At 71.9% G+C, this 461,373-nt stretch carries 387 protein-coding genes, 2 tRNA genes, 6 pseudogenes and 1 riboswitch (2 of these 396 cut by a window edge); of the genes and pseudogenes, 215 read left to right on the plus strand and 180 right to left on the minus strand.

What is annotated here, in order from left to right; translation table 11 throughout:
- Window positions 1–723 carry the final stretch of a helix-turn-helix domain-containing protein gene (locus ACSMXR_RS19685; protein ID WP_473172409.1) on the plus strand. Its footprint begins 744 nt before the window's first position, so the window shows 723 of its 1,467 coding nt (coding positions 745–1,467); the start codon falls outside the window, past its left edge; it ends in the stop codon at window positions 721–723.
- A gap of 294 nt (window positions 724–1,017) precedes the next feature.
- Here the strand turns inward: ACSMXR_RS19685 and ACSMXR_RS19690 are convergent, their stop codons facing one another.
- Window positions 1,018–1,752, minus strand: a complete 735-nt coding sequence (locus ACSMXR_RS19690) for a 4'-phosphopantetheinyl transferase family protein (RefSeq protein WP_381791306.1) — start codon at window positions 1,750–1,752, stop codon at window positions 1,018–1,020.
- A 445-nt stretch (window positions 1,753–2,197) separates the two neighbouring features.
- Between ACSMXR_RS19690 and ACSMXR_RS19695 the strand changes: the two genes are divergently transcribed.
- From ACSMXR_RS19695 to ACSMXR_RS19715, 5 genes are all read left to right on the plus strand, one after another.
- Window positions 2,198–2,977 carry a helix-turn-helix transcriptional regulator gene (locus tag ACSMXR_RS19695; RefSeq protein WP_137229904.1) on the plus strand — a complete coding sequence of 260 codons (780 nt, stop codon included), beginning with the start codon at window positions 2,198–2,200 and terminating at the stop codon, window positions 2,975–2,977.
- 51 nt (window positions 2,978–3,028) lie between these two features.
- Window positions 3,029–3,931, plus strand: coding sequence for a LuxR family transcriptional regulator (locus ACSMXR_RS19700; RefSeq protein ID WP_364890396.1), 903 nt, complete (start codon window positions 3,029–3,031; stop codon window positions 3,929–3,931).
- 162 nt (window positions 3,932–4,093) lie between these two features.
- On the plus strand, window positions 4,094–4,843 hold the full coding sequence (locus tag ACSMXR_RS19705) for a thioesterase II family protein (protein ID WP_473169542.1): 750 nt from the start codon (window positions 4,094–4,096) through the stop codon (window positions 4,841–4,843).
- Window positions 4,840–5,568, plus strand: a complete 729-nt coding sequence (locus tag ACSMXR_RS19710) for an IclR family transcriptional regulator (protein ID WP_218525423.1) — start codon at window positions 4,840–4,842, stop codon at window positions 5,566–5,568. The genes ACSMXR_RS19705 and ACSMXR_RS19710 overlap by 4 nt, the downstream gene beginning before the upstream one ends.
- 28 nt (window positions 5,569–5,596) lie before the next feature.
- The gene (locus ACSMXR_RS19715) at window positions 5,597–7,549 is read left to right on the plus strand and encodes an AfsR/SARP family transcriptional regulator (protein ID WP_473169543.1); all 1,953 of its coding nucleotides are present in this window, start codon (window positions 5,597–5,599) and stop codon (window positions 7,547–7,549) included.
- A 129-nt stretch (window positions 7,550–7,678) separates the two neighbouring features.
- Here the strand turns inward: ACSMXR_RS19715 and ACSMXR_RS19720 are convergent, their stop codons facing one another.
- The gene (locus tag ACSMXR_RS19720) at window positions 7,679–7,918 is read right to left on the minus strand and encodes a hypothetical protein (RefSeq protein WP_137229912.1); all 240 of its coding nucleotides are present in this window, start codon (window positions 7,916–7,918) and stop codon (window positions 7,679–7,681) included.
- Window positions 7,919–8,308: 390 nt separating this feature from the next.
- Between ACSMXR_RS19720 and ACSMXR_RS19725 the strand changes: the two genes are divergently transcribed.
- The 19 genes from ACSMXR_RS19725 to ACSMXR_RS19815 all read left to right on the plus strand — a co-directional run bounded on the left by ACSMXR_RS19725 (window position 8,309) and on the right by ACSMXR_RS19815 (window position 22,572).
- The gene (locus ACSMXR_RS19725; protein ID WP_218526505.1) at window positions 8,309–9,022 is read left to right on the plus strand and encodes an IclR family transcriptional regulator; all 714 of its coding nucleotides are present in this window, start codon (window positions 8,309–8,311) and stop codon (window positions 9,020–9,022) included.
- 277 nt (window positions 9,023–9,299) lie between these two features.
- Entirely contained in the window at window positions 9,300–10,262 is a 963-nt protein-coding gene (locus ACSMXR_RS19730) for a helix-turn-helix transcriptional regulator (protein WP_137229914.1), read from the plus strand.
- A gap of 162 nt (window positions 10,263–10,424) precedes the next feature.
- Window positions 10,425–11,423 carry a TauD/TfdA family dioxygenase gene (locus ACSMXR_RS19735; protein WP_473169544.1) on the plus strand — a complete coding sequence of 333 codons (999 nt, stop codon included), beginning with the start codon at window positions 10,425–10,427 and terminating at the stop codon, window positions 11,421–11,423.
- Between the two features lie 60 nt (window positions 11,424–11,483).
- Entirely contained in the window at window positions 11,484–11,735 is a 252-nt protein-coding gene (locus ACSMXR_RS19740) for an acyl carrier protein (RefSeq protein ID WP_030082110.1), read from the plus strand.
- Between the two features lie 46 nt (window positions 11,736–11,781).
- On the plus strand, window positions 11,782–13,035 hold the full coding sequence (locus ACSMXR_RS19745; protein ID WP_030082112.1) for a beta-ketoacyl-[acyl-carrier-protein] synthase family protein: 1,254 nt from the start codon (window positions 11,782–11,784) through the stop codon (window positions 13,033–13,035).
- Window positions 13,032–14,171 (plus strand): beta-ketoacyl synthase N-terminal-like domain-containing protein, encoded by a 1,140-nt coding sequence (locus ACSMXR_RS19750; RefSeq protein ID WP_381907182.1) that lies wholly within the window; start codon window positions 13,032–13,034, stop codon window positions 14,169–14,171. The genes ACSMXR_RS19745 and ACSMXR_RS19750 overlap by 4 nt, the downstream gene beginning before the upstream one ends.
- Complete coding sequence (locus ACSMXR_RS19755; protein ID WP_473169545.1) at window positions 14,168–15,112, plus strand: beta-ketoacyl synthase N-terminal-like domain-containing protein; 945 nt, start codon at window positions 14,168–14,170, stop codon at window positions 15,110–15,112. The genes ACSMXR_RS19750 and ACSMXR_RS19755 overlap by 4 nt, the downstream gene beginning before the upstream one ends.
- Entirely contained in the window at window positions 15,109–16,164 is a 1,056-nt protein-coding gene (locus ACSMXR_RS19760; protein ID WP_473169546.1) for an alpha/beta fold hydrolase, read from the plus strand. Before ACSMXR_RS19755 ends, ACSMXR_RS19760 begins: the two co-directional genes overlap by 4 nt.
- Window positions 16,161–17,165: a hotdog family protein gene (locus ACSMXR_RS19765; RefSeq protein ID WP_137229921.1), complete on the plus strand. Its 1,005-nt coding sequence runs from the start codon at window positions 16,161–16,163 to the stop codon at window positions 17,163–17,165. Before ACSMXR_RS19760 ends, ACSMXR_RS19765 begins: the two co-directional genes overlap by 4 nt.
- Complete coding sequence (locus ACSMXR_RS19770) at window positions 17,162–17,491, plus strand: hypothetical protein (RefSeq protein ID WP_473169547.1); 330 nt, start codon at window positions 17,162–17,164, stop codon at window positions 17,489–17,491. The genes ACSMXR_RS19765 and ACSMXR_RS19770 overlap by 4 nt, the downstream gene beginning before the upstream one ends.
- A gap of 1 nt (window position 17,492) precedes the next feature.
- Window positions 17,493–17,900: a hypothetical protein gene (locus ACSMXR_RS19775; RefSeq protein WP_137229925.1), complete on the plus strand. Its 408-nt coding sequence runs from the start codon at window positions 17,493–17,495 to the stop codon at window positions 17,898–17,900.
- Window positions 17,900–18,319 (plus strand): hypothetical protein, encoded by a 420-nt coding sequence (locus ACSMXR_RS19780; protein ID WP_473169548.1) that lies wholly within the window; start codon window positions 17,900–17,902, stop codon window positions 18,317–18,319. Before ACSMXR_RS19775 ends, ACSMXR_RS19780 begins: the two co-directional genes overlap by 1 nt.
- Window positions 18,320–18,368: 49 nt before the next feature.
- Window positions 18,369–19,442 (plus strand): beta-ketoacyl synthase N-terminal-like domain-containing protein, encoded by a 1,074-nt coding sequence (locus tag ACSMXR_RS19785; protein ID WP_030082129.1) that lies wholly within the window; start codon window positions 18,369–18,371, stop codon window positions 19,440–19,442.
- A gap of 59 nt (window positions 19,443–19,501) precedes the next feature.
- Complete coding sequence (locus tag ACSMXR_RS19790) at window positions 19,502–19,762, plus strand: acyl carrier protein (protein WP_030082131.1); 261 nt, start codon at window positions 19,502–19,504, stop codon at window positions 19,760–19,762.
- Window positions 19,759–20,214, plus strand: coding sequence for a 3-hydroxyacyl-ACP dehydratase FabZ family protein (locus tag ACSMXR_RS19795; protein ID WP_137229929.1), 456 nt, complete (start codon window positions 19,759–19,761; stop codon window positions 20,212–20,214). The genes ACSMXR_RS19790 and ACSMXR_RS19795 overlap by 4 nt, the downstream gene beginning before the upstream one ends.
- The gene (locus ACSMXR_RS19800; RefSeq protein ID WP_381907174.1) at window positions 20,211–20,696 is read left to right on the plus strand and encodes a 3-hydroxyacyl-ACP dehydratase FabZ family protein; all 486 of its coding nucleotides are present in this window, start codon (window positions 20,211–20,213) and stop codon (window positions 20,694–20,696) included. Before ACSMXR_RS19795 ends, ACSMXR_RS19800 begins: the two co-directional genes overlap by 4 nt.
- A gap of 72 nt (window positions 20,697–20,768) precedes the next feature.
- On the plus strand, window positions 20,769–21,515 hold the full coding sequence (gene fabG, locus ACSMXR_RS19805; RefSeq protein WP_137229933.1) for a 3-oxoacyl-[acyl-carrier-protein] reductase: 747 nt from the start codon (window positions 20,769–20,771) through the stop codon (window positions 21,513–21,515).
- 17 nt (window positions 21,516–21,532) lie between these two features.
- Window positions 21,533–22,264, plus strand: a complete 732-nt coding sequence (locus ACSMXR_RS19810; protein WP_473169549.1) for a DsbA family protein — start codon at window positions 21,533–21,535, stop codon at window positions 22,262–22,264.
- An 86-nt stretch (window positions 22,265–22,350) separates the two neighbouring features.
- Window positions 22,351–22,572, plus strand: a complete 222-nt coding sequence (locus ACSMXR_RS19815; protein WP_137229937.1) for an MbtH family protein — start codon at window positions 22,351–22,353, stop codon at window positions 22,570–22,572.
- Window positions 22,573–22,679: 107 nt separating this feature from the next.
- On the opposite strand, the gene ACSMXR_RS19820 is transcribed toward ACSMXR_RS19815, so the two are convergent.
- Window positions 22,680–23,453 (minus strand): thioesterase II family protein, encoded by a 774-nt coding sequence (locus tag ACSMXR_RS19820; protein ID WP_473169550.1) that lies wholly within the window; start codon window positions 23,451–23,453, stop codon window positions 22,680–22,682.
- Between the two features lie 127 nt (window positions 23,454–23,580).
- Here ACSMXR_RS19820 and ACSMXR_RS19825 point away from each other — a divergent pair.
- The 13 genes and pseudogenes from ACSMXR_RS19825 to ACSMXR_RS19885 form a co-directional block, all read left to right on the plus strand.
- Window positions 23,581–32,523: pseudogene (locus ACSMXR_RS19825) on the plus strand (amino acid adenylation domain-containing protein); the annotation flags it as partial.
- A 52-nt stretch (window positions 32,524–32,575) separates the two neighbouring features.
- Entirely contained in the window at window positions 32,576–44,269 is an 11,694-nt protein-coding gene (locus tag ACSMXR_RS19830; protein WP_473169551.1) for an amino acid adenylation domain-containing protein, read from the plus strand.
- Window positions 44,266–63,690: a non-ribosomal peptide synthase/polyketide synthase gene (locus ACSMXR_RS19835; RefSeq protein ID WP_473169552.1), complete on the plus strand. Its 19,425-nt coding sequence runs from the start codon at window positions 44,266–44,268 to the stop codon at window positions 63,688–63,690. Before ACSMXR_RS19830 ends, ACSMXR_RS19835 begins: the two co-directional genes overlap by 4 nt.
- Before the next feature lie 51 nt (window positions 63,691–63,741).
- Window positions 63,742–65,037, plus strand: coding sequence for a cytochrome P450 family protein (locus ACSMXR_RS19840; RefSeq protein ID WP_473169553.1), 1,296 nt, complete (start codon window positions 63,742–63,744; stop codon window positions 65,035–65,037).
- Complete coding sequence (locus ACSMXR_RS19845; protein ID WP_473169554.1) at window positions 65,034–68,426, plus strand: non-ribosomal peptide synthetase family protein; 3,393 nt, start codon at window positions 65,034–65,036, stop codon at window positions 68,424–68,426. Before ACSMXR_RS19840 ends, ACSMXR_RS19845 begins: the two co-directional genes overlap by 4 nt.
- A gap of 83 nt (window positions 68,427–68,509) precedes the next feature.
- A pseudogene (locus tag ACSMXR_RS19850) lies at window positions 68,510–69,832 on the plus strand (amino acid adenylation domain-containing protein); the annotation flags it as partial.
- A gap of 428 nt (window positions 69,833–70,260) precedes the next feature.
- On the plus strand, window positions 70,261–71,637 hold the full coding sequence (locus ACSMXR_RS19855; RefSeq protein WP_473172410.1) for a condensation domain-containing protein: 1,377 nt from the start codon (window positions 70,261–70,263) through the stop codon (window positions 71,635–71,637).
- A complete protein-coding gene (locus ACSMXR_RS19860) occupies window positions 71,634–72,425 on the plus strand; it encodes an ABC transporter permease (RefSeq protein WP_030089191.1) in 792 nt (263 codons plus the stop codon). Before ACSMXR_RS19855 ends, ACSMXR_RS19860 begins: the two co-directional genes overlap by 4 nt.
- 4 nt (window positions 72,426–72,429) lie before the next feature.
- Window positions 72,430–73,818: an MFS transporter gene (locus tag ACSMXR_RS19865; protein ID WP_473169555.1), complete on the plus strand. Its 1,389-nt coding sequence runs from the start codon at window positions 72,430–72,432 to the stop codon at window positions 73,816–73,818.
- Between the two features lie 4 nt (window positions 73,819–73,822).
- Window positions 73,823–75,178: a cytochrome P450 gene (locus ACSMXR_RS19870; protein ID WP_473169556.1), complete on the plus strand. Its 1,356-nt coding sequence runs from the start codon at window positions 73,823–73,825 to the stop codon at window positions 75,176–75,178.
- Window positions 75,175–76,140: an ATP-binding cassette domain-containing protein gene (locus tag ACSMXR_RS19875; protein WP_137235610.1), complete on the plus strand. Its 966-nt coding sequence runs from the start codon at window positions 75,175–75,177 to the stop codon at window positions 76,138–76,140. Before ACSMXR_RS19870 ends, ACSMXR_RS19875 begins: the two co-directional genes overlap by 4 nt.
- A 15-nt stretch (window positions 76,141–76,155) precedes the next feature.
- A complete protein-coding gene (locus tag ACSMXR_RS19880) occupies window positions 76,156–77,391 on the plus strand; it encodes a cytochrome P450 family protein (RefSeq protein WP_240806128.1) in 1,236 nt (411 codons plus the stop codon).
- On the plus strand, window positions 77,388–77,942 hold the full coding sequence (locus tag ACSMXR_RS19885) for a YbaK/EbsC family protein (protein ID WP_473169557.1): 555 nt from the start codon (window positions 77,388–77,390) through the stop codon (window positions 77,940–77,942). The genes ACSMXR_RS19880 and ACSMXR_RS19885 overlap by 4 nt, the downstream gene beginning before the upstream one ends.
- 28 nt (window positions 77,943–77,970) lie before the next feature.
- Here ACSMXR_RS19885 and ACSMXR_RS19890 read toward each other — a convergent pair whose 3' ends face one another.
- The 3 genes from ACSMXR_RS19890 to ACSMXR_RS19900 are packed head-to-tail and all read right to left on the minus strand — an operon-like array spanning window position 77,971 to window position 80,875.
- The gene (locus ACSMXR_RS19890) at window positions 77,971–78,630 is read right to left on the minus strand and encodes a response regulator (protein ID WP_137235611.1); all 660 of its coding nucleotides are present in this window, start codon (window positions 78,628–78,630) and stop codon (window positions 77,971–77,973) included.
- A complete protein-coding gene (locus tag ACSMXR_RS19895) occupies window positions 78,627–79,886 on the minus strand; it encodes a sensor histidine kinase (protein ID WP_473169558.1) in 1,260 nt (419 codons plus the stop codon). The genes ACSMXR_RS19890 and ACSMXR_RS19895 overlap by 4 nt, the downstream gene beginning before the upstream one ends.
- On the minus strand, window positions 79,865–80,875 hold the full coding sequence (locus ACSMXR_RS19900; RefSeq protein WP_473169559.1) for a hypothetical protein: 1,011 nt from the start codon (window positions 80,873–80,875) through the stop codon (window positions 79,865–79,867). Before ACSMXR_RS19900 ends, ACSMXR_RS19895 begins: the two co-directional genes overlap by 22 nt.
- A gap of 287 nt (window positions 80,876–81,162) precedes the next feature.
- On the opposite strand from ACSMXR_RS19900, the gene ACSMXR_RS19905 reads away from it, so the two are divergent.
- The 3 genes from ACSMXR_RS19905 to ACSMXR_RS19915 all read left to right on the plus strand — a co-directional run bounded on the left by ACSMXR_RS19905 (window position 81,163) and on the right by ACSMXR_RS19915 (window position 84,950).
- A complete protein-coding gene (locus ACSMXR_RS19905) occupies window positions 81,163–82,260 on the plus strand; it encodes a methyltransferase (protein WP_137235614.1) in 1,098 nt (365 codons plus the stop codon).
- Between the two features lie 10 nt (window positions 82,261–82,270).
- Window positions 82,271–84,229 carry an ABC1 kinase family protein gene (locus ACSMXR_RS19910; RefSeq protein WP_137235615.1) on the plus strand — a complete coding sequence of 653 codons (1,959 nt, stop codon included), beginning with the start codon at window positions 82,271–82,273 and terminating at the stop codon, window positions 84,227–84,229.
- A 94-nt stretch (window positions 84,230–84,323) separates the two neighbouring features.
- Window positions 84,324–84,950 (plus strand): PadR family transcriptional regulator, encoded by a 627-nt coding sequence (locus ACSMXR_RS19915; protein ID WP_473169560.1) that lies wholly within the window; start codon window positions 84,324–84,326, stop codon window positions 84,948–84,950.
- A 136-nt stretch (window positions 84,951–85,086) separates the two neighbouring features.
- Here the strand turns inward: ACSMXR_RS19915 and ACSMXR_RS19920 are convergent, their stop codons facing one another.
- On the minus strand, window positions 85,087–87,267 hold the full coding sequence (locus tag ACSMXR_RS19920) for an MMPL family transporter (protein WP_218525401.1): 2,181 nt from the start codon (window positions 87,265–87,267) through the stop codon (window positions 85,087–85,089).
- A gap of 270 nt (window positions 87,268–87,537) precedes the next feature.
- Here ACSMXR_RS19920 and ACSMXR_RS19925 point away from each other — a divergent pair, with 270 nt between their 5' ends.
- From ACSMXR_RS19925 to ACSMXR_RS19960, 8 genes are all read left to right on the plus strand, one after another.
- On the plus strand, window positions 87,538–88,581 hold the full coding sequence (locus tag ACSMXR_RS19925; protein ID WP_473169561.1) for a polyprenyl synthetase family protein: 1,044 nt from the start codon (window positions 87,538–87,540) through the stop codon (window positions 88,579–88,581).
- A 35-nt stretch (window positions 88,582–88,616) separates the two neighbouring features.
- Complete coding sequence (locus ACSMXR_RS19930) at window positions 88,617–90,164, plus strand: acyl-CoA carboxylase subunit beta (protein ID WP_473169562.1); 1,548 nt, start codon at window positions 88,617–88,619, stop codon at window positions 90,162–90,164.
- A complete protein-coding gene (locus ACSMXR_RS19935; protein WP_137235702.1) occupies window positions 90,161–90,367 on the plus strand; it encodes an acyl-CoA carboxylase epsilon subunit in 207 nt (68 codons plus the stop codon). Before ACSMXR_RS19930 ends, ACSMXR_RS19935 begins: the two co-directional genes overlap by 4 nt.
- 210 nt (window positions 90,368–90,577) lie before the next feature.
- Complete coding sequence (locus tag ACSMXR_RS19940) at window positions 90,578–91,237, plus strand: DsbA family oxidoreductase (protein ID WP_473169563.1); 660 nt, start codon at window positions 90,578–90,580, stop codon at window positions 91,235–91,237.
- 1 nt (window position 91,238) lies between these two features.
- Window positions 91,239–92,396 carry an NADH:flavin oxidoreductase gene (locus ACSMXR_RS19945; RefSeq protein WP_473169564.1) on the plus strand — a complete coding sequence of 386 codons (1,158 nt, stop codon included), beginning with the start codon at window positions 91,239–91,241 and terminating at the stop codon, window positions 92,394–92,396.
- A gap of 126 nt (window positions 92,397–92,522) precedes the next feature.
- Complete coding sequence (locus ACSMXR_RS19950; protein WP_137235706.1) at window positions 92,523–93,002, plus strand: nucleoside deaminase; 480 nt, start codon at window positions 92,523–92,525, stop codon at window positions 93,000–93,002.
- Window positions 93,003–93,070: 68 nt separating this feature from the next.
- The gene (locus ACSMXR_RS19955) at window positions 93,071–93,391 is read left to right on the plus strand and encodes a DMT family transporter (protein WP_030075961.1); all 321 of its coding nucleotides are present in this window, start codon (window positions 93,071–93,073) and stop codon (window positions 93,389–93,391) included.
- A 96-nt stretch (window positions 93,392–93,487) separates the two neighbouring features.
- Window positions 93,488–93,904: a DMT family transporter gene (locus ACSMXR_RS19960; RefSeq protein WP_137235707.1), complete on the plus strand. Its 417-nt coding sequence runs from the start codon at window positions 93,488–93,490 to the stop codon at window positions 93,902–93,904.
- 113 nt (window positions 93,905–94,017) lie between these two features.
- Here ACSMXR_RS19960 and ACSMXR_RS19965 read toward each other — a convergent pair whose 3' ends face one another.
- From ACSMXR_RS19965 to ACSMXR_RS19975, 3 genes are all read right to left on the minus strand, one after another.
- The gene (locus ACSMXR_RS19965) at window positions 94,018–94,785 is read right to left on the minus strand and encodes an SDR family NAD(P)-dependent oxidoreductase (protein WP_473172411.1); all 768 of its coding nucleotides are present in this window, start codon (window positions 94,783–94,785) and stop codon (window positions 94,018–94,020) included.
- Window positions 94,785–95,504, minus strand: a complete 720-nt coding sequence (locus ACSMXR_RS19970; protein WP_218525394.1) for an HAD family phosphatase — start codon at window positions 95,502–95,504, stop codon at window positions 94,785–94,787. Before ACSMXR_RS19970 ends, ACSMXR_RS19965 begins: the two co-directional genes overlap by 1 nt.
- Before the next feature lie 157 nt (window positions 95,505–95,661).
- On the minus strand, window positions 95,662–96,369 hold the full coding sequence (locus ACSMXR_RS19975) for a ScbR family autoregulator-binding transcription factor (RefSeq protein WP_240806138.1): 708 nt from the start codon (window positions 96,367–96,369) through the stop codon (window positions 95,662–95,664).
- A gap of 242 nt (window positions 96,370–96,611) precedes the next feature.
- Between ACSMXR_RS19975 and ACSMXR_RS19980 the strand changes: the two genes are divergently transcribed.
- Entirely contained in the window at window positions 96,612–97,535 is a 924-nt protein-coding gene (locus tag ACSMXR_RS19980) for a ScbA/BarX family gamma-butyrolactone biosynthesis protein (RefSeq protein WP_473169565.1), read from the plus strand.
- 83 nt (window positions 97,536–97,618) lie between these two features.
- On the opposite strand, the gene ACSMXR_RS19985 is transcribed toward ACSMXR_RS19980, so the two are convergent.
- The 10 genes from ACSMXR_RS19985 to ACSMXR_RS20030 all read right to left on the minus strand — a co-directional run bounded on the left by ACSMXR_RS19985 (window position 97,619) and on the right by ACSMXR_RS20030 (window position 105,813).
- Window positions 97,619–98,365, minus strand: a complete 747-nt coding sequence (locus tag ACSMXR_RS19985; protein WP_218525393.1) for a 4'-phosphopantetheinyl transferase family protein — start codon at window positions 98,363–98,365, stop codon at window positions 97,619–97,621.
- Between the two features lie 55 nt (window positions 98,366–98,420).
- Window positions 98,421–98,663, minus strand: a complete 243-nt coding sequence (locus tag ACSMXR_RS19990) for a DUF6253 family protein (protein ID WP_030633922.1) — start codon at window positions 98,661–98,663, stop codon at window positions 98,421–98,423.
- Complete coding sequence (locus ACSMXR_RS19995) at window positions 98,660–99,475, minus strand: maleate cis-trans isomerase family protein (RefSeq protein ID WP_137235711.1); 816 nt, start codon at window positions 99,473–99,475, stop codon at window positions 98,660–98,662. The genes ACSMXR_RS19990 and ACSMXR_RS19995 overlap by 4 nt, the downstream gene beginning before the upstream one ends.
- Window positions 99,476–99,619: 144 nt before the next feature.
- Complete coding sequence (locus ACSMXR_RS20000; protein ID WP_473169566.1) at window positions 99,620–100,372, minus strand: transglutaminase-like domain-containing protein; 753 nt, start codon at window positions 100,370–100,372, stop codon at window positions 99,620–99,622.
- 14 nt (window positions 100,373–100,386) lie between these two features.
- Window positions 100,387–101,517: an acyl-CoA dehydrogenase family protein gene (locus tag ACSMXR_RS20005; RefSeq protein WP_364890313.1), complete on the minus strand. Its 1,131-nt coding sequence runs from the start codon at window positions 101,515–101,517 to the stop codon at window positions 100,387–100,389.
- Window positions 101,518–101,620: 103 nt separating this feature from the next.
- Complete coding sequence (locus ACSMXR_RS20010; protein WP_030633930.1) at window positions 101,621–101,995, minus strand: ectoine synthase; 375 nt, start codon at window positions 101,993–101,995, stop codon at window positions 101,621–101,623.
- Between the two features lie 121 nt (window positions 101,996–102,116).
- Window positions 102,117–102,422, minus strand: coding sequence for an acyl carrier protein (locus tag ACSMXR_RS20015; protein ID WP_218525390.1), 306 nt, complete (start codon window positions 102,420–102,422; stop codon window positions 102,117–102,119).
- Window positions 102,422–103,888, minus strand: coding sequence for an AMP-binding protein (locus tag ACSMXR_RS20020; protein WP_473169567.1), 1,467 nt, complete (start codon window positions 103,886–103,888; stop codon window positions 102,422–102,424). Before ACSMXR_RS20020 ends, ACSMXR_RS20015 begins: the two co-directional genes overlap by 1 nt.
- A 215-nt stretch (window positions 103,889–104,103) precedes the next feature.
- The gene (locus ACSMXR_RS20025) at window positions 104,104–104,547 is read right to left on the minus strand and encodes a MarR family winged helix-turn-helix transcriptional regulator (protein ID WP_030075956.1); all 444 of its coding nucleotides are present in this window, start codon (window positions 104,545–104,547) and stop codon (window positions 104,104–104,106) included.
- A 147-nt stretch (window positions 104,548–104,694) separates the two neighbouring features.
- Entirely contained in the window at window positions 104,695–105,813 is a 1,119-nt protein-coding gene (locus tag ACSMXR_RS20030) for an IS701 family transposase (RefSeq protein ID WP_473169568.1), read from the minus strand.
- Window positions 105,814–105,924: 111 nt separating this feature from the next.
- Between ACSMXR_RS20030 and ACSMXR_RS20035 the strand changes: the two genes are divergently transcribed.
- Window positions 105,925–106,518: a TetR family transcriptional regulator gene (locus tag ACSMXR_RS20035; protein ID WP_137235717.1), complete on the plus strand. Its 594-nt coding sequence runs from the start codon at window positions 105,925–105,927 to the stop codon at window positions 106,516–106,518.
- A 194-nt stretch (window positions 106,519–106,712) separates the two neighbouring features.
- Here ACSMXR_RS20035 and ACSMXR_RS20040 read toward each other — a convergent pair whose 3' ends face one another.
- The 3 genes from ACSMXR_RS20040 to ACSMXR_RS20050 all read right to left on the minus strand — a co-directional run bounded on the left by ACSMXR_RS20040 (window position 106,713) and on the right by ACSMXR_RS20050 (window position 109,654).
- Window positions 106,713–107,957: a serine hydrolase domain-containing protein gene (locus ACSMXR_RS20040; RefSeq protein WP_473169569.1), complete on the minus strand. Its 1,245-nt coding sequence runs from the start codon at window positions 107,955–107,957 to the stop codon at window positions 106,713–106,715.
- A gap of 77 nt (window positions 107,958–108,034) precedes the next feature.
- A complete protein-coding gene (locus tag ACSMXR_RS20045; RefSeq protein WP_473169570.1) occupies window positions 108,035–108,988 on the minus strand; it encodes an aldo/keto reductase in 954 nt (317 codons plus the stop codon).
- A gap of 114 nt (window positions 108,989–109,102) precedes the next feature.
- A complete protein-coding gene (locus tag ACSMXR_RS20050; RefSeq protein ID WP_218525385.1) occupies window positions 109,103–109,654 on the minus strand; it encodes a TetR/AcrR family transcriptional regulator in 552 nt (183 codons plus the stop codon).
- A 172-nt stretch (window positions 109,655–109,826) separates the two neighbouring features.
- Here ACSMXR_RS20050 and ACSMXR_RS20055 point away from each other — a divergent pair, with 172 nt between their 5' ends.
- The 5 genes from ACSMXR_RS20055 to ACSMXR_RS20075 all read left to right on the plus strand — a co-directional run bounded on the left by ACSMXR_RS20055 (window position 109,827) and on the right by ACSMXR_RS20075 (window position 115,064).
- Window positions 109,827–111,101: an MFS transporter gene (locus ACSMXR_RS20055; RefSeq protein ID WP_473169571.1), complete on the plus strand. Its 1,275-nt coding sequence runs from the start codon at window positions 109,827–109,829 to the stop codon at window positions 111,099–111,101.
- 171 nt (window positions 111,102–111,272) lie between these two features.
- Window positions 111,273–111,611 carry a hypothetical protein gene (locus tag ACSMXR_RS20060; protein ID WP_137235722.1) on the plus strand — a complete coding sequence of 113 codons (339 nt, stop codon included), beginning with the start codon at window positions 111,273–111,275 and terminating at the stop codon, window positions 111,609–111,611.
- Window positions 111,612–111,749: 138 nt separating this feature from the next.
- Window positions 111,750–112,445, plus strand: a complete 696-nt coding sequence (locus ACSMXR_RS20065) for an ABC transporter ATP-binding protein (RefSeq protein WP_473169572.1) — start codon at window positions 111,750–111,752, stop codon at window positions 112,443–112,445.
- A gap of 227 nt (window positions 112,446–112,672) precedes the next feature.
- On the plus strand, window positions 112,673–114,676 hold the full coding sequence (locus ACSMXR_RS20070) for a hypothetical protein (protein WP_473169573.1): 2,004 nt from the start codon (window positions 112,673–112,675) through the stop codon (window positions 114,674–114,676).
- 46 nt (window positions 114,677–114,722) lie between these two features.
- On the plus strand, window positions 114,723–115,064 hold the full coding sequence (locus ACSMXR_RS20075) for a hypothetical protein (RefSeq protein ID WP_137235725.1): 342 nt from the start codon (window positions 114,723–114,725) through the stop codon (window positions 115,062–115,064).
- 115 nt (window positions 115,065–115,179) lie between these two features.
- Here the strand turns inward: ACSMXR_RS20075 and ACSMXR_RS20080 are convergent, their stop codons facing one another.
- The 3 genes from ACSMXR_RS20080 to ACSMXR_RS20090 form a co-directional block, all read right to left on the minus strand.
- Window positions 115,180–116,946 (minus strand): serine/threonine-protein kinase, encoded by a 1,767-nt coding sequence (locus ACSMXR_RS20080; RefSeq protein WP_473169574.1) that lies wholly within the window; start codon window positions 116,944–116,946, stop codon window positions 115,180–115,182.
- Between the two features lie 352 nt (window positions 116,947–117,298).
- Window positions 117,299–117,868, minus strand: a complete 570-nt coding sequence (locus tag ACSMXR_RS20085) for a MarR family winged helix-turn-helix transcriptional regulator (protein WP_473172412.1) — start codon at window positions 117,866–117,868, stop codon at window positions 117,299–117,301.
- 28 nt (window positions 117,869–117,896) lie between these two features.
- Entirely contained in the window at window positions 117,897–118,502 is a 606-nt protein-coding gene (locus tag ACSMXR_RS20090) for a DJ-1/PfpI family protein (RefSeq protein ID WP_376186328.1), read from the minus strand.
- Window positions 118,503–118,675: 173 nt separating this feature from the next.
- On the opposite strand from ACSMXR_RS20090, the gene ACSMXR_RS20095 reads away from it, so the two are divergent.
- The 3 genes from ACSMXR_RS20095 to ACSMXR_RS20105 all read left to right on the plus strand — a co-directional run bounded on the left by ACSMXR_RS20095 (window position 118,676) and on the right by ACSMXR_RS20105 (window position 121,685).
- Window positions 118,676–120,064 carry an aminotransferase class III-fold pyridoxal phosphate-dependent enzyme gene (locus ACSMXR_RS20095; protein ID WP_473169575.1) on the plus strand — a complete coding sequence of 463 codons (1,389 nt, stop codon included), beginning with the start codon at window positions 118,676–118,678 and terminating at the stop codon, window positions 120,062–120,064.
- A gap of 190 nt (window positions 120,065–120,254) precedes the next feature.
- Complete coding sequence (locus ACSMXR_RS20100; RefSeq protein WP_137235112.1) at window positions 120,255–120,974, plus strand: GntR family transcriptional regulator; 720 nt, start codon at window positions 120,255–120,257, stop codon at window positions 120,972–120,974.
- 60 nt (window positions 120,975–121,034) lie between these two features.
- On the plus strand, window positions 121,035–121,685 hold the full coding sequence (locus ACSMXR_RS20105; RefSeq protein WP_137235113.1) for a hypothetical protein: 651 nt from the start codon (window positions 121,035–121,037) through the stop codon (window positions 121,683–121,685).
- 91 nt (window positions 121,686–121,776) lie between these two features.
- Here ACSMXR_RS20105 and ACSMXR_RS20110 read toward each other — a convergent pair whose 3' ends face one another.
- Complete coding sequence (locus tag ACSMXR_RS20110) at window positions 121,777–122,580, minus strand: SLATT domain-containing protein (RefSeq protein ID WP_381791208.1); 804 nt, start codon at window positions 122,578–122,580, stop codon at window positions 121,777–121,779.
- A 310-nt stretch (window positions 122,581–122,890) separates the two neighbouring features.
- Between ACSMXR_RS20110 and ACSMXR_RS20115 the strand changes: the two genes are divergently transcribed.
- The 3 genes from ACSMXR_RS20115 to ACSMXR_RS20125 all read left to right on the plus strand — a co-directional run bounded on the left by ACSMXR_RS20115 (window position 122,891) and on the right by ACSMXR_RS20125 (window position 124,707).
- On the plus strand, window positions 122,891–123,235 hold the full coding sequence (locus ACSMXR_RS20115; RefSeq protein ID WP_003967515.1) for a YbaB/EbfC family nucleoid-associated protein: 345 nt from the start codon (window positions 122,891–122,893) through the stop codon (window positions 123,233–123,235).
- A 129-nt stretch (window positions 123,236–123,364) separates the two neighbouring features.
- Complete coding sequence (gene recR, locus ACSMXR_RS20120) at window positions 123,365–123,964, plus strand: recombination mediator RecR (RefSeq protein ID WP_381846653.1); 600 nt, start codon at window positions 123,365–123,367, stop codon at window positions 123,962–123,964.
- An 83-nt stretch (window positions 123,965–124,047) separates the two neighbouring features.
- Window positions 124,048–124,707: a DUF5063 domain-containing protein gene (locus ACSMXR_RS20125; protein WP_030086974.1), complete on the plus strand. Its 660-nt coding sequence runs from the start codon at window positions 124,048–124,050 to the stop codon at window positions 124,705–124,707.
- 80 nt (window positions 124,708–124,787) lie between these two features.
- Here the strand turns inward: ACSMXR_RS20125 and ACSMXR_RS20130 are convergent, their stop codons facing one another.
- Window positions 124,788–125,633, minus strand: a complete 846-nt coding sequence (locus tag ACSMXR_RS20130; protein WP_473169576.1) for an SDR family oxidoreductase — start codon at window positions 125,631–125,633, stop codon at window positions 124,788–124,790.
- A gap of 401 nt (window positions 125,634–126,034) precedes the next feature.
- On the opposite strand from ACSMXR_RS20130, the gene ACSMXR_RS20135 reads away from it, so the two are divergent.
- The 8 genes from ACSMXR_RS20135 (at window position 126,035) to ACSMXR_RS20170 (ending at window position 135,497) form a co-directional block, all read left to right on the plus strand.
- Window positions 126,035–127,036, plus strand: a complete 1,002-nt coding sequence (locus ACSMXR_RS20135) for a hypothetical protein (protein ID WP_364885580.1) — start codon at window positions 126,035–126,037, stop codon at window positions 127,034–127,036.
- A 50-nt stretch (window positions 127,037–127,086) separates the two neighbouring features.
- On the plus strand, window positions 127,087–127,665 hold the full coding sequence (locus ACSMXR_RS20140) for a Uma2 family endonuclease (RefSeq protein ID WP_218525378.1): 579 nt from the start codon (window positions 127,087–127,089) through the stop codon (window positions 127,663–127,665).
- A gap of 143 nt (window positions 127,666–127,808) precedes the next feature.
- Window positions 127,809–128,342, plus strand: a complete 534-nt coding sequence (locus ACSMXR_RS20145; protein ID WP_030086980.1) for an SgcJ/EcaC family oxidoreductase — start codon at window positions 127,809–127,811, stop codon at window positions 128,340–128,342.
- A gap of 207 nt (window positions 128,343–128,549) precedes the next feature.
- Entirely contained in the window at window positions 128,550–130,619 is a 2,070-nt protein-coding gene (locus ACSMXR_RS20150; protein ID WP_473169577.1) for a LamG-like jellyroll fold domain-containing protein, read from the plus strand.
- A 222-nt stretch (window positions 130,620–130,841) separates the two neighbouring features.
- Window positions 130,842–132,113, plus strand: a complete 1,272-nt coding sequence (locus ACSMXR_RS20155; RefSeq protein ID WP_137235118.1) for an aspartate kinase — start codon at window positions 130,842–130,844, stop codon at window positions 132,111–132,113.
- On the plus strand, window positions 132,110–133,183 hold the full coding sequence (locus ACSMXR_RS20160; RefSeq protein WP_473169578.1) for an aspartate-semialdehyde dehydrogenase: 1,074 nt from the start codon (window positions 132,110–132,112) through the stop codon (window positions 133,181–133,183). Before ACSMXR_RS20155 ends, ACSMXR_RS20160 begins: the two co-directional genes overlap by 4 nt.
- Window positions 133,184–133,542: 359 nt before the next feature.
- A complete protein-coding gene (locus ACSMXR_RS20165) occupies window positions 133,543–134,118 on the plus strand; it encodes a SigE family RNA polymerase sigma factor (protein WP_137235199.1) in 576 nt (191 codons plus the stop codon).
- Between the two features lie 71 nt (window positions 134,119–134,189).
- Window positions 134,190–135,497: a hypothetical protein gene (locus ACSMXR_RS20170; RefSeq protein ID WP_473169579.1), complete on the plus strand. Its 1,308-nt coding sequence runs from the start codon at window positions 134,190–134,192 to the stop codon at window positions 135,495–135,497.
- Here ACSMXR_RS20170 and ACSMXR_RS20175 read toward each other — a convergent pair.
- Entirely contained in the window at window positions 135,467–136,336 is an 870-nt protein-coding gene (locus ACSMXR_RS20175; protein WP_137235121.1) for an SURF1 family protein, read from the minus strand. The genes ACSMXR_RS20170 and ACSMXR_RS20175 overlap by 31 nt on opposite strands.
- A gap of 85 nt (window positions 136,337–136,421) precedes the next feature.
- Window positions 136,422–138,299 (minus strand): S9 family peptidase, encoded by a 1,878-nt coding sequence (locus ACSMXR_RS20180; protein WP_473169580.1) that lies wholly within the window; start codon window positions 138,297–138,299, stop codon window positions 136,422–136,424.
- Window positions 138,300–138,430: 131 nt separating this feature from the next.
- Here ACSMXR_RS20180 and ACSMXR_RS20185 point away from each other — a divergent pair, with 131 nt between their 5' ends.
- Both ACSMXR_RS20185 and ACSMXR_RS20190 read left to right on the plus strand, forming a co-directional pair.
- A complete protein-coding gene (locus tag ACSMXR_RS20185; protein ID WP_137235123.1) occupies window positions 138,431–139,273 on the plus strand; it encodes a class I SAM-dependent methyltransferase in 843 nt (280 codons plus the stop codon).
- Between the two features lie 69 nt (window positions 139,274–139,342).
- On the plus strand, window positions 139,343–139,783 hold the full coding sequence (locus ACSMXR_RS20190) for a nuclear transport factor 2 family protein (RefSeq protein WP_473169581.1): 441 nt from the start codon (window positions 139,343–139,345) through the stop codon (window positions 139,781–139,783).
- An 89-nt stretch (window positions 139,784–139,872) separates the two neighbouring features.
- Here the strand turns inward: ACSMXR_RS20190 and ACSMXR_RS20195 are convergent, their stop codons facing one another.
- From ACSMXR_RS20195 to ACSMXR_RS20210, 4 genes are all read right to left on the minus strand, one after another.
- On the minus strand, window positions 139,873–140,679 hold the full coding sequence (locus tag ACSMXR_RS20195) for an SGNH/GDSL hydrolase family protein (protein ID WP_137235124.1): 807 nt from the start codon (window positions 140,677–140,679) through the stop codon (window positions 139,873–139,875).
- Window positions 140,680–141,067: 388 nt separating this feature from the next.
- Window positions 141,068–141,556, minus strand: a complete 489-nt coding sequence (locus ACSMXR_RS20200; RefSeq protein WP_473172413.1) for a molybdopterin-dependent oxidoreductase — start codon at window positions 141,554–141,556, stop codon at window positions 141,068–141,070.
- 211 nt (window positions 141,557–141,767) lie between these two features.
- Window positions 141,768–144,530, minus strand: coding sequence for a molybdopterin-dependent oxidoreductase (locus ACSMXR_RS20205; RefSeq protein WP_473169582.1), 2,763 nt, complete (start codon window positions 144,528–144,530; stop codon window positions 141,768–141,770).
- Entirely contained in the window at window positions 144,527–145,375 is an 849-nt protein-coding gene (locus ACSMXR_RS20210; protein ID WP_381791180.1) for an FAD binding domain-containing protein, read from the minus strand. Before ACSMXR_RS20210 ends, ACSMXR_RS20205 begins: the two co-directional genes overlap by 4 nt.
- A gap of 202 nt (window positions 145,376–145,577) precedes the next feature.
- On the opposite strand from ACSMXR_RS20210, the gene ACSMXR_RS20215 reads away from it, so the two are divergent.
- Window positions 145,578–147,191, plus strand: a complete 1,614-nt coding sequence (locus tag ACSMXR_RS20215; RefSeq protein ID WP_473169583.1) for a helix-turn-helix domain-containing protein — start codon at window positions 145,578–145,580, stop codon at window positions 147,189–147,191.
- A gap of 26 nt (window positions 147,192–147,217) precedes the next feature.
- On the opposite strand, the gene ACSMXR_RS20220 is transcribed toward ACSMXR_RS20215, so the two are convergent.
- A complete protein-coding gene (locus ACSMXR_RS20220; RefSeq protein ID WP_075265068.1) occupies window positions 147,218–147,613 on the minus strand; it encodes a TOBE domain-containing protein in 396 nt (131 codons plus the stop codon).
- A gap of 424 nt (window positions 147,614–148,037) precedes the next feature.
- On the opposite strand from ACSMXR_RS20220, the gene ACSMXR_RS20225 reads away from it, so the two are divergent.
- From ACSMXR_RS20225 to ACSMXR_RS20235, 3 genes are all read left to right on the plus strand, one after another.
- The gene (locus ACSMXR_RS20225) at window positions 148,038–148,907 is read left to right on the plus strand and encodes a hypothetical protein (protein WP_473169584.1); all 870 of its coding nucleotides are present in this window, start codon (window positions 148,038–148,040) and stop codon (window positions 148,905–148,907) included.
- A 68-nt stretch (window positions 148,908–148,975) separates the two neighbouring features.
- On the plus strand, window positions 148,976–149,284 hold the full coding sequence (locus ACSMXR_RS20230) for a hypothetical protein (protein WP_473169585.1): 309 nt from the start codon (window positions 148,976–148,978) through the stop codon (window positions 149,282–149,284).
- Between the two features lie 631 nt (window positions 149,285–149,915).
- Window positions 149,916–150,647: a hypothetical protein gene (locus ACSMXR_RS20235; RefSeq protein WP_473169586.1), complete on the plus strand. Its 732-nt coding sequence runs from the start codon at window positions 149,916–149,918 to the stop codon at window positions 150,645–150,647.
- Window positions 150,648–150,703: 56 nt separating this feature from the next.
- Here the strand turns inward: ACSMXR_RS20235 and ACSMXR_RS20240 are convergent, their stop codons facing one another.
- Both ACSMXR_RS20240 and ACSMXR_RS20245 read right to left on the minus strand, forming a co-directional pair.
- Window positions 150,704–150,961 (minus strand): hypothetical protein, encoded by a 258-nt coding sequence (locus ACSMXR_RS20240; protein WP_473169587.1) that lies wholly within the window; start codon window positions 150,959–150,961, stop codon window positions 150,704–150,706.
- Between the two features lie 49 nt (window positions 150,962–151,010).
- Window positions 151,011–151,487, minus strand: a complete 477-nt coding sequence (locus ACSMXR_RS20245) for a hypothetical protein (protein ID WP_473169588.1) — start codon at window positions 151,485–151,487, stop codon at window positions 151,011–151,013.
- Between the two features lie 475 nt (window positions 151,488–151,962).
- Here ACSMXR_RS20245 and ACSMXR_RS20250 point away from each other — a divergent pair, with 475 nt between their 5' ends.
- Together ACSMXR_RS20250 and ACSMXR_RS20255 are read left to right on the plus strand one after the other, a co-directional pair.
- A complete protein-coding gene (locus ACSMXR_RS20250; protein ID WP_473169589.1) occupies window positions 151,963–153,210 on the plus strand; it encodes a GTP pyrophosphokinase in 1,248 nt (415 codons plus the stop codon).
- Window positions 153,211–153,433: 223 nt separating this feature from the next.
- Window positions 153,434–154,024: pseudogene (locus ACSMXR_RS20255) on the plus strand (tyrosine-type recombinase/integrase).
- A 95-nt stretch (window positions 154,025–154,119) separates the two neighbouring features.
- Here the strand turns inward: ACSMXR_RS20255 and ACSMXR_RS20260 are convergent.
- The 3 genes from ACSMXR_RS20260 to ACSMXR_RS20270 all read right to left on the minus strand — a co-directional run bounded on the left by ACSMXR_RS20260 (window position 154,120) and on the right by ACSMXR_RS20270 (window position 156,020).
- Window positions 154,120–154,193, minus strand: a tRNA-Pro gene (locus ACSMXR_RS20260).
- Window positions 154,194–154,221: 28 nt separating this feature from the next.
- Window positions 154,222–154,971, minus strand: coding sequence for a Pr6Pr family membrane protein (locus ACSMXR_RS20265; protein ID WP_473169590.1), 750 nt, complete (start codon window positions 154,969–154,971; stop codon window positions 154,222–154,224).
- Between the two features lie 110 nt (window positions 154,972–155,081).
- Window positions 155,082–156,020 (minus strand): metallophosphoesterase, encoded by a 939-nt coding sequence (locus ACSMXR_RS20270; RefSeq protein ID WP_473169591.1) that lies wholly within the window; start codon window positions 156,018–156,020, stop codon window positions 155,082–155,084.
- Window positions 156,021–156,099: 79 nt separating this feature from the next.
- On the opposite strand from ACSMXR_RS20270, the gene ACSMXR_RS20275 reads away from it, so the two are divergent.
- Window positions 156,100–156,564, plus strand: a complete 465-nt coding sequence (locus ACSMXR_RS20275; RefSeq protein WP_018514200.1) for a GatB/YqeY domain-containing protein — start codon at window positions 156,100–156,102, stop codon at window positions 156,562–156,564.
- Between the two features lie 116 nt (window positions 156,565–156,680).
- Here the strand turns inward: ACSMXR_RS20275 and ACSMXR_RS20280 are convergent, their stop codons facing one another.
- On the minus strand, window positions 156,681–158,942 hold the full coding sequence (locus ACSMXR_RS20280) for a transglycosylase domain-containing protein (RefSeq protein WP_218525351.1): 2,262 nt from the start codon (window positions 158,940–158,942) through the stop codon (window positions 156,681–156,683).
- Between the two features lie 641 nt (window positions 158,943–159,583).
- Between ACSMXR_RS20280 and ACSMXR_RS20285 the strand changes: the two genes are divergently transcribed.
- Window positions 159,584–159,934 (plus strand): WhiB family transcriptional regulator, encoded by a 351-nt coding sequence (locus ACSMXR_RS20285; RefSeq protein WP_030087009.1) that lies wholly within the window; start codon window positions 159,584–159,586, stop codon window positions 159,932–159,934.
- A gap of 44 nt (window positions 159,935–159,978) precedes the next feature.
- Here the strand turns inward: ACSMXR_RS20285 and bagB are convergent, their stop codons facing one another.
- Entirely contained in the window at window positions 159,979–161,415 is a 1,437-nt protein-coding gene (gene bagB, locus ACSMXR_RS20290; RefSeq protein WP_473169592.1) for an ATPase BagB, read from the minus strand.
- Entirely contained in the window at window positions 161,412–162,386 is a 975-nt protein-coding gene (bagA, locus tag ACSMXR_RS20295; RefSeq protein WP_473169593.1) for an ATPase BagA, read from the minus strand. Before bagA ends, bagB begins: the two co-directional genes overlap by 4 nt.
- A gap of 72 nt (window positions 162,387–162,458) precedes the next feature.
- Between bagA and ACSMXR_RS20300 the strand changes: the two genes are divergently transcribed.
- The 4 genes from ACSMXR_RS20300 (at window position 162,459) to ACSMXR_RS20315 (ending at window position 165,002) form a co-directional block, all read left to right on the plus strand.
- Window positions 162,459–162,617, plus strand: a complete 159-nt coding sequence (locus ACSMXR_RS20300) for a DUF4177 domain-containing protein (protein WP_003967454.1) — start codon at window positions 162,459–162,461, stop codon at window positions 162,615–162,617.
- A complete protein-coding gene (locus ACSMXR_RS20305) occupies window positions 162,617–163,087 on the plus strand; it encodes a RidA family protein (protein ID WP_018514204.1) in 471 nt (156 codons plus the stop codon). The genes ACSMXR_RS20300 and ACSMXR_RS20305 overlap by 1 nt, the downstream gene beginning before the upstream one ends.
- Before the next feature lie 185 nt (window positions 163,088–163,272).
- The gene (locus ACSMXR_RS20310) at window positions 163,273–164,169 is read left to right on the plus strand and encodes an NUDIX hydrolase (protein ID WP_381791150.1); all 897 of its coding nucleotides are present in this window, start codon (window positions 163,273–163,275) and stop codon (window positions 164,167–164,169) included.
- Entirely contained in the window at window positions 164,166–165,002 is an 837-nt protein-coding gene (locus ACSMXR_RS20315) for an MBL fold metallo-hydrolase (protein ID WP_137235136.1), read from the plus strand. Before ACSMXR_RS20310 ends, ACSMXR_RS20315 begins: the two co-directional genes overlap by 4 nt.
- 51 nt (window positions 165,003–165,053) lie before the next feature.
- Here ACSMXR_RS20315 and ACSMXR_RS20320 read toward each other — a convergent pair whose 3' ends face one another.
- Entirely contained in the window at window positions 165,054–165,728 is a 675-nt protein-coding gene (locus ACSMXR_RS20320; protein WP_003967450.1) for a Crp/Fnr family transcriptional regulator, read from the minus strand.
- A gap of 370 nt (window positions 165,729–166,098) precedes the next feature.
- Between ACSMXR_RS20320 and nth the strand changes: the two genes are divergently transcribed.
- The 3 genes from nth to ACSMXR_RS20335 all read left to right on the plus strand — a co-directional run bounded on the left by nth (window position 166,099) and on the right by ACSMXR_RS20335 (window position 169,181).
- Complete coding sequence (gene nth / locus ACSMXR_RS20325) at window positions 166,099–166,986, plus strand: endonuclease III (protein WP_240806098.1); 888 nt, start codon at window positions 166,099–166,101, stop codon at window positions 166,984–166,986.
- Between the two features lie 127 nt (window positions 166,987–167,113).
- Window positions 167,114–167,884, plus strand: coding sequence for an NUDIX hydrolase (locus ACSMXR_RS20330; RefSeq protein ID WP_137235137.1), 771 nt, complete (start codon window positions 167,114–167,116; stop codon window positions 167,882–167,884).
- 91 nt (window positions 167,885–167,975) lie between these two features.
- Window positions 167,976–169,181, plus strand: a complete 1,206-nt coding sequence (locus ACSMXR_RS20335; protein WP_137235138.1) for a MarP family serine protease — start codon at window positions 167,976–167,978, stop codon at window positions 169,179–169,181.
- Between the two features lie 50 nt (window positions 169,182–169,231).
- On the opposite strand, the gene ACSMXR_RS20340 is transcribed toward ACSMXR_RS20335, so the two are convergent.
- The 5 genes from ACSMXR_RS20340 to acs all read right to left on the minus strand — a co-directional run bounded on the left by ACSMXR_RS20340 (window position 169,232) and on the right by acs (window position 174,815).
- Window positions 169,232–169,435, minus strand: a complete 204-nt coding sequence (locus tag ACSMXR_RS20340; RefSeq protein WP_103508426.1) for a hypothetical protein — start codon at window positions 169,433–169,435, stop codon at window positions 169,232–169,234.
- Window positions 169,436–169,550: 115 nt separating this feature from the next.
- A complete protein-coding gene (locus ACSMXR_RS20345; RefSeq protein WP_381791140.1) occupies window positions 169,551–170,588 on the minus strand; it encodes an alpha/beta fold hydrolase in 1,038 nt (345 codons plus the stop codon).
- The gene (locus ACSMXR_RS20350) at window positions 170,585–171,136 is read right to left on the minus strand and encodes a phage holin family protein (protein WP_137235140.1); all 552 of its coding nucleotides are present in this window, start codon (window positions 171,134–171,136) and stop codon (window positions 170,585–170,587) included. Before ACSMXR_RS20350 ends, ACSMXR_RS20345 begins: the two co-directional genes overlap by 4 nt.
- A 40-nt stretch (window positions 171,137–171,176) precedes the next feature.
- Entirely contained in the window at window positions 171,177–172,580 is a 1,404-nt protein-coding gene (gene nhaA / locus ACSMXR_RS20355) for a Na+/H+ antiporter NhaA (RefSeq protein ID WP_381791137.1), read from the minus strand.
- Between the two features lie 237 nt (window positions 172,581–172,817).
- Window positions 172,818–174,815: an acetate--CoA ligase gene (gene acs / locus ACSMXR_RS20360; RefSeq protein ID WP_473169594.1), complete on the minus strand. Its 1,998-nt coding sequence runs from the start codon at window positions 174,813–174,815 to the stop codon at window positions 172,818–172,820.
- A gap of 372 nt (window positions 174,816–175,187) precedes the next feature.
- On the opposite strand from acs, the gene ACSMXR_RS20365 reads away from it, so the two are divergent.
- Window positions 175,188–176,513: a polysaccharide deacetylase family protein gene (locus ACSMXR_RS20365; protein ID WP_473169595.1), complete on the plus strand. Its 1,326-nt coding sequence runs from the start codon at window positions 175,188–175,190 to the stop codon at window positions 176,511–176,513.
- A gap of 258 nt (window positions 176,514–176,771) precedes the next feature.
- Here ACSMXR_RS20365 and ACSMXR_RS20370 read toward each other — a convergent pair whose 3' ends face one another.
- Window positions 176,772–177,767, minus strand: coding sequence for an ATP-binding protein (locus ACSMXR_RS20370; protein ID WP_137235144.1), 996 nt, complete (start codon window positions 177,765–177,767; stop codon window positions 176,772–176,774).
- A gap of 102 nt (window positions 177,768–177,869) precedes the next feature.
- Between ACSMXR_RS20370 and ACSMXR_RS20375 the strand changes: the two genes are divergently transcribed.
- Entirely contained in the window at window positions 177,870–178,694 is an 825-nt protein-coding gene (locus ACSMXR_RS20375) for a Fic family protein (RefSeq protein WP_103508604.1), read from the plus strand.
- 617 nt (window positions 178,695–179,311) lie between these two features.
- On the opposite strand, the gene ACSMXR_RS20380 is transcribed toward ACSMXR_RS20375, so the two are convergent.
- Window positions 179,312–180,160 carry an HAD family hydrolase gene (locus ACSMXR_RS20380; protein WP_242735519.1) on the minus strand — a complete coding sequence of 283 codons (849 nt, stop codon included), beginning with the start codon at window positions 180,158–180,160 and terminating at the stop codon, window positions 179,312–179,314.
- Window positions 180,161–180,660: 500 nt separating this feature from the next.
- Here ACSMXR_RS20380 and ssd point away from each other — a divergent pair, with 500 nt between their 5' ends.
- The 8 genes from ssd to ACSMXR_RS20420 all read left to right on the plus strand — a co-directional run bounded on the left by ssd (window position 180,661) and on the right by ACSMXR_RS20420 (window position 186,788).
- Window positions 180,661–181,797, plus strand: a complete 1,137-nt coding sequence (gene ssd / locus ACSMXR_RS20385; RefSeq protein WP_473169596.1) for a septum site-determining protein Ssd — start codon at window positions 180,661–180,663, stop codon at window positions 181,795–181,797.
- The gene (locus tag ACSMXR_RS20390; RefSeq protein ID WP_242735524.1) at window positions 181,794–182,942 is read left to right on the plus strand and encodes a TadA family conjugal transfer-associated ATPase; all 1,149 of its coding nucleotides are present in this window, start codon (window positions 181,794–181,796) and stop codon (window positions 182,940–182,942) included. The genes ssd and ACSMXR_RS20390 overlap by 4 nt, the downstream gene beginning before the upstream one ends.
- The gene (locus tag ACSMXR_RS20395) at window positions 182,939–183,856 is read left to right on the plus strand and encodes a type II secretion system F family protein (RefSeq protein WP_473169597.1); all 918 of its coding nucleotides are present in this window, start codon (window positions 182,939–182,941) and stop codon (window positions 183,854–183,856) included. The genes ACSMXR_RS20390 and ACSMXR_RS20395 overlap by 4 nt, the downstream gene beginning before the upstream one ends.
- Window positions 183,857–183,891: 35 nt before the next feature.
- A complete protein-coding gene (locus ACSMXR_RS20400; RefSeq protein ID WP_473169598.1) occupies window positions 183,892–184,695 on the plus strand; it encodes a type II secretion system F family protein in 804 nt (267 codons plus the stop codon).
- Window positions 184,696–184,807: 112 nt separating this feature from the next.
- A complete protein-coding gene (locus tag ACSMXR_RS20405; protein WP_376186935.1) occupies window positions 184,808–185,074 on the plus strand; it encodes a DUF4244 domain-containing protein in 267 nt (88 codons plus the stop codon).
- Window positions 185,075–185,189: 115 nt separating this feature from the next.
- Entirely contained in the window at window positions 185,190–185,570 is a 381-nt protein-coding gene (locus ACSMXR_RS20410) for a TadE family type IV pilus minor pilin (RefSeq protein ID WP_381846570.1), read from the plus strand.
- On the plus strand, window positions 185,567–186,136 hold the full coding sequence (locus ACSMXR_RS20415) for an Rv3654c family TadE-like protein (RefSeq protein ID WP_473169599.1): 570 nt from the start codon (window positions 185,567–185,569) through the stop codon (window positions 186,134–186,136). The genes ACSMXR_RS20410 and ACSMXR_RS20415 overlap by 4 nt, the downstream gene beginning before the upstream one ends.
- Window positions 186,137–186,227: 91 nt before the next feature.
- Window positions 186,228–186,788: a redoxin domain-containing protein gene (locus tag ACSMXR_RS20420; protein WP_308342321.1), complete on the plus strand. Its 561-nt coding sequence runs from the start codon at window positions 186,228–186,230 to the stop codon at window positions 186,786–186,788.
- A gap of 9 nt (window positions 186,789–186,797) precedes the next feature.
- On the opposite strand, the gene ACSMXR_RS20425 is transcribed toward ACSMXR_RS20420, so the two are convergent.
- Window positions 186,798–189,269, minus strand: a complete 2,472-nt coding sequence (locus tag ACSMXR_RS20425) for a DEAD/DEAH box helicase (protein WP_473169600.1) — start codon at window positions 189,267–189,269, stop codon at window positions 186,798–186,800.
- A gap of 79 nt (window positions 189,270–189,348) precedes the next feature.
- Here ACSMXR_RS20425 and ACSMXR_RS20430 point away from each other — a divergent pair, with 79 nt between their 5' ends.
- The 11 genes from ACSMXR_RS20430 to ACSMXR_RS20480 all read left to right on the plus strand — a co-directional run bounded on the left by ACSMXR_RS20430 (window position 189,349) and on the right by ACSMXR_RS20480 (window position 206,427).
- A complete protein-coding gene (locus ACSMXR_RS20430; protein WP_003967428.1) occupies window positions 189,349–189,702 on the plus strand; it encodes an STAS domain-containing protein in 354 nt (117 codons plus the stop codon).
- 199 nt (window positions 189,703–189,901) lie between these two features.
- On the plus strand, window positions 189,902–190,372 hold the full coding sequence (locus ACSMXR_RS20435; protein ID WP_137235646.1) for an ATP-binding protein: 471 nt from the start codon (window positions 189,902–189,904) through the stop codon (window positions 190,370–190,372).
- A 552-nt stretch (window positions 190,373–190,924) separates the two neighbouring features.
- Window positions 190,925–193,354: a sodium-translocating pyrophosphatase gene (locus tag ACSMXR_RS20440; protein ID WP_473169601.1), complete on the plus strand. Its 2,430-nt coding sequence runs from the start codon at window positions 190,925–190,927 to the stop codon at window positions 193,352–193,354.
- A gap of 346 nt (window positions 193,355–193,700) precedes the next feature.
- A complete protein-coding gene (locus tag ACSMXR_RS20445; protein WP_473169602.1) occupies window positions 193,701–194,348 on the plus strand; it encodes a small secreted protein in 648 nt (215 codons plus the stop codon).
- A gap of 78 nt (window positions 194,349–194,426) precedes the next feature.
- Window positions 194,427–195,968, plus strand: a complete 1,542-nt coding sequence (locus ACSMXR_RS20450; RefSeq protein ID WP_473169603.1) for a DUF7059 domain-containing protein — start codon at window positions 194,427–194,429, stop codon at window positions 195,966–195,968.
- 502 nt (window positions 195,969–196,470) lie between these two features.
- On the plus strand, window positions 196,471–196,668 hold the full coding sequence (locus tag ACSMXR_RS20455; protein WP_032791540.1) for a hypothetical protein: 198 nt from the start codon (window positions 196,471–196,473) through the stop codon (window positions 196,666–196,668).
- A gap of 281 nt (window positions 196,669–196,949) precedes the next feature.
- Window positions 196,950–199,844 (plus strand): type I DNA topoisomerase, encoded by a 2,895-nt coding sequence (topA, locus tag ACSMXR_RS20460; protein WP_218525332.1) that lies wholly within the window; start codon window positions 196,950–196,952, stop codon window positions 199,842–199,844.
- A 191-nt stretch (window positions 199,845–200,035) separates the two neighbouring features.
- Entirely contained in the window at window positions 200,036–203,260 is a 3,225-nt protein-coding gene (gene tmk / locus ACSMXR_RS20465; RefSeq protein WP_473169604.1) for a dTMP kinase, read from the plus strand.
- A gap of 169 nt (window positions 203,261–203,429) precedes the next feature.
- Window positions 203,430–204,635, plus strand: coding sequence for a DNA polymerase III subunit delta' (locus ACSMXR_RS20470; protein WP_137235652.1), 1,206 nt, complete (start codon window positions 203,430–203,432; stop codon window positions 204,633–204,635).
- An 80-nt stretch (window positions 204,636–204,715) separates the two neighbouring features.
- The gene (locus ACSMXR_RS20475) at window positions 204,716–206,245 is read left to right on the plus strand and encodes an alpha/beta hydrolase (protein ID WP_381791093.1); all 1,530 of its coding nucleotides are present in this window, start codon (window positions 204,716–204,718) and stop codon (window positions 206,243–206,245) included.
- 108 nt (window positions 206,246–206,353) lie between these two features.
- Window positions 206,354–206,427 (plus strand) — tRNA-Thr (locus ACSMXR_RS20480).
- A gap of 187 nt (window positions 206,428–206,614) precedes the next feature.
- On the opposite strand, the gene ACSMXR_RS20485 is transcribed toward ACSMXR_RS20480, so the two are convergent.
- On the minus strand, window positions 206,615–207,325 hold the full coding sequence (locus ACSMXR_RS20485) for an LURP-one-related family protein (RefSeq protein ID WP_473169605.1): 711 nt from the start codon (window positions 207,323–207,325) through the stop codon (window positions 206,615–206,617).
- A gap of 298 nt (window positions 207,326–207,623) precedes the next feature.
- On the opposite strand from ACSMXR_RS20485, the gene ACSMXR_RS20490 reads away from it, so the two are divergent.
- Together ACSMXR_RS20490 and ACSMXR_RS20495 are read left to right on the plus strand one after the other, a co-directional pair.
- Window positions 207,624–209,390, plus strand: a complete 1,767-nt coding sequence (locus ACSMXR_RS20490) for a sensor histidine kinase (protein ID WP_473169606.1) — start codon at window positions 207,624–207,626, stop codon at window positions 209,388–209,390.
- A gap of 104 nt (window positions 209,391–209,494) precedes the next feature.
- A complete protein-coding gene (locus ACSMXR_RS20495) occupies window positions 209,495–210,172 on the plus strand; it encodes a response regulator transcription factor (RefSeq protein WP_381907033.1) in 678 nt (225 codons plus the stop codon).
- 177 nt (window positions 210,173–210,349) lie between these two features.
- Here ACSMXR_RS20495 and fabV read toward each other — a convergent pair whose 3' ends face one another.
- Window positions 210,350–211,588, minus strand: a complete 1,239-nt coding sequence (fabV, locus tag ACSMXR_RS20500) for an enoyl-[acyl-carrier-protein] reductase FabV (RefSeq protein WP_473169607.1) — start codon at window positions 211,586–211,588, stop codon at window positions 210,350–210,352.
- 289 nt (window positions 211,589–211,877) lie between these two features.
- Between fabV and ACSMXR_RS20505 the strand changes: the two genes are divergently transcribed.
- A complete protein-coding gene (locus ACSMXR_RS20505) occupies window positions 211,878–213,956 on the plus strand; it encodes a serine/threonine-protein kinase (protein WP_473169608.1) in 2,079 nt (692 codons plus the stop codon).
- Window positions 213,957–213,985: 29 nt separating this feature from the next.
- Here the strand turns inward: ACSMXR_RS20505 and ACSMXR_RS20510 are convergent, their stop codons facing one another.
- From ACSMXR_RS20510 to ACSMXR_RS20520, 3 genes are read right to left on the minus strand one after another with little or no spacing between them, the layout of a single operon-like run.
- Window positions 213,986–214,390, minus strand: coding sequence for a GntR family transcriptional regulator (locus ACSMXR_RS20510; RefSeq protein ID WP_030087104.1), 405 nt, complete (start codon window positions 214,388–214,390; stop codon window positions 213,986–213,988).
- Between the two features lie 46 nt (window positions 214,391–214,436).
- Complete coding sequence (locus ACSMXR_RS20515) at window positions 214,437–215,411, minus strand: ABC transporter permease (protein WP_137235659.1); 975 nt, start codon at window positions 215,409–215,411, stop codon at window positions 214,437–214,439.
- On the minus strand, window positions 215,408–216,352 hold the full coding sequence (locus ACSMXR_RS20520) for an ABC transporter ATP-binding protein (RefSeq protein WP_103510501.1): 945 nt from the start codon (window positions 216,350–216,352) through the stop codon (window positions 215,408–215,410). Before ACSMXR_RS20520 ends, ACSMXR_RS20515 begins: the two co-directional genes overlap by 4 nt.
- 231 nt (window positions 216,353–216,583) lie before the next feature.
- Here ACSMXR_RS20520 and otsB point away from each other — a divergent pair, with 231 nt between their 5' ends.
- Window positions 216,584–217,435, plus strand: coding sequence for a trehalose-phosphatase (gene otsB, locus ACSMXR_RS20525; protein WP_137235440.1), 852 nt, complete (start codon window positions 216,584–216,586; stop codon window positions 217,433–217,435).
- 198 nt (window positions 217,436–217,633) lie between these two features.
- On the opposite strand, the gene ACSMXR_RS20530 is transcribed toward otsB, so the two are convergent.
- A complete protein-coding gene (locus tag ACSMXR_RS20530) occupies window positions 217,634–219,025 on the minus strand; it encodes an alpha,alpha-trehalose-phosphate synthase (UDP-forming) (protein WP_473169609.1) in 1,392 nt (463 codons plus the stop codon).
- A 64-nt stretch (window positions 219,026–219,089) separates the two neighbouring features.
- Window positions 219,090–220,040, minus strand: coding sequence for a glucosyl-3-phosphoglycerate synthase (locus ACSMXR_RS20535; protein WP_137235475.1), 951 nt, complete (start codon window positions 220,038–220,040; stop codon window positions 219,090–219,092).
- Between the two features lie 153 nt (window positions 220,041–220,193).
- Window positions 220,194–220,321: riboswitch (SAM riboswitch) on the plus strand.
- A gap of 18 nt (window positions 220,322–220,339) precedes the next feature.
- Here ACSMXR_RS20535 and thrC point away from each other — a divergent pair.
- From thrC to ACSMXR_RS20590, 11 genes are all read left to right on the plus strand, one after another.
- Window positions 220,340–221,635, plus strand: coding sequence for a threonine synthase (gene thrC / locus ACSMXR_RS20540; RefSeq protein WP_164618456.1), 1,296 nt, complete (start codon window positions 220,340–220,342; stop codon window positions 221,633–221,635).
- Between the two features lie 35 nt (window positions 221,636–221,670).
- The gene (locus ACSMXR_RS20545; RefSeq protein WP_003967347.1) at window positions 221,671–221,949 is read left to right on the plus strand and encodes a MoaD/ThiS family protein; all 279 of its coding nucleotides are present in this window, start codon (window positions 221,671–221,673) and stop codon (window positions 221,947–221,949) included.
- Window positions 221,950–222,394: 445 nt separating this feature from the next.
- Window positions 222,395–222,601: a cold-shock protein gene (locus ACSMXR_RS20550; protein WP_003967346.1), complete on the plus strand. Its 207-nt coding sequence runs from the start codon at window positions 222,395–222,397 to the stop codon at window positions 222,599–222,601.
- Window positions 222,602–222,944: 343 nt separating this feature from the next.
- A complete protein-coding gene (groL, locus tag ACSMXR_RS20555; protein ID WP_003967345.1) occupies window positions 222,945–224,567 on the plus strand; it encodes a chaperonin GroEL in 1,623 nt (540 codons plus the stop codon).
- A 192-nt stretch (window positions 224,568–224,759) separates the two neighbouring features.
- A complete protein-coding gene (locus ACSMXR_RS20560) occupies window positions 224,760–225,239 on the plus strand; it encodes a hypothetical protein (RefSeq protein WP_256342012.1) in 480 nt (159 codons plus the stop codon).
- A 544-nt stretch (window positions 225,240–225,783) separates the two neighbouring features.
- Window positions 225,784–225,906: a keywimysin-related RiPP gene (locus tag ACSMXR_RS20565; RefSeq protein WP_018511015.1), complete on the plus strand. Its 123-nt coding sequence runs from the start codon at window positions 225,784–225,786 to the stop codon at window positions 225,904–225,906.
- Window positions 225,907–225,956: 50 nt separating this feature from the next.
- Complete coding sequence (locus tag ACSMXR_RS20570) at window positions 225,957–227,957, plus strand: asparagine synthase-related protein (protein ID WP_473169610.1); 2,001 nt, start codon at window positions 225,957–225,959, stop codon at window positions 227,955–227,957.
- On the plus strand, window positions 227,954–228,205 hold the full coding sequence (locus tag ACSMXR_RS20575; protein ID WP_137235444.1) for a lasso peptide biosynthesis PqqD family chaperone: 252 nt from the start codon (window positions 227,954–227,956) through the stop codon (window positions 228,203–228,205). Before ACSMXR_RS20570 ends, ACSMXR_RS20575 begins: the two co-directional genes overlap by 4 nt.
- Entirely contained in the window at window positions 228,202–228,690 is a 489-nt protein-coding gene (locus ACSMXR_RS20580) for a lasso peptide biosynthesis B2 protein (protein ID WP_137235445.1), read from the plus strand. Before ACSMXR_RS20575 ends, ACSMXR_RS20580 begins: the two co-directional genes overlap by 4 nt.
- Window positions 228,641–230,635 carry an ABC transporter ATP-binding protein gene (locus tag ACSMXR_RS20585; protein WP_473169611.1) on the plus strand — a complete coding sequence of 665 codons (1,995 nt, stop codon included), beginning with the start codon at window positions 228,641–228,643 and terminating at the stop codon, window positions 230,633–230,635. The genes ACSMXR_RS20580 and ACSMXR_RS20585 overlap by 50 nt, the downstream gene beginning before the upstream one ends.
- A gap of 30 nt (window positions 230,636–230,665) precedes the next feature.
- On the plus strand, window positions 230,666–230,953 hold the full coding sequence (locus tag ACSMXR_RS20590; protein WP_473169612.1) for a hypothetical protein: 288 nt from the start codon (window positions 230,666–230,668) through the stop codon (window positions 230,951–230,953).
- A gap of 25 nt (window positions 230,954–230,978) precedes the next feature.
- Here ACSMXR_RS20590 and ACSMXR_RS20595 read toward each other — a convergent pair whose 3' ends face one another.
- Both ACSMXR_RS20595 and ACSMXR_RS20600 read right to left on the minus strand, forming a co-directional pair.
- Window positions 230,979–231,566: a Uma2 family endonuclease gene (locus tag ACSMXR_RS20595; RefSeq protein ID WP_473169613.1), complete on the minus strand. Its 588-nt coding sequence runs from the start codon at window positions 231,564–231,566 to the stop codon at window positions 230,979–230,981.
- Window positions 231,567–231,622: 56 nt separating this feature from the next.
- A complete protein-coding gene (locus ACSMXR_RS20600; protein ID WP_473172414.1) occupies window positions 231,623–232,441 on the minus strand; it encodes a hypothetical protein in 819 nt (272 codons plus the stop codon).
- A 426-nt stretch (window positions 232,442–232,867) separates the two neighbouring features.
- On the opposite strand from ACSMXR_RS20600, the gene ACSMXR_RS20605 reads away from it, so the two are divergent.
- From ACSMXR_RS20605 to ACSMXR_RS20615, 3 genes are all read left to right on the plus strand, one after another.
- On the plus strand, window positions 232,868–233,368 hold the full coding sequence (locus ACSMXR_RS20605; RefSeq protein WP_473169614.1) for a SigE family RNA polymerase sigma factor: 501 nt from the start codon (window positions 232,868–232,870) through the stop codon (window positions 233,366–233,368).
- On the plus strand, window positions 233,361–233,810 hold the full coding sequence (locus tag ACSMXR_RS20610) for a hypothetical protein (RefSeq protein WP_473169615.1): 450 nt from the start codon (window positions 233,361–233,363) through the stop codon (window positions 233,808–233,810). Before ACSMXR_RS20605 ends, ACSMXR_RS20610 begins: the two co-directional genes overlap by 8 nt.
- A gap of 130 nt (window positions 233,811–233,940) precedes the next feature.
- Window positions 233,941–235,164: a mannosyltransferase family protein gene (locus ACSMXR_RS20615; protein ID WP_473169616.1), complete on the plus strand. Its 1,224-nt coding sequence runs from the start codon at window positions 233,941–233,943 to the stop codon at window positions 235,162–235,164.
- Between the two features lie 49 nt (window positions 235,165–235,213).
- Here the strand turns inward: ACSMXR_RS20615 and ACSMXR_RS20620 are convergent, their stop codons facing one another.
- From ACSMXR_RS20620 to ACSMXR_RS20640, 5 genes are all read right to left on the minus strand, one after another.
- A complete protein-coding gene (locus ACSMXR_RS20620; protein ID WP_473169617.1) occupies window positions 235,214–235,366 on the minus strand; it encodes a hypothetical protein in 153 nt (50 codons plus the stop codon).
- 14 nt (window positions 235,367–235,380) lie between these two features.
- Window positions 235,381–236,034, minus strand: a complete 654-nt coding sequence (locus tag ACSMXR_RS20625) for a DUF6879 family protein (protein ID WP_473169618.1) — start codon at window positions 236,032–236,034, stop codon at window positions 235,381–235,383.
- A 10-nt stretch (window positions 236,035–236,044) separates the two neighbouring features.
- Entirely contained in the window at window positions 236,045–236,314 is a 270-nt protein-coding gene (locus tag ACSMXR_RS20630) for a hypothetical protein (RefSeq protein ID WP_030077486.1), read from the minus strand.
- Between the two features lie 283 nt (window positions 236,315–236,597).
- Window positions 236,598–237,005 carry a hypothetical protein gene (locus ACSMXR_RS20635; RefSeq protein WP_381907007.1) on the minus strand — a complete coding sequence of 136 codons (408 nt, stop codon included), beginning with the start codon at window positions 237,003–237,005 and terminating at the stop codon, window positions 236,598–236,600.
- Window positions 237,006–237,601: 596 nt separating this feature from the next.
- Window positions 237,602–237,958, minus strand: a complete 357-nt coding sequence (locus ACSMXR_RS20640; protein ID WP_311314869.1) for a beta/gamma crystallin domain-containing protein — start codon at window positions 237,956–237,958, stop codon at window positions 237,602–237,604.
- 194 nt (window positions 237,959–238,152) lie between these two features.
- Between ACSMXR_RS20640 and ACSMXR_RS20645 the strand changes: the two are divergent.
- Window positions 238,153–238,718 (plus strand): annotated as a pseudogene (locus tag ACSMXR_RS20645) (IS5 family transposase).
- 74 nt (window positions 238,719–238,792) lie between these two features.
- Here ACSMXR_RS20645 and ACSMXR_RS20650 read toward each other — a convergent pair.
- From ACSMXR_RS20650 to ACSMXR_RS20660, 3 genes are all read right to left on the minus strand, one after another.
- Complete coding sequence (locus ACSMXR_RS20650; protein WP_473169619.1) at window positions 238,793–239,410, minus strand: hypothetical protein; 618 nt, start codon at window positions 239,408–239,410, stop codon at window positions 238,793–238,795.
- Between the two features lie 98 nt (window positions 239,411–239,508).
- On the minus strand, window positions 239,509–240,009 hold the full coding sequence (locus tag ACSMXR_RS20655) for a DUF6624 domain-containing protein (protein ID WP_473169620.1): 501 nt from the start codon (window positions 240,007–240,009) through the stop codon (window positions 239,509–239,511).
- 240 nt (window positions 240,010–240,249) lie between these two features.
- Window positions 240,250–240,840 (minus strand): TetR/AcrR family transcriptional regulator, encoded by a 591-nt coding sequence (locus tag ACSMXR_RS20660; protein WP_473169621.1) that lies wholly within the window; start codon window positions 240,838–240,840, stop codon window positions 240,250–240,252.
- A gap of 91 nt (window positions 240,841–240,931) precedes the next feature.
- Here ACSMXR_RS20660 and ACSMXR_RS20665 point away from each other — a divergent pair, with 91 nt between their 5' ends.
- Entirely contained in the window at window positions 240,932–241,378 is a 447-nt protein-coding gene (locus ACSMXR_RS20665; RefSeq protein ID WP_473169622.1) for an anthrone oxygenase family protein, read from the plus strand.
- 744 nt (window positions 241,379–242,122) lie between these two features.
- A complete protein-coding gene (crr, locus tag ACSMXR_RS20670) occupies window positions 242,123–242,719 on the plus strand; it encodes a PTS glucose transporter subunit IIA (protein ID WP_473169623.1) in 597 nt (198 codons plus the stop codon).
- 746 nt (window positions 242,720–243,465) lie between these two features.
- Here the strand turns inward: crr and ACSMXR_RS20675 are convergent.
- Window positions 243,466–244,680 (minus strand): MFS transporter, encoded by a 1,215-nt coding sequence (locus tag ACSMXR_RS20675; protein ID WP_473169624.1) that lies wholly within the window; start codon window positions 244,678–244,680, stop codon window positions 243,466–243,468.
- Window positions 244,681–244,930: 250 nt separating this feature from the next.
- On the opposite strand from ACSMXR_RS20675, the gene ACSMXR_RS20680 reads away from it, so the two are divergent.
- Entirely contained in the window at window positions 244,931–245,641 is a 711-nt protein-coding gene (locus ACSMXR_RS20680) for an AraC family transcriptional regulator (protein ID WP_473169625.1), read from the plus strand.
- A gap of 79 nt (window positions 245,642–245,720) precedes the next feature.
- On the opposite strand, the gene ACSMXR_RS20685 is transcribed toward ACSMXR_RS20680, so the two are convergent.
- Window positions 245,721–246,392, minus strand: a complete 672-nt coding sequence (locus ACSMXR_RS20685) for a TetR/AcrR family transcriptional regulator (RefSeq protein WP_473169626.1) — start codon at window positions 246,390–246,392, stop codon at window positions 245,721–245,723.
- Window positions 246,393–246,516: 124 nt separating this feature from the next.
- Here ACSMXR_RS20685 and ACSMXR_RS20690 point away from each other — a divergent pair, with 124 nt between their 5' ends.
- A complete protein-coding gene (locus tag ACSMXR_RS20690) occupies window positions 246,517–247,464 on the plus strand; it encodes an NAD(P)-dependent alcohol dehydrogenase (RefSeq protein ID WP_473172415.1) in 948 nt (315 codons plus the stop codon).
- 19 nt (window positions 247,465–247,483) lie between these two features.
- Here the strand turns inward: ACSMXR_RS20690 and ACSMXR_RS20695 are convergent, their stop codons facing one another.
- Entirely contained in the window at window positions 247,484–248,173 is a 690-nt protein-coding gene (locus tag ACSMXR_RS20695) for a hypothetical protein (protein ID WP_473172416.1), read from the minus strand.
- A 365-nt stretch (window positions 248,174–248,538) separates the two neighbouring features.
- Here ACSMXR_RS20695 and ACSMXR_RS20700 point away from each other — a divergent pair, with 365 nt between their 5' ends.
- Entirely contained in the window at window positions 248,539–250,002 is a 1,464-nt protein-coding gene (locus ACSMXR_RS20700; RefSeq protein ID WP_473169627.1) for an MFS transporter, read from the plus strand.
- 49 nt (window positions 250,003–250,051) lie between these two features.
- Here the strand turns inward: ACSMXR_RS20700 and ACSMXR_RS20705 are convergent, their stop codons facing one another.
- Complete coding sequence (locus tag ACSMXR_RS20705; RefSeq protein WP_473169628.1) at window positions 250,052–250,618, minus strand: hypothetical protein; 567 nt, start codon at window positions 250,616–250,618, stop codon at window positions 250,052–250,054.
- Between the two features lie 531 nt (window positions 250,619–251,149).
- On the opposite strand from ACSMXR_RS20705, the gene ACSMXR_RS20710 reads away from it, so the two are divergent.
- The 6 genes from ACSMXR_RS20710 (at window position 251,150) to ACSMXR_RS20735 (ending at window position 257,698) form a co-directional block, all read left to right on the plus strand.
- Window positions 251,150–252,016: a polyphosphate polymerase domain-containing protein gene (locus tag ACSMXR_RS20710; protein WP_030633011.1), complete on the plus strand. Its 867-nt coding sequence runs from the start codon at window positions 251,150–251,152 to the stop codon at window positions 252,014–252,016.
- The gene (locus ACSMXR_RS20715; RefSeq protein WP_030077503.1) at window positions 252,013–252,690 is read left to right on the plus strand and encodes a DUF4956 domain-containing protein; all 678 of its coding nucleotides are present in this window, start codon (window positions 252,013–252,015) and stop codon (window positions 252,688–252,690) included. Before ACSMXR_RS20710 ends, ACSMXR_RS20715 begins: the two co-directional genes overlap by 4 nt.
- On the plus strand, window positions 252,690–254,480 hold the full coding sequence (locus ACSMXR_RS20720; RefSeq protein WP_473169629.1) for a CotH kinase family protein: 1,791 nt from the start codon (window positions 252,690–252,692) through the stop codon (window positions 254,478–254,480). Before ACSMXR_RS20715 ends, ACSMXR_RS20720 begins: the two co-directional genes overlap by 1 nt.
- A 105-nt stretch (window positions 254,481–254,585) precedes the next feature.
- Entirely contained in the window at window positions 254,586–255,341 is a 756-nt protein-coding gene (locus tag ACSMXR_RS20725; protein WP_137235464.1) for a response regulator transcription factor, read from the plus strand.
- The gene (locus ACSMXR_RS20730) at window positions 255,338–256,849 is read left to right on the plus strand and encodes a sensor histidine kinase (RefSeq protein WP_473169630.1); all 1,512 of its coding nucleotides are present in this window, start codon (window positions 255,338–255,340) and stop codon (window positions 256,847–256,849) included. Before ACSMXR_RS20725 ends, ACSMXR_RS20730 begins: the two co-directional genes overlap by 4 nt.
- Before the next feature lie 12 nt (window positions 256,850–256,861).
- Window positions 256,862–257,698 (plus strand): fumarylacetoacetate hydrolase family protein, encoded by an 837-nt coding sequence (locus ACSMXR_RS20735; protein ID WP_473169631.1) that lies wholly within the window; start codon window positions 256,862–256,864, stop codon window positions 257,696–257,698.
- A gap of 158 nt (window positions 257,699–257,856) precedes the next feature.
- On the opposite strand, the gene ACSMXR_RS20740 is transcribed toward ACSMXR_RS20735, so the two are convergent.
- The 4 genes from ACSMXR_RS20740 to ACSMXR_RS20755 form a co-directional block, all read right to left on the minus strand.
- Window positions 257,857–259,284, minus strand: coding sequence for a GH1 family beta-glucosidase (locus ACSMXR_RS20740; RefSeq protein WP_381906981.1), 1,428 nt, complete (start codon window positions 259,282–259,284; stop codon window positions 257,857–257,859).
- 51 nt (window positions 259,285–259,335) lie between these two features.
- A complete protein-coding gene (locus ACSMXR_RS20745) occupies window positions 259,336–260,250 on the minus strand; it encodes a carbohydrate ABC transporter permease (protein WP_137235468.1) in 915 nt (304 codons plus the stop codon).
- Window positions 260,247–261,227 (minus strand): carbohydrate ABC transporter permease, encoded by a 981-nt coding sequence (locus ACSMXR_RS20750; protein ID WP_030077515.1) that lies wholly within the window; start codon window positions 261,225–261,227, stop codon window positions 260,247–260,249. The genes ACSMXR_RS20745 and ACSMXR_RS20750 overlap by 4 nt, the downstream gene beginning before the upstream one ends.
- 225 nt (window positions 261,228–261,452) lie before the next feature.
- Window positions 261,453–262,757, minus strand: a complete 1,305-nt coding sequence (locus ACSMXR_RS20755; RefSeq protein WP_030077517.1) for an ABC transporter substrate-binding protein — start codon at window positions 262,755–262,757, stop codon at window positions 261,453–261,455.
- Between the two features lie 235 nt (window positions 262,758–262,992).
- On the opposite strand from ACSMXR_RS20755, the gene ACSMXR_RS20760 reads away from it, so the two are divergent.
- Window positions 262,993–265,833: a glycosyl hydrolase gene (locus tag ACSMXR_RS20760; protein WP_376187011.1), complete on the plus strand. Its 2,841-nt coding sequence runs from the start codon at window positions 262,993–262,995 to the stop codon at window positions 265,831–265,833.
- A gap of 156 nt (window positions 265,834–265,989) precedes the next feature.
- Here the strand turns inward: ACSMXR_RS20760 and ACSMXR_RS20765 are convergent, their stop codons facing one another.
- Window positions 265,990–267,033, minus strand: a complete 1,044-nt coding sequence (locus tag ACSMXR_RS20765; RefSeq protein WP_137235470.1) for a LacI family DNA-binding transcriptional regulator — start codon at window positions 267,031–267,033, stop codon at window positions 265,990–265,992.
- 304 nt (window positions 267,034–267,337) lie between these two features.
- On the opposite strand from ACSMXR_RS20765, the gene ACSMXR_RS20770 reads away from it, so the two are divergent.
- The 3 genes from ACSMXR_RS20770 to ACSMXR_RS20780 all read left to right on the plus strand — a co-directional run bounded on the left by ACSMXR_RS20770 (window position 267,338) and on the right by ACSMXR_RS20780 (window position 268,627).
- The gene (locus ACSMXR_RS20770) at window positions 267,338–267,580 is read left to right on the plus strand and encodes a hypothetical protein (RefSeq protein ID WP_137235471.1); all 243 of its coding nucleotides are present in this window, start codon (window positions 267,338–267,340) and stop codon (window positions 267,578–267,580) included.
- Window positions 267,570–267,806 carry a hypothetical protein gene (locus ACSMXR_RS20775; RefSeq protein ID WP_137235472.1) on the plus strand — a complete coding sequence of 79 codons (237 nt, stop codon included), beginning with the start codon at window positions 267,570–267,572 and terminating at the stop codon, window positions 267,804–267,806. The genes ACSMXR_RS20770 and ACSMXR_RS20775 overlap by 11 nt, the downstream gene beginning before the upstream one ends.
- 218 nt (window positions 267,807–268,024) lie before the next feature.
- Complete coding sequence (locus ACSMXR_RS20780) at window positions 268,025–268,627, plus strand: hypothetical protein (protein WP_364885781.1); 603 nt, start codon at window positions 268,025–268,027, stop codon at window positions 268,625–268,627.
- An 88-nt stretch (window positions 268,628–268,715) separates the two neighbouring features.
- Here ACSMXR_RS20780 and ACSMXR_RS20785 read toward each other — a convergent pair whose 3' ends face one another.
- Both ACSMXR_RS20785 and ACSMXR_RS20790 read right to left on the minus strand, forming a co-directional pair.
- Window positions 268,716–269,069: a PRC-barrel domain-containing protein gene (locus tag ACSMXR_RS20785; protein ID WP_137235474.1), complete on the minus strand. Its 354-nt coding sequence runs from the start codon at window positions 269,067–269,069 to the stop codon at window positions 268,716–268,718.
- 201 nt (window positions 269,070–269,270) lie between these two features.
- Window positions 269,271–269,441 carry a DUF5670 family protein gene (locus ACSMXR_RS20790; RefSeq protein ID WP_010071635.1) on the minus strand — a complete coding sequence of 57 codons (171 nt, stop codon included), beginning with the start codon at window positions 269,439–269,441 and terminating at the stop codon, window positions 269,271–269,273.
- Between the two features lie 198 nt (window positions 269,442–269,639).
- On the opposite strand from ACSMXR_RS20790, the gene ACSMXR_RS20795 reads away from it, so the two are divergent.
- The gene (locus tag ACSMXR_RS20795; protein WP_473169632.1) at window positions 269,640–270,254 is read left to right on the plus strand and encodes a Uma2 family endonuclease; all 615 of its coding nucleotides are present in this window, start codon (window positions 269,640–269,642) and stop codon (window positions 270,252–270,254) included.
- On the opposite strand, the gene ACSMXR_RS20800 is transcribed toward ACSMXR_RS20795, so the two are convergent.
- From ACSMXR_RS20800 to ACSMXR_RS20845, 10 genes are all read right to left on the minus strand, one after another.
- Window positions 270,251–270,904: an NADPH-dependent F420 reductase gene (locus ACSMXR_RS20800; protein ID WP_473172417.1), complete on the minus strand. Its 654-nt coding sequence runs from the start codon at window positions 270,902–270,904 to the stop codon at window positions 270,251–270,253. The two genes, ACSMXR_RS20795 and ACSMXR_RS20800, sit on opposite strands and share 4 nt — an antisense overlap.
- A gap of 92 nt (window positions 270,905–270,996) precedes the next feature.
- Entirely contained in the window at window positions 270,997–271,638 is a 642-nt protein-coding gene (locus tag ACSMXR_RS20805) for a contact-dependent growth inhibition system immunity protein (protein ID WP_473169633.1), read from the minus strand.
- Between the two features lie 8 nt (window positions 271,639–271,646).
- The gene (locus ACSMXR_RS20810) at window positions 271,647–271,946 is read right to left on the minus strand and encodes an RNase A-like domain-containing protein (RefSeq protein WP_164618383.1); all 300 of its coding nucleotides are present in this window, start codon (window positions 271,944–271,946) and stop codon (window positions 271,647–271,649) included.
- Between the two features lie 8 nt (window positions 271,947–271,954).
- Window positions 271,955–272,701 (minus strand): hypothetical protein, encoded by a 747-nt coding sequence (locus tag ACSMXR_RS20815; protein ID WP_473169634.1) that lies wholly within the window; start codon window positions 272,699–272,701, stop codon window positions 271,955–271,957.
- Window positions 272,698–274,479 (minus strand): RNase A-like domain-containing protein, encoded by a 1,782-nt coding sequence (locus tag ACSMXR_RS20820; protein ID WP_473169635.1) that lies wholly within the window; start codon window positions 274,477–274,479, stop codon window positions 272,698–272,700. The genes ACSMXR_RS20815 and ACSMXR_RS20820 overlap by 4 nt, the downstream gene beginning before the upstream one ends.
- Before the next feature lie 185 nt (window positions 274,480–274,664).
- Window positions 274,665–274,964 (minus strand): WXG100 family type VII secretion target, encoded by a 300-nt coding sequence (locus ACSMXR_RS20825; RefSeq protein ID WP_164618375.1) that lies wholly within the window; start codon window positions 274,962–274,964, stop codon window positions 274,665–274,667.
- Between the two features lie 51 nt (window positions 274,965–275,015).
- Window positions 275,016–275,396 (minus strand): WXG100 family type VII secretion target, encoded by a 381-nt coding sequence (locus ACSMXR_RS20830; RefSeq protein ID WP_278191878.1) that lies wholly within the window; start codon window positions 275,394–275,396, stop codon window positions 275,016–275,018.
- A 228-nt stretch (window positions 275,397–275,624) separates the two neighbouring features.
- Complete coding sequence (locus ACSMXR_RS20835; protein WP_473169636.1) at window positions 275,625–277,178, minus strand: PTS transporter subunit EIIC; 1,554 nt, start codon at window positions 277,176–277,178, stop codon at window positions 275,625–275,627.
- Window positions 277,179–277,222: 44 nt separating this feature from the next.
- On the minus strand, window positions 277,223–278,212 hold the full coding sequence (gene murQ, locus ACSMXR_RS20840) for an N-acetylmuramic acid 6-phosphate etherase (RefSeq protein ID WP_137235344.1): 990 nt from the start codon (window positions 278,210–278,212) through the stop codon (window positions 277,223–277,225).
- A gap of 79 nt (window positions 278,213–278,291) precedes the next feature.
- A complete protein-coding gene (locus ACSMXR_RS20845) occupies window positions 278,292–279,209 on the minus strand; it encodes a MurR/RpiR family transcriptional regulator (protein ID WP_030077545.1) in 918 nt (305 codons plus the stop codon).
- A gap of 95 nt (window positions 279,210–279,304) precedes the next feature.
- Between ACSMXR_RS20845 and ACSMXR_RS20850 the strand changes: the two genes are divergently transcribed.
- Entirely contained in the window at window positions 279,305–279,676 is a 372-nt protein-coding gene (locus ACSMXR_RS20850; protein WP_103510473.1) for a hypothetical protein, read from the plus strand.
- On the plus strand, window positions 279,673–279,945 hold the full coding sequence (locus ACSMXR_RS20855) for a DUF4031 domain-containing protein (RefSeq protein ID WP_137235342.1): 273 nt from the start codon (window positions 279,673–279,675) through the stop codon (window positions 279,943–279,945). The genes ACSMXR_RS20850 and ACSMXR_RS20855 overlap by 4 nt, the downstream gene beginning before the upstream one ends.
- Before the next feature lie 129 nt (window positions 279,946–280,074).
- Here the strand turns inward: ACSMXR_RS20855 and ACSMXR_RS20860 are convergent, their stop codons facing one another.
- The 4 genes from ACSMXR_RS20860 to ACSMXR_RS20875 form a co-directional block, all read right to left on the minus strand.
- Window positions 280,075–280,728: an HAD family acid phosphatase gene (locus tag ACSMXR_RS20860; RefSeq protein ID WP_364885788.1), complete on the minus strand. Its 654-nt coding sequence runs from the start codon at window positions 280,726–280,728 to the stop codon at window positions 280,075–280,077.
- A gap of 194 nt (window positions 280,729–280,922) precedes the next feature.
- Complete coding sequence (locus tag ACSMXR_RS20865) at window positions 280,923–282,185, minus strand: Cmx/CmrA family chloramphenicol efflux MFS transporter (RefSeq protein ID WP_364885850.1); 1,263 nt, start codon at window positions 282,183–282,185, stop codon at window positions 280,923–280,925.
- A 142-nt stretch (window positions 282,186–282,327) separates the two neighbouring features.
- The gene (locus ACSMXR_RS20870; RefSeq protein WP_473169637.1) at window positions 282,328–283,572 is read right to left on the minus strand and encodes a PQQ-binding-like beta-propeller repeat protein; all 1,245 of its coding nucleotides are present in this window, start codon (window positions 283,570–283,572) and stop codon (window positions 282,328–282,330) included.
- Between the two features lie 157 nt (window positions 283,573–283,729).
- On the minus strand, window positions 283,730–284,422 hold the full coding sequence (locus ACSMXR_RS20875; protein WP_381856268.1) for an HD domain-containing protein: 693 nt from the start codon (window positions 284,420–284,422) through the stop codon (window positions 283,730–283,732).
- Window positions 284,423–284,564: 142 nt separating this feature from the next.
- Between ACSMXR_RS20875 and ACSMXR_RS20880 the strand changes: the two genes are divergently transcribed.
- Genes ACSMXR_RS20880 through ACSMXR_RS20890 form a run of 3 tightly spaced genes read left to right on the plus strand, consistent with a single transcriptional unit; the run spans window position 284,565 to window position 287,094 of the window.
- A complete protein-coding gene (locus ACSMXR_RS20880) occupies window positions 284,565–285,314 on the plus strand; it encodes a LamB/YcsF family protein (RefSeq protein WP_218526484.1) in 750 nt (249 codons plus the stop codon).
- Between the two features lie 29 nt (window positions 285,315–285,343).
- On the plus strand, window positions 285,344–286,183 hold the full coding sequence (locus tag ACSMXR_RS20885; protein ID WP_473169638.1) for a 5-oxoprolinase subunit B family protein: 840 nt from the start codon (window positions 285,344–285,346) through the stop codon (window positions 286,181–286,183).
- Window positions 286,180–287,094 carry a 5-oxoprolinase subunit C family protein gene (locus ACSMXR_RS20890; protein ID WP_473169639.1) on the plus strand — a complete coding sequence of 305 codons (915 nt, stop codon included), beginning with the start codon at window positions 286,180–286,182 and terminating at the stop codon, window positions 287,092–287,094. The genes ACSMXR_RS20885 and ACSMXR_RS20890 overlap by 4 nt, the downstream gene beginning before the upstream one ends.
- A gap of 51 nt (window positions 287,095–287,145) precedes the next feature.
- On the opposite strand, the gene ACSMXR_RS20895 is transcribed toward ACSMXR_RS20890, so the two are convergent.
- Window positions 287,146–289,476, minus strand: coding sequence for a heavy metal translocating P-type ATPase (locus ACSMXR_RS20895; RefSeq protein WP_473169640.1), 2,331 nt, complete (start codon window positions 289,474–289,476; stop codon window positions 287,146–287,148).
- A gap of 296 nt (window positions 289,477–289,772) precedes the next feature.
- On the opposite strand from ACSMXR_RS20895, the gene ACSMXR_RS20900 reads away from it, so the two are divergent.
- Window positions 289,773–290,462, plus strand: a complete 690-nt coding sequence (locus ACSMXR_RS20900; RefSeq protein WP_103508863.1) for a copper homeostasis protein CutC — start codon at window positions 289,773–289,775, stop codon at window positions 290,460–290,462.
- Window positions 290,463–290,505: 43 nt separating this feature from the next.
- On the opposite strand, the gene ACSMXR_RS20905 is transcribed toward ACSMXR_RS20900, so the two are convergent.
- The gene (locus tag ACSMXR_RS20905; protein ID WP_473169641.1) at window positions 290,506–292,596 is read right to left on the minus strand and encodes a HelD family protein; all 2,091 of its coding nucleotides are present in this window, start codon (window positions 292,594–292,596) and stop codon (window positions 290,506–290,508) included.
- Window positions 292,597–292,969: 373 nt separating this feature from the next.
- On the opposite strand from ACSMXR_RS20905, the gene ACSMXR_RS20910 reads away from it, so the two are divergent.
- Window positions 292,970–293,161, plus strand: a complete 192-nt coding sequence (locus ACSMXR_RS20910; RefSeq protein WP_086780261.1) for a hypothetical protein — start codon at window positions 292,970–292,972, stop codon at window positions 293,159–293,161.
- A 93-nt stretch (window positions 293,162–293,254) separates the two neighbouring features.
- Here ACSMXR_RS20910 and ACSMXR_RS20915 read toward each other — a convergent pair whose 3' ends face one another.
- The 9 genes from ACSMXR_RS20915 to ACSMXR_RS20955 form a co-directional block, all read right to left on the minus strand.
- The gene (locus tag ACSMXR_RS20915; RefSeq protein WP_473169642.1) at window positions 293,255–294,337 is read right to left on the minus strand and encodes a peptidase C39 family protein; all 1,083 of its coding nucleotides are present in this window, start codon (window positions 294,335–294,337) and stop codon (window positions 293,255–293,257) included.
- A complete protein-coding gene (locus tag ACSMXR_RS20920) occupies window positions 294,334–296,475 on the minus strand; it encodes an iron ABC transporter permease (protein ID WP_473172418.1) in 2,142 nt (713 codons plus the stop codon). The genes ACSMXR_RS20915 and ACSMXR_RS20920 overlap by 4 nt, the downstream gene beginning before the upstream one ends.
- A 17-nt stretch (window positions 296,476–296,492) precedes the next feature.
- On the minus strand, window positions 296,493–297,560 hold the full coding sequence (locus ACSMXR_RS20925; protein ID WP_364885804.1) for an iron-siderophore ABC transporter substrate-binding protein: 1,068 nt from the start codon (window positions 297,558–297,560) through the stop codon (window positions 296,493–296,495).
- Between the two features lie 73 nt (window positions 297,561–297,633).
- Window positions 297,634–298,515, minus strand: coding sequence for an ABC transporter ATP-binding protein (locus tag ACSMXR_RS20930; protein WP_473172419.1), 882 nt, complete (start codon window positions 298,513–298,515; stop codon window positions 297,634–297,636).
- Window positions 298,516–298,677: 162 nt separating this feature from the next.
- Window positions 298,678–299,592, minus strand: a complete 915-nt coding sequence (locus tag ACSMXR_RS20935; protein ID WP_137235332.1) for a helix-turn-helix domain-containing protein — start codon at window positions 299,590–299,592, stop codon at window positions 298,678–298,680.
- 56 nt (window positions 299,593–299,648) lie between these two features.
- Window positions 299,649–301,292 (minus strand): DNA repair helicase XPB, encoded by a 1,644-nt coding sequence (locus ACSMXR_RS20940; RefSeq protein WP_137235331.1) that lies wholly within the window; start codon window positions 301,290–301,292, stop codon window positions 299,649–299,651.
- A 72-nt stretch (window positions 301,293–301,364) separates the two neighbouring features.
- Window positions 301,365–303,758 carry a tetratricopeptide repeat protein gene (locus ACSMXR_RS20945; protein WP_473169643.1) on the minus strand — a complete coding sequence of 798 codons (2,394 nt, stop codon included), beginning with the start codon at window positions 303,756–303,758 and terminating at the stop codon, window positions 301,365–301,367.
- The gene (locus ACSMXR_RS20950; RefSeq protein ID WP_473169644.1) at window positions 303,755–305,392 is read right to left on the minus strand and encodes a hypothetical protein; all 1,638 of its coding nucleotides are present in this window, start codon (window positions 305,390–305,392) and stop codon (window positions 303,755–303,757) included. The genes ACSMXR_RS20945 and ACSMXR_RS20950 overlap by 4 nt, the downstream gene beginning before the upstream one ends.
- An 84-nt stretch (window positions 305,393–305,476) precedes the next feature.
- The gene (locus tag ACSMXR_RS20955; protein ID WP_473169645.1) at window positions 305,477–306,220 is read right to left on the minus strand and encodes a YqjF family protein; all 744 of its coding nucleotides are present in this window, start codon (window positions 306,218–306,220) and stop codon (window positions 305,477–305,479) included.
- Between the two features lie 300 nt (window positions 306,221–306,520).
- Between ACSMXR_RS20955 and ACSMXR_RS20960 the strand changes: the two genes are divergently transcribed.
- From ACSMXR_RS20960 to ACSMXR_RS20970, 3 genes are read left to right on the plus strand one after another with little or no spacing between them, the layout of a single operon-like run.
- Window positions 306,521–306,970: a hypothetical protein gene (locus tag ACSMXR_RS20960; RefSeq protein WP_381790916.1), complete on the plus strand. Its 450-nt coding sequence runs from the start codon at window positions 306,521–306,523 to the stop codon at window positions 306,968–306,970.
- Between the two features lie 27 nt (window positions 306,971–306,997).
- Window positions 306,998–309,358: a hypothetical protein gene (locus ACSMXR_RS20965; RefSeq protein WP_473169646.1), complete on the plus strand. Its 2,361-nt coding sequence runs from the start codon at window positions 306,998–307,000 to the stop codon at window positions 309,356–309,358.
- A 43-nt stretch (window positions 309,359–309,401) separates the two neighbouring features.
- Window positions 309,402–310,478, plus strand: coding sequence for a hypothetical protein (locus tag ACSMXR_RS20970; protein ID WP_473169647.1), 1,077 nt, complete (start codon window positions 309,402–309,404; stop codon window positions 310,476–310,478).
- A gap of 22 nt (window positions 310,479–310,500) precedes the next feature.
- On the opposite strand, the gene ACSMXR_RS20975 is transcribed toward ACSMXR_RS20970, so the two are convergent.
- Window positions 310,501–312,990 carry a helicase C-terminal domain-containing protein gene (locus ACSMXR_RS20975; protein ID WP_381790910.1) on the minus strand — a complete coding sequence of 830 codons (2,490 nt, stop codon included), beginning with the start codon at window positions 312,988–312,990 and terminating at the stop codon, window positions 310,501–310,503.
- Window positions 312,991–313,044: 54 nt separating this feature from the next.
- Between ACSMXR_RS20975 and ACSMXR_RS20980 the strand changes: the two genes are divergently transcribed.
- Complete coding sequence (locus ACSMXR_RS20980) at window positions 313,045–314,313, plus strand: hypothetical protein (protein WP_473169648.1); 1,269 nt, start codon at window positions 313,045–313,047, stop codon at window positions 314,311–314,313.
- Between the two features lie 35 nt (window positions 314,314–314,348).
- Here ACSMXR_RS20980 and ACSMXR_RS20985 read toward each other — a convergent pair whose 3' ends face one another.
- Genes ACSMXR_RS20985 through ACSMXR_RS21000 form a run of 4 tightly spaced genes read right to left on the minus strand, consistent with a single transcriptional unit; the run spans window position 314,349 to window position 318,408 of the window.
- Window positions 314,349–315,332, minus strand: a complete 984-nt coding sequence (locus ACSMXR_RS20985) for an ABC transporter substrate-binding protein (protein ID WP_364885818.1) — start codon at window positions 315,330–315,332, stop codon at window positions 314,349–314,351.
- 3 nt (window positions 315,333–315,335) lie between these two features.
- On the minus strand, window positions 315,336–316,271 hold the full coding sequence (locus ACSMXR_RS20990; RefSeq protein ID WP_381906944.1) for an ABC transporter ATP-binding protein: 936 nt from the start codon (window positions 316,269–316,271) through the stop codon (window positions 315,336–315,338).
- Complete coding sequence (locus tag ACSMXR_RS20995) at window positions 316,268–317,362, minus strand: FecCD family ABC transporter permease (protein WP_381852733.1); 1,095 nt, start codon at window positions 317,360–317,362, stop codon at window positions 316,268–316,270. Before ACSMXR_RS20995 ends, ACSMXR_RS20990 begins: the two co-directional genes overlap by 4 nt.
- Window positions 317,359–318,408 carry a FecCD family ABC transporter permease gene (locus ACSMXR_RS21000; RefSeq protein WP_137235320.1) on the minus strand — a complete coding sequence of 350 codons (1,050 nt, stop codon included), beginning with the start codon at window positions 318,406–318,408 and terminating at the stop codon, window positions 317,359–317,361. The genes ACSMXR_RS20995 and ACSMXR_RS21000 overlap by 4 nt, the downstream gene beginning before the upstream one ends.
- A gap of 160 nt (window positions 318,409–318,568) precedes the next feature.
- On the opposite strand from ACSMXR_RS21000, the gene ACSMXR_RS21005 reads away from it, so the two are divergent.
- A complete protein-coding gene (locus tag ACSMXR_RS21005) occupies window positions 318,569–319,228 on the plus strand; it encodes an HAD family hydrolase (protein WP_381852727.1) in 660 nt (219 codons plus the stop codon).
- A 64-nt stretch (window positions 319,229–319,292) separates the two neighbouring features.
- On the opposite strand, the gene ACSMXR_RS21010 is transcribed toward ACSMXR_RS21005, so the two are convergent.
- Window positions 319,293–319,532, minus strand: a complete 240-nt coding sequence (locus ACSMXR_RS21010; protein WP_359145859.1) for a hypothetical protein — start codon at window positions 319,530–319,532, stop codon at window positions 319,293–319,295.
- A gap of 186 nt (window positions 319,533–319,718) precedes the next feature.
- On the opposite strand from ACSMXR_RS21010, the gene ACSMXR_RS21015 reads away from it, so the two are divergent.
- Complete coding sequence (locus ACSMXR_RS21015; protein ID WP_006126557.1) at window positions 319,719–320,102, plus strand: cold-shock protein; 384 nt, start codon at window positions 319,719–319,721, stop codon at window positions 320,100–320,102.
- A gap of 19 nt (window positions 320,103–320,121) precedes the next feature.
- Here the strand turns inward: ACSMXR_RS21015 and ACSMXR_RS21020 are convergent.
- The 4 genes and pseudogenes from ACSMXR_RS21020 to ACSMXR_RS21035 all read right to left on the minus strand — a co-directional run bounded on the left by ACSMXR_RS21020 (window position 320,122) and on the right by ACSMXR_RS21035 (window position 323,706).
- Window positions 320,122–320,993: pseudogene (locus ACSMXR_RS21020) on the minus strand (1,4-dihydroxy-6-naphthoate synthase).
- Window positions 320,983–321,687: a futalosine hydrolase gene (locus ACSMXR_RS21025; protein ID WP_473169649.1), complete on the minus strand. Its 705-nt coding sequence runs from the start codon at window positions 321,685–321,687 to the stop codon at window positions 320,983–320,985. Before ACSMXR_RS21025 ends, ACSMXR_RS21020 begins: the two are co-directional and overlap by 11 nt.
- A 75-nt stretch (window positions 321,688–321,762) precedes the next feature.
- The gene (locus ACSMXR_RS21030) at window positions 321,763–322,239 is read right to left on the minus strand and encodes a hypothetical protein (RefSeq protein WP_030087392.1); all 477 of its coding nucleotides are present in this window, start codon (window positions 322,237–322,239) and stop codon (window positions 321,763–321,765) included.
- A gap of 27 nt (window positions 322,240–322,266) precedes the next feature.
- Entirely contained in the window at window positions 322,267–323,706 is a 1,440-nt protein-coding gene (locus tag ACSMXR_RS21035; protein WP_473169650.1) for an MFS transporter, read from the minus strand.
- A 451-nt stretch (window positions 323,707–324,157) separates the two neighbouring features.
- On the opposite strand from ACSMXR_RS21035, the gene ACSMXR_RS21040 reads away from it, so the two are divergent.
- The 3 genes from ACSMXR_RS21040 (at window position 324,158) to ACSMXR_RS21050 (ending at window position 329,708) form a co-directional block, all read left to right on the plus strand.
- Complete coding sequence (locus ACSMXR_RS21040) at window positions 324,158–325,033, plus strand: DUF3027 domain-containing protein (protein WP_218526480.1); 876 nt, start codon at window positions 324,158–324,160, stop codon at window positions 325,031–325,033.
- Between the two features lie 441 nt (window positions 325,034–325,474).
- Window positions 325,475–328,681 carry a sacsin N-terminal ATP-binding-like domain-containing protein gene (locus ACSMXR_RS21045; RefSeq protein WP_473172420.1) on the plus strand — a complete coding sequence of 1,069 codons (3,207 nt, stop codon included), beginning with the start codon at window positions 325,475–325,477 and terminating at the stop codon, window positions 328,679–328,681.
- Window positions 328,682–328,850: 169 nt separating this feature from the next.
- On the plus strand, window positions 328,851–329,708 hold the full coding sequence (locus tag ACSMXR_RS21050; RefSeq protein WP_473169651.1) for a DUF5707 domain-containing protein: 858 nt from the start codon (window positions 328,851–328,853) through the stop codon (window positions 329,706–329,708).
- A 65-nt stretch (window positions 329,709–329,773) separates the two neighbouring features.
- Here the strand turns inward: ACSMXR_RS21050 and ACSMXR_RS21055 are convergent, their stop codons facing one another.
- Window positions 329,774–332,242, minus strand: coding sequence for an HAD-IC family P-type ATPase (locus ACSMXR_RS21055; protein ID WP_473169652.1), 2,469 nt, complete (start codon window positions 332,240–332,242; stop codon window positions 329,774–329,776).
- Between the two features lie 182 nt (window positions 332,243–332,424).
- Window positions 332,425–332,727: a DUF2530 domain-containing protein gene (locus tag ACSMXR_RS21060; protein ID WP_137235310.1), complete on the minus strand. Its 303-nt coding sequence runs from the start codon at window positions 332,725–332,727 to the stop codon at window positions 332,425–332,427.
- 210 nt (window positions 332,728–332,937) lie between these two features.
- On the opposite strand from ACSMXR_RS21060, the gene ACSMXR_RS21065 reads away from it, so the two are divergent.
- On the plus strand, window positions 332,938–334,392 hold the full coding sequence (locus ACSMXR_RS21065; protein ID WP_473169653.1) for an NCS2 family permease: 1,455 nt from the start codon (window positions 332,938–332,940) through the stop codon (window positions 334,390–334,392).
- Here ACSMXR_RS21065 and ACSMXR_RS21070 read toward each other — a convergent pair.
- Window positions 334,385–334,624 (minus strand): hypothetical protein, encoded by a 240-nt coding sequence (locus tag ACSMXR_RS21070; protein ID WP_030087407.1) that lies wholly within the window; start codon window positions 334,622–334,624, stop codon window positions 334,385–334,387. The two genes, ACSMXR_RS21065 and ACSMXR_RS21070, sit on opposite strands and share 8 nt — an antisense overlap.
- A gap of 134 nt (window positions 334,625–334,758) precedes the next feature.
- On the opposite strand from ACSMXR_RS21070, the gene ACSMXR_RS21075 reads away from it, so the two are divergent.
- Both ACSMXR_RS21075 and ACSMXR_RS21080 read left to right on the plus strand, forming a co-directional pair.
- Window positions 334,759–335,199, plus strand: coding sequence for a MarR family winged helix-turn-helix transcriptional regulator (locus tag ACSMXR_RS21075; RefSeq protein ID WP_007452526.1), 441 nt, complete (start codon window positions 334,759–334,761; stop codon window positions 335,197–335,199).
- A gap of 137 nt (window positions 335,200–335,336) precedes the next feature.
- Window positions 335,337–336,671: an MFS transporter gene (locus ACSMXR_RS21080; RefSeq protein WP_473169654.1), complete on the plus strand. Its 1,335-nt coding sequence runs from the start codon at window positions 335,337–335,339 to the stop codon at window positions 336,669–336,671.
- A 69-nt stretch (window positions 336,672–336,740) separates the two neighbouring features.
- Here ACSMXR_RS21080 and ACSMXR_RS21085 read toward each other — a convergent pair whose 3' ends face one another.
- Complete coding sequence (locus tag ACSMXR_RS21085) at window positions 336,741–337,331, minus strand: Uma2 family endonuclease (protein ID WP_376185282.1); 591 nt, start codon at window positions 337,329–337,331, stop codon at window positions 336,741–336,743.
- Window positions 337,332–337,432: 101 nt separating this feature from the next.
- Here ACSMXR_RS21085 and thpR point away from each other — a divergent pair, with 101 nt between their 5' ends.
- The gene (gene thpR, locus ACSMXR_RS21090; RefSeq protein ID WP_218525263.1) at window positions 337,433–338,029 is read left to right on the plus strand and encodes an RNA 2',3'-cyclic phosphodiesterase; all 597 of its coding nucleotides are present in this window, start codon (window positions 337,433–337,435) and stop codon (window positions 338,027–338,029) included.
- A gap of 215 nt (window positions 338,030–338,244) precedes the next feature.
- Window positions 338,245–339,234 (plus strand): aldo/keto reductase, encoded by a 990-nt coding sequence (locus tag ACSMXR_RS21095; protein WP_473169655.1) that lies wholly within the window; start codon window positions 338,245–338,247, stop codon window positions 339,232–339,234.
- A 110-nt stretch (window positions 339,235–339,344) separates the two neighbouring features.
- Here the strand turns inward: ACSMXR_RS21095 and pip are convergent, their stop codons facing one another.
- A complete protein-coding gene (gene pip, locus ACSMXR_RS21100; RefSeq protein ID WP_381790876.1) occupies window positions 339,345–340,319 on the minus strand; it encodes a prolyl aminopeptidase in 975 nt (324 codons plus the stop codon).
- 90 nt (window positions 340,320–340,409) lie between these two features.
- On the opposite strand from pip, the gene ACSMXR_RS21105 reads away from it, so the two are divergent.
- The gene (locus ACSMXR_RS21105) at window positions 340,410–340,859 is read left to right on the plus strand and encodes a VOC family protein (protein ID WP_364890721.1); all 450 of its coding nucleotides are present in this window, start codon (window positions 340,410–340,412) and stop codon (window positions 340,857–340,859) included.
- A gap of 61 nt (window positions 340,860–340,920) precedes the next feature.
- Complete coding sequence (locus ACSMXR_RS21110) at window positions 340,921–341,409, plus strand: hypothetical protein (protein ID WP_473169656.1); 489 nt, start codon at window positions 340,921–340,923, stop codon at window positions 341,407–341,409.
- Between the two features lie 43 nt (window positions 341,410–341,452).
- Here ACSMXR_RS21110 and ACSMXR_RS21115 read toward each other — a convergent pair whose 3' ends face one another.
- Both ACSMXR_RS21115 and ACSMXR_RS21120 read right to left on the minus strand, forming a co-directional pair.
- Window positions 341,453–343,465, minus strand: coding sequence for a serine/threonine-protein kinase (locus tag ACSMXR_RS21115; RefSeq protein ID WP_473169657.1), 2,013 nt, complete (start codon window positions 343,463–343,465; stop codon window positions 341,453–341,455).
- Window positions 343,466–343,544: 79 nt separating this feature from the next.
- Window positions 343,545–344,342, minus strand: a complete 798-nt coding sequence (locus tag ACSMXR_RS21120; protein WP_381790867.1) for an SDR family oxidoreductase — start codon at window positions 344,340–344,342, stop codon at window positions 343,545–343,547.
- 224 nt (window positions 344,343–344,566) lie between these two features.
- On the opposite strand from ACSMXR_RS21120, the gene ACSMXR_RS21125 reads away from it, so the two are divergent.
- The 3 genes from ACSMXR_RS21125 to ACSMXR_RS21135 all read left to right on the plus strand — a co-directional run bounded on the left by ACSMXR_RS21125 (window position 344,567) and on the right by ACSMXR_RS21135 (window position 346,701).
- Window positions 344,567–345,340, plus strand: a complete 774-nt coding sequence (locus tag ACSMXR_RS21125; RefSeq protein ID WP_086779408.1) for an SDR family oxidoreductase — start codon at window positions 344,567–344,569, stop codon at window positions 345,338–345,340.
- Between the two features lie 37 nt (window positions 345,341–345,377).
- A complete protein-coding gene (locus tag ACSMXR_RS21130; RefSeq protein ID WP_473169658.1) occupies window positions 345,378–346,271 on the plus strand; it encodes a LysR family transcriptional regulator in 894 nt (297 codons plus the stop codon).
- Window positions 346,272–346,371: 100 nt separating this feature from the next.
- Complete coding sequence (locus tag ACSMXR_RS21135; RefSeq protein WP_030087430.1) at window positions 346,372–346,701, plus strand: hypothetical protein; 330 nt, start codon at window positions 346,372–346,374, stop codon at window positions 346,699–346,701.
- Between the two features lie 18 nt (window positions 346,702–346,719).
- Here ACSMXR_RS21135 and ACSMXR_RS21140 read toward each other — a convergent pair whose 3' ends face one another.
- The 3 genes from ACSMXR_RS21140 to ACSMXR_RS21150 all read right to left on the minus strand — a co-directional run bounded on the left by ACSMXR_RS21140 (window position 346,720) and on the right by ACSMXR_RS21150 (window position 350,006).
- Window positions 346,720–348,282, minus strand: coding sequence for a helix-turn-helix domain-containing protein (locus ACSMXR_RS21140; protein ID WP_473169659.1), 1,563 nt, complete (start codon window positions 348,280–348,282; stop codon window positions 346,720–346,722).
- A 73-nt stretch (window positions 348,283–348,355) separates the two neighbouring features.
- Window positions 348,356–349,162 (minus strand): SAM-dependent methyltransferase, encoded by an 807-nt coding sequence (locus tag ACSMXR_RS21145; RefSeq protein ID WP_103507725.1) that lies wholly within the window; start codon window positions 349,160–349,162, stop codon window positions 348,356–348,358.
- On the minus strand, window positions 349,137–350,006 hold the full coding sequence (locus ACSMXR_RS21150) for a helix-turn-helix domain-containing protein (RefSeq protein ID WP_473169660.1): 870 nt from the start codon (window positions 350,004–350,006) through the stop codon (window positions 349,137–349,139). Before ACSMXR_RS21150 ends, ACSMXR_RS21145 begins: the two co-directional genes overlap by 26 nt.
- Window positions 350,007–350,337: 331 nt before the next feature.
- Between ACSMXR_RS21150 and ACSMXR_RS21155 the strand changes: the two genes are divergently transcribed.
- The 5 genes from ACSMXR_RS21155 (at window position 350,338) to ACSMXR_RS21175 (ending at window position 355,785) form a co-directional block, all read left to right on the plus strand.
- The gene (locus ACSMXR_RS21155) at window positions 350,338–350,733 is read left to right on the plus strand and encodes a hypothetical protein (RefSeq protein ID WP_137234729.1); all 396 of its coding nucleotides are present in this window, start codon (window positions 350,338–350,340) and stop codon (window positions 350,731–350,733) included.
- A gap of 48 nt (window positions 350,734–350,781) precedes the next feature.
- Complete coding sequence (locus tag ACSMXR_RS21160) at window positions 350,782–351,723, plus strand: class I SAM-dependent methyltransferase (RefSeq protein ID WP_473169661.1); 942 nt, start codon at window positions 350,782–350,784, stop codon at window positions 351,721–351,723.
- Window positions 351,724–351,793: 70 nt separating this feature from the next.
- Window positions 351,794–352,312, plus strand: coding sequence for a proline dehydrogenase (locus ACSMXR_RS21165; protein ID WP_381852691.1), 519 nt, complete (start codon window positions 351,794–351,796; stop codon window positions 352,310–352,312).
- Between the two features lie 142 nt (window positions 352,313–352,454).
- Window positions 352,455–353,171 carry a DUF6333 family protein gene (locus tag ACSMXR_RS21170; protein WP_473169662.1) on the plus strand — a complete coding sequence of 239 codons (717 nt, stop codon included), beginning with the start codon at window positions 352,455–352,457 and terminating at the stop codon, window positions 353,169–353,171.
- A 250-nt stretch (window positions 353,172–353,421) separates the two neighbouring features.
- Window positions 353,422–355,785 (plus strand): hypothetical protein, encoded by a 2,364-nt coding sequence (locus tag ACSMXR_RS21175; RefSeq protein ID WP_473169663.1) that lies wholly within the window; start codon window positions 353,422–353,424, stop codon window positions 355,783–355,785.
- Between the two features lie 86 nt (window positions 355,786–355,871).
- On the opposite strand, the gene ACSMXR_RS21180 is transcribed toward ACSMXR_RS21175, so the two are convergent.
- The gene (locus ACSMXR_RS21180) at window positions 355,872–356,279 is read right to left on the minus strand and encodes a DUF6336 family protein (RefSeq protein WP_381790847.1); all 408 of its coding nucleotides are present in this window, start codon (window positions 356,277–356,279) and stop codon (window positions 355,872–355,874) included.
- A gap of 189 nt (window positions 356,280–356,468) precedes the next feature.
- On the opposite strand from ACSMXR_RS21180, the gene ACSMXR_RS21185 reads away from it, so the two are divergent.
- Window positions 356,469–356,666, plus strand: coding sequence for a hypothetical protein (locus ACSMXR_RS21185; protein WP_240806062.1), 198 nt, complete (start codon window positions 356,469–356,471; stop codon window positions 356,664–356,666).
- A 7-nt stretch (window positions 356,667–356,673) separates the two neighbouring features.
- On the opposite strand, the pseudogene ACSMXR_RS21190 reads toward ACSMXR_RS21185, so the two are convergent.
- Window positions 356,674–356,826, minus strand: a pseudogene (locus tag ACSMXR_RS21190) (VOC family protein); the annotation flags it as partial.
- A gap of 32 nt (window positions 356,827–356,858) precedes the next feature.
- Here ACSMXR_RS21190 and ACSMXR_RS21195 point away from each other — a divergent pair.
- Entirely contained in the window at window positions 356,859–357,248 is a 390-nt protein-coding gene (locus ACSMXR_RS21195) for a hypothetical protein (RefSeq protein ID WP_381790842.1), read from the plus strand.
- Window positions 357,249–357,544: 296 nt separating this feature from the next.
- Here the strand turns inward: ACSMXR_RS21195 and ACSMXR_RS21200 are convergent, their stop codons facing one another.
- The 7 genes from ACSMXR_RS21200 to lanL form a co-directional block, all read right to left on the minus strand.
- Window positions 357,545–358,315: a hypothetical protein gene (locus tag ACSMXR_RS21200; protein ID WP_473169664.1), complete on the minus strand. Its 771-nt coding sequence runs from the start codon at window positions 358,313–358,315 to the stop codon at window positions 357,545–357,547.
- A gap of 180 nt (window positions 358,316–358,495) precedes the next feature.
- On the minus strand, window positions 358,496–359,281 hold the full coding sequence (locus ACSMXR_RS21205; protein WP_218525251.1) for an SAM-dependent methyltransferase: 786 nt from the start codon (window positions 359,279–359,281) through the stop codon (window positions 358,496–358,498).
- A 57-nt stretch (window positions 359,282–359,338) separates the two neighbouring features.
- Entirely contained in the window at window positions 359,339–361,129 is a 1,791-nt protein-coding gene (locus ACSMXR_RS21210; protein ID WP_473169665.1) for an ABC transporter ATP-binding protein, read from the minus strand.
- On the minus strand, window positions 361,126–362,913 hold the full coding sequence (locus ACSMXR_RS21215) for an ABC transporter ATP-binding protein (protein WP_473169666.1): 1,788 nt from the start codon (window positions 362,911–362,913) through the stop codon (window positions 361,126–361,128). The genes ACSMXR_RS21210 and ACSMXR_RS21215 overlap by 4 nt, the downstream gene beginning before the upstream one ends.
- Before the next feature lie 139 nt (window positions 362,914–363,052).
- A complete protein-coding gene (locus ACSMXR_RS21220) occupies window positions 363,053–363,184 on the minus strand; it encodes an ALQxL family class IV lanthipeptide (RefSeq protein WP_189460106.1) in 132 nt (43 codons plus the stop codon).
- Complete coding sequence (locus tag ACSMXR_RS21225; protein WP_473169667.1) at window positions 363,181–365,187, minus strand: alpha/beta hydrolase family protein; 2,007 nt, start codon at window positions 365,185–365,187, stop codon at window positions 363,181–363,183. The genes ACSMXR_RS21220 and ACSMXR_RS21225 overlap by 4 nt, the downstream gene beginning before the upstream one ends.
- Window positions 365,184–368,105: a class IV lanthionine synthetase LanL gene (gene lanL, locus ACSMXR_RS21230; protein ID WP_473169668.1), complete on the minus strand. Its 2,922-nt coding sequence runs from the start codon at window positions 368,103–368,105 to the stop codon at window positions 365,184–365,186. The genes ACSMXR_RS21225 and lanL overlap by 4 nt, the downstream gene beginning before the upstream one ends.
- Before the next feature lie 334 nt (window positions 368,106–368,439).
- Between lanL and ACSMXR_RS21235 the strand changes: the two genes are divergently transcribed.
- The 4 genes from ACSMXR_RS21235 (at window position 368,440) to ACSMXR_RS21250 (ending at window position 371,794) form a co-directional block, all read left to right on the plus strand.
- On the plus strand, window positions 368,440–369,633 hold the full coding sequence (locus ACSMXR_RS21235; protein WP_473169669.1) for a sensor histidine kinase: 1,194 nt from the start codon (window positions 368,440–368,442) through the stop codon (window positions 369,631–369,633).
- Window positions 369,621–370,253, plus strand: a complete 633-nt coding sequence (locus ACSMXR_RS21240; protein ID WP_137234744.1) for a response regulator — start codon at window positions 369,621–369,623, stop codon at window positions 370,251–370,253. Before ACSMXR_RS21235 ends, ACSMXR_RS21240 begins: the two co-directional genes overlap by 13 nt.
- A 267-nt stretch (window positions 370,254–370,520) precedes the next feature.
- Window positions 370,521–371,423 carry a CPBP family intramembrane glutamic endopeptidase gene (locus tag ACSMXR_RS21245; RefSeq protein WP_137234823.1) on the plus strand — a complete coding sequence of 301 codons (903 nt, stop codon included), beginning with the start codon at window positions 370,521–370,523 and terminating at the stop codon, window positions 371,421–371,423.
- Between the two features lie 32 nt (window positions 371,424–371,455).
- A complete protein-coding gene (locus tag ACSMXR_RS21250) occupies window positions 371,456–371,794 on the plus strand; it encodes a hypothetical protein (protein ID WP_473169670.1) in 339 nt (112 codons plus the stop codon).
- Window positions 371,795–372,307: 513 nt separating this feature from the next.
- On the opposite strand, the gene ACSMXR_RS21255 is transcribed toward ACSMXR_RS21250, so the two are convergent.
- Window positions 372,308–372,907, minus strand: a complete 600-nt coding sequence (locus tag ACSMXR_RS21255) for a TetR/AcrR family transcriptional regulator (RefSeq protein WP_103512052.1) — start codon at window positions 372,905–372,907, stop codon at window positions 372,308–372,310.
- A gap of 145 nt (window positions 372,908–373,052) precedes the next feature.
- Between ACSMXR_RS21255 and ACSMXR_RS21260 the strand changes: the two genes are divergently transcribed.
- On the plus strand, window positions 373,053–375,335 hold the full coding sequence (locus ACSMXR_RS21260) for an exo-beta-d-1,3/1,6-glucosidase (RefSeq protein WP_473169671.1): 2,283 nt from the start codon (window positions 373,053–373,055) through the stop codon (window positions 375,333–375,335).
- Between the two features lie 123 nt (window positions 375,336–375,458).
- Here the strand turns inward: ACSMXR_RS21260 and ACSMXR_RS21265 are convergent, their stop codons facing one another.
- The 4 genes from ACSMXR_RS21265 to ACSMXR_RS21280 all read right to left on the minus strand — a co-directional run bounded on the left by ACSMXR_RS21265 (window position 375,459) and on the right by ACSMXR_RS21280 (window position 378,978).
- Window positions 375,459–376,181, minus strand: a complete 723-nt coding sequence (locus tag ACSMXR_RS21265; RefSeq protein ID WP_364890607.1) for a hypothetical protein — start codon at window positions 376,179–376,181, stop codon at window positions 375,459–375,461.
- 147 nt (window positions 376,182–376,328) lie between these two features.
- A complete protein-coding gene (locus tag ACSMXR_RS21270; RefSeq protein WP_473169672.1) occupies window positions 376,329–376,868 on the minus strand; it encodes a MerR family transcriptional regulator in 540 nt (179 codons plus the stop codon).
- Window positions 376,869–376,917: 49 nt separating this feature from the next.
- Window positions 376,918–377,955: an MDR family NADP-dependent oxidoreductase gene (locus tag ACSMXR_RS21275; RefSeq protein ID WP_473169673.1), complete on the minus strand. Its 1,038-nt coding sequence runs from the start codon at window positions 377,953–377,955 to the stop codon at window positions 376,918–376,920.
- Window positions 377,956–378,042: 87 nt separating this feature from the next.
- A complete protein-coding gene (locus ACSMXR_RS21280; RefSeq protein ID WP_473169674.1) occupies window positions 378,043–378,978 on the minus strand; it encodes a hypothetical protein in 936 nt (311 codons plus the stop codon).
- Window positions 378,979–379,292: 314 nt separating this feature from the next.
- Here ACSMXR_RS21280 and ACSMXR_RS21285 point away from each other — a divergent pair, with 314 nt between their 5' ends.
- Window positions 379,293–379,937, plus strand: coding sequence for a TetR/AcrR family transcriptional regulator (locus ACSMXR_RS21285; RefSeq protein WP_137234749.1), 645 nt, complete (start codon window positions 379,293–379,295; stop codon window positions 379,935–379,937).
- A gap of 12 nt (window positions 379,938–379,949) precedes the next feature.
- Here the strand turns inward: ACSMXR_RS21285 and ACSMXR_RS21290 are convergent, their stop codons facing one another.
- The gene (locus tag ACSMXR_RS21290; RefSeq protein WP_473169675.1) at window positions 379,950–380,720 is read right to left on the minus strand and encodes a GDSL-type esterase/lipase family protein; all 771 of its coding nucleotides are present in this window, start codon (window positions 380,718–380,720) and stop codon (window positions 379,950–379,952) included.
- Between ACSMXR_RS21290 and ACSMXR_RS21295 the strand changes: the two genes are divergently transcribed.
- The gene (locus ACSMXR_RS21295; RefSeq protein ID WP_473169676.1) at window positions 380,719–381,750 is read left to right on the plus strand and encodes a WD40 repeat domain-containing protein; all 1,032 of its coding nucleotides are present in this window, start codon (window positions 380,719–380,721) and stop codon (window positions 381,748–381,750) included. The two genes, ACSMXR_RS21290 and ACSMXR_RS21295, sit on opposite strands and share 2 nt — an antisense overlap.
- 13 nt (window positions 381,751–381,763) lie before the next feature.
- Here the strand turns inward: ACSMXR_RS21295 and ACSMXR_RS21300 are convergent, their stop codons facing one another.
- Both ACSMXR_RS21300 and ACSMXR_RS21305 read right to left on the minus strand, forming a co-directional pair.
- The gene (locus ACSMXR_RS21300) at window positions 381,764–382,165 is read right to left on the minus strand and encodes a PPOX class F420-dependent oxidoreductase (protein ID WP_030628202.1); all 402 of its coding nucleotides are present in this window, start codon (window positions 382,163–382,165) and stop codon (window positions 381,764–381,766) included.
- Between the two features lie 49 nt (window positions 382,166–382,214).
- Window positions 382,215–383,129: a TetR/AcrR family transcriptional regulator gene (locus tag ACSMXR_RS21305; protein WP_473169677.1), complete on the minus strand. Its 915-nt coding sequence runs from the start codon at window positions 383,127–383,129 to the stop codon at window positions 382,215–382,217.
- Between the two features lie 138 nt (window positions 383,130–383,267).
- Between ACSMXR_RS21305 and ACSMXR_RS21310 the strand changes: the two genes are divergently transcribed.
- From ACSMXR_RS21310 to ACSMXR_RS21320, 3 genes are all read left to right on the plus strand, one after another.
- Window positions 383,268–384,344 (plus strand): ATP-binding cassette domain-containing protein, encoded by a 1,077-nt coding sequence (locus ACSMXR_RS21310; protein WP_473169678.1) that lies wholly within the window; start codon window positions 383,268–383,270, stop codon window positions 384,342–384,344.
- Window positions 384,341–385,147, plus strand: a complete 807-nt coding sequence (locus ACSMXR_RS21315; protein WP_376185327.1) for an ABC transporter permease — start codon at window positions 384,341–384,343, stop codon at window positions 385,145–385,147. Before ACSMXR_RS21310 ends, ACSMXR_RS21315 begins: the two co-directional genes overlap by 4 nt.
- Before the next feature lie 74 nt (window positions 385,148–385,221).
- Entirely contained in the window at window positions 385,222–385,746 is a 525-nt protein-coding gene (locus ACSMXR_RS21320; protein WP_086778706.1) for a GNAT family N-acetyltransferase, read from the plus strand.
- On the opposite strand, the gene ACSMXR_RS21325 is transcribed toward ACSMXR_RS21320, so the two are convergent.
- The 3 genes from ACSMXR_RS21325 to ACSMXR_RS21335 form a co-directional block, all read right to left on the minus strand.
- Window positions 385,743–386,846 (minus strand): methyltransferase domain-containing protein, encoded by a 1,104-nt coding sequence (locus tag ACSMXR_RS21325; protein ID WP_473169679.1) that lies wholly within the window; start codon window positions 386,844–386,846, stop codon window positions 385,743–385,745. The genes ACSMXR_RS21320 and ACSMXR_RS21325 overlap by 4 nt on opposite strands.
- Before the next feature lie 935 nt (window positions 386,847–387,781).
- A complete protein-coding gene (locus tag ACSMXR_RS21330) occupies window positions 387,782–388,624 on the minus strand; it encodes a helix-turn-helix domain-containing protein (RefSeq protein ID WP_137234759.1) in 843 nt (280 codons plus the stop codon).
- The gene (locus ACSMXR_RS21335; protein WP_473169680.1) at window positions 388,621–389,364 is read right to left on the minus strand and encodes a DUF6879 family protein; all 744 of its coding nucleotides are present in this window, start codon (window positions 389,362–389,364) and stop codon (window positions 388,621–388,623) included. Before ACSMXR_RS21335 ends, ACSMXR_RS21330 begins: the two co-directional genes overlap by 4 nt.
- Before the next feature lie 546 nt (window positions 389,365–389,910).
- Between ACSMXR_RS21335 and ACSMXR_RS21340 the strand changes: the two genes are divergently transcribed.
- On the plus strand, window positions 389,911–390,993 hold the full coding sequence (locus ACSMXR_RS21340) for a MarR family transcriptional regulator (RefSeq protein ID WP_473169681.1): 1,083 nt from the start codon (window positions 389,911–389,913) through the stop codon (window positions 390,991–390,993).
- Between the two features lie 48 nt (window positions 390,994–391,041).
- Here ACSMXR_RS21340 and ACSMXR_RS21345 read toward each other — a convergent pair whose 3' ends face one another.
- A complete protein-coding gene (locus ACSMXR_RS21345) occupies window positions 391,042–391,506 on the minus strand; it encodes a MarR family winged helix-turn-helix transcriptional regulator (RefSeq protein WP_137234762.1) in 465 nt (154 codons plus the stop codon).
- Window positions 391,507–391,696: 190 nt separating this feature from the next.
- On the opposite strand from ACSMXR_RS21345, the gene ACSMXR_RS21350 reads away from it, so the two are divergent.
- The 3 genes from ACSMXR_RS21350 to ACSMXR_RS21360 all read left to right on the plus strand — a co-directional run bounded on the left by ACSMXR_RS21350 (window position 391,697) and on the right by ACSMXR_RS21360 (window position 393,645).
- Entirely contained in the window at window positions 391,697–392,353 is a 657-nt protein-coding gene (locus ACSMXR_RS21350) for a hydrolase (RefSeq protein ID WP_086779660.1), read from the plus strand.
- A gap of 129 nt (window positions 392,354–392,482) precedes the next feature.
- Window positions 392,483–393,205 carry a class I SAM-dependent methyltransferase gene (locus ACSMXR_RS21355; protein WP_473169682.1) on the plus strand — a complete coding sequence of 241 codons (723 nt, stop codon included), beginning with the start codon at window positions 392,483–392,485 and terminating at the stop codon, window positions 393,203–393,205.
- A gap of 26 nt (window positions 393,206–393,231) precedes the next feature.
- Window positions 393,232–393,645 (plus strand): DUF4259 domain-containing protein, encoded by a 414-nt coding sequence (locus ACSMXR_RS21360; RefSeq protein WP_137234764.1) that lies wholly within the window; start codon window positions 393,232–393,234, stop codon window positions 393,643–393,645.
- Between the two features lie 13 nt (window positions 393,646–393,658).
- Here ACSMXR_RS21360 and ACSMXR_RS21365 read toward each other — a convergent pair whose 3' ends face one another.
- The 8 genes from ACSMXR_RS21365 to ACSMXR_RS21400 form a co-directional block, all read right to left on the minus strand.
- A complete protein-coding gene (locus tag ACSMXR_RS21365) occupies window positions 393,659–394,273 on the minus strand; it encodes a Uma2 family endonuclease (RefSeq protein WP_137234765.1) in 615 nt (204 codons plus the stop codon).
- Window positions 394,274–394,435: 162 nt separating this feature from the next.
- Entirely contained in the window at window positions 394,436–395,554 is a 1,119-nt protein-coding gene (serC, locus tag ACSMXR_RS21370; RefSeq protein WP_473169683.1) for a phosphoserine transaminase, read from the minus strand.
- Window positions 395,555–395,647: 93 nt separating this feature from the next.
- Window positions 395,648–396,880 (minus strand): cytochrome P450 family protein, encoded by a 1,233-nt coding sequence (locus ACSMXR_RS21375; RefSeq protein WP_473169684.1) that lies wholly within the window; start codon window positions 396,878–396,880, stop codon window positions 395,648–395,650.
- Window positions 396,877–398,139: a cytochrome P450 gene (locus ACSMXR_RS21380; RefSeq protein WP_137234768.1), complete on the minus strand. Its 1,263-nt coding sequence runs from the start codon at window positions 398,137–398,139 to the stop codon at window positions 396,877–396,879. The genes ACSMXR_RS21375 and ACSMXR_RS21380 overlap by 4 nt, the downstream gene beginning before the upstream one ends.
- Window positions 398,136–398,810, minus strand: coding sequence for a GTP-binding protein (locus tag ACSMXR_RS21385; RefSeq protein ID WP_218525222.1), 675 nt, complete (start codon window positions 398,808–398,810; stop codon window positions 398,136–398,138). Before ACSMXR_RS21385 ends, ACSMXR_RS21380 begins: the two co-directional genes overlap by 4 nt.
- Window positions 398,791–399,162, minus strand: coding sequence for a DUF742 domain-containing protein (locus tag ACSMXR_RS21390; protein WP_030083166.1), 372 nt, complete (start codon window positions 399,160–399,162; stop codon window positions 398,791–398,793). Before ACSMXR_RS21390 ends, ACSMXR_RS21385 begins: the two co-directional genes overlap by 20 nt.
- Window positions 399,159–399,581 (minus strand): roadblock/LC7 domain-containing protein, encoded by a 423-nt coding sequence (locus tag ACSMXR_RS21395; protein WP_030083168.1) that lies wholly within the window; start codon window positions 399,579–399,581, stop codon window positions 399,159–399,161. Before ACSMXR_RS21395 ends, ACSMXR_RS21390 begins: the two co-directional genes overlap by 4 nt.
- Window positions 399,578–401,182 carry a sensor histidine kinase gene (locus tag ACSMXR_RS21400; RefSeq protein ID WP_473169685.1) on the minus strand — a complete coding sequence of 535 codons (1,605 nt, stop codon included), beginning with the start codon at window positions 401,180–401,182 and terminating at the stop codon, window positions 399,578–399,580. The genes ACSMXR_RS21395 and ACSMXR_RS21400 overlap by 4 nt, the downstream gene beginning before the upstream one ends.
- Before the next feature lie 288 nt (window positions 401,183–401,470).
- Between ACSMXR_RS21400 and ACSMXR_RS21405 the strand changes: the two genes are divergently transcribed.
- Window positions 401,471–404,398, plus strand: coding sequence for an FAD-binding and (Fe-S)-binding domain-containing protein (locus tag ACSMXR_RS21405; protein ID WP_473169686.1), 2,928 nt, complete (start codon window positions 401,471–401,473; stop codon window positions 404,396–404,398).
- 19 nt (window positions 404,399–404,417) lie between these two features.
- Here ACSMXR_RS21405 and ACSMXR_RS21410 read toward each other — a convergent pair whose 3' ends face one another.
- The gene (locus ACSMXR_RS21410) at window positions 404,418–404,918 is read right to left on the minus strand and encodes a hypothetical protein (protein ID WP_473169687.1); all 501 of its coding nucleotides are present in this window, start codon (window positions 404,916–404,918) and stop codon (window positions 404,418–404,420) included.
- Window positions 404,919–405,277: 359 nt separating this feature from the next.
- Here ACSMXR_RS21410 and ACSMXR_RS21415 point away from each other — a divergent pair, with 359 nt between their 5' ends.
- Window positions 405,278–406,294 carry an ArsR/SmtB family transcription factor gene (locus ACSMXR_RS21415; RefSeq protein WP_473172421.1) on the plus strand — a complete coding sequence of 339 codons (1,017 nt, stop codon included), beginning with the start codon at window positions 405,278–405,280 and terminating at the stop codon, window positions 406,292–406,294.
- 45 nt (window positions 406,295–406,339) lie between these two features.
- Here ACSMXR_RS21415 and ACSMXR_RS21420 read toward each other — a convergent pair whose 3' ends face one another.
- A complete protein-coding gene (locus ACSMXR_RS21420) occupies window positions 406,340–407,497 on the minus strand; it encodes a serine hydrolase domain-containing protein (RefSeq protein ID WP_473169688.1) in 1,158 nt (385 codons plus the stop codon).
- Window positions 407,498–407,604: 107 nt separating this feature from the next.
- The gene (locus ACSMXR_RS21425) at window positions 407,605–408,489 is read right to left on the minus strand and encodes a LysR family transcriptional regulator (RefSeq protein WP_473169689.1); all 885 of its coding nucleotides are present in this window, start codon (window positions 408,487–408,489) and stop codon (window positions 407,605–407,607) included.
- A gap of 160 nt (window positions 408,490–408,649) precedes the next feature.
- Here ACSMXR_RS21425 and ACSMXR_RS21430 point away from each other — a divergent pair, with 160 nt between their 5' ends.
- Complete coding sequence (locus tag ACSMXR_RS21430; protein ID WP_137234776.1) at window positions 408,650–409,627, plus strand: EamA family transporter; 978 nt, start codon at window positions 408,650–408,652, stop codon at window positions 409,625–409,627.
- 32 nt (window positions 409,628–409,659) lie between these two features.
- Here ACSMXR_RS21430 and ACSMXR_RS21435 read toward each other — a convergent pair whose 3' ends face one another.
- The 3 genes from ACSMXR_RS21435 to ACSMXR_RS21445 all read right to left on the minus strand — a co-directional run bounded on the left by ACSMXR_RS21435 (window position 409,660) and on the right by ACSMXR_RS21445 (window position 411,114).
- Window positions 409,660–410,094 (minus strand): PIN domain-containing protein, encoded by a 435-nt coding sequence (locus ACSMXR_RS21435; RefSeq protein WP_473169690.1) that lies wholly within the window; start codon window positions 410,092–410,094, stop codon window positions 409,660–409,662.
- On the minus strand, window positions 410,091–410,333 hold the full coding sequence (locus ACSMXR_RS21440; RefSeq protein ID WP_078611201.1) for a ribbon-helix-helix domain-containing protein: 243 nt from the start codon (window positions 410,331–410,333) through the stop codon (window positions 410,091–410,093). The genes ACSMXR_RS21435 and ACSMXR_RS21440 overlap by 4 nt, the downstream gene beginning before the upstream one ends.
- Before the next feature lie 67 nt (window positions 410,334–410,400).
- Window positions 410,401–411,114, minus strand: a complete 714-nt coding sequence (locus ACSMXR_RS21445; RefSeq protein ID WP_473169691.1) for an NUDIX domain-containing protein — start codon at window positions 411,112–411,114, stop codon at window positions 410,401–410,403.
- A 122-nt stretch (window positions 411,115–411,236) separates the two neighbouring features.
- Here ACSMXR_RS21445 and ACSMXR_RS21450 point away from each other — a divergent pair, with 122 nt between their 5' ends.
- The 9 genes from ACSMXR_RS21450 (at window position 411,237) to ACSMXR_RS21490 (ending at window position 422,353) form a co-directional block, all read left to right on the plus strand.
- Window positions 411,237–411,791, plus strand: a complete 555-nt coding sequence (locus tag ACSMXR_RS21450) for a DinB family protein (RefSeq protein WP_473169692.1) — start codon at window positions 411,237–411,239, stop codon at window positions 411,789–411,791.
- A 178-nt stretch (window positions 411,792–411,969) separates the two neighbouring features.
- Window positions 411,970–412,782, plus strand: coding sequence for a TIGR03084 family metal-binding protein (locus ACSMXR_RS21455; protein ID WP_473169693.1), 813 nt, complete (start codon window positions 411,970–411,972; stop codon window positions 412,780–412,782).
- Window positions 412,779–414,518: an acyclic terpene utilization AtuA family protein gene (locus tag ACSMXR_RS21460; protein ID WP_473169694.1), complete on the plus strand. Its 1,740-nt coding sequence runs from the start codon at window positions 412,779–412,781 to the stop codon at window positions 414,516–414,518. The genes ACSMXR_RS21455 and ACSMXR_RS21460 overlap by 4 nt, the downstream gene beginning before the upstream one ends.
- Window positions 414,515–416,113, plus strand: a complete 1,599-nt coding sequence (locus ACSMXR_RS21465) for an acyl-CoA carboxylase subunit beta (protein ID WP_473169695.1) — start codon at window positions 414,515–414,517, stop codon at window positions 416,111–416,113. Before ACSMXR_RS21460 ends, ACSMXR_RS21465 begins: the two co-directional genes overlap by 4 nt.
- Window positions 416,114–416,120: 7 nt before the next feature.
- A complete protein-coding gene (locus ACSMXR_RS21470) occupies window positions 416,121–418,109 on the plus strand; it encodes an acetyl/propionyl/methylcrotonyl-CoA carboxylase subunit alpha (protein WP_473169696.1) in 1,989 nt (662 codons plus the stop codon).
- The gene (locus ACSMXR_RS21475) at window positions 418,106–419,275 is read left to right on the plus strand and encodes an acyl-CoA dehydrogenase family protein (RefSeq protein WP_137234781.1); all 1,170 of its coding nucleotides are present in this window, start codon (window positions 418,106–418,108) and stop codon (window positions 419,273–419,275) included. The genes ACSMXR_RS21470 and ACSMXR_RS21475 overlap by 4 nt, the downstream gene beginning before the upstream one ends.
- Window positions 419,276–419,412: 137 nt before the next feature.
- Window positions 419,413–421,011 carry a 4-coumarate--CoA ligase family protein gene (locus tag ACSMXR_RS21480; RefSeq protein ID WP_473169697.1) on the plus strand — a complete coding sequence of 533 codons (1,599 nt, stop codon included), beginning with the start codon at window positions 419,413–419,415 and terminating at the stop codon, window positions 421,009–421,011.
- Window positions 421,008–421,742, plus strand: coding sequence for an enoyl-CoA hydratase family protein (locus tag ACSMXR_RS21485; protein WP_137234783.1), 735 nt, complete (start codon window positions 421,008–421,010; stop codon window positions 421,740–421,742). Before ACSMXR_RS21480 ends, ACSMXR_RS21485 begins: the two co-directional genes overlap by 4 nt.
- Window positions 421,730–422,353 (plus strand): TetR/AcrR family transcriptional regulator, encoded by a 624-nt coding sequence (locus tag ACSMXR_RS21490; RefSeq protein ID WP_137234784.1) that lies wholly within the window; start codon window positions 421,730–421,732, stop codon window positions 422,351–422,353. The genes ACSMXR_RS21485 and ACSMXR_RS21490 overlap by 13 nt, the downstream gene beginning before the upstream one ends.
- Window positions 422,354–422,398: 45 nt before the next feature.
- Here ACSMXR_RS21490 and ACSMXR_RS21495 read toward each other — a convergent pair whose 3' ends face one another.
- Together ACSMXR_RS21495 and ACSMXR_RS21500 are read right to left on the minus strand one after the other, a co-directional pair.
- Window positions 422,399–422,809: a hypothetical protein gene (locus ACSMXR_RS21495; RefSeq protein ID WP_473169698.1), complete on the minus strand. Its 411-nt coding sequence runs from the start codon at window positions 422,807–422,809 to the stop codon at window positions 422,399–422,401.
- Entirely contained in the window at window positions 422,806–423,924 is a 1,119-nt protein-coding gene (locus ACSMXR_RS21500; protein WP_473169699.1) for an amidase domain-containing protein, read from the minus strand. Before ACSMXR_RS21500 ends, ACSMXR_RS21495 begins: the two co-directional genes overlap by 4 nt.
- A 312-nt stretch (window positions 423,925–424,236) precedes the next feature.
- Here ACSMXR_RS21500 and ACSMXR_RS21505 point away from each other — a divergent pair, with 312 nt between their 5' ends.
- On the plus strand, window positions 424,237–424,881 hold the full coding sequence (locus ACSMXR_RS21505; RefSeq protein ID WP_170994684.1) for an RNA polymerase sigma factor: 645 nt from the start codon (window positions 424,237–424,239) through the stop codon (window positions 424,879–424,881).
- Between the two features lie 199 nt (window positions 424,882–425,080).
- Entirely contained in the window at window positions 425,081–430,261 is a 5,181-nt protein-coding gene (locus ACSMXR_RS21510) for a hypothetical protein (RefSeq protein ID WP_473169700.1), read from the plus strand.
- A 10-nt stretch (window positions 430,262–430,271) separates the two neighbouring features.
- On the opposite strand, the gene ACSMXR_RS21515 is transcribed toward ACSMXR_RS21510, so the two are convergent.
- The gene (locus ACSMXR_RS21515) at window positions 430,272–430,685 is read right to left on the minus strand and encodes a nuclear transport factor 2 family protein (RefSeq protein WP_137234788.1); all 414 of its coding nucleotides are present in this window, start codon (window positions 430,683–430,685) and stop codon (window positions 430,272–430,274) included.
- Window positions 430,686–430,857: 172 nt separating this feature from the next.
- Entirely contained in the window at window positions 430,858–432,249 is a 1,392-nt protein-coding gene (locus ACSMXR_RS21520) for a membrane-associated oxidoreductase (RefSeq protein WP_473169701.1), read from the minus strand.
- A gap of 81 nt (window positions 432,250–432,330) precedes the next feature.
- On the opposite strand from ACSMXR_RS21520, the gene ACSMXR_RS21525 reads away from it, so the two are divergent.
- On the plus strand, window positions 432,331–433,815 hold the full coding sequence (locus tag ACSMXR_RS21525) for an oxidoreductase (RefSeq protein WP_473169702.1): 1,485 nt from the start codon (window positions 432,331–432,333) through the stop codon (window positions 433,813–433,815).
- Window positions 433,816–434,048: 233 nt separating this feature from the next.
- Here the strand turns inward: ACSMXR_RS21525 and ACSMXR_RS21530 are convergent, their stop codons facing one another.
- Window positions 434,049–435,170 carry a DUF7638 domain-containing protein gene (locus ACSMXR_RS21530; protein WP_473169703.1) on the minus strand — a complete coding sequence of 374 codons (1,122 nt, stop codon included), beginning with the start codon at window positions 435,168–435,170 and terminating at the stop codon, window positions 434,049–434,051.
- A gap of 142 nt (window positions 435,171–435,312) precedes the next feature.
- Between ACSMXR_RS21530 and ACSMXR_RS21535 the strand changes: the two genes are divergently transcribed.
- Window positions 435,313–436,209 carry an aminoglycoside phosphotransferase family protein gene (locus ACSMXR_RS21535; RefSeq protein ID WP_473172422.1) on the plus strand — a complete coding sequence of 299 codons (897 nt, stop codon included), beginning with the start codon at window positions 435,313–435,315 and terminating at the stop codon, window positions 436,207–436,209.
- Window positions 436,210–436,281: 72 nt separating this feature from the next.
- Here the strand turns inward: ACSMXR_RS21535 and ACSMXR_RS21540 are convergent, their stop codons facing one another.
- From ACSMXR_RS21540 to ACSMXR_RS21550, 3 genes are all read right to left on the minus strand, one after another.
- On the minus strand, window positions 436,282–437,451 hold the full coding sequence (locus ACSMXR_RS21540) for an alanine--tRNA ligase-related protein (RefSeq protein ID WP_473169704.1): 1,170 nt from the start codon (window positions 437,449–437,451) through the stop codon (window positions 436,282–436,284).
- Between the two features lie 347 nt (window positions 437,452–437,798).
- Window positions 437,799–438,527, minus strand: coding sequence for a nucleoside/nucleotide kinase family protein (locus ACSMXR_RS21545; protein WP_473169705.1), 729 nt, complete (start codon window positions 438,525–438,527; stop codon window positions 437,799–437,801).
- Window positions 438,514–439,122, minus strand: coding sequence for a helix-turn-helix domain-containing protein (locus ACSMXR_RS21550; RefSeq protein WP_218525190.1), 609 nt, complete (start codon window positions 439,120–439,122; stop codon window positions 438,514–438,516). The genes ACSMXR_RS21545 and ACSMXR_RS21550 overlap by 14 nt, the downstream gene beginning before the upstream one ends.
- A 114-nt stretch (window positions 439,123–439,236) precedes the next feature.
- On the opposite strand from ACSMXR_RS21550, the gene ACSMXR_RS21555 reads away from it, so the two are divergent.
- Together ACSMXR_RS21555 and ACSMXR_RS21560 are read left to right on the plus strand one after the other, a co-directional pair.
- Window positions 439,237–439,920 (plus strand): class I SAM-dependent methyltransferase, encoded by a 684-nt coding sequence (locus ACSMXR_RS21555; RefSeq protein ID WP_473169706.1) that lies wholly within the window; start codon window positions 439,237–439,239, stop codon window positions 439,918–439,920.
- A 140-nt stretch (window positions 439,921–440,060) separates the two neighbouring features.
- Window positions 440,061–440,651 (plus strand): hypothetical protein, encoded by a 591-nt coding sequence (locus tag ACSMXR_RS21560; protein WP_473169707.1) that lies wholly within the window; start codon window positions 440,061–440,063, stop codon window positions 440,649–440,651.
- Between the two features lie 67 nt (window positions 440,652–440,718).
- On the opposite strand, the gene ACSMXR_RS21565 is transcribed toward ACSMXR_RS21560, so the two are convergent.
- Complete coding sequence (locus ACSMXR_RS21565; RefSeq protein WP_381790678.1) at window positions 440,719–441,273, minus strand: VOC family protein; 555 nt, start codon at window positions 441,271–441,273, stop codon at window positions 440,719–440,721.
- Between the two features lie 173 nt (window positions 441,274–441,446).
- Window positions 441,447–442,550 carry a citrate synthase 2 gene (locus ACSMXR_RS21570; protein ID WP_030083225.1) on the minus strand — a complete coding sequence of 368 codons (1,104 nt, stop codon included), beginning with the start codon at window positions 442,548–442,550 and terminating at the stop codon, window positions 441,447–441,449.
- A gap of 262 nt (window positions 442,551–442,812) precedes the next feature.
- Between ACSMXR_RS21570 and pdxH the strand changes: the two genes are divergently transcribed.
- The gene (gene pdxH / locus ACSMXR_RS21575) at window positions 442,813–443,454 is read left to right on the plus strand and encodes a pyridoxamine 5'-phosphate oxidase (protein ID WP_473172423.1); all 642 of its coding nucleotides are present in this window, start codon (window positions 442,813–442,815) and stop codon (window positions 443,452–443,454) included.
- A 262-nt stretch (window positions 443,455–443,716) separates the two neighbouring features.
- Here the strand turns inward: pdxH and ACSMXR_RS21580 are convergent, their stop codons facing one another.
- Window positions 443,717–445,111 (minus strand): phytase, encoded by a 1,395-nt coding sequence (locus ACSMXR_RS21580; protein ID WP_473169708.1) that lies wholly within the window; start codon window positions 445,109–445,111, stop codon window positions 443,717–443,719.
- 355 nt (window positions 445,112–445,466) lie between these two features.
- On the opposite strand from ACSMXR_RS21580, the gene ACSMXR_RS21585 reads away from it, so the two are divergent.
- Window positions 445,467–446,894 (plus strand): PAS domain-containing protein, encoded by a 1,428-nt coding sequence (locus tag ACSMXR_RS21585; RefSeq protein ID WP_473169709.1) that lies wholly within the window; start codon window positions 445,467–445,469, stop codon window positions 446,892–446,894.
- Window positions 446,895–447,044: 150 nt separating this feature from the next.
- Here ACSMXR_RS21585 and ACSMXR_RS21590 read toward each other — a convergent pair whose 3' ends face one another.
- The 5 genes from ACSMXR_RS21590 to ACSMXR_RS21610 all read right to left on the minus strand — a co-directional run bounded on the left by ACSMXR_RS21590 (window position 447,045) and on the right by ACSMXR_RS21610 (window position 452,012).
- Window positions 447,045–448,301: a hypothetical protein gene (locus ACSMXR_RS21590; protein WP_473172424.1), complete on the minus strand. Its 1,257-nt coding sequence runs from the start codon at window positions 448,299–448,301 to the stop codon at window positions 447,045–447,047.
- Window positions 448,302–448,478: 177 nt separating this feature from the next.
- Entirely contained in the window at window positions 448,479–449,693 is a 1,215-nt protein-coding gene (locus tag ACSMXR_RS21595) for an ABC transporter permease (protein WP_473169710.1), read from the minus strand.
- Entirely contained in the window at window positions 449,690–450,427 is a 738-nt protein-coding gene (locus ACSMXR_RS21600; protein ID WP_473169711.1) for an ABC transporter ATP-binding protein, read from the minus strand. The genes ACSMXR_RS21595 and ACSMXR_RS21600 overlap by 4 nt, the downstream gene beginning before the upstream one ends.
- The gene (locus ACSMXR_RS21605) at window positions 450,424–451,488 is read right to left on the minus strand and encodes an efflux RND transporter periplasmic adaptor subunit (protein WP_473169712.1); all 1,065 of its coding nucleotides are present in this window, start codon (window positions 451,486–451,488) and stop codon (window positions 450,424–450,426) included. Before ACSMXR_RS21605 ends, ACSMXR_RS21600 begins: the two co-directional genes overlap by 4 nt.
- The gene (locus ACSMXR_RS21610; protein WP_364888560.1) at window positions 451,485–452,012 is read right to left on the minus strand and encodes a hypothetical protein; all 528 of its coding nucleotides are present in this window, start codon (window positions 452,010–452,012) and stop codon (window positions 451,485–451,487) included. The genes ACSMXR_RS21605 and ACSMXR_RS21610 overlap by 4 nt, the downstream gene beginning before the upstream one ends.
- Before the next feature lie 128 nt (window positions 452,013–452,140).
- Between ACSMXR_RS21610 and ACSMXR_RS21615 the strand changes: the two genes are divergently transcribed.
- Window positions 452,141–452,830 carry a response regulator transcription factor gene (locus ACSMXR_RS21615; protein WP_473169713.1) on the plus strand — a complete coding sequence of 230 codons (690 nt, stop codon included), beginning with the start codon at window positions 452,141–452,143 and terminating at the stop codon, window positions 452,828–452,830.
- Window positions 452,827–454,023, plus strand: coding sequence for a sensor histidine kinase (locus tag ACSMXR_RS21620; protein WP_473169714.1), 1,197 nt, complete (start codon window positions 452,827–452,829; stop codon window positions 454,021–454,023). The genes ACSMXR_RS21615 and ACSMXR_RS21620 overlap by 4 nt, the downstream gene beginning before the upstream one ends.
- On the opposite strand, the gene ACSMXR_RS21625 is transcribed toward ACSMXR_RS21620, so the two are convergent.
- A complete protein-coding gene (locus ACSMXR_RS21625; protein WP_473169715.1) occupies window positions 454,011–454,766 on the minus strand; it encodes an SIS domain-containing protein in 756 nt (251 codons plus the stop codon). The two genes, ACSMXR_RS21620 and ACSMXR_RS21625, sit on opposite strands and share 13 nt — an antisense overlap.
- A gap of 210 nt (window positions 454,767–454,976) precedes the next feature.
- Here ACSMXR_RS21625 and ACSMXR_RS21630 point away from each other — a divergent pair, with 210 nt between their 5' ends.
- Both ACSMXR_RS21630 and ACSMXR_RS21635 read left to right on the plus strand, forming a co-directional pair.
- Window positions 454,977–455,669: an iron-dependent transcriptional repressor DtxR gene (locus ACSMXR_RS21630; protein WP_003967172.1), complete on the plus strand. Its 693-nt coding sequence runs from the start codon at window positions 454,977–454,979 to the stop codon at window positions 455,667–455,669.
- Window positions 455,670–456,326: 657 nt separating this feature from the next.
- Window positions 456,327–457,220, plus strand: a complete 894-nt coding sequence (locus ACSMXR_RS21635) for an alpha/beta fold hydrolase (protein ID WP_473169716.1) — start codon at window positions 456,327–456,329, stop codon at window positions 457,218–457,220.
- 34 nt (window positions 457,221–457,254) lie between these two features.
- Here the strand turns inward: ACSMXR_RS21635 and ACSMXR_RS21640 are convergent, their stop codons facing one another.
- The 3 genes from ACSMXR_RS21640 to ACSMXR_RS21650 are packed head-to-tail and all read right to left on the minus strand — an operon-like array spanning window position 457,255 to window position 460,478.
- Window positions 457,255–458,895: a transporter gene (locus ACSMXR_RS21640; protein ID WP_473169717.1), complete on the minus strand. Its 1,641-nt coding sequence runs from the start codon at window positions 458,893–458,895 to the stop codon at window positions 457,255–457,257.
- On the minus strand, window positions 458,892–459,731 hold the full coding sequence (locus ACSMXR_RS21645; protein ID WP_218525176.1) for an ABC transporter ATP-binding protein: 840 nt from the start codon (window positions 459,729–459,731) through the stop codon (window positions 458,892–458,894). Before ACSMXR_RS21645 ends, ACSMXR_RS21640 begins: the two co-directional genes overlap by 4 nt.
- 60 nt (window positions 459,732–459,791) lie before the next feature.
- Entirely contained in the window at window positions 459,792–460,478 is a 687-nt protein-coding gene (locus ACSMXR_RS21650; protein WP_137234835.1) for a bifunctional DNA primase/polymerase, read from the minus strand.
- Between the two features lie 290 nt (window positions 460,479–460,768).
- Here ACSMXR_RS21650 and ACSMXR_RS21655 point away from each other — a divergent pair, with 290 nt between their 5' ends.
- Window positions 460,769–461,373, plus strand: partial view of a transcriptional regulator gene (locus ACSMXR_RS21655; RefSeq protein ID WP_137234811.1) — the start only. It continues 778 nt past the right edge of the window; 605 of the gene's 1,383 nt are visible here — the first part of the coding sequence; it begins with the start codon at window positions 460,769–460,771; its stop codon lies beyond the right edge, outside the window.

Below are 461,373 nucleotides of genomic sequence, written 5' to 3' on the forward strand. Positions count from 1 at the left end.
GCCACCGGCTACCGCCAGGCCTTCCACGCCCTGGCCGTCGCCCGTGAACTGCCCGCCCGGCACGCCCGGTTCGGGGTCTCGCCGGATCCCGCGCTGGTCGTCGGACCGGCCGGCCGGCAGTGGGCGGACGAGCTGCTGACCCCGTTGCTGACCCATGTGCCGCGCCGCACCCAGGACCCCGGGAGCCAGGAGCTGGCGGCCACGGCCGCGTCCTGGCTGGCGTTCTCGTCGCACGCGACCGACCACCTCAAGGTCCACCGCAACACCCTCGCCGCCCGGCTGAGGCTCATCGGCGAACTGCTCGGCCTCGACCTGCACCGGCTGTCCGACCAGGCCGCGCTGGACCTGGCGCTGCGCGTCCGCGCCACCCCCGCCCCGGCGTGCACCCCCGAGCCCGCCCCGTACGCCACCGGCGGATCCGGTCCGCGAGAGCCGGCGCGGGGCCTCGACGCCGTTCTGCGCCGCCCTGCCGTACGGGACTGGGCGGACCGGCAACTGGCCCCCGTACTCGGCTCCGAGGAGACCCTGCGGACCTGGCTGCGCTGCGAGGGCCGCCTCGGGCCCGCGGCCGCCGAGCTGGGCATCAGCGTGCCCGGCGCCCGCAAGCGCCTCACCCGGCTCGAAACGGTCCTCCAGCGTTCGCTGCTCCGGCCTCCGAGCGCCCGCTACGACCTGTGGCTGGCGCTGCGCGCCCATGACCTGGCGGCGGCGGAGGCGCGGTAGACGTACCTGCAGGCGGACCGGCGGGTCGTCCAGGTCTCTTCGGCCGGGGTCCGGCGAGGTATTTCCGCTATTCCCTCTTCGCCGTGTTCCGGATTTCTCCGGAGAATCCGACGCAGGTTACCGACCGGTTGGGTCTTTTCTCGCACGGTTGACCGCACCGTATTTAACTGCGTGTCCAATGGGCGGCCGATGGGCGGACAATCGCTCGCCCGGGCGGCAGTTCACGGGCAGGCGGATGAACGCGGTATTGCGCGGAGGGGAACCGTACGGGCGCGAAAGGGCTCGGGAAATTTGCTAATGCACTCCGGGACGCTGGGAAACGGTTACGCGAGCGGAGACGCCGTAGGGCACCGCCGCGGTTGCAACCCATGGTCCCGGGACGGTCACATCGTGCACGGACCAGTCGCGCGCGGTGCCCGGCGGGCCGGCCGTGACCGTGACCGGACCTCGGCGTTCCGGGTGCGTCTCGATGCGGGACAGGTCCGTCGCGATACCGGTTCCGAGCGCCTTGAGCGCGGCTTCCTTCCGTGTCCAGCAGCGGAGGAAGGCGCGGTCGCGGGCCGCTCCGGCCGGCAGGCCGAGCAGCTGCCGATGCTCGCCGGCCGTGAGGGCGACGCGTGCCAACTCATCGATGTTCAACGGTCGTTCGGCCTCGATGTCGACGCCGACCGGAACCTGGGCGACGGCCAGCAGGCAGCGGCCCGACGCGTGCGAGAGGCTGATCCGGAACGGGCTTCGCGGATGCAGCACCGCCGGCGGTCCGTGGTCCGCGGCTCCGCATCCGGGGCACGGCAGCCGGCCCAGGGCGACGGCGTCCGGCGCGACCCCGAGAAGCTCCGCCAGGATGCGGCGGGCACCGGCTCGACTGCCGACGAACTCGGCTGCCTGGGAAGGGTGTTGGATGCGATCCAGCCTTTCGCGCTCGCTCGGGCCGAGTACGGCGAGATCGGCCGAATCGGTGCTGTTCCCGGCGAGTTGCCACCAGTGGACGGCCACATCGGTGGCTGCGGGGGCCTGGAGTGCGGTCACGGGAAGAGCGTAGGACGGGCTCTGAGGTTGACGGCTACGGCTGTCCTCTATGGGACAGGCGTGACTTCGCTGCGTGACCGTCCGGTCACATACGGAAGAGTAAGTGGAGTGTGAGTGGTGCGAATGTGCGTCAGGGGTGCAGCTTCCTGACATCTACGGGCTCGCGGGAGGTGCGGAACGTGGTGGTGGAGGAGGTTGCTGAGCCTATTCATGAAGCGGAAAGGACCGCCGTTGACGGGTTCACGTTCGCGACCTAATCTCTGGGTGAGCCGCAAAGATTGGCGTGTAAGTGCCTATGAGGTCCCGCCAATTGGTTCTCAATTCAACTGCGCATGGTCGATGACACCCCGGCGATATCTGATGCACGTCATCGGTTCCCGGAGTGATCGCCACTGGGTAACGGGGGAGTGGAATGGGTTCGGGGGTGGCGAGTGTGCGTGGGGAAGTGCATCGACCGGAGGACAGGCAACGCACCGATTCCGTCGAGCGGGCGCTCCTGGAGGCACGCGCGCTGATCGAGTCCTCGGTGTCGATGCACCGCAGCCGGCCCGGACGCACGTCGCTGCTGGTGCGCGCGGACGACGGCTCGGTCGTCGACGCGGTGAAACGCCTGATGGCAGGCGCGCGGTACTCGGCCCACCTGGCGGTGACGAGCAACCGCAAGCACTCGGCCGTGGTGTGTTCCTCGGTCGCGGACTCGATGGCCGGCGCGCCGCGCACGGCACGCGAGGGCCGGGGCAGGCTGGCCGTCCGGCTGCTCGCGTCCGGCGGCGCGCTCGAACTGAACCCGGAGTGCCGCCAGTCGTTCGCCGACACGTATCTCGAAGTGCGCATGACCAAGGGTGAGCTGCGCGAGGCGCTGATCGTCGACGGGCGCACGGCGCTGGTCCAGTCGGGCAACGGCTCGGCCGGCCGGCACGCCGCGATCATCACCGACCCGGCGGCGGTCGGCGCGCTCGACCTGCTCTTCGCCGGAGCCTGGGCCAACGCACGGCCCGTCGCCGACGAACTGCGGCTGGACCGCAGTCTGCGCAGCGCGCTGACCCGGCGGATCCTGGAACAGCTCCGCGCGGGGCGCACCGACGACGTGGCGGCACGGGAGATCGACGTCTCGCTGCGTACGTACCGGCGGCATGTCGCCGACATCATGCGCGAACTCGGGGCGAACTCCCGGTTCCAGGCCGGAGCACGCGCGGTCGAGCTGGGTCTGCTGGAGCGGTGCTGAGCCGTCGGCTCGGGCGGTGGCACCGGCAGAGAGACATCGGGGGGCGACAGGATGACCAGGACGACATCTGCGAGAGGGCCCGAGGATCCGGGCGAGGGCGGCCGCGGACCGAACGCGGGCAAGGAACCGCTCAGACCCGCGGAGAGCGCCGGGCGGGACGCGCAGGACGGACCGGCCGCCGGCCAGGACGCCATCGAGCGCGCTCTGCTGGAGGTCCGGGCCATGATCGAGACGACCGTGGAGCAGCACCGCGACCGGGTCTCCTGGGACCAGCTGATCACCGCGCTCGACGGCCGAAAACCCGAAGTGCTCGGCGAAGCACACAAGTTGGTGCTCCAGGCCGCCACCAGCATCGATGTGGTGCTGGCCGCGGGACCGAGCTGCGGAGCCGAGGCCAAGGCGGCGCTCGGCGATCTGGTCCGCCTGGTGCCGGACACCGTACGGCTGCGGCTGCTCTGCTCACCGGCCATGATCGACGAGGACTTCGTACGCCGCCAGCGTGAGCGGGAGGCGCCGGTCGAGGTCAGAGTGGCGCGCGTGCCCCCCTTACAGGCGATGATCGTCGACGATTCCGTGGCGCTGGTCTCCGCCGAGTCCCCGACCGGCCGCCGCGCGTCGCTCATCCGCGTACCCGACGTCATCCGCACGCTCTGCACGCTCTACGACGGCGTCTGGGGCAACGCGGTGACGGCCGACGGGCGCATCACCTTCGGCGACCACTCCCGGTCCGATCTCGCGCGGCAGATACTGGCCGCGCTGCGCGCCGGCATCACCGACGAGGTCGCCGCCCGCGAACTGACCGTCTCGGTGCGCACCTACCGGCGCTACGTGGCGGAGATCATGACCCTGCTCGACGCCAGCTCCCGCTTCCAGGCCGGAGTGCGGGCCGCCGAACTCGGCCTGCTCGGCGCGGTGAACCCGCAGCAGACCCCGCAGCCCCGTGCCGAGGACTGAGCGGCCGGCGCCCGCGCGGCGGTCCTGGCAGCTTCCTGAAGCAGCCGTTGTCCGGTCCGGAAACGGACGGCTAGAACAAGCTGCGGCGACCGTCGCTCCCGGGCGACACCACCCGTACCCCCACCGCCACGACCCCGTTCCGCTGACGCGAGGTGCGAAGAGATGAAGGCAGGCATCGCCGGCGGATGGTTCCGCCGGTACGAGGCGGCGGCCCCCGGCGAACGGCTCGTGGTGCTGCCGCACGCCGGAGGATCCGCCCCGTTCTACCGCCGGTGGGGAGCGTCCTTCGGCCCGCAGACCGATGTGCTGGTGGCGTGCTACCCGGGCCGGCACACCAGGCTCGACGAACCGCTCCCGCGGTCCATGGACGAGCTCGCCGACGAACTGACGGCGGCGCTCCTGCCGTTCACGGACCTGCCGCTGAGCCTCTTCGGCCACAGCATGGGCGCGTCGCTGGCCCACGAGGTGGCGCTCCGGCTGGAAACACGGCACTCCGTGCGGCTCGCCGGACTGCACGTGTCCAGCCGCAGGCCGCCGCACCGGCTCACCGCCCGCCGGCTCCATCTGGCGGACGACCAAACGCTGATCGACGAGGTCGTGCGCCTCGGCGGCACCGAAGCGGCCGCGCTCGCGGATCCCGGTCTGCGGGCCATGGTGCTGCCGGTGATCCGCGCGGACTTCGAGATCGCCGGCACCTACGGTCCGCGCGCCGCCGTCCCGGTCGGCTGCCCGGTCCACGCGTACGCCGGAGACCGCGACCCCGCCGTGAGCCCGGACGACCTGGCCGCCTGGGCCGACATCGCCCCGGCCGGTTTCCGCCGACGGCTCTTCCCCGGCGGCCACTTCTACCTCGTCGACCGGCACGCCGAACTGACCGGCGAGCTCGGGCGCTCCCTGGCAGGTGTCCGATGACCACCTATCCGTCGCCGACGGCCACGCTCCGCCACGACAGCGGAGTCGCCGTGCTCGACAAGGCGTCGCTCCTGCTGAGCGTGTTGGAGGACGGGCCCGCCTCGGTGTCCAGGATCGTCGCGCTCACCGGGCTGACCCGGCCCACCGCACACCGTCTCGCACTCGCGCTCCAGCGCCTCCGCCTGGTCACGCGTGACAACGGAGGCCGCTTCCTGCTCGGGCCCCGGCTCGGCGAGATGGCGGTGACGGAGCACGGCGACCGGATGCTCGCGCAGGCCACGCCCGTACTGGCGGAACTGCGCGAGGACACCGGAGCCGCCGCACGTCTCCACCGCCGGTGCGACGGCCATCAGCTGTGTGTGGCCGTCGCCGAGACGGCGGACCCGGCGACACCACCGGTGCCGGTCGGAACGGCCGCCGGTCTGCGGTCCGGTCCGGTGGCGCAGGTCCTGCTGGCCTGGGAGGAGCCGGACGTGCTCTACCAGGGCCTGGCCGGCGCGCGGTTCAACGCCGCGGTGCTGGCGCAGGTGCGCCACCGCGGCTGGGCCCAGGGCGCGGGCGGGCCCGGTGCGACGGACACGCTGGCCGTTCCGGTACGCGGTCCCGGCGGCCGGGTCGTCGCGGCGCTCTCGCTGTCCGGCCCGGTGACCGTGCCGGACGCGCGGAAGTGCACCGCGGCGATGATCGACGCGGCGCTGCGCCTGGGCGAAGCCTGCGAAGGATGACCTGTTCGGCACGAGGCCGGTGGTACGTGTGACGGCCCGTCATGATCCGGAGCCACGCGTCGAGTTCCGGATCCTCGGCGCGACCGAGATCTGGTCGGGAGGTGTGCGCATCCCGCTGACGGCGGCCAAGCAGCGCACGGTGCTCGCGGCACTCCTCATCTCGCCGGGGCGGTTCGTCTCCGACGCGTGGCTCGCCGAACTGCTCTGGGGCGCGAATCCGCCCGCCACCAGGACCGCCCAGCTCTACACCTATGTGTCGCGGCTGAGGCGCTGCTGCGGTCCCGGGCTGCGCGTGGTGCGCCGGCACCGCGGCTACCACCTGGTCCTCGGCACCGCGTGGTTCGACTGGGCGGCGTTCCAGCAACTCGCCGAGCAGGGGCGCCGGGACCTGGTGAAGCACCGGTACGCGGAGGCCGCGGCCTGCCTGGACTCGGCGCTGAAGCTCTGGCAGGGCCCGGCGCTGTCCGACGTCACGGAATTCCTGACCCGGAGCGAGCTGCCCGCGCTGGAGGAGGCCCGCCTCGCCGCGATCGAGAACCGGATGGCGGCCGTCCTCGCGCTGGGCCGGCACGCCGCCGCGCTGCCGGAGCTGACCCGGCTCGTCGCCGAGCACCCGACCCGGGAATCGCTGCGCGGCCACCTGATGGTCGCGCTCTACCGCGGCGACCGCCAGATGGACGCGCTGCGCGTGTACGAACAGGGCCGCCGCGTCCTCCAGGAGGAGCTGGGCGTGGTGCCGGGAGCGGCGCTGCGGGCGCTGCACCGTTCGGTCCTGCTGGAGGAGCTGCCCGGCCCGGCGGCGACCGGGGTGCTGACGCCGGTGCCCGCCGGGCCGCGCCCGGACGCCGTCCCGGCCGGAGCGGCGGGGCCGGCCGCGCCGGCGCTCCAGCGGCACCGCGGGCCGCACAGTCCCTGGCTCGGCCTGGTGCCGGCGATGCTGCCGATGGATCCGGTCGGCTTCGTCGGCCGCCGCTTCGAACTCGCCGATGTGCTGGAGGAGTTGCGCGGCAGCCGGTCCGGCGGCCGGGGCGTCCTGCTGACCGGTGAGGCCGGGGCCGGCAAGACCGCGCTGGCCGTGCGCGCCGGCCACATCTGCCGCGACGACTTCTGGCAGGGCCAGCTCTACATCGACCTGCGGCGCGAGAGCGGCGGCGCGAAGAGCCCGCTGGAGGTGCTCGGCTGCTTCCTGCGCGCGCTGATTCCCGAGCGCGGCGCGGATCTGCCGGCGACGCTGGACGAACGGCTCCAGCTCTACCGCAGCGCGCTGTCGCGCCGCCGGGTCCTCGTGGTCCTGGACAACGTGGTGGACGCCGGTCAGGTGCGGCCGCTGCTGGCGAGCGGTCCCGGCTGCCGGACGCTGATCACCGGACGGCGCTCGCTCGCCTCGCTGGAAGGCGTACGAGCGGTCCGGATCGGCCGGCTCGACCGGGCGGAGGCGCGTGAGCTGTTGGTGTCCGCCGTCGGAAAGGACCGCCTGGAGGCCGAACCCGGCGCTGTCCACAGGCTGTTGACGGCCTGCGACGGCAACCCTCTGGCGCTGCGGTTCTGCGCGGCCCGGCTGGCGGCGCGGCCGAGGTGGCCGGTGGAGCGGCTGGTGGCCCGGCTGGACCAGGGCGAGGTGCGGGCCGAGGAGTGGGGCGAGGGCAGCCTCGATCCGCTGGCGGGCCTGCGCGCCGGAGTCCTGGAGCTCGGGCCGTTCCTGCGGCCGGTGCTGCGGACGCTGGCGCGCGCCGAGCGCGGCGCGTTCACCCCGGCCGCCGCCGCGCGACGGCTGAACTGGTCCGAGGAACGCACCAGGATGGCGCTCGCCGCGCTGGTCGAGGCCGGACTGCTCGCCTCGGTGGGCGAACCGGACCCGGCCCTGTCGTATCCGCGCGGCGGTGGCGCCGTCGCGCGGCCGGCGCGGGAGCGCTACCGGTGCTCGCCGCTGGTCCGCCTGCTCTTCCGGGAGCCGGCGGCCGGACTCCGGCAGCCTTCGTAGGCCGGTCGGGCCGGTCGGTCGGTCGTCGGCGCCCGCCGGTCGGGCCGGTCGCCCCTGCCGTACGGCTGGTCGGGCCGTACGGCGGTACGCGGGTTCCGGGAGCCCGGCGTCCGGCCGGGCTCCCGTCGATCACGCGGTACCGGGAGCGGGCGGCTCGCCGGAGGCCCCGTCCGGAGGCGCTCCGGGGCCCGGACTCAGCGCGTCGTCGATGAACGCCGCCAGCAGCGCCGCCCACCGCAGACCCTGGTCGTCGTTGTCGGCGGCCGAGCCGTCCTCCGTGCGGTCCTGCGTGCAGTCCGTCTCCGGGATGTCCGCCGAGCCGTCCCCGTGCGGTACCTCTGCCGGATCCGGCGCCGCGTCCTGGCTCATGATCCCCTCCTCCGTGACCCGCCCCTGCCGGGCGTTCTCTTCAGGGTTGGGTACATACCTATGCGTTCTCTATACTCCGGGCCGCGCCGCGCCAGGACGCCTCGCACACCGGGCCCGCAGGGCGAACTCGCTGGCAGCTTCCTGAAGTTGGGATTGCGCCGGACCGGCGTCGCACCGTTCCATGGGTGTGTCAGGTGTGGTGCTCGCCCCTCCCGCGAAGCCCCCTGTGCGACGGCCGAATTCACCCCCCCGTTGACGCCGTCGCGATGCCTGAGGTCCGGATCCTGTGGGATCCGGACCTCAGGCCGCATGTGTGCGCATCCCTACCGTCCCCGTCGTGCGACGGGGTGAGAAAGAGGTTCCGGTATGACCGCCGTGGCTCCCGAACGGGTGGATGCGGTCAGCGGTGTCGGAGTGCTCGACAAGGCGTCGCTGCTGCTGGAAGTGATGGAGCTGGGGCCCGCCTCGCTGGCGGAGCTGGTGGCACGTACCGGCCTCAAGCGGCCGACCGTGCACCGGCTGGCGACCGCGCTGGAGCGGCTGCGGCTGGTCGCCCGGGACCGGCGCGGCCGGTTCGTGCTCGGGCCCCGGCTCGGCGACATGGCGGTGGAGGCGGGCCGCGACCGTCTGGTCGCCGCGGCCGGTCCGGTGCTCGGCCGGCTGCGCGACCGCGTCGGGGCCAGCGCGCGTCTCTACCGCCGCCACGGCGACCTGCGCGTCTGTGTCGCCGCCGCCGAATGCGGGGCGCAGCTGCCGCCGGTGCCGGTCGGGGCTGCGCTCCCGATGCACGCCGGGGCGGCCGCTCAGGTGCTGGTCGCCTGGGAGGCGCCGGAGCTGCTCTTCCGGAGCCTGCGCGGGGCGCGGTTCACCGCCGCGACGCTCACCTGCGTACGGCAGCAGGGCTGGGCGCAGACGGTCGGCGCCGATGACGCCGAGCGCGAGACCGTGTCCGTGGCCGTGCCGGTGCGCGGGCCCGGCAACCGTGTCGTCGCCGCGGTGTGCGTGGCCGGCCCGGTGTCACGGCTCGGCCGGCGGCCCGGCCGGCAGTACGGAGCCGCCGCCATCGACGCCGCGGTGCAGCTAGGTGCTGGCCTGACGGTCTGAACCGGCCCGCGCTGGCAGCTTCATGTAGCCGGCATTGCCCCGGCACCGCCCGGCGGATAAACATGGGAACGTGAATTCGGGCCGGCGGTCGAATGCCGGACGAATCGTCGACGGGACGCCCGTAGGACAGAGGTCCGAGGACGGGCGGGTCCTGTTCTCCGCATTCCGTTGCGTGGCGGAATGCGACGTGTCCTCGGCAGTTGCGGTGATGTCATTCTCCGTTCACCGCAGATGCCTTCACGCTTCTGCGTATCCATGATTTCACGGGGGCCCGGAGATGAACGAACGAGAGTGTGCGGTCGGACTCGACCGCCGGACCGAATTCGTCTATCGCATGATGCTGCGTCGCCGAAGATGGCGTCCGGCCGAACTGGCCGCCGTGCTCGACACGACGGAGGAGTGGCTCGGCGGCGTCGTCGCGGAGCTGCGCGAGGAAGGGCTCGTCACGGCGTCGGCCGACGACGAGGGCGCGCTGCGCGCGGTCGAACCGGCGCTGGCGCTGCCGGCCCTGGCGACCCGCAGGTTCCAGGACGCCCAGAGCACCGGGCTGCCGGGACCGCTGGAGGTGGAGCGGCTGATCGCGCTGCACGAGCGGTCCGTGGAGCGGCCGGCCGAGCCGCTCGGCGCGGGCAGCGCCGACGAGGCCTCGGCCCTGGTGGAGCGGCTGGTCGCCACGGTCCGGCGCGAGGTGGTGCTGCTCGTACCGGAACACAGCGCCGGATCCTTCGAGTTCTCGCGCCATGTGGCCGAGGCGGTGCTCCGCCGCGAGGCCGTGCTGCGGCAGGTGTGGAGCGCGTCGTTCCTGCACCGGCCCGCCGCGGTCGAGCATGCGCGGTGGCTCGGCGCTCAGGGCGCGGCGCCGTGCACGCTGCCGCACGTGCCGACCCGCGCGGTGATCGTCGACGGCGCGGTCGGCGTCCTCTTCGACGCCGGCGGCGGTGCGCGCGTCCTGCGCGGCGGCTCCGGCCTCGACGCGCTGAACGGCCTCGCCGACCGGCTCTGGGACAACAGCATGGAGGTCAGGCAGGCGACGTCGCCGCTGCCGGCCCCGCCGTCGCGGCCGCGCCGCGAACGCGTCCTGCGGCTGCTCGCCGACGGACTCACCGACGACGCGATCGCGCGGCGCATCGGCGTCAGTGTCCGGACGGTGCGCAACGACGTGGCGTCCACCATGGTCGGCCTCGACGCGCGCAGCCGGTTCCAGGCCGGTGTCAGGGCCGCGCAGATGGGCCTGCTCTGACCGGACGCGGCCGCGAACGGCCGTGGCCCGCCTGCGCTTTTGCCAGTTGCTGCAAGGCCACGTTTTAGCTCTTCGAAGCACGCCATTCTGGACAGGCGCCGGATCGATTTCCGGCAGCGCGGATTCCAGAGCCCCACCCACCTCCCGCAGGCGAGGAGAAACATGTCCGTCGACGTCGGAAACGTGCTGGACCGCAAGGCCGGCATTGTGCTCACCGAGGAAGAGAAAGGCGAACTCGAAAGGGTCGCCGCCGAGCTGACCGATATCAGTCCGCGAGAGATCGACGACCGTGTCTGGGTCGACGCGGCGCGCGAATTCTCGGCCCGTCTTCCGATCCGGCTGCGACAGACGCTGCGCCGCTTCGTCCGCGAACCCGGCGCCGACGCGATGCTGCTGCTGCGCAACCTGCCGGTCCACGCCGACGTCCTGCCGGACACCCCGAGCAAGGCCGGATCCGTCCAGCGCTCCACCACGCTGCCGGCCTCCGTCCTCGCGCTCATCTCGCTCCAGCTCGGCGAACTCACCGCCTTCCGCGAGGAGAAGCACGGCGCACTGGTCCAGGACGTCGTCCCGGTGCCCGGCATGGAGGAGTTCCAGGGCAACGCCGGCGCCACCCAGCTGACCATGCACATCGAGAACGCCTTCCACCCGATGCGGCCGGACCTGGTCGGTCTGATGTGTCTGCGCAACGACCACGACAACGTCGCCGGTCTGCGCGTGGCGTCCATCCGCAACGCGCTGCCGCTGCTGTCCGAGCGCACCCGCACGGTGCTGCACGAGCCGCGCTACGTCACCGCCCCGCCCGCCTCCTTCGGCGACCTCGGTTCGCTGCCGGAGCCGCACGGCATCCTCAGCGGCGCCCGGCAGGACCCGGACGTGAAGGTCGACTTCACCAGCACCCAGCCGCTGGACGACGAGGCGCGGCACGCGATGGACGAGCTCGGCGAGGCGTTCGCCGAGACCCGCAGGACGCTCGTGCTGGAGCCCGGCGACCTCGCGTACGTCGACAACCGGCTGGCGCTGCACGGCCGTACCGCGTTCACGCCGCGCTACGACGGCCGTGACCGCTGGCTCCAGCGCGTCTTCGTCCAGCTCGACCTGCGCCGCTCGCGGCCGGGCCGCGCCGACGACGGACAGGTGCAGTCCAGCACCAACGTCTGACACCGGCCGGCCGCACCGTGCGGCCCGCCTCGACACCACCCCACACCAAGGAGATTGACGATGACCACCGCCATCGACGAGCGCCAGGAAAAGATCAAGGACATCGTCTGCGACATCCTGGAGATCGAGCCCGAGGACGTCACGGAGACCAGCCTCTTCAAGGAGGACCACGACGCCGACTCGCTCCGCGCGATCGAGATCCTCGCGTCGCTGGAGAAGGAGTTCCACATCGAGATCGACCAGGCCCAGCTCGGCCGCATGGTCAACCTCAAGAGCGTCTACCAGGTCGTCGCCGAGATAGCCGGCTGGTAACGGCGTCACCACACCACGGACCATCGAGACTGGTTGGGGAGATTTCATGACGTCGTTCTCCGTGGATCCGGCGGATCCGGACGGTGCGCAGCGAGTGGTCCTGAGCGGGTTCGGAGTGTTCTCCAGCATCGGTGTGGGCGCGGCCGCCTTCGCCGAGGGGCTGCGGGCCGGGCGCAGTGGCGCCAAGCCGATCACCAGCTTCGACACCACGGGCTTCGCCTACGCCAACGGCTGCGAGATCAGCGATTTCGAACCGGCCGACTGGATCCGTGACACGGATCTCGAACAGCTGGGCCGGGCGGCGCGGTTCTCCGTCGCCGCCGCCCGGATGGCCACACAGGACGCCGGCCTGCTTCCGGAGGAGCTGCGGACCAAGCGCGGTCTCATCTCCATCGGCACCACCGACGGCGAGTCCCGCGACCTCGACAGCCTGGTCGAGACCGAGATCCGCGCCGGATCCGAGCACATGGATCCGGTGGTCGCGCGGCGCGTCCGGGCGGGCCGGCTCTCCACCGCCATCGCGCACGAGCTCGGACTGACCGATGTGGAGGCCGTCACCATTCCGACGGCCTGCGCGGCCGGCAACTACGCCATCGGCTACGGCTACGACGCGGTGCGCGCCGGAGAGGTCGACTTCGCGCTGTGCGGCGGCGCCGACGCGCTGTGCCGCAAGACCTTCGCCGGCTTCTACCGGCTGGGCACCATCGCACCGGAGCGCTGCCAGCCGTTCGACGTGGACCGCAAGGGCATCCTCACCGGCGAGGGCGCCGGAGTGCTGGTGCTGGAGAGCCTGTCGTCGGCGCTGGCGCGCGGCGCGCGGATCTACGCCGAGGTCCTCGGCTACGGGCTGAACTGCGACGCGCACCACCAGGTCGCGCCGAACGGCGCGAGCGTCGGCCGCGCCATGCAACTGGCGCTGGACGACGCCGGGGTCAAGCCGGAACAGGTCGACCTGATCTCCGCGCACGGCACCGGCACCCGGGCCAACGACATCACCGAGGCCCAGGCCATCCGCGAGGTCTTCGGCGAGCCGCCGCGCACCGTCTCCATCAAGTCGATGATCGGCCACACCATGGGCGCGGCCAGCGCGCTGTCGGCCATCGCCTGCTCGCTGGCGATCGTGCACGGCTTCATCCCGCCGACCATCAACCACGTGAGCACCGATCCCGAGTGCGACGTCGACTGCGTACCGAACGAGGCCGTGGACGCCGATCTCGACATCGTCGTCAACAACGGGCTGGCGTTCGGCGGCAACAACGCGGTCGTCGTCCTCGGCAAGTACGAGGGGCAGGGCCGATGAGCTGGCTGGTGACCGGAACGGGCGCGGCGGCCGGCGTCGGCCGTGATCCGCGCGAACTCTTCGAGGCGCTCTGCGCCGGCCGCAGCGCCCACGCCGAACTGCGCGGCTTCGACCGCTCGCGGTACAACGCGCGCTACGCGTACGAGATCGACGACCGGCCGGTGCCCGGCGCCGATGTGCCGGGCCGGGCCACCGCCCTCCTGCTGGACGCGGTGGCGCAGGCCGCGCGCGACGCCGGTCTCGGAGACGACCTCTCCGGCGTTCCGGTGCTCGTCGGCACCGGTCTGCGCGAGCTGCGCTCGGCCGAACTGTGGTGGCGCGACGGTCTGCCGATGGACGCGGAACGGCTGCACTTCGGCCGGGCGCTGCGCGAACGCTTCGGCGCGACCTCCGTGCACACCTTCGCCAACGCCTGCTCCGCCTCGCTGTACGCGCTGGCGATGGGCACCGATCTGCTGGAGCTCGGCGAGGCCGACACGGTGATCGCCGCCGGTGTGGATGTGCTCACCGAGAGCATGTACGGGCTGGTGGAGCGGGTGCATCCGGTGCCGCCGGACCGGGTCAGGCCGTTCGACCGGGACCGTACCGGCGCGGTGATGGGCGACGGCGCGGCGGCCGTCGTGATCCGCCGCGACACCGGCAGCCGTACCGGCGCGGTCCGCGGCCGGCTGCGGTCGGTCGGACTGAACTGCGACGCGCACCACGCCACCGCCCCGGACCACCGGGGCATCGCCGCGGCGATCCGGCAGGCGCACGAGCGCGCCGGCGTCAAGCCGGAGGACGTCGACCTGGTGATGCTGCACGGCACCGGCACGCTGCTGAACGACGAGGCGGAGGCCACCGCGGTGGCCGAGGCCTTCGGACCGCACGTCGGCGTGCCCCTGATGACCGCGATCAAGTCGATGACCGGCCACACCTCCGGAGCCTCCGGACTGATCGGCCTGGTCACCGCGCTGAACGCGCTCGACACCGGCCGCGTACCGCCGACCCCGGGCCTGACCCGGCCGGTGGAGGAGGCGGCCGACTTCCGTTTCGTCACCGGCGAGGCGGCCTCGGCCGACCTGTCCGTGGCGCAGATCAACGCGTTCGGCTTCGGCGGTATCAACGCCGTCGCCGTGGTGGAGGCCGTGCGATGAGCATCCTCGTGACCGGCATCGGCATCGCCCTGGCGGGCGTGGACACTCCGGCGGACCTGCTGGGCGAACCGCGTCCGGACAGCGCGCCGGTCGATCCGCGCGCCCGGCTCGGCCGCAAGGGGCTGCGCTACAAGGACCGGGCCACACAGCTCGGTTACTGCGCGGTCCGGGACGCGCTGACCGAGGCGCGGCTGCTGGACGAGGACGGGACCGCGCTCGGCGGAGACCGTACGGCCGTCGTCGCCAGCTCCAACTACGGCAACCTCGACACCATCTGCCGCACCGTCGACACGATCGCCGCCGACACCGCGGGCGCCACCAGCCCGATGGATCTGCCGAACGCGTCGAGCAATGTGCTCGCCTCGTCGGTCGCCATCAGGTTCGGCCTCACCGGACCGAACCTCATGCTGTGCAACGGCGAGACCTCCGGAACGGACGCGGTGCGCTGGGCCATGACGCTGGTCGCGGCGGGCCGCGCGGACCGTGCCGTGGTGATCGGCGCGGAGCCGGACACCGATCCGGCGCGCAGGCTCACCGGCCGTACGCAGGCGTTCGACGGAGCGGCGGCGCTGGTGCTGGAGCACCGCAGGTCCGCCGGAGTGCGCGGCGTACGCGCGGTCGCCGTGGTCGGCGGGCATGCGCGCTCCGGCGGACTGCCGGACTGCGTCGAGGCGCTCGACGCGCTCGGCGGCCGGCCTCCGACGGCCTGGCAGTCGCCGGACGGCGACGCCGTGGCGGCCGGCGGACCGGCCGGAGTCCGGGACCTCGGCGTCGCGGGCCGCTGGCCCGGCGCCTCCGGTGCGCTCGGCGTTCTCCAGTGCGCGGCCTCGGCGGGCTACTTCGCGGCGGGCGGCGTCGGACCGGTGTACGCGGTGACCGGCGGCGGCGACGCGGGACCGGCGGCCGGCCTCCTGCTGGTCGGACCGCAGGAGGCCGGATGAGCAGCGCCACCGGGACGGCCGCCGGTCCCGTGCCGCCGGTGCTGCCGGACACGCTTCCGGCACCGCGCGTACGGCCGGAGGCGGTCGCCACGACGGCCCCACCGGAGCCGACGACGGCCACCGCTCCGGTACGGCAGACGACGGCCACCGCTCCCGTACGGTCCGCGCGGCCGCGCACCGCCGTGGTGCCGCGCGGGTTCGCCACCGGCACCGGGCCGCCGGTCGAGCTGCACCGCCATCCGGTGGCCGGTGGCCCGGTCACCGGCCGGATGCTCCTGCTGCACGGCCTCGGCAACAGCGCCACCGTCTGGGACGCCTTCCTCGCGCACCGGCCGGCCGGCCAGGAGCTGTGGACCGCCGACCTGCCGTGGCGCGGCGCGGGCGACGGCGGCTGGCACCGTGCCCCGGACGCCACCCGCTGGCTGGCGGAGGCGCTGGACGGCGTACCCGGCGGCGCGGGCACGGTCGTCGCCCACTCGTTCTCCGCGCTCCAGACGCTGGCGCTCCTCGACCGCGAACTGGACGCCGGACGCGACCCGTTCGACCGGTACGGCATCGAGGGCCTGGTGCTCGTCTCGCCGTTCTACCGGCGCACGGCCGAGGAGTTCGACTGGGACTCCATGACCCGCTATCCGGCGGAGTTCGAGCGGATCATGGAGGAAGGCATCCGGGTCCACTCCGGCGGCCGGCTGGATCCGGAGATCCAGCTCTCCATGGCACGCCGGGTCTGCGACCGGATCGGTCCGTACGGCTGGCTGCGGTTCGTGGACAGCTATCTGCGCACCCCGTGGCTCCGGCCCGGGCGGATCCGGGTACCGGCCGTCGTCGTGTGCGGTGCGCTGGACATCGCGGTGGATCCGGCCGAGGGCCGCGATCTGACCGCCGACCTGCCCGACGCGTACATCCGCGTCCTCACGGACTGCGGCCACTTCCTGATGACGGAGCGGCCGGCGGAGTTCTCCTCCGTCGTCGGCGACTTCGTCACGTCCCTGTCCTCACGGGCGCGTTCGCAGCGGCCCGGAGACCGAGCGCCTGGAGAAACAGCCCCATGACCATCGTTGTGACCGACGCCCGGATCAAGACGCTCCTGCACACGCCGACGCGCGTGTCGCTGCGGCCGCGCTACGAGGGCTCCAACATCTGCACCTGGATCGGCTTCAAGCACGACAACTACCTGGTCGAGGAAGCCGTCCTGGAACACTTCAGAGCCGCGGGCCTGTCCAGCCGGGTGCTCTACGAGGAGCTCGGCCTCGGCCTGGACTTCGCCGAGCTGGACGTCCGCATCCTCAGCTCGCTGCACCTGGACGACCTGGTGACCGCCGACGTCGAGCCGGTCTCCAAGGACGGCGACGCACTGCTCTTCCGGGTCACGCTGAACGTCGACCGCGACGGCGCGTCCGTGAAGGCCGTCACCGGCCGGGCGCGCGTCGTGCTGCGCATCGACACCACCTTCCCGGCCGAGCCGGTACCGGAGCCGCTGCGGCCGTTCGCCGTCGAGCGGATCGCCACCTCCGAGCCCGGCGCGCACGTGACGCCGGCCGCCTCCGAGCCGCTGTCGGACGGCCACGGCACCACCGGCCCGGACCCGGTGCTGAGCCTGCTCACCGAAGGGAAGAACGCCTTCGGCTGGAAGTGGCGCATCCCCTACCCGTACTGCCACTTCACCGAGCGGCTCCAGATGTCCGGCTATCTGCGGCAGATGGAGGAGGTCGTCGACCTGTTCCTCGCCGACCGCGGCCTCTCCATCAAGACGCTCCTGGACGACCGCAAGTGGATCCCGGCCTGCTCGCACTCGAAGATCCGCATCCTCGACGAGGCCCTCATGGAGGAGGACCTGTACGTCGTCTACACGGTCGAGGAGATCTTCAAGGACTTCCTCTACCGCTCGCGCTTCGACACCTATGTGGTGCGCGATGGCCGGCTCGTCCAGACCGCCACCGGCCAGGTCACGCACGGGTACGCCGTCATCGACAGCCGCACCGACTGGCACCTGGTCAACTTCGACGAGCCCGTCCTGCGGGCGCTGCGCGGCGAACCGGCCATCGGCGCATGAGCGGTCACCTCCTCATCGAGACCCGTGGACCGTGGAGCGGCGGCCGTGGCTGCGCGGCCTTCGTCCGCGACGCCGCCGCGCTGGCGGACGGCGGGCACCGCACCCGGCTCTTCCTCCTCCAGGAAGGCGTGCTGGGTGCGCTGCCCGGAGTGCTGCCGGAGCTGGCGGACTATCTGCGCACCGACGGACAGCTCCTCGTCGACCGCTACTCCTTCCGGCAACGTGGCCTGGAGGAGCAGCAGTTGGTGGACGGCGGCCGGCTGGTGGACATGGACGAGATCGCCGACAGCGTGCTGGACGCCTCGGTGAAGGTGGTGTGGCACTGAGATGGCCAGAGGCATTCCGCGTACCGATGTGCTGATCACGCTCATGGGCTCACCGCACGGCTCCGACCTGGTCACCAGTGTGCTGCGGCTCGTGGAGTCGCTGCTGCGGCGCGAGGCCAGCGTGCAGGTGTGGGCCTGCGGTTACGCGACGCTGCTCACGCAGGAGGGGCTCGGCGAGTCCAAGCCGCGCAACCTCGCCGACTGGTCCGTCGACTATCCGTCGACCGCCACCGTCATCCGCGGCATGCTCGCGGCGCACCCGGGCCGGTTCCACTGGTACGGCTGCCGCTTCTGCAGCGACGACCGCGGTGCGGTCGCCCACGTACCGGAGGTCAGACTCCGCGCCCCCGGGGCGTTCGCCGAGAACGTCCAGGCGGCCGACCGGACGCTGTTCGTGGGGGTGCTCTAGTGGCCGCGGCGACGGACCGGGACACGACGCCCGACGGCCGGGTCCTCGGCATCGTCGAACGGGCCCACCGGGGCGCGGTGGAGAAGCAGTTCTTCGACGTGCTCTACATGGCCGTGGAACTCCACCGCCAGCTCGGCGGCATGGACATCCTGCTGCGCGGACCCGCGGTGACCTGCGCGCTGCGCACGGCGGAGACCGCTCCGCTGAATTTCGGCGGGCGCGTCCTGGACACGCTCAGCGACCAGCGCCGCGACCTGCGCGCGCTGCTCGCCGCCGGGGTGCGGGTCCTCGTGCAGGAGGAGGACCTCACGGACCTCGGACTCGGTCCCGCCGACCTGGTGGACGCCGCCGTCCGCCCGGTCACCTCGGCCCAGCTGTCCGGCTGGTGGCCGCACTACCGGATGGTCAGCTTCCTGTGACCGCGCAGGGCTGCCCCTCCCCGTCGCTCCAGCCAAGGAATGGATCCGTATGACCAAGACCGTGATCTCCGCCTGGTCCGCCGTCTCGCCGTTCGGCATCGGCCGCGAGGCCTTCGTGAGCGGATTCCACGCGGGACGGTCCGCCGTCACGGCGGTGGACCGCGAGCAGTGGCGTACGCCGGACGACGAGGTCTGCCTCGTACCGGGCTTCAGTCCGGCGGCCGCGCTCGGCCGCAAGGGCACCCGGGCCATGGACCGCGTCACCGGCCTCGCGGTGTCGGCGGTCGGCCGGCTGATCGACGAGTCGCCGGACCCGCACACCGCGTCGGACGGCGAGGACGTGGCGCTGGTGCTCGGCACCACGTCCGGCAGCGTGCAGAGCATGATGGACTTCACGCGCAGCGGACTCGTCTCGGAGAAGCCGTACTTCGTCGACCCGGCCCGTTTCCCGAACGCCGTGATGAACTGCGCCGCCGGACAGTGCGCCATCCGCCACCGGCTCAAGGGCCCGAACACCACCATCGCGGGCGGCCGCGTCTCCGGACTGCACGCGCTGAAGTACGCGCAGCGGCTGCTCAACGCCGACCGGGCGCGCACCGTGCTGTGCGGGGCGGTCGAGGAGTACGCGGACGCGCGCGCCTGGCTGGACCTGCACAGCAGGGGCGAGGACGAGACCGGCGTGGTGCACGGCGAGGGCTGTGTGATGCTGCGCGTCGAGCCGGAGGCGGCCGCGACGGGCGGCGCCCACGCCACCGTGGAGGCCGTCGAGGTCGGCGTGTTCGACGCGGTCGGCGACGCGGCCGCGGTGCTCGGCCGCTGTGTGCGCCGCGCCCTGGACCGCGCCGGTGCGGAGCCCGCCGATGTGTGGACCGTCGCGCCGAGCGGTGCGGCGGGCGCTCTCGGCGCGGCCGAACAGGCGGTCCTGGACCAGCACTTCGATCCGGCGGCGGTGAACCGCGTGTCCCGGCTGATCGGCGACACGGCCGGCGCGGCCGCGATGTTCCAGCTGGCCGCCGTGCTCGCGCTCGCCGAGCAGGACGACGTACGAGGAAGGGTCGCCGTCGTCACGGCGGTGGACCGGGACGGCGAGGCGGGATGCGCGGTCCTGCGGCTCGGCCGATGACGGCCGGACCGCGCGAGACGCAGTGAACGAGCCGACAAGCAGACGAGAGAGGTAATTCCATGACATCCGCCGTGCAGACACTGGACCTGGAGCAGCTGCGCGAGATCATCGCCGAGGTGCTCGACGTCGAGACCGCGGACGTCGGTGACGACACGAGCTTCACCGACGACCTGGAGATCGACTCGCTGATGGCCCTGGAGGTCGTCGTGGTGCTGGAGAAGCGGTACCGCGTCAAACTCCGCGAGGAGGAGCTGAAGCAGGTGACCTGCCTGCGCGCCGCGTACGGCCTGATAGCGCAGAAGCTGGCGGACCCGCGGTGACGGTCACCGGCGGGCTCCGCACGGACGCCCCGGCCGTCGGCACACCGCCGCGCGCCGCGTCGCCGGTGACCGCGCCGGTGCGGATCGTGGGTACGCCGCGGCGCGCCGACGACGGTTCGCTGAGCGCCGCCACCGTGTGCACGGCCGATCCGGACGAGGCGTTCTTCGCCGGTCACTATCCGGGCTTCCCGATCTTTCCCGGTGTCTGCGTCATCGAATGCGTGCACCGCAGCGCTCTGCTCGTCCTGCCGTCGGCCCGGCTCGCCGCGATCGAGTCCGCGAGGTTCCGCGGTCCGGTGCTGCCGGGGGACGAACTGTCCGTGGAGCTCGCCCTGACCGCCGACAGCGGCACCGGGGGCGACGACGCCTGGCGGGTCGCGGCGACCGTGCGGACGGTCCGCGGAACGGCCGCCACGGTCCGGCTCCGGCTCACCTCCGGAGGTCTCGGATGATCGGCGCCGCCGAACTGCGCGGCCTGCTGCCGCACCGCCATCCGATGCTGCTGCTGGACCGCGTCGAGGAGCTGGAGGCGGGCGAGCGACTCGTCGCCCGCAAGGCCGTCACCGGCAACGAGCCCTGGTACGCGGACCTTCCGCAGGACACACCGCCGGACGGCTACCGCTACCCGGAGGTCCTGCTGACCGAGTCCTGGTGCCAGGCGGCCGGCGTGCTCGCCACCTGGGACCGGCCGAACCCGGACGTGCTGAGCGGCCGGGTCATGCTCTTCGGCGGTGTCAGCGACGTCCGCTTCGCGCGGCCGGTGCTGCCCGGCGACGTGGTCGTGCACCACGTCCGCGTCCTGCGCGTGCTCCCCGACACGATGATCTTCGAGGGTGAGGCGCTGGTCGACGGCGAGCGCGTCATGACCGTGGACCGCGCCACGCTGGCGTTCCGCCCGGCGACCGCGCTCACCGAAGCCGTCCGCGCCTCCTAGGGGGCGTCCCACCGATCATGGCCGGGTCCGGCGCACCGCACCCGGACCGGCCGTTCACAGAAGGAGAAACGGGTGGAAGACCAGCCGTCCCGCGTCGCGCTCGTCAGCGGCGGTTCACGGGGCATCGGACGGGCCGCGGTGCTGCGCCTGGCACAGGACGGCCACGACGTGGCGTTCTGCTACCGGTCGGACGAGACGGCGGCGCTGGCCCTGGAGAAGGAGGCGTCCGAGTTCGGCGTGCGCGTGCTGGCGGCGCGTGCCGACGTCACCGACGCCAAGGCCGTACGCGACCTGGTCGAGCGCACCGAGGACGAACTCGGGCCGGTCGACGTGGTCGTCACCTCGGCCGGAATCACCAGCGACAATCCGCTGCTGCTGATGACCGACGAGCAGTGGCACTCGGTGCTGGACACCAACCTGGACGGCGTCTACCACGTCTGCCGGGCGGCCATCTTCTCGATGATGAAGCGCAAGTCCGGCCACCTCATCAACGTCTCCTCGGTCGCCGGGGTCCACGGCAACGCGCGCCAGACCAACTACTCCGCCTCCAAGGCCGGGATCATCGGCTTCACCAAGGCGCTGGCCAAGGAGGCCGGACCGTACGGCATCCGGGCCAACGTGGTCGCGCCGGGCTTCATCGACACCGACATGACGGACGCGCTGAAGGGCGCGGTCCGCGACCGTGCGCTGAAGCAGATTCCGCTCGGCCGCATGGGCAGCCCCGAGGAGGTCGCCGGCCTCATCGGCTACCTCGCATCGGACCGGGCCGGCTACATCACCGGCTCCGTCTTCCAGATCGACGGCGGCATCACCCTCTAGCGACCGGGAGGACAGCCATGGCCCAGCGCGGCCCCCGCTGGTACTTCAATTTCCGCAGCCCGTACTCCTGGCTGGCCCATCACGACCTCACCGCACGGCACCCGGACGTCGCCGGGCGCGTGGAGTGGATTCCGTACTGGGATCCGGACCCGCGCAGCGAGCGGCTGCTCGCCGAGGCCGGAGGCTCCTTCCTCTACACGCCGATGTCCCGCGAGAAGCACTTCTACGTGCTGACCGACGTCCGCCGGCTGGCGACGGACCGGGGACTGGCGGTCTCCTGGCCGCTCGACCGCGAACCGGTGTGGGAGACGGCGCACCTGGCCTGGTTCCTCGCCGCCGACCACGGCGTGGGGCCTGCCTACACCGACCTCGTCTACCGGGCCCGCTTCCAGGACGGCGAGGACATCAACGATCCGTCGCTGATCGCCGAGATCGCCGGCCGCCTCGGTCTCGACCCGGCCGCGGCCGGATCGGCCGCCGAGGACCCGGCCCTGCGCGAACGGGCCACGGCGGCGCTGATGTCGGCGTACCGCGACGGGGTGTTCGGACCGCCGTTCCTGATCGCGGGCCGCGAGAAGTTCTGGGGCCTGGACCGCCTGGACCGCTTCGCCGACGCCGTACGCTCCGCAGCGGCGGCACCGGCACCCGCACCGGCACCCGCACCGGCGCCTTCAGCGGCTCCCGTTCCGGCGGCGGCGCTGTCGGCCACTCCGTCCGGAGACCTGGGCCACGCCGGAGGCTGCGGCTGACGGGCCCGCACGTTCCGCGACACCCCGTGACCGACTGACCGAACGACATTCCGTACGCACCGAGCAACCGAGGAGAGAACACCACCATGTCGACGAACCCTTTCGAGGACAAGGACGCCACCTACCTGGTGCTCGTCAACGACGAGGGCCAGCACTCCCTGTGGCCGGCCTTCGCCGAGGTCCCGGCCGGCTGGCAGGTCGTCCTGAAGGACGCCGGCCATGACGCGGCGCTCGCCTACATCGAGGAGAACTGGACCGACATGCGGCCCACCAGCCTCGCCGTGGCGATGGACTCCGCCACGGTCTAGCACCCCGCCGCGCGGCGAGCGCCGCACGGCCGGGCACCGCACGGAGACGAGGCGGCCCGGAACCTCTCCGGTTCCGGGCCGCCTCGTCGTGGTCCTGCTCCGCGCCTCTAGCGTGGCGCGCTGCCCGCCTTCGATCCCAGCGGCGCCAGCCGCTCCACGAGAGCGCCGGTGAACTCCGCGCTCCGCGCGTTCAGATAGAAGTGGTCGCCGGAGAACACCCGGTACGCGAACGACCCCGTCGTCACCTCCGCCCAGGCCCGCGTCTCCTCGACGGTGACGTCCACGTCCGCGTCGCCGACCCAGGCGTCCACCGGCGCCGAGATCCGCAGCGAGGGATCCGGCCGGTACGCGCCCATCAGCGCGAAGTCGCCACGGATCGCCGGCATCAGCAGCTCACGCATCTCCGGACTGTCCAGGAACGCCGCGCCTTCGCCGCCGAGCCGCCGCACCTCCGCCAACAGGCCCGGATCGCCGCCCAGATGAGCCTCGTTGACGCGGTAGCACGCGGGCGGCTGCTGGCCGGAGACGATCAGCGACCCGGGCACGGTTCCGTACCGCTGCTCCAGCCGGTGCGCCACCTCGAAGGCCACCGACGCGCCCATGCTGTGGCCGAACAGCGCGAACGGCTCGCCGGACAGCGGCAGCAGCGCCTCCGCGACCCCGTCGGCCAGCCGGCCCATGTCGCTCACACAGTCCTCGCCGAGCCGGTCCTGCCGCCCCGGAAGATTGACGGCCAGCACCTCCACGTCCTCGGGAAGCCACTGCGGCCAGGACCGGAACGCCGACGCGGATCCTCCCGCGTGCGGCAGACAGACCAGACGCAGCCGGGGCCGCGCCACTCGTCTGAACCGCCGGAACCACACATCGGACCCCTCGGCCATCGCTCCACCTCCGTCGTCGTGCCACCGCCGTTCGGCGACGCCACCAGTGCACCCGCACCACCGCCGCCACCGGGTCGGTCTGCAACAACGTGCACGCGCACGGGAATCGGCCGCGTACCGGGCCAGGATGAGCGGACGCGCCTCCTGTGCGTTCCGCCGTGATGACTGCCGGCAGCGGCCCGTACCGCTCACCGGCTCCGGTGTTCCCGAAAACGACCGAGGGTGGTTCCCGTTGTCCGACGTCCAGGACCTTCTCCTGCCGCTCACCGCCGCGCAGTCCGGGATCTGGTTCGCGCAGGAACTCGACCCGGCCAACGTCATCTACAACGCCGGCGAGTACCTGGAGATCCGCGGCCGGGTGGACGCGGCGGTCTTCGAGGCCGCGCTGCTGCGCGTGCTGGCCGAGGCGGAGTGCCTGCGCGTGCGGTTCACGGACACCCCCGACGGTCCCCGGCAGCGGATCGTCCCGGTCGGCGACTGGCGCCTCCCGGTCCTGGACGTCTCCGCGGAACCGGATCCGCGCGCGGCGGCGGAACTGCGGATGCGGGACCTGCTGGCCACGCCGAAGGACATCCGCCGCGATCCGCTCTTCGACTTCGTCCTGTTCCGGCTGGCGGACGACCACCACCTGTGGCTGCACGCCTACCACCACAGCGCCGTCGACGGCTTCACCGTCTCGCTGGTGGCCCGGCGGACCGCCGAGGTCTACACCGCGCTGGCGGCGGGGGACGAGCCGACGCCGACTCCGTTCGTCCCGCTCACGGCGCTGATCGACGCCGACACCGCGTACCGCGCCTCCGACCGCTTCGCCGCCGACCGCGCGTACTGGACCGGCCGGATGGCCGGCGCACCGGAGCCGGCCGGCCTCTCCGGCGGCCGGCCCGCCACCCCGCACCGCCTCGAACGCCGCACCGCGCACCTCGACCGGACGTCGGCCGACGCACTGCGCGACCTGGCCCGCGCGGCCGAGGTGCCGTGGCCGCCGCTGCTGGCCGCCGCCTTCGCCGCGTATCTGCAACGCTGCACCGGCGGCGACGAGATCGTCCTCGGCCTGCCGGTCACCACCAGGCTCGGCCGCACCGCGCGCACCGCCCCCGGCATGGTCTCCAACGTCCTGCCGCTGCGCCTCGCACCGCACGACGACATGACCGTCGGCGAGCTGCTGCGCCACACCTCCGCCGCCATGCGCGGCGACCTGCGCCACCAGCGCTACCGGTACGAGGACCTGCGCCGCGACCTGAACCTCCTCGCCGACGACCAGCGGCTGGTCGGACCGCAGGTCAACATCATGATGTTCGACTACGACCTGACCTTCGGCGGCCACCGTGCCGTCGTCCACAACCTGTCCGTAGGCCCGGCCGACGACATGTCCGTGGTCGTGTACGACCGGACCGACGGCAACGGCCTGCAGATCGACCTCGACGCCAACCCGGAGCTGTACACACCGGACGCGATCGACGCACACCTCCACCGCTTCCTGCGCTACCTCCGCGAGCTGGCCGCCGCCGGACCCGACCAGGTCCTCGGCACGCTCGGCCTGGTCGACGAGGACGAGCTGCGGCTGCTGCTGGACACCTGGAACGACACCGGCCACGAGGTACCGGCCGTCACGCTGACCGAGCTGCTGACCGCGCAGGCCGCCGCAACCCCGGACGCCGTGGCCGTCCTCTTCGAGGACACCGCCCTCTCCTACGCCGAACTGGACGACCGCGCGTCGCGGCTGGCGCGCCTGCTCGCCGGCCGGGGCGTCGGCCCGGAGCGCTTCGTCGCGGTCGCCGTGCCGCGTTCCGTCGAACTCGTCGTGGCCCTGGTGGCGGTGCTGAAGGCCGGGGCCGCCTATCTGCCGGTGGATCCCGGCTATCCGGCGGACCGGATCGCGTTCCTGCTGGAGGACGCGGCCCCGGTGCTGACGCTGACCACCGCCGAGATCTCCGCCGGCCTGCCGGAGACCGGCACCCCGCGCCTGGTCCTCGACACCGACGACACCGCCGCGCTGCTGGCCGCCCACGGCCCGGACCACGCCGCACCGCTGCCGGCTCCGCTGCCCGCCCACCCGGCGTACGTCATCTACACCTCCGGCTCCACCGGCCGCCCGAAGGGCGCGGTCGTACCGCACTCCGGCATCGTCAACCGGCTCCTGTGGATGCAGGACCACTACGGGCTCACGGCCGAGGACCGGGTGCTCCAGAAGACGCCGTCCGGTTTCGACGTCTCCGTCTGGGAGTTCTTCTGGCCGCTGATCACCGGAGCGGCCCTCGTCGTCGCCCGCCCGGACGGGCACAAGGACCCGCTGTACCTCGCCGAGCTGATCCAGGCGCGGTCCGTCACCACCACGCACTTCGTACCGTCCATGCTCCAGGCGTTCCTCGCCGAGCCGGCCGCCGCCGGCTGCACCGGCCTGCGCCGCGTGATCTGCAGCGGCGAGGCACTGCCCGCACCGCTGCGCGACCGCTTCCACACCGTGCTCACCGGCGACGGCCCCGGCCCGGAACTCCACAACCTGTACGGGCCGACCGAGGCGTCCGTCGACGTGACCTGGTGGCAGTGCGGACCCGACGACAAGACCCCGTCGGTGCCGATCGGCCGGCCGGTGTGGAACACCCAGGTGTACGTCCTGGACGCGCGGCTGCGCCCGGTACCGGCCGGGGCACCGGGAGAGCTCTATCTCGCGGGCGTGCAGCTGGCCCGTGGCTACCTGCACCGCCCGGGCCTGACGGCTTCGCGGTTCGTGGCGGATCCGTTCGGCGGTGGTGACGGTGGTGGTGAGGGCGGTGGTGACGGCGGTGCGCGGATGTACCGGACCGGTGATGTGGTGCGGTGGTCGGCCGGTGGTGAGCTGGAGTACCTGGGCCGCGCCGACGACCAGGTGAAGCTGCGCGGCTTCCGGATCGAGCTCGGCGAGATCGAGGCGGCGGTCCTGGAGAGCCCGGAGGTGGACCGGGCGGCCGTGATCGTCCGCGAGGACCGCCCGGGATCACCGGCGGTGGTGGCGTACGTGGTGCCGGAGGCCGGGGGCGCCGGTGACGCGGGCGGTGCGGTGGACGTTTCCGTGCTGCGCGGCCGGGTGGCCGGTGTGCTGCCGGAGTACATGGTGCCGTCGGCGTTCGTGGTGCTGGACGCGCTGCCGCTGAGCCCGAACGGGAAGCTGGACCGGCGTGCGCTTCCCGCGCCGGACTACGCGGGTTCGGCGGCCGGGGGCCGCGAGCCGCGCACGGCGCGTGAGGCGGTGTTGTGCGGGCTGTTCGCGCAGGTGCTGGGGCTGGACGAGGTGGCGGCGGATGCGAGCTTCTTCGACCTCGGCGGCGACAGCATCATGTCCATCCAGCTCGTCAGCCGCGCCCGCACCGAGGGCCTTGTGCTGACCACGCGTGACGTGTTCCGCCTCAAGACCGTCGAGGCGATCGCGGAGGCCGCGGTGGAGGACGCCGGCCGCACGGTCGCCGCACTCGGCTCCGAGCCCGGTGGTGGTGTGGGTGAGGTGGTGGTGCCTCCGGTGGTGGAGTGGTTGCGGGGGCTGGGTTCTGGTGTGGGTGGTTTTCATCAGTCGGTGTTGGTGTCGGTGCCGGGTGGTGTGGGTCTGGGTGCGTTGACGGCGGCGGTTCAGGGTGTGGTGGATCATCACGATGCTTTGCGGCTGCGGTTGTTGGTCGGTGCGGGTGCGGGTGGTGGGTGGGGTCTTGAGGTCGGGGCTGTTGGTTCGGTTCCGGTTGAGGGGTGTGTGCGGCGGGTTGATGTGTCGGGTGGGGATGGGGGTGTGTTGTCGGAGCTGGTCCGTGTGGAGGCGGATGCGGCGCGGGGCCGGTTGGATCCTGTGTCGGGTGTGATGGTGCAGGTGGTGTGGTTCGACGCGGGTGTGGAACGTGCGGGCCGGTTGTTGTGGGTGGTGCATCACCTCGCGGTCGACGGTGTGTCGTGGCGGGTGTTGCTGCCCGATCTTGAGGCGGCGTGGCGGCAGGTGTCGGCTGGTGGGCCGGTGGCGCTGGAGCCGGTGGGGACGTCGTACCGGGCGTGGGCCGGGATGCTGCCGGAGCTGGCCGCTGACCGTGCCGGTGAGTTGGCGCTGTGGCAGGGCGTATTGGCCGAGCCTGATGGGCTGTTGGGGTCGCGGGCGCTGGATCCGGTGGTGGATGTCGCGGGCACTGCGGGTTCCGTGACGGTGGAGGTCCCGGCCGAGGTGTCGCAGGGGCTGCTGTCCTGGGTTCCCGGTGTGTGGGGGGCCGGGGTCGAAGAGGTGTTGCTGGCCGCTCTGGGCGTGGCGGTGAGCCAGTGGCGTGGTGGCGGCGGTCATGTGCTGGTGGATCTTGAGGGTCATGGTCGTGAGCAGTTGGTGGACGGCTGGGATCTGTCGCGGACGGTGGGGTGGTTCACGAGCCGCTACCCCGTCCGGCTGGACGTCGAGGGGGTGGGCGTCAGCGGTGCGGTGAAGCGGGTGAAGGAGGCGGTGCGGGCGCTGCCGGACCGGGGTGTTGGGTTCGGTCTGCTGCGGTACCTGGAGCCCGGTGCCTCTGAGGTGCTGGCGGGGTTGGTGGAACCGCAGGTCGGGTTCAACTACTTGGGCCGTTTCCGGTCCGGCGGTGCTGGCGGTGAGGGTGACTGGCTGCCGGTGGGTGAGTCGGGAGGTGTGGGCGGCGGCGTTGATCCGTCGATGCGGATGCCGCATGCGGTGGAGGTCAACGCCCTGGCGCTGGACGGTGCAAGCGGTCCGGTGCTGTCGGCGGTGTGGGCGTGGCCGGGTGGGGTGTTCGGTGATGGTGAGGTCGAGGAGCTGGCCCGTTTGTGGGTCGGTGTCCTGGAGACCTTGGTGGCCGAGGCCGGTGCGCCCGGTGCCGGTGGTCTGACGCCCTCGGATGTGCTGGCGGAGGTGTCGCAGGCGGAGATCGAGGCTCTGGAGGGGACGTATCCGGGGCTGGACGACGTACTGCCGCTCGCACCGCTGCAGGAAGGACTCCACTTCCACGCGCTCGACGAGGACGCGGGCTCCGCCGCGTACACCGTGCAGATCGGGCTCGACCTCGAAGGCCACCTCGACGTCCCCGCGATGCGCCACGCCGCCGAGGCGCTCCTGGAACGGCACGCGGGACTGCGCGCCGGATTCGTGCACGAAGGCTTGGACGCTCCGGTCCAGGTCATCGCCTCCGAGGTCGAACTGCCCTGGTCCCAGCGGGATGTGAGCGGGCTGGACGCCGAGGAGCGCGCTGCGGCTCTCGGCCGGATCCTGGACGAGGACCGCGCGCGCCGCTTCGACCCGACCAGGCCGCCGCTGCTCCGCTTCACCGCGATCCGCCTCGGCGAGGACCGCCACCACCTCGTCCTCACCTACGACCACCTGCTCCTCGACGGCTGGTCGACCGCCGTCCTGATGCGCGAGCTGTTCGCTCTGTACGCCAACGGCTGCGACACCACCGCTCTGCCCCGGGTCACGGCCTTCCGCGAGCACCTCGGCCGGCTGGCCGAGCAGGACCGCCCGGCCGCCGAGGAAGCCTGGCGCACCGCGCTCGCCGGACTCGACGAGCCGACGCTCCTCGCGGAACCGGTCCGCCGCACCGACGCCACGGCCGACCCCACTGCCCCGGCTGACCCGGACGATCCGGCCGCCGTGGCCGCCCCGGTCTCCGAGCAGCTCCGCGTCGAGCTCACCGAGGAGCAGACGCGTGCCGTCGCCGCGCGCGCCCGTGCGCTCGGCGTCACGCTCAACACCGTGGTGCAGGGCAGCTGGGGTCTGACGCTGGCCCGGCTCACCGGCCGCGAGGACGTCGTCTTCGGCGCCACCGTGTCCGGCCGTCCTGCCGATCTGCCCGGCATCGAGGACATGGTCGGCCTCTTCATCAACACGCTGCCGGTACGCGTCCGGGTCCGCCCCGCCGACAGCCTCGCCGGACTCCTCACGGCCGTGCAGGACGAACAGGCCAGGCTGATGCCGCACCAGCACGTCCGGCTGACCGATGTGCAGCGGCTGGCCGGACACGGCGAACTCTTCGACTCCATCGCCGTGTTCGAGAACTATCCGGTCGACGCGCTCGACCTCGGCACCCCGGACGGCCGGCTCCGTGTCACCGGCATCGACGGCGGTGACACCACGCACTATCCGCTCACGCTGATCGCCGTTCCCGGCGACCGCCTGCACCTGCGCCTCGGCTACCGCACCGACCTCATCGGCGAGGAGCGCGCCGAGCGCTTCCTGAACGGACTCCTCGCCGTCCTCGACGCGGTCGCCGCCGACACCGACCGGCCGACCGGCCGGATCGACCTGCTCACCGCGGCCGAACGCGAGCAGCTCCTCGTACACCGCAACGACACGGCGGCAGCGGTGCCGGACGGTACGGTCGCCGACGCGTTCCAGCGCCAGGCCGCCGCCACCCCGGACGCCGTGGCCGTCCTCTTCGAGAGCACCGCCGTGTCCTACGCCGAGCTGGACGACCGTGCGTCGCGGCTGGCCAGGCTGCTCGTCGCCCGGGGGGCGGGCCCGGAGCAGTTCGTCGCGGTCGCCATGGAGCGCTCCGCCGATCTGCTCGTCTCCGTACTGGCGGTGCTGAAGGCCGGGGCCGCCTATCTTCCGGTGGATCCCGGCTATCCGGCGGACCGGATCGCGTTCCTGCTGGAGGACGCGGCCCCGGTGCTGACGCTGACCACCTCGGCCGTGGCCGCCGGCCTGCCGGACACCGGCACCCCGCGCCTCCTGCTGGACGCCGACACGACCGCCGCCGCGCTGCGCGCCATGTCCGGAGCGCCGCTGACGGACGCGGACCGGATCCTGCCGCTGCGGCCCGCGAACCCGGCGTACGTCATCTACACCTCCGGCTCCACCGGCCGCCCGAAAGGCGTCGTCGTCAGCCACGAGAGCGTGGTCGGCTTCGCGTCCTGGGCCGAGGAGGAGCTGGGCGCCGAGGCACTGTCGCGGGTCCTGTTCTCGACCTCCCTCAACTTCGACGTGTCGGTCTTCGAGATCTTCGGACCGCTGCTGTCCGGCGGCTGCGCCGAGGTGGTGCGCGATGTGCTCGCGCTCGCCGAGGAGCCGTACGACACCTGGTCCGGCTCACTGGTGAGCGCGGTGCCGTCCGCCCTCGACCAGCTGCTGACGCACTCCGGCCCGGCCGTGAGCGCCGGACTGGTGGTCCTGGCGGGCGAGGCGCTGCCGGCCAGGCTGGTGGACCGGATCCGCCGCACCATGCCGGACGCCAGGATCGCCAACCTCTACGGGCCCACCGAGGCGACGGTCTACTCGACCGGCTGGTTCGCCGGTGACGGCCCGGCTCCGGCCGCACCGCCGATCGGCCGTCCGATCAGCAACCGACGCGTGTACGTCCTCGATGCCGGGCTGCGACCGGTGCCCCCGGGCGTCCGGGGAGAGCTCTATCTCGCCGGGCCCGGTCTGGCGCGTGGCTACGGCGGCCGCCCGGGCCTGACGGCTTCGCGGTTCGTGGCGGATCCGTTCGCCGGTGAGGGCGGTGGTGACGGCGGTGCGCGGATGTACCGGACCGGTGATGTGGTGCGGTGGTCGGCCGGTGGTGAGCTGGAGTACCTGGGCCGCGCCGACGACCAGGTGAAGGTCCGCGGCTTCCGTATGGAGCTGGGCGAGATCGAGGCGGCCGTCGCCGGCCACCCCGGCGTCGGCAGCGCTGCCGTGGTGGTGCGCGAGGACCGTCCGGGCGTGCGCGCGGTGGTGGCGTACGTCGTGCCGGAGGCCGGCTCGGCTGGCGGAGCGGTGGATGTGGCGGCGGTGCGGGAGCGGGTCGCGGGCGCACTGCCGGAGTACATGGTGCCGTCGGCGTTCGTGGTGCTGGACGCGCTGCCGCTGAATCCGAACGGGAAGCTGGACCGGCGTGCGCTTCCGGCGCCGGACTTCGCCGGATCGGCGGCCGGTGGCCGTGGACCGCGAACTCCCGCCGAAGTGCTGCTGTGCGGGCTGTTCGCGCAGGTGCTGGGGCTGGACGAGGTGGCGGCGGATGCGAGCTTCTTCGACCTCGGCGGCGACAGCATCATGTCCATCCAGGTCGCGGGCCGGGCCCGCAGGTCCGGCCTGTCACTCCGCCCCCGCGACGTCTTCCGTCTGAAGACCGTCGAGGCCATGGCCGCCGCCCTGGAGGAGCGCGGAGACGAGCCGGTGGCCGGTCCTGCCGATCTGCCCGGTGGTGGTGTGGGCGAGGTGGTGGTGCCTCCGGTGGTGGAGTGGCTGCGGGGGCTGGGTTCTGGTGTGGGTGGTTTTCATCAGTCGGTGCTGGTGTCGGTGCCGGGTGGTGTGGGACTGGATGCGTTGACGGCGGCGGTTCAGGGTGTGGTGGATCATCACGACGCTTTGCGGCTGCGGTTGTTGGTCGATGCGGGTGCGGGTGGTGGGTGGGGTCTTGAGGTCGGGGCTGTTGGTTCGGTTCCGGTGGGTGGGTGTGTGCGGCGGGTTGATGTGTCGGGTGGGGATGGGGGTGTGTTGTCGGAGCTGGTCCGTGTGGAGGCGGATGCGGCTCGGGGCCGGTTGGATCCTGTGTCGGGTGTGATGGTGCAGGTGGTGTGGTTCGACGCGGGTGTGGGGCGTGCGGGCCGGTTGTTGTGGGTGGTGCATCACCTGGCGGTCGACGGTGTGTCGTGGCGGGTGTTGCTGCCGGACCTTGAGGCGGCGTGGCGGCAGGTTGCGGCTGGCGGGCCGGTTGCGCTGGAGCCGGTGGGGACGTCGTACCGGGCCTGGGCGGACTCTCTGCCCGCACTGGCAGCGGGCCGGGTGGGCGAGTTGGGGCTGTGGCAGGAGGCGCTGCGCGAGCCTGATGGGTTGTTGGGGTCGCGGGCGTTGGACCCGGTGGTGGACGTCGCAGCGACTGCGGGTTCGGTGACGGTGGAAGTTCCGGCCGAGGTGTCGCAGGGGCTGCTGTCCTGGGTGCCTGGTGTGTGGGGCGCGGGGGTTGAGGAAGTTCTGCTGGCCGCTTTGGGCGTGGCGGTGAGCCAGTGGCGTGATCGGCGTCGTGGTGGCGTCGGCGGTCATGTGCTGGTGGATCTTGAGGGGCATGGCCGTGAGCAGCTGCTCGACGGCTGGGATCTGTCGCGGACGGTGGGGTGGTTCACGAGCCGCTACCCCGTCCGGCTCGACGTCGAGGGGGGTGGACGTCAGCGGTGCGGTGAAGCGGGTGAAGGAGGCCGTGCGCAGGCTGCCGGACCGTGGTGTGGGCTTCGGTCTGCTGCGGTACATGGAGCCCGGTTCTTCCGAGGCATTGGCGGGGCTGGCGGAACCGCAGGTCGGGTTCAACTACCTGGGCCGCTTCCGGTCCGGTGAGCATGACTGGCTGCCGGTCGGAGAGTCCGGAGGCGTCGGTGGTGGCGTTGATCCGTCGATGCGGATGCCGCACGCCGTTGAGGTCAACGCCCTGGCGCTGGACGGTGCAAGCGGTCCGGTGCTGTCGGCGGTGTGGGCATGGCCAAGTGGTGTGTTCGGTGATGGCGAGGTCGAGGAGCTGGCCCGTCTGTGGGTCGGTGTCCTGGAGACCTTGGTCCAGGAGGCCGGAGTACCCGGTGCGGGCGGTCTGACGCCCTCGGATGTGCTGGCGGAGGTGTCGCAGGCGGAGATCGAGGCTCTGGAGGAGACGTATCCGGGGCTGGACGACGTACTGCCGCTCGCACCGTTGCAGGAAGGACTCCACTTCCACGCGCTGTACGACACCGAGTCGCCCGACCTCTACACCATCCAGCTCGTCTTCGACCTCGAAGGCGACCTCGACGCGGAGACGATGCGCCGCGCCGCCGCCACGTTGCTGCGCCGCCGGCCCAATCTGCGCGCCGGCTTCCTGAACCAGGAGTCGGGCCGGCCGGTGCAGGTGGTACCGGCCGTCACCGAGGTGCCGTGGACGGACGTCGACCTCCGCGGCATCGGCGCCGTCCAGCAGGAGGACCTGGCGGGCAGGATCCTGGACGAGGACCGTGCCCACCGCTTCGACCCGGCGCGGCCGCCGCTCCTCCGCTTCACCGCGATCCGGCTCGGCGAGCACCGCCACCGCCTCGTCCTCACCAACCACCACCTCCTCTGGGACGGCTGGTCGGTGCCGGTCGTCGTACGGGAGCTGTTCGAGCTGTACGCGCACGGCGGCGACGGGACGCACCTCGCTCCGGCCCCACAGTTCCGCGACTATCTCTACTGGCTGGGCGGGCAGGACCGTCCGGCCGCCGAAGAGGCCTGGCGCACCGCGCTCTCCGGGCTCGACGAGCCGACGCTCCTCGCCGACGCCTTCGGCTCTGCCGGTTCCGCCGACTTCGCCGATTCCTCCGACTCCGCCCGTGCCGTGGCTTCCGACGAGCGGGCATCGGCCTCGTCCGGCCTGCCGGAGCGGCTGTCGGTGCGGCTGCCGCAGTCCTTCACCGCAGAGTTGCACGCCTGGGCCCGCTCGCGCGGACTCACCGTGAACACCGTCCTTCAGGGCGCGTGGGCTCTGCTGCTCGCCCGGCTCACCGGCCGTGAGGACGTCGTCTTCGGCGCCACCGTCTCCGGCCGTCCGGCGGATCTGCCCGGCGTCGAGGACATGACCGGACTGTTCAGCAACACGCTGCCGGTACGCGTCGCACTGGGGCGGGCCCGGGCCATGTCGCTGGGCGGGCTGCTGGAGCAGATCCAGGACCAGCAGGCCGAGTTGATGGACCATCACCACATCGGGCTGTCCGGCATCGCCGCGCGGACCGGTCTCGGCGACCTCTTCGACACCCTGCTCGTCTTCGAGAACTATCCGCTCGACCCGTCGACGCTCGACCTGCCGGGCACCGGACTGCGGGCCGCCGACGCGCGCGTCCGCGACGCCGCCCACTATCCGCTCTCGCTCGCCGTCGTACCGGGCGACGAGCTCGAACTCCGCTTCGACTACCGGCCGGAGCGCTTCACCGCCGGCCGCGTCGAGGCCATCGGCGACCGGCTGCACGCCCTGCTCGGCCTGATCGTGACGGAGCCGGACCGGCCCGTCGGGCGCGTCGGCGTCCTCACCGCCGCCGAGTCGGAGCAGCTGGTCCAGGACCGGCGGCAGTCCCGGCGGTATGTCGAACTCCTGCCGTTCCCCGACCTGTTCGAGATGCAGGCGGCGCGGACGCCGGACACGGTGGCCGTGGTGTACGAGGAGGCGGAGGACCGCTCCGTCGAGCTGACGTACGCCGAACTCGACGCACGGGCCAACCGCCTGGCCCGGCTGCTCATCGAACGCGGTATCGGTCCGGAGGACATCGTCGGCCTGCTGCTGCCGCGCTCCGTCGACCAGGTGGTGGCCGTGCTCGCCGTCGCCAAGGCCGGAGCCGCCTATCTGCCGATCGATCCGGCGTACCCGGCCGAACGCATCGCGTACGTCGTCGGCGACGCGCGGCCCGCACTGCTCCTGGTGGACGCGGTGACCGGCCGCCGGCTGCCGGAACTCGACACCGGCACGCCCGCGCTGGTCCTCGGCGGCGACTTCGCACCGCGCCGGCCGGGCCACCGCCCGGCGGCGGGCGAGCGGCGCGCGCCGCTGACGCCGGACAGTCCCGCGTACGTCATCTACACCTCCGGTTCCACCGGCCGTCCTAAGGGCGTCGTGGTCACGCACCGCGGCGTCGCCAACCTCGCCGGAAGCCAGATCGAGCGTTTCGCGGTCGAGGAGGGCAGCCGGATCCTCCAGGTCGCCTCGCCGAGCTTCGACGCGGCCTTCTCCGAGCTGTGCCTCGCGCTGCTGTCCGGCTCCACGCTGGTCCTGGCGCCGGCGGACCGGCTGCTGCCGGGCGCCGGGCGGTCCGGCCTGGCCGGTGTGATCGCACGGCAGGGCATCACGCACGCGACGATCTCGCCGGCGGCGCTCGCCGCGCTGGACGACGACGGACTGCCCGCCGGCATGGTGCTGACCGTGGCCGGTGAGGCGTGCTCCGCCGCGCTGGTCGACCGGTGGTCGCGCGACCGCAGGATGATCAACGCGTACGGGCCGACCGAGACCACCGTCTGCGCCACCATGAGCGAGCCGCTGGCCCCGTCGGACCGCCGTACGCCGCCGCCGATCGGCCGTGCCGTGTGGAACACCCACGCCTATGTGCTGGACGCCTCGCTCGGTCCGGTCGTTCCCGGTGTCGCCGGTGAGCTGTACGTGGCCGGTCCCGGCCTCGCCCGTGGCTACCTCGGCCGCCCGGATCTGACGGCCGCGCGGTTCGTGGCGGATCCGTTCGCGGCGGACGGCTCGCGGATGTACCGCACCGGTGATGTGGTGCGCCAACTGCCGAACGGAGAACTGGAGTTCGTCGGCCGCGTCGATGACCAGGTGAAGCTGCGCGGCTTCCGGATCGAGCTCGGTGAGATCGAGGCGGCGGTCCTGGAGAGCCCGGAGGTGGACCAGGCGGCCGTGATCGTGCGCGAGGACCGTCCGGGCGTGCGCGCGGTGGTGGCGTACGTCGTGCCGGAGGCCGGTGCGGGTGGTGCGGGCGGAGCGGTGGATGTGGCGGCGCTGCGGGAGCGGGTGGCGGACGCTCTGCCGGAGTACATGGTGCCGTCGGCGTTCGTGGTGCTGGATGGTCTGCCGTTGACGGTGCACGGGAAGTTGGATCGGCGGGCGCTTCCGGTGCCGGAGTTGGTGGTGGGGGGTCGTGGTCCGCGCAGTGCGCGGGAGGAGATTCTGTGTGGTCTGTTCGGTGAGGTGTTGGGTGTTGAGGGTGTAGGGGTCGAGGACGGGTTCTTCGATCTGGGTGGTCATTCGCTGTTGGCGACGCGGCTCGTGAGCCGGGTGCGGTCGGTGTTGGGTGTGGAGTTGCCGGTCCGTGCGTTGTTCGAGCATCCGACGGTTGCCGCACTCGACCGCACGCTCGACGACGCCGCGCAGGCCAGGCGCGCCCTCACCCCGCTGCCGCGACCGGCGCAGGTGCCGCTCTCGTTCGGGCAGCGCAGGCTTTGGTTCCTCGAGCGGTTCGAGTCGGCCGGGGGCAGCGTCTCCCTGGCCGTCCGGCTCACCGGCGAACTGGACGCCGACGCGCTCCGGCTGGCCCTCGGCGACCTGGTCGCCCGCCACGAGGCGCTGCGCACCGTCTTCCCGGACGACGACGGCGTACCGCGTCAGCAGGTCCTCGACTTCTGGGTGCCGGGGCTCGGCCTGGTCGACGTGACGGAGGACGAGGTCGGCCACGAACTGCGCGACGCCGTCTCCGTACCGGTCGATCTGGCGATCGATCCGCCGCTGCGCGCGCGGCTGCTGCGCCTCGGCGAGCGTGAGCACGTGCTGTCGCTGGTGGTCCATCACATCGCTGCCGACGGCTGGTCGTTGGCCCCGCTGGCGCGCGATCTGTCGGCGGCGTACGCGGCGCGGCTCGCCGGTGGTGTGCCGGAGTGGCGGCCGTTGCCCGTGCAGTTCGCGGACTACACGGTCTGGCAGCGCGAGGTGCTCGGCGACGAGACGGACCCGGAGTCGCCGATCGCCCGGCAGCTGAGCTACTGGTACGAGACGCTGTCCGGGCTGCCGGACGAGATCGACCTGCCCGCCGACCGGCCGAGGCCGCCGGTGCCCGGATACCGGGGCGGGACCGTGGAGTTCGCGTTCGACGCCGGTCTGCACCGGCGGCTCACCGCGCTGGCGCGGGAGGCGAACGTCAGCCTGTTCATGGTGGTCCAGGCGGGGCTTGCGGCGCTGCTGCACCGGCTCGGCGCGGGCAGCGACATTCCGCTCGGCACTCCGGTGGCCGGTCGTACGGATGAGGCGCTGGACGATCTGGTCGGCTTCTTCGTCAACACGCTGGTGCTGCGCACGGATGTGTCCGGTGATCCGACGTTCCGCGAGCTGCTGGAGCGGGTGCGGGAGACGGACCTCGCCGCCTACGCGCACCAGGATGTGCCGTTCGAGCGGCTCGTCGAGGTGCTCAACCCGACGCGGTCGCTCGCCCGCCACCCGCTCTTCCAGGTCATGCTCGCGCTGCAGAACGCCCCGGAGGCCGCACTGCGGCTGCCGGGACTCGACGCGGCGCCGCTGCCTCCGGCGCAGGGCGACGCCAAGTTCGACCTCGGCATCGAGCTGGTGGAACGGCACGGTCCCGACGGCGCGCCGGACGGCCTCCAGGGGCTGGCGCACTACAGCGCCGACCGCTTCGACGAGGACACCGTACGGCTGCTGACGGACCGGTTCGGCCGCTGGCTGGCGGCCGCCGCCGAGGCCCCCGGCACACGGGTCGGGGCGCTCGACGTCCTGTCCGCCGCCGAGCGCGACACCGTGCTGCACCGCTGGAACGCCACCGGCCACGACCTTCCGGACGGCACCCTGCCCGCGCTCTTCGAGGCGCAGGCGGCACGCACGCCGGACGCCGTCGCCGTCGTCGCCGGTGACCAGGAGCTGACCTACGCGGAGCTGAACGCGCGGTCCAACCGGCTGGCCAGGCTGCTGGCCGGCCGGGGAGCCGGGCCGGAGAGCCTGGTCGCGGTGGCCGTACCGCGCTCCGTGTCCTGGCTCGTCGCCTTCCTGGCGGTGGCCAAGGCCGGAGCCGGCTATCTGCCGGTCGACCCGGCCCAGCCCGGCGCGCGCATCGAGCGCATGATCGCCGACGCCCGGCCGGTGCTGGTGCTCACCGAAGGAGCGGACGGCGAGGAGGCCTCCGCGTTCGCCGCCGCGCCGCTCGCCGTGTCCGTCGCCGCGCTCCGTACCGACGAGGCCGAGCGGCTGGCGGCCGGTCTCGCCGCCGCCGACCTCACCGACGACGAGCGCACGACCGGGCTGCGGCCGGAGCATCCGGCGTACGTCATCTACACCTCCGGCTCGACCGGCACGCCGAAGGGCGTCGTCGTCACGCACGGCAGCATCGGCAACCTCGCGGCGGTGCACATCGACCGGCTCGGCGTCGACGGCACGAGCCGGGTGCTCCAGGCGGTGTCCACCACCTTCGACCCGTCGGTGGCCGACACCGTGATGGCGCTGCTCTCCGGCGCGGCGCTGGTCCTGGCCGATCCGCGCCGGCACGTCGTCGGCGACCAGCTCGCCGAGGCGATCGACCGGTACGCGGTCACGCACGTCCAGCTGGCCGCACCGGTCCTGGCGACCGTGCCGGACGCCGGCCTGGACACGCTGCGCTGCATCGTCACCGGCGGTGAGGCGTGCTCCGCCGAGCTCGTCGCACGCTGGGCGCGCGGTGGCCGCCGCGTCGTCAACGCCTACGGGCCGACCGAGATGACGGTCGCCACGACCATGACCGGGCCGCTCACCGGTGCGAGCACCCCGCCGATCGGCCGTGCCGTGTGGAACACCCGCGCCTATGTGCTGGACGCCTCGCTCGGCCTGGTCGCCCCCGGTGTCGCCGGTGAGCTGTACGTGGCCGGCGCGGGGCTGGCCCGCGGCTATCTCGGCCGGCCGGATCTGACGGCCGCGCGGTTCGTGGCGGATCCGTTCGCGGCGGACGGTTCGCGGATGTACCGCACCGGTGATGTGGTGCGTCAACTCCCTGACGGACAGTTCGAGTTCGTCGGCCGTGCCGACGACCAGGTCAAGATCCGCGGCCACCGCATCGAGCCGGGCGAGGTCGAGGCCGTGGTCGCCGCGGCCGACGGGGTCGGCCAGGCCGCCGTCGTGGTCCGCGAGGACCCGGTACGCGGCGCATACCTCGTCGCGTACGCCGTGCCCGAGAACGCCGGCGCCGATGGCGCGCTGGACGTCTCCGTCCTGCGGGGCCAGGTGGCGGGTGTGCTGCCGGAGTACATGGTGCCGTCGGCGTTCGTGGTGCTGGACGGTCTGCCGTTGACGGTGCACGGGAAGTTGGATCGGCGGGCGCTTCCGGTGCCGGAGTTGGTGGTGGGGGGTCGTGGTCCGCGCAGTGCGCGGGAGGAGATTCTGTGTGGTCTGTTCGGTGAGGTGCTGGGTGTTGAGGGTGTAGGGGTCGAGGACGGGTTCTTCGATCTGGGTGGTCATTCGCTGCTGGCGACGCGGCTCGTGAGCCGGGTGCGGTCGGTGCTGGGTGTGGAGTTGCCGGTCCGTGCGTTGTTCGAGCATCCGACCGTCGCCGCGCTGGACCGCACGCTCGACGACGCGGGCACCGCGCGTACGGCACTCGCTCCGGCCGACCGGCCCGACGCCGTACCGCTCTCCTTCGCGCAGCGCAGGCTCTGGTTCCTCAACCGCTTCGAGGAGAACTCCTCGGCGTACAACGTGCCGATGGCCGTCCGGCTCACCGGCGAGCTGGACCCGGACGCCCTGCGGCGCGCGCTCGGCGATGTGCTGGCCCGCCACGAGGCGCTGCGCACGGTCTTCCCGGACGACCGGGGGCGGCCGCGCCAGGTCGTCCTGCCGGCCGGGCTGCCGGATCTTCGGGTCGAGCCGTCGGCCGGGGACGACCTCTCCGCGACGCTGGCGGAGGCCGCCAACACGGGCTTCGCGCTGGACCACGAACTGCCGCTGCGGGTACGGGTGTTCAGGACCGGCGAGCGGGAGCACGTCCTACTGCTGGTGCTGCACCACATCGCCGCCGACGGCTGGTCGCTGGCCCCGCTGGCGCGCGATCTGTCGGCCGCGTACACGGCCAGGCTGGCGGGCGAGGCGCCCCGGTGGCGGCCGTTGCCGGTGCAGTACGCGGACTACACGGTCTGGCAGCGCGAGGTGCTCGGCGACGAGACGGACCCGGAGTCGCCGATCGCCCGGCAGCTGAACCACTGGCACGCGACGCTGTCCGGGCTGCCGGACGAGATCGCGCTGCCCGCCGACCGGCCGAGGCCGCAGACGCCGAGCCGGATCGCCGGAAGCGTCGGAGTGGAGCTTCCGGCCGCCGTGCACCAGCAGCTCACCGCGCTGGCGCGGGAGGCGAACGTCAGCCTGTTCATGGTGGTCCAGGCGGGTCTTGCGGCACTGCTGCACCGGCTGGGCGCCGGTGACGACATCCCGCTCGGCTCCTTGATCGCCGGTCGTACGGACGAGGCGCTGGACGATCTGGTCGGCTTCTTCGTCAACACGCTGGTGCTGCGCACGGACGTGTCCGGTGATCCGACGTTCCCCGAGCTGCTGGAGCGGGTGCGGGAGACGGACCTCGCCGCCTACGCCCACCAGGACGTGCCGTTCGAGCGGCTCGTCGAGGTGCTCAACCCGGCGCGGTCGCTCGCCCGCCACCCGCTCTTCCAGGTCATGCTGTCCTTCCAGAACGCGGAGAACGCCGAACTCGCCCTGCCGGGGCTGAGCGTGGAGCCGCTGCGAATCGGCCTGGACGCGGCCAAGTTCGACCTGTCCTTCAACCTGGAGGAGCGGCTGAACGCGTCCGGTGCGCCGGACGGCATCGGCGGCCGGATCGAGTTCGCCGCCGAGCTGTTCGACGCGGAGACGGTCGGGACGGTCTCCGCCCGCCTGGTGCGGCTGCTGTCCGCCGTCGCGGCGGATCCCGGCCGTCCGGTCGGCGCGCTGGACATCGCCGGACCCGGTGAGCTGGAACGCGTCGTGGAGGAATGGGGCCGGGGCCGAGGAGAGCTGCCGCTCTCCGACGCCACTCCGGCGGCGCTGTTCGCGGCGCAGGCGGCGCGGACCCCCGACGCCACGGCCGTCGTCGCTCCGGACGCCACGCTGACCTTCGCGGAACTGGACGCACGGGCCGGCCGGCTGGCCGGGGCGCTGGCCGCACGCGGGGTGACGGCGGAGTGCCTGGTGGCGACCGCGCTGCCCCGGTCCGCCGCGCTGGTCACCGCGATCCTCGCGGTGCTGAAGGCCGGTGGCGGATACGTACCGCTGGACCCGGCGCATCCGGCCGAGCGGATCGGCCGGATCCTCGACCGGACCCGGCCGCTCCTCGTGCTCACCGGCCCGGACGGACTGCCGGATGGCGTGCGGACGGGCGCCGAGGTGCTGACGCCCGCCGAGGTGCTGAGGCTCTCCGGACCGGCCGGCCAGGAGGATGCCACGGGCGCCGACACTGACACCGGAGCCGTGGACGCGCGGATTCCGGACGCCTCCGCCGTGCGGCCCGACGCTCCGGCCTATGTGATCCACACCTCCGGATCCACCGGCACGCCGAAGGGCGTCGTGGTCAGCCACCGCTCGCTGAGCGGACTGTTCCGCAGCATGCGCGAGCGCGTGTACGGGCCGTCCTCCGGCGGTACGCCGCTGCGGGCCGCGCACTTCGCCTCGTTCTCCTTCGACGCCTCGGTGGACCAGCTGCTGTGGCTGTTCGACGGCCATGAGCTGCACCTGCTCGACGAGGACACCCGTACCGACCCCGAGCGGCTGCTGCGCTATCTGACCGGCCACCGCATCGACGCGCTCTCCACCACGCCGTCCTACGCGGCCCGTCTGGTGGACCGGGGCCTGCTCGACCTGCCGCACGGGCTGCGGGCGCTCGCGCTCGGCGCGGAGGCGGTGCCGGAGCCGCTGTGGCGCAGGCTCGCCGCGACGCCGGGCCTGGCCGCGTTCAACCTGTACGGGCCGACCGAGTGCACCGTCGACTCGGTGGTGGCCAGGATCGGGTCCGGGCGGCCGGTCATCGGACGTCCGGTGCCGGACACGGCGGCGCTCGTGCTGGACGGCCGGCTGCGCCCGGTGCTGCCCGGTGTGACCGGCGAGCTCTATCTGTCCGGTCCGGCGCTGGCACGCGGCTATGTCCACGAACCGGCGCTCACCGCAGGCCGGTTCGTGGCCTGCCCGTACGGTCCGGCCGGCCACCGGATGTACCGCACCGGCGACCTCGTGCGCTGGCGCGACGGACAGCTGGAGTACGTCGGCCGCGCCGACGACCAGGTCAAGATCCGCGGCTTCCGCGTCGAGCTCGGCGAGGTCGAGTCGGCGCTCGCCGGGCGGACCGGGGTCCTCCAGGCGGCCGCCGTCGTCCGCGAGGACCGGCCGGGCGTCCGGCAGCTGGCCGCGTACGCCGTGGCCAGGCCCGGCGTACCGCTGGACCCGGCGCGGCTGCGCACGGAGCTGGCGCGGGAGCTGCCGGACTACATGGTTCCGGCGACCGTGACCGTGCTGGACGCCCTGCCGCTCACCACGAGCGGCAAGGTGGACCGCCGTGCGCTGCCCGCTCCGCGCACCGGCGGCGACAGCGGCGGCCGCGCTCCCCGTCCGGGCCGCGAGGAGCTGCTGGCGCGGCTCTTCGCCGAGGTGCTCGGTCGGGACGAGGTCGACGCGGAGAGCAGCTTCTTCGACCTCGGCGGCGACAGCATCGTCTCCATCGAGCTGGTCAGCCGGGCGCGTGCGCACCGGCTGGTCATCAGCCCGCGCGAGGTGTTCCGGCACCGGACGGTGGCGGCGCTCGCCGCGGCCGCCACCGAGCAGGAGGACACCGGCGGGAGCGACCCGGAGGACGTCGCCGTCGGCGATGTGGTGCCGCTGCCGATCGTGCACGACCTGTGGGAGCGCGGCGGTCCGTCGGACGGCGTCAACCAGGCGACGCTGCTGACCGTTCCGCCGGACCTCGGCGAGGAGCGGCTGGTGGCCGCGGTGCGGACGCTGCTCGACCATCACGGCGCGCTGCGGCTGCGGCTGACCGTGGACGGGGAGGAGCGGCGGCTGACGGTCGGCGCGCCCGGATCCGTCGCGGCCGGGCCGCTGGTGCGCCGCTGTGCGGTGGCGGAGGCGGACGGCGAGCGGCTGGCCGCGCTGATCCGGTCCGAGGGCGAGGCGGCACGCGGCCGGCTCGCGCCGGAGGCCGGTGTCCTGGTGCAGGCGGTGTGGTTCGACGCCGGTCCGGACCGGTCCGGGCGGCTGCTGCTGGTCCTGCACCACCTGGCCGTGGACGGGGTGTCCTGGCGCATCCTGGTGCCGGACCTGGTCACGGCCTGGCAGGCGACGGCCGGCCTCGGCGCGGACCGTTCCGGCCCGGACGGAAGCAAGGATTCCGCGACCGCCGCGACCGCCGCGCCCACCTCGCCCGCTGTCCTGCCGCCGGAAGGAACCTCCTTCCGCCGCTGGACGCAGCACCTGGCCCGGCTGGCCGAGGACCCGGCGCTCCTGGCCGAACTGCCGCTCTGGCGGCGGATGTCGGCCGGTCCGGATCCCCGGCTCGGCAGCCGGCCGCTGGATCCGGCGCGCGACACGGTGAGCAGCCTGCGCTCGGTCACCGTCGAGCTGGCCGCCGACCGCACCGAACCGCTGCTGACCACCGTTCCCGCGGTGTTCCGCGCCGGGGTCAACGACGTCCTGCTCACCGCTCTGACCCTGGCGCTCGCGCACTGGCGCGAGCGCACCGGCCGCGACCGGGGCACCGGAGCGCTGGTGGAGCTGGAGAGCCACGGCCGTGAGGACCTCGTCGAGGGCGTGGACCTGTCCCGGACGGTCGGCTGGTTCACCTCCAGCCATCCGCTGTGGCTGGACCCCGGGCCGCTGGACGTGGCCGAGGCGCTGGCGGCCGGACCGGCGGCGGGCCGCGCCCTCAAGCGGGTCAAGGAGCAACTGCGCGCGGTGCCGGACCACGGCATCGGCTACGGCCTGCTGCGCCGCCTCAACGCAGCCACGGCGGCGGAGCTGAGCGGCGCGCCCGCTCCGCAGATCGGCTTCAACTACCTCGGCAGGTTCTCCGCCGATCCGGTCGGCGGCCACTGGACGCCCGCTCCGGAGACCGGCGCGCTGCCCGACCACGCGGATCCGGCCTCGCCGCTTCCGCACGTACTGGAGATCAACGCGGCCGCGCACGACGGCGCGGACGGCCCACGGCTGTCCACCACCCTGTCCTGGCCGGCCGGCCTGCTCACCGAGGCCGAGGTCCGCGAGCTGGCCGAGAGCTGGCTGCGGGCCCTGGAGGCCCTGGTCACGCACGCGCAAGACCCCGACGCCGGCGGCTGGACGCCGTCGGACGTCGCGCTGACATCACTGACGCAGAGTCAGATCGACCACGTGCTCGCCGGAGACGACGAGGACGACGAAGAGGACGAAGAGGACGACATGGACTCATTCTGGAGGGACGCACGGTGAACGCCCGGATCGAGGACATTCTTCCGCTCTCACCGCTCCAGGAAGGGCTGCTCTTCCACGCCCTCTACGACCAGCAGGCGCCGGACGTCTACACGGTGCAGATCGTCCTGGACATCGAAGGCGAGGTCGACGCCGCCGCACTGCGCGGCGCGGCCGACAGCCTGCTGCGCCGCCACGCCAACCTGCGCGCCGCGTTCCGCTACGAGGGCCTGGACCGGCCGGTCCAGGTCATCCGCCGCAAGGCGCGTATGCCGTGGTACGAGATCGACCTCGGCACCGAGCCGGAGGACGGGCGCGAGGCCGCGTTCGCGCGCATCCTGGAGACCGACCGGGGCCGCAGGTTCGACCTCGCCAAGGCCCCGCTGATCCGCTTCCTGCTGGTCAGGCTCGGCCCCGACCGCTGCCGGCTGGTGGTGACCAACCACCACATCCTGCTGGACGGCTGGTCGACCCCGCTCTTCTTCAGCGAGCTCTTCGCCCTCTACCTGAGCGGCGGCGACGACAGCGCGCTGCCGCGCGTCACCCCGTACCGCGACTATCTCGGCTGGCTCGCCGGACAGGACCGTACGGCCGCCGAGGACGCCTGGCGGTCCGCGCTGGCCGGGGTGGACGAGCCGACGCTCGTCGCGCCGGCCGACGCCGCGGCCGATCCGGTCCGCCCGGACCGGCTGCCGTTCGAGCTCGACGAGACGCTGACCGCACGGCTCAACGCCGTCGCCCGCGACCACGGCGTCACCCTCAACACCGTCGTCCAGACCGTGTGGGGCCTGCTGCTCTCCTCGCTCACCGGCCGCTCCGACGTCGTCACCGGCACCACCGTCTCCGTCCGCCCGCCGGACCTCGACGGGGTGCGCAGCATGGTCGGCCTGCTGCTCAACACACTGCCGCTGCGCATCAGGACCGATCCGGCCGAACCCATCTCCGCCCTGCTGGCCCGGGTCCAGGACGAGCAGGCCGGACTCATGCCGCACCAGCACCTCGGACTGGCCGAGATCCAGGCGCTGGCGGGCGCCGGAACGCTCTTCGACACCTCCGTCGTGTTCGAGAACTACCCGGTCGACCCGGAAGCGGTGAACGCGCCGATCGGCGGACTGCGCATCCGCGGGGTCGAAGGCCGCGACGCCAACCACTATCCGCTCGGCCTGACCGTCGCCCCCGGTGCGCGCATCCTGCTCAAGCTGGACTACCGGCCGGACGTGTTCGACAGCGCGCTGGTGGAGCGGCTGGCCGAACGGCTGCGGCAGCTCTTCGAGACCGTCGCCGCCGATCCGCGGCTGCCGGTCGGCCGGCTGGCACTGCTCACCCCGGCCGAACGCGGCACCGCGCTGACCCGCAGCGCCGGACCGCGCCGCCGGGTGCCGGACGCCACGCTGCCGGAACTCTTCGCCCAGCAGGCGGCCCGTACCCCGGACGCACCGGCGGTGGCGTTCGAGGACACCGCGCTGACCTTCGCCGAGCTGGACGCGCAGGTCACCCGTCTGGCCAGGCTGCTGCTCGCCCGCGGCGCCGGACCGGAGCGGCTGGTCGCGGTGGCCGTGGAGCGGTCGACCGAACTGGTCGTCGCCGTCCTCGCGGTCGCCATGACCGGCGCCGCCTACCTTCCGCTGGACCCGGAACAGCCCGCCGAACGCCTGGAGTTCATGCTCGGCGACGCGGCCCCTGCGCTGCTGCTCGCCACCTCGGCGACCGCGGGCCGGCTGCCCGCGACCGAGGTTCCGGTGCTGCTCCTGGACGCACCGGAGACCGTGGCCGCGCGCGCCGCGGCCGACCCGGCGCCGATCGACGACGCCGACCGGGCCGCGCCGCTGCTGCCGGAGCATCCGGCGTACGTCATCTACACCTCCGGCTCCACCGGCCGGCCCAAGGGCGTCGTCGTGCCGCACGCCGCGCTCAACGCCTACCTCGCCTGGTCGCGCGTGCACTACGACGCCGGTGACGGCCGCTGGCTGGTCCACTCGCCGGTCTCCTTCGACCTGACGGTGACCGGACTGTTCGTGCCGCTCACCAGCGGCGGCTGCGTCCACCTGGTCGAGCTGCGCGAAGGCGCGCCGGACGGACCGCCGAACCACCGCCCGGCACTGGTCAAGGGCACCCCGAGCCACATCCCGGTCCTCACCGAACTGCCGGCGGAGTTCTCGCCGACCGCACAGCTCATCGTCGGCGGCGAACTGCTGACCTCGGACGCCGTACGCCAGTGGCGGGCGGCCCGGCCCGGTGTGACCGTGGTCAATGAGTACGGCCCGACCGAGACCACGGTCGGCTGCACCGAATTCCGCGTCGGCCCGGACGACGACCTCCCGGAGGCCGCCGTACCGATCGGCCGGCCGTCCTGGAACACCGCCCTGCTCGTCCTGGACGCCGCGCTGCGCCCGGTGGCCCCCGGCGTGGCCGGCGAGGTCTACATCAGCGGTACGCATGTGGCGCGCGGCTATCTGAACCGCCCCGGCCTCACCGCGAGCCGCTTCGTCGCCGACCCGTTCGCCGCCGACGGCTCGCGGATGTACCGCACCGGCGACCTGGCGCGCTGGGGCACGGACGGCGAACTGCGGTTCGTCGCACGCGTCGACGACCAGGTCAAGATCCGTGGCTACCGCATCGAACTCGGTGAGATCGAGGCCGTCCTCACCACGCACGAAAGCGTGGCGCGCACGCTCGCCGTGGTCCGCGAGGACAGCCCCGGCGACCGCCGCATCGTCGCCTACGCCGTGCCGGCCGGGGCGGGCGCCGCCCCGCGCCCGGACGAACTGCGCGCGCACGCCGCACGACAGCTCCCGGACTACATGGTTCCGGCCGCCGTCGTCGTCCTCGACGACTTCCCGCGCACCGCGAACGGCAAGCTGGACCGGACCGCGCTGCCGGCCCCGGAGTTCGGCGCCGGAGGCGGCGGCCGCGCACCGCGCGGACCGCGCGAGGAGCTGCTGTGCGACCTGTTCGCCGAGGTGCTCGGCGCGGAGCGGGTCGGCCCGGAGGACAGCTTCTTCGACCTCGGCGGACACTCGCTGCTGGTCACCCGGCTGGTCGGCCGCATCCGCACCGTTCTCGGCGTCGAGCTGCCGATGCGCGCGCTCTTCGAGCAGCCGACCGTGGCCGGCCTCGCCGCCCGGCTGGACCACGCCGGAGCGGCCGTACACCCGCCGCTCGTACCGGGGCCGCGCCCCGAGCGCGTACCGCTGTCACTGGCGCAGCAGCGGCTCTGGTTCATCAACGAGGTCGACGGACCGTCCGCCGCGTACAACGTGCCGGTGGCCGTCCGCCTCACCGGTGAGCTGGACACCGCCGCGCTGCACGCGGCGCTCGGCGATGTCACCGGCCGCCACGAGAGCCTGCGTACCCTGTTCCCGGCGCCGGACGGCACTCCGTACCAGCACGTCCTCGACGCGGCCGTGGCCCGGCCCGCGCTGCCGGTCGTGGCCGTCACCGAGGACGGACTCCAGGACGCGCTGCGGACCGAGGCGCTGCGCGGATTCGACCTCGCCGCCGAACCGCCGCTGCGCACGACCCTGTTCCGCACCGCACCGCAGGAGCACGTCCTGCTGCTGGTGCTGCACCACATCGCGACCGACGGCTGGTCGCTGGCCCCGCTCGGCCGCGACCTCTCCGCCGCCTACACGGCACGGCTGTCCGGTGCGGCCCCGCGCAGGGAGCCGCTGCCGGTGCAGTACGCCGACTTCACGCTGTGGCAGCACGCCCTGCTCGGCGGCGAGAGCGATCCGGACAGCACCGTCTCGCGCCAGCTCGACTTCTGGCGCACCACGCTGGCCGGACTGCCGGACCAGCTGGAGCTGCCGACCGACCGGCCCCGGCCGGCGGTGGCCGGCGGCAGCGGCGACGCGCTGTCCATGAGCCTGGACGCGGACCTGCACCGCAGGCTCACCGCGTTGGCCCGTGAGGCGAACGTCAGCCTGTTCATGGTGCTCCAGGCCGGTGTCGCCGCCCTGCTCGGCAAGCTCGGCGCGGGCTCCGACATTCCGCTCGGCAGCCCGGTCGTCGGCCGCACCGACGACGCGGTGTCCGACGTCGTCGGCTGCTTCGTCAACACCCTGGTGCTGCGGACGGACACGTCGGGTGATCCGTCGTTCCGTGAGCTGCTGGGGCGGGTGCGGGAGGGGGATCTGGCGGCGTACGCGCATCAGGACGTGCCGTTCGAGCGGCTGGTGGAGGAGTTGAATCCGGCGCGTTCGATGGCGCGGCATCCGCTGTTCCAGGTGATGCTGACGCTCCAGAACAACGAGGCCGCCGAGCTGGACCTGCCGGGCCTCGACGCGCGGCCGGTCGACGTCGGCACCGGCATGTCCAAGTTCGACCTGTTCTTCGCCTTCGCCGAACAGCGTACGAGTACGGGAACGGGCACCGGCACGGGCACGGCCGCCTCGCGCACCGCAGCGAACGGACTCGACTGCACCGTCGAGTTCAGCACCGACCTGTACGACCGGTCCTCCGTGGCCACCCTGCTCGACCGGCTGGTCCGGCTGCTGGACGGAGCCGTCAGCGACCCGGACCGGCCGCTGGCGCGCATCGACGTCCTCACCGCCGAGGAACGCCACCGCGTCCTGGAAGAGTGGAACGACACCGCACGGCCGATGCCTCCGGCCACGCTGCCGGAGCTGTTCGAGCGGCAGGCGGCGAACACCCCGGACGCCACCGCCGTCCTCGCCGACGACGGAGCCCTCAGCTACCGCGAACTCAACGCGCGCGCCAACCGCCTGGCCAGGCTCCTCGTCGCGCGCGGCGCCGGTCCCGAAGGCCTGGTGGCCGTGGCGCTGCCGCGCTCCACCGGCCAGATCGTCGGCCTGCTCGCGGTCCTCAAGTCCGGTGCGGCCTACCTGCCGCTCGACCCGGACTATCCGGCGGACCGGCTGGTCCACATGACCGCCGACGCGGCACCGCAGCTGGTCCTCACCACCGAGGACACCGCCGCACGCCTGCCCGCGGCCTGCGTGGAGACCGCGCCGCCGCTGCTCCTGGACCTCTCCGGCGAACCGGTCGCGCCCGCGGAGACCGCCGGGCCCGCCCTTCACCTCGACCTGAGCGACGCCGACCTGACCGACGCCGACCGGCTGAGCCCGCTGACGCCGGACCACCCGGTGTACGTCATCTACACCTCGGGCTCCACCGGCCGGCCCAAGGGCGTGGTCATGCCGCACGCGGCCCTGGTCAACCTCATGGCCTGGCACGCCGAGGCCGTACCCGGCGAACCGGGCACGAGGACCGCGCAGTTCACCGCGCTCAGCTTCGACGTGTCGGCCCAGGAGATCCTGTCCACGCTGCTGCACGGCAAGTGCCTGGTGGTCCCGGACGACGCGGTACGCCGCGATCCGGCGGCCTTCGCCGACTGGCTGCGCCGCCATCGGGTGCAGGAGCTGTACGCGCCGAGCCTGGTCGTCAACGCGCTGTTCGACGCCCTCGGGCCGGACGGCGAACTGCCCGAGCTGCGGCACGTCGCCCAGGCGGGCGAGGCGCTCGCGCTCACCGGACGGCTCCGCGACGCGCACCGGCGCGGCGGCTGGCGTCTGCACAACCACTACGGACCGACCGAGACCCATGTGGTCACCGGCACGGCCCTTCCGGAGGACACCGGCCGCTGGCCCGCCTCGGCCTCCATCGGTCGTCCGGTGCTGAACACGCGGGTGTATGTGCTGGACGGTTCGTTGCGTCCGGTGGCTCCGGGTGTGGTGGGTGAGCTGTATATCGCTGGTTCTGGTGTGGCGCGTGGGTATTTGGGTCGTCCTGGTCTGTCGGCTTCGCGGTTTGTCGCGGATCCGTTCGGGGCGCCTGGTGGGCGGATGTATCGGACCGGTGACTTGGTGCGCTGGTCGGATTCGGGTGCCGGTGCTGGTGAGTTGGAGTATCTGGGGCGTGCGGACTTCCAGGTGAAGGTGCGTGGTTTCCGGATCGAGCTGGGTGAGATCGAGTCGGTGCTCGCCGGTCATCCGGCGGTGGCCGGTGCGGTGGTCGTCGTGCGCGGTGAGGGTGCCACGGGTGCTGCTGGTGCCCGGTTGGTGGCGTATGTGGTGCCCGCCGATGGTGCCGAGGTGAGTGGTGATGTGCTGCGGCCGGTGGTCGCGGCTGCGTTGCCGGAGCACATGGTGCCGTCGGTGTTCGTGGTGCTGGATCGTTTTCCGTTGACGCCGAACGGGAAGCTGGACCGGTCGGCGTTGCCGGAGCCGGAGAGTGGCGTCGGTCGTGGTCCGGTGTCGGTCGCGGAGGAGGTGTTGTGCGGGCTGTTCGCCGAGGTGCTCGGTGTGGAGCGGGTCGGGCCCGAGGAGAGCTTCTTCGAGCTGGGTGGTCATTCGCTGCTGGCGACGCGGCTCGTGAGCCGTATCCGTACGGCCTTCGGCGTCGAACTCCCGGTCCGCGCCCTCTTCGAAGCGCCGACCGTGGAACGGCTGGCGGAGCGGCTCGACACCGCCGACACCGCACGCCGCGCCCTCACGCCGATGGAACGGCCGGAGCGGATACCGCTGTCCTTCGCCCAGCGCCGCCTCTGGTTCATCAATCGCCTCGACCCGCAGGACGCGCGCTACAACCTGGCGCTCGCCGTCCGGCTCACCGGCGACCTGGACCCGGCCGCGCTGCGGTCCGCGCTCGCCGACGTCGTGGCCCGGCACGAGACGCTGCGCACGGTGTTCCCGGAGACCGACGGCGTGCCGTCGCAACAGGTCCTGGACCACTGGAGCCCGGAGCTCGTCCGCGTACCGGCCGACCCGGCCACGCTCGCCGACGCGCTCGCACGCGACGCGGCGCGCGGCTACGACCTGAGCGCCGAACCGCCGCTGCGGGCCACGCTGTTCGAGCTGGACGCCACGACGCGCGTGCTCCTGATCGGGCTGCACCACATCGCCGGCGACGGCTGGTCGCTGGCCCCGCTCGGCCGCGACCTGGCCGCCGCCTACACCGCCCGGCTGTCCGGTACGGCTCCGCACTGGCAGCCGCTGCCGGTGCAGTACGCCGACTACACCCTGTGGCAGCGCGACCTCCTCGGCGACGAGGACCGCCCGGACAGCGCGCTCGCCGGTCAGCTCGACCACTGGCGGACCACGCTGGCCGGCCTGCCGGACGAACTCGGCCTGCCCACCGACCGGACCAGGCCCGCCGTCGCCACCGGCCGGGGCGGACGCGTCCGGCTGGACGTCGACGCCGCCCTGCACGGCCGGCTGGCCGCGCTCGCGCGTGAGCAGGGGAGCAGCCTGTTCATGGTCGTCCAGGCCGCACTGGCGACGCTCCTCACGCGGCTCGGCGCGGGCACCGACATTCCGCTCGGCACCCCGGTCGCCGGACGCACCGACGAGGCGCTCGACCAGCTGGTCGGCTGCTTCATCAATACGCTGGTGCTGCGGACGGACACGTCGGGTGATCCGTCGTTCCGTGAGCTGCTGGGGCGGGTGCGGGAGGGCGATCTGGCGGCGTACGCGCATCAGGACGTGCCGTTCGAGCGGCTGGTGGAGGAGTTGAATCCGGCGCGTTCGATGGCGCGGCATCCGCTGTTCCAGGTGATGCTGACGCTCCAGAACAACGAGGCCGCCGAGCTGGACCTGCCGGGCCTCGACGTCCGTCCCGAGGAGATCGGCGGCGGCGCGGTCCGCTTCGACCTCTCCTTCGACCTCACCGAGCGGTTCACCGCCGACGGTTCCCCGGACGGCCTGGAGGGCGCGCTCGACTACAGCGCCGACCTCTTCGACGAGGCGACCGCGCGGCGGATCAACGAGCGGCTCCTGCGCGTGCTGCACGCGGTGGCCGACGATCCGGACCGGTCGCTCGGCGCGATCGACGTACTCGGTCCGCAGGAGCGCCGGCGCGTCCTGGAGGAGTGGAACGACACCGCGGGCGAGCTGCCCCCGGCGACCGTGACGGAGCTCTTCGCGGCGCAGGCGGCCCGCACCCCGGACGCCTGTGCCCTGCTGGCCGACGACCGTGCCGACGGCGGGCTCACGGAGCTGAGTTACGCGGAGCTCAACGGCCGCGCCAACCGGCTGGCGCACCGGCTCATCGCCGCCGGAGCCGGACCGGAGCGGTTCGTCGCGCTGGCGCTGCCGCGCTCCGCGGGCCTGGTCGTGGCGATGCTGGCGGTCCTCAAGACCGGTGCCGGCTATCTGCCGCTCGACCCGGACTACCCGGCCGACCGCATCGCGCACATGCTCGACGACGCGCGTCCGGTGCTCGTCCTCACCGGCGACGAGGCCGTGCCCGGCACCGCCTCCACGCCGCGTCTGGTCCTCGGCCACGACGGCACGGTCACGACCGACGGCACCGGCGAAGCGGCCGCCCGATGGCCGGCCACCGACCCGGCCGACGCCGACCGGCTGAGCCCGCTGACGCCGGACCACCCGGCGTACGTCATCTACACCTCGGGCTCCACCGGCCGGCCCAAGGGCGTCGTCGTGCCGCACGCGGCGCTGCTCAACTTCCTCACCGCGATGGGCGGACGCCTCACGCTCACCGCGGCCGACCGGATGCTGGCCGTCACCACGGTGGCGTTCGACATCCACGCGCTGGAGATCCACGCACCGCTGCTCGCCGGTGCGAGCGTGGTCCTCGCGGCGCGGTCGACGGTCCGGGACACCGGAGCGCTCGGCGCCCTGGTCGAACGCACCGGAGCCACGCTCCTGCAGGCCACGCCGACCCTGTGGCAGGCGCTGGTCACCGACCGTCCGGAGCGGCTGCGCGGACTGCGCATGCTCGTCGGCGGCGAGGCGCTGCCGCCCGCGCTGGCCGCGCGGATGCGCGCGACCGGCCGTGACGTCACCAACCTGTACGGGCCGACCGAAACGACGGTCTGGTCCACAGCGGCCACCGTCACCGACCGCCCCGGAGCACCGACGATCGGTCGTCCGGTGCTGAACACGCGGGTGTATGTGCTGGACGGTTCGTTGCGTCCGGTGGCTCCGGGTGTGGTGGGTGAGCTGTATATCGCTGGTTCTGGTGTGGCGCGTGGGTATTTGGGTCGGCCTGGTCTGTCGGCTTCGCGGTTTGTCGCGGATCCGTTCGGTGGGACGGGTGGGCGGATGTATCGGACCGGTGACTTGGTGCGCTGGTCGGATCCGGGCGCCGGTGCTGGTGAGTTGGAGTATCTGGGGCGTGCGGACTTCCAGGTGAAGGTGCGTGGTTTCCGGATCGAGCTGGGTGAGATCGAGTCGGTGCTCGCCGATCACCCTGCGGTGGCCGGTGCGGTGGTCGTCGTGCGCGGTGAAGGCGGTGCCGGGTCTCGCCTGGTGGCGTATGTGGTGCCCGCCGATGGTGCCGAGGTGAACAGCGATGTCCTGCGGCCGGTCGTTGCGGCCGCGCTGCCGGAGCACATGGTGCCGTCGGTGTTCATGGTGCTGGATCGTTTTCCGTTGACGCCGAACGGCAAGTTGGACCGGTCGGCGTTGCCGGAGCCGGAGGCCGGTGGTGGTCGTGGTCCGGTGTCGGTCGCGGAGGAGGTGTTGTGCGGGCTGTTCGCCGAGGTGCTCGGCGTGGAGCAGGTCGGGCCTGAGGAGAGCTTCTTCGAGCTGGGTGGTCATTCGCTGCTGGCGACGCGGCTGGTGAGCCGTATCCGTACGGCCTTCGGCGTCGAACTCCCGGTCCGTACGCTCTTCGAAGCGCCGACCGTGGCCCGGCTCGCCACGCACCTCGACACCGGCGAGGTCTCACGGCCCGCGCCCGCCGTCGTCGCCGAACGGCCCGAGCGGATACCGCTGTCCTTCGCCCAGCGCCGCCTCTGGTTCATCAACCGCTTCGACGAGCGGAGCAGCACCTACAACATGCCGTTCGCCGTGCGGCTGCGCGGTGCGCTGGACCCGGCCGCGCTGCGGTCCGCGCTCGCCGACGTCGTCGAGCGGCACCAGAGCCTGCGGACCGTGTTCCCCGAGGTCGACGGCGTGCCGTGCCAGCACGTCCTGGCCACCGAGGACGCCGCGCCGGAGCTGTCCGTCGTGCTCACCACCGAGGAGAGCCTGCCGGTCCGGCTGGCCGCCGAGGCCGGTCGCGGCTTCGACCTGGCGGCCGAACCGCCGCTGCGCGCCTCGCTGTTCGCGCTCGCGCCGGAGGAGCACGTCCTGCTGCTGCTGGTGCACCACATCGCCGGTGACCGCTGGTCGCTGGCGCCGCTCGCGGAGGACCTGGCCGCCGCCTACACCGCCCGGGCGGACGGCCGTGTCCCGGCTCTTCCGGAGCTGCCGCTCCAGTACGTCGACTACACGCTGTGGCAGCACAGCGTGCTCGGCTCCGAGGAGGACGCGGGCAGTCTGCTGCACCGGCAGCTGGAGTTCTGGACGCGGGAGGTGGAAGGGCTGCCGGAGGAGCTGGACCTGCCGACCGACCGGCCGCGTCCGGTGCGCTCCGACTTCCGCGGCGACGAGATCACCTTCGAGCTGGACGCCGCTCTGCACCGCGACCTGGCCGCTCTGGCGCGTACGCATCAGGCCAGCCTGTACATGGTCCTCCAGGCCGGTCTCGCGGCTCTGCTGACCCGGCTCGGCGCCGGTACCGATCTGCCGATCGGCTGTGCCGTGGCCGGCCGTGACGACGAGGCGCTGGAGGGCCTGGTCGGCTTCTTCGTGAACACGCTCGTCCTGCGGACGGACACCTCCGGCGATCCCGGCTTCGCGGAGCTGCTGGAGCGGGTGCGGAGCACCGACCTGGCGGCCTTCGCCCACCAGGACCTGCCGTTCGAGCTGCTGGTGGAGAAGCTCAACCCGGAGCGTGTCGCGGGCCGTCATCCGCTCTTCCAGATCGCGCTCGGACTGCAGAACGCGACGCCGGAGCCGCGCGGACTGACCGGACTGGACACCAGGGCCGAGCCGCTCGGCAACAAGACGTCCCGGTTCGACCTGCTGCTCAACCTCGTCGAGCGGCACGACGCCGAAGGCCGGCCGGCCGGTCTCGGCGGTGTCGCCGAGTACAGCACCGACCTGTTCGACGCGGAGACCGTGCACCGGCTCACCGCCCAGCTGACGCGGCTGCTGCGCGCGGCGGTCGCCGATCCGGTCCGGCCGATCGGTGACCTGGACGTGCTGACGCCCGAGGACCGCCACCGGCTGCTCGTCGAGTGGAACGACACCCACCGCGAGGTTCCGGCGCTGCCGGTGCCGGACCTGTTCGAGGCGCAGGCGGCCGCGACGCCGGAACGTGTCGCCCTGGTCCACGGCGAGCGGGTGCTCGACTACGCGGAGCTGAACGAGGCCGCCAACCAGCTGGCCCGGGTGCTGGTGGAGCGTGGTGTCGGACCGGAGCGGATCGTGGCGCTGGCGCTGCCGCGCGGCGTCGACCAGGTGGTGTCGGTGCTCGCCGTGCTCAAGGCGGGCGGCGCCTATCTGCCGGTCGACCCGGACTATCCGGCCGAGCGCATCGCGTACATGCTGGCGGACGCGGGCCCGGCGCTGCTGATCAGCCACATGGAGCTCGCCGCCGGTCTGCCGGAGCACCGGGGGCCCGTGCTGCTGCTGGACGCGGCGGAGACCGTACGCGAGGTCGCGGCGCGTCCCGGCGGCGATCTCTCCGACGCCGAACGCACCGGGGCGCTGCGGCGCGAGCACCCGGCGTACGTGATCTACACCTCCGGCTCCACCGGTCGGCCGAAGGGCGTCGTCGTCTCGCACGCGGGACCGGCCAGTCTGGCCTTCGGGCAGATCGACCGGTTCGCGGTCGGTCCGGACGCGCGGGTGCTCCAGTTCGCCTCGCCGAGCTTCGACGCGGCGTTCAGCGAGCTGTGCATGGCGCTGCTCTCCGGTGCCGCCCTGGTGCTCGCCGAGCGCGACCGGATGCTGCCCGGCGCGCCCCTGGCGGAGCTGCTGGAGACGGAGCGGATCACCCATGTGACGCTGCCGCCGGTGGCGCTGGCCGTGCTGCCGCCGCACGCGCTCGACTCGGTGACCACGCTGGTCGTGGCCGGTGATGCCGTGTCCCGCGAGACGGTCGCGCGGTGGTCCGGCGGACGCCGGATGATCAACGCGTACGGTCCGACGGAGACGACCGTGTGCGCCACCATGAGCCGCCCGCTGGCTCCCGGCGACGGCCCGCCGCCCATCGGCCGGCCGATCGACAACGCACGCGTCTACGTCCTGGACGGCCGGCTCGCCCCGGTCGCCGTCGGCGCGGTCGGCGAGCTGTACGTGGCCGGGGCCGGTCTGGCACGCGGCTATCTCGGCCGGGCCGCTCTGACCGCCGGACGGTTCGTCGCCGACCCGTTCGACCCGAGCGGCGGCCGGATGTACCGCACCGGCGACCTGGTGCGGTGGAGCGCCGACGGTGAGCTGAGCTTCGTCGGCCGCGCCGACCACCAGGTGAAGGTGCGCGGCTTCCGGATCGAGCCGGGTGAGGTCGAGTCGCTGCTGACCGACCGCCCGGAGGTGGCGCAGGCGGCCGTGATCGTCCGCGAGGACCGGCCGGGCGACCGGCAGCTGGTCGGCTATGTGGTGCCCGCGGCCAGGACCGCCGCCGGTGACGCCGGCCGCGACGAAGGCGTCGAGGCGGAGCAGGTCGACGAGTGGCGCGAGGTCTACGACGCGCACTACCGCCGCGAGGCCGAGGAGGGCGAGTTCGGCGAGAACTTCTCCGGCTGGTTCAGCAGCTACGACGGCGAGCCGATCGCCGTCGGGCAGATGCGGCGATGGCGGTCCGAGACCGTGGACCGCATCCTGGCCCTGGAGCCGGTGCGCGTCCTCGAACTCGGTGTCGGCAACGGGCTGATCCTGTCGAAGGTCGCTCCGCACGTGGAGACGTACGTCGGCACCGACTTCTCCGCCGAGGCGATCGAGGCGCTGCGCGCCCAGGTGGAGCGCGAACCGGAGCTGGCCGGCCGGGTGGAGCTGCGCACCGGCGCCGCCCACGAGACGGACGGCCTGCCGCACGGCTACTTCGACCTCGTCGTCGTCAACTCCGTCGCGCAGTACTTCCCGAACGCCGCCTATCTGGAGGACGTGGTGCGCCGCGCCGCCGCTCTGGTGGCGCCCGGCGGCAGCGTGTTCGTCGGCGACGTGCGCAATCTGCGGACCTCGCGCGGCTTCGGCGCCGGGGTGACGCTGCACCGGTGGTCGCCGCAGGAGGGCACCGCCGCCCTGCGCCGGGCGGTGGAGCAGAGCGTCGTGATGGAGAAGGAACTCCTCGTCGATCCGGCCTTCTTCGCCGCGGTCGCCGCCACCGTGCCGGGCCTGGAGACCGATGTCCGGATCAAGCGGTCCGGCGCGGACAACGAGCTGTCCAGGCACCGCTACGACGTGGTCCTGCGCACCGGCCGTGCCGCACGCGCGGAACCGGACCTGCGGAGCCTGCCGTGGACGCAGGTGACCGGCGGTCTCGACGGCCTGGCCGGTCAGCTCGCCGCGGACCGTGGTGCGCTGCGTGTCACCGGAGTGCCGAACGCACGGCTCGCCGGTGAACTCTCCGCTCTCCGCGCGCTGGAGGACGGCGCGGAGGCGGACGCCGTCGTGGCGGCCTGGCAGCGGCCGGCCGAAACCGGTGTGGAGCCGGGGGAGTTGTGGCTGCTGGCCGAGCGGCTGGGCCGCCGGGCGGCGGTCGCCTGGTCGGACACGGCCGGTGAAGGCGCGCTGGATGTGGTGTTCGCCGCGCCCGGCGGGGCCGAGCCGGTCCTGGCTCCGGCCGTCCGGGCCGGATCGCGGCCGGACGCGTACACCAACGATCCGGTCGGCAACCGTGAAGTGGGCGCGCTGGTGGGGGAGTTGCGTGCCTATCTGGCCGCCTCGCTGCCGCCGTACATGGTGCCCGCGGCGATCGTGGCGCTCACCGCCCTGCCGGTGACGCCGAACGGGAAGCTGGACCGCCGTGCACTGCCCGCACCGGACTTCGGTGCGGCGTCCGGCGGCCGCGCTCCGCGCACCGTGCGCGAGGAGCTGCTGTGCGCGCTCTTCGCCGAGGTGCTCGGCCTCTCCGCCGTCGGCGCGGGCGACAGCTTCTTCGAGCTCGGCGGTGACTCGATCCTCTCCATCCAGCTGGTCAGCCGGGCCCGCCGGGACGGACTGGTGATCACGCCGCGCGAGGTGTTCGAGCACAAGACCGTCGAGGCGCTGGCCGATGTGGCCCGCGCCGCCGACGAGGAGACGGGTGCCGCCGTGCGCGGACCCGAGGACGATCCGGTCGGCGAACTGCCGTTCACCCCGGTCATGCACTGGCTGGCGGAGCTCGGCGGCGGCAGCGACGGCTTCAGCCAGTCGATGCCCGCACCGCTGCCCGCCGGCTGCGACCGGGCCACGGTGGTCGCCGCGCTGGCCGCGCTGCTCGACCACCACGACGCGCTGCGCGCCCGGCTGCTGCCGCCGCCCGCCGCCGCGCTGGAGATCCGGCCGCGCGGCGCGGTCGATGCGGACGGCATCCTGCACCGTGTCGACATCGCCGGCCTCGCCGACGACGCGGTCCGCGCGCTCGTCGACGCCCATGCGGCACGCGCCGTGGCCGCGCTGGATCCGGCGGCGGGCACGATGCTCCGCGCCACCTGGTTCGACGCGGGCCCGGACGCCCCGGGCACGCTGCTGTTCACCGCGCACCACCTCGTCGTCGACGGTGTCTCCTGGCGGATCCTGCTGCCGGACCTGGAACAGGCCCTCACCGCCGCCGGAGCCGGTTCGGAGCCGGTGCTCCAGCCGGTCGGCACCTCGCTGCGCGCCTGGTCGCGGTGGCTGGCCGAGGAGGCGCTGCGCCCCGAGCGCACCGCCGAACTCGACCACTGGCGGCGCACGCTGTCCGAGCCGGAGCCGCCGCTCGGCGGCCGGCCGCTGGACCCGGACCGCGACATCGCCGCGACGCTGCGCCGCTTCACGCTCCGGATGCCGGCCGCCGCCCTGCTCACCACGGTGCCGACCGCCTTCCACACCGGCGTCTCCGAGGTGCTGCTCACCGGCCTCGCGCTGGCCGTGGCCGGGCGGCCGGGCTCCGGCGGCCGGGCGCTGATCGACGTCGAGGGCCACGGCCGGTACGAGCCGGACGGCCTGGACCTCTCGCGTACGGTCGGCTGGTTCACCACGCTCCACCCGGTCCGCCTCGACCCGGGCGTGCCGGACCGTTCCGAGTGGCCGGCCGGCGGTCCCGCCGTCGGCCAGGCGCTCAAGCGGGTCAAGGAGCAGCTGCGCGCCGTGCCGGGCGACGGGCTCGGCCACGGTCTGCTGCGGTACCTCAATCCGGAGACCGCGCCGCTGCTCGCCGCGCTCGGCGCACCGCAGATCGCGTTCAACTACCTCGGCCGGATACCCGGCGGCGGCGGTGCCTCCGCCGGTGGCGACGGTACGGTCACCAGCGGCAGCGGCGGCTTCGACCCGGCGCAGCCGCTCGGCCACGCCCTGGAGCTCAACTGCCTGGTGGAGGACGGTCCGGACGGCCCGTGGCTGTCGGCCACCTGGTCCTGGCCGGCGGCGGTCCTGGCGGACGAGGAGGTCCGTGAGCTGGCGGACGACTGGTTCGCCGCACTGGAGGCTCTGGTCGCGCACTCGGCACAGCCGGGGGCCGGTGGCCGTACGCCCTCCGACCTGCCGCTGGTCTCGCTGGACCAGCAGGAGATCGAACGCCTGGAGCGGGCGCGTCCGGGCCTGGCGGAGATCCTGCCGCCGTCGCCGCTCCAGGAAGGACTGCTCTTCCACGCGCTGTACGGGGAGGGCACCGACGCCTACACCGTGCAGCTCTCGCTGGAGATGACCGGCGAGCTGGACGAGGGCGCGCTCGCGGCGGCCGCCGCCCAGGTGCTGCGGCGGCACGGCAACCTGCGCGCCGGTTTCTGGCACGAGGGCGGTGCGCGGCCGGTGCAGTTCATTCCGGCGGACGTCGAACTGCCGTGGTTCTCGCACGACCTGACCGCGCTGCCGGAGGCCGACCGGCCCGCCGCGCTGGAACGGATCCTGTCCGGCGAGCAGGAGGCGGGCTTCGACCCGGCCCGGCCGCCGCTGATCCGCTTCGCGCTGGTCCGGCTCGACGCCGGTCACCACCGGCTCGTGGTGACCAACCACCATCTGCTGCTGGACGGCTGGTCCATGCCGGTGCTGCTGGCCGAGATGGCCGCCTGCTACTCCGGCCGCGGCGACGAACTGCCGCGCGTCACGCCGTACCGCGACTATCTGGCCTGGCTGGCCGTCCAGGACCGGCAGGCGTCCGAGCGGGCCTGGAGCGCGGCGCTGGACGGGCTGGACGAGCCGACGCTGCTGGCAGGCGCCGGCGACGGTGCTCCGGCGCGCACGGAACGTCTGGAGACCGACCTGCCGGCCGCGTTCACGGCCGAACTGGTCGCGGCCGGGCGGCGGTTGGGCGTCACGCTGAACACCCTGGTCCAGACGGCCTGGGCGATCCTGCTCGGCCGGCTGACCGGCCGCGACGACGTGACCTTCGGCGCGACCGTCTCCGGCCGCCCGCCGGAGATCGACGGCATCGAGACCATGGTCGGTCTCTTCATCAACACCCTGCCGGTGCGCGTGACGCTCCGGCCCGACGAGACGCTCCACGACCTGCTGAACCGTGTCCAGTCGGAGCAGCTGGCGCTGCTGCCGCACCAGTACCTCGGCCTCGCCGACATCCAGCGGCTGGCCGGCGTCGGCGAACTCTTCGACACCGCCACGGTGTTCGAGAACTATCCGGTCGCTCCCGGCGGCCTCGCCGCCCCGGACGGCTCCGCGCCCCCGGTCCAGGTCTCCTCGACCGAACTGCGCGACGCCACGCACTATCCGCTGAGCCTGTCGGCCGCGCTGGTCGGCGAGCGGCTGCACATCCGGCTGGACCACCGCACCGATGTGGTGGACGACGGCGAGCGGCTGGTGGGCCGGCTGACCGAGCTGCTGCGGACCATGGCCGAGCGGCCCGGCACCCGGCTCGGCCGGACCGATCCGTTCTCCGCCCCGGAGCGCCGCGCGCTGCTGGCGGCCGGCGACGACCGGCGGAACGCGGCCCCGGCCGCGACGCTGCCGGACCTCTTCGAGGCGCAGGCGGCCCGCACACCGGACGCGCCCGCCGTGGCCGCGCCGGGCGGCGGCCTCACGTACGCGGAGCTGAACGCCCGCGCCAACCGGGTCGCCCGCCTGCTGGCCGCACGCGGCGCCGGTCCCGGTGAGCGGGTCGCGGTCACCGGCCCCTCGTCGGCCCAGTGGCTCGTCGGCCTGCTCGCGGTGGCCAAGTCCGGTGCGGCCTACGTGCCGTTGGACCCGGGCCTGCCGGCGACGCGCATCGGCCGGCTGCTGGCCGACGTCCGGCCGGTGCTGGTGCTGGCCACCGGAGCGGCGGACGCGGCGGACGCCGCGGTGTCGGCTGCGGCGGGCGCGGTGTCCGCCGCGGTGGTCGGACCGGACGAACTGGCCGCCGCCGTCGGCGATCTGCCGGACGGCGACCTCGGCCAGGACGAGCGGACCCTTCCGCTGCTGCCGGGGCATCCGGCGTACACGATCCACACCTCCGGCTCCACCGGTGAGCCGAAGGGCGTGATGGTCACGCACGCGTCCCTGGCCAACCTGGCGGCCGACCACATCGAACGGTTCTCGCTCGCCCCGGGCAGCCGGGTCCTCCAGGCCGTCTCGGCGAACTTCGACCCGTCGGTCGCCGATGTGGCGATGGCGCTGCTCTCCGGCGGCACGCTCGTCCTGCCGGAGGCCGTCGGCCTGGCCGGTGCGGAGCTGGCCGACACCCTGGAGCGCGAGGCCGTCACCCATGTGATGCTCGCCGCGCCGGTCGCCGCCACCCTGCCGGACCGCCCGCTGCCGAAGCTGCGCGTGCTGGTCCTCGGCGGCGAGTCGCTGACCCGCACCCTGGTGGCCAGATTCGCCACCGGGCGGCAGGTGTTCAACGCGTACGGGCCGACGGAGACCACGGTCGCCGCGACCGTCAGCTCCCCGCTGGCCGCGACCGGCGGAGCGCCGCCGATCGGACGGCAGGTCCGCGGCGCCGCGCTGCGGGTGCTGGACGCCGCGCTGCGCCCGGTGCCGGCCGGCGTCGTCGGCGAGCTGTACGTGGCCGGGGCCGGTGTGGCGCTCGGCTATCTGAACCGACCGGCGCTGACCGGCGGGCGGTTCGTCGCCGATCCGTACGCGGCCGACGGCGGCCGGATGTACCGCACCGGCGACCTGGTGCGGCAACGGGCGGACGGCGAGCTGGAGTTCGTCGGCCGCGCCGACCAGCAGGTCAAGCTGCGCGGCTTCCGGATCGAGCCCGGCGAGATCGAGTCGGTGCTCACCGGCAGTCCGGCGGTGGCCGCCGCCGCCGTCGCCGTACGCGAGGACCGGCCGGGCCTGCGCCGCCTGGTGGCGTATCTGGTTCCGGCGGACGGCGCCGCCGGGCAGCCGGACGTGCACGCGTACGCCGCCGCGAGGCTGCCGCACTACATGGTGCCGTCGGTGTTCATGACGGTGCCGGAGCTGCCGCTCACCGTGAACGGCAAGGTGGACCGGGCCGCGCTGCCGGAGCCGGTGGCGGACACGGTGCGCTCGCGCGGACCGCGCGGGCCCCGTGAGGCGGAGGTCGGCCGGATCTTCGCCGAGGTGCTCGGGCGGGAATCGGTCGGTATCGACGACGATTTCTTCGCGCTCGGCGGGGATTCGCTCACCGCGACCCGGCTCACCGGCCGTGTGCGGGCCGTTCTCGGTGTCGAGGTCGGCATTGCCACGCTGTTCCGTGCGCCGACCGTCGCGGAATTCACCGAACGTATCGGAACGGACGCGGCGGAGGACCCGTTCGAGGTGCTGCTGCCGCTGCGGGCCGGAAACGGAGGACCGGCGCTGTTCTGCGTCCACCCGGCCGCGGGAATCAGCTGGACCTATTCCGGACTGCTCCGGCACATCGATCCGGAAATTCCGGTGTACGGAATTCAGGCGCGCGGTCTGGCAGGTCCGGCCGAACTCCCGTCGTCCGTCGAGGAAATGGCGGCCGACTATCTGGAACAGGTGCGCGTGGTGCAGCCGAGCGGGCCCTACCGGCTGCTCGGCTGGTCGATCGGCGGTGTCGTCGCGCACGAGATGGCCGTCCAGCTCCAGGAGGCCGGCGAGCAGGTGGAGCTGCTGGCGGCGCTCGACGCCTATCCGGAGGCGGTGACCGGCGAGCGCGGCGCCGCCGAGGAGGCGGAGGTGCTGGCGGCGCTGCTGAGGTTCGCCGGCGTGGACCCGGAGGCGGTCGCCGGACCGCTCACCGCGGCGCTGGTCGCGGCCGAGGCCGGCGCCACGCGCAGTGCGCTGGCCGGACTGGACGAGGCACGCGTCACCGCGCTGGTCGCCGCATGCAGGAACATGCAGGCGGTGACCCATCGGCCTCGTCTTTTCACCGGCGACCTCCTAATGTTCGTCGCAACCCGGAACAAGAATGACGGGTCGCCGAATCCGCAGTCGTGGTCGCCTTATGCGGGCGGTCGTATCACCACGGTGGCCATCGATTGTGACCACGACGACATGACGAACTCCGAACCGATCGGACAGATCGGCCGCGTAATCGCACAGAAACTCGGCGCCGCGAAGAACTCCGGCCCCGCTTCCTGAATTCGACGACCGAATCCTGACAACTTTTCCGATCGAGGGGGCAATCGAGTCATGTCCGAATCACCTCAGGCAGCAGGACCGCCGCCGTTTCCCGGACAGCCGATCAGCGGTACCGGTCCCGGCGTCTGGGACCCGGATTTCTTCCAGAATCCCTTTCCGGTCTACTCCTGGCTGCGCGACAACGACCCGGTACGCGGCATCACCTGGCCGGGCCCGCCCGGACGCGCCTGGATGGTCACGCGGTACGAGGACGTCCACAAGGGCCAGGCCGACTCCCGGCTGCGCCACGACCTGACGGCGTTCCTGGCCGAACTCGGCATTCCGGAGCCGCCGGCGATCGGCGGCGACGTGGCCCGGCTGCTCGGCCGGAACCTGACGCTGCTGGACGCCCCGGACCATCCGCGGCTGCGGTCCGTGATGTCACGCTTCTTCACCAAGAAGCGGATCGAGGGCATCCGGCCGCGCATCGAGACGCTCACCGACGGTCTGCTGGACACGCTCGCCGAGCGCGCCGGCGACGGGCCCGTCGACCTGATCAAGGACTTCGCCTGGAAGCTGCCGCTCAGCGTGGTGTGCGAGCTGCTCGGCGTGCCCGAGGAGGACTACGAGCTGTTCGGTTACGGCACCGACGCCTCGCGCGACCAGGGCGCCACCGGCGCCTACGCGGAGGGCGCGGTCATCGCCGTCGAGCGGCTGCGCGCACTGATCGGCGAGAAGCGCGCCCGGCCCGGCGACGACGCGTTCACCGCGTTCGTCCAGGCGCTGGACGCCGGTGAGTTCCTGGACGAGGACGAGGTCATCGCGCAGGCCATGCTGTTCGTGGTGGCCGGTCACGAGACCACCGTCGATCTGCTCGGCAACGGTGTGCACGCGCTGCTGTCCGCACCGGACCAGCTCAAGCAGCTCACCGCCGACCCGTCGCTGGTGACCAACGCGGTGGAGGAGGTGCTGCGTTACTACCCGCCGACCGACATCGTCACCCCGCAGTACACGGCCGAACCGGTCACCTTCGGCGATGTGACGGTCGACCGGCACGAGATCGTCATCCTGTCGCGGGCCTCCGCCAACCGCGACCCCGCGCGCTATCCGGACCCGGACCGCTTCGACATCACCCGGAACACCGCGGGCCACCTGGCGTTCGGCCACGGCGCGCACTACTGCGTCGGCGGCATGGTCGCCAGGACCGAGGGCCGCGCGGTCTTCGGCCGGATCTTCGACCGCTTCCCGGACCTGCGCCACGCCGAAGGCCCCGAGAGCGTCCGCTGGAAGTCCAACCCGGTGGCGCGCGGCCTGGTCGCGCTGCCGGTGGAACTCGGCGAACCGCGCAGGCCGGAGCCGCGACCGTGACCCCGGCCGCCGAACGACCGGACGCCCCGACGTCCGAGCGGCTCCACCGGCTGCTGGTGGAGTTCAACGACACCGACCACGCGGTGCCGGAGGCCACGCTCACCGCGCTCTTCGAGGCGCAGGCCGCCCGGACCCCGGGGGCCGTCGCCGTGGCGCACGAGGGCACGGAGCTGACGTACGCGGAGCTCAACGCGCGTGCCAACCGGCTGGCGCGGCTGCTGGTGGACCGGAAGGCCGGACCGGAGAGCTTCGTCGCGGTCGCGCTCGCCAAGTCCGTCGACCTGGTCGTGGCGCTGCTGGCCGTCGTCAAGACCGGCGCGGCCTACCTCCCGCTGGACCCGGCGCATCCGGCCGAGCGCATCGCGCTGATGCTGGAGGACGTCGCCCCGGCGGTGGTCGTCGGCCGCTCCGACGGTCCGGCGGTCGCCGCCGTCGGCGCGCACCACGTGCTGCTGGACGATCCGGAGACCGTCGCGGAGGCCGCGGACCGGTCCGCGGCCGACCTCACCGACGCCGAGCGGACCGCACCCCTGCGGCCCGCGCACCCGGTCTTCGTCATCCACACCTCGGGATCGACCGGCCGCCCGAAGGGCGTCGTCGTCGAGCACCGCTCGCTCAACGTCTATCTGGCCTGGGCCCGGCACGCGTACGGAGCGGTCACCGGCCGCGCGCTGGTGCACTCGCCGATCGCCTTCGACCTCACGGTCACCGGCCTGTACGCACCGCTCACCGCGGGCGGCTGCGCCCACCTGGTGGACCTGCACGAGGGCTCGGCCCCGGACGCCGGCACGCTGCCGGAGGCCACCTTCGTCAAGGCCACGCCGACGCACCTCGCCGTGCTCGCGGCGCTGCCGGACGTCTACTCGCCGACCGGCCAACTGGTGCTCGGCGGCGAGGCGTTGCTCGGCGAGCCGCTGGCCGAGTGGCGCAAGCGCCGGCCGGACGCCACGGTGATCAACGAGTACGGGCCGACCGAGACGACCGTCGGCTGCATGGAGTACCGCATCGAGCCGGGCGACGAGGTGCCGGCCGGTGTCGTGACCATCGGCCGGCCGATCTGGAACACCCGGCTGTACGTCCTCGACGACCGCCTCGCCCCGGTCGGCACCGGCACGGTCGGCGAGCTCTACATCGGTGGCGCGCTGCTGGCCCGCGGCTACCACGGCCGCCCGGCGCTCACCGCGAGCCGCTTCGTGGCCAGCCCGTTTGCCGCCGGTGAGCGCATGTACCGCTCCGGCGACCTGGTGCGCCGCCGCGAGGACGGCCAGCTGGACTTCATCGCGCGCAGCGACGACCAGGTCAAGGTGCGCGGCTTCCGGATCGAGCCCGGCGAGGTCGAGGCCGCGCTCAACGGACTGCCGGGCATCGCCGCGGCCGCCGTCGCCGCCCACACCGAACGGCCGGGCAGCACCCGGCTGGTGGCCTATGTGGTGCCGGACGCGGACACGGTCGCGCCGGACGCGGAGACCCTGCGCGCCGCACTCGCCGAGCGGCTGCCGGAGTACCTGGTGCCGACCTCGTACACCGTGCTCGCGGCGCTGCCGCTGACGCCGAACGGCAAGCTGGACCGGGCGGCCCTGCCCGCTCCGGCCGCCGCCGCTGTCACGGGCGCCGACGGCGGATCCGGGGCGTCGGCGCGGAGCGCGCGCGAGGCACGTCTGTGCGCGCTGTTCGACGAGCTGCTCGGCACGTCCGGCACCGGTCCGGACACCGGCTTCTTCGCCGCCGGAGGAGACAGCGTCGCCGCGTTCACGCTGGTGAAGCGGGCCCGCGAGGCGGGCATCGGCTTCGGTACGCGCGATGTGTTCCTGCACCGCACTCCGGCGGCGCTGGCCGCGCTCGCGGCCGACGTCGACGCCGGGACGGACGGCGCACCGGCCGCATCGGCGGACCCGAACGCACCGGCCGCACCGGCGGACTCCGCGCGGGCCGCCGAGTACGCCGCGTCGCCGCTCCAGGACGTCATGATCCGCCGCGCGGGCACGGGCCCCGGCCCGTACGCCGACCAGTTCGTCTTCCGGCTGGCCGGAGACCTCGACGTGACGGTGATGCGCCGGGCGCTCGCTCTGCTGGCGCGCCGCCATCCGGCGCTGCGGGCCGCCTTCCGGACCGGGGCCGACGGCCGTACGGTCCAGCTGATCGCCGACGAAGTGACGCCCGGGCTCACCGAGTTCGACCTTTCCGGCCTGCCGGAGTCCGAGCGCGACGAGCGGCTGCGGCAGCTGCTGGAGACCGACCAGGACACCGCGTTCGACCTCGCGCGGCCGCCGCTCGTGCGGTGCGCCGCCGTCCGCGTCGGACCCGGTGACGGCCGGTTCGTGCTGACGCTCGCGCCGCTGCTGCTGGACGGCTGGTCGCTGCCGCTGGTGCTCGGCGAGCTGTGGATGACCTATATGACCGGCGCGGACGAGGCCATGCTGCCGCCCGCGCCGCCGCCCGGCCAACACGCGTACGGGCAGTGGCTGGAGCGGTTCAACGCGGCAGCCGACGCGGACGCCTGGCATGTGGTCCTGGACGACCTGCCGGAGGCCGCGCCGCTGGCGGAGCCGGTCGCGGAGACCGCCCGCGTCACCGTCGTGGAGAACGTCGTCACGCTGACCGAGACCGTCACGGCCGCGCTGACCGCGCGGGCCCGCGCGCACGACCTGACGCTCAACACCCTGGTGACCGGCGCCTGGGGCCTGCTGCTCGGCGAGCTGACCGGCCGGGACGAGCAGGTCTTCGGCGTCACCGTCGCCGGGCGGCCGGCCGAACTGCCGCAGCTGGACCAGGCGTCCGGCATGTTCATGAACAACCTGCCGGTACGGTTCGGACCGCGTGCCGACGAGACGGTGCGCGAGGCGCTGCACCGGCTCCAGCGCGAGCAGGCGGGCCTGATCGCGCACCAGCACGTCAGCCTCGCCGAGCTGAGCCGGATCGCCGGCCGCGATCAGCTCTTCGACACCGTGGTGGTGTTCGAGAGCGCGCCGACGACCGCCGCCCCACCGCCACCACCGCCGGGCCCGCCGCCGGGACCGGGCGGTCCGGGTGGTCCGGGCGGTCCTGGTGGCCCCGGTGGTCCGGACGGCCTCGGTGCTCCTGCCGGTCCGGCGGGCCCCGGCGCTCCTGCCGGTCCTGGCGGTCCTGGCGGTCCGTTCGTGCCGCCGCCGCATCTGGTCCAGATCCTCGGCATGGAGGCGCACGATGCCGCACGCGTGCCGCTCCGCTTCGCGATCGCTCCGGGCGAGCGGCTCGGCATCCTCGCGCAGTACTGGTCCGAGGCCTTCGCACCCGGCCGGATCGAGGAGATCCAGGACCGGTTCGTCCACCTGCTCGGCGCGTTCGCCGAGGACCTGGACCGCCCGGTGAGCAGCCTGCCGCTCCGCACGACGGGAGGCACCGGACGATGATTCCTCCGCTGACCGTTCCGGACCTGTTCCGCAACCGGGTGGCCGCGGGCCCGGACACCGAGGCCGTCGTGTCCGAGGACGGCGTCCTCTCGTACGCCGAGCTCGACGCACGCGCCAATCGCCTGGCCCGGCTGCTGATCGAGCGCGGCGCGAAGCCGGAGAGCTTCGTCGCGGTCGCCGTGCCGCGCGGCGCTGACCTGATCGTCGCGCTGCTGGCGGTGCTGAAGTCCGGCGCCGCCTACCTTCCGGTGGACCCGGCCTACCCGGCCGACCGGATCGCGTACATGCTCGACGACGCGCGCCCGGCGCTCGTGCTCACCACCCGCGCGGTCGCCTCGCGGCTGCCGGTGGAGGCGCCGCTCGTCCTGGACGCGCCGGAGACCGTGGCGGCGCTGGCCGCCCGGTCCGCGACCGCCGTGACCGAGGCCGACCGGCTCGCTCCGCTGCATCTGCCGAGCCCGGCCTACCTCATCTACACCTCCGGCTCCACCGGCCGTCCGAAGGGCGTCGTCGTCACGCACATGGGCGTGGCGGGTCTGCTGACCTCGCAGCTGGCGGCCTTCGGCGTCGGTCCCGGCGCCCGCGTACTCCAGTTCGCCTCGCCGAGCTTCGACGCGGCGTTCTGGGAGCTGTGCATGGCGCTGCTGTCCGGTGCGGCCCTGGTGGTCGCCCCGGAGGAGCGGCTCGCTCCCGGGGCCCCGCTCGCCGCGCTGCTCGCCGAGCGCCGGGTCACGCACGCCACCCTGCCGCCCGCCGTGCTGGCCGCCACCGAACCGGCCGCCGACGTGCTGGCCGGCGGCACACTGGTCACCGCCGGGGAGGCGTGCTCCGCCGCGCTGGCCGACGCCTGGTCGCCCGGCCGCCGGATGGTCAACGCCTACGGTCCGACCGAGTCCACGGTGTGCGCGACCATGACCGGACCGCTGACCGCCGGGGACGGCCCGCCGCCGATCGGCGCGCCGGTCACGTACACCCAGGTCCTGGTCCTGGACGAGGAGCTGCGGAGCGTTCCGTCCGGCGAGGTCGGCGAGCTGTATCTCGCCGGGGCCGGTCTGGCGCGCGGCTATCTCGGCCGTCCGTCGCTCACCGCCGCCCGGTTCGTGGCCCGTCCGCAGGGCCGGCCCGGTGAGCGGATGTACCGCACCGGCGACCTGGTCCGGCTGCGCGCCGACGGTGAGCTGGAGTTCGTCGGCCGCGCCGACCAGCAGGTCAAGCTGCGCGGCTTCCGCATCGAACTCGGCGAGATCGAGGCGGCCCTCGCGGCGCACCCGTCCGTCGCCCAGGCGGTGGCGACGGTACGCGAGGACCGGCCGGGCGTCCGCGGCCTCGTCGGCTATGTGGTGCCGGCGGGCGGCACCACCACCGCCGACGAGCTGATCCGGCATCTCACGGCCACGCTGCCGGCCCATCTGGTGCCGCCGGTGATCGTCGAGCTGGACGCCGTGCCGCTGACGCCGAACGGAAAGGTGGACCGCGCGGCGCTGCCCGCACCGGACCGCGACAGTGCGGGCGCGGAGCCGCGCACCCCGGCCGAACTGGCCCTGTGCACGCTCTTCGCCGAGGTGCTCGGCCTTCCGGGGCCGGTGCGGACCGTAACTTCTTCGAGCTCGGCGGCGACAGCATCACCGCCTTCACCCTGGTGCAGCGCGCCTCGGCACAGGGCCTGGACCTCACCGTCCAGGACGTCTTCCGCCACGGCACCCCGGCCCGCCTGGCCGCGCGTGCCGACGAGGCCGTCGCCACCAGCCGGGCCGCGTTCGCGCCGTCGGCCGCCGATCTGGCCGCGGTCGCGGCCGCGCTGCCGGGCCACGCCGGCGTGCTGCCGGTCACGCCGATGCAGGAGACGCTGCTCGCCGGAGCCCGGCGCGAGCCGGACACCGGCCGGCTGCTGGTCGACTGCTGGCAGTTCTGGCTGGAGTTCGACGGCGGCATCGAACCGGAGCGGATGCGGCGCGCCGCCGCCGCGCTGCTGCGCCGCTATCCGGCGTCCGCCGCCGCCTTCGCGCACGAGGGCCTGAGCCGTCCGCTCCAGGCCGTGCCCGGAGACCTCGGCGCCGGCTGGGTGAGCGGCACGGACGGTGTGCCGTGGGCCGAGCACGATGTGAGCGCGGTCTCCGAGGACCAGCAGGAAGGCGTCTTCGAGAAGCTGGCGGCGGCCGAGCGCGAGCGTCCGTTCGATGTGTCGCGCTCTCCGCTGCTGCGCTTCACCCTGGTCCGGTTCGGCGAGCGGCGGCACCGGCTGCTGCTCAACTTCGGCCAGCTCCAGATGGACGGCTGGTCCTTCCCGGTCTTCCTCGACGACCTGTGGGTGCTCTACCAGTACGACGGTGAGCCGGCCGCGATGCCCGCCGCGTCGACCGCCGCCCCGTACACCGCGTGGCTGGCCGGCCGGGACCGTCCGGCGGCCCGCTCCGCCTGGCGCGCCGCGCTCGACGGACTCGCCGCGCCGACCCTCGTACGCGAGACGGATCCGGCGTACCGCGAGGGCGCACCGCACGTCCAGGACCTGGTCCTGGTGCCGGCCGAGGTGACGAAGGCGCTCGGCGAGCGCGCCAAGGAGCACGGGCTGACGCTCAACACGCTGGTCCTCGGCGTCTGGGGCCTGGTCCTCGGCTCGCTGACCGGCCGCCGGGACGTGGTCCTCGGCTACACCGTGGCCGGACGCGCGCCGGAGGTGCCCGGCATCGAGCACGCCATCGGCAGTTACGCCAATCTGCTGCCGGTCCGCGTCCGCTGGAGCCCCGGGCAGCCGTTCACCGAGGTGCTGGCCAGGCTCCAGGAGGAGCAGAGCGGGCTCATCCCGCACCAGCATCTGAGCCTCGCGGAGATCGAACGGGACGCCGGAGCGGGCGAGTTGTTCGACGCCACGGTCGCCGCGCAGAACTATCCGGTCCACCGTCCGGCCTCCGAGGCGCTGGCCGCCGCCGGTGTCGCGCCGAAGGACGGCGCACGGATCGTCGGCGTGCACACGCACGAGGTCACCGCGCACACGCTGCGGCTCTCCTTCCGCGTCGACGACCAGATCTTCCTGGCGCTGGAGTACCGGGGCGGCGCGGAGGTGCTGGCCGGGATCGCGGAGCGCGTACGGCGGCTGACGGCGGCCGTCGCGGACGATCCGGGCCGCACGGCCGGCGCACTGCTGGAGTCGGCGGACCGCCCTCAGGAGGACACACGTCATGAGTCAACCGCGTACGGAGAGACGATCCGATGAGCACTGACATGCTGATGGACACCAGGCTGCTGGTCGGCCGCCAGATGCGACACCTCAAGCGCGGGCCGGAGCGGGTCGTGCCGGTGGTGATCACTCCGCTGATCCTGGTCCTGCTCAACGGACTGCTGATCGGCAGCGCGATCGTGGTGCCGGGGAACGGCAACTACAAGGACTTCATGATGGCCGGCGTGTTCGCGCAGGTCGCCATGCTCGGGATGTCCAACGCGCAGAACGGCCTCAAGGAGGATCTGCGCAACGGTCTGGTGGACCGCTTCCAGTCGCTGCCGATCGCCCGTTCCGCGGCCGTCCTGGCGCGCTCGATCGCCGAACTCCTCATGATGTTCGTCGGCTGGCTGGTGATCGCCGGCGTCGGCCTGCTGATCGGCTGGCGGATGCACGAAGGACTGCTGCGCGGCATGGCCGGCATCGGCCTGATGCTGCTGTTCGGCTACATGTTCATCTGGCTCGGCATCCTCGGCACGGTCTCCGGCCGCAACCCGCAGTCCTCCGGCGTCGGTTCGATGATCGTCATGCCGATGCTGTTCCTGTCGCCCGCCTTCTTCCCGATCGACAACCTGCCGGGCTGGCTCCAGACCATCTGCGAGTGGAACCCGTTCAGTTCGGTCGTGGTGGCCTGCCGCGAGCTGTGGGGCAACCCGAACCCGACGGTCACCGGCGCCTTCCCGGTCGAGCATCCGATGCTCGTGGCGACGCTGATGCCGGTGGTCCTGCTGATCGTGATCATGCCGCTGGCCGTCCGCCGCTACCACTCCGTCGTCGGGCGGTGAGGACATGAGCGCGTCGTCCCCGGCCGGCCGCTGGTCGTCCGCCACGCTGGCCTCGCTGCTCGGCGTCCAGGTCTTCCAGGTGGTCCTCGCCTGGTCCGTGCTCACCGTGGCGGGACCGCTCGCCACCGCGGTCGTGCTCGCGCTCGGCACACTGCCGCGCATCGCGATGATGTCCGGCCTCACCGCCGGGCTCGCGGGCCGGTTCGCCGCGCACCGTCTGCTGGCGGTCGGCGAACTCGGCCGCGCGGCCCTGGCCCTGGCCGCGGCCGGCGCGGTCGCCGTCAGCGGCCTCGACTTCACCGGACTGCTGCTGGCGAGCCTGCTGTTCGGCCTCGTCGAGGCGATCACCGAGCCGGCCGCCGGTTCGGTGCCCGCGCTGATCGCCGACGCGGCGGGCCGGCAGCGGATGGAGGCGCTGCGCACCACGCTCTTCCGTGTCACGGTCGTCGTCGGCGGACCGCTCGCCGGACTCGGCTCGCTGCTCGGCCTGTCCACCGCGCTGATCGTCGGCGGCCTGGTGTTCCTGGTCTCCGCCGCGCTGTTCCTCTCGCTGCGTCCGCGTCCGTCCGACGCGGACGGTACGGCTCCGGCGGCCGGCCACGGACCGGCCGCCGGATTTCCCGGCCCGCCGGGGGCGGACGCGCCGAAGGCCGGCGAGGCGCTCGCCCTGCCCGGCGTCCGTGCCGCACTGATCTGCACCGTCCTGATCGAGCTCGGCTGCCCGGGGGCGTTCGGCGTCGGCACGCTGCTGCTCGCCGACGACCGGGGCTGGGGCGCGGTCGGATTCGGTGTGCTGGTCGGCGCGGTCGGCCTCGGCACGGTCCTGGCCGCGCTCGCCCCGGGCTTCGCCCGGCGGCTGCGCGGCAGCGGCAGCGGGCTGATCCTCGCCTGCGTGCTCACCGCGGCTGCGATGGCAGGTCTCGCGTTCAGCCCGAACCTGCCGCTCGCCGCCGTCCTCACGGTCGTGATGGCGCTCGCGGCCGCCGCCGCCAGCGCCGCCACGCTCGGCGTGCTCTTCTCCGGACCGCGTCCGGAGGCGCTCGGCATGGTGATGGGCGTCGTGATGGCGGCCGGCGCGCTCGCCGCTCCGCTCTCGTACGTCCTGGTCGGCCTGGTCGCCCGCCTGGCGAGCCCGCGGGCCGCGGTCGCCGCCTGCGCGGTGGCGCTGCTGGCCGCCGCACTCGTCGCGCTGACCGACCGCACGCTGCGCACCGCGACCGCACCGGAACCGCCGACGGGACCGCCGACGGGGGCTCCGCCCGCCGGACCGGCCGCAGGCACGGACGCCGACGCCTCCGCCACCGACGCTCCGCACGCCGACGCGGACGCCGACGCCACCGGCGAGCCGTCCGCGGACGGGCAGCCCGGCCACCTCTCCGCGAAAGGGGCCTGACGCCATGGCCGACGCACCGAACGCCGCACCCACCGCCGGGCCGCCCGCACCGGCCGCCGGGACCACCGCACCCGCGCCGCCCGCCACCCCCGAGATACCCGCCGGCATGCCCGACGAGAACTCGCTGGTCTACGGCGACGCCGTACTCGCCGACCCGCACGCCGTCTACGCGCGGATGCGGTCCGAGTGCCCGCTGCACCAGGACGTCATCCAGGGCGGCGGCAAGGTCCTCGTACCGACGCGCTACGACGACGTACGCGCGCTGCTCGCCGAGTCGCGGCTGCTGCGGAGCTTCGCCGTCGAGGATCCGGGAGCCTTCCAGGGGCACCTCGGCAACAGCGATCCGCCGCGCCACACCCGGCTGCGCCGGCTCACCGCCAAGGCGCTGACGCCGAAGCGCGTGGAGCGGCTGCGGCCGGCCGTGGAACGGCTCGCGGACGGGCTGCTGGACGCGCTGGCCGGCCGCCCGCAGGCCGACCTGGTGGCCGAGTACACGCATCCGCTGGCCGCGCTGGCGGGCGCGGAGCTGTTCGGCATCGGCGAAGCGGACGCCGAGGAGTTCCACAGCTGCTGGGACGCGATGGCGGCCTTTCCGGAGAGCACCTCGTTCCCGGAGTTCCAGGCGGCCACCGACCGTCTCGGCCGGTTGTTCGCCCGGCTCTTCGAGGACCGCCGCGCGCAGCCGTCCGACGACCTCCTCTCCGCGCTCGTGCACGCCAGGTCCGGCGAGGACCGGCTCACCGACGGCGAGCTGGAACAGACCGCCGTCTTCCTGGTGATCGCCTCCGACAAGACCGTTCCGGCGATGCTCGCGAGTGCGCTGCTCGCGCTGCTGGACCACGCCGACCAGCTCGACCTGCTGCGCTCGCGCCCGGAGCTGCTGCGCGGGGCCGTCGAGGAGTGCCTGCGCTACGAGGCGCCGGTCGCCCTCACCAATCCGCTGCGCGCCGGAGAGCCGATGAACGTCGGCGACCGGGAGCTGGCCGCGGGCGACCTCGTACAGCTGGCGCTCATCGCGGCCAACCGCGATCCGGAGCGCTTCGCCGACCCGGACCGCCTCGACATCACCCGTCCGGTCGGCGGCCATGTCTCCTTCGGCCACGGCATCCACATGTGTCTCGGCGCCCAACTGGCGCGCATGACCGGCGAGGTCGCCCTCGGCCGGCTGATCGACCGCTTTCCCGCGCTGCGCCTCGCGCACGACGACCCGGCTCAGGACGCGGTCTGGTCCCGTGAGCACGTCATGCGGCGGCTGAGCGCGCTCCACGTAGGCCTGGGCGAAGCCGCTCCGGCCGGCAGCGCCGCCGCACCGGTGGCGTCCGCGACCTCCGCTCATCCGACAGGAGCTGATCAGACGTGACCACCGCCATCGAGGCACACGGACTGCGCAAGCGTTACAAGGACCACGAGGCGCTGGCAGGCGTCGATCTCAGCGTCGAGTCCGGCACCGTCTTCGGCCTGCTCGGACCGAACGGCGCGGGCAAGACGACCGCCGTGCGCATCCTCACCACGCTGCTGCGCGCGGACGAGGGCCGGGCGAGCGTCGCCGGCTTCGACGTGGTCAGCCAGTCGCAGGACGTCCGCGCCAACATCGGCCTGACCGGGCAGTACGCCGCGGTCGACGAACGGCTCACCGCCCGCGAGAACCTGACCCTGATCGGCCGGCTCTACCGGCTCGGCAAGAAGGAGACGGCCGCGCGGACCGAGTCGCTGCTCGAACGGTTCGAGCTGACCGCCGCCGCCCACCGGCCGCTGAGCACCTACTCCGGCGGTATGCGCCGCCGCCTCGACCTCGCCGCGAGCCTGATCGGCCGGCCGCCGCTGCTCTTCCTCGACGAGCCGACCACCGGGCTCGACCCGAGCAGCCGCCTCGCCCTCTGGGACATGATCCGTGAGCAGGTGGCCGCCGGAGTGACGATCCTGCTCACCACGCAGTACCTCGACGAGGCCGACCAGCTCGCCGGCCGCGTCGCCGTCCTCGACCAGGGCAAGGTCATCGCCGACGGCACGCCGGACCAGCTCAAGCGGAAGGTCGGCGGCGAGTGGCTGGAGGTGACCGTCGCCACCCCGGAGACGGCCGCCGACGCCGTACGCGCGCTGTCCTCGGCGATCGCCGGCGAGCCGACGCTCAGCGAGGACGGACTGACCGTCAGCGCCCCGGTCGCCGAGGGCACGCACTCCATCGCCGCCGTCGCCGCGAGCCTGGACGACGCCGGGGTGGAGGTCGTCGACTTCGCCCTCCGCCGGCCGTCGCTCGACGACGTCTTCCTCACCCTGATCGGCAAGACCGCCGCCGCGGTGCCGGAACCGCAGAAGGCCTGACGAGGAGCACCGGCAATGAGCCAGGACATGGACCTGCACACCACCGCCGAGGACGGGACGCGTTCCGCCGAGGCGCTGATCACCCAGGACTTCGTACGCGATCCGCACGCCACGTACGACTGGATGCGCGAGGAGGGACCGGTCAAGCTGCGGCAGGCCAGCGGCTCGGTCCTCTGGATGCTCACGCGGTACGAGGACGCGCGCGCCGCGCTCGCCGAGCCCAAGCTGCACAAAGACCCGCGCCGCTTCCCGAATCCGGCCGGCGGCACCGGCATGGGACCGGAGGAGCCGGGCATGGAGCTGCTGTCGCGGCACATGCTGAACAGCGACCCGCCGGACCACACCCGGCTGCGCAAGCTGACCACGAAGGCCTTCACGGCGCGGCCGACGGAGATGTTCCGGCCGCGCATCGAGGAGCTCGCCGCCGGACTGCTGGACGGCTTCGAGGCCGGGCAGCGGATGGACATCGTGAACGACTACGCGATGCCGCTGTCCACCCGGGTGATCTGCGAGCTGATCGGCATTCCGGCGGCGGACGGCGAGATCTTCCGCGACTGGTACACCACCATGACCGGGGTGCATCCGCCGGAGCAGGTCGCCGAGGCCAGGCAGTCGCTGATCCGCTACCTCGGCGATCTGATCGCCGACAAGCGCGCCCGGCCTGCCGACGACCTGATCAGCAATCTCCTCCAGGCGCGGGACGCGGACGATCTGCTGTCCGAGACCGAAGTCATGTCGATGGTGTTCCTGCTGCTCGGCGCGGGCCATGAGACGGCGATCAGCTTCATCGGCACCGCGATGCTGTCGCTGCTCTCCGAGCCGGACCAACTCGCCCTGCTCCAGAAGGATCTGACCCTCCTTCCGGGGGCGATCGAGGAGCTGCTGCGCTTCGAGAGCCCGATCAACGTGGCGACGTTCCGTTACGCGGCCGAGCCGGTCGAGATCGGCGGCGTCACCATTCCGGCCGGCGACTCGGTGTTCGTCTCCATCGGCGCGCTCAACCGTGACCCGTCGAAGTTCTCGGAGCCGGACCGCCTGGAGATCACCCGCCCGGCCACCGGCCACCTCGCCTTCGGCCACGGACTGCACCACTGCCTCGGCGCTCCGCTGGCGCGCGTCGAAGGAGCCGTGGCGATCGGCCAGTTGATCACGCGCTTCCCCGCTCTCGCACCGGCGGTCGGCCGCGAGGACCTCCAGTGGCGGTTCAGCCTGATGCTGCGCTGCCTGGAATCACTGCCGGTCGTCCTGTGACCGGCCTGCTGGACACGACGGCCACGGCCGGGGCCGGACCGCGCCTCGGCCACCCTCCTGATCCGGACGCCGGCGACGGCACCCACCGCCGGCTGATGGCGCTGCTGGACCGCGCCGGAGCCGACTACCGGATCATCGACCACGCGCCGGAGGGCCGCACCGACCTGGCCAGCGAACTGCGCGGCCACCGGCTGGAGATGGCCGCCAAGTGCATGGTCCTGCGGATCCGCAGGAAGGGCGGCGAGGACCACCACGTCCTCGCCGTCGTGCCGGGCCACCGCCGCGTCGACCTGCGGCGGGTCCGCAAACTGTACGGAGGCAGCGACGCCACGCTCGGCGACCGCGAGGAGGCCGAACGCCTCACCGGCTGTGTCAGCGGCTGCGTCATCCCGTTCTCGTTCGACGAGCGGCTGCCGGTGGTGGTGGACGCGGACCTGCTGGTGCACGAGGAGATCTACTTCAACGCCGCCCGGCTGGACCGCTCGCTGGCGCTGCGGACCGTCCACTACATCTCGCTGAGCACGCCGCGCATCGCCGCCATCGCCAAGTGACGTGCTGGGGAAGGCTCTTCGGCAGGCTCTAGCGCCCCGGACGGACCAGCCGCTGTTCGTAGGCGAAGATCACCACCTGCACGCGGTCGCGCATGCCCAGCTTCGCCAGCAGCCGTCCGACGTGCGTCTTCACCGTGCCCTCGGACAGATGCAGTTCCTTGCCGATGGCGGCGTTCGACGCGCCGCGCGCGATGAGCAGCAGGACCTCGCGCTCGCGGGCGGTGAGCTCGGCCAGCGGGTCAGGTCCCTCGCTGCGCTGCGGCAGATCCGGCGCGACCTCGTCGAGCAGCCGCCGGGTGGTGGTCGGCGAGATGACCGCGTCGCCGCGCTGCACGGTGCGGATCGCGGAGAGCAGGTCCTCGGCCGGCGCGTCCTTGACCAGGAAGCCGCTGGCTCCGGCCTGGAGCGCGGCGAACGCGTGCTCGTCGACGTCGAAGGTGGTGAGCACGACGACCTTCGGGGCGTCCTCGCGCGCCAGCAGCCTGCGCGTCGCCTCCACGCCGTCCATGCGCGGCATCCGGACGTCCATCAGCACGATGTCGGCGGAGGTCACGGCCAGCTTCTCCAGCGCCTCCGCGCCGTCGCCCGCCTCGCCGACCACCGTCATGTCGTCCTGCGCCTCGACGACCATGACGAAGCCGGCCCGCACCATCTCCTGGTCGTCGACGAGGAACACCCGGATCGTCATACGCGCTCCTGCCCGCCGTTCTCCTGGGCGGCGCTCTCCCGCTCGCCGTGTTCCGGTCCGGTGGAGCCCGCCGCGCCGCGGACCGGCAGCCGCGCGCTGACCAGGAAGCCGCCGCCCGGGGCCGGACCGGTGTGCACGGTGCCGCCGGCCACCGCGGCACGCTCGCGCATGCCGACCAGTCCGTGTCCGGCTCCGTCGCCGGGCCCCGGCCCCGTGCCGTCGTCGCGCACCTGGATCTCCACCCCGTAGTCCGACCAGTCGAACCGTATCCCGCAACGGGCGCCGGGACCGGCGTGTTTGAGAGTGTTGGTCAGGGCTTCCTGCACGAGCCGGTACGCGGCCAGCTCCGCCGCCGGCGTCAGCCCGCCGGGCTCGCCGGTCTCGGTGAAGTCGACGGTCAGCCCCGACTCGCGGACGCGGCGCAGGAGTTCCGGCACCTGCGCCAGGTCCGGCTGCGGTCCGAAGCCGTCGCCGTGGTCGCCGTCGCGGAGCATGCCGAGCAGACCGCGCATGTCCGTGAGCGCCTGCCGGCCCGCCTCCTCGACGGTGGCCAGCACCTCGGCGGCGCGCTCCGGCCTGGCGCGCGCCGCGTACCGGCCGCCCTGCGCCTGGCTCACGATGACGGACAGCGAGTGCGCCACCAGATCGTGCATCTCCCGCGCGATCCTGGCCCGTTCGTCGCGTGCCGCCCGCGCGGCGCGCTCCTCGCGCTCCGCCTCGGCGCGCACCGCGCGGTGCTCCAGCTCACCGACGTACGCCAGTTGGAAGCGGCGGAACAGGCCGAGGCTGAACGCGACCAGCACGATCGCCAGCAGGAAGCCGAAGAGGAAGGCCGGCGGCAACTGCACGGTGGTGGTCAGCGCGGACCGCAGGGTGACCGCCGCCGCACCGGCCGCGCCGACCAGCACGGAGGCCAGCGGCGCGCGCCCCGGACCGTGCGCGCAGTACGCGTACAGCGCCAGCGGAAACGCCATCAGGGACGGCAGCAGCGGAAACTCACCGGGCAGGACCACGGCCTGGACGGCGCAGGCCACCGTCGTCACGGTGAACGAGGCGGTGGCCGCCGACCGCCGCCAGGCCCCGGCCGCGTGGCCGACGAGCACCGCGGGCGCCAGCAGCAGAGCCCAGGCCCCCGGCAGCGCGAGCGCCAGCAGGAGCAGCGTCCAGCCGCCGACCGGCAGCGCGACGGCCAGGGTGATCAGGACGTCGGGCCGCTCCGGTCGCGGCAGCCGGTTCAGTGGCCGCACTGCGCGCACACGGACCGGGTACGGCGCTGGTAGTCGCGGGTCGCGCCGAGCAGCGCCGCGCCGAACAGCGACCAGCCGCCGTACACCGCGAGGATGACCCAGGAGTTGGCGCTGCCCGCGTCGAACGGCAGCTCGGGCCCGCCGAGCAGATGGTTGATCGCGGCGAACACCGGGATGAGTCCCTGGAGCAGCAGCGCCGCAGACAGGCCCCAGCCGCAGGCGACCAGCAGCATCCGGGGCACGGTCCGCCGGGCCAGGAACGGCACCCACGACGGATAGATCAGGCCCCACGAGCTCACCAGGGCCAGTGAGAGCACTCCGCCGCCGACCAGCAGCATGGTTTCCATGACCGGGAATCCCTCGGGATAGTCGTCCGGACGGCCGATGCCGCCGCCCGCCCACCAGTAATACTTCACCGCCGGGTAGACGAAGGCCAGGGCGAACGCCGCGTATCCGAGCCACGGCGAGGACTTCTCGCGCTCGCCCGGCAGCAGCCCGCAGCGGTCGCAGCCGGTTCCGGTGCGGCGCTGGAAGGCGAGCGTGGAGCGGGCCAGCAGCACCGTGGCCGCGAAGGCGACGGCACGGCTGAGGAAGCCGGGCCAGTCGACGATCGCGAAGTCGCCGGCCGGGATGCCGGTGACCCGGAAGAACGCGCGGAAGCCGTCGAAGACGATCCCGACGGCCGACCAGAGCAGCAGGACGGTGCCGGTCCAGCCGAGGACCAGGACCGCGGTGCGCGCCGCGCCGTGCGCCGTGGAGCGCGCGGCGGAGGCCAGGACGGCGACGACGCCGACCGCCGCCCCGGCCCACAGCGCCCAGGACGGCACGATGCCGAGCGACCTGATGTAGTCCGCCGCCCCCGGCAGGTGCGGCTCGGCGGCCGCGGCGGCCAGCGCGGCCAGCAGCGTCACCAGCACCGGCCACGGTCTGACCGGCCGGACGGCCGCGGCCGCCGCGGGGGCGGGCTTCTCGGTCAGCGGAACGACGCCTTCAGGCATCTCGGACTCCTCTCACTGCGGTACCGCGGCCGGATGCTTCGCGCCGCGCGGTACCTCCACCGTGGCAGCCGGGGACCGGCCGCCGCGTCTGCCTCAGGTCGTGCGCCGATGTGACCTGCGGATGATGCCGGAGCGGCCGGTCCTCTCCGTAAGGTCTTTGCCGGTAGCGGCAACACGTCCGGCCACGGCCTTCGCCGTCATTAGCGTGCGGACGGTCAACCTCACGCGGCTCGCGGGCTCTTCGGAGCCGAGGCGGCCACGGCCCATCAGCGGCAAGGAGCCGATCCATGTCCCGACCGACCGATCAGGCCGACGCGGCCACCGACGGCAACGGCGCCTACGCGGCTCCGGCGCACGACCCCGTCGCCGAGCGGTTCATGGCGATGTCCGACGTCATCACGCCGAACGCCGTCCGCGTCGCCGCGACGCTCGGCATCGCCGATCTCGTACGCGAAGGAGTGGACCGGCTCGACGACCTCGCGGCCCGTACCTCCACCGACCGCGAGGCGCTCGGCGAGATGATGCGGCACCTGACCGTGCAGGGCCTGTTCGACCAGCCGGAGCCCGGCGTCTACGCGCCGACCGAGCTGTCCCGCTGGATCGAGAGCGACCATCCGGTCGGCATGCGCGAGTTCCTCGACCTGGACTCGCCGATGGGCCGGCCGCAGCGCGCCTTCGCCGGCCTGCTCCACAGCATCCGCACCGGCGGCCCCGCCTACGCCGAGATCTACGGCAGGACGTACTGGGAGGACCTGGACGCCCGGCCGGATCTGAGCCGCGCCTTCAACGCCAAGATGGCCAAGCAGGTCTCGGAGATCGCCGCGGACGTCGCCAAGACGTACGACTGGAGCGGCGTCGGCCATGTCGTGGACGTCGGCGGCGGCACCGGCACGCTGCTGGCCGAGGTGCTGGCCGCGCATCCGTCGCTCCGCGCGACGCTGGTGGACCTGCCGGCCGCCTCCGGCGGGGCCGGCCGGCTGCTGGCCGAGGCGGGCGTCGCCGACCGGTGCGAGATCGTGGCGGGCAGCTTCTTCGAGCCGCTTCCGGCCGGTGCGGACGTCTATCTCCTCTCCACGATCCTGCACGACTGGAGCGACGAGGCCTCGCGCGCGATCCTGCGCCGCTGCGCCGAGGCGGCGGGCGAGCACGGCCGGGTGCTGGTCGTGGAGCATCTGATCCAGCCGGAGATCCGGCAGGGCATCGCGACCCTGAACCTGATCCTGCTGACCACGCTCGGCGGCCGGGAACGCTCGCTGGAGGAGTACGCCGAGCTCGCGGACGCCGCGGACCTGAGAGTGCTGCGGACGCTGCCGCTGCCTTCCGGCCGGTCGGCCGTGGAGCTGGGGGCCGTCCTGCCGATCACCGCCGAGCACGACACCCCCTAGCGCGCCGGCCATGAACGATCTCGTCTTCGCCCTGGCCGGAACCGTCGGCGTCGTGACGCTGGCCATCGGCATGGCGGTCGGCGCGCGGCGGCTGCTCGGTCTGCGCGTCGGCACGCTCCGGATGGTGCTGGCCTCCCTGGTCGGCTTCGCCACCGCCGTGGTCTTCGGCAACCATGTGCAGCCGCCGCTGGAGCGCGGAGCGCTCGCCACCGTCATGGTCGGCATCTCGGTGCTGGTGACGATGGCGTTCCTGGTCCTGGCGGACGTCGTGATGTCGGACCGGTCGCGGCCGGTGGCCTGGACGCGCCGGCTGCACCGCCGCATCATGCGGGTCCACCGGTACGCGCAGATCGGCGTGATCCTGGCCCGGCACGGCCTCGCGCCGTTCCTGCGCCGCAAGGACCGCACCGGCAAGGACCGGGGCGGCGCGGCGGGCCGGCTCGGCTCGCCGCGGCTGGCCCGGTCGCTGCGGCTGGCCATCGAGGAGGGCGGGGTCACCTTCGTCAAGCTCGGCCAGCTGATGTCCACCCGGCCGGACGCGATACCGAGCGAGTTCACCGAGGAGCTGAGCAAGCTCCAGTGCAAGGTCGCGCCCGCGCCCTGGCCGGAGGTCAGGCGGGTGCTGGAGGACGAGCTGGGCGGGCTGGTGGACAGCGAGTTCGCCGAGTTCGACCCGGAGCCGCTGGCCGCCGGATCGGTCGCCCAGGTGCACCGGGCGCGGCTGACCTCCGGCACCTCCGTGGTGATCAAGATCCAGCGGCCGGGCATCCACCACATCGTGGAGCGGGACCTGGACATCATGGGCCGGATCGCCGTCACGCTGGAGGAACGCGCCGACTGGGCCCGGTCGATCGGCGCGGTCGCGCTGGCCGAGGGGTTCGCCACGGCGCTCCGCGAGGAGCTGGACTTCCAGGTCGAGCTGCGCAACATGAGCGCGATCGGCGCGGCGGCGGCCGAGGCGGGCACCGCGGTGTGCGTCCCGGAGCAGTTCCACCGGCTGTGCACCAAGCGCGTGCTGGTGCTGGAGCATCTGGAAGGGACCCCGATCGGCGAGGCCGGTCCGCGCGTCGAACGGTCCGGACTGGACCGCGAGGAGCTCGCCGGTGTCCTGCTGGACTGCATGATGCGCCAGGTCATGATCCACGGCGTCTTCCACTGCGATCCGCACCCGGGGAACATCCTGCTGCTGGACGACGGCCGCCTCGCACTCCTCGACTTCGGCGTGGTCGGCCGGCTGGACGCCAAGGCCAGGTCCGCGCTGCGCGCCCTGCTGCTGGCGGTCAAGCGCGGCGACCGGGCGGCGCTGTGCGACGCGCTGCTCGATCTGGTCATCCGCCACGACGATCTCGACGAACAGGCGCTGGAGCGTGAACTCGGCGATTTCGTCTCGCTGTTCCTCACCGCCGGCACCACTCCGGACCTGGAGATGTTCGCCGGTCTGTTCCGGGTGATCGCCGGCCATGGACTGTCCGTGCCGCCGCAGGTCGCCGGACTGTTCCGGATGCTCGCCACGCTGCACGGCACGCTGATGGGCCTCGCGCCGTCCTTCGACATCGTGACCGAGTCGCGGGAGCTGGTGGCCGGTTACTACACCGAGCGGTTCCAGCCGGCCGCGCTGCGCGCCACCGCCGGGGAGAACGTCCTCAGCATGATGGCGATGCTGAGCAAGGTGCCGCGCCGCCTGGACCGCATCACCGGCGCGCTGGAGGAGGGCCGGCTCGGTGTGACCGTACGGCTCGGAGCCCGCGAGCGGGACCGCAGGCTGGTCACCGGGCTGGTCCACCTGTCGCTGATCACGGTGCTGGCCGCCGCCTTCGGAATCATGGGCGTGCTGCTGCTCGGCACGGACAGCGGTCCGCTGATCACGCCGACGCTCGGTCTGCTCGACGTCTTCGGCTACAACCTGCTGGTCGTCAGCTCGGTGCTCGGCCTGCGCGTACTCGTCCGGGTGTTCCGCGGCGAACCGTGAGGAACCTCGGCGGAAGAGAAGCGATTCACCGAACCGCACCGCACCACGGCAACACACCACCGAACCGCACCACCGAACCGACTGGAGGCGTGTCATGAAGGCGAAGTCGACCTACCGCAAGCGCTGGGGAGTACCCGGCGGACCCGATCTGCTCGACCAGGTGCCGGACCTCCTGGACCAGGTTCCCGACCTGCTGGACCGGATTCCCGGCTGGGTCGACGCGATGACGGCCAACGGGCTGCGCGACACGGTCCTGCGAATCCTGTCCGGCGGTCCGCGCAGCGGCGCGGAGCTGATCGAGGAGATCGGCACCCTCCCGGGCCGTCCGCGGATCACCGCCGAGCAGCTGTATCCGCTGCTGGACCAGCTCACCGACGAGAACCTGGTGACGGCCGGCACGAAGGACCGGCCGCGCGCCTACGCGCTCACGGAGGAAGGCCGCGAGGCCGCCGCGCGACGCGGCGGCTCCGGAGCCTTCGGGCCTTTCGGCTCCTTCGACCCCTTCGCGTCCGGCGGTTCCGCGGGCTCCGCAGGTTCATCCGGCTCCTCCGACTCCTCCGGCGCCCGCCCCGGCGAGGCGCACCGGCTGCTCGGCGATGTGCTGATGGCCGCCGGACGCCTGGAGTGGTCGGGCGACGCCCGCCGCCGTGAGCAGGCGGCGGCGGTGCTGGCCGAGGCGCGCCGCGAGCTGTACCGGCTGCTCGCCGACGAGGAGTGCTGACCGCCGCGGTGGTACGCACCCGCTGACGGCGACCACGCGGACGACGGAGCGGCCGGACCCGGGCCCGAAGCCCGGTGTCCGGCCGCTCCTTCACGTCCGGGTCCGTGGCCCGTACGCGTTCCTGGGAACGGGCGCGTCAGCCCGTCACATCGGCCGGCTTCCGCTCGTCCGCGCTGCCGTCCGCCGCGTCCGTGCCGTCCGGACCGTTCTCCTCGGTACGCGCGGCGTCGGCGCGGCCGCCGGGCCACCAGGCGCTGCGGCCGAACAGCGCGGTGAGCGCCGGAACGAGCAGCATCGCCATCACGAACGCGGTGAGCAGGATGCCGAACGCCACGGCGAAGCCCATCTGTTGCAGCATGGTGTTCTCCGCCAGCAGCAGCACGCCGAACGTGCCGGCCAGGATCACCGCGGCGGCGGTGATCGTGGACGCGGTGCTCACGACGGCGCGCGCGGTGGCCTCGGCCGGACTGCTGCCGCGCCGGATCTCCTCGCGCAGCCTGGCGATCATGAGGATGTTGTAGTCGGTGCCGATCGCCACGACGAACAGATAGAGGATCACCGGCAGCGTGAAGAGCAGACCGCTCTCGCCGCGCACGTCCTGGAAGAGCCAGACGGTGGAGCCGAGCGTCGCGCCGAAGCCGAGGCCGACCGCCAGCATCAGGTACCACGGAGCCACCACGCTGCGCAGCAGCAGACCGAGGATGATCATGATGGCGAGTCCGGCCGCCGGGAACACCAGCGTGTAGTCGCGGTTGACCGCGTGCTGCACATCGGCGAGCACCGCGCTGGTGCCGCCGACCAGCGCCTCGGTGCCGTCCGGGGCCTTGTCGTGGGCGAGATCGCGCAGCGGCCCGGCGACCAGGTCGATGGCCGCGTCACCGGTCGGCCGGTGGTCGATCAGCACCGAGAGCTGTGCGACGTCCCCGGCCGGGGCGAGCACCGCCGGAGGCGCGCTGCCGACGCCGTCCAGCGCCGCCAGCTCCTTCCCGTACGCCTCCAGCGCCGCCGGGTCCAGCTTGCCGCCGTCCTCGGAACGCACCACGATCCACACCGGGTCGGTCTGGCCGGACGGGAAGCTGTGCTGGAGGTCCTCCATCGCCTTGACCGACTCCAGCTCCTTCGGCAGCGAACTGCCGGTGTCGAAGACCGGGTTGAAGCCGAGCGCGCCGATGGCGAGCACCGCGAGCAGACCGCCGGAGGCGGCGGCCACCAGACCGGGCCTGCGGCCGGTCAGCGCGCCGACGCGCTCGGAGATCCGGTGCTGGGGCTGCTTCCGCCAGGCCTTGGACGGCCAGAACGCCTTCGTGCCGAGCAGGGAGAACACCGCGGGCACCAGCGTCAGCGCGGCGAGCAGCGTGACCGCGACCGCGATGGCCAGCGCGGGGCCCATCGCGCGGAACATGCCGAGCGTGGAGAGCAGCAGCGCCAGGAAGGCGACGATGACCGCTCCGGCGGCGGAGGCGATCGTCTCGCCGACCTTGCCGACCGCGTCCGCCATGGCCTGCTTCGGCTCCTGGCCGGAACGCAGGTGTTCGCGGTAGCGGAAGAGCAGGAACAGCAGATAGTCCGTGCCGACGCCGAACAGCACCACGATCAGGATGGACGAGATCGAGGCGTCGGTCTTCAGCCCGCCGAGGTCGGAGACGGTGGCGATCAGCCCGTTGGCCACCATGAAGACCAGCGAGATGATCAGCAGCGGCAGCAGCGCGATGAGCGGACTGCGGAAGATGGCGAGCAGCAGCACCACGATGAGCACCATCGTGGCCATCATGATCATGGCGTCGGTGTTGCCGGAGGACTTCATCGTGTCCACACCGGTGGCCGTCTGACCGGTGACGCCCATGGTCAGCTCGGTGGATTTCAGCAACGGCACGGCGATCTCGCGCAGTTCCTCGACGGAGGCCATCAGATCCGCGTCGTACGGATCCTTCGTGGTGGCCATGACCGCCGCCAGCGCGAGCTTCCCGTCGGCCGAGACCGACTGCTCGTCGGTGGAGATCTGCTTGACCTTCTTCAGCCCGGCGCCGTCCAGCCCGGCGACGACCTTCCGCAGGTCCTGCCGGTCCTCCGGTGTCAGCGCCGCCTTGTCGCCGCGCTGGAAGACGGCGATGGACGCCGGCTGTTCCTGTTGCGGGAAGGCGCGCTTCTGCACCTCGCCGACCTGCACCGACTCATAGTGCGACGGCAGGAAGTCCGCCTGGTCGCCGGTCGGTTTCAGCTGCGGTGCGAGGGACATCAGGGCGACCGCCGCGATGATCCAGGCGACGATCGTCAGCCAGGGATGCCGGACGGCGGACTGCCCGATCCTTCCGAACATGGGACTCCTCCAGGGGGGTCTTTCGAGAGCCACCGATTGTCGGCACGGCCGGTTCCCCGCTCCGGCACTTCGGCCGGAATGTGGCAGCAACCTGCCGCTCGTTCGGACCGTGCCGTCCGGTGCGGCGCGTCCGCGTACGGCTGGCAGGAAGAGGTCAGCGACATTGCCCGCCGTGCGGCGGGCGGCCGATTCTCGAACCGCTGCCGCCGTCGGCGGACGTGACGGCTGCCGACGCGTCACCCAACCGCCGGGAAGAGGACGAGGACATTGATGGTCACGGCCCCGCCCGGAAACGAACTCCTGGCCCATGTCGCCGCGCAGGACCCGCTGTTCCGTCGCCGGACGGCCCAGCAGCTGCTGGCCGTCGAGAAGCGTCTGCTGGACGTGGCGGCCGACTCCCCGGACCCTCGCGTCGCCGAGCTCACGGTCCATCTCGCCGCGTCCGGCGGCAAGCGGCTGCGGCCGCTGCTGGTGCTGCTCGGGGCGGAGTTCGGCGAGGAGTGGCGCGACGGAGTCGTCGACGCCGCCGTGATCGCCGAACTCGTCCACATCTCCTCGCTGTACCACGACGACGTGATGGACGGTGCGACGCTGCGGCACGGCGTGGCCAGCACCAACGCACGGTGGGGCGAGCGGATGGCGGTGGCCGGCGGCAACTGGCTGCTGGCGCGCGCCGCACGGCTGGCGGCCGGACTCGGCCCGGACATGGTGCGCTTCAACGCGGACGTCGCGGCGGTGCTGGTGGACGGCCAGCTCCGTGAGCTGACCGGTCCGGGCGAGGGCGAGGACCCGGTCCAGCACTTCTTCCGGGTCACCTCCGGCAAGACCGCGGCGCTGCTGGCGATGTCGCTCGGAGCCGGTGCGCTCCAGGCCGGTGCGCCGGCCGGACAGCGGAGCGCGCTCATGGAGTACGGACACCAGCTCGGCATCGCCTTCCAGATATCCGACGACCTCCTCGACCTGGTCGCACCGGCCGCGCGGACCGGCAAGGAGCAGGGCAAGGACCTGGCTGCCGGAGTGCCGAGCCTGCCGGTCCTGCTGGCCCTCTCCGACACCGGACCGGCCGGAGCCGAGCTGCGCGGACTGCTGGAGACCGGACCGCTGGACGACGAGGTACGCAGGCGGCGCGCGCTGGAGCTCTTCCGGTCCTCCTCCGCGCCCGCGGCCGCGGAGGAACACCTCCAGGAGCGCCTGCGGCTGGCCAGGGCCGCGCTGTGCCGGCTGCCGGCCGGCGCGCCCCGCCGCGCGCTGGACGCGCTGTGCGCCTACGTCGGCGCCCGCGCGTCCACGGCCGCCGGGCCGGCTGGATGCTGACCCGACCGCAGGACAGGACGAGGAGGAGACCGGCCATGGAGCAGCAGGCGCTCACCGAACTCGCCGTGATCCGCGCCGAAGCACTGCGCGGACCGAGTGAGCGGGCGACCGAGGCGCAGCACGCCAAGGGGAAGCTGACCGCCCGCGAGCGCATCGAGCTGCTGCTGGACGCGGGTTCGTTCAAGGAGGTCGAGCAGCTGCGTCGGCACCGGGCGACGGGGTTCGGTCTGGAGGCGAAGAAGCCGTACACGGATGGTGTGATCACCGGTTGGGGCACGGTCGAGGGCCGCACGGTGTTCGTCTACGCGCACGATTTCCGGATCTTCGGCGGGGCGCTGGGTGAGGCGCACGCCACGAAGATCCACAAGATCATGGACATGGCCATCTCGGCGGGTGCGCCGCTGGTGTCGTTGAACGACGGTGCGGGCGCCCGTATCCAGGAGGGTGTCAGCGCGCTCGCGGGTTACGGCGGCATCTTCCAGCGCAACACCCGGGCCTCCGGTGTGATCCCGCAGATCAGCGTGATGCTCGGCCCGTGCGCGGGCGGCGCGGCCTACTCCCCGGCGCTCACCGACTTCGTGTTCATGGTCCGGGAGACCTCGCAGATGTTCATCACCGGACCGGACGTCGTGAAGGCGGTCACCGGTGAGGAGATCACCCAGAACGGCCTCGGCGGCGCGGATGTGCACGCCGAGACCTCGGGCGTCGCGCACTTCGCGTACGACGACGAGGAGACGTGCATCGCGGAGGTCCGGTACCTCATCGGGATGCTGCCCTCCAACAACCGTGAGAACCCGCCGACCGCCCCGAGCGACGACCCGGCCGACCGCCGCAGCGACATCCTCCTCGACCTGGTCCCGGCGGACGGGAACCGTCCGTACGACATGCACAAGGTGATCGAGGAGCTCGTCGACGACGGCGACTACCTGGAGATCCACGAGCGCTGGGCCCGCAACATCATCTGCGCGATGGCCCGCCTCGACGGCCAGGTCGTCGGCATCGTCGCCAGTCAACCCCTCGCCCTGGCCGGCGTCCTGGACATCAACGCGGCGGAGAAGGCCGCACGGTTCGTCCAACTCTGCGACGCGTTCAACATCCCGCTGGTGACGCTGGTCGACGTGCCGGGCTTCCTGCCGGGCGTCGACCAGGAGCACGGCGGCATCATCCGCCACGGAGCCAAACTCCTCTACGCCTACTGCAACGCCACCGTGCCCAGGATCTCGCTCATCCTCCGCAAGGCCTACGGAGGCGCGTACATCGTCATGGACAGCCAGTCCATCGGAGCCGACCTCACCTACGCCTGGCCCACCAACGAGATCGCGGTCATGGGCGCCGAGGGCGCGGCCAACGTCATCTTCCGCCGCCAGATCGCGGACGCCGAGGACCCCGAGGCCATGCGCACCCGCATGGTCAAGGAGTACAAGGCCGAGCTGATGCACCCCTACTACGCGGCCGAGCGCGGCCTCGTCGACGACGTCATCGACCCCGCCGAAACCCGCGAAGTCCTCATCGCCTCGCTCGCCATGCTCCGCCGCAAACACGCCGACCTGCCGTCGCGCAAGCACGGCAACCAGCCGGCATGAGCGCCGCCACAGGCCCGGCCGCCTCCTCGCTCCGGGTGGTCCACGGCTCGCCGACTCCGGAGGAGCTGGCGGCGCTCGCGGCGGTCCTGGCCGTGGTCCGCCATCCGGTGGAGCCGAGCACGGAGACCGCTCCGGAACGGGCCGCCTGGCGCAGGGCGGAGGCCCCGGCCTCCTCGGCGGTCTCCTGGCGGACCGGCAGCTGAAGAGCGCCCGCACGAACGGAGGCAGCGCGCGCACGGGTGTTGGCCGTCAGCACGCTCAAGTGGACCGCCTTGACGCCCTGTCGATGGAGGGCGACAGCCACGCTTGACATCAAAGTGCATGATCGTGCAACCTTTTGAGCGTCCGTCAACTCCTGCCGCGCTGTCGGGGGATGTTGTTGCTTGCGCGATCAATGACCTGGAGGTCTGCGCATGGCTGATCCCGTGAAGATCAAGATCTGGTCCGACTACGTCTGCCCCTTCTGCATGCTGGCCGAAGGCCCCCTCGAAGAGGCGATCGACGACGTCGGCGCGGAGGTGGAGGTCGAGTGGATGCCGTTCGAGCTGCGGCCCCACCCCCAGTCCACCCTGCGGCCGGAGGACGACTACCTGCCCGACATCTGGAAGCGCGCCGTCTACCCCATGGCCCGCCGCCTGGGCGTCGACATCACGCTCCCCGACGTATCGCCGCAGCCGTACACCGCCCTCGCCTTCGAGGGGTACCAGTACGCGGCCGAGCACGGCCTGGGCACCGCCTACACCCGGCGGATGTTCCGCGCCTTCTTCCAGGAGAGCCAGGACCTGGGGCGGACCGACGTCCTCGTGACGCTGGCCGGCGAGATCGGCCTGGACGAGGCGGGGTTCCGGGCCGCGCTGGCGGACGGCACCTATCGCGCCCGGCACCAGGAGGCCCTGCGGGAGGCGGCGGCCCACCGGGTGCAGGCCGTGCCCACCATGCTCATCGGCGACACCCGGATCGAAGGCGTCCCGCGCCCCGCCCAGTTGCGCAAGGCGATCCTGGACGCCCAGGCGCGGCAGGCGGAGGACGCCGTCGTCTACGGCGCCGCCTGCGGTATCGACGGGAGCTGCTGAGTTGCCCGGCACCGCCGCCGGTCCGTCCGGCACCGCCGCCGGTCCGTCCGGCGCCTCCACCGGGTTGCCCGGCGTCCATCCCGCCCTCGCCGCCTGCCGGTTCGCGGGTCTCGAACTGTGCAACAGATTCGCCGTCGCCCCCATGACCCGGGTCTCCGCGACCGAGGACGGCCGGGCCACGCCGGAGATGGCCGAGTACTACGCGGCCTTCGCCGAGGGCGGCTTCGGACTCCTCATCACCGAAGGCACCTACACCGACCGGGCCTTCAGCCAGGGCTATCTGTTCCAGCCCGGCATCACGGACGAGGCGCAGGCCGCCGCCTGGCGGCCGGTGGTCGAGCGGGCGCACGCCGCCGGGGCGCGGATCGTCCTGCAGCTGATGCACGCCGGGGCCCTCGCGCAGGGCAACCGGTTCCGCGACCGGGCCGCGGGCCCGTCGGCGGTGCGGCCGCTGGGCGAGCAACTGGCCAAGTACCGTGGCGGCGGCCGCTGGCCCGTGCCGATGGAGATGACCCGCCGGCAGATCACCGAGGCCGTCGAAGGCTTCGCGACCGCCGCGCTCCGCGCCCGCGACGTCGGCTTCGACGGGGTGGAGATCCACGCGGCCAACGGCTATCTGCTCGACCAGTTCCTCACCCCGTACACCAATGTGCGCACCGACGAGTACGGCGGTGACGTCGAGGAACGCCTGCGGCTGGTACGGGAGGTGACGGCCGCGGTGAGAGCCGCGACCGGGCCCGGCTTCACGGTCGGTGTCCGGCTCTCCCAGGGGAAGATCAACGACCCCGCGTGGCAGTGGCCGGGAGGCGACGCCGAGGCGCGCACCGTCTTCACGGCGGCCGCTGCCGCCGGGGCCGGCTATCTGCATCTCGCGGGCAGCGGACGGGACCGGTTCCCGGAGGGGTGGACGCTTCCCGCGCTCGCCCGGACGGTCACCGGGCTCCCCGTGATCGCCAACGGCGGGCTGCACCGGGACGAGGTGGCACGCCGCGTCCTGGACGAGCGGCATGCCGACCTCCTGGCGATCGGGACGGCCGCGCTGGCCAACCCCGACCTGCCGCGCAGAGTGGCGGCGGGTACGGCCCGGGCGGCGTTCGACCCCCGGGTGCTGGAGCCGCTGGCGACCCTGGGCAACGCCCGGGCGCACGCACACGCTTGACAGTTTTTAGATGCACATGCAAGATTAGTTCTGCGAGCGAGGCCCTCGGTGGCCACGTGCGGACATCTTTCTCTTGCATGTGCAGGCAAATGAACGCTACAGGGCAACTCGGGAGACGAACCGCTCATGGCCCCACACGAAAGCGAACTGATCGGCTACGCCCACGAAGCGATCCGGCTCAGCGGTGAGCATGTCGCGCAGGGCGGAATCCCCTTCTCCGGCGTGGTCGTGGCCGGCGGGCGGATCCTCGGAACCGGCTTCAACCGGGTCCGCGAGGACAACGACCCGACCGCCCACGCCGAGGTGGTCGCCCTCCGGGAGGCCACCACCCGGCACGGGATCCGCTCCGTGGCCGGAGCCACCCTGATCGCCTCCGGTGAACCCTGCGCCCTCTGCTATCTGGCGGCGCGGTACGCCGGCATCGGCCACATCGTGCACGCCGCCGACCGCAGGACCGCCGCCCGGTACGGCTTCGACTACACGAGCACGTACACCCTCTTCGCCGAGGATCCGGCGGACTGGCCCATCAAGGTCACCGCGCTCCAACTCCCCGAAGCCGAGCAGCCGTTCCAGGACTTCCTCACCCTGAGCCGCGCCGCGCGCTAGCGCTCCGGTTCCGTACCGCCCCTTCACCCCGCCCACCCCCTCTCATCCACCGCACGGAAGGACCCGCCATGCACTGGCTCTACCTCGCCATCGCCGTCGCCTTCGAGATCACGGTCGCCATCGCCGCCGGAAAGGCCGAGGGCTTCAAGAACCGCAAGTGGACGACCATCACGCTGCTCAGCGGCGCCGCCGCGACCTTCTTCCTCAGCAAGGCGCTGCTGACTTTCGACGTCGGCGTCGGCTACGCCCTGTGGACGTCCGTCGCCGGTGTCGGCATCACCGTCCTCGGCGCGCTGTTCTTCGGCCAGCGTCTGAACGTGAACAAGGCGATCGGCATCCTCCTCGTCATCGGCGGTGTCGTCGGCCTGCAGCTGAGCGGTTCCGCCTGAGCCCGGAGCGCGACCCCCGGGCCCCGCACGCGGCGCACCGCCGCACTCCGGCCCCGTAACCACCTGACGACACCCCTGAGAGAGGACCCACCTCCCATGTCCAACGCAGCCAAGAGCTCCACCAACGCCTGGCTCTCGCTCCTTCTCGCCGGAGTCTTCGAGATCGGGTACGCGCTCGCCGTCGGCGGCAGCGAAGGCTTCACCGTCCTGACCTGGTCCCTGGTCGCCGTGGTGTTCTTCCTGCTCACCCTCTACGCACTGAGCCTCGCCCTCCGCACGATCGACGTGAGCATCGGGTACGCCGTCTGGGCGGGCATCGGCGCGGTCGGCGCCGCGGTTCTCGGCCCGCTCTTCTTCGACGAGACCCTCACCCTGGCCAAGGGCGCCTGGCTGGCCGTCATCATCGTCGGGGTCATCTGGCTCAAGCTCGCCGACCGTACGAAGCCCGAGGCGGCCGCCCCGGCCCAGGAGTCCGGGCAGCTCGCGGGCGAGCCGAGCGCGGTCCGGGTCTGACCCGGCGCGGCTTTGGTCCGGCGTTTCGCCGGCAGCACGCCCCAGGCGCCTCCTGCCCTCACCGTCAAGGGCAGCGGGCGCCTGGGGCGTTGGGCGTGCGGTGGGTCCGGCGCTCACTTCGCGGTGCGTCCGCCGTCCACCGCGAGGGCGGATCCGGTGGTGAACGAGGAGGCGTCCGAGCAGAGCCAGGCCGCGGCGCGGGCGATCTCGGTCGGATCGGCGAGGCGCTGCTGGATCGCCTTGGAGCCGAAGCCGGCGCGCACGGTGGGGCCGGTCGCGAGGACGCCGTCCATCATCTCCGTGTCGGTGCTGCCCACCACGAGGGCGTTGACGCGGATGCCGTGCTCGCCGTACTCGGCGGCCGCCGCCCTGGTCAGTCCGATCACCGCGTGCTTGGCGGCCACATAGGGCGCCGAAGCGGCGGTCGCGCGGACGCCCGCGACGCTGGAGGTGTTGACGACCGAGCCGGCGCCGGCCGGCAGCATGGCGGGGATCTGGGCGCGCAGACAGTTCCACACACCGCGCAGATTGACGTCCATGGTGCGGTCGAAGACATCGTCGGGCAGCTCGTGCAGGACCGTTCCGGCGCTGGCGTAACCGGCGTTGTTGAACGCGCAGTCGAGCCTGCCGAACCGGTCGACCGCCGTGGCGACCGCATGGTCCATGTCCGCCGGGACGGTGACATCGCCCGGTACGGCCACGGCCCGGCCGCCGTCCTTCCTGATCCGCTCGGCGACCTCCTCGACCAGGCCGGCCCGGCGCGCCACGAGCACGACGGCGGCTCCTTCGTCGGCGAAGTGCCGGGCCGCCGCCGCGCCGATCCCGCTGGAGGCGCCGGTGATCAGCGCCACCTTGCCGGGCAGCAGCGGTCCGCCCGGCATCACGCGTACGTCCCCTGCCCGGCGGTGGCCAGGGGGGTGCTCCACAGGCTCCCCGCGACCGCCTCCCGGTCGATCCGGCGCACCAGATCGTCGTCGAGTTCGTCGAGGCCGCCGATCAGGTGGCGTACGCCCGACTCCCGCATGAGCGCGCGCTGGTGGCTGTGGACGAAGTCGGAGGGGCGGCCGACGAAGGCGGTGCCGAGCTCGCGGGCCGCGTCGGCGACCCGGGCGACGTCGTCGACGAAGAGGGCCTGGGCGGGGCGGAGCCCGAACACGTCCTCGGTGATCTCCCGGACGCCGGGGCGGACGTCGTTGGTGCAGACGTAGCCGGGGCCGTCGAACAGCTCGGCGCAGTGGCCCAGATGCCGGTCGAAGTGGTCCTTGCCGAGGCCGCCGTAGCAGACGGTGAGCAGGCCCGCGGCCCGCAGCCGCAGGAGCAGGTCGCGGGTGCCGGGCGTGACCGTGACCGGGTGGCGGTCGAGGTGGGCGGCGCGGTCCTCGAAGTAGGCGGCGAGCGCTTCCTCGCCCGTCATGTCGCCGCCGACGGCGGCCGAGAGCAGCCGGCCGGCGATGTGCTGCGGCTGGGAGAATATGGATCTTTCCAGCTCGGCGGAGTACGTACCGCCTCTGCTGACGATGAAGTGGTGGATGACCGGACTGAAGGTGTCGTTGAGCAGGACACCGTCGATGTTCAGGGCGGCCAGGCGCAGGGAAAGCATGCGGCTCCGTAGGAATCGTCGACAACGGACGGGGCGGGCAGGGCAGTCGGGGCGGGCTGGGCGTGCTGTACGAGCTGTGCGGTCAGGGCGGGCTGTTCGGGGCCGAGCCGGCCGGCGAGGGGGAGCCGGCCGGTTCGGGTGATCCGGGCGGTTCCGGTCAACCGGGCTGTTCGGGAGCCTCGGCCGGTGCGGGCGCGTCGGCCCGTTCCGGTGTTCCGGTCCGTTCCGGTGTGCCGGGCATCAGCGAGATGCCCCGGGCCGGGGTCGCGTCGGCGCGGATGATCACGGACGGGACCGCGATGCCCGGGAGGAGCAGGTTCCACATCTGCTGGGTGCGCTCGGGCAGGTCCTTGCGGCCGCTGATGACGTTGGAGTACATCTGCATTCCGGTACAGGCGGCGACCACGAACTCCGCGACCACGACCGGATCGATGCCCGGCTGGAGCTCGCCCTCCTCCCGTGCCTCGTGCAGACAGCCGGTCATGATCCCGCGGAAGTTGTCGTACGGGTCGGCGTTCAACGAGCCGCCCATGGCGGCCTGTTCGTTCGTCAGCCGGACGCCGGCCCGGAGCAGCGGGTCACGCTGGAGCTGCCACGACCACACGAGGGTGAGGTCGATGAGCCGCTGCAGACCACCGGCGGCGATCAGCGGGACCAGGGTCTCCGGCTGGCTGTTCATCACCGCCCTGGCCAGGTCCTCCTTGGAGCCGAAGTGGAAATAGAGCGCTCCCGCCGTCACGCCGGCGCGCTTCAGGATGCGGGTGATGCTGGCCCCCGCGTAGCCGAACTCGTCGAAGACCTCCGCGGCCGCGTGCAGGAGTACGCGGCGGGTCTGTTCCGCCCGCTCCTGTTTCAGTTGCGCCATATCTCTCACCTTCCAAAAAGAATGCTCCTTACGTTACCTGAGTCGACTGCGGCCGAGGCAAGTCCATTTTGTGGTGGTTGAGTTGCGTATGGAGGTCAATCATCCGCCAAACAAAGGAAGACGCCACAGCCCCTTGACGCGAGAAAACAGAAGGATCATTATTTTTGAGCCGGGTACACGGAGTCGTCCGCACACATCGCTGCGTAGTCACCCGCAACAGCTAACGATCTTGGGGGGCCAAGTTGTCTGTTTCTGTACTGAGCCGTGCATTCCCGCCGGTCCAGCAGTCGCAGGTGCACCAGTGGCAGGTGCACAAGCTTCGGAGTGAGGAAGTCCTGCTCACGGCGTGGGCCGAGCAGTCGCCCGGGCGCTATGTGCTCACGGGGCGCTGGCCCCGGGGGCACGCCTTCTACCGGCCGACGCGGGGGGCGTACGACCCGATGCTGCTCGCCGAGAGCGTGCGCCAGACGGTGCCGCTGCTGTCCCACGCCGTGCACGACGTGCCGCGCGCGTACAAACAGGCGTGGGAGCACTTCAGCTTCTCGGTCGACCCGCTGGCCTCGCTGGTGACCACCGTGGACGAGGAGGTACGCCTGGTGGTGACCTGCTCGGACGTGGTCCGCCGCGGCAGCAGGTTCGCCGGGATGACGATGGACATCGACGTCCACCTGGGGGAGCGGCTGATGGGCAGCGCGCACACCCGGTTCAACAACCAGCCCGCGGCCGTGTACCGGCGGCTGCGCGGGAGTTACGCCGATGCCGACGCCGCCCTCGCGAGCTGCCTGCCGGCCGGTCCGCCCGTGGATCCGCACCGGGTGGACCGCGCGTCCCCGCACGACGTGGTGCTCTCCCCGGTGGTGGGCGGCAGGCCCGGGCGGTGGATGCTGCGGGTGGACCCCACGCACCCGGTGCTGTTCGACCACGCCGTCGATCACGCGCCCGGAATGCTCCTGCTCGAAGCCGCCCGGCAGGCGGCGCACGCCGTCGGCGGCGGCTCCTCGACCGTCTTCGGGATGAGGACGCACTTCGCCCGGTACGTCGAGCTGGACGCCCCGGCCGTCGTCGTGGCCGGTGAGCCGGTCCCCGACGGCACGGGCCGGCGCCGCGTGGACGTGTCGGTCGAGCAGCACGGCGTCCGGGTCTTCACCTCCGAGGTGACCGTCTAGGCAGGCCCCGGGGAACGTCCGGACCCGGAGCGGCGGGCGGCCCGTACCCCTCGGGAGGAGTACGGGCCGCCCGCCGTCGGCCGTCAGGCCCGCACCGGCTCCGGCATCGGCTCCGGAAGCTCCTCGTGCACCGTGACCGCGACGTGCACCGAGGCCGGGACCGCGAAGCTGGCCTCGTACCCGGGGGGCGCGAGCAGCTGCCGCACCCGCCAGCCGAGCGGCTGACCGGTGAGATCCAGCCGGTTCATGACGGCAGCCATGCCCTGCCCGGTCGCCTTGGCCATGGCCTCCTTACGGGTCCACAGACGGGCGAAGTCGCGGACGAGTTCGTCGTCCGGACGGCCCTCCAGCCACTTCTGTTCCTTCGGGTGGAGGAACGGCAGATAGCCGGCGACGGACTCCGGGGTCGGCCAGGACTCGATGTCGATGCCGATGGTGGCCTCGGCGACCGCGATGGCGACGTGGTCCCCGCTGTGCGACATCGAGAACTCCAGCGGTTCGTCGCCCGGGTCCGGATCGCGGATCGCCGGTCTTCCGTGCGCCCCGCCGCAGCCGGGACACGGCTGCCGCAGAAAGCCCACGCTCCCGGGCGAGCAGCCGAGCGAGGACCCGAGGACGCTCCGCAGCGCCCAGTGGGCGAAGGCGTAGGCCTCCCGGCCGGCCGGCTGCGGTATCCCGGCCAGCCGGCTCCGCTCCTTCTCGTCGAGCCAGTCGGGCGGGGCCCCGTCGGCCGCGAGGCGCTGCCCGGCCGGAGCCCGGACGATCCAGATGCCGACCGGATCGAGGACCTCGCCCGGAGGCGCGTCGGACCATGTGAGGTCGTGTGTCATGTCGATACGGCTCCTGATGCGGCGGGGACCCGGCCGGTCCCCGCCACGGGTCGGATCAGGCGGTTGCCGCGAGCAGCGGCCACGGGCCGGTCATGGCGTGCTGCTCCAGGTCCTCGGAGGCGAGATAGCGCCGGAACCCCGGTACCTGCTCCGCCGGGCGCAGCCCGCCGCGGTACAGCACCAGGCCGCGCACACCGGTCCCGTCGTCGTGCCAGCACACCAGCGGCAGGTGGTACTCCGGGGTGTCGCAGGTCTCCTGCACGGCGGCCTGGTAGCCGTACGCGGGCAGCATGCTCATCGGGCCGCACCCACGCCCTCCGGGCGGACGCCGAACAGGGCTCCGTACTCGCTGATCCGCGCGGCCGCCCCGGTCCCGCCGGCGAGGTGCAGCGCGTGCCAGAACAGCACCTGGTTCGCGGTGAGTACGGGAAACCCGAGCCGCTCCTCCAGGCCCGCGATGGTCCCCACGGCGCGGATGCCGTTGCCGGCGACCAGCACCGCCTGCGGCCGCCGCGGGGCGACGGTGGACTCGATCCACTGCACGAGCGCCTCCGGCGTGATCAGCTTCTGGTTGCTGGGCAGGCCGCAGGGCGCGTGGTGGACGACGTCGAAGCCGCGCTCGCCGAAGTACGAGGCGCCCAGCGCCGACAACTCGTCGTCGAACCACGGCGGGTTGACGAGCGCGATCCGCTCGGCGCCCAGGGCGGCGAAACCCGCCGCGGCGGCGTGGGTGGTGCCGGTGAGCGGGATACCGCGGGTCCGGTCGGCGAGCCGCTCGAACAGCTTCTGCTCGCCGTCGGCGCCCAGGACGTAGGCCGAGCTGGTGAACCCCAGGGCGATGGAGTCGAGCGGGGCGGCCGCGAGCAGCTCGACGGCGTCGTCGATGAACGGCGGGTCGATGAAGGCGCGCACCGGGTCGTGCGGGATCTTGGGGTCCATCTCCCCGCCGGGACGCATCGCCCCGAAGTGGACGCGTGAACCGTGGATGTACACATCGCGCGGCGCCATCGCCTGGAGCTCGGACTCGGGCCCGACGTCCGCGTGCGGAACGACGACACCGACACGGGCGGCCACGGCCCAGCCGTCCTCACGGGCCTGGAACTGCGTCATGGGGTGCTTCTCCTTGTCTGCGGTGGATCTGCTGCGGCGTTACGGATACGGCGTTACGGATACGGCGTTACGGATACGGCGTTACGGATACGGCGTTACGGATACGGCGTTACGGATACGGCTGTACGGATACGGCGGCGCGGATCAGGCCGCTTCGTCGGCGAGCGAGCCGCCGCCGACGGTGCCGGTGCCGTCCTCGTCCAGGAACTTCGGATGCTTGCGGCGCATGTTCTCCATCACGAACGCGTACGGGACGTCGTCGAAGTCACCGTGGTCGGTGAGGAATTCCATGCTCTGCCGGCCCTGCGCGTCGAACGGGTGGTAGAGGCTGTCGGAGCGGCCGTCGAACTCCAGCGGGGTCATGCCGTACAGCCGGCACAGCAGCTTGTTGAAGACCGGGGTCACCTGCACCCAGCGGCCCTCCAGATACACGGTGGCCAGGCCGTGGAAGAAGACGTCGCCGCCGATGTAGGAGCGCAGCCGGTCGGAGGCGAGGTGGTTGCGGACGTCGCTGTAGTGCAGCCGGGCGGGGATGCCGACGGCGCGGCAGCAGGCGGCGTACAGCACGGACTTGTGCAGGCAGAAGCCCTTGCCGCCGCTGATGACGGCGGACGCCTTCAGGCCCTGCGGCGAGAGGTCGGCGCCGTAGACCTCGTAGTGGATGCCGTCGCGCACCGCGTAGTAGAGGGCGACGGCGAGCTCGACCGGGTCGGCGGCGTCGCGGTCGATCCCGCTCAGGGCCTTGTCGACGAAGGCCCTGACGCGCTCGTGCTCGTGGTCCAGGAAGTCGGTGGCCGCCGTGAGGCGGGCGCGGTCCTCGGCGGTCGGCGGCCCGGACGCGGCGCGGTCCTCGGTGGTCGGCCGCGCGGACGTGGTGGGGGCCAGGGTGTCGGTCATGCGGATGCCTCTCGTCACAGGCCCATCAGGGCGGCGATGCAGTTGCGCTGGATTTCGTTGGTGCCGGAGTAGATGGAGCCGGAGGTGGCGTTGCGCAGCTCGCGCTCGATGCCCGTGTCGGTCAGATAGCCGCGGGCGCCGAAGATCTGGACGGCGTGCCGGGCGGTGAGCTGGTTGGCCTCGCTGACCACGATCTTGGTGGCGGCCACGTCCAGCGACGCGTCCTTGCCCTGCTCGACCTTGTGGCCGGTGTCGTACAGCCACTTGCGGGCCGTCTCCACGGCGATCCTCATGTCCGTGATCTTGTGGGCGACCGCCTGGTTCTTGCCGATGGCGCTGCCGAACTGCTGCCGGGTGGTGGCGTGTTCGACGACCCGCTTCAGACGGTGGGTCATCTCGCCGAGGTTGACGGCGAAGGAGAAGAGGACCTCCCGCTTCATCACGTAATCCATGATCAGGAAGCCGGCGCCCTCGCTGCCCAGCCGGTTGCCGACGGGCAGCCGTACGTCCTCCAGCGTGACCTCGCTGATCGGGGAGGTGCGCAGCCCCATCGTCTCCAGCGGCCGGCCGATCCTCAGGCCCGGAGTGGAGCGCTCGGCGAGGAAGGTGCTCAGCCCGAAGGCGCCCGGCTTGCCGGTGCGGACGTACAGCAGGAAGAGGTCGGCGACCGGGGCGTTGGTGATGAACATCTTGCCGCCGTTGAGCACGTACGCGTCGCCCTCGCGGACGGCGGTGGTCCGGATGTTCATCACGTCCGAGCCGTGGCTCGGCTCGGTGATCGCGTGCGCGGTGATGGCCTCGCCGGAGGTGACCCGCGGCAGATGGCGGCCGCGCAGCTCCTCCGAGCCGAACGCCTGCAGCGGGATGCCGACGCTGACGATCTGCGTGGACGCCGAGAAGTTCAGGCCGGCGTCCCGGCTGGTGTGGCCGAGGCCCTCCAGCGCCGCCATGGTCTCGGTGAGCGTACGGCCGGCGCCGCCGTACTCCGGCGCGAAGGGGAGGGTGAAGAGCCCGGACCGCTGGAGCGGCTTCCACTTCTCGTGCGGGAACTCGGCGGCGCGGTCCCAGCGGGCGACGTCGTCGTTGAGCTCGTCGCCGTAGGGCGCGGTGACGCCGTAGGTGTCGGTGGCGTTCTCTGCTGCCATGGGTGTTCTGCCTTGCCTTTCGCTGGGCACTGGGCACGGGGCACGGGAGGCGGGCGCCGGGTGCGGGGCCGCGCCGTCGCGGCCCCGCACCCGGCCGTGCGGGTCAGTAGCGGGAGAAGCCGTCCTCGGAGAGCGCGTGCTTCTCGTCGCCCCGCAGCGCCGGGCTGAACACGGAGACCAGGAGGAGGTCCTCGTCGTCGGAGGCGATCAGGTGGTGGGCGTCGTTCTTGTCCAGGGCGTAGATGGTCCCGGTCGTGATCTTGTGGTGGGCGCCGTCCGTGGTGACGACCTCGCCCGATCCGCCTATGCAGTAGCAGGCCTCCAGGTGGCCGAGGTACTGCAGCGCGCTGGAGGTGCCCTGGCGGACCAGCGTCTCGCAGACGGTGAAGCCCATCCCGTCGGCCTCGGTGAGCAGACGGTGGCTGGTGCCGCTGCCCCACTCGACCGCGGGGACGTCGGAGAGAGAACGGACGATCATGGGAGTACTCCTGTCATCTGTCATCTGTCATCGCTGAGTTCTGGACGGGTGGTGCTGGTGCTGGTGCTGGTGCCGGCGCCGGTGCTGGTGCGCTCGGAGGGGCCGGTGGGAGACCGGTCGGTCAGACGGAGGCGGGAGCGGCCTTGCCGACGAAGTCGCGGATGTCCGCGAGGGTGCGGTAGGCGGCCGGCTCCAGCGGGATGTCGTCGACGGGGATGCCGTACGTCTCGGATATCCAGGAGATGAGGCGGACCAGGCCGAGGCTGTTGACGACGGTGCTCTCGATGAGGTCGAAGTCGTCGGTCAGGTCTGCGGCGTCCTCGCCGCCCAGGAACTCCTGGACGATGTAGTCGCGGATCGGGTCGTCGCCACCGGTGCCCGTGGTGGCGGTGTCGGCCGTGGTGCTCGTGGTGCTCGCGGTGCTCATCAAGAGGCTCCGTTCAGTTGGGTGTTCTTGATCGAATTACGGTCCGGTTTGCCGGTCGGGGTCTTCGGCAGCGGAGTGCGGGCGAGCCCGACCGAGCTGGGCACGGCGTGCCGCGGCAGATGCTTCGCCGCGTACGCCCGCAGGCCCAAGGTGCTGAGGGAGGTGCCGTCCCGGCGCACCACTTCGGCGTGCAGCCGGGTGCCGGCCTCGGGGCAGGGCAGGGCGACGACGGCCGCCTCGACGACGTCCGGATGGGCGCCGAGGACGGTCTCGACCTCCAGGGTGTTGGTGCGCACGCCGCGCACCTTGACCTGGAAGTCGGTACGTCCCTGGAGGAAGTGGCGGCCGTCGGCGTCACGGTGGACGAGGTCGCCGGTGCGGTAGAACATGGCGCCGCCGCCGCGCGGGTCCGGCATGAACGCGTGGGCGTTGCGGGCCTGTTCCAGATAGCCGCAGGTCTGGAAGGGGGTGTGCACCAGCAGTTCGCCGGTGCCGGGACCGCGCAGGACCTCGGTGCCGCCGGGCCCCTCGATCAGCAGCACGGCGTCGGTGCCGTCGATCGGGACGCCGATGGGCAGCGGGTGCGTGTACGCGTCCGGGTCGATGTCGTGGATGAAGCTGTCGTTGGTCTCCGTGCAGCCGAAGACGTTGTGGAACCGGGCGGCCGGGCAGGCGGCGAACGTGTCCCGCAGCCCCTGTTCGGAGACGGCCTCCCCGGTGAACACGACCGTACGGACCGCCGGATAGCGGGCGCCGTCGGCGGCGAGGAGCCGGTGCAGCAGGGGCACGCCCTGGACCAGGGTCACCTCGTTGCGCTGGGCGAGGTCGCGCAGATAGCCGGCGTCGCCGCTGGCCCCGGCGTCGGCCAGGACGACCGTTCCGCCGGCCTCCAGCACGGTCCAGACGTCGAGGAGCGCCAGGTCGAAGTTGAGCGGCGAGAAGCTCAGCGCGGCGGTGCCGCCGTCGATGCCGAACGCGGTGGTGGCCCAGTCGGCGAAGCGGTCGAAGGCCTCGGTACGGACCGGGACGAGCTTGGGTACGCCGGTGGACCCGGAGGTGGTGAGGGTCAGCAGCGACTCCGCGGGGTCGGGGACGCCGAAGCCGTCCGCCAGTGCGGGGTCGGCCTCCTCCCGCGAGAGGGTCACACCGCCGCCGGGGACCGCGGTGGCCGAGAGCGGGCCGTGGGCCTGGGCGATGAGCGTGGACAGGGCGGCGGCGCCCAGGGCGGGCGACGGGACCAGGGTGTCGATCCCCTGACGCCAGGCCGCCAGCAGCAGCGCGATGGTCTCCGGCGACTTGTGGGCCGGGACGCACAGGGCGCGGACGGATCCGAACCCGGCGCCGTCGAGGTCCGCGGTGGCGCGGCGGGTCAGCCGCTCCAGGTCCGCGTAGGTGACCTGGTGTCCGGCGTGGACGAGCGCGGTGCTGTCGGGCTGTTCCTGCACATGTCTGCTGAATGCCTGCAACAGGCGAGGCGAAGGCAACGGTCCCCCCTCGGTGGATGGGCTGTCTTGGCTACGAGAGAGAACCTACGGGGTATTATTTGCATGGTCAAGCATATAAATCGGAGTCGGGAGTGATCCAGGTCACGGCCTCCTGGGTCGAGAGCAGGCCCGAACATGCAAAAAACGGCGGGAGGCCGGGTTACCCCGGACGCCTCCCGCCGTCTGCCGTGATCGTGTCAGGCGGCGCTGCGCAGCGCCTGCACCGCCCGGGCGAGCTGGTCGTCGGCGCTCGCCGTGTTGAGGGCCGAGCTGAGCACGTCGGCGTAGGTGGCACGGGCGTCCTGGTAGCGCTTGCGGCCTTCTTCGGTGATGACGGCGAAGACGCCGCGCTTGTCGTCGGCGCAGTTGTCCTTGTAGGCGTAGCCGGCGCTTTCCAGGCGTCCGACCAGCCGGGTCACCGAGCTCTGGCCCAGGCCGATGTGGTCCGCGAGCTCCTGCATGCGGCTTTCGCCCTTCTCGGCCTGGGTGAGGGCCTCCAGGGCGCGGTACTCGGAGAGGCCGACGCCGTAACGGCGCTGCAGGGCGTGCGCGAGCTGGCGCTCCACGAAGGCGTGCAGGCCGAGAACGGCCTCCCACATGGTCTGGTCGGAGGCGGCGCGTGGCTGCTGCTGGATCGTCATGGACGGCTCCCCTTCTCGACTGCGATGGACAACAAGATACATGCCCATGCAATCATCTGGGGAGTGCCGGTGCCTGCCGGTAAGGCCCCGGCCGCTATATATATGTATACGCAAGCAATGTCGAAGGGGTGGTGGGTGGCGGTGGTGTCAGCGGCCCATGCCCTCCAGGGTGCTGCAGGCGTAGGCGGCCGAGACGAGGGTCATGTGCCGGTGCCAGCCGGGGAAGGAGCGGCCCTCGAAGTCGAGGAGGCCGAAGTCCTCGCCCATGCGCCGGGTCGCCTCCCGCGCTCCGTCGGGTGACCGGGCCAGCTCCAGCAGTTCGGCCGGATGGCGGTCGGTGATGTTCGTCAGCCAGATCCGGCCCGGACGCCCGGCGGCCGTGTCCCACTCGGCCAGCAGCCGGCCCGCCCCGCCGATGCGCTCGCCGTCCGGGCGCACTCCGTGCACCGGCGCGTCGCACGAGACGACCTGCCGGCCCGCCCCCGCCGGGTGCCGTATGCCCCGGCGCAGCAGCAGACCGCGCGCCGACTCCCGCTCGCCGGGCGTGAGTTCGGGCCCGCCGACCGCGGTCTGACCCGGGACGGCGAGGACGAAGGCGTGCCCGCCGCCGTGCAGCCGCTGCGCCAGTGGCGTGACGTCGCACAGGGAGGTCAGGTCGGCCACCACCGGCGCGCTCCGCCCGTTCGACCAGGACGTCATCTCCTGGACCAGGTGCAGGGCGTGGGCCCACAGTGGCTGGGCCCGCGTCGTCGCGGGGATCTTCGCCCGGTCGCGCACCGCCTCGTCGCGGGTGAACCGGGGAGGCAGGAAGAGTCGCCAGTCGACCGGTACGTGCGCCCGTCCGGCGTCCAGGAACAGGCCGATCCCCAGTTGGCAGTTGACGGTGCGTCCGGCCTCCGGCAGGAAGCGCTGGTGCACTCCGGCCGAGCAGGTGCCGCGCTTGGGCAGGACCGCGGGCGCCAGCGTCCAGGCCCGCACCGGCAGCGAGCGGGCGGCCCAGCGGGCCAACTCGCCGCGCGCCGGGGCCCATTCCCACGGGCTGGCATTGACGAACTGGTGCAGCGACGCCGACGCCGCCTCCGAGCCGGTCACGACGGCCGCCATCCGGCGCACGGTCTTCTTCCCGTGCGTCCGCAGCAGCCCCTGGAGATACACATGCCCCCAACGCTGCTGGTCGGAGCGGTGCAAGTGGCCGAAGAGCAGCCGGGACAGGTCGCCCGGCGGTCGGTCCGTCGCCATGTCGGGCGTCTCGTACGTCGTCGTCACTGCAGGTCCCTCCCAGGTGAGCGTCGCTGAGCAGACTAACAAACATAGAGAATGTTCGTTATATTTCTTTCGCAGGGCACGACTACTTGCCGAGGTCCAAGGAGAAGGCGCATGCAGGAACGGGCGGCCAGGACGCGCCAGGCCGTGTTGGAGGCGGCCGCCGACGAGATCGCCGAGAGAGGCTACGAGGGTGCTTCGCTGCAGCGGGTGGTCTGGCGGGCGGCGACCTCGATGGGCGCGCTGACCTTCCACTTCCGGACCAAGACCGCGCTGGCCGAGGAGGTGCGCGGGGTCGGGCGGGCCCGCTTCGCGCACCGTATGGAAGAACTCGCGGCCGCCGCCGACCCGTTGCGGGAACTGCGCACGCTGATCGGTGCGATGGCCCGGCTGGCGCACCAGGACCGCTTCGTCCGCGCCGCGCGCCGCCTGGAGGCCGACCGCCCCGTGGGCGTACCGCCGTTGGCCGAGGTCTGGCTGCCGGTGCTCCGCGGTCTGCTCGACCGGGCCCACGGCGCGGACCGGCTCCGTCCGGGTGTGTCGCCCGAGGACGCGGTGGCGCTGCTGGCGCATCTGGCGGAGGGCGCGATGGCCGCGCACGACGCGACCCGGGACCCGGCCTGGGACTCGGTGTGGGACTCGGTCTGGGACGTGGTCCTCCACGGCCTCGCCGCGGACCCGGCGGGACGGCGGGCGGGGCGGACCTGACGGCGAGGAGGGGCGCGGGCCGGAACCTGCTGGAGGCGGGTTCCGGCCCTTCCCGTTGCCGTGGTTCAGCCGGTCAGCAGCGCTCGCGCCCGCCGCAGGTTCAGCCGGTCCGCAGCGCCCGCGCCGGCGGCGGGTTCAGCCGGTGCGCAGCACCCGTGCCGGCCACAGCGCCCGTGCCCGTGCCCGCCGCGGGTTCATCCGGTCCGCAGCGCCCGTTCCACCGCGCCCGCCACCTCGTCCAGGACCCGCGCGCCGGGCCCCGCCGTCAGCCGGCTGCGGACCAGGGCGGCCCCGGTCCCGGCCCGCGGCCAGGCCTGGTAGGCGACTCCGCCGGGCCCCTGGTGGCCGAAGGCGCCGGAGCGGACGGCCGGGTGGAGGCCCTCGTCGAGGAGCTGGAGGCCGCCCTCGCCGTACGCGCTGACCCCGCCGAGCAGCGGATCCAGGCCCTCGGCCCAGAAGCTCCGCGCCTGGTCGAGCGTGCGGCGCGACAACAGCGACGGCTCCTCGCCCGGGGCCCGTACGGCGTCCGCGGCCAGGACGCCCTGGAGCCGGGCGAGACCGCGGGCCGACGCGTACGCCCCCAGCGAGGGGACCATCGCGTAGCGCCGCCGGCTCTCGCTCCACACCCCGGCGTCCGCGGGGAACGGGGACGGGTTGTTCCACACCCGCTGGAAGAGCTCCGCCTCTCCGTCGCCCGCCCCGCCGTCCAGCGCCCGGTAGCGGGCGCGGAAGGCCTCGTCGTACGAGATCCGGGCGGCCTGCGGCAGTTGGTCGGGTACGAGGCCGAAGTGGATGTCGAGACCCAGCGGGCCCGCGATCTCCTCCAGGAAGAACAGATCGAGATCGCGGCCGTCGACCCGGCGGACCATCTCGGCGACGATCCACCCGGCGGTCCACGGCCCGTGCAGCACACCGCCGGCCCGCGGATCCTCCTCCAGGCTGTGCAGTTCGAGCAGCGCGGCCATCATGCGCGGGTTCTCGACGTCCCGCTGGTCGAGGCCGGCCGCCATGCCCGGGAGGCGGGCCGTGAACGTCAGCACGTCCCGCAGCGTCACCGCGGCTTTGCCGCGCACCGCAAACTCCGGCCAGTGGTCGGCGACGGGCGCGTCCAGTTCGAGCGCGCCCATGTCGGCGAGCAGCAGGACCGCCGTGGCCAGGATTCCGTGCGAGCCCGTCAGCAGCGGCTCCAGGGTGTCGCCGGTCCACGGTGTGCCGGTGACCGGGTCGGCGGTGCCGTGCCACAGGTCGACGACCAGTTCGCCGTCCCGTACGACCGCCAGCGCGGCCCCCTGGGAACCGGGCGGCCCCGCTTCTCTGCAGGCCCGTTCGAAGGAATGGCGCACGGAGGCGAACCCGGGCGCGGTGGTTCCGTGGACGTCGTCCGTCGCCGCCCGCGGCCGGGGCCGCGGGAGGACCTGCCGTACCAGAGAGGTCGTCATGTCAAGAACTCCAAAGAGGTGGAGAGCCAGGGGAGTCGGGCAGCGGTGCGGAGTGTGCGGCGGAGACGTGGAGGCCCTCACGCCTCGGGCGCGCCCGCCGGGTAGGGGAGGAACTCCAGGTCGGTCAGGTCCTGTTGGGTCAGCCGGACCCGGTCGCCGCCGAGGTTCTCCGCGAGGTGGTACGACGTTCGCGTGCCGGGCAGCGGCACCACGTGATCGCCGAGCCGGAGCAGCCAGGCCAGGGCGACCTGCGCAGGGGTGGCCTCGTGCCGGGCGGCCACCTGCGCGACGGCCTGCGTGAGGGCGAAGTTGTGGCGGATGGCGCGCGGGGCGAACCGGGGCTGGGTGCGCCGCCAGTCGTTCGGGGCCAGGTCGTCGCACGTGGACAGCGCACCGGCCAGCAGACCGCGGCCGAGCGGGGCGCCGGCCAGCAGCGCGATCCGGCGCTCCACGGCGTACGGCACGACGTCGTCGAGACCGCAGCGCGTGAACAGCGACACCTCGGCGGCCATCGCCGCCGCCTCGTGCACGGCCTCGGCGTCGCGCGCCTCCTGCACGGTGACGACGGGCAGCCCCAGCATGCGGATCTTGCCCGCCCAGACCTGCTCGGCCAGCGCACCCCAGCTCTCCTCCAGCGGTACGCCGGGGTCGACGCGCCGCAGCAGATAGAGGTCGATGTAGTCCACGTGCAGCCGGCGCAGGCTCTCGTCGACCGCGTCCCGCAGCGCCTGCGGACCGCCCGCGGGCCGCAGCACACCGTCGGCGTCGCCGAGCAGCCCGCCGCCGGTGCACAGCACCACCTCGTCGCGGCGGCCGCGGATGGCCTCGCCGATCAGCCGCTCGTTGTCCCCGGCCGCGTAGGCGCCGGCCGTCTCGACCAGGTTGACCCCGAGGTCCACGGCCTCCCGCACCAGCGATACGGCCTTGCTCCGGTCCCGCAGGCCCGGGGCGTACCGGTACGAGAGGCCCATCGCCCCCAGCCCCAGCCGGCCGACGACCGGCCCGTCCCTGCCCAGTGTTGTGGTCCGCATCCCGCGATAACTCCCTTCTCCACAGAGGAAAGCGACCACTCCATGGCACCAGCAGGCGTTCTCGAAGCCCAGGATCCCGTTACTACTTGCCGACCTCTGACGACTTCGGGAAGTTCAGGCGGAACGGGATGCGGTGATCCGGGCGATCGCCTCGACCGTCAGGGCGCGGTCGTGCGGCTCGGTCTCCAGGGCGCGATGGATGGACAGACCCTCGATGAGCGCGTCGAGCTGGCGGGCGGTGGCCGGGTCGAAGTGCCATTCCAGGGCGCGGCGGCTGCGGCCCATCCAGGTGCGGGTCAGCTCGCGGTAGGCGGGCCGGCGGGCGGCGAGGGTGTAGAGCTCGTGGGTGAGGATCAGCTCGCGCTGGTTGCCGCCGGAGAGGTGGTGGACGAGATCGGCGACGGCCTCGCGCGCCTCGTCCCGGGTGGTCGCCGCGCCCAGGCGCTCCTCGAAGACGGCGACGATCGTGCCGGAGAACCGGGTGAACGCCTCGTGCAGCAGCTCGTCCATGCCGGAGAAGTGGTACGTCATCGAGCCGAGCGGCACGCCCGCTCGGGCGGCGACCTTGCGGTGCGAGACGCCCGCGACGCCCTCGTCGACGATGAGATCCAGCGTCGCGTCGATGATGCGGTCCCGCCGCTCGGGGTCGGTGCGCCCTGTCGCCACGCGGCGCTCCTCTCTCGGTCTCCTCGGCCGGCCGGCTCGGCCTCCTCGCAGCATAGGGCTCGGGGGAGTGTACGAACGTACGCTTCAGGCGTACGCTCGTACACCCGCAGGCCGGGAACGGTGACCTCCTGCGCTTTCCGCCCCTTCACCCGTCTGCCGAGGCACTGCTCCGATGAAGAACCCGCCGGTCATGGACGCCGTGACCCGCCGCTGGCGCGCCGCGCTCTTCCTTTTCATGCTCGCCACCGGGGTGAGCATGGCGTCCTGGGTGGCCAGGACCCCCGCCGTACGGGACGCCCTGGAGGTGTCCACGGGGTCGATGGGCCTGGTGCTGTTCGGGCTCTCGATCGGCTCGATGGCGGGCGTACTGGTCTCGGGCGGTCTCGTGCGCAGACACGGCGGCCGGTCGGTGATCGCCCTCGGGGCGGGGCTGCTGGTGGCCGGTCTTGCGGTGATCGCCGGGGGCGCGGCACTGGAGGTGTCGGCCGGGGTGTTCGGCGGACTGGCCCTGTTCGGGGCGGGGATGGGCCTGGCGGAGGTGGCGTTCAACATCGAGGGCGCGGCCGTCGAACGGACCCTGGGCCGCCCGGTCCTGCCGGTGCTGCACGGCTGCTTCAGCCTGGGCACCGTGGTCGGCGCGCTGGCCGGGATGGGTCTGACGGCGGTGCGGTTCCCGGTCGGCTGGCACCTGGCGGCGGTCGCGGTCGCCGTGACGGCGGCCGGGGTGTGGACCGTACGGGCGGTTCCGGCGGGTACGGGGCGCGCGGAGGCGGACGCGGACGCGCAGGACCCCGGCTCCGACCCCGGCTCCGGCTCGGAGACCGGCGACGGGCAGGGCACGGGCGGGGAGCGTACGGGGGGCGTGCGCGGGCAGTTGGCGGTCTGGCGGGACCGGCGGCTGGTGCTGATCGGCCTGATCGTGCTGGCGATGGCCTTCGCGGAGGGCTCCGCCAACGACTGGCTGCCGCTGCTGATGGTGGACGGCCACGGGACGAGCGCGACGGCCGGCTCCCTGACGTTCATGCTGTTCGCCGTCGCGATGACGACGGGCCGGTTCGCGGGCGGACCGCTCCTGGTGCGTTACGGTCCTGCGGCCGTGGTCCGGGCCAGCGCGCTGGTGGCGGCGGCCGGTGTGGCCCTGGTGATCTTCTCCTCCAGCGCGCTGCTCGCCGGTGCCGCGGTCGTGCTGTGGGGGCTCGGGGCCTCCCTGGGCTTCCCGGTGACGATCTCGGCGGCGGGGGAAGGCGTCCGGGACGCCTCGGCGAGGGTCGCGGCGGTCTCGACGGCGGGCTACGCGGCGTTCCTGGTCGGTCCGCCCTCGCTGGGCTTCCTGGCCGACCATGTGGGGCTGCGCAACGCGATGGTGGTGGTGCTCGTACTGCTGGGCGGCGCGGCGCTGATCACCCGGGCGCTGCGGTCTCCTGTGCCGGAGCGGGTGATGGCTTGAGGTCGGTCCAGGCCCAGGGCCGAAAGCCGCAAAGGCGTTGATTGGAGGCCCTTCTCCGCATCATCCCAGCTCAGAGGGCATGGGTCGCTTGACTGGACGGGCGGTCTTCACTGTATGGTCACTTCTGTTCAAGAGATCTTCATTCTTTGTTCGTGTCTTTCGGGGGTTTTCATGCGTAAGTTGCCTTTCCTGTCCGCTGCGCTCGTTGCGGCTGTTTCTGTAGGTATGGCTTCTCCGGCAGTCGCCCAGCTGAGCCGAACCTCTCCCAACGGCAAGGCGATTGCGTCGACCTACAGCTCGAACACCGTGGTGAAGGTTCACCAGCTGAGGTCGGGCTACTCGCACGCGGACTACTACCGGAAGGCCAGTTCTTCCACTCAGCGCCACCTGTGGAACAAGAGTGGTGTCAACACGATGGTGGCCAGCGGTGGCGGCAGCGCGATTTTCAAGCTGCGCGTTTGTGAATGGGTCAAGGACAACGACGACAAGTGCTCCGGCTGGACCAGCTGAGCATACGGGTTTGACGTGCAGTGGACGGCCTACGACCCGTCCGCTGCACGGCCCTTGGGCGGATCCAAGGGCATGGGGGATGTCGTTCGTCGGGGCCTGGTCGGCCTGTGATGAACGCGGTGAAGACAGGAAAATTGAATGGACTCCCCGTCTGAATTTCCGGCCCTTGATATCCACGGGCTGAGCTACGGAATCGCCGGGCGTACTTTGCTGGACGGTCTGGATCTGCGGGTGGACCGCGGTGAATCCGTCTCCGTGGTCGGGCCCAGCGGCAGCGGGAAGAGCACCCTCCTGGGATGCGTCCTCGGCCTCATACGCCCGGACTCCGGCGTAGTGGCTGTGTGCGGCACCGACCTGGTCTCGAGTCGCACCAGGACCGTTGAACGGCTTCGCGGCAGCGCGATGGGGGTGGTGTTCCAGTTCGGTGAGCTGCTCCCGGAGCTGACGCCTGTGGAGAACGTCGCACTCGGGGCGTTGCTGGCCGGAGTTCCCGCCGCTGAGTCCTATCGCAGAGCGACCGAGCTTCTCGCCGAACTCGGCGTCCCCTTGGCGGAAACTCCCACGGACAGGCTCTCGGGCGGAGAGCGGCAGCGCACGGCGGTGGCCCGCGCTCTGATCAACAGACCTGCTCTGCTCCTCGCCGATGAGCCGACCGGAGCGCTTGACGTCCGGACCCGGGACGGCGTGGCCGACCTGCTGTACGAGCTGCCTGCACGATGGAACTGCGCATTGGTGGTCGTCACCCACGATCTGACGGTCGCCGCACGCGCCGACCGGTGCCTGCAGTTGCTGGACGGGAGCCTCGTGGCATGCGATCCGGTGGTCGGGCAGTGAACGGTTCCTTGCGAGGTCAGCTGCTCCGGATGGGCCGAGCGGGCAGGGGCACCGCAGGCGGTCGCATCCGGGCCGTCGCTCTGTTCCTGGCGACCCTGTCCCTGAGCGTCGGACTCACCGCACAAGCGGCTGTCTACGGTGCGTACGAGGGAATGAGAGACCGTTCGGCGGAACGGACCCTCCAGTATCAGGAGGAGTTCCCCGACCGGCGTCCCATCGCACATGCCGTGGACGGTTTCGACGAGATCGACGGACTTCAGTTCAGCGTCGTCTACGTCAGGGCGACATCGCCGAGCACACCGCTTCCGCCCGGACTGCGGGCATGGCCCGAACCGGGCGAGGCCGTGGTGTCTCCCGGCCTGAAAGCGGCTCTGATCCGGCAGGGTGAACCGGACCGGTACGGACGGATCGTCGGCGAGATCGACGACGAAGGACTCGCCAGTCCCGGTGAGAACTACGGCTATGTCAATCCGACCGATGCTCAATGGGGGACGAGCAAGGCCATCGAGGTTGTGGGATTCGGCGCTGCGAGCCCGGGTCCTTCCGGCGACTGGATCTTCGTCGCCCCGCGCGAACGGCTGCAGACGGGGATGTATCTCATCCTCGTGCCGGCTCTGATCCTGGCCTTCGTCGCCGCCCGTATGGGGTCGGCGGGGCGTGACCGTCGTACAGCATTGATAAGCGCTCTCGGAGGCAGTGCGCGACACCGCTTCTGGCTGAACATGGGTGAGTCCGCACTGCCTGTGATGGGGGGAGCCTTCGCCGGTCTGGTGCCGACGGTCGTGACCATGCTGGGCGATCTCCGCATACCGTGGATCGACTACGTCCTTTCGGCAGCCGATATGAGGCGCTTTTGGTGGCTTCTCGGTCTGGGAGGGTTTTCCGCGGCTGCTGTCGTCCTGATGCTGGTGTGTCTTCTCCACAGGACGGCCAAGCGTTCCACGTCGCGTTCCACGAGGCTCACTGCACGGGGCAGTGACATGATCCGGTGGGCGGCTATGGCCTGCCCGCTGCTCCTGCTGGCCACCGTGTGGATTCCCGGGATGCTGGATGTAGCCGAGCACTCCCAGCTGCGTGCGACGCTCTACAACACCGGCGTCGCTCTGGTCATGGTGACTCTGCCCTGTGCCGTGGCGGTTCTGGCAGGAGGAGCAGGAGCACGACTCGCGCGGTCAGCTCGGCGGACGGGCGATGCCGGTGCACTGGTGGCCGGCAGGCACGCCGCGGCTCATCCGGGTGTGACGGCAAGGCTGGTGGCGGGCATCACCATCGCGATGGTCCTGGTGACCCAGTTGCAGCTGAAGAACGTCCAGTACGGGTCCGCGGCCCAAGCGGCGGCAGCTACACAGCAGGTCCTGCGCGAGAGTGTCCTGTTGATGGAGATCGGCGACGGCGCACTCGACGGCGGGAAGCTCGACGCCACCTTGCGCCGGCTGCCTTCGGACATCGCGGTAGTAGCCACCTATGAAGTCCAGGGCGCAGACGAGAGCGAACCTCCCGGAACACGGCTTCAGGCGCCGTGCGGTGACCTCAAGGCCCTCGGCCTCGCATGTTCGCCGGGTCTCCGGTCGGTCCCGGTCTCGGAGGCGAACGCCCGGACACGGACCGTGCTGCAGTGGATCGGCAGTGGGCCGGTCCTGGAGCAGTTCGAGGTGAGGCAGAGCCGTCCGCTGCCGGGGAAGCCGACGGCGGAGAACCGGCCGGCTGCCTTGCTCCTGGTGTCCCGCGACGGATCTCCGCTGCCCGCGGTGGAGATCAAACAGACGGTGCGCACGGGACTGCCGGTCGGCGAGGCATCCGTGGGCACATTCGGGGAGACGTGGCTTCTCGGGGCCAACCTCGCCTCGGCCCACGGACGTTGGGTGGTGTTCCTGGGGACACCGGGTGTGTTGCTGCTCGCTATCGCCGCGGCGTTGGCCAACCTCGCGGAGTTCATCAGGTTCAGCCGGTCGGTAGCGCCGATCAGCGTGCTCACCGGTCGCCGAAGGGTGTTCTGGTTCAGCGCGGCCTGGGGGCTTCTCGCTCCTCTGCTGGCTTCCGTGGTGACGGGCTGCCTGGCGGCCGTCTGGCTAGCGACTCCGCAGGAAGACGCCGCGCAAGGGATCGAACTTTCCTCGTCGCTGCTCGTGGGCACGGCCGGAAGCCTGTCGGCCCTTGCCGTCATCATCTGGTGGTGTGGCGCGTATTCGGCCATTCGTGAATCTTCCCGGTGGCGTCCATCGGGGGACTGAGTGATTACTCGAACGAGAGAGTAATCGCCTTATGGGAGGGGATGTTTTGCCTAGGATCAAGAGAATTGCCGCAACGCTGACCGTCGTTCTGGCGCTTGCCGCTGCGGCGCCTGCATCTGCTCAGGCGCTTTCCAAGATGTCGCCCAACGGTAAAGCGAAGTCTTGGACGGTCGTCAGCGACAAGGCGATTTCGCTGAAGCTGTACACCAATCAGTATGCGCACGCTGATTACTACCGGAAGGCCAGTAATACTACGCAGCGGCATCTGTGGAACAAGAGTGGAATCAACACCACGGCCACGAGTGGGACGGGAAGTGTCGTCTTCAAGATCCGTACGTGCGAGTGGATCAAAGACAATGACGACAAGTGCTCCGGCTGGGCCTTCTGACGCCAAGCGCTTCGGCGAATTTCTATAGCACTTCTTCAAGGCGGCGGTCCGCATCTGTGGACCGCCGCCTTACGTCGTCGCCGCGTGGCCGGATCCAGTGAGAAGTGCGGTCCGCTCAGCCGGACTTGGTGTAGATCAGACTCTCGCCCGTGCCGGTCGTGGTGCGGCGCAGGCTGCCGTCCGGGAGCAGGGTCAGCTCGGTGGGCTTTCCGGGCGAGCAGGAGGAGGCCGGGCGGCCGGAGGACACCGTGGAGGGGCCGATGCGGACCGGGCCGTCGTCGGACGGGCGGTCGGCGAGCGGCGCGGTGAACTCGCAGTGGTACGTGGAACCGGAGGCGAGGGGCCCCTCGGCGGTGAGGGCGAGGACCTGGTCGCCCACGTCGCCCTGGCGGATGGTCAACGTACGGGTGGACGGGCCCTGTTCGCCGGGTATGGAGCCCGTCCAGGTTCCGAGGAGGCCCTGCGGTACGGCGCCCTCGCCGCCCTGCTGCCCGCCGGTGTCGGCGGAGCCCGACGGGCCGGGCGAGGCGGTCTTTCCCGGCCCGTCGCCGTTCATGAACGCGTACACCGATCCGCCCGCCCCTATCGCCACGATCACGGCGACCGCGATGAGCGCGACGGTGGCCCCGACGGAGCGGCGCTCCCGGACGGGCGGGGGCGGCGTGGGCGCGAAGTAGGCCGGGGGGAGGGGCTGTTCGGCGGTGGGGCCGTAGGGCGGGTGATGCGGTGCGTACGGGCGGGGCTGTGCGTACGGGTGGTACGGCGGGGCGGCTTCCGTCCGGGCGGCCGGGGCGGCGGGGCCCGTCGGTGGTATCGGCGTGGGCGCGGGGGCCGGCGGTATCGGGCCGGTCCGGGCGGGGGAGTTCTGGCCGCTCCGGGGGGCCTGCGGGGGCGGTGAGGCCTGCGTACCGTGCGGGCCCTCCGGATCCGCCGGGTCCGCCGGGTACTCAGGGTCTTCCGCGTCGAGCAACCCCACTGCCTGGCGGCCGAGTTGGGCGATGAGGGTGGCGGGCAGCCAGGGTTCGTCCGCGTCCGTCTCGCCCAGGCGGGCCAGGATCTCGTCGGTGCCGGGGCGGGCCGCCGGGTCCTTCGCCAGGCAGTCCCGGACGAGGCCGGCCAGCTCCTCCGGTACGCCGGTCAGGTCCGGGTCCTCCTGGGCGATCCGGAACATCAGGGCATGGACCCCGCCGCTCTCCGCCGTACCGAACGGCAGCCGCCCCGACGCGGCGTACGCGAGGACGGCCCCGAGGCAGAACACATCGCACGCGGTGGTCACGCGCTCGCCGCGCACCTGCTCCGGAGCCATGAAACCGGGCGAGCCGACCAGGGCCCCGGTGCGGGTCAGATCGCCGTCGGGCACGGACTCCAGGGCGCGGGCGATACCGAAGTCGATGACCCGGGGCCCGTCGATGGTCATCAGCACATTGGAGGGCTTCAGGTCCCGGTGGATGAGCCCGGCCCCGTGGATGTGCCGGAGGGCGTGGGCGAGCCCGGCCCCGAGGAACCGTACGGAGCGGGGCGGCAGCGGCCCGTACGCCCCCGAGGCCGTGACCGGGGCTCCGGGGCGGCCTGAGACGATGCGCTGGAGCGAGGGCCCGGCGACGTAACCGGTGGCGACCCAGGGGACGGGGGCCTCGGTGTCGGAGTCCAGCACCGGTGCGGTCCAGGCGCCGCCGACCCGGTGCGCGGCACGGACCTCCTGGCGGAAGCGGGCGCGGAACTCGGGCTGCTCGGCGAGCTCGCGGCGGACGAGCTTGAGGGCGACGGTGCGGCCGCGGTCGGAGCGGGCGAGGAAGACCTGGCCCATGCCGCCTTCGCCCAGGCGGCCGAGGAGACGGTACGCACCGATGCGGTGCGGGTCGTCGGACCCGAGCTTGTCCATGGTGCGCTTCCTCCCCGTACGGCCCGCACGAGAATAACGCCGCCCCCACGAACGCCCCCGCCCGTCCCCTCACCTAGGACACCCCAACCCCACCCAACGGTTCCCCCACACCCCTCGCAGCCCACCCGGCACCCCCTAGCCCGCCCGGCGTTTGAGGGCGGAACCCTTGACCGGACGGGGCGGCGTGGACTTCTCGGCCCGCCCGGCACTCCCAGCCCGTCCGGCGTTTGAGGACGGAACCGTTGATCGGACGGAGAACCGTTGATCGGACGGAGCGGTGCGCACACCAGGGGCGGCGCCCCGGAGGAGCCAAGACGTTCAGCCCGAGCCCGACACCAGCAGGCTTCCGTCCTCAAACGCCGGACGGGCTGGGGTTGGCGCCGGACGGGCTGGGGTGGGCGCTCGACGGGCTGGGGTTGGCCCGGCCCGGGGCGGGGGCGGCCGGGACCGGGAGGGTGTCCAAGGTTTGCGACAGGCGTTCCAGCACTCGCACCGCCTCCACCACCCCCTCCACCCCCAACTCCCCCACCAGCCGCGCAGCGAACTCCGCGTGGGACGGGCCGATCCGGGACACCGCCTCCCGCCCCGCCCCCGTCACCCGCAACAGCTTCGCGCGCCGGTGGGCCGGGTTCTCCGCGTACTCCGCGAGCCCCCGCTCGACCAGCAGGTCCGCGATCCGCTGCACGCTCTGCCGGGTGATCCCCATCGCCCGGGCGATCCCCGCCACCGGCAACGGCTCCGGCAGCACCGCCCCCAGCACCTGCCACCACGCCGCCGTCAGACCGCCCGGCCGCGCCAACTCGTCGGCCACCGACAGGAACTGCCCGTTCAGCCGGAACACCGTCAACGCCGCCCGGCTCAGCAGATCCTGCTGAACCCGGACGTCCTCCGGGCCCGAGCCCGACCCCGAGCCCGCACCCACCTCCGTACCGCCACCGCCACCGTCACCGTCACGCACCCTGCAACACCTCGTACGCGCTCGCGTCCGAGTCATGGAACAGCCGGTACCAGGCGTCCAGCTTCTTCGCGTCGTACACCCCGAGCAGCGCGAAGACCTCCCGCGCGAACGCCACCGGCTCCGTCGGCCCGGCCGTGATCAGCCCGCCGTCCGTGACCGCGTCCGCGTCCACGTACCGCGCGCCGCCCGCGTACCCCGTCGCCGCGAGGTAGAAGGAGACCGCGCTCGTGTGCGCCCGGCCGTCCAGCAGCCCCTCCCGGGCGAGCCCGGCCGTCGCCCCGCAGATCGCCGCGACCGGCACCCCCGCGTCCAGGAAGTCCCGGGCCGCCCGCGCGAACGGGGCGAGCGCGTCGCCCGTGTCCCACTCCGCCGCCCCGGTCAGGATGAGCAACGCGCTGTCCCGCGCCCGCAGTTCGTCCAAGGACAGATCGGGATGGACGCGCAGGCCGCCCATGGTCGTCACCGGCTCCCGGGAGAGGCCCACGGTCCGCACGGTGTAGCCGTTCTGCGTGAGATGCGCGGTGGTGTGCCCGGTCTCCCAGTCGGCGAAGGTGTCGTAGACGGCGAGATGCACGGTCCGGTCGCTGCTGCTGGTCATGATGACCTCCTCGGCTCGATGACAGAAGGCTGTCATGTCGACAGCATGCTGTCAATCGATGCGGGGGTGGGCGATGAACAACGGGCCCGGGCCCGACACCTTGCCGATCCATCCGCCCCAGGCCGTACAAGGTGGCCATGGAGGCGGGCCCCACCAGGGCCTACGCTCGCCGCATGACCCCTCATGCCCCTCATGCCCCGTACGCCGACCCCGCGGCCGGTGCGGCCGTGAAGGCCGCGGACCGCGCGCACGTGTTCCACTCCTGGTCCGCCCAGGGCCTCATCGACCCGCTCGCCGTCGCCGGCGCCGAGGGGTCCTACTTCTGGGACTACGACGGCAACCGCTACCTCGACTTCACCAGCGGACTCGTCTACACCAACATCGGCTACCAGCACCCCACCGTGATCGCCGCGATCCAGGAGCAGGCGGGCAAACTCGCCACCTTCGCGCCCGCGTTCGCGATCGAGGCGCGCTCCGAGGCCGCACGCCTCATCGCCGAGCGCACCCCCGGCGACCTGGACAAGATCTTCTTCACCAACGGCGGGGCCGAGGCCGTCGAGAACGCCGTCCGCATGGCCCGGCTGCACACCGGCCGTACGAAGGTGCTCTCCGCCTACCGCTCGTACCACGGCGCCACCTCCACCGCGATCAATCTCACCGGCGACCCGCGCCGCTGGCCCTCCGACAACGGCTCGGCGGGCGTCGTCCGCTTCTGGGCGCCGTTCCTCTACCGCTCGCCGTTCCACGCGCAGACCGAGGCCGAGGAGTGCGCCCGCGCCCTCCAGCACCTGGAGGACACCCTCGCCTTCGAGGGGCCGGCCACCATCGCCGCGATCATCCTGGAGACGATCCCGGGCACGGCCGGCATCATGACGCCGCCGCCGGGCTACCTCGCCGGTGTGCGCGAGATCTGCGACCGGTACGGGATCGTCTTCGTGCTCGACGAGGTGATGGCCGGATTCGGCCGCACCGGCGCCTGGTTCGCCGCCGACCACTTCGACGTCGTGCCGGACCTGCTGACCTTCGCCAAGGGCGTCAACTCCGGTTACGTACCGCTCGGCGGCGTCGCCATCAGCGCCGAGATCGCCGCCACCTTCGAGACCCGCCCCTACCCCGGCGGCCTCACCTACTCCGGGCACCCGCTGGCCTGCGCCGCCGCCGTCGCCACCATCGGTGTGATGGAGGACGAGAAGGTCGTCGAGCACGCGGCCCGGATCGGCGAGACCGTCCTCGGCCCCGGCCTGCGCGACCTCGCCGAACGCCACCCCTCGGTCGGCGAGGTCCGCGGCCTCGGCGCGTTCTGGGCGCTGGAGCTGGTCCGCGACCGGGAGACCCGCGAGCCGCTGGTGCCGTACAACGCCTCCGGCGAGGCCGCCGCCCCGATGGCCGCCTTCGGCGCGGCGGCGAAGAAGCAGGGACTGTGGCCGTTCATCAACATGAACCGGACCCACGCCGTCCCCGCCTGCAACGTCTCCGAGGCCGAGGCCAAGGAAGGGCTCGCGGCCCTGGACGTCGCGCTCTCGGTCGCCGACACGTACACGGTGCAGGGCGGACAGGGCTGACAGGGGGCGGGCCCACACACCGGGTAACCGGATCACCCGATTCCGTACGCGATCGACCCCGTACGCCTCCCCGCCGTGCCCGGAATCGGGCACGGCGGCGGCGCTGGCTTAAGGTGACCCGAGCCAGAGTGACCCCCACCGGAAACGGCCGGCGAGCGGGGGCGGACGGGACGGACGGATGGGGGCCGGCATGAGTACGAGCGGAGGTGTGACGCGCAACACCCTGCGCCAGCAGATCGCCGACGCGCTGCGGGACGAGGTGCTCGCGGGGCGTCTTCCGCCCGGCCGGGAGTTCACCGTCAAGCAGATCGCCGAGCAGTACGGGGTCTCCGCGACGCCCGTCCGCGAGGCGCTCTTCGACCTCTCCGCACAGGGTCTCCTCGCCTCCGACCAGCACCGCGGCTTCCAGGTACGCGAGTTCACCGTCGCCGACTACCGGGCGATGGCCGAGGCCCGCGCCCTCGTCGTCGAGGGCCTCTTCCGCAACCCCGCCGAGCGGGTCGCCGTCCGGCCCGAGGCCATCGCCTCGATCCGCCGACGGGCCGCGGAGGCGGTCCGCGCGGCCAAGGGCGGCGACCTCGACGTACTGATCGGCTACGACCTGCGGTTCTGGCGGGAGCTGGGGCAGTTCGTCCTCAACCCCTACATCGCCGACTTCCTCACCAAGCTCCGCGTCCAGGCCTGGGTGTTCGCCGTGCACCGGCTGCGCCGCGACGGCATGGACGAGGACGTGCTGTGGTTCGGCCACGAGGAGCTGGTCGAGGCCATCGCCCGGGGCGACCACGGACAGGTCCACGCCGCCATGCACTCCTACTACGCGCACGCGCTCGCCTGGGCGGACCGGCTGGAGGCGGGGGAGGCCGGGAGGAACGCCCCCGATGCGCCGGAGTCGCCGGGGCACTGTGCGTGAGGTTCGCCCCGCATTACGCTGTCCCGACGATCGCCCGAACCCTTCCGAGAGCGAGACTTCGTGGCCTGTGACCTGTGGCTGGTCCCCCTCGTCGATGTGCTGTGCCACAGCGCCGACAATCCGTTCGCCGAAGAGATCGCCGTCTACGACAAGGCGTTGAACGACGCCGGGCTGCCGCCCGTCCCCGTCTACGCGTACATGCCGGGCCTCACCGGGGACGTCGCCCCCGTGGCCGGCTTCGACTACGACGCGCTGCACTTCCTGCGCCGCGCCTACCTGCTCCAGCTGAGCGGCCTCGCGGTCACCCCCGTCGCCGGTCTCGACGGCGACTACGAGCAGCTCCTGGAGATGTTCGAGCAGGGCGCGCAGCAGTCGCACCTGGTCTGGCACTACGACCACGCCGGGGCGTACGTCCCGGTGGACTTCCCGGCCCCGCTCTCCGACGACGCGCTCCTGGCGGGCGGCGGTCCGCTCGGCTCCGCGCACGGGCTGCTGCGGGAGCTGGAGTTCGTGGCCCCGTCCATCGGCATCGACCCGGCCAACCCGCCGGCCGCCCCGCAACCGCCCGCCGGCCCCACCACCCTGGAACAGCCGGCGGATCCGGTCCCCTACGACGACAGCCCGTTCGCCCGGGAACGCCACGTCTGGCTGGGCCTCCACGCGGCAGCGACCCGCAGCCTGGCCCAGGGCTCAATGATCATCTTCAGCTAGCCCTCTCGACCCCTCACGGACCGGGGTGCCGAAATCCAGCCCGTCCGGCGATTGAGGACCGGGGGTCCGGGGGCGGAGCCCCCGAAACAGCTCACCGCGGCGGCGACTCCGGCGGTCGCTGCCGCGGCATGTTCGGCCGCGCCGCCACCGACGGCATGGAGAACCGCCCCGGCAGAGCCCCCGGCTCCCCCCGACCGCCCGCGCTCCCCGTCGCCAGGGCCTGCATGCCCATCGGCGCGGGCCCGGCCCGGAACTCCACCATCCAGTCCGCCGTCTCCGACCGCACCAGCTCGGTGATGTCCTCCGAGAACCTCCGCAGCACCCCCAGGCACCGCTCGGCCGCCTCGCTGGCCGTGCCCTCGGTCGGCCCGAGCATCTCCCGTACGCACTCCGAGGCCCAGTCGAACTGCAGCACCTGGAGCCGCCGCTGCACGGCCTGGGCCGTGGCGAGATTCCTTATCCACCCGGAGGTGAGGCCGAAATACCGGTCGCAGCCCATGCAGGCGGCCCCCAGCAGCAGCGACAGATAGCCCCAGCCCGCCGAACCGCTCAGCGTGCCGGTCACGTCGAGCAGCGGCAGCGCGGCCCCGGCGACCACCCCGGCGGCGGTGCCCATCCGCAGGGCCCTGGCGGCCCGCCGCTTCCAGATCCGGTCGTTCAGATACCAGTCGGCGGTGTCCAGGGCGCCGGTCTCGACCCAGCGGTAGAGCTCGTCGAGTCGCTCGGCCGGTTCGCCCCAGTCGCCGAGCGGAAACGGGCGCCCGGTCAGATCGCGCCCTCGGGCGCGGCCGCCGGCCGGGACTCCCGTAGCGGAATGCTCAGCTCCGTTCTCACCGGATCCCGCATCGGACTCCTTGCGGGGCGGCCCCTCGGGCTGCATCTCCGGCTGGCTCACCGGGGCACTCCTCTGCACTCTGACGGACGGGGGCGGACGGGAACGTACGCGTAAGGGGTAACTCTGCGTCACCGCACATGCGCGCTCGTGTGCCGATGTGCATGCCCTTCCTACCGCCGAATGGTGGGCCGTGGGGTCGAAATCGCGGGATTCCCGCCTGCACACGGCCGCTGGTCAGGTATAGGAGCATGCACGCCGGATCCGGAATCTCACCCGAAAGAGTTGGTCCCCGGCGGGTGGAGCGCGGTGACCGGGGAGCACGTAGGCTCGGCTTACCGAAACATTCGTCGTCGAATTGCCAGGAGTGACCGTGATTCCCGGTGGTGGCCAGCCCAATATGCAGCAGTTGCTCCAGCAGGCCCAGAAGATGCAGCAGGACCTCGCCGCGGCCCAGGAGGAACTGGCCAGGACCGAGGTCGACGGACAGGCGGGTGGCGGTCTCGTGAAGGCCACCGTGACCGGTTCCGGCGAGCTCCGCGCCCTGGTGATCGACCCGAAGGCGGTGGACCCGGAGGACACCGAGACGCTCGCCGATCTCGTCGTCGCGGCCGTCCAGGCGGCCAACGAGAACGCGCAGGCGCTCCAGCAGGAGAAGCTCGGCCCGCTGGCGCAGGGCCTGGGCGGCGGTGGCGGCATCCCCGGCCTGCCGTTCTGACCGGACCGGAGGACAGAGCCGGACCGGAGTGAGCCGGGCCCCACGCGGCCTACGGGTGCCCCACGGGGCCTACAGGTACCGACCCGTACCCACTACGGTACGGAGCAGGAAGCAGAGAGAGGCGTTCCGTTGTACGAAGGCGTTGTTCAGGACCTCATCGACGAACTGGGCAGGCTGCCCGGCGTCGGTCCCAAGAGCGCGCAGCGGATCGCCTTCCACATCCTGCAGGCCGAGCCCACGGACGTACGCCGGCTCGCGCACGCCCTCCTGGAGGTCAAGGACAAGGTCCGGTTCTGCGCCGTGTGCGGCAATGTCGCGCAGCAGGAGCAGTGCGGGATCTGCCGGGACACGCGCCGCGACCTGAGCGTCATCTGTGTGGTCGAGGAGCCCAAGGACGTCGTCGCGATCGAGCGGACGCGTGAGTTCCGGGGCCGCTACCACGTCCTGGGCGGGGCGATCAGCCCCATCGAGGGCGTCGGCCCGGACGACCTGCGCATCCGCGAGCTGCTGGCGCGGCTCGCGGACGGCTCCATCACGGAGCTGATCCTCGCGACCGACCCCAATCTGGAGGGCGAGGCCACCGCCACGTACCTGGCGCGGATGGTCAAGCCCATGGGCCTCAAGGTGACCCGGCTGGCCAGCGGCCTGCCGGTCGGCGGCGACCTGGAGTACGCCGACGAGGTCACCCTGGGCCGCGCCTTCGAGGGGAGGCGGCTGCTGGATGTCTGACGCCACCGCCGTGCGCCCCCGGCCCTCGCACGTACCGCCCTTCGCTTCACCGTCTGTGACCGCGCCCACGGGAGGTCCCCTCGATGTCTGACGCCACGCTGAACTCCGTCACGCAGGACCCGGGCGACTTCGCCGTCCAGATCGCGGACCAGATCAAGACGTTCATCGTCGCGGTCACCGAGGTGTCCAAGGTCGACGAGCCGGAAGAGGCCGTTCCGGTCCTGCTCCTCCAGGTCTCGCAGCTGCTGCTCGCGGGCGGCCGTCTCGGCGCGTACGAGGACGTCCTGCCCGACGAGCGGTACGAACCGGACCTCGGCGCGGAGCCGGACGCGGACGGCCTGCGCGAGCGGTTCGCGGCGCTGCTGGAGCCGATCGACGTCTACTCCGAGGTCTTCGACCCGTACGAGCCCCGCAAGGCCCCGGTCCCGCACCGGATCTCCGACGACCTGGCCGACCTGGTCACCGACCTCGGCCACGGCCTCGCGCACTACGACGCCGAGCGCACCGCCGAGGCGTTGTGGTGGTGGCAGTTCTCGTACTTCTCCAACTGGGGCTCCACCGCCTCCGCCACCCTCCGTGCCCTCCAGTCGCTGGTCGCCCACATCCGCCTCGGCCAGCCCCTGGAGGAGCTGGACGGCCTGGACACCGACCAGGACCCGGGCGAGGACGACCTCGCCGAGGAGGCGGGCCGCGTGATGCTCCAGGAGATCGCGGGACCGCTGGGCCTGCGCCCGGTGAAGTAGCGGGCGTCCACGCCCGGTGAAGCGGCCGGGCCGGCGCCTCCGCCCGGCTCACCGGTACGCGTCGGTGTCCACGCCCGACCTCACCGGAACGCGTCGGCGTTCTCCTCGGCCCAGCGGCGGTAGGGCCGGGCGGGCGAGCCGGTGACCCGGGCCACGGTGTCGTGCACGGTCAGCAGCGCGTCGTTGACGTCGCCGCCCATCAGGTCGAGGACGCTGTTGGCGACCTCGGCGCCCATCGTCGCGGCCATCGGCCCGTACGTCGCTTCCCGCCCGATCCCGACGCAGGCCACCTCCCGGCCCAGCACCCGCCCCAGCTCACCGGCCTGCTGGCGCGGGGTGATCCGCTCCGGCCCGGTGAGCGGGTACGTCCGTCCCCGGTGACCCGGCCCGGTCAGTGCGGCCCGGGCCACCGAGGCGATGTCGGCGGGGTGGACGGCGGGCAGCCCGATGTCCGCGTACGGCACACGCACCACGGACGCGTCGCGCACGGAATCCGCCCACCAGAGGGTGTTGGAGGCGAACTGCGTCGGCCGCAGCACGGTCCACTCCATCCCGCTCTCCCGCAGCCGGCGCTCGACCGCGAGATTCGCCTGCGCCGGGCCGAGGTGCGGATGGGTCTCGACGGTGATGGAGGAGACCAGCACGATGTGCTCCACCCCCGCGTCCCGGGCGGCGTCCAGAACTCCCGCGTCGTCGCCGACCCCCGAGATCAGGAACAGCGAACGCGCCCCGGCCAGCGCGGACTTCAGCGACTCAGGCCGCCCGAGATCGCCTTCCACCACGGCCACCCCGTCGGGCACCGCCGCCCCGGCCCGTCCCGCGTCGCGGGTCAGCGCCCGGACGCCGGACCCGAGGCCGTCCGCGTACAGCTGCCGCAGCAGCTCCCTGCCGATGTTCCCGGTCGCACCGGTCACCACCATCGTCATCACTCAACGCCCCTCTGTTCGACATCGGGAACGCTAGAACCTCAACCATCCTTGAGATCAAGCCGCTTGAGGAAATCGAGGAGACGGGCCGACTCCGCAGGTCCGCCCGAGGCTCAAGCCCCGAGTCGCGAGCCCCGGGCCCCGAGCTCTCTTCTGTAGGAATGGGTGGTGGGGTTCAACCCGCCCACCCACCCTTCCCGGTCAGGTTCCGAACTCCGCTGCACGCTGCGCGAGTTCGATCAGGAATGACGTTCGGTGACCAGGTTGCGCCGGAGCGTATGCACGCTCTAGGTTCACGAACAGCAACCCACAATCCGTAAAACGGACAACCCCGGTGGTGCTCACAACACCGACCGGGGTCTGACCGTCAGAGATCGTCGCTGTCGAAAGGCCCGATCCCCATGGCTACTGCCAACCTTAGTGCTGCCCTGCGCGCTCCCGCCCACCCCATGGCGAAAGTCGGGTACGGAAAGCGCGACGCCCCCGACCAGGCCCCGCCCCGCGCCGCCGACTTCGCCGGTCTGGAACCGCGTGAGGCGGCCATCGCCGCGTACATCGACCGGCTCCCCGAAGGCGCGGCGATCGGCTACAAGGTGCTCGCCGAGGAGCTGCCGGACTACGGGCAGCAGGCGTGCCGCAGCGCGCTCGACCGGCTGACCCGGGCCGGGCACCTCCGCCGCATCAAGGTCCATGTCACCGTGGCCGACGGCCAGATGCGCTGGGTGACGCGTACGTACTTCTCCCGCACCGCCCGCGACGCCGACTGGTGGGCCGCCCATGTGCGGTTCGTCCGGGGCTTGGACGCGCCGGGGCAGCCGCCCGCGCCCGCTGCCGTATCCGCATCCACGGAAGCGGCCGAGGAGCCACGGCCCGAGCCCGGCGTACGCGCCCCGCGCTCGGAGGCGTACGACGTCCTCGCCGGGCTCGGCCGCCGTGAGCCCCGGCTCCAGCTCTCCGAGGGCGACTGTGTGCAGCTGGAACACCTGGTCGGGGAGTGGCTGGCGCGCGGCGCCGGCCGCGAACAGATCACCCAGGCCCTGACCTCGGGCCTGCCGGAGTCCGTGCACTCCGCCGGACCCCTCCTCCGTAAACGACTGGAGACCAAGATGCCGCCGAGCCCCGCCCCCCAGCAGGAGAAGGACCACCCGCGCGAGCAGATCGTGGGGGTCGTGATGATGTGCCTCTTCTGCGACGAGGACGAGACGACGACCACGCTGGACCACGGCGTCTGCCTCGACTGCAAGGAGGCGATCGCCCGCGACGAGGCGGCGGGCCTGACCGGCGACGTGCCGGACACCTTCCTGGCCCGGCCGCGCGCCCAGGTGGACGTCGCCGCCCGCATGGCCGAACTCCGCTCGGCCACGGCCCGCCCGGTCCTTCCGGCCCCGAGGCCGCGCCGATGAGCGTGCAGGAAATCCCGGTCGGTGCACCATGGAGGCGAGGAGGCGACGCCATGACCCCCAGGACCACCGCCCAGCCCCAGATGAGTACCGAGGAGTTCGAGGAACTCGCCCGCCGAGCGCCCGAGCTGGTGCGGCTGGAGTTCATCCATGGAAAGGTCCAGGTCAAGCCCGTGCCCGACGGCAACCACGGGGCGATCGTCATGTGGCTGCTGAGGCAGTGCATGCAGCGGCGCCCGGAACTGTCGCTCTTTCCCGACCAGGGCCTCGCGATCGAGACCTACCGCAAGGGCCGTGCCCGCCCGGACGGCGTTCTCGCGCCCGACGAGCACTTCGCCGGGGCGGGGGAGTGGGCCGCCCCCACCGGCGTACTGATGACCGTGGAAGTCACCTCCCACGACGCCGACACCAACCGGCGCGACCGCGTCGAGAAGCCCGACGGCTACGCGGCCGCCGGCATTCCCGTCTACCTGCTCGTGGACCGCGAGGCCTGCTCGGTCACCGTCTTCACCGAGCCGGAGAAGGGCGCCTACCGCTCCGCCACCACCCGTCCCTTCGGCGCGGTCGTCGAGCTGCCCGAACCGGTCGGCTTCGCGCTCGACACCGATAGGCTCAAGGAGTACGCGGACTGATGGTCTCCATCGAGTAGGGGGACCGGACGGTCGGGGCGGCCTGAGCGCCAGGTCGGTGACTCCTTGACCTCAACCGCGGTCGAGGGATCAGGCTCCTGGGTGAACGGCCGACCCAACGGCCGCATTCCGCAGGGAGATTCCCCATGAGCGCCACGAACTCCGCCGCCCCCGCCGCCCCCGTGCCCACCGTCATCGGCGTCCCGGCCCCGCAGGAGGACATCGACGCCATCGTCGCGTTCGTCGCCGGTGTGCAGGAGGCCCAGCTGAACGCGGATCCCGATGCCTTCCTCGACGGCTTCCGCGAGGACGCCATCTGGACCACGGCCCACGGCAAGCGGCTGACCGGGCTGCCGGAGATCAGTGCCTTCACCCGCAAGGTGCTGCCGCCGCAGGCGAATTCCCCGGTGATCGCCACGTACACCGCCGACCTGATCCTCTTCATCCGCCCCGACATCGCCGCGGTCAAGATCCGCCAGCGCCCGGCGGACCGCGCCGGAGGTGCGTACCTGGACGAGATCTTCCACGGCCAGGAGGACCCCGCCGAGCTCATGGCCGCCCACCCCGAGGCGGTCCCGGGCACGCCTACCTACGTGCTCGCCAAGGACGACGGGGTCTGGCGCATCGCGGCCGCGCAGAACACCCAGGTCTTCGACGTGGAGACATTGACGGCGGGCTGAGCCGGCCGCCCCGGCCCTGGATGTCCGGTCGCCCCGGCGGGCGGAAGCCGGGGCGGATATCCGGGGGCGACCGGCGCGTGCGGTTGTTAGTCTCCCTCAGCTCTTGATCTTCGATCTTCAAGGGCCGGACAGGGGAGGGGAACGCGCATGACAGGACGTACGGGACAGAGACGGGCGAGACGGGCGAGACGGGCTGCCGTCGCGGCGGTGATCGCCGCCGGGACGGTGCTGGCGACGCCGGGCACCGTACTGGCGGCGGCGGGTGACGGGCTGCCGAAGCAGCCGCGGATCGCCGATCTGGAGACGGGCGGCGCGGCGTGCGTCGCAGGCGACGAGCGGCCCTATGTGCGGACCGTTCCGCAGCTGACGGCGCGGCTGTACGGGCCCGGCGGCGGGCAGCCGGGTGAAGTGAGCCAGGTCCGGGGCGAGTTCGAGGCGTGGTGGCAGGGCGAGGGCGGCGCCGAGGAGCGCGTGACCCTGACGACCGGGATGAAGGGCGACACCGCTCCGTTCAGCCGGCAGCTGCCGAGCACCGTCCCCGACGAGACCGTCGTGTCCTGGCGGGTGCGGGCGGTCAACGACGCGGGGGCCTCCGCCTGGAGCAGCGAAGAGGCGGGCGCACCCTGCGAGTTCGTGTACGACCGCACGCTGCCCGACGCCCCGGTCGTCACGTCCTCCGACTATCCGGACGACGACACGTGGACGCCCGGCGCCGGGGTCCGGGGCACGTTCCGGTTCACCGCGCAGGCCGAGGACGTCGTCGCCTTCGCCTACAACTTCATCGGTGAGCCGCCGCGCATGGCCGACGTCCGGCCCGACGGTTCCGCCGAGATCAGCTTCGTGCCGAAGGGGTCCGGCGTCCAGACTCTCTCCGTCCAGGCGCAGGACCGGGCGGGTAACCGCGGCCCGCGCACCGACTACACCTTCCGGATCGGGGCGGGGCCCGCCCCGGTGGCCCGGTGGACGCTCGCCGACGCGTCGGGATCCCGTACCGCCGCCGCCGAGAACGGCACCGCGGCCCGGGCCGGTGCGGGGGTCACGTTCGGCGCGCCCGCGCCCTCCGGCACCCCGCTCACCTCCACCGCCTCGCTCGACGGAACGGGCCACGGCTTCCTGACCCCGGGCGCCCCGGTCGTCGCCGACACCGCGAAGGACTTCGCCGTCGGCGGCTGGGTGCGGCCGGCGCGCGTGGACGGCACCCGTACGGTCCTCTCGCAGGACGCGGGCACCGGGCGCGCCTTCACGCTCGGCCTGGCACAGGCCGGCACCGCACCCGCCTGGTCGTTCGCCGTCGGCGGGGCGCGGGTCACGGGCGGGCTGCCCGAGACCGGCGACTGGGCGTACGTACTCGGCCAGTACGACGCGGAGACCGGTACGGCCCGGCTGTACGTCAACGGCCGCGCCGTCGGCGAGGAGACGGCCGCCGCCCCCGTGGCGGGCGAGGGCGCCTTCCAGATCGGCCGGGCGCGCGGAGCGCAGGGCTACCGCGACCGCTGGCAGGGCGAGATCGGTGACGTACGGGCGTACGACCGGATCGTCGTGCCGGACGAGCTGACGGCCCTCGCCACCCGGGCCGCGCAGCGGACCGGCCACTGGGCGCTGGACACCGCGCCGGACGGCCTCGCGCCGGAGTCGGCCGGGGGAGCGCCGCTGAAGCTGGGCGCGGGGGCCTCCGTCTTCCGCCTCGACGACGACCCCTGCGACATCTTCGACCCGGACTGCGTCCAGGACTGGCCGCTGGAGGGCGAGGGACACCTGCGCCTCGACGGGGTCTCGGGCCACGCCGCCACGGACGCCCCGGTGGTCGACACCTCGGGGAGCTTCACCGTCAGCGCCCGCGTCCGGCTCACCGACGACACCCCGGCGACGCTGATGACGGCGATCTCCCAGGGCGGGGAGCACGGCGACGCCTTCAAGGTGCGCTTCGACCCGGAGAACTCCAGCTGGGACCTGGTACTGACGCACGCCGACGAGCCGGGTGCGCCGGAGACCGTGCTCCGCCGGATCGAGTGGCCCGACGGGGATTCCGGGGTGGGCCACCGGGTCACCGTCACGTACGACGCCTCGGCGAACCAGGTGTCCTTCTACGTCGACGGGTGGAAGGAGTCCGACGGCGGCACCGCCACCTTCGACGCCGCCTGGAAGAGCACCGGCGGGCTCCAGCTCGGCCGGGGCCGCACCGCCGAGGGCTGGGGCGAGCACCTGAAGGGCGTCGTGGACAGCGTGTACGCCTATGCGGGTGTGCTGTCCGAGACGGAGATCCGGCAGCTGCCGTAACGAGAGGTGTCCCGGCTCGCGCTTTCCGTACGGATCGTGTGGGCTGGGACACAAACGGGAGTGCTCGCGGGCTGGGTGGGCAACAGCCCCGTACGAGCAGTTCGGAGCGACACGCCGTACCGGGTGATGAGCGGGACATCTCATCATCTGGTATGGACGGGTCGATTCCGGGCTGCTCGTTAAACTGAGCCGACCGCAGTAATGACTGAGCGAGGAGCGCACGTGGGCCTTGTCGTGCAGAAGTACGGAGGCTCCTCCGTAGCCGATGCCGAGGGCATCAAGCGGGTCGCCAAGCGAGTCGTCGACGCCAAGAGGAACGGCAACCAGGTGGTTGTCGTGGTGTCCGCGATGGGCGACACGACGGACGAGTTGATAGACCTCGCCGAGCAGGTGTCTCCGATGCCTACCGGCCGTGAATTCGACATGCTGCTGACCGCCGGTGAGCGGATCTCCATGGCCCTGCTGGCGATGGCGATCAAAAACCTGGGCCACGAGGCCCAGTCGTTCACGGGCAGCCAGGCCGGTGTCATCACCGACTCGGTCCACAACAAAGCGCGCATCATCGACGTCACGCCGGGCCGCATCCGGACCTCGATCGACGAGGGCAACATCGCCATCGTCGCCGGGTTCCAGGGCGTGAGCCAGGAGGGCAAGAACATCACCACCCTCGGCCGCGGCGGGTCGGACACGACCGCCGTCGCGCTGGCCGCCGCGCTGGACGCCGAGGTCTGTGAGATCTACACCGACGTCGACGGCGTCTTCACCGCGGACCCCCGGGTCGTGAAGAAGGCGAAGAAGATCGACTGGATCTCCTTCGAGGACATGCTGGAGCTGGCCGCGTCCGGCTCCAAGGTGCTGCTGCACCGCTGCGTCGAGTACGCACGCCGTTACAACATCCCGATCCACGTCCGCTCGTCCTTCTCCGGACTGCGCGGCACCTGGGTCAGCAACGAGCCGCAAGGGGACCAGCAGGTGGAGCACGCGATCATCTCCGGAGTCGCCCATGACGTCTCGGAGGCCAAGGTCACCGTCGTCGGCGTCCCGGACAAGCCGGGCGAGGCGGCCGCGATCTTCCGTGCCATCGCGGACGCCGAGGTCAACATCGACATGGTGGTGCAGAACGTCTCCGCCGCGTCGACCGGGCTGACGGACATCTCCTTCACCCTGCCCAAGGCCGAGGGCCGCAAGGCCATCGACGCCCTGGAGCGGACCAAGGGCTCCATCGGCTTCGACTCGCTCCGTTACGACGACCAGATCGCCAAGATCTCCCTGGTCGGCGCCGGTATGAAGACCAACCCGGGCGTCACGGCCGGATTCTTCGAGGCGCTGTCCGACGCGGGCGTGAACATCGAGCTGATCTCGACCTCCGAGATCCGTATCTCGGTGGTCACCCGTGCCGACGACGTCAACGAGGCCGTGCGCGCCGTGCACACCGCCTTCGGTCTCGACAGCGACTCCGACGAGGCCGTCGTCTACGGAGGCACCGGCCGATGACCGGACACCGCCCTTCGCTCGCGGTCGTCGGCGCGACCGGGGCGATCGGCGGTGTCATGCTCCGGATCCTCTCGCAGCACGCGGATGTCTGGGGCGAGGTCAGACTCGTCGCCTCACCGCGCTCGGCCGGCCGGAAGCTGGTCGTGCGCGGTGAGGAGAGCGAGGTCCTCGCACTCACCGAGGACGTGTTCGACGGCGTCGATGTGGCGCTCTTCCTGGTGCCGGACGAGGTGTCCGCCCACTGGGCCCCGATCGCCGCCGCCAAGGGCGTCGTCGTCATCGACGACTCGGCGGCCTTCCGGCTCGACGACGACGTGCCGCTCGTCGTCCCCGAGATCAACCCCCATGCCGCGCGGCTGAGGCCGCGCGGCATCGTCGCGTCCCCGAACTGCACCACGCTGTCGCTGATCGTCGCGGTCGGCGCGCTGCACGCCGAGTTCGGGCTGCGCGAGCTGGTCGTCTCCTCCTACCAGGCGGTCAGCGGCGCGGGCCGGGACGGGGTCGCGGCCCTGCGCGAGCAGCTGGCCCTGGTGGCCGGTACGGATCTCGGCACCCACCCCGGGGACGTACGGCGGGCCCTCGGCGACGAGGCGTCCACGGCGGACAGCCCCTTCGCCGCACCCATCGCCCTGAACGTCGTGCCCTGGGCCGGTACGGACGCCGGCGGCGGCTGGTCCTCCGAGGAGATCGCCATCCGCGAGGAGTGCCGCAAGGTGCTCGGCCTGCCGGATCTGCGGACCACGGCGACCTGTGTGTACGTCCCCGTCGTCGCCACGCACTCGATGTCCGTCCACGCCCGCTTCGAGAACGAGGTCGCCGTCGACAAGGCGCACGAGATCCTGGCGACCGCCCCGGGCGTGGTGCTCTTCGACAGCCCGGCGTCCGGAGACTTCCCCACCCCGTCCGATGTGGTCGGCACCGATCCGACCTGGGTGGGCCGCGTCCGGCGGTCGATGGACGATCCGCGCGCCCTGGAAATGTTCCTTTGCGGTGACAATCTCCGAAAAGGTGCGGCTTTGAACGTGGCCCAGATCGCCGAATCGGTCGCCGCCGAATTTCCCCGAGCATGATCGAATCTTTTTTGTAGGATCTGTGAACGCCCTGTGAGCAATTAGCTGGTCTGAACCTCTTGAGCTGGGGCGTTGTCGTATCCGACGATGATCTCCCGGCCTTTTTGCAACCGCACCGCGGCCGGGCGGCGTCTATGCGGTCACTTCTGCGTGGCTGGACGCCATTACGGGGCATTTGGGGAAGAGCAGGTACGTATGAGGGCATGTCGCACAGCGTCGAACGTGGCGCCGTCCGCGTACAACCCTGACGGGGGGCAGCGTGTCCAACAGGCGTGGCAGAGGTTCTCGACATCACAGTGGTGGGCCCGTTGCGAGGCGCTTCGGTGCGTCCGCTCCGGCGGCCCCGCGCGCCCGGCGGCATGCCGGTGATCGCGCCCATGCCCGCTGCGCGACCGGCCTCGTTGCCCTCGCAGCGCGGGGGTGCTGAAGAGACGGTGGCAGCTGGAACCACGGTCGACCATCTCACCGAGACCTATCGCGCCCACTACCGCTCCCTGCTCGGTCTCGCGGCTCTGCTGCTGGACGACACGGCGTCCTGCGAGGACGTGGTGCAGGAGGCGTTCATCCGCGTGCACTCCGCGCGCAACCGGGTCCGTGAACCGGAGAAGACCCTCGCGTATCTGCGCCAGACCGTCGTCAACCTCTCGCGCTCCGCGCTGCGGCGCCGCATCCTCGGGCTGAAGCTGCTCTCCAAGCCGATGCCGGACATGGCGAGCGCGGAGGAGGGCGCCTACGACCAGCTGGAGCGGGACGCGCTGATCAAGGCCATGAAGGGGCTCCAGCGACGCCAGCGCGAGGTGCTGGTGCTGCGCTACTTCGCGGATATGACGGAGGCCCAGGTCGCCGAGACGCTGGGTATCTCGCTGGGGTCGGTCAAGGCGTACGGTTCCCGGGGCATCGCGGCCCTGCGCGTCGTGATGGAGGCCCAGGCATGAGCGGGCCCGACCAGCGCCCCGAACGGGGACCCGAGCACAGGCACGAGAATGACCCGACGGGAAACGGAATTGTGAACCACGGGCCGGAGAAGACTCCGCACACCGATCCGGACCGCCCGCACGCCGGGAGCGCGGGACCCGAGCCGGACGAGACCCCGGACCCGGCACCGCCCGAACGGGCGGACCACGGGTCCGGCCCTGACGCCGCCGCGAAGTCCGACCCGAAGTCCGACCCGGAGTCCGGGTCCGGGGCCGGTGCCGCCGCGGGGAGGGCCGCGCAGTCCGGGCTCGGCGCCGACGACGCCCCCGGGGCGCCCGACGACGATGTCCTCGCCACCCTGACCGACCTCTTCGCCGCCGACCGGGCCGCGCCCACGGCCGACGAGCTGGACGAGGTGGCCCTGCGCCGCCTGCTGCAGGGCGCGGTGCGCGACATCACCCCCTCCGAGGGGACCCTGGACCATCTCCACCGGGCCGTCCCCGCCCGCCGCGCCAGGCGGCGGCAGGCCGTCGTCGGGGCGGCCGCCGCGGCCCTGCTGATCGGCACCGCCGTCCCCGCCTTCGTCCACGTCGCGACCTCCGACGGCCGGACCACCGCCAGCCCCGCCATCGCCGGACACGGCGAGCAGGCCCAGGGCGGCAACGGGGACGAGAGCGGCCCGGAGGAGCCCGGCCGGCAGACCGTGCGGCCCACCGAGCGCGAGAGCGAGGGCGGTGTCGGCGAGGCCGACCCGGACCCCAGCCCCTCCGAAGGCCGGGGCGGTGACCCCGAGGGGGCGGAGAAGGGCGAGGAGCCCGACTCCCCGCGCGTGGACTTCGCGTCCCTGCCGGTCTGCGACCCGAGCCAGCTCGGCGTCGCCTCCGCCGGCACCGACGCGCCGGGGGCCGACGGCACGGTCTACGGAAGCTTCAAGATCGCCAACATCTCCGCCAAGGAGTGCACGGTCAGCAGCAACGGCACGGTGGGCTTCACGGCCCTCGGCGCGGCCGACCCGCTGAAGATCGGCGTCGTCCAGCACGCCGCGGGCGACGCGGCCCCCGGTCTGCCCGACCCCTCGCAGGAGCCGGGCACGGTGGCGTTGAAGCCGGCCATGGCGTACGAGGTCAAGTTCGCCTGGGTGCCGACCGACACCTGCCCGACCACCGGCCCCTCACCGACGCCGACCCCGTCGGCGGACGGCGCGGGAGGTTCGGTCGGCGAGAGCGGCGAACAGTCCGGCGTCGAGGCGCAGCGGCTTCAGGAGGACGGCGGGGGCACGGCGGAGGGCAGTGTCGCGGTGACGCACACCCCGGAGACGGGAGCGCCCACCGCGGAGACGAAGATCCCCAACGCCTGCTCGGGCACGATCTACCGCACGGGCGTGCTCGCCACGTCGTAGTCCGGCGAGGACGGCCCGTCGCGGCCGTCGTCCGCCGAGGAGGTCGCCGTCTCCTCGGTGGCGGGCTCCTCCGGGACGAGGCCGAGTGCGATGTCGCGCACGGCCTCGGCCTCACGGCGCACCAGCCGGAACCACATGAAGAGCACGAAGCCGGCGAAGACGAACCACTCGCCCGTGTAGCCCAGGTTCTGGAAGGCCTTCAGATCGAGGCCGCTGCCCTGCGGGGCCGCCGCGGGCACGGGCTTCATCGCACCGCCCGTACCGCCCGCCTCGGCCTCGGGCAGCGTCACCCAGGCGTCGTAGACGTCGTACGGGACGAGGTTCACCAGGGTCGCGGCGCTGATCATGCCGATCTGGCCCTCGGGCAGCCCGCCCCGGACGTTGACGCCGTCGCTGTTGGTGTTCTCGGAGGCCTGGAGGTCGCCGGTCACCGTGACCTCGCCCTCCGGCGCGGCGGGCACCCGGGTGTCGCTCGCGGAACCGGGCAGCCAGCCCCGTACCACCGGCAGAGCCTTGCCACTGTCCGTACGCAGCAGGCTCAGGACGTAGAAGCCCTGCCGGTCGTCCAGCTCACGGCCGGGCACCAGGAACTGGTCGGCGTACGTGCCGGTGGCGACGGCCGGGCGGCCGGAGGTCACCTTGTCGACGGGCAGCAGCTCGTCCAGGGGTTTCGCGGCCCGGGTGCTCGGATCGGGCGCCTTCTCCGCCTGTTCGTGCGACTGCACACGGTCCTCGAAGCGGCCGAGCTGCCAGGTGCCCATGAACACGCAGAACGGGATGGCCAGCACGACGAAGAGGTTGATCCCCCACCATCGCGGGGTCAGCAGGAACCGGTACACCCCTCAAAGGTACGGTTCCCCGCCCCGGGCTCCCGGAGCGGGGTCCGTCATTTATCCGGCCCTTACGCCCGTCCGCCGCCCGGGCTCACCCCGCCGTACCGGCCACCGCGCCCCCGCCCAGGTGCTTCAGGGCGAACTCCAGCTCCAGCCGCACCTGCTTGATCCGCTCCTCCACCACCAGCGAACCGTGCCCGGCGTCGTAGCGGTACACCTCGTGGACCGCGTCGCGCGCCGCCAGCCGGTCCACGTAGTTCTCCACCTGACGGATGGGGCAGCGCGGATCGTTGACGCCCGCCGAGATGTAGAGCGGGGCGCGCACCGCGTCGACGTACGTCAGCGGCGACGAGGCTTCGAAGCGCTCGGGCACCTCCTCCGGCGTGCCGCCCAGCAGCGTGCGGTCCATCGCCTTCAGGGCCTCCATCTCGTCGTGGTACGCCGTGACGTAGTCCGCGACGGGCACGGCCGCCAGGCCCAGCGTCCAGGAGTCGGGCTGGGTGCCGAGCCCGAGCAGGGTCAGATAGCCGCCCCAGGACCCGCCGGCCAGGACCAGGCGCTCCGGGTCCGCGAGCCCGGACGCGACCGACCACTCCCGTACGGCCGCGATGTCCTCCAGCTCGATCAGGCCGACCCGGTGCTTCAGCGCGTCCGTCCAGGCGCGGCCGTAGCCGGTCGAGCCCCGGTAGTTGACCCGGACGACCGCGAAGCCGTGGTCGACCCAGGCGGCCGGACCGGAGGCGAAGGCGTCGCTGTCGTGCCAGGTCGGACCGCCGTGGATCTCGAAGATCGTCGGGAACGGGCCCTCACCGGTGGCGGGCTTCTGCACGAGGGCGTGGATCCGGCCGCCCGGCCCCTCCACCCACGCGTCCTCGACGGGCACCGACGGCGGCGCCTTCGGCCCGGGCGGGTCCAGGACCACCGCACCGCTCGTGGAGCGCACCACGGGCGGCTGCGCGGCCGAGGACCACAGATACTCCACCGTGCCGTCCGGCCGGGCCGTGGCGCCCGACACCGTCCCGGCGGGGGTCTCCACGCGTACGGGCTCCGGGGCCCCCGGTTCGTACCGCCACAGTTCGCCGCGGGCCTCGAAGCTGTGCTCGATGAGCAGCGCGGAGCCGTCCGGATACCACTCGGCCCCGACATCGCCCGGCAGATCGACGGCGAGCGCGGTCTCCAAGCCCGTCACCGGGTCCCAGATCATCGGCTCCCAGCGGCCCCGGCGCTGGTGCCCGACGAGGAGCCGGGTGTCGCCGGCGATCGGCGCGAAGCCCAGCACGGCGAGCCCCAGCTCCTTGGTGCCGCCCTCGGTGTCGTCCAGCTCGGCGACCGTGGAGCCGTCCTGGCGCACCACCCGCAGCGCGGAGTGCATCGCGTCGCCGTGCTCGGTGTGCTCCAGGGCGATCAGGGTCCCGTCGTGGGAGAGGTCGCCGACCCCGGCGGACTCCCGGTGCCGGTAGATCTCCACGGGCTCGCCGCCCGGCTTCCGCACCAGGTGGATCGTCGTGCCGTCCTCGTCGGTCGAGCGGCCGATCACCGCCGAACCGTCGCGTCCGATGGCCAGGCCCGCCGGGTAGGAGGGAGCGAGGCCCGGGACGGCCGGCTCGTCCGCCCCGCCGTCGAACGGCTGGCGCATCCACACCCCGAACTCGTCGCCGTCGGTGTCGCTGAACCACCAGACCGCTTCGCCGTCCGGCGTCAGCACGCCGTCCGTGGTGCCGTTCGGCCGGTCGGTGACCTGGCGCTGCCGCCCGCTCGCCCGGTCCCACGCGTACAGCTCGTACGTACCGGTGGCGTTGGAGACGAACAGAGAGCGGTCAGGCGCGTCCTCGGCCCAGTCGGGAAGGGACACCCGGGGCGCGCGGAACCGCTGCTCCCACTCGGGCGCGGCCGAGGTCCCGGGCGTGGTCGAGGCCCCAGGTGCGGTCGGGGCCTCAGGCGCGGTCGAGGCGTTCTGTGATTCGCTCATGCCCTCCATCCAACCCGATCGGCCGCTCCGCCGGGGACCCTGTGGATAACCTGTCCGCCGGCCCTGCCGATCTCCTTCGCCCTGTGGATAACCAGTCGCGTTCCACCGGACCCGTGGGTAGCTTTCCGCTCATGTACTCCCCGACTCCGGACGACTGGCGCGACGCCAACCGCGCGCGCTGGGACGAGCGCGTGCCGATCCATGCGGCGAGCGACTTCTACGACCTGGACTCGTTCCGGGCGGGCCGGGACGCGCTGCGCGCCTTCGAGCTGGCCGAGGTCGGTGACGTCACCGGAAAGACCCTGCTGCACCTCCAGTGCCATATCGGCCTGGACACCCTGTCCTGGGCGCGGCACGGCGCCGCCCAGGTCGTGGGCCTCGACTTCTCCGAGCCCGCCGTCGAGACGGCCCGGGTCCTGGCCAGGTCGCTGGAGCTGGGCCCGGACCGGGCGGCGTTCGTCGCGGCCGATGTGTACGACGCTCCGGCCGCCGTTCCCGACTCCGCGTACGACATCGTCTACACGGGCGTCGGCGCGCTGAACTGGCTGCCCGACATCGACCGCTGGGCGGAGACCGCCGCCTCGCTGGTCGCGCCCGGCGGATTCCTCTACCTGGCGGAGTTCCATCCGATGACCGACTCGATGGACGCCGAGACCGGTTCGGTGGTCACCGACGACTACTTCAGCCGTGACGCCTGGGTGGACGAGCTGCCGGGCACGTACGCCGACTTCGACGCCCCGACGGTGCACAACCGCAGCGTCGAGTGGCAGCACCCGGTGGGCCGGGTGGTGACGGCGCTCGCCGCGGCCGGTCTGCGGATCGAGTTCCTCCACGAGCACGATTCCTCGCTCTTCCAGCGGTTCGGCTCGCTGGAGCGCCACGCGGACGGTCACTACCGCTTCCCGGCGGGCCGGCCGAGGATCCCGCTGATGTACTCGATCAAGGCGTCGCGGCCTGCGGGGCGACGCGGATAGCCGCAGGCCGGAGCGGTCTCGCGGGGCTTCTCCGGCCGATTGTCAGTGGTGGCCGCCACACTCTTCCTCATGACCGACATGACAGGAAGCGTCGTCCCGGGGACGACGACGGCAGCGCTGCGCGGAGCGGTGGAGACGTACTGGACGGCGGCCGAGGCGCGCGACTGGAGCGCGTTCGGGGCGACCCTCGCCGAGGGCGTGGTGTACGAGCTGCCGCAGACGCGCGAGCGGATCCTCGGCAAGGAGCGGTATCTCCGGTTCAACCAGGAGTATCCGGGCGACTGGCATGTCCGGGTCGAGCGGATCGTCGCCGACGCGGAGGGCCGCCAGGCCGCCGCCCGGACCGGGTTCACGGTGACGGGGGAGCAGGAGGGCGATCCGGTGCAGGAGTTGGACGCCATCCACTTCTTCACCTTCGACGATCAGGGGCTGATCACCGGGGTGACGGACTTCTGGCCCGAGGCGTACGAGCCTCCGGCCGGCCGTGAGCATCTGGTCGAGCGCTACTGAGAACGGCGGCCCACCGGTCGCCCGGTGAACCGCCGTCCCTGTCTGGCGTGCGAGGCCCTGCGCTGCTGCCTCGCCGAGCCGCTGTCGCGCTACACCACGGAGCGGAAGGCGGGCAGATAGCCGCCCGACTGCCCGGCCGCCTTGGGGTGGTACGAGTTGTAGATCGGGACCGTGACGCTGTGGAGCCAGGCGTCACCGGAGCACAGCTCGTGCCCGGTGAACTCGTCCACCACGCTGGAGAAGGTGAACCCGGCGTCGGCGGCACGCTTGGCGATGACGCCGTTCAGCACGTCCGACGCGTTGTTGATCGCGGCCCGTTCGGCCTCGGAGAGCCCGGCGATGCAGCTGCCGGACAGCTGGTAGAAGCGCGGGTAGCCGAGGACCACGACCTGGGCCTGCGGGGCGCGCGACCGGATGTTGCCGTAGAGCGAATCGAGGCTGCCGGGCAGGGAGTTGTTCATCTGCGTGATGGCGTTGTTCACGCTGGCGATGCAGGTGGCCTCGCTGGAGAGCACGCAGTCCTGCATGACGTCGGCGAACCCGACGTCATTGCCTCCGGCGGTGACGCTGACCAGCGAGGTGGAGGCGCTGAGCACGCCGAGCTGACCGCTCGCCACGGACGAGGTGGTCGCACCCGAGCAGGCGACGAAGTCGAACGAGGACGGGGAGTTCGCCGCCTGCCAGAGGTAGGGGTAGGCGTTGGTGCTGCGTCGGCAGTCGCCGCTGTCGGAGATGTAGCTTCCGGCGCCGACGCCGGAGGAGTAGGAATCGCCGAGCGCGACATAGCCGCCGGCGGCGGCCGAGTCGGCCGCCGATGCCGGTCCGGCGACGCCGAGAGCGGCAACGGCGGTGAGTGCCAGGGTGAAGAGGGATGCCCGAATTCTCCGTACTGACATGGCTGCCAGCCTTTCGAAGTGTGGGGGGACAGGTGGGGGGACCTGCGGGAGTTGGGGGGAGCGATGCAGTTTCTAGCAGCTCGCGGTACCCGCCGGTAATGCCCGCGCGAGAAGTCGTCTGATATGCCCGAATGATCGTTCGGTGGCTCATGCTCCGCGCGTAGATAAACCCTCAACTGGCGGCAGGAACCGGCAAGTTCAAGGCAACTTCGGGTGTCCGGACAGGGCTGCGAGAGGCCGGGCGGACAGCGATTCCTGGCGCGGCGGAGCCCGGTCCGGGACCCGCCGCACCGGAAAGTTCATCCGGTCGGCTCAAGCCTCAGGCGTGACGGGCGAGACGGGTGGGCCGGGTGAGCCCGGGTGGGCAGTCGGCGCGCGGACAGTCCCTCTAGGCCTCGGTGTACACGGGGAGATGCGCGGCGCCGACCCAGACACGGGTGATGGAGCTGACGTAGCGGGCCCCGCACCGGTCCCTCGGCACGACCAGCTGGCTGCCGTCCGGCTCCAGCGGCCGGCCGTCCATACGGGTGGCGAGCAGGACGGGCGCATCGCCGAAGTCCGCGTCGATCTCCGCCCAGGACAGCACCGCATGGTGCCCGTCCCCGCCGGTGACGGCCAGCAGGAAGCGCGAGCGGTCCTTGCGCCGGCGGACGTCGAAGGCGGGGCCCGCGTCCGAGACGACCTCCCGCAGCAACGGCCCCTCGAACGTGTGGTGTTGCGGGCCCTCCTTCGCGCAGTCGAACGTCACTTCGGCGCGGTGCTGCTCCCACCGCCCACGCAGATCGGCGACCGTGAGCGTCACGGGCCGGTGCAACTCGCCGACCAGGGCGAACGCCCGTACCGCCGTGTCCCGTGTTCCGAGCCGGTCCACCGGCATGGGCTGCCCCCTGGGTGTCTCCATGAACGATCGAGGAGTTCGCGAGCGACCCGCGGTGAACGACCCGCGGTGAACGATCCACCACCGACGATCCACCGCGAACCACGCCCTACGTGATGCCCGCAAGCGGCGCCCGGAAATCACGAAGACACGCAGAAGCCAGCAGAAACCACCAATCTCCCTATCAAGCGACAACACATGGCGGCCGAACTCATCGCACCTGTGGCTTGCATGAGGCCGCGTCAAGGGCGAGCCACACCCGGTCGCGGGTCAGCGGCAGCTCGGTGAACCGGAGGCCCGTGGCATCGCGCAGCGCGTTGGCGAAGGCCGGTGCGACCGGATTGAACGGGCTCTCGCTCATCGACTTCGCGCCCAGCGGCCCGATCGCGTCCGAGGTCTCCATGAAGTGCACCTCGGTGCGCGGCACATCGGCGTACTGCGGCAGCCGGTAGCGGCGGAACGCGGCCGTGGTCACCTCACCGCGCTCGTCGAGCCGTACGTTCTCGAAGAGCGTCGCCCCGAGCGCCTGGGCCACCCCGCCCTCGACCTGGCCCCGGCACTGCATCGGGTTCATCACCTTGCCCGCGTCGGCGGCGTGGACGCTCCGCAGGATGCGGATCTCCCCGGTGCCCGGGTCCACGGCGACCCGGAACCACTGGGCGTTGAAGGCCACCGAACGCGGCGAACCGCCCCAGTGCCCGTCGGCCGACAACTCCCGTCCGGCCGCACGGGCGGCCTGGAACAGCTCCTTGAGGCTGATCACGCGCCCGGCGCACTCCACCGCGTCCACCGTCAGTCGGCAGTCGCCCGGAGCCGCCCCCAACTGCCCGGCCGCGAACTCCAGAATCTGCACGGCGAGCGCGTCGGCGGCCTTCATCACGGCCTTGCCGGCCACCACCGTCCCGGCCGAACCGAACGCGCCCGTGTCGTGCCGCACGACATCGGTGTCCGACTGCCGGATCACGATCCGGTCCACCGTGGTGGACAGCGCCCCGGCGGTGATCTGCTGGTGGACGGTGGTCGTGCCGTTGCCGAACTCGGCGGTCCCGACGGCGATGTCGTACGTCCCGTCCTGGAGAAGCTTCACGGTGGCGTCCGCGAAATGGCCGCCGGGCGGGCCGGTGGCGATCATCGACATCCCGGTGCCCTGACCGACGAGCCACCCCTCCGGCACCTCGTCGTCACCGGCCTCCCCGTCCCCGTACCGCCGGATCGCGTCCCGGACGACCTGGAGACACTGGTCGAGCCCGTAACTGGCGATCTCCAGGTCCTCCTCCTCGCCGCCGGGGCTGAGCATGGGCTCGCCGGGGCCGATGATGTTGCGCTCCCGGAAGACCAGGGGATCGACGCCGGTGCGCCGGGCCAGCTCGTCCATCACGGACTCGACCGCGAAGACGACCTGCCCGAGCCCGTAGCCCCGGAAGGCGCCCGCCGGAACGGAGTTGGTGTACACGGAGAAGGCGTCGACCTTCTTGTGCGGGGCGCGGTAGACGGCCATCGACTCGCCGACACTGTGGAACATCACCGCCGGACCGTGATTGCCGTACGCCCCCGTGTTCGACACCACGCGCAGCTGCAACGCGGTCAGCGTGCCGTCCGCCCGCGCGCCCGCCCGTACCCGGATGGTGAACGGATGGCGGGTGGTCGCTCCGTAGAACTGCTCGGGGCGCGTGTACTCCAGCTTCACCGGCCGCCGCAACCGCATCACGGCGAGCGCGACGATGTCCTCGACGATCATCTCCTGCTTGCCGCCGAATCCGCCGCCCACCCGGCCCGCCAGCACCCGCACCTGCTTCAGCTCCAGGTCGAACAGCGCGCACAGCGCCCGCCGGGTGAGGAAGGGGGTCTGGGTGCTGGAGCGCACGGTCAGCCGCTCCTGCCCGTCCTCGCCCTCCTCGTACCAGGCCACCGCGCCGTGCGTCTCCAGGCTGGCGTGCTGGACGCGCTGGGTGCGGAAGGTCTCCTCGTACACGACGTCGGCCGCCGCGAACCCCTCCTCGACCGACCCGATCTCCCCGTGGACCTCACCGACGACGTTGTTCTCGGGGCGGGCGATGCGCGACTCGGGCCCCTTGTCGTGGATGACCGGGGCGCCGGGCGCCATCGCCTCCTCCGGGTCGACGACGTACGGGAGTTGCTCGTACACCACCTCGATGCGACGGCAGCCCTCCTCGGCCGCGCCCTCGCTGTCCGCCACGACGGCGGCGACGCGCTGGCCGACGTAGCGGACGGTGTCGTCCAGGAGCCGGGTGTCGTCGGGGTCCTCGGTGGGGTGCTCGTGGCGGGCGGTGGAGTAGAGGCGCTCGGGGGCGTCGTGGTGGGTGAGGACCAGGTGCACGCCGGGGACGCGCAGCGCGGCGGCGGTGTCGATGGAGACGATCCGGGCGTGCGGGTGCGGGGAGCGCAGGAGTTTCATGTGGAGGAGGCCGGGAACGTCGACGTCGAAGGTGTAGCGGGCGGTGCCGGTGACCACCAGCGGCCCGGCGGGCGCCCCCGGATTCCGCCCGACGGCCTGCCCGGCTCCGGGATCCTCGGTGTGCCGTACGCCGCGCACCGCGTCCTCGATGGCCCGGTAGCCGGTGCAGCGGCAGATGTTTCCTTTGAACGCCCGGGGCAGATCGCCGAGCTGCTCCTCGTCGAGTGCGGCGGTCGTCATCAGATACCCGGCGGTGCAGAACCCGCACTGGAACCCCTGTGCGTCGAGGAACTTCCGCTGTACGGGATGGAGTTCGCCGTCCGCGTCCGCCAGGCCCTCCACGGTGGTGACGGCGCGCCCCTCGGCCCGTACGGCGGGGTAGATGCAGCTGTGCACCGGCTCGCCGTCGACGTGCACGGTGCAGGCGCCGCAGTCCCCGGCGTCGCAGCCCTTCTTGACGCCGAACCAGCCGCGCTCGCGCAGATAGGTGCGCAGGCACTGGCCGGGGCGTGGCTCGTCCTCGAAGGGCTGGTCGTTGACCCGGATCGCGTACGTCATCGGAGTCCTCCCGGGGGCGTTGCTTCGGCGGTATCGGCGGTCAGTTCGCGGCGGATCTCCTCGGCGAAGCGGAGGGCCATGTGCCGCCGCCACGCGGGCAGTCCGTGGATGTCGTCGAACCAGTCGTCGGCCCGTACCGCCGCGTCGATCACCTCGCGCAGCGTCCCCGGGGCCGGCGGCAGCGGGAACCAGAAGCGGAACGGCCGGACCGTCGCCGCGCTCACCGTCACGGCCAGCGACCCGTCCACCGGGTCCAGGGCGCCGATGACGAGGGCCCCCGAGCGCCCGAGCCCGTACAGGGACGCCTGCCGGAAGGCGGTACGGGAGGTGAGAGCGCGGGCGGGCAGGGTCACCGAGCGCAGCAGCTCACCCTCGCCCAGATCCTTGCGCCCCGCCCCGACGACGAAGTCCGCGACCGGCACCCGGCGCAGCGAACCGTCCTGGGCGCGCAGCAGACAGACGCCGTCCAGCGCGGCGGTCAGCGAGATCATCGGACCGGCGGGCAGGGCGTTGCAGAGGTTCCCGCCGACGGTCGCCATGTTCCAGATCTTGAACGAGGCGAGGAAGGCACGGCAGCACTGCTCGACGAGCGGAGCCGCCGGCGCGTCCCAGCTCTTCCCGAACCGCGAGAGCTGCGCGATCGTGCAGGTCGCCGCGATCTCCAGCGAACCGTCCGGCAGCTCCCGCACCGGCTCCCAGCCCATCCGGCCGAGGTCCACGAGCCGGCGCAGATGAGGCTGCGGCTCGGAGAACAGATACGTGCCCCCGCCCAGCCAGGCATCGCCCGGCCGCCAGGGAACGGGGCTGCGGGCGTCCCGTACGTCGAGCACGGTGTTGAGGTCCATGCCCGCCAGTGAAGCCTTGCCGCAGGGCCCCGCACGACTGGTTCACCGTACGGAAATACACCAGCCCGCAACCGTAACTCTGGAGGAACAACCAAGAGGTGTTTGCCTCCTCTGGCCTGGCATTTACGATGCAAGAACTCGCATTGGCCTCGTGAATGTGAGATGCCGGGGGGTGCCCGGCAGCCCCGCAAGGAGACCGCCCATGCACGTCGAAGACCTCCTCCGACTGGAGTCCCTGGACCTGACCCTGCTCTGGGGCGACGGCCCGCAGCTCACCCGGGAGATCAGCGGGGTGACCGCGACCGATCTGGAGGACCCGGGGCGCTTCCTCCAGCGGGACGAGCTGGTGCTCAGCGGTCTGGTGTGGTGGGCCCCGGCGGACGACGAGTCGAAGGCGGAACGGTTCGTCGCCGCGCTGCACGGGGCCGGCGCGGCGGCGCTGCTGGCCGGTGAGGAGACGCACGGGGGCGTGCCGGACGTGCTCGTCGACGCCTGCCGCCGCCACGGCATCGCGATCCTCTCGGTGCCGGTGCATACATCGTTCCGGGCCGTCACCGACACGGTGTACCTGCGGCAGTGGGGCGACCTGAGCAGACGGCCCGCCGACCACTACGCGCTGCCGGAGAACGTACGGGCCGAGCTGAGCCGGCTGCTGGCGGACGGCACGGACCCGGACACGCTGCTGACCCGCGCGGTCGCCCACCTGGGCACCCCGCCCGCCTACGTGCTCAGCGCCACGGGCCGCACGATCGCCCGCACCCCGACGGCCGCGCCGCTGTCGGTGAGCCGGGCGGCCGAGGCCCTCACGGCGCCGACGACCTTGAGCGTCGACCCGGACGCCTCGCCGTACGGCCAGTGGCATCTGTACCTGCCCGAGCCGGTCGGGGCCCCGCCGCGCATGCTGCACGAGATAGCCGAGGTACTGGCCCAGCACCGCCAGACAACGCTCCGCCGCGAGAGGGCCGCCCGTGGGCCGGCCACCGATCTCCTGTCCCTGATGGACACGGAGTCGAGCACCGCCGCCCCGGCCGCGCTCCGGACGGCGCTGCAATCCTGCGGTCTCCCGGACGAGGGCCCGTACACGGTGATCACGGTGAAGGGGGCGGCGGCGGACGACGACGGAACCCTCGACGCCCTGACCGAGGCGCTGCGCCACCTGACGGGCCACGGGTTCGCGGTGGGCAGGCTGCCGACGGGCGAACCGGCAGCGGTGATCGACACCGACACCGAAACTGACAGCGACACCGACGCGCCCCCGTCCACGCCTCCATCCCCATCCCCATCCCCATCCCCATCCCTGTCCCCGGCCCCGATCGCGACGACGCTCAAGAACCTCTGGCCGACGCTCCAGTCCCGTAACGCGAGCGTCCCCCTCCACGGCGGCATCAGCGCCCCGGCCGCCACCCCGCAGAACCTCAACGGCGCACTGACGCAGGCGCGTTACGCGCTGACGGCGGCGCGCGCACAGAAGGCGCCCGGGGCGTCCACGGCCTCCACGTCCCACGTGACGGCGATCGAGGACCTGACGACCCTCGGCGCCCTCCTCACGGGCATCCCCGCCGACGTACGCACCGCCTTCGGCATCCACGCGCTGGGCCCGCTCGCCGACGACACGAACCCCTCCCACCGGATGCTCCTGGAGACCCTGGACGTCTTCCTCGCGCACAACGGCTCCTGGGCCCGCACGGCCGAGGCCCTGCACCTGCACGTCAACACCGTGCACTACCGCATCCAGCGCGTGGAGATGCTGACCGGCCGCGACCTGGCCCGCCTGGACCACAAGCTGGACCTGAAAGCGGCCCTGCTCTGCCGCTGACGGGTGGCCGGAGGACGTCCGGCGGATCAGGGCCGGTCGATATGTACGTTGGTCGACTTCACCCGGGCCGTGGCGGTCACCCCGACCTCGATGCCCAGCTCGTCGACCGCCTCACGGCTCACCAGGGAGACGAGCCGGTGCGGCCCGGACTGGATCTCCACCTGGGCCACGATGTCGTCGACGGTGACCGCGGTGACGATCCCGGCGAACGAATTCCGTACCGAGGTCCGCGTCTCCCCGGGCACGGGATGCAGCCCGGCGGCCCGGTCCTTGGCGAACGCGGCCAGCCCGACCCCGTCGATCACCCGGTTCCCGGCCCCGTCCCGCTCCATGGCGAGCTGCCCCCCGTCGGCCCACCGGCGGACGGTCTCCGAACTGACGCCGAGCAGCTCCGCGGCCCGGCCGATGCTGTAGGTCGGCACGGAGGAACTGTAGGCCACATATGTACGGCCGGCCCGGCCCATGGATGCGGACGGGATGTATGTGGTTTCCCCGCAGACGGGTGATCAGGGCCACGCATACCGTGCTGGCGTCATGGACAGAGGCGGTGTTAGAAAGTGGAGACCGCAACGCAAAGGAATCTTCAAGAAAGCCCCTTTGCCGCGTAAATGGTCCCGCTGACCACGGGGCCTGATAAGCCATCACCAACCGGGCTGCACCATCGCCGGAATGGGGTGGGTCGAGGGGGGTTTCACGAGCCCGGAGTGATTCTTCAGGTTTGCCGGATGTTCTTGGGGACTCCGGGGATCCTGCGGATGCGTCCGGACGGTTTCCGCATGCCCAACTTCCCGTCCCCTCCCGGGCTCCGGTGTCTGCCCGCAGGAAGAAATCGGGAGGGCTTCACCTGTGAAGCGAACAATTCATCGCGGTGCCGGGATCATCGCGGCCGGCACCGCGGGCGCTCTGGTCCTGACGATCGCCCCCGCGGCGGTCGCCGCCGACTCCGGCCCCTCGACGGCGGAGAGGGTCGCCACGGTGGTGGAGAAGACCACCGGCACAGCGGACATCAGCCGGGACGGGCAGAGCGGGGTCACCACGCCCGCCACCGCCGACGGCACCATCAGCGCCACAGCCGTGGACGGCTCCAGGATCGGCATCCGTCTGCCGGGCGCCGGCAGCTCCAACGCCGCCGAGACCGGGACAGGCACCATCGTCTATCCCGGCGCGGCCAAGAACGCCGATCTGGCCGTACAGCCCACCGCCCAGGGCGTTCGCGCCCTGATCACCATCAACAACGCGAACGCCGCCAAGGAGTACCGCTTCGGCCTCGGACTTCCCGACGGCGCGACGGCCGAGCAACTCGACGGCGGTGGCGTCCTGGTCACCAAGGGCGAGGACGTCCTGGGCATGTTCGACGCCCCCTGGGCCAAGGACGCCGACGGGGAAGCCGTTCCGACCTCATACCGCGTCGAGGGCGGTGCCCTGGTCCAGACGGTCCAGTTCGACGAGAGCACGGCCTTCCCCGTCGTCGCCGACCCCTGGTGGAACACCGCGTGGAAGTGGACCAAGTGCGCCGCCGCGGTCGCCGTGGCGTTCTTCCCCGCGGCAAAGGCCTACAAGGCCATCAAGGCTCTCGGCGGCGCCAAGCAGACGGCGAAGCTTCTCTGGGGTGCGCGGACGAAGGGCGACTTCATCAAGCATGCCAAGAAGGCGGGCAAGAACGGCGCGGTGGAAATACTCGGGATCGCCGGAGTGGAGAGCTACTGCTTCAAGTAGGGGTTCTCGCCCGATGAGGCCCCAGTGTCCCCGAGAGAGTTACGACACCGATTGGAGTGCGATCTCCGTTGAGCAAGCACGAACCCCACATTCTGATCCTGCGGGATCTGGAAAGCCTTCGCGACGAGATCGTCCGTGAGATGGAGTCGGCGGACCAGGCCGAACAGCCGGGTCTCCGGAAGGCCCTGCACCTTCTCGGCCGGCGCACGACGGCCACCGATGAGCAACTCATCCAGGACTGGGTCACCCGAACCCTGTCCCGCGCGGGGGTGGACCCCGCACAGGACCATGTACGGGCTGTGAAGGTGCTCAGGGAGACCCTTCCCGGACTCGGGCTGCGTGCGGGCAATGACCTGGTGAAATCCGTCCTCCCGTGAGAAGCCCGTTACCGGCGATGGGAGAGGGCGCTCGACGCCTTACTCCGCGGTCTGCGTCCTTCATCCACCACGATGAGGGACGCAGGCACACGCCGACGGAAACGCAAAAACAGGTCAGGGGCCCGACCCGCTCTCGCGGATCAGGCCCCTGACCTGGTGTTTCAGCTGTCGGGGTGGCGGGATTTGAACCCACGACCTCTTCGTCCCGAAGCAACTCGGGTGGGGACGCCGCATTCAACTTCTGCGCCACTGACCTGCGCTGACAGTCCGCAGACGTTCGCGCTTGTCCGCCGCTGTTCGTCGGCGTTGTCACGCAGTTAGACACTCACCAACTGCGCGGCGGTGTCGTAGGGCACGGCTCTGTTGCCAGCGTGATTCGCCGGGATCCGCTCGTACCAGCACTCACCGGCCTGCCAGTTGATGTCGTGCGATGGCTGGAGAGTTGCGGAACGGGGAGGAGTCAGGAGGACCGTCTGGCAGCGTCACTTCAGTCGTAGCTGACCGCCAGTGACCGTATCAGCGACTAGTGGCCCAGTTCGTCGACTCCGGCTCAGCAAGGCAAGCTCCCTGGTACAAAGCTCTTGACGGCGATCGATGGACGTCGCCTGCTGCCTTGCCAACGGGAGTTGAGTTGAGCCACGAACGTCACAGCGCACCAGACGGGCTGAGGCGGGTCCTGCAGGATCTCATCGATGACATGGAAGAAGAGGGCCTGCCAACCCTCGCGGAGTGGCTGGATGTCCCCAGGCCCACAGACCTATGGGGTAACGACGTCCGCTGGTGGATGGGTGAGAGCCTGCGTAGGGTCGCGGACCCTGACGTCTATGACTTTATTGAGAGGGCCTTGTCTGGGTCATCTCACTACGACGAGCGAGTCAATAAGGTTCTGCGAGCCAACAATATTGGTCTCACCATGGTCGATGGGGCATTCTACGACGATGATGAAGCGGCCGAAGAGTACGGAATTGAGGATGTCTCAAGCCAACCTGTGTCGCTACTGAAGGGAAAATATGCGGCTGCGGGAAGGATGTGGGCCAAAGCGCTTGCATCTCAGAAGGCCGGTGATGATAGGCAGGCTGTAGCGCTCGCCGTCAATACGCTGGAAGGCGTCGTGAAAATCGCTTCTGGAAAGAAGGATATCAATACGGGCTTGCGAACCCTATTTCCAGAGGGGGAGCGGACGCCGCTGTGCAGCGCGATTAACCAACTACACAACTACGGCAGTGCGATGCCTTGGGTTAGGCATGGTGGAGGCGTCAAGGATCTTGAATTGCACCGCATCGAAGCTCGGGGCGTGCTCCGGGCAGCTGCGGTGTGGATAGTCATGATGGTGAACCTTGATGGCGAGGGCTGCTTCGCGTGAGCCACCTCCGGCTGGCCATGCTCTTGGCACTCGCGCTGAGAGCTCGGTCGAGCCGATCACTTACCCAAGACTCCCTGGGCTACCGTAATGAACCGCTGCACCATCTCGGTGTAGCTATCGGCGGCCTCATCGGTCCTGTCTGAGGCGTCGCTCGACTCCTGCGACCTATGGTCGGTGATGCGCGACTCGGTCCACATGCACTGCCTGAAGCGCTCTGCAGCGCCTATGACTCGCCTAGCTGAGGTGATGGCCTCTTCAGGACCCATCAACGTGATGAGGCCTTGGATCGACTCGTTGAAGGCGATGATCGGCATGGTCGCTGCACTGCGCTGCTGTGCGCAAGCCACCGCGAGATCTCTCGCGTCAGAGCCTGAGATCAGGGCTCAGTGATTCGCGCATGGCGACACGGAGTCGGCGGAATGCCTCGTCGTACGGGACGTGGATGGCCTGCCAGTCTGCTGATTCATCACTTATGACGACGTTGGTCGTGGCGATAGCCGCTCGCATAGCTTTCAGCCGTTCGTAGGCCTCGTGCGCAGCGCTGTACACGCTTGGCGGTGCCACCAGGAATAACTCGTATCGTGCTGGCATCACTTGGCATGAGCGAAAGGCTTCGATCACTTCGGCGTTCGCGATGGGTGTGGAACGGCTTAGCGTGAGCGCCTGTAGCGCGGCTTCGGTCTCGGTGAGCGCAGTGAGGTAGCGGACACACGCCGTGCGTTGCAGTTCTACATAGCGGTGTCCTCGCTCGCGCCTGTCGCGAACAGCTTCAACGACCAGTGTTGAGCCCACACCGAGCACGCCCCCGCTCAACGTGCTGATTAAGGTCAACCATTCCACTCGGTCAACGTATGAGCAGAGCCCAGGGACCAACAGGCGCATCCCCAGCGCTTTGGGGGCATAAGCAGCTCTGCCGAGGTCGGTCTGACAGCTAACGTTCGCTGCTGTTGGTGTCAGTTCCAGCCGGCGACCTTAACGAAGCTAGAGCTTCGGGCTTCGGCATAACTCATCCAGTGGCGCAGATCATCGCCGGGACCCCAGGCCAGAGCGGGGTGGGGGTGGGCACCCCCGGGTGCCGACTGTCAGCGTTGGTCGGCCTCGGACGGCCCGGAGACTGAGAGCCGAGGCCACAGATCGCGGCATGACGACGGCACGCGACCCTGTTTCGCCGAAGCCACCCGGGCGTGGGCTCCGTCTGGAACTGGCGAAGTGGCCCATGTGAAGCGTTCTGTAGGCGATTGCCCTCACACCAGCACCACCTTGCGGCATCCTACACACAGACGTGGACGCGGGACCGGAAGGCGCAGAGGGAGTCATGGAGATCGTTGATCAATTCATTGCACGCTACGCAAAAGAGTACGACTTTTACAGCCGGGCGGCGCAACTAGTCATGCAAGCCCTCGAAAGGGATCTGAAGGAATCAGGTGTCCGCTGCATCGTCACCTACCGCGCGAAGGACATTGAACGACTGGAAGAGAAATGTCGCCAGCGGGCACCAAGGAAGAAGTATAGGACAGTAGAGGATATCTATGAAGATATCGTAGACCTGGCGGGCGTCCGCATTGCACTTTACTTTCCAGCTGAGCAGGGTCAAGTTGAAAAGGCTGTAAATCGCCTCTTCGATCTGGCAGAGAAAAAGATTTTCCCTGAGTCAAACAAGAGGTCTAAAGGCAAAGAGTTCTCCGGATATTCGGCGACTCACTATCGAGTTCGACTCAAGGAGCGCGACCTGATTGACCCGGATACGCGATACGCAAAAGCTCTCGTCGAGGTGCAGGTCGCGTCGGTGCTCATGCACGCCTGGTCCGAGGTGGAACATGATCTCGCCTACAAGCCACTATCCGGCGACCTGTCCGATGGAGAAAAGCAAATCTTGGATCAGCTCAATGGGCTGGTTATAGCTGGCGAGATGTCATTGAGGATGCTACAAGAGGCGAGCGAAAGTCGCGTGGCCCGGAGTGACCGGTTCCTCAATCACTATGAACTCGCTGCATACCTTCTGAATCAGGCAGGTAGGATTCTAGGTGAGCCAGTCGGCGACTCAGGCCTTGGTCGAGTAGACCTTCTTTTCAATTTCTTGAGAGAGTTGAAAAAGGAGGCGCCAGCCGACCTGGATCCGTATCTTGATTCCCTTCATGGGAATGTCGAGACGCGTCCCCTCTCGGAGCAGGTAATCGATGCTCTCCTTGCCGAGGATCCTTCACGGTATGAGCATTTTAATTTCGTTCGAGTCAATGTCGAAGACTCTCTTGATCCTGAATCCCTGAGCTCAAGGATGCATCGAGAGATTGGCCGATTCCTCACGCGATGGGTGAAACTGGAGGAGGTGGTGCGAAATCTACTCCCGCGTGAAGATAGCAACCGAATCGTGGTCCCGCTTTCCCGATCCGTTCTCGATCGGCTCCCAATGCTGGACGCGGAGACGCGCCACGAGATCGATTTGCTTCGGAGGTTGCGCAACAACGTAGTGCATGGGCGGAACGTACCGTCCCCCGGCTTCCTGGCCGAGGCAGCTGATCGTGTTGAGGAGCTTACGGAAAAGATCCTGCGGTTCAATCCTTGAAAGAGTGGTCCCGATTTCCCCGTGCGATCACGGCTGGCCAATGGGTCGGCGGAGCGGCTTTGGGGTGGCGCTGCTTTGGCGCGAGTGATCATGGCCCCGTAAGCTTGCGGCGCGTCGGGTAGTCTGTGGACCTGCCCGGTAAAGCACGACGTTGGGGTCATGATCTTCGAGGCTCGCGCCAAAGTGGCTCCGTAAAGCCGTGGAGCCGACCGCCCCAGCCACGATGTATTCCTTCTCTGGCATTAGGTGGCTGCGTGCGGTGAGCGGAGCGAGCCGCCTTGACCCGAGCACCGTCGCGACGACCACGCTCCTCAGCGAGAAGCACGTCATTCCGTCGCTCGGCGCCCGCAAGCTCCGCGATCTCAGCGCGTAAGACGTTGACCGCTGGCTAGCCAAGAAGTCCAGGACGCTCAGCACCCGCCCCCTCCAGGGTCTTCACTCCTGCCTGAACCGGGCGGCCAAGCGGGCCATGGCCCGGGACAAGGTCAAGCGGAACGTCGTGGAACTCTGCGCGGTGCCTCAGAGACAGTCCGGGCGCCCCTCGAAAAGCCGCTCGAGGCCGCCAACGTCCGCCGCGCCTTCCGTCAGGCGGACGGGGTCGACGCGGCCGAGTGGACGCCTCGGGAGCTTCGGCACAGCTTCGTGTCACTGCTCTCCGACCGTGGCGTCCCCCCTGGAGGAGATCTCCCGGCTTGTCGGTCACTCGGGAACGGCCGTGACCGAGGAGGTCTACCGGAAGCAGATCAGGCCGGTGATCCAGACCGGCGCCGTCGTCATGGACGGTATCTTCGGCGCGGACCCACGGAAGCCGTAGGCACGCAGAGAGCGATAGTCACGCAGATAGACACACAGCAACGCCAGAGGGCCCTTACCGATTCGGTAAGGGCCCTCTGACCTGGTGCTTAGCTGTCGGGGTGGCGGGATTTGAACCCACGACCTCTTCGTCCCGAACGAAGCGCGCTGCCAAGCTGCGCTACACCCCGATGCCCACCGGTCTCCCGGCGACATCGATTACTTTAGCCCACCGGCGGCCGGAGGCGAAATCCGGTTTCTGCGGTGCTGGAACCACCCCGCCACGTTCGGCCGGAGGTGGTCCACGGCGGTGATCAGGACGCCCAGGGCGGCGAAGAGGAGACCGAGGGCCAGGGACTGGGTGAGGGTGCCGGCGTAGCCGTACGTGTCGACGTCGAGGAACGGGTACGGGTAGCGGGCCGGGGTGCCGGGGGAGAGCAGGGCTCCGCGGGCCAGGGTGAGGGCCAGGTAGGCCGCGGGGGCCGTCAGCCACAGCGGGATGTGGGCCAGGCGCAGGGTCCGGGGTGCGGTCAGCAGGAGCCAGTCCGCGGCGACGGTGAGAGGGGTCACCGTGTGGAGCAGGAGGGTCGCGGTGATGGGCCGGTCCGTTTGCGGGGGCGGGTTGCCGCCGTAGTTCACCAGCACCAGGTGGTACATCAGGCCCGTGATCGCGGCGAGCAGGAGCACCCCGCCCGACAGGCGCGGCGACAGCGGTGGGCCGCCTCGCCAGGTACGTACGGCCGACCAGCCAAAGGCGCCCGCGATCAGGAGGTTCGCCAGGACCGTGAAGCGGATCGGCGTCGGTGGCGCGTAGCCGGTCAGCTGGGCGATGACCGGGCCCGCGGCCGCGACCCCGCACGCCGCGGCGCGCAGGGCCGTGGCCCAGGGGCGTCGGCGGGGCCCGGTGGGGTCCGGGAGCACCTCTGCCGCCCGGGGGCGGGGGAGCAGGGCGGTCCGGGGCGCGGTCATGATTCGTACCGTAAGCGGGCGGGAAGACCCCCGCGATTCGTCACCCGCCGCGCGTGAAGGCGCCCCGTCCTGCGCCCGCCCCGCGCCCGGCGCGCGTGAACGTGCCCCGGTCAGGCCTTCGGGGCCAGGGTCAGCAGCGTGGCCTCGGGCGGGCAGGCGAAGCGGACCGGGGTGTAGCGGTTGGTGCCGCAGCCGGCGGAGACGTGGAGGTAGGAGCGGTGGGCGCCCGCCGTGTGGGTGGACAGGCCCTTCACCCGGTCCGTGTCCAGGTCGCAGTTGGTGACCAGCGCCCCGTAGAACGGGATGCACAGCTGGCCGCCGTGCGTGTGACCGGCCAGGATCAGCGGGTAGCCGTCGGCCGTGAAGGCGTCCAGGGAGCGCAGGTACGGGGCGTGGACCACGCCGATGGAGAGGTCGGCGCCGGTCTCGGGGCCGCCCTGGACCTCGGCGTACCGGTCGCGCTTGATGTGCGGGTCGTCCAGGCCGGTGAACGCCAGCTCCAGGCCGTCGAGCTTCAGGCGGCCCCGGGTGTTCGACAGGTCCAGCCAGCCCGCCTCGTCGAAGGCGTCGCGCATCGGCTCCCACGGGTTGTGGACGACGCCGACCGCGGGCTCGTTGCCGTTGAGTCCGTGCTTGCCCTGGACCTTCTCCAGGAGGTAGCGGGCCGGGTTGCGGAGCTTGGGGCCGTAGTAGTCGTTGGAGCCGAAGACGTACACCCCCGGGAACTCCATCAGCGGGCCGAGCGCGTCGAGCACCTCGGGCACCGCGTCCGGGTCGGAGAGGTTGTCGCCGGTGTTGACCACGAAGTCCGGGCGCAGGCCCGCCAGCGACTGGAGCCAGGCCCGCTTCTTGCGCTGACCGCTCACCATGTGGATGTCGGAGACCTGGAGCACGCGCAACGGGCGCGCCCTGTGCGGGAGTACGGGAACGGTGACCCGTCGCAGGCGGAACGAGCGGGCCTCGAATCCGGCGGCGTAGGCGAGTCCGGCGGCGCCGACCGCCGCGCCGACTGCCGTGACTTTCAGGGGTACTCCGTAGCGTGCGCGCATGCGCCCATCGTCGCAGAAGCGGAACCGTGAGCGGAAAACCGGTGGGCGGCCCGGGCCCCGCACCTGTCACAATCGCGGCATGACCACGCTCAAGTCCAAGCTCAAGGAAGACCTCCACACGGCCATGAAGGCGCGTGACGAGCTGACCTCGTCCACGCTTCGGCTCACCCTCACCGCGATCACCAAGGAAGAGGTCAGCGGCAAGTCGGCGCGCGAGCTCTCCGACGACGAGGTGCAGAAGGTGATCGCCAAGGAGGCGAAGAAGCGCCGTGAGGCGGCCGAGGCCTTCGCCCAGGGCGGCCGGACCGAGCAGGCCGAGCGGGAGAAGGCGGAGGGCGAGCTGCTCGACGGCTATCTGCCCAAGCAGCTCTCCGACGACGAGCTGAACGCGATCGTGGCGTCCGCCGTCGAGGAGGCGAAGGCCGCCGGGGCCGAGGGGCCGCGGGCGATGGGCGCCGTCATGAAGATCGTCAACCCGAAGGTCGCGGGGCTCGCCGAGGGCGGCCGGGTCGCCGCCGCGGTGAAGAAGCTCCTCGCCGGCTGAGAGAAGCAAGAGAAGCAAGAGAAGCAAGAGAAGTAAAAGGGTGGGCGGCCCGGTCTCCATCGACCGGGCCGCCCACCCTTTTCTTCTATCTGTACGGGTACGGGGACGCGTACGGGTCAGGGGCCGTTCTGGCCGCCGTCCTGACCTCGCCCGCCACCGCCACCGCCGCCGATCACACCGTCCGGAAGCTCGATGCCCGGGAACCGGTTGCCGTCGTCGCCGGGCTTGCCGTCCTCGCGGTCCTCGTCGCCGCGGTCACGGTCCCGGTCGCGGTCGCCCTTCTCCTTGTCCTTGTCCTTCTTCTCCTTGCCCCGGGGGACGGAGACCGGGTTGAAGCCGGGGGTCTCGGCCGCGTCCAGCGCTCCGGTCATCGCGATGCGCCAGATCGGGCCGGGCAGGCAGCCGCCGCAGACCTTGTCGTAGTACTGGCCGCCGATGGTGACGTTGAACATCGAGCTCTTCTCGCCGATGTCGTCGCCGACCCACACCGCGGTGGAGAGGTTCGGCGTGTACCCGACGAACCACGCGTCCTTGCGGTCGTTGGTCGTACCCGTCTTGCCCGCGTTGTCCCGGTCGCTGAGTCCGGCCTGCGTACCGGTGCCGTCCTCCACGACGCCCTTGAGCATCTGGTTGATCGTGTCCGCGGTCTTCTCGCTCATCGCACGCGAGCAGGACGTCTTCGGCACGGGGATCTTCTTGCCCTGCGGGTCCTTGATGGACACGATGGCGATCGGCGTGCAGTACGTGCCCCGGTTGGCGAACGCCGCGTACGCGCCTGCCATGGAGAGGGGGGTGCTCACCTCACCGCCGAGGGTGATCGAGGGGTACTCGTCGATCTTCTTGCCGTCGCCGCGCTCGTAGCCGACCTTCTTGGCCATCTCCACGGTCTCGCAGAGGCCGGCTTTCTGCTCCAGCATCGCGAAGTAGGTGTTGATGGACTTGCCGAGCGCGCTCGTCATGTCCCAGCTGCCCTTCTCGGACTCCAGCTCGTTCTGGAGTTCCCAGGGCGCGTAGCCGGCCGGGGAGCCGGAGCAGTTGCGGAAGTCCCGCTCCTGGAGCGTCATCTTCCAGTCCGAGGAGAACATCGTCGCCGGGCTGATGCCCTTCTCCAGCGCCGCCGCAGCGGTGAACGGCTTGAAGGTCGAGCCGACCTGGAAGCCGTACGTGGAGCCGCCCATCTTGTTGCTGACGGCCAGGTTGAGCACGGTCTCGTTCTGCTTCTGGTCCAGGCCGTAGGGGCGGGACTGGCCCATGGAGAGGATCTCGCCGTTGCCCGGCCGGACCTGCACCACGGACGCCGCGAACTTGTCGTCCTTGTTGACCTTCGCGGTGGCGGCCTCGTTGGCCGCCTTCTGGGCGCGCGGGTCCAGCGTGGTCCGGATGGTCAGACCGCCGAGGTTCCAGAGCTTGGCCCGGTCCTCGTCGGTCTTGCCGAAGGCGGGGTCGGAGAGGATCGTCTTGCGGACGTAGTCGCAGAAGAAGCCGGAGCCGCTGACGGCGGTGATGCAGCCGTTCTTCGGCCGGGAGACCTTCAGCTTGATGGGCGTCTTCATGGCCTTGTCGGCCTCGGCCTGCGAGATGGTCTTGACCGCGGCCATCCGCGCCAGCACGGTGTTGCGGCGCTTGGTCGCCTCCTCCGTGTCGTTGACCGGGTCGTAGCGGCTCGGCGACTGGACGATGCCGGCGAGCAGCGCGGCCTCCTCCAGCTTGAGGTCCTTGGCGTGCTTGGAGAAGTAGCGCTGGGACGCGGCCTCGATGCCGTACGCCTGCTGCCCGAAGAACGTGATGTTGAGGTAGTTCTCCAGGATCTTCTTCTTGCCGAGCTCCTCCTCGACCTGGATCGCGTACTTCAGCTCGCGGACCTTGCGGCCGAGCGTCTGCTGCGTGGCCTCGGCGACCTTCTCCGGGTCGTCGCCGGCCTCCTCGACGAAGACGTTCTTCACGTACTGCTGGGTGAGGGTCGACGCGCCCTGCGCCGCCCCGCCCGCCTGCACGTTGCGGTTCATCGCGCGGAGGATGCCCTTGAGGTCGACCGCGCCGTGCTCGTAGAAGCGGGAGTCCTCGATCGCGATGATCGCGTCCTGCATGTACGGCGAGATGTCCTTGAGCGGGACGACCGTGCGGTCGCGGGAGTACACCGTGGCGATGGTGCCGCCGTCGCGGTCCTGGATCGTGGTCCGCTGGCTGAGCGGTGGCGTCTTGAGATTGGAGGGGATCTCGTCGAACCCTTCGACCGTCCCCTTGGCGGCGAGCCCCAGCGCTCCGGCTGCGGGCAGCGCGATGCCTGCCAGGACAGCTCCGGAGAGCGCGGCGACACCGAGGAACTTGGCGGCCTGCTGGGTCGTGGTGAGACCCCCGCCCGAGCGCTTCTTTGGCATAGGGGGCAGCCTAATCCGTAGTGATGAACGTGTCGTAGGAGCGGGGGCCTCTCGGAGCGTTCCCGTACCGGACCGTGACATCCGGGAGGGCCGGCCGGTCGCCGGGAGGGCCTGGTGCGCCCCGGACCGGAGCGTTCGGAGGTGCTGTGGGATACGGAGCGGCTGCGGGCATACGGAGGCGTCGCGGAGCGGGCACGCGGACGCGGGCGGCTACGTTCCTATTCGCCGGACAGACGGACAGGCCTTGGCCTAAGCTGCTCTCAACTGTCACAGCAGTCCGGTTCCGTATCAAGCCCCCTGTCGTCCCATGCGCGTCTTCTGGTCATTCTTCACCCGGCCGACGCGCAACCGCATGGCACTTCACGCACACATCGAGGCGCTCCCGAATTCGCCCCGTATGTCGCGAGAAGTCCTTTGCGACTTGAGTGCACTGTCCCCTTTTCATGGAGATAGTCGCGTATGTCCTCGGCTCACTCCCCTGGGTGATCTGCCGCATACGCATAGTCCGTTCGGACCATTCAAGATTGGGCCCGAAGGGGGTGTTGTGCTGTCCGCACCTTCCGTAACGTCCTCAACTGGCAGCGGTGAATATGCCGCTGCCGCCGTGGGGGAGCCTCGATTCGGGAGAGGACGGCGCCGGCATGGGCTGGGTAACCGACTGGAGTGCGCAGGCAGCCTGCCGCACTACCGATCCGGATGAACTGTTCGTACAAGGGGCAGCGCAGAACAGAGCCAAGGCGGTGTGCACCGGATGCCCGGTGCGGACCGAGTGCCTGGCCGATGCGCTGGACAATCGCGTCGAATTCGGCGTGTGGGGCGGAATGACGGAGCGGGAGCGCCGCGCACTGCTGCGCCGCCGGCCGACCGTCACGTCCTGGCGCCGACTGCTGGAGACCGCGCGCAGCGAATACGAGCGGTCCACCGGCATTCTGCCCGGAGTCATCGGGCTGGAGGACGAGGAACTGAACGAGACGTACGCCGCCGTCGGGTAGCCGCGGCCGCCACGAGGCCGTGGTCCCGCCGCTCGGGAGGGTGGCTACGCCGCTCCGGCCGGAGCCGGTGCGGAGCCGCCCGCCAGGCGGTCGCCGATGGCCCGGAGGCCGTCGAGGTCGTGTACGTCGCCGGGCAGCGCCGCCACGACCGTCACCGGCACCTCGGGGTGCCGTGCGGTGAAGCGGTCACGGGTGGCGTGCTCCCGGGCGACGACCTGCATGCGCTCGGCGTGCAGCCGCAGCAGACCCGCCGTCAGGTCCTCGATGCTGATGATGCCGATGGCGTCGACGGTGTCGGCCTCGTCGTCGCCGCTGGTGGTCGCGGATGTCGCGATGTTCTCGTGGGGCGGTTCGTTCTCCGTCGTGTCCTGGTGCTCGGCTGCGGGCTCGGGGCCGGACGCCTGCCCGGCCTCGGGGGAGAGGGGCGGCTCGGTCGTTCCGGAAGCGGTGACCGCCGGATCGGGGTCTTCCCGGTCACCAAAGCCAGCTTTCCCGGCCCTCTGATCCACAATGCGGGCGTCGTCAAGATTTTCTGCGGCCGTCAGCGCCTGCTCGGCGGAGAGCCGCGAAGCCTCGCTGCCGTGCACACGGTTGAGGACCAGACCGGCCAGCGGCATCTCATCGGCGGCCAGCCGCTCCACGAAATAGGCGGCCTCGCGCAGCGCGTCCTGCTCCGGCGTGGCGACCACGAGAAAGGCCGTGCCGGGTGCCTGGAGCAGTTTGTACGTGGCGTCCGCCCGGCTGCGGAAGCCGCCGAACATGGTGTCCATCGCGGCGACGAACGTCTGGACGTCTCGCAGGAACTGGCCGCCGAGCAGCTTGCCCAGCGTCCCGCTCATCATCGACATACCGACATTGAGGAACTTCATCCCGGCCCGGCCGCCCACCTTCGCGGGCGCCATCAGCAGCCGGATGAACTTCCCGTCGAGGAACGAGCCGAGCCGCTTCGGAGCGTCCAGGAAGTCCAGCGCGGAGCGCGAGGGAGGGGTGTCGACGATGATCAGGTCCCACTCGTCGCGCGCCCGCAGCTGCCCGAGCTTCTCCATCGCCATGTACTCCTGCGTACCGGCGAACCCGGCCGACAGGGACTGGTAGAAGGGGTTCTCCAGGATCGCCCTGGCCCGCTCCGCGTCCGCGTGCGCCTCGACGGTCTCGTCGAAGGTCCGCTTCATGTCGAGCATCATGGCGTGCAGTTCGCCCTCGCCGTCGATGCCGTCGACCCGCCGGGGCACGTTGTCCAGCCGGTCGATGCCCATGGACTGGGCGAGCCGGCGGGCCGGGTCGATGGTGAGGACGACGACCTTGCGGCCGCGCTCGGCGGCCCGTACGCCGAGGGCGGCGGCGGTCGTGGTCTTGCCGACCCCGCCGGAGCCGCAGCACACGACGATCCGGATGCCCGGGTCGTCCAGCAGCGCGTCCGTGTCCAGGCCGCCGTCCGCCGCCGCCGGAACCGCGTCCGTACCGGCTGTCTCCGCGCTCATGCGTCTCCCTCTTCGCCCGCGCCCTGCTTACGCAGCTCCATGGCCAGCTCGTGCAGCGCGGCGAGGTCCACCCTGTCGCCGATCAGCGGGAGCTCCGCCGTCGGCAGACCGAGACCGGCCAGCACCGCGCGCTGCTCCCGCTCCAGCCCGACCCGCTCGGCGTGCTGGGCCGCCTGCTCGACCAGAGGGCGTACGAGGGCGGCGGAACCGGTCACTCCGGCCCGGGTCAGCGCCTTGGCGATCTCCTTGCGACGGCCGCCCGCGGCGGTGCGCAGGGCGTCCTCGTCCAGCAGATGCGGGCGGACCATGTTCACGAAGACGCTGCCCACGGGCAGTTCGGCGGCGCGCAGCTCGGCGATGCCGTCCGCGGTCTCCTGGACCGGCATCTCCTCCAGGAGGGTCACCAGATGGACCGCGGTCTGCGAGGACTTCAGGACCCGCATCACGGCCTGGGCCTGGTTGTGTATCGGGCCGATCCTGGCCAGCCCGGCGACCTCGTCGTTGACGTTCAGGAAGCGGGTGATCCGGCCGGTCGGCGGGGCGTCCATGATCACGTAGTCGTAGACGAACCGGCCCTGCTTGTCCTTGCGGCGTACGGCTTCGCAGGCCTTGCCGGTCAGCAGGACGTCCCGGACGCCGGGCGCGATGGTGGTGGCGAAGTCGATCGCGCCGAGCTTCTTCAGGGCGCGGCCGGCGCTGCCGAGCTTGTAGAACATCTGGAGGTAGTCGAGGAGTGCGCGTTCGGCGTCGATGGCCAGCGCGTACACCTCGCCGCCGCCCGGCGCGACGGCGATCTTGCGCTCCTCGTAGGGCAGCGCGTCGGAACCGAAGAGCTGGGCGATGCCCTGCCTGCCCTCGACCTCGACGAGGAGAGTGCGCCTGCCCTCGGTCGCGAGGGCGAGCGCGAGGGCGGCGGCGACCGTGGTCTTACCGGTACCGCCCTTGCCGCTGACGACCTGGAACCTGCTCACGTATTCGAGCCTAACCAGTCCGGCCCCGGCCTACGCACGGGACCGTACGTGCCAGGCGTTACAGTCGGGCCCATGACCAAGTGGGAATACGCGACCGTGCCCCTTCTCGTGCACGCGACCAAGCAGATTCTGGACACCTGGGGCGAGGACGGCTGGGAGCTGGTCCAGGTCGTTCCCGGCCCGAACAACCCCGAGCAGCTCGTGGCCTACCTGAAGCGGGAGAAGGCGTAGTGGCGGGCGCCGTCGAGGCACAGCTCGCCGAGCTCGGCCTGACCCTGCCCGCCGTGGTGCCGCCGCTGGCCTCGTACCAGCCGGCCGTGCAGTCCGGGGTGTACGTGTACACCTCCGGCCAGCTGCCGATGGTGGACGGCAAGCTCGCCGTCACCGGCAAGGTCGGCGCCGAGGTCACGCCGGACGAGGCGAAGGAGCTCGCGAAGACCTGCGCGCTCAACGCGCTGGCCGCCGTGAAGTCGGTCGCCGGCGACCTGGACCGGATCAAGCGCGTCGTGAAGGTCGTGGGCTTCGTCGCCTCGGCCTCCGACTTCACCGGACAGCCCGCCGTGATCAACGGCGCCAGCGAGCTGCTGGGCGCGGTCCTCGGCGACAAGGGCGTGCACGCCCGCAGCGCCGTGGGCGTCGCCGTGCTGCCGCTGGACGCACCGGTCGAGGTCGAGGTCCAGGTGGAGCTCGTCGACGCCTGAGGATCCTTGCCCGCTCGTCCTTCCGATCCCGCCCGGTCCCGCGACCGGGCGGGATCGCGTGTGTCCGGGACCGCGTGTGTCCGGGGCATGTGGCGGGCATGGCGCGCGTGTACGGGACATGTCGGGTCGCCGTGATGATCAGGGAGCCTCTCGAACATCGGCGCGGTTCCGGATAGCCTCCGGCCATGTCCCAAGGTCAGTGGTACCCCCCGGAATGGCCCGACCGGATCCGGGCCCTCGCCGCCGGTGAGCTGACGGCCGTGACACCCCGGCGGGCCGCCACCGTGATGCTGCTCCGCGATCCGGGGCCCGGGGCCGCGACGCCCGGCCCTGTCGTGCACATGTTGCGGCGGCGGACCTCCATGGCGTTCGCCGGAGGCGCGTACGCCTATCCGGGTGGCGGAGTCGATCCGCGCGACGACGACCGGCTGATCGGGTGGGCCGGGCCCCCGTTGGAGCAGTGGGCCGCCCGGCTCGGCGTGGCGACGGTCACCGAGGCGCAGGCCGTCGTGTGCGCGGCGGTGCGCGAGACGTTCGAGGAGGCGGGCGTCCTGCTCGCCGGGCCGACCGCGGAGACCGTGGTCGGCGACACGACCGGGGAGGACTGGGAGGCCGACCGGGAGGCGCTGGTCGCCCGGGACCTGTCCTTCGCGGAGTTCCTGGACCGGCGCGGCCTGGTGCTGCGCTCGGACCTGCTGGGCGCCTGGGCGCGCTGGATCACCCCGGAGTTCGAACCGCGCCGCTACGACACCTGGTTCTTCGTCGCCGCGCTCCCCGAGGGGCAGCGCACCCGGGACGTCTCCACCGAGGCCGACCGCACGGTGTGGATCGCCCCCGCCGACGCGGCCCGCCGCTACGACGCGGGCGAGCTGCTGATGATGCCGCCCACCGTGACCACGCTGCGGGCCCTCGCGCCGTACAGGACGGCCGCGGAGGCCCTGGAGGCCGCCGACGTGCAGGACATGACCCCGGTGCTCGCGCAGGCCCGCCTGGAGGGCGACGAGCTGGTGCTGAGCTGGCCGGGGCACGACGAGTTCACCAAACACGTGCCCACGGCGGGCGGCGGGGGTGGTGCCGCGTGAGCGACGCAGCCGCCCTGCCCGGACAGCCGCGCGGAACCGTGGTCTCCGGACCCGCGACCGCCCGTACGGTCAACGTCCTCGCGCCCAACCCGTCCGCGATGACGCTCGACGGCACCAACACCTGGATCGTGGCCGAGCCCGGCTCCGACCTCGCGGTCGTCATCGATCCCGGGCCGCTCGACGACGTACACCTGCGGGCCGTGATCGAGGCGGTGGAGCGGTCCGGGCGGCGCGTGGGTCTGACGCTGCTCACCCATGGGCACCCCGACCACGCGGAGGGCGCGGGCCGGTTCGCGGAGCTGACGCGGACGAAGGTGCGGGCCCTGGACGCGGCGCTGCGGCTGGGCGACGAGGGCCTCGGGGCGGGCGATGTGATCACCACCGGCGGCCTGGAGCTGCGCGTGGTGCCGACGCCGGGGCACACCGCGGACTCGCTCTCGTTCCATTTGCCCGCCGACCGGGCGGTGCTGACGGGCGACACGATCCTCGGCCGCGGTACGACGGTGGTCGCGCATCCGGACGGGCGGCTCGGCGACTACCTGGACTCGCTCAGGCGGCTGCGGTCGCTGACGGTCGACGACGGCGTCCACACGGTGCTGCCGGGCCACGGTCCGGTGCTGGAGGACGCGCAGGGGGCGGTGGAGTTCTACCTGGCCCATCGCGCGCACCGGCTCGCCCAGGTGGAGACGGCGGTGGAGGCCGGGCACCGTACGCCGTCGGAGGTGGTGGCGAAGGTGTACGCCGACGTGGACCGCTCCCTGTGGCCGGCCGCCGAGCTGTCGGTGCGGGCGCAGCTGGAGTATTTGACCGAGCACGGGCTGATCCAGGGCTGATCCAGGGCTGAGCCCTGGATCAGCGCCGGGGAGCGAGGAGGCTGTCGGGCCTCAGCGCGAGCGCTTCGCCAGCCGCTCGACGTCCAGCAGGATGACCGCACGGGCCTCCAGGCGCAGCCAGCCGCGGCCCGCGAAGTCCGCGAGCGCCTTGTTGACCGTCTCGCGGGAGGCGCCGACCAGCTGGGCCAGCTCCTCCTGGGTGAGGTCGTGCACGACGTGGATGCCTTCCTCGGACTGGACGCCGAAGCGGCGCGACAGGTCCAGGAGGGCGCGGGCGACACGGCCCGGCACATCGGAGAAGACCAGGTCGGACATCTGGTCGTTGGTCTTGCGCAGCCGTCGGGCGACCGCGCGCAGCAGCGCGGTGGCCACCTCGGGCCGGGCGTTCAGCCAGGGCTGCAGGTCGCCGTGGCCGAGGCCGAGGAGCTTGACCTCGGTCAGCGCGGAGGCGGTCGCCGTACGCGGGCCCGGGTCGAAGAGCGAGAGCTCACCGATCAGCTCGCCGGGGCCGAGCACGGCCAGCATGTTCTCGCGCCCGTCGGGCGAGGTGCGGTGGAGCTTCACCTTGCCCTCGGTGACCACGTACAGGCGGTCACCCTGGTCGCCCTCGTGGAACAGCGCGTCTCCGCGCGCGAGGGTCACCTCACTCATCGAGGCGCGGAGCTCCGCGGCCTGCTCATCATCGAGCGCCGCGAAAAGCGGGGCGCGCCGCAGAACGTCGTCCACGAGTTCTCTCCTTGTCGGCCTGTTCAGGGAACCGTGGTCCCCATCATGCCGGACGGTAAAACAGTGCGATCAATCACAAACCAGTTTGACGCACGGGCGTGCCGGACCCTACGGCAGGGGGCCGATCGGGGGTGGATATGCCGTGACAGGGGTGGTTGTCGGTGCCTGGCTCTAGGCTGGCCGGGTGTCCAGAACGCCGGGGAGAGCGCAGGCCAAGGGGGCTGACGGGGTGCTGAAGGGCGGCGATTCCGCTGTGGGCGAACAACCCCGGCCGCGCCCGAGGATTGCCGCGAATGGCTCCCTCGGAGAGGCGCACGGCTCGCCCGGAGAGCCGGGAAAGCCGCTCCGGAAGTCGGCCAGGAGGTCCGCAGTGTCATCGTCCACGCCCGCCGAGCCCGCGAAATCCGCGAAATCCGCGAAACCTGTCAAACGAGCCGCATCGGCCGCACCGTCCAAGGCGGCTCGCACGGCCAAACCGGCCAAGGCGCCGAAGCCGGAGTCGCATCTCGCGATGGTCCGCCGGGCGCGCCGGATCAACCGCGAGCTCGCCGAGGTCTATCCGTACGCCCACCCCGAGCTCGACTTCCGTAACCCCTTCGAGCTCCTCGTGGCCACGGTCCTCTCCGCCCAGACCACCGACCTGAGGGTCAACCAGACCACCCCCGCGCTCTTCGCCGCCTACCCCACCCCCGAGGACATGGCGGCGGCCGTGCCGGAGGAGATGGAGGAGATCATCCGGCCGACCGGGTTCTTCCGGGCCAAGACCAAGTCGCTGATAGGGCTCTCGGCCGCCCTGCGGGACGAGTTCGGCGGCGAGGTCCCGGGGCGTCTGGAGGACCTCGTGAAGCTGCCCGGGGTCGGCCGCAAGACCGCCAACGTCGTCCTGGGCAACGCGTTCGGAGTTCCCGGCATCACCGTCGACACGCACTTCGGGCGGCTGGTGCGGCGCTGGAAGTGGACCGACGAAGAGGATCCGGTGAAGGTCGAGGCGGTGGTGGCGGGGATCTTCCCGAAGAGCGAGTGGACGATGCTCTCGCACCGTGTGGTGTTCCACGGCCGCCGGATCTGCCACGCCCGCAAGCCTGCCTGCGGGGCCTGCCCGATCGCCCCGCTCTGCCCTTCGTACGGGGAGGGCGAGACCGACCCGGAGAAGGCCAGGAAGCTCCTGAAGTACGAGATGGGCGGCTATCCGGGCCAGCGGCTCAGCCCGCCCGCCGACTACCCGGGCAAGCCCGCGCCCGCGCTGGGGGCCGGGTGAGGGCAGCCCTCGGTACGGAGCGGCCCGGTACGACCGGCTCGGTGCGGCCGGAAGCGGAGCGGCCGGGAACGGACCCGTCAGGAACGAATCGGCCGACGACAGGCGTTGTGAAACGACGGGGGTGCCCATGACGCACACACACGGCACGACGCACACGCACGCGCACGCCGGGAACGACCCCGCCGAGGGGCCGTCGCCCACCGGCGGTGATGGCGGCCGCGCTCCCGACCCGGCCGTCGCCGTCACCACCGACGGCCTGCCCGCATGGCTCGACCCGGTCGCCCGCGCCGCGCGCAGCGTCCAGCCGCAGCAGCTCAGCCGCTTCCTGCCGCCCGAGAGCGGGGCGGGCCGGCAGTCGGCCGTCCTGGTCCTGTTCGGCGAGGGGGAGCGCGGGCCCGAGCTGCTGCTGATGGAGCGCGCCGGAACGCTGCGCTCCCACGCCGGGCAGCCGTCGTTCCCCGGCGGAGCGCTGGATCCCGAGGACGGCGACCAGGCCACCACCGGGCCGCTGCGCGCGGCGCTGCGCGAGGCCGAGGAGGAGACCGGCCTCGACCCCAGGGGCGTACAGCTCTTCGGCGTGCTGCCCCGGCTCTACATCCCGGTCAGCAGCTTCGTCGTGACGCCGGTGCTCGGCTGGTGGCGCGCGCCCAGTCCGGTCGGGGTGGTCGATCCGGGCGAGACGGCCCGGGTCTTCACGGTTCCCGTGGCGGATCTCACGGATCCCGCCAACCGGGCCACGGCGGTCCACCCGAGCGGGCACGCCGGCCCGGCATTTCTGGTCGAATCGGCTCTGGTCTGGGGCTTCACGGCCGGAGTGATCGACCGGATTGTGCACTACGCGGGATGGGAACGCCCCTGGGACAGGGCCAGACAGGTGCCGCTCGACTGGCGCGCATGACACGCTGGCTCTCCTGCTGCGCTGCTCCGGGTCCGGCCCGGACCCCGTCACCACCGACGGGCCAGGTGACGAAACTGCGAGGCTATAGACGGTGAACGTGCTCGACATCCTGCTGCTGCTCGCCGCCGTGTGGTTCGCGGTCATCGGCTACCGCCAGGGTTTCGTCGTCGGCATCCTGTCGGTGATCGGCTTCCTCGGGGGCGGGCTCGTCGCCGTCTACCTGCTGCCGGTCATCTGGGACCGGGTGACCGAGGATGCCGAGGTCTCCACCGCGGTCGCCATCGGCGCGGTCGTCATCGTGATCATCTGTGCCTCGATCGGCCAGGCCTTCACCACCCACCTGGGCAACAAACTCCGCCGGTACATCACGTGGTCGCCCGCGCGCGCCCTGGACGCCACCGGCGGCGCCCTGGTCAATGTGGTGGCCATGCTGCTGGTGGCCTGGATGATCGGCCTGCTGCTGGCAGGCACCTCGCTGCCGACGCTCGGCAAGGAGGTCCGTAACTCCTCGGTTCTGCTCGGCGTCGACCGGGTGATGCCCGAGCAGGCGCCCAGCTGGTTCCAGGACTTCTCCTCCGTCCTCGCGCAGAACGGCTTCCCGCAGGTCTTCAGCCCGTTCGCCAACGAACCCATCACCGAGGTCAAGGCACCGGACCCGGCTCTGGTGGGCAGCCCGGTCGCCGCCCGCGCCAAGAAGTCGATCGTCAAGGTCGTGGGGACGGCCCCGAGCTGCGGCAAGGTCCTCGAAGGGACCGGCTTCGTCTTCTCCGAGCGCCGGGTGATGACCAACGCCCATGTGGTCGGCGGCGTGGACGAGCCCACCGTCCAGATCGGCGGCGAGGGCCGGCTGTACGACGCGAAGGTCGTCCTCTACGACTGGCAGCGCGACATCGCGGTCCTGGACGTCCCCGATCTCCGGGCCACGCCGCTGCGGTTCACCGGCCCGGACGACGACGCGCGGACCGGCGACAGCGCGATCGTCGCGGGCTTCCCCGAGAACGGCGCGTACGACGTGCGCTCGGCCCGCGTCCGCGCCCGGATCAACCCCGACGGCCCGGACATCTACCACCGGGGCACGGTGCGCCGCGATGTGTACTCGCTCTACGCGACGGTCCGTCAGGGCAACTCGGGAGGCCCGCTGCTCACCCCGGACGGAAAGGTGTACGGAGTGGTGTTCGCCAAGTCGCTCGACGACCCGGACACCGGCTACGCGCTGACGGCCGACGAGATCCGCGAGGACATCGAGATCGGCCGCACGGCCAACCAGCAGGTCGACAGCCAGGGCTGCGCCCTCTAGCGGGCCCGGCAACGGGCCTTGTGGCGCGCCCTCCAGGGGGAGCGAAAGGGTCAGTTACGGGGATGGCGGAGCCGCGCCGAGACCCAGCGGGCCCGACGGCGGAGGATGCGCGGAATCCCGAGACGGGAACGGTGAAGGTCATGCACTTCGTGCACCCGGCCGCGAGGGCCGCCCCCCTCATGAGTGCTCACACCGGTTGACGCGGTGGAGCGGCGGTTGCGTGCTTCGTCAGTGAAGTCGTGCGTCCAGCCCATACCCCGACGTCTGCCCGTGACCCATGGTCGGTAACCGTCGGCGAGTCAGCCAATTGGCCTATGCGGAAGGCAATTGGCTGTTCGTCGGACAGCTGTGCGCGAACGGGTGACCGGCCTACCGGTCGGGCTCGGGGTCCTTGAGCCAGTTGATGAGTTCGGTGGAGAAGCCGATCGGATCCTCCTCGTGCGGGAAGTGCCCGACACCGTCGAAAAGTCGCCATCGGTAGGGCGCCTCGACGTACTCGCCGGACCCGGCCGAACTCCGCGTACGGACCGCCGGATCGAGCGAACCGTGCAGGTGCAGCGTGGGCACTCGGACCGGACGCTTCATCCGCCGGTTGAACTGGATCCCGTCCGGACGCGCCATCGAGCGGACCATCCAGCGGTACGGCTCGATCGAGCAGTGGGCGGTGGAGGGGATGCTCATGGCCCGGCGGTAGACGTCCAGGGTCTCCTCGTCGGGGAAGTCCGGGGTGCGCGGGCCCGCCCAGTCCTGGATGAGGCTCCCCACCAGGGCGGAGTCGTCCGCGAGGAGCTGCCGCTCCGGCAGCCACGGGCGCTGGAAGCCCCAGACGTACGAACCGGCCCGCGACTGGGCGAAGTCGGAGAGCATCGAGGAGCGCCAGCGGCGCGGGTGCGGCATGGAGGAGACGACGAGCCGGCGGACCAGCTTGGGCCGCATCACGGCGGCCGTCCAGGCGAGGTAGCCGCCGAGGTCGTGGCCGACCAGGGCCGCGTCGGGCTCGCCGAGGGAGCGGATCACGCCGGTGACGTCGAGGGCCAGGTTGGCGGGGTCGTAACCGCGCGGTGTGCGGTCGCTGCCGCCCACCCCGCGCAGGTCCATCGCGACCGCCCGGAAGCCCGCGTCGGCGAGCGCGGGCAGCTGGTGACGCCAGGTCCACCAGAACTGCGGGAAGCCGTGCAGCAGGAGCACCAGCGGCCCCTCGCCCATCTCCGCGATGTGGAACCGCGCACCGTTGGCCGCCACGTCGCGGTGGGTCCAGGGGCCGTCGAGGCGCACCGGCCCCCCGGTGGCGGCGGTCCGGCCCGCGAGGCCGGTGGCGGCAGGGTCCGCCGGGGCCGACGGGGTGGCCGAACCCTCCGGGTCCACCGGACCCGTCGGGCCGAATGCGCTGGAATCGGGAACCGTCATGTGGACGAGCGTGCCACAGCGGCGGCCTCGTCCTTACCGGAGCCGACACCGGAGCCGCCTTCGACACTCTTCTTCGCCAGGCTGCTGCCGGAGCCGCCGGAGCGCTCGATGATCGCGGCGGCCTCGACGGACGCACGCGGGTGCGGCTTGGCGTTCTGCAGGACGGCGGCGGTCTGCTTGGCGGAGGCGATGGACTTCTCCGGCGGCTTGACCTTCTTGAACTTCCGGATGCCCAGGAACGCCAGCAGCCCGCCCAGCGCGATGAACGCCACGCCGACGATCAGGAACGACCAGGCGAGCCCGAGGCCCAGGTTGTGGATGCCGTAGGCCGCGGCGAAGCTCAGCACCGGGATCGAGAAGAGCGCGAACACGCCCGCGGCGATGAACGCGATGCTGCCGATCGCCCCGCGCCTGACGTCCTGTCGTACCTCCGCCTTGGCCAGGGCGATCTCGTCGTGCACCAGCGCGGACATCTCGGCCGTCGCCGAGGCGACCAGCTGCCCGATGCTGCGGTCCGCACTGCCCACGTAGTTGCCGGGGTCGCTCATCCCTGACTCCCTCTCCGTCTTCGACACATCCGATGTCAGATCATGCCGGACTGTTCGGCTTGTTGCGCGCTGCCCCCGCCCGTTCTTCGGCGAGACGGCGGTGTTCGGCCGCCTTGCGCTCGTGGATGGCGGCCATCCGCAGGTGATACTCCGGATCATCCTGCTCGTAGACGTCGGGTACCCCGGATCCGTCCTCGTCCCGCTCCTCGGCCTCGATCAGCGCACGGTAGGTGCGTACCCGGATCTTGAGCAGTACACAGGCGAGCGTGGCCGCGATCAGCGAACCGAGCAGCACGGCGGCCTTGATGTCGTTGACCGTGTCCGGGTCGCCCTCGAAGGCGAGCTCGCCGATGAGCAGCGAGACGGTGAACCCGATGCCGGCGAGTGTGGCCACCGCGAAGACATCGGCCCAGGCCAGGTCCTTGTTCAGCGTCGCCCTGGTGAAGCGGGCGGTGAGGTAGGTGCCGCCGAAGATGCCGACGGTCTTGCCGACGACGAGACCGAGGACGACGCCGAGCGTCTCGGGCCGGGTGAAGACGCCCGCCAGCGCCTCGCCGTTCAGTGCGACCCCGGCCGAGAACAGGGCGAACAGCGGGACGGCGATCCCGGCCGACAGCGGGCGGACCAGGTGCTCGATGTGCTCGCCGGGGGAGTGCTCCTCGCCCTCGCGCCGGGTGCAGCGCAGCATCAGGCCCATGGCGACACCGGCGATGGTGGCGTGGATGCCGCTGTTGTACATCAGGCCCCAGATGACCAGGGCGAGCGGGACGTAGACGTACCAGCCCCGGACCTCGAAGCGGAGCAGGAGGTAGAAGACGGCGAGACCGAGGACGGCTCCGCCGAGCGCCGGGAAGTTCAGGTCCGAGGTGAAGAACACCGCGATGATCAGGATCGCGAAGAGGTCGTCGACGACGGCCAGGGTGAGCAGGAAGGCCCGCAGCGCGGAGGGCAGCGAGGTGCCGATCACCGCGAGGACGGCGAGCGCGAACGCGATGTCGGTGGCCGTCGGGACCGCCCAGCCGTCCGTCGAGCCGCCGCCGACGACCGCGGTGAGGGTGTAGACGAGGGCGGGCACGGCCATGCCGCACAGGGCCGCCACCACCGGGAGGGCCGCGGCCTTCGGATCGCGGAGCTCGCCCGCGACCAGTTCGCGCTTGAGCTCGACACCGGCGACGAAGAAGAAGACGGCGAGCAGCCCGTCCGCCGCCCAGTGCGCCACGGAGAGGTCCAGGCCGAGGGCGCCGGGCCCGAAGTGGACATCGCTGACCGCGCGGTACGAGCCGCCGAAGGCGTTGGCCCAGACGAGAGCGGCGACCGCCGCCACCAGCAGGAGCACACCGCCGACCGTCTCCGTACGGAGCGCCTCCGCCACGTAGTTCCGCTCGGGGAGCGAGAGCCTGCCGAGCAGCGGGCGGCGGGGCGGGGCGGGGGAGGGGGGTGTCACGAAAGAGACCTCCAGGTCAGGGCGGCATGAGGGCAGGACTGATGGACATGCCGACCAGACTTCCCGGCGCCCCTGTGGAGATGTTCTCTGAAGTTGTGGGTGAAGCGAAGCGCCCACTCTACCGGGGGCGGGAAAAGCGGGATCGTACGAGGCGATCTTCGGGCTGAATGCCCGATGGGCACCCGGCGCGTTGCCGGATGCCCATCGGAGCCGTACTCATGCGTCTGTTCCGTGCTGTCAGTCCTCGGACGAGGAGGACGGCAGCTGGGTGGTGATCAGGTCCATCACCGAGGAGTCGGTCAGCGTCGTGACGTCGCCCAGCTCGCGGTTCTCGGCGACATCGCGCAGCAGCCGGCGCATGATCTTGCCGGAGCGGGTCTTCGGCAGCTCGGCGACCGGCAGCACCCGCTTGGGCTTCGCGATCGGGCCGAGCGTCGCGCCGACGTGGTTGCGCAGCTCCGCGACCAGCTCCTCGGAGGAGGTCGCCGTACCGCGCAGGATCACGAACGCCACGATGGCCTGGCCGGTCGTCTCGTCGGCCGCGCCGACCACGGCGGCCTCGGCGACGGAGGGGTGGGAGACGAGGGCGGACTCGACCTCGGTGGTCGAGATGTTGTGCCCGGAGACGAGCATGACGTCGTCGACCCGGCCGAGCAGCCAGATGTCGCCGTCCTCGTCCTTCTTGGCGCCGTCGCCCGCGAAGTACTTGCCCTCGAAGCGCGACCAGTAGGTGTCGATGAAGCGCTGGTCGTCGCCCCAGATGGTGCGGAGCATGGAGGGCCACGGCTCGGTGAGGACGAGGTAGCCGCCCCCGCCGTCCGGCACCTCGTTGGCGTCGTCGTCCACGACGGTGGCGGAGATGCCCGGCAGTGCGCGCTGGGCGCTTCCCGGCTTCGTCTCCGTCACACCGGGCAGCGGCGAGATCATCATCGCGCCGGTCTCGGTCTGCCACCAGGTGTCCACGATCGGGCACTTGTCGGCGCCGATGTTCTTGCGGTACCACATCCACGCCTCGGGGTTGATCGGCTCACCGACCGAACCGAGGACCCGGAGGCTGCTCAGGTCGAACTTCGCGGGGATGTCGTCGCCCCACTTCATGAACGTACGGATCGCCGTCGGCGCGGTGTAGAGGATCGTGACGCCGTACTTCTGCACGATCTCCCAGAACCGGCCCTGGTGCGGGGTGTCGGGCGTGCCCTCGTACATGACCTGCGTCGCGCCGTTGGCCAGCGGCCCGTAGACGATGTACGAGTGCCCGGTCACCCAGCCGATGTCGGCGGTGCACCAGTAGACGTCGGTCTCCGGTTTGAGGTCGAAGACCGCGTGGTGCGTGTACGCGGCCTGTGTGAGGTAGCCGCCGGAGGTGTGCAGGATGCCCTTCGGCTTACCCGTGGTGCCCGAGGTGTAGAGGATGAAGAGCGGCTGCTCCGCCTCGAAGGCCTCGGGGGTGTGCTCGGTGGACTGGCGGGCGGTGATCTCGTGCCACCAGACATCGCGGCCCTCGGTCCACGCGGTGTCCTGACCGGTGCGGCGGACGACGAGGACGTGCTCGACGTTCTCGAAGCGGGAGACGGCGTCGTCGACGGCGGGCTTGAGCGCGGACGGCTTGCCGCGGCGGTAGCCGCCGTCGGCCGTGATGACGACCTTGGCGTCCGCGTCCTTGATCCGGGCAGCGATGGCGTCGGCCGAGAAGCCGCCGAAGACCACGGAGTGCGCGGCGCCGATGCGGGCGCAGGCCAGCATCGCGACGGCGGCCTCGGGGATCATCGGCAGGTAGACGGCGACCCGGTCGCCCTTGCCGACGCCCAGCTCGGTCAGCGCGTTGGCGGCCCGGGAGACCTCGTCCTTCAGCTCCGCGTAGGTGATGGCCCGGCTGTCGCCCGGCTCGCCCTCGAAGTGGATGGCGACCCGGTCGCCGTTGCCCGCCTCGACGTGGCGGTCCACGCAGTTGTACGCGACGTTCAGCTTGCCGTCCGCGAACCACTTCGCGAAGGGCGGGTTGCTCCAGTCGAGGGTCTCGGTCGGCTCGGTGGCCCACGTCAGGCGGCGGGCCTGCTCGGCCCAGAAGCCCAGCCGGTCCGCCGCGGCCTGCTCGTACGCCTCTGCGGTGACGTTGGCGTTGGCGGCCAGCTCGGCGGGCGGAGCGAATTTCCGCTCTTCCCGAAGCAGGTTGGCCAGGCTCTCGTTGCTCACGACTTCTCCCAGTCCCAGGGTGTCCGTTGTGTCCCGGGGCATAGCTCATCAGGCGCGAGGCCGGGTGACAAGTGTCTGCCGGGAATTGGTTTAGACCTGTGTCTTCGTGTATGGAGCCATGATCCCGTTCCGCGGTCGAGGGCCGCCGTACGACGCGTGGCGCACGGCAGTTGCGTCCCCGCGGGGTGTGCCGGGGCGTGATGCGGAACGGGGTCATCTCGTTGCACGGGCCCGGGGCTCGCCCGGTTCAGGGCCGAGTCCTTCGCGTCGTTCGGGCTAGTTGATAACTCTTATCGGTGAATAAAAAGCTTTTCATTCGGTATGTCGCCCCTTCCTGTGTGGGACCGCGTGCGAATTTGGCCGCGCCGTGTCGGCACTTCAACGCAAATAACCTGCAAGGAAGAGGGTGGGCGGATGATGGCCGCCACGAAGAGGATCGCCTTGGGCGTCATGACCACGGCCTTGGTCGCCGTTCTCGCGGGCTGTTCCGGAGCCGGCTCCGGCTCCGGAGGCGCCGCCGCGTCCGGGGGGCCGGGAGCCGACGCGGAGAAGGGCGCCCACGGCGCCAAGGAGAACCCTCCGGCCGCCGCCCCGAAGAACGCGGTCAAGCTCATCGGGGACGGATCCACCGCCTTCACCGGGGTCCAGCCGAAGATGCCGGCCGCCAAGCGCCTTGCGCCCGGCGAGAAGCCGCCGCAGTTCGTGGTGTTCTCCTGGGACGGCGCCGGAGAGGACAGCCAGAAGCTCTTCTCGCACTTCCGCGGTGTGGCCAAGAAGTACAACGCCAACATGACGTACTTCCTCAGCGGCGTGTACCTGCTGCCGGAGGACAAGAAGGACCTCTACAACCCGCCCCAGCACGCGCCGGGCCGTTCCGACATCGGCTTCAACGACACCGAGGGCATCCGCGACACCCTCGCCGAGGTTCGTGCCGCCTGGCAGGACGGCAACGAGATCGGCACCCACTTCAACGGCCACTTCTGCGGCGCGGACGGCGGCGTCGGGACCTGGTCCGTCGATGAGTGGAAGAGCGAGATCAGCCAGGCGAAAGCTTTCGTCAAGAGCTGGAAGACCAACACCCCGGAGCTGAAGGGCGAGGCCCCGCTGCCCTTCGACTACGACAAGGAACTGATCGGCGCCCGCACCCCCTGCCTCGAAGGCCAGAAGAACATGGTCGCCGCCGCCCGGACCATGGGCTTCCGCTACGACTCCAGCGGCGTCGGCAACCAGGTCTGGCCTCAGAAGAAGGACGGGGTCTGGGACATTCCGCTCCAGCTCGTCCCGATGCCCGGCCGCGCCTTCGAGACGCTCTCGATGGACTACAACTTCATGGTCAACCAGTCCGGCACGGCCACCCAGGGCGACCCCTCCCAGCACGAGTACTGGGGTAACCAGATGCGGGACGGGCTGCTTCAGGCCTTCGACCGCTCGTACAACGGCAACCGGGCGCCGCTGATCATCGGCAACCACTTCGAGTCCTGGAACGGCGGCACTTATATGCGTGCCATCGAGGAGACCATCGCGAAGGTGTGCCCCCAGGAGGGCGTGCGCTGTGTGTCGTTCCGGCAGCTCGCCGACTGGCTGGACGCCCAGGACCCGAAGACGCTGGCCAAGCTGACCACGCTCGGCGTCGGCGAGGCGCCCAAGACGGACTGGTCCACCTACCTCGGCACCCAGGCGGCCGCCGCCCCGCCCGCGGGCAAAGGCACGGACAAGGGCACGGGGAAGGGCACGGACTAGGGCGCCGCGGGTTCGGATCCGGCGGGAGCCGCCGGCCTGAACAACGGCTGAATCACGCCCCATCGTTCGCCGGCCACTTTCCTCAGTGGCCGGCGAACGCGTTGAACCGAGCGCCGAACGCGGAGACCGGTCGAACGGACGCCGGTCGAACGGACCCCGAGGAGCACGAGGCTGCCGAGCGCGGGGCCGTGAACGAGAAGCAGTGAGTGAGGGGCGGTGAGTGCGGGGCGCTGATCCGAGGGGTCCCCGCGTGACGTGTCAGGCGGGTGCCGTGACGCCCGCTCCCGCGTAGCGCTCGTCGAGCACGAAGGCCGGGTCGACCTGGGCGGCCAGGTCGGCGCCGGTCTTCTCGTTGCCCCAGCTCTCGGCGTTCTTCAGGTGGAAGTGCACCATCTGGCGCGTGTAGCGCTCCCAGTCGCGCAGCCCGTACGAGTCCTCGGCGGCGTCCTGCAGCGCTTGCAGGGCCATCCGGTTGTCGGCCTCCAGCAGCTCGAACCTGGAGGGCCGGCCCTTCTCCATCGACCGGACCCAGTCGGAGTGTCCAACCCCGATCAGCAGGTCGTCGCCGACCTCCGCACGCAGGAACTCCAGATCGTCCGGGCCCTGCACCTTGTTCCCGACGACCTTCAGGGCGACGCCGAAGTCGCGCGCGTACTCCTTGTACTGGCGGTACACCGACACCCCCTTACGGGTCGGCTCCGCGACCAGGAACGTCATGTCGAAGCGCGTGAACATGCCCGACGCGAACGAGTCCGAGCCCGCCGTCATATCGACCACGACGTAGTCGTCGGGACCGTCGACCAGGTGGTTGAGGCAGAGCTCCACGGCGCCGACCTTGGAGTGGTAGCAGGCCACACCGAGATCGGACTCGGTGAAGGGCCCCGTCGCCATCAGCCGGACGTCCCCGTCGTCGAGCCGCACCGTACGCGCGCAGGCCTCGAAGATCGGGTTGTCCTCGTGGACCCGCAGGAGCCGAGAGCCCTCGCCGGGCGGAGTCGTCTTGATCATCGTCTCGGCGGAAGCGATACGGGGGTTGGAGCCCCGCAGATAGTCCTTGATGAGCGGGAGATGCGCGCCCATGGCGGGCAGCGCGGCGGCCTCCGCCTCGTCCAGGCCGAGAGCGGCCCCCAGATGCTGGTTGATATCGGCGTCCACGGCGATGACGTGGGCTTCGTTGGCGGCGAGGTGGCGGATGAAGAGCGAGGACAGCGTGGTCTTTCCGCTGCCGCCCTTCCCGACGAAAGCGATCTTCATGTTCACCTAGGGTAGCGGTTCCATTGCGGTGTGCTGTCATCGTTCGTGAAGAAGGCCACTTGAGGGTGGTCCGGGTGGGGTGGGCGCGTAGCCTCGCTACTTATGAGTACGACTGCCTCAGACCCGCTTGCCGCGCTCGGTTCCCTGCCCGGCGTGCCCGATGCCGTGGACTCCGTGCGCAAGGCCGTCGACCGGGTCTACGGCCACCGCGTCATGCGCCGCCGCAGCAATGAGGTCACGGCCGAGGCCGCACTGCGGGGTTCCCGTGGTTCGGCCGCACTGGCCGGTGCCGACTGGAACCTCGAAGAGGTGCGTCGGCGCACCGACTTCAGCGGCGAGGACGAGGCGCGCGTGGTCGGCGCCGCGCTGCGCCTCACCGCGGAGGCGGGGCAACTCCTTTCCATCTGGCGGCAGTCGCCGCTGCGGGTGCTGGCTCGGTTGCATCTGGTGGCGGCCGGCGGGGCTGCCCCCGACGACACGGTGGGGCGTCCGCGCCTGGCGGGTGAATCCGTCGACGAGCCGCTGATCGAGGCGCCGCTGCCCGGGGCCGAGGAGGTCGCCGGGCGACTCGAAGGGCTCTCGCAGCTGATCATCGCGGGCGGCAGCGCCCCCGCCCTGGTCACGGCGGCCGTGGTGCACGGCGAACTGCTGGCGCTGCGCCCGTTCGGTTCGCACAACGGTCTGGTGGCCCGGACCGCCGAGCGCATCGTGCTGATCGGCAGCGGACTGGATCCGAAGTCGATCTGCCCGGCCGAGGTGGGGCACGCGGAACAGGGCCGGGCGGCCTATGTCGCGGCGTTCGAGGGCTACACGGCCGGAACCCCGGAGGGCATGGCCGCCTGGATCGCCCACTGCGGGCGCTCGGTAGAGCTGGGTGTCCGCGAATCGACCGCGGTGTGCGAGGCACTTCAGCGCGGCGCGGCCTGAGGGCGCGGGGCGGGGCAAGGCGGCGCGGGCGGCGCGGGAAGTCGATTCCCGGGCGGCCGGCGTGGCTGACGGGCGAAAGCCCGGAGCAAGGGTTGCGGCGGTATCGGTGTGCGATACCGCCGCTGGCACGTCCGCCCAGTTACCAAGCGTCCTCGTAAATTGCCCATCAGGTCGGGTACTTTGCCCGTCACCTGGTGCGGCTGGCCCGTAATCGACGGGTCGACGTCGCGTGGGTGCTCGGCTTTCGTGCGCGGTCCGTGGGGCCGTACTGCGTTACAGGTCATCCTCGCGGATGTCCTTGGTCTCGCGGGCCGTTAACCCCTTTGTACTCCAGGTCCAGGGGAAGGGAAAGCCCTGGCCTCGCTTCTTTACTTTTAGGTTCAATCAAGGGCGAATCGGGCACCTGGTGCGAGTACCTGGTTCAGGCACCTGGTGCGGGTGCCTGAACCGGTCCAGGTGATCGGTCGAGGGAATCCGGGGAGGGGCCGGTCGGGGTGATCGGCCGGGGTGATCGGTCGATGGTCGATGGGATCGGTCGAGGCCGCCCCGGTGGGGCGTCTTGCTCCACCGGGCCGCCCTGGCCTGCCCCGCCCTGACCTGGTCCACCCCGATCTGGTTCACCCCGGCAGGGCGGCGCCGGCGGTGGTTCGCCGACGGCTGGCGTACCAGACCAGCCCCGCGGTGACGGCTGCCGCGCCGACCGCGGCCGCCGCCACGAGGGCCGGGCGGGGCGGCATCGAGAAGGCGGGCAGGCGCTGCTTGAGTCGGACCGGGCGGTTGAAGACGAGAATCGGCCACTCGCGAAGGGTCGCTTCGCGGCGCAGCGCGCGGTCGGGGTTGACCGCGTGCGGGTGGCCGACCGACTCCAGCATCGGTACATCGGTCGCCGAGTCGCTGTAGGCGTAGCAGCGCGAAAGGTCGTACCCCTCCGAGACCGCGAGCGCCTTCACGGCCTCGGCCTTGGTCGGTCCGTAGGCGTAGTACTCGACCTCGCCCGTGAAGCAGCCGTCGTCGCCGACGACCATGCGCGTGGCGACGACACGGTCGGCCCCGAGCAACTCGCCGATGGGTTCGACGACTTCGGCGCCCGAGGTCGAAACGATGACCACATCGCGACCTGCTGTGTGGTGCTCTTCGATGAGGGTGGCGGCCTCGTCGTAGATGATCGGGTCGATCAGGTCGTGCAGGGTCTCGGCGACGATCTCCTTGACCTGCTGGACGTTCCACCCCTTGCAGAGGGCGGAGAGATATTCACGCATCCGCTCCATCTGGTCGTGATCGGCGCCCCCGGCGAGGAACACGAACTGTGCGTACGCGGTGCGCAGTACAGCGCGGCGGTTGATCAGTCCGCCTTGGTAGAAGGACTTGCTGAAGGTCAGCGTCGAAGACTTCGCAATGACCGTCTTGTCCAGGTCAAAGAAGGCTGCTGTGCGCGGCGAGAAGCAGTTTTCCACAACGCTGAGCATAGGGGCCCACCATTCGGCGTAAACTCCGGCGCGTGGGTTTGCCTGAGAAGGCCCTCGGGTACACCATGGAAGTCACGGATCGTTCGCGACCGTGCTAACCCGGTCCGACTCCTCCCCCCCCGAGTCGGCCGTGGGGACGACCCCCGCTCTCCCCCCCGGCGGGGGTCGTCGCATGTCCGGACGCGTTTTAGGGGCGGAAATCACCTGAGTCTCCCGTCTGGCCGGCATCGGCCCGATCGTGCGAGCTGGATGTCGTGCGACTCGTCTCGTCACAGTGTGTAGCCAAGGGGCTGCACTCCGGAAGTCGTTGGTTTGGGTTACGGAGTTATTCACAACCCCGGGGTTGTCCACAGTTTTCCATCAAGATCCACATGTTTTTCCGCGGTGCTGCACGTTGATTCCACCCGCGAAGTCCGCGGGTGCCGGAATCGCGCATCTCGGAAACGCTCCGAGAACGCCGCGAACCGCACTGAAGGGGCAGTGAGAAGGGGGCGGAGATCGTGGCTGGATCCCTCGCAGGAGAAGGAGCGGCGGTCGCCGAGGGGCGGCGCGGAGGCCCGCTGATCGTGACGGAGGACGTGGAGCTGCTCGACGATCTGCTGAGGCTGTGCGCGGCGGCCGGAGCCGATCCGGAGGTTCATCACGGGCCGCCCGGACGTCGTGGCGGCTGGGAGCGGGCTCCGATGGTGCTGGTGGGAGACGACGCCGCCGCGCGATGTCGGGGCGCCGGCCGCAGGAAGGGGGTGATGCTGGTCGGCCGGGACCAGGACGACCCGGACGTGTGGCGTCGAGCGGTGGAGATCGGGGCCGAATATGTGCTGCGACTGCCCGATTCCGAGGGCTGGCTCGTCGATCAGATCGCCAACGCCGCCGAAGGCGTGGGGCGGCCCGCGCTCACCGTCGGCGTGATGGGCGGGCGGGGCGGCTCCGGCGCATCGACGCTGGCCTGTGCCCTTGCCGTGAGTGCGGCGAGGTCCGGTCGACGGACGATGCTGATCGACGCCGACCCCTTGGGCGGTGGGATCGACGTCCTGCTCGGCGGCGAACGGGCCGAAGGCATGCGGTGGCCGGATTTCGCGCAGTCGAAGGGGCGACTCGGTGGCGGAGCCCTTGAGGACTCGCTGCCCGCGCTCCACGGGCTGCGGGTGCTGAGTTGGGGGCGGGACGACGAGGTGGTGATCCCGCCGCAGGCGATGCGAGCCGTGCTCGCCGCCGCGCGCCGGCTCGGCGGAGTGGTGGTCGTGGACCTCCCACGCCGGGTCGACGAGGGGGTCGCGGAAGCCCTGGCCCAACTCGACCTCGGCCTGCTCGTGGTGCCGGGTGAACTGCGCGCGGTCGCGGCGGCGAAGCGCGTCGCGTCCACGGCCGGAATGGTCCTGGACGACCTGCGAGTGGTGCCCCGGGGCCCGTATGCGTCAGGTCTGGACGGGCGGTGGGTGGCCCAGGCCATCGGCCTCCCGCTCGTCGGTGAACTCCCTTGGGAATCAGGCCTTCTGGTCTCCCAGGACGACGGCACTCCGCCCGGCGGCAGCGCCCGGGGCCCGCTGGCCCGGTTCTGTTCGGCCTTCTGGGAACAGGTGACGGCGGCCGGCGGAACGAGCCGCCTGGCCGGCCCGCCCGGGGGAGGAGCGGCATGACGGACGAACTGCTCGACGCCGTACGTCAGCGGCTGGCACGCAGTGGCGTTGCTCCCACCCCGGCCGGAGTGGCCGCCGCTCTACGGGCCCAGGGGCGTCTGCTGGGGGACGCCGAGGTGCTCGGAGCCGCGGCAGAGCTGCGGGGCGAACTCGTCGGCACGGGAGTGCTGGAGCCGTTGCTCGCGGATCCGGAGGTGACCGATGTGCTGGTGTCCGCACCGGACCGGGTGTGGGTGGACCGGGGTGGTGGCCTCCAGCTGACCGGCGTCACCTTCTCGGACGCGGCGGCGATCCGGCGGCTGGCCCAGCGCCTCGCCGCGGTGGCCGGCAGAAGGCTGGACGACGCACGGCCATGGGTGGACGCCCGACTGCCCGACGGCACCCGGATGCACGCCGTGCTGCCCCCGGTGGCGGTCGGCTCGACCTGTCTCTCCTTGCGTGTGGTGCGGCCACGGGCTTTCTCGCTGGCGGAGTTGGTGGACGCGGGCACGGTGCCGCCCGGCGGCGACCGGATCCTGCGGGCCCTCGTGGAAGCGCGGATCTCCTATGTGATCAGTGGCGGCACTGGGGCGGGCAAGACGACGCTCCTCGCCAGCCTGCTGGGCGCGGTCGGCGCGAACGAACGGATCGTGCTCGCCGAGGACTCCGCCGAACTGCGGCCGGACCACCCACATGTGGTCCGCCTGGAGTCCCGTCCGGCGAATCAGGAGGGCGCGGGCCGGGTGACGTTGCGAGATCTGGTGCGGCAGGCGCTGCGCATGCGGCCCGACCGGCTGGTGGTCGGAGAGGTGCGGGGTGCTGAAGTCACTCAGTTGCTGGCCGCGTTGAACACCGGACACGAAGGAGGGTGCGGCACCGTCCATGCGAACGCCGCCGAGCATGTCCCCGCCCGACTGGAGGCGCTGGGTACCGCGGCCGGTCTTGACCGGGTCGCCCTGCACAGCCAGTTGGCTGCCGCGCTCTCGGTGGTTGTGCACCTCGTGCGGGACCGTGCGGGGCAACGGCGGGTCGCCGAGGTGCATGTCCTGGAGCGGGACGCGGCAGGTCTGGTCCTCACGGTTCCGGCCCTGAGCTGGGGCGTCGGTGGATTCGTGCCGGAGCGCGGCTGGGAACGGCTGCGGTCGCTGATCGGAGGTGCCCTGTGACGGCGGGAACGTCCGCGTACGCGGCCCACGCGGTGGCTCTCTGCGCGGGTTCGGCGGTGTGGCTCGCCATGGTGCGGGATCCGGGGGTGCGGCGGGCGCGGGTGCTGTTCGTGGACGCCCAGCCCGAGTCACGTTGGATGTGGGGCCGGTGGCCAGGGCTGCGGAAGGCCCTGGGGCGCGTGACGGAGTCGGCCCTGGGGCATCGGGAGTGGTGGTGCGTACCGGTCGCGGTGCTGCTCGCGGTGGTGGGCGGCTCGGTTCTGCCGCTGGTCGCGGGAGCACTGGCGGTCCCGGTGATACGCCGTTGGCTGCGGAGGCGGGCCGGGGCACGGGAGGCGGAGAAAGCGGCGGACGCGGTGGCGGCGTTGTGCGGGGCCGTGGTCGGGGAGCTGCGGGCCGGCCGTGAGCCGGGGCAGGCGCTGCTCTTCGCACTGCGTGAGGGACTGGGGGAGGACAGCCCATCGGCAGTGGCTTCCGGCGGACGGCTGGGAGAGGCGGAGGCGGCGGTGCTGGCGGCGGCGCGGTTCGGCGGCGACGTGCCGGCAGCGCTCCGCCAGGCGGCGGCGGGCCCGGGGCTTGCGGGCCTGTCCGGGATGGCGGCGTGCTGGCGGGTGGCCGTGGACGGCGGGGCCGGGCTGGCGACCGGGCTGGAGCGTCTGGAGGCTGCGTTGCGCGAGGACCGGCGCAGACGGGAGGAGTTGCGCGCCCAGCTTGCGGGTGCGTGGTCGACGGTCGTGGTCCTGGCCCTGCTCCCGGTCGCGGGTCTGGGGCTGGGAGCGGCCCTCGGAGCCGACCCCCTGCGCGTACTGCTGCACACCCCGGGCGGTCTGGTCTGTCTGGCGGCGGGGGCGTTCCTGGAGGCGGCCGGTCTGTTCTGGGCCTGCCGGATCGTGCGGGGAGGGGAGGCGGCGTGAACACGGTGGACGGAGAAGTTCTCCACAGCCTGGGGATGTCGGTATCCGTACTGGGCCTGGCGGTGCAGCTGGCGGCCGTGATCGTCGCCAGGTGTCGCGAGCGAGCGGTGCGCGGGCGGGGCGCGCTGCTGTTGGGCACGGTCGCGGCGGCACGGCCCGGCAGGCGGAGCCGGATGACCGCGCTGTTCCGGTCGAGCGGTGGTTCGGGTCTCTCCGAGGCCGCTCGACGGTGGGCGGCCCCGGCCGGTGTCTGGCTCACCGGATGGGTTCTGATCGGCGGTGCGGTGGGCTGTGCCGTCGGTGCGGCCGCGGCGTACGGGACATGGCGGTGGCAGCGGACCCGGCCCCGGCCCGGTACCGGCAGTGCCCATCCGGATCGGGCCGCGATCGCCGGGCAGCTTCCGCTGGCCGCGGATCTGCTCGCCGCCTGTATCGCGGTCGGGGCAGGACCCCGGGAAGCGGCCGAGGAGGTGGGCGAATCCATCGGCGGCCCGGTCGGCGACCGGCTCGCCCGAACCGCCGCCGAGATCCGCCTCGGCGGCGAACCGGCCGAGGCGTGGGGCCGGTTCGCGGAGATACCGGGCGCAGGTCCGCTGGCCCGCTGCCTGCACCGGGCAGGTTCGACAGGGGCCCCGGCCGCGGAACCGGTCGCCAGGCTGGCCGAGGCGATGCGCGCCGAGCGAGCCGGTGCGGCGGTGGCGCGGGCGCAACGGGCCGGGGTGCTGATCACCGCGCCGGTCGGCCTCTGCTTCCTCCCCGCCTTCCTGGCGGTCGGGGTGGCGCCGGTGATCATCGGACTGGCCGGCGAACTGCTCGCGACCGGCCGTCCGGGCCGGTGAGACGGCGCGCGTCGCACGACCGGCACTGACCCGCTGGTCATTCGTTTTCGCTCTCACTCACGGGTGTTCCGTTCGGGCACCCGCTCGTCATCGATGCTCATCGGGGGATGAAATGGAAAAGAAGCTCTGGGACCGGACCGTCGGCGCACTGCGCGGGGGCCGGCTGTCCACAAGGGTGTCGGGCCTGCCGACGAAGTGGTCCGCACGGTGGGCGGGGCGGCTCGGCCGGTCCGATCGAGGAATGACCACATCCGAGTACGCGGTGGGCACCATCGCGGCGTGCGCCTTCGCGGCGGTGCTCTACAAGGTGGTGAACAGCGGGCCGGTGCTGTCGGCGCTGCAGTCACTGGTCGAGGACGCGCTCGATGCGAAGTTCTGATACTCCGTCGGTGCCGAGCCCGGGGAGGGGGCCTGTGGCCTCGAACGGTGGCCTTCCCCGGGTGCGGCGCCGGGGCCGGACCGCGAGCGGTTACGGGTGTGGCGACCGGGGTGCGGTGACCGCGGAGGCGGCTGTGGTGATCCCGGTGCTGGTGGCCTTCGTCATGGCGTTGCTGTGGGCGCTGATGGCGGTCTCGGACCAGATCCGTTGCGTGGACGCGGCCCGGGCGGGGGCACGGGCCGCGGCTCGCTCGGAGCCGGAGGCGGCGGTGCTGGAAGTCGCGCGTGACGCGGCGCCCCATGGCGCCCGGGTCGAGATCGGTCGGGCGGGAGACCTGTGGCGAGTCCGGGTGGAGGCGCCGACCCCGGGGCCGGGCGTGCTGGCCCTGACGCTCAGCGCCGAGGCGGCTGCCCTGGCGGAGGACACGGTGGGGGAAGTGGCGGGGCGGAGGGTGGGGGAAGCGGTTCCGGAAATGGTGGGAGGTGCCGGGTCATGAGGGCGCGCGGGGGCGAGGGCCGGGGGCCGAAAGGGGGTCGTCGTCGGGACGTGCCCGGATGCTGGGGCTGGGGCTGGGGCTGGGGCTGGGGCTTGAGGCAGGGCGCGGGCAAGGGCGTTGGCGTGGGCCGAGCCTTAGGCAGGGGCAGGGGCAGGGGCAGGGGCAGGGGCAGGGGCCGAGGTGTGGAGTGGGTCGTGGGCCGGGCCGTGGGGCGGGGTGCGGATCGGGGAGTGGCCACGGTGTGGGTGGCTGTCACCGCGGCTGCTCTGTGCACCGTGTTCGCCGTGGTGCTCGCGCTGGGGCAGGCCGTGGCTGCCCGTCACCGGGCAGGCGGAGCCGCAGATTTGGCGGCCCTCGCAGCAGCGGACCGGGCGCTGGAAGGGGCGTCGGCGGCGTGCGAGGCGGCTCGGCGGGTAGCCCTGGCTCAGGGCGCCGTGCTCGTTCGCTGCGCGGTGCTCGGGGAGATCGCCGATGTGACCGCCCGGTCGAGGTTCGGGCCCTACGAACCCGCCGTCAGGTCTCGGGCAGGGCCCCCGGACCGCACCCCGCGCCACGCTGGCCGGTGAGGCAGACGAGGCCGCCCGCACCGTCCGGACCGGGTGCTTCGTCGGTGGGCACCTGCGTCGGCCCGGGGCCCCGGTGGCATCATCGACGAACGTGAAGACGCTACGGGCCTCGGCCGCGATGACCATGCTGCTGGCAGCGCTGGCGGGATGCTCGACCTCGCCCTCGCCCGTGGACGGCGCCGGCGGGCCCGCGCCGATGAAGTCGTACGCCCGGGCGGACCGGGTGGAGATGCCGGAGATGGCGGGGGAACGCGTCGACGGTGACGGGCGGTTCAGCCTGAAGGCGCTGCGGGGCAAGGTCGTCGTGGTCAACGCGTGGGCGTCGTGGTGCGGCCCGTGTCGCGCGGAGGCCCCCGGGCTCTCCCGGGTGCACGAGGAACTGCGGGGCAAGGGCCTGCGGGTGGTGGGGGTCAACACGGATGTGTCGGTCGGCAAGGCTCGTGCCTTCGAGAAGGACGCGGAGCTCCTGTATCCGAGCCTGCACGACCCACAGGGCCGACAGCTCCTTCGGCTTCCGAAGGGCGTGGTGAACACCGCCGGATACCCGTTCACGATCATTGTCGACCCGGAGGGGCGGATCGCTGCGGCACGGATCGGAGCGATCGACGAGACGGAGCTGAAGCGGTTGGTCGTACCGCTGTTGCCTGTCTGACGGCGACTCCTAACGCCTCGTTCCATCCGGCTCCGGAGGCGCGGCCCTGAGGAGTTCGGTGAGCAGCCGTACGGCTCCGCGTTTGTGCAGGGGCTCGTTGCCGTTGCCGCACTTGGGGGACTGGATGCAGGAGGGGCAGCCCGCCTCGCACTCGCAGGACGCGATGGCCTCCCGGGTCGCCGTCAGCCACGTACGGGCGGTGTGGAAGGCCCGCTCGGCGAATCCGGCGCCTCCTGGGTGGCCGTCGTACACGAAGACCGTCGGCAGCAGGGTGTCCGGGTGCAGCGGTACGGACACGCCGCCGATGTCCCAGCGGTCGCAGGTGGCGAAGAGGGGGAGGAGTCCGATCGAGGCGTGTTCGGCGGCGTGGAGCGCGCCGCCGAGGATCTCCGGGTTGATGCGGGCGGCGTCGAGCTGGTCCTCGGTGACCGTCCACCAGACGGCTCGGGTGCGCAGGGTGCGGGGCGGCAGGTCGAGCTTCGTCTCGCCCAGGACCTCCCCGGTGATCAGTTTCCGGCGGAGGAAGGAGACGACCTGGTTGGTGACCTCGACGGAGCCGTAGCAGAGCCGTCCCTGGCCCCAGGGGATCTCGGTGTCGGTCTCCAGGACGGTGATGGCCGTGGTGTCACGGGCGACCGTCGAATACGGCGGGTCGGCCTGCTCGACCAGGGCCACGGAGTCCTCCAGGTCCAGTTTCCGGACCAGGTGGGTGCGGCCCTGGTGGAGATGGACGGCCCCTTCGTGGACGGCCGTGTGGGCGGCGGCCGCGTCGACGGTGCCCAGCAGGCGGCCGGTGCCCTCCTCGACGATCTGGACGGGACGGCCACCCCCGCCTCGGATGTCGGCGAGGTCGGCGGCTCGTTCGCGCCGGGTCCAGTGCCAGCCCGAGGCCCGCTTGCGCAGCAGTTTCGCGGCCTCCAGCTGCGGCAGCAGTTCGGGCACGGCCGGGCCGAAGAGTGCGATGTCGGGCTCGGTGAGGGGCATCTCGGCGGCCGCGGCGCAGAGATGGGGGGTCAGGACGTAGGGGTTGTCCGGGTCCAGCACGGTCGACTCGACGGGTTGCCGGAACAGCGCCTCGGGGTGGTGCACCAGATAGGTGTCCAGCGGGTCGTCCCGGGCCACGAGAACGGCCAGGGCGCCCTGCCCCGAGCGGCCGGCGCGGCCCGCCTGCTGCCAGAGGGACGCCCGGGTGCCCGGGTAGCCGCAGATGACGACCGAGTCGAGGCCGGAGACGTCGATGCCGAGTTCCAGGGCGGTGGTGGCCGCCAGACCGAGCAGTTCGCCGGAGTGCAGCGCCCGCTCCAGGGCCCGGCGTTCCTCGGGAAGGTAGCCCCCGCGATAGGCGGCGACCCGCTTCGGCAGCGAGCGGTCGACCTCCGCGAGGCGTTCCTTGGCGATCACCGAGATCAGCTCCGCGCCGCGCCGGGAGCGTACGAAGGCGACCGAGCGGACGCCCTGGAGAGTGAGGTCGGTGAGCAGGTCGGCGGTCTCGGCCGTCGCGGTACGGCGTACGGGGGCGCCCTTCTCGCCGTGCAGATCGGTCAACGGGGGCTCCCACAGGGCGAAGACCAGTTCGCCGCGCGGGGAGGCGTCGTCGGACACCTCCCGGACCGGCAGGCCCGTCAGACGCCCGGCTGCGACCGCGGGATCCGCGGCGGTGGCCGAGGCCAGCAGGAAGACCGGATCGGCCCCGTAGCGGGCGCACAGGCGGCGCAGACGGCGTAGCACCTGGGCGACGTGGGAGCCGAAGACGCCGCGGTAGGTGTGGCACTCGTCGATCACGACGAACCGCAGGGCGCGCAGGAAGGACGCCCAGCGGGGATGGGAGGGCAGTATTCCGCGGTGCAGCATGTCGGGGTTGGTCAGGACGTAGTTCGCGTACTGCCGAACCCATTCGCGTTCCTCGACCGGGGTGTCGCCGTCGTAGACCGCGGGCCTGACGGCGTTGCCGAGCGGGGCCGCCAACGCCTTCACCGAGCGCCGCTGGTCGGCTGCCAGGGCCTTGGTGGGGGCGAGGTAGAGGGCGGTGGCCCCACGGCCGTTCGGGGCCTCGGAGCCGTCGAGCAGGGTGCTGAGGACCGGTGCGAGGTACGCGAGCGACTTTCCGGAGGCCGTGCCGGTGGCGATCACGACGGATTCGCCGTCCAGCGCGTGCTCGGCGGCGGCCGCCTGATGCGCCCACGGATGGTCGATCCCGGCTTTTTCGATCGCCGAGATCACTTCTGGCCGGATGCGATCCGGCCAGATGGCATGGGTTCCCGATCGCGGGGGCAAGTGCTCCGTATGAGTGATGCGCGCGGCCCGGCCCGCCCCTGTGGCGAGCCGGTCGAGGATCATGGCGGGAGAGGGGCGCGAGCCCCTGCTCTCGGGTGGTCGTCCGGGACGGTGATTCTTGGCCATCGGCACCGAGTGTGTCACTGGCGTGACGGACAATGGTCCCAAGGCGTCGTGCATGGCTGCTGGTAAGTGATTGAATGCCATCGCGGCTGGCGATCCGTCCCCTGGCCTCCGTCGGGGAGACCGAGGGGCGACCGCTCGATAGCAAGGTGCTGGAGGATCCGTGGACCTGTCCCTGTCGACTCGCAATGTGTCCGGCCCTGGTGGCGACCGTACGGTCGTCGAGGTCGGTGGCGAGATTGATGTGTATACCGCGCCCAAGCTGCGCGAGCAGTTGGTCGAGTTGGTGAATGACGGCAGCTACCACCTGGTTGTCGACATGGAAGGCGTCGACTTCCTCGACTCCACCGGCCTCGGCGTGCTCGTGGGCGGCTTGAAGCGTGTCCGGGCCCATGAGGGCTCGTTGCGCCTGGTCTGCAACCAGGAGCGCATTCTCAAGATCTTCCGGATCACAGGTCTGACCAAGGTGTTCCCGATTCACACCACGGTCGACGAGGCTGTCGCCGCCACCGACTGAGGTCGGAGCGGGCCGGCCCTCGGGCCGGTCGGCAGGCAGTGAACAGGCCGGCAGCGGCAGCGCATGGGCCGTGACGGGCAGGCGGTCGACCTCAGGGTCGGCTGTCGGCTTTGTCGGCTTCCGGAGGAGAAGAGCAGGGGTGCCGGGCGACACGCCCGGGGCCCCTGAGGCGTACGCCCGAACGTTCGAGGGGGATGGCATGGCCACCGTTGAACTCCGCTTCAGCGCCCAGCCTGAACATGTCAGGACGGCCCGCCTGGTGGCGGCCGCCGTGGCGCGCCGGGCCGGCGTGGACGAGGCGGTGCTCGACGAGGTCAGGCTCGCCGTCGGCGAGGCGTGCAGCCGCGCGGTCGGGCTGCACCGCAGCCACGGCATCACCGCGCCGGTCAGCGTCGCGTTGACCGAGGAGGAGAAGGCGTTCTCCATCGAGGTCGGGGACAGCGTGCCCGGCCCCGGCGGCGATTCCGCCGAGCCCGGGGCGCACGACGCCGCCGGTGCCTCTGGAGCCGGGCTGGACCGGTCCGACTCCGAGTCGGACGGCGAGGGCGAGGACGAGATGGGCCTCGCGGTCATCAGCGGTCTCGTCGACGACGTGGAGGTCCGTTCCGGTGCGGGCGGCGGAGTGATCCGCATGAGCTGGCCGACGGCCGTCGCAGCGGTACGCCCCTGAGGCCGCGCCCGGAGGCCTTGAGCCCCCGCGCCCGGAGGCCGTGAAGCCCGTGCTTGGGGGCTGTGAGACCCGCCCGAGGCCCTGAGAACCCGTGCCTGGAGGCTGTGAGCCCCCGCGCCCGAGGCCGTGATGCTCGTGACCGGCGGTCGCAGGCCGGTCGGAGGGCCCTGGCCACGCGCCCAGGCCGCCCTGAGACCAAGCCGCCCCCGCCAGGCGCTGAGCCCGTGCCCGTGATTCCCGGGCGACGCTGAGGCCCGTCTTGCGGCCCTGCGGTTCTGTGGCCCTGTGCCTCCGAGGTTCTGCGGATCGTGGGGCCCGAGGTGTGCGGGGGATGTGATGTTTCGTTTTGCCGGGTCCTGTTGAGCAGGGCCTTTTTCGCTTGCGGTCGCGCGGTAATGCGCCTGCCCTATTACTGCATTCGAGCAGCATCTCTCCGCTGATCTTTCGGCGTTGGGGGGAGAGCGATCAATTCTCTTCCCGCCCACTGTTTTGATCAGGTTCCGCTCCCTACAATCCGTCCACGACTTGAGCGCTGAGCGTCAAGGAGGACGTATGGCGGAGTTCTTCACCACCCCAATGGCAGCACTGACGCAAGAATCCGCATTTTCCGACCGGCCCGTCTCCCTCGCGGCGGCGGTACTCACGGACGGCAACCGGCTGATCGTCATCGTGGTGGCGGTCGTCGCCGTCGCCGCGTTGATCGTCGCCCAGCTGCTCGTACGCCAGGTCCTGGCGGCCGGCGAGGGCACCGAACGTATGAAGGAGATCGCCGCGGCGGTCCAGGAGGGCGCGAACGCCTATCTGGCCCGACAACTGCGCACGGTCGGTGTTTTCTCCGTCGTCGTGTTCTTCCTGTTGTTCCTGTTGCCGGCCGACAACTGGTCGCAGCGCGCGGGGCGTTCCCTCTTCTTCCTGGTGGGTGCGCTTTTCTCGGCGGCGACCGGATACATCGGCATGCGGCTCGCCGTACGGAGCAATGTGCGGGTGGCCGCGGCTGCGCGTGAGGCGACCCCGGCGGAGGGCGAACCGGAAAAGGATCTCACCGCCGTCTCGCACAAAGCGATGAAGATCGCTTTCCGTACCGGTGGCGTGGTCGGGATGATCACGGTGGGACTCGGTCTGCTCGGGGCCTCCTGCGTGGTGCTCGTCTATGCCGCCGACGCGCCCAAGGTGCTGGAGGGGTTCGGCCTCGGCGCGGCGCTGATCGCCATGTTCATGAGGGTCGGCGGTGGGATCTTCACCAAGGCCGCCGACGTGGGAGCCGACCTGGTGGGCAAGGTGGAGCAGGGGATTCCGGAGGACGATCCGCGCAACGCCGCCACCATCGCCGACAACGTGGGCGACAACGTCGGTGACTGCGCGGGCATGGCCGCCGACCTCTTCGAGTCGTACGCCGTGACGCTCGTCGCCGCGCTCATCCTCGGCACGGCGGCGTTCGGCGACTCCGGTCTGGCCTTCCCGCTGATGGTTCCGGCGATCGGTGTCGTCACCGCGATGATCGGCATCTTCGCGGTCGCCCCGCGCCGCGCCGACCGCAGTGGGATGACCGCGATCAACCGGGGCTTCTTCATCTCCGCGGTGATCTCGCTCGCCCTGGTGGCCGCGGCCGCGTTCGCCTATCTGCCGTCCTCGTACGCCGATCTGGACGGGGTCACCGACGGGGCGATCGCCGAGCACGGTGGCGATCCGCGGATCTTCGCCCTGGTCGCGGTGGCCATCGGCATCGTTCTGGCCGCGCTCATCCAGCAGCTCACCGGCTACTTCACCGAGACCAACCGCCGCCCGGTCCGGGACATCGGGAAGTCCGCGCTCACCGGTCCGGCCACCGTGGTGCTCGCGGGCATCTCCATCGGCCTGGAGTCGGCGGTCTACACCGCGCTGCTGATCGGCCTCGGGGTCTACGGGGCGTTCCTACTGGGCGGTACGTCGATCATGCTGGCGCTCTTCGCGGTCGCGCTCGCCGGGACGGGGCTCCTCACCACGGTGGGCGTCATCGTGGCCATGGACACCTTCGGGCCGGTCTCGGACAACGCCCAGGGCATCGCCGAGATGTCCGGAGACGTCACGGGGGCCGGCGCCCAGGTGCTCACCGACCTGGACGCGGTCGGCAACACCACCAAGGCCATCACCAAGGGCATCGCCATCGCGACCGCCGTTCTCGCGGCGTCCGCGCTCTTCGGCTCCTACCGTGACGCCATCGCGACGGCCGTCGCGGACGTCGGGGCCGGGGCGGGCGAGCTGGGGCTGAGCCTGGACATCTCGCAGCCCAACAACCTCGTCGGCCTGATCCTGGGCGCCGCGGTCGTCTTCCTGTTCTCCGGGCTCGCCATCAACGCGGTGTCCCGGTCCGCCGGGTCCGTGGTCTACGAGGTCAGGCGGCAGTTCCGCGAGCACCCCGGGATCATGGACTACTCGGAGAAGCCGGAGTACGGGCGCGTCGTCGACATCTGCACCCGCGACGCCCTGCGTGAACTGGCCACACCGGGCCTGCTCGCGGTGCTGGCGCCCATCGCGGTCGGCTTCACCCTCGGCGTCGGCGCGCTCGGCTCGTATCTCGCCGGCGCGATCGGCACCGGAACGCTGATGGCGGTGTTCCTCGCCAACTCCGGCGGCGCCTGGGACAACGCCAAGAAGCTCGTCGAGGACGGTCATCACGGCGGCAAGGGCAGCGAGGCCCATGCCGCGACCGTCATCGGCGACACGGTCGGCGACCCGTTCAAGGACACCGCGGGCCCGGCGATCAACCCGCTCCTCAAGGTGATGAACCTGGTCGCCCTGCTCATCGCTCCGGCGATCGTGCAGTTCAGCTACGGCGCGGACGCGAATCCCTGGGTGCGGGCACTGGTGGCCGTCGTCGCCATCGGGATCATCGTCGTCGCGGTGTACGTCTCCAAGCGGCGGGGCATCGCCGTGGGTGACGACGACGCCTCGGCAGGCGGCGGGCCCTCGGTCCCCGCGCCGGACCCCGCGCCGGCCCCGTGATCCGTACGTACGGTCCCTGACCAGTGACCAGTGACCAGTGACCAGTGACGAGTGACGAGTGACGAGTGACGTGCGTCGCGTCGCGTGTGATGGGTGATCAGTGAGTGGGCGGACGGTGCGTGCTGACGCGCCGTCCGCTCACGCCTTGTACCCCGGGGCGATGATCAGGAGCAGCCTTTCGGGTGAGTTACCGCTCGCGCGTCCGATTCTCTGCATGAGTGGCATCTCCCTCATTTCCCTTGGTGCAAATGGCTTCAAAAGCGTGCACACCGGATGACCGGCACCCGGCTGTCGCCCCCTCGGCGTGTAAGTTCCGGGGCCGAGAGCCTTGGAAGGGACCAATCCGGTGAACAAGAAGCTTGCAGCCGCACTGTCCGGCGGTGCGGTACTCGTACTGACGCTGTCGGGTTGCAGCGACGACAGCGACAACAAGGTCAACGACTGGGCCAAGAAGGTCTGCGACCAGGTTCAGCCGCAACTGCAGAAGATCGCCAACGCCAACGCCTCCATCCAGCAGCAGACCGCGGACAACAGCAAGCCCGCCGACGTCCAGAAGACCGACTCGGCCGCCTTCCAGCAGATCTCCCAGGCGTACAAGTCGCTGGGCGCCGCGGTGGACTCGGCGGGTCCGCCGCCGGTCGACGACGGCGAGACCACGCAGAAGGAAGCGGTGAAGGAGCTCAACGCCTCCTCCAAGGCGTACGCCGACCTCAAGACCGACGTCGACGCGCTCGACACCAAGGACCAGGCGAAGTTCGCCGACGGACTGAAGGGCATCGCCGACGATCTGAACAAGATCAGCACCAGCGGTGACCAGGCGCTGAAGAAGCTCCAGTCCGGCGAGGTCGGCGTCGCCATGTCGAAGCAGAAGGGCTGCCAGAAGCCGACCGCCTCGACCGGTCCTTCCGGCTCCGGGGCGGCCGACGCCGACGCCGGCGCGTCCCCGGAGGCCTCGGCCCCCGAGAAGAAGGACTCCGAGGAGAAGAAGGCCTGAGCGCCGTTCTCCCGGCCCGGACACCCGCCGGGTGTCCGGGCCGCTGCCGTTGTCGGTGGGACCGGACACAATGGGTGGGTGAGTAAGAGCAGCCTTCCCGCACCCGACCACGCCGCCGGCCTCCGTGAGGCCCTGCTCGCCGCGGACTTCACCGCGGACGGGCTCCTCGACCGCCTCGGCGCGCCCGCCTATGCCGCCCTCGCCCGCAGTGAGACCGTCCCCGCGCTGCGGGCCACCCGGGGCGACACCCCGCTCGACACGCTGGTGCGGCTGTTCCTCCTGCAGCGGCCCGTCGCCGAGGAGCGGGCCCGCGCCGCCCTGCCGCTGGACGAGTGCGCCGCGGACGGCTGGGTGACCCGGGAGGCGGACGACGGCACGGTCCGCGCGAGCGTCGACGTACGGCCGTACGGGGGCCCGGACGGCGAGGACTGGTTCATCGTGTCCGACCTCGGCTGCGCGGTCGGCGGTGCGGGCGGGATCGGCTCGCGCGAGGAGGGCGTCGTCCTCGGCGTCGGCGGGGCCTCCACCACCCTCGCCGGCATCACCGTCCGTACGCCGGTCGCCTCGGCCCTCGACCTCGGTACGGGCTCCGGCATCCAGGCGCTGCACGCCGCCCAGCACGCGACCCGGGTAATCGCCACCGACCTCAACCCCCGCGCCCTGGAGTTCACCCGGCTCACCCTCGCCCTGTCCGGCGCCGCCCCCGCCGATCTGCGCGAGGGCTCCCTCTTCGAGCCGGTGGGCTCCGACACGTTCGACCTGATCGTCTCCAACCCGCCCTTCGTCATCTCGCCCGGCGCCCGCCTCACCTACCGGGACGGCGGCATGGGCGGCGACGACCTGTGCCGCACGCTGGTGCAGCAGGCGGGCGACCATCTGAACGACGGCGGATACGCCCAGTTCCTCGCCAACTGGCAGCACGTGGAGGGCGAGGAGTGGCAGGACCGGCTGCGCTCCTGGGTGCCGTACGGCTGCGACGCCTGGATCGTCCAGCGCGAGGTGCAGGACGTCACGCAGTACGCCGAGCTGTGGCTGCGGGACAGCGGCGACCACCGCAGCGATCCGGCGGAGTACGACGAGCGGTACGAGGCGTGGCTCGACGAGTTCGAGGCGCTGGGCGCCACGGCCGTCGGGTTCGGCTGGATCACCCTGCGCAAGTCCGCCGCGGCGGCGGCCGGGAACCCCTCGATCGTCGTCGAGGAGTGGCCGCACGCGGTGCAGCAGCCGCTCGGGCAGGCCGTCCAGGACCACTTCGCCCGCCAGGACTACCTCCGCGACCAGGACGACGCGGCGCTGCTCGCCGGGCACTTCTCCCTCGCCGCGGAGGTCGTGCAGGAGCAGGTCGGCCTGCCCGGCGCGGAGGACCCCGAGCATGTGGTGCTGCGTCAGCACCGCGGCATGATGCGGGCGACCAAGGTCGACGCGGTGGCCGCCGGGTTCGCGGGTGTGTCCGACGGCTCGCTGCCCGCCGGGCGGATCCTGGACGCCATCGCGCAGTTGATGGCGGAGGACCCGGTGCTGCTGCGCGATCGCACCCCGCAGGCGATCCGGCTGCTGGTCGAGGAGGGCTTCCTGGAGCCGGTGCCCGGCGTCGGACAGCAGGGCGTGCGGGGCGCGTAGGTCCTGCCCGTACGGATACCTTCCCGTCCGGGCCGGGGCCGCCGTACGGATGTCTTCCCGTCCGGGCCGGGGCCGCCCGTACGGATGCCTTCCCATACGGGTTGTGGCCGCCCGTACGGCTGTCTTCCGGTACGGGCCGGGGCCGCTCCCCGTTCGGGCGGCGGTGACCTTTTCACCAGTGTGTTCGTACCCGGCGCTCCCTCCGACGCGCCCGGACCGCGGATTCCGGTCGCGGTCGGACCACGCGGTCGGGGCGCGGTCCCCGGGCCGGCCCCGCCCGCGTTCTCCGGAGGCCGGTCCGTACCGGTCCCTGCCGGTCCGTAAGCGGCTGATGGTGTTCCGCCGGGCGGCGGGAGAGTGCTGTTCACCCCGGGTTCGTGTGGACGATGCCCCGGAGTGACAACCTCCCCGTGCCGGACCGCCGAGGTCCGGATCCGACGGGCCGGCCGGCCCGTCCCGGGCGGTCCGCCCGACGGGTCACACGACGGTCCAGGAGTACGACATGGAGAGCGTCTCAGCAGTCTTCGCCGGTACGGCCCTGGCGCTGTTCGGCGCCGCCCTCCTGATCTGGACAGGGGCGCGAGCCCTGCACCGCGCGCCGGTGGCGCACGGTGTGAGCCCCGTCGCCTCCACCGCACTCACGACGCTCTTCGGCGTAGTTTTCCTCGGCCTCGGCGTGTGGTGCTTCACGCTCGTCTGATCCTCGCCTCCGGCCGGGCGGAGCCCGGGACGACAGGTCTTCCGAAGGTCACCGCGACCGCCTCCGAAAAGCCGCAGGCCGAAGCCCCGCACGGCGCGGACCCGGCGGTCCGGGCGGCAGGAATGGCGGAAGTCGGGTTACCGTTCGAGTGGCCGTTGCGGGCTTTTGCCGTTTGACACGGGGGCGGGTTGTACCGTCACACTCCGCAGCGACAGCACCGCGGGCAGCGTCACGACGCTGCCCGGATGCCCACCGAGTGTCGACCGGAGAGAAGAGCGAAGTTGTCCCCGACCAGCGAGACCGCACAGGGCGGCCGCCGACTCGTCATCGTCGAGTCGCCTGCCAAGGCGAAGACGATCAAGGGCTATCTCGGCCCCGGATACGTCGTCGAGGCGAGCGTCGGGCACATCCGCGACCTCCCGAACGGCGCGGCCGAGGTCCCGGACGAGTACACCGGCGAGGTCCGCCGCCTCGGGGTGGACGTCGAACACGACTTCCAGCCCATCTATGTCGTCAACGCCGACAAGAAGGCCCAGGTCAGGAAGCTCAAGCAGCTGCTGGCCGAGTCCGACGAACTCTTCCTCGCCACCGATGAGGACCGCGAGGGCGAAGCCATCGCGTGGCACCTCCAGGAAGTCCTGCGGCCCAAGGTCCCGGTCCACCGGATGGTCTTCCACGAGATCACCAAGGACGCGATCCGGGCCGCCGTCGCCAACCCGCGCGAGCTCAACCAGCGCATGGTCGACGCCCAGGAGACCCGCCGTATCCTCGACCGCCTCTACGGCTACGAGGTCTCGCCGGTCCTGTGGAAGAAGGTCATGCCGAAGCTTTCGGCGGGCCGCGTCCAGTCCGTCGCCACCCGCCTCGTCGTCGAGCGGGAGCGCGAGCGCATCGCCTTCCGTTCCGCCGAGTACTGGGACCTGACCGGAAAGTTCGCCACCGGCCGCACCGGTGACGCCTCCGACCCCTCGACGCTGACCGCCCGCCTCAGCGCGGTCGACGGCCGCCGCATCGCCCAGGGCCGCGACTTCGGCCCCGACGGGCAGCTGAAGGCCGGCTCCGCCCAGACCCTGCACCTGGACGAGACGAACGCCCGCGCGCTCGCCGCCGCGCTCGCCGACTCCTCCTTCGCGGTCCGGTCCGTCGAGTCGAAGCCGTACCGCCGCTCCCCGTACGCCCCCTTCCGGACCACGACCCTCCAGCAGGAGGCGAGCCGCAAGCTGGGCTTCGGGGCCAAGGCGACCATGCAGGTGGCGCAGAAGCTGTACGAGAACGGCTTCATCACCTATATGCGTACGGACTCCACGACCCTCTCGGACACCGCGATCTCCGCGGCCCGGGCCCAGGTCACGCAGCTGTACGGGGCGAGCTACCTCCCCGACAAGCCGCGTACGTACGCCGGCAAGGTCAAGAACGCGCAGGAGGCGCACGAGGCGATCCGCCCCTCCGGCGACCGCTTCCGCACCCCCGCCGAGACCGGGCTCACCGGCGACCAGTTCCGGCTCTACGAGCTGATCTGGAAGCGGACCGTCGCCTCCCAGATGAAGGACGCGACCGGTAACTCCGTCACCGTCAAGATCGGCGGCCGGGCGAGCGACGGCCGTGACGCCGAGTTCTCCGCCTCCGGCAAGACGATCACCTTCCACGGCTTCATGAAGGCGTACGTCGAGGGCGCCGACGACCCGAACGCCGAGCTGGACGACCGCGAGCGCCGGCTGCCGCAGGTGGCCGAGGGCGACGCGCTGTCCGCCGACGAGATCACGGTCGACGGGCACGCCACCAAGCCCCCGGCCCGCTACACCGAGGCCTCGCTGGTCAAGGAGCTGGAAGAGCGCGAGATCGGCCGCCCCTCCACGTACGCCTCGATCATCGGGACCATCCTGGATCGCGGTTACGTCTTCAAGAAGGGCACGGCACTCGTCCCGTCCTTCCTGTCCTTCGCCGTGGTCAACCTGCTGGAGAAGCACTTCGGCCGGCTGGTCGACTACGACTTCACCGCCCGCATGGAGGACGACCTCGACCGCATCTCGCGGGGCGAGGCCCAGTCCGTGCCGTGGCTCAAGCGCTTCTACTTCGGCGCCCAGCCCGGTGAGGACACCGCCGGAGCCGGATCGGCCTCCGACGCGGGCAACGGCGACGGCGACCACCTCGGCGGCCTGAAGGCCCTGGTCACCGACCTCGGTGCGATCGACGCCCGGGAGATCTCCTCCTTCCCGGTCGGCAACGACATCAAGCTCCGCGTCGGCCGCTACGGCCCGTACATCGAGCGGGGCGAGAAGGACGCCGAGGGGCACCAGCGTGCCGATGTGCCCGAGGACCTCGCGCCCGACGAGCTGACCGTCGAGCTGGCCGAGGAGCTGCTGGCCAAGCCGAGCGGCGACTTCGAGCTGGGCGCGGACCCGGTGACCGGCAACCAGATCATCGCCAAGGACGGCCGCTACGGCCCGTACGTCACCGAGGTGCTGCCCGAGGGCACGCCGAAGACCGGCAAGAACGCGGTGAAGCCGCGGACCGCCTCGCTCTTCAAGTCCATGTCCCTGGACACGGTCACCCTCGCCGACGCCCTCAAGCTGATGTCGCTGCCGCGCGTCGTCGGCGAGGACGCCGAGGGCGTCGAGATCACCGCGCAGAACGGCCGCTACGGCCCGTATCTGAAGAAGGGCACCGACTCCCGGTCGCTGACCTCCGAGGACCAGCTCTTCGACATCACCCTCGAAGAGGCCCTCGCGATCTACGCCCAGCCCAAGCAGCGCGGCCGGGCCGCGGCCAAGCCGCCGCTGAAGGAGCTGGGCACCGACCCGGTCAGCGGTGCGCCGGTCGTGGTGAAGGACGGCCGCTTCGGCGCGTACGTCACCGACGGCGAGACCAACGCGACGCTGCGGACCGACGACAGCGTCGAGGACATCACGCCGGAGCGCGGCTACGAGCTGCTCGCCGAGAAGCGCGCCAAGGGGCCCGCCAAGAAGAAGACGGCCAAGAAAGCCCCCGCGAAGAAGGCGACGGCCAAGAAGACGGCCGCGAAGAAGACGACGGCCACCAAGACCACGGCCGCCAAGAAGACCGCCGCGAAGAAGACGACGACGGCCAAGAAGGCGACGGCCACGAAGACGGCTGCCAAGAAGACGACGACGGCGGCGAAGAAGACGGCTTCGGCGTCCGCCCCGTCGGACGACTGACGGTCGCACCGAGCAGGACGACCGACGGCCGCACCGAGCGGACAGCACCCCGCCCGGCGCCCGGATCCTCGTGATCCGGACGCCGGGCGGCGGTGCGTCAAGGGGCCCGCGGGCGCCATGGCCGAAACTGTCTGCGTCCATATGTTCGGACGGGCCGACAGTCACCGCACCGCTGCCGATAGGCTGGGCGGATGACGCGAGCCGAGCAGCCAACGGTCGTGAGCCCCACCTCCGACACACTTGCCGCAGACTCACGCGAGCGCGCCGTACGGGCCCTGTTGCGCATTCCCCCGCTGAAGCGGTTGTGGAGTGCCCAGCTCGTCGGCGGTATCGGCGATGCACTCGCCCTTCTCGTGCTGGTGCTGCTGTCGCTGCAAGCGGCGGTCCTTGAGGGCTCATTCGGCACCGGATACCGCGGGGCGGCCTTCGCCGTCGCCGCCGTCTTCGGTGCCCGGATCCTTTCCACCCTGTTCTTCGGAGCCGTACTCCTGGGGCCCCTGACGTCCCTCACGGGGCCCGGCGGAAAGCTGGACCGGCGATGGCTGATGATCGGGGTGGACGGGCTGCGCCTGGCGCTGCTGGTCGTCGCCCCGCTGTGGATCGACTGGACGCCCGACAAGGCGCTCATGATGATCCTCATCACCGTCTTCGTGACCGGCGCCGGTGAGCGCCTGTGGGCCGTGGCCAAGGACAGCGCCGCCCCGGCGCTGCTGCCCGCCCCGCCGCTCGAAGGCGCGGCCGTACGCCCCCTGCCCGACCACCACGACGCCCTGCGCCGTCTGTCCCTCCGCACCAACTTCCTCGCCGTGCCCGCCGCCGCGGTGGTCCTGCTGGTCGCCACACTGGTCGGCAACCTCCTCGGCTCGGGCCTGGAGTGGTTCTCCTTCCACCAGGCGGCCCTGGGGTCCTACGTCGCGGCCGGACTCTTCTCCGCCTCCATCTCCACCCTGTATTTCCTGGAGTTCCCGGCCACCCAGACGCCCCGGCCGCGCTCCCCGCTGGAGGGCCTGCGCCGCCCCGCCACCGGCAACGGCCCCGACAAGGGCCGCACCGGCGCGGTGCCGCTGCTCGTCGCGGTCTGCGCGGCCGTCGCCGGAGTCGTCGCCGCGGCCGCGGCCGTCTCCGTGCTGCACGCCTACGACCTGGGCGGCGGACCGGCCACCTTCGCGCTGCTGATCCTCGGGCTGACCGGCGGCACCGCCCTCGGCATCCGTACGGCACGCCACGTACTGCCCACCCTGTCGCGCCGCCGCATGCTGGCGCTGGCCACCGCCGTCACGGGCCTCGCGCTCCTCGCGCTCGGCCTGGTGCCGGACACCGCGACCGGGATCGCCATCGCGCTGCTCGCCGGCTACACCGCCGGGGTCGCCGCCAACACCGGGCACACCCTGATCGACCAGGAGACCGAGGCGTTCCGGCAGGCCCGGACCACCGAGCACCTCCAGGCCGTCGTCCGGGTGCTCGTGGCGCTCGGCGCGGTCGCCGGTCCGCTGCTGGCCGCCGCGATCGGCCGGCACCGCCTGGTCGCCGGTGACTTCGTCTTCGCCCACGGCGGGGCCGCCTTCACCCTGATGCTGCTCGGCGCGCTGCTGCTGCCCGTCGCCGCCGTCGTCCTCGCCAAGACGGACGACCGGGCGGGTGTGCCGCTGCGCCGGGACCTGCGCGAGGCGCTGCGCGGCGACGAACCGGCCGTCGCGCCCGCGGCCACCGGCTTCTTCCTCGTTCTGGAGGGCGGCGACGGAGCGGGCAAGTCCACCCAGGTCGAGGCGCTCGCCGACTGGATCCGGGCCAAGGGCCACGAGGTCGTCGTCACCCGCGAGCCCGGGGCCACCCCCATCGGCAAGCGGCTGCGGTCGATCCTGCTGGACGTGTCCTCCGCCGGTCTCTCCAACCGGGCCGAGGCCCTGCTGTACGCCGCCGACCGCGCCGAGCACGTCGACTCCGTCGTCCGCCCGGCGCTGGAACGCGGCGCGATCGTCATCTCCGACCGCTACATCGACTCGTCCGTGGCCTACCAGGGCGCGGGCCGGGACCTGGCCCCGACCGAGATCGCCCGGATCTCGCGGTGGGCGACGAGTGGCCTCGTACCGCATCTGACGGTGCTGCTGGACGTCGACCCGGCGACCGCGCGGGAGCGGTTCACGGAGGCGCCGGACCGGCTGGAGTCGGAGCCGGCGGAGTTCCACGAGCGGGTGCGGTCCGGGTTCCTGACCCTGGCCGCCGCCGACCCGACGCGCTATCTGGTGGTGGACGCCGGCCAGGAGCCTGAGTCGATCACCACGGTCGTACGGCACCGGCTCGACCAGCTCCTGCCGCTCTCCGAGGCCGAGATCGAGGCCATCGAGGAGGCCCGGCGCAAGGCCGAGGAGGAAGCCCGGCGCAAGGCGGAGGAAGAGGCCGCCCGCAAGGCCGAGGAGGAGCGCCTGGAGAAGGAGCGCCAGGAGCAGCTCGCCCGGCTGCGCGCCGAGGAGGAGGAGCGCAAGCAGCGCGAGCTGGAGGAGGCTCGCCGCCGCGAGGCCGAACGCCAGGCGGAGGAGGCCCGGCAGCGTGCCGAGGAGGCCCGCCGCCGCGCCGAGGAGGACCGGCTCCGGCTGGAGGCCGAGGAGCGGGTCTGCGAGGCCGAGCAGGAACGTCTGCGCAAGCAGGCCGAGGAGGAGGCCCGGCAGCGCAAGGAGGCCGAGGCCCAGCGGCTGGAGAAGCAGCGCAAGGCCGAAGAGGCCCTGCTGCGCGCGGAGGAGGCCCGCCGCCGGGCCGAGGCCGACGCCGCCGCACGTACGGAGGCGGCGCGGGCCGAGGCCGAGCGGGTATCGCGTACGTCCGGTACGGAGACGTCCTCGCGCTCCGAGGGCGCGTCGGGTCCGACGGTGCCGGAGAACGAGCTCACGGTGCCCACACCGATCGTGAACCCGAACGAGATCACGCAGCCGGTCCCGACGGCGCGTCCGGAGGACGACCGTCCTTCCGGATCCGGTACGGGTACGGGCACGGGTTCTCGTTCCGGCTCCGGCGCGGCTTCCGGCGCTGCTTCGGGGGACGACGAGACGGCGATGCTGCCGCGCTTCACGGACCAGCGGCCGGGGGACCCCCGGCAGGCCCGGGACGCGGACGAGACGGCCGTGCTGCCGCCCGTGCCCGCCGACCAGCCCTCCGACCGGGTGCCCCAGGGCTTCTTCCGGGACGAGGGCCCGGCGGCCGCGCCCGCGGAGAGCGAGAACGAGCGCACCCGCGAGCTGCCGCAGGTCGAGGACCCGAACGCCGGGGCGACGCCCGACCGGCAGCAGAGCCGCCGCAAGCGCCCCCGCCCGGACTGGGCGGAGGAGACCCCGCTGGACGATCTGCCGACCCTGGCGGACGAGCTGCTCGGCGGCCAGGACGACGAGGGCCCCGGGGGCCGGGGTCGTCGCCCGCGCGGCTGACGTACCCGCCCCACCGCCGACGGTGAAGTCCCGGCCCGTTCGTCCCTCCGGGGGCGGGCGGGCCGGGACTGTCAGTGGCGTCCTCCACAATGGAGAGCGACCAATGGAGAGCGACGACGCACCGCGGTTCGCGGGCGGTGCACGACACCACCGGAAGGGCGGGTGACCCATGACCGTATGGGACGACCTGGTCGGGCAGGACCGAGTGCAGGAACAGCTCGCCGCTGCCGCCAGGGACGCCGATGCGCTGGTCACCTCCGTGTCCGACGGCAAGCCGCTGGACCAGGGCTCGAAGATGACGCATGCCTGGCTGTTCACCGGACCGCCCGGTTCCGGCCGGTCCACGGCGGCGCGGGCCTTCGCCGCCGCGCTCCAGTGCACCAGCCCGGACCGGGCGCTGGGCGGTGCACCCGGCTGCGGTTTCTGCGACGGCTGCCACACGAGCCTGATCGGTACGCACGCCGACGTCCAGGTCATCCGCACGGACCTGCTCTCCATCGGTGTGAAGGAGACCCGTGACCTGGTCCGGCGCGCCCAGCTCTCCCCGGCGGTCGGGCGGTGGCAGGTCATCGTCATGGAGGACGCCGACCGCCTCACCGAGGGCGCGGGCAATGTGCTGCTGAAGGCCGTCGAGGAGCCCGCGCCGCGCACGGTCTGGATGCTGTGCGCACCCTCGCTCGAAGACGTCCTGCCCACGATCCGTTCCCGCTGCCGGCACCTGACCCTGAGCACCCCGCCGGTGGAGGCCGTGGCCGACGTTCTGATCCGCCGCGACGGCGTCGACCCCGAGCGGGCGCACGCGGCGGCGCGGGCCACCCAGGGGCACATCGGCCGGGCCCGCCGCCTGGCCACGGACGAGCGGGCGCGGGCACGGCGGGCCGCGGTGCTGAAGGTTCCGCTGCGGGTCGCCGATGTGGGCGGCTGTCTCAAGGCGGCCCAGGAGCTGATCGACACGGCCACCGACGACGCCAAGCAGATGGCGGAGGAGGTCGACGCCAAGGAGACCGAGGACCTCAAGGCGGCGCTCGGCGGGGTCGCCGGGGGCCGGATGCCGCGCGGTACGGCGGGGGCGATGAAGGAGCTGGAGGACAAGCAGAAGCGCCGCAAGACGCGTACGCAGCGCGACAGCCTGGACCTGGCGCTGACCGAGCTCACCGGGTTCTACCGCGATGTGCTGGCTCTCCAGCTCGGTTCGAAGCTGGCGATCGCCAATGCCGATGTGCAGGACTCCCTCGACCGGATCGCGGAGTCCTCGACGCCCGCGCAGACCCTGCGCAGGATCGAGTCGGTGATCGCCTGCCGGGAGGCGATGGACCGCAATGTGGCGCCGCTGCTCGCGGTGGAGGCGATGACGATGGCGCTGCGGGCGGGCTGAGGACTCCGGCACGGCTGCCCCTGTTCACCCGAATGAGCAGGGAATCGGACGACTCGTCACCCGCCGGATACGCTCCCTGAATGACTACCAGGCGGCTGCTCCGCACCTTCGCCATCGGGATCGGCACTGCCGGTCTGCTCATCTCCGGCTGCAGCGGCAGCGGCTCCTCGCCGAACGCCTCGGCCACCGGCACCGCCGCTCCCGAGGGGCTGTCGTCGTACTACACGCAGAAGCTGAGCTGGCGCGACTGCGGGGTGGAGGGCTTCGAGTGCACGACGATGAAGGCGCCGAAGGACTACGACAAGCCGGATGACGGCGACATCGACCTCGCCGTCTCCCGCAAGAAGGCCACCGGACCGGGCAAGCGGATCGGCTCCCTCCTGGTGAACCCGGGGGGCCCGGGCGGCTCCGCGATCGGCTATCTCCAGGGGTACGCGGCACTCGGCTATCCGGCCCAGGTGCGGGCCCGTTACGACATGGTGGCCATCGACCCGCGCGGCGTGGCCCGCAGCGAGCCGGTCGAGTGCCTCACGGGCCCGGAGATGGACGCCTACACCCAGGTCGACCAGACACCGGACGACGACGCGGAGGTCCAGAAGCTCTCCGCCGCCTTCGAGAAGTTCGCGACGGGCTGCGAGAAGCGGAGCGGCGAGATCCTCCCGTACGTCTCCACCGTCGACACGGCCCGCGACATGGACGTCCTGCGGGCCCTGCTCGGTGACGAGAAGCTGCATTACGTCGGAGCGTCGTACGGGACCTTCCTGGGCGCCACGTACGCGGACCTCTTCCCGAAGCGGGCCGGCCGCCTCGTCCTGGACGGGGCGATGGACCCGTCCCTGAAGGCCGTCGACATGAACCGCGACCAGACGGCCGGTTTCGAGGGGGCCTTCCAGTCCTTCGCCGCCGACTGCGTGAAGCAGCCGGACTGCCCGCTCGGCACCACGTCCACCGCCGACGCGGCGACCGCGCTCAAGCAGCTCTTCACGGACCTGGACGCGAAGCCGATCCCGACCGGCGACGACCGCAAGCTGGGCGAGTCCCTGGCCACCACCGGGGTGATCGCCGCCATGTACGACGAGGCGGCCTGGCCGCAGCTCCGCGAGGCGCTGGCGGGCGCGCAGCGCAGCGACGGCTCCGGCCTGCTGTCCCTGGCCGACAGCTACTACGAGCGCGAGCCGGACGGGAAGTACGCGAACCTGATGTTCGCCAACGCCGCCGTGAACTGCCTCGACCTGCCGCCCGCCTTCGACGGCCCCGACGCGGTCGAGAAGGCGGTCCCGGACTTCGAGAAGGCCTCCCCGGTCTTCGGCCGCGGCTTCGCCTGGGCCTCCCTGAACTGCACCTACTGGCCGACGAAGGCCACCGGCACCCCGCACCGCACCGAGGCGAAGGGCGCCGCCCCGATCGTCGTCGTCGGCACCACCCGCGACCCGGCCACCCCGTACAAGTGGTCCGAGTCCCTCGCCGAGCAGCTCTCCTCCGGCACCCTGCTCACGTACGACGGCGACGGCCACACCGCGTACGGCCGGGGCAGCGACTGCATCGACACGGCGATCAACACGTACCTCCTGGAGGGCACCCCGCCCACCAACGGCAAGAAGTGCAGCTGACCCACTCTGACCAGCACAAACGCATCCGGGGGTGCCGTGTGCGGAGCACCCCCGGAAACTGTGTAGACTTGGCTCCGCTGCTGATCGCACCATAGTGCGACAGGGCGCGCCGCCTTAGCTCAGTTGGCCAGAGCAACGCACTCGTAATGCGTAGGTCTCGGGTTCGAATCCCGAAGGCGGCTCACTGAAGGCCCAGGACAGAGAGACTCTGACCTGGGCCTTTGTGCTTTTCATGATCGATTCCCCTCAGGGCTCCATGATCGTCGCCGGTGGACAAGGGGTGCCTGGATCCGTTTCGCTGTCGGGGGCCGGGCAAGCGCAGCGGTGCACAAGGACGCGGTGGCGTCGGCAACGGGCGTGATGTGCGTGTCAGTCCACTTCCAGGGCGTCCAGGGCCAGCGTGTGGGCGATGGCGAGGCGGCGGTCGATGTCGGGCGCGAGGATCTCGAGTACGTACCGGGTGTGCAGCCCCAGCTTCTTGGTGACGGTCATCAGCGGCTTGCCGCTCTCGGTGTACTTGAAGCGGTACGGCCAGATGAACGGCACGTACTCGAGATACGGCACGAACTCCCAGACGAACCGGACGAAGGCCACCACCCGGCTGCGCTCGCGGCCGGTCAGCTTCATCGTCCCCGGCTGCCGCACCTGCCATGTCCTGCGGAGGAAGGACGCGCCCGCATCCTCGTAGAACGATCCGAAGGACTGGCCCGAAGCGTCCCGCACGTCGTACATGTAGCCCACTTCGTGGTCGCGGCCCTTGAAGGCGGCGAGAACAAACTTCCTGGACGCGTCCGTATAGACGGTCACCTGCCCCCTGAGCGACAGCCGCTTCTCGCGTGCGTAGGCGACGGGCTCGCCCTCGGAGCCGTCCGGCCGGGCCACGCTCACCACGTACTCGCCGGCCGTGAGGCTCAGTGTCTTCTTGATGACGAAAGTGTCGTGGGACTGGATGTCCGGTGCTTCCGCGAGGGTGGGGGTCGGGGTTGGGGCGGGGTCCGGGGTGGTCTTGGTGAGGCTGAAGGTGGCCTTGTCCTTCTCCGCGCCCGTTCCTGTACTCGACTCCGTGCCCGTGCTGTCCATGTGGCATCTCCCGTTGTCCCCGTGTCCCCGTTTCGGTCCGTCCATCGTCGGCCGCAGGACCGGCCCGGCGCAGTCTCCGGAAGTCGCGATCCCGGGCGACGAAAGGTGTCAACTTTCGTCGTACGGTGGCACGACGCTCGGCCGACGCGCGCGTTCTTCCGGGGGTCCTACCGTCGGTCCGGTGTACGCGGACAGGGAAGTGGATGTGGATGTGAGGGCGGGTACGGATGCGGGAGATCGACGGGTACGTTCCGCCGGGCTCGCCGTTCGGGGCCTCCGGCGGCGGTTGACCGGCGGTGTGCTCTGGAGCCCCGCCCGTATCGTCGGGGAGGCGGTGCTCGCCGTCACCCTCGCCGGGCTCGCCACGGGCCTCGGCGCGTGGGTGGACACGCTCGGGGCGCGGACCGTCCTCCTCGCCGGGGCGATGGCTCTGCTGGCGCCCGCGCGCCACGCGCTGCCCGCGACCGTCCTGATCCTCTCCGCCCCGCTGGCCGGGGGGTGGAATGTCATGGCCTCCGTGCTGCTGGTCTGCGCCGCCTGGTCGGCGGGGCGGCGGATCACGGAACCCTGGCGGGTGGCCGCCGCGTTCGGGGCCGCGTGTGTGCTCCACGCCGTCCCGGGCCTGTACCAGGACATCACCTCGGGGGCCGCGCCCGTGCTGCTCGTCACCCTCGGGTGGAACGTCGTGGCATTCCTCCCCCTGGCCGTGGTGCCGGCCCTCATCGCCCGCTATCGGGACCAACGGCGGCGGCTGCTCGACGCGTTGTGGCAGAACAACCAGCAACTCCAGCGCGAGCAGGCGATGGTGGCCCGTGAGGCGCGGTTGCTGGAGCGCAACCGCATCGCCCATGACATGCACGACAGCCTCGGCCACCAGCTCGCCCTGATCTCCGTGCACGCGGGCGCCCTCCAGGTCGACCCGGAGCTGACCGGGAACCAGCGGGAGGCCGTACGGATCCTGCGGGGTGCCGCCGTCACCGCGATGGCGGAGCTGCGGGCGGCGGTGGGGGTGCTCCACGACGAGGCGGAGTATCGGGAGCAACAGAACGAGCAGCAGTACCAGGGGCATCAGTCTCACCAGGGGAATCAGGGGGAGATTTCCTACCGGGAGTACCGGGAGTACGGGGAGCACCGGGAGTACCAGGGGCGCCGGCGGCAGCCGGTGGGCGGCGACGCCTCGGAGCCGTACGCGCCCCGTACCACCGCCGCCATCGACGGCCTGGTCGAGTCGTCCCGGGGCGCGGGCACGGCGGTGTCGCTGGACCGGAGCGGTGTCCGGCGGCCGTTGGCGCCCGCCGCCGACCACGAGGCGTACCGCATCGTCCAGGAGGGGCTGACCAACGCCCACAAGCACGCGCCGGGCGCCCCGATACGCCTTGCCCTGCGGTACGAACCGGACAGCCTGGTCGTGGAGGTCACCAACGGGCCCGTGCCGGGCGGAGCGCCCGAGGTGCCGCCGGAGATCAGCGGCGGCCAGGGGTTGAAAGGGCTGCGCGAGCGGGTCGGCCGGATCGGCGGCATGGTGCACACCGGGCCCACCGAGGACGGAGGCTTCCGGGTCGCGGGGATGCTGCCGTACGGCGCGACCTCCGTCGTACCGGATCGCGACGTTCGGGGGCAGCGGCGCCCGAGTGCGGTGGTCGACGGTGGAACGGTCATCAACGGGGCCGATCCACAGAGGGAGTTCACCACCATCATGAGTACCAGGAAGAACGTCGCCATCGGCTGCGCCGTCACCGCCGTCGTCCTCGTCGCGGGCGTCATCGGCCTGGGCATCTGGGGGGTGGGCGTCCTGACGGAAGAGGTGAAGAAGGCGGATATCTCGCCGAGCGTCTACGAGGAGGCGAAGGTCGGGGACGCCGAGGCGGACATCCAGGCCAGGCTCCCCGAAGAGGACTCGTGGCTCACCTCGGACCTGGCGGACCAGGGGCCCAAGCTGCCCGAGGGAGCGACGTGCCGACACTTCACCTCCAAGGACGACCGGGGGGTCGATGCCCTCACCGTCTTCCGGTTCTGCTTCCAGGACGGGAAGTTGGTCTCCAAGGAGACGTACCAGGCGAAGTGATGCCGGGCTCCGTGCGGCGGGTCGGCCGGTACAGGGCATGATGGCGGGGCCACTCCGTCCGTTCTCCTTGACAACGTCATGATCGACACCGCGCAGGAGGCTGTGTGATCCGGGTCCTCGTCGCCGACGACGAGCCGCTCATCAGGGCCGGCATCAGAATGATCCTCACCTCGGCCGACGACATCGAGGTGGTCGCCGAGGCCGGGGACGGCCGCGAGGCGGTGGAGAAGGCCCGGGGCGGCGGGGTCGATGTGGCGCTGCTGGACATCCAGATGCCGGTGATGGACGGATTGACGGCGCTGGTCGAGCTCGGCCGCGCCGCGCCGAAGGTACGGGTCCTGATCCTCACCACCTTCGGCGAGCGGGACAACGTACTGCGGACGCTCGGCCACGGCGGTGCGGGGTTCCTGCTGAAGGACTCCGCGCCCGGCGAGCTGATCCAGGCGGTGCGGGCCGCGGCGGCGGGCAACGCGTATCTCTCACCCGCGGCCACTCGGCATGTGGCGGACGCGCTCTCCGCCACCGGGGCCACCACGCGCGGGGAGGCCGCGCGGCGTCGGCTCGACGGGCTCACCACCCGGGAGCGCGAGGTGCTGGCGCTGCTCGGGGAGGGGCTCTCCAACGCGGACGCGGGGCGGCGGCTGCATATGAGCGAGGCCACGGTGAAGACGTACGTCAGCCGCATCCTCACCAAGCTCGACTGCGACAACCGCGTCCAGGCCGCCCTCCTCGCTCGCGACGCAGGGCTCCAGCCGGGGGGACTTCAGCCGGGCGGGCACTGACCGGACGGGCCGTCACTTCCGTACGGCCCGACGTTCCCGGTTCAGGGCCGACTTCTACCCCGATACGGGGACCGTCACGGTGACCGACGCTTCAAGGCGTGACGGCGACGCCCTGTTGACCGGTGCTGTCGTGGCCGGGGACGGAGGGCGGTGCGGTGAGTGCCTGCACGGCGGCGATCATCGCGGTGCGGTCGAAAAGCTCGACCCCGGCCTCCGCTGTGCGGGCCAGGGGACGTCGGTTTCGACGGCGGTGGTGTGGTCGACACCGGGGACGGAGAACCCGTAGAGGCGGCGGACCTCGTCGCTGAACCAGTCGAGGTCGGCGAGTTCGGTGATGGTGGCGCTGGTGGCGGCAGACCAGCGTTCGGCGACGGCGTCCTGCACGGCGGGGTCGAGTTCCCAGGTGTCGAGGCGGATCCGGCCCTCGTCGTCGAGGTCGAGGGGGCGGGCGCCCGTCAACCGGTCCCACAGCTCGACCAGTTGGCCGATCGGGGCCACCATGGCGGGGCCGAGAACGCCGCGCAGCAGTCCGACGTACAGGGCGATCCCGGGGATGGCGGTGGACGACTGGGTGACGGCGGCCGCGTTGACCGAGGTCACGGCCCGGCCGCCCACGGTCTTGCCGAGACGTTCGTCCAACGTGCGTGCGGTGGCTTCGAGATGGGCCTTCGCGGCGCCGATGGTGCCCTGCCGGTAGATCGCCGCGGTGAGGGGCGAGCCGATGTAGGAGAGGGCCGCGGTGGTGAAGCCGTCGGCGAGCAGGGACCGGTCGGCCAGGAAGGTGATCCACCGTTCCCAGTCCGTGCCGCCCATCACCGCCACGGTCTGCTCGATGTCGTCACCCTCGGCCGGCCCGGTGGTGACCTCCTTGACCTCCGGGGCGCCGTGCTCGTCGAAGACGAGGGTCTTGGTGGTGTGCGGCGAGCCGACCGGCTTGAGGACCGAGGCGTACACGTCGCCGGTGTCCGGGTCGGTGCGGCGAGGCGCGGCCACCGAGTAGATCAGGAAGTCGAGCCGCCCCCCGAACCGTTCGGCGAGGAGGCCGGCCACCTGCTCCTTCATCGCATCGCTGAACGCGTCGCCGTTGAGGAAGACCATGTCCCGCCCGTGCTCCCGGGCGAGCCGGGCGGTGGCCGCGGTGCGGTACCAGCCTGCTGTGCCGGTGCGGCGGGCGGGCGCCTTCTCGAAGCACACGCCGATGCCACGGATCCCGGCCCGGGCCAGGCCCGCGATCGTGGCGGCCAGGCCGTATCCGGCGGACGAACCGATCACCAGGGCCACCGGCCCCTCGGCCCGTGCGGTGACCGGGGCGGGGACGGCCTGCCACATCTCGTCCACGAGCCGCCGGCAGCCGTCGGGGTGGGAGTCGAGGAACAGGAAGCCCCGGTTCTTGGGTGCGATGACGCGTTCGCTCACGGTGTGGTGTCCCAGGGGTCGTCATGGACAAGGACGCGGCGGCCGCATCGGCCACCCCGTTCCGCCAGTCTGCGGCCGGGCCGCGGGGCACGGTGATCCTGGCCGGCACAACGATGGCGAGCCGCGCTTGGAGGGTTCCTACCGGCGCGTGGCCAGGATGCCGGTTCCAGCAGCCGCCCGGGCCGACGTGACTGTGCCCGACTCGCCGCCTTGCGTGACCGGTCTCCGGCCTATCCTGAGCGGGCGTCAACGACCGCACGGGGTAAGGCCATCGGGGGATCGGTTCAGCATGGGCATGGGCATGGGCAAGGACAGCGGGCGGTACACGGCGATGGAGGGCATACGGCCGCTCGCGGCCGGTGACCCGGTGCGGATCGGGCCCTATCCGTTGCTCGGCCGGCTCGGTGCGGGCGGGATGGGCCGGGTGTACCTGGCCCGTTCGGCGGGTGGGCGCACCGTGGCCGTGAAGGTGGTGCACGAGGAGCACATCGCGAACGGGGAGTTCCGGGCCCGTTTCCGCCGGGAGATCGAGGCGGCCCGCCGGGTCGGCGGGCGCTACACCGCCCCCGTGCTCGACGCCGGCCCCGACGCCGAGCAGCCGTGGGTGGCCACCGGCTATGTGCCCGGCCCCTCCCTGGAGCAGGCCGTACGGGAACACGGCCCGCTGCCCGCCGCCTCGGTGAACGCCCTGGCCGAAGGGCTGTTGAGGGCGCTGCGGGGCATCCACGCGGCCGGGATCGTCCACCGCGATCTGAAGCCGTCCAACGTACTGCTCACCGTCGACGGCCCCCGCGTCATCGACTTCGGCATCGCCCGCGCGCTCCAGGTCTCCGTGGAATCGCTGCTGACCAGTACGGGCATGGTCATCGGCTCGCCCGGCTTCATGGCGCCCGAGCAGATCCTCGGCGAGGAGACCGGGCCCGGCGCGGACGTCTTCTCGCTCGGCTGCGTGCTGATGTACGCCGCCACCGGGCAGCTGCCGTTCGGCGCGGGCGTGAGCAACCAGCACGCCGTGATGTTCCGGATCGTCCAGTCCCCGCCGGACCTGACCGCGGTGTCCGACGCCCCCTTGCGCGCACTGATCGAACGCTGCCTGACCAAGGACCCGGTCGAACGTCCGGGTGTGGACGCTCTGTTGGAGAGCCTGACGCCCGAGCAGTCCTCGGATGCCGCGCGCGGTGCGTGGCTGCCGCCGGTACTCCTGGCCCGGCTCGCGCAGCAGTCGGCCCTGCTGCTCGACGCGGAGGTGCCGGACGACCCGGATGTCCCTGAGGGTGCGGACGAGCCGGAGGGTGCGGTCTCGCCGGACGGTGCGGATGTGCCGGGGGCCGACGGCGTACCAGAGGGCGAAGGTGCGGAGCCTGCGGCTGTTCCCGGTCCTGGTCCCGCTCCCGCTCCCGTATCCGCTCCTCGTGACCTCGGCACGGTCGATCTGCGGCCGGAACCGGTACCGGGACCGGAATCACCGGATGCGGCAGCCAGGCCGAGCCCCGAACCGACCGGTGCCGCCGCAGTCGTTCCGGCCGCCGCGCCGGTCGCCGACGGGTCACGGCGTAGCCGCCGGCGGGCCTGGGTCGTCGCGGCCGTCGTCGTCGCCGTTCTGGCCGCCGGCGGGACCACGGCCTTCCTCAGCCGCGACCCCGGCGGCGGCGCGGATGCCCGGGGCGGAGAGTCCGCCCCGCCCGCCGCCGGTGCCACGGCCTCGCCCTCCGGGAAGGGCGGCGACGAGGACGACAAGGGCAGCGAGGAAGAGAAGGCCGAGGACAAGGCCAAGGAGAAGGCCAAGGACAAGGCGGAGGAGAAGGAAAAGGGGGAGGAAGAAGGGAATGGCAAGGACGGGGGCCAGGGCGGTGACGCCGGTGGCGGGCAGGGCGACGGTTCCGCTTCCGGCGGGGGCTCGTCCGGGACCGGAGGGTCCGGCTCCTCCGGCGGAAGCGGTGCGCAGGGCGGGGCCGGTTCGTCCGCGTCGGGCGGGTCCGGGGGCGCCGCGAAGCCGCCCGCCGCGGACCCGGACCCCGCCCCGGACGGCCGGGTGCCGCAGCACTTCGTCGGGACCTGGTCCATCGCGTCCCAGTACGACGTCCTCCAGCCGCACACCGTGGTCATCCGGCGGGTGTCGCCCGGGCAGTCGGCGGTGACCCTCATCGCCGACGTACAGGGCTCGGGGCACTGCGAGTACACGGCGAAGCTCGGCTCCGTGGCGGACGGCGGCAACCGGATCAACGTCGGTACCGCCGTGGTGAACAAGGCCCGTTCCGGCAGTATGTGCCGCGACACCGACCCCTCGTTCTTCACCGTCGCCGGGTCCGGCATCCTCCACGACGTCGGCCCCGCCCACGGCAGCGGCTACCGCTACAACCGCGCCTGAGCGGGGCCCCGGTCCGGTGCCCCGGCCGGTCAGTCCGGCGCCTCGCCCGGGTACGCGTTCTCGAACGCCGCGTGGAACAGGGCCGTGACGTCCTGGCCGGTGAGCCCTTCGGTTCGGGCCTGGGCCAGCCAGTCGGCGAGCGCGGCGCGCAGCGGTGAGTCGGGGCCGGACTGGGGCTGCGCGAGGGTGCGGGTGATGAACGTGCCCGCACCCTGGCGCACCTCGGCGAGGCCCATGCGTTCCAGTTCGCGGTAGGCCTTGAGGGTCGTGTTGGGGTTGACCTTCGTGGTCGCGGCGACCTGGGCCGCGGTGGGCAGCCGGTCGCCCTCCTCCAGCGCGCCCATGCGCAGTGCCTGCTCGACCTGCCGGACGATCTGGAGATAGGTCGCCACTCCACTGCGCCGGTCGATGCGGAACACGACCACGGACTTCACCTTCCGCTCGATTGCCGACACTTTACGTAGGGGGACCGGGGCGTGCTCACAGAGGTCGGCGCGAGACCCGCCACAGGGTGAACGCCGTGAGCAGGGCCGTTCCGGCGAGCAGGAGGCCCGCCGCGAGCCACTGCATTCCCGCCATCTGGTTGTAGCCGATGTACTCGATGACGTTGTTGACGATGCCGTGCTCCTTGATGCACGCGTTCTGCGCCTTCTCGGTCGCCTCGGCGCAGGTGCCCCAGCCGTACAGGGTGCCGTCCGCGCTGCCGACCCAGCGGTCCACCTCGTACGCCTCGTCGAAGCGGGCGGGCAGTTCGGCGTCCAGCGGGTACGTGAACATCTTCGGGGAGCCGAGTCGTACGCGTACCTCGTCCCAGACGAACAGGGTGGTGATCGCGGTGAAGAGGAACGTGCCCACCATCGCCGGGAGCATCCGGCGGACCAGGGCGCCGATGGTGATGCCCGCCGCGGTGAGGAAGAGGAGGAACGCGGGCAGGACCGGTCCGGTGTTGTCGAAGACGGCCCCGTCGATCCACTCGTTGAGGAAGAGGGAGCGGTGCGGCTTCCACCACCAGGTGAAGAGCGCCGAGAGCACCACGCCGGAGACCAGCGCGAGGATGTAGGCGAGGCCCAGCTTGGCGATGAGCCACTGCCGACGGGACATGGACTGGGTGGTGACGAGCTGCGCTGTGCCGTTCTCCTGGTCGCCCGCGATGAGCGGGGCCCCGACGAAGACGGCGAGGATCAGCGGGAAGCCGTTGATGATGCTGGTGATGTAGTTGTAGCCGCGGTTGTTGTCCATCGGCCGGCCGGCGTCCTTCTCCGGCCAGCCCTTCGCGTCGAGCAACTGCACCAGCTCGTTGCGCTCGTACAGGATCCACAGCGCGGTCAGCAGGGTGAGGCCGAGGACGCAGGCCAGCGCGACCCGGTGCTGGCGTGCGACGAGCCACGGCATGCCGCGCAGCAGGCGGCGCCCGGAGCTGATCTCGGAGGGCTTCTCGGTGAGGGTGGTGCTCATGCGGCCTGGGTCCCTTCGGCCTCGACGCGGGCGCCCTGGGTGTAGAGGGAGGGCGCGTCCGGGGAGCGGAGATGGGCGAGGAGGACTTCCTCCAAGGAGGGTTCGGCCGTCTCCCAGTCGGCCGGGAGCGGGCCCTTCGGCCGGATCATCGCCTGGAACTGCCGTCCCTGGAGGCGGGTTTCGACGACCGTGTGGTGGTCGAGCTCGGGCGGCAGCGCGCCGTCCCGGGCCACGCCGGTGACCAGGGCGTGGGCCGGGACCAGCGCGTCGGCGTCACCGGCCATCCGGATCCGGCCCTCGGCGACCACCAGCAGGTAGTCGCACATGTCCTCCAGCTCGGTCAGCATGTGCGAGGACATCACCACCGTGGTGCCGCGTTCGACGGCCTCCGCCATCAGCAGAGTGCTCATCTCGTCGCGGGCCAGCGGGTCGAGGTCCGACATCGGCTCGTCCAGGAGCAGCAGGTCGGGCCGCTTGCCGAAGGCCAGCGCGAAGGCCACGCGGGTGCGCTGGCCGCCGGAGAGCGTGCCGACCCGCGCGTCGAGCGGGACATTGCCCGAGCGGACGATCCGCTCCGCCGCCACCGCGTCCCAGCCGGGGTTGAGCTCGGCGCCCATCCGCAGGGTCTCGGCCACGGTGAACCGCTTGAACAGCGGTTTCTCCTGCCCGAGGAACGCGAAGGTGGGCATCACGGCGGGGTCGTCGACCGGTACGCCGAAGATCCGCAGCTCGCCGGTGGTCGGCTGCACCTGCCGGGTCGCCAGCCCGAGCAGGGTGCTCTTGCCGGCTCCGTTCGGGCCGACCAGGCCGCAGATGCGGCCGGCCGGGATCCGGAAGGAGCAGTCGCGCAGCGCCCAGCCGCGCCGGTAGCGCTTGCCCAGGCCGCGGGCTTCCAGTGCCCAGCTGCCGGACGTCGCGTTCGGGGTGCTCGTGTGTGCCACGCGCCTCACCTCGGTTCCGTGAATCCGTGATCGTGATTCCATGAATCAATTAATGGAATCATGGAGTCGTGAGGGAATGACTGTCAAGCGCGGCAGGTCGGGGAGGGGGGGGGAGGAGGGGAGGGAGGGGGCGGGAGAGGGGAAGGCGAGGGGGAGGTGCGTTTGCCTGGGTGGCGCTCCGGTCGGGGGCGAACCCGGCGGCAGTGGCCTCGTACCCGTTAGGCTCGCCCCATGGGCAGTCACCCGGAAAGTCTTCCGAACCCGACCACCCCGGCCGGCCGCGAGGGGCTCGACGCCGTGCTCGCCCGGCCCGACCGTGCGGTCGTCGCCCTCGACTTCGACGGCACGCTCGCCGACATCGTCCCGGACCCCGAGCAGGCCCGTGCCCACCCCGGCACCGTGGCCGCGCTCGCCGCGCTCGCGCCGAAGGTCGCCGCCGTCGCCGTGATCACCGGCCGCCCGGCGGGCGTCGCCGTACGCTACGGAGGCTTCGCGGGCGTGCCCGGCCTGGAACACCTCGTGGTGCTCGGGCATTACGGGGCCGAGCGCTGGGACGCCGTCACCGGCACCGTCCACGCGCCCGCCCCGCATCCGGGCGTCACCGCCGTACGCGCCGAACTCCCGGGCGTACTCCACGAGTTCGGGGCGTGGAACGGCACCTGGATCGAGGAGAAGGGGCAGGCCGTCGCCGTCCACACCCGGCGCGCCGAGGACCCGCAGGCGGCCTTCGAGACGCTGCGCGGACCTCTCGGCGAGCTGGCCGCGCGGCACGGGCTGATCGTCGAACCGGGCCGCCTGGTCCTGGAGTTGCGCCCGCCCGGCATGGACAAGGGCGTCGCGCTCGCCGGGTTCGTCGCCGAGCTGGACGCGGAGTCCGTGATCTACGCGGGAGACGACCTCGGGGACCTCGCCGCGTTCGCCGCGGTGGAGAAGCTGCGGAGCGAGGGCCCGGACGGCATCCCCGGCCTCCTGGTGTGCAGCGGCAGTGCCGAGGTGCCCGAACTGGCCGAGCGCGCCGACCTGTCGGTGCCGGGCCCGGCCGCGGTGGTGGACTTCCTGGCAGCCCTGGCCGAGCGGCTGTAGCCGGACCGAGGCGGCGGCCCGGCGGACCGCCCGTGATGTCCGGAGCGGCGGCTCTGGCGGACCGCCTGTAGCTGACCGGAGCGGCGGCTCTGGCGGACCGCCTGTAGGTGACCGGAGCAGCAGCTTTGGCGGAGCGGTTGTAGCTGACCGGAGCGGCAGTCCTGGCCGGGCGGATCTGAGCCGGGCCAGGGCCCCGGCTCACCCCTGCCGCAGCGCCTCCAGCTGGTCCAGGAACCACTGCTGCGGCGGGAGCGCGGTCGCCGCCTCCGCGAGCCGCTTCGTGCGTCCCGACCGCTCGTCCCCGCTCATCGTCAGCGCCTCGTGCAGGGCCTCCGCCGTGCCCGTCACGTCGTACGGGTTCACCACGATCGCGTCCTCGCCCAGCTCCTCGTACGCCCCGGCCTCCCGCGACAGCACCAGCGCGCAGCCGTGGTCGGAGACGACGGGCACCTCCTTGGCGACCAGGTTCATGCCGTCGCGGATCGGGTTGACCAGGGCCACGTCCGCCAGCCGGTACGCGGCCAGCGAGCGGGCGAAGTCGTCCTTGACGTGGAGGACCACCGGGGTCCAACTCTCCGTGCCGTACGCCGCGTTGATCTCCGTCGCCAGGGTCTGCACCGCCGCCGTGTAGTCCCGGTAGACGGCGAGGTCCTGGCGGGAGGGGTAGGCGAAGGCGATGTGCACGACGCGCTCGCGCCATTCCGGGTGGGTGTCCAGCAGGGTCCGGTACGCGTGCAGGCCGCGCACGATGTTCTTGGACAGCTCGGTGCGGTCCACCCGGACGATGGTCTTCCTGTCCTCGCCCACCTGCTCCCGCAGGGCCGCCATCCGCTCGTCCACGTCCGCCTCCTGCGAGCGTCGGCGCAGGAAGTCCGCGTCGGCCCCGAGGCCGTGCACCCCGATCCGGGTCCGGCCGGTACCGCCGAGGATCTCCGTACAGCAGCCGATGAACGCGTCCGCCCAGCGCCGGGTCAGGAACGCGGCCCGGTCCGCGCCGAGGATGCCGCGCAGCAGCTGCTCGGCGATGTCGTCGGGCAGCAGCCGGAAGTAGTCCACCGGGGCCCACGGCGTGTGCGAGAAGTGGCCGATCCGCAGGTCCGGGCGCAGCTCGCGGAGCATGCCGGGGACCAGGGCCAGGTGGTAGTCCTGCACCAGGACCGCCGCCCCCGGCCCGGCCTCCTCCGCCAGGGCCTCGGCGAAGGCCCGGTTGTACGTCTCGAAGGAAGCCCACTGGCGGCGGAACTCCGCGTCGAAGACCGGCTCGACGGGGGTCTGGTACAGCAGGTGGTGGACGAACCACAGCACCGAGTTCGCGATGCCGTTGTACGCGTCGGCGTGCACCTCGGCGTCGATGTCGAGCATCCGGACGCCCTCCTCGCCGACTCCGCGGCGCACCGCCTCCCGGTCCCCGTCGCCGAGGGCCGCGCAGACCCACAGCTTGTCGTCGACGGCGCTCAGCCCGGAGACGAGACCGCCGCCGCCGCGCTTGGAGTCCAGTGTCCCGTCCTCGCCGAGCGTGTACGTGATCGGGCCGCGGTTGGACGCGACGAGAACCTGGGCATGCGAGGAAGACGTGTGCTCGGAGACCATGTAGCGGAACCTAGCCCGTTCGGGAAGCCGCCAAACGCCTCGGAGGGGCACGGGCCCCACCCGCTCACGCCGCGTGGCGCTCCGCGTACTCCGCGATCTCCCGCATCGGCGGCCGCTCCTCGGTGTCCACCGCATGGGTGCGCGGCACGAAGCCGTCCTCGCCGCGCTCGAACTGGGTCAGCGCGGGCCGCACCAGATGGCCCCGGGAGAGCCGCAGCTGCGCCGTGCGGTAGATCGCCGCCGCCATCCGGCCCAGCGCCTGCCCGTCCTGGTGGCGGTGGATGCGCACGCCGACGTCGACCTGGCCCAGCGCGTCCAGGCCCACCGTGTGCAGCGCGTCGACCAGCAGGCCCAGCTCCACTCCGTAACCGACCGGGAACGGCAGCCGCTCCAGCAGGGACCGCCGCACCGCGTACTCGCCGCCCAGCGGCTGTACGAATCCGGCCAGCTGCGGCCAGTGCAGATTGAGCAGCGGGCGTGCCACCAGTTCGGTGACGCGACCGCCCTGACCTGCTCTGTCGCCGAGCGGGCGGTCGTACATCGCCTTGACGAACTGGACCGTGGGGTCGGTGAGCAGGGGGCCGACCGTGCCCGAGACGAAGTCCGCCGAGAAGTCCTTGAGGTCGGCGTCCACGAAGCAGACGATCTCGCCGCTGGTCACCAGGAGCGACCGCCACAGCACCTCGCCCTTGCCGGGCAGCGCCGGGATCCGGGGCAGGATCGCGTCCCGGTGGACCACCCGGGCGCCCGCCGCCCGGGCCACGGCGGCGGTGGCGTCGGTGGAGCCGGAGTCGATCACCACGAGCTCGTCGACCAGCCGGACCTTCTCCATCAGCTCCCGGCGGATCGTCGCCACGATCGCGCCGACCGTGGCCTCCTCGTTCAGCGCGGGCAGCACGACGCTCACCGACGTACGGTGCGGATCGGCGTCCCGGGCGTCGGTGAGCCGGTTCAGCGGGCGGTCGCCGGACGACCAGGAACGCCTGGTCAGCCAGCGTTCCACCTCTTCGAGCACGGTCGGCACTCCCTGTGTGTGATCCATCTCGCGGTTCGGACGACTATCTCAACGGTCCGATGCTTCGGTTACAGTCTTGAACAACGCGTATGGCCGTCGCATGTCGGGGTCGGACCGCACATAAACGCCTGGATCGAAGATCCAGCGCCATAGAGCTCATCCAGAGGGACTGAGGGAACGGCCCGTTGAAGTCCCGGCAACCCTCCTGCCGACCGCGAGGTCACGGTGGGGAAGGTGCCAATTCCGTCTTGTGGCGAAATGCGTCGCAAGGAAGATGAGGAGAAAGGGCCTCCGCCATCATGGCTGTTCAGACCGTTGCAGGTAATGCCACCACCGCCCCCGTGGACCTCGGTCCCGCCGCGGCGCTTTCCTGCCGCGAGTGCGGCGAGCGTTTCGAGCTCGGCCCCCTTTTCGCCTGTGCGTCCTGTTTCGGACCGCTGGAAGTGGCCTACGACCTGCCCACCGGCTCCCCGGAGGAGCTGCGCAAGCGCATCGAGGCCGGTCCGAACAACATCTGGCGCTACGCACCGCTGCTGCCGGTGCCCTCCGACGTCGCGGAGAAGCCCAACATCAACCCCGGCTTCACCAAGCTGGTCAAGGCCGACAACCTCGCCCGTGAGCTGGGCGTGACCGGCGGCCTGTACGTCAAGGACGACTCCGGCAACCCGACGCACTCCTTCAAGGACCGCGTCGTCGCGATCGCCGTCGAGGCCGCCCGCGCCTTCGGCTTCACCACCCTCTCCTGCTCCTCCACGGGCAACCTGGCCGGAGCCGTCGGCGCCGCCGCCGCCCGGGCCGGACTGCGCTCCTGCGTGTTCATCCCGCACGACCTGGAGCAGGGCAAGGTCGTCATGGCCGCGGTGTACGGCGGTGAACTGGTCGGCATCGAGGGCAATTACGACGACGTCAACCGCTTCTGCTCCGAGCTCATCGGCGACCCGCTCGGCGAGGGCTGGGGCTTCGTCAACGTCAACCTCCGCCCGTACTACGGCGAGGGCTCCAAGACGCTGGCGTACGAGATCTGCGAGCAGCTCGGCTGGCGGCTGCCCGACCAGATCGTCATCCCGATCGCGTCCGGCTCCCAGCTCACCAAGATCGACAAGGGGCTCCAGGAGCTGATCAAGCTCGGCCTGGTCGAGGACAAGCCGTACAAGATCTTCGGCGCCCAGGCCGAGGGCTGCTCCCCGGTCTCCGCCGCCTTCAAGGCCGGCCACGACGTCGTACGGCCCCAGAAGCCGAACACCATCGCCAAGTCGCTGGCCATCGGCAACCCGGCCGACGGCCCGTACGTCCTGGACATCGCCCGCCGCACCGGCGGCGCGGTGGAGGACGTGAACGACGAGCAGGTCGTCGACGCGATCAAGTTGCTGGCGCGCACCGAGGGCATCTTCGGCGAGACGGCGGGCGGGGTGACGCTCGGTGTGACGAAGAAGCTGATCGAGGCCGGCGTCATCGACCCGACGCTCACCACGGTCGTCCTGAACACCGGCGACGGGCTCAAGACGCTCGACGCGGTCTCCGCGACCTCGCAGGCCACGGCGACCATCAAGCCGAGCCTGGACGCGTTCCGCGCCGCGGGCCTCGCCTCCGCCTGACCACCCCAGACCGCAGGAAGAGAAGGGCATCCACCATGAGCGTCAAGGTCCGCATCCCCACCATCCTCCGCACGTACACGGGCGGCCAGGCCGAGGTCCCGGCGGAGGGCGCGAAGCTCTCCGAGGTCATCGAGTCCCTGGAGAAGGACCACCCGGGCATCGCCGCCCGCGTCCTGGACGACCAGGGCAAGCTGCGCCGCTTCGTGAACGTGTACGTCAACGACGACGACGTGCGCTTCGAGGGCGGCCTGGACGCGGCCACGCCGGACGGCGCGGGCGTCTCGATCATCCCCGCGGTCGCCGGCGGCTGCTGAACCGCCCGGGGCCGCTCCACGGCGGCCCCCACCGCACCTCTGTGTGACCACGGTTGCCCCCTCCGCGAGAGAAGCGGAGGGGGCAATTCTGCATGGTTGAGCACGGTACAGTTGGGGAAGCCCCATCCGCTGCCCGTGCCGCCCGCATATGAGAATGCGCCCGGCCCCGATAAGAAGCAGCCAAAGTGCGTGAACCTCTTGCGGCATAAGTGCCCTTTGCCTGGCCCGACTTGCCCGTAAATCTCAGCAAACCCGCATATACGCGTGTTCTCCCGCGCCCAGAATTCCCGTCCGATTGACCTGTTGCAGAGGGCAGTTGGGCGGATACATTCGGCCGCGGTCGACGCGCTGCGGCGCCGCACACCCTCTCCTGTCGGAGGGTGAGTTCCGACCCGGGTCCGCGAAGTGCGGTCCCGTGCAAGGGCCAGTAATAGGGGAGTTAGGCATGGCTCAGGGCACCGTCAAGTGGTTCAACGCGGAGAAGGGGTACGGCTTCATCGCGGTCGACGGTGGTGCGGATGTTTTCGTCCACTACAGCGCGATCCAGATGGACGGGTACCGCACCCTCGAAGAGGGTCAGCGAGTTGAATTCGAGATCTCGCAGGGCCAGAAGGGGCCCCAGGCCGACATGGTCAAGCTCGCCGTCGGCTGAGCTCGGCGCGGTCGTCCGACGACACCACTCACGCACGTAGGGCCCGAACCCCGGATCAGGGGATCGGGCCCTACGCGCGTCCGGTGACCCGGTCGAGGGGGCGCGCCGCCGTCCACATCCGATGCCGCCGCTGTCCACATCCGACGAGGGACGCTTGCACTCGCAGGGGTCGAGTGCTAATCATTGGCGTTAGCACTCTCCAGGTGAGAGTGACAGAAACTTGGACCGGGCCGGTGAGGCCCGCAGGCGCGGTGGGGCAAGGAACCACCACGCACGCAGGCCGTCCGTCGCGGGCGCCTCTCGGTCCGGAGAAATCCACCCCTGTCCGGGAGGACCACTTCACATGGCCAAGATCATCGCGTTCGACGAGGAGGCACGGCGCGGTCTCGAGCGCGGGATGAACCAGCTCGCCGACGCCGTCAAGGTCACCCTCGGCCCCAAGGGCCGTAACGTCGTCCTCGAGAAGAAGTGGGGCGCGCCCACGATCACCAACGATGGTGTTTCCATCGCCAAGGAGATCGAGCTCGAGGACCCGTACGAGAAGATCGGTGCGGAGCTGGTCAAGGAGGTCGCCAAGAAGACGGACGACGTCGCCGGCGACGGTACGACCACCGCCACCGTTCTGGCTCAGGCTCTCGTCCGCGAGGGTCTGCGCAACGTCGCCGCAGGCGCCAACCCGATGGCCCTCAAGCGCGGCATCGAGAAGGCCGTCGAGGCCGTCTCCGCCGCTCTGCTGGAGCAGGCCAAGGACGTGGAGACCAAGGAGCAGATCGCTTCGACCGCCTCCATCTCCGCCGCCGACACCGAGATCGGCGCCAAGATCGCCGAGGCGATGGACAAGGTCGGCAAGGAAGGCGTCATCACCGTCGAGGAGTCCCAGACCTTCGGTCTGGAGCTGGAGCTCACCGAGGGTATGCGCTTCGACAAGGGCTACATCTCGGCGTACTTCGCCACCGACATGGAGCGTATGGAGGCGTCGCTCGACGACCCGTACATCCTGATCGTCAACTCGAAGATCGGCAGCGTCAAGGACCTGATCCCGCTGCTGGAGAAGGTCATGCAGTCGGGCAAGCCCCTGCTGATCATCGCCGAGGACGTCGAGGGCGAGGCGCTCTCCACCCTGGTCGTCAACAAGATCAAGGGCACGTTCAAGTCCGTCGCCGTCAAGGCCCCGGGCTTCGGCGACCGCCGCAAGGCCATGCTCGCGGACATCGCCATCCTCACCGGTGGCACCGTGATCTCCGAGGAGGTCGGTCTCAAGCTGGAGAACGCCGGCCTGGACCTGCTCGGCCGCGCCCGCAAGGTCGTCATCACCAAGGACGAGACGACGATCGTCGACGGCGCCGGTGACAGCGACCAGGTTCAGGGTCGCGTCAACCAGATCCGTGCCGAGATCGAGAACTCCGACTCGGACTACGACCGCGAGAAGCTCCAGGAGCGCCTGGCGAAGCTGGCCGGCGGCGTGGCCGTCATCAAGGCCGGCGCCGCCACCGAGGTGGAGCTCAAGGAGCGCAAGCACCGCATCGAGGACGCGGTGCGCAACGCCAAGGCCGCCGTCGAGGAGGGCATCGTCGCCGGTGGTGGCGTGGCTCTGCTCCAGGCCTCGGCCGTCTTCGAGAAGCTCGACCTCACGGGTGACGAGGCGACCGGCGCCAACGCCGTGAAGCTCGCGCTGGAGGCCCCGCTCAAGCAGATCGCCGTCAACGGTGGTCTCGAGGGTGGCGTCGTCGTGGAGAAGGTCCGCAACCTGCCGATCGGTCACGGCCTCAACGCCGCGACCGGCGAGTACGTCGACATGATCGCCGAGGGCATTCTCGACCCGGCGAAGGTCACGCGCTCCGCCCTGCAGAACGCCGCGTCCATCGCCGCGCTCTTCCTCACCACCGAGGCCGTCATCGCCGACAAGCCCGAGAAGGCCGGCGCGGCCGCTCCGGGTGGCATGCCGGGCGGTGACATGGACTTCTGATCGGCCACGGAGGCTCCGGCCTCCCCGCCTGATCCGAAGTTCCGCGTACGTCCCCGTACGTGCGCAGTACGTCCCACAGGGGCGGTACCTCCTTCACGGAGGTGCCGCCCCTGTGGCGTTCCCGGCCGCGCTGGAAGAATGCGCCGGGGGGCCGGTGGACCGGTCGCCGCGAGAACGGGGGACGGGGACGGGATGACCAAGGACTGGAAGGGGGCCTCGTTCGTGCTGGGCGGGGCCGTGCTGTTCGTGCTGGGGCTGTTCGTCGTGGTGACCGGGACGGGGCTCTCCGGCGCCCTCGGCATGCGGGTCGAGACCTTCGGCCGGATCGACTGCCACGACACGCGTACGAAGAAGGGGCAGACCGTCTGGCACTGCTTCGGCGAGAGCCCGGCCCAGCAGCGCGCCAACGACGCGGAGCGCAAGAGGGTGGCCCTGGAGTCGCTGCGCGCCCATGTGGACGGCACGCCCGAGCCGGCGGACATCCAGCGCGTCAGGATCCTCTTCGCCGACCACGACGGCCGGAACGACCCCGAGACCATCACCGCGACCCAGGTGTTCGACGGCGGACGGTGGTACGCCCACTCCTCGACGGTCGTCGGCTACGGCATGATCCCGCTGCTGCTGGGCGCGGGAGCGGCGGCCTGGGGCGGCTACCGGCTGCGCGGCCGGTAGGGCGGGCCGGCCGGTAGGGCGGGCCCGGCGGACACGCCCCAGGCCTGTGGCCGAATGCGTACTTGTCGCGCCCGGTGCCGTGCTGCACCGCGCGTTCATCCGTTTTCGGCGATGTAGGTGGCGCGCCGGCGACCGGTGAGGTAGGGCCGCCGCGCGGGCTGCCGGGCCCTCGCCCGCCGTGGTTCCTTCGTTCCGCCGGATGCCGCCGGCTCTCTTGGCAGCTCACTGCCCGGTCCGGCCGCCGCGTACAGCCATTGGTCCAGTCCACTGCCTCGCCGCGCCCCGGCGCTGTGCGACTGCACATGCCGACCGGTCGGTGCCCCGAGGCCCCGTGGAGCGTCCCGGCGCGGCCCTGCGCCTGGGCCTCGGCCCTCACGCTATCCAGCCAACTTCGCACGGTAAGTCGGAATCATGCGTACCGGATCGGCAGCGGGACATGATGGCTCTGGTGTTCACGTGGTGAACACCAGTCGCACGAATAACTTCAGTTATGCAGACGTCAGTTGGGCATAACGGTCGTCAACCGCACAGAAGGGAAGGTGTCATGAAGCAGCAGAAGAAGGCTTACGTGAAGCCGTCGCTGTTCAAGCAGGGCGACTTTTCGAAGAAGACCGCCGGTTACTTCTACGGCTCGTACAAGGAGTACTGGGTCCGCCGCATCATCTGATCCGGCCCCCGGTTTCCTGTGCGTCGTACGAGAACTTCCGGAAGGTGAACATGCCCGGCCAACTGCGTGACTACTTCGTCGTCCTGCCGGACAGCGTGGCGGGAGCGGCGGTGGCCGGGCAGCTTCCTCCGGGGGCGGGCGGGGAGACGGTGGTCGCCCACGCATCCGGGCGGCCCTGGATCCTCGCCCGCCCGCTGGTCCGCGAGGTGAGCCACCTCCGCCGGGGCGACGACGCCCTCGTGCTCATCGGCCCGGACCGGGTCCCCGACGCCGCACTTTCCGGTCTGCTGGAGGGGGCCCGCGACCGGGCCGGCCTGGAACGCCGTCTCGCCCGGCTGCCCGGCCTCCACCATGTGATCGCCCAGCTCTCCGGAGAGACCTGGATCCGGGGCACCGCCTCCGGGCTGCGCCGGATCTGCCACGCCCGGCACCCGGAGGCCGGAACCATCGCCTCCGACCGGCCCGCCGTCCTCGCCCGCCTGATCGGCGCGCCCCTGGACGACGGCGCGCTGGCCCTGCGCATGCTCGACTTCCTGCCGCACCCCCTGAGCCGCCGCGTCGTGTGGCGCGGCGTGCACGAGACCGGCGCCGGGTACGGCCTGGCCCTGCCCGTCGCAGCACCGGGCACGGCCGCCGTCCCCGGCCCCACGGAGCACCGCTGGTGGGAGCCGCCGCCCGCCGAACTCCCGCTGGCCGAAGGAGCCCGGGCACTCGGCGACGCCATCGCCGCCTCCGTACGGGCCCATGTCGGCGGCCTGGACCGGATCAGCTGCGAGCTGTCCGGCGGCATGGACTCCACGGCCCTCACCTTCGCCGCCCGCGCGACCGGCCCCGCCGAACTCTCCCTGCTCACCGTCGCCGCCCGCGACCGCTACAGCGAGGACGAGGCGTGGGCGCGCAGAGCGGTGGAGGCGGCGCGAGGAGGAGGTGTTGGGGCGCGAGGTGGCACGGCGGCGGGAGGCGTTGACGTGAAGCGGGACAGCGACGCGGCGCGTACGCCCGATGCGGGACGGAACGGCGGCGACTCCACCGGCCTGGACCACCACATCATCCCCGCCGACGACGCCCCCTACTTCTACGCCGATCTCGCCGCCACCGCCGAAGAGTTGAACGACGAACCGCTCCCCGTGGCCCCCGGCCGGGCCCGCGCGCACCTGCTCCTGAGCCGCGCCCACGCCACCGGCTCGCGCTACCACCTCACCGGCTACGGCGGCGACGAACTCTTCCTCGGCCTGCCCCACGCCTACCAGGACCTCTTCCACGGCAACCCGCTCACCGCCTGGAACCACCTCGGCGGACTGCGCCACCAGCTCGGCTGGCCGCTCCTGCCGACGCTGAAGGCCCTGCTGAACCGCTCCACGTTCCCCCGCTGGCTGGCCGGCGCGATCACCGCCGAACCCCAGCCGGTCACCCGTACCCCGCTGCTCTCCTGGGGCGTACGGCAGTCGCTGCGCCCCTGGTTCACGGACCACGCGAACGCCCTGATCACCGAGGAGTTCCGGGCCGCCGCCGAGCACGCCGAGCCGATCGACCCGTGGCGCGGACGGCACGTCGACATCGACGCCGTACGGATGGGGGCCCGGCACTTCCAGGCGATGGAGGACATCGGCATGACGATCGGGCTGCCGGTCGCCGCGCCCTTCTACGACGACCGGGTCCTGGAGGCGACCCTCGCCGTGCGCCTGGCGGAGCGCATCAGCCCGTGGCGCTACAAGCCGTTGCTTGTCGAGGCGATGCGCGGTGTGGTTCCGGACGCGCTGCTGGCCCGCACGACGAAGGACCACATGTCCTCCGACGAACACCAGGGCCTGCGCCAACACGCCCCGGAACTGGCCGACTTGTGGACCGGCTCCCGGCTCGCCGAGCACGGCCTGGTCGACTCCCGCCACCTGCTCCGGCTCGCCGCCGAACCCTTCTCACCGGTCCTGGTCGAGCACTCCATCAGCTCCACCGTGGCCGGCGAGACCTGGCTCCGCACCGCCGAGAACGCCTGGCCGACACCGACACTGCCACCCCACCGCACCTCCACGACCAGCGAGGCAACCCTGTGAAGCTCAGAAAAGGCATCGCCGTCACGACCACCGAGTACGGCGGCGTCCTCCTCGACGAAAAGGACGGCAGCTACTGGCAGTTGAACGACACCAGCATCATCATCGTCGACACCCTCGCCGCCGGACACACCCCCGACATCGCCGTGGAGCGGATCCTCGCCGCGTTCGACGTCGAGCGCGCCGAGGCGGAGTCGGACGTCGCGGAACTGACCCGGCAGCTCGTCGACGCGAAGATCCTGCGCCCATGACCACCGAGATGACGATGCCGCGCCGGGGCGCGGGAGCGGGCGGGGTGCGGCTGCGCACGGCCATCGCCGCCGCGTTCGTCCTGGCCCGCCTGAAGCCCGGACGGCTGCGCCGCGTGCTGGCCAGGTGCGCCCGGGGCGCGCGCCCGGCCTCGTACGCGGAGACGCTGGAGGTGCTGGAGGCGGTCGTCACCACCAGCCGCCGCTGCGCGAGCCGTTACGGCTGCCTGCCCCGCTCGGTCGCCGTCGCCCTGGCCTGCCGGATGTCCGGCGTCTGGCCCGACTGGTGCGCCGGGGTGCGGTCGGCTCCACCGTTCGCCCCGCATGCGTGGCTGCAGGCGGAGGGCCGTACGGTCGGGGAACAGGCGGAACCGGCGGATCTGCGTCCCTTGATGGTGGTGACGGCGGAGGCGGTCGCGGCAGGCGGAGGGGTACGGGATGAGCGCGGTGTCGGGGACGACGGAAGCGGAAGCGGGCAGAGGGCCTGAGGACGCGGGGGCGGCGGTGGGGCCCGCCGGTGAGCCGGTGAGGCCGGGCCCGGGCGCCGGGGATCCGGTAGGGCCCGGGCAGCCCGCCGGGCAGGCGGCGGTCCCCGAGGGGCCGGCCGGTGAGTCCCCCACGGAGACCACCGGGAACCCCGCCCAGGGCAAGTCCGGCCCGTCCCCCCTCCGTCTCCTCCTGGCCCGGGTCCGCCCGCACCGGGGCGTACTGATCCGGGCGGGCCTCCTCTCGCTCACAGGCTCCGCGGCCGGCCTGGCGATGCCGCTGATGGCGAAGTACGCCGTCGACGCGTTCGCCGCCGACCGCTCGCCCGTGGCCCCGCTCGTCGCGCTGACCGCCCTCGTACTCGCCGGAGCCTGCATCTCCGCGTACGGGCGCTACCTCATGGCCCGTACGGGAGAAGGCGTGGTGCTCCGGGCCCGCGACCAACTCGTCGGCCGCATCATGCGGTTGAAGGTACCGGCGGTGGACCGGCTCACCCCCGGAGACCTGCAGTCCCGGGTGACCAGCGACACCACCCTCCTCCGGACGGTCCTCTCCAGCGGCCTGGTCGAGTCGTTCAACAGCGTGCTGATGCTGCTGGGAACGGTCGCGTTCATGGCGTACATGGACGTGACCCTGCTGGGCGTGACGCTGGTCGTCATCGTCGGCATCGGAGCCGTAACGGCCTTGCTCATGCCGCGTATTCAGCGCGCGCAGCTCCGGGCGCAGGAGTCCGTCGGGGCGATGGGCGCGGCCCTGGACCGGGTGCTCCAGGCGTTCCGTACGGTCAAGGCGAGCGGTGCCGAGGAGCGGGAGACGGCGGCGGTCGCGGAGGCGGCCCGGCACGCGCACGACCGGGGCGTCTCGGTGGCGAAGTGGTCCTCGGTCTCGGACGTCACGATGATGATGTCGATCCAACTCGCCTTCCTGGCCGTGCTGGGCGTCGGCGGAGCGCGGGTCGCGTCGGGCTCGCTGGAGATCTCCTCACTGATCGCGTTCCTGCTCTACCTCTTCTACCTGATGGGCCCGATCGGCGGTCTGGTCGAGGGCTGGACGGGCCTGCAGAGCGGCCTCGCGGCGGTGCGCAGGATCGACGAGGTGGAGTCGCTGCCGGGCGAGACCTCCACCGGACCCGGGGCCGGGTCCGGGTCCGTACGGGGGGAGGGCACCCCGCTCGGGGTCGCCTTCCAGGACGTGACCTTCGGGTACGGGGACGAGCGCGCCCCCGCCCACAAGGGGGTGACGTTCGACGTTCCGGCCGGTGGACTCGTCGCGCTGGTGGGCCCGTCCGGGGCGGGCAAGTCGACGGTGTTCAGCCTGCTGGAACGGTTCTACGACCACGACGGCGGCACCATCACCGTGGACGGCCGGGACATCCGCGACTGGCCGCTGGCCGAGCTGCGCGCCTCGCTCGCGTACGTGGAACAGGACGCCCCGGTCCTGGCCGGGACCCTCCGCGAGAACCTGCTCTTCGCCGCCCCGGAAGCGGAGGGCAAGGCGCTGGAGGACGCGGTGACCCGCACCCGCCTGGACGCCCTGGTCGACCGGCTGCCGGACGGCCTGGACACGGCGGTCGGCCACCGGGGCGTCACGCTCTCCGGCGGCGAACGCCAGCGGATCGCCATCGCCCGCGCCCTGCTGCGCCGCCCCCGCCTGCTCCTCCTCGACGAGGTGACCTCGCAGCTGGACGCGGTCAACGAGCAGGCGTTGCGCGACGTCATCCTCGAAATGGCCGAGCGGACCACGGTGTTGGTGATCGCGCACCGCCTGTCCACGGTCCGTCATGCCGACCGGATCGTGGTCCTGGAGGAGGGCCGGGTCCGTACGGCGGGCACGCACGAGGAGTTGATCGCCGGGGACGACCTGTACCGCGAGCTGGCGACGACGCAACTGGCGGCGGAGGTGGCGGACACCGCAGATACGGCGGTCGTGGCGGATGCCACGCGATGACGGTTCGGCGGCGAATGCCATGATGGGGACATGGGAACCGGATCCGGCACCGCCGAAAGCCCCGAAACCCCTGCGACGCCCGCGACACCCGCGACGCTGTACGGGCCCGTCTCGCTCTGCTTCGGCGTCATCGCGCTGATCGCCGCGTTCTTCCTCGGCCTGTTCGCCCTCCTGGCCGGGAGTCTGGCGATCACCTTCGGTGTGCTGGGCCTGATCAGTGGGTTCAACCGGCCCCAGTGCCTCGCGGGCCTCGTCCTGGGAGCTGCGGGCGTCCTCTACCCGCTCTCGTTCCTCTTCGCCTTCACGGGCGGCTTCTGACCGCGTCAGAACCGAGGGCAGCGGGTCAGCGGGCGTAGTCCTTGAGTTCCTCGGTGTCCAGGGTGATGTCGACGGGGTGAGGGAGGGCGGCGGCGTCGCCGTAGTCGTACGAGTGCTGCTGCCGGTAGCGGCCCTTGTCGGGCTCGCTGTGGACGAGGAGGGTTCCGGACTCGCGGTCGATCAGGAGGTACACCGGAATGCCGGCCGCCGCGTATCCGTGCGGCTTCTCGGTGCGGTCGCGACGATCGGTGTCGTGGTCGTAGGAGGTCACCTCCACGGTCATCAGGACGCCCTCGGTGGGTGCCCATTCCCCTTGTCCGGCAAAGTGCCGACGAGGAGCGAGAACGCCGTCGGGACGGGCGCGACCCTGCCGGTACGTCTCCACCATCAGCCCCTGTTCGGGGTGCAGGTCGAGGTCGGGGCGATGCTGCATGCACTGACGCAGCAGCCACATGAAGATGGTTCCGTGATCCCCGTCCGGCACGGGCTTGACCTCTAGCTTTCCGTTGATGAACTCAAGCGTCACGGTCTCGGGGGCCGTCCGGGCGAGCTGTTCGAACTCCTCGACGGACATCTGGGCGTGCGGTGCGTGATCGGCGGAGCTGGGGGTCATGGCGTCGCCTCCTCCCCTCCATCGTGCCCCGTCGGATCTCCGGGCGAGCTGCACGGTCATCGGTATGTCCTTTCGGATCGAGGAATCAGCCCCGCCCGGACCGCGTTCATCCGGTCCCGTACGCCGGGCGGCTGCACGGTTCCGGGCGGGCCGACCGGCGGCTCCGGAGACGGCCCCCGGCACGGCCGGCAGAGGCCGCCGAGGAGCGCTTCGGGCGGGCCGGGGACTCCGCACTCGCCGCATTCGAGGGTGCGCAGGACGGTCCGGGGCCCCGGCAGGACCGGCTCGGGCGGCAGCTTGTCGCGCAGCCGCCGTTCGACGAGGCGGGCGGCGCAGTGGACGGGGGACGGCAGCCCGCTGGTGAGGGCGTGCAGCAGCTCCGCCTCGGTCGCGCCCCGGGCGATCCACTCACCGACCTGCGGCTCCAGGCGCACGCAGTCGGCGGCGGACAGCGTCAGGGTGGGGGCGGTCCGCCCCAGGGCGGCGAGCAGGATGAACGCCCGCGATCGGGTGGGCCGTTGGGGCTCGTCGGGCGGAGCGTCACCCCGGGTGTAGGCGTCCCACCAGGCGTCCTCGCGTGCGGTGCGGGAGAAGAAGGTCCGGGTCACCCAGAGCATGACCTCGTCGGTGATCACGCACTCGCTGCCGCGCCGTAAGTGTCCCGAGTCCTGGAGCCGGTTGAGGGTGGTGCGCAGGGCGCACTGCCCGTACGGGAGGTGTTTGGCCAGCGTCTTCACGGAGATGTCGGAGCCGTCGGGCAGCCGGTCGATGTAGGCGGCGACGGAGGCGTCACGGGGGAGGAGGTGGGCGAAGTCGCGGTCGGTGCGCGGACGTTCGCCGGGCGCGGAGCGCTTGCCGTAGCCGGGGTTGGCCATGGGGTGCGGTGTCGCGCGCGTGATGTCACTAAGCTGGCTGTCAGCCATGGGGATCGCTTTCTTCGCTTTCTCGATCTTCGGTGGCTAGACCCCTGTCGGTGCTGGAACACCGGTGGGGGTCGTCTTTTGCCTGGTCGTGGTCTTCCCGCACGCTAGAGCCTGGCGACCGTGCGTCGCAACTCGATCACAAACTGTCAACTTCGCAGCCAGGGTGGGCGGGTGGGACTACTGACCCATCCACCCCATCCCTGTTAAGAGCGCTCGGATCTCGCCGCTTGAGCTCCGGGAGATGCGCGGGGGCGGGGGGAGGGCCTGGACCGTTCGGGTCCTGTGACGACCGTCACCTCGGATTCATGGCGGGTGGTGTCGACCGGATGGCGCGCGCCGGGCGTATACCCGGTGAAGCGAAAGATCCGGGAGCAACTTTTGACCGTCGAGGAGTTCGAAGAGTTCTACGCCCAGGCGGTCGCGCGTCTCACAGGCCAGCTGTACGTGATGACCGGCGATCTCCAGGAGGCGCAGGACGTCGTGCAGGAGGCCTTCGTCAAGGCGTGGGTCCGGCGCGGCCGGCTGGAGCGGGACGGGCAGCCGGAGGCGTGGATCCGTACGGTCGCCTGGCGGCTGGCGGTGAGCCGTTGGCGCTTCCGGCGGCGTTCGGCGGACGCCTGGGGCCGGGGGAGCGGTGCGTCCGAGCACGTGGAGCCGCCGGACCCGGGCCGTGTGGTGCTGGTCGACGCGCTCCGGGAACTGCCCGCCCAGCAGCGGCGGACGCTGACCCTGCACTACCTGTGCGACCTCACGGTCGAGCAGATCGCCGGGGAGACCGGGCTTTCCACCAGCACGATCAAGACGCATCTGGTCCGTGGACGGGCGGCGCTCGCGCACCGTCTGCACGACCCCCGCATCGAGGAGGCTCCTGATGTCTGAACCACGGGATCCATTGCGGTCTCTATTCCGGGAGGCCGGTGACTTCGGGCAGGTCCGCTCGGTGGCGGACCCGGCGTCGAGCATCACCGAACGCGGTATGCGCGCGCAGCGCCGCCGGATGGCCGTGGTCGCGGTGGGCGTGTGCCTGGTCGTCGGCGGGGGCGGGGCGGTCGCGGTGGGCCTGCTGCCGGTACGGCCGGAACCGGTCGCCCCGGCGACGAGTCCGTCACCGAGCTACCCCTCGCCCGTACCGTCGGAGGGCCTGTCGACCGAGCAGCCGTCGCCGCCGCCCTCGCCGAGCACCACGCTGCCGGGCGGTCTGCCCACGGGTAGGGGCACGGGTGCGCCTACGGGCACGAGTCCGACCCCGACGAAGCCGCCGCCGACGACATCCGAGTCGGCGACGGCGACGGCGACCGACGGAGCCACGTCGACGCCCTGACCCCGTAGCTGTAGTCCATAGCCCGTACCCCACACCCCACCCCACCCCTTCCGTGCCCCGGCGGCTTCACCGGGCGATCCCGCACGCCTTCACCTCGGCACGTCCGTGAGGCGTGCCGAAAGGTGCCCGAGTGACTGACCTGTCCACGCTCGTACGTCCTGAGCCCCGGGCCGAGGCCCCGCCGCCCGAGCCCCGGGCAGCGGGCCGGCTCCGGCGGGTGGCCGCGCGGCTGACTCCTGCCGACCGCATCGTCCTGTGGCTGTACCTCCTGACCCGCATATCCCTGTGGATCACGGCCCACCTCGCCCGCTGGCTGTTTCCGGCCCACCCCGGAACGCGGGAGGCGGCACCCGTCCTCGCGCCCTTCCAGCACTGGGACGCGAACCACTACCTCCACATAGCGCGCGACGGCTACTTCCCGGCCGGTACGGGCCCGTGGACGAGCGGCTGGGACAACCGGGAGGCGTTCTTCCCGGGCTACCCCTTCCTCCTGCGCGCCGTGCACACGGTCGTCCCGGACTGGACGGCGGCCGGGCTGCTGATCTCGTTCGTCGCGGGTGCGGTGGCGGTGCTGGCCCTGGCCCGTATCGCGCGGGCGTATCTGCCGGAGGATGCGGCGGGCCGCCGTACGGCTGTCCTCTTCCTGCTCTCGCCGTGCGCGGTGTTCCTGGCCGCCGGTTACACGGAGGCGCTGTTCCTCGCGTTCGCCCTGCCCGCGTGGCTCGCGGCGATGCGGCACCGGTGGGCGCTCGCCGCCGTACTGACCGCGCTGGCGACGACGGTGCGCGTCAGCGGTCTGTTCCTCGCCGCCGCGGTCGCGCTGCTGTTCGTGCTGTCCGCCCGGGCGGGGAGACACTGGCGGGCGGCGGGCTGGACGCTGCTTCCGGCGCTGCCCCCGGCCGCGTACAGCTGGTATCTGCACGCGCACACCGGCGACTGGATGGCGTGGAAGCACGCGCAGGAGCGGGGCTGGTACCGCACGTTCCACACCCCGTGGGAGGCGTGGACGAACACGTGGCACGGGGCGTTCGAGGGGACGCAGTCGACGGGGTACGCGGTCACGTTCCAGGCCGAGTTGGCGGCGATGCTGGTGGGCCTGGCGCTGGTGGCGATCCTTCTGCGCCGTCGTCGCTGGCCCGAGGCGGTGTACGTGGCGCTCAGCCTGTGGGCGCTGGGCACCTCGTACTGGTACACGTCCATTCCGCGCGCGACGCTGCTGTGGTGGCCGCTGTGGATCGGCCTGGCGGCGGTGAGCCTGCGGCGGCCGTGGTTCACGACGGCGTACCTGTGCGTGGCCGCGCCGGTGACGACGATCGTCGCGCTGACGTTCCTGACGGGGAGGTGGGCGGGGTGAGGGGACCTGTGTGTACGTCGGTGGGCGAGGCGGTATCCATCGCTTGCCTCTACGCCCCACCGCCGGTGCCGTGCGCGTCGTCGCGGGCGCGCTGCCAGAGGGCGACGCCCCCGTCCCTGGTGCGCTCCCAGGCGCCGGTCGCCATCAGGCCGACGAGGGTCGTACCGGCGCTCTGGGCGAGTGCGACCAGCTCCGCATTCATGACGCGCGCTCTCCTCACTGCTGCGGTCGGCGGACTGTTGAAGCCGGGCGGTTGAGGGCGGGCGGTTCGAGCGGTGCGATCTCCCGCTCGAAGAACTCCGAGAACTCCTCGCCCTGGGCATAGAGAGTTTCGAACTCCTGGGTCGTGGTCCGGACCTGGTCGGGGTCGGTGAACCGCCGGGCCCCTGCGCCCTTCAGCTCGTCGTCGTAGATCACGGCGTACATCACGGAACTTCCGAGGATGACGACCTCGGGCACCTGTGCGTCCCGTTCCACGTCGGAGATCGTGCCGGCATCCAGCACACGGATCTCTTCGCCCAGCTCGGACCTGAGCCGGAGGACGTTCATCTCCCACTGGAGGTACGGAGTTACGGGGTACTCGACGATACGGAGCCGACGGAAGGTCAGGCCGCGTTGAGAGGTGTCACGGAAGTACGCGGCGACCGACTCCCGGTCGTCCTGGATCAGGCGTAGAGCCTCCGCCCAGTCCCCGGAAGCGAAGGCTTCCCAGCTGGGAGTGCCCGGCTCCTTGAAGGTCTGGCCCCGCTCAAGCTTGGCGAGGAGGTGGATGTCGCTCTCGTGGACCCGGCTGAAGTCGGCGAGATAGTCGGGCCTCTGGAGGACTTCGCCGGAGCCATCGCGGAAGCACACGAACATTGACGCACTCATTCAGACGTACTCATTCATGAGGGATGTCCGCCTTCGCTGCGATGAGCATCCTGCGAGGGATGACCACGAGGCGCTCATCGCGACTGATGGAGACACCGTCGGGCAGACGTGTCCCGAGGGAGTCGGTGAGGTCGCGTCCGATCACGGCGATGTCGCCGTTCTCCAGCTCCCAGATATCCGGGCATTCGGGCCCGGTGCTGGTGGCGCCCAGCTCCAGTGCCGACTTTCCGAGACGTCTCTTGAAGCCGGTTTCAGGATCAGCTTCCCAGGGTCTGCCCATGCTGCCGCCCCTCCTCCGGGTGAACAGGCCAACTTACCAGTGACTACCTAGTCAAGAGCGGTGTCAAGTAAGGGATTTGGACTGTTGGAGTGAGAGGCGGGGGGTGCTGGTGTTCTACCAGGGGGCGGGTGTTCAACCTGTGGGCTCGTCCGGCCTCGGGAAGGCTGGACGATAGCGGTTCCCGTCAGCGGTGTTGTTCTGGTGGGGCCGGTCCGGCCCGGACCAGCCCGGCGGATCATTGCCTGCGACAGGCGAGGCCGAGCAGTGACCCGCCGGACACGCCCTAGCTCGTCCTCCGGAGCGCCGGCGGGATGTCGGACGCTTGACGGGACCGAATTACGGCACCTTTCAGTGCGTCGTTGTCCACGATCATCTGACCTCCGTAGACGCGCAGTGGAAGATCGTTGGTCTCCACACCATCCAGCTCGATCGCGCACTTGTCGCCTTCGCCGAGCACGGTGGGCTTCCGTTCCTTTCGAGACTCGAGCTTCTTGACCTGGCCGAGCAGGATGCGGTCGCCGACGAGCAAGGTCGCCGGAGCGCCGATCGCGACGGCACCGGACTCCACTACTCCGGTGAAAAGCCGACCTTTGCCGGAGATTGTGAACACGTCCTCGATGCGAAACAGGAACGGCGCGTTCACATCGATAGCCTCATTGAGAAGCCTCGGTTTCTTGGTGAATATTCCCATGCTTTGAGCTTACCGAGGCTCCAGGTGATGCGGTTCAGAACGAGTGAGCGCTCCCACTGACGGCCGCCGTTTGCCGCCCCATTGATGGCCACGGGATTCTCCAGGTGCGGCCAGATCTCTCCCCGCTCGCCCCGGCAGGGGGCGGAGAGCCCGTACTGCGGGCTCTTGGCGCGACGGTCTACCCGGTTCAGGAGAAGGTTGATGCGGCCCCGGTGATGCTGGGGCCGTAGCGGCGACCGTCGCCGTCGGACGCCGCGCGGCTGCCTGAATCGGGGCGCTCCCCGCGCTCCCGGACACCGTCCTGTGCGAGGGCCTCGTGATGCGGCTCGCTGCCACCGTCGAGTCAGGAGACTTTACCGACGCGCACGAACCCTCGGGTGTACCAGGCCACCGGCTGCGGCGCCGTCACTTTGGCGGCCGACAGGTGATGTCCCGGACGAAGAGGCTTCTGCGTTTGTGCCATCGGACCGGACTGGCTCCGGGATTACAGAGGTGAAAGTGCCCCCGGCGTCGGAGCCGGGGGACTGTGACGGCTTGTCTCGCGGGCTTTGCGAGTGGTTGGCCCGGCGTCGTCCGCCGGGCCTGTTTCCGGGGCGTCAGTTGATGTGCAGGTTGGTCACCAGGCCGTATGCCTGGGTCTTGGACTCGTGCTTGCCGAACGTGTGGCGGTAGATCCAGCCGTCGCCAGGTTCGTAGTCGAAGTAGCCCGCGTTGTTCCCGCTGCTGAAGTTCTCGACACCACCCTGCCCGATGTGCAGGTCGCCCGCGTTGGCGAAGCAGCGATTGGTGCCGGTGCCGTTGGAATTGCGGATACCGAGATGGAAGTACTGCCCGCCGAAGTCGACCTGGCACTCGAAGATGTTGACCTCGTTCGTCGCGTGTGCGGGCACGGCCCCGCACAGCAGCGCGGCCGTCGATGCCGCGACGACTAAAGTCGCTCGCCACTTCTTCATGGGTGGCTCCTTTCACGATAGCTTGTTGATCATGATAGGGATCCGCGTCGTGCCCTGCCCGGCGAAAAAGAATCCCTCTTGCCGGTGGCGGCTGTCTTGCCTCCTCCGGCACCAGGCCCTCCGGTGGTCGGCGGCCGTCTGATCGTCTTCCTAGGGGGTGTCCGCAATGTCGGTGGGTCGTTGGTCCGGTCGTGGTGCGTCGTCATGAGGTGACTGATCAGGCTTGGGCGGTGATCGGGCCGTTGCTGGTTCCGCCTCGGATGGGGCGGCCGGTGCGGGACCGGCGGCAGGTCCTCAACGGGATCCTGTGGAAGCTGTCCACGGGTGCTGCCTGGCGGGACCTGCCGGAGGGGTACGGGCCGTGGAAGACGGTCTACGAGCGGTTCCGCCGCTGGTCGGCGGACGGGACGTGGGACCGGCTCCTGGCCCCCGTCCAGCAGCACTCCGACGCGGTCGGGAAGGTCGACTGGTCGATCGTATGCGTCGACTCGACGGTCGTGCGGGCCCACCAGCACGCGGCCGGGGCCCGAAAAGGGGGCTCTGGAAAGGTGAGGCACTCGGCCGGTCCCGCGGTGGGCTGACGACCAAGATCCACCTAGCAGCGGATGCCCGCTGTCGACCTCTCGCGTTTGTTCTCACCGCCGGCCAGGCCGGTGATGCACCGGCCTTCGACCGTGAGGCCTACAAGCAGCGCAACACCGTCGAGCGGTGCATCAACCGCCTCAAGCGGTGGCGCGGCCTCGCCACCCGATATGAGTAGACGGCGACCAGCTACCTGGCTGGACTCCACATCGCCGGTATCTTCCTGTGGTCCGCTCGCTGATCCAAAAGACCCTAGTCGAGGCCGTCTTGCGACTCGGTGAAATCCCTGGTCAGAGCTGTGGGATCGCTGGAAGAGACCAACGGCGTTCGACGGGTGGCTTCCTCGCCGGCGTCTACGGTGACGCCCAGATCACGACGCATCGCCTCTCTCATGACGTCCATAAGAGACCAGAGCTCATGCTGCGCTGCGGCGGCTGAGCGCAAGGTCTCGCCCGGTCGGGGGCTTTCCTGTTCCAGACGCTTGATCTGTCCATAGACCCCGGTCAGCGCTTCGTTCAGTTCGTGAGCCGGAACAATCACCGCATCGGGGGCGATCATCAGAGCCTCGGACCATCGGTCACGGTAGGCATCCTTGGTGCCTTCCAACGCTGCTACGTCCTCCTGCCCGAGGGTTTGATCCCGCATGGCGTACAAGTGCCGGCTGAGCGCCGTGGCGAACTGCCGGGCATCCCGATGTAGTTGTGTGTAACAGCTCCGGCGTAGCTCACGATTTTCGCGAGCTTCCTGGATGGCATGGGCCATCTCCAACTCGCGCTTCTTGGCGCGGTCGGCGCCCCGCTGGGTAAGCAGTGCGCCCCCAAGGGTTCCCGCTACACCAGCGATCGCAATCAGTACCGCCGCCACGTCCATTCGATCACCCTAGACCGCGTCACGTGGCCGGCCGCATCAGGGCGGCGATCACGACTCGCCGCCTCAATCGCTGCGAGTGCTGATCCGAACGGAAGGCCCTAGGTGAACTTGGCGACGTACTCGTCGAAGGGCTCGATGCCGACTTCCGCACGGAGTTCGTCCATGCGCTCGGGCTCTTCACAGGGCCACGGAACCGGTGCCCCGTTATTCACGCCGGCGATCTGAGTGCCGTAGACCTGCTTACGGCCTTCATTGACCAGTGTGCGGTCCCGTAGGAAGGCCAGCTCGCGCGGGCCGGCCGATCCTGCCGACACCGCTTGCTGCATCAACTGGAGGGCGCGCCGCTGAACGTCGAGTTGCCGGTCGGCGTGCTGAGCGATCAGCCATGCCGCGCGGGCAGCCTCCTCGCCGACCAGATCCGCCGTCGGCCAGCCGTACTCGTCCATGATCTCGCTGAGCCGGTCACCGTTCCGGGCGGTCAGCCGCCGCCAGGCCAACTGCTCGGCGGGGGCTTCGCTGTTCGCGTGGACTGCGGACCGGTGATCGGCCGCAGCCATGTCCGTGAGTTCCTCCGTCAGCGCGGCAACGTCGTGCGCCACTCTCAACTCCCAGGTCGGATACGTGATGTGCGTACGCCGGTAAGCCTAGGGGCGCAAAACAGGCATAAAGATCATTCTGGAGAACGGTGACAACGCTTGCCCGCGCCGAGATAATGGATCTACCCCCCGAAGCTTGAGCCGGAGCCGGATCGATGTGGTCCGGCGGCGCGCCGGTGGCTCCGGCAGGTGCTGGAGTCCACGCTCGCCACGGGTCGGTTGATGCGGCCCTGGAGGTCTGCGTCAGACCGCGGCGAGCCGGTCCACCAGCAGTTCCACCCTCCGCTCGCTGTCCTCCGGCGGCAGCCGTCCGGCCCGGGTGAGGGTGGCCAGCCCGTGCAGGGACGCCCAGAACAGTTCGGTGAACAGCGCTGGGTGAACGCCGTCCCCGGCCACCTCGCCGAGGGTTTCCAGGAGGGCGGCGAAGGCGTCCTTCAGCGGCTCGGGGGTGTCCTCCTGCGCGAATGCCAGGCCGCCGTCGAGCTGGAACATGGCGTCGTAGACCGCCGGGTTGTCTGCGGCGAAATCAAGGTAGGCGCGGGCGAGGGCGGCGACCCGGGCGCGAGGCCCGTCCGTGGCCGAGGTCGCGGCCACGGTTGCGGCCCTCAACGCCCCGGCCATCTCGGCGGCGCCTTCGAGGGCGACGGCGCCGATGATCTCGCGCTTGCCCCGGAAGTGGCTGTAGAGGACGGGCTGGCTGTATTCGATGCGCTCGGCGAGTCGGCGGGTGGTGACCGCGTCCCAGCCCTGCTGCTCGGCGAGTTCGCGGGCCGTCGCCACGATGAGTCGCTCGCGGCCCGCCCGTTCGCGCTCCTTGCGTTCCTGTACCGACATGCTTCGATCCTAGCACCGCTAGACAATCGAGCGGCAGTAGGTCTAGCGTTGCCTCATCACCTAGCGCCGCTAGATTTCAGGAGGGGTCATCATGCTCAACGCACTGGAGATCGTCACCACCGTGATCGTCGGACTGCTGGTGGGGGTGGAGTTCTCCGTCGCCTTCGTCATCAACCGGATCCTCAACGCGCTGCCCGACGACAGCACTCAGCTCGGCCGAAGCCACGGGGGCCGGATGCTGGGGGCGGTGATGCCGTTCTGGTACATCGGCTCGATGGTCCTGAGCGCGATCTGGGCCATAACCGGGTGGGGGGAGGAGGGCGTCGGCCTGGTCGTCACAGCGGGCGGGCTGCTGCTTGTGAGCGTGGTCATGTCGATCCTGCTGCTCGTCCCGATCAACAACCTGGGCAAGACGTGGACCCCTGAGAACCGGCCCGCGGACTGGAAAGAGCAGATGAACCGCTGGGACCGTTACCACTACATCCGGGTCGCCGTCCTGATCGCCGCCTTCACGCTGCTGGTCGCGGCGCTGGTTTGAGCCCGGGGGAGCGTGGCCGGTGCCGGTGCCGGTGTCGGTCGTGCGGACGGAGCCACCCTTCGTGAACTGGGCGTGTGCTGTCCTGGGCGGGAACGTCCCCGCAGACGCGGGGCGTGCGTGCACCTGGTCGTAGGTGGTGCGTGGCAGGGGAGCAACCCCGCGTGCGCGGGGACCGCGTCAACTCTGGCGAAGCCGACGACCCGACCCTGGGGCTACCCCCGCACGCGCGAGGACTACGTGATCGTGCCCCCGCCGAAGACCGCCTTGAAGGGAACAACCCCGCACGCGCAGGGACCACCAGGTGGTGACGAATCCCGGTGACCACCTCGTCGGAGCCATCCCCGCACGCGCGGGGGCATGACACCGACATTGTCGCCGACGCCCTAAAAGAGGGACCACCCCCGCAGGTGCGGGGCCGCGTCAAGCCACCAGGGCGTGTGCGTTCATCGCGGGTACAACCCCGCGAATGCGGGGACCAAGTGGCGGCCTACACCACCGGAAACGATGCAGCCAAGGGGCCACCCCTGCGCGGGCAGAGACCAGTGAGCGACGCGGTCTTCGTTGGGGTTGTACGCGGGGCCATCCCCGCACGCGCGAGGACCACGACCGTAGCCCGAGCCGGCCGACCAGGTCCACGGGACCACCCCCGCAAACGCGGGGACCGAACGGACTGCACCACCGGCAACGATACGGCCGCCCCGTGTCGCACACCTGGTATCGAGACGCGCGGATCATCATGTCCGTATGAGTCGATTCGTATCCCGCCGTGCCGCTCTTGCTGCCGTGATCGCTGGTGCGGCCACTGCGGGCCTGCCTTCTGGTCCTGTTCTGGCGCTCGATCGTCGGGCGGCGGCCGAGCGAGACAGTTCGGCGGTCACGGAAGAGATCTATGCGCCCCTGTCAGGGGAGATCGTCCGCATCGAGGACGTTCCCGACGTGGTGTTCGCGGAGAAGATCGTCGGTGACGGCATTGCCATCAACCCGTCAGCGGGCACGGTCGTCGCGCCGGCCGACGGCATCATCGGCAAGATCTTCGAGACCAACCACGCGTTCTCCATGGAGACCGAGAGCGGCCTTGAGGTGTTCGTCCACGTCGGCATCGACACCGTCGAGCTGAAGGGTGAGGGGTTCCGGCGCGTGGCCGAGGAGGGGCAGCGCGTCAGCCGGGGCGACGTCATCATCGAACTCGACCTGGAAATGCTGAAGGAGAAGGCCAAGTCCGTTCTGACCCCGGTGGTGATCTCCAACATGGATGAGGTCGGAGTGCTGACGAAGTTCTCCGGCCAGGCAACCGCCGGCCACACGGCGATTCTGCGTGCCACCAAGGGGGCCTCGGCATGAAGTCCGGCTGCGTTGCGGGTGCTTGTCTGCCGGTCTGAGCCGGGGCTGAACACGAGGCGCGTTCCTGCGCTCCCGTGTCGGGGGCGGGGGCGAGCAGGGCTGTCCCCGCACACGCGGGGCCACTGGTTCCCGGGCGCCCGACTTGCCCCTGACCTGGGACCACCCCCGCCCGCGGGGACCACGGCGTCCTGGAGGCCATCACGACCGTCTGCGCAGGACCACCCCCGCACACGCGGGGACCACCTCTTCTTGGTCTGGAGGTGGAACCGGGCCTTGGGACCACCCCCGCACGCGCGGGGACCACATGCCCGGCCGCCCGCCGACCTTGATCAGGAAGGGACCACCCCCGCACGCGCGGGCACCACGTGGACGGAGTGACGCTCGGGGCCGGTGACTCGGGGCCACTCCCGCACGCGCGGGGACCACGTCCTTCTCAAGAAGAACAAGCGCGTCCGCCTGGGACCACCCCCGCACGCGCAGGGACTGAAGCTTCTGACCTGCGTGTTCACTCGGCTAAGAGGCCGTATGTCGCTGCTACTTCAGAGACGAACAATTTAACCTCGCGTCACAGCATGCCCTTTGCTGTGAGTGCCTGCGTCTGAACCTCGGATCTGGGTGCTTTGACTCCTGGGCCGACCGGATGTCCGAGGGCATCGGGGAAGTCGCGCGACGGTTCTGCGAGGGCTGTGGCAGGCCGCTGTCCTCGGAGGCTCCGGCTCGTGCGAGGTTCTGCTCGACGGGCCGAATCAGCCGACAGTCTCGGCCCGGTAGCGCCAGAACGGGCGTACGGCCAGGGCGGCCGCCAGGACGAGGGCGGCGCAGGCGAAGGCGGAGGCCGACCAGGCGAGGGTGAGAGGGACGACGGCGGCCATCGTTCCGGCGCGCAGGTCGCCGAGTCGCGGCCCGCCCGCGACGACCACGGTGTAGACGCCCTGGAGGCGGCCGCGGAGGTGGTCGGGCACGTAGGACTGGAGGATGGTCTGCCGGTAGACGGCGCTGACCAGGTCCGCGGCGCCGCCGAGGGCCAACAGGGCGATCACCGCCCACAGGGTGTGGGTGAGTCCGGCGGCGGCGATGGCCGTGGCCCACACGATCACGGCCGCGGTCAGGGCGACGCCCTGGCGGCGGACACGGCCGATCCAGCCGCTGAAGAGTCCGGCGACAAGCGCTCCGGCCGCGATCGCGGAGTAGAGCGGGCCCACACCGCCGTGGAACCGTTCGGCCGCGGCTTGAGGGAAGAGGGCTTCGGGCCCGGCCAGCATCATGGCGGCGACATCGACGAGGAAGGACATGAGCAGCACGGGACTACGGGTGATGAACAGCAGGCCGTCCGCCACCGAGCGCAGGCCGGGAAGGCCGGCGGGTTTGCCGGAGGGGGAGGGGAGGTGGGGCAGGCGGAAGGCCGCGTAGAGGGCGACGGTGAAGAGTGCGGCGTCCGCTCCGTAGACGAGGGCGAACCCACCGGGAAGGGCGAGCAGCGCTCCCGCGAGGAGTGGGCCGAGTACTTGTCCTAGGTTGCCCACGCTGTAGAGGAGACCGTTCGCGGCGGAGATCTGGTCTGCGGGTACCAGCCGGGGCACGATGGCGCCGCGGACCGATGAAGAGACTGCGAACCCGCCGGACTGGACAGCGACCAGGACGAGGATCAGTGCGGGCGACCGCACGTGGAGCAGGCTCTGCAGCATCAAGGCCAGCGAAACGATCCAGGTGAGCCAGCACGACCCGAGATACAGCTTCCGGCGATCCACCGCGTCGGCGACCGCTCCGCCGTAGAGGCCGAAGATCACGGTCGGCAGCAGCGCGGCGAGTCCGCTGACGCCCACCACCGCGGAGGAGTGCGTCAGCGCGTACAACTGGACGGGCACGGCGACCGAGGAAGCCATGAGGCCGATCACGGAGACGCTCTGCCCGACGAAGGCGCGCCGGAAGGCCGGTATGGACAGTGGCCGGGTGTCCGCCACGCTTCGCGACAGCAGCGTCCTGACACGGCCCACGGGACGGGTACGGCCGACGCGACGGTTACGGCCGCGCGGAGGCGCGTCGCCGGGATCCGCCCCGTGCGAGGCGTCGGGATCCGTCCCGTGCGAGGCGTCGGCGGCTGACGGCACGGGCTCGGGGCCTGGTGGCGGAAGGGGTACCTGCGGAGGATGGCTCACAAGATCCACCATCGGTCGCCCACCCCGATGACGGCTTCCGATATTCTGACGGGTGATGTCGTATATCCGACACGGGCACCTGCCCGGCGAGTACATCGAACGACACCAGCACGAAGAACATCAGCTGGTGTACGTCAGCGACGGCATCCTGGCCGTACGCACCGATCACGGCGCTTGGGTGGCCGGCGCGCAGCGCGCGGTCTGGATTCCCGCGCACACCTGGCACGAACACAGTGTCCACGGACACACGACGGTGCACACCCTGATGTTCCCCACCGGCCGGACAACGCTCCCCTACACGACTCCGACGGTCATCGCCGTAGGCCCACTCCTGCGCGAACTGCTGATCGCCTGCACCGAGCCCGGCCTCGCACCTGCCGAGCTGCGCCGGTTGCTCGGCGTGATCAACGACCGGCTGCTGCGCGCCGACATCACCGCCCTGCAGCTTCCCACGGCCCGCGACCCCCGCCTGGCCGCCGCATGCCGCCTGGTGCTGAAGGATCTGTCCCAGCCGCGGACCCTCACCTGGCTCGCCAGGCAAGTCGGCGTGGGCGAACGGCAGTTGGGGCGTCTCTTCCGCGCGGAGTTCGGCGGAACCTATCCCCAGTGGCGTACCAACGCCCGGATCTTCCAGGCGATGATCGAACTAAGCGAGGGAGCCACCGTGACGCAGGCGGCACACAGTTGTGGCTGGTCCACCCCCAGCGCCTTCATCGACACGTTCACCCGCGTCATGGGCCGCACCCCCGGCAGCTACCGCGGGTAGACGCTCCATCGGGCTTGGCTTGCTTCCCCCCCGGGTTGTCTCGACCGAAGCCCGCCCGTTCGCCCTGTCCGACGACCCCTCACCCAGACCCGTTCAATCGCTCCAACTCCAGCCGCACCGGCGGCGGAAGCGGCCCGGCGGTCGGTGTCGCCCGAAACGACTCCAGCAGATAGCCCACCAGCCGGCGCGACGCGGCAGCGGCGTCCGGGCCCGCCCCCGTCGCCACGCCGTTGTTCGCCAGCAGGGCCAGCACCACGTCGGAGACGTCGAAGTCCGGGCGTAGCGCTCCCGCCTCCTTCGCCCGGCGGACCAGCAGGGCCAGGCCCTCCTCCGCGCGGTCGCGCTCCCCGGCGTACACCGTGTCGCCCGGGAAGCGGGCCAGGAAGGCGTGGGTGAAGCCCCGGTCCGTGGCCTGCATCGCGCACACCTTGTGGACCGCCGTGCAGAGGCCGCGCCAGGGGTCCGGGTCCTCCAGGGCCTCGTCCAGCGCGCCCGCGCACTCGGTCAGCTGCTCCGTGAACGCCTCGGTGATCAGCGCGTCGCGGGTGGGGAAGCGGCGGTAGAGGGTCGCCACGCCGACCCCGGCCCGGCGGGCGATGGCGCTGATCGGTACGTCGATGCCGTGCAGCGCGTACGCCTCGCGGGCGGCCCGCAGGATGCGTTCCCGGTTCTCCCGGGCGTCCGCCCGCAGCGCCTCGGGGCCGGGGTCCGGGGTGGCCGGGGGCGGGTTGTGAGAGGGCTGAGCTGGCATGTCTCTCACTTTACGGTAAATGGAGGGGGTCTTCCGTTTATCTGTCTACCGTGGAGTGAGGGCGGGGCTTCCCCCCTCCCCGTACCGACGGAACAGGCAGGACTCCTCCACCGTGAACGACGACATGCGCGCGGCGCTCTACGACAGCTACGGACCGCCCGAGGTCCTCTACGAGGGCCGGGTGCCGGTGCCGGTGCGCAAGCCCGGTGAGGTGCTGGTCCGGGTCCACGCGGCGAGCGTCAACGGCGGTGAGCTGTACGGGCGCGCCGGGCGGGTCCGGTTCGTCACCGGCCGCCGGTTCCCGCAGCGGACCGGGCTCGACTTCGCGGGCGAGGTCGCCGAGGTGGGCACTGAAGTCACCGGGCTCCGTGTGGGCGACCGGGTGTGGGGCATCCTGGGGCGTACCTTCGGCAGCGCGGCCGAGTACGTTTCCGTCCGGCCGCGCCAGATCGCGTACGCCCCCGAGAACGTCACCCTCACCGAGGCCGCCTCGCTGCCCGCCGGGGGCACCACCTCCCTCACCGCCCTGCGCGACAAGGCCGGACTGCGGGCGGGCGAACGCCTCCTCGTGCGCGGGGCGTCCGGCGGCGTCGGCAGTGTCGCCGTCCAGCTCGGCAAGGCCCTCGGCGCGCATGTCACCGGGCTCGCGGGGGCCAAGAATGCGGACTTCGTGCGGGAGTTGGGGGCCGACGAGGTGCTGGACCATCGCGCCACCGCCCTCGCGGACCTGGACCGTTACGACGTCATCATGGACACCGTCGGCACCGAACACCCCGCGCTGCGGCGGCGGTTGGCACTCGGCGGCCGGCTGGTCTCCATCGCCTTCGACATCGACCATCCGGTCCGGAGCATCGGCTATCTGCTGGGCTCGGCCGTGCACGGCCGGCAGCGGGTCCGCTTCTTCAGCGGCAACCCGAAGCACGACCTGTTCGCCGAGCTGACCGCGTACGTGGAGCGTGGTGACCTGCGGCCCGTCGTCGACACGGTCCACCCGCTGTCGGACATCGCCGCCGCCCACCGCGCCCTGGAGGCGGGTGGAGTGCGGGGCAAGCATGTGATCCGGGTGGTGTGAAGCCGCTGACCGCCGTACGTCAGACGATGCGCGGAATGACCTCGTCGCGCTTGGTCGACCAGTTGGTGACGATCGGCTTGTCCACGGTGGCCGCGTCGGGCAGCTCGACCTGGGCGGGGTTCGGGTCCTCCTCGGAGGTGGCGATGATGACGTGCTCGAACTGCTTGCCGCCGTCACCCCCGGTGGTCTTGACGTTGATACCGGCGTACGCGACGGAGGAGCCGGAGAGCTTGATCGGGTCCTCGCCGCCCTGCCCGACGGGCGACGCCACGCCGTCGGCGGCCGAACCGAAGGACACACTGGGCGTGTTGATGTCCAGGTAGCACGTGATGCCGGACTTGGCCTTGGCGGTGACGAGGTAGTGGCTGATCGGCTGGGCCTCCCATGTGACCGTGAAGTCAAGGTCGTTGGTGCCGCAGGACTGCCCGTAGCCGCTCTTGTCGCCGGTCGAGGATTCGCCCTTGCCGCCTGCGCCGCCGGTGGAGTCGGAGCCGTTCGTCGATGTGCCCGCCTCGGACGGTGCGCTGTCGCCGGACGGAGTCTCGCCCTTGCCGGCGCCGCCGTCTGCGGAGGGCGACGAGGAGGAGGGGGCGGCGGCGCCGGACTCCGTGGGGTCCTCGGGGCCGCACGCGGTGGTCGCGGCGAGCGCCGTCACGACCGCGGCGGCCAGGACGAGACGGGCGGAACGGGTGGCGAGACGCGAGCGCATCATGATCTCCAACGGCTGTCGTGTGCGGTGCTTCCTGCTGGCAACGACGACGTTAGGGGCGGGCCGATCTTCAAACGATTGCGTGCATGTCCAGGTTCTGTCTCAGCGGATCCGTTCCATCGGAGCGGCGATATTTTGCGCCAAACACCAGCTCACGGGGCTTGTTCGGGGCCAGGAGCCGAGGATGTCCGGCGTCCCTCTGTGAGCCGGATCACGGTCCTTCGTGGTCAGGACCGGTCGGCGGGCCGTGGTTAGGATGGATGTGCTCGGCCCCGTGGTCGAGGTGGTCAGACCCGGCCGTCCGGTGTCTGGTCCGAGGCTTGAAACCTCCGGCGCTCGTTAGACAGAACCCCGGAGGTTTTTTCGTGTCTGTCCTCCTGCCGTCCCGGCCCACCGATCCTGACCCCCGCCGCTGGTGGGCGCTGGCCGTGATCGCCCTGACCCAGCTGGTCGTCGTGCTCGACGCGACGATCGTCAACGTGGCCCTGCCCCAGGCCCAGCTCGAACTGGAGCTGAGCGACACCGAGCGGCAGTGGGTCATCACCGCGTATGTCCTCGCCTTCGGCGCGCTGTTGCTGCTCGGCGGACGCGTCGCCGACTACTGGGGGCGCAAGCGCAGCTACATGGTCGGGATGCTCGGCTTCGGGGCCGCCTCCGCGTGGGGCGGTCTCGCGCAGAGCGGGACCGAGCTGATCGCGGCGCGCGGCCTGCAGGGCGTGTTCGCGGCGCTGCTGGCACCCGCGGCGCTCGCGTTGCTGACGGTCACGTTCCCGGCCGGGCGTGAGCGCGGAACGGCGTTCGCCGTCTTCGGCACCGTCGCCGGTACCGGTGCCGCCGTCGGCCTGGCGCTCGGCGGTGTCCTGACCGAGTTCGCCGACTGGCGCTGGTGCCTGCTGGTCAACATCGTCTTCGCCGTCGTCGGCCTGGCCGGCGCCCTGATCTTCGTCTCCGAAAGCCGGGTCGAGGGCGGCAACGGCTACGACATCTGGGGCACCCTGGCCGTCACCCTCGGCCTGGCCGCCCTCGTCTACGGGTTCACCCTCGCCGAGTCCGGATGGACCGAGCCGGACACCATCGGCTTCCTCGCCTGCGGTCTGGTGCTGCTGGCGGCGTTCGTGTGGATCGAGGCCCGTGCCGCGCAGCCGCTGCTGCCGCTGCGGATCGTGCGGGACCGCGCCCGCGCCGGGGCGTTCCTCATCCAGGCGACGATCGGCGCCGTCTACATCGGGATGACCCTCTACCTGATGTTCCACCTGCAGATCGTGCTCGGGCTCTCCCCGCTGACGGCCGGACTCGCGAGCCTCGCGATGACCTTCGCGACCATGATCACCGCGCCCGTGGCCGCAAGGCTGCTGCCCACCAGGGGCCCGCGCGTCCTGATGACCGGTGGGCCGCTGATCGCGGCGGCCGGGATGCTGTGGCTGACCTTCATCACCGCCGACGGAAGCTACTGGACCGAGGTCTTCGGCGGCCTGGTGGTCGTCGGCATCGGGATCGCCTTCGTGATCATCCCCGTGCAGAACGTCGCCCTCGCCGGCGTCGACCACCACGACGCCGGTGCCGCATCGGCCCTGGTCAACTCCGCCATGCAGATCGGTGGTTGCGTGGGTCTGTCGGTGTTCACCACGATCTACCTCGGCGCCGTCGAACGTTCCGCCGCGGCCGGCGGCGGCCGGGCGGCCGCCCTCACGGACGGCTACTCCGCGGTCTTCCTCGCCACCGCCGTCACCCTGGTGGTCGCGGCGGCCATCGCCGCGACCATGCTCCGGGGCCGCCGCCTCGCGGCCACCCCGCACCGGTCCGCCGAGGTGCCGGCCCACGTGGGCTGACGCCCTGATGCCCGTACCGGCCGCGCCCACGGGCTGACGATGCCGCTGCTCAGCCCGTACGGTCCGGCCTTCGGGAACGGGGCCGGTGCCGGGACCTCGACCCGCGTCCCCACGCGTCGGCGGCGACGACCAGGCACACGGCCACCAGAACCACGTTCTTGACGACGTACTGCCCCTCCATGGTCGGAGCTGGGGAGTGGGGTTGCCACATCGCGTCGGGGAGAAGGAAGAGGGTCGAGAACACGCCGCCCATGTGGAGGAAGAACGCGACGAGCGCGGGGCGCAGCAGGCGGCGGCCGGCGATCAGGCCGATCCCGATGGCCGTCTCCAGCGCCGCGAGCGAGATGAGCAGGACCGTCTCCGGCACCAGGCCCAGGGTCATCTTCGTCGCCGCGTCCACGGCCAGCTGCTCCGCCGGACTGGCCGAGGGGAACAGCTTCAGTACGCCGAAGCCGACGAAGACGATGCCGACCGTCGCCCTCAGCAGCGTTAGTGCGTGGGCGTCGACCAGTCCGGCCAGGTCGGTCAGTCGGTCTCCAACTCGTATGCCAGGGGCGGGTGTTGAGTTCGTCGCGGTGCGTTGGGGCAGGGTCGGCTCTACGGTGCGGCTTCTCATGTGCGATCTCCCGCTGTGTCTGTGGGGGGTGGGAAAACGTGCATGGGCGGGCCCGCGCGGCTCGTCGGGCGCCTGGGGCGTCGGTGGCAGCCGGTGCGGGGTGGTGCGCGCCTGGAGGTGGGGGCGGGGGAGCGGGGAATGGGCGCTGGATCCGTGGGCGGGGCGGGGCCGGTACGTGATCGACGAACCGGCGCCGCCCTCCTCGCTTGGTCTAGACCATAGGGGTGAAGGTCGGGAGGGCGTCAAGGGGTGTGTCCCGTTGCGCTCGCCGCAAGGGGTGCATTCGCGCCACGTTGCTTCCGGATGTGGCGGCGGTCGTCCGTCGAGGCGTCACGGTGAGTGCCGTCACCCCGGGCCGGGTGCGGGCTGTGTCGGTCGGTACGGGAGTGCTGTCGCGCACCCCGGCCGCTTTGCCCTGCGTACACCTGTAGTTCTCCTGCAATACACCCACGATTCTCATCGCCCCCTCATCTGCCGTTGATTGCGTTCCTTCCGGCCGGCCGGTCCGGGCCGTACGACGAGGAGGCGCAGGTGTCACAAGCCGCAGGAGCAGAAGAGGACGGGCAGCCGCTGCACGTGGCCAGCAGGCTGCACGCGTTCAACCGGTTCGAGTTGAAGTATCTGGTGCCGGTCGAGGAGGCCGCGGCGATCCGGGACGAGCTGGGTGAGCGGATGGACCGTGATCTCAACAGCCCGGTGGGCGGCTACGGCGTGTGGAGCCTGTACTACGACACTCCTCAACTGCGCTTCTACTGGGAGAAGATCGAGGGACTGAAGTTCCGCCGCAAGCTGCGGATCCGCCACTACGGCGATCTCGACACGGTCACCGACGACTCGCCGGTGTGCGTGGAGATCAAGCAGCGCGTCAACCGTGTCACGCAGAAGCGGCGGATCACTCTGCCGTACGGAGTGGCGCGGCGGCTGTGCGACGGCCGAGAAATGGTCGACCACAGCGCGAAGGAGAGCGCCTTCATCCAGGAGGTCCTCGATCTGATCGTACGGCTGAATCTGCAGCCCACCGCGATCACGGGCTACCAGCGCGAGGCCCTGGTCGGCCGGGACGCGGACACCGGGCTGCGGGTCACCTTCGACCGCCGCGTACGAGGCCGTGACCGGGACTTCCACTTCGGCACGTCCACCCCGGAGAACCGGTTCACCATCCCGCCGCACATGTCGGTGATGGAGATCAAGGTGAATGAGCGCACCCCGCACTGGATCACCGACCTCGCCGCCCGGCGCAACCTCAACCTGGTCCGGATCTCCAAGTACGTCCAGTCCGTCGAGGCGTTCGGCCTGGCGCCGCGCTCGGTCTTCCACATCAACGAGGCGGACTGCCCGCCGCCGCCCTCCCCCATCGAGCAGCAGCCGCACACGCTGCTGAAAGCAGGAGCACAGTGAACTTCGATCTGCAGGAACTCAGCGGGACGTTCAGCGTCGCCGACGTCGTGGTGGCGCTGGCGCTGTCGTTCGTCCTGAGCACGGTCATCGGCTACACCTACCGGTACACGCACCGCAACGTGTCCTACAGCCAGTCCTACGTCCAGACCCTCGTGATCGTCGGCATGATCGTCGCGCTGATCATGCTGATCGTCGGATCCAACCTGGCACGGGCGTTCACCCTGATGGGCGCGTTGTCGGTGGTCCGGTTCCGTAACGCCATCAAGGAGACGCGGGACGTCGGCTTCATCTTCCTGGCCATGGCCATCGGCATGGCCTGTGGCGCCCGCTTCTACACGCTCGCCGTGGCCGGCGCCGTGACCATCTGCGTCGTCATCCTGATCATGTTCAAGTTCAACTGGTTCGCCCTCGACGTACAGCGGCAGGTCGTCAAGGTCCAGGTGCCCACCGGCGAGGACTACGGTCCGGCGATCAGCGACGTCCTGATCAAGTACACCAGCGAGTACGAGCTGGTGAGCACCGAGACCATCCGCGGCGGGGCGCTGACCGAGGTGTTCTACACCGTGCGGATGAAGAAGGGCACCGAGCCGGGCGACCTGGTGTCGGCGCTCCAGGAGCGTACCGCCGGGCAGCGTGTCACGGTCCTGACCGGTTACGACACCACGGACCTCTGATGGCCGGCGACGAGCGGGACCCGGTGGTGGTGCCGGTGCGCGGACGGCGGCTGAAGGACCGGCTGCCGGTACGGCTGCGCCACCACTGGAAGCCGGCGGGGGCGCTGTGCGCGGGACTCGCGGTGGCGGTCTACTTCTTCGGCGACGCCCGCGTGTCGCCGTACGTCACCTCCGCATCGCGGGTGGAGGCCGACACCATCACCGAGGACGTCAAGGGCACCGTCGGCCTCTATGACGCGTCGGTGGCCCACCAGATTCAACTCACGTACAAGCAGACCGACTTCAACAAGATGATCAAGGAGTTCGAGGACGAGGGAACGAAGGACTACATCTCGGCCGACCTGACGATCGACGGCGTCCATCTGGAGAACGTCGGGATCCGTCTCAAGGGGAACTCCACCCTGATGTCCCTGCGGGGCAACGGCAAGGGCATGCCCGGTGGCGGCCGGAACATGCCCGGTCGCGCCGGTGCCCAGCAGGGCGACCCGCCCGCCGCCGGTCAAGGCGCGGGCGGGGGCGAGGGCCGGGACCGCGGCCAGGACACCGGCGGCGGTCCCGGCACTTCCCAGCAGCAGCCCGGCCAGGCCGCCCAGGGCGGTACGGGAGGCGACACCGCCGACGGCGGTCCGGCAGCCGCCGGTGGGGGACCGGGCGGGATGGTGCAGTACAACCTGTCCGCCAAGAAGCCCGAGGAACTGCCCTGGCTGATCAAAATCGACGAGTACATCGAAGGGCGCGCCTACCAGGGAGAGCGGGAGATCTCGCTCCGCCCCGGCGCGAACGAGCAGGTGCCGTTGAACGAGGCGCTGTCGCTGTCGCTGACCGAATCCTCCGGGCAGCCCGCCGAGGCGTACAGCTTCACCTCGGTGCAGGTGAACGACCGGCCCGCGGTGACCCGCCTGATGGTCGACAACCCGGACACCGAGTACGCCGAAGCCGTCGGCGACGGCAACGGGATCCTCTACAAGGCCCGGGCCGGCGGGAGCTTCGCCTACCGCGGGGACGACCCGTCCGACTACAAGAGCTCCTTCCGCCAGCTCAACAAGGTCGGCAGCCAGGACCTGAGCCCGGTCATGAAGCTGATCAAGTGGGCGGACGAAGCCTCCGACAAGGAGTTCGAGCAGGAACTGCACCGGTACGTGGACGTCGACTCGCTCGCCGCGTACATCGCCACCCAGAACCTGCTGCTGAACTTCGACGACATCTCCGGTCCCGGCAAGAACTACATGCTCTGGTACGACCTGGACACCAAGAAGTTCTCCGTCCTGGGCTGGGACTACAACCTCACCTTCTCCGGCGACACCGCGGCCGGCCCGGACGACACGGTCAGCATGGGCGGCGGCCGGGGACGGGGAGGACAAGGGGAGCAGAACGGCGAAGGCGCCGCAGGCCGGCCGGAAGGGATGCCCGAGGGCATGCCCGAGCCGCCGGAAGGCATGGAGCTGCCCGAAGGGATGGAACTGCCGGAGGGGATGGAACCCCCCGAAGGGGTGCCCGGGGGCGGGAACGGCGAGCCGGGCGGCCGGGGCGGTTCGATGGGCGGGAACGCCCTCAAGGACCGGTTCCTGGAGTCCGACGCCTTCGACGCGGTCTACAAGGCGGCGTACAAGAAGGTCTACGCGAAGACCTTCGCCTCCGACACGGCGGTCGAGGCCCTGGACACCATCGCGGAGCAGGCCCGTGAGGCGGCCGGTTCCTCGAAGGAGCTGGACGCCGCCGTGGAGAAGCTGCGCACCACGGTGACCGAGCGCACCGCGGCGCTCGCGAAGAACAAGCAGGTCACCGGATGACCCCGGAGCCCGGGACGGCCACCCCCCGTCCCGGGCTCCGGCCGCCTCTCACAGCCGGTGCCGCTACCCTCGCGCGGCACCACCCTCTACCCCAGTGAGCCGCACATGTCCCGCCCCGCCTCCGGGCCCGCCCCGGCCCGGTCCACGATCCTCGTGGTCGAGGACGACCCCAGCATCCGTACCCTGCTCACCTCCGCCCTGGGCGCCGCCGGACACTCCGTCGTCGCGGCCGTCACCGGTCAGGAGGCCATGTTCAAGGCGGGCGACAGGCAGCCCGACCTGATCGTCATGGACGTGATGCTGCCCGACGCCGACGGCTTCGACCTGACCCGGCAGCTGCGCGCCCAGGGCCTCTACACCCCGGTGCTGTTCCTCACCGCGCGCACCGAGGTCGAGGACCGCATCATCGGCCTCAGCTCGGGCGGCGACGACTACGTCACCAAGCCCTTCCACGTCCAGGAGGTGCTGCTGCGGATCCGCGCGATCCTGCGCCGTACCGGCTCCTCCGCCCCGGCCTCCGCCGGTCGCGCCCGCCCGCCCCTGCGCTACGGCGACCTCCTCCTGGACCAGGACGCGCACACCGTGCACCGGGCGGGCCGGCCGCTGAGGCTGTCGCCGACCGAATTCCGGCTCCTGGCCTGCCTGATGGCACAGGCCGACCGGGTGCTCGAGAAACGCGCGATCCTCCAGGAGGTGTGGCAGTACGACTTCGCCGGCGACACCCGGATCGTCGACACCTACATCAAGAACCTGCGCCGCAAGATCGACGCCACCCCGCCCGCCCTGATCCACACCGTCCGCGGCGTCGGCTACTGCCTGCGCCTGGCCGACAGCAGCGGCGCCGGGACGCGAGAACCGTGAGAAGCCGCCCGAGAGCCCCGCGCTCGCTGCGCACCCGGCTCGTGCTCATCGCCACCGTCCTGGCGACCTGCGCCGTCCTGCTGTGCCAGACCGCCGGACTGACCGTGCTGCGCTCCTGGCTCACCGACCAGATCGACGACCGGCTCACCGGCTTCAGACCACCCGGCCGCATATACGAGGACATCGCCGACGACGGCCGCCTGCACGTCCCCAGGAACGGCGACATCCTGCCCTCGGACTACCGCGTCTACATCTACGGCTCCGACGGCCGCCTGATGGCCGACTCGCTGGGCCGCAAGGACGACCGCGGACCACGACTTCCCGGCAGAACATCCCAGTTGACGTTGCGGGACAGTGCGCCCGCCACCGTTCCCGCCGCCACCGGCGACGGCAGCTGGCGCGTCATCGCCGACTCCGGACCCGACCGTATCCGCACCGTCGTCGCCCTGCCCCTGGACACCGTCGACGGCGCGACCACCAAGCTGCTGTGGTTCAGCGCTTCTCTCGGTGTCGTCGTGGCCGCCGGGGTCGCCCTGCTCGGCAACGCCGCCGTACGCCTGGGGCTGCGGCCCCTCTCCCGCGTCGAGGCCACCGCCCAGCGGATCACCGACGGGGCGCTGGACCTCCGTGTGCCCGACACCGATCCCGCCACCGAGGTCGGACGGCTGGGGCAGGCCCTGAACACCATGCTCGACCGGCTGCGCACCGCCCTGCACCGCACCGCCGCCTCCGAGCGGCAGATGCGCCGGTTCATGGCCGACGCCGGACACGAACTGCGCACCCCGCTCACCGCCATCCAGGGCTTCGCCGAACTCCTCCACGACGACCCCCGCATGTCCGCCGAGCGCCGCGCCGAAGCCCACGCACTCATCGCCGCCAACGCCGACCGCATGAGCCGCCTGGTCGACGACCTCTTCCTGCTCGCCAAGCTCGGCCACGCCCCCGGCCCCCACCCGGAACCCGTCGACCTGCTCTCCCTGGCCGCCGACAGCATCACCACCACCGCCGTACGCCACCCCGGCCGCACCATCACCCTGGAACCGCTCCGCACCGGCTCCACCGACACCAGCGGCCAGGAACTGGACGTCGTCGAGACCGTCGGCGACGCCGACCAGCTCGCCCAGGTCGTCACCAACCTGCTGACCAACGCCTGCACCCACACCCCGGCCCCCGCACGCATCCACGTACGCGTCGGCACCGTCCGTACGAGCCCGGCCGCCGGGGGCCTCGACCGCCCCGGACGCACCAGCGCCACCCCCGCCCTGCCGCCCGGCGTCCCGGCCGCCGTGATCGAGGTGGCCGACACCGGCCCCGGACTCGGCCCCGAGGACGCCCACCACGTCTTCGACCGCTTCTACCGCGCCCCGCCCGGGGACGCCGACGAACCCGGCAGCGGCCTCGGCCTCGCGATCGCCTCCGCCATCGCCGAAGCCCACCGGGGCCGCATCGAACTCGACACCCGCCCCGGGGCCGGATGCACCTTCCGCCTCCTCCTGCCCGCGCACTGAGAAAGCCCTCCGATGAGACTGAGCACCTTGCGCCTCAGCAGCACCCGCACCGCCGCCGCCCGCGTGGACCGCAACCGCCTCACCCTCCTGCCCTTCCCCGATGTCGGCGCGCTGCTCACCTGCGAGTCCTGGCAGGAGTACGCCGCCGCACCAGGAGAACCGCTCACACCCCCACACGCCCCGATCGAGTCCGGGCCGCTCACCACACGACTCGCCACCTTCACCCAGGTCGAGGTGAACTACGCCACGCGAGCCAAAGAACGGGACACCCCGCCACCGCCGGTACCCCGGCTGCTGACCATGCCCGTCACGGCTGTCCTGGGCGACCGCGACGTCCTCCGGTCAACTCCTGCACCGCAGATCGAGTGGGGCGTCGAACTCGGAGTCCTGATCGGTCAGTACACCTCGTGCGTCCCCAGGAGCAGAGCTCTGCGAAGCGTCGCCGGCTACACCGTCGTCAACACCTTTGCCGCGATCGGCCGGCCGGCGACCATCGCCATAGGCCCGCAACTCGTCACCGCCGACGAGCTGCCCCTCGGCGCCCGCGGACTCACCCTGACCGCAGCCCTCGACGGCCGCCTGAGGCAGAAGGCCAACACCTCCGACCTGCTCTTCGACGTGGCCACCCTCATCGAAGCCGTCAGCGCGCGCACCGTGCTCATGCCGGGCGATCTGATCACCACCGGAACCCCGGCGGCCATCAGCACCGACAGACTCCACGACGGCGGCAGCATCACCGTCGGGATCACCGGAATCGGCGAACTTCACAACACCGTGACCCATCGGCCTGCCCCCGCCATCGGCCATGTTCGGCCCGCGTCAGGCAGCGGAGAGGGACGGGAGGCATAAGGCATAAGGCATTGGGCGTCAGTAATCGGCGTCAGGAATCGAGCCGCAGGCATCACCCCGCCGTCGCGGTCCGGGTACGCAGAAAGGCCCCGGGGTGTACTGCACCCCGGGGCCCTGGACCACATCGCGAAGCTCAGCCCCTCAGGCGGCTCAGCCCCTCACCCCTCCAACAGCCCGCCCCGCGCGATCAGATCCGCGTACCACCGAGCGCTGTCCTTCGCCGTCCGCCGCTGCGACGCGAAGTCCACGTGCACGATGCCGAACCGCTTGCTGTAGCCGTACGCCCACTCGAAGTTGTCCAGCAGCGACCACAGGAAGTACCCGCGTACGTCCACCCCGTCCGCGATCGCCCGGTGCACGGCCGCCAGATGGGACTCCAGGTACGCCACCCGCTCCGGGTCGTGGACCTCGCCCTCCGGGTCGGCGTAGTCGTCGTACGCCGCGCCGTTTTCCGTCACCAGCACCGGCACGGACGGGAGTTCGTCGCGCAGGCGGGTCAGTAGTTCGTACAGGCCGTTCGCGTCCACCGGCCAGTCCATCGCCGTGCGCGGGCCCGCCGCCGGGGTGAACGCCACATGCTGTTCCGCGCCCGCCCACGGCGAGGGCGACTCCGACGTGCCCGCCGAAACGACGCTGGGGGAGTAGTAGTTGATGCCCAGCGAGTCGATCGGGGTCGACGTGACCTCCAGGTCGCCGTCCTTCACGAACGACCAGTCCGTCACCGCCGCCGTGTCCGCCACCAGGTCCTGCGGCAGCCGGCCGTGGAAGACCGGGTCCAGGAAGATCCGGTTCGCCACCGCGTCGATCCGGCGCACCGCGTCCCGGTCCGCCTCGGTGTCGGTCAGCGGGCGCAGGGCGTGGAGGTTCAGGGTGAGCGAGATCTCCGCCGACTCCGGGAGGCGGTCGCGCAGGACCCGCGCGCCCGCGCCGTGCGCCAGGTTCAGGTGGTGGGCGGCGCGCAGGGCCGCGAGGTCGCTGGTCCGGCCGGGGGCGTGGACCCCGTTCCCGTACCCGAGAAACGCCGCGCACCAGGGCTCGTTGAGCGTTGTCCAGGTCGGCACCCGGTCGCCCAGCGCCCCCGCCACCAGGCCCGCGTACTCCGCGAACCGGTGCGCCGTGTCCCGCTCCGGCCAGCCGCCCGCGTCCTCCAGCTCCTGCGGCAGGTCCCAGTGGTAGAGCGTCGCCACCGGTCTGATGCCGGCCGCCAGCAGCTCGTCGACCAGCCGGCGGTAGAAGTCGAGGCCGCGCTCCACCGCCGGGCCCCGGCCGGTCGGCTGGACCCGGGGCCAGGAGACCGAGAACCGGTAGTCCGTGACGCCGAGTTCCTTCATCAGGCGTACGTCGTCCGGCATCCGGTGCAGATGGTCGGCGGCGATGTCACCGGTGTCGCCGTTGCGCACCTTGCCGGGCGTCCGGCTGAAGGTGTCCCAGATCGACGGTGTACGGCCGTCCTCGGCGGCCCCGCCCTCGATCTGGTAGGCGGCGGTGGCCGTGCCCCACCGGAAACCGGTCGGGAAGCGGAGCACCGTACCGGCCTCGGGGCGGGCGCCTGTGGAGGTCGCCGGGCGGGCATCGACAGCGGTCATGAGACTGACACTCCAGGAAGTGAGGGGGCGAGCAGATGGGGGGAGCGCGGATCAGCCCTTGACCGCGCCCTGCATGATGCCGCCGACGATCTGCCGGCCCAGCAGGCCGAAGACCAGCAGCACGGGCAGCGTGCCGAGCAGCGTGCCGGCCATGATCACCGACTGGTCGTTGACGTAGCCGCCGCCGAGCTGACGCAGCGCGACCTGCACGGTCGGCTCCTGCGAGGACAGCGCGATGATCGGCCAGAAGAAGTCGTTCCACGCGGTCATGAACGTGAGCATCCCGAGCACCGCCATCCCCGGCCGCGCGATCGGGACCACGATCGACCAGAAGATGCGGGCCGTGGACGCGCCGTCCACCCGGGCCGCCTCGATCAGCTCGTCCGGCAACGACTGCACCAGGTACTGGCGCATGAAGAAGACGCCGAAGGCGGAGACCAGGCCCGGCAGGATGACCGCCTGGAGCTGGTTCACCCACTGGAGTTCGGCGATCAGCATGAAGAGCGGGATCACACCGAGCTGCGGCGGGATCATCATCGTCCCGATCGTCAGCGTCAGCAGGGCGTTGCGGCCCTTGAACTTCAGCTTGGCGAAGGCGAATCCGGCCAGCGTGCAGCACAGGACCGTGCCGATCGTGATCGAACCCGACACGATCAGCGAGTTCAGCAGCGCCTTGCCGATGTCCGCCTCTTCGAGGACCTGCTCGAAGTTCTTGATCAGGTTCGGTCCTGGCAGCAGGCTCGGCGGGACCTTCGCCATGTCCGCGTTGGACCGGCTGGCCGTGACGATCGTCCAGTAGAACGGGAACGCCGAGATGAGGAGGGCGAAGCCGAGGATCAGGTACGAGAGCCAGCCGCCCTTCATCGTGCGGCCCGCGCCTCCCTTGCCGATGCGCCGGCCCGACGGCGGGCTCTGCGGCGGATCGCCCTTCTCGGGCGCGGTCGGCGGTGCGGCGAGCGCGGTCATCGGCCGGCCTCCTTGCGTGCGCGGCGGCGCACGAGCAGGGCGTTGACCCCGACGAGCACCACGATCAGGACGAACATCACCCAGGCGATGGCCGCGGCCCGGCCCAGGTGGAAGAAGCCCCAGCCCTGCTCGTACATGTACAGGCCGAGGGTCTGGTACTGATGCGAGATACCGCCGGAGATCGACCCCTCGAACAGCAGCGGCTCACCGAAGAGCTGGGTCGCGCCGATCGTCGAGATGATGACGGTGAAGACGATCGTGGGGCGCAGACCGGGCAGCGTCACGTGGAGGAACTGCCGCCAGCGCGACGCCCCGTCCATCTCCGCCGCCTCGTACAGCTCGTGCGGGATGGACTGCATGCCCGCCAGGTAGATCAGCGCGTTGTACCCCGTCCACCGCCAGACGACGATCGACGACACCGCTATCTGCGAGGCGACCGTGCCGGTCTGCCAGTCCACCGGATCGAAGCCGACCAGCCCGATCACGTAGTTGATCAGCCCGAAGTCCTTGCCGAAGAGCTGCGCGAAGACGAGGGTCGCGGCGGCGACGGAGGTCGCGTACGGGAGCAGGATCGCGGTGCGGATGAAGGTCCGGCCGCGCAGCTTGTAGTTGAGCAGATGCGCGAGACCCAGCGCCATCGCCAGCTGCGGGACCGTGGACAGCACGCCGATGGTGAACGTGTTGCGCAGCGAGGTCCAGAAGTACTCGTCGGTGAACAGCGCCGTGTAGTTGGCGATGCCCCGCCACTCCATCTCGCCGCTCGTCTGGAGCTCGACCCGGTAGAGCGAGACGAACGCGGTGTAGAGGAGCGGGAAGAGGCCGAAGGCCAGGAAGAGCGTGAAGAACGGGGCGATGTAGGCGTACGGGGAGGCCTTGCGCCAGGTGCGCCGGAGCGCGGCGGCCCGGCCGTCGTCGGGGCCGGGCCCGGTTCCGGCGGGGCCGGGGGGGCCGGCCTTCGCGGTGGCGGTGAGGGACACGGTGCGGCCCTTCGGGATCGGGGGCGGTCTGTTACGGAGGTGCGGACGTACGGAGGTGCGGACGTACGGAGGTGCGGAGGTGCAGGAATACGGGGGTACGGGGGTGGGGCCGGGCCACCGTGGTGTGCACCGGTGGGCCGGCCCCAGGGACGGGCGGGGAGGGAGCTGGACCGTGCGGACCGGCGGGTCAGCCGGTCAGGGGAGCTGGACCGTGCGGACCGGGGGTCAGCCGATCACGTTGTCCACGCCCTTCTTCGCCGTCTCCCACGCCTTGTCCGCAGGCTTGCCCTTGCGCTCGACCTCGCTCAGCGCGTTCGTGATCTGCTGCATCACGTTCTGGTCGTGCACACCCAGCACCTGGACCGGGGACTCCTTGGCCGCGTCACCGAAGATCTGGCCGATCGGGGCGCCCGAGAAGTACTCGTCCTTGGCGTCCGAGATCGTCTCGATGGCGCCCGTCGAGGACGGGAAGTTGCCCTGCTTCTGGAAGACCTTCGCCTGCTGCTCGGGGGCGGTCAGCCACTCGATGAGCGCGTACGCCTCCTTCTTGTGCTTGGCCGCGCGCGGGATGGAGAGGTACGAGCCGCCCCAGTTGCCCGCGCCGCCGGGCAGCTTGGCGATGTCCCACTTGCCCTTGCCCGCGTCACCGGCCTGGCCCTTGACGTAGCCGAGCATCCAGGCCGGGCACGGGATCGTCGCGAACGAACCGGCCGCGAACGCCTGGTTCCACTGCGGCGACCACTGGTCGAGCTTGGCGCTCAGGCCCGCCTCGGCCGCCGCCACGGAGGTGTCCCAGGCCTCCTTGACCGCCGGGTTCTTCTCGTAGATCAGCTCGCCGGAGGCGTCGTAGTACCGCTCCTCCTCCTGGCCGATCATGATCCCGTAGAGCGAGCCGACGCTGTCCAGCCAGGCGCTCTTGGCGGGGGCCTTCTTCTTGTACTCCTTGCCCAGCTCCAGGTAGCCGTCCCAGGTGGCCCACTTCTTCGCGAGCTCCTCGCGGTCCGTGGGCAGCCCGGCCTGCTTGAAGAGGTCGGTGCGGTAGCACATCGCCTCCGGGCCGACGTCCGTGCCGAGTCCGAGGATCTTGCCGTCCTTGGTGGTCGCCGCCGACCACTTGGCCTCGGCGAACTCGTCCTTGAGCTTGTCGGCCCCGAATTCCTTCAGGTCCTGGAACTTGTCGGCCTGCTGCTGGGTGACCGACGCGATGCGGCCCACCTCCACGCCCTGCACGTCCGCGAGACCGCCGCCGCCCGCGAGACGGGTCTGGAGCGACTTCCAGTAGTCCGCCTCGTCCTGGGTGTCGCTCTGCTTGATCGTGATGTTCGGGTTGAGCTTCTGGTACTCCTCGTACAGCCCGGCCTCTTTGAAGCCGAACGACCCGAAGAGGTCGACGTTGAGCGTGACCTTTCCGCCCGCGCTGTCGGACGAGTCCGACGAGTCGCCGGATCCACAGGCGGCGAGGAGGGCCCCGGCGAGGACGACCGCGCCGAGGCGGACAGTGGCTCGCTTGGCGGCTCGGGCGATGGGCATGGGAAGCCTCCCTTGGCTTCGGGATGAACCGAGCGCCTTGAGAGCGCTCTCAAAACCTGCGTCTGGAGCGTCCCCCACCACCCCCGCCCCGTCAAGACTCGAACGCATAACAGCTTGGGGTTACACCGGACTACCGCCCAACTGCCGTCGTTGTGCGTTCTCTTGACACTTACGTTTCAGGAGTTTTACGTTCCTTGACACTTGAGAGCGCTCTCGAACGCGCTCTTCGCCCCCCATGATCGAGGTGCTGCTCGTGCTGACCTCCCTCTCCGGACTCGTTTCCCGAGTCACCCCCAGACCCGCAGCGGCGGCGCTCCTCGCCGTCGCCGTGGCCGCCGTGGGCCTGGGCCCCGCCGCATCGCCCGCTGCCGCCGCCACCATCCCCGCCGGCGCCGGCAGCTACACCGACAGCCGTCCCGCCGGTACCTCGGGCCCGACCACGAACACCGGCGCGCCCGTCACCCCCAAGCTCACCACCGCCGCCCGGGACCAGCCGGTCCCGACCAACGACTGGTGGTCCTCGCTCGCCTTCCAGCGCTACGGCGACAACCCGTACAGCACCCCCATGTACGGCCACCCCCTGACCTACCAGGCGACCTCCGGCGGACTGGAGGTCGGCTACCCGACCACGCCCGCGATCGTCGGCGACGGCCGCCAGTACGAGTACGCCCACAAGGCCGACCTCACCGTCGGGCTCTCCGGCCTGAACTCACCCGACACCAAGGCCGACGCCTGGTCCGACTGGACGGTCACGCCGTACTGGGCCGACGGCACCCGCACCTTCCGGGCCACCATCGGCCACGGCATGCCCTTCGTGTACGCCAAGGGCTCCGGCGGCGACGCCCGTGTCACGACCGCCTCCGCGCCCACGGTCTTCTCCGACGACGGCAACGTCCTCGGCATCACCGTCGCCGGGCACCACTACGCGCTCTTCGCCCCGACCGGCAGCGACTGGAACGTCTCCGGTTCCACGATCACCGCGGGCCTCGGCTCCAAGGACTACTTCTCGCTCGCCGTCCTGCCCTCCACGGACGCGCTGGCGACCTACCGCAAGTACGCCTTCAGCTTCGTCACCGGCTCCCAGGTGGCCTGGCAGACCACCGGCGGCGACGTGCGGGCGACCTACAGCCTGACCACCGAGGCGAAGGAGGGCACCGAGCGCGGCACGCTCCAGGCCCTGTACCGCCACCAGTGGCTGCACACCACCGACGCGCTGACCCCGTACACGTACGTCTCGCCGCGCGGCACGATGAAGGTGCGCGAGTCCGCCACCTTCACCACCAGCCAGAAGAACAACGGCGTCGTGCCCGCGCTGCCCGCCTCCAGCGGCGTCGACAAGGCCCGGCTGACCGGCTACATCAACGAGGTCGCCAACGCCTCGGACCCGTTCTCCGGCGCCTCGGACACCTACTGGACCGGCAAGGCGCTCGGCCGTCTCGCCCAGCTGGTGCCCGTCGCCGACCAGATCGGCGAGACCGCCGCCCGCGACAAGCTCCTCGGCCTGATGAAGGGCCGGCTCCAGGAGTGGTTCACGGCGGGCGGAGCCAGCGAGTTCAGCTACGACAAGGACTGGAAGACCCTCACCGGCTACCCGGCCTCGTACGGCAGCGACACCGAGCTCAACGACCACCACTTCCACTACAGCTACTACGTGTACGCGGCGGCGATCATCGCCCAGTACGACCAGGCCTGGGCGGCCGACTCGGCCTGGGGCACGATGATCAAGCACCTGATCCGCGACACCGCCAACCCCAGCCGCACCGACTCCGCCTACCCCTTCCTGCGCGGCTTCGACGTGTACGCCGGCCACAGCTGGGCCTCCGGCCACCAGGGCTTCGCGGCGGGCAACAACCAGGAGTCGTCGTCGGAGTCCATCAACCTCAGCGCCGGGCTCGTCCTCTGGGGCGCGGCCACCGGTGACAACGCGCTGCGGGACCTCGGCAGTTACCTGCTGACGACGGAGTCCGAGGCCATCACCCAGTACTGGTTCGACGCGGACGAGCAGGTCTTCCCCGCCTCCTTCGGCCACGACACGGTCGGCATGGTCTGGGGCAGCGGCGGCGCGTACTCCACCTGGTGGACGGCGAACCCGGAGGAGATCCACGGCATCAACGTCCTCCCGGTGACCGGCGGTTCACTCCACCTCGCCCGCGAGAAGGCGGCCATCAAGCGCAACATCGCCGAGATGGAGCGCGAGAACGGCGGACCCGCCCAGGAGTGGCGCGACCTGCTCTGGGAGTTCGAGTCGCTGGCCGACCCGGCCGCCGCCAAGGCCAAGTGGGACGGTGTGAACGGGAATTACGAGCCGGAGCAGGGTGAGTCCAAGGCGCACACCTACCACTGGATCAACACCCTCGCCTCCGTCGGCGCCCCCGACATGACGGTCAGCGGCGACATCCCGACCTCCGCCGTCTTCTCCAAGGACGGCACCCGCACCTACACCGCGCACAACCACGGCTCGACCGCCCGTACGGTGACCTTCTCCGACGGCAAGACCCTTTCCGTACCGGCCCGTTCGACGGCCACGAGCACGGGGCCCGGCGGCAGCAACCCCGACCCGGAGGAGCCGGGAGAGCCGGAGGAGCCCGGCCCGTCCACCGGCAACACCTTTCGCCTCAAGACCGGCGGCGTCCTCACCACCGCCACCACGGACCCGGCGGGCACGGACACGATCGCCTCGGCCGACGGCGTCAACCGGGACGGCACCCCGTACCGGCCGACCGTCTACGAGGTGAAGCAGGTCAACGGCAAGGTCTCCGCCGGGGCCGCCACCGCGTTCCGCCTCCGGGTGGACGCGGGCACGGCGGTCGGGCTCGCCCCGCAGGTCCGGGTCAGCTACGACCTCACCGGCGACGGCACGTTCGACCGGGCCGAGACCTTCCGCTACTTCGCGACCGACCCGGTCACGGGCTGGGAGGAGTACACCCAGGCGGCGGGCGTCCAGGCGGCCACCGGCAGCCTGGGCGAGCTGAAGAACGGCACGGTCCGGCTGGAGATCTGGAACGCGCTCGGCAACGGCACGTCCCGGGTGCAGACCGGGACGGACGCGGCGGTGCTGCGGATTCCGTACCAGTGACCGCTGCCGGTCGACGACCGGCACTGGTGACGTAAGCGCGGCGGGTCTCCGGTTCCTCAGGCGGAGGCCCGCCGTACGTATGCGCGGGGCCGGGGGTGGCCCTGTCTCAGGCGGAGGCCCGCCGTACGTGTGCGCGGGTCCGGGGGCGGTTCTGCTTCAGGCGGAGGCCCGCCGTACCAGCGTGACCGGGGTGATCACCGACTCCGGGACCTCGCCGCTGCCCGTACGGTCCCGGTCCAGCGCGCGCAGCAGCAGCCGGGCCATCAGCCGCCCCTGCTCCTCGATCTCCTGGCCGATGGTGGTCAGCGGCGGGTCGGTCTCCGAGGCCACCGAGTCCATGTCGTCGAACCCGACCAGTGCCACCTGGTCCGGCACGGCGATCCCGCGCTCGCGCAGGACCCGCAACGCACCCGACGCCATCAGGTCGTTGGCGACGAACACCGCGTCCAGATCGGGCCGCCTCTCCAGCAGCTCCGCCATCGCCCGCGCCCCGCTCTCCACGGTGAAGGCCCCGGCGGCGACGAGCGTCGGGTCGACGTCCAGCAGCACGTCCCGGTAGCCGTCCAGCCGGTCCATCGCCGAGGTCTGGTCGGAGGGCCCGCCGATGTGCGCGATGTGCCGCCGCCCGAGGTCCTTCAGATACTGCACGGCCAGCCGCGCCCCGCCCCGGTTGTCCGCGTCGACGTACGGCACGGCCTGGTCGCCCGGGTCGGCGGTCCAGCTGGGCCGACCGCCGTACACCGCCGGGATCCCGGCCCGCCGGGTGATCGCGGGCACCGGGTCGTCGGTGTGCAGCGAGAACGCGAGCGCCCCGTCCACATGCCCGCCGGACAGATACCGCGCGATCCGGTCGAAGTCGCCGGGGCCCTCCACGAGCAGCAGGACGAGCTGGGTGTCGTGGGCGGTGAGCTCCTTGCTGATGCCGCGGATCTGCTGGGAGAAGAACGGGTCCGAGAAGAACCGGGTCTCCGGCTCGGCGATGACGACGGCCACCGCGCCGGTCCGCCGTGTGACGAGGGTCCGCGCCGCGTGGTTCGGTATGTAGCCCAGCTCCTCGACCGCCTTGAGCACCTTGTCCACGAGCGGCTTGCGGACTCCGTCGCCCCCGTTGACGACCCGCGAGGCGGTGGCCCGGGACACCCCGGCACGTGCCGCGACGGCTTCCAGGGTGGGCCGGGACCCGGGGGACTGCTCGGGCAAGGCGGTCGCTCCTCGTCGACGGGGGCGGCGATACGCGGGCTGGTGCGCGGGGACGCGCGTGGGTGCGCGCGTGGTGCGTCGTGCGTGTGGCGTGTGCTCGGTGTCGCCGCCGGATCGGCTACAGCCTAGCGCCGGGCGCCGACAGGGCTGAGAGCGCTTCCATCAGGAGCCGGCGGAGGCGGTGGCCGTTCCGGGGCCGCACGGGGCGAGGTCGGGGTTGCCGGAACTGCGCCTCTTACGGGCCAACTGCGCGTTGAACACGCTGGGTATGCATGGCCATCACTCAGAGTGGAAGGTGTGCGGCATGGAAGCGATGGAGCGGCGCAGGGCGGCGGCGGACCGTGTGCGGACGGCGGAGGACGCCGTGGAGCGGTTGCGGGAAGGCCTCGCGGAGCACGGGGTGAAGCTGCCGTCCCTGCGGATCGATCCGGTCTCGTGCGCGGGCGACGAACCGGCGCCCCTGGTCGACCTGGGCCGCTGCAACATCGACACCGCGTTGCGGCTGTGCGAGGTGCTGGCGGAGAAGGAGAGCGGTCATGACGGGTGAGGGATGTGAGCCGGGTACGCCCGAGGCGGGCGCGTTCGCGGTGGACGGGCGGGACGGGCGGGTCGGCCGGGTGACGGGCCGGTCCGGGCCGAACGTGCGGCTGCGGCCGCCCGGCGGCGGGCCGGAGTGGGAGTGCCCGGCGGAGGCGGTGCGGCCGGCGTCCCCAGGGGTGGTGCTGCGGGCCCGGGTGACGGAGATCAACCGGGAGGGGCAGCTGCCGCGTTGAGGCGGGGCGGGGTGCGGGCGGCCGGGGTCGACCGGGGGCACGGGCGGCCGGGGTGGCCGGGGCCACGGGCGGCCGAGGTGGCTGGGCGCCACGGGCGGCTGGGGCATTACGGGCGGCCGGGGCGTCGCGGGGCGGCCGGGGTGCCGCGGGCGGTCGGGGTGGCCGACTGCCACCCGCTCGCCGGGCGGGGTGCGATCGGCACTCGTTACGCTGCTCCGATGACCGGTGACGAGGGAACGCGGGCGGCGCGCCGTCTGGCGGAGCTGGGTGTGTGCGAGCTGGGGCCGGGGCTGAGCGAGGCGGAGTTCGGACGGATCGAGGCGGAGTACGGCATCGTCTTCGCCGACGACCACCGGGGCTTCCTGGCGGCCGGGCTGCCGGTGGGCCGGGCGGGGCGGCCGGAGGAGGGCGAGTCCCCGCGGAACCCGTGGCCCGACTGGCGCGACGGCGACCCGGCCCTGCTCCGGGAGCGGCTGGAGCGGCCGGTGGAGGGGCTGCTGTTCTCGGTGGAGCACGGCTGGTGGCTTCCCGGCCGGTGGGGGGCGCGCCCGGCGGACCCGGTGGAGGCCGTCGCGGCGGCGCGGGCCGCGCTCGCCTCCGTACCGAAGCTGATCCCGGTCTACGGGCACCGGTACCTGCCGTCTAAGGAGCCGTGCGGCAGCCCCGTGCTCTCGATGCAGGGGGCCGACATCATCCACTACGGGCGGGACCTGGCGGACTGGGTGGAGCGGGAGTTCGTGGGGTGGGAGGCGGGCGCGGCGGAGGGGCCGTCCCCGGCGGACGGGAGCGGCCCGGCGTTCTGGTCGGACCTGGTCTTCTGAGGAGCGCCGGGGAACGTACGGGACGGCGGGGCCGACCCCTCCTCGGGGCCGGGCCCGCCGCCGTTCGGGGGCGTACGCCGGGTCGCCGTCACATGATGCGGAACGCCAGGTAGTACGCGGACAGTTGCTCGTGGTAGCCCGGGTCCTCGGCCTGCCGGTGGCGGTCGAACTCCGGGGAGTCCTTGACCTGTTCCTTGGTGAGGTCGACGTAGACCTTCCGCTCCTCGGGGTCGATGCGCTTCACCGTGCCCGCGGGCAGCAGGACGTCCTTGCCGAAGATCCAGACCCCGGTGTCGACGAGCAGATAGGCCGAACCCACCTCGTCGGAGTGCTTGTCGACCTTTCCGATACCGCCGTCGGTCGCCTCGACCGAATAACCGGTCAGATCGGCGCCCGCGGTATGACCGCTCGACGGCTGGTATCCCCACAGGGAGTCGCTCATTGTGGCTCCTTTCGCAAAGGTCGCCTGGATTGTTCTCGCGGCGGTTCGTCGATACTTCTATTGATATTCCGCTGAACGTCGTGTGCCCGGGGAACGACGGCCTACACCTGGCCCGTTGTGCCGGGACGGAAAACGGGGGCGGGACCGGGCGCTCGCCCGGTCCCGCCCCCGTTTTCACTGGTCAGGGTTTTATCTGAGCTACTACCAGCGGTACCACCGACCCCGTCGGCCACCGCTCGCGGCGGGACGGACGAAGAACCCTATGAGCCAGAGCACCAGCACGATCACGGCTATCCACCAGAGAGCCTTGACCGCGAAACCGGCACCGAAGAGAACCAGGGCGAGCAGAAGAACGAGTAGCAGGGGAACCATGATTATCAACCTCCAGGAATTCAGGTTCCCGCTTTTATTTCGTCTACACGCGAAGGGTGCGGAATCATTGATGACCGGCGGCAACCGCGCGGTTTCCTGTGCGCGGCCACTCGTTCGTGGGACGCTGGACGGAACGGCGGACAGCCGTGCAACCCCGATCTAGCCTTTTCGGCAAGGCCACGGAAGAAGGGACCCGCGATGACCGCAGCGTTCGTCGAGAACGGCCAGGCATCGGATGGGCGCGCGTGGGACTACCTCCTGCAGACATGGCGTGAACTGGACGTGCCCGAGGGGTGGCGCGCCGAGATCGACGAGGGGCAGATCGTCTTGGTGCCACCGCCGCACGCGCATCACAACGGCATCGCCGAGACGGTGCAGCGACGTCTCTACAGGGGCTTGCCCGAAGGGCTGGGGATCTACCAGACCCTCGGCATCCACGTGGCGCCGCTCGGCAAGCTGTACGTCCCCGATCTGGTCGTCATGCCGACCGAGTTGATCGCGGCGGCCGACCCGGAGACCAGCGACCCGATGGACGCCTCCGAGGCCCTGCTCGTCGTCGAGATCACGTCCAGAGGGAATGCCCGGGAGGACCGCACCAAGAAGTACCGCGCGTATGCCCGGGCCGACGTCCCGATGTACCTGCTGATCGACCGGTTCGACACGCGGGGGCCGATGGTCACGCTGTTCACGGAACCGAACGAGGACGGCACGTACAAGCACACGGACGCGGTGCCGTTCGGCAAGCCGCTGGTCGTGCCGTCCCCGTTCGACGTACAGCTTCCGACGGACGAGTTCCCGGGGCCCGCCGTCTAGCGTGTGTCCGCCGACGGGCGGGTGACCACCTTGATGTTGAAGGTGTGGGAGCCCACCCCGCCCGCGATGCCCATGAAGAGGAACGCGAAGTGCTCCTGGCCGCGCGCCGTGGTGATGCCTCCGATGTCGAGCTGGGAGGACTCCGGCCAGCCGAGGTCGGTGAGCAGCCGGCCGGTGATGCGCTTGGCCTCGGCGTCGTCGCCGGAGAGGAAGACCGTGCCCGGCTCGGTGAGTTCGCCCGGGGCGGTCATGGTGGTCGAGTCCATCGTGCAGAGCGTCTTGACGACGGGCGTCAGGGGGAAGGCCTCCTGGATCAGTTCGCCCAGGCTGCTGTTGGGGTGGGTGAGGGCGCTGAAGTCGTCGGAGAGGCCGACCCCGACGTCGATCAGCAGGGTGCCCGCCAGGGCCGGGGCCCCGATGGAGCGCAGCAGCCCCACGGAGACGCCGCCCGGGGTGGCGTTGACCAGGACCTCCGCATGCGCGGCCGTCTCGTCGAGGCCCGCGACGGGGAGGCCGAGGTCGGTGCGTTCCTTGGGGCGACGTGATCCGAGGAGGACGTCATGCCCTGCGGCGCGCCAGCCGTGGGCCAGGGCGCGGGCGACATTTCCGGTGCCGAGCAGTCCTATACGCATGGGGGCGACGCTAGCCAGCGGGGCCGCCGGGGCGGATCGGCCGATGGGCCCGTGCGCGGCAGGACCTATGGCGTAGTCCGCTGGGCGGGTGCGGGTGCGGGTGCGCGGGGTCAGTGGTGGTCGGCTGCGCGGGCGAGCTCGACCAGCCACCCGACGATGCTGAGCGGCGCCGGAGGTTCGACCTCCAGGCCGAGTTCGGCCAGTCCGACGGCGTAGTCCGGCTCCTCGACGGGCAACGCGAGCAGATCATGAAGCTCTCCGGCGAGCTGGGCCACCAGTCCCGGATCCGTGCTGTCCAGGTAGTCCTGGAGCGCGGCCGCGTGGTCCTCGAACTCGTCCGGCATGTCCTGCGAGTACCAGCCGCCGAGCAACTGCGCGAGCTCCGGAAAGCGGGCCCGCCACTCCCAGTGGGTCTGCGGAGGCGCGGGCGGCGGTGCCTGGCCGGTCTCGACGCTCTCCTTGAGGCGGTCCGCGAGCATCAGGAGCCAGTCCTGGATCCGCTCGTCCGGCAGCCCCACGTCCGGCACCGGATAGAACTCGCCGAGGCGGAGCCGCAGTCGGCCCGGAGGGTTCCGGGCGTACTCACGGAGCTGGAGTTCGGCGGTGGCGATGGACCACGGGCGGGTGCGCCAGGTGTGGCGCAGATAGCCGGTGATCGCTTCTTCGTCGTCCGCGGTCCGGCCCAGGTAGGCGCGGACCACCTGATCCAGTTCGCCGTACTTGCGGTCGTGTTCGAGTGGCTTGAGGGACACGGATGCCTCTAGAGATAGATCGGTGCGGTGGAGTGGACGACGAATCCGTGCGGACGCGTGGGCTCGCGCCTGAGGACGACTCGTGCGGCGCGCACTTCGACGGCTGGACGTCCGGCCAGCATCATCGCCTGGAGCAGCACGCGGCCGACCGGCTCGGGACGGGAAGGCCAGGCCGCCTCGATGGTGAGGCGTTGCCGGGTGGACTGGGCCAGCCAATGGTGGATGGTCTGCTCGTTGGCGGTGACCACCTGCTGTGTGGCCCACTGGGCTGCTTCGCGGTCGGTGTACGTCGCGCTGCGGGTTCGCACGGTGTGCGTCACTTCCCTTTCGGCCACACGGGCGGATGGGCGGAGGCGAGGTGGTCGATGATCGACCGTGCGAGGAGAGGGAAGAATTCCGTGAAGTCGGCGTTGCCCGATCCTCCGCTGAAAATCTCGGAGAAAAACCGGTCCATCGCGTCCTCGTCATTCTGGAACAGTGCCAGCGCCTCGTAGCTCTCAGCGGCCAGTCCGGGAAGGTTCCACATGCACAGAGGATGCGTCTCCTCGATGATCAGGGCGATGCTCTCCTCGATGCTCGCGGACTGCATGTCGTCGGAGATCGCCACTCCGTCCTGCCCGAAGTAAATAGGCAGGAACTGGCTGAATCGCGGAAATCTGAGCGAGATCTCCCGAGCTGTCCAACCCCGGCGCTCGTACTTTTCCTCGGTCGGAAGAGAACGCCAGTCCAGAATGTACGAGGAGATCTCGCGATATATTTTGGGTGTTCGGTCGGACGGTGCGGCGGCGGGGATATCCCTGAGCGCCGGAGACCCGGGGTCCGCGGCGAAGGTCTCCGCGGCGGTGAGCAGTTGGGAGGCGATCTCGTAGAAGGTCCTTCCGCCGCCGCGCTGCGCGTACGAGAGGGCGCGGAGGGTCGGCCCGAGGCGTCTTTGCCACTCGTCGGCGTCCGTCGGGATGCCGGTGGAGGAGAAGGGTGCCAGGAGGATGCGCGCGCCTTCCAGCTTGAATCGGTCCACCATCTCCTGTCGCTGTACGCCGCGCCTGTCGTCGCTTCGGGTCATTCCCCTTCGCCCTCCTTCTTCACAGGGGCCGGCATGGAGGTCAGGACAGTGAAAGGTGGATCAAGGTCGGGATTGTACACCAGGCGTGTTTCGACGCCTTTCACATTGGTGGCCTTGTCCGACGGGAATGGCGAGTTCTTCATCTCCTGCTTTTCGATGCTCCGGCCGCTGTACTCATCCGGATCGGCGGTATGCGGTACTCTAATATCGAGGCGTTTTCCGGAATCCGGCTGATCGTCGATCCAATCTTTGATGGTTTCCTGGTTCGCGTCGATGGTGTACTGCGTCATCCGTTGCGCCGAGTCGATGTCCTTGAAAGCGGATGCTCTGGCGACCATGGGCTGTCCGTGTTCCCACTCGGTTCCCGGGCGCGGCCCCTTCTTCAGATCATCTCGCAGGCGCTGGGCGAGCTGATCGTCCGTGAGGCCGACGTGCTTGTTGACGGTGTGCGAGTTCTCCAGCCACTCCGTCGACGCCAGATCGATCTCGTAGATGCCGAGTTCCGCGTTGCCCGGTCGCGACCAGCGGTGCCGCGGCTTGAACTCGTCGAGGGCCCGGGCGCCGAACGCCCGGGCGCGTGCTTCCTCCGCCGCGAACCTCGGAGCGCTCATGAGCGCCTCCGTCAGCTCGGCTTCGAGACCTCTCACGGTCTTGGCGGCCTCGTGGAACGCGGCATGGCAGGTCTCCACGGCGGCGTCCGCGCCCGCCTTGTCCATGTGGCTGGCGAAGGTGGCGGTGATCTCGCCGAAGGCCATGGTGGCCCCGAGCCTGGTCAGTTCGCCGAAGTCGATGTCCACCGTCAGGTCCTTGACGGTCGCCTTGGCGGCCTCCGCCGCGAGCCGTGAGGTGGTTTCGCGGCATTTGTCCGCCGCATCCGCGGCGTCGTGGAGGGCCCGATGCAGCGTTTCGCCGGTTCGGGCGAGCACCTCGATGACGGGCCGCCGGTCGGCGGGCGAAACGGACGGGTTGGTCCGCCACTCGCGTGCGTCCGCCGCACCCCGGGCGGCCGGCTTCGCATCCGAGATCCGACGGCTCCCGCCCCAGGCCGTCGTGCCCCAGATCGACTGGCAGAAGGAGTTCATCGCCGCCTGCCACTCGTTGTTGCTGCCGTCGGTGAGATAGCCGATGCACGAGGTGAAGTTGGTGGCGGACTCCTTGGCCGCCTTGGCAGCGGCGAGCCAGGCGTTGCCTATGCCGCGCAGCTCGCCCGTGTTGGCGCCGGGAGTGATCTCCACGGTCTTGCCGAGGCGGAGCACATGTTCGACGGCCTCGTCGATCTGCTCGGCCAGCCAGTCCGGGCCGTTTCCGGCCCACGCGAGGATCGGTCCGGAGTTGTCGCCGGTGCCGGTCCACTTGATCGAGGACACCGACTTGTACGTGGTCTTGCCGACGCTGGTCGGAGGGCTCCGGCGCGGCGGTTCCTCTCCGCGGTGCTGACGATTGGCTGCCCGCGAGGCCCAGTCCGCCTGCTGGTAGTTGTTGGCCGTCACCGTCAGGCCGACGATGACGCCCTCGATGCTCATGATGCCTCTGGCCCACAGCTTGAGGAAGCTGTCGGCGACGTCCTCGTAGGCCGCGGCGAGGGCGTCGGCGCCGTGCCCGCGCCCCGCCGCCTGCGTCTGGCTCCAGCCGCCGACCGCGTCGACCAACTGGTTCGCGGACTTGTGGAACTCGAACTGCTCGTTGCTGACGAGTCCCGAGGCGTAGTAGACGTGTCCCGGCGAGACGTCGAAGCCGCCGCCGGCGTCCGGCGGAGCCGGCGGCTTGAGCTCCTCCACGTTCCTCTTGCGCTCACGCTCCGCCGAACCGGTGTCATGACGCGAGATGTCGACGCCGTTGGGGTCCTCGAGCGATCCCGGTGACGGTTCGGGCGTCGGCTGAGAGCCTCCGGAAGGACTCTTCGGTTCACCGCTGTCGGCCGGGGGCGTGGCCGAAGGAGAAGGGCCCGGGGCCGGCTCTCCCATCAGGCCGCGCCCCATCCGCGCAGCACGGCCTGGTGGGCCGCCGCGTAATTGGTGTGGCCGGTGGTGACGACGTCGTGCAGCCACGCCTGTGCGGCTTGGAGGTCCTGCATCTGACGATCCCACTTGTCGAGCTCGTCCACGAACGTGTCCCGTGCCTCGCCCTCCCAGGTGAGGACGACCTTCTCCGTCCTGCCGTAGAGCGTTTCGAGCTTTTCGTTGAGCTGTTTGAGGATGTCTTCGAGTTCTCCGGCCAGATCCCGCAGAGTGGAAAAGGAGACACCTATGTGGTCGTCGGTCACGCGAGGGTTTCCTTCGGTGCGTGTGAGAGCGCGAGAGGTTCGGCGCGAGAGTCAGAGGTCGTTGATCCTGCTGTGCGGCTGGGGCCCCTCGGAGAGGTGTCGTGCCTCCGCCGCCACGTCCACGTTGGACCGGACCGACCGCATGGCCTGGAGCACATCGAGCTCCTGCTCCGTGAAACCGTCCCGGCCCATGCGCATGGCCGCCTCAAGGACCTTGAGGATCTCCCGGATGCGCACCGCGTCCTCGGCGGCTCCTCGGTGGAGTGCGCGATAACCCTTGGCCGCCTCGCCGCGCCAGCCGGACTCGATACGGTCCACGACGGCGTCCATCCGTCGCACCTGGGTGTCCAGATGACGCTGCATCTCGTCCAAGTCGCCTGCGAGCCGCGTGAGATCGGCGGCCGACACGGCGAGGTTCGGTGGCTGGGTCACCGTTGCATCCTTCCCCCGTGAACACTCCACGCACCTTAACAACGCGGCCGCACCGTCGATCGGCGACCACCTGGGCCTTGAGGACTTCTTGACGTCAGGAGACTCCGGCTCACTCCGCGGCAGCCGGCCCCCGGCACGTACGACGACGGCTCCGGCCGCCGCACGTGCGGCGGCCGGAGCCGTGGTGGAAGGACCGCGCGCAGACGTTCGCCGGTCGTTCTCCGGCAGTCAGACTCCGGCCGGCGCCTTGGACGGGGAGGAGCCGGGGCCGTCCGGGGTGTCCGGTGCGCCGGAGGGCGTCGTGGGGTGGGGCTGCGGGCCGCCCGTGGCGGCGACCGTGGACGGGGTCGGTTCCTGGGAGACGTTGAACTCGGTCAGCAGGTCCTTGCCGAAGCCGAAGAAGTACGTGGCGAGGAAGCCGGCGACGTAGCCCACCAGCAGGCCGCCCCCGTAGATCGCGATCGTCGAGCCCAGGCCGTGGTTGCCGTCCAGGAGCGGGAACAGGGCCCAGCCGGACGGGCCGATGGCCGTCGAGCCGACCGTGTCGCCGAGCTGGTTGAACAGGCCGACGAAGCCGCCGCCGAACGCGCCGCCGACGCACGCCGTGATGAACGGGCGGCCCAGCGGCAGCGAGACGCCGTAGATCAGCGGTTCGCCGACGCCCAGCAGGCCCGCCGGGAGCGCCGACCTGATGGTGCGGCGGATCGACTCGTTGCGGGGGAGGCGGAAGTAGACCGCCATCGCCGCGCCGACCTGGCCCGCCCCGGCCATCGCCAGGATCGGGAGCAGGACCGTGTAGCCCTGCTGCTCGATGAGCGTCGTGTGGATCGGGATCAGCGCCTGGTGCAGGCCCAGCATGACGAGGGGGAGGAAGAGGCCGCCGAGTACGAAGCCCGCGCCCGCGCCGCCGTTGGAGAGCAGCCAGTCGGCGAACGTACCGATCGCGGAGGAGATCTCCCCGGCCACGTACATCAGGCCGAAGATCGTCACCAGGCCGGAGATCAGCACCGTCAGGGTCGGGGTGACCAGGACGTCCAGCGCCTCCGGCACCCACCGGCGGCACCACTTCTCCACGTACACGGCGAGGACCGCGGCGCCCAGGGCGCCCAGTACACCGCCCTGGCCGGGCGAGAGGGTCTGGCCGAAGGCGTCGATGTTCGCGACGCCCGGGAAGACGATGATCGCCGCCACCGCGCCGCCCAGGATCGGCGTGCCGCCGAACTCCTTCGCCGTGTTGTAGCCCACGAACACCGCGATCAGCGCCATGAAGCCGGACGCCATCGCCGCCAGCGCGGGCGTCACGGCGGGCAGCCACTGAAGGTTCACCAGCAGACCGTTGAGGCCCGCGATGATCCCGCAGCCGATCAGCGCCGGGATCAGCGGCACGAAGATGTTGGCGATCTTCCGCAGGAACAGCTTGAAGGGGGTCGCGTTCTTCGCCTTCTGCTGGGCCTTGATCGCCGCGCCCTGCGCCGCCAGCTCGTCGGCGGAGACGGCGACCGGTGCGGGCGCCGCCTCGCGCTCCTCCTCGACCAGCTGCTCGAACTCCGGGGTGACCCGGGCGACCGTGCCCGGACCCAGCACGATCTGGTACGTGTCGTCCTCGACGACGCCCATCACGGCGGGCAGGGCCTTCAGCGCCTCGTCGTCGACGAGGGACCTGTCGTGCAGCCCGAGACGGAGCCGGGTCATGCAGTGGGCGATGGAGGCGACGTTCGCGGCACCGCCGACGAGCGGCAGGATCGCGGCGGCGGTGGCGCGGTTCTTGTCTTCTGTGGCCATGGTGCTCGGTGCCTTGCTGTGCGGGGGGTGGGGTACCCGGTGGGTCAGGTGGTGCGTACGGCCGCGAGGGCGGCGCGCAGGTGGCCGTCCGCCTCGGTGAGGCGGGTGGCGGCGGTGGGGCCGTCGACCTGGCCGAGGATGACCAGGATCGCGTTCTTGACCTCGCCGCCGGTGGCGGTGAGGGCGGCCTCGATCTCGGCGTCGGACGCGCCGGTGGCCAGGGAGACGATGTGCCGGGAGCGGGCGCGCAGCTTCTCGTTGGAAGCGCGTACGTCGACCATGAGATTCCCGTACGTCTTGCCGAGCCGGATCATCGTGATCGTCGAGATCATGTTGAGGACCAGCTTCTGCGCCGTGCCCGCCTTCAGCCGGGTCGAGCCGGTGAGCAGCTCGGGTCCGGTGACGATCTCCAGCCCGTGTTCGGCCGCCGCGGCGAGCGCGGAGTCCGCGTTGCAGGAGAGCCCGATGGTCAGGGCGCCCTGCGCGCGGGCGTGCTCGACCGCGCCGATCGCGTACGGCGTGCGGCCGGAGGCGGAGATGCCGACCACCGTGTCGTCCGCCGTCAGCTTCAGCGCGTCCAGGTCGGCCGCGGCCAGTTCCTTGCTGTCCTCGGCCCCTTCCACCGCCTTCACCATCGCGGACGGGCCGCCCGCGATCAGGCCGATGACCTCGGACGGGTCGGTGTTGAAGGTGGGCGGGCACTCGCTGGCGTCCAGCACCCCGAGCCGCCCCGCCGTGCCCGCGCCCGCGTAGATCAGCCGGCCGCCGCGGGCCATGCGCGCGGCGGTGGCGTCGATGGCGGCGGCGATCTGCGGCAGCCGCTCGGCGACGGCGGCCGGGACGGTGGCGTCCTCGCCGTTCATGATCCGGGCGATCTCCTGCGTGGCCAGCCGGTCGATCTCGGCCAGCTCCGGGCGGAACGCCTCGGTGGTGAGGGTGGCCAGCTGGGCGCGGAGCTCGCCGTACGTGCCGGAGGACCCGGGGGTGTCGGTGGCGCCGGGGGTGTCGGTGTTCGCGTCGGTGGTGGAGGTCATGAGGTGCGGCTCAGCTTTCTCGGTCTTCTCGCTGTGTTTCGGTCTCGTACGCGTACGGGGGTGGGGCGGCCGGGGACGGTCAGCGGGTGCGCGGGGTGTGGCGGTGGGCGAGGGCCTCGTAGGAGGCGGCCAGGGCGGGCGCGGCGGTCTCGTACGTCCGCTGCGCGACGCCTATGAACAGGCAGTCCACGACGAGCAGCTGGCTGGTGCGGCTCGACATCGCGGCGGGGCGCAGCTCGCTCTCGCGCGCGGTGGACGTGGTCAGCACATGGTCCGCGTACTGCGATACGGGCCCGTCGGGCCGCCCGGTGATCGCGATGGTGGTCGCCCCGCGGTCGAAGGCGACCCGCAGCGGCTCGATGACGTCGCCGGTGGAGCCGGAGTGCGTGATCGCGATGGCCACGTCACCGCTGCGCAGCTGCACGGCGTTGGTCACCGCGAGGTGCGGGTCCATGTGGGCGTGGGCGATCAGGCCGATCCGGAGCAGCTTCTGCGCCAGGTCCTGGCCGACGAGGGAGGACGCCCCGACGCCGTAGATGTCGATGCGGCGGGCGGTCGACGCGGCGGCGACGGCGGCCCCCAGCTGTACGGTGTCGAGCCCGGCGGCGGTGTCGGCGAGGGTCTGCTGCTCGTCGTAGGCCAGCTTGGCGACCACGTCGGCGATCGGGTCGTCGACCGCGATGTCGGCGGTGACGGCGGGGGCCCGGCCGGACTCCTGGTGCGCGGCGAGGCCGGCCAGCGCGAGGCGCAGATCCCGGTAGCCCGGGTAGCCGAGGAGGCGCGCGGTGCGCACGACGGTGGCTTCACTGGTGCCGGTGAGCTCGGCGAGACCGGTGACGGTGAGGGCGGCGCAGCCGGCCGGGTCGCCCGCCACCGCTTCGGCGACCAGCTGCATCGAGCGGGTCATGGAGGGGGCGAGGGTCCGGACCTTGGCGGCGAGGGCCGCGGGGGCCGGCGGGGAATCGCCGCTGAAAATTTCCTTCACGTCACTGGTCACATCTGAAAGATATTTTCAACCTCGTGGTCCGTCAACCCCCCTTTGGTCCCTACCTCTGGCGGCGGCTCCGGTGGCTCCTCGCGCACAATGGGGGCATGGAGTTGAACCCCCTGGAGCAGTCCCTGCACACCGCCCGCGCGCTCGTCATGGCCGATCTGGCGGCGGGCGACGTCGCCGAGGCGGACGTCGTCTCGCTGGTCGAGGACGCGGTGACCCACCGGCGGTGGTGGGTGGAGCAGTGGCCCGAGGGGGCGGAGTTCGTCGCCGGGCTGGTCGCCCAGGACGTCCAGGACGCGCTGCTGGAGCGGTACGGGCGGTGGCCGCTGTGCCCCGCGTGCTCGCCGGAGGAGGAGCCGCACGCCCTGGACGTCGAGCCGGAGCTGGGGCCCGACCCGCACTGGGTCTGCACCAAGGCGGCCGTCGCGGTGGCGCCGGTGGGGGCGCTCGGCGAGGTGCTGCGGCGGTGACGGTCTATATCGACCCGCCCACCTGGCCCGGACACGGCCGCCTCTGGTCGCACCTGGTCAGCGACGAGTCGTTCGAGGAACTGCACGCCTTCGCCGCCGCGATCGGCTGCCCGCCGCGCGCCTTCGAACGCGATCACTACGACGTGCCGGCGGCGCACTACGCGGACGCCGTACGGGCCGGGGCGCGGGAGGTCGGCTCGAAGGAGCTGGTCCGGCGGCTCACGGCGGCGGGCCTCCGGCGGCCGAAGGGGCGGCCGGCGCCGGGGTAGCCCACCCCGGCGGCCCGCCGCCCCGCCTGCTCAAAGGGCCCGCCGCCCGGCCTGCTGGAAGGCTCGCTGTCGGCTCGCTCGACAGCCCCCGCCGTCCGGCCGCTCCGGCCGTTCCGTCGGCAGGGTCCGCTAGGAGAGCTTGCCGTCGTAGTCCGGGAGCTTGAAGCCGCGTTCGGCGTGGCCGCCGACGATGTCGGTGGTGTTGTTCCCGATGTTGGCGATGATCTTGTAGCCCTTCGCCTCGATCGCGGCCCGCTGCTCGGTTTTGTAGGCGCTGACCTCCTCGAAGAGGTCGGGCAGGCTGCGCACGTACAGCCCGTCGACCGGGTAGCCGGCCTTCTTCAGGTTCCAGTCCGTGAGGGAGTGGATGATGCCCGGCCGGGCGGTGACGAAGAAGACGGCCACACCGCGCGCGTCGGCGTACCGGGCCAGCTCGCGGACGTCCGCGACGGCCGGGGTGGGCAGCTCCCAGAACGGGTGGAAGTGCGTCTCCAGCGCGGTGTTGTCGATGTCGAGGACGATCGCCTGCTTCTCGCTCCCGGCGCTCTCCGACCGGGCCTCGATCCAGGGGCGCGCCTCGGCGACGACCGCCGCGACGTCGCTGCGCCAGGTGCCGTAGTCGACATCCGCCGCGAGGGCGGAAGCGGCGGGGGCGGTCGCGGGAGCGGTACGGGCCGGGGCCTGCGTCTCCGTCGCGCCGGCCGTGGTGACGGGGACCGCGACGAGGGCGAGCGTCGCGGCCAGTGCCGCGGCGGTGCGCTGGATGGTGGCGCCTGCATGCATGGGGACTCCTGGGTGGGGAACCTGCCAATGGCCCGTACGCCGTGACCCGGCGACGGGTTGTCATGCTCGCGCTCAATAATGAAGGGCGGGTGGATATCTCACTACTGGTCGGTAGCGTCTTTTTCGGCTGCTGTTCGGCTGCCCGGTGGAAATCGGCCGGGCGGATGGCCGGGAGCGGTTCGGCGGGCCCGGAGCTACGGAGTGACCCGGCCGTCGACGGGTACGGAATCGGCCCGCGCCGGACGCCCCGCCCCTCTCGCCGCGCTCTTCGCGATCAGCCGTGAGCGTGAGCGCGTCCGGCCGCCCTCGCCGTCGCCGCGCTGGAGGCGCAGTGCCACCCCCACCGCCGCCAGGGCCAGGGCCGTCATCGCCGCGCCCGCCCAGGCCGTGGACGCGAAGCCGAAGTCCAGGTCGATCACCGTGCCGCCGAGCCACGGGCCGCTCGTGTTGCCGAGGTTGAACGCCGCCGTCGTGGTGGCTCCGGCCAGGGTCGGGGCGGCCCCGGCCACGTTGAACATCCGGGCGTTCAGCGCGGGGGCCGTGAAGAAGGCGGACAGGCCCAGCAGGAACGCCAGCGCCACCACCGCCACCTGGCTGGAGGCGAACAGAGCCAGCGCCACCAGGAACACCGTGGACGCCGTGATACCGCTCAGCATCACCCCGAAGAGGTGCGCGTCCGCGACCCGGCCGCCGATCATCGTGCCGATCAGCGCGCCCACGCCGAACAGGCCGAGGATCCACGGCACCCAGCCCGAGTCGAGGCCCGCCACGTCCGTGAGCAGCGGCGCCAGATAGCTGAACGCGCAGAACACCCCGCCCGCCGCGAGCGCGGTGATCACGATGGCCAGCCAGACCTGCCGGTCCCGGTAGATCGCCAGCTCCCGCTTCAGCTCGGGCCTCTTCTCGGGCAGCGGGATGTGCGGGATGCGGGTGGCGACGCCGACCAGGGCCACCGCCGAGGCCGCGCCGACCGCCCAGAACGCCGAACGCCAGCCGAGGTGCTCGCCGAGGAAGGCGCCCAGCGGCACGCCCAGCACGTTCGCGACGGACAGGCCGCCGATCATCACGGCCATCGCCCGCGCACGCTGGTTCACCGGGACCATCGCGATGGCCACGGCCGCGCCGACCGCCCAGAAGCCCGCACAGGCGAGCGCGCTCACCACCCGGGAGACGAAGAGGACCTCGTACGTCGGGGCCAGCGCACCGGCGATCTGGCCGAGGCCGAACACCGAGATCAGCGCGATGAGGGTGGTGCGGCGCGGCAGCCGCAGCGTGGCGACGGCCAGCAGCGGGGCGCCGACCACCATGCCGATCGCGAACGCGGATATGAGGAGTCCGGCCTGCGGAATCGACACGTTCATGTCGTCGGCGATCGGTGGGAGCAGGCCCGACAGCATGAACTCGCTGGTGCCGAGTGCGAAGACCGAGAGGCCGAGAATGTATACGGCCACGGGCATGGGTGCGCGGCGGGAGACGGAGTCGGGCATGACTCGTCACAACGCCGGGGAACGCTTCCGCATTCCCCGGCGCCGGGTGGCGGGCACGCTTGTTCATGCCCCTGTTACACGCCTCGGCCACTGGATGGAAAGGCGTGGGCCGTCACGCGGGCAGGGCGTGCAGCTTCTTGCCGTGCAGGGCGAAGACGTGCTTGCCGTCGGTGGCCACCAGCCACGCGTGGAAGTCGCCGGACTTGTCGTTGAACGTCCAGCGCAGGGCGCCGGTCTTCGCGTCGAAGGCGTGGACGCCGCCCTGCTTGTCGAGGTCGGTGGCGCCGTAGAGAACGCCGCCTGCCTTCACGAACTGCCGCGGCACCTGCGCGCCCGAGTCCTTGAGGGCCGTGGACTGCCAGACCTTCTTCCCGGTGCCCGGCTGGAGGGCCCACAGCGTCCGGCCGCTGTCCGCGATGTACAGCACGTCCTCCACGAGGCTCGGCTCGCGGAACGTGGTGAACTTCTCGGTCTCCACGGACCACTTCTCGGACCCGTCGGACAGGGCGAACGCCTGGAGCCGCTGCCCCTGCGGGACGATCACCAGATCCTGGTGGACGACGAAGGGCCCGTAGCTCGTCTTCGTCGTCTTCTGCGTCCACACCTGGCGGCCGGTGGCGGTGTCGCGGACCGTGAGGTTCTTCTTGAAGTCGGTGTAGACGAGGTAGCGGCCCTGCACCGTGGCGTGGATGCCGTTCTGCTCGGTGCCGAGGTCGCGCTGTTCCTTCCAGACGACCTTGCCGGTACCGCTGTTCAGCGCGGCGATCACATTGGTGTGGGACGAGTTGTCGGGTTCGAGGATCTCGGCGATGACGTACACCTGGTCCGCGTCCACCGCGACCGGCCTCGGCTGCCGGTACTCCTTGCCCAGGTGGCTGCGCCAGGCCTCCTTGCCGGACCCCGGTACGTAGCCGATGACGTTGCCGTCGTACTTGCCGCTGGCCAGGTAGAGGGTGCCGTCGCCGAGCAGCAGCGGCGCACCGGGGACCGCGCCGCCCGGCAGCGACCACCGCTCCTCGCCGCTCGCCGCGTCGAAGGCGGCGAGCGGATCGCCGCTCGCGATCACCACGCCGTCCACGGTCACCAGTTCGTCGTTGTCGCCGTAGGTCTGCGCCGAGGTCGTCCTCGTCCACAGCGGTGCGGGGGCCTCCCCGTCCTTCGGCGCCGTGCCCTCCTCGGGGGAATCGGTGCGCGGCGGCGGCGTGCTGCCCTCGCCGCCGGTGGCGAGCTCGTCCTCGCAGCCGGTCAGACCGGCCCCGAGCGCCGCCACGGTGACCCCGACGCCGGCCAGTCGCAGTATTCGCCGTCGTGAAGGTCTGCCGGCCGTCGTGCCGTGTCCCGCGGTTCCCTTGAACATGTCGCCGTACCCCCGGTGGAGTCGTCAGAGTGTGTGCAACTGCGATGCCAGACGTTAGCGGGCGTGCCGCGGCACAGGCCGGGGCAGGTCATGACCGGAACAACTCCGTGAAGGAACCGGAACATTTGCTCTTCGGAACCGGACCGGCCGCCGCCGGTCACCGCGGACCGGACGGGTCCAGCAGCTCCAGCTCCGTCGTCAGATTGTGCCGCGCCCGCGCCTCCCACTCCGCCGCACCGTACGGCGTACGGAACAGCCGGGGCAGGTCCAGGAGTTGCCGCAGCACCGCCGCCCGGCCCGCCCGGAACGCCTCGTCGGGCACGAAACCGTACTCCTCGCGGACCCGGGCCGCGTAGGCCCCGTACGCCTGCGGGCCGCCCGCCAGGACCGCGAGGTCCGCGTCGCACAGCACCTCGCCGTTGCGGTCGCCGTCCGCCGGGTCGTGCGTGACGGTGAGGCGGACCAGCCGGGCGACCTCCGCCACCGCCGCGTCCGGCACCCCCGCCTCGGGCAGCGCGCGCTCGGCGAGGGCGGCGCTGCGCTCCTCGTTCTCGCTGCGGTCGGGCCGGTACACCGCGTCGTGGAACCAGGCGGCGAGGCGTACCGCGTGCACATCGTCGGCGTGCCCGGCCAGGGCGTCGATGCCGTCCAGGACGGCGGTCAGGTGGGCGGTCGTGTGATAGCGGCGCTGCGGTTCGGCCCAGCGGGCGAGGAGGTTCTCGGCGTACGGGAGCGGATCGGGCCCGTCCGCCCCGGCGCGCGCCGCCAGCAGCGTGTCGTGCCAGCGCCGCCGGAGGCCGGCGTCGTCCGGGGAGGCGGCTGCGTGGGGCGGGCGGGGGCTGTCCGTCATGGGGGCGACTCTAGACGCCCTCCAGGGCGGGCGGGACGCCCCCGTACCGGCCCTGCGCCCGTCCCCGCGCCCGTCCCCGGTCCGTCCTCCGGACCGCCCCTTGTCGCTCCGGCCGAACGGTCATTACCGTGCGCCCGTGATGATGGATCTCAACGCGGACCTCGGCGAGGGCTTCGGCAACTGGACCCTGACCGACGACGACGCGCTCCTCGCCTGTGTCACGAGCGCCAACGTGGCCTGCGGCTTCCACGCGGGCGACGCCTCCGTGATGCGGCGGGTCTGCGACGCGGCGGCGGCCGGCGGGGTACGGATCGGGGCGCAGGTCTCCTACCGGGACCTGGCCGGGTTCGGGCGCCGGTCGATGGATGTGCCGGCCGCCGAGCTGACCGCCGAGATCGCCTACCAGATAGGCGCGTTGCGGGTCTTCGCGGAGTCCGCCGGGTCCGTCGTCTCCTACGTCAAGCCGCACGGCGCGCTCTACAACCGGGCCGTCTGGGACGACGAGCAGGCCGCCGCGGTCGTCGCGGGCGTACGGCTCGCGGGCGGTGATCTGGCGGTGCTCGGGCTGCCCGGATCCCGGCTGCTCGCCCACGCGGCCGATGCCGGACTGCCCGCCGTGGAGGAGGCCTTCGCCGACCGCGCGTACACCCCGCAGGGCACCCTCGTACCGCGCGGTGAACCGGGTGCGGTGCTGCACGACGCGGACGACGTCGTACGCCGGAGCGTCGGCATGGCCGTCGAGCGGGCCGTGACCGGGGCGGACGGCAGCCGGATCCCCGTCGCGGCGCGCTCGCTCTGCGTCCACGGCGACACCCCGGGCGCGGCGGCCCTCGCACGCCGGATACGGGCCGCGCTGGAGGAAGCGGGCGTCGCGGTACGGGCGTTCGTGTGACCGGCCCGGGCGGTACGGATCGGGCGGCCATGTTTCCGGGGGACGTACGCGTCCTGCCCGCCGGGCCGCACGCGCTGCTCGTCGAGCTGGCCGACGGCGAGCGGGCCGAGGCCTTCCACGCCGAACTGCTCCGCCGCCGCGAGCGCGGTGAACTCCCCGCCGTACGCGAGATCGTCCCGGCCGCCCGGACCGTCCTGCTCGACGGGATCGAGGAGCGTACGCCCGGGGCGCGGGACCGGTTCGCCCGGGAGCTGGTCTCCTGGCGGATACCGCCGCCGCGCCGCGCGGGCCGCGACGCGGTGGAGATCCCCGTCGTCTACGACGGCCCCGACCTGGACGAGGTCGCCGCGCTCTGGGGCGTCCCGGCCGCCGAGGTGGCCGCCGTGCACTCCCGTACCGCGTTCCGGGTGGCGTTCTGCGGGTTCGCCCCCGGGTTCGGCTATCTCACCGGGCTGCCCAAGCCGTTGCACGTGCCCCGGCGCACGACCCCGCGCACCCGGGTTCCGGCCGGGGCGGTGGCCCTCGCCGGGCCCTACACCGGGGTGTACCCGCGCCCCTCGCCCGGCGGCTGGCGGATCATCGGGCGGATGCCGGACCCGGGCGAACTGTGGAACCCGGGCCGGGAACCGGCGGCGCTGCTGGAGCCGGGTACACCGGTGCGGTTCGTGGCGGTGGGGGAGGGCGCCGGTGGTGCGGTGCCAGGGCCTCGGGCGGCGGGCGAGGGTGGTGCGGTGCCGGGACCTCGGGTGGCGGGCGAGGGTGGTGCGGTGCCGAGTCCTCGGGTGGCGGGCGAGGGCGCTGCGGTGCTGAGTCCTCGGTCGCCGGGGCGGCCCGGCGCGGTGCCGCGTCCTCCGGCGGCGGGCTCATGACGCCGTCCGGCGGTTCCGGCGCGTCCCGCGCCACCGGCCGCCCGCCCGTCGGCTCCCGTCTGTACGTCGTCCGGGCCGGGGCGTTGACCACCGTTCAGGACGCGGGCCGGCCCGGCTGGGCGCACCTCGGGGTCGGGCGGGCCGGGTTCCTGGACGCGCCCGCCGCCCGGCTGGCCAACCGGCTGCTGGGCAACCCGCCCGACGCCGCCGTCCTGGAGACCACGCTCACCGGGTGCGCGGTCCGCCCGGACCGGCCGGTCGTGGCCGTCGTCGGCGGGGCGGGCTGCCGGGTGACGGTCGACGGGCGGCCGGTGGCGTGGGGCGCACCGGTACGGGTGCCCGCGGGCGCGGTGCTGGACGCGGGCCCCGCCGGGACCGGACTCCGGAGCTACCTGGCGTTCGCGGGCGGGCTGGTGCCGGAAGCGGTGCTGGGCAGCCGTTCGGCGGACCTCCTCTCGGGGCTCGGGCCCGCCCCGCTGGGCGAGGGCGACGAACTCCCGCTGGGCGAACCGGCGTCGGGTGCTCCGCCGCCGCCCACCGGGCCCGTTCCCTGGCCGGGCGCCCCCGCCGAGCTGGTGCTCCCGGTCCACCCCGGGCCCCGGCACGACTGGTTCACCGGGGCCGCGCTCCGTACGCTCCTCACCGCCGCCTACCGGGTCTCGCCGGACAGCAACCGCATCGGGCTGCGGACGGAGGGCCCGGCGCTGGAGCGGTCCCGTACGGGCGAACTGCCCAGCGAGGGCATGGTGCTGGGCGCGATCCAGGTGCCGCCGGACGGCCGGCCCGTCGTCTTCCTCAACGACCATCCGACGACCGGCGGTTACCCGGTCGTCGGCGTCGTCCCCGAACAGGCCCTCGCCGCGGCGGCGCAGGCGGTGCCGGGAACCCGGCTGCGTTTCGTACGTGCCTGAGCGCGGCGGGACCGAGGGGTCCCGCCGCGCCCGGACGTCGTGTCCCGGGCCTCACACGCCCTTGAAGGTGCGCAGCCGTAGGGAGTTGCCGACCACGAAGACGGACGAGAACGCCATCGCGGCTCCGGCGATCATCGGGTTGAGGAGTCCGGCGGCGGCCAGCGGAAGGGCGGCGACGTTGTAGGCGAAGGCCCAGAAGAGGTTGGTGCGGATGGTGGAGAGGGTGCGGCGGGAGAGGCGGATCGCGTCGGCGGCGGCGTTGAGGTCGCCGCGGACCAGGGTGAGGTCGCCCGCCTCGATGGCGGCGTCGGTGCCCGTGCCCATCGCGAGGCCCAGGTCGGCCTGGGCGAGGGCGGCGGCGTCGTTGACCCCGTCCCCGACCATCGCGACCGAACGGCCCTCCGCCTGAAGGCGCTTGACCACATCGACCTTGTCCTGCGGCATGACCTCCGCGTACACCTCGTCGATGCCGACCTCGGCGGCCACCGACTCCGCCACGGCCCGGTTGTCACCGGTGAGGAGGATCGGGGTCAGGCCGAGGTCACGGAGCCGGCGGACGGCCTCGGCGCTGGTGTCCTTCACCGCGTCGGCGACCTCCAGCACCGCGCGCGCCTCACCGTCCCAGGCGACGGTGATCGCCGTGCGCCCGGCGGCCTCGGCGGCCTTCTTCGCCTCGGCGAGGGGAGCGGGAAGACGGATCTCCCACTCGGCCAGCAGCTGTTCGCGCCCGACGAGGACGGCGTGGCCCTCGACGACGCCCTGGACGCCGAGTCCGGGGACGTTCTGGAAGTCCTCGGGGGTGGGCAGCGGGCCGGTGGCGTCGGTCGCGGCGGTGGCGACGGCCTGGGCGATGGGGTGTTCGGAGGCGTTCTCCAACGCGCCTGCCAGCCGCAGCACTTCGGCCTCGGTGGTGGTGTCCGTGGTGTGGGTGGTCCGGAGGGTCATGCGGCCGGTGGTGACGGTGCCGGTCTTGTCGAGGACGATGGTGTCGGCGCGGCGGGTGGTTTCCAGGACTTCGGGGCCCTTGATGAGGATGCCGAGTTGGGCGCCGCGGCCGGTGCCGACCATGAGGGCGGTGGGGGTGGCGAGGCCGAGGGCGCAGGGGCAGGCGATGATGAGGACGGCGACGGCCGCGGTGAAGGCGGCGGTGAGTCCGGCGTCGTTGCCGAGCCAGAAGCCGAGGGTGGCGAGGGCGAGGGCGATGACGATGGGGACGAAGACGGCGGAGATGCGGTCGGCGAGGCGTTGTGCGGAGGCTTTGCCGTTCTGGGCGTCTTCGACGAGGCGTGCCATGCGGGCGAGTTGGGTGTCGGTGCCGACGCGGGTGGCTTCGACGACGAGGCGTCCGCCGGCGTTGAGGGTGGCTCCGGTGACGGTGTCGCCGGTGGTGACCTCGACGGGTACGGACTCGCCGGTGAGCATCGAGGCGTCCACGGCGGAGGAGCCCTCGACGACGGTTCCGTCCGTCGCGATCTTCTCCCCGGGACGGACCAGGAAACGGTCCCCGACCTGCAACGCGGCGGTCGGGATCGTCGTCTCGACGCCGTCGCGCAGGACCGTGACCTCCTTCGCGCCCAGCTCCATCAGCGCCTTCAGCGCCGCCCCGGCCTTCCGCTTCGAACGTGCCTCGAAGTAGCGCCCGGCGAGGATGAACGCCGTCACCCCGGCCGCGGCCTCCAGATAGATGTTCCCGGCGCCGTCGCTGCGGGCGATGGTCAGCTCGAAGGGGTGCGTCATCCCGACCATGCCCGCGGTCCCGAAGAACAGCGCCCACAACGACCACAGGAACGCGGCCGACGTGCCGACGGAGATCAGCGTGTCCATCGTCGCCGCGCCGTGCTTCGCGTTGGTCCAGGCGGCACGGTGGAACGGCCAGGCGGCGTAGGTGACGACCGGCGCGGCCAGGGTCAGCGAGAGCCACTGCCAGTAGTCGAACTGGAGCGCCGGGACCATCGCCATCGCGATCACCGGGACGGACAGGAGGACGGCGGTGACCAGGCGCTGGCGCAGGGTGGTGAGGCCGTCGTCCTCCGCGCTCTCCGCCGCCGGACCCGCCGTGCCGGCCGCGCCCGCCGTCTCCGTACCGTTGCTCCCGGAGGAGGCGGGCGGTGCGGGTTGCGCGGGTGGCCGGGCGGTGTAGCCGGTGGCCTCGACGGTCGCGATCAGGTCGTCGACGGACACATCGGCGCCCGGGTAGGTGACCTTCGCCTTCTCGGTGGCGTAGTTCACGGTGGCCTCGACGCCGTCCATCCGGTTGAGCTTCTTCTCGATACGGGCCGCACACGAGGCGCAGGTCATCCCGCCGATCGCGAGCTCGACCGCGGTGGTGCCGGCCTCGGAGCCGGCGGTGGTACCGGCGGTGGTGGCGGAGTGCGCGGACACGGGGTCCTCCCTGAAGCCGTCTGGATACCCCTAGGGGGTATATCCTTCTCTCCTCATGTATACCCCCCGCCCCTATGAAGTGCAAGGTCTGACGGGAGGGATTGCGGAGGGGGTGCCGACGGGTCGCCGAAGGGTTTCCGGCGGTGCGGGTCACTCGTCTGCGGGGTCGGCTCGCGCGCCGCCGCGGGCGTGCGTTGAGATAGAGGGCTGGGCTGTCCGTCTACCGACCCGTAGGCTGGCCATTGGACTAGACCTATAGCTGTGTATCGAGCTGTGTATCGGAGGAATGGGGACCCATGAGCAACCGTGCAGTCCTGGAGGTGATCGCTCTCGACGCGGAGGACGCGGTCGCTGCCCAGGCCGGTGGTGCAGACCGCCTCGAACTGGTCACCGACATGGCCGCCGACGGTCTGACACCGTCACGGGAGACCTTCACGGCGATCAGGTCCGCCGTGGACATCCCGCTGCGCGTGATGCTCAGGGTGGCGGACGGCTTCGCCGCCGGTGACATCGATGTACTGATCGGCAAGGCCCGTGAGATGCGGGAGGCGGGGGCCGACGAGTTCGTGCTCGGCTTCCTCGACGAGGAGGGCCACCCCGACCTCGTCGCCGTCGAACGGCTCGTCGCCGAGCTGGACGGCTGCCGGTGGACGTTCCACCGGGCGATCGACCGGGCCGCCGACCGCGACGCCCTGCGCAAGCAGCTCGCGGACCTGCCCGGGCTCGACACGTTCCTCACGGCGGGTTCGGCGGCCGGGGTGGACGCGGGCATCCCCACGCTCCTGGCCGAGGCGGCCCGTACCGGCGAGCCCGGATACGAGGCGCAGGTCCTGGTCGGCGGCGGGCTCCACCTGCACCACCTGCCGCAGCTGCTGGCCGCCGGGATCGACGCCTTCCACATCGGCGGCGCGGCCCGGCCCCGGGGCTGGTCGGCGCCGGTGGACGCGGCAGCGGTACGGGAGTGGCGCGAGGCGCTGGACGCCTGAGGGCCCGATCGGGTGCGGGACCGGCAGTCCCGCACCCGGGGCCCTACGCCTGAACCAGCACCTCCGGCAACGGGGCCGCGTGCAGCACGGTCAGCCCCGACACCGCTCGGGTCAGCGCCACGTACAGCCGCCGCAGCCCGGTCCGCTCGTCCGGTTCGCCGTCGACCACGGCCGCCGGTTCGTCGAGCACCACGTAGTCGTACTCCAGGCCCTTGGCCAGCGACGCGGGCACCAGCGTCAGCCGGGACGCGGCGGTGGTCTCCTCACCGGGGGAGAGATACGCGTGGCCCGCCGCCTCCAGAGCCGCGCCCAGCTCCGGGATCCGGGCGTCGGCGGCGATCAGCCCGATCGACCCCTCGTGGCCGAGCGACTCCTCGCAGGCGGCGACGACGGCCGCGTCCAGCTCCTCGGCCGACGCCACCTCCCGTACGGCCAGGGAGCCCGGCGACTCACGCACCGACTCCACCGCCGCGAGCCCCGGCGAGATCGCGGGCAGCAGCCGGGAGGCGTACGCGATGACCTCGCGCGGCACACGGAAACCGGCCGTCAGCTCCTCCACCACCGCGTCCGCCTTGCCCAGGTGGAACAGCGCCTCGCCCCAGCTCTCCGTGGACCACGGCGTCGTCCCCTGCGCGAGGTCGCCGAGGACGGTGGCCGAACCGGTCGAGCAGCGCCGCCCCACCGCCCGGTACTGCATGGGGGACAGGTCCTGCGCCTCGTCGAGCACGACATGGCCGAGCGAGTGCGTCCGGGCGATCAGATCGCTCGCCTCGTCGATCAGCACGGCGTCCGCCGCCGACCACTTCGCGGACTTCACACTGCGGGCGGGCTTCGCCCACAGCAGCCGCTTCTGCTCGTCCTCGCTCAGCAGCCCTTCCGCGTGCGCGGCCAGGAACTCCGCGTCGGAGAGCAGCCGCAGCACCAGCTTCGCCGGGTCCACGGCGGGCCAGACCGCCTTGACGGCCGCCTTCACTGCGGGGGTGCGGGCCACGGCGTTCTGCACCCGGTCGTCGGGCGCCTCCCCGGCCTCCTCCATCCGTACGAGGACGGCGTGCGCGATCCGCTGCGGCAGCGCCTCGTGCGCCGCCCCGTACCGCATGTCGCGGGCCAGCAGCTCGTCGACCATCTCCTGGATCTCGTACACCGGCACCCGCCAGCGCCGGGAGCCGCGCACCACGACGACGGGCTCGGCGGGGGCGGTCACATGGGAGCGGATGGCCCGCCGCAGCACCTCGGCCATCCGGGCGTCGCCCTTGACGACGGCGGTGGCCGCCTCGTCCTCGCCCCGGACCTCGACGCCGGTGCGCACCAGGTCGTCGACGGTGGCCTGCTTCACCTCCAGCTCGCCGAGCGCGGGCAGGACCTGCTCGATGTAGTGCAGGAAGGACCGGTTCGGCCCGATGACGAGGGTGCCGGTGCGGGCGAGCCGCTCGCGGTGCGCGTAGAGCAGGAACGCGACCCGGTGCAGGCCGACGGCGGTCTTCCCGGTGCCGGGTCCGCCCTGCACGCAGACCGTGCCGCCGAGCCCGCTGCGGACGATCTCGTCCTGCTCGGGCTGGATGGTGGCGACGATGTCGCGCATCGGGCCGACGCGCGGCCGCTCGATCTCCGCCTGGAGGAGCCGGCTGGTGTGCTCGGCCCCGGGGCCGTCCTCGGCGGGATCGGTGAGGTGCTCGTCCTCGTACGCGGTCAGCTCGCCGGCCGTGTAGCCGAAGCGGCGGCGGAGCCCGACGTCCTGGGGGTTCTTCCGGGACGCCTGGTAGTACGGCTGGGAGACCGGCGCACGCCAGTCGATGACCATCGGGTCGCCGGCGGCGTCGTGGACATGGCGGCGGCCGATGTAGAACCGCTCGCCGTCCGCCCCCTCGGCCAGCTCGCCGCCGACGGCGTGCAGATAGTCGAGGCGGCCGAAGAACAGCGGGGTGTGCGAGAGATCGGCGAGCGCCTTGATGCGGTCGTCGATCTGGGACTGGAGCACGGCGGCGTTGACCCAGTTCGCGGTGACATCGCGGATGTCGAGGGCCTGGACGTCCTCGCGCATCCCGCGCAGTGCGGCGCGGGACGCGGCGAGATGGGCGCGTTCGTGCGCCAGGGGATCGAGGGTGGAATCGCTTTCTGCTACGTGCGCGGGCACGGTGATGCCTCCGGCTCTTCAACGCAGGACGGCGGACCGCGCGCCGGTACCGGCTGGGGCCGGAGCAGGGCGGTCCGCTCGGAAGGTTGGTTCGCGTGGTTGTCGGCCGGTTTCCGTCCGGCCGGCGGCGCTCCCCCGGCTGCCGGCAGCGAAAGGCCGGTACCACGGTTCGGGAGGCGGGCAGACCGGCGATTGTAGCCACAGGGCGGGGCGCGGTCGAAACGGAATACGGGCTCCGCCGGAGGTGGCGGTCCAAGGGGTACCCGTAGGGGACGCCGGGCCCCGGTGTGGCACCGCAGACCTACGCGCCCGCTCACCGGGTTCCGTCTGCGGGCCGACGCGCCCGAACGGGTGACGGGAGCACCATGGATACATGAGCACAGCCACCCTGAACCCCCGCACGACCGGCCCCGCGCACGGCGCGACCGCGGCGACCGGTGACCACCGACCCCACCGCGTCGGCGACGCGCTGCGCGCCGTGAAGGTGTTCGTGACCACGGCGTTCGGCGTCGTCGTCCTGGGGGAGTACGCGGAGGAGGCGGGCGTCGTCGGCCGCGGCCGCTGACCGTCCCGCGAACCGCCGGGCCCCCTCCCCGTATCCCCTTCCTCGTCTTCCTCGTCAACCCCTCCCCGTATCCCCTGACACCACCGCCGGACCTCAGCCGCGCCCGATGAGCACGGCGCCCCGCACCCGCTCCTCCCCGAGCAGCGACATCGCGTCGAGCGACGCGTCGGGAACGGGCAGCAGATGGGCGTCGACCCAGGTCTCTCCCGCCGCCGCGTTGAACCACGGATCCTCCACCACCACCGCACCCGGGACCACCCCGTGGCACAGCACCCAGTGCGGTACGTCGAACCCCTGCATCGTGGCCAGCGAGACGAGCAGCAGGACGTGCTGCCGCCGCCGGCCGATCGCCTCCCGCAGCCCGGTCAGGGACAGCCGCCGGCCGTCGACCGGCACCCCGGACCGCCGCGCGTCCGACCGTGACGCCCGCTGGAGCACCGCCCGCCACTCCCGCTCGCTCCCGGACAGATGGTCCAGCAGCACGGGCTCGTCCGTGTCGAGGAAGACCCCGACCGAGGCCGTCGGCCACCGGCGGCGGACCGCGACCCCGAGCCCCACGGGCTCGCACGCGGGGAAGTTGGTCGCGTCCCGCCAGAGCGTCAGCTCCGCCTCGCGGTCGAGGGCCTGCCGGGGCACCGCGCCCGCCTGCGCCCGGGCGAGCAGGGCGGTGACGGCCCCGCAGGTGAAGTGGGTGCTCTGCCGGTAGTACGGCGGCGGCTCCGCGATGCCTTCCCCGGCCGTCCACCGCACATACCCGGACCCGGGCCCGGCCGGCTCGCCCGCCTCCTCCTCCCGGCCGTGCGTGAGCGGCAGCCGCAGCGGAGCGAACCCGGCGGCCGCCGCGTCCCCGGCGCTCACCGTCCAGCCCTCCCACTTGACCAGGGCGAGCCGCTGCTCCTCCGCGTACGAGAGGACCGCGTCCACCGCCGCGGGTACGTCCCCCACGGCATCGACGATCTTCACGTAGGCGGTGCCGGGCCGCGCGGTCACCAGCGCGGCGGCCGACCAGCCGTCACCGTCACCGTCGCCGCCGTCGGGGACGACCACCAGGCGCGGAGCGTGCGGGGAACGGTCCACCGCACCCCAGCGCTCCAGGACGCCGGGGCGGGCGATCCGCCGCAGCGCCGGTGGCCACGCGGTGGCGTCGTACGGGAGCACGGCGTACGTCGATGTCATGCGCGGGACCTCCGCAGCAGCCAGACGAAGTAGGGGGCGCCGACCAGGGCGACCATCAGCCCGGCGGGCACCTGGGCCGGGGCGACGACGGTGCGGCCCAGGGTGTCGGCCACGCAGACCAGCACCCCGCCCAGCAGCATCGAGACCGGTATCGCGCGGCCGTGCCGGGCGCCGACCAGGGACCGGGCGAGGTGCGGGGCGACCAGCCCGACGAAGCCGACGACGCCGATCGCGATCACGCCGAGCGCCGCGAGCACCGCGGCGATCGTGAGCGCGGCGAAACGGGTGCGGGCCGGGCTGACGCCGAGAATGCGCGGGGTGTCCTCGTCGACGGCGAGCAGATCGAGCTGACGGTGCAGCGCGAGGAGCAGCGGCAGGGCGAGCAGCAGCCCCACCGCGACCGGGACGACGTCGGAGAACGCGCGCCCGTAGGTCGTCCCCGACAGCCAGGTGAAGATCTGCGGGGTGTTCCACGGGTCGGCGCGCAGCAGCAGGAAGGTGGAGACGGCGCTGAGCCCGTAACCGCAGCCGATGCCGATCAGCACGAACCGGTCGGGCAGGAAGCCGCCGCGCCAGGCCAGCAGGGCGATCAGCGCGAAGGTGGCCAGACCGGTCGCGACGGCGGCGGCGATCAGCACCGGCTGTCCGCCCGGCAGGCCCGACGTCACCACGACCACCGCGCCCAGCCCGGCGCCCGAGGTGATGCCGAGCACACCGGGTTCCGCCAGCGGATTGCGTACCGCGCTCTGCACGGCGCAGCCGGCCAGCCCGAGGGCCGCGCCCGCGAGCACCGCCGCGGCCACCCGGGGCATCCGGTCGTCGAGCGCGCGCCCGACCAGCTCCGGTGCGGTGCCCTGGACCCAGAGCACCAGGTCACCGGTGCGCAGCCAGAGGCTTCCGGCGAGGATCCCGACGAGCACGGCCCCGGCCAGGAGCGCCACCGCGACGCTCACGACGAGGAGGAACGACCGGCGCGACCGGCTCGCGGCCCGCGCCTGCGGAGGCTGCCGGACCGGCCCCGCGTCCCGGAGGCGGAGCGCGAGGGCCACGATCACGGCGGCCCCGAGCAGTGCGGTCGGCACACCCGTGGGTACGGAGGCGGCCCCCTCCGCGCCGAGCAGCGCGCGCAGCGACGCGTCCGCGAGCAGCACGAGGAGGGCGCCGAGCAGCCCGGCCCCGGGGACGAGCAGGGCGTGCCGGTGCAGTCCCCGGACGCGTACGGCGATCAGCCGGGCCAGCACCGGGGCGCCGAGCCCGACGAAGGCGATGGGACCGGCGAGGGTCACGGCCGTGCTGGTCAGGAGGACGGCACAGAGGACGGCGGTCACCCGGGTCGTCCGGATCGGTACGCCGAGGGAGGACGCGGTGTCCTCGCCGAGGCGCAGCACGTCCAGCTTCCGGGAGAGCGCGAGGGCGACGCACAGGACGACGGCGACGAGCGGGAGCGCCCGGGTGGAGGCGTCGATGTTGAGCTGGGCGAGCGAGCCGCTGCCCCAGGCGAAGAGGCCGGTGGTGTTGCGGTCGAACAGGATGAGCAGCATCGCGGTCGCCGCGTCCAGCGCCATGGCCGTCGCCGAGCCGGCCAGGACGAGACGGGTGCCGGAGGTGCCCGCCGTACGGCCGGTGAGGGCCAGCACGAGGACCGCCGCGAGCAGCCCGCCCGCGAAGGCGACGGCGCCCGAGGCCCACAGCGGCACGGTGAGCCCGAAGGCGGCGACGCACGACAGCGTGAAGTAGGCCCCGGCGGTGACGGCGAGGGTGTCGGGGGAGGCGAGCGCGTTACGGGTGACGGACTGGAGCAGCGCCCCGGCCGCGCCGAGGGCGAAGCCCACCGCCACGCCCGCGAGCAGCCGGGGCAGCCGGGATCCGGCGACGATGTCCCCGACCGGCACACCGCCGACGTTCTCCCGGGCCCCGCCCACGTACCGGACGATGTCCCACATGCCCGCGCCGGAGGTGCCCTGCGTCAGGTGCCAGAGGCCCACCAGCACGATCGCGGCGGCGAGGAGCACGAGGACGGCGGCCCCGGCGAACGCGCCGCCGGGGCCGGGAGCGGGAGCGGCCCCGGGGGCCGGGGCCGGGGCCGGTGGCGCGTCGGCCGCCGGCCCCGGGAGGGACGTCTTTCCCCGCTCGTGCACACCGGTCGGCGGTGCGCTCACTTCTTGGTGATGGCGTCGACGTACGCGTCGATCGCCTGCTCGCACGAGCGCGGCCCGCCGGCGCCCCAGACCCGGGCGGGGAAGCTGTGCGCGCGGCCTTCCTTCACGGCCGGGAGCGACTTCCAGACCGGGTTCTTCTGCAGGGCCTCGACATAGCCGCCCGCGCCTTCGTCGTTGGCGTAGAAGAGGTTGGCCTTGCCCACCCCGGTCAGCCCTTCGACGTCGGTCTGGGCGAGACCGTAGGCGGGGTCGACGCCGCCGTCGCCGTACGCCTTGTTGATGTCGTCGGTCCAGGCGGACTTCATGCCCAGTTCCTCGCCGATCGCGGTGAACAGGGCGCCTTCGCCGTACGGGCGGACGGTGAGGTTGCCGCCCTGGAGCCAGCCGTCGAAGAACAGGAAGTCCTGCGTGGGGAGCTCGGCGTCGGCCACCTTCTTCTTGGCCTCGGCGAGGTGGTCGTCGAACTGCCCGATCACCTGCGCGGCCCGCTCGGTGCGGCCGGTCGCCTCGCCGATCAGGCTGAAGACGTCCCGTACGTTGCCGATCGGGTCCTTGGGGTCGGCGCCCTTGGTGGCGATGACGGGTATGCCCCGCTTCTCCAGTGCGGCCAGGGTCTTGTCCTTGGCGTCGAACGCCTCCACGACGACGAGGTCGGGGTCGGCGGCGGCGAGGGTGTCGAGGTCGGGCTCCTCACGGGTCCCGATGTCCGTCACGCCCTCGGGCAGCTTCTCCGCGCTGACCCAGGTCCGGTAGCCCTTGGCGTCGGAGACCGCGGCGGGCGTGACGCAGAGCGTGAGGGCGTCCTCGACCTGCTGCCACTCCAGGACCGCGATGCGCTTCGCGGGCTTGTCGAGCTTCACCTTCCGGCCGAGGCTGTCGGTGAGGGTCACCGGCTTCGTCGATGTCGCCGTGGTGTCGTCGGCGCAGTCCTTCGACGCCGGTGCGGCCGAGGACGCCTTGGCGTCGGTCGCGGTGGAGACGTCGGTGGTGCCGCAGGCCGTGGCGGCGAGGGCGAGGGCGAGCCCGGTGGCGGCGGAAGCCGTCAGACGGCGGACGCGGGTCATGAAAGGTCCTCTCGGTCACTGCTGTTCGAGCTGTAGCTCAAGCTGTTGTTCACGCTGCTGTTCAAACGGGTGTTCACGGTGCTGTGGTCGTCGGCGGGGGTGCGGCCGGGGCGGGGTGCCGCCCGACGGGGTCGATGCGGACCCGGCCGGTGCGCGGGTCGACGCCCGCCTCGACGCGGATGTCGTAGACCTCGCGGATGTGGTCCGCGGTGAGGACCTCGGCGGGCGGGCCCGCCGCGTGCACCCGGCCCGCGCGCAGGAGGACCAGCGTGTCCGCGACGCGCGCGGCGTGGTCGAGGTCGTGCAGGACGACCCCCACCGCGATCCCGTGGTCCTCGACGAGGTCGCGCACCAGGTCGAGCGTCTCGATCTGGTAGCGCAGATCGAGGTGGTTCGTGGGCTCGTCCAGCAGCACGACACCGGTGTTCTGGGCCAGGCAGGCGGCGAGCCAGACGCGCTGCATCTCGCCGCCGGAGAGCTCCCCGGCGGGCCGTTCGGCCATGTCCCGTACGCCGGTGGCGTCCATCGCGTACGCGACCGCCGCGCGGTCCTCGGCGGACAGTCCGGCGAACCCGCGCCGGTAGGGGTGGCGGCCGAACGCCACGACCTCGGCCACGGTCAGGCCCTGCGGCGCGGCCCTGGACTGGGAGAAGAGGGTGACCTCGCGGGCGAACTCCCGGGCGCTGAGCAGGGACGCGGCGCGCTCGGGCCGCCCGTCCCGGCCGCCGAGCGTCACCTCGCCGTCGTCGACCCGGTGCAGCCGGGCGAGCGACCGGAGCAGCGTCGACTTCCCGCTGCCGTTCGGGCCCACCAGGGCGGTCGCGCGGCCGGGCTCCAGGGAGAGTGAGACGCCGTGCACGACCGGGGTCTTTCCGTACCGCAGCACCAGCCGGCGCCCGCTCAGGGAGGTGGCGTCGGCGGCTTCGGCCGCGGCGGGGGAGGGGCTGCTGAACATGGAAAGGTCCGGTCCGGTCGCATCGAGGGCGGGGCGCACGGCGCCCCGGACGCCGCGCGTCACCGACCGGTCCTGGGACCTGTCGTCGACCACCTGCGGCGGGCAACAACTAAGGGTTGCCTAAGTCCCTGGAAGGTTATATTCCGCCCGGGATGTCGGCAATCAGGAGTTGGAGACAGCCGATACGGCGTTCCGGACACCGGGAACGCCCAAGGGCGCGGCGTCGACGGCCGGGGGCTCCGCACTCGTACGGGAGAACGTGCCCGGCGTCGTCCCCATGACCCGCCGGAACGCGGCGATGAAGGTGCTGGTCTGCGCATAGCCCAGCAACAGGGCGACGGTCTGCACGTCGAAGCCCTCGGCGAGCAGCGTCAACGCCCGGTGGACGCGCAGCGCCTGCCGCCACTGGGCGAAGGACAGCCCGGTGGAGCGGCGGAACGCGCGGGCGATCGTACGGTCGCTGGTGCCGAGCACCCGCGCCCACTCCTCCAGCGACCGGGCGTCGGAGGGATCCTCCAGCAGGGCCTCGGCGATCACGTCGATCCGGGCGTCACCGGGCAGCTGGAGCGCGAGCTGGCGCTCCGAGGGCAGCAGGACGTCGAAGACGACGGACTCCGCCCGCGCCCGGGCCGCCGCGTCGAGATCCGTACGCGCGAGATGGGTCAGCAACGACTCCAGCAGCGGGGTCATGTCGATGGCCGTCGGCCCGTCGAACGCGACCGGCGTGCGCTCGGGCGCGAAGAAGGCGTCGTGGAAGGCGACGCCCGCCGTCAGCCGGCCCCCGTGCACCACCCCGGCGGGCATCCACAGCCCCTGCCCCTCGGAGACGGTGAAGACCCGGTCCGCGACCCGGGACATCAGGGTCCCGCCGCGCACCCAGACCAGCTCGTGCAGGGGGTGGGCGTGCGGCTCCCACTCGGTGGGGACGCCGGAGACATGGGACTCGGAGATGATCACGAACGGAGCCGAGGCCCCCGCCGGAACGGCCGAGGCCCGGCGCGTCTCGGTGCCGGGCTCACGCGGCCAGGTCCCGAAGCCGGTGACGCCGGCGTCGACGTCGGGAGGGCGCGGGGACATGCGAACGACTGTATCCCGCGCCCTCAGGACGGCTCTCCGCGTGCTCCCCGTGCTCCCTAGCTCTCCGCGAGCAGTTCGTCCGCGTCGACGATGCGGTACGCGTACCCCTGCTCGGCCAGGAACCGCTGGCGGTGCGCCGCGAAGTCCTGGTCGATGGTGTCGCGGGCGACGACCGAGTAGAACCGGGCCTCGTGCCCGTCGGCCTTCGGCCGCAGCACGCGGCCCAGCCGCTGCGCCTCCTCCTGGCGTGACCCGAAGGTGCCGGAGACCTGGATGGCGACGGTGGCCTCCGGCAGGTCGATGGAGAAGTTGGCGACCTTGGAGACCACGAGGACGCTGATCTCCCCGTTCCGGAACGCGTCGAAGAGCTTCTCGCGCTGGGCGTTGCTGGTCTCGCCCTTGATGACGGGCGCGTCCAGGTGCTCGCCCAGCTCGTCGAGCTGGTCGATGTACTGCCCGATGACGAGGGTCTGCTCGCCCTGGTGCTTGCGTACCAGCGCCTCGGTCACCTTCCGCTTGGTCGCGGTGGTGGCGCAGAACCGGTACTTCTCCTCCGCCTCGGCCGTCGCGTACGCGAGCCGCTCCGAGTCGGTGAGGTTGACGCGGACCTCGACGCAGTCGGCGGGCGCGATGTAGCCCTGCGCCTCGATCTCCTTCCACGGGGCGTCGAACCGCTTGGGCCCGATGAGCGAGAAGACGTCGGACTCCCGCCCGTCCTCCCGGACCAGCGTCGCGGTGAGACCCAGCCGCCGCCGGGCCTGGAGGTCGGCGGTGAACTTGAAGACGGGCGCGGGCAGCAGATGCACCTCGTCGTAGATGACCAGCCCCCAGTCACGGGAGTCGAAGAGTTCGAGGTGCGGGTAGACGCCCTTCCGCCGGGTGGTCAGCACCTGGTAGGTGGCGATGGTGACCGGCCGGATCTCCTTGCGGGTCCCGCTGTACTCGCCGATCTCGTCCTCGGTCAGCGAGGTCCGCTTCACCAGCTCGTGCTTCCACTGCCGGGCGGAGACGGTGTTGGTGACGAGGATGAGCGTGGTGGCCTTGGCCTCGGCCATGGCACCGGCGCCCACGAGGGTCTTGCCCGCCCCGCACGGCAGCACCACGACCCCCGACCCACCGTGCCAGAACCCTTCGACGGCCTGCTTCTGGTACGGCCGCAGCGCCCAGCCGTTCTCGGCCAGCTCGATCGGATGGGCCTCGCCGTCGACGTAACCGGCAAGGTCCTCCGCGGGCCACCCCAGCTTGAGCAGGGTCTGCTTGACCTGCCCGCGCTCGGAGGGGTGCACGGCCACGGTGTCCGGGTCGATCCGGGCCCCGACCAGCGGCTGGACCTTCTTCGACCGGAGGATCTCCTCCAGCACGGGCCGGTCGGTGGTGGTGAGCACGAGCCCGTGCACGGGGTGCTTGGACAGGGTGAGCCGCCCGTACCGCGCCATCGTCTCGGCGATGTCGACCAGGAGCGCGTGCGGCACGGGGTAGCGGGAGTACTCGACCAGGGCGTCGACGACCTGCTCGGCGTCGTGCCCCGCGGCGCGGGCGTTCCACAGCCCGAGCGGGGTGACCCGGTACGTGTGGATGTGCTCGGGCGCGCGCTCCAGCTCCGCGAACGGCGCGATGGCACGACGGCAGGCGTCCGCCTGGTCGTGGTCGACCTCGAGGAGCAGCGTCTTGTCGCTCTGGACGATGAGGGGTCCGGTCACGCGCTTCGGCCCTTTCTGCGGGGTACGGCCACGGCTGCGGCCAAACGTCCAGTGTGCCTCATACGGGGGTGATCACGCCTGGCTCCCGGTGGGGCGTAGGCCGACGCCGGCCTGCCTCCGTACGCGTGCGGCGAGATCGAGCGTGTCAGCTGCGCTCTCGGGTTCGCCGGCCCGGTGATAGAGGGCGGCGGCGAGCTCTAGATTCTCCAGAGCCTCCGTGTTGCGGCCCTGCTGCAGGAGGGCGGACGCGAGGTGCGTGAGCTCGCAAGCCAAGGCGTGATCGTCATTGCTCTCGAGGAATGCCTCCAGCGCGAGGGTGTGAAGCCGTATCGCCCTGTTCCACTTGCCTTGCCGCTGACGTACGAGCGCCATGTTGCCCAGTGTCATCGCCTCACCGCGGCGGTCTCCGAGGTGTCGGAAGGTGGCGAGCGCCTCCTGCTGCGCGGCGAGCGCCGCATCGAACTCCTCCGCTTCGGTCAGCGCCGTTGCGAAGTTGGCGATCTCAACAGCGCGCTCGTGCGGGATGAGGAGACCATCGGCCACCTCGAGCGCTTTTTTGTGCAGCTCCACGGCCTTCTCGGCTTCCCCGCTGTGCCGTGTCACCTTGGCGAGGCCGCCCAGCGCCTGGGCGTAGCCGCGTGAGTTGCCCTGTTTCCGGTAAGCCTTCATGGCCTTGCGGAAGGCGCGGGAAGCCTCTTCCGGGCGGCCCATCTCGATCAACGTCTCACCGATGTTGCTCAGAGCGTGTGCCGCCCCGGCTCGGTCGCCGACGTGCACGTAGATTGTGGAGGCTTCTTGGTGTGCCGCCACAGCCTGTTCGAACTTGCGCAGTTCGTGAAGCGAGAGTCCGAGGTTGTTGAGTGCGCTGGCCAGAGCTCGGCGGTCCTTCAGCTTCCGACAGATCTTGATGGCCTGGCGGTGGGCGCGAACGGACTTACGCAGCTTGCGCATGTCTCGAAGCACTACGCCGAGGCAGCTCAGGAAGGACGCCTCGGAAAAGCGGTCCTTGAGATGTCGGCTGGACAGAATTCCCGCAGCCAGCACGCGTCCGGCGTCCTCCGGATAGTGGTTCTCTGCCAAGAATCTCGAGGTTGGCGCAGCCAGGGACACGCACATCAGATGGTCTTGTGCCTTGTGGGCCCAGGAAGCTGCGGCAGTCAGAGTGTGTCGTTCGGCGTCGAGCCAGCGCAGGGCGGACGCCCGATCGACGAAGCGCGATTCTGACGTCTCGTGCGAATCAGCGGTTTCGAAGAGCGTGTCGCACGCGAGGTTAGCGGTCTCGTAGAAGTGGACGAGCAGACGGACAAGGCCTTCGCCCCAGGGATCTGAGTTCGTCGATGTGAGCTGCTTGCGGGAGTAGAGACGTATCAGGCTGTGCTGTTGCCAGCGGTCGTACGGTTCGCGCGGCTCGATCAAGTGCCGACGGTAGAGACTCAGCAGGAGCTGGTGGGTCTCGTGGGCCGTCCCGCCGTACAGGTGGGCGGTTGCCTCGGTGGAGAAGTCCGGTCCCGGATGTAGCGACAGGAGCCGTAACAACTTGGCCTGCTCCGGCGAAAGCCTTCGGTAGGAGAGATCGAAAGCCGCGGTCACGGCCCTCTCCTCCCTGCTCAGTACTGAGAGTCTGGAGTGCGTGTCCTCAAGGTCCTTACGGAGGTGGGACACAGGTCGGGTCGGTACGTCCACGAGCAGGGATGCCAGGATGCGCAGAGCGAGCGGCAGGCCGTCGCACAGGGACACGAGCTGGTCGGCGTCGTCGGCTTCGGTGACCACCCGCTCGTCGTCGGGGAGGGCGCGGGAGACGGCTTCGACCAGAACTTCTCGCCCTTCGACGATGTCCAGACCTCGCAAGGTGAGCGACAGGGCGTCCAATTCCGAGTGGGAATACCGGGAGGATATGAGGGTGGCTGTGCTTCCGTCGCCGGGCAGCAGGTGGTGGAGCTTTCCGGTCGTCGGAACGTCGTCCAGGACGACCAGGACTCGTCGTCCGGCGTCGGCCAGGGCGGCGAGCGCGGAGCGATAGATGAGAGTGCGTTCCTCAATACCGGGAGGAATGTGCTCGGGCGGGACACCGAGCGCCCTCAGGAGAATGCCGAGTGCACGCTTCGGTGACACGCGGCGTTCCTGTGCGTCGTGTCCATGCAGATCGACGAAGAGCACTCCGCCCGAGAACCAGCCCTTCTCGCGTAGCGCTCGGTGTGCGGCCTGGAGCATGAGCTCCGTTTTGCCCATGCCGGCGAGCCCGGACACCACCACCGCGGGCGCTGCCCCGCCTGGTTCTTTCGGCGCCAGCGCCTTGCGGATCTGCTCCAGCTGGTCGTCGCGTCCCGCGAACGCGGGGGACTGCCGAGGAAGCCCCGCAAGCGCGGGGTCCGGCCGGTCCGGCAGCGTCAGTGTCACGGACTGCCCTTGGACGACGGCGTTGAAGAAGACCCCTCCGCTGATGTGGTTGTCGGTTCGGTCGGTCATGCCGTGGTCTGCTGATGCCTGACGACAGCCCTGCTGTAAGCGAGCACTTCAGCAGTGGTGAACATGCCCCTGTTTTCCGTAGTCACCACATAGCCGACTTCACGCCAGGCGTGGAGGAACGCGGGGTCCATACCCATGTCGGCCGCTCGGCCGGCCATGTCCAGCATCAAGTTGTCGAAATATTCTTTGGTGAGAGGCACGGGTTCGTCGGCGTCGGGATCGAAGAAGATCGGGTCGTCCGGCCCCGGATCGCGGCCGAACTTTTCTTTGAAGGCTTTATGTTGGCTCTTCAGCCCGTCCCGCAGCTCCCGCCCGCGCAAGGAATCGGTCGAAATCCTGATCTGGGAACTGCCGTCAGCGTTCCAGACGCGCTCAACAGGCCGGTCCGACCGGCTGTGGAGGGATGAGACCTCAACAGGCTTCTTGCTCAGTTTGCGCAGCATCGCACCGCGCACGGCGTCGCGACGTTTCTCCCAGTCTTCGTCCGGTTCTTCCGGCACATCGGTTGCGACGGGGACATCGTCCGTCTCCTCAAGGCCGACTGTCGATGCGTGAGCGGCTGCGCTCAGGCGCATTCTGGCGTGCATACCTGCCCAGTCGAGTAGATCTGGCGTGATCGTGCCCTCGTGGTAGGAAATCTTCGGAACGCCCAGCTCGAACGCCAGGCGTGGCAGGGCAAGGCCGGGAGAGCTGGTCCACAGCAGAGCTTCGGAAGGGATGGGCTGGGTGAAGGCGGGCACGGCGAGCAGGCGCTTGAGTGTCTTGGAGGTGGAGATCCCCAGCTTCGGAGCGACCAGGAGGATGTCGAGTACCGGTGCGAGAGCCGAGTCGTCGTCGATCGAGAGAGCCCAGGCGTACGCCTGCGGTCCCAGTTCTTCTACGGGCTCCCCAGGTTTCGCCAGCAGCGCCGCGTACAAGGCCGGCAGCAGCAGCACGGATTCCTTCTTCACCTGGAAGCCGGCGTCCTGCAACCGGGCCAGCCCGTCACGGAGGACGGCCTGCGGTGTGCCGTATGTGTGCGACTCCTTCCAGAACCGTTTGACCTGCTCCTTCGAATCTTCCGGGGGTTCGGGGAACGACAGGTGGAGAGAGGGGCCTTGAGCGGCACGGTGCTCACGCAATGCCTCACTGGGCAACAACCGTCGCGGCAGCCGGCGTTGGTCCAGCCCGGCAGCCTCGAGCCGACCGGCGAGCGCAAGCATCAACTCCCCGTCGTCCACCGACATCCCCAGGTCCTGGCTTGCCGAGACGGTCTCGTGGACGAAACGCTCGATGCCCTTCCCGTGCACGGTGCCTCGGAGGAGGCGTAGCCACGCGTCACGAAGGTTGGCGAACTGGAACTCGTTCTGAAACTCCTGGGGCCAGACTGCCCCCAGGAACAGGGCGTCGAGCGGATCGATCTCCTGGTGCCATTCTGGATCGGCGCCCTCCAGCTGGGCGGACCCCAACGCTACGTACCCCCAGGCGTAGGCACCGGCCAGGCTGAGCTTTCCCGGCGTACTTGAGCGCATCAGTCGCTCCAGCGCTTGCTCGCCGAGTGCTCTCGGGTCGTCATCGGCCGCGACTCCGAGTGAGGCGGCCGCAGAGGTTCGCCCCTCCCGCTTCTGCTGCTTCTTCCTCGACGCTTTGCCCATGGTGCCCCCTTCTCGATCTCAAGGATGGCGCACCGCGTGTGGCTCGGCCTCGGTGTTCGAGGATTCTCGGCCACTTCCTCAAAGTCAGCGCCGCTGCGGCCCGAAGCGCACGGGCACGCCCGGCGAATACAGCACGCTCACCGGCTCCCCGGCCGGTGCGGGCAGCCCGCCCGCCGCCACCAGGTCCTCATCGCACTCCAGCAGCTCCGCCCGGTGCAGAGGCCACCGGGGGTGGACGTTGGGCAGATAGGCGGTCCGCCCGAAGAACGAGGTGTGCAGGGCCCAACGGGCGGTCAGGAAATGCTCCAGGGGCGTGGGTTCGCCGATCGGCTCGCCCGTCCGCAGCACGATCCGGCTCCGGGCACCGCGCGGACCGGGCCACCGGCGGGTGCTCGTGTACGTGAGGGTGTCGCCGGACCGTTCGATGTCCATCCGGGACCACACGTACGGCAACCGGACCGCGACCCGCGCCACGAGGACCGGGATCAGCCGCGAGGCGTCGAGCGAGCGGAACACGACGCCGCGCCGCCCGCGTCCGTCCACGGAGTACAGCCGGACGTTGGTCTCGGGAAAGGTCCCGAGGTACGGGATCCCCGGCAGCCCGAGCCCGCTCACCCGATGCATCCGGAACGCTACGAGCCCCACGTAGGTCGCCCCGTCGAAGGTGTCCGGCACCGTGCCGCGCGGCAACAGCGGTGCCACGTCCGCCGGATCGACCGCCCAGTGCAGGAACGCCAGATCGAGCCAGGACTGCGTGAGCAGCGGAGGCATCGGCGCGGCGGGCGGGGCGGGTGACACCGGCTCGGGGGCGCGACGGGCGATGGACATGCCCGCAGCATTGCAGACGTTGGTACGAGGGCCGGCCCGGAACGATGAAGTGCTCGCGGGTCCAAGCCTCAGCCCACCGTTCCGACCTGGGGCGCACCTGGCGGCCGAAGGGCGCCGGGGACGCCGGGCACGGACGACGGGCAGGTGGGCGGCCAGGCACCGTTCTCGCTCGCCACCGTCTCGGGAGCCGTTGCGCTCTCAGACACTGGCTGGCAGGGGCTGTGAACCGCACCTCGGCGCGCTGATAGAACTGGTGTCCAAGATGACGCCATCTGGATGCCTACCACGGGGGAAGTAACGATGGGGTTCGACGAGGAATGGGCCGAACTGCGCGGCGAGGCGGCCGCACGCCAAGACGTCCGCATGCGCCTGAATCAGCTGGCCCCGGCGAGCGACGGGGGCGGTGGGTCCGACTTCGGTACGGACTCGGCGCAGAAGAAGGCGACTTCCGGCAAGCTGGCCGGCGAGATCAAGACCCAGACCGAGAACGCGGGAAAGAAGAGCGACGAGGAGACGGCCGCCGCGATCACCGGCTTCGCGGGATGGGACACGGCGGCGGGGCTGAAGACGGTCGAGGAGACCTGGAACAAGCAGGTCAAGAACCTGCTGGGCCGCCTGGCCACGGAGTCCCACAACCTGGGCATTGTGCGGAGTATGTACCTGGGGCGTGAGCTCGAAGTCTACGAAGAATTCCAGCTACTGAAGAGGCAGCCCCCCTTCAATGGCGCGAACGGCTGGCAGGGGCGGTAGGACATGGGGCTCACGTACAAGAAGATCATGACGACCAGCTACGGCAAGCTCACCGCTGCTGCCAAGGCCTGGGACGACATGGCCGCCGAATTCAAGAAGGCGGAGTCGGCCTACGCGGCCGCGACCGGGGGACTCGCGAGCGGCAACAGCTGGCAGGGCGAAGGCCAGCGCAGTGCTTACACGAATTTCGCGGGCACGCAGTACGAGTACGCGGCGGCCCAGACGCAGGCGAAGGCCATCGCGAGTCTGCTGCGGGACGCGCACGGACAGTTCACCGAGCTGAAGCAGCGACTCGAGTCGTTGGTGGCGGACGCCCGCAAGGACGACATGGCCGTCGACGATGAGGGGAACGTCCGCCCCGACCTGACTGATAAGGAACGCTTCAGGTACGTCCACGACCCCGACGGCCAAGCGGCGCTCGCGCAGTACGACAAGGCGGCGAACAGCTGGGCCGGGCAGATCAAGAAGTACGTCACGGCGTTCGAGGACGCCGATGCCGGTGTGAAGCTGGCTCTCCAGGCCGCCGTGAAGGACAGCAACAAGGATGCCGTCACGGGCCAGGACGCCACACACAATGGCTTCAACGCGGGTGCCAAGAGCGACATCGAGCAGTACGAACTGGAGTACGTCAAGGACGTGTCCACCCGGCTCAACAACGGCCAGGGGGTCTCGAACGCCGACGTTGAGGGATTCGCGCGCATCATGCGTGACAACAACAACCCGGCCTTCGCCCACCGTACGGAGTTCGGCCGCGACTTCATCTCCAGCCTGGGAGCCGACGGCACGATCAAGCTCGCCAACACGCTCAACAACGTGGCGCATTCCGGTGACGCCAGTCGTAGGGGCCTGTACGGCGAGACGAACAAGATGCTGGCGAACACCCTGTCCTCCGCGACGCAGATGGTCTTCGTCGAAGGGAAGAAGAACCCTGCTTACGGGACCAAGGAGTACCAGGATGCGTTCGCGAAGTGGTCGAAGACCGAGGACGCGAAGTTCTACAACGACTTCATGACCGACCTGAAGAAGACGGGCCTCGACAGGTTCGAGCTTGATGTCGCGGCCGACAAGGCTCCCATGACGCGGGGCCTGGGCCAGGAGATCCGCGGCTACCAGGGACTGGCCACCCTCATGCAGCAGGGCAGCGGCTACTCGCCGCAGTTCCTCGGCGACCTCACGGACCAGATGATCGAAGCCGAGTCGAAGGACAAAGATGTCTGGGACCTCTACGGCAGGTTCGAGGGCAAGAGCGACGGCTGGTTCGTCAACGACCCCGTCGACGGTGCACTGGAGATCATGAGCCGCGACCCCGGGACGGCGACCGGTTACCTCGACCCGGCGGCGGACGGCGACAAGAACCGCCTGGAGTACTTGCTGACGAAGCGCGACTGGGACACCACCAACACCCCGGACTGGCGAGGCGACCTCGAGATCTCCGGCAAGGACACCTTCGACGGGGACGTCCGGGCCGGACTGGGCCTCGCCCTCGAAGCCGCCACCACGGGGCGCCCGCCGGGCTCGCCGGGCGAGGAGCTCGGCCGACACACCGAGGCCGAGGCCCGCATTATGCACGACACGATCAACCTGCTCGACTACGGCGACGCCGAGGGCAAGGAGGGCAAGGAGGACCGCACCGGCAAAGCCGACGAAGTGCTCAAGAAGGAGGAGTTCGCCAACCTGCGGGATCCGCTGGCCAACGCGCTGCTCACCTACACGCAGGACACGGGGGACATCCTGGCGGGCAACGGCACCGGTGGCCGAGTCGGGAGGAACGACGAGTACGCTCACGGAGACGATTCAAGGATCCAGAACAGCCAGACCAGCGTTCTGCGCTTCATGCGAGGGATCTGCGACGTCCCTGAGGGCGAAGAGCCCAAGAACTTCACCAAGTTGTACCAGGGGCAACTCGGCTACATGGCGGAGCAGCTCGCGTCCGACACGTATGCCGACGGCGACGCGATCACTCCTCGTGCGGCGAAGATCGGCGAGGTCTTCGGCAGCATGACCGCGCTCGGCGGAGACCTCCGTATCGGGCAGCTTGAGCAGGCGAACTCGGATGCCGCCGACATGAGGTTCTACGGCTACCACGTCGGAGGCGGTCTGATCACCGGGATCCCCGTCATCGGCGATATTGCGCAGCGCGCGGTCGACATCGGAGCCAACCAGTGGCTCACCGCGGTCACGGATGAGAACGGAATGGTGGCGCGGGAAGACCGGTCGACACGGAACGCCGCATCCATGGATGCGCTCGATGCCTTTTTCGACAACTGGCACCAGGAGCAGCCGGGTGCAGCGTCCAAGGCCGTGACGGAGGTCGCCCAGACCGAGGCCCAGCAGAGCTACAACTCTGGCCGCGGCATCACCATCGACGCGCTCAAGTCGAAGGTCTAGAAATGGAATTCGGCTCGGAATCAGGATCAAGGCAATGAAGAACATGAAGGCGATCGCCGCCGTCGCGAGCGGCACGGGCCTGTCGGTCCTCGCCGGGCTGTTCCTGTGGTGGGACACGAACGTGTTCGCCGCCACGGACCTGTGCGCGGGAAAGCTGACCGGCGAGCAGGCTGAGTCGCTCCTGGACACCCGGGGCCGCATCTCGGACGTGACGGAAGGCGTCAGCGACGACGTGTCGTTCCGCTGCACGGTGAGCCGCACCAGCAGGATCACGGGGGCCGAGGAACTGGAGATGGTGATGAACACCGCCGTCTACACACCGGATTTTCCGTTCAGCACGTACACCTGGGACAACTCCTCAAGCAGGTCCTTCCTGTCAGGGGAAGTCACCGGGGCGGTCTCCGGGAGCCGCGGCTGGGTCATGTTGCCCGAAAAGTGCCGGTACAAGGTCCGCGGGGTTCTGGAGCGCGGCGTGAAGTCGGCCCCGGCACCCGACAACGCTCAGGTCGTCCAGGTCGAACTGAAAAAGGGAACCGTGGACCCCCAGAAGCTCACACGCGTGCTCGTGGACGCCGCGCAGAAGGTCGCCGCCGCTGCCGGGTGCTCCAACGACACTCCGTTGCAGACCCCCAAGGTGCAGGCGCCCACGAGCCCGGAGGCGATCACAGCCGATTCGCTGTGCGGGATCCCCGGATTCCATCTGCCGGGCAGCGCCGTGGCCAAGGGCGGTGCCGAGCTCGAGGTGCAGCGCACCAGCGGAGCACCCTCGGACTCCTGGGCCTGCGACCTCTACCGGTCCGGCGGTCAAGACGAACCCCAGTTGTCGTTCGGTTCCAGCTTCGACCCGAACATCGTCAACGAACGTCTCAAGTCAAGCGTCGGCTTCGAGGACCTGGCGGACGGCACGGGCGTGGTGGACGGAAACAGCCGGGCCATCCTGAAGTGCGGAGGCAAGGACCTTTACCTCGGCGTCCACTGGGACCATCGCTACCTGAGAGCGTTGTACCGCTCGGATCCGTCGGACTCTGCCTCCCGGGACGTCTTCCGATCCTTCGTCGACGCCGCCGGCAAGCAACACGGCTGCCCCTCCGTGAAGCTCCCGTCCGACTCGTCCGGCTGATCGGCCCCATGCCGCCCCGCCGCTAACCCTTCCCGTCCTCCGCCAGTTCCGCCACCCCCGTGATCCGGTGCAGCGGGTAGGTGCGGACCTCGTCGGCGGTGTGGTCGTACGCCGTGACGAAGCCGCCCTCGACGCGGACCGGGGCGATGACGCGCTGGCTGGCCGCGCCGTCCGCGTTGACGTAGCCGATCCAGACCGGGGAGCCCGTCATCGCGGCGGCCTGGACCGTGGCCAGGGTCTCGGCGGGGGTGGTGCGGGGGAGGGAGCCGGAGGGGGCATCGGCGGAAGGGGCGTCCGCCGGTTCCTTGCGGACCGCCGTGGCGGCCGTGTCGCCCGCGCGGATCGCCCGCACCGCTGCGCCGAGCAGCGTGTCGTCCGGGACCGGCGGGCCCTCGGGGACCGGGACCGGGGGCGTGCGGGGCGGGGTGCGGCGGGCGCCGGCGCGGGTGATCAGGACGTCGCCGTCGGCGGATTCGGCGGCCGGTGCGTAGCCCATGTCGCGCAGGGCTTCGAGGAGGGAGCCGGGGTCGGACTGGGAGGCCAGGACCGTGGGGGCGAGGCGGCGGAGCCGGAGGCCGGTGGAGCGGCGGTCGGCCAGGATCTCGTTGAGGACCGCCTCGTCGTCGCAGCGTACGTACGCGGACGCCGCCCCGATCCGCAGATGGCCGTGGCGGCGGGCCACGTCGTCGATCAGATAGCTCAGCGGCTGCGGCACCGGCGTACGGCTGTGCGCGGCCAGGAACGCGTGCAGGTCCGACGCCGCCTGCCCGGCGTCCAGGGCGCGGCGCACCGAACCGGGCGTGAAGCGGTACACCGTCGCCCCGCCCTTCGACTCCACGTCCGCCAGGACCGAGAGCGTGTCCGCCAGCGGGCGTTCCAGCGGACCCGGCGCCACCGCCGTCAGGTCGGCCTGGAGCAGGACGTGGTCCAGGGGGTCGGGGAGGAGCGGGGCGAGGCGTGCCGCGGCGGCCTTCTCGCCCTCCGCCAGCAGCGCGCGGGCCTGTGCGGAGAGCGCGCCCCGGCCCGTGATGCCCAGCAGCTCCGCCTCGTTGAGCGTCCACAGGGCGAGGCGTGAGCGGAGGTCCGTGCCCTCCGTCGGGGCCGGGCCCTGACCGGTGGCCGACGCGGCCGGTCCGCCGCGCAACGGGCGTTCCCAGCGCAGCCGTCGCAGCAGCGTCTCGGCGTCCGGCGCGGTGCCCGGCGGGAGTTCGGCGAAGAGGGCCAGGACCCGGCGGCGTACGTCGGGGGCGGCCGAGCGGTCCAGCTCCGGGCCGAGCGTGGACAGGGCCCGGCCCTTGGCGTCCTGGCCGCCGACCAGGCCCGGGGTCCGGGTGGCGGCGAGCCAGGCGGTGGCGAGGTGCGTCCAGCGGTCCTCGGCGGGCAGGTCGAGCCACTCGTCGGAGGCGGGCGTCGGCGCGTACCGTTCGTCCGTCTCGCCGTCGGGCGCCAACAAGCCCGCGCCGTAAGCGAGTTCGATCCAGAAGGCGGCGATCGGCTCCGTCACGTCCAGGGCGTTCGCGGCCCGCTTCAGCTCCCGTACGCTCAGCCCGCCCGCGCGCAGGATCGCGGGGCCGCCGCCGTTCCAGAGCTTCAGCAGCTCCTCGACGGTCGACAGCGCGGTGAACGCCTGGCCCGCCGCCGCCCTGTCCACAGCCTGTGGATCGCGTTCGGCGGCCGCCGCGACGGCCGGGGGGACCGGTTCCGGTACGCGGTGCGCGCGCCCGGCGCGCAGATGCAGCGCCGCCTCGCGCGGCAGGACCACCGTGCGCGTCGACACCGGCAGCAGCAGGCCTCGGTCGCGCAGCCACTTCACGGGGGGAGTGGGATTGGGCGTGACCTCGCCGTACGGCGGGCCCCACACCAGCCGGTCCAGGACCGACAGCGCCTCCACCGGGGCGGTGTCCAGCAGCTCCGCCATCCGCGTCCGGTCCGTGAAGAGGGCCGAGAGCGCCGCCACCGCCGAGACCGGGTCGTGCGTGGCGGGCAGCCCGGTCGCCGCCAGGATCTCCTGGAGCCGCCCCGGCGACATGCCCGCCGTGGCCTCGGCGACCGTGGGGCCGAGGCCCGTGGGGGAGGGGTGCTGCGGGGAAGGGGCGAGCAGTTCGCGGGCGGTGCGCACCAGCCGCAGCCGGTCGTCCTCGCCCCAGACGAGGGCCTGTTCGCGCAGCGTCGTCAGCGCGCCCGGCAGCGCGGCGGTGACCGCCGCGCCCGCGTCGTCGCGCTGTTCGCCGTCGTCGAGCCCGTCGCCGGTGAGCAGCGAGAGGAGCGTGTCGTACGGGGCCGGGTCCGGGGCCACCGCCAGCGCCTCGGCGGTCTGCAGCGCGAACCGGTCCAGGTGCTCCAGCGCCCGGACGACGGACGCCCGGGTGCCGGCCCGCGTGGCGAGCTGGGTGATGTCGTTCGGCACCGGGTTGAGGAGGTCGGGGCGGGCACGCAGCAGCCCGGCCAGCGATTCGTCGCCCCGGGCGCGCAGGGCTTCGGCGAGCGTGCGCGGTGGTGTGGTCGTCCCCATCCGTCCCACGGTAGCCGCTGGAACGCTACCGTCGGGGCAGGGCCGGTAGAGGGGATGCACCGCGTGGGGATCGAGAGCGACCAGCTCATCTACGACTACCTGAGCCGGGTCGGCGACCTGGCTCAGCAACAACAGCTGTCGTCGGGCGCCCGGATGCGTCTGGTTTCGACGCTCCGGGGCGAGATCGACCGGCAGCGCGGCACGGAGGGCGCGGACTCCCCGGCGGCGGTGCGGCGCATCATCGGCAGGCTGGGCAGCCCGGACGAACTGGTCGCCGCGGCCGCCGGGTCGGCCGACGGCACGGTCCCGCTGCCGTCCGCCCGGCCCGGCCCGGGTACCGGTGAGCAGCAGCGGCGCTCCCTGCCCCGGCCCCGGAGCGGACTCCTCCGCAAAGGGCCGGGCGGGCCGAAGGAGACCGCGCCCGGGGCCGGCGGGAGCCGGGAGCCCCGGGGCCCCGGGAAGCCGAAAGCCGGTTTCGGGCGGGGCGCGTCGCGCCGCGATCGTGATCCCGAGTCCGGGGACACGCCGGAGAGCCGTACGGAAACCACCGCCGACACGGCCGCCGTACCGCGCCCGTCGACCGCCCCCGACGAAGCCGGCGTACCGGCCCGCGACTGGCCCGACCCCAACGCCCCGCACATGCTCGGCCAGGACCAGCAGACGGGCGCGGGCGACGCGACCGACTGGTGGCGCCTGGAGCCGGGCCCCTTCGACGAGGGCACCGCCATCCCCGGGTTCTTCGGCGGCATCGAGGCCCCGGAGCTGCTGGGCCGCCGACCGATCCCCCTGGAAAAGGACGAGAAGAAGGAAGAGAAGCAGGGCGACGGGAAGGAGGCCGAGGGCGGCGAAGCGGCGGAGGACGGGACCGCCGGGGCCACCGGGACCGCCCGGCGCCGCCGCGCCCTGCGCCTCGTGAAGCTCCGCCGCCGCAAGGCCGCCCCCGTCGTCGCCGAGCCCGAGGCCGCCGCCCCCGGCCCCCGCGGCGGCTTCGCGCACCCGCTGCTGGTCCTGGCCGCCGCCCTGCTCATCGCGGGCGTGGTCACCGGCTCCTGGCTGCCGCTGGCGGGCGGTTGGCTGATCGCGTACAGCTCGCGCACCCTTTCCCGTACGGAGGCGAAGTGGGCGGCCCTGGGCCTGCCGGGCGTGGTGGCGGCCACGGCCCTCGTATGGATCTGGGGCCGGATGGAGGGGCGCTGGGGCGAGCCGATCCGCGAGGGCGCGATGCGGGACGTCCTGCTGGACACCTGGCCGGTGGTCGTCCGGGTCGCCGCCGTCGCCTCCGCGCTCTACCTGGTGTGGCGGGCGCGGAGGCGTACGGGGTGAGGTCCGGGCCCACCCTCTGGGGCATGTCCGGCGGGCTACTTCGTCAGGCTCTGGTGGAGTTCGCCGAGGATCTTGTCGGCGGCCGTGTAGCCGATGCCCTGGATCCACAGCTGGTCGTCGACCGCGAAGACCTTGCCGTTCTTCACCGCGTCCATGTTCTTCCACAGGCCGCTGCCGGTGGTCTCCGTCTCCTTGGACTTCTTCGGGTCGCCGTACGTCGAGTGGAAGACCACGTCCGCGTCCGCGAGGTCGATCTTCTCGGGGCTGACGTCGTAGGAGAAGCCGTCCTTGGCCTTGTCCGTGATCGCGGGGCGGCCCAGGCCCACGTCGGCCAGGATCGTGGCGATGTAGTTCTTCTTGCCGTAGATGCGGATGTCCGCGCCCTCGACGAAGCGGACCATGTTGACCTCGGTCGCGGCGGCCTTGTCCTTGCCGCCGAGCGCCTTGGTCACGTCCGCCACGTGGTTCGCGTAGTCGTCGGTGACCATCTTCGCCTCGGTCTGCTTGCCGAGGGCCTCCGCGTGGAGCTGGAAGTTCTCCTTCCAGGGGTAGCCGGTGTTCTCCGTCATCACGGTCGGCGCGATCTTCGACAGCTCGTCGTACTTGTCGCCGTGCCGGATCTTGCTGGTGAGGATGAGGTCGGGCTTCAGGGCGGCGATGGCCTCCAGGTTCGGGGTCATCATCTGACCGACGTCCTTGATGCCCGAGAGCTGGTCCTTCGGCAGGTAGTTCAGGAAGCCCGACGTCACGTCCGCGTGGGTCGCGCCGACCGGCTTCACGCCGAGGGTGAGGGCCGAGTCCAGTTCGGCGGTGTCCAGGACGACCACCCGCTCGGGGGCCTCCTTGACCTTCACGTCGCCCATCGGCGTCTTGACCGTACGCGTGGAGCCGCCGGAGGAAGCGGAGTCGGAGTCGGAACCGGAGTCGTCGGACCCGCCGCAGGCGGCCAGGGTCAGAGCGGCGACCGTGGTCAGGGACACGGCGGCCAGGGCGCGGGGAAGGAAGCTGCGCTGGGTCATGGGTCAGAGGACCTTTCCGGGAGTCGGGTCGGAGGCTGGGACGGACGGGGCGGGCGACGCGGTGGGCGCCGGGGTCCAGGGGGCGCCCGGGACGACGAGCGGCGAGCCCGTCACCGGGTCCGGGACGATCACCGCCTCCAGGCCGAAGACCTCGCGGACGAGCTCGGCCGTGACGATGTCCCCGGGGGCGCCCTCCGCGACGATCCGGCCCTCCTTCATGGCGACCAGGCGGTCCGCGTACCGGGCCGCCTGGTTGAGGTCGTGCAGCACGGTGACGACCGTACGGCCCCGGGTGCCGTCCGCGGCAGGGGACGCCAACTGCCGTACCAGGTCCAGGACTTCCACCTGGTGCGCGATGTCCAGATACGTCGTCGGCTCGTCGAGCAGCAGCAGGTCCGTGTCCTGGGCCAGGGCCATCGCGATCCACACCCGCTGGCGCTGACCGCCCGACAGCTCGTCCACCGACCGGTCGGCCAGCGCCGTCACATCCGTACGGGACATGGCGTCGGTCACCGCGCGCTCGTCCTCGTCCGACCACTGCTGCCACCAGCTCTGGTGCGGCTGGCGGCCCCGGGCGACCAGGTCGGAGACGGTGATCGCCTCCGGTGCGACCGGGGTCTGCGGGAGCAGTCCGATGGACCGGGCGATCTGCTTCGTCGGTATCCGCGCCAGCTCCGTGCCGTCCAGCAGGACCGCCCCGCCGCGCGGCTTCAGCAGCCGGCCGAGCGCCCGCAGGGTGGTGGACTTGCCGCAGGCGTTCGGGCCGACGATGACGGTGACCTGCCCGTCGGGCACGGTGAGGTCCAGCTCGTGGACCACGGTGCGGTCCTCGTACGCGAGCGTCAGGGCGCTGGCCGCGAGGCGGCCGGTCCGCCGCGCTGCGTCGGATGTCGTCGGGCTCGGGCCCGTGCTCGTGTTCGTGCTTCGGCTCGGGCTCATGCGGTGCCTCCACTGCGGCCGCGGTGACCGCGGATGATCAGCCAGATCAGATACGGGGCGCCGACCGCCGCCGTGAGGACGCCCACCGGCAGTTCGGTGGGCGAGAACAGCCTGCGGGCGAGCAGATCGCCGAGGACGACGATCACCGCGCCCAGCAGCGCCGAGGACAGCAGCGGGATCTGCGCGGTCCGGGTCATCCGGCGGGCGATCTGCGGGGCGAGCAGCGCCACGAAGTCCACCGGGCCCGCCGTGCCCGTCGCCACGGACGCCAGGACCACGCCGAGCGCGACCAGTCCGAGCCGTACCCGCCCCAGGCGTACGCCCAGCGCGGTGGCGGTGTCGTCGTCCATCGTGACGGTGCGCTGCGCGCGGGCCGCCCAGGCGATGGCGGGCAGCAGCACGAGCAGCGTCCAGCCGATCGGGGCGGCCTCCGACCAGCCGCGCCCGTTCAGCGAACCGGTCATCCAGATCTGCGCCTGCTGGGCGACCAGGTAGTCGCCCTTGGTCAGGAACAGCGTGGTCACCGACCGCAGCGCGACGGCGAAACCGATGCCGATGAGCACGAAGCGGGTGGCGTGCAGACCGCCGCGCCAGGCGAAGACGTAGACGAGCGCCGCCGCCGCTACGCCCCCGATGACGGAGAGGTAGGGCAGGACGGTGTACGAGGTGATGCCGAAGGTCATCGCACCGACCGTGAGCGCGCTCGCGCCCTGGCTGATGCCGATGATGTCGGGGCTGGCCAGCGGGTTGCGGGCGACCGTCTGGATCAGCGCCCCGGCGACCCCGAACGCGGCGCCGACCAGCAGCCCGACGACCATGCGCGGCAGCCGGAGCGTGCCCACGACCAGCTCGGCCGAGGACGGCTGCCCGAGGATCACCTTCACGACCTCGCCGGGCGCGACGAAGCTCTCGCCGACGCAGAGGTAGGCGACGCAGACGGCGGCCAGGAGGACGACGAGGGCGGTCACGACGACGGCCGCCCGCCGGTGCAGCAGGAACCGGCCGCGCGGCCCGGCCTTCACGACGGCGTACCCGGCGGGCCGGACCCGTACGGGTTTCACGGTCTTCTCGGACGTACGGGCGACACTCATGCCGGCACCGCCTTCCGGCGTACGAGGGCGACCAGGAACGGCACCCCGATCAGGGCCGTCATCACGCCCGCCGGAACCTCGCTCGGCGGAAAGACGATCCGGCCGACGACGTCCGAGACCAGCAGCATCACGGGCCCGATCAGCGCCGCCATGGGCAGCACCCAGCGGTGGTCGTTGCCGACGACCGCGCGGGCGATGTGCGGGACGGCGAGCCCGATGAACGCGATCGGACCGGCGGCGGCGACCCCGACCCCGGTCAGCACGGTCGCCCCGATGCCGCCGGTGATCCGGACCGCCGCGACGTTCTGCCCGAGCCCCTTCGCCACGTCCTCGCCGAGCGCGAGCGCGTCCAGGCCGCGGGCGACGGAGAGCACGAGGACGGTGCCGAGGAGCAGGAACGGCCACACCTGCTGGACGACGTCCGCCTCCCGGCCCGCGATCGAGCCGACCTGCCAGAAGCGGAACTCGTCCAGCGCGGACGCCTTCGTCGTGAGGATCCCCATCGTCACCGACACCAGCAGCGCGTTGATCGCCGCACCGCCGAGCGCGAGCTTCACCGGGGTCGCGCCGCCGCGTCCGCGGGAGGCGATGGCGTACACGGCGACCGAGGCGAGCGCCGCGCCCGCGAAGGCGAACCACACATACCCGGTGAGCGTGTGGACCCCGGCGAACGCGATGGCCATCACCACAGCCACCGACGCGCCCTGGCTGATGCCGAGGATGCCGGGGTCGGCGATCGGGTTACGGGTGATGCCCTGGAGCACCGTGCCCGCGAGCGCCAGCGCCGCGCCGACCATCAGCCCGATGAGCGTGCGCGGCACCCGCATCGTGCGGATCACCTCGGCGGCGTCGGAGTGCCCGCCGTGCAGCAGGGCGTCCAGCACCTCGCCGGGCGGGATGGAACGCGCGCCGACGGCGAGGCTCAGCAGGATCGCGAGCAGCAGGGCGACGACGGCCGCGGCCGTCGCGGTCGCGCGTCGGGAGAGGCGGGGTGCTCGGGGCACTCCGGGTGGCGCGGCGGCCCGCACCGGTGCTGACGCTGACATCTGAACCCATCGTGTCGGCCCGGTGCGTGGGGGTGACGGGGCCGGGGCTGGTAAGGCTTGGCTAAGTACGGGCCTCAGTCTAGGCGGCGGGATTTCCGGTCCGACGGGGGCTTCCGGACCGCCCCGGGCCCGGCCCCGGCCGGTCGGCACAATGGCAGGCATGACGTCCACCGCTCCGCACTCCGTCCAGCACCCGCACCGGCGCCCCCTGACGGTCGGCTTCGACCTCGACATGACGCTCATCGACTCCAGCCCCGGCATCGCCGCGACCTACCGGGCGCTGTCCGCCGAGACGGGCGTGCCCATCGACGTGGACCTGGTGGTGAGCCGGATCGGCCCGCCGCTGGAGACCGAGCTGGCGCACTGGTTCCCGGAGGACGGGGTACGGGCCGCGGCCGACCGCTACCGGGAGCTCTACCCCGAACACGCGATAGCCCCGTCCACGGCCCTCGCCGGGGCACGGGAGTCGGTGGCGGCGGTGCGGGCGCTCGGCGGCCGGGCGATCGTCGTCACGGCGAAGTTCGCCACGCACGCGAAGCTGCACCTGGCCCACCTCGGCATCGAGCCGGACGCGGTCGTCGGCTGGCTGTGGGCGGAGGCCAAGGGCGAGGCGCTGCGCGAGAACGGCGCACAGGTGTACGTCGGCGACCACACCGGCGACGTGCGCGGGGCGCGGGCGGCCGGCGCGCTGTCGGTCGCGGTGACGACGGGCCCGTGCGACGCGGCGGAGCTGCGGACGGCGGGCGCGGACGTGGTCCTGCCGGACCTGACGGGCTTCCCGGCCTGGCTCGCCGCCTTCGACGCGGACCGGACGGCGTAGGCCGCGTAGGCGTAGGCCGGCGGACCTGACGGCGTACGTCAGGGGCGGAAACGGGCCAAGATCGTCAGACGCGGTTCGCGGCCCGTTTCGGCGAGTTGACCCAGGCCGAGCGGACGACGCCGGCCCCGGCGATCAGGAACCCGACGCCCATCAACATGCAGACGGCGTAAGCGATCGGGGGGAACGGGTCCGTGCCCAGGAAAAGGGGGGCCACCGTGACCAGTGTGGCCAGTGCGCCGACGAAGAAGACGATCGCGCCGACCTGAACAAGCCGGTCACCTGCGCCTGAAGGAGTAGTACTCACGCGACCAGGGTAGTTCCCAGCCCGGAGGAACTCTCCGGCGACGTCTTGTCACCGGCCGTAGGGCCATTAGCCTGGGACCGGGCGGGTCACGGTGACCCGCTGTACTGCTATCCGGAGCCGTTTCCCCTGTTGCCCGAGGGGGACCGGCTCTTCCGCACACCGACGAGTACGAGGACGAGGACAGACGTGCCCACCGGCAAGGTCAAGTGGTTCAACAGCGAGAAGGGCTTCGGCTTTCTCTCCCGCGACGACGGCGGCGACGTCTTCGTCCACTCGTCGGTACTCCCTGCCGGAGTCGACGCACTCAAGCCCGGCCAGCGCGTGGAATTCGGCGTGGTCGCGGGCCAGCGCGGCGACCAGGCCCTTTCCGTGGTGGTCCTCGACCCCACCCCGTCCGTCGCGGCCGCACAGCGCCGCAAGCCGGACGAGCTGGCGTCGATCGTGCAGGACCTGACGACGGTCCTGGAGAACATCACGCCGCAGCTGGAGCGGGGCCGCTACCCCGACAAGGCCGCCGGAGCGAAGATCGCGGGCCTGCTGAGGGCGGTCGCCGACCAGCTCGACGTCTGACCCGAGGAAGCCGACGGGCTCAGGGGAACGCCAGCGCGTCCGGGCCGAGGGGCGGTACGAGCCCCTCGGCCGCCGCGCGGGTCAGCAGGCCGCGGATCGCCGCGTAGCCGTCCTCGCCGAGGTCGGCGGTGAACTCGTTCACGTACAGCCCGATGTGCTGGTCCGCGACGGCCGGGTCCATCTCCTGGGCGTGCTCCAGGACGTACGGCCGGGAGACCTCCGGGTGGTCCCAGGCGAGCCGGACCGAGCTGCGGATCGAGTCGGCCAGCCGGCGCAGGGTCTCCTCGCCGAGCGAGCGCTTGGCGATGATCGCGCCGAGGGGGATCGGGAGGCCGTGGTGTCCTCCCAGTGCCGGCCCATGTCGGCGAGGTTGTGCAGACCGAAGTTCCGGTACGTGAAACGGGCCTCGTGGATGACCAGACCGGCGTCCACCTTGCCGTCCCGTACGGCGGGCATGATCTCGTCGAACGGCATCACGACGACCTCGCCGACACCGCCCGGCACCATCTCCGCCGCCCAGAGCCGGAACAGCAGGTACGCCGTCGAGCGCTCGCTCGGCACGGCGACCGTCCGGCCGGTCAGGTCGAGGCCCAGCTCCTTGGTGAGGACCAGCGGGCCGCAGCCCCGGCCCAGCGCCCCGCCGCACGGCAGCAGGACGTAGTCGTCGAGGACCCACGGCAGCACGGCGTAGGAGACCTTCAGGACGTCCAGCTCACCGCGCTCGGCCATGCCGTTGGTGATGTCGATGTCGGCGAAGGTCACCTCGGGCGCGGGCGCGCCGGGGACCCTGCCGTGCACCCAGGCGTCGAAGACGAAGGTGTCGTTGGGGCAGGGCGAGAAGGCGATCTCGATCGCCTCGCCGGCCGGGCCCGGGTTCGCTTCAGTGGTCATGCCGGTTCCAACCTTCCAGTACGGGTGCCGTCTTCCCGAACGCGTCCGTGAGCGCCGCCAGCGCGTCGCCGATGCGCCAGGCGTCGCGGTCGCGGGGGCCGACGGCGTTCGAGACGGCCCGCAGTTCCAGTACGGGCACACCGGCCCGGGCGGCGGCCTCCGCGACCCCGAAGCCCTCCATCGCCTCGGCCAGCGCCCCCGGGTGCGCGGCGAGCAGGTCGGCCGCGCGTTCGGCGGTGCCGGTCACGGTGGAGACGGTGAGGACGGGGCCGGCGGCGGCGCCCGCGGCGGCCGCCACATCCCGGACTAGGGCGGGCGGCGGGGCGAACCGGTCCCGGCCGAAGCCGAGCGCGGTGACCGGCAGAAAGCCCTCGGGCGTGTCGGCGCCCAGGTCGGCGGCGACGATGTCGCTCGCCACGACCAGCGAGCCGAGCGGGGTCAGCGGGGTGAACGCGCCGCCGATCCCGGCCGAGACGACGAGACCGTACGGAACGGGGGCCGACGCCCCGGCGGCCAGGGCGAACGCGGTGGCCGCGGCGGCGGCGGCCGGGCCCGCACCGCCCGCCAGGACGTCGAACGCCCCGCCGCGGTGCAGCTCCGCCCCCGGCACCGCCACGGTCCGCGGGGTGCCCCCGAACGCACGCGTGACCGCGTCCCGTTCCACCGGGACAGCGGTCACGACGAGCACACGCACGGATTCAGCCTCGGGTCGAGGACGGGGGAGCGGCGACGGGGAAGAGCATGAGGGAGTGCTCTTCGGGCGGCCGGGTCAGTCCTTCTTGAACTCGAACTGCCAGATGCCCGTGAGCTTCTTGCCCTTGGTCTCCACGATGGAGATGTTCGTCTTGTCGGCCGGCTGGCCGGTCTGGCTGGCGAAGAAGGCGTTGCCGGGGATCGTCCGGTAGGTCTTCTTGAACGGCTCCTGCTCGGCCTGCTGGCCGTTGATGAAGAGCGTCCAGCCGTTCTCGGCGATCTCCGGGTCGACGCCGAAGCGGACCTGGTCGTCCATCGAGACCTTGATGGTCTTGTCGGCCTTCTTGTTCAGGCAGCCCTGGATCAGGGACTCCTTGATCGCATCGCCGTCGTTGTAGCAGGCGGCCTCGGTGTTCACCGAGTCGGTGCCGACCGTCACGGTGGCGAGCGGGGTCGGCTTGTCGCAGGCGGACAGGACAAGGAGTCCCGCGGACACGGCACCAAGAGCGACGCCGATTCGACGGCCCTTACCGGAGAAGAACGCAACGGTCATGGGCCGAAGGCTATCGGTCGCCTCCGCTCACGCCACGCGGGGGTGCGGCGTGCCGCGCCGCGCGGCCCCCAGGAGACCCCGTACGGAGGTGGCCGCGCCGAGCGCGAGGATGCCCGCGGCCACCGACATGCCGACCACCGCGTTGAGCGGCAGCGCGATGCCGATACCGCCGCCGACCACCCACGCCATCTGGAGCACGGTCTCGGACCGGGCGAACGCGGAGGTGCGGACCTCCTCGGGCACGTCCCGCTGGATCATCGCGTCGAGCGACAGCTTGGAGAGGGCCTGGGTGAAGCCGGCGACCGCGCCGAGCGCGGCGACCAGCAGGGTGGAGAAGAACACCGCGGTCAGAATCGCCACGCCGAGCGCGAGCCCCAGCACCGTCGCGATGATGATCTCGGGGCCGCGCGCCCGCAGCCAGGAGCCCACCGCCGTACCGCAGGCGTTGCCGACCCCGGCCGCCACGCCGACGATGCCGAGCGAGACCGCCGCGCTCTGCCCGGCCAGCGGGTGCTCGCGCAGCAGGAACGCCAGGAAGAAGATGAGGAAGCCGGAGAGGGCCCGGTGCGCGGCGTTGGCCTGGAGCCCGTGCAGGACGGACCCGCCGACGGACCGCAGACCCGGCGGCCGCTCCTTGGCCGGTTTCTCCCCGTTGCCGCGCCTGCGGAGGCCGGCCCGGGTGCTGCCCTTGCCGGGGGCGGGGCGCGGTACGGACTCCTCCTCGTGGTGCGGGTCGATCAGCCGCGCCCGGCGCTCGCCCTTCGCGGAGTCGACCTTGGGCGGCAGGGTGAAGGCGAGGAAGGTGCCCGCGACGAAGATCGCGCAGGCGCCGTAGAGCGGCCAGGGGGAGCCGATGGTCTGGAGGCCGGCCCCGATCGGGGCCGCCACCCCGGTGGCCAGCAGCCCCGCCAGGGTGACCCGGGAATTGGCCTTCACCAGGGAAAACTTCGGTGGCAGCAGACGTGGCACGACCGCGCTGCGCACCACGCCGTACGCCTTCGAGGAGACCAGGACGCCCAGCGCGGCCGGATACAGCTCCAGACCTCCCGTGGCGACCGCGCCCGACATGGTGATCGCCAGCAGCGCGCGGGCCAGCATCGCGCCCGCCATCGCGGCGCGGCGGCCGTGCGGCAGCCGGTCCAGGAGCGGGCCGATCACCGGGGCGAGCAGGGTGAAGGGGGCCATCGTGATGGCGAGGTAGAGGGCCACCCGGCCGCGCGCCTCGTCCGTCGGCACCGAGAAGAAGACCGTGGAGGCGAGCGCGACGGTGATCATGACGTCGCCCGCGCCGTTCACCGCGTGCAGCTCGATGAGTTTGCCGAGGCCGGATTCGCCCGCGCCGTGGGCGTGGGTGGCCTTGCGGATACCGCGCGCCGTGCCGGTGAACGGGGCGCGCAGGGCACGGCCCGTCGCCCGTCCCGCCCTGCGGAGCGGGCCGGGACCGTCGTGCGACCTGGCGGCAGTCACCCCGTCATAGTGCCCCAACCCTGGCCGGTATGAACGGTGATCGCGTGCGGACGCGCGTGTGACGCCCTGTTGGACGCGCCGTCGGTACCGGCGCCGGTACCGGTGTCCGCCGGACCGGACCGGAACGGATACGGCACGTTTGGGACGGGCAGGTGGGCGCGGAGCGGCGGAGAGGGTAGCGTGCGTAACGCGCCACCGGCGGTTGTTCTTGGCCGCGCGCCTCTCGGCGATCCCGCAGAATGGGTGGCAGAAGGCGCGCCCGAGGCAGGCACAACGGGTGTGGACGTCGACGCGGCCCCCAGGTCCGCTCCGCCCGCACCTGTCTGGCCGAAACGGCAATCGTGCAGCAGCTGGCGCGCTCGTGAGACTGGCGTATGGAGAGAAGCGAAGACCTGTGAGTGCTGCGACGACGACGCGAAGCCGTACGGCCCGGACCCCCGTTCCCGACCGCCTGTGTGCCGAGGCGGTGGACCTCGCGCGCGCTGCCGCCGAGGAGGCCGCCGCGCCCGGTGTGGTCGGTGAACATGTCGGCGTGGTCTCCGAGGGGGACCGGGTCGTCACGCACTACTTCGAGGCGAAGGAGCCCGGCTACCGGGGCTGGCGCTGGGCGGTGACGGTGGCGCGGGCCTCCCGCGCGAAGAACGTCACCCTGGACGAAACGGTGCTGCTGCCGGGGGCCGACGCGCTCCTGGCGCCGGAGTGGGTGCCGTGGAGCGAGCGGCTGCGCCCCGGCGACATGGGCCCCGGCGATCTGCTGCCCACCGAGGCGGAGGACCTGCGCCTGGAGCCCGGCTGGACCGGCGAGGACGAGCCGCCGCCGAACTCCGCGGTCTCCGAGGAGCTGGCGGAGCTGGTCGACTCCGAGGACGCCGAGCTGACCGACCGGCCGGTGGCCGCGACCAGCCGGGGTTCCATCGCCGCGGTGGCCGAGGAGCTGGGTACGCGCCGGGCGCGGGTGCTGTCGCGGTACGGGCTGTACGCGGCGGCCGACCGCTGGGACGAGGCGTTCGGCCCGAAGACACCGATGGCCCAGGCGGCTCCGGCGACCTGTGTCAGCTGTGCGTTCCTGATCCCGATGGCGGGCTCGCTGAAGCAGGCCTTCGGGGTGTGCGCGAACGAGTTCGGTCCGGCGGACGGGCATGTGGTGTCGCTGGCGTACGGGTGCGGGGGGCACTCGGAGGCCGCGGTGATGCCGGCGCCGCCGAAGCCGGCGCCGCATGCGATGGACACGATGCGGGTGGACGCGTATTCGCTGCGGCCGGAGCGGGGCGAGGGCTCCGTACCCGCCGAGACGGACGGCGCGTCGGAGGACCTGGGCCACTCCTGAGCACCCGCGCACGTCGGTGTCCTCAATCGCCGGACGGGCTTGATTTTCCCCCCGTGCGGCGGTGACCACTCCAGCCCGTCCGGCGTTTGAGGACGGAACCCTTGCTCGGGTGAGCGGTCGGCAGAACGGCGCCCCGGGAGCCCAGGCCCTGGAATCCGCACCCCGGACCACAGCCACGGTTCCGTCCTCAATCGCCGGACGGGCTTGGGGTGCCGTACTCAGCCTGTCCGGCGTTTGAGGACGGAAGCCTTGGTCTGGGCAGCGGTCGTCTGAACAGGCGCCTGGGGCGCAGGGCCCTGCGGTGGCATCGGCTACCACAGCCACGGTTCCGTCCTCAAACGCCGGACGGGCTCGGAAAGCGCGGTACCTTCGGGCGCACACTGGGCGGCACGGGCATCCGCGCGCCCGACCGACACACCGGACGGAGTCGAGAGCGTGAGCATGAAGGCGACCGAGGGGGCCGATCCGTTCGGGACGGCACGGCTGCGGCGCGGCGTGCTCGACGCGTGGGGCGCCGGGCCCGCCCGGTTCCGGGAGGACGCCAACGCCGAGGAGGACCTCGCGCTCGGCGGCTACCGCGACCGCCTCGTCGTCGAGCTGGCCCAGAACGCCGCCGACGCCGCCGCCCGCGCCAGGACCCCCGGCCGGCTCCGCCTCACCCTGCACCCCGCCGCCCCGGGCGACCCGGACGCCCGCTGCGTGCTGGCCGCCGCCAACACCGGCGCGCCGCTCGACGCCACCGGCGTGGAGTCCCTGTCCACCCTGCGGGCCTCCGCCAAGCGCGAGGGCCACGAGTCCGCGGTGGGCCGCTTCGGCGTAGGGTTCGCCGCCGTCCTCGCGGTCAGCGACGAACCCGCGGTGCTCGGCCGGCACGGCGGTGTCCGCTGGTCCCTGGCCGAGGCCCGCGAGCTGGCCCGCCAGGCGGCCGTAGGATCCCCCGGCCTCGGGGACGAGCTGCGCCGCCGCGACGGACACGTACCGCTGCTGCGCCTGCCGCTGCCCGCCGAGGGCTCCGCACCCGAGGGGTACGACACCGTCGTCGTGCTGCCGCTGCGCGACGGGACCGCCGAGGACCTGGTGGCCCGGCTGCTGGCCGCCGTGGACGACGCGCTGCTGCTCACGCTGCCCGGCCTGGACGAGGTCGTCATCGAGACCCCGGACGGCACGCGGACCCTGAGCCGGTCGCAGCACGGCCCGTACACGCACGTCGACGACTCCGCGCGCGGCCTGAACCGCTGGCGTACCGTCCTGCGCCACGGGCCGATCGAGCCCGCCCTGCTCGCCGACCGCCCGGTCGAGGAGCGGCTGCGCCCGCACTGGTCGGTGACCTGGGCGGTGCCGGTCGACGAGTCCGGCGCCCCGCTCCACCCCCGTACGGCACCGGTCGTGCACGCCCCCACCCCCACCGACGAACCGCTCGGCATCCCCGCCCTGCTCATCGCCTCCCTCCCGCTGGACACCGCCCGCAGGCACCCCGCACCGGGGCCGCTGACCGACTTCCTGGTGGAGCGGGCGGCGGACGCGTACGCGGAGCTGCTGGGCGCCTGGCGGCCGGTGTCGACCGGGACCATCGACCTGGTGCCGGGCCAGCTGGGCAAGGGCGCGCTGGACGGGGCCCTGCGCGGGGCGATCCTCGCCCGGCTGCCGCGCGTCGCGTTCCTGGAGCCCGCCGCGCCCCGGGACCCCGAGGCGGAGAGCGGCTGGGGCGACGACTGGGACCGGGACCGTACGGAGAGCGCCGACGACACCTCCGCCCTGCGGCCCGTCGAGGCCGAGGTCGTCGAGGGCGTCGGGGCCGAGACCGTACGGGTGCTCGCCGAGGTGCTGCCCTGTCTGCTGCCCGCCGGTCTTGAGCGCCGCACCGAGCTGCGTACCCTCGGCGTCGCCCGGGTCCCGCTGACCGAGGCCATCGACCGGCTCGCCGGTCTGGAGCGCGACCCCGCCTGGTGGCACCGGCTCTACGACAGCCTCGCGGGCACCGACCCCGACCGGCTCACCGGCCTGCCGGTGCCGCTCGCCGGTGACCCGGAGGACGAGCAGGCGGGCCGCCCGCCACGCACCACCATCGGCCCCCGCCAGATCCTGCTGCCCCTCCCGGACGCCCTCACCGGCCCCGTACTCGGCCGGCTCTCCCGGCTCGGCCTCAAGGTCGCCCACCCGGACGCCGCGCATCCGCTACTGGAGAAGCTCGGCGCGCTGCCCGCCACGCCCCGCGCCGTGCTGACGACCCCGCAGGTACGGGCGGCCGTCGCCGGTTCGCTGGACGCGGGGGAGATCTGGGACGAGGACGCGCTCGACGGCGACGAGCTGGCCGAGACCGTGCTCACCCTCGTCCGGGACGCCGAGCTGGCCCCCGGCGACGAACCGTGGCTCGGCGCGCTCGCCCTCCCCGACGAGGACGGCGAGCCCGCCCCCGCCGGTGAACTGGTCCTCCCCGCAAGCCCGTTCGCCCAGGTCATGCGGGAAGGGGAACTCGCGCTCGTCGACCAGGAGGTGGCCGACCGCTGGGGAGAAGGCCCGCTCACCGCCTGCGGGGTGCTCGCCACCTTCGCGCTCGTCCGGGCCACCGATGTCGTCCTGGACCCGGACGAACTGGAGCCCCGCGACAGCGACTTCGCCGAACCGGACGACGCCGGACTGCTGGACGCCGTCGACGTCTGGTGCGAGGACCTGCTCGACCAGCTGCCCGAGACGCCCGTGCCGCCGGTCGCCACCGAGATCGTCGCCGTACGGGATCTCGACCTGGTCGACGACGACGCCTGGCCGCAGGCGCTCGCGATGCTGGCCCGGCCGCCGCTGCGCGACGCGCTGACGCAGCCGGTGCGGGTGCTGCTGCCGGACGGGACGACGCAGTCCGTGCGCCCGTACACCGCGTGGTGGCTGCGCGACCACCCCGTGCTGGACGGCCGCCGCCCCGCCGGACTGCGCGCGGCGGGCGGTGACCCCCGGCTGGCCGGGCTCTACGACGCGGTGGACGCCACCGGCTTCGACGACACCGAGGTGCTGCGGGCCCTCGGGGTGCGCACCTCGGTGGCCGCGCTCCTGGACGAGCCGGGCGGCGCGGCCGAACTGCTGGGCCGGCTCGCCGACGAGGACCGCCCCGTCACCCCCGTACAGCTGCACGCGCTCTACACGGCCCTCGCCGAACTCGACCCGGACCAGGTGACGTTGCCGGACGAGCTGCGCGCGGTGGTGGACGGGGAGGTGACGGTGGCCGACGCGGCGGACGCGGTGATCGCGGACGCCCCGGACGTGCTGCCGCTGACGGCGGGTCTGCCCCTGCTTCCGGTGGCTCCCGCGCGCGCCGCCGAGCTGGCCGATCTGCTCCAGGTGCGCCGCCTCGGCGAGACGATCGAGGCGGGCGTGACGAGCGAGGGCGAGGAGCACCGCGTACCGGAGCCGGTCCGCGTCCTGCTCGGCGCCGGCACCCCGGACACGTACGTCGAGCACCCCGAACTCCGCGCGGGCGGCGTCGAACTGGACTGGCGCCGCACCCCGGACGGTGTCGTCCACGCCGCGACCCTGGAGGGTGTGGCGGCCGGTCTCGCGTGGGCGGCGGGCCAGTGGCCCCGGCGCTTCGAGGTCGCGGCCCTGCTGGAGGACCCGTCCCGGACGGAGGAGCTGGCCCGGGACCGCTGGTTCGACTGAACCGCCGTGAGGCGCGAGCTGCGGATTCACAGAAAAGTCACAGATCCGCACAACCGTTCACCTGGTTCGCCTGTCTGTTCCATTGAGCCAAGAGGCTCATGGACCAGATGGGTCCCGCCGGGCTGACGACACAAGCGCGCCCCGGGACCCCTTCTCCACTTGGGGACACATGCGTATTCGTGCCACCGTGGCCGCCGTTTCCGGCGCCCTGGCCCTTTCCGCTCTCGCAGTACCGGCCGCGCAGGCCGATGACGGCCGCTCGTGGAGCCTGGACCGCGGCTTCACCGCCACCCAGCCCTCGGCCGGGGAGAAGTCGAAGCGCGCGTTCGCCGCCACGCAGGCCGGCGACACCAAGATCACCGCGGCGGTCGTCAACGGCGGCAAGCCGATCGTCGTCGGCACCAAGTCGAAGGTCACGGTGCCCTACACCGTGACGGCCACCGACGACTCCGGCATCGCCGGCGCCGCCGCGTTCATCTGGATCGGCTCGTCCGTCGACGCCGAGGACAGCTTCGGCTTCGGCCCGAACGAGAAGTCGATCTCGTGCAAGGCGGCCAACGCGACCACCACGACCTGCAAGGGCACCATCACCCTCACCCCGGGTCTGATGCTCAACTCGGACGCGACCTGGTGGCGCGTCGGTGCGGCGGCCGGCGCCAACGACGGCGACGAGGCGGAGCGCGACGCGGTCTCCAAGGTCCGCGTGCAGCGCTTCTCCAAGCTGACCGTGAACGCCTCCCCGGAGCCCGTGAAGAAGGGCAAGACCATCACGGTCACCGGCAAGCTGACCCGCGCCAACTGGGACACCGGCACCTACAAGGGCTACAGCAAGCAGTCCGTGAAGCTGCAGTTCAAGAAGAAGGGCGCCAAGAGCTACACGACGGTCAAGACCGTCAAGACCAGCTCCACCGGCACCCTGAAGACCACCGTCAAGGCCTCGGCCGACGGCTACTGGCGTTACAGCTTCGCCGGCACGCCGAGCACCCCGGTCGTCTCGGCCAAGGGCGACTACCTCGACGTGAAGTAGCACCCGGCACACGGAAGCCCCCGGGAGGATCACCGTCCTCCCGGGGGCTTCCGCCTGTCCGCGGCCTATGCCCCGAAGCGCCGCCCCACCCAGCGCCAGGTGAACTCCAGCAGCGCGGCCGCCGCCACCGCGATGCCGACCGCCGTCCACGGCATCGTCGTGCCGACCAGCTTCAGCGCGAAGAAGTCCTGGAGCCACGGCACCACGAGCACGATCAGGAAGCCGAGCCCCATCGCGGCGACCAGGCCGATGCGCCACCAGGTGTACGGGCGGGCGATGATCGCCAGGACCCACATCGAGACCAGGAACAGCGTCAGCGTCGCCGCGCTCGTCTCGGCCTCCAGCGCGCCCTCGCCGCTGTAGTGGTGCCGCGCCACCAGGTACGTCGCGAAGGTGGACGCCGCCGCGATGACGCCCGAGGGGATCGCGTACCGCATCACCCTGCGGACGAAGTGGGGCTGGGCGCGCTCCTTGTTGGGCGCGAGCGCCAGGAAGAACGCCGGGACGCCGATGGTCAGTGTGGACAGCAGGGTCAGATGCCTCGGCAGGAACGGATACTCCACCTGGGTGCAGACCACCAGGATCGCCAGCAGCACCGAGTAGACCGTCTTGGTGAGGAAGAGGGTGGCGACCCGGGTGATGTTGCCGATCACCCGGCGGCCCTCGGCGACCACCGACGGCAGCGTCGCGAAGCTGTTGTTCAGCAGCACGATCTGCGCCACCGCACGCGTCGCCTCCGAGCCCGAACCCATCGAGACGCCGATGTCGGCGTCCTTGAGGGCCAGCACGTCGTTGACGCCGTCGCCGGTCATCGCGACCGTGTGGCCGCGCGACTGGAGGGCGGCCACCATGTCCCGCTTCTGCTGCGGGGTGACCCGGCCGAAGACCGCGTTCTGCTCCATGGCCGTGGCCATCGCGTCCGGGTCGGCGGGCAGCCGGCGGGCGTCCAGGGTGTTCTCGGCGCCCGCGAGACCCAGCTTCCCGGCGACCGCGCCGACCGAGACCGCGTTGTCGCCGGAGATGACCTTGGTGGCCACGTTCTGGTCGGCGAAGTAGGCGAGCGTCTCGCCCGCGTCGGGCCGCAGCCGCTGCTCCAGGACGACCAGGGCGGTGGGGGTGGCTCCGGCGGCCGCGCCGGACGCGTTCAGCTCGCCCTGCGCCCGGGCCAGCAGCAGCACCCGCAGGCCCTGCTCGTTGAGCTGCTCGATCTCGGTGAGGGTCGCGTCGCCCTCGGACAGCAGGACGTCGGGGGCGCCGAGCAGCCAGGCGGAGGCCGTTCCGTCGGCCTCGGTGAACGCCGCGCCGCTGTACTTGCGGGCGGAGGAGAACGGCATCGCGTCGGTGACCGTCCAGGCGGCCCCGTCCCCCTGCGGGTACGCGTCGATGATGGCCTGGAGGCTGGCGTTGGGCCGCGGGTCCGAAGCGCCGAACGTCCGCAGCACCTCCTGGACGTACGCCTCGTCGCTCCCGTTCAGCGGCCGGACCTCGGTGACGTCCATGCCGCCCTCGGTCAGCGTGCCCGTCTTGTCCAGGCAGACCACGTCGACCCGGGCCAGGCCCTCGATCGCGGGCAGCTCCTGCACCAGGCACTGCTTGCGGCCCAGGCGCACGACGCCGATGGCGAAGGCGACGGAGGTCAGCAGGACCAGGCCCTCGGGGATCATCGGGACGATGCCGCCGACGGTCCGGGCGACCGAGTCCTTGAAGTTGTTGTCCTTCACGACCAGCTGGCTGATGATCAGCCCGATCGCCGTCGGCACCATCATCCAGGTGACGTACTTCAGGATCGTGCTGATGCCGCTGCGCAGCTCCGAGTGGACCAGCGTGAAGCGCGAGGCCTCCTCGGCGAGCTGTGCGGCGTACGCCTCGCGGCCCACCTTGGTCGCGGTGAACGCGCCGCCGCCCGCGACGACGAAGCTGCCCGACATCACCGGGTCGCCCGCCCGCTTGATCACCGGGTCGGCCTCGCCGGTGAGCAGCGACTCGTCGATCTCCAGGCTGTCGGCCTCGGCGACCGTGCCGTCCACGACCACCTTGTCGCCGGGGCCCAGTTCGACCAGGTCGCCGAGGACGATCTCGGAGGTGGAGATCTCGGCGGCGACCCCGTCGCGCCGCACGGTCGGCTTGGCCTCGCCGATCACCGCGAGGCTGTCCAGGGTCTTCTTGGCCCGCCACTCCTGGATGATGCCGATGCCGGTGTTGGCGACGATCACGAAGCCGAAGAGGCTGTCCTGGATCGGCGCGACGAACAGCATGATCACCCAGAGCACGCCGATGATCAGGTTGAACCGGGTGAAGACATTGGCCCGGACGATCTCGGCGACCGAGCGCGAGGAGCGTACGGGTACGTCGTTGACCTCACCGCGCGCGACCCGTTCGGCGACCTCGGCGGTGCTGAGACCGTCCGGTCGATGGGCCGGTGGCGGTAGCTCGACGGGGTGCACGGGATCGAGTTCCGCCCCCGCGTCGATCATGGCCGGCCGGGAGGGTCCGGGGGTCTGCTCCCCGGAGGAATCGAGTGCCCGCTGCGTCATGGGTCCGACGTTACGGGCGTGCGCGTCGGAACACCCACCGAGGGGGCGAAGATCCGACCAGGGGAGGACCAAGTCGGTCCCGTGGTTGTACGGAAACGGAGTCGGGTCGTCCGGTCCGGGCCGGTCGAGGCGGGTCGGGCCGGTGGGCTCGGCGGCCGGCCCGGGCCGATCCGGTCGGCGGCTCAGCGGCCGAGCGCCTCGTCCGCCGCCTCGGCCCCGGCGGCGTCCTTGGCCTCGGCCCGGGCCGCGTGGCGCTTGAGGGCGGCGTCGCGCCCGCGGACGTACCAGATGCCGATCAGGCCCAGCCCGGCGCCGGCCAGCGGGGTCCACACCCACCAGGTGTGGCCGCGGTCGGCGAACCAGCCGTAGAAGGGGAGCTGGGCGAGGAAGAGGACGAACCAGAGGATCGTGCCGCCGACGACGGTGGCGACGACGGGGCCCTCCAGGGGTTCGGGCGCCTCGTGCTTCGGTGTCCACTTCTCCATGGGTTCAGTGTATGGGGCCGGGCGCGGGTCACTCGATCGGCGGGTTGCGGGCCGCTCGGCCCAAGGGTCTACGCGCGGAGATAGCGATCTTCGCTTGATGTATTCATACTGAATCTGCTTTGGGCTGGCTCGAATTGTTCGTCTGAACATCCAAATTCGATCACCTCTCGTCCTTTGCTCCACCTCCCCTACGTACGACTGAGGTCACCCATGCCCCCCTCGGCCACCGCTCCGGTCGACTCCCCGCCCCCGTCGGCTCCGCAGCCCCAGGGCAGCCTGGACCGGTTCTTCAGGATCTCCGAGCGGGGGTCGACCGTCGCCCGTGAGTTCCGCGGCGGCTTCGCCACGTTCTTCGCGATGGCGTACATCATCGTGCTCAACCCGATCATCCTGGGCAGCGCGAAGGACATGTACGGCCACCAGCTCGACAACGGGCAGCTGGTCACCGCCACCGTGCTGTCCGCCGCGTTCTCCACGCTGCTGATGGGCGTCATCGGCAATGTGCCGATCGCGCTCGCCGCCGGCCTCGGCGTCAACACCGTCGTCGCGCTCCAGCTCGCTCCCCGGATGAGCTGGCCGGACGCGATGGGCATGGTCGTCCTCGCGGGCATCGTGGTGATGCTGCTGGTCGCCACGGGGCTGCGGGAACGCGTGATGAACGCCGTGCCGCGCTCGCTCCGCAAGGGCATCGCGATCGGAATCGGCCTCTTCATCCTGCTGATCGGCCTCGTCGACTCGGGCTTCGTCTCGCGCATCCCGGACGCCGCCCACACCACCGTGCCGCTCCAGCTCGGCGGCGACGGCCACCTCACCGGATGGCCGATTCTCGTCTTCGTGCTGGGCGCGCTGCTCACGCTCGCGCTGATCGTGCGCAAGGTGCCCGGCGCGATCCTGATCTCGATCGTCGCCATGACGGTCGTCGCCGTGGTGATCGACGCGGTGGCCGGGCTGCCGGAGGGCGCCTGGGGTCTGACGACGCCGTCGTGGCCGGGCAACCCGGTCTCCGCGCCGGACTTCGGGCTGCTCGGCGAGGTCAGTCTGTTCGGCGGCTTCGGGAAGGTCGGCTATCTGACCGGCGTCCTGTTCGTCTTCACCGTGCTGCTGTCCTGCTTCTTCGACGCGATGGGCACCATTCTGGGCGTCGGCGACGAGGCGAAGCTGATGGACCAGGACGGCAACTTCCCCGGCATCAACAAGGTGCTGTTCGTGGACGGCATCGCGGTCGCCGCGGGCGGTGCGAGCTCCTCCTCCGCCACCACGTGCTTCGTGGAGTCCACCGCGGGCGTCGGCGAGGGCGCCCGCACCGGACTGGCGAGCGTGGTGACCGGTCTGCTCTTCTCGGTGGCGCTGTTCTTTACACCGCTGGCGACCATGGTCCCGTCGCAGGCGGCCACTCCCGCCCTGCTGGCGGTCGGCTTCCTGATCATCGCGGGCTCGGTGCGGGACATCGACTGGAGCGACTACACGCTCGCGGTCCCGGCGTTCCTCGCCATGGTGATGATGCCGTTCACGTACTCGATCACCAACGGCATCGGCATCGGCTTCGTCGCCTTCTCCGTGCTGCGCCTGGCGGCCGGCCGCGGCCGCGAGGTGCCGATCGCGATGTACGTCGTGTCGGCGGTCTTCGTCTTCTACTACGCGATGCCGGCGCTCGGCCTCACGTGATCGGTGGCGTCACGCCCCTCCTGGCGTCCACGGGGGGCGTGACGCCACCCCTGGAGTCGCCGTAGAACTTCTCCGTCTCCTCGACGGCCACCTTGAAGCGTTCGTCGAAGTCGTCGCGAATGAGCGTCCGGACCACATAGTCCTGGACGCTCATTCCGCGTTTCGCGGCGTGCTGCCGGAGCCGGTCGAGCAGCTCACCGTCTATCCGCAGGCTGAGCACTGTCGATCCCATGTCCAGCAGGGTCGCCGCCCCGGAGCGCTCTTTGCGTCACTTTCCGCTTCCAACTCACTCGTTCGGGTGATCGGAATTTACGGGAGGTGTAAGCGAGTGGTATTTAGGTTGGGTAATGAGTTACGCTAACAAACATGCCTGACCTGATCCACGACGGCGACAGTGCCGCCGCCGTGAGCTCCCTCCGCTCCGCCGTGATGCTGCTGGGCCGCCGCCTGAAGCACCAGCGTGTCGACGAGTCGCTGAGCCCCACCGAGATGTCGGTGCTCGGCACCCTGGCCCGCTGCGGATCCGCCACCCCCGGTGAGCTGGCCCGCAAGGAGCACGTCCAGCCGCCGTCGATGACCCGCATCGTCGCGCTGCTGGAGGCGAAGGGGCTGGTCAGGCTGGAACCGCACCCCGATGACCGTCGGCAGAAGAGGGTCAGCCAGACCGAGCAGGCCGAGGCCATGCTCGCGGAGAGCCGCACCAAGCGGAACGCCTGGCTGTCCCACCTCGCCGAGGGCCTGGACGAGGACGAGTGGGAGACGCTTCGGGCCGCCGCGCCCGTGTTGGAGAAGCTCGCCCACCTGTGACCCCACGGGCGCGTCGACGGTGACCCGCCGCCGTACCGGAAGCACGACGTCCGGACCGGCTCGGACCACCGCCGGAGCGCCCGTCGTCACGTCCTCGTCGGACCGAACGCCGCAGACGCCCGAGGAGGCGAACTCTTTTGAGTACGGGATCCGGAGCAGACTCCGCCCCCGCACCGACTTCCACCCACGAGAGCAAGACCGGCGGGACCTTCTCGTCGCTGAAGATCCGTAACTACCGCCTGTTCGCGACGGGCGCCGTGATCTCCAACACCGGTACCTGGATGTCCCGCATCACGCAGGACTGGCTCGTGCTGAGCCTGACGGGTTCCGCCACCGCCGTAGGCATCACCACAGCCCTGCAGTTCCTTCCGATGCTGCTCTTCGGCCTGTACGGCGGCGTCATCGCCGACCGCCTCCCGAAGCGGCAGATCCTGCTCGTCAGCCAGGCCATGCTCGGCCTGTGCGGCATCGCGCTGGCCGTCCTGACCCTCTCCGGGGTCGTCGAGGTCTGGCACGTCTATCTGGTCGCCTTCCTCCTCGGCATGGTGACCGTCGTCGACAACCCGGCCCGCCAGTCGTTCGTCTCCGAGATGGTCGGCCCCGCGCAGCTGCGCAACGCGGTCAGCCTGAACTCGGCGAACTTCCAGTCCGCCCGGCTCATCGGCCCCGCCGTCGCGGGCGTCCTGATCACCACGGTCGGCAGCGGCTGGGCGTTCCTGCTCAACGGCCTCTCCTTCCTGGCCCCGCTCATCGGCCTGCTGATGATGCGCACGAACGAACTGCACGCCTCGGTGACCGTGCCCCGCGCCAAGGGCCAGCTCCGCGAGGGCCTGACGTACGTCCGCGGCCGCCCCGAGCTGATCTGGCCGATCGTCCTGGTCGGCTTCGTCGGCACGTTCGGCTTCAACTTCCCGATCTGGCTGACCGCCTTCGCCGACGAGATCTTCGACGGCGGCGCGGGCATGTATTCCTTCTTCAACATCCTGATGGCGGCCGGTTCGCTGGCCGGCGCACTGCTCTCGGCCCGCCGCCGCTCCTCGCGGCTGCGGATGCTGGTGGCGGCGGGCACGGCGTTCGGCCTGCTGGAGATCGCCGCCTCGGTCTCCCCGTACGTCTGGCTGTTCTCGCTCCTCCTTGTCCCGATCGGCATGCTCGGCCTGACGACGAACATCACCGCGAACACGAGCGTCCAGATGGCCGCCGACCCGGAGATGCGGGGCCGGGTGATGAGCCTGTACATGATGGTCTTCGCCGGGGGTACGCCGGTGGGCGCCCCGATCGTCGGCTGGATCAGCGACACGTACGGCGCCCGCATCGGCTTCGCGGCCGGCGGCGCGATCTCGGTGATCGCCGCCCTGGCCGTCGGCTTCGCCCTCGCCCGCGTCGGCGGCCTCCGCCTGAAGGTCGACCTCCGCCCGGGCCGCCCGCACGTCCGCTTCGTCCCGCGCGAGCAGCTGGCGACGGCGGCGTGAGCCACGCGAAAGGCGCCCTTCCCCGGAGCGGGGGGAGGGCGCCTTTCGCGTGCTTGCCGGGGTACGGGGTCAGTCGCGGGGGAAGGCGTCGGTCGCGAGGCTGAGGCCGACGACGGTCGAGGTCAGGTCGACCGGGGTGCCGAAGTCGAGGCTCAGCACGCTGCGGTACTCGTCCTCCTTCGGGAGCGTGTGCAGGTGCCAGGTCCCGGTGTACGGGTCGACGATGAGGTAGACGGGGACACCGGCGGTGGCATAGACGGCCTTCTTGACGCCGTAGTCGTTCACGGCGGTGCCCTTCGAGATCACCTCGGCGACGAACTCGACGTCCTGGTAGCGCCAGCGGCCGTCTTCGCCCTTGACGGCGTCGGAAGCAAGGGCGAGGACGTCGGAGGCGAAGCCGTTGAGGTGGCCGGGGAAGTCGACGCGTACGTCTGACAGCAACCGGTTCTCCTCGTAGTGGGCCGACAACTGCCTGATGATCGCCAGAGTATTCCGCCAGTGCGTGTCCCTCTGCGGCACCAGGTAGACGTTCCCCTCGACGATTTCGAGCTTGCACCCCTCGGGCGCGGGTTCGAGCCAGTCGTACAGCATGTCCAGCGTGCGCCAGTCATCGGCGTCGCCGCCGGCCGGGGCGTTTCCGTCGCTGTCCACGTCGGTCACCGTGGCGCTCCTCCCCGCCACCCGACCGGATGCGGGCAGCCGCGCGGTACAACGACCGGCGCGGACTCCCGGACACGCCCGGACCTGGCAGACTCGCGCCCATGAGCAGCCGCGATCCCGGCCGTCCGCCCGCCCAGCGCCTCTTCGCCGCCGTCCTGCCGCCCGCGTCCGCCGTCGCCGGACTCCGTACGGCACTCGCGCCGCTCCACACACTGCCGGGCTCGGAGAGCCTGCGCTGGACGGGACCCGAGGGCTGGCACTTCACGCTGGCGTTCTACGGGGAGGTGCCCGAGGACGCCACGCCGGAGCTGGAGGCGCGGCTGGAGCGGGCCGCCCGCCGCACCGCGCCCTTCCCGCTGCGGGTGCACGGCGCCGGGCACTTCGGCGGGCGGGCGCTCTGGGCCGGGGCGGCGGGTGGGCTCGACACGCTGCGGCTGCTCGCCGAGCGCGCGGAGGCCGCCGCCCGGCGGGCCGGGCTGCCGATGGAGGAGCACCGCCGCTACACCCCGCACCTCACCCTGGCCCGGAGCCGCGGTGACGCCGACCTGCGGCCCTTCGCCGAGGCGCTGGCCGGGTTCGAGGGGGAGCGCTGGGAGGCCGGGGAGCTCGCCCTCGTACGGAGCGAGCTGCCGGTGTCCGGGGTGCCGGGGGAGCGGCCGCGCTATGCGACGGTGCGAGCCTGGCCGCTGGGCGGGTGACCGCTGCGGTTACGCTCGAAGGGTGGACCCGAAGACCAGAAACCGCATCATGGCGGCCGTGCTCGTGCTGATATTCGTCGTCGTCGCCGTGGGGGCAGCCATCGGCGGCTGAGACCGGCGGGCCGTCGGCCGGCGTTCCGCGCCGGTCCGGCCGCCCGGCGCGTCCGGGGCCCGTGCTTGCCTGGAGTGGACTCGAAGGAGTTGGCTTGGGCGTCATGAAGTACACACAGCTCGGACGTACGGGACTCAAGGTCAGCCGGCTCGTCCTCGGGACGATGAACTTCGGCCCGCAGACCAATGAGTCGGACAGTCACGCGATCATGGACTCCGCGCTCGGCGCGGGCCTGAACTTCTTCGACACGGCCAACGTCTACGGCTGGGGCGAGAACAAGGGGCGCACCGAGGAGATCCTCGGCACCTGGTTCGCCCAGGGCGGCGGCCGGCGCGACAAGGTGGTCCTGGCCACCAAGATGTACGGGAACATGGGCGCCGACGGCGAGGCATGGCCGAACCACGACAAGCTCTCCGCCGTGAACATCCGGCGCGCGGTCGACGCCTCGCTCAAGCGCCTCCAGACCGACCACATCGATCTGTACCAGTTCCACCACGTCGACCGGAACACGCCCTTCGACGAGATCTGGCAGGCGATCGACGTCCTGGTCCAGCAGGGCAAGATCCTCTACGCCGGGTCCTCCAACTTCTCCGGCTACAAGATCGCCCAGGCCAACGAGCAGGCCGCCCGGCGCGGTTCGCTCGGTCTGGTCAGCGAGCAGTGCATCTACAACCTCGTCGAGCGCCGTGCCGAGATGGAGGTCATCCCGGCCGCGCAGGAGTACGGCCTCGGGGTCATCCCCTGGTCGCCGCTGCACGGCGGACTGCTGGGCGGCGTGATCAGGAAGACCACGGAGGGCGGCCGCCGCGCCTCGGGCCGCGCGGCCGACGCCCTGGCCGACCCCGCCACCCGCGCCCAGCTCCAGGCCTACGAGGACCTGCTCGACAAGCACGGCCTGGAGCCTGGCGAGGCGGCCCTGGCCTGGCTGCTGACCCGCCCCGGCATCACGGGCCCGATCGTCGGCCCGCGCACCGCCGACCAGCTGGACAGCGCCCTGCGCGCCCTGGAGCTGGAGCTCCCGGAGGCCGTGCTCACCGGACTGGACGAGATCTTCCCGGGTCCGGGGCCGTCGCCGGAGGCCTTCGCCTGGTAGGAGCCGCACCGCGTGAGGCCCGCCCCCCTGGAATGCGCCGACAGGGGGGCGGGCCCTCGCCGTCCTGTCCCTGTCCCACCACCTCACCGTCTCACCGCTGGGTCACCGCCTCACCTCTTCCCGGCGAAGCCGTCCAGCGCCTCCAGCACCGCCCGCCGGGTCTCCGTGCCGCCCATGTGGCCCGCGTTGTCGATGACCGTCAGTTCGGCGTCCGGCCAGGCACGGTTCAGCTCCCAGGCGGTGATCAGGGGGCCGGCGATGTCGAAGCGGCCGTGGATCAGGACGCCGGGGATGCCGGTCAGACGGTGGGCCTCGGCGAGGAGGCGGCCCTCCTCCAGCCAGGCTCCGTGGGCGAAGTAGTGGGAGCAGATCCGGACGAGCGCCATCTGGTCGCGGCCCGGACGCCCGCTGTACGGGGCCGGGCCCGGGGCCGACTCCATCGAGACGACCGCGTCCTCCCAGGCGCACCAGTCGGCCGTCGCCTTCTCCCGTACGGCGGCGTCCTCGCTCTCCATCCGGCGGGCGTACGCCGCGACCAGCCCGGCCGGGTCGCTCACCTCGGGGACGCCCGCGCGGAAGGCGTCCCAGGCCTCGGGGAAGAGCTGTCCCGCGCCCCGGTAGAGCCAGTCGATCTCGCTGCGGCGGGTCGTCGTCACCGAGGGGATGACCGCCTCCGTGACCCGCTCCGGGTGCTCCTCGGCGTACGCCAGGATCAGGGTCGAGCCCCAGGAACCCCCGTACAGCAGCCAGTTGTCGATGTTCAGGTGTTCCCGCAGGCGTTCCATGTCGGCGATCAGGTGGGCCGTCGTGTTGTGCGCCATGTCGGTCGCCGGGTCGCTCGCGTGGGGCGTCGAGCGGCCGCAGCCCCGCTGGTCGAAGAGGACCACCCGGTAGCGGTCCGGGTCGAAGTACTGGCGGGCGCGGGGCGTGCAGCCGGAGCCGGGGCCGCCGTGCACCACCAGGGCCGGCTTGCCGTCCGGGTTGCCGCACACCTCCCAGTACACGAGGTTGCCGTCGCCGACGTCCAGCATGCCGCCGTCGTACGGCTCGATCGGCGGGTACAGGTCGTTCGGTTCGCGGTGCACGGCGTGGTTCCCCTCGGCGCGGCGGGCGGGTGGGCGGTGGGCCACGTTACGCGGATGCGTTTGTCGGACGAGTCCCGTACGGTCCTGGCCATGCCCGTACGCATCGATCTGACCCTGGACTGCGCCGACGCCCAACTTCTGCGGGCCTTCTGGAAGTCGGCCCTGGGCTATGTGGACCTGCCCCCGCCGCCGCCGTTCGCGACCCGGGAGGAGTGGCTCGCCCAGTTCGATCTGCCGGAGGGCGAGACGGTGGACGACGGGGCCTGGCTCTGCGACCCCGAAGGCGTCGGCCCACATCTCGCCATCCTCAAGGTGCCCGAGCCGAAGACCGCGAAGAACCGGCTGCACATCGATGTGCGGATCGACGGCCACGGCACCCCGGCCGAGCGGTGGGACCGGATCCGGGCGGAGGCCGCGCGGCTCGTTGCGGCGGGCGGGTCCGTGCTGGCGGAGGTCGACGGGCACCATGTGGTGATGGCCGACCCGGAGGGCAACGAGTTCTGCGTGGCCGCGGCCGGCGCGCCCACCCCGCAGGACTGAGTGCGCCGGACCCGGCGACCGCCGCGAGCCCGCCCCGCCGGCGCGGCGTAGCCTGGACGCCGTGAACGCCGACCCCCGGATCCTCGCCGTCCTCGACATGCTCCTCGCCTCCGCCGCCCCCGGCGAGCGCGGCGCGCTGTGGCAGCTGGCCGAGCCGGGGCGGGAGTTGGACGCCAATCTGGTGCGGCTGCCGCCGGGCGCCGAGGTCGGTGAGCATCAGGAGGACGTGCTCGACGTGCTCCTCGTCGTCCTGGCGGGTGCGGGCAGCGTCCGGGCGGGCGGCGGCCGGGTCCTGGACCTCGCGCCCAGCACCGCGCTCTGGCTGCCCCGCACCTCACGGCGGGCGCTGGCCGCCGGACCGGACGGGCTGGTGTACCTCACCGTCCACCGCCGCCGCCCCGGCCTCGCGATCAAGCCGCCGGGCGGGGCGTACGAGGGCGGCGACGCGCCCTGCATGCTGGACCGGGTCTGCCCGGAGTGCGGGCGCCTTTCGCCGGACCCCGCACCGGTCTTCTGCAGCCGGTGCGGGGAGCGGTTCCCGGAGCGCTGAGCCGGGCAGGACCGCGCACGGGCCGGGAGGCGGTGACCGGGGCTCAGTACCCCTCGCACTCCGTCAGGTCCGGCAGACCGGGCGGGTTCTCGTTGCCCACCAGGCCGGAGAGGTTCTCCTTGTACATGTCCTCCCAGACCCTGCTGTCCAGGATCGTCCGGAGCGCCGAGCACACCTCGCCCTTCAGCACTTTGGTCCCCGGCCGCATCGCCACGCCGTAGCCCTCCGCGCCCTGGATGTTCTCCAGCCGCCGCACCTTGCCCGGGTTGGCCTGGACGTACCCGGCGAGAATGATGTCGTCCGAGGCCACCGCGTACACGTCGGACTTCGGGTCCAGCAGCTTGTCCAGGCAGTCCTGATAGGTGTTGGGCTGCGACTTCGCCATGGTGAAGCCCTGCTTCGGCAGCGCCTTCTCGTACGTCGACTCCCGTGCCGTGCACACCTCGACGCCCAGGTCCCGCAGGTCGCTGGAGTCGTTGATCGTGTACTTGGCCGACTTCTCGCGGACCAGAAAGCCCCGGCTCGCCTCGTAATAAGGGCCCGCGAAGTCGACGCTGTAGCCGTCGGGCGAGGCCGTCTTGCGGTCGTCGGTGATGCTGTACGAGGCGATGACCAGGTCCACCTGCTTGGTCTTCAGCGCGGTGGACCGGTAGTCGGTGGCGACCGTGGTGAAGGCGACCTCGCCCTTGCCGTAGCCCATGCTCTCGGCGATCGCGTACGCCAGGTCGATGTCGTAACCCTTGTACGTGCGTGACTTCTTGTCGAAGATGCTCAGCCCGGGCTGGTCGTCCTTGACGCCGATCTTCAGGGTGGGGTGGGTGTCCTTCCACCGCTCCTGGGAGCCGCTGCCCGCCGCACCGTCGCCCTCGCCCTGGCCCCGCACCGAGCCCGCCCGGTCGCCGCCCCCGCCCCCGTCCTTCTCGCCGGTGCCCTGCGAGACCAGCCAGCCCGCACCGGCCAGCAGCGCCACGCACACCGCCGCGGCGGCCACCTTCCAGCCACGGTGCCGGGCGCGCCGGCCGCCCGCCGCCGGAGGTGCAGGAGTCGGAGCCGGTGCCACGGGCGCCACCGGCGGCGGCGGAACGGCCGGACCGGGCGCGGGTGTCGAGGGGTTCGGTGTCGACGGGTTCGGTGTGGAGGGCGCGGTCGGCGGGTGCGTCGCCGACGCGGCCCGGCCCGCGTGCGGTGCGGCGGGATCGCCGAGCACCTCGCGGAGCATCGCCTCCGCCGTGGCCGCGTCCAGCCGCTCCCGGGGGTCCGGGATCAACAGCCCCTGGACGACCGGGGCGAGCGGACCGGCGTACCGGATGACCGGATCGGGCGACTGCCGGATGTTCTCCTGGACCTCCCAGACCTCGTGCCCGGCGAAGGGCGGCCGGCCCTCGACCATCTCGTACAGCGTGACGCCCAGCGCCCACAGGTCGGAGGCCGGGGTGGGGCCGGGGGAGGCGGGGGCGAACAGCTCGGGCGCGAGGTACGGCGGTGTGCCGATGACGCTGCCGGTCCGGGTGACCCGGTCCGCGCCCTCGAAGGTGGCGATGCCGAAGTCCACCAGGATCGCGAGGCCGTCGTCGCGGACGAGGACGTTGCCCGGTTTCACGTCGCGGTGGACGACCGAGGCGGCGTGGACCGCCCGCAGGCCCTGGAGGATCTGCAGGCCGATGGTGGCGGCCCTCGGCACGGCGAGGACGTGCTGGGCGGTCAACAGGTCGCCCAGGGAAGGCGCTTCGAGCAGCTTCATCACGATCCAGACCTGGTTCTCGGTCTCGACCTGGTCGTGGACCGTCACCACGTTCTGGTGCTCGATCTTCGCGATGGCCTCCGCCTCGCGCCGGGCCCGTTGCAGTGCCGCCGCCCGGTTCGCCGCGGTCATGGCGTTCCGGTCGAGCAGGCCCTTCACCGCGACGAACCGGCGCAGCCGCAGATCGTGCGCCTTCCAGACCTCGCCCATCCCGCCGCTGCCGATCGGCTCCAGCAGCTCGTAGCGGCCGTCGATCACGGTGCGGGGGGAGGGCACGGCGTCGCCGATTCTCCCGGACCTGTCTTCGCTGTGCATACGACCCCCTGTGCACTACATGGATTACGCCAGATTAGACGCAACCTCGATGCGCGGAGGTTCGCCGTCGCGCCGGTCCCTACGAAGCCGCGCCGCCGTTGCTCTTCAGCAACTGGCCGTTGACCCACTGCCCTTCGGGCGAGCACAGGAAGTCCACCAGGTGCGCGGTGTCCCGCGGGGTGCCGAGGCGGCCGAGCGGGGTGCCCGCGGCCAGGGTCTCGCGCAGGTCGTCGGTCATCCAGCCGGTGTCCACCGGGCCGGGGTTGACGACGTTCGCCGTCACGCCGAGGTGGGCCAGCTCGTGCGCGGCGGCCAGGGTGATGCGGTCCAGGGCGCCCTTGCTCGCGCCGTAGGGGAGGTTGCCCACGGTGTGGTCGCTGGTGAGCGCGACGATCCGGCCCGTCGCGGTGCCGGGCGCGCTGCGGAAGCGCAGCCCGTACTCGCGGATCAGCAGCCAGCTGGCCCGGGAGTTCACCGCGAAGTGCCGGTCGAACGCCTCCACGGTGGTGTCCAGCAGCCCCGAGTCCACCGACTCCGCGTGCGAGAGGACGAGCGCGGTCACCGGACCGCCGAGACGCTGCTCCGCCTCGTCGAAGATGCGGGTCGGCGCGTCGGGGTCGGACAGGTCCGCCTCGACCGCCGCCGTACGGGCCCCGGCCTCCGTCAGCTCCTTCGCGATGGACGCGGCGGCCCCCGGCTCGGCGCCCCAGTCCATGCGGCGGTCGTACGGCGTCCAGTAGGTGAAGGCGACGTCCCAGCCGGAGGCCGCCAGCCGGCGCGCGATGCCCGCGCCGATGCCGATGCTGCGGCCGACGCCGGTGATCAGGGCGATGGGGCGGGCCGGGGCGGAGGTGGGGGAAGGCTGTTCGGTGGTCACGCGGTGATCCTTCGTGACCCGTACGGCGTACGTCAATGGCCTTTCCGGTCACCCGGGTGGCACCTGTGCGCCCGCGCTGACCTGCGGTGACCCATCTTCCTGGTGGCCCGACGCGATCTTTGTGTTTCCCCGCGGCGGGGGCGCGCTCCTAGCGTGGACCACAGAAACCACGACGAACGCCGCATACCGGAATATCGGAGTGCGGCCGATGGAGAGGATCCGCCATGAGTGAGCAGCAGTCGCAGTCGCAGCAGCCGCTGGCCGGGAAGACCGCCGTGGTCGCCGGTGGTGCGAAGAACCTCGGGGGCCTGATCAGCCGCACGCTCGGCGAGGCCGGCGCGAACGTCGTCGTCCACTACCACAGCGAGAACACCGCCGCCGATGCCGAGAAGACGGCGGAGGCCGTACGGGGTACGGGCGCGCAGGCCGTCGTCGTCCGCGAGGACCTGACCCGCGTCGAGGGGGTGCGGAGCCTCTTCGACCAGGCGCTGGACGCCTTCGGCGGGGTGGACGTCGCCGTGAACACCACGGGCATGGTGCTGCGGAAGCCGATCGGCGAGACGACCGAGGAGGAGTACGACCGCATGTTCGCGATCAACTCCAAGGCGGCGTACTTCTTCCTCCAGGAGGCCGGCACCCGCCTCAACGACGGCGGTCGCATCGTCAGCCTGGTCACCTCGCTGCTCGCCGCGTTCACCGACGGGTACGCCACCTACGCGGGCGCGAAGGCCCCGCTGGAGCACTTCACCCGGGCGGCGGCCAAGGAGTTCGCCCCGCGCGGCATCGCCGTGAACAATGTGGCCCCGGGGCCGATGGACACGCCGTTCTTCTACCCGCAGGAGACGCCGGAGCGCGTGGAGTTCCACAAGTCGCAGGCCATGGGCGGCCGGCTGACGGAGATCGAGGACATCGCACCGCTGGTGAAGTTCCTCGTCACCGAGGGCGGCTGGATCACCGGCCAGACGATCTTCGCCAACGGCGGCTACACGGTCCGCTGACCGGCGACCGTCGGCCGATGGCGTCCGGGAGGACCGCGTGAGTCTGGATCTGCGCAAGCTGGAACATCTCGTCGCCGTCGCCGAGGAGGGCGGGTTCACCCGGGCGGCCGAACGGCTGCACCTGAGCCAGCAGGCGCTGAGCACCTCCATCCGCACCCTGGAGCGGCACGTCGGCGTCCAGCTCCTGGACCGGGGCCACCAGCATGTCACCCCGACCCCGGCCGGGCAGGCCCTCATCGACGACGCCCGGGCCCTCAGCGCCCAGGCGCTCGCCGCCCTGGACCGCGCCCGCCGGATCGGGCGCGGCCGGGCCGGGCACCTGCGCATCGGCCACACCCCGGCGGTCACCGCCGAGGAGGTCGTGGACCTGCTGACCCGGGCCCGTACGGAGGAGCAGGGCATACAGGCCCACGTCCGCCAGCTCTTCCCCGACGAACTGCGCGAACAACTCCTCACCGGCGCCTGCGATCTGGGCCTGAGCCGGGCCATGCCCGCCGACACGGGCCTGACCCGGGCCCGGATCGCCGAACACCGTCTGCGGATCGCCGTCCCGGCCGGGCACCCGCTCGCCGCCCGCTCCGCGGTGGCCCTGGCCGATCTGCGCGGCCAGCCGCTCACGGTGTGGGGCGAGCCGGGCTCGTCCGCGTACACGGATCTCCTGATCGGCCTGTGCCGTCAGGCGGGCGTGGAGCCGGACACCCGGCGCAACCCGGTCCAGGGCACCCCGCCGATCACGGCCGTCACCGCGACCGGCCGCATCGCCTTCGTCACGACGCCCCCGGGCCCGGCGGCGGGCGGCGCGGCCCACGTCGTGGACCTGGACCCGCCCGTCCACGTCCCGGTCCACGCGCTGTGGCCCGCGCACACGACGTGCCCGGGGCGGGATCTCTTCCTCAGCCGGACCGGCGACGAACCGCACCCAGAGGGGTGAGGGACGGCATGCGGCGGTGAACCCGCCGACAGAGACTCGGGGCAGGAAGAAGTCAAGAAAGAAGTCACGGAAGAAATCACGGAAGAAAGGGAGCAGCACGATGACCACATCGATCAGCGACCCGGTGGTGGAGAAGTTCATCGCCACGGTGAACGCGGGTGACAAGGACGCCTTCTTCGCCGACGTCCTCACCGAGGACGCCACGATGTCCGACGACGGCAGCGAACGGGACCTGGCGGCCTGGACGGAGAAGGAGATCTTCTCCCCGAAGGCCAACGGCCGTATGCAGGTCGTGGAGGCGTCCGACGACGGCCGGACCCTCGTCGTCGACTACACGAACGACACCTGGGGCACGATGCGGACCCGCTGGGTCTTCACGGTCTCCGGCGACCGGGTCAGCCGCTTCGAGACGGGCCAGGCGCCGGCCTAGCCGGGTTTTCGGCGGCGGTCACAGCCGGCGGTAGGTGCGGCCGCCGCGCCGGGGGAGGGCCGCCGGGTCGTCGGGGCCGTTCCGGGTGGCCCGGAGCGCGAGGTGGAGTTCGGCGCGCACGGTGGCGTCGGCGAGGTTCTGCGCGAGGTGTTCGGCGCACCGGCCGAGCCAGCTGGTCAGGGTGGTGCGGTGGACGTGGAGTTCGGCCGCCGCCGGGGCGGTCCTGGCGTGGTGGCGCAGCCAGCAGGCGAGCGCGATCCGCAGATGCGGCTCCAACCCGCCGACCAGGCCGTACGCCCAGGACCGGACCGCCTCGCCGTCCAGCAGGCCGTCCGGCAGCGCCGCCAGCCGGTCAGTCCCGGGCGCTCCGGGCGGCAGGGGCGCGTTGCCGCCGTCGTCCGGGCCGGGTGCGCGCAGGGCCAGCAGCAGATGTGCCTGCACGGTGGCGTCCTCCAGGTCCGCGCCGAGCAGCCGGGCGAGCTCGCGTATCCGGGCCCGTACCGTACCGGCGGACAGACCGAGCGCGGCGGCGGCGCGGGGTTTGCTGCCGGTGCGGAGCCACACCAGGAGCAGGTGCCGGTGGGCCGGGGCCAGCGGACGCAGTACGGACTCCGCCCACCGGGCGTACGGCACGGTGGGCAGCAGGGGCGCGAGCCGGGAGGTGCCGACGGCGTCGGCGGGGACGATCCGGCGGTCGGGTGTGGCGCTGTGCCGGGCGGCGGCGGCTCCGCTGTGGGCGGTGGGCATCTCGGCCAGGGGCAGCGGTCCGGCCATGCCCGCGAGCAGCCGGTGCCGCTCGCTCACCCGGGAGACCAGACGCAGGACCCTTCCGTCGTCGCCGCCGTGGTGGAGTTCGGCGACGACGAGTTCGCCGTCCAGCCGGCCCAGCAGGGTGCAGGCACCGGCGTACGGGTCGAGAGAGGGGCGTACGGCCCGCCAGAGGACCTGGTGGGCGGCGGGGATGTCGGCGCCGGCGAGCCGGTAGACCGTGACATGGGTAAGCCGGTTCCCGCCCGGGCCTTCGGTGGCGGGGGCAGTGGCGGTGTCTCGGCCGAGGCCCTCGGCGACGGCGGTGTCGCGGCCCAGGGTCTCGGTGGCGGTGGTCGTGTTCCGGCCCAGGGTCTCGGTGACGACGGAGGTGTGGCCGGCCAGCAGCAGCCGGATGAGGGTGGTGTGCAGCCGCATCTGCTCGCCGCGCAGCTCCGCCGCCCGCTGCCCGCGCACCTCCAGGAGGGCCGCGGTGGTCGCGGCGACATGGCCGGTGTGCTCGGCGGGCGTGGTGGGCGCCGGGGCCAGGACGAGGACCGCTCCGGCCGCCGGGAGCTGGACGCAGTACGGGTGTTCCTGCGGGGCGGCGGCCGCGTGCACGCCGTCGGCGGCGGCCGAGGCGGGCGTGCTGTAGACGGCCCCGGCGATCGGGTCGGCGAGGACCGCCCAGCCCTGGACCAGGGCCGCGGCCTCGGCGACCAGATGCGCACCGGAGCGGGTCGCCGCCCGCAGCAGCCGGCCCGCCGTCTCCCGCCCGTCCCGGGCTCCCCACGAGCCGGCGGCCTCGCGGTCGGTGGTGCCTGTGGTGCTCATGCGCAAGCCTCTGCGGGCGGTGCGCACCGCGCACGGGGAAGGCCCGTGCGCGGCGCGGCGGATGCGGACGTGGTTACGGAACGCGGGCGACCGCGCCCCACCCGGCCCGGGCCGTGGTGGTGCCGGTGTTCGCGTCGGGCCGCCAGTTCGGCCAGGACACCATGCCCGGCTCCACCATCTCCAGCCCGTCGAAGAACGCGATCGTGGTCTCCGGCTCCCGGAAGATGTACGGGATCGCGCCGCTCGCGTTGTACTCGTCCTGCACGGCGCGGTGGGCGTCGTCGGACGCGGTGGAGTGGCTGAGCGAGAGGTAGCTGCCGGAGGGCAGCCGCTCCACCAGCCGCCTTACCAGGGACAGGGCGTCGTCCCAGTCCACGATGTGGCCCAGCACGTCGCTGATCACGAGGGCGACGGGCTGCGTCAGGTCCAGGGTCTTGGCCGCCCCGGTGAGCACGGTCTCGGTGTCGCGCATGTCCGCCTCGACGTAGGCGGTCGCGCCCTCGGGGGTGCTGGTCAGCAGCGCGTGGACGTGCAGCAGCACCAGGGGGTCGTGGTCGACGTAGACGACACGGGACTCCGGGGCTATCCGCTGGGCGACCTCGTGCGTGTTGTTCGCGGTCGGCAGCCCCGCGCCGACGTCCAGGAACTGCCGGATCCCGGCGTCGCGGGCGAGGTGGGTGACGGTCCGGCGCAGGAAGTCCCGGGACTCCTTCGCGAACGTCTCGATCAGCGGGTACTTCTCCCGGTAGGCGTCGCCCGCCGCCCGGTCGGCCGGGAAGTTGTCCTTGCCGCCGAGCCAGTAGTTCCAGACCCGCGCGGAGTGCGCGACGCTCGTGTCGATCTGCGCGGGCAGTTCAGGCCCATTTCCGGTCGTACTCATCCTGTAACGCCTCTCCTGTTCGGGCCGGCCGCATCGCCATCACGCACGACACGTCCAGCATTCCCTGATACGTCTGTACGGGGTGGGGGCTGTCCCACACCTCCGCGGTGCCGGGCAGTCCGCCCTCCCGGACCACATGGTCGGCGATCTCCCGGATCTCCACCCGGTAGAGGGTCAGCGCCGGAACGCCGGTCAGCGGGTGGGGCGGTGCGTACTCGTCGTGCAGCTGCACCGTCACATCCCCGCGCTCCGCGATCTGTTGGAGCTTTCTGAGCTGCTCGCGCATCACCGCGTCGCCGCCGACCCGGCAGCGCAGCGCGGTGACGGGCAGGACCGCCCAGAGCCGGGTCTGCTGTTCCTGGAGCCGCTTCTGACGCTCGACCAGGAAGTCCGCCCGCCGCCGGCGCTCGGCCGCGCCCCGGTCGGGGGTCATGATCTCGTCGACGGCCATCGCGTACGCCGGGGTCCGCAGCAGCAGCGGCACCAGCGCCGGATGCCAGGTGCGTACGACGCTCGCCGCGGACTCCACGCTCATCAGATCCATCAGCCAGGGCGCCATCGCGTCCCGCCATGGATGCCACCAGCCGGGCATGTTCGCGGCGTTGAGCCGTCCCATGATGTCGTCGGCCTCCGCCGCGCCCGCCCCGTAGGCATCGAGGAGGGCGGACACCTGACCCACGTCGAGGGAGGTCTGCGCCTGCTCCAGCCGCCGCAGCGTCGAGGGATGCCAGCCCAACTGCGTGGCGGCCTGCGGGACGGACAGTCCGACGCCCTCGCGCAGCCGCCGCAGGCGGGCCACCAGGACCAGGTGCTGGGCCGTCCGCCCCGACCTCTCGCGCGCCACGCCTTCCCCCTCCCTGTGTCCGGCCCGGTGCCCGGCCCTGTTCCGGCTCGATCTATCCGACATTCCGCGCAGTCTGCGCACAGTGCACACAGCGCACCTTGCGACGCTCGCACGGCGCTCTCAAGGTAAGCATGTCCGACCCCGTCGTACGCCAACTCGGTCAGACCGGGCCGATCTTGCCTCCTCCCCCGCTCCACCGCCCGGCCCGCCTCCTGCCAAGCCCCGCTCCACCGCCCCGCCCGCCCGCCGCGTCGCCCCCCGCCCCAGCCGTTCCGTGCACTGCCGTTCCACGCACCGTCGTTCCGGCGGACCGTTCTCTGGAGCCCACCCCATGAACCACGTGACCCACCCGACCCGCCCGAACCTCCGGTCCGTCGTCACCGCCCCGAGGCCCGCCCCGGCCCCGGCCCGCCCTCTCGACCTGCGGGTCCGCGCCCAGCGGATCCAGATCGACGAACTCATCGTCGACGACCCCCGCAAGGTGCTCGCCCACGCCGGGCAGGCCGTCCTCGACGACCCCGACGCGGCGGCCCTGCTCGGCCTCGTCCCGGCCGGCCCGCTGCCGCTCCCGGCGGCGGCCGCGCTGCTGTGCGCGCTCTACGACACGGACGTCCTCACGGCCATGGGGCTGCGCCTGACCCGCCACACCACCCGCGTCTCCGCCTCCGACCAGCAGACGGAGCCCGTGTCCCTGGTGCGGTCCACCGCCCCGGACCAGGAGGACTGAGCCGCCAGGGGGGGGCGATTTGGCCCGGGCAACGTCTAGCCTCCTCCCATGCCCGACCCCAACGCAGACGCACGCGCGCACGCGCACGTACGACGTGACGACCAACCCGAGGAGACCCGGCGGGCGTTGCTGAGCCGCACCTTCGACGAGGACGCGGAACTGTACGACCGGGCCAGGCCCGGTTATCCGCCGGAGCTGTACGACGACCTCGCGGACCTCGCGGGGGCCCGCCCAGGCCGTCGCGTACTGGAGATCGGCTGCGGGACCGGCCAGGCCACGGTGCCCCTGGCCGCGCTGGGCTGTCGGATCACGGCAGTCGAGGCGGGACCGCGGATGGCCGCGATCGCACGCCGCAATCTGGCGGAGGCGGAGGCGGAGGCGGCGGCGGAGGAGGAGGCGGAGGCGGCGGCGGAGGAGGAGGCGGAGGCAGGGCCCGGGGCCGGAGCCGGGGCGGTGTCGGCGGAGGTGGTGACGGCGGAGTTCGAGAACTGGCCACTGTCGGCGGAGCCGTTCGACGTGGTGCTCGCGGCGACCGCGTTCCACTGGATCGATCCGGCGGTACGCGTGACCAGGGCCGCCGACGCGCTGCGTCCCGGCGGGGCGCTCGCCGTGGTGCGCAACCAGCATGTGAGGGGCGGTACCGAGGAGTTCTTCGTCGAGGTCCAGCGCTGCTACGAGCGCTTCGACCCCGCGACACGGCCCGGCATGCGGCCTCCCGAGGCGGGCGAGGTCGACAACTCCGACCATACGGAGGAGATCGAGCGGAGCGGCCGGTTCGGCGAGACGGTCTTCCGCCGCTACACGTGGGACCTCACCTACACCACGGCGGAGTACCTGGACGTGCTGCGCACCTACTCCGGCCACCGAGCACTGCCGGATGCGGCCAGGAACGGGCTGCTGGCATGCGTGGCGGGCCTGATCGACGGGCACTACGGCGGCCGGGTGACCAAGCGCTACCTGATCGAGCTGGCCGTCTCGCACCGAAGCTGATCGCACCGGCGCCGACCAAGGGCCCACCCGCTCACCGCCTGTCGGCGCGCCGGGCGGCAGACTGACCGGCATGGACTCAGGACTCGCCGCACTGCTGGGCGCCGCCATCGGTTCCGTGGCGACGCTGGGGGCGGCGGTGGCCAACGGCCGTGCCCAGGCGCGCTCCCAGCACGCCCAGGAGAGCCGTCGGCACCGCCGCGACGCGTACGCCCGTTACCTCGGCGCCCTCCACGACCGCGACCTCGCCATGGACGCCGTCCTGGCCGCGCTGCGCGCGGACCACCCCGATCCGGCCGTCATCGACGAGCTGACGGACCGCTTCGTCGCGCTGGCCCGCGAGGTCCACCGCTGCTGCGAGGTCGTCGTCCTGGAAGGCCCGGCATCCGTGGCGGCGGTCGCGGAACGCGTCACCAACGCCTCCGCCGATCTCTCGTACGTGATGCGCCGGATGGCCGAGGACACCCGCGCGGGCGACACCACCCGCAGGGCGGCGGACTCGGCCCTGGCCACGGAACGGGAACGGGCCCTCTACGACACGGTCAAGGAGTTCCGCCTGGCGGCCCGGGCCGCGATCGGCCAGACGGCCTGACCCGAACCGGGCCGCGATCGGTCAGACGGCCTGACCGGGACCGGAAGGCCGTCCGAAGCTCCGTCCGCAGCTCCGGCCTCCCGTTCCTGCCCCGGCTCCGGCTCTCGACGGCGTGTCATCGAGGCCCACTACGGTGGCCCGCATGACCGACACCGATTACTGGACATCCGCACCGGACCGGATCGTGCGCGGCTCCATGGGGCTGTGCCATCTCACCGTGGCCCGGCCGCCGTTCGACGTCGACGCCCGCGGTCTGCCTCCCCAGGACCCGGCGGCGGCACGTGCGTTCGCCGGGACGTTCGAGGGCGTCGAGGAGGTTCTGGAGGACCTCGGGCCGCGCTCGGTGCTGACGCCGTTGCCGTCGTCCGTGCGCGCCGATCTGGACGTCGTCCACGCCGGTGCGTGGGGCGCCATGCTGAGCATCGTGAATCCGGCGTTCGCGGCCGACGGCAACGACGAGCCGTTGAGGTCGGCGGCCACGGAGCTGCGCGAGCGGTTCCCCGACGCGCGGATCGTGGGCCGGGTCGCCTACCGCGGTGGCATGGAGCACACCGAGGACCTCGTGTGGCTGCCGGACGGGGCGATGTTCCACGCCTCCGGCTGGCCCGAGGATGAGCCGTTCGTCGTCAGCGGCGACCCGCACGCGGTGATCGCCTCACTGGAGTTGAAGAGGTGGCAGCTCGACAACGCCGGCGTCGACCTGCGTGAGGCCGCGAACGAGATCGAATGGGCGCGGCTGGCCGGATTGGCGTTGGGGCCTTCGGATCCGTGGGGGTGGGAGGAATTGCAGACGACCGCGTTCCGGGTCCGGCATTCGGAGGATGCGGTGCAGAGTATGGAGGCCTTGTATTTTGTGTGAACTCGTAGTCACAACAAAATAGTTGGGCTATTTCGACACGCCCTGAAACTCTTCCTCCCGCAGGGCGTGCGGGCCCTATGGTGGTCGGGCGGCGCGTACATGTCACGGGGGCCTGGCGTGCCGCCCTCGACCCCTCAGGGCCCCGCACAAGAGGGAAGACGAAGCCTTGAACCACTCGCTCCGAATACCGTCCAGGTGGCGGTTCGCGGCCCGCTTAGCAGCCGCCTTCGGCCTGGCAGCCGCTGTCACGGTGACCGGTCTGCCCGCCATCGAGACCGCCCGGGCGGCCGGGCCGCCCGTATCGGCGAAGCTGAAGCCCGGCTCGGGGAAGCGCTGCGACACCAGGAACGGAATGCCGCCCGCCGCGAAGACCCCGGCGGACTCCGGATTCCCCGACAACCTCACCGGCCCGATCCACAAGGACCGCGCCCTCCCGAAGAACTTCGAATTCGATCTTCCCGGCCAGGCGTACGACGGGCTGAAGGCCCCGACCGCCGCCGAGAAGAACAAGGCGCTGTCCCAGGTGCCCGGGAATCCGGAGAAGAACGTCGCAGCCTGGAAGAAGATCGCCGACGCCTCGGGGAAGCCCGCCGACCGTGCGATGGAGATCTACGCCCGGTATTTCGCGAACAAAGAGGGCCTGAATTTCTCGCACTGGTTCGACAAGCGGTACATCCGGAACCAGGTCAACAACCACAAGGGATCGGGCTTCGAGCGGCAGTTGGTCCGCGACTACAAGCTCATCGGCCCGGACTGGCTGTGCGAGGTGTCCGTCGAGCTGTTCGACCAGAACGGTGAGAAGGTCGGCGAACGCCGGTACGACGCCTACAACAAGGCGAAGAAGGAGTTCAACGAGTTCAAGTCGAACTCCAAGCTGACGGCGAAGCAGCTCGCGAACGACCGCGTCGTCGCCCGGTCGATGTCGGACCACACCTTCCGCTACACCGGGGCGAAGAAGTTCACCGCGGGCCAGGCCAAGCACATCGCCGACCTGGAACGCGACGTACGGAACATGCGCGGCGGGAAGACCGGCCAGGTCCGGGGCAACCAGCGGATGTACAACCCGGTCCCGAAGACCACCCCGATCCGCGGCTACTCCGACCATCAGCGCTGGTTCGCCCCCGCCTGCCAGACCGGCACCAGCACGATGGCCGCCGGCGCCAACACCTGCGGCACCCGGGGCCCCGCCAACGAGCGCGCCCTGTCCTCCGGCAAGACCCTCGAAGAGGCGAAGCGCTTCCAGCGCGACGCCAACCGTCTCGACCCGCGCGGCACGCTCCCCAGGGGCGGCCCGGGCGGCGTCGACTTCACCACCCTCGAACTCCGTTACGTCGGCGGGCTCGGCAAGGGCAAGGGCATGTCGTACTCCATGAAGTCCGACCAGATGCCCGACCCGGACAACAACCCCGGCTTCGGCGGCGAGGTCCGGATGCAGCTCTCCTCCGACGCCCTGTTCACCTGGCTGGCGCTCACCCCCGAGAAGTTCTGGGTGAACCTGAACCCGGACCAGCCGAACAAGGTGATGGACGCGAAGTTCGGCAGGACCGACGCCGGCCGCGTACTCCTGGAGGCCGACCTGGAGATGAAGCACGACTTCAGCGAGGCCGTGAACCCCGACAAGCACCCGGGCGCCAAGCGGTACTGGGACACCGCGCCGCGCCGGAACGGCATGCCGTGCTTCCCGGGCGTACGGATGTGGATCGAGCCCAAGCCGGCTCAGGTCCGTGAGGAGGACGGCGGGATCCACATCCTCGACGCGCCCCTCAAGGTCAGCGCCCAGTGGCTCGACGTGGACTACACCGTTCCCGGCTCCACCGAGTGCACGGACCTCTCCGACGCGGAGAAGAAGGCGATCGAGCGGTCCATCGCCACCAACGTGATGCCGCTCGTGGAGGAGCGCGTCAACACCGACCGCGACTACGCCGACCTGCGGGCCGTGTATACCGCCCGCGTCGCCGCCGAGTACATCCGGCAGCAGGACGCCAAGAAGCCCACGGACTTCCGCGCGATCATCGACAGCAACGACGTGACCCCGTGGACGCTGCGCGACCCCAACAAGGACTGGACCCGTGAGCAGGTCTGGAACCGCTACATGGACTCGATCAAGAAGGGGATCGAGTGGTTCGAGCTGAAGTACGGCGGCAAGGTCTACAACCAGGGAGTCGGCGGCGTCGACTTCTCGAAGCAGCCGAAGCGGAACATCCCGAAGGCCCAGTTCGAGGCGGAGAACCGGGACCTGGGCAACACCGTCACCAACTCCCGCAAGTCCGACGACGCTTCGTACCGCGACCTCGACACGGTCTATCTCGGCGCGGGCCCCGCGGACGAGGGAAGCGGCGAGGACCCGGGCGGCGACCCCACCCCGACGCCGACCCCGTCGGACCCCGGCAAGCCGACCGACCCGCCGTCGTCCCCGGCCCCGGACCCCACCACCCCCGGCGACCACGGCACCCCGACCCCGCCCGGCAACAGGCCGGACCCGGACGGCGACCTCGCCGACACCGGCAGCAGCGCCCCGGTCGGCCTCATCGCGGGCGCCGCCGCCGCGCTCGCGGTGGCCGGCGGAACGCTGATGTGGTGGATGCGCCGACGCCGAGGGACCGCCCAGGAGTAGCCGTACGGGGGCAGTACGCACCGTGAGAACGAAGGGCTCCACCCGCACCCCGGGTGGAGCCCTTCACCGCGCCGTACGGGGCAGGCTCAGGCACCCCACAGCCACGAGCCGTACGCCGCCGACGCGACGAGCTCGCCGAGACCGAAGGCGAACGGCACCGGCACCAGCAGGGCGACACCGGCGCGGACCAGGGCCGGTCCGGCGATGGAGACCACTTCATGGGGACCGCCGGTCGCGAAGAAGTCACGCCACCGCAGGACCTCCCCGGAGCCGCACACCCAGAAGAACAGTCCGGTCAGCAGGAGGACCGTACCGGTCAGGAGCCCCAGGAAGGTGGTCGCCTCCAGCAGGTCCACACGGTCGTCGTGCTCCCGCAGGACGAAGGCGGTGACGACCACGCCGAGCGTGGCGATTCCGCCGTACGCAGCACCGCGCGCCACGACGCCGCCGAGCCGCAGCCGCGGTTCGAGCACCCCGTCCGTACCCCTGCTCATGCGGACCATGTGCGTGCCCCCTTGTCGTCACCGTGCCGCCGAGCTTGTCGTGCCTGTCGTGCCCGTGGCCACGACGCGGCGAAGTCTACGAAGGACGGCACGGTGCCGCACGAGACGCCGGCCCCGGCGGACCAGCACACTGAGGGCATGCGGTACGAGAAGAGATTCGAAAGAGCCAGAATCAGGGCCGTGCAGGCCCTGATCTGGTCGGCCGTTCTCGTCGCCTCACCCGTGCTGCTGATCGCAGGAGCGCCGATCCGCCGCCGCTACCTCCGCCACATCTACCGCGACGGGGCCCCGCCCCTCCTCGACAAGGAGCGCGGCCACGTCAGCGCCCACTACTTCGTCGCCAACCACCCTCTCTTCGCGTGGCTCGGCCGGCAGTGAACGGCCCTCACACGACGTCGAATTCGTTGCCCTCGGGGTCCTTCATGGCGGCGGCGTAGAAGCCGGTGTCCGGGTCGTCCTTGATCCGCAGCACGGTGGCGCCGGCCTCGACCAGCCGCTCCACCGTGGCCCTCACCCGCCGGGTGCGGACCTCCGCAGGCGCCCCTTGGGCCACACCACCAGGAGGAACCGGTGTCATACCCGCATCCGCTCACCCCCGAGGAGAAGCTCGCGGAAGCGAAGAAGCTGTTGCGTCTCCCGCGTGTCGTCGTGATCTGCGGCTCCACGCGCTTCATGACCGAGATGAACGAGGCCGATCTGCGGGAGACCAAAGACGGCAGGATTGTCGTCAAGCCGGGCTGTGACATGAAGTCGCCGCACGAACTCTGGTCCGATCCTGTCGAGGCCGAGGCGTTGAAGGCTCGACTCGACGATCTGCACCGGGCGAAGATCCGGCTCGCCGATGAGGTGCTCGTCGTCGGCGACTACATCGGGGACAGCACCCGAGCCGAGATCGCCTATGCCCGGTCGCTGGGCAGGCCCGTGCGGTTCACGCACCCCGAAGTCGACCCCGACGCCTGACCGCCCGCTACGGGCTCGACAACCATGGACGCCTGTCCGCAGTTTCGAGCGCTCTTAAGGTGCGTGCCGGGACGGGTAGGTGCCAGAGTCACCGTCGTGACCTTGATGAACGTCCTCGTCGACTTCGCCCGGACCGGCCGAATCGGTCCGCTTCACCGCGGCATGCCGCTGGCGGGGGCCGAGGATCTCCTGGGGCCGGGGCGGCCTCCCCCCCCCGCCATCCGTATGCGACCGGCGCGATCTGCACGTAGGCCGCATCCGCGCCGCGTACGCCCGTCGGACCGGCCCTACCGCACCTACACCCGGTCCCCGGTCGACGACTTCGCGCCGGAGGTGGTGTTGCCGAAGTACGTCCAGCGCCAGGTCCCGGACGTGGTGGCCTTCACCGTGGTCTTGAGCGCGCCGGTGCTGTTCGCCTTCACCTTCTTGACCGTCTTGTACGCGGAGGAGCCCGCCGCCTTGAACTGCAGGCTCACCGTGCGGCCGCCGTAGCCCTGGTACGTGTGGGTGTTCCAGTTCGCCCGGGTGACCCGCCCGGTCACGGTGATCGTGCCGCCCTTCCTCGCGGGCTCCGGCGCGGCGTTGACCGTGACCCGGGTGGCCCGCTTGACCTGCAGCGGGAGCTTCTTGTCGTCGACGTCCTCGGCGCCCTTGGGGAGGTACACCTGGGCCGCGGTCTTCCAGGTGCCCGCGTCCTCGTTCCCGAAGTCGTAGTGGCGCGGGTCGATGGTCAGCCACTCCTCGAAGTCGCAGATGCCCTTGGCCTTGTCCACGACCCTGCAGTCGCTGGTGATGATGGAGTTCCACAGCGTCTCGCTGGATCCCACCTTGCCCCGGTAGGGGAACACCATCGGCCCGGAGTGGTACTTCAGCTTGGTCGTCATCCGGAAGGTCGCGTACACCTCGACCTCCTCCTTGACCCCGATCACGATCGGCTTGCCGCCGTTCACCGTGACCCTGGAGAAGGCCACCCCGCCCTCCGCCGCACCGGCGGGCAGCGCCGCCACCCCGGTGAACACGGCCGCCGCCCCACCGGCCACCGCCGCTCTCCACATCGCTCTGCCCATGGCCGGCCCCGCCCTTGTTCTTGTCCGTGCCGGAGGTTCGGTTCTCGCGGCTGACTGTGGGACCTGGGAGGGCCGTACGGGGTTGTACGCGGGGCGGCAACGATTCGGTCACCCGCCGCCCGGCGCACATGGTGGGGCCGGTCGCGTCCCGCTCTCCGGCCGCCCGGGGGCGTTCGCCGCTTACGGGACCCGGGCCACGGCCACGTATATGCCGCTGTGCTCCTGGGCGGGCGCGGGGGTGCCGTTGAACCACTCCGGGGCCATCACCAGGCCGGGGGCGGCGATCTCCAGGCCCTCGAAGAACCGCTCGAACTCCTTGCGGCTCCGCAGCGCCAGCTGGATGCCGCCCTTCTTGTACTCGTCCTCGCTCTGCTGCCCGATCTCCGCGTTCACGTCGGACGCGCCGTGGGACAGCACGACGTAGCTGCCGGGGGCCATGGCGTCCGTGAACGTACGGATGATGCCGATCGGGTCCTCGGCGTCGGGGAGGAAGTGGAGGAGGCCGAGGAGCGACAGGGCGATCGGGCGGTCGAAGTCCAGGGTCTCGCGGGCCGCGTCGAGGATGATCGCGGGCTCGCGGACGTCGGCGTGGACGTAGTCCGTGACGCCCTCCGGCCGGCTGATCAGCAGCGCCTCCGCGTGCCGCAGCACGATGGGGTCGTTGTCGCAGTAGACGACCCGGGCCGAGGGGCGGATCTCCTGCGCCGTCTGGTGCAGGTTCGGCTCGGTGGGGATGCCCGTACCGATGTCCAGGAACTGCGTCACGCCCTCGCCCGCCAGCCAGGCCGTCGCCCGGTTCATGAAGGCGCGCTGCTGGTGAGCGCCGATCTTCGCCTCGACGGGCAGGAGTTCGGCCACCTGCTGGTCCACCGGGTAGTTGTCCTTGCCGCCGAGCAGCGCGTCGTAGACCCGCGCCGAGTGGGGCTTGCTGGTGTCTATCGGGGGGTGAGGCGCCTGTGCCGTCATACCGAACTCCAGATACACGTGGTGTGGACCATTCAGTCGACGCAGTCTGCCACACGCCTACGGAGTCCCGGCGGAGACCCAGTGACCCACCAGATCCGCGTAGAGCGGGCTGCTGTCCAGGAGTTGGGCGGGAGTGCCGACGGCCGTGCGAGCGCCGTCGAGCACCAGGACGCGCGGCGCGCGCAGCGCGGAGCTGATGCGGTGCGCCACCACGACGAGCGTGGTGCCCCGGTCCGCGAAGGCCCGCTCGGCCCGCTCCTCGGCCGCCGGGTCGAGGTGGCAGCACGCCTCGTCCAGCAGCACGATCGACGCGGGGGACAGATGTGCGCGGGCCAGGGCCACGAGTTGCCGTTCACCGGAGGAGAGCGGGGGTCCGTCCAGTCCGACGGGCGCGTCCAGGCCGCCGAGCCGGTCCACGAGGGGCCGGGCGCCCACGGCCGTCGCCGACGCGAGGATGTCGGTGTCCCGCGCCTGTGGGCGCAGGTAGCGCAGGTTGTCCCGCACGGTGCCGGTGAACACGTACGCCTCCTGCGGGATCAGGGTCACCGCCCGGTGGAGCCAGGCCCGGTCGACCTCCGTCGCCGGTACGCCTCCCAGGGTCAGCCGGCCGCTGTCCGGCCCGGCCATCCCGGCCAGCAGCGTGGTGAGAGTGGATTTCCCCGCACCGCTCGGCCCGACGACCGTCAGATGTGAGCCGGCCGGGATGTCGAGGGAGAGCCCGTCGATGACGGGTGCCGCTCCCGGGCCGTACGCGTAGACGACGTTCACCAGGGACAGGTCCGGGGAACTCGGGGTTCGCGGGGTCCGCGGGGACTGCGGGGACTGCGGGGTTCGCGGGGGGAGAGCCGCGTCTAGAACCCCCGTGGGGCCGGGCCGCGCTTCACGTGTCGAGCGGCTCAACTGGCGTATGACGGTCGCCAGTTGCACGCCCCAGGAGCCGAGTACGGCGACGAGCGAGCGCAGGGCCGGAGCCACTCCGCTGACCAGGTAGCTGGTCGCGCCCAGCAGTTCGCCCACCGACAGCGCACCGCTGTCCAGGAGCCGCGGGGACGCCAACAGCAGGACCAGCAGGGGTAGATGACTGCCCAGCGACACCAGCAAGGTGTTGGCCGACGCGGTCCGGGCAACCGCCCTGACCGCGTCCCGGTGGTCGGTGATCCGGGCGGACAGGTCGTCGGCCACCCGGTCCCGGGCACCGCACGCGACGACGTCCCGGATGCCGTCGAAGGTCTCGCCCGCGACCCCCGTGAGGCGCTCCTCCGCCCGCAGTTGGCGGCGCTGGCGGCGGGCGAGGACGCGGAGGCGCGGGACGCAGAGGAGCAGGGTGAGCAGGACCGGGGGCAGGGTGAGCGCCGCCACCGGGGCGGACAGGGCGGCCAGGCCGACGAACGCCATCACCAGGGAGACGCCCAGCTGCCGGGCCGAGCGCAGCAGGGCGGACACCAGCGACCGCACGGTCTCGACCTGGACCGTCAGCCGGGCCACGCCCGCGCCCGCCGTGTCCCGGGCCCCCGCCGCCGCGCGCTGCACGGCCCCCGCGGCCACCGCCGTCACCAGGTCGTCCCGCAGCGGTTCCACGATCCGCCCCAGCCACGGTGTCAGGGTCCGGGTCATCAGGGCGCGGAAGACCATCGCGGCCCCGAGCAGGCCGATCCAGAAGAAGCCTTCGGCGGGCCGTCCCGCGAGGAAGCCCCGGTCCAGGGCGGCGGCGACGAGCAGCCCGGAGGCGAGTGCCGGAACCGCCTCCAGCAGGGACCATCCCGCCACCGCGACCGCCGCCCCGCGGTGCTGCCGCAGGAACCCGGCGAACAGGTGCCGGTCGATGGGGCGCGGGGCTGCCTCGCTCATACCGGCTCCTGGGTGTGCGGGTTCGTGTGCGGGGGCGTGTCCCGGCCGGTCCACGCTTCGGCCCCGGACCCCGTATCCCGGTCCGGGGCGGTCTCCGAGCCGGTGCTCACCGCGAACAGGGCCCGGTAGTCGTCGAGTTGCCACAGATCCGCGTGCGGTCCCAGCGCCCGGACCCTGCCGTCCTCCAGCCAGGCCACCAGGTCGGCCCGCGCGGCGGTCGACACCCGGTGGGCGATCAGCACCCGGGTGCGGCCCGACCAGGCCGAGGCGAGCGCGGAGCCGACCCGCGCCTCCGTGGCGGTGTCCAGGCTCGACAGTGCGTCGTCCAGTACGACCACCGCCGGATCGTGGACCAACGCCCGCGCGAGCCCCAGGCGTTGGACCTCTCCGCCGGAGAGCGGGGCCTCCGTGAGCGGGGTGTCGTAGCCGCGCGGGAGGCGGGCGATGAAGTCGTCCGCCCGGGCGGCCGCGGCAGCCGCCGTCACCTCCTCGCGGGAGGCGTCCGGGCGGGCGAAGGCGATCATCCCGGCCACCGTCGTACCCAGCAGCGCGGGCCGCTCGAAGGCGTGGCCGACGGCGGCGCGCAGGGCCTGAGGGGTCAGCTCCCGCAGCGGTACGCCGTCGATGGCGACCAGGCCCGCGTCGGGCTCCCGCAGCCGCCCGATCAGCGCCGCCAGGGTGCTCTTGCCCGCCCCGGACCGGCCGACCACCGCGAGCGCCGTGCCCGCCGGGACGACGAGGTCCACGGCGTCCAGGACGGTCCGGGCGCCCGAACGCACCGTCACCCCCGACAGGGTCACCGTGCCGGAGCCGCCCGCCGGGCGCACGCGGGTGCCGGGGACCGGGACCGGCTGGTCGACGACCTCGGCGACCCGGCGCGCACCGGCGGCCGACATGCCGAGCGCGAAGAGGGCGTCGAGCTGGTCCAGTGCGGCCATCGCGAGCGCCGTGTAGCCGACGACCGCGGCGAGTTCTCCCGCACTGATGTCACCGTGGAGCAGGGCGAGACCTCCGGCACAGAGCACCAGCACCTCCACGGCCGGGATCAGCAGGCCCACCTGCCATCCGGTGTCCCGCTGGAGCGCCCAGACGCGGTGCCCGGTGCGGGACAGCTCCGGGAGGGGATCCAGTACTCGGCGCGTCTCGGCCGCCGCCGTGCCGCTCGCGCCGATGGTCCGGGCCCCGCCGAGCGCCTCCAGCAGCAGGGCGGAGATCCTCCCCTGGGTCTCCTGGTACCGGAGGAACAGCCCCGAGCCGCGGTTCATGAACATCCGGGCGATGAGCGCCAACGGCGGTACGCCCAGCGAGAAGCAGAGCCCGATCCGCCAGTCGAGCAGCCACAGCGCGACCACCCCGCCGAGCGAGGTGAGCACCGCCGTCGAAGCGGTGACCAGCGTGACCCCGGCCGAGCCTGCCTGCGCGCACCCCGCGGAGAGCCGCCCCGCGAGGTCCCCGGCGGGAAAGTCCGCCGTCCCCGGCACCCCGGCGTCCAGGGCGCGCCGGGCCAGGGACCGGCGGAGGGCGGCCACCGTGCCCGAGCCGTACCCCCCGTTGGCGAGGGTCTGGAGGGCCCCGGTGGTGACGACGAGAGCGAGGAGCGCGGCGCACACGAGTACGGGGCCGGTGACGGACCGCCGGGCGACGACCGCGTCCAGGGCCCGCGCCATGGCCCAGGGGAACGCCAGCGTGCCGGCCGACCCCAGGACGGCTGTGGCGGAGGCGAGGACGAACCAGCCACGCGTCCGGGCGGTCGCGTCCCACACCAGGCGCCGGGGAGACGTCATCGAACTCCTTCCGGCCGTCCGTGGCTCCCGCGGGGGCGGACGGGCACGGGTGACGGGCACGGATCGCGGTGGGTCGTGCGTACGGGAGACACGGCATGCGCCGGACAGGCCCGGGAGGGGCCCGTCCGGCGCACGGCTGCTACTGCTGCTCGATGCTGGTGATGGAGCAGGTCCAGGTACACGTCCGGGTGCAGCCGGCCAGTGCGACGGACTCCTCGCCCTCCAGGGTCTGCAGCTCGTCGACGTCGACGGTCATGGTGTTGTCGATCATGGTGGTGTCCTTTCGTCGTGAGTGATGTGCCCGAACACCGCCGAGGACCGGCGGTGTCGCACGGCCGCGTCGGCGACCGTGAGTTCAGGGGGTGCGAGGGTGCGGCGGCGGTCCGGGACCCGGGCCGTCAGGAAGCTCACCAGCCGGTCGGTGAGTCCGGCGCCGCCCCGCTCCTGGAGCGGGTGGTGGCCCGCTCCCGCGATGTCGAGGCAGTCGTGGGGTGCGCGCTGCGGGCCGCCCGCTCTCGCCAGCGACCGGCGCAGCCGGCGCGTCTCGTCCACCGGCACGACGGGGTCGTCGCAGCCGTGCAGGGCGAGCAGCGGTACGCGGATGCGGTGGGCGAGGCGTTCGACGTCCCGGGGGCCGAGGTCGTCGTCCGGCGGCTCGCCCAGGCCGTGCCGGTCGATCAGCGCGCGCACGGCGGGCGACGACCGCTCGCGCAGTCCGCGCGCGGACAGGAACGGGGCGATCACCGCGCAGCGTGCCCAGGCGTACGGGTCGGCGCACACGGCCAGCAGGGCGAGGAAGCCCCCGTAACTGATGCCGAGGAGCACGGGCGGTTCGGCGTCCGGCGGGCGCTGCTCCGTGAGCGTACGGACCAGGGAGCGGATGTCCGCGAGGTCGGGCACGCCCCAGGCGCCGTGGATCGCCTCCGCGTGGGCCCGGCCGTAGCCGGTGCTGCCGCGCTGGTTGGGGGCCACCACCGCCGCCCCGGCTTCCGACAGGCGCGCGAGCATCGGGTCGTGGCCGAGCGTCCAGTGGTCCTCCGGGCCGCCGTGCAGCGCGACGACGACGGTGGGCGCGGTGCGCCGGTCGCCCAGGACGACGGCCTCGAACCGCCCGGACGGGGTGGCGAACCACTCGGTCGGGTCGTGCGAAGTCCCGGCTGCGTCAGGGGTGTTGGAGGGTACTCCGAGGCTGCTGGACGGGGCGTCGCACGAGGCGGGGTCGGGGTGCGCGGCAGTGTCCGGGACGGTGACCAGGTCGGCGGGACGGTCCGGGGTCGCGTACACGACGCGCAGTCCGCCCTCGCTCCAGCCCGCGACGGGGTGGAACGCGCCCGGCGGCAGTGCGGCGGGCCGGGGCCGGTCCGCCCCGACGTCGTACAGGAAGAGACGGGCCCGCGCGCCCCGGGAGACCCGCAGTGCCACCCGCTCACCCGCCGGGTCGGCGGCCAGCGGAAGGACCGCGCCGTCCAGGGAGTTGAGCCGGTCCGGGAAGGTGAGCCGGGTCCGGTCGCCGAGGGTGGTGTGGGCGATGCGCAGCCGCCCGTCGCCGGGATCGCTCGCCGTCAGCAGCAGCCCCGAGGCAGGCGCCGAGAGCAGCAGCCGGTGGATGCGGCCGTTCGCCGGCGACGGGAGAGCGTGCCACGTCCCGTCGCGCAGGTCGAGGGAGACGGGGCGGTATCCGTCCGGCCCTTCGAGGTCCGTGGCGTAGCGGTGGCCCGTTCCGTCCAGCGGCAGGAGGGCGGTGACCCGGCCCGGCAGGATCACGGGATCGCTCAGCCGCAGTGGCGTGGAACGGACCCGCCGGACGCGGGTACGGCCGTCGTGGGCGGTCTCCACCGCCAGCGCGAGCGTGCCGGGCGGCCCGCCGGGCACCAGGCGCAGGCCCCGCGCCTCGACGACCAACTCCTCGGCCCGGGAAGGGTCCTTGGGCTCGGGCCCGGTCGGGTACGGCACCCGGGGCCCGGCGAGCGCAGTCCCGGCGGCCGTGGCCGAGGCGGGCGCGGGGCGGGACAGCAGGAGCAGGTGGCGGCCGGAGCCCGCCGTGCTCCGCAGCCGCAGCAGCCCGCCGTCCTCGGTCGGCAGCACCTGGGTGGCGGTGGTCTCCGCCGGGGCGCCCTCCCGGTAGCGGGGCGGGTCACCGGCGTACGGAGAGTGCGTGCCGTCGAGGTCCCACCACCCCGGGGCCAGCGCGCCGTCGGCCGTGGCCACCAGACAGGCGGCGAACCGGGACCGCGCCGAGAAGCGGAAGCTGATGCGCTCCGGCCGCCGGTTCATCGCACCCCCACCGCGGTACGCGGGTGCCGGCCGGCGGGCGCGAAGAGTTCCGGGGTGTCCGGCATCCAGAGCCGCGGGCCCCCGTCCCGCAGGCGCAGCAGCATGCCGACCGTTCCAGCGACACCGGTCTGGTAGCCGCCCGTGACCGCTTCCAGCGACTCGTCGGGCACCACCAGCAGGCCGTCGCGTCGTACGGCACGGGTGTGGATGCACGCGGCCAGCTCCCCGGCCTGGTCGCGGTACCGGGGGTCGTCGAGCGCGGCGGACATGTCGAGCAGGAACTCCGCGTTCCCGGCGAGCCCGTGGCAGGCGGCGGGGGAGGAGAGCCACATGGCCTCCCGTACTCCGGTCGCCGCGTGTACGGCCGCCTCCCGGTGGCGTTCGTCGCCGGTCCGGGCCCAGAGCCGGACCAGGAACGTGCCGATGCCCGAGGAGCCGCTGCACCAGTGCGTCTGCCCCACCGGCCCGTCGGCGTCCCGGTCCCCGGCCGGCCAGACCGCCCGGCCGGCCTCGAACCGGGCCAGCTTCACCAGGGTGTCGCCCGCCCGGCCGGCCGCCCAGAGGAGGCCCTCGTGTTCCGCCGCCACCCCGGCGGCCAGCAGGAACGCGCCGATCCCCGCGATGCCGTGGGCGAACCCGTAGTGGCGGGCTCCGGCGAGGTTCGAGTCGAAGGCGGCCGGGACGGGCCAGATGACCCCGGCGGGGTGATCCTCGGCCGCCGCGATGATCGCGTCGGCGCAGGCGACCGCCCGGTCGCGGAAGACCGGATCACCCGTCGTCCGCCAGAAGTGCAGTTGGGTCATGCCGGCCCCCGCCGCCCCGTGGCAGATGTCCCGGTTGGGCCAGTCGACGGGAACCGCGCGCGCGAGCGCGGACGCCTCCGCGGCGACGTCCTCGTCGCCCAGCAGCAGGGCCGCGTCCAGCAGCGCCCAGGCCGTGCCGGAGCGGCCGAAGTGCAGCCCGGGCAGGAGCGTTCCGTCGGGTGTCCGGCCGGTGGGAAGACCGGCGAGACGCCGCCGTGTCCACTCCGTCAGCTCCGCCACCCCGTGCCGCACGTCGGGCCCCGCGCCCGCCGCCGCGGCCCGGGTGAGCACGGCGAGGACGCCGGCCGAGCCGTACTGGACGTTCAGCGGGTCGGTGGTCGCGCCGAACGCGCTGACGTCCCAGAGGTGTCCGCCGCTGCCGGGACCGGTGCGGAGCAGGTACGCGATGCCATCGGCGATCAGCCGCTCGCGCTCCTCGCCGGACAGGGCCGGAACGCCGCCCCCACCGGTGGCGCCCGTGCCCGTCACCCGGGTTCCGCCGGTCTCTCCGCTCCCTCCGCCGGTGGACCGGTGGCCGGTTCCGGGCAGCTCCGCGAGAGCCTTCCGTACGTGGGGCAGCTCCCAGCGTTCCTCGGGGAGCGGGGCGCAGAGGGCGAGGAGCAGGGGCAGAAGCGGTGCGGCCCAGGGGTGATCGGCGATCGCCGCCGTGATCAGGGCCTGCGTACGGTCGCCGATCGGGCGGTCGTCGGGGACCAGGAGCATGTCGACACCCGTCGCCAGGTGGAGCAGCACCGCGCCGAGGCCGTAGAGATCGCCCGCGTACGTGGGAGCCGTGAAGTCGTAGTCCCGCAGCGAGGACACCTCGGGGCCGACATAGCCGGGGGTGTACCCGCGGCGGACCGGGACGCCCTCGGGGGCCAGGTACTCGACGTCGATGAGCCGGACCCGGCCTTCCGGCGTGACCATGAGGTTGTTCGGCGAGAGGTCGCGCAGCACCCGCCCGGTGCCGTGGACGGCCGCCACGATGTCCACGATCTGCCGGCCCAGGGCCAGGAACTCCGCGAGGTCCCGCACCGGGCGCTCCACCAGCCGGTCGCGCAGCGTCCGCCCCGGCACGAACTCCTGGGCCAGGAAGAGGTTGCCGCCCTGGGCGAACAACTCGATCGCGGCCGGGGTGAAGCCCAGCGGCTCCAGCGCCTCCAGCGTCTCGGCCTCGTGGCGCAGGGTGTCCTGGAGGTCGGTGCCGTCCATGCGGACGCCCACGTGGGCCCGGGCCTCCTTCACCACGACCTGCCGGCCGGTGGTCTCGTCGGTCGCGAGATACACCCCGCCCTTGAAGGCGTGCCGGATCGCCTTGGCGACCACGTAACGGCCGTTGAGGCGGACGGACTTCCTCCCCGGTGCCCGCGTCGGTGTCCGCTTCCGCGGTCCGGCCGGCTCCTGCCCCTGCCCCTGCCCCTGCCCCTGCCCCTGCCCCTGCTCCTGCTCCTGCTCCCGCGACGGGCCCGGCGTGGTCGTCGGGGAAGCCGCCGGTTCCGGGAACGGCGGTGGCGCCCACGCGGGGGTGGTGACCCAGGCCTGACGCCGGTCCTTCTCCAGCCCGCCGCCGGGGTTGCGCAGCCGTACGTCCGTGTCCCCGTCGTTCGTCGTCGTCCGCACCCCGCCGAACACCCCGTAGCGGTAGTGGACGAGGCTGCCCGGGGCGTACGGCCGGTCCGAGAGGATGCGGGGGCCGCGCAGTCCCAGCGTCGCCGCGTGCAGCCGCCGGGCCAGCCGGCGGAACAGCTCCGGGTCGTCGGGGTAGACCGTGATGAACTTGCCGCCGCCGCCGCGGTCGGCACGCCCGCCCGTCAGCAGCGCGACCCGGTCCAGGGCCCCCGCGAACTTGAACGAGGCCCGTTCCTCGACCAGGACGTCGGCCGCCACCGCCAGGACCAGAGCCGCGGACAGCGGTGTGGCCGACAGGTGCAGCTTCCAGCCCTGCTCGCCGCTCCGGTGGCCGCGCGGCCGGACCGAGCACCAGAACTCCCCCTGCTCGACCGCCCATCGCGTCGCACCGCGCCGGTGCAGCACCCCTTCGACGATGCCGGGCAGCAGGCCGGTGTCCAGCGCGAAGAAGCTGCCGCTGTCGTGTTCGTCGCGGTCGGTGCTCACGGGCGATCCTTCCTTGCCGGTGCGGTGTGGTGGCGGGACCCTGACGGTCCGGGCGGAGCCGGTGCGCGGTGCGGAAGTGGTGATGGCCACGGATGACGCATCGTCATATGCGTTTCAGCCAGGGCGCGTCGAAAGATCTGCCGAGTTGTCCGGGAATCGCGGACCGTCCTCGGCCACCTCTGCCTATCGTGGCCGCGGGCGATCCCCCGATCGCCACGGGTGACGTTAGCGGTGTGCCGAGGGGCCGGTGCACCACCCGTTCTGGGGGGTTGCGATCAAGGGGGGCCGTCGGATCGACAGAACCGAAACCGGGCTGCACCGGGCCCGGAAGACCATGGTCATCGCCACCGCGCTGTATCGCGGCAGCCACCTGGTCGCGGGGGGTGTCGTGGTCGCGCAGCACCAGCGCGACCGCCTGTTCCCGTGGCTGGCTCTGAGTGCCGCGATCGCGTCCACCGCGCTCATCTGGTTCATGGCGGCCCGGCACCGGCGGCTCGTTCCCTGGGTCGTGGGACTCGATGTACTGGTGATCGGCTGCCTGCTGCCCTTCGGCGCGTACGCCTGGGGCGGGGCCCGCACCCAGGAGTCGGTCGCCTGGGTCATGCTCCTGGGCGGATCGGCTTCGGCCATGGCCGCCGTCGCCTTCGGAGCGCGCCTCCTCGCCGTCGCCGTGGCCCTCCTGGTGGCCACCCATCTCGCCGGGTACCTCATGGTGGAGGCGGACGCCGCCGTGACCGGCGCCCATCTGAACGCCCTGGTCTTCTCCGCCGTCGTGTCCTGGGTGCTCACCTGGTACCTCTGCCGACAGGGCGAGCAGGTCGATTCGGCCAACCGGCGGGCGCTGGCCGCGGAGGCGCAGCGGGCCAGGTTCGCGGAGCGCGTCGCCCATCACAACGCCCTGCACGACACCGTCCTCGCCACGCTGACGGCCATCGCCCGCGGCGGCGTCGACGCCAACACCTCGATGATGCGCGAGCGTTGCGCGCGGGAGGCCGCGTACCTCAGGAGGCTGGTCGAGCAGGCGGACGACCGTGAGCCGGCCTCCGAGGTGCGGGCCGCGCTCGAGGAGTCCGTACGCGCCGCCGAAGCGCTGGGGCTGCGGGTGACCGCCCGCTACCACGAGCCGCCCGCCGTGCCCGGCGAGATAGCGCTGGCCATGGCACGGGCCACGACCGAGGCCCTCAACAACGTGCGGTGCCACGCCGGTACGGGGCACGCCTTCCTGACCGCCGCCGGTGACTCCGGCCGGCTGATCGTCACCGTGGTCGACCGAGGCCGGGGTTTCGACACCGGACCCGCCGGGCCGGAAGGAGCGGGTGGACCCGCCGGACCGGGCGATGCGGGCGGAGCCGCCGGACCGAGGGCGTCGGGCGGATCAGAGAGCCCGGTCGGTCCCGACCGGCAGGCCACCGGCGGGATCGGGCTCGACCGTTCCGTGTACGCCCGGATGCGCGGCGTGGGCGGCCGGGCCTTCGTGGACAGCGCCCCCGGCGAGGGCGTCCGCGTGGAGCTGAGATGGCCGGGGTGATCACCGTCGCCGTGGTGGACGACGACCGGATGCTGCGCGACGGCATCCGTTCGTGGTTCGCGGGAGTCGAGGAGCTGGACCTCGTCGCGTGCGCGGCCACCGTCGACGAGTTGCTCGCGGGCCCCTGGGAGCCGCCGGACGTCGTCCTGCTGGACCTCATGCTCCGGGACGACCGGCCGCCCGCCGACAACATCCGCCGCCTCCGGGCGGCCGGCAGCCGCGTGCTGATGATCAGCGTGGTGGCGGACCGCGACCGGATCGTCGCGGCCATCACCGACGGCGCCGACGGCTTCCTCACGAAGGACCACGAGCTGTCCGTCCTCGTCGAAGCCGTCGGCGAGATCGCGGCCGGGCGCACCCCCCACTCCCCGGAGCTGGCCTTCGCCCTGGCCTACGACCGGGGCTCTGCCCGCCCCCGGCTCTCTCCCCAGGAACGCGAGGTGCTGGTGGGGTACGCCTCCGGGCTCACGTTGAAGGCGACCGCCCGCCGTGCCGGGATCACGGTGAACACGGCGAAGTACTACCTGGACCGCGTGAAGGCCAAATACCAGGAGACGGGGCGGCCCACCTACACCAAGATCGACCTGGCGACCCGGGTCCGCGAGGACGGCTGGCGTTGACCCGCACGCGGGCGGCATCCGAGGATCGCTGGTGTGAGCCACCCTTCTGACCTGCCTCCGCCCCCGCCCGAGCCCTCATCTCCGGGCGAACCGCCCCGTACGGACGGGCCGCCCTCCCCCTGGGCCCAGCCGTCGCACCCGCCCGCACCGGCCTGGCCGGGCGGGCCGGCAGGGCAGGCATGGCCGGGCGTGCCGGGTGGGCAGGGAGTGCCGGGCGGGCAGGGCTGGGACAGGCCCCCGGAGTGGAGCCGCCCGCCTTCCGGTCCGGTGCGCGCGCCCGCCGGCTCCCGCTACGACGAGCAGGGGCGCAACGGGCAGGGCGGACGGTTCGGCTGGCTCGGCGAGCTGGCGGTCGTCGTGGCGCTGGTCGTGGTGGGCATCCTGGTCGTCAGCATCGCCGGGTTCGTCGTCGCGGAGCTGCTGGACGCGGGGCCCGAATCGGCGGACAGCGAACTCTTCTTCGAGGACCCGGTCGCCGATCTCGTCGTCCAGCTCCTCGGCATCGCGATCGGCATCCCCATCGTCCTGCTGGCCGTCCGGCTGCTGGGCCGCCGCCCCGCCGGAACCGTCTCCTCCGTCGTCGGGCGGATCCGCTGGGGCTGGCTCCTCCGGTGCGCCGCCGTGGCGTTTCCGCTGATGATCGTGCAGATCGGCCTGCTGATCGCGTGGACCTGGAACGACGAGCCGCTCGGGGAGACGGGGACCGGCTTCCCGGGGTGGCCCGTCTTTCTGCTGAGCCTGGCCGTGGTGCTGGCGCTCGTCCCGTTCCAGGCCGCCGCCGAGGAGTACGTCTTCCGGGGCTGGCTGGTCCAGGTGATCGGCCGGGCCGTGCGGACACCGTGGCCCGCGATCGTGATCGCATCCCTGCTGTTCGCCCTGGCCCACGGGTTCGGCGAACTCTCCGGCTTCCTGCTGCTGTTGTACTCGGCGCTGTGGTGGGGCTGGCTGGTGATCCGTACCGGCGGTCTCGAAGCCGTGATCGTCATGCACGTCGCGAACAACCTGCTGGCCTTCGGCCTGGCGGCCGGCTTCGGTGAGCTGGCCAGCACGGAGACCGCGGCCGACGCGCCCTGGCAGGCCATGGTGATCGAGCTGCTCTTCGCCCCGCTGTACTGCCTGACCATGGCCCGGATCGCGGACCGCCGCGGGGTCGAGCGGGTGACCCCCTGAGGGGCCGGGGCCGACCGGGTCGGGGAGAACCTGTGGAGCGTACGAGGCTGTGGAAGTCCTTCGTCCCGGTGGTGGCGAACCTGTTGCTCGGGATTCCGGCCGTGGTGCCGGTCTTCCTGATCTGGTACGTCCTGTCCAACGGGCCCCTGGCGGAGCTGGGGTGGACCCGGCGGGATCCGAACGAGGACGACGGGATGCTGCTGTGGCTGGTCATCGTCGTGCCGGTGGTGGCCTGCTTCGGAGGTCTCTGGACCCTGCTCAACCTGTGGATGCGGCGCCGGCTGATCGCTGCGGCGTCCCCGTACCCGTACTGGTCGCTGGCGGTGACACTGACCCTCGCCCCGTTCCTCCTGGGCGTCGCCTTCGGCTGAGGAACGCGGCGGCGCAGGCCAGGGCGACGGCGAGACCGGCCGCCGTACGCAGGAGCACGCTGACCGACGGGGGAAGGTGCTCCACCGTCGAGCCGTCGGCGTAGAGGCAGGCGTTGCGCAGGGGCCAGAACTCCTGCTCCAGGCCCACCAGTGGGGCACCGGACATGTTCCTGTCCTCGCACAGTGCGGGGAACGGCCCTCCGAGGGTGACGGAGAACCAGCCGGCGCAGTACACGGCCGTGGCCGCGAAGCCGCAGAGCAGGGCGGCGACCGCGCAGATCCTGGCCGGGGAACGGGGCGGGTGCTTCAGCAGGAGAACGAGCACCAGGGCGCAGGCGGCCGCAGCCGCCGCGCTGAGCAGCAGGAACAGGCCCATCAATGGCGTCGGCACGGACCCATCCTCTCTCGGCCGGGTCAGCCGGGTCAGCCGGGTCAGCCGGGTCGGCCGGGGCAGGCGGGTCAGGCGGGTCGGAGGGGGCAGGCGCGTCAGGCAGGTCGGAGGGGTCGGCCGGGTCAGAACGGCACGGTCAGTTGGGCCCGGACGTGTGCCCGCAGTACTCCCGCCATGTCCGTCGCGCAGTCGCTGATCAGCCACTGGATCTGGAGGCCGTCCATCAGCGCGATGAGCTGCTGCGCGGCCGCCGACGGATCGACGTCGTCCCGGAGTTCGCCCGCCTGCCGGGCCTGGAGATAGGCGCGTTCGGTGTTGGCGACCGACGTACGGTAGCGGGCCTCGAAGTACGCGTGTGCCGGGTGGTCGGGGGCGGTGGCCTCCGCCGCGACCACCGAGAACAGCTCGACGATCCCGCGCCGCTTGGCGTTCAGCTCCGCGAGGTCGGTCAGCCGGCGCAGATGGTCGATGCCCCGCGTCACGCCCAGGGACAGCCACTCGTCGTCCACGTCGTCACGGCGCTGGAGCACGGCGAGGAGCAGGGCCTCCTTCGTCGGGAAGTGGTGCAGGAGGCCCGGGTGGGAGATGCCGCAGCGGGTGGCGATGACGCGCAGCGAAGCGCCCCGGTAGCCGGCCTCGCCGAACAGGGCCATCGCCTGGTCGAGGATCTCGGTCCGCTTGGCCCGGCCCTTGGCGTAGCCGCGCCGGGTTTCCGGGGTCACGCGTATTCACCCGTTGTCATCGGACGCCTTTCTCGTTCCGCCCCAGATTCTCACAGGGGCGAATACTTACCAAGCGGTCGGGATTGAGCGTACGGTACTGCGGAGTGCCGTCATGGCTGTCGTGGCCGTCGTGAAAGGAAGTCCTGTGGGTCTCAAGTCGCCGTATCTCGACCCCGAGCTGCCCGTCGGGGAACGGGTCGCCGACCTCCTGGGGCGCATGACGCTGCCCGAGAAGGTCGGCCAGATGCTCCAGCTCAACGCGAAGGAGGGGGTGCGGCACCTCGTCGAGGACCTGCACGCCGGCTCGATCCTGCACGCCTCGCCGGACCGGGTGCGCGAGGCCGCCGCGCTCACCGCCAAGACCCGGCTGCGCATCCCGCTGCTCGTCGCCGAGGACTGCATCCACGGGCACTCCTTCTGGGAGGGCGCCACGATCTACCCGACGCAGCTCGGGATGGCCGCCACCTGGGACCCGGAGCTGGTGGAGCGGATCGCGCGGGCGACGGCGGTCGAGGTCGCGGCGACCGGGGTGCACTGGACGTTCTCGCCGGTGCTCTGCATCACCCGGGACCTGCGGTGGGGCCGGGTGAGCGAGACCTTCGGCGAGGACCCGCTCCTGATCGGCGAGCTGGCCTCCGCGATGGTGCGCGGCTACCAGGGCGACGGCCTCGACGACCCGACCGCGATCCTGGCCTGCGCCAAGCACTTCGCCGGGTACTCCGAGACCCAGGGCGGCCGGGACGCCAGCGAGGCGGACATCTCACGGCGCAAGCTGCGCTCCTGGTTCCTGCCGCCGTTCGAGCGGGTCGCCAAGGAGGGCTGCCGTACGTTCATGCTCGGCTACCAGTCGATGGACGGCGTGCCGATCACCGTGAACAACTGGCTGCTCAACGAGGTGCTGCGCGGCGAGTGGGGCTACACCGGGACGCTGGTCACCGACTGGGACAACGTCGGCCGCATGGTGTGGGAGCAGAAGGTCTACGCCGACTACGCGCAGGCCTCGGCGGCGGCGGTCCGCGCGGGCAACGACATGGTGATGACCACGTCGAACTTCTTCGAGGGGGCCCAGGAGGCGGTCGCCCAGGGCGAGTTGTCGGAGACGGAGATCGACGCCGCCGTACGCCGCATCCTGACGCTCAAGTTCGAGCTGGGCCTCTTCGAGAACCCGCGCCACCCCGACGCCGGCCGGCAGGCCGAGTTCATCGGCAGTGCGGCGCACGCCGAGCTGAACCTGGAGGCGGCCCGCCGCTCGCTGGTTCTGCTGACGAACGACGGCACGCTGCCGTTCGCGGGCGGCCTGACGGCCGAAGGGGAGGGGAGGGCCACCGGGCCCGGTCCCCGTACGGTGGCGGTCATCGGCCCCAACGCCGATGACGCGCAGACCCAGTTGGGCGACTGGGCGGGCTCCTCCGGGCAGGCCGACTGGCTGCCGGACGGCCAGCCGCGCGCCATGATCCGTACGGTCCTCGACGGCTTCCGCGACCGGGTGCCCGCCGACTGGACCGTCTCGTACGCGCCCGGCGCCCGGATCCTGGATGTCGGGCCCGATCCGGAGGGGGAGTTCTTCCCGGACGGCCAGCCCCGCCCGGAGGTCGTCCACCCGGCCGCCCCCGACGCGGAGTTGATCGCCGAGGCCGTCGCCGCCGCCGAGGCCGCCGACCATGTGGTGGCCGTCGTCGGCGACCGGATCGAGCTGATCGGCGAGGGCAAGTCGACCGCCACCCTCGAACTCGTGGGCGACCAGGTCGCGTTGCTGGACGCGCTGGCCGCGACGGGCAAGCCGCTCGTCGTGGTGGTCATCAGCTCCAAGCCGCTGGTGCTGCCGCCGTCCGCGCTCGGCGCGGCGGCGATCGTGTACGCGGCCAACCCGGGCATGCTCGGCGGTCGGGCCGTGGCCGAACTGCTCCTCGGGCTGGTCGAGCCGACCGGTCGGCTGCCGCTGTCCTTCGCCCGGCACGCGGGCCAGCAGCCGACGTACTACAACCAGGTGCGCGGCCAGCACGGCACGCGCTACGCGGACCTCACCCAGCGCCCGGCGTTCGCGTTCGGTGAGGGGCTGAGCTACTCGACGGTCGCCTACACGGACCTGGAGGTGCTGACGGCGGTGGTCGACGAGTCGGAGACCGTACGGGCCCGGGTCACGGTGACCAACACCGGTGCGCGGCCCGCGCTGGAGACGGTGCAGGTGTACGTGAGCGACACGGTGACCTCGGTGACCTGGGCGGAGAAGGAGCTGAAGGCCTACCGCCAGGTGGAGCTGGCCCCCGGGCAGTCGCGCGAGGTCCTCTTCGAGCTTCCGGCCGCCGACTGCACGCTCGTGGACGCGGCGGGCCGCCGCATCGTGGAGCCGGGCCGCTTCGACCTGCTGGTGGGCCCGTCGTCCCGCGACGAGGCGCTGCTGCGGGGGGAGTTCACGGTCAAGGGCTGAGCCCAGGACCGTGACGGCCGAGCCGCCGATGGGACCGCCCCGCGCCTGACCGCGGGAGCGGTCCCATCGGTGATGTCCCCGTAGCCGTCGGACGTCCCTGTAGCCGTCGGACGTCGGCGGACGTCAGCGGACCTCGAAGAAGTCCACGTTGTGCCGGTTGACCTTGATGCCGAGCTTCACGAAGCCGCCCTTGCCGTCCTCGCCCGCGTACTTGCCCCAGTACTGGCAGTGGAAGCCGGTCTCGGTCTCCTCGTCCACGGCCTTGGCCGCGGGCAGCTCCTCGCAGGAGAGCTTGCTGATGTCGGAACGGCCCTTGTTGGCGGTCCAGAACCGGTCGTAGGCGTTCTTGGCGACCAGCAGGCCCTTCTTCGGGGTGCTGTTGTAGAAGGTGAGGAAGCTGCCCGGCTTGTACTTCTCGCTGATCTCGATCTCGTACGGGACGGTCGCGCCCTCGTAGGTCACGTTGCAGATGCTGACGGCACTGGCCTTCTGGGTCACCCCGTCCGGGCAGTTCGCGCTGGTCTTCCCCGGCACCTTGAGGCGGCCGAGCAGGTCTTCCTGGAGCTTGTGCTCGACCTTCTCGGTGAACGACGCGCCGTTGGCGGGCTTCGGGGTGACCTTGAGCTTGGGGTCGGAGCTGGACGCGAGGACGTCCGGCTGCGGCCCGGTCACCGGGACCGCGAGGTCCGCGCCCGGCTCGGGAGCCTTGGCCTCCTCGCTGGGAGCCTGGCTGGCGGAGCCGGCCGATCCGGAGGAGCCGGCGGAGTCGTCGCTCGACGAGGAGCCGCAACCGGCCGCCAGAATGCCGACGGCGGCCAGCCCGATGAGGTTCTTGGAGATACGCATAAAGGGAGCCTAAGTTGCGCCTGTGACAACCCTGTGTGGCCGATCGGGCCTCTGGGGGCCTTGAGTGGGGCGGCCAAAAGGTATGTTCAGCACGAGAATGGGGCGTTCCGGTTTGCGAACCGTACGTTCTGTGACCTTGATGGTGGCTCAGTCGAGAAGGACCCGTGGCCCGACTGTGACGGTCGGCTCGGTGACCGGGGCGGTGGCCGGGGCGCTGACCGGGCCGATGGCCGAGGCGGTGACCGTGACCGGCGGGGTGCCCGGGACCGGGACCGGGCCGGTGGCCGCGGCAGGCTTCGGGGCGGGCCGGCGGGCGTCGTCGCCGAAGACCCGGCGGGCCAGCTCCTCGCGGAGCCGGACGAGCCGGGCGATCTCGGCGTCGAGGGCGGCGAGCCGGCGGCCGACGACACCGGACCCGGAACCCTCCGGAGCGTCGGCGGCGCCGCACCGCGGTGGCGGGTCCTCGGTGAGGAGGTGGAGACGGTCGGCGCAGGAACGCAGGTCCTCAATGGTGAACCCGGAACTCAGGAGCTCGCGGATGACGCGGAGCAGGGCGACCTCGGCGGGCCGGTAGTCGCGCTGGCCCGAGGCCGTGCGGCCGGGCGGCGGGAGCAGCCCGCGTTCCTCGTACAGCCGCAGCGCTCTGGGGGTGCAGCCCGCCGCCGCTGCCGCCTCACCGATCCGCATGGACGCCCGCCCCCGATTCCCCGCTCCCGGCCGTCCGCCCCGGCCTCCGCTACGGCAACTCCACGACCACGGCGCCGAAGTGCCGGCCCCCGATCAACTCCTGCAACGCCTGCGGAGCGCGATCGATGCCCGGGATCCGGGTGTGGGGGAAGACGATCTCGCCGGAGCGCAGCCACTGCCCGAACCGTCCGGTCCACTCCTGCTCGACGTCGGGATGGTCCGCGCCGCTGTAGCCGCGTAGCGAGACGCCCCGGGTGATGACCCGGAAGGAATCGATCTCCACTGGTGAGCTGCCGCCCGCCCGTCGCGCCGACAGCTGTCCGGACAGCGCCCCGACCAGGGCGAAGCGGGCCCCCTGGCGGGCCGCGTGGACGGCCGCCGCGAGCTGTTCACCGCCGACGCTGTCGAGCAGGACGTCGATGCCCTCGGGCGCGGCGGCGGCGAGCTGGGCGGCGAACGGGGTGTCGGCGTCGCCCAGGATGACGGCGTCGTAACCGAGTTCGGCGACCAGCCGCTCGGCCTTTCCGGCGGACCGGGTGCTGCCGATCACCCGCCCCGCGCCCAGCAGCCGGGCGATCTGGCCCGCGAGCGTGCCCACGGCCCCGGCCGCGCCGGTGACCAGGACGGTGTCACCGGCACGGACCCCGGCCAGGCGGGTCAGGGCCCCGTAGGCGGACGAGCCCTGGGCCAGGTGGGCGACGGGGTCCGGCAGGACGTCTCGGACGGGCGTGCAGTGGGCGGCGTCCACCACGGCGTGGTCCCGCCACCCCTGGAGGTGGGTGACGGTGTCGCCCGGCCGCAGCGGGCTGCCCTCCGCCGCCGCGACCACCTCGCCGACGGCGGGGCCGAACAGGGTGTCGCCGCTGCGCAGGGCGGGGAGCGGCACTCCGTCGACCTCTCCGCCGATCAGGGTGCGCAGCCCCGGGAAGACGAGGAAGGCACGGTTGCGGACGAGCACCTGGCCGGCGCCGGGTGCCGGCAGAGGCGCTTCGACGACGGCGAAGTTCTCCGGTGCGGGCAGACCTTCGGGTACGGAGGTCAGCCGGACCTCCCGTGCGGTACGGGGCGGGTGCGGGACGGCGGGCATGGCGGGCTCCTCGGCTCCGGCCCTGACAGGGCCGGGGTTTCGGCGGCTGGGGTGCGGTGACGCTAACCCCTGCCCCGTACGTCAGGGTCAAGCCGAAGTGCCGCTGCCGGAGCTCCCGGCGGACCTCGTCAGCTTGTACAGGTCCCAGGAGTCCGGGTCGCCGATGTACTGGTAGAGGGTGGGCCGGCTCTCCGTGCCGCCGATGTTCCAGATGGCGTACGAGCACGCTTCGAAGCTCACGTCCACGCCCTGCGACCAGCGGTCCGTGCCGGGCTCGAAGGTCCAGCTGCCCTGCCCCGTACAGCTCTTGTGGCCGTCCTGCGGGCCCGACGGCTCCTGGTCCGTCGCGCCGTACTCGCCCCAGACGTCGAGCGCTTCCTCGTCGACGTCGACGGCGGTGACCCGGCCGTCCGCGGTGAAGGTGAGCGTCCCGCCCCTTCCGTCGGACCAGGTGCCGACGATGTCCGCCGAGGTGACCGCCGGTGGGCGGTACTCCCGGAGCAGCCCCGTCGCCAGGCCGGTGCCGCCGAGGACGGCGGTGAGGACCACGGCGGCCACGCCCCACAGCAGCACGGGCCCGAAGACCCGCTTCCGCCGTGACCGCCAGAGCAGGGCCGGAACGGTCAGCGCGGCCGTGGTCAGGAACCAGCCTGTCGTGACCGCGACGGGCCCCGCGCCCCCGGACAGAGCGACAACGGCTCCGACCACCAGGAGCGAGACGGCCGCCGCCACCACCGGAACCCACCACCACACCTCGCGCCCGCCGAAGCGGCGGCCCAGCACTTCGCTCAGCCAGGCGGTCGGGAGGACGAGGGCCAGGGACAGGACGGCTGCGGCGCTGGTCGTGAACACGGCGAGCACGGGCAGCAGCAGGACGAACATCGCCGAACCGCCGACGCCGGTGTTCGGCGACTCCTGGGTGACGCCGTACACGATGTTGGCGACGAGCATGATCGCTGCTTCCAGGTGCAGGACCAGGATCGAGAGCAGCAACGACAGCCCGTAGGGCCGCTTCTTCTCCATCGTTCTCACCGTTGAGCCCCCCTTGCGCACGGTGATGTACGCGGCGCGCCCGGCCGGGGCGGCAGCTGTGGCCATCGTGGCAGAGCCGTTTGAACGCGTTCAACGCGGGGTTCGCCGTGCGACGCGGCGCACCTGAGGGCCGAGCACGGGGGCGCATCCGGGGCGCGCAAAGAAGAAGCGTTTCCGCGTGCGGGTATTCGCCCGTACGGGTGTGGCGCGGCCGTCCGGACGGCGGTGGGGCGAGCACAATGGGGCGGCGGTTCGTGCAGAGGCGCGCAGGCCCCTCTCCCGCACCTTGCGCTCAAGGAGGACCGGTGGCGGAGAGCTGGACGGTTCAGCGGACCGGGCCCGGGGATGTCGCGCGCACCCAGGCGCGCGAACAACTTCTGGAAGCAGCCAGGGAGTTGTACGGCGTCAACGGATACCGGGAGACCGCCGAGCACGATGTGTGCGAGGCGGCCGGCGTGCCGGTCGAGGTGCTGCGTCAGGAGTACGGCTCCCGGGAGGGGCTGCTCATCGCCCTCCACAACCGGGTCACGACGACCGGGCTGCGGGCGGCGGAGAGCGCCCTGCTGACCGAGGGCATCGAGGAGTGCTCGATCGCGGAGCGGGTCCGGCGGCTCTTCGACGCCTATGTGGAGTCCGTCACCAGCGACCCGCGCGAGGCCCGCGTGACGTTCGTCGAAGTGCTGGGCGTGAGCGCCGTGGTGGACGAGCACTGCAAGCTCTGGCGGGCGCTGTGGACGGAGTTCCTGACCGGGGAGGCCGAGCGTGCGGTGGAGCGCGGCGAGGCGGAGGACCGGGACCACCGGGTCGACGTGATGGTGATGGTCGGCACGGTCCACGAACTGATGGCCCACCACGCCCGCCGCTGCCGCCGGGCCCGCCCCGGCGAGGTCTCGGGCGAACTGACCCAGCTGGCCCTGTCGATGCTGGGGTCGCAGCGGACGGGGGAATGAGCCGGGAGGGCGTCAGGCGGGCAAGGACTGCGCCGGAACCCGCTGCCCGGCATACGGCCCGCCCAGCCCCCACGCCTGGTGCATCGCGTCGGCGAAGGTGGCGGCGAGCTTGTGTTCGCCCGTCGGGCCCGGGTGGGTGCCGTCGTACGTGTCCGTGTGGATGTCGTAGCCCGGCGGGCGTGACGCCAGCAGGATCGGGGACGACGGGGTGTCGAGGTCGGCCACCGCCTTGGCCAGCAGTTCGTTGAAGTGGGCGCAGGAGGCGGCGAAGGGGGCGTCCGTCTCGGCCCGGACGTTCGGTATCACCGGGAGCAGCACCATGCGGATGCGCGGGTTCGCCGTGCGCGCCGCCGCGATGAAGGCGCGGGCGTTGGCCGCCGTCTGCCCGGCGTCCGTGTAGAACCCGAGGTCTATCAGGCCGAGCGAGACCAGCAGGACGTCCGCCTCCGTCTCGCGCACCGCGTCCGCGATCACCGGGGCCATGTGCAGCCAGCCCTCGCCCCAGCCGGACAGATGCCGACGGGCGGCGAGCGGGAAGGACGGGTCGGCGTACGCGTGGGAGAGCGGGGCGCCCGCCCCGGCGTCGTACAGCGTCGAGCGCGGGCCGACGATCTCGTACGGGAGGCCGGCGGATGCCTCCAGGTGCTGCCACATCCGGTAGCGCCAGGTGACGTCGCCGGCGCTCCCGATGGTCATGGAATCGCCGACGAAGAGGAAACGCATGGCGTCATCATGGCCGATCACGGCTCCGGCCTGCGACGTGACGATGGACACTTGGGCCATGCGTTCGTATCCGACCGGCCCGACGGGCACCCGTGCCGCAGCCCTCGCCGCCGCCCTTCTGCTGTTCGCCGGGGCCGGTCCGGCCATGGCCGACGACGGGCGGCCCGACCGTGACTTCACGATCGAGGACCCCCGCATCACCGAGTCCAGCGGCCTCGCCGCCAGCCGTGCGCACCCCGGCGTCTACTGGACGCACAACGACAGCGACGACGGCCCCTACGTCTTCGCCGTCGACTCCCGCACCGGGAAGACCCTCGCCACCATCACCATGCGCGGCGTGGGGGAGCCGAGGGACGTCGAGGGCATCTCCATCGGTCCGGACGGCGACATCTACGTCGGTGACATCGGCGACAATCTGGACGGCAGCTGGGACCACGTCTGGATCTACCGGTTCCCCGAGCCGAAGCAGTTGCGCGACGCGACCGTCACGGCCGTCCAGTACGACGTGAAGTACGCCGACGGGGCCCGCAACGCCGAGGCGCTGATGGTCCACCCCAAGACCGGCCGGGTCTACATCGCCTCCAAGAACGAGGACGGCGGCGGCCTCTACGAAGGGCCCGCGAAGCTGACCGCCGGTTCCACGAACGTGTTCCGGCGGGTGGGCGAGGTGCCGTGGGTGACGGACGGGGCCTTCTCGCCCGACGGCACCCGGCTGGCGCTGCGCTCGTACTTCAGCGCCCGCGAGTACGCCTTCGAGAACGGCCGCCTCGGTGCGGACCGGCCGGTCGCCGCACCGTTCCAGCGCCAGGCGGAGTCGGTGACGTACACGGCGGACGGCACGGCCCTGATGTTCGGCTCGGAGGGCGCGCGCAGCGGTGTCGTCCGGGTGGAGGTGAAGGGCGGGCCGGGGAACGGTTCGGATTCCGGCTCCGGCTCCGGGGCTCCTTCGAAGGGCGGCGCGCGGGGCGACGCCGACAAGGCAGGTGACGGGGATGGTGACGGTGGCGGCAACGCGGCGCTCGGGGCCGCCGTCCTCGTCGGGGTGGCCGCCCTCTGGCTCGCGCTGAAGCGGCGGCGCGGTCAGGGATGAGGCGGCTGTCGCCTCAGGTGTCGTCCGTCACCGGCCACACCTCGTAGTGCAGCGTCCGGTCCCGCTTCAGCCGGTGCGCGAGCGGGACCAGCACGCCCTGCACGATCGGGTATTTGCGCGACATCATCCGCGCCGCGTGCGTGTTCTCCTTCGTGCCCGGCCGCAGCAGCCGCGCGTGCGCCCTGATCTGCGGTCCGGTGGGTCTGCCCCGGACCGTGCAGGGGGCGAGCTCCACCTGCGGGTGGTTGCGCATCCGCTCGACCTTCCAGGCGGAGGAGAACGTGCGGATGAACGCGTGATCGCCCTCGACGGCGATGTTGACCGGTGTGCCGACGGGGGTCCCGTCCTGCCGGTGGGTGCTCAGCAGGACGGCGTACTGCTTGACGAAAGGAGCGAGCTCCCGGCTGGCGTCCATATATCCATTGGGGCACGGGCCGGGAGCGTTGTCATGTCCGGGCTGCTGTTCAGCCCGAGGTCCCCGCCGTCCCCGCCGTCCCCGCCGTCCCCGACGTACTCTCCGCTGCCCGTTCCGCCGTCCGCTCCGCGACCAGGGCCTCGAATCCGGCGATCAGCCGTCGCAGCCCGAACTCGAAGTGGTCGAAGTCGGGGCTGAAGGTGTCCTCCGACATGCCCGCCATCATCGGGTAAGCGCCGCTGAGCATGGCCCGTTCCAGGTAGGGGCGCTGGTTGTCCCAGAACTCCTCGTCGCTCAGCCCGGTCTGCGCCACCGCCTCCGCCTCGTCGGCCTGGGTGCGGGCGAGGCCCTCCACGAAGCTGTTCACCGTGATGATCACGCCGATCAGCTCGGGGTCGCGCAGCCCCATGGTCCGTAGCGAGGTGAGCGAGAGCTCCAGCCCGCGCAGGGCGCTGGGGCCGAGCACCGTACGGGCCTGGTTGATCTTCAGCAGCCAGGGGTGGCGGCGCAGGTTGTCCAGGTAGGTGCGGGCCATGGTGTCGATCGCCGCCCGCCAGTCGGCCGGGGCGTCGGCCGGTTCGGCGGGTGCCCCGGACGTGTCGGCGGGGTCCGCGCCCGCTTCCGTGCCCGTGCCCGTGTCCGTGCCGGTGTCCGAGGGCAGCGGCTCGCCCAGTACCCGGTCGAGCATCAGGTCCAGCAGTTCGGCCTTGCCGGGGACGTACCGGTAGAGCGACATCGTGCCCGTGCCGAGCTCGGTGGAGAGCCGGCGCATGGAGACGGCGGCCAGCCCTTCCGCGTCCGCGACGGCGACCGCGGCCGTGACGATCCGGTCGAGCGTGAGGCCCGGTTTGGGGCCGCGGCTGGGGCGCTCCCCGGTGCCCCACAGGAGTTCCAGGCTGCGCGCGATGTCGCCGCTCCCGGTGGCCGTGCCGTCCGTCGCCGCTGTCGATCCGTCTTTCGCCATGGGGTCAGCGTAATGCTCCGGAACGGATGTGGGTACACCGTACCCGTATGAGAGTACACCGTACTCAGTGTGGGGTGCGGTGTACTCAATTGGCTTCTGTCGGTCGGAGAAACAGGGGGTCGCGCCATGCCTGTGTCCATGTCCACATCCACGTCCATGTCCATGCCGGAAACCGCGTCCGGGTACGCGGTGCTTACCGAAGGCGTGGTGAAGCGGTACCGGGGGAAGGGCGGGACGGAGAAGCGGGCGCTCGACGGATTCGACCTCGCCGTCCGCCCCGGCACCGTCCACGGACTGCTCGGCCCGAACGGGGCCGGCAAGACCACCGCCGTGCGGGTCCTCGCCACGCTCCTGCGGTACGACGCGGGCCGGGCCGAGGTCGCCGGGCTCGACGTGGCCAGCGAACCCCGCCGCGTACGGAGCCGGATCGGGCTCACCGGTCAGTACGCGGCCGTCGACGAGGGCCTCACCGGGCGGCAGAACCTGGAGATGTTCGGGCGGCTCTTCCACCTCGGCAACCGCCGGGCCCGGCAGCGCGCCGGGGAGCTGCTGGAGCGGTTCGACCTGGTCGAGGCGGCCGACAAGAGCGCCGGCGAGTACAGCGGCGGCATGCGGCGACGGCTCGATCTCGCCTCCTCGATGATCCTTTCCCCCGATGTGCTCTTCCTGGACGAGCCGACGACCGGGCTCGACCCGCGCGGCCGGGGCGAGGTCTGGGACGCGGTCCGGGCCCTGGTGGCGGGCGGTACGACGGTGCTGCTGACCACGCAGTACCTGGACGAGGCGGACCGGCTCGCCTCGCACATCACCGTCATCGACCGGGGGCGGGCCATCGCCGACGACACCCCGGACGCGCTCAAGGACCGGGTCGGCGGTGACCGGATCGAGGTCGTGGCCGCCGACGCGGGGGACCTCGCCACGGTGGCGAGGACGGTGGACCGGGTGGCCGGCGGCGGTCTCGTCGTCACCGACGCCACCACCCGCCGGGTGCACGCCCAGGTCGCCGACCGGGTGGCCGCGCTCACCGAGGTGGCCCGGAGCCTCCAGGACGACGGGATCGCGGTGGAGGACATCGGGCTGCGCCGGCCGAGCCTGGACGACGTGTTCCTGCGCCTGACGGGTCACGGCACGGAACCCGACACGGAACCCGACCCGGGCCACGGCACGGAACACGGCACCGGGAACCACGACGCGCGAGAGGTGGCGGCGGCATGACCACGCTCGAACGGAGCCTCCCCTACTGGGCGGTCTCCGACTGCTGGAACATCACCCGCCGCACCCTGACCCACTACCAGCGCCACCCCTCCGCCATCGTCTGGCAGCTCGGCTTCCCGATCCTCTCCGTCCTGCTGTACGGGTACGTCTTCGGCAGCGCGATGAAGGTGCCCGGAGGCGGGGACTACCGGGTGTTCCTGATGCCCGGCATGTTCGCCATGACGATGGCCATGGGCTTCATGAACACCGCCGTGGCCGTCGTCACCGACGTCTCGAAGGGGGTCGTCGACCGCTTCCGGTCCATGCCGATGGCCCCCTCCGCCTTCGCCTCCGGGCGCGGGGCGGCCGATCTGGTGGTGGCCGCCGCCGAACTGACCATCCTGGCCGTCACGGCGCTGCTGATCGGCTGGCGCGCGGACGGCGGGGCGATGGCGGCGCTCGGAGCGTTCGGACTGCTCCTGCTGCTGCGGTTCAGCCTGATCTGGGTCGGCGTCTGGCTCGGCATGCTGGTGCCCACCCCGGAGGCGGCGGGCGGACTGTACGCGGTCGCCTTCCCCCTCACGATGATCTCCAGCACCTTCGTCGCCCCGTCCCTGATGCCCGGCTGGCTGGGCACGGTCGCGGCCTGGAACCCGATCTCCTCGACCGCGACGGCCACCCGCGAACTGTTCGGCAACCCGGTGGCGGGCGGCGGCACCTGGGTGGAGGAGCACGCCGTGCTGATGGCGGTGGTGTGGCCGCTGGTGATCACGCTGGTCTTCCTGCCGCTGGCGGTCCGCCGCTTCCAGCGCCTGAGCCGGTGAAGGGCCTCGCGCACCGGCGGTGAGCTGCCGAAATCAGGTGCCCGGTGCGGACGGTCGGCGTAGGGTCGAGGGCCGTGCCGACCACCACCGGGCCCCTGCCCTTCACCACACCTCGCCTCGACGCGCTGCCCCTCGATCCGGCATACGCCGAGGAGATGGCGGCCGTCCTCGCGGACCCGGCGTTGTACGTGTTCACCGGGGGCGGCCCGCCGGACCCGGCCGCACTGCGGTCCCGGTACGAGCGGCAGTGCGCCGGTTCGCCGGACCCCGGCGAGCTGTGGTGGAACTGGGTGCTCCGGGTCCGTGCGGACGGGCGCCTGGCCGGATACGTCCAGGCGACCGTACGGGGTCCGCGTGCGGAGATCGCCTGGGTGGTCGGGACGCCGTGGCAGGGCCGGGGCTACGCGAGCGAGGCGGCGAAGGGCCTTGCGGCACACCTGACTTCGGCCGGGGGCGTCCGGACGCTCGTCGCCCATGTCCACCCCGACCACGCCGCGTCGGAGGCGGTGGCGTCGGCGGCGGGGCTCGCGCCGACGGGGGAGTGGGAGGACGGCGAGCGACGCTGGACGGGCAACCCGCCCGTGCCGGGTGCCCGTTAGGGCCGGCCAGGCCGGATGACCTCGTGCGGGTCGCGTAGCCATACCTGCTGCCCCCGGTCGGTGACGGTCAGCCCGAACTGTTCGGCGTCGGGCCGACCTTCCGTCTCGTACTCCCACCAGGTCTGTTCGATCTCTTCCCAGAGGAATCCGGGCCCGTACTGCCACGCTTCCTCTCCGGTGGCGGCTGTCGCGGCGGCTCCGTTTTCGCGGGTCGCCCACACTTGGACGCCGTTGTCGGTGTTCTGGTGGATGAGGCGTACGCCGGGGAGCCGGGCCCCGGCGTAGAGGGCGAACCCGAGGTCGAGGAGGAGGGCGGGGTCCAGACCTGCGGCACGCGCCCGCCCTTCTCCGTGTACGTCGTGGAGATCAGGCACGCGATGCGCTCTCATCGGCATGTACGTGGCTCCGCCGCGGAACGGGCCGGTCGCGGTGCCGTCGTCCTGGACGTGGAGCTGGACCAGGGCTCCGGACCAGAACTCCCGGGCGAGCGGGGCGACGACGATCCCGCCGGGCCGGACTTGTCGGAGCAGTGTGTACGGGATGTAGCGCAGGGCGCAGGTGGCGATGAGCCGGTCGACCGGGCCCAGGCCGGGCCAGGGCTGCTCGCCGTCGCCGACCCGCAGATGCGGCCGGTACCCGGCCTGAGCGAGAGCGTCGGCTGCCTGCCGGGCCACGACCGGGTCCAGCTCGACGCTGTGGACCAGGTCGTCACCGAGCCGCTCACACAGCAACGCAGCGACGTACCCGGTGCCGGTCCCGATCTCCAACACCCGCTGATCGTCCTCGATGTCGAGCAGGCCGAGCATGCGGGCGACCATCGAGGGCATCGAGTTCGACGACGTCGCGATGCCGGGTCCGTCCTCGTCCCCGTCGTCGAGTTGTGTGACGACCGGCTCGTCGCTGTTCACCAACGCCAGCCACGCGTCCGTCCCCACCACCGGCTCGCACCGGTCCGGGAGCTGCCGCCACACATCGGCCGGGACGAACCCACTACGCGGCACAGCATCGAACACCCGCCGCCAACGGGCAGTGAGCAGCCCACCATCGGCCAACTCCTGCACCAGCGCCGAGTACGTAGGAACCTCCTGCGCGGTGCTCATGACTGCGGCACAAACTGGGGCCGGCTGCCGTCCGGCGACGGCTTCGGCTCCTGCGGCGGGGTCCAGGGCTTGTCCGACGGCGGCCCTCCATGCTTGCCGGCCTCGACGGGTACGGGGGTGCTGGTCATCGTCCATCTCCTCTGATCGGTGAAGCTGACTGGTCGACACGGTGGTGCAGTCGGTAGATCCCGTACGGCGGAAAGACATCAACCCGGCGCGGACAGCCACCCTCGGCACACGCCCGGCACAACAGATCCCGACCAAGGACAGTGCGCCGGACGGCGGTCACCGGTGCGCGCCAACACGCCTCACACGTACGGACATCCGCGACCGACAGGTCGAAGGTCATCCGGCATCCCGGAAAGCAGGGGTCAATACGTGGCACGGGCAGGTGCACTCCGGCAAGCGGCACAGGGCATGCACCCCGGCCAGGTCCGTCACCAACGCACTACGGCAGACAACGCTGCACGGACCCTCCGCACCCGCCGACAAAGCGTCCAGAGCAACGACCGCCCCTCCAGACACATCGGCGGCAGTGATCGGATCACCACGCCACAACAGCGTCACCCCATGCTCCGGACAATAGGCACCCGTCTCGTCCTCGACCGGAGACTCGTGCGCGACCCCCTCCGCGAAACACCTCATCCGCGCCGCGCCTCCCGCCAAGCACGACCCAACCGCACAGCTGTCGGACAGGAGACTCCGGCACGGCAGCTGGCGCAGGTCGTGGTGTGGCCAAGAAGTCTGCGGTAGGTGGCTTCCGGCCGGGCTGAGGGCATGGTCAGCGCGCTCATGGCTCTCTTCCTTCGGGCAGGTGTGGGCAAGGGCGGCACGCCTCGGCGTGGCCATGACCAGCACGTTAGAGAGCTGAGGGGGCATGTGATGGGCGATTGCGCCGGGTTGCGAATCCTGCTCGACACGTTGAGCGCAGTTGGCTAGTCGAGCTCCAGCGACGCCCGCGCCCGACCGATCAAGCGCCGCGCCTGAGGCCCCTGGACCGCGGCTTCGGCCATCAGGTCCCACGCCCGCTCGTACAGAACAACGTTCTCCTCGTCGTCGAGCCACATCTCGGTGTTGAGCGTTTCGACGATCACGCGACGCCGGTCATAGATCCAGAACCCGTGGCCCGGTGCACGCCGCAGTTGCGCGCCGAGGGGCACCACACCGATCTCGACGGTGTCCAGGCCGATCAGCCCGGCGAGGCGGTCCAGCTGTGCGGCCATGACTTCGCGGGGGCAGGTCAGTACGTACAGTGCCGCTTCCCACACCACGAACCGGAAGAGCTTGCCGGCCTCGTACAACGCCTCTTGGCGGCGCATACGTGCCCGGACCGCTGCCTCGATGTCCCGAGGGATCCTGCGGAACTCGGCGTTCGCCTGAAACGTGTGCCGGGCGTAATCCGCAGTCTGGAACAGGCCCGGAATGCGCGACACTTCCACGCCTCGGATGAGCTTCGTAGCCGTCGTCTCGGTGACGGCCAACTCCTGGCGTGCCCGATGACCACCGGCGAGTTGTCGTCGCCACGACCGGTACTGCGATTCCAGTCCGACGAGTCGTCCCCGTAGCTCGGTTGCCACGTCAGGCCGCCCCACCGCTTGAGACCACTCCGTGAGGTCCCTCGCGGTGGGGGTCTGCTTTCCCGTCTCCAGGCGCGAGACCTTCGAGCGTTGCCAGCCGAGGGCCTCGGCCACTCCCTTGCCGTTGAGACCGGCTTCACTTCGTAGCTCGCGGAGCCGTGCTCCGAGAGCGATCCGCGCGGATTGGAAGTCGGTGCTCACCCTGTCGAAGCTACCGCCTTCGCGAAATCAGCGGTGCGGGTCGCGTGGTGCCAGGCCGCGTCTCGCGCCTGACAGGCAGCTGCGACCTCGGCCGGGTCCTCGCTGAGGACGACGCCGAGCGTTGTGTCGTTCTCGTCGAAGACGAACCGTGCGACGAGCCTGGAGTCGAACAGCCAGAAGTCGTGGTCCGGCAGGCCGATGCGCTCGGCCTCGGCCCGGGGCAGGTTGCGGATGTCCTCGCCTGCCGACACGTTGCTGTGCCCACTGGCGAGAAGGAACCGTTGCCCCTCGGTGAGGGGCTGGTCAACGAGCCGGACCCGTTCGAACCGCTTCCCCTCCGCTGTCTGCGCGCGGACGTTCTCGCGCCATGCGTTGTCCGGCTCCGTCGCGATGTCCGCGCCGCTCTTCCACCGTTCCCACTTCGGGCCGTTGCGGTCGGAGGCGTATCCGCGCCGGGTCTCCAGCCGGAACGCGGTGTGCTTGAACTCGCGGAACAGCGGGGCGATCTCGGAGAACGGCACCATCTCGGGACGGGTGGTGCGTGGAGCGAAGCGGACCAGGAGGGCGCGTGGCACCAGTACGAACGTCTCGCTGTCCTTCACATCGCGGAGCTGGGCAAGCTGCTCGGGGTCGGTCACGCGGTCGCCCTGAACAAGGATGTCGGTGGTGCCCTCGACCTCGTAGAGCGTGGGGCAGTCTCCGTCGTCGCTGGTCGTACCGAGGAACCTCAGGTGCGTCATCGAGCCCTCCGTCTGTGCTGGGTGGGGATCCAGAATGCGGCGGATCGCGCGAGGCCACCGATGCATTGCGCGGAATTGCAGATCGTCGTCCAGACACGGCAGTTGCGCGCAACCGATGACGGGTGAGTACTGGCATGAGCGTCCTGAGCTTGGCGGGGCGTTCCGAGCCGGTCCGCCCAAGTTCCCTACCGACCCCGAAGCTCGGGTCCCGAGCCCCCGGCCTCGGGCTTCGGGGCGGTCCGGTCACTCTTCCGGGGGTACGTGAAAGGGGCCCCGGCCCGAAGCTCGGGTGCCGAGACTCGGGCTTCGGGATGCGAGACCCGAGGTTCGAGCGCCTTCCTTAACCGGTAGGTAGAAGAAGGGGGTTGGGGAAAACCTACCCTCCCTCCCCACCCCGTCACGGCCAGGAAGTATGACTAATCGTGACAGCTTGCGGCGCAGCGTGACCGCCGCTTACGGTGCGAGAACTAAACGACCCCGACGCGGTGTTACAGCACCAGGCCGGGGTCTCACCGCAAGATCGACACGCAGCAGAAAGCCGACCTCGTGGCTACACAGCACATTAGCTCCGCCCCGCCTGCCCCCGCACTTTCCGCCGCTTACCCGATGGCCAATCCCGGGTACGGCAAACGCTCCGCCCCGGGGCAGCAGGCCCGGACGCGCAACGACTTCTGCCTCCTGCCGACGCGCGAACGCTACGTCGCCGGATTCGTCGACCACCTTCCCGACGGTGCCGCGATGAGCGTCAAGCAGCTGGCCAAACAGCTCCCGCTCTACGGGCAGCAAGCCATCTCCACCGCCCTGAACGCCCTCTCCGTCGCCGGGCACCTGCGACGCGTCCGGTGCTCCGTCACCAACGCGCGCGACGAAACCCGCTGGGTCTTCCGCTCCTTCTGGTCCCGCACCGCACGCGACAACGAGTGGTGGAACACCTACCTCGCCACCGAGAACAGCAGCTCGGCCGCGAGTTCCGGACCGGACATCCCGGAGTTCGACGCAGCGCTCCCGCCACTCGGGGGCCTGGCCGAGGAACCGGCGCCCGCACCGGAAGAATCCCGTACGGAACAGGCCCCCGAACTCCCCGCCGTACCGCACCAGCGCACCCCGGACCAGGAACCGGCTCCGGACGCCGAGCCCGCGCCGCCTGCCCCGGAAGCGGCCAGCTTGACGTCCCCCGCCTACCTCGCCCTCGCCCGCCTCGGCCGTGACGATCATCGGCTGACGCTCTCCGCCGCCGACTGTGCCGCCCTGGAAGCGCAGGCGACGGAATGGCTCGCCCGGGGTGTGACCGTCGACTACCTGACCAGGGCCCTCACGGCAGGGCTTCCCGCCCAGGTCGACAGCCCGGTCGGCTTCGTCCGCCGCCGTCTCGTCGACAAGATCCCTCCGCGGCTACCCACCGGGAACGCCCGGTCCAGCAGCCCCGGCCCGGCCCGCCGCATCCTCATGGAATGCACCGACTGCGGCCGGCCCGGCCGCCCCGAAGCCCTCTTCGACGGGCTCTGCCGCCCCTGCCGCGAAGCCCACTCCCTGGGCGAGGAGGACGCGACTCGCACCGCCGACACCGCCGACATCGCCGACGTCAAGCTACGCATGAGCAACCTCCGCGAGCTGCTCAAACCCGTCTGACCCTGCCTCGCTAGCCGATGCGTACGGCGCGGCGTTGTCCGGAGCCGGTCAGTCGGGCTGCTTCTCCATGTGGGCTAGGACGCGGTTCGCGATGCGGGCGAGGGCGTCCAGCTCTTCCTGGGTGAGCGCGTCGATGAACAGCCGCCGGACATGTTCGACGTGCAGGGGCGCGGCCTCCTCGATCGCCTCCCGGCCGGCCGGGGTGGCGACGATGAAGGAGCCGCGTCCGTCGTCGGGGCATTCCTCCTTGGCCACCAGGCCGCGCTTCGCCATCCGCGCCACCTGGTGGGACATGCGGCTCTTCTCCCACTCCACCAGCTTGGTGAGGTCCATGAAGCGCATACGTCCGCCGGCCTCGGTGAGCTTGGCCAGCACGAGGTAGTCGGCGGGGGACATCCGGGAGTCTGCCTGGACCTGGCGGGAGAGCCGTCCGATGAGCTTCTCCTGCATGCGGATGAAGCCGTCCCAGGCGGCCTGCTGGTCCGGGGTGAGCCAGCGAGGCGTCGCGTTCATGCGAGGAGCGTAGCGAGGCCGTACGGACTGTCTCCACCGGATCCTCGGCATGGGCGCCAAGTCGCCCGCCCCGAGTGGTGGTTGACCCATCAACCATCCATGCCTAATGTGGATGACGCGTCAACCAAATGATGTCGGAATGCCGGTCGTCGTCCGGATCCACGGGCGCGACGCTCCAGAAGGGGAACCCATGAGCACCCAGAACAAGGCCGGACTCGATGCGCTGCTGACGCCCGAGGAGAGCGTCCTGGTGCTGATCGACCATCAGCCGTTCCAGGTCGCCAACCTGAACAGCCATGAGCCGACGATGGTCGTCAACAACGTCGTCGGCCTCGCCAAGGCGGCCAAGGCGTTTGACGTCCCGACCATTCTGACGACCGTCCTGGAGGAGCGCGGCGGCCTGATCCTCCAGGGGATACAGGATGTGTTCCCGGAGCAGAAGCCGATCAACAGGACCCTCGTCAACACATGGCAGGACGAGCGCGTCGTCGACGCCGTCAAGGCGACCGGGCGCAAGAAGCTGATCCTCGCGGGGCTCTGGACGGAGGTCTGCCTGGCGATGCCCGCCATACAGGCGGCCGGTGAGGGCTTCGAGGTCTATGCCGTCGTCGACGCTTCGGGAGGCGCTTCGGTGGAGTCGCACGAGACGGCGGTGCGACGCATGGTCCAGGCGGGTGTCGTGCCGATCACCTGGGTGGCCGTGCTCGCCGAGTGGCAGCGCGACTGGGCCCGCGAGGAGACCGTGCCGGCCGTGATCGAGATCCAGGCCCAGCACGGCGGAGCCTCGGGTATCGCCTACGCCTGGGAGCAGCAGCTCCTCGCGACGCCCCCCGGCAGCGCTGCCTGACGCCGAGGCCGCTCGATGGCGGACGGGTGGGGAGGGGAGGGAGCGGGCGGGGGAGGGAGGGGAGAGGTGTCAGCACTCCCTCTTCCCGCCCTCCCCTCCCCTCCTCTCTCTCCGCCTAAAGTGACGGCCATGACCGTCTCCGGCCCGGCCACCGACTTCCAGCGCGCCACCCGTGACTCGTACGACGCCCTGGCCCCCGCCTACGTCGAGTTCGCGCGCGGCGAGCTGGCCGCCAAGCCCCTGGAACGCGCGCTGTTGGGTACGTTCGCGGAACTCGCGGCGGCGAGCGGCGGCGGCCTCCCGGTGGCCGATGTCGGCTGCGGAACGGGCCGGGTGACCGAGTACCTCCACGGACTCGGCCTGGGACTGGACGTGTTCGGTATCGACCTCTCCCCGCGGATGATCGCGGTGGCGCGGCAGGAGCACCCCGGGCTGCGCTTCGAGGAGGGCTCCATGCTCGCCCTCGGCCTGCCGGACGCGTCGCTGGGCGGCCTGCTCGCCTGGTATTCGACGATCCACGTCCCGGACGAGGAACTGCCGCGCGTCTTCGCGGAGTTCCACCGCGTGCTGGCGCCCGGCGCCCACGTACAGCTGGGCTTCCAGGTCGGCGACGAGCCGATGCGTATGTCGGAGGCGTGGGGTACGGAGATCTCCCTCGACTTCCATCGGCGGCAGCCGGAGAGGATCGCCGAACTGCTGCGGGACGCGGGCCTGGAGGTCGTGTCCCGGGTGTGGCGGGAGCGGGAGACGGACGGGCCGTTCCCGGAGCGGGTGCCGCAGGGGTTCGTCCTCGCGCGCAGGCCGATTGTCAGTGGTGGCTGTGAGGATGGGGACATCAGCGCGACGGACTGACCGGCACACGGATTGAGGGGGACCCCATGGGCGCCTGGGACATCGGCCACTTCGACAACGACACCGCCGCCGACTTCGGCGGCCGGGTCGACGACGCGGAGACGGCGAAGAAGGCGGATGTGCTCCGGGACGTCCTGACCGCCGTCGCGGACACCGGGCCGGAGGACTATGCGGACGGCGGTGAGGAGGCGGTGGCCGCCGCCGCGCTGATCGCCGCCCAGTGCCCCGGCGGCGAGCCCGTCACCACGGCGTACGGCCCGAAGGAGCCCCTGCCGCCGCTCCCCGCCGACCTGCGCCCGCTGGCCGTCCGCGCCCTGGACCGCCTCACCGCGAAGAACGCGGAGCCGCTGGACCTGTGGGCGGACGCCGGCGCGGACCAGGAGTGGCTGGCGGGGATAGCCGCGCTGCGGGCGGTGCTGGCGGGCGCGCCGGGGGAGTGACCTCCGAGGACTCTCAGCGTTTCGGGCTGCCCGCGCGTACGAGTTCTTCGACGTCCAGGGAGACTTCTGCGCCGATGGAGTCGGGGAGGGTGACCGTTTGGCCGGGCGCGTAGACCTGGTGGTTGTCGTAACCACCGGCGAGCGGTTCGGTCAGGACGTGTACCCGGCTGTGCTTGCGGTCGAGGATGACGTAGACCGGGATCTTGGCCAGGGCATAGGCGGTGACCTTGTTGCGGAGATCGTTCTGGTAGTTCCCGGAGGTGACCTCCAGCACAAGACGGAAGACGCTGGGGTCGTAGGTTGCGTTCTCGGCCTGATGGTCTCTGTAGTCCGCGTCGACGAGCGCCAGATCGGGGATGGCATAGTCGTAGGGGCCACTGGGCAGCCAGAGACCGGCCCCTTGAAGGACTCTGGACTCCTGGCCGTGGAGCCCCGCGGCTCCGAACAGGAGCGCGAGTGTGGTCAGCGCGTCGGCGTGCGGGCCGTCCGGGGACGGGGCCACGGTGATGACGCCTCCGATGATCTCGACGCGGCGACCCGGGAGCTGATCGGACAGTTCGTTGGCGCTGTCCAGCAGCGAGAATTCCGGCTCACCGTCACAGGGGTGCTCGACTGCTGCTGCAGACATTGCGGGCCTCCTGGAATGGGCTGGTGTCGAGAGCATCATCGTAGGGCGGGACTGCCCGAGATCGCGCTTCTGGCATATGCCACCCGGTCGAGTGAAGCAGAAACGGCCCGGCACCCACGTGGGTGCCGGGCCGCCTCCGTACAGCCGTACAGAACCGAAGGGCTACAGCTTCTCGATCACGTAATCGATGCAGGCCGTCAGCGCCTGCACGTCCGCCGGGTCGATCGCCGGGAACATCGCCACGCGCAGCTGGTTGCGGCCCAGCTTGCGGTACGGCTCGGTGTCCACGATGCCGTTGGCGCGCAGCACCTTGGCGACGGCGGCCGCGTCGATCTCGTCCGCGAAGTCGATCGTGCCGATGACCTGCGAGCGCTTCGCCGGGTCCGTGACGAACGGGGTGGCGTACTTCGACTCGTCGGCCCAGCCGTAGAGGTGGCCCGACGAAGCCGCCGTGCGGCCGGTCGTGAAGTCCAGGCCGCCCTGGGTGTTCATCCACTTCAGCTGCTCGTTCAGCAGGAAGAGGGTGGCCAGCGCCGGGGTGTTGTACGTCTGGTTCTTCAGCGAGTTGTCGATCGCCGTCGGGAGCGAGAAGAACTCCGGGATGTGCCGGCCCGAGGCGTGGATCCGGGCGGCGCGCTCCAGGGCGGCCGGGGAGAAGACACCGATCCACAGGCCGCCGTCGGAGGCGAAGGACTTCTGCGGGGCGAAGTAGTAGACGTCGGACTCGGTGATGTCGACCGGCAGGCCGCCCGCGCCCGAGGTGGCGTCCACCAGGACGAGTGCGCCCTCGTCGGCGCCCGCGACGCGCTTGACCGGGGCGGCGACACCGGTGGAGGTCTCGTTGTGGGTGAAGGCGTAGACGTCGACGCCCGCCTCGGCCTGCGGGTCCGGGTGGGTGCCCGGGTCGGAGGCGATGACGGTGGGGTCGGACAGCCAGGGCGCGAGTTTCGCGGCCTTGGCGAACTTCGACGAGAACTCGCCGAAGTTCAGGTGCTGGGACTTCGAGTCGATCAGACCGTGCGTCGCCACGTCCCAGAAGGCGGTGGAGCCGCCGTTGCCGAGGATGACCTCGTAACCCTCGGGGAGAGAGAAGAGGCTGCGGACGCCGTCCCGTACCTCGCCGACCAGGTTCTTGACCGGGGCCTGGCGGTGGGACGTACCGAGGAGAGAGGTGCCGGTGGCGGCCAGCGCGTCGAGCGCCTCCGTCCGCACCTTGGAAGGACCGGCGCCGAAGCGTCCGTCGGCGGGCTTGATGTCAGCGGGAATCTGGATGTCGGCCACGGGACGGAGCGTAGTCCCTCGGTGGCACGGCTTCGTAACCGTGTCCGTCCGATGAGACGTGCGCTCCGACCTGTGGACCGCGTGCGCGGGGGCCTACTTCTTGTCGCCGCCGAACGGGCAGCCCAGCTTCACCGGCAGCTCGTGCAGGTCGTTCTGCGTCACGATCGGCTTGTTGCGCAGCTCGGACGCCGGGACCGCCAGGTCCAGTTCCGGGAAGCGCTCGTAGAGGGCGGGGAGCGCGATGCCCGCCTCCAGGCGGGACAGCGCCGCGCCCGGGCAGACGTGCGGGCCGTGGCCGAAGGCGATGTGGCGGTTCGGGGTGCGGGTGGCGTCGAACTCGCCCGCCGTCGGGCCGTACTGCTCCTCGTCCCGGCCCAGCGCGCCGAACGAGATGATCAGGCCCTCGCCCTTGGGCAGGACCTTGTCGCCGACCTCGATGTCCTCCGTCGCGAAGCGGATCAGGACGTGCGAGGTCGGGGTGTTCCAGCGCAGCGTCTCCTCGATCACGCCGTCCCACGGGATCTCGCCGTTCAACACCTTCTTGCGCTGCTCCGGGTGGGTCTGGAGCGCCTCCACGACGTTGACGATCAGGCTGATCGTGGTCTCGTGTCCGGCGGCGATGATCAGCTGCAGCGTGTTGACGATCTCCTCGTCGGTGAGGTGGTCGCCGTTCTCGGAGGCCGCGATCAGGGCGCTGGTGAGGTCGTCGCCGGGGCTGGTCCGCTTGGCGTCGACGATCTTCGTGAAGAGCGTTCCGAGGTCCGCCATCATCTGCGGGACCTCCTCCGGCGGCGTCTGCGTCGAGAAGAACTTCTCGAACAGCTCCTTCAGCCGCGGGTGGTCCGCCGCGTCCACGCCCATCAGCTCGCTGATGACGTTCATGGGGAGGGGGTAGGCGAACTCCGCCTTGAGGTCGACCGGCTCCCCGGCGGGCAGCGCCGCCAGCTTCTCCAGGCTCGCGTTCGTGAGCGTTTCGATGCCCGCCCGCAGCCGCTCCACCCGTTTCACCGTGAGCGCCTGCGCCACCAGCGTACGGAGCCGGCGGTGGTCGGCCCCGTCGACCGTCAGCATCGAGCGGCCCGGGTTGGCCAGGCCGATCAGCGGCCAGTCCATCGGTATCTCGCCGCGCTGCCAGGCGCCCCAGACGTTGATGTCCTTGACCACCCGGCTGTCGGTGAGCAGCGCGCGGGCCTCCGCGTGGCGGGTGACCGCGTACACGTGTACACCGCCCGGCAGCTCCACCTCGGCCAGCGGACCGGCGGCCCGCAGCGCGGCGCTCTCGCCGTCGAGGTCGGTGACGAACGGGTCGAGCGCGATGCGGGTCATGCGGGGCCTCCGTGGCTTCCGGGTCTGCCGAGGGCGGGGGTGGGCGTGAAGAGCACCGGCAGGTCCGTCAGACCGCGCAGCCACGGTGACGGGCGGCGGGTGAGCTGCTCGGGGGCGACGGCGAGGTCCACGTCCGGCAGCCGGTCGAGCAGGACCTCGATACCGGTACGGGCGATGACCTCGGCGGTCTCCTGGGCCGGGAACGGGCAGCGGTGCTCGCCGTGTCCGAAGGAGAGGAAGGCGTTGTTGCCGCCGGTCAGCGCCGAACCGTCGGTGCGTACCTGCGGGTCGCCGTTGGCGGCGGCGAGGCCCAGGAGCAGCAGGTCGCCCGCGCGGACGTGGCGGCCGCCGATGTGGGTGTCGCGGGCGGCCCAGCGGCCGGCCACGTTCTGCGTCGGGGTGTCCTCCCAGAGGACCTCGTTCATCGCCTCGGCGACGCTGTGCCGGCCGCCCGAGAGCGAGGCGGCGAACCGGTCGTCGGTGAGCATCAGGCGCAGGGAGTTGCCCATCCAGTCGGCGGTCGGCTGGTGGCCGGCCGCCATCATCACCATGAGGTCCTGGGCGACCTCCTCGTCGGTGAAGCCGCCGGTGTCGGCGATCATCCGGCTGGCCACGTCGTCGCCGGGCTCGGCGTGCTTGTCGGCGAGGAGCTGGAACATCGAGGCGGCCAGGTGCTGCTGTCCGGCGAGCGCCCGCTCCCGGCCGTCGATCATGTCGTTGATCGCGCCGACCAGCGGATACGCCTCCTCGTCGGAGAAGCCGTAGATCCTGGCCAGGACCAGGGCGGGCAGCAGCTTGGCGTACTCCGCGATGATGTCGACCGAGCCCTTGGTGCAGAACCGGTCGATCAGCTCGTCCGCGAACTCCTCCGCGTACCGCTTCAGGGAGAACGGGTCGACGCCCTCCAGCGCGTTGCTGATCATCATGGCGCGGACGCTGTGGCGCTCGCCGACGGTGTAGAGGATCGAGTTCTGCTTGCGCCCGATCATCGGCAGCAGCGGCCAGTCGTCCGGGATGCGGTCCCACTGGTTCCACAGGTCGGAGTCCCGGCTGAACAGGACCGGGTCGCCGGTGACCTGGTGCAGCTCGCGGTAGCCGAGGACGAGCCAGGCGGGCACGTCGCCGTCCAGCACGACCGGGGCGATGGCCCCGTGTTCGCGGCGCAGGTCCCGGTAGAGCTGGACCGGGTCGATCTGGAAGCGGGGCCCGGACAGCGGGACGGAGGTGTGGGTGACGGGGCAGCCGGAGACAGTGGTCACGGGGCGGACTCCGGGGTCGGGCCGGCCGCCGCCAGGGCCGCCGTGGGAGCGGCCGCCGCGGAGGCGGTCGTTCCGGTGGCCTGGAGGCGGGCGGCGGAGAGCGCGGCGAGGTGCTCGACGAGCGTGATGAGCACGTACTTGCTGGAGGACCGGTCGCGGGCGTCGCACTCCACCAGCGGCACGTCCTCCGAGAGGTCCAGGGCCTCCCGGATCTGCTGCTCGCTGTGGAGCGGGCCTCCGAAGTCGTTGCACGCCACGATGAACGGGGTGCCGTGGTGCTCCAGGCGGTCGATGGCGTACCAGGAGTCGGCGAGCCGGCGGGTGTCGACGAGGACGACCGCGCCGAGCGTGCCGGAGAACAGCCGGTCCCACAGGAACCAGAAGCGTTCCTGTCCGGGCGCGCCGAAGAGGTACAGCACGGAGCGTTCGTCGAGCGTGATCCGGCCGAAGTCGAACGCCACCGTGGTGGACGTCTTGGCCTGGACGCCGTCGAGGTCGTCGACGGCCTCGCCCGCGCGGGTCATGGTCTCCTCCGTGTTGAGCGGACGGATCTCGCTCACGGATCGGACCATGGTGGTCTTGCCGACCCCGAAGCCGCCGACGACAACGATCTTGAGTCCGTTGTCGGCCGTCGCGCTCAGGGCGGCGCGGTCAGAGGTTGCGGAGTCCAACGAGCACCTGTTCCAGGATGTCGGGGTCGGGGAGCCGGTCCGCGACACGGGCTGTACGGGGGTGGCGGGCGCTGATCCGGCCGGTGTCGAGCAGATCGCACAGCATGATGCGGACGATGCTGACCGGCAGGTTCAGGTTCGCGGCTATCTCGACGACGGCGGTGGGGCCCTGGCACATCCGCAGGATCGCGACGTGCTCGGACTGCATCCCGGGGGCCGGATCGCACTCGGCGACGACGAGCGTCACCAGGTCGAAGGCGGCGGAGTCGGAACGGCTGCGGCCACCGGTGAGGGTGTACAGCCGGTCCGGATCGTCGTCGCGGCCCGGTCGGGGGCGGGGTGCCGTCGTCATACGGCCGAACTCTCTGCCACGGGTGAGCGCGGCGGGGCGACCAGGTGCTCACCGAGCTGCTCGACGAGCTCGCTCATGTTGTGGCCGACGAGGCCGACGTCGGAGTCCTCGTCGGCGACGACGGCCAGGTGGGCCCCGGCCCCCGCCTCGACGATGAACAGCACGCCGCCGTAGAACTCGGCCATCGCGGACCGCACGCCGCCGGTGCCGTCGCCGAACTCGACGGACGCCCCGTGCGACAGGCTCTGGATCCCGGCGGAGATCGCGGCCAGCTGGTCGGCCTGGTCGACGGAGAGCTCGGGGGTGCGGCACAGCTTGAGGCCGTCGCGGGACAGGACGAGGGCGTGGCGGGTACCGGGGGTGCGGTCGAGCAGCCCCTCCAGCAGCCAGTTGAGCTTCTCGTCGGTGGTCGCGGTCATCGGGTGTTGCCTTCCGGGTGCGAAGAGTTGGCTCGTACCGCCTTGCTGAAGGTGCTGAAGCGCGCGGCCTGGACCTTCGGGTCGGTGGTACGGGCCCGGGGGGTGTCGGCTCCGCCGGGGGTGGCGTTGCCGGTACGGGCTTCGGCGGCGGCCAGGGTGCGGCCGCGGCGGCGCTTGGGCAGGCCGCTCTCGCCGAACGCGGGCACGGCGCCGGTGGACTCCGACTCCGACTCCGCCGCCGGGGTCGGGGGTGTGGAGGCGTCGTCCTCGGCGAGGGACCGGGCCGTGGGGGCGGCGTCGGCGGTGTCCGTTCCGGCGGCCGAGGCGTGCGAGGGCTCCGGCTCGGCGGGGGTGGAGGCGGTGGCGGTGGTCGGCGCGGTGGTGCCGGCCCGGTCCTGCGCCCGGTCCGGGCCGGTCTGGGCCGGGATCGTCGCCGTCGCCGTCGGGGCCGCCGCCGGGGCCGCCGCGGTCGGTGCGGTCGCGCGGGAGATCAGCTCCTGGGGGAGCATCATCAGCGCGCCGGTGCCGCCCCGGGCGGATGGCCGGAAGGAGACGGTCAGGCCGTGCTTACGGGCCAGCCGGCCGACGACGGCGAGCCCGAGGCGGGTGCCGGAGAGGTTGGTGAGGTCCTGGTTCTCGGCCGAGACGGCCCGCTCCGCACGGCGCAGCTGCACCTCGCTCATGACGAGCCCGCTGTCCTCGACGGTGATGACGATGCCCGCCGGGACCTCCTCCACGTACACATGGACCTCGGCGGTGGGCGGCGAGAAGTTGGCCGCGTTGTCGAGGAGTTCGGCGAGCGCGTGCATGACGCCCTCGGCCGCGTGACCGGCGATGGCGACATCGCTGGTGGAGTGCAGCCGGACCCGCTGGTAGCTGCCGATCCGGCCCATCGCGCCGCGCAGGATCGACTCCATGACGATCGGCTTGGCCCAGCGCCGCCCGGAACGGGCCCCGGTCAGCACGGCGATGGAGTCGGCGAGGCGGCCCGCCTGGGCGGTGCGGTGGTCCAGGTGGAGCAGGTCCCCGAGCACGGACTCGTCGGAGTGCCGGTGCTCCATCTCGCGGAGGTCGGCCAGCATGCTGGTGGCCAGGGCCTGCATCCGCCCCGCCGCGTTGGCGCAGGCGGCGACGGCCGCGGAGCGCTCGGTCTCGGCGCGGGTGGCGCGGGCGGTCAGCCGGTCCACGGTGACCTGGAGCCGGGCCTGCTCGGCGGCGGCGTCCGCGGCGATCCGCTCGTTCTCGGCGCGGGCCTCGGCGGCGACCCGGGCGGTCTCGGCGGAGGCGGCGCCCTTGATCCTGGCCGTCTCCGCGGTGAAGCGCTGGGCCTCGACGGCGGAGGAGGAGACCAGCCGCGAGGTCTCGGAGGTGAACCGCTGGGCGTCGGCGGCCCGCAGGGCGCGCAGCGTCCGCGCGGTCCCCAGGGTGTGGACGGTGACGGCCACGCAGACGCTCAGCAGCACGGCGGCTGCGCCCGCGCCCCAGGCCAGCGGAGTCCGTACCGTGTCGGGGGCCGCGGCGACGCCCCACAGGGTCAGCGTGCCGGTTGCGGCTGCCGAGATCAGCAGGGCGAGTGCGGTGGGCCGGTGTGAGGGGCGCAATCGGAGTCCTCGGTGGCGGACGGTGCGGGCGGTATGGGGCGGAGCGGGCGGTACGGGCGGTACGGGCGGTACGGATCGAGCGAAACCGACCAGTCGAATTCAGGACAGTTCGGTACGGGTGCGGGCGATCATGCACAACTGGAGCTGATAGTTCCTGCGCAAGTCTTGGTCACTATAGGAGACTTGACGGTCTGTTTGGGAAGATCTTGTGGGCTTTTTTGTGCGGCTTACCCACTTTCGTCCGCGCGGATCCCAAGAGTTCACCTGTACCGACGGCATGCTGAAGGAATGGCCGAACAGCATCGACCGCGTACCGGACCTTCCCCCGCCGCTTCCCCGGCTTCCCCCGCTGCTTCCCCGGCTTTCGTCGCCGCGCTCCGCTCCGCCGTACGCGGCACGAGCGACTTCGGGGCCACCGCACGGGCGTTGACGACCATGGACGCCTCCAACCACCGCCGCGTTCCGCTCGGCGTGCTCGCCCCGCGCGACGCCGACGACATCGCCGCCGCCCTGGCCGTCTGCCGGGAGCACGGGGTGCCGGTCGTGGCGCGCGGCGGCGGCACGTCCATCGCCGGACAGGCCACCGGCACCGGCCTCGTCCTCGATCTGACCCGCCATCTGCGCACGGTCCTCGACCTGGACCCCGCCGCCCGCACCGCCGTCGTCCAGCCCGGAGTGATCCTGGACGACCTGCGGGCCGCCGCCGCACCCCACGGCCTGACCTTCGGCCCCGACCCCTCCACCCACAGCCGCTGCACCCTCGGCGGAATGATCGGCAACAACTCCTGCGGCGCGCACTCGGTGGCCTGGGGCACGACGGCGGACAACGTGCGGGCGCTGTCGGTGGTCCGCTACGGCGGCGAGGCGCTGCGTCTGGAGCAGGGGAGCGGCGAGCACCCCGAAGGCGCCCGGGGCACGCGCGGGGCGACGGCCCACGGCCCCGAAGGCGTCACCGAACTGATCGCCTCCCACCTCGCCCTCCTCCGCACCGGCTACCCCGACCTGCCGCGCCGCATCTCCGGGTACGCGCTCGACGCCCTGCTCCCCGAACACCCCGGCGGCCCCGACCCGGTCCGGGCCTTCTGCGGCAGCGAGGGCACCCTCGGCGTCGTCACCGAGGCCACCGTGCGCCTGGTCGAGGCCCCGCGCGCCCGCGCCCTGGCCGTCCTCGGTTACGCCGACGAGTCCGCCGCCGCCGACGCCGCCCCGGGCCTCCTCCCGTACGGCCCGCTCACCGTCGAGGGCATGGCCGCCGACCTCGTACGGGAGTCCGCCGGGCTGCCGCGCGGGGCCGCCTGGCTGTTCGTCGAGACCGGCGGCGGCACCCCGGCCGAGGCGAGAGCGCACGCCGAGCGCGTCCTGCGGGCCGCCGACGCCGTGGACGCCACGGTCGTCACGGACCCGGCCGGGCAGCGGGCCCTGTGGCGGATCCGCGAGGACGCCGCCGGCACCGCGACCCGGACGCCCGACGGCAGTGAGGCCTGGCCCGGCTGGGAGGACTGCGCGGTGCCGCCCGCCCGGCTCGGCGCGTACCTCCGCGACTTCCGGGCGCTGCTCGCCGAACACGGCCTGCGCGGCACCCCGTACGGCCACTTCGGCGACGGCTGCATCCACGTCCGTATCGACTTCGACCTGATCAGCCCGGAAGGGGTGGCCCGCTTCCGCCGGTTCTCCGAGCAGACGGCCGACCTCGTCGTCGCGCACGGCGGCTCCCTCAGCGGCGAACACGGCGACGGCCAGGCGCGCGCGGAGCTGCTGCCCCGGATGTACGGAGACGAACTCGTCGCCCTCTTCGGCCGGTTCAAGGATCTGTGGGACCCGGACGGCGGCCTGAACCCGGGCATCCTCGCCCGCCCCGCCCGCCTCGACGAGAACCTGCGCTTCGCGGTCCTGCCGAAACGCCCGGTGGACGTGGAGTTCGGCTACCCGCAGGACGGCGGCGACTTCGCGGGCGCGGTCCGCCGCTGCGTCGGCGTCGCCAAGTGCCGTACGGAGAAGGCGAGCGGCGCGGGCGTCATGTGCCCGTCCTTCCGGGCGACCGGCGAGGAGGCCCACTCGACCCGGGGCCGGGCCCGGCTGCTGCACGAGATGCTGGCGGGCGAGGTCATCACGGACGGCTGGCGGAGCACGGAGGTGCGGGACGCGCTCGACCTGTGCCTCTCCTGCAAGGGCTGTCGCAGCGACTGCCCGGTGGGCGTCGACATGGCCACGTACAAGGCGGAGTTCCTGCACCACCACTACCGGGGCAGGATCAGGCCCGCCGCCCACTACGCGATGGGCCGCCTCCCGCAGTGGCTGCGGCCGGCCGCCCCGTTCGCCCGCCCGCTCAACGCCCTGGCCCGGCTGCGGCCGCTCGCCGCGCTCGCGAAACGGCTGGCCGGGATCGCGCCCGAGCGCACGATCCCGGTCCTGGCGACGGAGACGTACAGCCGTTGGCTGCGCCGTCACCAGGGCGGCGGGACGCACATCCTCTCCTCGGACCGGGTGGTGGCCCTCTGGGCGGACACCTTCACCGAGCATCTGTCACCGCAGGTGGGCCGGGCGGCCGTCCGGGTGCTGGAGGAGGCGACGGGGCGTACGGTGCTGCCGCCCGTCCCCGGACTGTGCTGCGGGCTCACCTACGTGTCGACCGGCCAGCTCGACGCGGCCCGCCGCGTGATGCGCCGCACCCTGGACCGGCTCGGCCTCTTCCCCGGCCACCCGCTCGTCGTCCTGGAGCCGAGCTGCGCCGCGACGCTCCGCACCGACCTGCCCGAGCTGCTTCCCGACGACCCGCGCGCCGCCGAACTCGCCTCTTCCGTCCGGACGTTCGCCCAGTATCTGGAGGAGTACGCCCCCGACTGGACCCCGCCCCGACTGGACCGGCCGGCCGCCGGTCAGACGCACTGCCACCAGCACGCGGTGCTCGGCGACGCGGCGGAACGCAGACTGCGCGACCGGCTGGGCCTGACCGGCGAACTCAGCGGCGGCTGCTGCGGACTGGCCGGGAACTTCGGCTTCGAGAAGGGTCACTGGGAGGTGTCCACCGCCTGCGCGGAGGAGCAACTGCTGCCCGCCGTAAGGGAAGCGGGGCCCGGTACGGAACTCCTCGCCGACGGCTTCTCCTGCCGCACCCAGCTCGACCAGCTCGCCGGACGCCGGGCCCGGCACCTCGCGGAGGTCATCGCTGAGGCCATCGCGGAGACCGTCGCGGAGGAGCTGGAGCCCGGCGCATGAGGCGACTGATGCGGCGTGATCAGCAGTTACGGATGGACCAGACGGGGGACCAGTCCTGTTGCCGCTTCTCGGGGAACGGCTTGAAGGTCTTGATCGCGTTGCCGCTCTGACCGTAGAAGGTCGACGTCGGGGTGCCGGTCTGCTTGTTCCAGTACGGGCCGGTGCCCGCCCAGTTGGCGAGGTAGTACCGCTTGCAGGTGTAGAGGAAGTAGATCTTCCACTTCGAGTTGGTCGGGTTCCAGACCGCCGTGCAGAGGTTGCCGGCCCTGCAGCTGAAGGTGCCGCCCGGATCCACGTGCTGATAGCCGGGGCTGGGGGTGGTGGTGATGGTCGGCGCCACGGCGGCCGCTCCCCGGGCGGCCGCGGTCTCCGCGCCCTCGGGCGCGGCCGGGGCGGTCAGGATCTGCTCGCCCGCACCCCGGTCGGTGGGTGCGGCGGCCTGGGCGGTGCCGACGAACGGTGCCAGCAGCACGATGGACAGGGCGCCGAGGGCGCCGAGGGTCGAACGGTGCTTGCGCATGTGTGAATCCCCCTGTCGGACGACGGCGCGCGAGCTCCGCACGCCGGTGTGTACGGGAGTGTCGGTGCTTCCCCGTGCCCCGTACGCCATCCAAGGTGTCGGCGCGGGCGCGGTCCGCGCCACACGGTGAAGCTCCCGCTTAAACGAGCGTCGGCAGGGCGGTCCGCGCGTCGAAGAAGTGCCGACGAGGGCATACTTTTCGGACATTCCCGAGACTTCCGCTTGTTGCCGTCGTGGCGGGAACCGAGGGTGATAGGGCCGGTCCGACCACGGGGGGTCGTACGTGCCGCAGCGCTTCGGCGGGCTCTGGTGTCTCCTCGCGTGAACCACCGTCGTCAGAGGAGATTCCCTTGCTGCGGGTGCACTTCACCACCGAGGACATCGCACGCGTCCGCGTCGCCACGGGCCCCGATCCGCTGTGGGAGATCGTCAACAGCTTCCATGTGCTGCTCACCGGGGCGAAGCCGCTGGTGTTCGGCGACTGGCGCCGACGCGTCCTGCACCGGCCACCTCCGGCCATCCGGCCCCTGGGCCCGTTGCTTCCGCCGCGCGGCTTCTTCCCGGACTTCCTCACCCCCGACCTGCGCGGCGACCTCGACCTGCCGCACGCGGTCGACACCGTGCTCGGCACCCCCCGGGCCGTGCTGCGCGGCGATCTGCGGCGGCTCGCCGCCGCGCGCCCCCGGTCACGGCCGCTGCCCGCCGAGACCCGGGCGCTCGCCGACGGGAGACCGCAGGACCTGCGCCGGCTGGGCGAGGCGCTGCTCGGCTACCACCGACAGGCGCTGGCGCCGTTCGGACCGCGGATCCGGGAGCGGCTCGACGCCGACCTGACGGTCCGGGCCCGGGCGGTGCTGAGCGGGGGCACGGAAGGGCTGCTGCAGAGCCTGCGTCCGGTGCTGCGGTGGCGGCCCCCGGTGCTGGAGGCCGACTACCCCGTCGACCGGGACCTGCGGCTGGAGGGACGGGGACTGCTGCTGCAACCGTCCTTCTTCTGTGTACGGACGCCGATCACGCTGGCCTGCGAGGAGCTGACACCGGTCATCGTCTACCCGGTCGAGCACACCCTCGGCTGGGCGGCGGACCGGGACACGCCCTGCGGTGCGGGCGGCCCGGACGGTCGTGGCGGCGGGCTGGGAGCGCTCATGGGCTGCACCCGCGCCGCCGTCCTGGAAGACGTCGTGAACGGGCGCACGACCGGCGACCTCGCCCGACGGCTCGGCATCTCCCCGGCCGCCGTCAGCCAGCACACGGCGGTGCTGCGCGGATCGGGCCTGCTCCTGAGCGTCCGCCGGGGCCGGCACGTCCTGCACACCGTCACCCCGAAGGGCCTCGCCCTCCTGGACCACCCGCACGGCACTCCGGTCGCCGGCTGAGCGGACGGGAGCCGGGAACGCCCGCCCGCCCGGCCGGCCCCGGCCTCAGCGCACCGCCTCCACCGCACGGATCACGGCCTGTGCCAGACGGGCGTTCTCGGGCGCCGCGCCGCCCGGGTAGGCCCAGGTGCGCCGTGTGTATCCGTACGCCACCTTGTTCACCGGGTCCGCGAAGGACTGCGAACCGGCGGCCCCGGCATGGCCGATCGAGCCCTCGCCCAGGAACGGATAGGACTGCCGCACCCGTTCGAAGCCGAGGCCGAAGCCGTCGACCGTGCCGGTCACCAGGTCGGTGCCGAGCAGATGCGGCCGGCCGAACTCGGCGAGCGTCTCCGGCTTGAGCAGCGGCGCCGCGCCGTCCAGGCCGCCCACGGCCGCCGCGTACATCCCCGCGAGACCGCGCGCGTTGGCGACGCCGCCCACCGAGGCGGGGCTCAGCGCCCGTGTCGTACGGGAGTTGACGAGGTCCACCAGGTCGATCGGGGGCTTGGCCCCGGCGCTGAAGGCGATGGCGGTGAGGCTGTCGGGGCCCGCGTCGTTCGCCTGGAGCTCCGCGAGCTGCTCGGGGGTGGGGACCAGCGGGCGGATCGGCACGTACCGCGGCTCCAGCGCCTCGGGCAGACCGAGGTGGAAGCCGAGACCGTACGGGGCGCGGACCCGCTCCTCGAAGAGCTCCTGGACCGAACGGCCCGTCACCCGGCGCACCACCTCGCCGGTGAGCGCGCCGATGGTCAGCGCGTGGTACCCGAAGGCCGTGCCCGGCTCCCAGTGCGGGCGCTGCCCCGCAAGACGGGCGGCTATCAGCCGGTCGTCGGCCAGCTCGTCGAGGGTGAACCCGTCGTCGGCGCCGATCAGTCCGGCGCTGTGCGCGAGCACATCGCGCAGGGTCAGCCGCTCCTTGCCGCCGCCGGTGAACTCCGGCCAGTAGGCGGTGATACGCCGGTCCAGGTCCAGGACCCCGTCCTGCACGAGCAGGGCGACCACCAGATGGGCCGCGCCCTTGGTCGAGGAGAAGACGGCGGTCAGCGCGTCGCCCGTGATGCCGTCCCCCGCCCAGAGGTCCACCACCGGCCGGCCGTCCAGGTACGCGGCGAGCTGCGCGCCGGGCTCGGCGGTCTCCTCGGCCAGGACGGCGGCGAACTCCTCCCGTACGCCCTCGAAACCCTCGGCCACCGTTCCGTGGACGGCGATGTCGTACGCCATGGCTCTCTCCCCCTGATGCTTCCGCTGTCTCGTGTGTCCTCCCAACAGGAGGCAGCGGCGGGGAAATTCCCGGGGGAGTCGTGCGTCTCACCGCGCTGGTCGCGCACTTACGGGCCGCTCGCGATGATCTCGCGTGCCAGTGCGGCCAGTTGGGGGAGGGCCGGGTGGCCGGGGGCGTCGCGGCGGGCGAGGAGGACCGGGACGCCCGGGGCGTCGTCGAGCGGGACGTAGGCGACCCCGGTGTGCGGGTGCAGAGCCGCGGTCGATGCGGTGGAGACCCCGCTGCCGCGTCCGGCGGCGATGGCGGTGAGCCAGTCGTCGGTGTTGCCCACGGTGAGGGTGGTGGCCGGGCGGGCGTGCGGCGGCCAGAGGCCGACGGTCGTGGTGCCGGAGACGGTGTTCAGGACGACGGGTCCGTCCGCGAGGTCCGCGAGGGCGAGCGAGGCGCGTCCCGCGAGCGGCCCGTCCGCGGTCACCGCCGCCACCCGGACCTCGGTGAACAGCACCTCCGTGACGAGCCCCGGCGCGTCCACGGGCCCCCGCAACAGCGCCGCGTCGACCTCGCCCCGGGTCAGACCGGCGGTGCGGTCGTCGATCCGCAGGAGTTCCAGCGGGGTTCCCGGGTGGCGCTCCTGCCAGGTCCGCAGCAGCGGTGTGGTGTACGGCCCGAACGCGGACCAGGCGTGGCCGAGCCGCAGCGGCCAGGTGCGCAGCCGCCCGGGGGCCAGCGCCTCGTCGAAGGCGGCGACCGCGGCGGCGGCCTTGTCGCGGAAGGCGACGCCGTCGGGGGTCAGGGCGAGGTGGTGGGTGGAACGGTCGACGAGCCGGACGCCCAGGTGCCGTTCCAGCGCCGCGAGGGTGCGGGAGACGGCGGGCTGGGTGAGCCGGAGGCGGGCGGCGGCGCGCGTGATGTTGAGCTCATCGGCGACCGCGAGGAAGGCCCGCAGATGCCGGAGTTCCATGGGGCGGCCGGTGGAGGGTCCCTCGTTCATGCGTGGTGAGCATAACGAGAGCGTGATCGGTATTTCACGGAACGCGCGGGCGTCCATACGGTGAAGGAAAACCGCTGGCGGCAGAGTGCGGCTTCCCGTACTGTCCGGTCCATTACAGTGTACTGAGCCATCGTGCCCCTGTTCCTTTGGAAGGTCCCCCGTGAACGACCAGCGCAGCGCCGCCGAACCGGCCGCCGCAGCCGTCGCCGTACCCGAAGCGGCGACGGCACTCGAAGGCACCGGTACGGGCGGCACGGGCACGCCCGCCGCCGGGCGGACCGGGGCCGGGCGCCGGGCGGCGCTGATGCCGATCGTGCTGGTGGTCGCGGGCGGCCTGTCCGTCCAGTTCGGCTCGGCCGTCGCGGCGCTCCTGATGCCCAAGGCGGGAGCGCTGGGCGTCGTCACCCTGCGGCTGGCCGCCGCCGCGCTGATCCTGCTGGTGATCTGCCGGCCCAAGCTGCGCGGCCACTCGCGTGCCGACTGGGGCACGGTGCTCGCCTTCGGCGTCGCGATGGGCGGCATGAACACCCTGTTCTACCTGGCGCTGGACCGGATCCCGCTCGGCATCGCCGTCACCCTGGAGGTGCTGGGCCCGCTCGCCCTCTCGGTGTTCGCCTCCCGCCGCCTGATCAACGCGCTCTGGGCCGGCCTCGCCCTCGTCGGCGTCGTCCTGCTGGGCGGCGGCGGCTTCGACCGCCTCGACCCGCTCGGCGCGGCGTTCGCCCTGGGGGCCGGGGCGATGTGGGCGGCGTACATCGTGTTCAGCGCCCGCACCGGCCGCCGCTTCCCGCAGGCGGACGGTCTGGCGCTGGCGATGGTGGTCGCCGCGGTCCTCTCGCTGCCGCTCGGCATCATCGAGTCCGGGGCGAAGCTGACGGTCCCGTCCACCGTGGCGCTCGGCGCGGCGGTGGCGGTCCTCAGCTCGGTCCTCCCGTACACCCTGGAGCTGATGGCCCTGCGCCGGCTGCCCGCGCCCACGTTCGCCGTGATGATGAGCCTGGAGCCGGCCATCGCCGCCGGAGCGGGCTTCCTGATCCTGGACCAGGCCCTCTCCACGACGGACGCCCTCGCCATCGCCCTCGTCATCGGTGCCAGCATCGGCGCGGTACGCAGCCGGACGGGCCGCCGCGAACCGTGAGCCGTCCCTGACGGCCGGGTGCGGGCCGGCCTTCAGCCGTCGGCGGGCAGGATCCGGAAGGAGTCCAGTCCAGGGGTCAGCGGTGACATCGCGCGGAAGTCGCGCTGGTCCAGGGTGAAGATGCGATCTGTTCGGTAGCGGTCGGCCAGGACCACTCCGACGGCGTCGGCCAGGTCGAGCCGTAGCCCTTCGTACTTCCGCCGGACCTCATGGGCGGTGTGCAGGTCCGTGAGCTTGAGCTCGGCGAGACGGTACTGCCCATCGTCCATGCGGGAGTTCAGCGCCTCCATCACCTGCAGGGCCGCCGGGAACCCCAGGTCGCGGTGGACCAGGTGATCCAGTTCGGTGACGACGAGCGGGGAGATCGCCAGCCGCTCGTACTCCAGGATCTTCGCCGCTGCGGCGTGCTCGGTCTGGGCGGCGTCGAACGCGGCGTAGAGGGCCGAGGTGTCGGCGACGATGATCAACGGCGTGCGGCCCGTTCCTTGATGTGCTCGTAGACGGAGCTGTCCATCTCGTCGGGCGTACGGGAGCGTCCGCTGTCGAAGACGGGCAGCTCACGGCTGTGCTTCGGCCGCTCGGCGCTGTCCAGCAGCATGGCGATGCCGCGCCGGATGAGCTCGGCCTTGCTGACGCCGGTCGCGGACGACTCGGCGTCCAGTCGCACTTCCAATTCGTCCGGAAGGTACACGGTCGTCTTTATCATGCTGTCCAATTTACCACCCTGCCCTACGTAGGGCAGGGTGGTAAGGGGCGCGATCGAGCGTGCGCCCTCACCACTCGCACGGCCGGTCGAGGTCGGTGATCGAGTCGGCCAGTTCGGCCGGGCGGTCCGGCCACCCCGTCCGGTGCCAGTGCTCGATGCGCCAGGACAGCCGGCGGGGCCACAGCGGGGTGTCGGGCAGCTGCTCCAGCGGTATCCAGGCCGGGGCGCCGCCGTAGTTGTCCAGCGTCTCCGGTGCGCCGACCTCGCCGGTGGCGGAGACGAGGAAGTAGTGCTCGTGCCGCCCGCCCTTCCACACCCGGGCCACCTCGGGCCCGACGGTCCCGGTCAGGCCGGTCTCCTCGTCGAGCTCGCGTACGACGGCCTCCTCCGGGGTCTCGCCCTCCTCGACACCGCCGCCCGGAATCTCGTAGTAGGGGGCGCCGTCCTCCTCGAAGCGGATCAGCAGCATGGCCCCGTCGCGGATGACGACCGCCCCGGCCCGTACCCGTACCGGCGGAACGGCCGCGGGATCGTCCAGGGCCACCGGACCCGATGGGGCCGTGCCTTCCGCCCAGGAGCGCAGGACCGTTTCCGCGGTACCGGCCGGCCGGATGCGCGCATGGACGGCCTCCGCCAGGGACAGGGCGACGCACGGTGCGCCGGAGGCCCCGGAGCGGCCGTCGGGGAAGGCGTAGTAGGCGCCTTCGGCGTCGTGGCGGAGCTCCAGGACCAGCTGGTCCGCGTCGAACCGGACGGTCACCGGGCGGGTTTCGGCAGTCATCGACGGAGGCTAACGCGCACCACGGCCGCGCCGCCGCCGGAATGCCTTCGTCCGTACGGTGCCCGGCCCTAGAGTCGCCGGATCGAGCCATCGCCCCCGCCCCGCACCCCCGGAGGTCATCCGTGGAACCCGCCGAACCGACCGGCACCGCCCCGAAGTCCCGTGAACGCGATGACCTGCTGGCCATGGTCGCCGACCAGCGCACCAACTTCCTCTACACGGTCGCCGGGCTCACCGACGAGCAGGCCCGCACCCGGTCGACCGTCAGCGAGCTGACCCTCGGCGGCCTCGTCAAGCACCTCGCCGAGGTGCAGCGCAGCCGGCTGTCCGTGATCGACGGCACCGCCGCCCCCGAGGTCGGCTGGGCCGATCTCGATCCGGACGGCAACCGCATGACCGACGACGAGACCCTCGCCGGGCACCTCGACGCGTTCCGGGCCGGGGCGGAGGCCTTCGACCGGGCCGTCCGCGACGAACCCGATCTCGACCGGGCGATCACCCTGCCGCGCTACCCCTGGTCGCCGCCGGAGCCCCTCGTCTGGACCGTCCGGCACGTCCTGCTGCACGCGTTCCGCGAGATCGCCCACCACAGCGGCCACGCGGACATCGTGCGCGAGGCCCTCGACGGGGCCAGTACGACGGAGCGGATGGCGAAGGCTGCCATGGGCGGAGAGTGACCGAACCTGGAGGGGCCGCCGGCGAGTGACCGGCGGCGAGTGAGCGGCAGGGCGGTGGGCGGCGCGGTGGGCGTCGTCCCGGCGGTCTGCGGGCAGAAAATCATGCAAGCGTGCTTGATTGTTTCCTGGGGCGCTGCCATGCTCCTGGGCACCACACCCGGTCCCGAGGGGAGCGCACGTGTCCGCTGTCGTAGCCGTGATCGACGATCTGCGCGAAGAGAGCGATGAACTCGACGAGCTCGTGCGGGAGTTGGACGCCCCGGGCTGGCGCGGCCCCACGCCCGCCGAGCGGTGGACCGTGGCCCACCAGATCGCCCATCTCAGCTGGACCGACGAGGTCGCGCTGCTGGCGGCCACCGAGCCGGACCGGTTCGGCGACGAGGTGACCAGGGCCCTGGCCGCGCCCGACTCCTTCGTCGACGAGGCGGCCGACGCCCTGGTCGCCGCCCACGCCCCGGACGCCCTGCTGGCTCGCTGGCGGGAGGGCCGGCAGCGGCTCGACAAGGTTCTCCGCGACGCCCCGGACGGGACCCGGATCCCCTGGTACGGGCCGCCGATGAGCGTGGCGTCCATGGCGACCGCCCGGCTCATGGAGACCTGGGCGCACGGCCAGGACATCGCCGACGCCCTCGGCGTGACCCGGGCCCCCACCGCCCGGCTCCGGCATGTGGCGCGGATCGGCGTACGGGCCCGGAACTACGCCTACGCGGTACGCGGCATCACCGCCCCCGAGGTCGAGTTCCGCGTCGAACTCCGCACCCCGGACGGCGAGATGATCGCGTACGGGCCGGAGGACGCGGCCCAGCGCGTCACCGGGCCGCTCCTCGACTTCTGCCTCCTGGTCACCCAGCGCGCCCACCGGTCCGACCTCGCGGTCACCGCCGAGGGGCGCGAGGCCGATCAGTGGCTCTCCATCGCCCAGGCCTTCGCCGGACCTCCCGGACCGGGCCGGCTGCCCCGCGCGGAGCAGGCCGGACGAGGTGACCGATGATCGCCCCCGTTCCCGCGCCCCTCCGGATCGGCAACGCCTCCGGCTTCTACGGCGACCGCTTCGACGCGCTGCGCGAGATGCTCACCGGCGGCCCTCTCGACGTCCTCACCGGCGACTATCTCGCCGAGCTGACCATGCTCATCCTCGGCCGCAGCCGCCTCAAGGACCCGGAGAAGGGCTACGCCACCACCTTCCTGCGCCAGTTGGAGGAAGGGCTCGGCCTCGCCCACGAGCGCGGGGTGAAGATCGTCGCCAACGCGGGCGGCCTCAACCCGGCCGGACTCGCCGACGCCGTACGGACGTTGGCGGCCAAGGTCGGCGTGCCCGTCACCGTCGCGCATGTCGAGGGCGACAGCCTGCCCGTGCCGGACGGCTTCCTCACCGCCAACGCCTACCTCGGCGGCTCCGGGATCACCGCCTGTCTGCGGGCCGGGGCCGATGTCGTCGTCACCGGCCGGGTCACCGACGCGGCCCTGGTCACCGGGCCCGCCGCCGCCCACTTCGGCTGGGGCCCGGACGACCTGGACGCGCTCGCGGGCGCCGTGGTCGCCGGGCATGTCCTGGAGTGCGGTACGCAGGCGACCGGCGGCAACCACGCCTTCTTCGGCGAGCACGACCCCGCCCGCCTCCGCCGCCCCGGCTTCCCGCTCGCCGAGATCCACGCCGACGGCTCGTCCGTCATCACCAAGCACGACGGTACGGGCGGGGTCGTCGACCTCTCCACCGTCACCGCCCAACTCCTGTACGAGACCGGCGGAGCCCGGTACGCGGGCCCCGACGTCACCGCCCGCCTCGACACCGTGAGGCTCACGGCCGACGGCCCGGACCGGGTCAGGATCGACGGCGTACGCGGCGAGGCCCCGCCGCCCACCCTCAAGGCCGGGCTCACCCGGCTCGGCGGCTGGCGCAACGAGGTCGTGTTCGTCCTCACCGGCCTGGACATCGAGGCCAAGGCGGACCTGGTGAAGGCCCAGTTCGCCGACGCCCTGGAACGCGGCGGCACCCGCCCGCCCGCCGAGGTGCGCTGGGAGCTGGCCCGTACCGACCACCCCGACGCCGACACCGAGGAGCGGGCCAGCGCGCTGCTCCGGCTCGTCGTCCGCGACCAGGACGCCGAAGCGGTCGGCCGGGCCGTCTCCGGGGCCGCCGTGGAGCTGGCCCTCGGCAGCTACCCGGGCTTCCATGTCACCGCCCCGCCCGGAAAGGGCGCGCCCTACGGGGTGTTCGAGGCCCGGCCCGTACCGGCGGGCGATGTCGAGCACACCGCCGTGCTGCCGGACGGACGCCGACTGGTCCTCGAACCTCCGGCGCTCACACAGGAGTTGACCGAGGTCGAGGAGCCGCCGCTGCCCGATCCGTACCCCTCCACCGCTCCCACCCGGCGCGTCCCGCTCGGACTGATCGCGGGCGCGCGCAGCGGCGACAAGGGCGGTGACGCCAACGTCGGCGTCTGGGTGCGCGGCGAGGACGCCTGGCGGTGGCTGGCGCACGAGCTGACCGTCGAGCGGTTCAAGGAACTCCTGCCGGAGACCGCCCACTTGACCGTCGTCCGCCATGTCCTGCCCAACCTGCGCGCCCTGAACTTCACCGTCCACGGCCTCCTGGGCGAGGGCGTCGCCGCCCAGGCCCGGTTCGACCCGCAGGCCAAGGCGGTGGGGGAGTGGCTGCGGTCCCGGTGGCTGCCCGTCCCCGTACCGCTGCTGGAAGGCGTCCCCCTCCCGGAGGTGACCGCATGACCGTCCTGCCCACCGCGCTCGACACCAACAGCCGCGATTACGCGGCGAATCGGGCCACCCTGCTGGCCAAGCTCGCCGAGCTGGAGACCGAGCACGCCAAGGCGCTCGCGGGCGGCGGCGAGAAGTATGCGACCCGGCACCGCAAGCGCGGAAAGCTCCCGGCGCGCGAGCGGATCGAGCTGCTCGTCGACCCCGACACCCCGTTCCTGGAGCTGTCGCCGCTGGCCGCCTGGGGCAGCGACTATGCGGTCGGGGCCTCGCTCGTCACCGGGATCGGGGTGGTGGCGGGCGTCGAGTGCCTGATCACCGCCAACGACCCGACCGTACGCGGCGGAGCCTCCAACCCCTGGACGCTGAAGAAGGCCCTGCGCGCCAACGAGATCGCCTTCGCCAACCGGCTCCCCGTCATCAGCCTGGTGGAGTCGGGCGGGGCCGATCTGCCGTCCCAGAAGGAGATCTTCATCCCGGGCGGGGCGCTGTTCCGGGACCTCACCCGGCTCTCCGCCGCCGGAATCCCCACCGTGGCCGTCGTGTTCGGCAACTCGACGGCCGGCGGCGCGTACGTCCCCGGCATGTCCGACCACACCGTGATGATCAAGGAGCGGTCCAAGGTCTTCCTCGGCGGACCGCCCCTGGTGAAGATGGCCACCGGCGAGGAGAGCGACGACGAATCGCTCGGCGGGGCCGAGATGCACGCCCGTACCTCCGGGCTCGCCGACCACTTCGCCGTCGACGAGCAGGACGCGATCCGCCAGGCCCGCCGTATCGTCGCCCGCCTCAACTGGCGCAAGGCGCACACCGATCCCGGCCCCGCCGAGCCGCCGAAGTATGACGAGGACGAGCTGCTGGGCATCGTGCCGGGCGATCTGAAGGTGCCGTTCGACCCGCGCGAGGTCATCGCCCGGCTGGTCGACGGCTCGGACTTCGACGCGTTCAAGCCGCTGTACGGGACGAGCCTGGTGACGGGGTGGGCGCGGCTGCACGGCTATCCGGTCGGGATCCTCGCCAACGCCCAAGGGGTGCTGTTCAGCGAGGAGTCGCAGAAGGCCGCCCAGTTCATCCAGCTCGCCAACCAGCGCGACATCCCGCTCCTCTTCCTCCACAACACCACCGGCTACATGGTCGGCAAGGAGTACGAGCAGGGCGGCATCATCAAGCACGGCGCGATGATGATCAACGCGGTGGCGAACTCGAAGGTCCCGCACCTGTCGGTCCTGATGGGCGCCTCGTACGGGGCCGGGCACTACGGCATGTGCGGCCGCGCCTACGACCCGCGCTTCCTCTTCGCCTGGCCCAGCAGCAAGTCCGCCGTCATGGGCCCGCAGCAGCTCGCGGGTGTGCTGTCGATCGTCGCCCGCGCCTCGGCGGCGGCGAAGGGGCAGCCGTACGACGACGAGGCCGACGCCGGACTGCGCGCCATGGTGGAGCAGCAGATCGAGTCGGAGTCGCTGCCGATGTTCCTGTCCGGGCGGCTGTACGACGACGGGGTCATCGATCCGCGCGACACCCGGACCGTCCTCGGCATGTGCCTGTCCGCGATCCACACCGCACCGGTCGAGGGCGCCCGCGGCGGCTTCGGCGTCTTCCGGATGTGAGGCCCAGATGACCATCACCACGTTGCTCGTCGCCAACCGGGGCGAGATCGCCTGCCGGATCTTCCGCACCTGCCGCGACCTGGGCATCACCACGGTCGCTGTGTACTCCGACGCGGACGCCGAGGCCCTGCACGTACGGGAGGCGGACCTCGCCGTACGGCTGCCGGGGGCCGCGCCCGCCGACACCTATCTGCGCGGCGACCTCGTCGTGGCCGCCGCGCTGGCCGCCGGGGCGGACGCCGTGCACCCCGGCTACGGCTTCCTCTCCGAGAACGCCGCCTTCGCCGCCGCCGTGCAGGACGCGGGACTCGTCTGGGTGGGCCCGCCGGTGAAGGCCATCGAGCTGATGGCGTCCAAGACCCGGGCCAAGGAGCTGATGGCCGGGGCCGGGGTGCCGCTGCTCGCCCCGGTGGACCCGGCGACGGCGGGCGAGGACGCTCTGCCGCTGCTGCTCAAGGCGGCCTCCGGCGGCGGTGGCCGCGGCATGCGGATCGTCCGCGAACTCGGTGCGCTGCCAGGTGAGTTGCTGGCGGCCGCCGCCGAGGCGGCGTCGGCCTTCGGTGACGGCGAGGTCTTCGCCGAGCCGTACGTGGAACGCGGCCGGCATGTCGAGGTCCAGGTGATGGCCGACGAGCACGGCGCCGTGTGGGCGCTCGGCACCCGCGACTGCTCGCTCCAGCGCCGCCACCAGAAGGTCATCGAGGAGGCCCCGGCCCCCGGCCTGGACGAGGCCCTGCGCACCCGGCTCCACGAAGCGGCGGTGGCGGCGGCCCGTGCCGTGGACTACCGGGGCGCGGGCACCGTGGAGTTCCTGGTCTCCGCCGACGGCCGCCCGTACTTCCTGGAGATGAACACCCGCCTCCAGGTCGAACACCCGGTCACGGAAGCCGTGTTCGGGATCGACCTGGTCGCCCTGCAACTACGGGTGGCGGAAGGCGAACCGCTGCCGGCCCCCGAGCCCCCGCAGCCGTCCGGCCACGCGGTCGAGGCCAGGCTCTACGCCGAGGACCCGGCCCGCGACTGGCAGCCGCAGACCGGGGCCCTGCACGCACTGGAGGTGCCGGACGCGCCGGGCCTGCGCCTGGACACCGGATACACCGGCGGCGACACCATCGGCGTGCACTACGACCCGATGCTCGCCAAGGTCATCGCCCACGCCCCGACCCGCGCCGAGGCCGTCCGGCTGCTGGCCCGCGCGCTGGAGCGGGCCCGGATCCACGGGCCGGTCACCAACCGCGAGCTGCTCGTACGGTCGTTGCGCCACCCGGACTTCGCGGCGGCGCGCCTGGACACCGGGTTCTACGACCGGCACCTGGCCGCCCTGACCGCACCGGGATCCGGCGACCCCGCCACCGCCGCCCTCGCCGCCGCCCTGGCCTCGGCCGTACGCAACACCACCGCACCCGGCGGACCGGCCCCCACCCGCTTCGGGGCCTGGCGCAACGTGCCCTCGGGTCCCCAGCGCAAGCGCTACCGAAGCGAACCCGACGGGACCGAACACGAGGTCGCCTACCGCTCCGGACGCACCGGCACCCCGGAACCGCACGACGCCCCCGGCATCCGGGTCCTGACCGCCGCACCCGACCGTGTCGCCCTCGAAGTCGGCGGCGTCACCCGGCACTTCGCCATCAGCGCCCACGGCGACCGGATCCACGTGGACACCACCGGCGCCTCGCACACCTTCACCGCCCTGCCCCGCTTCACCGACCCCGCCGCCCACACCGCCCCCGGCTCCCTGCTCGCCCCGATGCCCGGGACCGTCGTCCGCCTCGCGGAGGGCCTGGCCGCCGGGGTTCCCGTCGAGGCCGGGCAGCCGCTGATCTGGCTGGAGGCGATGAAGATGGAGCACCGCATCCTCGCCCCCGCCACCGGCACCCTCACCGCCCTGCACGCCGCCCCCGGCCACCAGGTCGAGGTCGGCGCGCTGCTCGCCGTGGTCCAGGAGGACCCGGCCGCCGCCCCCGTACCCGTTCCCGTACCGGAGGAGACCGCATGAGCACCGCACGCACCGCCCTCGAAACCGAAGAGCACCAGGCCCTGCGCTCAGCCGTCGCCGCCCTCGGAAAGCGGTACGGGCGCGACTACATGACCACCGTCATCCGCGAGGGCCACCACACCGACGAGCTGTGGGCGGAGGCCGCGAAGCTTGGCTACCTCGGGGTGAACCTTCCCGAGGAGTACGGCGGCGGGGGCGGCGGCATGGCCGAACTCTCCATCGTGCTGGAGGAGTTGGGTGCGGCCGGCTCGCCGCTGCTGATGATGATCGTGTCGCCCGCGATCTGCGGCACGGTCATCGCCCGCTTCGGCACGGAGGAGCAGAAGCGGACGTGGCTGCCGGGCCTCGCCGACGGCAGCCTCACCATGGCCTTCGGCATCACCGAACCGGACGCGGGCTCCAACTCGCACCGCATCACCACCACCGCCCGCCGCGACGGCGACGACTGGCGCCTCACCGGCCGCAAGGTCTTCGTCTCCGGCGTCGACATAGCCGACGCCACGCTGATCGTCGGCCGCACCGAGGACGCCCGCTCCGGGAAGCTGAAGCCCTGCCTGTTCATCGTCCCGCGCGACGCCGAGGGCTTCGGCCGCAACCAGATCGACATGGAACTCCACGCCCCCGAGAAGCAGTTCGAACTCGTCCTGGACGACGTACGCCTGCCCGCCGACGCGCTCGTCGGCGACGAGGACGCGGGCCTGCTCCAGCTCTTCGCCGGGCTCAACCCCGAACGGATCATGACGGCGGCGTTCGGCATCGGGATGGGCCGCTTCGCCCTCTCCCGGGCCGTCGAGTACGCCCGTACCCGCCAGGTCTGGAAGGAGCCCATCGGCTCCCACCAGGCCATCGCGCACCCGCTCGCCACCGCGCACATCGACCTGGAGCTGTCGCGCCTGATGATGCAGAAGGCGGCCCGGCTCTACGACGAGGGCGACGACATCGGGGCGGGCGAGGCGGCGAACATGGCGAAGTACGCGGCCGGGGAGGCGTGCGTGAAGGCGGTCGACCAGGCCGTGCACACCCTCGGCGGCAACGGCCTGACCCGCGAATACGGCCTCGCGTCCCTGATCACCGCGTCCCGGGTGGCCCGGATCGCCCCGGTCAGCCGCGAGATGATCCTGAACTACGTCTCGCACCAGACGCTGGGCCTGCCGAAGTCCTACTAGACCGGACCGTGAGTTTTCGCGCTGTCCGACCTCTCCCCATCCCTCCCTCACAGGGGTGATTCTGACCCTCCACACCCGCACGGCGTCCCGCGCCTCCGCCCCGGCGGCGCGGGGAGCCGCGACGACAGGGGACCGCCATGGTGTTCCGCAGCGAGTACGCAGACGTACCGGCCCTCGACACGCCCATCCACGACGCGGTCCTCGGCGAGGCCGCCGGGTTCGGTGACACCGTCGCCCTGATCGACGGGACGAACGGCACCTCCCTCACGTACGCCCAGCTCGACGGCTTCCACCGGCGCATCGCCGCCGCGCTCGCCGGGGCGGGGCTCCGCAAGGGCGACGTCCTCGCCCTGCACAGCCCGAACACCATCGCCTACCCGGCGGTCTTCTACGGGGCCACCCGCGCCGGGGCCTCCGTCACCACCGTGCACCCGCTGGCCACGCCCGAGGAGTTCGCCAAGCAGCTCGCCGACAGCGGCGCGAAGTGGATCGTCACGGTCTCCCCGCTTCTGGCGACGGCCCGCCGCGCGGCCGAACTGACGGGCGGGGTCCGGGAGATCTACGTCTGCGACCAGGCGGAGGGCCACACCTCCGTCCTGGACATGCTCTCTTCCACCGCCCCCGAACCGGAGATCGCGATCGACCCCGGCGAGGACGTCGCGGCGCTCCCGTACAGCTCCGGCACGACCGGCACACCCAAGGGCGTGATGCTCACGCACCGGTCGATCGCGACCAACCTGGAGCAGCTGAGACCGTTCATCCCCATGGGCGAGGGCGACCGCATCCTGGCCGTCCTCCCCTTCTTCCACATCTACGGCCTCACCGCCCTGATGAACGTGCCGCTGCGCTGCGGCTCGACGGTCGTCGTCCTGCCCCGCTTCGACCTGGCGCAGTTCCTGGAGGCCATCCAGACGCACCGGATCACCGGCCTGTACGTGGCCCCGCCGATCGTGCTGGCACTGGCGAAGCACCCGCTGGTGGGGGAGTACGACCTCTCCTCGCTCCAGTACATCGTGAGTGCGGCGGCCCCCCTGGACGCCGAGCTGGCGGCGGCGTGTTCGGCCCGGCTCGGGGTCCCTCCGGTGCGGCAGGCGTACGGGATGACGGAGCTGTCGCCGGGCACGCACGTGGTGCCGCTCTCCGTCGAGCAGCCGCCGCCGGGCACGGTCGGCAAGCTGCTGCCGGGCACCGAGATGCGGATCGTGTCGCTGGAGGACCCGGCGAAGGACGCCGAGCCGGGCGCGGACGGCGAGATCCTGATCCGGGGCCCGCAGGTGATGAAGGGCTACCTGGGCCGCCCCGACGCCACCGCCGACATGATCGACGCGGACGGCTGGGTGCACACCGGCGACGTCGGCCGGACCGACGAGGACGGCTGGCTGTACGTCGTCGACCGGGTGAAGGAGCTGATCAAGTACAAGGGCTACCAGGTCGCCCCCGCCGAGCTGGAGGCCCTGCTCCTGACCCATGAGCAGGTGGCGGACGCGGCGGTGATCGGGGTGTACGACGCCGAGGGCAACGAGATCCCGAAGGCGTTCCTGGTCCGGGGATCGGGACCGGCGGCGGACGGCCTGACGGCGGACGACGTGATGGCGTACGTCGCCGAGCGCGTGTCCCCGTACAAGAAGGTGCGGCAGGCCGAGTTCATCGAGGCGGTGCCCCGGGCGGCCTCCGGCAAGATCCTCCGGCGCGAGCTGCGCGACCGCGAGAAGACGGAGAGGACGGACGAGACGTGACCCTGATCGCCACATCCCGGGAGCGGGGCATCGCGACGCTGACGCTGGACTCCCCGGCCAACCGCAACGCGCTGTCCGCGGCGCTGGTGGGGGAGTTGCGCGACGCCCTGGCGGAGTGTGCGGGCGACGACACCGTACGGGCGGTGGTGCTGGCCCACACGGGGTCGACGTTCTGCGCCGGGGCGGATCTGAAGGCGCCGCCGGACCCGGAGGCGTTCGTGGGCCTGATGCGGGAGATCGTGGCGCTGCCGAAACCGGTGGTCGCCCGGGTGGACGGCCATGTCCGGGCGGGCGGTCTCGGCCTGCTCGCGGCGTGCGACATCGCGGTGGCGGGCGAGGCGTCGTCGTTCGCCCTCACCGAGTCCCGCCTGGGCCTGGCCCCGGCGGTCATCTCCCTCACCCTGCTGCCGCGCCTGGACGGTACGGCCGCGCACCGCTACTACCTCACCGGTGAGCGCTTCGACGCGGCGGAGGCGGCCAGGATCTCGCTGGTGACGGTGGCCGCCGAGGACGTGGACAAGGCGCTCGTACCGGTCCTGGACGGTCTGCGCCGGGCCTCGCCGCAGGGGCTGGCCGCATCGAAGGAGCTGGTCACGGCTACGGTGCTGAGGAGCTTCGACCAGTACGCCGAAGACCTCATCGCCCGATCCGCCGCGTTGTTCGCCTCCGACGAGGCGAGGGAGGGGATGACGGCCTTCCTGGAACGACGGGACCCAGCGTGGGTGCGGTGACCTCCTCCTCCACCACTCCTCGGGCTGCTCACGCGCCCAAGCAGGACCGCAGCCGGGCGACCCGGCAGCGGCTCCTGGAGGCCGCGGTGGCCTGTCTGGCCGACCACGGCTGGGCGGGCTCCACCGTCTCCGTCGTCGCGGAGCGGGCCGGCGTCTCGCGGGGCGCGGCCCAGCACCACTTCCCGACCCGCGAGGACCTGTTCACGGGTGCGGTGGAGTACGTCGCCGAGGAACGCTCCGCCGCCCTGCGCGCGCTGCCCGTCCAGGGCCGCGCCGAGGTCGTCGCGGCCCTCGTCGACCTCTACACCGGCCCGCTGTTCCGGGCCGCGCTCCAGCTCTGGGTGGCCGCCTCCAACGAGGCCCAGCTCCACCCGCGCGTCACGGAGCTGGAGGCCCGGGTGGGCCGCGAGACCCACCGCATCGCCGTCGAACTCCTCGGCGCCGACGAGTCCCGCCCCGGCGCCCGCGAGACGGTCCAGGGCCTGCTGGACATGGCCCGCGGCCTCGGCCTCGCCAACCTCCTCACCGACGACACCGCCCGGCGGGCGCGGGTGGTGGCGCAGTGGGCGACGCTGGTGGAGGAGGGGCTGGGGCCGACCACGCCACAGTGACGTGTGGACGTGTGGACGTGTGCGGAATCCCTGCGCGGCGGCGGCCTACTTCTTCGTGCTGCCGGTCACCGACACGACGAACCGTCCATCGCTCTCGATGACCGCCAGGTCGGCGATCGGGGCCGATGACGGTCCGAGGACGAACCGGTGCTCCGCACCCATCCGGTCGCCGCGCACCTCACGGACATCAAGCGCGTCGACATCCCCGGCTGCGCCGAGCCCGGAGACCCAGGTCACCGCCTCGTCGACGTTCTCGCCTTCCTGGAGGTACCGGCAGACATCCTCGTCGGAGTCGTCCCGGGCCGCCGCACTCAGGAACTGACGCACGGCGTCCTCGCCGGACTCCGCACCGCTGCCGCAGCCCGACTTGTCACTGCAGCCCGTCGCCAGCAGGCCGGCCGATGCCAGAAGGGCCAGCCATGCCGGCAGACGACCCCAGCCCAGGAGCCTGCTCACACCTTGTTTGCCCACCATGTCCTGCCCTTGGTGTTGATCGCGGTGAACGGCTTGTTCTTGGTATTCGACGTGTGGTACGAGAGCAGCGGAACGTTACCGCTGTGTCCGGTGGTCACCATCGAGTGCACCATCTTGTTGTAGCTGGTGCTGTTTGCATACTGCAGGATGTCACCGGCCCGCAACTGGTAGACGTTCGACCATCCCGTTGCCCGCTTGGACTCGATCCGCGCGAAGCGGAAGAAGTTGGCGGCGCCGGCCCAGGTCCACGAAGCGCGGATACCGATGTTCCCGGTGTACCACCAGTTGCCGTCGCTGCGGTACCAGCCCAGATCGTGCTTCCAGCCTCCCGCCTTGAGCGACTGCGACACGAAGTTGGTGCAGTCCTGCGACCACTTGTGGTAGGAGGAGTTGGGGCTGAGCGCGTACTTCAGAGCGTAGTTCTTCACCTTCGTCCGGTTGGCCGCGCTCAGTGCCATGGTCTCGATCCCGCCCGGGACCTCGGCCTTGTCCAACGGCTCGATCGAGGACGGTTCGACCGCCGGATCGGTCGCGGGGACGAGCGGCGTCTGCGGATCGGGGTCGGCGAACTCGTTCGGATCGAACTTCGGCACGCTCTCGAAGTCGAGCAACTCGGCGGGAACCTGGTCGTACTGCACGGCGTCGCCGTCGACGGCGAAGAACTGGCCCGGCCGCAACGTGCCGAGCGGTGCGTCGATCACCGCGAACGGCTGCAGTTCCTCCCACACCTGGCCATCGCCCAGGGTCCTCGCGATGTGCAACGTGACGAACCGGACGCCGTCATCGGTCTCCACGCTGTCGACCGACGTGTCGACGTCGGTGACCTCGATCCTGCCGTCGGCATGGAACCGCTCGGCGACGTCCTCGATCCGGTCCGCCTCGACGGCGAGGGAGTGGAGCGCGAGCGGTTGGGCGGCAAGCCCTGACGCCTCTTTGCTCACCGACCGCTGAAGGCCGGCTGCGGACGTGTCCTGCTTTTCGACGTAGATCTCGCGGTTGATGTGCTCGACGGCTGCCGCGAGGTCGTCCTCTGCCAGGGTGACGCCGGGCAAGGCACTCCGAGGTTCGGCCGAGGCCGTGGAGACCGTGGTCATCATCAGCCCGGCGAGCAGTGTCAGCGCACCTACGAGTGCGACACCGGCTCTGCCTCTCGGCGCGGCCACTCCTGCCGTGAGCGCGGACTCCTGAGCGTCGCCCTGTCTCGGTCGATTCACTCGCTTCACTTCATCCCCCCGTGGGTCGGAGCCCTCCACCGCGTCGATGGAGTGGCTTCAACCACCTGATGTCACGGGATCGCGAAATCCCACAGGCATCGCTAGGCGAATCTCCGACCACGCCGACTTGGCGAGCCTGGCCGAGTTATCCGAATGCCCGTACGTTCAGGCCTTGTTACGCTGCCCGGTGGGGGAGTGCGCATCCCTGAGCACGGCCTGACAGTCGGCCTGGCGGGAGCACTTGGCGTCCGGGGGGACGCCGATTCGACACGGCCTGCTCAGCGTGATGCGCCGACGAAGGCGCTGCAGGGGGGTCGGATGAGGGATGCCTTCTACGTCGAGTACTTCACAGACATGTTTCCGAAGGTGCACCGGTTCATCCGGGCGAGGCTCCATTCCGGGCTCGCCGAGGACCTGGCCAGCGAGACGATGCTGACCGTCTGGCGCAAACAGGTGCCCGTCCCCAGCGACGACGTGGGCCTGCGCCAGTTGCGTACCTTGACCTACAAGATCGCCTTGGGGCACATCGCCAACGCGGAGCGGAAGAGAGCCCGGGAATCGGATGTCCTCCATCAAGGGACGCTCCGGGTCACTCCTGAAGCCGATCCCACGTACGAGGCGGTCGTGCCGGTGGTTCTGGCCGAAGCGGTCGCCCAACTCGACTTCTACGACCGCCAGGGGGTGCACCTGATGATCGCCGGATTCCGTACCGCGGAGATCGCGGACATGCTCGGGATCACCGAGAAGGCGGCGTCCATGCGTCTGGCGCGTGCACGGAAGCGTCTCGGCCGAAGGCTCGTCGCAGGCGAGAAGGACGTGGACGACGACGTCAGCGCCTGACGCCGAACGGGAGGACGGACCGGCGCACATGATCTCGTGGTGCACCGCGCGCTCGTGATGGCTGTGGACGCGGACGGTCGGCTCCAGAGCCGGGGGCCGGGTGTACGGGAAGTGGCGCGCGGATGAGGAGTCGGCGGCCATCATCCGTACGGCCTCCCGAACGGCCTTGGGCAGCCGTGCCGCTGGCTACGTTGGTGCCGTGCGGAGGAGCCAGCGGGAGAGGTCGGAGAGCGACGGCGGGGGCAGACCCGAGGGCACGCGGGGCGTGGCCGGGGATGTCGAGCAGGCGCGCCGGGCCGGGCTTCCGGCCGGACCGGGGGTCTTCGGCGGTGGTCCCGGCGGCCTGATGCCCCTGCAGCGGATGCTGGGCAACGAGGCCACCACCCGGGCGCTGCGCCGCGGGAAGCGGCCCGCCGCGCCGCCCCCGGCCATCGACGAGCGGGCCGAGCAGGGGCTCGTGCTGCCGCCTTACCTGATGGACCTGGAGGCGGGCGGACTGTCCACCGCGTACGGGCTGACCGGGCAGGAGTTCGTGGGCAGCGCCGTCGCGGCCGTCGTGGGCCACGGCGGTGGCACGGTGGCCGTCATCGCCGCCGAACTGGCCGGGCGGCCCGAGTCGTTCTTCGGCCGGGGCCGCGCGTTCGCGGTGGAGGGCGCACAGGGCGGCGACGGGTTCGACGTCACCGTGCGCATCGCGCCCGCGCCCGACGATCGGCCGCCCACATTCCACCCGGCCGCCGACCTGCCGTCGGCCGCACCGGACCCGGGCGGGGCGCCGCTCGCCGCGGTGGACGAGGCGGAGGGCAAGGAGACCAAGGTCGACGTCCAGCACAACAGCGGGGCCACCGCGAGCAGGACGGCCGGCAACTCCTCCAGCACCGGCGTCGGCGGCACGGCGTTCGGGCTCGCCCCGGTCGCACCGGGTCTGTGGCTGGGCGGCGCGGCGACCGGCAGCGTCCAGCCCTGGCAGTCCTCACGGGACTCCCGCGCCCAGCGCGGTGTCGCCGAACCCCGCGTCCTGCGCAGCGACAAGGGCTCGGTGGAAGTGTCGCGCCGAGTGCTGTACGTCGTACGGATTCGGCCCCAGGCGGGTGGCGACGAGCAGACCTTCCGGGGCTCGGGCGGCCTCACCCAGCGGGTGCCCACCGAGCACCTGATCCCGGCCGGCACCGGGGCGCCGGCCCGGCCGCAGCCGGTGGCCGACGACCTCGCGCGGCGGGTCGCGCTGGCCGACTCGCTGGCCCCGGTCGCCGTCTCCGACACCGAGGGGCCGCACCAGGGCGGCGGCGGCCTGTTCGACGCGGTCGCCTCCGTCCTGCACCCGTCCCTGACCGCGCCCGGCGCCCCCGGCCGCTCCCGGCTGTACGAGGCGACCGCCACCGCGACCGTGCTGGAGGACCTGCCCCGGCTGCTGGGCAGCGGCGTCACCGGCGACGATCTGTACTCCAAGGACGGCAGCAGCGCGGGCAGTTACCGGATGCGCGCCGTCGTCACCGGGCTGTCGCCCGCCTGGGCCACCGGCAAGACGCAGCTCCGCACCCATCAGCAGGCCCAGCACACCGCGACCGAGTCGGCGGGCAAGGGCCGTGCCGTCGCGGGCGGCGTCGGCCCGGCGATCGGGGTCGGGGCGGCGGCCAACGCGGCCGTGGTGCGGGCCACCGCGATGCCGGTCGCCGCCGCCCGCAAGGCCCGGTTCAGCGTGAACGAGCAGACCGTCTCCAGCCGCCAGGGCGCGGAGGTGCGCGGCGAGAAGGTGCTGTACCTCGGGACGGTGGAGTTCACCGTGGAGGGCACCGGGCCCCGGTCGGTCCGGGCGATCCTGCACCCGGAGGCACGGGAGGCCACCCACGCGATGCGCGTCTGGGTCGGGCTACGGGCCGACGAGGCCCAGGAGTTGGGGCTGCCGCTGCCGCCCGGGGTGACGGCGGAAGCGTTCATCAAGAGCCCGGAGCGGCCGCAGCGGGCGGGCTCCGGGGCGGACGCCGAAGAGGGCGAAGAAACGGCGGAAGACGAACGGCACCTGCCCTTCGGCGCGATGGGATCGAGCGTGACGCTCGGCCGGCTCGACACCGCGCCCATGCTGAAGGCCGTACAGGAGCTGTTCGCCACCGACCCCCGGCTGACCGGCTATCTGCCCGCCTTCGGCGCGACCGCGCCGAAGGCGGGCCTCAGCAGGGAGGAGGACGAGGCGCAGCGCACCAACCACCGCGAGCTGATGGCCGCCCTGGCCGAGGCCAACCTGCGGGTGAACAAGGACCAGTTGCTCTCCACCGGCATCCGGGTACGGCTGCGCCGCAAGACCGCGATGCACTCCCATGACGTACAGCTGCGCGTCCACGGCGAGCTGGGCGAGGCGACCCACCTCGGCGAGATCGACGACTGGCTGGTGCGCGCCCACTCCGGTGTCGGGGCCAACGCGCAGAGCGGGCGCAGCAGTTCGCGCTCCATCGGCGGCATGGTGCTGGCCCAGGCCCGGCTGGTGCCGGGCGTCCTCACGGGCTCGGCCCGCTACGAGCGGCAGAGCTCGGGCTCCCGCCGTAACCAGGGCGGCCCCACCACCCGTACCGACGTCCTCACCAACGGGTCGGAGAAGGCGAGCGCGTTCGGGGCGGCGCTGCGGCTGAACGTGGACGTCACCATGACCTCACGGCAGCGCAAGCTGGCCCGCGCCGTGACCCCGGGCGGCCCCGGCCGGGACGCGCCGGAGGCCAGGCTGCTGTCCGGGCTGCATATGGAGGAGCAGGAGATCCGGCTGCTGACGCCGTCCGAGTTCACTGTCGGCACGGACGAGAAGGCACGGCTGGACGCGGGCGCCGACCAGGCCCCAGGACCGGAGCGGGCCGTCGGCGCGGCGGGCATCGGCGAGCTGTCCCGGGTGGCCCCGGCCCCGGCCACCGGGCAGCTCGTACGGGACTGGCAGCTGGTGGAGACGATCGGCGACGGGCAGCCGGTCCGAGACCTGGCCCTGGCCCTGCTGTCCCGGGCCGCCGCCCGGGGCCGGGCGGGCCGCCAGGACCCGGCGCTGGCCGCGGAGGGACTGGCGCCCCGGCTGGCGGTCGAGGAGCGCTTCAGCCCCCGGGCGATCACGGCCGCGCTGCGGCAGGCCGCGTCCTCCGGCTGGGTGGTGAAGAACCTGCGGTACCCGCGCCGGCTGGCCGCGCTGAACGGCGCGGTGGGCACCCGGCTGGCGCTGGCCGCCCCGCAGCTGGTGCACGAGGCGGCGGGCCCCGGCACCGAGACGTTCGTGCTGGGCGGCCACCAGGCCGGCGGACAGCAGGGGGAGGGCACCTCCAGCACGGTCCAGGTCGGCGCCACCGGCGTGCAGAACGGCGCGGAGTGGCGGGTCGGCGAGGGGCTGTCGGGGTACCGCACGACGGGCAGGGGCGACAGCGAGGCCGCCACGGTGTCGGGCACCGTGGAGCGCAACGCCCACACCCCCAAGAAGGCCCCGCTGTATCTCGTACGGTGCGATCTGCTCGTGACGATGGTCGCGGAGGTCAAGGTCACCGGCGGCGGCCCGTACGTCGCCGACGCGGCCCGGACCCTGCCGGGCGCGGCGGCGGTGTGGCTGACGGCGGAGCAGCTGCGGGCGGCGGGGGTGGAGCTGCCGGAGTCGGCGCGGAAGGCGCTGAAGCTGGATGCGGAGGCATCGACGTCGGCCGAGGCGTCGACGTCGGCGGCACCGGCGGCGGCGTCCACATCAGCGGCGGCCCCGGCCTCGACATCGGCCTCGGCGATGGCATCGGCATCGGCATCGGCATCCGCGTCCGCGTCCGGTGGGCAGGCCCGCCCGACCCCGACCCTGGCCCGCGATCTGCCGCTCGGCTTCGGCATGATCGAGGAGCTGCCGGACTTCGTGCCGCTGCTGGAGCGACTGCGCGGCGCCCTCGCGCGGACCGGCCAACAGGACCTGGCCGACGACCTGCTGCCCCGGCAGCAGCTCCGCGACCGCAACGACAACGTGCAGCGCCTGCTGCGGGTCCTGGACCGGGACGGCTCCACCGGACTGCTGGGCAGCGCCATGGACGGCGGCGTCACCGTGGAGCTGCTGGACGGCCGCAGGACGCCGTACTGGGCGGTGTTCAAGGTGGACCGGGTCGGCGCGGGCTCCTGGGAGGGGGCGGCGGACGACGGCCGGGACATGGAGTACATCACCTCGGCCGCCGCCCAGCAGGCCACCTCGCACGACGAGGGGGCGACCACCGGGGTGGAGGGCATCCTCGCGGGCTCCGGCAAACCGGACGGCGGGGCGGGGCCCGTCAAGAGCGCCGGGGGCGCCGCCGGGCTCGGTGTCGCCTCGGGCTCCGGCCGCCGCCGGGGCGAGGCCGCGCGGGGCCAGCTGGGGATGAAGACGGTCGCGGAGGCGAAGACGGCGAAGGCGGCGAAGATGCGGGTGCCGGTCATCGCCACCCTCGAACTGCACCGGGGAGACCGTCGGCTGGCGTTCGCCGCCACGGGCCGTACGTCGCTGGTCCACCGGATCCTGGAGAGCGACCTCACGGCGCTGCGCCGGATGACCGCCCCGCGCCGGGCCCCCGTACGCGCCCTGTCGGGCAGGCCGCCGGGCGACCCGGCCGGACTGGGCTCCTGGCGGGCCGACGGGGTGCCGCTGCCGATGGAGGCGCAGGTGAACGGCTTCCAGGGAGCGCCGCGCGTACGGGAGTTGGTGAACGCGGCGGTACGGGCGGCGGGCGGCGGCGACCGCTTCCGGCAGAAGGGCCAGGCCGCCGCCTACACCCTGGGCGAGGCGGTCTCCACCGAGTGGCTGATCTCGGCCCTGCCGCTGCTCACCAACGCCGGGGCGGAGCTGCCGCCGGTGCACGCGAGCGGGGCGTCGGGCCAGGACCTCCAGGCCTCGGTGCACGCGCGGCTGCGGGCGGGCAGGGTGCTGGGCGCCGGGGACAAGATGACGTTCGAGACGGTCGCCCAGAGCCACCTGGGAGCGCCGCGCCCCACCCAGGGCGAAGGCCAGAGCGCGGCCGAACAGGGCAGGCAGGCACGCGGACTTTTCGGTGCGGGTGTGCTGAACGCCGACGAGTTCCGCCTCAACCAGCTGATGGGCAACACGGGCGGCGCGGGCTCGGCGAGCGGCGCGGCGGCGCACGGAGCGGGCTCGATGCCGCTGCACAAGCCGAAGTTCACGTCGGTGCTGGTGCAATTCACGCTGGACGTACGGGTGGTGGCCCGGGTGACGGACCGGGTGCGCACCTCCCGTACGACGGTGGCGGAGCGCGAACTGACGCTGCCCCGCCCGGTGGTGGTCCGCATGCCGCTGCCCACGGCGACCCGCCTGCTGGCCGCCCACCCGGACGCCGTCACCGACCCACGCGACCACCTGGGCCTGCGCACACCGGCCGCACCACCGCTGACGGGGCCGTGAACGAGAGCGTTCAGGCTCGGCGAGCGTCCCGCCCGGACACGGGCGTCCCCTGGTGGTAGTACAACCGCCAGGCCGTCTCCCCGTCCCGCCTGCGCCACAGCGAACTCCGCCAAGCCCGGTGGCCGTCGAAGACCGTCTCGTACGTCAGGTGCACCAGCCCGGGCCCCAGCACCACCCCGGTCATCGCGGAAGTCTCGAAGCGCGGCCCGTCTGCGCCTCCGCCGTCCAGATCGGGCAGCGCGTCCAGCATCTCCGCGTACGTCCACCGCCTCCCGGACGCCCCGACCTCGACGAACTCCGGGTCGAGCAGCGCCTCGGCGGCAGACCGGGAGAGACGTACGAAGGGGTCGAGCAGCCGCAGCTCGCCGTCGATCGCCGCGTTCACATCTGTGCTGTCCTGGGTTTCCTGGGCTTCCTGACTCATCCGCCCATGATCGCCGAAGAGGCTCTCGTCCGTCATCGCGGATTCGGCGTTGGGCCGGCCCGCCTTGCGCCCAGGGCAGACCCACGTGCGGTGGCTCCTCTTGGCGTTCGTGCGAGCTTGCGCACCTCACCGATGACGACGACCACAGAGGAGTGTGGCCCATCGGCCACGGCTACTGGCGCTTGAGGCTACGGGTGACGCCCGCCGCGGCAGTCGTGGCGAAGACCCAGCCCGCCGCGATGAGGAGATAGGCGAGCCACTGGTGCACGCCGGTGGGCGTGAACGCCTTCTCCTGGCCGAAGTCGACGACCGGGAGCAGAAGGTCTGCCGCGTAGACGAGAGCGTTGAAGTCGGGGCCCTTGCCCGCCTCGGCACGCTGTGGTTCGTGGAGGCCATAGGCAAGGCTGCCGACCAGCATCAGCGCCAGGAGCCAGGTCACGGCGCGGGCGGGCCTGAAGCCGTAGCCGACGGTCACGTCCTGGACGTGACCCCACATCCGCGTGGGCCAGGCCATGGTTCGGCGGTGTCTGCGTTGCGCGGCGAGCAGGACGGTCCGCGCCTCGCCGTCCTCACCGGCACCGCGGTAGGAATGGGCCAGTTGGTCGTAACTGTGGGGTACGAAGCCGTCCGGGTCACGCTCCAGCAGGGGCAGCCGCCGGGCGGCGGGCAGCCGGGGCGAGAGCGACTCGTAGACGAGTCCGTCCAGCCGGACGGAGGAGGGCCAGACAGCTGGATCGGCCTCTATCGCTTTGAAGGTCGAGTAGTGCAGCCGCACGTCGCCCTCGATGGGCACTGCGTCGCGCAGGGTGAGCTGGCGGGCCTCACAGCTGCTCAGACCGAGCGCGACCCCTCCGGGATTACGCAGCCGCGCCTCGATGAAGGAGATCCAGCCCCCTACGCGGGCACCGGTGAGCCTCACCTTGCCCTCGGCGTCGAGGCCGCCGGCGTTGAGGACGGTGCCGACGTTGATGCTGGCGGCATTGAGAGCATGGCCTCCAGGGTTGTGCAGCCGGGCATCCTCAAGATCGAGCGCACAGGACACCTGGACCGCCTCCAAGTGGACCTCGCTCTCCGCCCACAGCCGCGCGGCACTGATGTTGCCCTCGACACGGGCGTACGCCAGCTGTACGGGGCCGGAGACCCGGCAGTCGGCGAGGAGGAGATCCCCTTCGATGCGCAGGCCGGTCGCCGTGAGCGAGGGCAGACGCGATCCGCGGAGGTCCAACTGACGTAGACGAGCTGCGCTCAGTTCGACCGGCATGTCGAAGTCGCAGTTCCTGAGCTCCACTTGATACGGAATCTCCGCGTAGGCAAGGTCGAGCCGCCCGGCGACGGTGACTCCGCTGAGACGGAGCGCGGGTATCTCGCCACCCTCGACCGGCGAGGAGAGCAGCAGACTGCGCAAGGCCGCGGCTCGCACCGAGGGGCCGGGGGCGTCGCCCGAACGGTCCGCACCGCTCGTGGCGCCGGGGCTCGAGTGTTCCGGGCGTACGTCGACCGGCTCGCCCCGTTGAAAGGCGTACCGGATGCGGGATTCGAGAGGGGTCAGATCAGCGGTCTCCATCTGCGGGACGCTACCGCTGGGCCAACCCCGCCCGCGCGACCGCCCGCGCCTTGACGCCCGTCGCAGCCGTAGCCTTTAGCGGTGCTGAACTACGACGAACTGACAGCGACTGAGCGCACGTTGTGGGACTCCTTTCCTCAAGGGCGGTGGGTGGATCTGCGCACCGGTACGCCCGAGGACGACGATCCCGCCGCCGGAGCGGATTGGGGCCCTGAGCGCACGGTCCGCGCCGGGGTTGTCGTCGCCCTACTGCTCGGCGGCAACACAGAGCGGTCGAGCAGTGTCGCTTCCCTGCGCCTCGCAGGCGCACACATCACTGGCCACCTCGATCTGGCGGGTGCGGAGGTCAGCCACCTGCTCTGGCTCAGGGAATGCCGGTTGGCGCACACGGTCAGCCTTGGCGGCGCATCGACACGGACGGTCCGCATCACGGACAGCTGGGTCCCCGGGGTGGAGGCCGAACTGGCCCGCATCGAAGGCCACCTCGACCTGGACGGGTCAGTGATGGAGACGGGCCGTCTTTCCCTCATGAATGCTCACGTGTCCGGGGAACTGGACATGGACGGGACGCGGATATTGGCGCCCGGAGGGTGGGCGGTGTGGGCCGGAGGACTGGCCACAGGCGGCGGCATCTACTGCCGGGACGGCTTCACCGCGTGGGGCGGGATGCGGTTGCCGGGGGCGCAGCTGTCCGGCGGCCTGTTCATGCGGGGCGCACGGCTGGAGAACCCCGGCGGCGCGGCACTGATGGCGGACAATCTGACAGCTCCAGTGGTGGACATGTCCAATGGATTCAGCGCGCGAGGATCCCTGCGGCTGCGGGGCGCTCACATACCCGACCTCCTCACCCTTGAAGAGGCCCACCTCGGCGGCAGCGACACGGCGCTGCTCGGCGTCGGGATGCAGGTGGGAACCTTCGACTTCACGCTCGCCGCTCCGCCCACGGGAGGGGTGGACCTTCAGGGCGCCAGGGTCACCACTCTGCGCGATGGCGAGCGGAGCTGGCCGCATGAGGTGCGGACGGACGGTCTCGTCTACGGTTCCCTCCAGTCCGACAGCACATCCCCGCAGGAGGACGTGGCCCACCGCCTAGCGTGGATCCGCCGCAATCCGGGCTATGCCCCGCAGCCGTACGAACAACTTGCTACCTGTTACCGCCAGGCCGGCCGCGACGATGCCGCCCGCAGGGTGCTCCTGGAGAAGCAACGTCACCGACGCCGCACCCTGGCCCCAGTCGGACGGCTGTGGGGGTACCTGCTCGACGCCACCGTCGGGTACGGATACCGCTCATGGCTGGCCGCCCTGTGGATGGCTGCGCTCTGCCTGCTCGGCACCTTGGTGTTCAGCGTCCGCTCGCCGATCCAAACGAAGTCCGGAGAGGGCGACCCGTTCAACCCCATGGTCTACACCGTCGACCTGCTCTTCCCCATCGGCGACCTCGGCCAACGCAGCGCATGGCATTGGGTAGGAGCGACACAGTGGCTGTCGTATCTCCTGATCGCCATCGGCTGGCTTCTCACCACGGCGGTCGTCGCCGGCGTATCCCGCACGCTCAACAGGAACTGACAGGCGTGGGCGCTCGCGTGCCAGGTGCTCCCAACCCCCTTTTTTTCCTTACCGGGTCCCGGTGGGGCGGAAGCACGGCGAATTTACGGACGGTACTCCGTGCACACCGTTCATAAAGCCGTGTTCGGCCTGCGCCAAGGCGGAACCCGCGCAGACTTGATTCGCCGTGGTGAACGTTTTCGCCGCGGCGAAGCCCCGTTGGTCAGGTGCTTCCGCCGACGCCCGCCAGCCGGTCAGAAGCCGGAGAGCCCGGCTCCCCGCATATGGAGTTCGGAGCGGACGAGTTCGAGGAGACGGCCCGTCCAGTTGCGGCCCCGGCCGCCGCTGTCGCCCCAGTAGGTCGAGTCCACGTCTTCGTAGATCAGGGTGGCGTCGTCCGTTGCCAGCAGGATCTCGGCCAGCTCGGGGTGCTGGTCGTACTTGGCGCGCAGCAGGCCGGTCATGACGGCGGTGCGTACGTGGGCCCAGTCCTCGCGGCGCGATGCGCCGGCCGCGAGCTTGCGTGCTGCGGCAGAGGTGTCCGCCGCGGCGACCGCGTCGTGGGACTCCGGATCGGCGACCGACAGAGCCCAGTAGGCGTGGGCGACCGAGGGGTAGACGATCTCCCGCACGGTGATCGGGGCGGGGTAGTCGTTGCGCAGGCCGAGCTGACCGGGGTGGGCCTCGGGCTCGCGCGGAAAGGAGTGGTGGAGCCGGACCGCCGGGCTGCGTGGAGCCGTCGGTCCGTCCGCGCGGGCCTGTGTGTCCCGTACGGCCATCCAACGGGCCCGGTCCTCGAAGTACGCGAGAGCCCGGTCGTACGAGTCCTGGGTGACCGGCGGGTCGGGCGGCAGGTACGTCGTGCCGCCGGGCCCTGCCGCCAGCACGCGCAGCGGCCAGTCCTTGCTGTCCATGTCCCCCAGGGCGTAACGGCGTTTCGAGGCCGGGATGGACAGGAAGGCGTCGCGGACCGCCGCCCGGTTCTCCTCCGTCCGGTCGGCGAGGAAGACGTCCACGGCGGCCAGGCAGCGCTCGGTCGAGGTGGGGCGGCCGTTCAACCGGGCGATGGTGTCGCGGACCTCGGCGGCGAACAGCTCGGGCGTGAGCTGACTCCGGGGCTCGCCGAACGTCCAGCGCGCCAGACCGTGCGCGGACGCCTCGGCGCCTTCCGGGAACGTGGTGGCCACCCAGCCGGTCCGGAGCTTCTCCTCGAACTCCTCGAAGGTCACCAGACCCCAGCAGTCGATGAGCCCGTCGGCGTAGATGACGAGGTCGGTGAGGAAGTAGGAGCTTCCGTTGCGGATGAAGGCGTGGCGCCAGGTTCCGGGTATGCGGACGCCGTCCGCTGTGCGATGGGTGGTCCGTCTGCCGGTCATCCGGCCATTGTGCCGCGCCGGTCGCGGGCGGGCGTGGCGCTTCTGCGCGTGCGGTGGGTGGTGGGCGGTGCGCGGTGGAAAAGCAGTGGACGCGGATCGCGTGAGCGGAACACTGGCCCGTGTGAATCGACTGCTGGTGGATGTGGAGAGCGTCACCGCACGGCTGGTCCCTCGCTTCGGTCCCCAGGTCGCCGCATGGTGCGCCGGTACGCCGGATCTCATCGCGCGGCTGGCCTCCCGGTGGGGACTTGCGCTCGGTGGGCCCCTCCCGGACGGTGCTTCGTCGGTCGCGCTGCGGTGCCGCTGGCCCGACGGTACGCCTGCGGTGCTCAAGGTCAGCCCGGAGCGGGACCTCATGGCCGAACAGGTCCGGATGCTGGGGTGGTTCGCCGCCTCGGGCCGGGTGCCCGCCGTGCTGGCCGCCGACGAGGAGGCCGGCGCCATGGTGCTGGAGGAGATCCTGCCCGGGACGTTGGCGGAGTACATGCCCGCGGCCTCCCTCCCCGAGCAGTGGGCGGAACTGCTCGCCGCGTTGCACGGTGTCGCACCGCCCCCGCAGCTCACGCGGGTGCTGCGCGGTCGGTGCGAGGAGTCCTTCGCCCGGGTCGGAAGGCGGCTGTCCGAGCCTGCGATCCGCGCACGGATGGACGCCACTCTGTGGGACAGGGCCATCCAGCGGTGCGAACGGCTGCTGGACACGGAAGCGACCACCGTGTTGCTCCACGGCGACCTGCACCTGGGCAATGCGCTCGACGGCGGCGCGGACCGCGGCCTCCTGGCCATCGACCCGAAAGCCTGCGTCGGCGACCCGTGCTTCGACGCCGGGGACTACGTCGTGGCCGGGGCCGGGCTTGAGGGCGTCGAGGCCCGCTGCGCGCGTGTGGCGGCGGCGTGCGGGCTCGACGGTGACCGGCTCCATGCCTGGAGCCGGGTCATCGCGCCGTTTTCGGCCATCGCCCATCTCGGTGCCGGTGCCGGTGCCGGTGATGGTGATGGTGGCGAAATGGTGGTCGACGAACTGCTCGCGTTGAGCCGGTGAGTACGGGCCGGTCCCGTGGTGAGCTTCCCGGCCGGGCAGCTCACCACGGGTAGGCGCGATGCGCTTCCCGCCTCACTCCTCGCGCAGCCCCGTGATCAGCTCGCGGGGCAGCCCGTGGGTGTCGTGGAGGTAGTGGAAGTCCTCCTCGGTCAGCGGGCCCCGGAACCTGGGCCTGGCGAGGACTCCCCGGCCGCGCTCCAGGAGCCGGCCGAAGCGCTGCTCCTCGTCGATCAGCGTCCGGCGCACCTCGCTCGGGCGCATGTCCTGCCGGAAGTGGTCCAGGGTGTGCCGGATCAGCTCGTCCGGGAGGTCGCCGATGCCGTGCGAGGGGGCCTGCCCCTGCCGGAGCACGGTGAGGACGCGTCGTAGCAGGCGGCGCAGCACATAGCCCCGTCCCGTGTTGGCCGGGCGCACGCCGTCGCCCAGCAGCACGACGACCGAGCGCAGGTGGTCGCAGACCAGGCGCAGGGAAGGTTCGTCCAGGGTCCACAGGGCCGGTACGAGGCGGCGCCAGGGGTCGAAGACGTCGCACTCGAAGACGGACGACCTGCCCTGGAGCAGGGAGGCCAGCCGTTCCAGGCCGAGTCCGGTGTCGACGTTGCGCTGGGGCAGCGGTACGAGAGAGCCGTCGTCGAGGCGGCGGTGGGTCATCGTCACGTGGTTCCACACCTCCACCCAGCGGTCGTCGCGGGTGGGCGTCGACTGCGGCGGGCCGTCGCCGCTCCACAGGAAGAACTCCGAGTCGGGTCCGCACGGGCCCACCGGTCCGTTGGACCACCAGTTGTCCTCGACGGTGAGCTCCACCGGCACGCCCAGGCGCTGCCACATCTCGACGGAAGCCGTGTCCGGACCCGTCCGGTCGTCACCGGCGAAGGCGGTGGCGTGCAGCAGGCCGGGATCGATGCCCAGGCCTTCGGTGAGCAGCCCGTACCCCCAGTCGAGGCTGCGCGGGCCCTCGTAATCGCCCAGCGACCAGGTGCCGAGCATCTCGAAGACGGTCAGGTGGGTGGCGTCACCGACCTCGTCCAGGTCGGTGGTGCGCAGGCAGCGCTGTACGTTGACCAGCCGCTTGCCCAGGGGATGGGGGCGGCCCTCCAGATACGGGGTGAGCGGGTGCATGCCCGAGGTGGTGAAGAGCACGGGGTCGCCGGGCGGCGGCAGCAGTGTCGAGCCGGTGATCCGGCGGTGGCCGCGCTCTTCGTAGTACTCGACGAACGTGCTGATCAGCTGGTCCGTACGCATGGGAGTGGCTCCTTCGCGTTGCGGCGGGGAGGCACCGGAGAACGGGACCCGTTCAGTCACCCGGCCGGGGCCAGAGGCTCCACGGCACTGCCGACGGACCGTTTCCGGTCGCCGGGGGGATGGGGAAGGTCAGGCGGCGGCGGCCGGCGAGCTGGTCGCTCGCGCGGTCGCGGTGGTGCTTGTGCCGGTGACGTTCATGTCATCGACGATAGCGCGGCCCCGCCCGACGAAGCACATGGATTTGCCGGCACCGGGGCCCTGGGGCCCGCCGGTCGACGCGCCTGCCCCGCCGGTCGACGCGCCTGCCGGTCGACGCGCCTGCTCCGTCGAGGGGAGCGGGCGCGCGGTCAGCCCGTGATCAGCCTCGGCCGCGCGAAGTCCGTGTTGTCCACGACCGCGTCCATCCTCGGCAGCGGGTCCACCTCCGCGAGGTACAGGTGCTCCGCCACCAGGTAGCGGTCGCGGTGGATGGCCTCCGCGTCCGAGCCCGCCCAGTTCTGGTCGCGTTCCGCACCCCGGCGTACGGAGAGTTCGGCGTCCACGTCCATCCAGATCCGGAAGTCCCAGTACGCGTCGATCTCCGGCCGGAACGCGAACACGCCGTCCACGATCAGCACCGAGTCCGGGGTGAGTGGTGTCGTGTCGGCCGCGTGGTTCTGCTGGGTCAGCGGGTCTATGGAGCACAGCGAGCAGGACCCTGCCTCCGGGCTCCGGGCGGGGTCCAGCAGGAGGCGCTTGGCCGCGTCGTAGTCGTACGCGTTGCGGTAGTAGCCCTCGCCCGACTCCCGGTCGTACAGGTGGCGGTCCCTCCACGGGTTCTTGAAGTCGTCCAGCGTGGCCCGGAGCACCGGGCGGCCCGACTCTGCCAGGCGCGCGGCGAGTTCGTGGCCGAAGCTCGTCTTCCCCGCCGCCGTGAAGCCGTCGATGCCCACGAGCAGCCGGCCCGGGCCGAGGGCCCGTACGCGCTCCGCGAGCGCTTCGGTCAGGGCGCTGCGCTCGGCCGACGCCGGTGCGGGGCACGGCTGTTGCCAGGTCGAGGGGGAGTGGCGTACGGATGCCGCGTCAGTGGGTCCCATCGGGCGATCCTCGCAAAGGCTCCTGGCGGGCCCGCAGGTGGGCCCGTTCGCCCTGGTGGCCGAAGAGGACCAGGAGTTCCACGGTGCGGTCGTCGTCGGGGCCGAGCCAGTGCGGCACATGTGTGTCGAACTCGGCCGCCTCGCCGGGCTTCAGGACGAGGGTCCGTTCGCCGAGGATCAGCCGGAGCCGCCCGGCCAGGACGTACAGCCACTCGAAGCCTTCGTGGGTGCGCAGGGTCGGCTCGGTGTCCGGCCGCGGCGGGATCAGCAGTTTGTGGGCCTGGACTCCGCCGGGGCGGCTCAGCGGTACGTACGTGAGGCCGTCCCGGGTGACCGGGCGGATGTGGATGCGCGGGTCGCCGGTGCGGGGCGCGCCCACCAGTTCGTCCAGCGGGACCGCGTGGACCTCCGCCAGCGGCAGCAGCAGCTCCAGCGTGGGCTTGCGCGTGCCGCCCTCCAGGCGGGACAGGGTGCTCTCGTTGATCCCGGTCCGCTCGGCCAGCTCGGCGAGCGTCATGCCGTGCTTGCGCCGCAGTTCGCGAAGGCGGGGGCCCACCGCGGCCAGTACGTCGTCCCTGCTTCCCGTGTCACCCATGCCTTCAGGTTGCCGAAATGGCATGGGACCTTGCAAGTGCGGCAGGGTGTGGCGCACCTTCCTGCTGAGCGGGGCGTTCATCCGGAGCGGCCGCCCGAGGGAAAGGCATGGTCGATGAGCAGCGACAGCACCGGAACCAGCGCCAGCGCCACCGGCGCCACCGACTCCGCCGGCTTCTGGGAGAGCCATTACGCCGGCATGGACGCCCAGTGGGGCACCAAGCCCAACGTCGTCCTCGCCGACGTCGTCACCGCCCTGGCCCCCGCGCCGGACGGTGCCGGCCGGGCGCTGGACCTCGGCTGCGGGCACGGCGGCGACGCGCTCTGGCTCGCCTCGCTCGGCTGGGACGTCACCGCCGTCGACGTCTCGGCGACCGCCCTGGGCCGGGTCGCCGCCGGAGCCGACGCGGCCGGGCTGGCCGACCGGGTCCACCCGAGCCGGCACGATCTGGCCCGGTCCTTTCCCGACGGGACCTTCGAACTCGTCACCGCCAGCTATTTCCACACCCCTGTGGAGATCCCCCGTGAGCAGGTGCTCCGGCGGGCGGCCCGGGCCGTCGCCCCGGGCGGCCTCCTGGTGCTGGTCGAGCATGCCTCGCTCGCGCCCTGGTCCTGGCGGGACGGCCACGAGGATGTACGGTTCCCCGCCCCCGACGACGTACTCGCCTCCCTGCGGCTCGGCGACGGCTGGCGGACCGAGCGCTGCCACGCGCCCCGGCGCACCGCCACCGGGCCCGGCGGCGAGACGGCCACCGTGACCGACAACGTCATCGCCGTCCGTCGGGGCGAGCCCGCCTGAACTGTCAGTGGCGGGTGGCAGAGTGGGGGCCAGTGGAGTCGAAGAGCCGATCCAGGTGGATCCGGACGGGCCGGAGAGAGCCGGAGAGAGACCGGAGAGACCGGACGGGTCGCAGAGAACGGTGAGTTGGAGGGGGAGCCGTGGGGGATTACTTCCAGACCGTCGTCGACCGCGATGTCACCGAGGCGGACGCCGCCCCGCTGGCCGCGCGCGTAGTCGCCTGGCTCGTGGCCGAGGGCGTGATCGGGCCCGACCGCACCGAGCCCGCGCTCGGCGGCGGCCCCGGATATCCGCCGGGGCCGCGTATCCGGGAGGTCGTCGACAGCAGCGGCTGGGGCGAGCCCTGGCAGGGCGGGGCGCTCGATGTGGTCGTCACCCGCACTGTTTTCGACTCCGGGCAGTGGGCCGACCCGTCCTCGGCCCAATGTCCGCGTTGCGAGCGGGACATCGAGTTCAAGGACAAGGCCTGGGAGGATATACCCGGTGCCTGGGACCCCTTCTCCGAGGCGATCGCCGACTGGGAGGAGGGCTGCGGCGAGGCCCTCGTGCGGTGCGCGCACTGCGACGCGTCGTCCCCGCTCGTCGACTGGGACGGAATGGAGCACTGCTTCGCCTTCGGCGGTCTCGGCTTCACCTTCTGGGGGTGGCCCGACCTCACCGCGGCCTTCCTCGCGGAGTTCGGCCGCCGGCTGGACGGCCACCGCACGGTCCTCGTGAGCGGGAAGGTCTGAGCCGGGCCGACGACGCGTCCGCCCCCCACCTCCACCGCCACCGCTGCCGTGTCGGGGCGGCCCCGGGCTACGACGAAGGGTCGGGCTCAGCCTGCCGTGCCGTCCCGCCAAGGTCGGGAGCAACCGTGTCCTGGACCGTCACCCGGTCCTGCTCGGCGAGCTCCCGGGTCTGCTCGGCCACCCACTCGGGGCTGATCGCCGGAGGCAGACCCGGGACCTTTCCGCTCACGACCAGGCAGAACGGATGACCCACCGGGTCGAGGAGCACCCGTACGTCGCTCTGGGGCTGGAACTCCGCCGGTGTCGCGCCCTCCGCCACCGCGTGCGCCACGCCCGCCTCCAGGTCCGTCACCTCGAAGTCCAGGTGCAGCATCATCAGCTGGTCGCCGGGGGAGGCGGCCGGGGCGGGCCAGACCGGGGGCACGTACGCCTCCTCCGTCTGGAAACCCAGCCCTGAGCCCCCGCCGGGCGGGACGATCTGCACCCAGCCCAGCTCCTCCTGCACGGTCTCCCATCCCAGGAGGCGGCGGTAGAAGTCCGCCAGCTCCGCCGCGTCCGGGGCGTCGAGCACCGTGCAGGACAGGGTCAGGGACGGTCGCGGCGGTCGTGGAGCGGTGGGCACGATTGCCTCCTCGGGGCGGGAGCCGTGCCGGTACTCGTACCCGGTGCCGGCGCCTTCACCGGACCCGAGCCCGGCTCGGGCCCGTAACCCCGTCCCCGGCTCGGCCCGTGCCTCGCCCCGTAACCCCATCCCCGGCTCGGGCCCGTGCCCCGCCCCGTAACCCCGTCCCCGGATCAGCCCGCGACGATGTCCTCGTACCCGCTGATCTCGCGCGGGTCCCGGGTCCCCGGGCCGATGTACGTCGCCGACGGGCGCACCAGGCGGCCCGTGCGCTTCTGCTCCAGGATGTGCGCCGACCAGCCCGCCGTACGGGCGCACGTGAACATCGACGTGAACATGTGCGCCGGGACCTCCGCGAAGTCCAGCACGATCGCCGCCCAGAACTCCACGTTCGTCGCCAGGACGCGGTCCGGACGCCGCGCGTGCAGCTCCTCCAGCGCGGCCTTCTCCAGCGCCTCCGCCACCTCGAAGCGCGGCGCGGCCAGCTCGCGGGCCGTGCGGCGCAGGACGCGGGCGCGCGGGTCCTCGGCGCGGTAGACGCGGTGGCCGAAGCCCATCAGGCGCTCGCCCCGGTCCAGGGCCTGCTTCACGTACGCGGTCGCGTCGCCCGTGCGCTCGATCTCCTCGATCATGCCGAGGACCCGGGACGGCGCGCCGCCGTGCAGCGGGCCCGACATCGCGCCCACCGCGCCGGACAGGGCCGCCGCGACGTCCGCGCCGGTCGAGGCGATGACCCGGGCGGTGAACGTGGAGGCGTTCATGCCGTGCTCGGCCGCCGACGTCCAGTAGGCGTCGACCGCCTTCACATGCTTCGGGTCCGGCTCGCCGCGCCAGCGGATCATGAACCGTTCCACCACCGACTGCGCCTTGTCGATCTCGCTCTGCGGCACCATCGGCCGTCCCTGGCCGCGTGCCGACTGCGCGACGTACGACAGCGCCATCACGGCCGCCCGCGCCAGGTCGTCGCGGGCGGTCGCCTCGTCGATGTCCAGCAGCGGCTTCAGGCCCCAGACGGGCGCGAGCATCGCCAGCGCCGACTGCACGTCGACCCGGATGTCACCGGAGTGCACGGGGATCGGGAACGGCTCGGCGGGCGGCAGACCGGGATCGAACGCCCCGTCCACCAGCAGGCCCCACACGTTCCCGAACGAGACATGGCCGACGAGATCCTCGATGTCGACCCCTCGGTAACGGAGCGAACCGCCTTCCTTGTCCGGTTCGGCGATCTCCGTTTCGAACGCGACGACTCCCTCAAGACCGGGTACGAAGTCGGACATCAGGCGGCTCCCTCAGTTCGGCGGGCGGATGGGCGACAGTCCCTACGGCCCCAGGGCTCCCACGAGGCCTGCCCCAAGATATTGGCGGGTTCCCACGGAGCGGGGAAGCGTGACATCCGGCACAGGACTCCATTTCGACGGTGCGTGGTTACGGGCCCTCCCCGCCGGGCACACTCCGCCGCTGCGGCAGGATGGGTCCGTGCCCACACCAGAAGGTTCTTCGGGCCCCTTCCCCGACGATTCCACCACCGATCCGGCGGCCATGCGCGAGCAGTACCGCTCGGAGGACTTCACCGAGCGTGACCTCAGCCCCGACCCGATGGACCAGTTCGCCCGCTGGTTCCGCCAGGTCGCCGTCGGCGGGGTGCTGCACGAGCCGAACGCCATGGTCGTCTCCACCGCCACCCCGGACGGCCGCCCGTCCTCGCGCACCGTGCTGCTCAAGCAGTACGACGACCGGGGCTTCGTCTTCTTCACCAACTACGACTCCCGCAAGGGCCGCGAGCTGGCCGCGAACGGTCATGTCTCGCTGCTCTTCCCCTGGCACCCGATGGCCCGCCAGGTCATCGTCACCGGCACCGCCTCCCGTACCTCCCGCGAGGAGACCGTGGCCTACTTCCGCACCCGCCCGCACGGCTCCCAGCTCGGCGCGTGGGCCAGCGCCCAGTCCAGCGTCGTCGGCTCCCGCGAGGAGCTCGTCACGCGGTACGAGGAGCTGGCCGCGCGCTATCCGGAGGGCGAGAAGGTGCCGGCCCCGCCGCACTGGGGCGGCTTCCGGGTGGTGCCCGGGACGATCGAGTTCTGGCAGGGGCACGCGAACCGGCTGCACGACCGGCTGCGGTACGTCAGGGAGGGCGACGGGGCGTCCGGCGGCCCGTGGCGGGTGGAGCGGCTCTGCCCGTAGGCGGCCGCTGCCCGCGCCGACAACGCAGAAACCCGCAGGCTCTGGTTCCTCCGTGCACAGAGGAGCCGGCCGGACTTACCGGCGAGCCTGCGGGTCGGTGACTGCTTGGGATTGGCCGGCGTCCGGCCATGCACTGCAAAGAGCGCGACGACGGGCGTCAGCCCGCAGTCACCTCACGAGTCCGAGAAGAAATCACTTCCGGAACACCTCCTTTCTTCGCTGCCCACAGCCTAGGAGCCGTCCGGTTCGCGGTTCAAGCTATTTATTCGGCGGCCCGCGTCAGGCCCAGGGCGCCCCGGGCCTTCCGCAGGTCCACGAACTTGAAGCCGGTGGCCTCCCGGCCCTCCTGTGCCGGGGTGGCCTCGCCGTCCTGGACGACGAGCAGGCCGCCCGGGTACCGGCTGCCGAGCGGTTCGTTCAGGACCGCCGCGCCGTCACAGGCCTCGGACCCGTCCAGCGTCGCCGAGGCGGCGGTCACCCGGAAGCCGCCCGCGTACCCGGGAAGGGTCCGGTTCCCGCGGCCGGTCCAGAGGGCGTACGCGGCGAAGGTGTCGTCGCCCTGGCTGGAGGCCAGGAGATAGCGGTCGCCGTTCCGCTCGGGGAGCAGGGTGAGGCCCTCCACGTCGGCCGCGATGCGGGTGCCGCCGAAGCCCGGGTCCGTGCCGGGGGCGCACTCCTCGCTCTCCTCGTCGTACGTCCCCGGCACCCCGTACTCACGGACCTTGTCGACCAGCACCGGCTTGCCCCGCAGGTCGGCGGGCAGCCGCCAGATGCCCACGTCCTCCTGGCCGGCGTAGAGCGTGCCGTCGGCCGGGTCGACCACCATCCCCTCGACCTGGGGCAGCTCGCCCGGCTCGCCGCAGGGCGTCCAGGCCGTGCCGTCGGGCAGCCGGAAGGAGGAGGGCAGGTCGATGCTGCGGACCTTGTGGTACGTGACCGTGCCGGACCGGGTCGGCAGCAGCTCCAGCAGGGCGATCGACGTCCGGTTGCGGCGGCTGGCCAGCGCGTACGAACGGCCGCTGCGGCGGTCCGTCCAGGTGGCCAGACCGTACGCCGTCGTCTGCTCGTCGACCTCGTCCTGGCCGGCGGAGAACACCCGGGGCGCGGCCGGGTCGGTGACGTCGGTCAGCGGGCCGCCCGGGCGGGACGGGTCGATGCGGTGGATCCGCAGCCGGTCGTGGCCCCGGTCGCTGGTGACGGCCAGATCCGCCGTACGGTCCTTCCCCCGGCCCGCGTCCGGGCCCGTGTTCCGGTCCGGGGCCAGCCGCATGCCGTGCACCAGGTCGACGTTGTTGAAGCGGCCCGGCGCGTCGTCCGGGCCGGGCGCGGCGGGTGCGGGCAGCGACTGTACGAGGCGGGCGTCCAGGCCGTAGACCCGCAGCCCGCCCTCCTTGGCGGTGGCGATCACCAGGCTGCGGTCCGGGTCGGCGGGGTTGCGCCAGATCGCGGGGTCGTCCGCGTTGGCGTTGCCGCCCTCCTCGTCGTCGTACAGCGTGGCGGTCTCGGCGCGCGGGGTGACGGCGGGCAGCGGGCGGGAGGCGTCCTGCCGGGCGGCGGCGGGTGCGGGCGCGGGGGCCGCGGCGGTGAGGGTCACGAGCGCGGCGCAGACGGCCACGGTGGTCGCGGCCGCCGGACGTGCGGTGCGGAAGGGCGTCACGGAGGGCTCCTGGAGGTCGGAGGCGAGGCCGGGAGGTCGGGGGCGAGGCCGGGCCGGGGCGGACGAGGGCGACCCAAGGCTGGGCGCGCCCGGTGGACTCCGTGTGACGGCATCGCCACGCAGCGCCGTGCCGCCGGTGAACTCCCCGCACCGGACCGCTCGATGCCCGCTTCCGATGCCCGCTCCTGAGGCGTTCGCGGCATGGCGCGAAACCATCGGGAGGCCGGTGGCGGGAGAAATGATTTCCGTGAAGTTGATGTGTGCTGGGTCACGTTCGAGTTGAATGGTCTGACGTGCAGCAATACACGCGGCGACGCGTGGGAAAACGGCCGACACGTTCTGCGGGGGGTGCGGAGTGGGTGCTTCCAGGAGCAGCGGGACCACCGACGAGCTCGGTCCTGACGAGGATTCCGGCGGCGGGCCGCCGGGATGCTCCACGGACCCCGGGGCCTCGGCCGGCGAGGGCGGCATCCCCGGGGCGCCCGACGGGTCCGAGCTGCTCGCGGCGTTGCTCGACGGCATGGACGCCGCGCTCTGCGCGTTCGACGCGGCCGGCACGGTCACCCACTGGAACCGCGAGGCCGAACGCATCCTCGGCTGGTCGGCGCAGGAGGCCGTGGGCCGGGCCGGCTTCGCGGGCTGGGCGGTGCGCCGGGCCGACGCGGACGAGGTGCGGGCGCGGCTGATGTCGGCCATGGACGCGCCGGGGCGGCAGGTGCACGAGTTCGCGCTGCTCCGCAAGGACGGTGGCCGGGTGCTGGTGCGGACCCAGTCGGCCGGGGTGCGCGGCGCGGACGGGAAGCCGGCCGGGGTCTACTGCGCGTTCAGCGAGGTGCACGCCCAGATCGACCTGGAGCGGGCCATCGCGCTGAGCGAGGCGCTGCTGGAGGACGCGTCCTGGGGCGTGGTCCTCGTCGACGTCGACCTGCGCCCGACGGTCGTCAACGCGTACGCCTCCCGTGCGCTCGGCGGAGGCCGCACCAGGCTGCTCGGCCGCCCGCTCGGCGAGCTGGTCGTCCAGGGGGTCGAGGAGCTGGAGGCGGCCCTGCACCATGTGCTCGCCGAAGGCGCGCCGAGCGCCCCGGCCGAGCTGTGGGTGACGCTGCGGACGGCGGAGGGCGAGCGCCGCCGGTGCTGGCGCAGCGGATTCCTGCGGCTGGCCTCGCCGTTGACGGAGGAGCCGGTTCCGCTCGGAGTGGGGTGGCTGTTCCGGGACGTCACCGCCGCCAAGCTCGCGGAACAGGAGGCCGACCGGCTGCGGTTCCGGGCGAGCCAGCTGCACCGGGCCGCCCGTACGGCCTCCGAGTGCGAGGACCCGATGGAGGCGGCGACCTCCCTGCTGGACTTCGCGCTCGCCGGGTTCGCCGACCACGTCCTGGTCGACCTGGTGGCGGGCGAGCGCCTGGTGCGTACGGCCGCCACGCCGTTCGACGCGCCCGGCCCGTGTCTGCCGGTCGCGGGAGGCTCCATCCCGGCCCGGTACGGCCCCGGCCACCCGGCCCTCCAGTCGGTCGAGCGCACCGGCACCGTCCGTACGAGCGCGGGCGCCGGTGAGGCCGCCGCGACGGCCTGGGCCACCGAACGCCGCTGGCCCCGGGACGCGGCGCACGCGCTCTGCGCGGTGCTCCGGAGCCGGGGCCGGACGCTGGGCGTGCTGACGTTCCTCCGCGCGGCGAACCGGGCCGCCTTCGAACGCCCGGACACGGCGTACGCGGAGACGGTCGCGGCCCGGGTCGCGGGGGCGGTCGACCTGGCGCAGGTGACCCGGGCGGCGGGCGGTTAGCGCCGGTCCGGCAATTCCCGCCTGCCGCCTGCCGCCTGCCGTCTGCCGCCTGCCGTCTGCCGCGACGCCCGGTTCCGGGCCGGTACCGACGGCCGGCGCGGCGCCGGGACGTCCGGGGCGCCAGGTACGCCGACTGCCGGGCCCGGCGTCTCACCTGCGGAGTCGGCGGCTGCCCGTCAGCCCGGCTCCGTCCGGGGTCCGGGCCGACGCACGGCCCTCCTCGTGGTCCGTGTCCTCGACGGCCTCCGCCAGCGCCGCGTAGTACGCCGCCGGGCGGGACTCGAAGTCCGTCCAGGTGGCCAGTTCGTCCGCGCCGGCGTCCGGGCCGCGCAGCAGGTCGACCGAGGCCTGGGCGAACCGCTCCGCCAGGCCCTCCCGTTCGGCCTCGGCCAGTACGAGACGCAGCTTGGTCAGGGCCGCCAGGATGTTGTCGCGCTCGTACGGTCCCGCCCGCAGCGTCTCCCGTACCCCGGCCGCAGGTTCGGCGGTGATCAGCAGCGGCTCCAGCCGGGCGGCCAGTTCCCCGCCCACGCGTCCGGCCTCCCGTGCGTCCGGGCCGGCGTCCACCAGGACCCGCAGAGCGGCGAGCAGCGCGGTGGTGCGCGGTTCGGGGCCGCCCGCGTCGAACCGTACGGTCACCTCCCGGCCCACCGCGTCGGCCGTCCGCCGGGCCGCGTCCATCGTCCGTTCGGCCGTGTTCCGTTCCATGCCGAGGAATTGCGCGAGGGCCCACGTCCCGGCGTCGAGTACGTCCCGTACCGTACGGACGCCGCCCTCCTCCAACTCCTGGGCCCGCAGCCGCTTCTCGGCCAGGCCCCGCATCCGGCTCACCGGAATCCGGCCCAGCTCGCCGTCCACCAGCTCCTGGTGCAGCGGCTCCCAGGCGGTCCGCACCGCCTCCAGGGCCCGGCGGTGGTCCCGCGCCGCCGCGTCGGCGGCCTCCTTGAGCCTCGTGGCCCGGCGGAGCACCCCGGGCCGTACCCCGCGCATCCGGCGCAGCGAGCGGATGTTGCCGCCGACGAGGCCGGTGATCGTCAGGACCAGCCCGGCCGTGATGAACGCGTCGGAGCGCTCGATCTGCTCGTCGCGCTCCTTGCCGCCCTCGTCCAGGGAGTACAGCTCGCCCTTGTCCGGTCCTTCCGCGATCACCCACCCGCTCTCCCAGCCGAAGCCGGTGCCCGGGTCGTACTCCGGCGCCTTGAGGGACGAGCTGCGGCGGGCGTCGCAGCGGTACGGTCCCTCGCGCTCGTCGTCGAACGCGAAGGGGTTCGCGTAGGCGACCGTGCACGTGCCGTCGGGCTTCTCCGCCAGCACGGTCAGATCGATCTGCTCCAGCTCCGGGAGGTCCGGCGCGGTCACGTACAGGAACGCCGACCAGGTGATCAGAGCCAGTCCCAAGGCCAGCACCCACCGGAACACGGGTATATGTCTCACCCGGCCACCCCCGCTCTCTTCATTACGGGCGTGGCACCCCTACGCCCCCCTGCTCAGCCTGCGCTGCGCGAGGGCGGAAGGACAAGGACAGGAACAGGCAGCGGCCCGTGCCGCTGCCTGCCTGTTTCCGGCAACCCGCCGGAGCCCTCCTCACGCCGCGTGCAGTGCCAGGGTCGGGGAGAGCCGGGACGCCCGGACCGCCGGGTAGAGGCCCGCCACCGTGCCGATGGCCAGCGTCGCGCCGAAGCCGCCGCCGACCGCCCACAGCGGGACCACCCAGGGCAGTCCGCCGGAGTGCGCGTACACCCCCGTCGCCGTCGCGCCCAGCGCCACGCCCGCCAGGCCGCCCAGGCCCGACAGCATCAGCGACTCCGTGACGAACTGGATGCGGATCTGGCCCCTCGTCGCGCCCAGCGAGCGGCGCAGGCCGATCTCGTACCGCCGTTCAAGGACCGAGATGATCATGGTGTTGGCCACCCCGACCCCGCCGACCAGCAGGGCGATGCCGCCCAGGCCCAGCAGCAGGCTGCTGAACGCCCCCTCGGTCGCCGCCTTCGCGCGGAGCGCCGACGACGGGTCGGTGACCTTCACGTTCTGCGGGTTCTGCGGGTCGATCGTCGCCGCCATCACCTTGCGGACGTCCCCCACCGCCGCGTCCGTGGAGCGTTCGTACACCGACGTCGGGTGGCCGTCGAAGCCCAGCAGGCGCTTCGCGCCCTCCCAGCCGACCAGCGCGGAACGCTCGATCTCCGGGGCGAGCGGCAGCGGGTCCAGGATGCCGGTGACCGTGAAGTAGCGGTCGCCCAGCCATACCTGCTGTCCCGGCTCCGTGATGCCCAGGCGCTCCGCCGACACATGGCCGAGGACCACGGAGGGGTAGCGGCCGGTCGCCGCGTTCAGCCAGCGGCCGCTGCCCACCTCGCCGCGCAGGACCCGGAGCAGGTCGGCCGTCGTCGCCTTGACCGCGATCCCGCCCGTGTCGCCCTCGTCGACCTTCTCGTTGCGGCGTACGGACGCGTTCAGATCGGCCGTCGCGCCGACGTCCTGGACGCCCTTGATCCGGCCCACCATCCCGACCGATTCCTCGGGAAGCTTCACCTCCTCCCCGGCGAACATCGACTCGCCGGGCGAGGCGACGAGCAGGTTGGTGCCCAACTTGTCGAGTTCGCGCAGCAGTTGGGCCTGGCTGGAGGCGGAGATACCGACCACCGAGATCATCGTCGCGATGCCGATGGCGATGCCCAGGGCGGAGAGCACCACCCGCATCGGCCGGCTGCGCAGACCGGACGAGCCGACGTGCGCCACGTCCCGGGGGCTCAGCCGGGCCGCCTTCAGCCTGTCCCGGCCCCGGTCCGTGCGGGTCACCGGCCCGCTCCCGTCGTCGCCGTCCCGTGGGTCACGTCCGCGACCACCCGGCCGTCCCGGATCCGCACCTCGCGCGGCAACTCCCGCGCGATCTCCGTGTCGTGCGTGATCACCGCGATCGTGGCCCCCTCCTGGTTCAGGTCCCGCAGCAGCTCCATCACCGCTTCGCCCGACGCCGAGTCGAGCGCCCCGGTCGGTTCGTCGGCCAGCAGTAGCGCGGGCTCGCCGACCACCGCGCGGGCGATGGCGACCCGCTGCTTCTGGCCGCCGGACAGCTGGTGCGGCTTGTGGTCGAGGCGGTCCGCCAGGCCGACCCGGTCCAGGGCCTCGGCCGCCCTGCGGCGGCGCACCGAGCGGGAGAGGCCGGAGTAGAGCAGGCCCTCCGCCACGTTGTCGCGGGCGCTGACGCCCGGCACCAGGTGGAACGCCTGGAAGACGAAGCCCACATGCTGGGCCCGCAGCGCGGAGAGCCTGCGGTCGGAGAGCGCCGCCACGTCGTGGCCCGCGATGTGGACGGAGCCCGCGGTGGGGCGGTCCAGGGTGCCGATGATGTGCAGCAGCGTGGACTTGCCGGAGCCGGACGGGCCCACGATGCCGAGGAGTTCGCCCTCCCCGACGGTGAGGTCCACCCCGCGCAGCGCGGCGACCGGGCCCGGGTACTCCTTGGTGACGCCGGAGAGGGCGACGACCGTACGGGGGTGGGGCGCCGGGCCCGTGGTGGTGCCGGTGCTCATATCTTCGGCACCCCGACCTTCACGCCCTCGCGCAGACCGCCGCCGGACACCTCGACCCGGCCCTCCGCGAACATGCCGAGCTCGACCTTCACCTCGCGGACCGTGCCGCCCCGGACGACCTGGAGGCCGAAGCCGCCGCCGGGCAGGGCGAGCAGCGCGTTCACCGGCACGGTCAGGACGTCCTCACGGGTCTCGCCCGTCAGATTCACCGTGACCGGAGACTGGTCGAAGCCGTCGACCTCGTCCGGCTCGTCGAAGGACACGGTCAGCGTGACCTTGGGGCTGTCGTCCTGCGGATCGTCGCCCTGCTTCGCGGTCCGGCCGACCGAGGAGACCTTCCCCGGCGCGGTCGTGCCGTCCGGCAGTTCCACGGTGACCTTCGTGCCCGCCTTCGCCAACTGGCTCTCGGCCACGTCCAGCTGGAACGTCACGATGCGTTCGGAACCGGTCGTCTCCAGGACCGGGGCGCCGGGCTGGGCCTGTTCGCCCACGCCCGCCCCGATGCTCTTGATCCGGACCTTCCCCGGCGCGAACGTGATGTCCGCCGGACCGACCTTCCCGGTCTGCTTCGCGCCGTGGGACTTCTGCCAGCGCTTGACGGCCGCCGCCGTCAGCTCGGTGTACTCGTCGTCCGGGGTGAAGCCCGTGTAGCCCAGCTCCGCGAGATTGCGCTCCAGCTGTTCCACGTCCCGGCCCTTGTCGCCCGCCTTCAGCGTCCGGTACATCGGCCCGGAGCCGTACATCAGACGCACCGGCAGGCCGTCGATCTCGTACAGCCGCTCGTCCCGCTCCACGGTCGAACCGGTGCGCGGTGTCCAGGTCATGGTGCCCGCCGCGCCCGCGTTGACCTTGCGCTCCTTGTCGTAGCCGAGCGTCCCGTCGGCCTGGGCGCTGTCGCGCAGGTCCCCGCGTTCGACCGGGGCGGTGGCCGGGGGCAGGCCGGTGTTCTTCGCCCCGCCGCTCTCCTCGTCGGACCCGAGCCGGGTGAGGGCGAGGGAACCGGCCGTCGCGGCGAGCACCGCCACCGCGACCGCCGCCGTCACGGCCCGTCCGCGCTTCATCGGCCGACGCTTTCGCACGCCTTGTTGGCCTTCTCGAACTTCTTCATGTCCTTCGGCTTCATCGCGGGCGCCGCCTGCATCGCCCCGCCGTCGAACTTCGGGTCGGGCATGTCGAAGCCGTTCTTGCGCATGCACCGGGCGTAGGCGACCAACTTGTCCTTCTCCGCCTGCGACAGCTCCTTGGGCCCGCCGCCGACCGCCTTGTCCTCGCAGGCCTTGAACGCCTTCTCCATCTCCTTCTTGCCCATCGAGCCGCCGTCGATGGTCACGCCCATGCCGTCCTGGCCCGGCTTCGGCTCGGGGATGTCCAGGCCCTGGTCCCGGAGACACTTGCGGTGCTCCAGCGCCTGGTCCTCCTTCGTCTTCTCGCTGCCGGACGCCGATCCGCCGTCCTTCGTACCGCCGCCGTCGCCGCCCGAGCAGGCGGTGGCCGTCAGGGCGAGGGCGGCGGCCAGCGCACAGGCCGCCGCCAGCGAGCGGCCGCGTGAGCGCACGGCGGTCCGGCGGGAAAGGGTCTGGTTCATGGGGGCTCCTCGTCGCTTGCCGACAGGTCCGTACAGGGACGGCCCGAGCGTGCGCGAGGACGCGGTTTCGTTTCTCTCAGCCCGGATGCTTACACCGGCGAAACATCGCTTTCGGGTACACAGGGCCCATGCGCGTGCTGGTGGTGGAGGACGAGGAATTCCTGGCGGAGATGATCGCCGAGGGGCTGCGCCGTGACGCCGTCGCCGTGGACATCGCCCCCGACGGGCGGGCGGCGCTGGAGCGGCTGCGGTTCGGCGCGTACGACGTGATGATCCTCGACCGCGACCTGCCGGGGCTGCACGGCGACGAGGTGTGCCGCCGGGTCGTCGCGCTGCGGCTGCTCACCCGGATCCTGATGCTCACCGCCGCCGGGACCGTACGGGACCGGGTGGCCGGTCTCGGGCTCGGCGCCGACGACTACCTGACCAAGCCGTTCGCGTACGACGAACTCCTCGCCCGGGTCCTCGCGCTCGGCCGCCGCGCCCGCCCCGCCCTCCCGCCCGTCCTGGAACGGGCCGGGCTGCGGCTCGACACCGCCCGCCGCCAGGTCTGCCGCGACGGCCGCTTCCTCTCCCTCTCCCGCAAGGAGTTCGCCGTGCTGGAAACCCTGCTGCGGGCCGAAGGCGCGGTCGTCAGTGGCGACGACCTGATCGAGGAGGTGTGGGAGGAGGACACCGGCTACCGCACCAACGCGGTCCGCGTCACCCTCTCCAAGCTCCGCGCCAAACTCGGCGCGCCCCCGGTCATCGAGACCGTCCCGGGGGCCGGCTACCGCATCGGGGACGCCCCCGGGGCCGGTACGGAGGACGCCCGGTGAACAGTGAGCGCACCCGTCTCGCCGCGCTGTACGGCGGACTGCTGGTCATGGCCGGCGTCCTGCTCCTGGCCATCGTCTATCTGCTGGTCAGCGAGGGCGTGTACGCCGGTATCGTCACCGCCGTCGCCCCGGCCGTCCCCGCCTCCCGGCCGGCCGGAGCCTCCGTCGCCGGTCCCGCCCTGCCCACCTCGGACTGGGCGCGGACCGCTGTCATCGAGCCCGGGCAGTACGCGGTCGCGCAGAAGGTCAGCACCGTCGCCGGGGACGCCGCGCTCAGCCAGCTGCTGACCGTCTCCGGGGTCTCCCTCGCCGTCTACTCCGCGCTCTCCGTCGCCCTCGCCTGGTGGATGGCGGGCCGGGTGCTGCGGCCGGTCGGCGTCATCACCGCCCGCGCCCGCCGGCTCTCCGGCTCCAACCTGCACGAACGGATCGCGCTGAAGGCCCCGCCCGGCGAGCTGAAGGAGCTGGCCGACACCTTCGACGGGATGCTCGACCGGATCCAGCAGCTGGTCGCCGCCCGGCAGCGGTTCGCCGCCAACGCCGCCCATGAGCTGCGCACCCCGCTCGCCGTGCAGCGGGCCGCCGCCGAGATCGGGCTCGCCGACGACCCGCCGCCGGAGAAGGTCGCCTGGATCCGGGACAAGCTCATCGACACCGCCGCGAGCAGCGAGCGGCTCATCGAGGGGCTGCTGCTCCTCGCGGTCTCCGACGAGGGGCTGCGGCGGCGGGAGCGGGTCGCGCTGGACGAGACCACCGCCACGGTCACCGAGGCGCTGGCCGTCGAGGCGAAGGAGCGGGACATCACCGTGGAGGTGACGGCCCGGCCGGTGACGGTCGAGGGCGACGCGGTCCTGCTCGACCACCTCGTGCACAACCTGGTCGCCAACGCGCTGCGCCACAACCATCCCGGCGGGACCGTACGGGTCCGGATCGGGCCGGAGGGTCTGGAGGTCGCCAACACCGGGCCGGTGGTGGACCCGGCGACCGTGCCGCTGCTGTTCGAACCGTTCCGCCGGGCCCGGGCCCGCCGTCACGCGCCCGGCGAGGGCGCGGGCCTCGGGCTCTCCATCGTGGCGTCGGTGGCGCGGGCGCACGGCGGCGACGCCGGGGCGAGCGCCAATCCGGGCGGCGGGCTGACGGCCCGGGTCGTCCTGCCGACGCGTGTCCCGGGGGCCGCGGCTCAGTGCCGGTAGAAGATCCGGTCCCGGTACTCCGTCATGACCCGGCCGTTCCACTCGTGGCCGCCGTCCACGTTCCCCGAGCGCAGCATCGGCGGCTGGACGCCCCGGTCCACCAGCCGCTCCACGGCGGCCGCCAGCATCGCCTGCATGATCGCGCTGGTCACCACGGTGGAGGCGGGGGCGAAGGGGGCCTCGACGCCCGGGGCCGTCAGCTCCGCGTCGCCGATCGCGATCTTGCTGTCCAGGACGATGTCGCAGTGGTCCCGCAGAAAGCCGCCCGAGGCGTGCCGGGAGCGGGTGTGCTCCGCGTACGCGACCGAGGTGAGGCCGATGACCTTCAGCCCGAGGGCCCGGGCGTTCTGCGCCATCTCGACCGGCAGGGCGTTGCGCCCGGACAGCGAGACGATCACCAGCAGGTCCCCGGCGGTGGCGGGGCTGGAGTCCAGGACGGCCGATGCGAGCCCGTCCACCCGCTCCAGCGCCGAACCGAGCGTCGCGGGCATGACGTCCACGCCGACCGCGCCGGGCACGGTGAGCAGGTTCATCAGCGCCAGGCCGCCCGCACGGTAGACGACGTCCTGGGCGGCCAGCGAGGAGTGGCCGGCGCCGAAGGCGAAGAGCCGGCCGCCCGACTCGACGGTGTCCGCGATCGCCGCGCCGGCGGCGGCGATGCTGTCCGCCTCCTCGTCCCGCACCCGCGTCAGCAGGCCGATCGCCGCATCGAAGAACTGGCCGGCCAGCTTGCTGTCGCTCATCGGGAAGGGCCCTTTCGGCGGGGTGGGAATGGCTGTGCCGCCGATCACGTTGCGGTCTGGACCAGTGGCCTGTCAATAGCGCCCTGCGACCCTGTCCGTACGCACTTCCACCGGTCTTCCACCGGGGCGGCACGGTTGTCGGTGCTATGCGTCAGAATTGGTGCAGGGCCATCGCACGACGTTTTCTAGTCACAGCATCGAGGGGCACGTATGTCCGGACTGATCGACACCACGGAGATGTATCTCCGCACCATCCTCGAACTGGAAGAGGAAGGCGTGGTCCCCATGCGCGCCCGGATCGCCGAACGGCTGGACCAGAGCGGTCCGACCGTCAGCCAGACGGTGGCCCGCATGGAGCGCGACGGACTGGTCCAGGTCGCGGGGGACCGCCATCTGGAGCTGACCGAGGAGGGCCGCCGCCTCGCCACCCGCGTCATGCGCAAGCACCGGCTCGCCGAGTGTCTGCTCGTGGACGTGATCGGCCTGGAGTGGGAGCAGGTCCACGCCGAGGCCTGTCGCTGGGAGCACGTGATGAGCGAGGCGGTGGAGCGGCGGGTGCTGGAGCTGCTGCGCCACCCGACGGAGTCGCCGTACGGGAATCCCATCCCGGGCCTGGAGGAGCTGGGCGAGAAGGCCGAGGCCGACCCGTTCCTGGACGCCTCCATGGTGAGCCTGGCCGACCTGGACCCGGGCGCCGAGGGCAAGACCGTGGTGGTCCGGCGGATCGGGGAGCCGATCCAGACCGACGCGCAGCTGATGTACACGCTGCGCAGGGCCGGGGTGCAGCCCGGGTCCGTGGTCAGCGTGACCGAGTCGCCCGGCGGAGTGCTGGTCGGCTCCAGCGGGGAGGCGGCGGAGCTGGACTCCGAGGTCGCCTCGCACGTCTTCGTCGCCAAGCGCTGAGCCGGCGGCCGCACCGGTGCCGGGGCGTTCGTCGCCCGGCGCCGGTGCGGCGGCCCGGCCGGGAGCCGGTCACGGCGACCCCACCGTGCTGCGCGCTTTCCGGTTTCCGTCCGGAATGGCAGCGGCCGGACGCGTCACATGCCAGGCTGAGGCCAGGCAGCGGACCTGAGGGTGTCGGCCGGCCACGGCCGGCACGGTCGGGGAGGGAGCAGGGAATGCGCCCGTCGTACCACCACGCGCACCGCACGGTGCCCGTCGCGCTTCGGAAGGGGCCGGTCCCGGCCGGTGCGGGGCGGTTCGCGCTGCCGCCTGCCATCGTTGTCGAGGCCGCCGGAGCAGCTCCGGCCCCGATCCGCAGGGCGCCCGCCGAAAGCCGTGTCCGAACAGCGGGCGGCCCCGGCGTCCGAAGACGCCGGGGCCGTTCCTCCCCTGTGCTGACCCGGAGCCCCGAGCTCTCAAGGTCAGTTCCCGCGGGCCCCTGTCCCCGAGCGGCCCGCCTCCCGCTGAAGATCTCCCCAGGCCGGTCGGCATCAATCGTTGACCGGTGTCACTCGAACGTGGGGTCTTGGGCGGCGGAACCTCGTTTTCGAATAAGAGTTCGATAGCCTGGCGGGGCGACCACACGGTGATCGAGGAGCAGAAGGGGGTGCCAGGACTATGGTGCGGCGCATCGATGTGACCGGAACCGACGGCGTACGCCTCGCGGCATGGGAGTTCGCCGACCCGCCCAAGGGGCGCGCGGAAGCGGACGGCGCTCCCGGGGTCTTACTGCTGCACGGGCTGATGGGCCGGGCCTCGCACTGGGCCCCGACCGCCCGCTGGCTCGCCGAACGGCACCGCGCGGTCGGCCTCGACCAACGGGGCCACGGCCGCAGCGACAAGCCCGCCGACGGCCCGTACACCCGCGACGCCTACGTCTCCGACGCCGAGGCCGCGATCGAACAGCTCGGCCTCGGCCCCGTCACCGTCGTCGGCCACGCCATGGGAGCGCTCACCGGCTGGCAGCTCGCCGCCAAGCGCCCCGACCTGGTCCGCGCCGTCGTCATCTGCGACATGCGGGCCTCCGCCCTCGGAGCCGCCTCCCAGCGCGAGTGGGGCGACTGGTTCGACTCCTGGCCGCTGCCCTTCGCCACCCTCGCCGACGTACGGAAGTGGTTCGGCGAGGACGACCCCTGGGTGGAGCGGCCGAACCCCTCGCGCGGCGAGTTCTACGCCGAGGTGATGGCCGAGACCGAGGACGGCTGGCGCCCGGTCTTCTCCCGCCGCCAGATGCTCCGCTCCCGCGCCACCTGGGTGTTCGACGCCCACTGGGAGGAGCTGGCCCAGGTCCGGTGCCCCGCGCTGGTGCTGCGCGGCCTCGACGGGGAGCTGGGCCGGGCCGAGGCCCAGGAGATGGTCCGCGTCCTGCCGCGCGGCCAGTACGCGGAAGTGGCGGACGCGGGCCACCTCGTCCACTACGACCAGCCGGACGGCTGGCGGGCCGCGGTGGAGCCGTTCCTGGAGCAGCTCGCCGAGGACAACCGCGACGACCGCGAACCCGTCTCGCCGTAGCCCTCGGCCCGCACCCTTCCCCGAGGGCGGCGGCTCAGCCCTTGCTGACCGCCGCCAGGATCTCCGGCAGCCGCGCCGCCGTGCGCGGCGCGGCGATCTTCAGCCCCGCCCACCCGATGAGCGCCCCGTAGACCAGCCCGCCCGGCACCATGAACCACAGCGCGTCATGGTGGTCCGAGAGGTGCATCCAGACCGTCGCCGCGATCACCGGCGACGCCAGCAGCGCGGCGGCCAGCATGCCGCCGAGGATCGAGATCCAGGCCAGACCGCCCTGCCCCGGCACCACGTTCTTGAACGCGCCCTCCTGCGGAATCGAGTACGGGAACAGCGCCGAGGCCACCGCGCCCGTCGCCACCATCGAGCTCAGCAGCGCGAACGACAGGCCCAGCGCGCCCGGCAGCGACCGCCAGTCGCCGATCATCGCCGCCGTCACCACACACACGACCAGCGTGAACGGCAGGGTGAGCAGCAGCAGGACCAGCGCCCGCGCACGCAGTTCGACATACGCGTCCCGCGGCGAGGAGATCGTCAGCGCCACCATCCAGAAGGCCGAGGTGTCCTGGCCGAACTGGTTGTACATCTGCATGCCGAGCATCCCGGCGGCGAAGCACGCGAAGTAGACCGAGCCGGTGCCCTGGACGGCGTTGAGCAGCGGCACGATCGCCCCGACCGCCAGCGCCGTCACCCAGGCCGCCTTGGTCTTCGGGTCCCGTGCCACGTACCGCAGACTGCGCTGCATCACCGTCGCCGTACGGCCCTCCGGCAGCAGCCCCGACAGACCGCCCCGGCCGGACTCCTTCTCGCGGCTCGGCTCCGCCGCCGCCAGCGTCGAACCGTCCGGCGCGGTCATCAGCTTCACCAGGCTCCGCTGCCACATCCACATCAGCGCCACCAGGGCGGCGACCGTGATCAGGAGCTGGGCGACGGCGATCCCGTACGCACCGTCCGACGCCGCGTCCACCGACGCCACCGCCGAGGCCCCGGGCAGCCAGCGCACCACGTCCGCCGCCGGGTCCAGCGTGGAGAGCCCGCCCGCCTGCCCGAGCCGCTGCGCGCCGAAGTTGACGAACTGGATGCCCACCGCGATCACCAGCCCGCTGAGCACCGCGAGGTCGCGGCCCTTGCGGGAGTTCAGCAGCCGTACGTTGGCCGTGGCCACCGCCCGTGACAGCGCCACGCACAGCAGCATCGTGAGCGGGACCGCGAGCACCGCGAACACCACGCCCGCCGCCCCGTGCGCCAGCGCCAGGACCGAGCCGATCACCAGACACAGGGTGAACAGCGGGCCGATGCCGACCAGCGAGGACACCAGCAGCGCCCGGACCAGCGGCTCGGGCCGCAGCGGCAGCATCACCAGCCGCGTCGGGTCGAGCGTGTCGTCACCGCTCGGGAAGAACAGCGGCAGCACCGCCCAGCCGAGCGCCACCACCCCCGTGAGCAGCACCACGACCGTGCCCGCGTGCTCGTTGCCGCGCAGCAGCACCAGACCGAGCACCTGGCCGGCGGCGAGCAGCAGGCTGACGACGAGCGAGGCGATGAACGCCGCCCTGCGCCCGGAGGACTGCCGCAGTCCGTTGCGCAGCAGCGTCAGCTTGAGCCGTACGAAGACCGGGGTCAGGCCCGTCGTCGGCGCGGCCGGGGCGGCCGCGGTGACCGGGGCGTCCAGCACGCTCATCGGGCACCGCCCAGCCAGTCGAGGGAGTCGCCGTTGTCCCGGCCGCCCGCGCCGACCAGTTCGAGGAAGGCGCTCTGCAGCGAGGGGGCGTCGCCGCGCACCTCGGCCAGCGTGCCCCGCGCCTTGATCCGGCCCGCCGCCATCACCGCGACCCAGTCGCACAACGACTCGACCAGCTCCATCACATGGCTGGAGAAGACCACGGTCGCCCCGGACCGGGTGTAGCGCTCCAGCACACCCCGGATGGTCTGCGCCGAGACCGGGTCGACGCCCTCGAACGGCTCGTCCAGGAACAGCACTTCGGGGTTGTGCAGCAGCGCGGCCGCCAGCCCGATCTTCTTCCGCATCCCGGTCGAGTAGTCCACGACCAGCTTGTGCTGCGCGCCCGCGAGATCCAGCACGTCCAGCAGCTGGGTGGCCCGCTTGTCCACCTCGTCGCCGGGCAGTCCGCGCAACCGGCCGTTGTACGCGAGCAGTTCACGCCCCGAGAGCCGCTCGAAGAGCCGCAGCCCCTCCGGCAGCACCCCGATCCGGGACTTCACCTCGACCGGGTCCGTCCACACGTCGTGGCCCGCGACCTCGATCCGGCCCTGGTCGGGCCGGAGCAGACCGGTGACCATCGAGAGCGTCGTCGTCTTGCCCGCCCCGTTGGGCCCCACCAGGCCGATGAACTTGCCCGCGGGCAGCTCCAGATCGATCCCCGCGACGGCGACCTGTTCCCCGAACCGCTTCCACAGCCCCTGTACCCGGACGGCGGGCCGCAGCTCGTGCGCCCCGCCGGCCGTCGCGTCCGTCGCCGCGTCTGTCTTCGTACGTGCATCTGCCTGGTCCGGCATGGCACAGCCTTTCGATATCCCCACGTGGTGGGGACCACCCTACGAAAGGCGGTCCGGGCCCTACGAAACGCGGGCGCGGGCGTCGGCCGCCTCACGGGCGCAGGCGTACGCCAGCGGGCTGATCAGCTCGTCCACATCGGGCAGCCAGCGGTTGGCGTGGGTGGGCCTGCGGGCCCACTGCACGGCCCCCCGGGCGCCGAACCGGGTGGGCGGGGCGGCGATGTAGTGGCCCTCGCCCCGGCCCGTCAGGTCGATCGCCTCGGCGTTCCAGCCGAGCGCGCGCACCAGCTCGGCGGCCTTGGCGGCGGCCCCCGGCAGCACGAAGAACAGCATCCGGCGGTCCGGTGTGCGGGTGACCGGGCCCAGGGTCAGGTCCATCCGCTCCATCCGGGCCAGCGCCAGGAAGCCCGCGGACTCCGGCACCTCCAGCGCGTCGAAGGCCCGGCCGGTCGGCAGCAGCACCGAGGCGCCGGGCCGCCGGGTCCACATGCGCCGGGCCGCGGCCCCGCTGCCGGTCGCCTGGCCCGCCCAGTCCGGCCGGTCCGCATGGGCCCCGGGCAGAGCGCAGCCGGCATCGCCGCACGAGCACCGCTCCCCGCCGCCCACCGCCTCCAGCCAGGTGCCGGGGAACACGTCCCAGTGGCGCTCTTCCGCATACCGCACCGCGGCGTCGAGCAGCGGCTCGCTCCGCTGCTGGGGGACCTGTGCGGCTTCCGTGACTCCGATGGGCTCTTCCACGTCCAGCACAACTCCCGCCGTCACCAGGGGTTACGGCCTCCCCTGAACCGGGGCCCGGCGCATCGATCCTGCACGCGGGGCGCATCGGTGCATGGGCGGGGGCGCGCGTGCGGCGTCGCACCGAAGGACGGGTAACCACCTCCAGGACCGCCGCCCGGGACCGCGCTCGGGCCCCCGCGACGGTGCAACGCGCCATGTCCGTACCGAATGCCGATGGAATATGCGCATTTCTTGTGTATGTGCCGGGCAGTGATCCCTTCCACCGATCACTGCACATAACCGATGTTTCAGGGGGACATATGGCTGCAAGGCCTCTCGTAGCCCGCCAGCCCAACGAACGGCTCCAGACGCTCATCCAGGAAGCGGCCTGTTCCAACGCGGGCCTCGCCCGCCGCGTGAACATGGTCGGGGCCGAGCGCGGTCTCGATCTGCGCTACGACAAGACCTCCGTGGCCCGTTGGCTGCGCGGACAGCAGCCCCGGGGCCGGGCCCCGGGGATCATCGCCGAGGCGCTGGGCCGCAAGCTCGGCCGTACGGTCACGATCGACGAGATCGGCATGGCCAACGGCAAGAACCTGGCCTCCGGCGTCGGCCTCCAGTACGCGCCGACCGTCGCCGGGGCCGTCGAGCAGGTCTGCGAGCTGTGGCGCAGCGACGTGGGCCGCCGCGATCTGCTCACCGGCTCGGCGGTCGCCGCGTCCGCGCTGGTCGAGCCCAGCCGGGACTGGCTGATCTCGGGCCCGGACGCGCAGGTCGAGCGGGCGGCGGGGGCCCGGGTCGGGATGTCCGACGTCGAGGCGGTGCGGGCGATGACCGCCGCGCTGACCGACCTCGACCACCGGTTCGGCAGCGGCCATGTGCGGCCGGTGCTGGTGCACTACCTCAACAGCGTGGTCTCCGGGCT

The sequence above is a fragment of the Streptomyces sp. DSM 106670 genome (assembly GCF_055792845.1).

Coding starts and splice junctions, on each gene's coding strand:
- ACSMXR_RS19700 (WP_364890396.1), top strand. CDS start 3,029: ATGACCAGGACGACATCTGCGAGAGGGCCCGAGGATCCGGGCGAGGGC.
- ACSMXR_RS19705 (WP_473169542.1), top strand. CDS start 4,094: ATGAAGGCAGGCATCGCCGGCGGATGGTTCCGCCGGTACGAGGCGGCG.
- ACSMXR_RS19710 (WP_218525423.1), top strand. CDS start 4,840: ATGACCACCTATCCGTCGCCGACGGCCACGCTCCGCCACGACAGCGGA.
- ACSMXR_RS19720 (WP_137229912.1), bottom strand. CDS start 7,918: ATGAGCCAGGACGCGGCGCCGGATCCGGCAGAGGTACCGCACGGGGAC.
- ACSMXR_RS19730 (WP_137229914.1), top strand. CDS start 9,300: ATGAACGAACGAGAGTGTGCGGTCGGACTCGACCGCCGGACCGAATTC.
- ACSMXR_RS19735 (WP_473169544.1), top strand. CDS start 10,425: ATGTCCGTCGACGTCGGAAACGTGCTGGACCGCAAGGCCGGCATTGTG.
- ACSMXR_RS19740 (WP_030082110.1), top strand. CDS start 11,484: ATGACCACCGCCATCGACGAGCGCCAGGAAAAGATCAAGGACATCGTC.
- ACSMXR_RS19745 (WP_030082112.1), top strand. CDS start 11,782: ATGACGTCGTTCTCCGTGGATCCGGCGGATCCGGACGGTGCGCAGCGA.
- ACSMXR_RS19750 (WP_381907182.1), top strand. CDS start 13,032: ATGAGCTGGCTGGTGACCGGAACGGGCGCGGCGGCCGGCGTCGGCCGT.
- ACSMXR_RS19755 (WP_473169545.1), top strand. CDS start 14,168: ATGAGCATCCTCGTGACCGGCATCGGCATCGCCCTGGCGGGCGTGGAC.
- ACSMXR_RS19760 (WP_473169546.1), top strand. CDS start 15,109: ATGAGCAGCGCCACCGGGACGGCCGCCGGTCCCGTGCCGCCGGTGCTG.
- ACSMXR_RS19765 (WP_137229921.1), top strand. CDS start 16,161: ATGACCATCGTTGTGACCGACGCCCGGATCAAGACGCTCCTGCACACG.
- ACSMXR_RS19770 (WP_473169547.1), top strand. CDS start 17,162: ATGAGCGGTCACCTCCTCATCGAGACCCGTGGACCGTGGAGCGGCGGC.
- ACSMXR_RS19775 (WP_137229925.1), top strand. CDS start 17,493: ATGGCCAGAGGCATTCCGCGTACCGATGTGCTGATCACGCTCATGGGC.
- ACSMXR_RS19785 (WP_030082129.1), top strand. CDS start 18,369: ATGACCAAGACCGTGATCTCCGCCTGGTCCGCCGTCTCGCCGTTCGGC.
- ACSMXR_RS19790 (WP_030082131.1), top strand. CDS start 19,502: ATGACATCCGCCGTGCAGACACTGGACCTGGAGCAGCTGCGCGAGATC.
- ACSMXR_RS19800 (WP_381907174.1), top strand. CDS start 20,211: ATGATCGGCGCCGCCGAACTGCGCGGCCTGCTGCCGCACCGCCATCCG.
- ACSMXR_RS19810 (WP_473169549.1), top strand. CDS start 21,533: ATGGCCCAGCGCGGCCCCCGCTGGTACTTCAATTTCCGCAGCCCGTAC.
- ACSMXR_RS19815 (WP_137229937.1), top strand. CDS start 22,351: ATGTCGACGAACCCTTTCGAGGACAAGGACGCCACCTACCTGGTGCTC.
- ACSMXR_RS19820 (WP_473169550.1), bottom strand. CDS start 23,453: ATGGCCGAGGGGTCCGATGTGTGGTTCCGGCGGTTCAGACGAGTGGCG.
- ACSMXR_RS19840 (WP_473169553.1), top strand. CDS start 63,742: ATGTCCGAATCACCTCAGGCAGCAGGACCGCCGCCGTTTCCCGGACAG.
- ACSMXR_RS19855 (WP_473172410.1), top strand. CDS start 70,261: ATGCAGGAGACGCTGCTCGCCGGAGCCCGGCGCGAGCCGGACACCGGC.
- ACSMXR_RS19860 (WP_030089191.1), top strand. CDS start 71,634: ATGAGCACTGACATGCTGATGGACACCAGGCTGCTGGTCGGCCGCCAG.
- ACSMXR_RS19865 (WP_473169555.1), top strand. CDS start 72,430: ATGAGCGCGTCGTCCCCGGCCGGCCGCTGGTCGTCCGCCACGCTGGCC.
- ACSMXR_RS19870 (WP_473169556.1), top strand. CDS start 73,823: ATGGCCGACGCACCGAACGCCGCACCCACCGCCGGGCCGCCCGCACCG.
- ACSMXR_RS19880 (WP_240806128.1), top strand. CDS start 76,156: ATGAGCCAGGACATGGACCTGCACACCACCGCCGAGGACGGGACGCGT.
- ACSMXR_RS19890 (WP_137235611.1), bottom strand. CDS start 78,630: ATGACGATCCGGGTGTTCCTCGTCGACGACCAGGAGATGGTGCGGGCC.
- ACSMXR_RS19900 (WP_473169559.1), bottom strand. CDS start 80,875: ATGCCTGAAGGCGTCGTTCCGCTGACCGAGAAGCCCGCCCCCGCGGCG.
- ACSMXR_RS19905 (WP_137235614.1), top strand. CDS start 81,163: ATGTCCCGACCGACCGATCAGGCCGACGCGGCCACCGACGGCAACGGC.
- ACSMXR_RS19910 (WP_137235615.1), top strand. CDS start 82,271: ATGAACGATCTCGTCTTCGCCCTGGCCGGAACCGTCGGCGTCGTGACG.
- ACSMXR_RS19915 (WP_473169560.1), top strand. CDS start 84,324: ATGAAGGCGAAGTCGACCTACCGCAAGCGCTGGGGAGTACCCGGCGGA.
- ACSMXR_RS19920 (WP_218525401.1), bottom strand. CDS start 87,267: ATGTTCGGAAGGATCGGGCAGTCCGCCGTCCGGCATCCCTGGCTGACG.
- ACSMXR_RS19925 (WP_473169561.1), top strand. CDS start 87,538: ATGGTCACGGCCCCGCCCGGAAACGAACTCCTGGCCCATGTCGCCGCG.
- ACSMXR_RS19930 (WP_473169562.1), top strand. CDS start 88,617: ATGGAGCAGCAGGCGCTCACCGAACTCGCCGTGATCCGCGCCGAAGCA.
- ACSMXR_RS19935 (WP_137235702.1), top strand. CDS start 90,161: ATGAGCGCCGCCACAGGCCCGGCCGCCTCCTCGCTCCGGGTGGTCCAC.
- ACSMXR_RS19940 (WP_473169563.1), top strand. CDS start 90,578: ATGGCTGATCCCGTGAAGATCAAGATCTGGTCCGACTACGTCTGCCCC.
- ACSMXR_RS19950 (WP_137235706.1), top strand. CDS start 92,523: ATGGCCCCACACGAAAGCGAACTGATCGGCTACGCCCACGAAGCGATC.
- ACSMXR_RS19955 (WP_030075961.1), top strand. CDS start 93,071: ATGCACTGGCTCTACCTCGCCATCGCCGTCGCCTTCGAGATCACGGTC.
- ACSMXR_RS19960 (WP_137235707.1), top strand. CDS start 93,488: ATGTCCAACGCAGCCAAGAGCTCCACCAACGCCTGGCTCTCGCTCCTT.
- ACSMXR_RS19965 (WP_473172411.1), bottom strand. CDS start 94,785: ATGCCGGGCGGACCGCTGCTGCCCGGCAAGGTGGCGCTGATCACCGGC.
- ACSMXR_RS19970 (WP_218525394.1), bottom strand. CDS start 95,504: ATGCTTTCCCTGCGCCTGGCCGCCCTGAACATCGACGGTGTCCTGCTC.
- ACSMXR_RS19975 (WP_240806138.1), bottom strand. CDS start 96,369: ATGGCGCAACTGAAACAGGAGCGGGCGGAACAGACCCGCCGCGTACTC.
- ACSMXR_RS19985 (WP_218525393.1), bottom strand. CDS start 98,365: ATGACACACGACCTCACATGGTCCGACGCGCCTCCGGGCGAGGTCCTC.
- ACSMXR_RS19990 (WP_030633922.1), bottom strand. CDS start 98,663: ATGAGCATGCTGCCCGCGTACGGCTACCAGGCCGCCGTGCAGGAGACC.
- ACSMXR_RS19995 (WP_137235711.1), bottom strand. CDS start 99,475: ATGACGCAGTTCCAGGCCCGTGAGGACGGCTGGGCCGTGGCCGCCCGT.
- ACSMXR_RS20000 (WP_473169566.1), bottom strand. CDS start 100,372: ATGACCGACACCCTGGCCCCCACCACGTCCGCGCGGCCGACCACCGAG.
- ACSMXR_RS20005 (WP_364890313.1), bottom strand. CDS start 101,517: ATGGCAGCAGAGAACGCCACCGACACCTACGGCGTCACCGCGCCCTAC.
- ACSMXR_RS20010 (WP_030633930.1), bottom strand. CDS start 101,995: ATGATCGTCCGTTCTCTCTCCGACGTCCCCGCGGTCGAGTGGGGCAGC.
- ACSMXR_RS20015 (WP_218525390.1), bottom strand. CDS start 102,422: ATGAGCACCGCGAGCACCACGAGCACCACGGCCGACACCGCCACCACG.
- ACSMXR_RS20025 (WP_030075956.1), bottom strand. CDS start 104,547: ATGACGATCCAGCAGCAGCCACGCGCCGCCTCCGACCAGACCATGTGG.
- ACSMXR_RS20035 (WP_137235717.1), top strand. CDS start 105,925: ATGCAGGAACGGGCGGCCAGGACGCGCCAGGCCGTGTTGGAGGCGGCC.
- ACSMXR_RS20040 (WP_473169569.1), bottom strand. CDS start 107,957: ATGACGACCTCTCTGGTACGGCAGGTCCTCCCGCGGCCCCGGCCGCGG.
- ACSMXR_RS20045 (WP_473169570.1), bottom strand. CDS start 108,988: ATGCGGACCACAACACTGGGCAGGGACGGGCCGGTCGTCGGCCGGCTG.
- ACSMXR_RS20055 (WP_473169571.1), top strand. CDS start 109,827: ATGAAGAACCCGCCGGTCATGGACGCCGTGACCCGCCGCTGGCGCGCC.
- ACSMXR_RS20060 (WP_137235722.1), top strand. CDS start 111,273: ATGCGTAAGTTGCCTTTCCTGTCCGCTGCGCTCGTTGCGGCTGTTTCT.
- ACSMXR_RS20065 (WP_473169572.1), top strand. CDS start 111,750: ATGGACTCCCCGTCTGAATTTCCGGCCCTTGATATCCACGGGCTGAGC.
- ACSMXR_RS20080 (WP_473169574.1), bottom strand. CDS start 116,946: ATGGACAAGCTCGGGTCCGACGACCCGCACCGCATCGGTGCGTACCGT.
- ACSMXR_RS20090 (WP_376186328.1), bottom strand. CDS start 118,502: ATGACCAGCAGCAGCGACCGGACCGTGCATCTCGCCGTCTACGACACC.
- ACSMXR_RS20095 (WP_473169575.1), top strand. CDS start 118,676: ATGACCCCTCATGCCCCTCATGCCCCGTACGCCGACCCCGCGGCCGGT.
- ACSMXR_RS20100 (WP_137235112.1), top strand. CDS start 120,255: ATGAGTACGAGCGGAGGTGTGACGCGCAACACCCTGCGCCAGCAGATC.
- ACSMXR_RS20125 (WP_030086974.1), top strand. CDS start 124,048: ATGTCTGACGCCACGCTGAACTCCGTCACGCAGGACCCGGGCGACTTC.
- ACSMXR_RS20130 (WP_473169576.1), bottom strand. CDS start 125,633: ATGACGATGGTGGTGACCGGTGCGACCGGGAACATCGGCAGGGAGCTG.
- ACSMXR_RS20135 (WP_364885580.1), top strand. CDS start 126,035: ATGGCTACTGCCAACCTTAGTGCTGCCCTGCGCGCTCCCGCCCACCCC.
- ACSMXR_RS20140 (WP_218525378.1), top strand. CDS start 127,087: ATGACCCCCAGGACCACCGCCCAGCCCCAGATGAGTACCGAGGAGTTC.
- ACSMXR_RS20145 (WP_030086980.1), top strand. CDS start 127,809: ATGAGCGCCACGAACTCCGCCGCCCCCGCCGCCCCCGTGCCCACCGTC.
- ACSMXR_RS20160 (WP_473169578.1), top strand. CDS start 132,110: ATGACCGGACACCGCCCTTCGCTCGCGGTCGTCGGCGCGACCGGGGCG.
- ACSMXR_RS20165 (WP_137235199.1), top strand. CDS start 133,543: ATGCCGGTGATCGCGCCCATGCCCGCTGCGCGACCGGCCTCGTTGCCC.
- ACSMXR_RS20180 (WP_473169580.1), bottom strand. CDS start 138,299: ATGAGCGAATCACAGAACGCCTCGACCGCGCCTGAGGCCCCGACCGCA.
- ACSMXR_RS20185 (WP_137235123.1), top strand. CDS start 138,431: ATGTACTCCCCGACTCCGGACGACTGGCGCGACGCCAACCGCGCGCGC.
- ACSMXR_RS20190 (WP_473169581.1), top strand. CDS start 139,343: ATGACCGACATGACAGGAAGCGTCGTCCCGGGGACGACGACGGCAGCG.
- ACSMXR_RS20195 (WP_137235124.1), bottom strand. CDS start 140,679: ATGTCAGTACGGAGAATTCGGGCATCCCTCTTCACCCTGGCACTCACC.
- ACSMXR_RS20200 (WP_473172413.1), bottom strand. CDS start 141,556: ATGCCGGTGGACCGGCTCGGAACACGGGACACGGCGGTACGGGCGTTC.
- ACSMXR_RS20205 (WP_473169582.1), bottom strand. CDS start 144,530: ATGACGTACGCGATCCGGGTCAACGACCAGCCCTTCGAGGACGAGCCA.
- ACSMXR_RS20210 (WP_381791180.1), bottom strand. CDS start 145,375: ATGGACCTCAACACCGTGCTCGACGTACGGGACGCCCGCAGCCCCGTT.
- ACSMXR_RS20215 (WP_473169583.1), top strand. CDS start 145,578: ATGCACGTCGAAGACCTCCTCCGACTGGAGTCCCTGGACCTGACCCTG.
- ACSMXR_RS20240 (WP_473169587.1), bottom strand. CDS start 150,961: ATGCCGATCATCGCCTTCAACGAGTCGATCCAAGGCCTCATCACGTTG.
- ACSMXR_RS20250 (WP_473169589.1), top strand. CDS start 151,963: ATGGAGATCGTTGATCAATTCATTGCACGCTACGCAAAAGAGTACGAC.
- ACSMXR_RS20265 (WP_473169590.1), bottom strand. CDS start 154,971: ATGACCGCGCCCCGGACCGCCCTGCTCCCCCGCCCCCGGGCGGCAGAG.
- ACSMXR_RS20270 (WP_473169591.1), bottom strand. CDS start 156,020: ATGCGCGCACGCTACGGAGTACCCCTGAAAGTCACGGCAGTCGGCGCG.
- ACSMXR_RS20275 (WP_018514200.1), top strand. CDS start 156,100: ATGACCACGCTCAAGTCCAAGCTCAAGGAAGACCTCCACACGGCCATG.
- ACSMXR_RS20280 (WP_218525351.1), bottom strand. CDS start 158,942: ATGCCAAAGAAGCGCTCGGGCGGGGGTCTCACCACGACCCAGCAGGCC.
- ACSMXR_RS20285 (WP_030087009.1), top strand. CDS start 159,584: ATGGGCTGGGTAACCGACTGGAGTGCGCAGGCAGCCTGCCGCACTACC.
- bagB (WP_473169592.1), bottom strand. CDS start 161,415: ATGAGCGCGGAGACAGCCGGTACGGACGCGGTTCCGGCGGCGGCGGAC.
- ACSMXR_RS20300 (WP_003967454.1), top strand. CDS start 162,459: ATGACCAAGTGGGAATACGCGACCGTGCCCCTTCTCGTGCACGCGACC.
- ACSMXR_RS20310 (WP_381791150.1), top strand. CDS start 163,273: ATGTCCCAAGGTCAGTGGTACCCCCCGGAATGGCCCGACCGGATCCGG.
- ACSMXR_RS20330 (WP_137235137.1), top strand. CDS start 167,114: ATGACGCACACACACGGCACGACGCACACGCACGCGCACGCCGGGAAC.
- ACSMXR_RS20340 (WP_103508426.1), bottom strand. CDS start 169,435: ATGGGCTGGACGCACGACTTCACTGACGAAGCACGCAACCGCCGCTCC.
- ACSMXR_RS20345 (WP_381791140.1), bottom strand. CDS start 170,588: ATGACGGTTCCCGATTCCAGCGCATTCGGCCCGACGGGTCCGGTGGAC.
- ACSMXR_RS20350 (WP_137235140.1), bottom strand. CDS start 171,136: ATGAGCGACCCCGGCAACTACGTGGGCAGTGCGGACCGCAGCATCGGG.
- acs (WP_473169594.1), bottom strand. CDS start 174,815: ATGCCCCGGGACACAACGGACACCCTGGGACTGGGAGAAGTCGTGAGC.
- ACSMXR_RS20365 (WP_473169595.1), top strand. CDS start 175,188: ATGATGGCCGCCACGAAGAGGATCGCCTTGGGCGTCATGACCACGGCC.
- ACSMXR_RS20370 (WP_137235144.1), bottom strand. CDS start 177,767: ATGAAGATCGCTTTCGTCGGGAAGGGCGGCAGCGGAAAGACCACGCTG.
- ACSMXR_RS20375 (WP_103508604.1), top strand. CDS start 177,870: ATGAGTACGACTGCCTCAGACCCGCTTGCCGCGCTCGGTTCCCTGCCC.
- ACSMXR_RS20380 (WP_242735519.1), bottom strand. CDS start 180,160: ATGCTCAGCGTTGTGGAAAACTGCTTCTCGCCGCGCACAGCAGCCTTC.
- ACSMXR_RS20390 (WP_242735524.1), top strand. CDS start 181,794: ATGACGGACGAACTGCTCGACGCCGTACGTCAGCGGCTGGCACGCAGT.
- ACSMXR_RS20400 (WP_473169598.1), top strand. CDS start 183,892: ATGTCGGTATCCGTACTGGGCCTGGCGGTGCAGCTGGCGGCCGTGATC.
- ACSMXR_RS20405 (WP_376186935.1), top strand. CDS start 184,808: ATGGAAAAGAAGCTCTGGGACCGGACCGTCGGCGCACTGCGCGGGGGC.
- ACSMXR_RS20415 (WP_473169599.1), top strand. CDS start 185,567: ATGAGGGCGCGCGGGGGCGAGGGCCGGGGGCCGAAAGGGGGTCGTCGT.
- ACSMXR_RS20425 (WP_473169600.1), bottom strand. CDS start 189,269: ATGGCATTCAATCACTTACCAGCAGCCATGCACGACGCCTTGGGACCA.
- ACSMXR_RS20435 (WP_137235646.1), top strand. CDS start 189,902: ATGGCCACCGTTGAACTCCGCTTCAGCGCCCAGCCTGAACATGTCAGG.
- ACSMXR_RS20440 (WP_473169601.1), top strand. CDS start 190,925: ATGGCGGAGTTCTTCACCACCCCAATGGCAGCACTGACGCAAGAATCC.
- ACSMXR_RS20455 (WP_032791540.1), top strand. CDS start 196,471: ATGGAGAGCGTCTCAGCAGTCTTCGCCGGTACGGCCCTGGCGCTGTTC.
- tmk (WP_473169604.1), top strand. CDS start 200,036: ATGACGCGAGCCGAGCAGCCAACGGTCGTGAGCCCCACCTCCGACACA.
- ACSMXR_RS20470 (WP_137235652.1), top strand. CDS start 203,430: ATGACCGTATGGGACGACCTGGTCGGGCAGGACCGAGTGCAGGAACAG.
- ACSMXR_RS20475 (WP_381791093.1), top strand. CDS start 204,716: ATGACTACCAGGCGGCTGCTCCGCACCTTCGCCATCGGGATCGGCACT.
- ACSMXR_RS20485 (WP_473169605.1), bottom strand. CDS start 207,325: ATGGACAGCACGGGCACGGAGTCGAGTACAGGAACGGGCGCGGAGAAG.
- ACSMXR_RS20505 (WP_473169608.1), top strand. CDS start 211,878: ATGGGCATGGGCATGGGCAAGGACAGCGGGCGGTACACGGCGATGGAG.
- ACSMXR_RS20515 (WP_137235659.1), bottom strand. CDS start 215,411: ATGAGCACCACCCTCACCGAGAAGCCCTCCGAGATCAGCTCCGGGCGC.
- otsB (WP_137235440.1), top strand. CDS start 216,584: ATGGGCAGTCACCCGGAAAGTCTTCCGAACCCGACCACCCCGGCCGGC.
- ACSMXR_RS20530 (WP_473169609.1), bottom strand. CDS start 219,025: ATGGTCTCCGAGCACACGTCTTCCTCGCATGCCCAGGTTCTCGTCGCG.
- thrC (WP_164618456.1), top strand. CDS start 220,340: ATGGCTGTTCAGACCGTTGCAGGTAATGCCACCACCGCCCCCGTGGAC.
- ACSMXR_RS20545 (WP_003967347.1), top strand. CDS start 221,671: ATGAGCGTCAAGGTCCGCATCCCCACCATCCTCCGCACGTACACGGGC.
- ACSMXR_RS20550 (WP_003967346.1), top strand. CDS start 222,395: ATGGCTCAGGGCACCGTCAAGTGGTTCAACGCGGAGAAGGGGTACGGC.
- groL (WP_003967345.1), top strand. CDS start 222,945: ATGGCCAAGATCATCGCGTTCGACGAGGAGGCACGGCGCGGTCTCGAG.
- ACSMXR_RS20560 (WP_256342012.1), top strand. CDS start 224,760: ATGACCAAGGACTGGAAGGGGGCCTCGTTCGTGCTGGGCGGGGCCGTG.
- ACSMXR_RS20565 (WP_018511015.1), top strand. CDS start 225,784: ATGAAGCAGCAGAAGAAGGCTTACGTGAAGCCGTCGCTGTTCAAGCAG.
- ACSMXR_RS20570 (WP_473169610.1), top strand. CDS start 225,957: ATGCCCGGCCAACTGCGTGACTACTTCGTCGTCCTGCCGGACAGCGTG.
- ACSMXR_RS20580 (WP_137235445.1), top strand. CDS start 228,202: ATGACCACCGAGATGACGATGCCGCGCCGGGGCGCGGGAGCGGGCGGG.
- ACSMXR_RS20585 (WP_473169611.1), top strand. CDS start 228,641: ATGAGCGCGGTGTCGGGGACGACGGAAGCGGAAGCGGGCAGAGGGCCT.
- ACSMXR_RS20590 (WP_473169612.1), top strand. CDS start 230,666: ATGGGAACCGGATCCGGCACCGCCGAAAGCCCCGAAACCCCTGCGACG.
- ACSMXR_RS20595 (WP_473169613.1), bottom strand. CDS start 231,566: ATGACCCCCAGCTCCGCCGATCACGCACCGCACGCCCAGATGTCCGTC.
- ACSMXR_RS20600 (WP_473172414.1), bottom strand. CDS start 232,441: ATGGCCAACCCCGGCTACGGCAAGCGCTCCGCGCCCGGCGAACGTCCG.
- ACSMXR_RS20610 (WP_473169615.1), top strand. CDS start 233,361: ATGTCTGAACCACGGGATCCATTGCGGTCTCTATTCCGGGAGGCCGGT.
- ACSMXR_RS20620 (WP_473169617.1), bottom strand. CDS start 235,366: ATGAATGCGGAGCTGGTCGCACTCGCCCAGAGCGCCGGTACGACCCTC.
- ACSMXR_RS20625 (WP_473169618.1), bottom strand. CDS start 236,034: ATGAGTGCGTCAATGTTCGTGTGCTTCCGCGATGGCTCCGGCGAAGTC.
- ACSMXR_RS20630 (WP_030077486.1), bottom strand. CDS start 236,314: ATGGGCAGACCCTGGGAAGCTGATCCTGAAACCGGCTTCAAGAGACGT.
- ACSMXR_RS20635 (WP_381907007.1), bottom strand. CDS start 237,005: ATGGGAATATTCACCAAGAAACCGAGGCTTCTCAATGAGGCTATCGAT.
- ACSMXR_RS20640 (WP_311314869.1), bottom strand. CDS start 237,958: ATGAAGAAGTGGCGAGCGACTTTAGTCGTCGCGGCATCGACGGCCGCG.
- ACSMXR_RS20650 (WP_473169619.1), bottom strand. CDS start 239,410: ATGGACGTGGCGGCGGTACTGATTGCGATCGCTGGTGTAGCGGGAACC.
- ACSMXR_RS20660 (WP_473169621.1), bottom strand. CDS start 240,840: ATGTCGGTACAGGAACGCAAGGAGCGCGAACGGGCGGGCCGCGAGCGA.
- ACSMXR_RS20665 (WP_473169622.1), top strand. CDS start 240,932: ATGCTCAACGCACTGGAGATCGTCACCACCGTGATCGTCGGACTGCTG.
- crr (WP_473169623.1), top strand. CDS start 242,123: ATGAGTCGATTCGTATCCCGCCGTGCCGCTCTTGCTGCCGTGATCGCT.
- ACSMXR_RS20680 (WP_473169625.1), top strand. CDS start 244,931: ATGTCGTATATCCGACACGGGCACCTGCCCGGCGAGTACATCGAACGA.
- ACSMXR_RS20685 (WP_473169626.1), bottom strand. CDS start 246,392: ATGCCAGCTCAGCCCTCTCACAACCCGCCCCCGGCCACCCCGGACCCC.
- ACSMXR_RS20690 (WP_473172415.1), top strand. CDS start 246,517: ATGCGCGCGGCGCTCTACGACAGCTACGGACCGCCCGAGGTCCTCTAC.
- ACSMXR_RS20695 (WP_473172416.1), bottom strand. CDS start 248,173: ATGCGCTCGCGTCTCGCCACCCGTTCCGCCCGTCTCGTCCTGGCCGCC.
- ACSMXR_RS20705 (WP_473169628.1), bottom strand. CDS start 250,618: ATGAGAAGCCGCACCGTAGAGCCGACCCTGCCCCAACGCACCGCGACG.
- ACSMXR_RS20720 (WP_473169629.1), top strand. CDS start 252,690: ATGGCCGGCGACGAGCGGGACCCGGTGGTGGTGCCGGTGCGCGGACGG.
- ACSMXR_RS20725 (WP_137235464.1), top strand. CDS start 254,586: ATGTCCCGCCCCGCCTCCGGGCCCGCCCCGGCCCGGTCCACGATCCTC.
- ACSMXR_RS20735 (WP_473169631.1), top strand. CDS start 256,862: ATGAGACTGAGCACCTTGCGCCTCAGCAGCACCCGCACCGCCGCCGCC.
- ACSMXR_RS20740 (WP_381906981.1), bottom strand. CDS start 259,284: ATGACCGCTGTCGATGCCCGCCCGGCGACCTCCACAGGCGCCCGCCCC.
- ACSMXR_RS20745 (WP_137235468.1), bottom strand. CDS start 260,250: ATGACCGCGCTCGCCGCACCGCCGACCGCGCCCGAGAAGGGCGATCCG.
- ACSMXR_RS20755 (WP_030077517.1), bottom strand. CDS start 262,757: ATGCCCATCGCCCGAGCCGCCAAGCGAGCCACTGTCCGCCTCGGCGCG.
- ACSMXR_RS20760 (WP_376187011.1), top strand. CDS start 262,993: ATGATCGAGGTGCTGCTCGTGCTGACCTCCCTCTCCGGACTCGTTTCC.
- ACSMXR_RS20770 (WP_137235471.1), top strand. CDS start 267,338: ATGGAAGCGATGGAGCGGCGCAGGGCGGCGGCGGACCGTGTGCGGACG.
- ACSMXR_RS20775 (WP_137235472.1), top strand. CDS start 267,570: ATGACGGGTGAGGGATGTGAGCCGGGTACGCCCGAGGCGGGCGCGTTC.
- ACSMXR_RS20780 (WP_364885781.1), top strand. CDS start 268,025: ATGACCGGTGACGAGGGAACGCGGGCGGCGCGCCGTCTGGCGGAGCTG.
- ACSMXR_RS20785 (WP_137235474.1), bottom strand. CDS start 269,069: ATGAGCGACTCCCTGTGGGGATACCAGCCGTCGAGCGGTCATACCGCG.
- ACSMXR_RS20790 (WP_010071635.1), bottom strand. CDS start 269,441: ATGGTTCCCCTGCTACTCGTTCTTCTGCTCGCCCTGGTTCTCTTCGGT.
- ACSMXR_RS20795 (WP_473169632.1), top strand. CDS start 269,640: ATGACCGCAGCGTTCGTCGAGAACGGCCAGGCATCGGATGGGCGCGCG.
- ACSMXR_RS20815 (WP_473169634.1), bottom strand. CDS start 272,701: ATGACCCGAAGCGACGACAGGCGCGGCGTACAGCGACAGGAGATGGTG.
- ACSMXR_RS20835 (WP_473169636.1), bottom strand. CDS start 277,178: ATGGCCACAGAAGACAAGAACCGCGCCACCGCCGCCGCGATCCTGCCG.
- murQ (WP_137235344.1), bottom strand. CDS start 278,212: ATGACCTCCACCACCGACGCGAACACCGACACCCCCGGCGCCACCGAC.
- ACSMXR_RS20850 (WP_103510473.1), top strand. CDS start 279,305: ATGGAGTTGAACCCCCTGGAGCAGTCCCTGCACACCGCCCGCGCGCTC.
- ACSMXR_RS20860 (WP_364885788.1), bottom strand. CDS start 280,728: ATGCATGCAGGCGCCACCATCCAGCGCACCGCCGCGGCACTGGCCGCG.
- ACSMXR_RS20865 (WP_364885850.1), bottom strand. CDS start 282,185: ATGCCCGTGGCCGTATACATTCTCGGCCTCTCGGTCTTCGCACTCGGC.
- ACSMXR_RS20870 (WP_473169637.1), bottom strand. CDS start 283,572: ATGTTCAAGGGAACCGCGGGACACGGCACGACGGCCGGCAGACCTTCA.
- ACSMXR_RS20875 (WP_381856268.1), bottom strand. CDS start 284,422: ATGACGGACAGCCCCCGCCCGCCCCACGCAGCCGCCTCCCCGGACGAC.
- ACSMXR_RS20880 (WP_218526484.1), top strand. CDS start 284,565: ATGGATCTCAACGCGGACCTCGGCGAGGGCTTCGGCAACTGGACCCTG.
- ACSMXR_RS20885 (WP_473169638.1), top strand. CDS start 285,344: ATGTTTCCGGGGGACGTACGCGTCCTGCCCGCCGGGCCGCACGCGCTG.
- ACSMXR_RS20890 (WP_473169639.1), top strand. CDS start 286,180: ATGACGCCGTCCGGCGGTTCCGGCGCGTCCCGCGCCACCGGCCGCCCG.
- ACSMXR_RS20900 (WP_103508863.1), top strand. CDS start 289,773: ATGAGCAACCGTGCAGTCCTGGAGGTGATCGCTCTCGACGCGGAGGAC.
- ACSMXR_RS20910 (WP_086780261.1), top strand. CDS start 292,970: ATGAGCACAGCCACCCTGAACCCCCGCACGACCGGCCCCGCGCACGGC.
- ACSMXR_RS20915 (WP_473169642.1), bottom strand. CDS start 294,337: ATGACATCGACGTACGCCGTGCTCCCGTACGACGCCACCGCGTGGCCA.
- ACSMXR_RS20925 (WP_364885804.1), bottom strand. CDS start 297,560: ATGACCCGCGTCCGCCGTCTGACGGCTTCCGCCGCCACCGGGCTCGCC.
- ACSMXR_RS20930 (WP_473172419.1), bottom strand. CDS start 298,515: ATGTTCAGCAGCCCCTCCCCCGCCGCGGCCGAAGCCGCCGACGCCACC.
- ACSMXR_RS20935 (WP_137235332.1), bottom strand. CDS start 299,592: ATGTCCCCGCGCCCTCCCGACGTCGACGCCGGCGTCACCGGCTTCGGG.
- ACSMXR_RS20945 (WP_473169643.1), bottom strand. CDS start 303,758: ATGACCGACCGAACCGACAACCACATCAGCGGAGGGGTCTTCTTCAAC.
- ACSMXR_RS20950 (WP_473169644.1), bottom strand. CDS start 305,392: ATGGGCAAAGCGTCGAGGAAGAAGCAGCAGAAGCGGGAGGGGCGAACC.
- ACSMXR_RS20955 (WP_473169645.1), bottom strand. CDS start 306,220: ATGTCCATCGCCCGTCGCGCCCCCGAGCCGGTGTCACCCGCCCCGCCC.
- ACSMXR_RS20960 (WP_381790916.1), top strand. CDS start 306,521: ATGGGGTTCGACGAGGAATGGGCCGAACTGCGCGGCGAGGCGGCCGCA.
- ACSMXR_RS20965 (WP_473169646.1), top strand. CDS start 306,998: ATGACGACCAGCTACGGCAAGCTCACCGCTGCTGCCAAGGCCTGGGAC.
- ACSMXR_RS20970 (WP_473169647.1), top strand. CDS start 309,402: ATGAAGGCGATCGCCGCCGTCGCGAGCGGCACGGGCCTGTCGGTCCTC.
- ACSMXR_RS20975 (WP_381790910.1), bottom strand. CDS start 312,990: ATGGGGACGACCACACCACCGCGCACGCTCGCCGAAGCCCTGCGCGCC.
- ACSMXR_RS20980 (WP_473169648.1), top strand. CDS start 313,045: ATGCACCGCGTGGGGATCGAGAGCGACCAGCTCATCTACGACTACCTG.
- ACSMXR_RS20985 (WP_364885818.1), bottom strand. CDS start 315,332: ATGACCCAGCGCAGCTTCCTTCCCCGCGCCCTGGCCGCCGTGTCCCTG.
- ACSMXR_RS20990 (WP_381906944.1), bottom strand. CDS start 316,271: ATGAGCCCGAGCCGAAGCACGAACACGAGCACGGGCCCGAGCCCGACG.
- ACSMXR_RS20995 (WP_381852733.1), bottom strand. CDS start 317,362: ATGAGTGTCGCCCGTACGTCCGAGAAGACCGTGAAACCCGTACGGGTC.
- ACSMXR_RS21000 (WP_137235320.1), bottom strand. CDS start 318,408: ATGTCAGCGTCAGCACCGGTGCGGGCCGCCGCGCCACCCGGAGTGCCC.
- ACSMXR_RS21005 (WP_381852727.1), top strand. CDS start 318,569: ATGACGTCCACCGCTCCGCACTCCGTCCAGCACCCGCACCGGCGCCCC.
- ACSMXR_RS21030 (WP_030087392.1), bottom strand. CDS start 322,239: ATGACCGTTGCGTTCTTCTCCGGTAAGGGCCGTCGAATCGGCGTCGCT.
- ACSMXR_RS21045 (WP_473172420.1), top strand. CDS start 325,475: ATGAAGGCGACCGAGGGGGCCGATCCGTTCGGGACGGCACGGCTGCGG.
- ACSMXR_RS21050 (WP_473169651.1), top strand. CDS start 328,851: ATGCGTATTCGTGCCACCGTGGCCGCCGTTTCCGGCGCCCTGGCCCTT.
- ACSMXR_RS21055 (WP_473169652.1), bottom strand. CDS start 332,242: ATGACGCAGCGGGCACTCGATTCCTCCGGGGAGCAGACCCCCGGACCC.
- ACSMXR_RS21060 (WP_137235310.1), bottom strand. CDS start 332,727: ATGGAGAAGTGGACACCGAAGCACGAGGCGCCCGAACCCCTGGAGGGC.
- ACSMXR_RS21065 (WP_473169653.1), top strand. CDS start 332,938: ATGCCCCCCTCGGCCACCGCTCCGGTCGACTCCCCGCCCCCGTCGGCT.
- ACSMXR_RS21070 (WP_030087407.1), bottom strand. CDS start 334,624: ATGGGATCGACAGTGCTCAGCCTGCGGATAGACGGTGAGCTGCTCGAC.
- ACSMXR_RS21075 (WP_007452526.1), top strand. CDS start 334,759: ATGCCTGACCTGATCCACGACGGCGACAGTGCCGCCGCCGTGAGCTCC.
- thpR (WP_218525263.1), top strand. CDS start 337,433: ATGAGCAGCCGCGATCCCGGCCGTCCGCCCGCCCAGCGCCTCTTCGCC.
- ACSMXR_RS21095 (WP_473169655.1), top strand. CDS start 338,245: ATGAAGTACACACAGCTCGGACGTACGGGACTCAAGGTCAGCCGGCTC.
- ACSMXR_RS21105 (WP_364890721.1), top strand. CDS start 340,410: ATGCCCGTACGCATCGATCTGACCCTGGACTGCGCCGACGCCCAACTT.
- ACSMXR_RS21115 (WP_473169657.1), bottom strand. CDS start 343,465: ATGCACAGCGAAGACAGGTCCGGGAGAATCGGCGACGCCGTGCCCTCC.
- ACSMXR_RS21125 (WP_086779408.1), top strand. CDS start 344,567: ATGAGTGAGCAGCAGTCGCAGTCGCAGCAGCCGCTGGCCGGGAAGACC.
- ACSMXR_RS21135 (WP_030087430.1), top strand. CDS start 346,372: ATGACCACATCGATCAGCGACCCGGTGGTGGAGAAGTTCATCGCCACG.
- ACSMXR_RS21140 (WP_473169659.1), bottom strand. CDS start 348,282: ATGAGCACCACAGGCACCACCGACCGCGAGGCCGCCGGCTCGTGGGGA.
- ACSMXR_RS21145 (WP_103507725.1), bottom strand. CDS start 349,162: ATGAGTACGACCGGAAATGGGCCTGAACTGCCCGCGCAGATCGACACG.
- ACSMXR_RS21155 (WP_137234729.1), top strand. CDS start 350,338: ATGAACCACGTGACCCACCCGACCCGCCCGAACCTCCGGTCCGTCGTC.
- ACSMXR_RS21160 (WP_473169661.1), top strand. CDS start 350,782: ATGCCCGACCCCAACGCAGACGCACGCGCGCACGCGCACGTACGACGT.
- ACSMXR_RS21165 (WP_381852691.1), top strand. CDS start 351,794: ATGGACTCAGGACTCGCCGCACTGCTGGGCGCCGCCATCGGTTCCGTG.
- ACSMXR_RS21170 (WP_473169662.1), top strand. CDS start 352,455: ATGACCGACACCGATTACTGGACATCCGCACCGGACCGGATCGTGCGC.
- ACSMXR_RS21180 (WP_381790847.1), bottom strand. CDS start 356,279: ATGAGCAGGGGTACGGACGGGGTGCTCGAACCGCGGCTGCGGCTCGGC.
- ACSMXR_RS21200 (WP_473169664.1), bottom strand. CDS start 358,315: ATGGGCAGAGCGATGTGGAGAGCGGCGGTGGCCGGTGGGGCGGCGGCC.
- ACSMXR_RS21205 (WP_218525251.1), bottom strand. CDS start 359,281: ATGACGGCACAGGCGCCTCACCCCCCGATAGACACCAGCAAGCCCCAC.
- ACSMXR_RS21210 (WP_473169665.1), bottom strand. CDS start 361,129: ATGAGCGAGGCAGCCCCGCGCCCCATCGACCGGCACCTGTTCGCCGGG.
- ACSMXR_RS21215 (WP_473169666.1), bottom strand. CDS start 362,913: ATGACGTCTCCCCGGCGCCTGGTGTGGGACGCGACCGCCCGGACGCGT.
- ACSMXR_RS21220 (WP_189460106.1), bottom strand. CDS start 363,184: ATGATCGACAACACCATGACCGTCGACGTCGACGAGCTGCAGACCCTG.
- ACSMXR_RS21225 (WP_473169667.1), bottom strand. CDS start 365,187: ATGAACCGGCGGCCGGAGCGCATCAGCTTCCGCTTCTCGGCGCGGTCC.
- ACSMXR_RS21235 (WP_473169669.1), top strand. CDS start 368,440: ATGGTCATCGCCACCGCGCTGTATCGCGGCAGCCACCTGGTCGCGGGG.
- ACSMXR_RS21240 (WP_137234744.1), top strand. CDS start 369,621: ATGGCCGGGGTGATCACCGTCGCCGTGGTGGACGACGACCGGATGCTG.
- ACSMXR_RS21265 (WP_364890607.1), bottom strand. CDS start 376,181: ATGCGTATCTCCAAGAACCTCATCGGGCTGGCCGCCGTCGGCATTCTG.
- ACSMXR_RS21270 (WP_473169672.1), bottom strand. CDS start 376,868: ATGCGGATCGGTGAGGCGGCAGCGGCGGCGGGCTGCACCCCCAGAGCG.
- ACSMXR_RS21275 (WP_473169673.1), bottom strand. CDS start 377,955: ATGCCCGCCGTCCCGCACCCGCCCCGTACCGCACGGGAGGTCCGGCTG.
- ACSMXR_RS21280 (WP_473169674.1), bottom strand. CDS start 378,978: ATGGAGAAGAAGCGGCCCTACGGGCTGTCGTTGCTGCTCTCGATCCTG.
- ACSMXR_RS21295 (WP_473169676.1), top strand. CDS start 380,719: ATGCGTTCGTATCCGACCGGCCCGACGGGCACCCGTGCCGCAGCCCTC.
- ACSMXR_RS21290 (WP_473169675.1), bottom strand. CDS start 380,720: ATGGCCCAAGTGTCCATCGTCACGTCGCAGGCCGGAGCCGTGATCGGC.
- ACSMXR_RS21300 (WP_030628202.1), bottom strand. CDS start 382,165: ATGGACGCCAGCCGGGAGCTCGCTCCTTTCGTCAAGCAGTACGCCGTC.
- ACSMXR_RS21305 (WP_473169677.1), bottom strand. CDS start 383,129: ATGGCGAAAGACGGATCGACAGCGGCGACGGACGGCACGGCCACCGGG.
- ACSMXR_RS21310 (WP_473169678.1), top strand. CDS start 383,268: ATGTCCACATCCACGTCCATGTCCATGCCGGAAACCGCGTCCGGGTAC.
- ACSMXR_RS21315 (WP_376185327.1), top strand. CDS start 384,341: ATGACCACGCTCGAACGGAGCCTCCCCTACTGGGCGGTCTCCGACTGC.
- ACSMXR_RS21325 (WP_473169679.1), bottom strand. CDS start 386,846: ATGAGCACCGCGCAGGAGGTTCCTACGTACTCGGCGCTGGTGCAGGAG.
- ACSMXR_RS21335 (WP_473169680.1), bottom strand. CDS start 389,364: ATGACGCACCTGAGGTTCCTCGGTACGACCAGCGACGACGGAGACTGC.
- ACSMXR_RS21345 (WP_137234762.1), bottom strand. CDS start 391,506: ATGAACGCGACGCCTCGCTGGCTCACCCCGGACCAGCAGGCCGCCTGG.
- ACSMXR_RS21350 (WP_086779660.1), top strand. CDS start 391,697: ATGAGCACCCAGAACAAGGCCGGACTCGATGCGCTGCTGACGCCCGAG.
- ACSMXR_RS21355 (WP_473169682.1), top strand. CDS start 392,483: ATGACCGTCTCCGGCCCGGCCACCGACTTCCAGCGCGCCACCCGTGAC.
- ACSMXR_RS21360 (WP_137234764.1), top strand. CDS start 393,232: ATGGGCGCCTGGGACATCGGCCACTTCGACAACGACACCGCCGCCGAC.
- ACSMXR_RS21365 (WP_137234765.1), bottom strand. CDS start 394,273: ATGTCTGCAGCAGCAGTCGAGCACCCCTGTGACGGTGAGCCGGAATTC.
- ACSMXR_RS21375 (WP_473169684.1), bottom strand. CDS start 396,880: ATGACCCGCATCGCGCTCGACCCGTTCGTCACCGACCTCGACGGCGAG.
- ACSMXR_RS21390 (WP_030083166.1), bottom strand. CDS start 399,162: ATGACGACGGCACCCCGCCCCCGACCGGGCCGCGACGACGATCCGGAC.
- ACSMXR_RS21395 (WP_030083168.1), bottom strand. CDS start 399,581: ATGACCGCGACCACCGACGAGAAGCTCAACTGGCTGCTGGAGGGGCTG.
- ACSMXR_RS21405 (WP_473169686.1), top strand. CDS start 401,471: ATGGCCGAACAGCATCGACCGCGTACCGGACCTTCCCCCGCCGCTTCC.
- ACSMXR_RS21410 (WP_473169687.1), bottom strand. CDS start 404,918: ATGCGCAAGCACCGTTCGACCCTCGGCGCCCTCGGCGCCCTGTCCATC.
- ACSMXR_RS21420 (WP_473169688.1), bottom strand. CDS start 407,497: ATGGCGTACGACATCGCCGTCCACGGAACGGTGGCCGAGGGTTTCGAG.
- ACSMXR_RS21425 (WP_473169689.1), bottom strand. CDS start 408,489: ATGAACGAGGGACCCTCCACCGGCCGCCCCATGGAACTCCGGCATCTG.
- ACSMXR_RS21440 (WP_078611201.1), bottom strand. CDS start 410,333: ATGATAAAGACGACCGTGTACCTTCCGGACGAATTGGAAGTGCGACTG.
- ACSMXR_RS21445 (WP_473169691.1), bottom strand. CDS start 411,114: ATGACTGCCGAAACCCGCCCGGTGACCGTCCGGTTCGACGCGGACCAG.
- ACSMXR_RS21460 (WP_473169694.1), top strand. CDS start 412,779: ATGATCGCCCCCGTTCCCGCGCCCCTCCGGATCGGCAACGCCTCCGGC.
- ACSMXR_RS21465 (WP_473169695.1), top strand. CDS start 414,515: ATGACCGTCCTGCCCACCGCGCTCGACACCAACAGCCGCGATTACGCG.
- ACSMXR_RS21470 (WP_473169696.1), top strand. CDS start 416,121: ATGACCATCACCACGTTGCTCGTCGCCAACCGGGGCGAGATCGCCTGC.
- ACSMXR_RS21475 (WP_137234781.1), top strand. CDS start 418,106: ATGAGCACCGCACGCACCGCCCTCGAAACCGAAGAGCACCAGGCCCTG.
- ACSMXR_RS21480 (WP_473169697.1), top strand. CDS start 419,413: ATGGTGTTCCGCAGCGAGTACGCAGACGTACCGGCCCTCGACACGCCC.
- ACSMXR_RS21500 (WP_473169699.1), bottom strand. CDS start 423,924: ATGATGACCACGGTCTCCACGGCCTCGGCCGAACCTCGGAGTGCCTTG.
- ACSMXR_RS21515 (WP_137234788.1), bottom strand. CDS start 430,685: ATGAGTCAGGAAGCCCAGGAAACCCAGGACAGCACAGATGTGAACGCG.
- ACSMXR_RS21520 (WP_473169701.1), bottom strand. CDS start 432,249: ATGGAGACCGCTGATCTGACCCCTCTCGAATCCCGCATCCGGTACGCC.
- ACSMXR_RS21530 (WP_473169703.1), bottom strand. CDS start 435,170: ATGACCGGCAGACGGACCACCCATCGCACAGCGGACGGCGTCCGCATA.
- ACSMXR_RS21540 (WP_473169704.1), bottom strand. CDS start 437,451: ATGCGTACGGACCAGCTGATCAGCACGTTCGTCGAGTACTACGAAGAG.
- ACSMXR_RS21545 (WP_473169705.1), bottom strand. CDS start 438,527: ATGGGACCCACTGACGCGGCATCCGTACGCCACTCCCCCTCGACCTGG.
- ACSMXR_RS21550 (WP_218525190.1), bottom strand. CDS start 439,122: ATGGGTGACACGGGAAGCAGGGACGACGTACTGGCCGCGGTGGGCCCC.
- ACSMXR_RS21555 (WP_473169706.1), top strand. CDS start 439,237: ATGAGCAGCGACAGCACCGGAACCAGCGCCAGCGCCACCGGCGCCACC.
- ACSMXR_RS21570 (WP_030083225.1), bottom strand. CDS start 442,550: ATGTCCGACTTCGTACCCGGTCTTGAGGGAGTCGTCGCGTTCGAAACG.
- pdxH (WP_473172423.1), top strand. CDS start 442,813: ATGCGCGAGCAGTACCGCTCGGAGGACTTCACCGAGCGTGACCTCAGC.
- ACSMXR_RS21600 (WP_473169711.1), bottom strand. CDS start 450,427: ATGAGCACCGGCACCACCACGGGCCCGGCGCCCCACCCCCGTACGGTC.
- ACSMXR_RS21605 (WP_473169712.1), bottom strand. CDS start 451,488: ATGAAGCGCGGACGGGCCGTGACGGCGGCGGTCGCGGTGGCGGTGCTC.
- ACSMXR_RS21610 (WP_364888560.1), bottom strand. CDS start 452,012: ATGAACCAGACCCTTTCCCGCCGGACCGCCGTGCGCTCACGCGGCCGC.
- ACSMXR_RS21615 (WP_473169713.1), top strand. CDS start 452,141: ATGCGCGTGCTGGTGGTGGAGGACGAGGAATTCCTGGCGGAGATGATC.
- ACSMXR_RS21625 (WP_473169715.1), bottom strand. CDS start 454,766: ATGAGCGACAGCAAGCTGGCCGGCCAGTTCTTCGATGCGGCGATCGGC.
- ACSMXR_RS21630 (WP_003967172.1), top strand. CDS start 454,977: ATGTCCGGACTGATCGACACCACGGAGATGTATCTCCGCACCATCCTC.
- ACSMXR_RS21635 (WP_473169716.1), top strand. CDS start 456,327: ATGGTGCGGCGCATCGATGTGACCGGAACCGACGGCGTACGCCTCGCG.
- ACSMXR_RS21640 (WP_473169717.1), bottom strand. CDS start 458,895: ATGAGCGTGCTGGACGCCCCGGTCACCGCGGCCGCCCCGGCCGCGCCG.
- ACSMXR_RS21645 (WP_218525176.1), bottom strand. CDS start 459,731: ATGCCGGACCAGGCAGATGCACGTACGAAGACAGACGCGGCGACGGAC.